This is a genomic window from Chryseobacterium sp. OSA05B, assembly GCF_019970065.1.
In the GTDB taxonomy this organism is placed as follows: domain Bacteria; phylum Bacteroidota; class Bacteroidia; order Flavobacteriales; family Weeksellaceae; genus Chryseobacterium.
Genome location: NZ_JAHXYH010000004.1, coordinates 1 through 461,373, shown reverse-complemented (window position 1 = coordinate 461,373; position 461,373 = coordinate 1). Strand labels below are relative to the sequence as shown.

Sequence of the window (461,373 nt, the reverse complement as noted above, 5' to 3'; positions counted from 1 at the left end):
ACCGTGCTGAAATTTTGCTGGAAGGTTTTGAAATATTCAGAGAGTATCTGGTTCTGGAAGAGAGAGAAGAGGGACTTCTTCAAATTAAGATCATCGACGAAAAAACTCAGGAATCTTACTATCTCCCTTTTTCTGATCCAACGTACACAACTTATATCGGAATCAATATGGAATTTGACACCGAAGTTCTCCGCTATGGGTATACATCGCTGACACAACCAAGCTCAACGTATGAATACAATATGAAGGAGAAAACGACTCAGCTTCTGAAACAACAGGAAGTACTGGGAGGAAAATTCCATCCGGAAAATTATGTATCGGAAAGAATCTGGGCAGAATCAAGAGATGGAGAAACAAGAATCCCGATCTCATTGGTGTATCACAAAGACACTCAAAAATCTGCAGACACCCCATTACTTTTATATGGTTATGGAAGCTACGGACATACGGTGGATGCCAGTTTCTCGAATGTAAGACTTTCTATCTTGGACAGAGGATTTATTTATGCTATCGCTCACATCCGTGGCGGAGAATACCTGGGAAGAGAATGGTATGAAGATGGAAAAATGCTATTTAAAAAAAATACTTTCTTCGATTTCATCGATGCAGGGAAACATTTAATTAAGGAAAACTACACATCATCAAACCACATGTATGCGATGGGCGGAAGCGCCGGTGGTCTTCTGGTAGGAGCTGTGGTTAATTATGAGCCTAAGCTTTTTAACGCAATTGTAGCACAGGTTCCTTTCGTAGATGTAGTGACGACCATGCTGGATGAAACGATCCCCTTGACAACCGGAGAATACGACGAATGGGGAAATCCGAATGACAAGGAGTACTATGGATACATGAAGGAATATTCACCTTACGACAACGTAGAAGCGAAAGATTATCCTCATATGCTGATTACAACGGGTCTCCACGACTCTCAGGTTCAGTACTGGGAACCGGCAAAATGGACGGCAAAATTAAGAGAATTGAAAACAGACGACAATCTTTTATTATTCAAAACAGATATGAGCTCAGGCCATGGCGGAGCCAGCGGAAGATTTGAATCATTGAAAGAAGACGCGTTGGAATATGCGTTTCTGTTGAAGATAGATGATAAGTTATAAATGATGAATGATGTGAATACGGACAATAATTATAATCAGGTGTTTTCACAAAGAACCAAATCTTTGACAATCGCTATTATTAATGAGTTGTCTGAAATTCCATATTCAGATAAGATATCGAATATCAGAAAACAAATTTTCAGATCAGCATCATCAACAGCCAGCAATTACAGAGCAATGTGCAGAGCCCGCTCTCTAAAAGAAAAATATTCCAAAATATGCATCGTCGTTGAAGAAGCTGACGAAACATTATTTTGGCTGGAACTGATTGATGAACTAAAGCTTCTTCAGACAGAAAAAACAAATGGTCTACTCAAGGAAGCTGATGAGATTGTAAAAGCAACATCAGCCTATAAAAAGAAACTGAGTGAAGAACTTAAAACGCATTAACAATCAATTATAAATCATCATTAATCAATCATATGAACGAAGGCGATTATTGGCAAAAAATAGAACAGTTCTTTGTAGATACTTTCGATACTGAAAAAAATCCTCCGATTGAAACGCTATTGTTTCTGATCGGGCTACAGGAACTTGGAAGCGGCCAACAAAAATATACAAAAGAAGACAAAGTAAATTTGATCCACATTGCAGTATGCAGATTACTCGAACCATTCGGGTACTACAAATTTACCCACTATGAAGACGGATGGCCACAATATGACAAACTGGAAGAACTTCCGGAATTAAGACCAAACGAACAGTCTCTTCTGATGAAAAAAGCAATTATACAGTATTTTCAAGAGGAAGAGCTAATTTGATGTGCTGATTTGAGAATACGATGATATGGCGATTAGAATGATGTACAAGGTTACAAATCTGAGGATTCTATGAACAATCACATTATTTCAAATCTCAAATGCATATGCATATATAAAATTCAATAGGGACGGGCTTTAGCCCGTCTTTTCTTTTACAAAAAAACCAAAGGCTTCAGCCAAAACGTAAAAAGACAACATCTCTGCATTTTTCCAATCATTCAAATCATCAAATCATCAAATCATCGTATCATCAAATCAACACTTCTCTCAGCTGTGTCAGCCCCGTTTTAAATCCTTCTTCAAAACCCATTTCCAGCAGCTGATTCATCGTTTCCTGAGATGGGAAATGAATATTAACGGTTACTTTCACTCCTTCTTCTATCCCCGTAAATCCAAACAGCCATTTCGATTGTCCGAAATTTTCATTGATGTTTCCTTTTTCATCACAGAAAGAATCCAGCCCATCAAAGCTTCGGTGTTCCATAATTTCGCCGTACTGAACTTGTGCATATGATTTCTCACCGTTCGGGCCTACCATTGCGTACTGCCAGATTCCGCCTTCTTTAAAATCCTGGTTTACGGTTTCACATTTCCAGGGTTTTGGGCCCCACCATTGATCAAGTAATCCAGCCTGCGTAAAATAATCCCATACTTTTGAGACATCCGCATCATAAACGGTCATGACATAAACACTGTTTGAGTCAAAATCTTTGTTAAAAACAATATTAGATTCCATAAGTAATTATTTTTACCAAAGCTAGTTAATTTCTAAGTTTGGAGGACTTTCCATAGGACAAGTAATTTAAAATTCATAAATAATTGTTAAAAAACTCCCTTTTAAGAGAAATTAAACAATTTTTTGGCTCGTTTTTTGTTTATCAAGTCTTAAAATAATTAATTTTAACATTCATTTTTCTCAATATATATACAATTAAATAATGAATAATAAATTCATCCCAATAATTTCGGTGTTTATGACAATCTCACTGATTGTTTTTGTTACGCTCCAATTTTATTGGCTGAAAGGTTATTACGGTGCTCTGGAACAGGAATTCTCGAATAAAGTGTACTCTGTTTTAGAAAATACTTCAAAAAATATTGAGGAAATTGAAGCTGATAAATACCTGAATCAAGGCTATAGTAATTTAAGAAACAATGTCATCGCCGGCAAAGACCAACCTTCTTTAACCACCATCCAGCAGGTACAAGATTCCGGTACACAACGCCAGATTATTTATTCCAAAAATATTATATCAAAGACACAGCTTCCGATCTCTCAAAAAGGGGATACTCTTAAGCTGACCACTTTATATACAGACAACGCCGCCTACAAGGTAAAAAAGGACACCACCAACCGGGAACTTCTTACCTCAGAACTTAATACCGATATTGAAAACGGAGATTATGCGGTAAAAGAATTCGTAAAAGTGGTAGGAACCAATCTTCCGATCGGTAAAAGAGTGGATCCGAAAATTCTTGATTCGGTCATCGCAAAAGAGCTGAAAATAAAAGGCATCACAGCCAAGTTCGGGTATGGAGTCATCGACCAGAACAACAAGCTCACCAGCGTTGCCAATAAAGCCTACAAAGAGAAAAAGGACAACAATACTTACACCTACCCTCTTTTTACAGACATAAAAAACCGGACTTTATACAGTCTGGCTTTGGTATTTCCTAAAAAAGAATACTCACTGGCTATGAACAACTGGCCGATGCTTCTCGGAACCTTCCTTTCCCTCCTGACAATTCTTGGAATTTATATTATTTCCATTAATTATATGATGAGACAAAAGAAACTGGCAGAAGTAAAAACAGATTTCATCAATAATATGTCTCACGAGTTTAAAACTCCGCTGGCAACGATTTCTGTAGCAACAGATTCTTTGGCCAATGACAAGATCGCGACCAATCCTGAGAAGGTTAAATACTACTCGGAACTGATCAAGCAGGAAAATTTAAGGATGAAAAAGCAGGTGGAAAATGTCCTGAATATGTCCAAACTTGAAAGAAATGAAGTAGAACTTTTCTTAAGGGAAACCAATGTACGCGAGCTGATCAAGAGAACAACAGAATCTTTCAATCTGATTGTAAAACAGAGAAACGGATCACTGACTCAGGAATTTAATGCTTCCAATTATACCTTTAAAATAGACGAATTCCATATCTCCAATATGCTGGTGAACCTGTTGGACAATGCCAATAAATATTCTCCTGAAGCTCCTGAAATTCATGTAAAAACAAGAAATGAAGGAAACTGGTACATCATAGAGATTTCAGATAAAGGAATGGGAATGGAAACGGAGAACAAAACCAAGATTTTTGAAAAGTTCTTCAGAGAAGAAACCGGAAATATCCACAATGTAAAAGGACAGGGACTGGGACTTTCTTATGTAAAGAAAATTGCAGAACTGCACAAAGGGCAAATCATCGTAGACTCCCATAAAGGTAAGGGAAGTACATTTACGATCAAACTGCCGATAACCTAAGTCATGAATGATGCGCGATGAATGGTGGATGATAAGACGGATCAATAATCATTCATCAATTATACAATATAGAACCAAATAACAAAATATAGAAGATAGAGTGAGAACGTTCATTCTTAATTTTTAATCATTAATTTTAATTATTAAAATCATGAGCAACAGAATATTATTAGTAGAAGACGATCAGAGTTTCGGGGCAGTGCTGAAGGATTATTTAACGATCAATAACTTTGAGGTTACCCTTGCTACAGATGGGGAACAGGGGTTGAAAGAATTTACAGAAAATGAATTTGACATCTGTATTTTTGATGTAATGATGCCAAAAAAAGACGGATTCTCATTAGCGGAAGACGTAAAAAAAATCGATAAAAATACGCCCATCATATTCCTTACGGCAAGAAATATGAGAGAAGATATCCTGAAAGGGTACCAACTGGGAGCGGACGACTATATTACAAAGCCGTTTGATACGGAACTTCTTTTATACAAGATCAAAGCAATCCTGCAGAGAAGCTCTACTTTAGAAAATGAAGAACAGGAGCAGTTCAAGATCAGCAATATTTTCTTCGACTCTATGCTGAGACAGCTGAAAGTAGGTGATAAAGAATACAAACTTTCTCCAAAAGAAAATGAGCTGTTGAAACTTCTTTGTATCCACAGAAATGATTTTATGCCCAGAGATCTGGCGTTGAGAAAGATCTGGAAAAAGGAAAATTACTTTACGGCAAGAAGTATGGACGTGTATATCGCAAAACTTCGTAAGTTATTAAAAGACGACGAAGGATTGGAAATTATCAACGTTCACGGAGAAGGATTCAGGCTTTTGGTTAAAAATTAGTTCTGAATTCAGATTATAAATATAAAATTAGCAAAACAATTGAAAATGTTTTGCTAATTTTGTTTCATACGATTGGATATGAAAAATACATTCTTAGGCGCTATCGCCATCTCTTTACTGGCCGTTTCATGTAATAAAGACGAAAAGGCTACTTATTTAAAAGAAGAAGCCGCTGTTCAACAGCCCAATGTAGCCGTTAACGCAGCGCCTAAAGCTTCCCTGCTGGATCAGGCAGGCGTACAGTCCAATCCAAATCCTGCTCCTATTGCAGCAGCGCCGGGAATCAAGAACCCTCCTCACGGGCAGCCAGGTCACAGATGTGATATCCCTGTCGGACAGCCGCTTAATGTAAGCCCTACAGCTATACAGACGGCTCCCGGCCAAAACCCAAATAACCCTATTAAAATAGATGCCAATTCTATGTCAGCAGGAAAAGCAGTGGTTGACAATAATGCAAAGCAGGTGAAAACTGCTCCAGGCATGAACCCTCCGCACGGACAGCCAGGTCACAGATGTGATATTCCGGTAGGTCAGCCCTTAAGCAGCAAACCAGCACCGGTACCAAACCCAACACCTGCACCACAACCTGTTCAAAGTGCACAAAACGTTCCCGGCCCGGTAACCGCACCAGCTCCAACAGGGCCAAAACCCAAACTGAACCCGGCACATGGAGAACCTTGGCACAACTGTGCATTAAAAGTTGGTGATCCTTTGTCATAATTTTTGTAGTTTTGCAGAGATGAAGCTGTTTCACATTCTTGCAGTTATTTTTTGTCTAGGAATTTTTTTAGTTCCTAAAGACAGCTTCTACTCTCAATCTATGCAGGACACCTGCTGTAAAGCCAAGCCCGAAAAGAGCGATTGCTGCAAAAATCACACTTCAAAAGATAGTAAAGACCGTGATACAAAGTCCTCATGCAATGATGACTGCTGTTCAACGTGCGTTGCATGCTATACGTATATAGAAACACCGTTTTCTAAAGGCTTACATTTCGAACTGTCTTATTACAAAGCCAATAAGAATCCTCAGTTCCAATATTCACCGCCTCATTTATCAGACCGTTTAAAAGAGATCTGGCAACCGCCCAAGATAGGTTAATTCCCAAACAGTGAGTCCGTTAAGTATTTTAATGGACCGTTTATAATTAATCAAAACTTTTAAACAAAATGAAATTATATATTTCCAAGTTTATTCTTGGTCTAATGATCCTGTCTGTACACTTTATATCAGCACAAAACCCACCAAAAAGCCACTTCAAAGTCAAAGGAAACTGCGAGATGTGCCAGACCAGAATAGAAACTGCTGCCAAAAAAGCAGGCGCCAAAACCGCTGTTTATTCAATAGATCTGCAAACTCTAACTCTAGAAACCGACGGTAAAGTTTCTGCAGATGAAATCCTAAAGAAAGTAGCCGATGCCGGTCACGACAATGAAAAATTCAAATCACCGGACAATGCTTATACAGGTCTTCCGGGATGTTGTCATTATGAAAGGGATCTGCAACCTTCTCCCACAGAAACTCATCATCAGCATGCTAAAAACGAAAATGAGTTTTATGTAAAAGGAAATTGTGCTTCCTGTAAAGCCAGAATCGAAAAAGCAGCCAAAACAGCCGGTGCAGATTCAGCAGAATGGAGCGCAGAAAAGCAGACGGTCACTCTACATTTTGACCCTTCAAAAACCTCATCAGATAAGGTTCTGAAAGCTATTGCCGATGCTGGTCATGACAATGAAAAATACAAAACAACGGATGCCGTTTACAAAAACCTTCCGGGATGTTGTCTGTATGACAGAGATATTCCTCTTGGAGAAGCAAACCCGAATGTTCATTTCGAAGAAGGAACAAAGCAGGACGATCACAAAGAACATCAGGCAGCTGCTCAGACCGAAGATCATCAACCGTCTGAAAAAAACATTGAGGGCGTTACCATTACCGGGTCAAAAGCAGCGACTGCATTAAGCAAAAAAGAAGCAGGTCTTGTCTTTAATATCGATAAGAAGGAATTACTAAAAGCAGCTTGCTGTAATCTGTCGGAAAGTTTTGAAACCAACGCCACAGTAGATGTTTCTTTCAGTAATGCCGTTACAGGAACCAAACAGCTGAAAATGCTGGGGCTGGATCAGAAATACACCAGTTTAACGAAGGAGCTTTTACCGGAGATTAGAGGTCTTGCTTCAGCCTATGGACTGAATTTCATTCCCGGAAGATGGATTGAAAGCATTCAGCTGACAAAAGGCGGAAGTACGGTAACAAACGGCTACGAAAGCATCACAGGGCAGATCAATACTGAACTTTTAAAAAATGCTAAAGAACCTGAAACTTCATTAAATATTTTCGCTGACTTCAACGGAAGAGCTGAAGCCAATATCACAAGCGTCTCTCCTATTAACGATAAATGGTCTCAGACCTTTTTACTGCACGGAAACGGAACTTTCGGAGATACGGATATGAATCACGATACTTTCCTGGACAGACCGAAAGGAACACAAATCAACGCAGCGTATCTCCTTAATTATAATGATCTTGAAAAATCAGGATTCGGATCTCATTTTGGAATTAATTTCATCAAGGATGAGAGAACAGCCGGACAGATCGGATTTGATAAAAAGCTTCCTCAGGACGAGCAGGGTGCCTATGGTGTCGGAATTGATATTTCCAGATTTCAGGTTTGGAATAAAACAGGATATGTATTTAAAGGAAAGCCTTACCAGAGTTTAGGCTGGATGAACCAGTATGTCTATCACCAGCAGGACAGCTTTTTCGGACTGAGAAATTATGCCGGGAAGCAACATACCTATTATTCAAATTTAATCTTTGAAAGCATCATCGGAAATACGAATCACAAGTATAAAGCCGGAGCCAGCTTTTTGTATGACGGCTACGAGGAAACGTATTTAAAGGATGACATGAAGAGAAATGAAATCGTTCCCGGAATTTTTGCAGAGTATACTTTAACAGGATTAAAATATACTTTAGTTGCTGGAGCCAGAGCAGATTTTCATAATCTTGCAGGTACTCAGTTTACACCAAGACTTAATTTCAAATATGATTTCACGCCTCAGACCATCTTAAGACTTTCTGCGGGAAGAGGATTCAGAACGGCTAATGTTTTTGCAGAAAACCAACAGTATTTTGCCTCGAACAGAAGTATTCAGATTCTTCAGAACGGTGGAAATATTTACGGATTAAGACCTGAAATTGCGTGGAACTATGGAGCCAGCTTACAGCAGGAATTCAAACTTTTCGGAAGAAAATCTTCTATTGTTGCAGACTTTTTCAGAACAGATTTCCAGGATCAGGTGCTTGTTGATCTTGATCGTTCTCCACAACAGCTGACTTTCTATAATCTGGAAGGGAAATCTTTTGCAAATTCTTTTCAGACGCAATGGGATTTTACGCCTTTAAAGAACTTTGATGTGAGATTGGCTTATAAATATTACGATGTTCAGGCAGATTATATCGATGGCAGAAGAGAAGTTCCTTTCATGGCCAAGCACAGAGGTTTTGTGAATCTTGCCTATGCAACGAATAAAAATAATAATGGAGGATTCTGGAGTTTTGATACGACCCTGAACTGGGTAGGAAAACAGAGACTTCCGGACACGTCAACCAATCCTGCTGAATTCCAGTTACCGGTATATTCTGATTCTTATGCCGTACTGAACGCACAGATTTCAAGGAACTTTAATAAAAAAATAAGAGCTTATTTGGGTGGCGAAAACCTTACGTCTTACTATCAGAAAAATGCCATTGTTGATTTCAGAAATCCTTTTGGAAATTATTTTGATGGCGGGATGGTGTATGCGCCTATTATGAAGGCTAATTTTTATGTGGGTCTTGATGTGACTTTCTAGTTATTCGTTTTTTTTAAACGCAAAGCTGATTTTTTGTAATGTAGATTTGAGTGTAGCAAAGGAGGAATCAACAAGTTGATTTGATGAAGGAGGCTACAAACTGATTACAAACAAACTAGCTAACAAACCTATAAAGTTTATATTCCCCCACAACATAAAACAAAACCCAGCATCGAATCGATGCTGGGTTTACTTTTTATATCATAGAAGATTATCTTCCGAAGTCGTCCTGTACTCTTACAATATCATCTTCATCCGACGGATTGGAAGCATCGGTATGCTGCCAGATTTCAGCGACTACACCCCAACCCTCAAGTCCTATCAGTCTGTGTCTTTCACCCTGCTGAAGCTTGATCTGATCTGTTGGATGGTATTCTTTCAAGTCGCCTTCTTCATCGGTTTTGCTGGTTTTAATTCCAACCGTACCTTCCACTACCTGCCAGATTTCAGCTCTGCGGTGATGGTACTGCCAGCTTAAACGGGCATTCGGGGCAACCACTAAGATTTTAGGACTCAGTTTTCCGCCTATTTTCAGACTTTCTACATCGATTCCGTCAAAATACTGATTGGCAAAATCCTGAGCCTGATTTTCATCGATCACAAAAAAGCCACCCCACGGTCTTGCATCATCTTTTGCCGCAATAGTAAAACCCTGGGTTTCCAGCATTTTTGCTACCTTATCGAATATTTCTGTTTTCTCTGCACTCATAATTTATTCGTGTTCTAAAATTATTTTCAAATATAAAGTTTGTTGATCATTATTCCTTCGACATGGAGTATGGAAAATCTCTTTCCTGTGAGCCTCTTTCTTTATTCGGCTTGCTATCCATCTGGAAGTCCAGTACGGCTCCGTTCATCAGTTCTTTGTGACTGAGCCAGTTTTTTGAATAAGACCGAAGATTTACGTTTAATGATTTAACGTATAGATTTTCAGCACTGTTGGCTGGTGCTTTTATTTCAATTTTCTTACCATTTTCCAGATGAATCACGGCTTCTTTGAAAAGCGGCGCTCCCAAAACATACTGATCTGTGGCCGGCGTTACCGGATAAAATCCTAAGGCTGAGAATACATACCATGCGGAAGTCTGTCCGTTATCTTCATCACCGCAATACCCGTCCGGTGTTGCATAATAAAGCTTATCCATCACCTGTCTTGTCCAGTACTGCGTTTTGTACGGCGCTCCGGCATAGTTGTACAGATAGATCATATGCTGAATCGGCTGGTTTCCGTGGGCATACTGTCCCATATTCATGATCTGCATTTCACGGATCTCGTGGATGACGCTTCCATAATAACTGTCGTCAAACACAGGCGGAAGGGAGAATACCTCATCAAGCTTGGCTTCGAATTTCTTTTTGCCACCCATTAATTTAGATAAACCGTCAATATCCTGGAAAACCGACCAGGTATAATGCCAGCTGTTTCCTTCTGTAAAGGCATCGCCCCATTTAAACGGATTGAATGGCGACTGGAATTTTCCGTCTTTGTTTTTACCACGCATCAAGCCCGTTTCCGGATCAAATACATTTTTATAATTATCTGCTCTTTTTTTATAAATATCAATTTCCGAAGCCGGTTTTCCTAATGCTTTTCCTAACTGATAAATGGCAAAATCGTCGTAAGCATATTCTAAAGTTCTGGCTGCATTTTCATTGATCTTGACATCGTAAGGAACGTAGCCTAAAGTATTATAATATTCTACTCCTCTTCGGCCGACAGCGTCAATCGGGCCCTCGTTATTGGCTCCATGTTTTACGGCCTGCCAAAGGGTTTCCACATCATATCCGCGAAGCCCTTTGATGTATGCATCTGCCACTACAGAAGCTGAATTGTTTCCGATCATAATGTCAGAATATCCCGGACTGCTCCACTCCGGAAGAAATCCTCCCTCCTTGAATGTATTGGCCAAACCTTCCTGCATTTCTACATTGATGCTTGGATAGACCAGATTAAGGAAAGGATACAAAGCTCTGAAAGTATCCCAGAAGCCTGTTCCTGCAAACATTTTCCCATCCAGGATTTTTCCGTTGTAAGGGCTCCAGTGTTTTACTTTGTTCTCAGCATCGATCTCGTAGAGTTTCTGAGGGAAGAACAATGTTCTGTACAGAGAGGAATAAAATGTTCTCATCTGCTGATCTGTTCCGCCTTTCACTTCTATTCTGCCTAAGGTTTTGTCCCAGATATTTTTAGCATCTGCTTTTACCTGTTCAAAATTTCTGCCTGCGATTTCTCTTTTCAGATTGAGCTCTGCCTGCTCGAAACTGATGAATGAAGAGGCCGTTCTTGCATAAACGCTTTCTTTATTTTTTAGTTTAAATCCAACGATTGCTCCTGCGTGATCGCTTGTAATTTCCAACTGATTTTTCACAAAAACGCTGTCTTTCCAGGTCGTCGTTAAATCAAAATCCTTGTCAAACTGGATCACAAAATAGTTTTTGAAATTACTGTATTTCCCTCTGGAATACTTTGTGGTGTACCCCAGGATTTTTCTTTCTTTTGGTAGGATTTTAATGTAGGATCCTTTGTTTAAAGCATCAATCACCACATATGCGCTGTCTGTTTTAGGGAAATCAAATTTGAAAAAAGCAGCTCTTTCTGTTGGAGTAAGCTCTGTCGTCACATTGATATCAGCCAGATAAACGCTGTAGCTGTAAGGTTTTGCATTCTCGGCTTTATGGCTGAACCAGCTTGCACGTTCTTCCTCCTTAAATTTTAGTTTACCCACTCCAGGCATGATGGCAAAAGCCCCGTAATCATTCATCCATGGAGATGGTTGGTGGGTCTGCTTAAAGCCTTTGATTTTATCCGCATCATAGGTATATGCCCATCCGTCACCCATTTTCCCTGTTTGTGGCGTCCAGAGGTTCATTCCCCACGGAAGTCCTATAGCAGGATAGGTATTCCCGTTGGACAGCGACGGCTTGGATTGGGTTCCCATTAAAGGATTGACATAATCCGCAGGCGATATTCCCTGCCCCAGCGCAAAGATATTGAGTACAATAAAAAAAGTTGAAAATAAAGACTTCATGATATCATTTTGTTAATTTATCTGTTGCTTTTCTTCAAAGCATACCCTGCAGCACCCAGAATGGCCGCATCTTCAAAAATAGCGGAAATTTTAATAGGAAGATTGATTTTTTGTGCTTCCAGATGTTGATTTAACCTCTTTTTAAAGTAAGGATAAACTTTTGCAATATTTCCGCCTATGACTAAAACTTCAGGATCATAGTTTCTGACATATTGTACAATAAATTCTGCGAAAGAATCTGCATACTCATCAAACATTTTCGTCTGTATGTCTTCTGGTTGATCCAGCAGGTCTTTCGTTCCTGATATTTCTCCGCCGGTTAGAGCTTTATAATGATTAACGAACCAACGTGTGGCGAGATAATCTTCACAGATAGAATCTTTGAAAGGTGAATCCCACAAATCTTCATCTGACGCTACTTTTCCATCATAAAAAGCCGTCCCCAAGCCTGTTCCCAGGGTAACTCCAAAAATTCTGCTATACTCCCGTACACAGCCACCAAAAACTTCTCCTTCGAGAAAAGCTCCGGCATCATTCACAAAATAAATCTGATCGGCTGAAATGGAAAGTCTTTCGATCAGTTCCTGTTTAATATTAACCTGATACATGTCGATAAATTTCCCCTGCTGCATCAGTGAGATCCCGTTTTCATAATTAAAAGGACCGGGCATGGCTATACCGATAAGAAGTTCACTTTTAACCAAATCATGGGTCACTTTTTCAATGGCAGAGATCCAGGCAGAAAAAATATTTTCCTTTGGCCCGAAAGAATCCACATGTTCTCTCACATATGTAGAACTGATGATTTCGCGCTTCTCTGGATCTACCTGCGCCATGGTAATATGCGAACCGCCAATGTCTATTCCTACTATATTTTGCATTATTCTATGATTTTTTTTCTTTAGTCAGACACTAGATGTCAGACATCAGATATCAGACGAGCATCATTCTAAGATATAAACTCTTTTTTTCTATTAAAACAGACAGACAAGAAAGCCGGTTGGCTCCCTGTCTGCCCATAATAAAATCCCCTAATTTATTTTTACTTTTTATTTGCCTAATGAGGATTACTTTTTTATTCTACAATCACTTTTCCGGAAGACTGTGTCTTGCTGTCTTTTGAATGTATGGTATAGATATAGGTTCCCGCAGATAAATTCTGGCTGCTGATCACCATATCATTTTTATCTATTTTTTTATTGATTATTAATTTTCCTGCCATATCATACAATGTGATTTCGCTGGCAGACTTGTCTTTGATGGTAAAATGGATATCATTTCCTTTTTTAACCGGATTTGGATACACATAACCTATCTGATTTTTTTCCGAAGAAATATCCTGTGTTGACAGAGCAGTACAGGCTACATCTGTTCTCCAGTTGGTATTGGACATCCCGATCAGCGTGGCAAAGTGCGTGTTTGCGGTAGCATCCAGAGCTCCGTTTCCGCTGCCCTCATTCATTCTCCAGTTCGCTTCAAGATTCGGCGAGTTGGCCGGAACGCTGCAGTTGTTGGCAAGAAGTTCTGTTGGAGTTAATGCTCTTTTCCACACTCTGAATTCGTCTAAGAATCCATTAAGGGTTCTGGCATTCTCATAATTTCTGGCCAGATAAAGAATGCCGTTTGCTGTGAAATTACCGGACGCGGAAACACTTGCATCCAAAACACCATTGACATAGATCTTCATTGCAGAGCCGTCATAAGTAGCCGCGATGTGATACCATGTATTGGTGCTGAATGTAGTCACAGAATTCAATTTTATCTGAGAAGATCCGAAGCTTAATATGAACTGCAGCTTATTATTGGCAAGCGTCGCATCTCCGAACCTAAGGATTGCAGAGTTACTGTCTCCCACTTCGATTCCCATTACCGATGAGATATAAGGAAATCCCGTTTTGAATGCATTTACTTTTACCCATCCTTCGAAAGTTAAGGCATTTCCGGTAAGGTTAAACTGTCCTGCATTCAGATAATGAGTACTTCCATTGAATGATAGTGATCTGGCACCAGGGCTCTGTACGGGTGCGAATCCACTGTTGAACGCTGATTCTCCCGAATATACGCTGTTATTTGTTCCACCGCACACAGCCTGTACTTTCCATACATAATTTGTGTTTTCCGTTAAAGCCGGTAGTGTATAAGAATTCGTTGCTATATTTGGAACATCTGTCCAGGTTGCTGCTGCGGATGTTTTATACTGTAAATTGTAAGAAGAAGCAGTGGCTACTGCATCCCATGATAATTTAGTCGTAGTTCCCAGATAGCTTTCTGACTTCATTCCTGATGGAGTTCCGCATGCACTCCCGGAATTAAAACGGGGCGCAAAAAGGTAAGTACTTTTTATGGTGGTAGAACAATTCGACTGTATTCTCCAGTCATATTCAGTATTCAGGGTAAGATTACTGATGATGGTATTATTTCCTGACAGATTGGTGGCTGCATTCACCCAAGTAGTTGAATTTGCTGGCTTGTAATCAATATTGTAGGTTTGGGAAGCATTCCCTGCCCAGTTTAATTTCGCTGAAGTTCCTGTGGTATTCGTCACTTCAAGGCCTAATGGCGGATTGCAGGTATCTCCCTGAGTCCAGGAATAAAGCTGGCCGCTAAGGACTGTATTTTCATTGTATAGAATATTGGATCCGGTACTCAGGTAGCTGGCGTTGTTAGCCGCATTAAGATCATACCACATAAACACTCCATAGTTATCATTCATTGTATTGGTGGCAAGCGTCGTAAGTGTAGCCGGAGAAGTTGACTGCGGATTACTGTTCTGTATCCAGGTCGCCGCCGCTGAAAGCTTGGTGTTATTAAGTGGCGGTACTGAAGGAGCACTATACGTTCCATAATACGGGTTCCAGGCATAATTGATATAATTTCCGGCTGCATCGCCATTGTAACTTTGTCTTGATATCGCCGGGCCAATGTAATAAAACGTGATCAGCTTATCCGGCATGGCTAATTTAAGTTCCTGCAAGAGCATAACAAAAGAACTGTTGTTCGGCTGTCCTGTCCCGTTATTTCCATAGCCTGCATATTCGTCATCTAAATCAACGCCATCAAGACCATAGGTGTAAACGGTATGGGCAATCTGCTGGGCAAAATCACGGGCCGCTTCACGATTCGGTAAATTAGAGATTCCCGCTCCCTGGTGGTTTCCTAAAATATCCAGCAAAACTTTAATCCCTTTTTGTTGCAAAGGTCGTACGTACGTATTGACGTCATTCAACACCTTGGTTACGTTGTTATTACTTGAAATGTAAGCTCTGCTTTTGGAAACATCGTAATTGATGTTCGCAGCAAAAATAATGGCGACGTCAAAAAGCTGTCTGTTCGTGTTCTGTAATGTATAAGATCCTGCATTCAGCATATTGCTGTTATTCACTTCCACATAGCATACGCCCAAAGGATTGAGCTGCTGTGCGTGAAGTCCGGATGCCGCTTGAATGACCAGTGCGATCAGGGCAGTAAGAATGGATTTTTTTCTCATAGTCTATTCATTTTAATGGTCGGTAAAATCATCGGGACGAAGCCCGATGACTGCTGTTTTTATTTTATAATTAGTTTTTCTGTCTGCTTCAAACCTCCGTCCGGAGATTCAAACTGAATGATATAATTACCCATCGAAAGTTTCGACAGATTGTACTGGTGATCTCCGGACTGTAACGCCTGGGTTTCTACAACACCTCCATTAAAATTATAAACCGATAATTTTCCTCTATTGTATTCTTCCGGAACAGAAACCGTAAGCGGTGCAGATGACCCCAAAGGATTCGGGTACAATCTGATCTGCTTTTTGGCGGCTATCTGCTCCAGATCTTTCTTTTTATTTTTTGCATTCGACGAGGCCTTTTGAATACCTGTCGAACATGGTAGATCTGTTCCCCAATTGGACGCATCCACCCCTGTCAGTGTTAATGTAATTCCGTTCCCTGAACCGTCCTGAACTGTTGAACCACTTCCTTCATTAAATTTCCAGTAGGCAGCAAGAGAAGTAGCCGGAAGCGTTACATTACACATTTTCTGGCTGATTTCTGTCTGGGTCAATGCTCTTTTCCAAACTCGGAACTCATCTATTTTACCCTGAAAATTACGTGAACTATCATATGCGTAGCCTACACTAAACGTTCCATTGGAAGTAATGCTTCCTGTTTGAGATCTGCTGGCATCAAGAACGCCGTTAATGTAAAGTTTCATCGCAGAACCGTCATACGTTGCAGCAACATGATACCATGTATTGGCATTTAATGCTATAGTACCTGCCAGTTTCTGTGATACATTGTTGATACTGATCACAAACTGAAGCTTGTTATTGGCAAGACTGGCATCACCTAAACGTAAAAGAGCAGAATTTCCTGTACTGACCTCTGTTCCCATAATTGACGAGATATAAGGAAAGCCTGATTTAAAAGATGAAGGTTTGATCCAGCCTTCGAAAGATAATGCTGACCCGCTTAAATTCATACTCCCAGCTGAGCCGGATTCGCTGGTCCCGTCTAATGAAAGCGATGTTGATCCGGATGGAACTGTTCCGCCCACACTTTTGAATCTCGGAGCGAAAATATAGGTGCTTTTAACGCTGCAATTCGTTCTGACCCTCCAGTCATACTCCGAATTAGCAGTCAATCCGGATATCGTAACGGATGTAGTCGCAGTAGCCGTTGCCGCATTAGTCCATGTGGTAGCTGATGCTAATTTATAATCTACATCATAGGTATTGGTTCCTACGGCAGACCAGTTTAGTTTTGCACTTGTTCCGGTAAGGTTACTGGTAAATAATCCTATGGGTGCATCACAATTGGCTCCCTGCGTCCATGATTGTAAAGGAGTACTTAAAACTGTCTGCTGTCCATATAACGTTTGAGTTCCGGCAGAAAGCTGCGCTGTTTCATTGGTTCCGTGAAGATCATACCAAAGGAACAGTCCGTATGCGCCGGTTTTAGTCTGATTGGCTAAACTTGTTGTTGTAGCATTAGAAGTATTTCCCATCCAGACTGCTGCAGGAGAGATCTGTGCTTTCGTAAGAGGAGGAACATTAGGGGCGGAAAAAGTTCCATATGTAGCGTTCCAGCTGTAGTTGATATGATCCCCTACTCTCAATCCGTTCCAGGAAAGTCTTGAAGCAGCGGGACCATAATAATAAAATGATATGATTTTATCCGGAAGCAATGCTCTTAATTCCTGAACAAGCATGACAAAAGAGCTGTCATTGGGCTGACCTGTTCCGTTTTGCCCGTAATCTGAGTATTCATCATCAAAATCAATTCCGTCCAGACCGTAAGTATTTACCGTATGGGCAAGCTGCTGTGCGAAATCGCGGGCTGCTTCACGGGTTGGAAAATTACAGAAACCTGCTCCCTGATGATTTCCAAGAATCGTTAAAACCACTTTCATCCCTTTATCCTGAAGCGGTTTTATATACGTGTTGGCATTGGTGAGTACCTTGGTCACGTTGTTATTACTGCTCAGATAAGCTCTTCCCCGGGCAGCATCGTAATTGATATTGGCAGCAAAAATATTCACGACATTAAACAGATAATTACCCGATGTCTGCAGCTTATAGGCCCCGGCATTCAGGATATTATTGTTGTTTACCTCCACATAGCATATTCCCGTAGGGTTAAGCTGCTGTGCATTCAATACAGGTATTGCATGAACGATCAGTAAGATCAATGTAGTAATGGCTTTTTTCATAATGTTTTTTTTAAGTTATTTTGATGTATTTATATCTATTCATTCTCTCTCAAAAAGAAGAAAATGATCAGCTACGGACTGAGAATTTCGTAAGGTTATCCCTCAATGAATTCTTTGTAAAACACTGCAACTAAAAAAACGGGAATAAAGGGCATTCTGCCACCTTCTGCAAAATATCGAGTCTAAGTCAGTAAATCTTGATTCTCGTTAAAGGTTTTCCATAACAGTTCTCCGAATAATGTATTGGCCCACGCAAACCATTCACGGGTAAACTTTTTATCATTGTCTTTATGGAAGGACTCATGCATAAAGCCTGTTCCTCCATGGGTTTTCTGTAAAGTGTCTATACACCATTTGATTTCCTTTCTGTCTTTTGTCGTAAGGGCTTTCATAATGATGCTCATGGGCCAGATCATATCAAGACCGATGTGCGGTCCGCCGATTCCTTCTGCCAGTTTTCCTTTGAAAAAGAACGGATTATCCTGTGACCAGACATAATTTCTGGTATTTACATAAACAGGATCGTCAGCTTTTACGGCACCCAGATAAGGAAGACCTAAAAGGCTTGGACAATTGGCATCATCCATTAAATTATAACTACCGAATCCATTGGTTTCGAAAGCATAAATCTTTCCATATTGAGGGTGATCATAGATTCCGTATTTCTTGATAGCGGCGTCTACCTCATCAGCCAGGCTATTTAACTGCTGGGCTAAAGCTTTTTCGTTTTTAATTTGTGAAACCATTTCTGCTGCCTGACGTAAACTCACGACCGCAAATAAATTGGAAGGAATAAGGAAAGCATAGATGGTAGCATCATCACTCGGACGGAACATAGAGTTGATCAATCCTACAGGTTTTGTCGGATAACCATAACCTCCCATCGGAATTCCGTCTGTAGCCCAAGCGGTTGTACGCTCAAATTGATATGGACCTAAACCTGTTTTTCTCTGCTGCTCTATGAAAGTCTGTAAAGTCAGTTTAATTCCCTTTAACCAATTGTTATCAAAAGGTTTTGTATCTCCGGTAGTTTTCCAGAAGTGGTAAGCCAAACGGATTGGGTAGCATAATGAATCGATCTCCCATTTTCTTTCGTGGGTGCCGGGTTTCATATCCGTATGATCGTATTCTTTCCACTTGCTTATTTTATTGTTATCATTATAAAAAGCATTGGCATAAGGATCTTTCAGGATGAATTCAGTCTGTTTGTGAATGACTCCGGAGATCAGCTTGTGAAGTTTTTCATCCTTCTTTGAGAACTGCAGGTATGGGAAAACCTGTGCAGAACTGTCGCGAAGCCACATGGCATCTATATCTCCTGTAATGACGTAAGTGTCCGGAGTTCCATTAATTTCTTTATAAAAAACGGTGGTATCTAAAGTATTGGGAAAGCAGTTTTCAAATAGCCACGACAGCTCTTTATTTTTCACTTTCTTTTTAAAAGCTTCAATCGCACTTTCTACCGCTTCACTCGTAAAATGTCTTTTATCTTTCGGAACGCGGACTACAGGAAAATTTTCTGTGCTCAACGTTTTTGCGAAAACATTTTGAGTAAACATCAGTCCTGCTCCTGCCAGTGCACTTGTCTTTATAAACTTTCTCCTTTCCATTATACTTTTATATTTCGTTATTGTTTGATCTATTTTACTGGCTTGCTTCCCATTACAAATTTCAGCTCGCCCCCATTCATAATATCACTGTGATTGATTTCCCAGCTCTTGAATTCTTTTCCGTTCAGGAACATTTTCTGAACGTAGATATTTTTATCCGAGATCTTATCTGCGGTTACCGTAAAGGTTTTTCCATTCTCCAGTTTTAAGGCTACTTTCGGAAACTGTGGTGCACCAATAGCGTATACTGGTTTCCCCGGAGTCACAGGATAGAATCCTAATGAAGAGAAAATATACCAGGCAGACATCTGACCGCAGTCTTCATTATTGACAATTCCGTCCGGTTTTGCCGCATACATATTATCCCTTATGAATTTGACCATTTTCTGGGTTTTGTAAGGAGCTCCTGCATAGTTGTACAGATAAGGAACATGATGTCCCGGCTCATCACCGAATCCCAGAGAACCGATGAATCCTGAAATATCCACGTGCTGCTCACCGAGCATTTTAAGTTCTTCGGTAAATGTTTTGTCCAGTTTTTCTTCAAATCCTTTTTTTCCTCCGTATAAATTCATCATTTCATCGATCTGATGAGGAACGAAGAAATCATACGCCCAGATATTTCCGGACACCCAGTGTGGCTGAAGTTTTTTCCAGTCGTTTAAAGTAAAATCCGGTAAAAATTCTCCGTTTTTCTGCTTTGGCCAGAAATGATTATTTTCTTTGTTGAAGGTGTTGAGGAAGCTCATAGAACGTTTTTTATACACTTCCGCCTCTTCTTTTTTACCTAATTTTTCAGCAAGCTGCTGAATGCACCAATCGTCATACGCATATTCCAGCGTTGCAGAAACTGAAGCTCCGTTTTCTGATGGTGTGTACCCTAATTTGATATAATCATTAAGACCGCCACCTCCATCGCTACTGCTCATTTTGTCCGTTAAGGAAGCATCTTTCATAGCGGCAAATGCTTTCTCCTGATCAATTCCCGGTACCCCTTTGGAAATAGCGTCCCAGATCACCGAAACACTGTGGTATCCGAGCATACAGAAGTTATCGTATCCACACAATTCCCAGATAGGCATGTGATCTTTACGGTCTGTGTATCTGCTGATCAGAGAGTTGGCAAATTCTTTTGTGTGTTTCTGATCCATAATGGTCAGCAAAGGGTGTGTTGCTCTGAAACCGTCCCAGTAGGAATACGTACTGTAGTTCGTAAACCATTTGGTATTCATATTTTCCTGAGCGGCTACATAATCTCCATTAGTATCCATATACAAATTAGGCGCAATGAATGTGTGATACACTCCGGTATAGAAAATTTTTCTCTGGTCATCCGTACCGCCGGTCACCTGAAATCTGTTGATAAGATCTCTCCACGTATTCTGAGCCGTTTCTTTAGCTTGTGCAAAATTCACGTTCTTAGCTTCGGCATCAAAGTTTTCCTGAGCACCTTCCGTACTTACGGGAGATAAGGAAACTTTTACTTCAATGCTTTCATTCTCCTCAGTTGAAAATCTCACAAAAGCTTTGGCATCTTTAGCAAGGGCAATTTTTTCGTTCTCTTTTAATTTTCCTTCAGAATAAGTTCCATAGGATTTAAACGGCTTTGAAAATTCCATCACGAAATAAGCAAAACGTTTTCCGCCCCAGCCATTGCTGTAGCAATATCCTTTGATTTTATTGTTTCCTTCTACACTTACAAGGGTATGGTAAATATTCCCGAAGATTTTATTAGTAGGATCAATGATGACATTGGATTCCTCACTCTTTGGGAAAGTATATTTATGGAAACCCACTCTCGGAGAAGCGGTCAGCTCGGCTTTAATTCCGTAGCTGTCCAACATCACGGAATAATATCCCGGTGAAGCGGTTTCTTTGTCGTGACTGAATGTAGAACGGTAACCACTTTCCGGTTTGTCTTCCGAACCCGGAAGCATCTTTATTTTCCCTACTGTGGGCATTACTAAAATATCTCCAAGATCTGCCCAGCCTGTTCCGCTGAGATGATTATGACTGAATCCCATGATGGTTTTACTGCTGTAATGATACCCAGAACACCAGTCCCAGTCGCCACTTTTGGTATTCTGATCCGGACTGAGCTGGATCATTCCAAAAGGGGTCGTCGCTCCGGGAAATGTATGGCCGTGCCCTCCCGTTCCGATGAAAGGATCTACCCATGAAAGGACATCATCCTTTCTTTGCTGGGCATTTCCCACATGAGAAAACAGGATCATTGATAAAAATATAAGCAGTTCTTTTTTCATAATCATAATAGGGAAATCTTAAAAATTTCTCAAGATAGGAGTTTATTTAACAATATAAAAACCGAAACAATGATTTCAACAAGCAGGAAAATAAAGTTGACCGGCATATTTTTTATATTTTGAATCAGCCTACAGCGAATTCTTTTTCATAAAGTCAATAATTTCAGAAATATATCCAAAAGCAATAGCCACAACGGTATCCGCTGCTCCATAATATACAGTTACCTTATCTCCTTCTGAAAGGGCAGCACACGGGAAAACTACATTAGGAATATCTCCCGTAAGTTCATACAGTTCTGCCGGAGCAAGTAGATAAGGTTTCGTTCTGTACAATACTTTTGACGGATCTTCAAGGTCCAGCAGCGATGCTCCCATAGAATAGCGGAACCCCCTGCAGGTATTGATGACTCCATGATAGAAAAGTAACCATCCTTCATCCGTTTTAATTGGAACAGGTCCAGCTCCTATCTTTGTGCACTGCCAAGCACTGTCTTCAAACGGCGCTACTTTCATTACGCAACGGTGCTCGCCCCAGTATTTCATATCCGGACTGTAGCTGATATAGATATCTCCGAAAGGAGTATGCCCGTTATCGCTAGGTCTGCTCAGCATGGCATATTTACCATCTATTTTCTCAGGGAAAAGAACTCCGTTTCTGTTGAAGGGAAGGAATGCATTTTCACACTGAAAGAATTCTTTAAAATCAAAAGTATAGGCTATTCCGATAGTCGGGCCATGATATCCGTTGCACCATGTGATCCAGTACCGGTCTTCTATAAAGGCAACACGGGGGTCGTATTTATAGTCAGATTCTATCATTTCAGTATTTCCGGCTTTCATATCAATAGGATCATGATTGATCTCCCAATTGATCCCATCCTTACTGAAACCTGCAAAAATATTCATCTGCACGGCTTTATTATCGCAACGGAAAACTCCCGCGAACCCATCTTCAAAAGGAACCACCGCACTGTTAAAAATGCTGTTGGACGTAGGTATTGCATATCTGTTGATGATCGGATTTGCAGAGTAACGCCACATGATATCCCGGCTGTCTCCCGGACGATCCTGCCAAGGGATCTTTGCTGGTTGAAATGTCATAAAGTATTTTTACTTTTATTTGTATGTTTAATGAATGATTTAGTGTTCTTTCGGCTGATCAGGATAAGAGAACGGAACAAGCAATGTCACTACAAAAGCCGGTATGGTAGCGATGAGTACCCAGATAAAGAACATTTTGTATCCTATCCAGTCGCTGATCATTCCGCTGAACATTCCGGGAATCATTACACCAAGGTTCATAATCCCGGTTGCAAAAGCATAGTGAGCGGTTTTATGTTCACCCGGTGCGATCTGCTGCATGATGTAGAGCATCAGTCCTACAAAACCGAATCCATAGCCAAAATATTCCACCACCACGGCAATTCCTACCGTAAGCAGTTCTGTTGGCTGGAAATAGGCCAGTAATGCATACACCACAAATGGAATATTAAAGGCTGAACACAGCCAGATCAGAGATCTTTTCAGTCCTCTGGCAGCAATGAAATAACCGGCCAGCACAGATCCTAAAATAAATGCAGCTGAACCGTAGGTTCCATAAATAAGTCCAATATCTGATGTAGACAATCCCAATCCGCCTGACGTCCTCGGAGCTTTGAAAAATAAAGGAGCAATTTTTATCGCAAATCCTTCCGCAAAACGGTACAGGATAATGAACAATACGGCCCACATGATGTTTTTCTTTTTAAAGAAAGAGATGATGACTTCCAACAGCTCTTTACGGACATTTCCTGCTTTTCTGATTTCTTTTTCCTGTCTATTTTCTTTCGGTAAAACAGCGTAATGGTAAATGGCTAACAAAAAAAACAGAAGGCCATAAATACCCATGATGATCATCCAGGCATTGACAACTCCTTTTGTTTTTTCTAAAACGCCTGCAAAATAAACCAGAACCCCACTGCTTATGATTTTGGCCAAATTATAGAAAGCTCCCTGCCAGCCAATGTATTTTGCCTGTTCTTTATTCGTTAAAAAATTGATGTAGGTCCCGTCCGCAGCAATGTCATGCGTAGCTCCACAAAATGCGACCACCGCAAAAAGGGCAATGCTGTATTTAAAAAAATCAGGCAGAGGAAGCGTTAAGGCAACCAAAGCAAACAGAATTCCTATAGCAAACTGAGTCGCAACAACAAAGAACTTTTTTGTCTTATAGATCTCCAGAAAAGGGCTCCAGAGAGGTTTTAAGGTCCAGGAAAACATAATAAGTGCTGTCCAGAATGTAATTTTGGAATCTGAAACCCCCATATCCTTGTACATAATTCCGGAAACCGCATTAATGGTCACAAAGGGTATTCCCATTGCAAAATATAATGTGGAGATCCAGAGGATCGGTTTTACTGAGCGAGTTTCAGACTTGTTGTTTCCCATATTCAAATTAAAATAGTAAAGCAAAGAGGGCCTCTCAAAAGGGTCATTCCGGATTGAAACGAAACTAAAATTGAAGAATTCTGAAACAAATGTTTTAAGAAATTTCTCCTTCCGGAATGAAAAAAAAACCAAATTAAATCTGACTTTTGAGTGGCCTCTATATCTTTATCTTTGATCTGCTTAAAATTATTACTTTTTATCCCACCAAAGCTTGGTTCCTCCGGTGTCTGTTCCTCCAATATATTGAAGGGCCTGAGCATAATTCAGCGTATTATTTCGGTATTTGGTTGGAATCGGGATTCTTCTGATCATAGCATCCGTGCTGATTGTCCCCTGGCTGTCATTCAATACATTTTTGAAAATGATCGGATAGCCGGTTCTTCTCTGTTCTGCCCATGCTTCAGATCCGTCCGGATAGATAGCGATCCATTTTTGAGTCATGATTCTTTCCAGTTTTCTTTCGAAAGAATCACCTTCGTTCCATTTAATGGTAATGGTACTCAGCATCGGATTTCCTGCCAAAATACTGTTTGAAGAATTTTTAGTATCAATATACGGGGCTTCTTTAGAAACTGCATCATCTACATAAGTAGCATAGGATCCGCTTTTTCCCCATTCTGCAAATGACATTTCAATTCCTTTGTTGTAATTAGTTCCGGCATCACCGGCTCCTGCATAACCTCTGATGGCTGCTTCAGCTTTTAGAAACCAACCTTCAGCTGCTGTGAACAATTTATTTCTTCCATTGCCTGCTGAAAAATAATCTCCTGTTGCAGCTGCTGCAATTGGCTGTGAGAAATCGCCATAGCGGTCTTTACTGCCGCCCATATCAACACCCTGTCTAACGCCGATATACTGCCCGGCTACAGTAGGGTCGGTGGCCGGCTTAGCATAAGCGGATCTTCTTGGATCATTGAATCCGTTCATAAATGCCATTAAAGGAGCTCCTATTTTACAATCTCCCCAAGAATAAATAATATCGTTAAGCGGAGATGCAGCCCCATAATTGACCAGAGCATTTTCCATATTGTCACTTATAATTCCAACAGACGATGATAAAGCCTGTTCTGCATACAATCTGGATTTTCCAGGATCGGCATAGCTGATACGCAAAGCATATCTCAGCTTTAGTGAATTGGCTAATTTTGCCCAATTTAAGGAGCTTCCCGCAAACAGCAGATCTGATTTTTTCAGTACCGCCTTATCTTCTGTTCCAATAGTCGTCTGAAGAGCAGAGATTGCTGCATCTAAATCGGTAACAAAATAATTATAGGCATCCTGCTGAGAATCAAAATCGGTGATTCCTGTTGTGGTGTTCGGGAATTCGAATTTACTGTAAATAACAGGTCCGTGAGCATCCGATACTTTTTGTGCTGCCACTATTCTTAAGATAGAAAGTATGGCTAAAGAATGTGAAAAATTCACCCCTGCATAATTTTTTGCCGCTATGGTTTTGAAGTTTTTATACTGTTGATTGACATCTTCCAACTGATTCATCATCACCCTTTCATTCCAGCCATCCATCATAAAATAGGTGGTATTATTTCTTCCGCCATTATAAGGTGTTGCCGTACTGAATAATCCACTGTACATATCTGCATTCAGGTTGGTTTGCAGTTGGTATATCCAGTTGGTAGGGCTTTGAATGTTTTTCTGCATTTGCTTCATTGGATTAGTAAGCAATAAGAAATCGGCATTCAATTGTTCCGTTCCCAAACCTTCAGAACTTTTGGAGTCTATGTCTGCAAAATCATCGGTGCAGCTTGCTACTGAAAGAAATAATGCAGATACTGTAATTAATATTTTAATATTCATTTTCTGAGTTTTTAAAAGTTAGCCTTTAATGAAAAACCAAGTGAACGTGTAATAGGCATACCAAACATATCAACCCCTACACCACCAGGATTTACACCTGATACCTGTTCCGGATCAAATGGTGCCTTTTTGTAAAAAAAGAAAAGGTTTGTCCCGATTACACTCAAAGTTATATCTTTAAAATATTTTGCATTCACATTTAAAGTATATGACGCAGATGCCTGTCTCAATCTGATAGTAGTGGCGTTATAGATATAGGCCTCGTTGATTCCATCACTTCCTCCTACTAAATTATAGTATGCATGTGCATCTGTACTCCCTGTATAAGGTGTTCCATTGGCATACACTGCATTAGGAATAACAACTCCTCCCGCATCTCTGGCATCAGCTGTAGCCTGACTTACTCCGAACTTGTCATTTAATGCCTGAGTCATTCCAAGTACCTTCCCGCCAAATTTACCGTCAATCAGGAAGTTTAAATTGAATTTTCCTACATTAAATGAGCTGCTGAAACCAAGCATAAATTTAGGATTGGGATTCCCCAGGTACTGTCTCTGATTGGGATCTTTTGAAGGCAATCCATTTTCGTCCACAATAATTCTTCCCTGATTATCTCTCAAGAATACGGTTCCATAAAGATCTCCAAAAGAACCTCCTTTTTTGATCACATTAAATCCGCCCCCGTTAAGAGTAAATAATTTTTCCGAATCAGGATAAAAACCGGAAGGAAATACTTCCTTGATTTTATTTTTATTGGCCGAAGCATTTACGGTAGCTGTCCATCCAAATTTCTCACCACTGAATACTTTATAGGATAAGCTGGATTCGAAACCTATGTTTTGAATTCTGCCCGCATTGATATCCCACTTTCCAATCGTAGTGGTATAATATCCTGTAGCGTCTACTCCCTTCAGATATTGATCTGTCGTCATGGAGTTATAATATGTGAAATCAAAACTTAGCTTATTGCCGAATAATTTGAATTCTGTTCCCGCCTCAAAACTTTTATTTTTTTCCGGTTTTGGAAAAAGAGAGGTAAGTTCAGGGTATAGGCGAATATCAACAGGTGATGATGTATAAGTTCCGGTAACCACGCCCGCATTAAAGATAGGTTGAGGCAAGGTAGAGTTAGGATCCAATGCATTTCCGACCGTCGCATATGAAGTTCTCAACTTCCAGAAATTGATAAAATCCGGGAGTTTAAAAATTTCATTCATGATTCCGTTCACCCCTACGGATTCGTAATCAAAAGATCTGTTCGGTGCTCCTGCTAATGTTGAAGACCAGTCATTTCTGAAAGTCAGGTCTAAATAAAGCATTTTTTTATACCCGAAATTGGCACTGGCAAAGAAGGACTGATCATTTCGGTTGTAATTCATAATGGTATAATTCAACCCGTTTCCAAAGGTTCCTTCTCCTGTGCTGTTCCCCCAATCCAGATTATTCAAAGCAAAAAGATTCGCGATAAATAGCTTGTTGTTTTCTATATTGGTTACCGTGGTTTTAGAATCTGAAACACTTCCACCGACTGTAAAGTCCATGCTGAGATTATCATTGATCTTAGGGTTACCCACCAATATAAAATCCCCGTAGGTTGACGTTCTTTCAATCGTATTTTTATAAATTTTACCGTTATTATTCCCACCCAGAACAATCGGTAAGGAGAAAACAGAAACATTACGCTGGCTGTCAGAGTTGAAGTAGTTATAATTACCTCTTGCCTTTGCTACAAGCCAATTGTTGATGGTATAGCTAAGCGCTGCAGACCCGTAAAAAGTTTTATTTTTTGTATTGACTGCATTTCTATTAAGAATCCAGTATGGATTCTGAGAATTTTCACCGTTAAAACCTCCGTCAGGCTTTATTGCCCACCAGTTTTGAGCCGGTAAGTAACGCGTTTGGTCAAAATAAGTATAATTATCACCACTGTAATTGTCAAAATTAATTCCCCTAGGCAACCAGTACAAGCTGTTAAGCGGTGAAAAATAAGTTCCTGGTGTAAGTCTGTTCTTCGAATCCTGCAAAGACGCCATTACATTGGCATCTAAAACCAGTTTGTCATCCAAAAACTTGCTTGTGTTTCTGAAATTCAGGTTATACTGATCAAACGTAGAAGTTGGTATCACCCCTTTATTCGTGGTATTTCCCAAAGAAAAGAAACTTGAAGACTTATCATTTCCTGCCTGGAAGGTTAATCCGTTCGTCCATGTTATCCCTGTATCAAAGAAATCCTTTACGTGATCTTTTGAACTTCCTTTAGCTCCCCAGCTGTCCTGTGATCCGGTAGTTCCGGTAGACGCGTCGTAAGGAGTTGTCTGCAGATAACTGTATTGTAATTTGGGCAAATTATACACTTTATCAAACGTAAGACTTGAGGTAAATGAAAGAAGTCCCTTTCCTTTCGCTCCTGTCTTTGTAACGATCAATACCGCTCCGTTTCCTCCGGCAGCACCATACAATGCAGCTGCAGAAGCTCCTTTTAAGAAATTGATACTTTCAATATCTTCAGGGTTTATTGTACTTAATACATCGCCGGTATCAGGCATTGACGCAAAATAATCAACGTTCGGACCTGTCGTACCCTGGGTTCCGGTATTATTAATGATAGGAATCCCGTCAATTACATACAGTGGCTGGCTGTTTCTCGTAGATTTATCTCCCCTCATGACCACTCTTACCGATCCTCCGGCGCCCCCATTGGTTTTGTTTATCTGTACGTTGGAAACCTTTCCATTGATGGAGTTTAAAAGATTGGGCGTTTTCACTTCCGTCAGTTCATCCCCACCTATCTGCTGGCTGGAGTACGTCAAAGAGCGGGCCTGCCTTTTTATCCCCAAAGAGGTCACAACCACCTCTTCGATGTTGGTTGTTTTAGCAGTATCTGCCTTTTTTGTCTCCTGTGCTTGGGCAGATAAAGAAATAGCTAATAAAACCGGTATAACAGTTTTTCTCATAAGGTTAGTTTTATTAAGATTTATTTGAGAATCAACCACATCCCTTTAAATGTTATTTACTGGATAAAACAATATTTATCTTATTCTTTTCGCAAGATTATGTTCTACCCACATCAAATAATTAAAGTTTTGTTAAGATTTAATTCATATTAGCAAATCTAAATTTTGTTGACAGCTGGATATAATGTTATTTTATCATAAAACGATATTATTTATTCAGGTCATTTTTCAAAGTTCCATTTACACCCTGATTTGCAGCATTGTAAAGTGATTTCACACTTCAGGTTTTTTCAGCAATAATTATAACATTTTTTTAACATTTCCCCATTAAAATCATCTTGATATGCAACAAAAAAATCCGGATAAAACTATCCGGATGGTGAAAATGTATCATGTATTTCTTTAATTCAAAATGGGTTACTCGATTTTCTTTACCCCTTTAAAAAGTTCTTTAAACTCTGTAGGCGTTGTTTTTTTAATGGATTTAAAAACTTTGTTGAAATTGGCAATATTATTAAAACCCGCCTCAAATGCGGTCTCAAAAACTGTCAGATTCTTCTCCATAAGCCATCGGGCGGCATAGCTTATCCGGATTTCATTCAGATAATTCACAAAAGTCTTACCTGTTCTTTTTTTGATGAACCTGTTAAATGTGACACTGCTCATATTGATCAGTGAAGCTGCGTCATGAAGTGTTATTTTACTCTCAAAATTCTTGTGTACAAAGTCGTGAACGATCTTCATTTTATCATTATCGGCGAAGGTTTCCAACTCAATGCTGTAGGAAGATAAAACTGTTTTGTCCTCGGCAATAGCCAGCTCATTAAGAATTTTCATGATCTCAATAAATGATTCAAAACTGTTCATTTTGGATAAATTGAAAAAGGAGTCTTTCAGCTTTTCTGCCGTTTCCTGAGAAAACAGAATACCCCGTATTGAGTCCTTCATAAGGTTGCTGATGGGTTTCAGAATATTTTTATCCATCATCGACTGATTAAAAAAATCCTGATTGAACTGCACGGTGATCTCATGTGTTTTCCGGTTTTTACACTTATGGTTGGCCCAGCAGTGTGGGAGATTAGGACCAACTAACACCAGTTCGATGTCACCGATTTCTCCTGTATGGTCGCCAATCATCCGGCGGTATCCCTTTCCCTTGCTGATAAAATTGATCTCGATCTCCGGATGATAATGATACGGAAAATCGAAAGATGCCTTTATACGGTCAAACACAAGAAAACTGTCCTCGGGAGATAATGGGGTTATTTCTCTCAAAATATTTTCTAGCTTACTCATCTAATCTTCGAAGAAATTAAAGTTATCATTCAATACACTACGTTTTTGCAAAATTGATAAAAAACCAATCAACTAATATATAATTTTTATTTTTTTTCTATTTTTAATTAAAAAGCAACACGAAAAAGAAAAATAAAATCCATAATAGATAATAAAAATCATATAAATTCTGGAAAATCGGATCATAATGAAAAGAGGTTTCTATTTATTAATACCGTGAAAACCTTCTTTTTTGTATCTTTAAGCTAAAGTAATTGTATGCAGCAGCAGCTTATTTTTGAAGATCACTACAAAAAACTCGGGCTCGAACTATTCTCTCAGGAAAATCTTGAGAAGATCAATGGAACTCAATTCAGATATGACATCAAAATCCTTTTCATTCCGGAGGGTTATGAGCTTACCGTAGATTTCAATCATTATCAAGTGTCAAAACCTACCCTGTTCTTTCTTACCAGCCAGCATCTTAAGATAGAAAAAGGACAAAAGGAATCTATGCTTCTGTACTATAACCGTGATTTTTACTGTATTCAGATTCATGATAAAGAAGTAGCCTGTGATGGTCTTCTTTTCCATAATGTATTTGAAATCCCTTTTGTAGAGCTTACCGATTCGGAAACTGCTGATATTAAAAATTTATTCCAGCATATAAAAGATGAGCTGCAATGGAAAGATTCTTCTGCCGAGGAAATGATTCGAACCTATGTAAAACAAATCATCATCCGTGCAACCAGGAACTGGAAAAAACAGCATCTTAATAATGACACGGTGAAAATTCCTGGATCTGAACTTGATGTCTTCAGAGATTTCAGCAGATATCTGGAAATTCATTTCAGGGAAAAACACAATGTTTCAGATTATGCGGAACTCCTTCATATCGCACCGAAAACATTAACCCATAAGTTTAAAAACCTAAATATTGAATCCCCCAACCAGTTCATCATCAACAGAATTTTACTGGAAGCAAAGAGGCTTCTTTTCTACACCGATAAACCTGTGAAAGAGATCGCCTATGATCTTGGTTATGAAGATCCGGCTTATTTCAACCGGCTTTTCACCCATAAAACAGGAAGCACACCCGCCAATTTCAAGAAAAATTACTCATCGGGAAAAAAGTACAATATTTAAGTCTTTTTATCTATTGAATCCAGCTTTTAAGCGATTTATCTTTGTATCATCAAAATCAATATATTAAAAACAACAAAAAGCAAACATTATGAGACGTAACGCAACAGCCGTTTGGAACGGTAACATCAAAGAAGGTAAAGGACATTTAACCACTCAAAGTACGACTTTAAACGAAACCCAGTATTCTTTCAACAGCCGTTTCGCAGACGGAGTGGGAACCAATCCTGAAGAACTTCTTGCTGCAGCACACGCAGGATGCTTCACGATGAAACTGAGTGCTGAACTTTCCCAGGCAGGTTTTACGCCTGAAGAATTAAAAACAACTTCTGTCATCACTCTTGATCCAAGCGTAGGAAAAATCACAAAATCTGAACTGACTTTAACCGCAAAAGTTCCGGGAATTTCAGAAGAAGAATTCCAGAAATTGGCTAAAATTGCAGAAGAAGGATGCCCGGTGAGCGCCGCTTTCAATTTTGAAATTACTTTGAATGCTACTTTAGCTTAATTATATTCAAATTTCTTTATGTAAACCATTAGGGTTTTCTTAATTAGTCTGATCTGATTAAAAAATCTTAATGGTTTATTTTTTTCCCGCAGCTCACTCAGATTATACAGACTTTATTAGAAATCCCATAGTTCAAGAAAACAAAAGGTTTTCAAAAAAACTTAAGTGGACTTCTTATGCATAATGTATTTAACTTAAAAATAACTTAAGTGTTCAAAAACTTTTGTGGTAAAAAAACAGTTACAAAATAAAATATACCAATCGGTATATTTTTGTATATTTGCATTGAAATTAAACACTTAAATGTCAAAAGCAGAAAAGACCAAACAGTTCATCATTGAGAAAACAGCGTCTTTGTTCAATACCAAAGGCTATACTTCTACGTCTTTATCTGACATTACGGAAGCTACAGGTTTGACCAAAGGAAGCATTTATGGAAACTTCGGCAATAAAGATGAAGTCGCGCTTGAGGTGTACAAATACAACTCCAGCCTTCTTGCTAAAAGTATGGCCAAATCTTTAGGAGATGAATTTCCAACCACGATTGACAAATTAAATGCTTTTGTCAATTTTTACCGTAAAAACTGGAAAGCTGTATTTGAAAACGGAGGCTGCCCTTTGATGAATGCCGCTACCGAGGCCGATGATACTTTTCCCAGTCTGAAAAAGCAGGTGACCCAATCTTTTGAAGGATGGATTAAAAAGATATCTTCCGTCATTAAAGATGGTAAGGACAACGGAGCGATACACCAAACTATAAATGCTGACGAATACGGATCATTATTCATCATGATGGTAGAAGGCGGAATCCTGCTTGCTAAAACAACAGAAGACGAAAAATATCTGCATCTGGCTTTAGACAGGATATTATTGATGATCGACAAAGAATTAAAAATACTTCCCTCATAAATTTTTCAATATGGAAACAAAAAAAGTGGCTATCGTAGGATACAGCAGAATTCCTTTCGCAAGAATCAATACAGCCTATGCAGATCTGGACAATCAGGAGCTTCTTGTAGCTTCCCTTAACGGACTGATCAACAAATACAACCTGCAGGGAAAACTTCTTGGTGAAGTAGCCGGTGGTGCAGTAATCAAACACATTTCCGAAAGCAACCTCATCAGAGAATCCGTGATGAATACGGCACTGGATCCCGCAACTCCCGCATGCGATCTTCAGCAAGCCTGTGATACGGGAATTGAAGCTGCTGTTTACATTGGAAATAAAATTGCCCTCGGACAGATAGAAAACGGTATTGCCTGTGGTGTTGAAGCCATGAGTAACATCCCGTTTGAATCTGCTCCAAGGTTAAGAAAAGCCCTGTTAAAAGCCAATAAAGAAAAATCAGTATTTGGAAAGCTAAAACAGCTGCTCACTCCAAAACTGAAAGACTGGATGCCAATTCCTTACAAAGGACAGGAGCCCAAAACAGGCCTGGTGATGGGCGGTCACACAGAAATCACAGCCAAATATTACAACATCTCCCGTGAGGAACAGGATGAACTGGCTTTAAAAAGTCATCAGAATATGGCTAAAGCCTACGATGAAGGATTTTTTGATGATATGATTATTCCTGCTTTCGGCCTGGAAAAAGACAATAATCTCCGCAGAGATACCAGCATTGAAAAACTTTCCCAGCTGAAACCGGCTTTTGATAAAGAGAATGGAACATTGACTGCCGGAAACTCCACCCCTTTTACAGATGGTGCTTCAGCCGTTTTAATGGGCAGCGAAGAATGGGCAAATGCCAATGGCTTTCCTATTTTAGCGTATGTGACTTTTTCAGAGGTGGCAGGCATTGAATATGTTGAAAATAAACAAAATCTGCTTCTGGCTCCGGTTTTCGCAGCAGACAGAATGCTTAAAAAGGCTGGAATGAGTCTCGAAGATTTTGATTATTATGAAATTCATGAAGCATTTGCTGCACAGGTTCTGGCCACCATCAAAATCTGGGAAAACGATGATCTGGCTAAAAAGTTCGGTCTAGAAAAAGCATTGGGAAAAATTGACAGGAATAAACTGAATGTAAAAGGCGGAAGTCTTGCCGTAGCACATCCTTTTGCAGCCACAGGCGGAAGAATTATCGGTACTCTGGCCAAACTGCTCCACGAAAAGGGAAGCGGAAAAGGCTTTATCTCTATCTGTGCGGCGCGAGGACAGGGGGTCACTATGATTTTAGAAAAATAAAACAAAAAATATGGACAGATTAGCACAACTGCAGCAATTCATCGGAAGGGAGTTTGATCAGTCACCGTCACCGTTTATGAAATGGCTCAATCCTATTGTACTTTCTGCAGAAGAAGGACATCTCGAGTTCCAATATACGGTACGACCGGAATGGCTGAACCCGATCGGAAATCTCCATGGCGGGGTAACCGCAGCTATCGTTGATGACATCATTGGAGCCACGATGTTCTCCCTGAACGAAAATTCTTTCATAACAACCATCAATAATGTGATCGATTATTTTTCAACTGCAAAAGAAAATGATAATATTGTAGCCGAAACGAAAATTATAAAAAGAGGCCGGCAGTTTGTCAATGCGCAATGCGAAATATGGAACGCAGACAAAACAAGACTGATTGCCAGAGGAACCTCTAATCTATTCAAAATTAATAACTAGATATGAAAAGAGTTGTCATTACAGGACTGGGCGCTGTGACGCCTTTGGGTAACAATGTCGAAGATTTTTGGCAAAACAGTATTAACGGGGTGAGCGGAGCAGGTTTGATTACCCATTTTGACTCAGAAAAATTTAAGGTACACTTCGCCTGTGAAGTGAAAAACTTTGATCCGAAAATTCATCTGACCCACAACGAAATAAAAAGAAGCGACCTGTTTTCACAATATGCCATGTATGCTTCCACAGAAGCTATCCAGGATTCCGGACTGGAGCTGGAAAAAATGGATCCGTTTGATACCGGAGTGATCTGGGGAACCGGCCAGGGCGGTATGCTCACCTTTGAAACCGAGGTCATGAATTTTGCAGAAGGCGACGGAACCCCAAGATTTAATCCTTTCTTTGTTCCTAAGTTCATCGCCAATATGGCTTCAGGAATGATTTCTATGAAGTTTGGTCTTCAGGGAATCAACTACACCACTATTTCAGCCTGTGCAACGGGAAATACAGCATTAATGGATGCTTTCAACTATATTCGTCTTGGAAAGGCCAAAGTAATCATCAGCGGAGGTTCTGAAGCGGCTGTCACACCGGCCTCTGTAGGCGGTTTCTCTATCATGAAGGCCATGTCTACCAGAAATGATGATTTTGCCACCGCAAGCCGTCCTTATGACACAGACAGAGACGGTTTTGTCATGGGTGAAGGTGCCGGAGCTCTGGTTCTTGAAGAATATGAGCACGCTAAAGCAAGAGGTGCTAAAATTTATGCTGAATTAGCCGGAGCTGCCATGACCGCAGATGCCTATCACATGACAGCACCTCATCCGGATGGAGTGAGCGCGATTAAAGCAATGCAGCTGGCTATGAAAGAAGCAGGTGCCAATTTAGAAGATCTTGATTATCTTAATCCTCACGCTACGTCTACTCCACTTGGAGACCTGGTAGAATTAAAAGCGATCAGCAAATTATTCGGAGGAAACAAAAATCTTGATATCAGTGCTACAAAATCCATGACCGGACACCTACTGGGTGCAGCGGGTGCAGCAGAAGCTATTCTTTCTATTAAAGCTGTAGAAAACGGAATTATCCCTCCCACAATTAATCTTCACAATATCGACGAAAGCATTCCTAAGGATGTGAATATCGTTTTTGGAGAGGCTAAAGAAAAGAATATCAATTTCGCGTTAAGCAATGCCTTTGGATTTGGAGGACATAATGCGACTTTGGTTTTCAAGAAATTCAACGGTTAATTGAATGAGCCTGAATTAATAGGTTTAATATAAATAATAAATTACCAATCTAAATAACAACAAAAAGCAGTCAAAATTGACTGCTTTTTGCCTTTCATTCTTCTTATTAAGAAATTTATTACTTTCTTAAATAACAGATCTTTTACTCAGAATCCTGTATAAAAAAATCATCCGCATTGTCTGCCATTGGAATATATAATCTTTCCCATTGTTCTCCTTCTTCTATTTCCCAGCTATGCCCCTCGCCTTCTACATCTTCTGCTAAAAGGATAATTCCCGGTTCGATATGGAATGTGGAACCATTACTTACCTTAAACCGGATCTTGCCTTTTAGGGTTACTACATATTGCTTTCGCGGGGCAGTGTGCACCTCTTTTTCCCACTCTTCAGTGGTCGTACTTATCCAAAAAGCGTTTGTGTTTATCTGCTTCAAAGTAGGAATTTTCCCCATTTCGAAATTACTGGTCCCATCGGGATTATTCACCAGCCTTACGGCAGGAACAGAATCACCTGTGCTTTTCAAATTATACTACTTTTTTTACAGTTATTATTCTGAATTAAGACCGCAGCCATTCCGAAGAAGAAAGGTATTTCTGATCGGGATAATAGATAAAAAGACAGTTTCGTCCTTTAATCGTATTAATGATAGGCTGTGTCAATGCTCTCGGCACTGCGGGACATCCCCAGCTTCTTCCGATTCTTTTGTGCTCTGATGCAAATTCATCGCTTACATAATCTGCTCCGTGCATCACGATAGCTCTTCTGTAGGCAGCATCATTAAATCCTTTATCCATTCCCAGCAGTTTCAGAGAATATCCATTGTCTCCCTGGTAAGTGGCATCCGTGATATAAAATCCCAAACTGCTCTGCAGCGAACTTTCCGTGTTAGAAAAATTCGCAGCAAATTCTTCGCCTGTATTTTTTCCGTGTGCTACCAGTGAATTAAACAGTACCTTCTTCTCGTTGGTATCAATCACCCAAAGTCTTTTTGTATTCGAAGACATAGAAAAATCGCAGATAGTCAATAAATGCGAGTCCTGATTCAGCAATCCTGCCTTTTTTAAATTTTCAAATCCTGTTAATGCTTTTGAGAATACCTCATAATTTAATTCATGCTCAGGATCAAATGGAATTGATTTGTACAATTCTTCTGATGAAGACGCTTTAGTGGCAGTCTTCTCAGATTTCGTGTCAGCTACTTTTTCAATTGTTGCTGTATTCACATTCTCGGTCTTTACTGCCTTTCCCGGCGAAAGATAGAATGAAGTCGTGACCATATAAACAAGGCCTAATACACTATAAATTCCTTTCATTCAATAATATTAAATTCCAAATTAGTGAGGCAAAATTATAAAAACATAATTACCAGCCTGTTATAAACTCGGAAAGTTTAACTGAATTTAAGAAACTTTAACTTCCTGATTTCGTGAATTAAAAGAGCTTATTTCTCTGAATCTCCAACAAATTCCAAACTCACAGAATTCATACAATACCGCAGCCCCGTAGGTTTCGGACCATCATCAAAAACGTGTCCAAGATGGGAATCACATCGTTTGCAGAGCACTTCTACCCTTTCCATTCCGTACGCTGTATCTCTTTTGTAATAAACGCCTTCTTTATCGGCCTCAAAAAAGCTCGGCCATCCGCAACTGCTGCTGAATTTTGACGTGGAGCGGAACAGATGGTTACCACAAACGGCACAATAGTAATCCCCAATCTCATCAAATTCATTATATTTTCCGGTAAAAGCTCTTTCTGTAGCGGCTTCCCTGGATATCGCATATAAGTCTGGAGCAAGGATCTTTTTCCATTCTTCGTTGGAAATATCAAGTTTTGCAGTATTGGTTCTGGAGTAATATGGATTGTTTTTTGCTTCTTTATTTTCCATAAGATTATTTAACTATTTTTTAGATTAAGCTTAAAAATTAAACCATAAGATACCCAAAAGCTCTTAACACCTTAGAATACGTTAGTTTTATAAAGCTTTTGTGACTTTTGTGATTAGATATTAGACTTCACAACCAAATTTAGTAAATTTGAGAATATGAATGATGAAGCCAAAAGAAAACAACTGAGAAAATATAAAGCATTTGCCACCGGATTATTTGTCCTGATGGCTGTTATTTTCATTGCCGCCACGCTCCTTCAAAAGTCGAATCCTTCCCATTGGCTGGGTTATGTAAGGGCTTTTTCCGAGGCTGCAATGGTGGGTGCTCTAGCAGACTGGTTCGCTGTAACCGCTTTATTCCGGCATCCGCTGGGTCTTCCGATTCCACATACGAATCTTATCGAAAACAGTAAACAGAGGCTGGGTGACAATCTCGGAAGCTTTGTGGTAAGCAATTTTCTTTCGCCACAGAATATCCGTCCTTATATCCAAAAGCTTAAAATTTCAAACTTTGTCGGCGAATGGCTCGCCAAGGAAAAAAGCCAGGATATCCTGATCAGGAATCTTTCAGACATCGTTCTTGATATTCTCAATAAGCTTGATGATACTTCGGTAAGCCAGTTTATCAGCAAAAAAGTTTCTGATATGACGGATGACATCAAGCTGAATAAAGTGGTTGGAAACGGGATCACTTATATTCTGGAGAAAAATGATCATCAGAGAATCATCACTAATCTTTCCAAGCAGATCAAAGAATATATTATCGAGAATGATGAAATGATCAAAGAGCGTGTTGAAAAAGGCAGCTATTCATTTATTCCGTCTTTTGTCGATAATAAAATTGCTGATAAAATTGCCAGCGGACTTTCTGATTTTTTCAAAGAAATTGAAGAAAATCCGGAACATGAAATCCGTAATCTGATTACTCAAAAAATTCACGAATTCTCTACCGATCTGAAGGAAGATCCGAAATGGGATGATGAATTTAAAACCATCAAAAACGGTCTTCTGAAAAGTGATAAACTGGACGAATATTCAAGTGACATCTGGATCTCCATCAAGAAAACATTAATGAAAGAGCTTCAGGACAACCAGTCTTCACTCAAAGGTTATCTCATTAAAAACCTGAATGAATTTTCCCAAAATTTAAAAACAGACGAAAATCTTCAGAACAAAATTGATCATTGGGTGAGAGTGACGGCTTACAAATACATCCTTAAAAACACCCATCAGTTTGGAAACCTCATCAGTTCTACCGTAGGAAACTGGCAGGGAAAAGAACTGAGCGAAAAGCTGGAACTGGAAGTAGGAAAAGACCTGCAGTTTATCCGGGTCAACGGAACACTCGTCGGCGGACTGGTAGGACTGATCATCTACACCATTGCCAACTTCTTCATTTAAAAAACTATTCACCACCAACCATGAAAAAACTCTTTATTACATTATTCCTCCCTCTCTTTGTACTCTGTTTCTGCCAGAAAGTTGAACTCAAGGCTGTAACCGATTCTTCACAAGTTTTCAAAGGCGAGATTGCAGGAGTTCCCGTGACCATGCAACTTCATTTCGCAGGGATTGCAGATTGCAGCCTGTATCAGTATTTTGTAGACGGATGGTATCATTACGATAAGTATCAGAAAAAGATCCCTCTGATCGGCATTTATGATTACGGAAAATTGTCCTTATATTATTTTGGAAACAAACAAAAGCAGAATTCCAAAATGTTGAAAGATCAGATCACTTCACCTCAGAAAGTGGAAAAAATTGCTGAGATTGCGGAAACCCTTAACCCTAAAGAGTCTATTACTTTTACAACAGATAATCCTAAAGAAAATTCTATTACGGGAAATTTTTATGCGGATAAAAAAACGCAACCGGCAAAGCTGTTTACCGGAAATGATATGATCTACCGCTTCAACAATTATCTGACTTTACCCAACAACAAAAAGATCAATACGTTTGATTTCATTAATAAACATGGAGGAAACCAGTTGATTTCTTACGCATCGGGAGACAATGGGAACCGTATTTTACTGTACTTTGAACATTCCTCCAATTTAAATGCGTGCGGAAGATGCGGAGCCAGCGAAGGGGAAAAGGGTTATAGAATCCTGTACTTTACCAAAGACTGGAATTATAAAAACTATGAAGAATTTCTTACTGAAAGCTGTCTGGAAAACATTTATGATACGATAGAAACAAAATCTCAGGACCGGAAAATTTTAAAGTATAAAATTAAAAAATCTTCATCTACAGCAGCGTACAGTCTTACCGTAGATATAAAAAATGCCTCTGTCGTAAAGGCAAAATAAAAAGAGAACCTTAAGCTCTCTTTTTTACTTTATCTTGGAAGCCTGCTAGCTCTCGTTAAAATTTCTTTATTGATCTCATTGATCAGTTCCGGGCCTTCATAGATAAATCCGGTGTAAAGCTGGACAAGACTTGCTCCTGCATCCAGTTTCTCGATCGCATCTTTAGCTGAGTGAATTCCTCCTACTCCAATGATCGGGAAAGCTCTGTTGCTTTTGTCGGAAAGGTATTTGATCATTTTTGTACTTCTTTCACGGATGGGCTTTCCGCTCAATCCACCATTTCCTATCTGTTCTAGAACTTCAGGAGAGGTTTTCAGACCTTCGCGGTTGACAGAGGTATTGGAAACAATCACACCGTCAATTTTTGTTTCTGCAATCAGCTCGACAATTTCATCTAACTGAGCGTTATTAAGATCCGGGGCAATTTTAAGTAATATGGGTTTCTGTACAGATTTTGACAGATTGATTTTCTGTACTTCCGTAATCAACTCGCGCAGATAGTCTACATCTTCAAGTTTAGCGTGGCTTCCCACATTCGGGCAGCTTACATTCAGTACAAAATAATCTACATGAGGATGAAGTCCTTCAAAACAATCCAGATAATCCTGGGTATAATTTTCCGGGGTTGTATCAGTGTTTTTTCCGATGTTTCCACCGATGATTATTTTTCCTTTGTTGGATTTCAGTTTTTCGATTGCTGCTTCAAGACCATCATTATTGAATCCCATTCTGTTGATAATCCCACCATCTTCAATGAGACGGAACAATCTTTTCTTCGGGTTTCCTGCCTGCGCTCTCGGTGTTACGGTTCCTATTTCTACGAATCCGAAACCAAGATCACCCAATTCGTTGAACAGGACGGCATTTTTATCAAAGCCGGCAGCCAGTCCTACAGGATTTTTAAATTTCAATCCGAAAACTTCTCTTTCCAGACGTTTGTCTTCAATAGGTTTTGGAAAAAATAGTTTGGTAAGAAATCCGAAATTTTTAAGCATTGAAAATGTAAAATGATGAACTTCTTCGGGATCGAATTTGAAGAGAATGGGTCTGATGATACTTTTGTACATTGAAAAAAAGTTTTACAAAAATACTTAATTTAAAATTAACCTTCGGCTACCCTATGATATTTTATCAAAAAATCTATTATAAATACCATCTATAAATGCAACTATCTGCGTGATATGTGAAATCAAACTGCTTTATCCTTGTTAAGATTTTGAACCCTAACAAAGATACTTCATTGAAATTTTGCACTTCAATTAAGAATACGAGCTCAAATCGAAATTCAAAATAGCTCCTACTCTTTTAAACTCATCATCTATAGTAGCATTTACCGTAATTCTTTCATTAGAAATTGGGTGACTAAAAACTAATTGATGGGCGTGAAGCGTCATTTTGTTGATACCAAAGGTTTGAAGCCACAATTTATTTTGTTTATTGCAACCGTGTTTACGGCAGCCTAAAATCGGATGCAGAATATGTTTAAAATGTTTTCTCAACTGATGAAACCTTCCCGTTTCAGGAATCGCTTCTACTAAACAATATCTTGAAGTCTGATGTTTTAAAAAAGGTAAATTGATTTCTGATTTTTGTAAAAGATGGTAATAAGTAACTGCATTTTGCCTGACTTCATTTTCATTGATTAAATCATAATCAATCGTTTCTTCTTCTTTTGTCCAACCCCGAAGAATTGCCAGGTATTTCTTCTCCACGTCGCGTGATGCAAACTGTTCGCTCATGATTCTAAGGGTATCTTTATCTAAAGTAAACAGCAGAACCCCCGAAGTTTTCCGGTCTAATCGATGTACAGGAAACACTTTTTGTCCTATTTGGTTTCTCAATTCCTGAATAGCATACGTATCGGCTTCTCCCGCATAAAAAGATTTATGAACCAGTAATCCGCTGGGTTTGTTGATGGCAATAATATGCTCGTCGCGATACAGAATTTCTAACATGGGACAAAAGTAGAAATTTTCGACTGATTTAGCCCTGATTGAGTGGCATGTTTGAGCTCATTTTTGGATAATTGTCGCGGCGGCTCCGCCGCCGCGACAATTATCCAAAAATAGCGAGTAGCGAAAGTAGGTTCCCGGCTCCTGAAAATAGTACAAAGTTTTGCCGTTATCAGTTTTATTTCTCTATTTTCGCGCAAAAATTACTTTATGAAATTATTATTTTCGGCTTTATTCATGGCCTTTTTCTTTATTTCGACCTCCGCACAGGTTTCAGATTCTCTTAAACTCGGGAAGAATAACCGTGAATTTTTTATCAAAGGTGATCAGAAATTCAAGTTCTCGGAATATAAAAAGGTATTTACCAATCCTGAAGCTTTAGGCTACATGAAAAAAGCGAATACCAACGGTACGATAGCACAGATCTTCGGAGCTATAGGCGGCGGTTTGGTAGGTTTCGGACTGGCAAAAGAAGTATTCCGGACGAAAACAACGTATCAAAATGGTGTTGCCTACAAGAAAAAAGATAAAGGCGGCTGGGGATTGGTAGGAATTGGTCTGGGAGCGATCGGAATCGGGATTCCTTTTGCCATAAGCTCGGGAAAGAACATGAAAAAGGCTATCAATACACAGAATCAGGCTGGAGGAACAGATGAAACGAAAACAACTTCGTACAAACTTGATCTTACAGGAAACAGCATTGGTCTTACTTATAGTTTCTAAAATCCGCATAATCTGTTCAATCTGCGAGAGTTTTTAATGCAACCTTTTATCATTTAAACTTAAATTTTAGGGTGATTAAAAGGAATCAAAAAGTTGAACTTTGAGTAATCTTCCTTGGATGAACACCTATTTTTTCTGTTAATACACTCTTTTTTTATTGAATTTCATGAATTTGGAATCCAAATTCATATTTTTGCACATCAGACGTAAAAAAATTATGGCAAAGCAAGAAGATGTTTTCAAGAAAGTGATTTCTCACGCTAAAGAATATGGTTTTATTTTCCCTTCCAGTGAGATCTATGACGGTTTATCCGCTGTTTATGATTATGGACAGAACGGTGCCGAATTAAAAAACAATATCAAACAGTATTGGTGGAAAGCTATGGTACAGCTTAACGAAAATATTGTGGGTATTGATTCCGCGATCCTTATGCACCCTACCACATGGAAGGCATCAGGCCACGTAGACGCTTTCAACGATCCATTGATTGACAATAAAGATTCTAAAAAACGTTTCAGAGCAGATGTCCTGGTAGAAGACTACTGTGCGAAAATTGAAGATAAAGAGAATAAAGAAATCGAAAAGGCAGCGAAAAGATTCGGTGACTCTTTTGATAAAGCTCAGTTTGTAGCGACGAATCCAAAAATTCTGGAATACCGTGCGAAAAGAGAAGCTATCCTTTCAAGGCTTGCCAAATCTCTGGAAAATGAAGATCTTGCTGATGTAAAAGCTTTAATTGAAGAGCTTGAAATTGCTGATCCTGATACGGGTTCTAAAAACTGGACAGAAGTAAGACAATTCAACCTGATGTTCGGAACGAAACTTGGAGCTTCTGCAGACAGCGCGATGGATCTTTACCTAAGACCGGAAACGGCTCAGGGTATTTTCGTTAATTTCCTGAATGTACAGAAAACTTCACGTCACAGACTTCCTTTCGGTATTGCACAAATCGGTAAAGCCTTCAGAAATGAAATTGTTGCAAGACAGTTTATCTTCAGAATGCGTGAATTTGAGCAAATGGAAATGCAGTTTTTTGTAGCGCCGGGAACTGAACTTGAATTTTACGAGCAGTGGAAAACAAAACGTCTGAACTGGCACCTTGCTTTAGGTTTAGGGGATGACAACTACAGATTCCACGATCACGAGAAATTGGCTCACTATGCGAATGCAGCGGCTGATATTGAATTTAACTTCCCATTCGGTTTCAAAGAACTGGAAGGAATTCACTCAAGAACAGATTTCGACTTAAAAGCGCATGAAGAATTCTCAGGAAGAAAACTTCAGTTCTTCGATCCGGAAAGAAACGAAAACTATGTACCATACGTAGTGGAAACTTCTGTAGGTCTGGACAGACTATTCCTTTCGATCTTCTCACACTGTCTTAAAGACGAAGTACTGGAAGACGGCTCAGAGAGAACAGTTTTATCTTTACCACCGGCATTAGCCCCAATCAAAGCAGCGATTCTTCCGTTAATGAAAAAAGACGGTCTTGCTGAATATGCTGAAAAGATCTTCAATGACCTGAAATATGATTTCAACTTATTTTACGAAGAAAAAGATGCCATCGGAAAACGTTACAGAAGACAGGATGCCATCGGTACACCTTACTGTATCACCATTGACCACGACTCTCTAACGGATCATACAGTGACGATAAGAGACAGAGATACGATGCAGCAGGAAAGAGTTCCTGTTTCTGAATTAAGAAGAATCATCGACGAGAAAACAAACTTCAGAAATTTACTTTCTAAACTATAGACTAAAGCCCCATTAATTGGGGCTTTTTTATTGTCTAAATGATAAAGTATAAAAAACCTGTGTCATCTGCGAAATCAGTGGGATATTTTTTAATTCGCGCTGATTTTGCTGATAATGCAGATTCTTTCTATTAATATTCATCATACAAACCTTATAGGTCTTTGAGACCTGTAAGGTTTTTCATTCTCAGAAAAACTCAATACAATAGATATTCTTCATCAGATAAAATTCGTCTGCTCCTCTGCTTTATTTAGAATATGAATAAAGAAAATGAAACTTCTCCGGCGTATTCGTTAATTTATTATTTTTGGTAAAATAATAACTATGAAAAAAATAAGTTTACTGGTATTCAGCCTTGTTCAGATGCTGGCCTATTCCCAGACTCAGGACCTTACTGCACTGGCTGCCGGTGATCATGTGGGAATGAATGCCCTCTTCGATGATAAAGACAATCTTTACGGTTATGTATCCCTTTATTCTTACGGAAAGACCGGCGACAGAACCAAAAAATTCGAATATGTAATTCTGGATAAAAACCTTAATCCTGTCGCCAATAAAGAATTTGAAGGCGATATTACAGCTGCTTCTTACCGCGGATATGTCGACTTTAAAGGACAGATCATCCTAAGACCTTCCATGATGGATTATTCTCTGGTAAAAACAAGAGAGATCTTCACGCCTGTTTCCATGGTTATCGATCCGAAAACCAATACCATCAAAAGAAAAGTATATTACGATTATCTTGAAGACGGAACCTTCAAAGAGATTAATGAACCCAAAAACTGGAAAGCACAGCGCAAGGAAAACCGGGAAGAGAAAAAAGAAAAGGGCTACAACTATGTTTCTGCGGTTGGAGAAGTAAAAGAAGGTGGATATTTCGCTGTAGAATACAAAGACTACGGAAAGTATGTGAACAACAACAGCATCATTAAATTTGATGACAATAAAAAAGAACTCTGGCGCTATAAATACAACACGGATGGTACAAAAAAAGTGTTTTCCACTTTATCCGTTCTGGACAGGGATGAGAAATACATGTACTGCATCATGAAAAAAGCGGACGATGATAAAAAGTCTTTCAGCATGGTCGTGATCGATATGAAAACCGGAAAAGAAGCTTCCAATAAGCCAATCACAGGACTTTCCGATACCACAATAGACCTCATCGACAGTTTTTCTCTGGGATATGACAGCAGCCTTGACAATGATAAGACTTTTGACGACAAGATTGTTCTCCTTGGTAGAAATTTTGCGAAGTATGATTATATTGGGTACGCCAGAATGATGATCAATAAATCAGATTTTACCGTAGATACGAAAGAGATCAATTTCAAGCCGGATTTCGCCCGCTATCTTCCGAAAATCAATGCCAATGGTATGGTAGAAAGCGGCTATATGCTTCAGACCAAGGATATGTACTTTATGAATGACGGAAGTGTAGGAATTCTTACGGAAAAATACAAACCGGCCGGACAGTACAACGCTCCTAAAACTACGGATCTCGTTTATGTTTATACAGATAAGGATTTCAAGATTAAAAATATCCAGGTTTTTGAGAAGGAAAAATCTAAATGGATAAACAGTGATTACCTTTTCTCCCAATACCTCAACGGTGGAAAAGATGTGGTATTCTTCTACCGTGACTATCAGAAGGATGAAGTAACCAAACAGAAAAAATGGAACCTTTTTATCAATACGGTGATCGATGGAAAATTCAAGCAGGAAATCATTCCTATTTCTGAAAAAGACAATTATGCCGTTACACCGTACGTTGGAAAAGAAGGCTATATTCTTCTCCGTGAATACAACGAAAAAGAAAAGTTCAATAAGCTTCGTTTAGAAAAACTGAACTATTAAAAACCAAGAATCCTGATGCATGATCAGGATTCTTTTATTGGGTAGCTGCTTTGGTAAAAGTCCGCTATATTTTTGATATCATCAAGGCTCAGATTCCACATAAAGTTCAGAAACTGCTGATAACTTTCACTTTGATTTTTAGGTTCTATCCTGTCCAGATAACGGTTCAGATTGTAATTTTTCCGGGCTTCATATATTTTATTGAAACATATACCCAGCCAGCCTTTGTAATACTTTTCCTCTTCTCCATCCTGCAGAAACTGCATCGAGGCATAAATTCCAAGTCCGTAATCTTCAGAGTGAAAATAATTGGGAAGAATCTCCATTCTGGCCATTTTTTTCATGTTTGTAAAAGTTTCAGAAGGTTTTTCTGACTCCACCGAAGGTTTAAGTTCTGGGAAGATTTTTTTCAGCTTTTCAATCCTTCTGGACATTTCGGGATGCGAGGCCAGGGAATCTTTGTCCAGTTTTTCTTTGTAAAAATTATAATTGTATAGCGAGAAATCTTCCTTCTTCATCCACTTATCATTGAAGGCCTGTTTCGGAAGGTCAAAAAGTTTTTTGTAAGTCTCTATCTTCAGTTCACGCGGGGAAATGGTGTCAAAATCCTGCAATCTCTGAAGCGCGTTTACATAGTCATTCTTTTTAAAATCACTGTTCTTAAAAATCGCGTAGCCTAATGAATCCGCCTGCATTTCCTGCTTTCTTCTTTCCACGCCTTTTTTATATGCGCGGTTTTTAAGGATGTCAAAAGCTTTTTTATTCTGGGTCTGGCTGCGGCTTACCGTCGTTTCTTTCAGATTCTGTACCGTTATTTTATCCAGCTGATCCTGCTCGATAATGCTTAAAAATGTTTTGAGCGAATGTTCATCAATTTTATGCCCCAATTCATGGGTAATCACGGCAGCGATCTGGTCTTCGCCATTCAGCCAGTTGTACAGTCCCATATTGATGACAAAAGTTCCGTCCGCAAGGCAATAGGCATTGGGTGTATTATCTCTTGCTACCAAAATTTTAAGATCCTGTGGAATTCTGGGATTATTTTTTCTCAGGCGCTGGATCAGGGTTTTTATTTCCGTTTCAAATTCAGATTTAAAAATAAAATCTTTGTTTTTCACCTGCTTTTCAAAATCGGTTCCAAATTCTTTATAGATTTTAGACAGTTCAGAACCTGTCTTCCCGGAATACTGCGATCTCAATTTTTTTATAAAAACTTCGTTATTTCCGGCAAAACTTTTTAAAAATTCTTTTCTCTGCAAATAGTCTGCGGTGTCTATCATTTTATAGGTCTGGGCGGCTCCCATCACTGAAAAAATGAAAAACACGAATACAATGAGTTTTCTGGTCATATTTTTCATCAATAATCGCAAAAATAGTTTATTTACCGTTCCTTTCTCCTTTTCTTATCAAAATTATTTTAAATTTGTTTGAGACTGATACTCATGATCATATGAAGGTATTAAAATATGTAATAGGCGGAGCAGCCGTAGGGGTAGCCGCAGTTTATCTTTTGGGATACGACTATTTATTCAGCGGAATTTCGAAAACGTATCTCAGAGGCAGATCCAGCGCTTACATCGATGATGGAAAACTTTTCCCGGGAAACCTCATCGCTACGGAGGAACCTGAACTCTGGACGGAAGATCCTGACTACAACAAGAAGGAACTGCCTGAAAATGTAATTGAAAATCTGAAACACTCCCAAACCGCAGCTTTTGTGGTCATAAAAAATGGAAAAATTCTTCATGAGCAGTATTGGGACGGCTACAACCAGCTTTCACAGACCAATTCTTTTTCAATGGCAAAAGCTGTTACGGTAATGCTTCTGGGAAAAGCACTGGAAGAAGGCATCATTAAAAATATAGATGACAGACTTTCTGATTTCTATCCTGAATTTAAGGAAAAGGAATTCGGAAGTGAGGTTACGCTTAAGAATTTAGCCCAGATGGAAGCCGGACTCGACTGGGATGAAGATTACAATAATCCTTTTCTGCCGAATGCCAAAGCTTATTACGGCAGAAACCTCATCAAAGCTGTTTTCTCAAGGAGATTTCAGGAACAACCCGGTATCCGTTTTCAATATCAGAGCGGAGCCACTCAACTTCTCGGATTTGCTTTAAAAAAGGCTTTGAATCAAACATTATCGAGCTATTTATCAGAAAAATTCTGGATTCCGCTGGGCATGGAACAGAATGCTTCATGGAGCACTGACAATCACGGGATGGAAAAAACATATTGCTGCATCCACTCGAATGCTAGAGATTATGCGAAACTAGGACAGCTGTTTTTAGATGATGGGAAAGTTGGGGAGGAACAAATCCTTAATCTGGATTTTATCGAGCAAATGAGAACGCCTACTGAAAAATCTCAGGAGATCTATGGAATGGGGCTTTGGATCAATCATGACAATCTCGTTAAACATTATTATTTCCTTGGATTACAGGGGCAGTACATCATTATGGTTCCGGAACACAATATGGTGATCGTGAGGACCGGAAGCTACAGCAATAACCCTAAAAATGACAGAGGAAGACCGGATCAGGTGAAATTCCTTGTCAATGAGTCCGTTCAATTATTTCAATAAACATTATGGAAAAATATAATATACAGGTGGATGAATATATTGAGAAATCTCCTGATTTTGCACAACCCATTTTAAATTATCTCCGGGACACCGTTCATGAATGCTGTCCTGAAGTAGAAGAAGCTATAAAGTGGAAATTTCCCACTTTCATGTACAAAGGAAAAATTCTCTGTTCAGTTACCTCTTTCAAGCAATATTGCAGTCTGGGATTCTGGCTACATGGGGAGATGAACACTTTAAAGGAAATGGAATCGACAGCCGAAAAAAGTTCAATGTTCAGTTTAGGAAAGCTTACTAAAATGGAGGATCTTCCCTCTAAAGTTCAGCTTAAAAAAATGATTAAAGAAGCTATGGAACTTACAGATATGGGCGTTACGATGAAAAAGGCGGCACCGTCCAAAGTGGAAACTAAGGTCCCTGATTATTTTCAGGCTGCTTTGAATGAGAATAAAAAAGCTTCAGAGGTTTTTGAAAAAGGATCTCCGTCTTTCAGAAAAGAATATATCAACTGGATCACCGAAGCCAAAACCGAAGCAACCAGAAACAAAAGAATGGAACAGGCTTTGGAATGGATAGGCGAAGGAAAAGCAAGGCACTGGAAGTATGAAAAGAAATAAAAACAGATGGAGAAAAAAAATTACATTCTTTCCCTTCCTTACATTTTCAAATTTCGCATTCTCTCAAAACTGCAATTTTGAAGGCCATTACAAATATGTCCGCTCACTATCTTCTAAAAACCAGAACAGTTCAGAGATTGTTCTGAACAGCATCATAGATTCTGCGCAAATAGAAAACATCAGCCGAATTATCCGCCGAAAGCTTATTACCTGAAATCATTCAATAGCGGATGCAAAATGACCGCTTGACTGGGCAGAACAGGCACTTAAAATTTCTACTGAATACAATTATGCATCGGGAAAAGCCCTTGCCTACAGAATGTTGGGAACAGAATATGTCAAACACAGGCTTTTAAAGAAATGCATAGATAATTTCAAATGAAGCACGTGCACAATATACCACAAACCAGAAACACCTCAATACGCTGAAAAACAAATAGTTAATATTTTTTAAAACATTTCAAAATTCGTAATTTTAATGAATTTTCGTAGCAAAACAGGAAAACCATGTATATTTTTTAGATTAAAAGATACACAATAGAAAATTTTTAATATTAATTGCTCCTTAATTTTGTACAAACAAAACCTTCTCACTATTATAGAAAATTATTAGGTCTATTGTGGTCGGATATCCATAATTATTTTTAATTTTGTATCAAACATTCCATAATTAAACAATGAGAGGCAGACCCACCGTACATCATGATGAAGATCTTATTTTAAAAGCTCAGGAAGTTTTTTGGAAAAAGGGCTATTCTGCAGCTTCTTTATCTGATTTACTTGAGGCTACAGGAACAGGAAGCGGAAGTTTTTACAATACCTTTAAGGGGGGAAAGAAAGAAATTTTCAAAAAATCGCTACAACAGCGGAAGGATTTCTTTATGGCTTTCAAAAATGAGCTTGATCAGGCTGAAGATCCTTTGAAAAAAATTAAAGATTTTTACCTCAGCATTGCAGATGAAGATAATGAATCTCATATGAAAGGCTGCATACTTGTCAATTCCGTACTGGAAATGACTTTTGTGGATGATGAACTAGAGCAACTCTCCGCTAACATCCTTCGGGAAGTTGAAGAAATGTACACTGATGTCATCAGGCAGTCACAGAAGAAGGGGCAGATCAAAAATCAAACTCCGGCAGATATTTTAGGTAAGTATTTAGTTACTTTCTGGTGTGGCCTTAACAGTCTGAGAAAAATATACCCGGAAAGAAACGTGCTGAAAAATCAGATTGAATTTCAATTGAAAATACTGGAATAAATTTTTTTTCTTATTTATGGAACGATCAATACAAAAATAAAATTATGAATTTACAATTAAAAGGTAAAAAAGCATTTATCAGCGGCTCCACTCAGGGAATTGGGCTTGCCATCGCAAAAAAATTACTGGATGAAGGCTGTGATATGGTCATCAATGGCAGGAATCCTGTTAGAATCGGGAAAGTTGTCCACACTCTTAAAGTTGATTACCCCAACTCAGATATCATCGGACTATCCGCAGATTTTTCACAGCCGGAACAGGTTGAAAATATGATTGCACAAATAGGTCCTATTGATATTTTAATTAATAATGTTGGAGTATTTGAACTGAAAAAATTTCATGACATTACAGATGCTGACTGGATGAATATTTTCAACATCAATGTGATGAGCAGTGTACGGCTTACCCAAAAATTACTTCCACATATGATGGAACAAAATTGGGGAAGAATTATTTTTATCAGCAGTGAATCCGGGGTTAATATCCCTTCAGATATGATCCATTACGGCATGTCAAAAGCAGCGATGAATGCAGTTGCCAACGGTGTTTCCAAGTTGACAAAAGGTAAAAACGTAACAGTGAATACACTGCTGGGTGGTCCTACTTACTCAGATGGTGTTGCGAAAACAATTGAACAAATGGCTGCCAATAACAACCTAAACGTCAGTGATATAAAATCTACCATCATACAGCAAACCAATCCGGACTCTCTCCTGCAACGTTTCATAGAACCGGATGAAATTGCTTCTATGGCAGCGTTTCTTTCAAGCCCTTTATCACAGGCTGTGAATGGTTCTTCCGTGCGTGTTGACGGAGGAACTTTAAAAGTAATATAAATCTGCAAAAAACAGGAATAAGATAAAGCCCGGAAGCATCATTGTGCTTATAACTTCTGGGCTTTTCTTTTTAAGAATTACTTAGTGCTTTATCAGGCTTAAATCATCTTCAACCGTTCTTCCTCCAGATCAATCTGGTATAAATGCTGACGGATCACTTCTTCATTTATGGTAACATCTTTATTGAGCTCTGAAAGATACTGTCGCTGGCTTTCCAGCATTTCCACAAAGATGATTTTATTTTTTTCGCTCATCCAGCCGTCATCGTTGGCTTTTGTTTTTTCTTCCCAATGTTTTAGCATCCTTTCGAATCCTGCATTTCCCTGAAGTTCGTTTTCATGTTTTGTCTTAAGGAATTGATAAACATGTTCCTTCAGTTCTCTTTTTATTTTCAGTCTTGTGAGTTCTTCTTGCTCTTCGTTCATAAAATCCTGAAATGCCCTTCCTCTTCTGATGATATATGGCAGTGTAAGTCCCTGCACCAATAATGTCAGCAAAATGACTACAAATGTGATAAACAATATTAAATTTCTGTTAGGAAAAGGTTCACCATTGCTAAGGGTAACAGGAATAGCTAATGCCGCCGCCAGCGAAACCACGCCTCTCATACCTGTCCAACCCAGAAAAAGGGGCATCAGCAGACTTCTCATTCTCGTAGATGCTCTTGGTGCCACGCTCGGCCTGAATATATAAGTAGCCACCATCGCAGCATATGCACTGATGATTCTTGCCAGAATAAGAACAACAGTTACCAGTATTCCATATTGAATGGCAATCCCTAAAGGAATGCCCTCAGAACGAAGCCCTCCTACAATTTCAGGAAGTTCGAGACCAATGAGTAAGAAAACAATACCGTTCAGGATAAATACAAAGCTTTCCCATACACTGTGCCCTTTTATTCTGCTTGCACTGTTCAAAAATATGAGGCGTCTTGCCGACATAAACAGACCTCCGCACACTACGGCAAGCACTCCGGAACTGTGAAACTGTTCAGCCACCCAGTACATAATGTAAGGCTCTATAAGGGTCATTGCAATATCAGAAGATGCATCTGTAGGCAGTCTTTTATGGGCCTGTACAAAGATCCAGCCCAATAATAACCCGATTCCGGCACCGCCAATGACCATCCATAAAAAACTCAGGGAGGCTTCCTGCCATACGAATTGCCCGGTTCCCACAGCTATGAGTGCAAAGCGGAAAATAATCAGGGAGGAGGCGTCATTTAATAAACTTTCTCCCTCCAGAACAGCGGAAGTAGTTTTCGGGATCTTTACAAATTTCATAATGGCGCCGGTACTTACAGCATCAGGCGGTGAAACAATCCCTCCAAGCAAAAAACCTAAAGCAATAGTAAATCCGGGAATAAAATAATTAGCAGTAACAGCCACTGACAGCGCCGTAAAGAATACCACGAGAAAAGCAAAACTTCCGATAATACGCCACCATCTTCTCATCTCCTTAAAGGAAATAGCCCAGGAAGCTTCAAAAAGTAAGGGAGGTAGAAATATAAAGAAAATAAGGTCCGGATCTACCTTGACTACGGGAAGTCCGGGCACAAAACTTACCAGCAGACCAAAGATCACCAACAGGATGGGATAAGCGATTTTCAACTTGGTGGCCCACATATTCAGCAATACAATAGCGGCTATCATGGCCAGGAAAAAAGGTAAAATAGTATGCATTAAAATAGTGTGTTTTTATCATTTGCTCATTTCATTTTTTACATCGTAATGAGCTGGTTTTTTACAAATATACAGTCAATTCTCTTTTCTTGTATTCATTTTTCTGATCCTATTTGAACTTAATTTGAAATAGTTATAAAATCCCTTTTAATCACCATTATAGATGTAATTTATTAACAAATAATACATTTTTTATTTAAAAATTTAATTAAACACGTCAAGTTTCGTCGCTACGGATTAATACTTTTGTACCATAACAATAAACATCATGGACAAAGTAACAACAGAGAGAATCAACAAGCTCCATCCTTCCGTAAGAGATGAAGTAAAACAAATCATCAGAGAATGCGATGAAGCTCTTACCGGAAGAGCAAAAGTCAGAATTACACAGGGTCTGAGATCTTTTGAGGAACAGGAAAAACTGTATGCTATAGGAAGAATCACAGCCGGAAAAAAAGTCACCAATGCCAAAGCCGGACAAAGCATCCATAACTATGGCCTTGCGGTGGATATCTGCCTGATGATCGACGGAAAAACAGCAAGCTGGGACACCGCCAAAGACTGGGATAATGATCAGGTAGCCGACTGGTACGAATGCGTCAAAATTTTCGCCAGACACGGCTGGGACTGGGGCGGAAACTGGAAGACTTTCAAAGACCTTCCCCACTTCGAAAAAAAGAGTATCCAAACTAAAAAAGGACTGGTGAAAACGAGCTGGCGAACGCTGTCAAAGATGCCTAGGGATAAGCAAAATTATATCCTATTTTAATTCTCTTTTATTTGAAAATAATTATAATACGACAAGTTCTGTCGCTTCCCCGGCCTACCTTTGTTTTATAAGAAAAATGTTAGTAAACTGAGATCTCAATACTAAAACCAGCATCTGTTTTCAAGGGCAGAACGTTGGTTTTAGTTGTCTCAGGACTCTAGCTTATCTTTTAAAAACCAACAAAACATCACATGAAAAAGACAACCATTCTTTCTTTGGACGGGGGCGGAATAAGGGGAATTATTACCTGCATTATTCTCCGCTACATAGAAGAACAGCTTCAGTATCATGATAATCCGGGAGCCAAACTCGGTGATTATTTTGATCTGGTAGCCGGAAGCAGTACAGGAGGACTGATTGCTTCTATTATTCTATGTCCCGATGAACACCGAAAAGCGAAATATTCTATCCAGAAAGGATTGGAATTATACGCTGAAAGGGGCGGCGACATCTTTCAGGTTTCTTTCTGGGAAAAGCTGGTCAATCCGTTTGGCCTGCTGAATGAAAAAATTTCCCAGGAATCACTTGAAAAAAACTTGAATGACTTTTTTGGACACTTAGAACTTAAAGAATTTATAAAACCATGTTTAATAACCAGTTATGACATAGAAAACAGAAGAGCCAAGCTTTTCAATTCCTGGGAGGCTAATCTGAGCACAGATAATTTTTATGTAAAAGATATCTGCAGAGCGACATCGGCGGCGCCTACGTATTTTAGTCCGGTACAGATCAAATCTATGTATGGACAGATCTTCAGCCTGATAGACGGCGGTATGTTTGCCAACAATCCTGCTCTTTGTGCTTATGCGGAAGCGAGAAAAATTCCATTTGCTGAAGTGTTGAAAAATCATCAGAAAGCTAATCATCCAGGTGTGAATGATATGATCATCGTTTCTATCGGAACGGGGATTGAAGCCAGACCTTATTCTTTTAAAAAGCTTCAGAAGTCAGGAAAGATCGGTTGGGTAAATCCGATCATCGATATTCTGATGTCTGCGAATGCTGAAACCGTAGATTATCAGCTGTGCCAGATGTTTCAGACTTTGGGTCAGCGGAATCAGAAAAATTATTATCGCCTGAACCCGTCTTTGAAAAATGCGTCTCCGGGCATGGATAATGTACGAAGATCCAATATTGAAAATCTGATCCAGGCGGGACTGAGTTATATTGATGATAACAGAGAAACACTGAACCAGATTGTACAGAAACTGATCAGAAATAAAATATAAGCTTTTTACCTTATAATGAATCAATATAAGCTTAAAAGATAATATTGAAAAAATATAAAAAGTTTTTAAAACACGTCAAGTTTTGTCGTCATCTCCCACTACTTTTGGAGTATCAATAAAGACACAAAAAAACAATCATTAAAATTTTAAAAAGCCTTTGAATTCACCATTTATCAATGCTGGACAGCCAGAAATATGTTTAAAACATAACCACAACTTTAAGACACCCAACATGGAAACACCAGATCACAATCCAGATATACTCTTCGATGAAGATCTCTATACTATTGAATGGAGCGACATTGAACATGCAGAGATGGACTATGAGAACTATCTCAACGACATTGAAAACTTTTTCAGGGAAGATTTCACAGATGGTATTCCTGAAGAAGATATTTACTAAATAACATGAGTTCGGGATAAGACATTTCAGTTTTATCATGATATAAGGAAGTCAGAAGCTCGAAGAGGGAAGTTATTGAAGGTCAAAGATAGAAATACAGGATATTTTATTCATCTTTTTAAAACGACTTCAATACATTTAAAAGGAATTGTTAAGTAGCTACTACCCAATAATAACTTCCATCCTCCAACTTTTTAATCTTAATTACTTATCGCAAACTCAGCCTAAATTTTATTTTAACACGACAAGTTCTGACGCTGTCCGGAATTATCTTTGAAACACCAAATCAAGACACCCGACATCACCCCATAATCATTCAAACACACCTTTGAATCCATCATTCACAAAATGCCGGACAGCCGGAACTATGTCAAAAACTAACCAAGAAACATAAAAAATGAATCACAACATGAAATGCACAGTGGGCATAAGTTCTACCACTTAAAAAACTAAACCTCATTAAGAGCTTCTGTAAAAAGACTCTTCAAATTATAACCTATTTATTAACCCAAAACAAAATCACAGTGTTTTTATTATGAAAACAAAACAAGAATTAAGGCTCAAATTCGAGAACGGAGACAAGCCTACACAAGACCATTTCTGGGAATGGCAAGACTCGTACTGGCATAAGGATGAGAAGATAGAAATGACCAAAATTGCAGGTCTGGAAAACGGATTTCCGCGTTTCAATGACTTTTATGCCGAGACAGATGAATCCGGAAATGCTTCATTGGCCCATTTGCAGGTGAGGAGAATCTTTATCAAACCAGGAACATTGCATATTCCCGATCTATTTGCCAATTCATTGGGGATATCTGAAGTAATCCTTACTGACAGCATACTTACCATCGGAGCTGATGCTTTTCGCGGCAACGCAGTCAAAACCTTAACCATTACAGGAAATGTATCCACTATTGGCGAGCGTGCTTTTGAAAACAATGAGCTGGTTTCAGTCGTAATCCCTGAAAGCGTCAAAGAAATTAAAGATTCTGCCTTTGCTTATAATAAGATTAAGTCATTGTACGTACCTCCAAGTGTTACCCTGATCAGGCCGAATGCCTTCAATTTTAACCCGGGCTTATCCTCTGTACTACTGGACAGAGCCACGCAATATTATCCTGATGCATTTGGAGCAAACACAAGGGTTAACGGCGGAACCTTAATCTTTGATATGTAAAAATCAAATAAAGCAACAATGAAAACAAAACAGGAAATAAAACAATATTTCGAAAACGGAGACATTCCCACTCAGGAGCAGTTCTGGGAATGGCAGGATGCTTACTGGCACAAAGAGGAAAACATTCCTCAGGATAACATCAGCGGACTGAAAGATGCTTTAAATGCTAAACTTAATAAACCACAGGCAGGAACCGGCTTTTATATTATTGCTCAAAACGGAGATATTCCCGGTTATTCAAAGCTCAATCTGCAGTCTTACAATATTCCTTACTGGAACGGATCCAGTCTTACAAGCAGCGGCATTTATCACAGTAATGATAAAACAGGGCTTGGGACACAGAACCCTTCGGAAATGCTGGAGGTAGCGGGAAATATTAAAACTTCGGGACTCATCGTTTCTAATCTTCCGGCAGCCAATATCAATTACACCAGGAATCTTGTGGCGAAAGATGACGGAACCATCGGATGGGAAGGAAAATCTACCTCTTCAGGAACCTACATTCCATTATCCGGAACACAAGCCGGCAAGCCAATTTCAGGGAACCTTGAACTGATGACAGAACAGCCTGAAGAAAACAATCTTATCTACAGAAATAACATAGATACAGGGGTAAAAAATGAAATCGGATTTTATCCTTCAGGAATGACGATCTCATCTGTGAACACTGCACAAAATGTGGTCATGTCCAAAATAGATCTTTCCAATGACGCACTGTATGTATCCGGTCCTTCTTCACAGCTGTCTATGGATCATGAAAGAACTACTATTGCCTACTACAATGGCCGGGACATGAAAGGAATTGTAATAGATTCCAATATTGACGAGCCTATTAGGATCATGCATATATCTCCTGCGGGAAAACCCAGAGGTCTTACAGGAGACGAATATTATGGAAAATATGCCGAATCCAATGATTATATCCAGAAGCAATATGTAGACAAAAAAATGTCCTACAGCCGTGAGGAAGTAAGAACGGAAGGAACCTGGATCAACGGTAAACCGGTTTACAGACAAACGCTGTTTTTCGATCAGATTCCAAGAACCGGAGAAATCGATCTCGAAAAGTATATTCCGGACATTGAAACCATCATTTCCAACGAAATGTTTACCGAATGGTGGGCTTTCGATATGGCATTCGCTGGCAACCAGTGGAGAACGCAGATTTTCATCACCGTAGAAACAAAGCTCATCAAAATTGAATTTGTGAAAGAGCCTGATTATGATTATTCCGCGATTAATTCCTTTACAATCACCCTGGAATACACCAAAAAAACTGATTAACAACAAACACAACAACACAATATTAAAATGGCAACAAACGACACAACCAACAACGCTTCACAGACTCTTTTCAGATTTGTAAGCCTTAGAAATCCACAATTAACAGAAACTAAAGCTAAAAACTTAGGTTTCATTCACAGACCTCAAACAGGTTTAACCAGCTTTTTCGACTCTTATGTCAATCCTGCTGATTCTGCACTGGCAAAATTCCAGGCTATGGAACGTGCTTCAAAATCTTTCAACTCTGCCGGTTATGAAACGGAGATTAAAGTAGAGGAAGGAAACTTCGCCGAGGCTTTGAAAATAGGAAGAAAAATCTCAAAACAGGAAGCTCTGACTCCGCTGGAAGAAAGTGTAGCAGTTAATGCTTATGAAATCACAACTAAAGAACAGCTGAGCGCTTTATGGGACAACCTGATGTATCAAACGGCCTCTCAGAATAATTTTTATGTAAAAGAAGCTGTAGCTCACATTTTAAAAGCCCTTCATTTCGGATATGTATGTACCCTTCAATCAACGGACGAACTGGTAAAAATCAACGGTTCTGATCTTAAAGCAAAAGCGCTTGAAGCAAGAATTGTTCTTCCAATGAAATTTTTTGGAGACGGCTACGAAGGCGAAGGTTCCGGAACAGGAAATCCTAGTTCCCGTAAGCCCTTCACCGTGGGGAAATCTGCTATTGGAGACGATCCAATTAACGAAACAAAAGCCGTTCTTTCTGTTCCCGCTAAAGAACAGCTAAAAGCCGAAGGGGAAAAAATTCTGGAACTTACGAACCTTAATTTAGAAAAAGACAGTTTAAATGTTCTAAAATCTGAGCTGGAAAAAGTACAGAAAATTTACCAGAAAGCGAGAAACAAAGCCTATGATGAGGCTTACAAAGAATATCTTGCCGCCAATCAGCCTGCCCTGGAAAGATACAGAGCTCAACTGAAAGAAATTCAGGACCAGATCACAAAGGAGATGACAGAGCAGGAAATCAATGCCTTGTATGCAAAGCTTGAAGAGCCTTCTATTCCTCCATTCGTTTTCACGTATAAGAATGAGATCAACTTCGGAGATTTCACAGAAATACTTTCATTGAATTCTCTAAAAATCTTCGTTGACAAGTTTACTGCATTAACCAGCGGACAAAAACCTGAAGACGGTTTTGATTTCACAAAAATAAGTGTGGTATCCGACAGAAAACTTCAGCTTGGAGCAGCAGTAGTTTCCATCACCGATGAGTTTGACACGTATCCTGAAGTCTTTGAAAAAATCGACGAGGAACATGCTGCAAAATCTCAGACCTTGTATAATAAAACACCGGCTCAGGAGCAGACATTTGCCAGCCTTGGAGGAATCCTAGTCCCTGTAGCTGACTCTTTTACACAATATGCAGCGAAAGTAACGCCAAGATCGTATTATCTCAAGGCAACACCTCAGGGAAGTATTTTTGCTGGCAGCCAGGCGTATCTTACGTTTTATTATCAGGCAGATAGTTCAGCCTGGGGAATAGCATCCGCCAAATTATCACTGATCTCCGACGTAGGTAATTTTGATGAAAGCTACAACAATATCGAAGTAGTGGATAATAAAGTGACTCTTGCTTCAATTATGGTTGGCAAGTTCAGCAAATACATCCGAAACATCAAAGTCAAAATTTACTTTAACAACGGTAAAGAGGCTTCACTGGATCTTTCAGGAATAGAACCTAACCAGGCCTATACTGACGTCTTATATGTTGAAGACATTAAAGATGAAACCGGAACTCCGGGCGGTGGTATTGAAAATCCTAAACCGGGAACTTTCATCCCTAAACATTTCGGTGTAAAGCGATTGGGAATTGCCGATTATCTTAAAGTGGAGCAAAGCGTTCATGCGTACGTTCCAGGAGAAGTTTCCAATATTGAGAATGTGATGGCCAGCGAACTGCGTCATAAGTCTTCTGTAGCCAGAGATTATTCTGAAATTACAGATACCACTTCTGAATCTATTGAAACGGAGAAGATTTCTGACACTACAAAAGCAGACAGAAATGAAATGCAGACTGAAATCGCTCAGGAGCTTAAAAAAGAGCAGGCAATTACTGCGAGCACCAAGTTTACGTATGACACAAAAGTAATGAAGTACGAGATAGGTGGAACCTATGCCAACAATACTTCACAGCAGGACAGTACCAAACAGGCTGTAAAAAAATCCCAGGAGATCACAGAACGCGCCATGGAACGTGTCCTTACGAAGATCAATAACGAGCGTGTGCAGAAAATCATTAAAGAATTTACTGAAACCAATGTACATGAATTTGATAACAGAGGCCAGGCAAGTCAGGAAAATCCTCAGCACATTACCGGAGTATACAGATGGGTAGATAAAAAAATGAAAAACCAGATCTACAACTACGGTAAACGTACTATGTTTGAATTCATGATTCCGGAACCGGCAAGACTTCATACTTTGGCTACAGCTGTATCGAAAGCAGACACACTTACGGCTCCGGCAGATCCGAGAAAAGCTGAAAAACCGTGGGGTATGGCAAGTGCTCAGGTGGCTACCAAAGATCAGATTGAATACTGGGCTAATATTTACAACGTAAAACTCACTGAACTTCCAAAGTCTCCGATCAATCTTATATTAGGAAAGCAATGGGAAAAGGTAAACGGAAACGAAGAATACAGACACAGAACGATCGACATTCCTGTGAACTACGAAGCAAGCAGTGTAAAAATGTTCTATGGTTTTGAAAGAAACAGAAAAGGAACGAGTACGCTTTATACCAGCAACTTTGCAGGAGGAATGGTTCCTTTCTCAAATGGAGGTACTTCTATTGACTCTACCGCGTATTTCACCCCTCAGAACGTCACCGGAGCTTATGATTTCGTGTACAAATGTAGCAACATTGATTCTGTCAATATTGCGTTTGAGATTACATGTAAACTTTCTCAGGCATTCATGAAATCATGGATTCAGGAAAACTTTACAGCTATTATCAAGGCGTATGACGAAGCGTATGCTATTTTCTTAGAAAAACAGAAGGAACTGCAGGATAAAGCAAAAGAAGAGGAAGCTGCCAACAAAGAAAAGCTTGGGAATTTCTACCGTGAAATGGAGTCTGTGATTCTGAAACACAACTGTATTGCTTATCTTCTTCAGGATTATCTGACTACTCTGGGACAGGCGTTCACTTCAGGAAGCCAGATGAGTGATTTCAAAGTAATTCTCAGCGAAAACCTTGAACAATATACCGCTTTAGCCAAGTTTATGGAACAGGCCTTTGAGTGGAGTATCATGGATTACACATTCTACCCGTATTACTGGGCAGACAGAAAGAGATGGCAGGAAATGTATCTTACGCAAAGTGTAGATCCATTGTTTAGAAACTTCCTTCAGGCAGGTATGGCAAGAGTAATTGTAACCGTAAAACCTGGTTTTGAAGACGCTGTACAGTTCTTCATGAGTACCGGAAAAATCTGGAGCGGAGGTGAAGTTCCTGTTATCGGAGATCCGTTGTACATGTCTATCGTAGACGAACTGAGAAAGCCAACCGGCGAAGCTCAGGGTAAATTCTGGATCACAAGAATTCCTACTACATTAACGATCCTTCAGGCTAAATCTGTAGGTCTGGAAGTAGAACAGGCTCTTCCGATCTTCCCTGAAGATGATCCGAAAAACTGCGATAATCCTAAGGAGCTGGAAACCAAAAGTCCTTTCAAGCTGCTGGATAAAGCTACGCTTGAGGCAGGAACACTCCCAACCACTTTACCAACCAATATTATCAATAAATAATTTTCATGAACGGCGGCGGAATTTTTTCTGCCGCTTTTTTACCCCAATCAAAAAAATTTTAAAATGAAAAATATAGATATAAGATATCCTGCCAATATTGGTACTGCTGATATTGATGTTTATAATGCTAAGGCAAATCAACTCTTCACTGATCAGGTAACTTTAGAATTTTTCAGATCAAAAACACATTCTGAAGGAGCAGTAGGATCTAAAGACACTGACTATCAAGGTACTTTTGGATTTGACGCCTATAATTCTAAGATAATGCCTCGGGGGGCTATCAGTAATTATCTGGATATTGAAGGTAAGGAAATACAAACCTCAGACAATCCAAAATATATTTCACCTTACCTAAGTATTTATCCTCCTGAATTTGGTGACAGCAAGAGTAAAATAACATTATATATAAAGGCTACCGATAAAAAGAAGGGAACAACAGGGGAAGTTGAATTTTCATGTGTAAGTTCCAAAGGCGACAACAAGAATACAAACATCAATATTGTAGGAAATAATAAAATATTGCTTGAAAGTGGTTCTGCCAAGCCTTTAACATTACAATGTATTAAACCCTTCAAAGATGACATATTTCTGGAAGCAAGATCCGGTACAAAAAAAATAGGCCAGATTGTTATTAAAGCCAATGCAAAAATTTATGAGACCACTATACAACCGGTAATGATTAACTGGGGAACAACAGCTTCAAAATCCGTGGAACTGGTTGATCATGAAAGTTTGGTAGAGAATATTGCAGCTTATTTTAATACAAATTCACTGAATCAAGCCTACATAAAAGGAAATCTTGCCAAGAAGACCCATTCAGTGACTTTTCTGAAAAGTGATTTCACAAAAGATTCAGTGTTAAAAGAAATTGCAGGTGAAGAAGACCCATGTGGAAATACCCATACAGGTGGGCTTTTTGTAAATTATGGCAATAAAGGAAGTTATGTTAATGCCAATTCATATAATGATCTTGTAGAAGAACGTTATGCCGCGCTGGGTTCTGGCAATAAAGAAAAACAGGACGCAAAAGAAAAAATCCAGCAGGCTATCGTAGATCTAATTACCGTATTTAAAAAAGACTTTAAGTATGATAAACAGAGTAATCTCGAGAAAGCAAAAAGTTTTCACAAAGATGCGAAAGTAACAAACATCTGGAAAAAACCAGAAGTGGTAAGTGCTTATAAAAAATATGAAGATCTCAGAAAAAGCTATAAGGGTAATGTAGAACTGGACAGAAAAAATACAATTTACATTTTTATCAATAAAAATATCGAAGGGGGAAGAGATCCTATAACGAAAGTACAAGCGTATTCTTTACAATCATCAGGCGTTGTACACATCTTCAATAGTGCCTATACCGATAAAGACGGCAGTGCACTTATTATTCACGAAGTGGGTCATTCGTTAAGCCTGAACCATACTTTCACAGATGAAAAACTCAATGCTTTAAATAAAAATACAGAAACGATAAACAAATTAAAGAAAGAAAAAGACGAGCTCGAAAACACTAAGAAAAATCTGGATTTAAAAAATTATTACGGGATTGATAAAAAATATCTTACAATCCAAAAGCTTATTACTTACAGTGAGGATAAAAGCAAACCGGAAGTTTATTATTTTGAAAGAGATTTCTTGTTCAACATTATAGGAAAAGCTGCTGTAAAAGATGAAAAACCTATTACTGGAGTGATTGATATAGAAAACCGTCCCAACCCTACCTCTGATATTTCTGTAGAAGATGAAATTGCCAAAAGAGATGCTGAAATTAAAAGGCTTACCGAAGAAAACAAAAAACTGAAGAACGAAACAGGTGTCATGCCACCAAGTAAAACATTGGAAAATATCATGGATTACAGACAGGGAACAGATTCAACCTGTGAGAAACCCTATAATGAAAATTTCCAGTATAAGGTTTTCTATGAGCGACAATGGAAAGCGATGGTAGATACAGGAATTGAAGAAGGATATATCAACGAAATAAAACAGAAAACACAAGCCGATTAGACAATACATGCTCTTCCAAAGACTAGATAACAACTGTCTTTCCAGCTAATGCTTTTTTATAAAAAATTAAAACACGACACGTTTTGTCGCATTAAGCCTATATATTTGTCTTATAAAATTTTACCATGAAACGCAGCCTGGCTGCAGCATAAATTATAGAAGAATGAAAAAAGATTTTTATCTGACAAGATATGCCTTAATTATCAAAAGATTAGAAAGTTCTCCGGCTACCTATTCCCAGCTGGAGGACTATCTTCTCAACTCTTTCGAATTTCAGGATGCTGGGATCAAGAGCTACTCGATCCGTACACTGCAAAGGGATATTCGTGAGATTTCCGATCTTTTTAATCTTTCCATTCACAACAAAAAGAAGGGTGATAACCGGTATTATATTGAAAGCCGTCCAATTATGGAAGTGGATGAATACAACCAGAAATTATTGGAATCTTTCCAGGTAAGCAATGCCCTGAATCTTCATCCGGACTTTTCAGATTTTATTTTTTTCGAAAGCAGAAAACCTACCGGCATCGAGCATTTCTATGATCTTTTCTTCGCTATCCGTAATAAAAGGGTCGTAAGTTTTGAACATTACAACTACAAAAATAAAATGATGACTTCCCGTAAGGTTCATCCCCTGGCTTTAAAGGAATCCAAGGACAGATGGTACCTGATCGCCATTGATACCAAAGACAAGGTTCTGAAATCATTTGGTCTGGATAGAGTCAATTATCTGGATGTGAGTGACAATAAATTCCGTGAAAAGTATAATTACAATTTCAGGGAGCATTTCAAAAATGCTTTCGGCGTGATGAATCTGGCAGAGCAGAATCCTGAGAAGATCGTCATGAAATGCAGCAGACATCAGGGAGAATACATCAGAAGTTTTCCGCTTCACCAGTCTCAGAAAGAAACTAAAGAAACACCGGAAGAAATCTATTTTGAGTTCTTTCTCCACCCTACCTATGATTTTATGCAGGAAATTCTTTCCTATGGAAAAGAAGTCACTGTTCTGGAACCTAAAGGTTTAGTTGATGATATCCGCACCCATCTTCAGGAGTCGCTGAACCGTTATTTTGAAAGCTGATAAACAACAACAAAAAGCTCATTTATTTTAATTATATTTACATAAATATACTCTTTTGAAAGCTTTATTTCTTTACCTGTTCTGCCTTATTTCTTCCTTTTGCTTTTCCCAGCAGAAAGAAGAATTCCGGAATGTAAAAAACTATTACAACCAACATCGGAGTATGCTGAATACAGAGTTTAAAAAGAAATTTGACCTGGAACCGGATACTTTCAGGAAAGCCAATATAAAACTTGATTTTGTTCTTTTCATGAAAAAGATGGACAGCATTGAAAATGTTGCAATGATTGGAGCTCTGCTAAAGGTGAGAAACCTTGAAGATCTGCAATCCTTGAAAAATCCAAAAGGCATATCAGAAAACAGCACCGAGAAACCAGCCATTTTTGAGAAACCTGCCGATTATCCGGGTGGGTTTAATACCCTGAGACAGGAAGTAGCCCATCTTTTTTATACACCAGCTGTTTACACCGAAGCCAAAACCGTAAAAACAGACGTGGCTTTTATTGTGGAAAAAGACGGAAGCATCAGCAATGTCCATGCAAAAGGGGATAATTTCACATTCAACCGACAGGCTGAGATTGCCCTGTATTCCATTTCGGAAAAATTCTCACCCGCTGTCATTAATGGAGATCCGGTAAGACACAGCCTGAGACTTCCTTTAACTTTAACGATTGAAGATTAAATGTTTACCGACGAATATTACATGAAGATGGCCCTGCAGGAAGCAGAAGCTGCATTAGAAAAAGATGAGGTTCCCATCGGATGTATCGTGGTTTCCAATAACCGCATCATTGCAAGAGCCCACAACCTTACCGAAACCCTGAACGACGTGACAGCCCACGCAGAAATGCAGGCGATCACCTCCGCGGCTAATTTTCTCGGAGGCAAATATCTCATCAATTGTACACTTTATGTGACACTGGAACCCTGCGTCATGTGTTCGGGAGCGCTTTCCTGGGCGCAGATCTCAAAAGTCGTGATTGGTGCCAGAGACGAACAAAGGGGATTTATCAACAAACATCTTTCTCTGCATCCAAAAACAGAAATCGTAACCGGCATTATGGAACATGAATGTTCTACCATCGTTAAGGAGTTTTTCAAAAGCAAAAGATAATTGAGGCTTAGTTATGGAATGCACTTTTGAGAGTGATGAGTTATGTAATGCGGGTATTGGAACGGGAAAACTTTCACCATTCACTTGCGTAGCAAAATTCACCATTGACGATCTTAAATCTGATGTCCGCCATCTGAAATCTATTCCATCTCTTCTATCGTCGCATGGAAAAGAGGTTTTACGGCATTCATTGTTCTCCAGTTCAATTCTTTGGTCTTTATCATATACTTTCCAAAATTGAGTGTGAGAAGACTGTCTTTTTTCTGATAGATATAATTAACCTTTGTCTTTTTGTTTGTATAATCTTCAAGGATAAGTTGATTTTTTGAGCCCTGCAGATAATGAAAATCCACCATCTTTTCATTCTTGTCCATCAGGATAAGGTAGCTGTTCCGGTGAAAGAAAATATACTGAATATCGGAGTTGACATCAATATTTTTAAAAGCTCCATGAAGCAATGGTCTCTCTGACGTATCATCATTAAAATTTCCTGAATTAATAAACGGAAAAAGTATCACAGCCAGTGAAAGTCCCACAAAAGCAGTCTTGAAAAAGATCCAAATAGCATGGAACTTTGGACTGATTTCTCTTTTCCCTTCCGGTTTGACTTCCTGTTTTAAAATCAAGAAACGGTACAAGGGAATCCAGTCATCTTTTAGTGCAAAAACAGCCATAGAAAGCAGGATCAGAGAAAAGAATTTAACCGAGATATCGAATCCGATATTGATGAGAAAAATATTGAGCAGGATGCCGATAGATACCAACAGTCCGAAGAGACGTGTTTTATGGAAAAGAATCAGGGTTGCGGCAAGAAGCTCCAGAGCTCCGGCCGATACAGAATACAACCGGGAAGTTCCCATTGTGCTCCAGAACAGAATATCTCTATCCAGATTTCCAAAACGGGAGTACAGAATATTAGGTTCGGGAAGATAGAACTGGACTTTAAAGATCTTATCAAAACCGTATTTCATCAGAACCACAGCCAGATATAAGACGATGATTTCTTTAGATAAATCAATGATTATCTGATGATATTTCTTTCTGACTAATACAACAACTAAAACCGAAACCGTTAAAAGAATCATGGCTAATGCTAACATGGAGCTGCTGTCCGAAGAAAAATCTATTCTTGATTGATTAATCGTAAAAATATTTTTCACAATCCAGCCTGCGAGATCTCCCCATAAAAACAGGGACCATTTTTGCTGAAAACCACCCAGAAAAGTTAATGGAAAGAAGAGCAGAAACAGCAGAAAAAAGATTCCTGTTCCCAAAAGAAATCTACTTCTCATTATTTTTCCTGTTCTTTTTCCAGCTGTAGAATCCTGAAGCTCCCGAAAACATCAGGATGCCCAAAAGAAGACCTCTTGGTATTTTTTCTGACTTTTCTTTTTTCGGTTTACCTTCCTTTACTGGTTTTACTTCTTTATAGGATTTATTGTGTTGGTCATATTCAACAAAGACAACGCTGTCCATATCATTAACAAAGTAATAGTCTTTTTTCAAAACATTTTTTACACTGTCAATATTCTTCTTTGAAAAAAGGGCATGATTCCGTACCACTTCCCTTCCCGGTTCCCATACTCTTTTCGTCCCTTCGGGAACTATTTTTCGTGCTGAGCTGGTCACCAAAATACTTTCTTCATCATTAAGAATGATCACAGAATCCAGTCTGGCATCTGTTACGTATCTTTTTGGAACAATACCAAGATTTGACGCATTGACATCGAAAAGATCTTCAGAAACGGCGGTATTGAAATGGTCGGAATGACCGCTATGGCTTTTGAAAGCAATAAGTTTGGTTTGAGAAAAAAGGAAAGTGCTGATGCTTACAGCAATGAGAATGTAGATTGTTTTCATGGAAGTATTTGCAGATTTGATAGCGTATTCCACGAAAGGTTAAATCATTATTTATTTTTAAAGACAGAATACATCATCACATCAAAGTATTCGCCGTCTTTTTTGAGATGCTGTTTCAGCAGTGCTTCTTCTTTCATTCCGGCTTTTTCCATGATTCTTCCGGAAGCGGGATTGTGAAGAAAATAGGTTGCATAGATTTTATTGACTTCCAATTCACGGAATCCAAAATCAATCAGCGCTATAGCAGCTTCTGTGACGTATCCTTTGTTCCAGAATGGTTTTCCTATCCAGTAACCGAGTTCAGCCTTATCATCATCTCTGTCGTGAAGACCGATAGCACCTATAATTTGTCCTTCTTTATTGCGGACTGCAAAAGTATATCCTGTATTGTTTGCAAAGGCTTCTCTGGAGATTTTCAACCAGAATTCAGCGTGTTCCAACATATACGGATAAGGAATATTGGACGTAAGGTCTGAGAAAATTTTATCCTGAAGATATAATTTCACGGCGGGAATATCCTTCTCATTCAATTGTGAAAGGATCAGCCTCTCTGTTTCTATGGTAGGAAACTCTTCTAATTTTCTCATAACACGTTTTTAATATCTTGAAATTTTAAGCCTCAGGTTTACGAAGGCTGTAAATCTTTTCCCAGGAAATAAAGTCCTTTCAGCGTATGCAGCCTGTCCATCACATGAATTTTTTCTGTCAACGGCTTATACACATGGGAAACCCCACCCGTAGCCACTACAAAACAGTCGTCATTCACCTCATCGTTGATACGGTCTATAAAACCTTCTACCATGCCCAGAAATCCGTAAACCATACCGCTCTGCATACAGGTTACCGTGTCTAATCCAAGGACTGTTTTAGGTTTCTTCAATTCGATATCAGGAAGCTGTGCAGTCTGGTTGATCAGTGAATTCAAAGAAGTCACAATACCCGGCGCAATGATGACACCCAATGTTTCTCCTGTTTCTGTAACACAGCTTGCGGTAAGAGCCGTTCCAAAATCAATAACGATCTTCTTACGGTTGGGATACAAATTGTGGGCAGCTACAAGATTGGCATAAATATCCGTACCCATCTGCTTGGATTTCGCCTGAACCCCGGAAGGTGTAGATCTGTCGACTATCACCGGTGAAATCTTATGGATCTTTTTGATGGCCGAACTGATCACTTTGGTAAGCTGAGGGACCACAGATCCTATAATGACTTTACTGATCTCTTCCGGTTCTATTTTATAGGTTTGGTACAGCATCAGCATCTGTACATACAATTCGTCTACCGTTCTGTACGGCTTGGTATTGATCACCCATGAAATATCACAGTTGTCTCCATTGAAAAGTCCGAATCTGATATTGCTGTTCCCTACGTTGATTACGATTGAATTCATTAGATTTTTTAAGCTAGTGTGGGTTAAAAAACAGGTGTAAAAATAAGGCTTTATCCTCAAAAATAAGCAATATCGATGTTATTTAACCTGAGTTCGGGTTAAGAAAATTAAGATTGAGGTCTCGAAAATTATGAGGTGCGGTTTTGAGCGGGTTATGAGTTTTAAATGATGAGTTATTAGTTTCAAGGGTAAAGAGGTACGGAATTTGGGATTTGAAAGCTTTTGGACGTAATAGGTAGCTCCAGGTTTGAACCATGAAACCAGCAGTCAGAAACTATTATGAGGTGCTATGATTTATACTTTAAACATCATGAAATCATTATAAAAGCAAATGTTTTAACCCAAATTCAGGTTATTTAGAGTAATTCATGAATCTATATTGATTACAGGCATCCATTATTGAATATTTTAATTTTGTTATATAAAATCTGAACCTGAGATTTAGAAAATTGGAAACAATTAATTACCTTTAAAACTCAAAATATTTTAAATCTCATCTTCCATGAAAAACCTGATCTTCCTATTTTTCTTTTGTATTGGTCTGAATACTTTTGCGCAGAGTGCGTCTCAGGTGAACAGCGTATTTCAGAAAATAAAAGAACAGGCAAAGATTGATAAAAACAACAGGGCTGTCTATGATCTTCTGGATGAATTTTATAACAAAAACCTTCAGGCAGAAAAAGATGAAATGACACCGGAAACCATTGAGAGAATTGAAAAACTCGCTTCAAATCCTGATACTAAAAACCTTCATATCCTCATGCTTTTCCTGATTTATCAGCAACACATCAGCCGAACAGCGGTGGTAGGAAAAACACCGGATACAGATTTCCAGATCGAAGCGATGACTTTGCTGGAGAAGGAGACCAAAGATATTTATGGAAAAGTCCCTGCGATCATCTACATCTATAAAGCAGAAGCACTGGATGGAAGCGGAAAGAAAAACGAAGCCAAAACAGCTGTTGACCAGGGATTAAAAGAATACCCGGATTCAGTTCCTTTAAAAGTATATAGCTATCTTAATACAAAAGATCCTGCTCTAAAAAATGACCTTATAAAAAATCATGCTAATCACTGGATGGTACAGCAGTTTGAGATAAAATAGGAGAATAGATTTCAGACTTTATTCAAGACAAAAAACAATCCCGCAGAAAAGTTCTGCGGGATTGTTTTTTTATTAGATCAAGGCTAAGTATAAGAAATGTCTATGGGCAATTTTTCTGCAAAATTCATAACTCATAATTTATAACTCATCACTTCCCATAGCTTCATTATTGTTTCACTTCAACAATATTATCCTCCATATTGACATCTGCCAATCTCTGGCTGAAATCTATTCCTAAAACGGCCAGCTGAGATTTTGTGTAAGGAATCGTCAGTGTATATTCTTTTTGTGTCCATGGCCAGTAAGGCATCGTCTTAAAATCACCATAGATATCTTTATCCTTCCATGTATGGGTCATATTCAAAGGAATCTGATACGTAACTACTTTTTTATCTGTAGTCAAAATGTTGAAATCTATAGGCATTGGAACTTGTCCGTTATTGATCAGGGTAATTGTCGTCGATTTTGCATCGTACTTCACATCTTTAATCCCGTAATCAATAGTTTTTGTTGTGTTGATCCAATAGTTATGGAACCATTTCAGATCCATCCCCGATACTTTCTGAGCAATATGAAGGAAATCTCTGTCAGAAGGGTGTTTCATGTGCCATTGGTCGTAATATTGCTTTAATGTTTCGGCAAGTTTCTGCTCTCCCATAATATAACCCAATTCCACAAGATACAGTTCCCCTTTCACATAAGATGCATAAGTGTAAGCCGTCCCATTATCGTGGTGATCACCCAACCATACGGCAGGTTCTTCAATTCCTTTTTTAATAAAATTCCTGTAAGCTTCCACGGTATGGGCAAAAGGATTCGGAAGTTCTTCCGGAAATAACTGATACATCACATACCCTTCTGCATAGCTTGTAAACCCTTCATCCATCCACGGACGTACGGATTCGTTGGTGGCCAGCATCTGCTGATACCATGAGTGCGCACCTTCGTGAGCCATTAAGCCCATCAGACCTTTCATATCTTTAGCTTCTCCAAGGATCATGGTACACATTCCGTATTCCATACCGCCGTCACCACCCTGAATAAAGGCGTAGGTCGGATATACATATTTCCCAAAGTGAGCGTTCATCAGCTGGAAATATTTGGTCACATAAGGCTGAGCTTCTTCCCAAACTTTAGTTTTGTCATTCTGCTGATACACAAGGAATACTTTCGGTCCCTCAGGAACATCAAAACTTTTAATGATATAATCTCTGTCTGCGCTCCATGCAAAGTCCAGAATATTATTGGCTTTCCATTTCCAGACTGCTTTTTTGCTTTTATCTGCTTTAATTTTTGCAGCGGCATCATATCCTTTTACGTCTGCCGGATTTTCAAGAATTCCTCCTGCTCCGATCACATAATCTTTGTTGATTTTAATGGTAACATCAAAATCCGAGAACGGTGCATGAAATTCTCTTCCGATATAATCAAAAGTTGCCCAACCGTCATAATCATATTCTGCAATTTTAGGATACCACTGAGTCATCGTCATATCCACTCCTTCCCTGTTGTTTCTTCCGCTTCTTCTGATCTGCTGAGGGATTACAGCATCCCAACCCATGGTAAAAGTCGTGGTAGAATTGGGCTGGATAGGCTCTGCCAGATACACCTTCATGATGGTTTCCTGGATCTCAAATTTCAGATCTTTTCCGTTTTGCTTGATCCAGTGAATATTTTGAGCTCCTTCCTGATCTTTCGGAATAGAAGCCAGTCTCGAAACACCCTCTTTCTGCAACCTGGAATCTCCGTTCTTTCCCTGACCGGTAATTCTCTGGTCCATCATTGAATTAGGCTTAAAAGCATTCCAGTACAGGTGAAAATACACCACATTCAACTCATCCGGTGAGTTATTGGTATATTCTAAGGTTTGATTTCCCTGGTAGGTAAATTTTTCAGCATTAACATCAATATCCATCTTATACTTCGCAGCCTGCTGATAATAAGCCCCCTGCTGAGCCTGAAATTGTGAAATGATAAACGCAAAAAGGATTGCAGCCGATTTTCTCATTTAAAATTTATTTTTTTTAAAGGTAGGTAATTTATGTAAAACCCTCAAATATGGAGGTATTTTAGGGCTTTTTGATCTGTTATGGATTTAGATGAGGTTTTATTCTGATGGTTAAGTGTGATTGTGCATATTTTGTTTTTTTAAACACAAATGGCACAAATTATTGCACAATTTTAAACACTAATGATTTGTGAAAATATTGTCCTAAAAGCCATGTCAAAGTTTAAAACCTTGACATGGCTCATCAGTGGCATTCGTGAAAAATATTCATGCCATTTGTGTTTCAAATTACTGATGAGCCAACATTTTCTTTATTAAAGTGATCTGTCCCAAATGATAGTAGCTGTGCTCAATCATTCCGTCTATATTTCTTCTGTAAGTTCCGTATTTTTCATCCACGAAAACCTCATCCATCTTATCATCAGGGATTTGCTCAACCAATAATCCAAACTTTTCTGAATCTGCCCAAAGTCTGTTTAACAAATCTTTCCACTGTTTTTCAGACTCAATAGGCGGAAGATCAAAACTGAACTGATCCTTTATTTCAAGATCACCTCCTTCCAATACATTCAGAACTCCGGCTATATAATAATGAATATGAAAGGTGAGCATGGCAATGGTATTTAAAGAATCTACCTTTGTGACGGCCTGCTCCCAGGTGACATCTGAAAGCTGATCTTTAAAATTCGTATTGGCGATCCACAAGCCGTCCAGCAAGACTTCTCTGAATCTTTTTGCTAATTGTGAAGCTGAGCTCATTTGTCTGACATTTTATGATTCTTAAAGATAATTATTTTTTTAAGCTTTCACGGACTGTACAGATGATCAGATTTTAACCACAAATGACGCTAATAAAACCACAATTTTAAACACTAATCAATTTGTGATATCCGTGAAAAACATTCATGTCATTCGTGTTTCAAAAAACAAAAAACCTCAAATGCAAAACATCTGAGGTTTCAATATGATTTAAAATCAAATTATTTTTTAGCCGGAATTTCTTTTTTTCCGCTTTGTAAGATCTTTTCAAGGATTCTTAAAGTGATCAGATAGGTAGGTTTTACTCCTGTAAGACCAAGACCTCCCGAAGAAAGTGTACTTCCCGTTTCCAAAGGATTATCCGAAGCATAATAAGCGTAACACACAAACAGATCCGGTGCAATATGATGTCTGATCTTGGAAGCCACCTGAATGGCTTTCTGATAATGCGCTCCTTCCATTTCAAGACCGATGGCTTTCCATGAAGTGTTCATAAAATAAGAAAGGATATCTCTGTTCTGAAGCGATGTTCCCAATACCGTGATCATTGGCCCTTCAAACGCTTTCAGCTCATCATCTTTGAAATCGTCCAGTTTTAAAGCATTTTCAAATGGATAGTTATCTGCTGTTCCTTCAAAAATATGAGAAGTTGGAATCATAATATCTCCTTTTCCTCCAGCCAGAATTCCGGCTTTACCCATAATGGAAACAGATTTTACTTTCATCATATACACCTCTCCTTTGTGTTCGAAAGGTCTCAGCAATTCATCCATTACTTCAAAAGCCTGCTCTCCGAAAGCATAGTCGAACACCATGATCACATCGTCTCCGACATATTTTATACCGCTGAATGGGGTGTTTTTAAGATCTGTTTTGCTTAAATCGATGATCTGAACGTCAATATTACTTCCGCTCTTATCATTAATATAGATCAAACCTTCTTCCAAAGCATATTTTGAAACTTTGTCTCGAAGTTCTTTTTTATCAGAAATATCTCCGTATAGCTTATAATCTACTTCTTTGTTGTCTTTTTTCTTTAAAGCATCATTTCCATACAGCATATTTTTCACGGAGTGCATGTTGGCTGAAATAATGTGCAACGGACGCATGTGAAGATCTTTTTCAAATAAAACTTCTTTCACTTTGTTGGCCCATTTCTCACCGAAATAGTGGTGTCCTACTCTTTCCTTTAATATCGCACTGAAATGAATTTCTCTTTCTCTGGTCTGTTTTGCATCTTCAAGGCTTACTTTTCCTAAGTTGTAGATGATTTTGAATAAACGGTCAGGATTTTCATCATCCCCGAATGAATTATAAGCATTCAATGTTTCTTCAAACGTTCTTCCTATTAAAGAAGACAAATGAATCAAAGCCACTTCTTTTTCTTTTCTGCTGAATTTCTTCTCCCCTTTAACTACTTCTTCGATGATTTTAAAAGCACGTGTTGGTTTCCAGTTTTCATCCTGAATGAAAGCCAGGTTTCTCACTTTGTCTGCTTCTATAAATAAGAAGGTAAGATGGGTAAGAATATCATAAATTTCCGAACGCCCCAAAAGAACTTCAATATTCATCTGGTGCTCGTCTATCCTGTAACAGTTTCTTCTTCTCTTTTTAGGTACAATAGGTTCGAAACTTCCTTTATCAAAACCCTCATCTGATGTAAGATGAATAAAAGCACATTCTTCAATTCCTTCAGGAAGTCTGTCTAAAACGTACATCAAACCATTTAATTCCAATTTATTAGGAATATTCATGGTACCATAAATCTCTGGATTGATAGTCTTTAACAAACTTCTGATACTTTCTCCAGAAACACCGGCAGGTTTAAAAAAACCTCTGTAAAAGAGGTGTCTCATAGAAATATACAATCTTTCAATTGCTTCCGTTGTTTCTCTAGCTCTAGAATTTGTCATAAAATAAATTTCACACAAATATACAAAATCTCGGCTCAACTTATTTTAAGTATCTTTTAACAAGCAGTTTAAATTTGTACCTTTATCATTCTAAAATATACTGCGCAAAATGCATTCTTGAAGCCATGGCAGGGCTAAATATTACCTTTCATAAGACAAACGCCCCCTTCAAAAAAGATTAAACCCGCGTTTGACTTTGAGTATTTTCACAACAACCCCTAAATTTTTAAGGGGTAAAATGTTTTTAATTCATTTTTTTTGTAAATTTGCCCCACAAAATACAACCTTAATATGTCAACTTTAAGATTCAAAGCGTTAGAAACTTTACCATTTAAGGACTTCAGAAGAGATAATTCTGTTGAGGTTCCCGGAAAACTGTCAGAATTATTCTGCCAGAATGTTTTCTCAGAAGAGACGATGAGAGAATACCTGACAAAGGAAGCATTCCAGTCTATCATGGATGCTATTAAAAAAGGAACAAAGATCCAGAGACACATTGCAGACCAGGTAGCCGTAGCTATGAAAGACTGGGCAATGAGCAAAGGAGCAACTCACTACACGCACTGGTTTCAGCCATTGACAGGAACTACTGCAGAAAAGCACGATTCTTTCTTTACACCTATTGAAGGAGGAAGAGCTATTGAGAGATTCAGCGGAAATCTACTGATCCAGCAGGAGCCTGACGCTTCTTCTTTCCCGAACGGAGGAATCAGAAACACTTTCGAAGCAAGAGGTTATACGGCATGGGATCCTACTTCCCCTGCATTCATCATGGGAACTACTTTATGTATTCCTTCTATCTTTATCTCTTACACAGGAGAAACTTTAGATTATAAAGCCCCTCTTTTAAGAGCGTTGAATGCTGTGGATGAAGCTGCAACTAACGTAATGCAGTATTTTGACAAAAACGTAACAAAAGTAACGCCTACCTTAGGTTGGGAGCAGGAATATTTCTTAGTTGACTCCGCATTATACCAATCGCGTCCGGATCTTGTTTTAACAGGTAAGACTTTATTAGGTCACTCTCCTGCTAAAGGACAGCAGCTGGATGACCATTATTTCGGTTCTATCCCGACAAGGGTAATGAACTTCATGAAAGAGTTGGAGATCGAATGTATGAAGCTGGGAATTCCTGTAACGACAAGACATAACGAGGTGGCGCCAAACCAATTTGAGCTGGCGCCAATGTTTGAAGAAGTAAACGTTGCCGTAGACCACAACTCTCTGTTGATGGACATCATGGCAAGAATTGCTCACAAGCACCATTTCCATATTTTATTCCATGAAAAACCATTTGCAGGAGTAAACGGAAGCGGGAAGCACAACAACTGGTCTTTAGCAACAGATACAGGTGAAAACCTTTTAAGCCCAGGAAAAAACCCTAAGAAAAACTTACAGTTCCTTACATTCTTCGTTAATACCATCAAAGCAGTTTATGAATACGCTGACCTTTTAAGAGCAAGTATCGCTTCTGCAAGTAACGACCACAGATTAGGCGCCAACGAAGCTCCGCCGGCAATTATTTCCGTATTCATCGGAAGCCAGCTGTTCAGAGTATTGGAAGAATTGGAAAAAGTAACAGAAGGAAAACTTTCTCCGGACGAAAAAACAGATCTTAAATTAAATGTAGTTGGAAAAATCCCTGAAATTCTTCTGGATAACACAGATAGAAACAGAACTTCTCCATTTGCATTTACAGGAAATAAATTCGAGATCAGAGCGGTAGGATCTTCTGCGAACTGTGCAGAATCTATGACGGTAATGAACACGATCGCTGCAAAACAGTTAATCGATTTCAAAAAAGAAGTTGATGCGCTTATTGAAACAGGTCTTAAGAAAGATGAAGCCATTTTCAACGTATTGAGAGAGTACATCAAGCAGTGCAAGAGCATTATGTTTGAAGGTGACGGATATTCTGATGACTGGGCGAAAGAAGCTAAAAAGAGAGGTTTGAATAACTTAAAAACTACTCCTGAAGCGCTTAAGCAGGAAATGGATAAAAAATTCGTTGCCCTTTACGAAGAAATCGGAGTATTTACTCACAGAGAAGTTGAGGCAAGAAACGAAATCAAATTAGAAAAATATTCTACTGTTATTGATATTGAAGCAAGAGTTTTAAGTGATATCGCAAGAAACCACATCATTCCTTCAGCTTTAAATTATCAGAACAGATTGATCGAGAACGTAAAAGGTCTTAAAGAAATATTCCCGGACAAAGAATTCAAAACATTGGCGAAAGAGCAAATGAGCTTAATCACCAATATCTCTGAAAACGTTTCCAAAATCAAATTGGGCGTTGAAGATCTTATTAAGGCAAGAGAAGCAGCAAAAGCTGTATCCAATAGTCAAAAGCAGGCAGAAACGTACTGCACCAAAGTAATTCCTTTATTTGATGTGATCAGAGAAGCTTCTGATGATCTTGAAATGATGGTGGATGACGAGCTTTGGCCAATGACTAAATATAGAGAAATGTTATTTACAAAATAACATCTGTAAAGTTCCATATTAGTTAAGCTCCCCGGTTTTTTCCGGGGAGTTTTTTTTTGTTTTATTAACATCGCTGAAAATTAGAGTTTTGAATCTTGAAATCCGATAAACAGAGGAAAGGTCATTTATTTTGTTAAAGAATCATAATAAAAAAAACCGCAGACTCGCCAAAAACGGGCGGTTGCGGTTTGTTTTTCTTTAACATACTTAAATAATATGTTAAAATGTGTTAAATAAAGAACCTGACAATAATCATATCGGGGGTCTTTTGCACGGAATCTCTACTTTTGTAATGCTTTGTGAAAATAAATATTCCTTTTAACACGGATAATCAAATATATATGAAGAAAAGAGTTTTGTTTTATTTAGTTGCTTTAGTGTCTACAGTATCAGTTCAGTCTTGCGCTACAAATTATGTAGTTTCACAGCCAGCAACTTACGCTAAAGAATACAAAACAGATGCCAAACTAGCTTCTATTGATAACAAGAAAATGGAGCAGGATAAGCAAAGACTTATCGATTCTTTTCTAGCCGAAAAGGCAGCATCTATCGCCAACGCGAAAAAAGCCATTAAGAATTCTGAGATTGCAAAAGCAGTCAAATACAATAAAACGATTGATAATATCCTAACAGAAGCTGAAACATACCTTGGAACTCCATACAGATACGGAGGAATGACAAGAAGAGGTATTGATTGTTCAGCTTTCGTTCTTTCTGTATTCGGAGCAGCAGCAGGGCTTAGCTTACCAAGAGTAGCAGCTTCTCAGGCTCAGGAAGGTGAAAGTATTGAAAAAGGAGACCTTCAGAAAGGAGACTTAATCTTCTTTTCACACGGAAGAAGAATCTCTCACGTAGGTATCGTAGAAAGTGTAACTGAAGAAGGTGAAATTAAATTCATCCACGCAGCCACTTCTAAAGGGGTAATGATCTCATCGCTGAATGATTCTTACTGGGGACCAAAATTCAGGTTTGCAAAAAGAGTAATCAACGAGAATGGGGAAGCTTATAATAACTTAGCCTCTTCTACTCAATCCACAGCGACAAGTTTTTAATTTTAAATAATTGATTTAAATAATGAAGCCATCAGATTTCTGATGGTTTTTTTATTTTTATGACTACCCCGTCTTTTTGCGTTGCAAAAATCCACCCCTTCAGGGAAGATTAATCATATGTAGGTAAAATGGTTTTAGCCATCGTAATAAAAAATGTAGTCATTAAGGTATGTTGATAGAAAGGAATAATAAGTTTTAGCTAAAGCATTATCTTGAATCTTAAAATACAAAGACGCCTCCATTGAATTTTTAATGATGTAACCGGAATAGATTTTCCGGCCTTTATTCTCTAACTTCTAATCTCTAGCTTCTAACTTCTAATTCCTATCGATTTCAATATCCAGTTTATAAAGTAGTCCGTGCACTTCAGAAAGTGAAAATCTAGCCTTTTTAAGCTTGTTTAAGGCTGGATCTATGGAATAGTTGAAGGAAGTTCTGAAAATCTGCCTTTTCAAGGTTTGTACGGTCGAAAATGGCGCCCGACAGGTCACAGTTTTTGAATACTGAATTAGAGAGGTCACATTCAGCAAAATCGGTTTCTATTAATTTTGAATTTCTGAATACGGTCTTTTTAACTGAGGTATTATAAAACACCGCATTGTTGAGAGCGCATCCATCAAAAGTAAATGAAAGTCCAAAGCCATTGCAGTCATTGAACTGAAGCCCGAACATTTTGCATTCTTTGAAAACAACGGTACGAAAAGCTGTTTTGAGCAGTTTAGCCATGCTCAGATTGCAACCGATGAACTCACAGTCTGTGAGACTGAAATCTGAGAGATCTGCATATTCAAAGCTGCAGTTTCTGAAGATACAGTTTTCATACTCGCCTGTTTGTAAGGGTTGATCGGAAAATATTACATTTTGGAAATCGTGATCGGAGGTATATCCGTTTTTCATAATAACGAGTCAAGCACTAAGAAAGCCAAACTTTTAATTTTGACTTTCTTAGATTTTTAAATTATATTTTAATGAATTGCTATTAAACTGGAGAACTGTTCTTTTAATTCTTAATTTTTAATGTGGAAACCTTACCATTATCAAGGGTAACATTCACGATAAAAACTCCATGAATTCCAATTTCAAAAGAATATTTCTGGGCATTGGCTTTCGCGTTTAGAATTTCTCTTCCTGAGGCGTCAAGAACTTCTATCTTCCTAATTTTTTCAGTTTTTGATACTACCGAAAAACCATTGTTATCTTTAAATATAGAAACACCAACATCTTTAACTGTCTCTTTCGTACTCAAAACTGTGGTTCCATATTTAGCCATATTAATGATTCCTGCAGCATTCTTATAAGGGAAATAAAGATCATTGCCATAGACTACAAATTTAGAATCCTGAACGCCCTGTCCATTATCCGGATTAGGAAATACTGTAATCGTGTTACCATCATATTTTGCAAGATAAGAAGGGGCAACATTCGGTGAAACAGCGGAAGTTTTATAGGTAAAATAAAGAGCACCGTTGAATTCTTTAAATTTTGCACCAATTCCTGTATCACCGGCAGAAAGATTAGAGATTATGGAAAGACTGGTATCTCCAGGTGTATATTTTCCTAAAAAATACTTATCTCCGGTGCCCTGATATTGAAAAAAGACATCATTACCAAATAGCACCGGGCTTCCCACAACTCCTTTATCACCAGATACGGGATTATTTATTTGAGACAGTATTGCCCCATCAAAAACTGAAAGCTTCTTATTTTCGGTAGATAGGTAAGCTTTTGAATTATGAATAAGTGGTTTATAGTTAACTGTAGAGAAGAGTGGTGGAGGTATCGAACCTGCCAATACAAAAGTATTGGATGCAGGAATATAATTTACAAGACCTTCATTTACTGAGCTCAATGACATTTTAAAATATAAATTATTAGCCAGATTGAAAATACCTCCATGATAAATAAAATTATCTTCTAATAGAGCTATATTTGTACCATCAAATTTTGCAATCCTACTTCCATAGGACCCCGTATAAGTATAAGCAAAATACAAATCATTATTATAAACTAAAGCCCAATTTCCTAAATGCGGTGTAAGAGTTGAATTAGTGAATGGATCATTAAAGTAGTATGGATTATTAATCCTAGTAAGTATTTGTCCATCAAATGACCATAAATGAAAATATGATGGTTGACTTGCAGGATAATTTGCATTTGTACTGTTTGATTTAAGTATTAATTTTCCATTATACTCAATAGGTTTATAATTACTTTCACCATCTTCTATAGTTATTCCACCTTCAGCATATACATAGTATGGGTTTAAGAACACATTATAGTTTGCTCCATCATAGGTGATAAGATAGTCTTTATTTAAATGGCTAAAAATAGGACTCTCAGGATTGTAATAATCATAGCTATAACAAAGTTTATTATTATAAACAATTATACTTCCTCTAAGTTGCCCAGCAATTGGTTGATTATTATAAGATGGCTCAGGCATACCGGTTACCGATACTCCATCAAATTTTACAAGTTTATAGTTTTTGGAAAAAAATAGAGAATTGTCATAAACAATCCCATTTTCACCATATTTTTCTGTATTGGGTATTACTACTACTGATTGTCCAAACAATCCTAGAGGTAACATTAAAGTAAGGAATAGTTGTTTCTTTTTCATAGTTAAATAATTTCACACAAATATACGTATTACAACCCTTTATGAATACTGAAGATCGATAATTTTATACTGATCGATAAGATTTTAAATTATTACATAAACAGGAAATTCAATCCATACTCATTGAACATGAAAAATTCTTTGTCTCAGACTATGATTGTACTTTGAAAAAAGAGAAAATTATTTTCTGCAGAGTAACAGGTCGGGTTCGTTTTAGTTTATGAGATCAAGATCGAATAATAATAAGCTTACACCAAGCTGTTCTTATCCGAATAATTAAGTTTAAAGAAAATAAAAGTCATCATAGAAAAGGCAAGCAGCGAGCTTCCTCCATAACTGAAATAAGGAAGCGGAATACCCACAGTCGGGAAAAGTCCCATAACCATCCCTAAATTGATTGTAAAGTGCATCATGAGGATAGAAGCAAAACAATATCCGAATACCCGGTTAAAGGTAGATTTCTGTTGTTCCGCGAGATAATAAATCCTGCCGATGTACACCATATAACATAAAACCAGCACCGCACTTCCTACAAAGCCCCATTCTTCGCCTACCGTACAGAAAATGTAATCCGTTTCCTGTTCCGGAACGAATTTCCCCTGCGTTACAGATCCTTCACGATAGCCTTTTCCTAAAAGCCCACCGGACCCGATGGCTGTTTTTGAATATAATAAGTTGTACCCGGAAGTATCTCTGAATGCTTTTTCTCCTTTATAGAGAACCTCGATTCTTTCTCTCTGGTGCTTTGGAAGCTTTTCTAAAATGTATGGCGAGCCGAAAGCCAGTCCACACAGTAATATAATTGATCCTGCAATTCCTGAAATAGAGATCACGTCCCAGGACATTCTATGATAATTCATAGCAATCAGAACTCCGGCAATGACCACAACTGTCAACGCTACATACACTGGTGGTATGGCAAGAGAGACTAAAAAGACTCCTGCAAATACAAATCCAACTCCAAACAAAAGACCGTTCAGTCCTTCTCTGTATAAAGCGATAAAGAATGCAATAAATACGAGCATGGAACCCACATCGGGAATCATCAGAACCACTGCTGCGGGAATTCCGATGATGGCTAAAACAGTCCAGAGTGATTTCTTGACTTTAAGATTAAAATCCGGTCCGGAAACATAATTGGCCAGCATAAGTGCGGTTCCTATTTTGGCAAATTCAACCGGCTGCATGGTAAAGCTTCCGAATTTATACCAGTTTTTCTGCCCGAGAATTTCCTTCCCAAAAGGGAAAAGTCCTATCAAAAGCAAAACCCCTCCGATATAGATAATACCGGACATATTCTCGAAGAACTTGCTTCTTCCTACGAATATAATTAACCCTACAAATAAAGAGATACAGAAGAATACCAACTGTTTCTCCCCTAATTTCTGGTCAACACTGTAGATATTTGCAATGGCAAAAATACAAAGCAGAAAATACAGCCCCAGACCTAGTTTATCTATTCCTTCTGCCCATTTCATTGCTTTACTTTTTTAGCGTTGTTCTTTGTTTCTTCGTCTATTTTTTTCTGCAGTTTTATTTTCTGCTCCTTGATAAAATTCAGGCTGTCCTGTTTTCTTTTCAGCTTAACAGAATCTTCTTTAGGATCTTTGTATAAGCCTTTCCGTTTCAGATCTGCCACCCACTGTCTTTTGTACTCAGGCATAAAGGTAGCGCCCGTCATCTTTTTGTACAGGTTTTCTCTTTTCAGATCTCCGGTAATATATTTTTCAGCGATCACTGTACAGGCTGGACCTGCCCATGTTGCACCGAATCCGGCATGTTCCATTACTGCTGCCACAACAATTCTAGGTTTGTCTGCAGGAGCAATTAAAACGAAGATCGAGTTATCTTTCCCCTGAGGCACCTGTGCTGTACCTGTTTTGGCCAGCTGGGTAAAGTCATTGGATTTTAAACTTCTTGCGGTACCTCTCAATACTACGGCCTCCATTCCTTTCAGTACGGGTTCGAAGTGTTTAGGGTCTACAAGTGTTTTGTGTTTTGTTTTAAATCTTTTATCCGGATTAGGTTTTCCATCGATAGATTTAACAATGTGAGGAGTATAGAACCATCCTTTATTAGCGATAGCGGCCACATAGTTGGCTAACTGCAAAGGCGTCACCAATACATCTCCCTGCCCCATTCCGTTGAAAATAGAACCATTCATGGTATAGTCACCCGTCCAGTCTTTTTTACCGCTTCTCTTTTCGTAGAACTTCCCGCTAGGAATTCTTCCCGGTGAACCTACAGCAATATCATTATTCAGATATTCTCCTACCCCAAAACTGCTCATGATCTTTTTCCATTCATCAACACCTCTGGAAGGATCTTTCGGATATTTATTCATGATGGCAATAAAGGCATGCGAGAAATAGCAGTTGCTGGAAACCTGGATGGACGGAATCAGAGGATCTGCTCCTCCATGTCCTTTAATTCTCAAACCTCTGTAAAAAAATCCGCCACCACAAGGGAAAATGGTATTTTCATCCATTACCCCCATCTGCATTCCCGCCAAAGCAGTTAGTAATTTGAAGGTAGATCCCGGAGGATAAGCCGCCTGAACTGATCGGTCAAACGTAGGTTGATTATCGTATAATGTGTCTTTGGATAATGCGTAAAGATTTTTTGATTTATATGGACCTGTAAATAAATTCGGGTCAATATCCGGACCGGTGGCCATGGTCAGAATCTCTCCGTTATTAGGATCAATGGCTACGATAGCTCCGTGTTTTCCCACCAGCATTTCTTCTGCCATTCTCTGAAGATCGTAATCAATGGTCAGCGTAATATCTTTTCCGGTAATAACGTCCTTGTCTAATGTTCCGTTTTTATAGGAACCGATATTTCGAAGTTTAATATCTTTCTGGATATATTTCATTCCTTTTACCCCGCGAAGTTCTTTTTCGTAAGATTTCTCAACTCCAGTTTTTCCGATGAAATCTCCCGGAAGATAGTAAGCCGAGTCTTTCTTGATTTCTCTTTCATTCACTTCACTGGTGTACCCCAAAAGGTTTCCGGAAGTTCCTACTTCATACTGTCGCTGAGGTCTGGATACAATACTGAATGCAGGATATTTGAAAATAATTTCCTGAACTCTGGCAATATCTTCTCTGCTGAGGTCCTTCAGGAAAGTCATCGGGGTCAGCTTTGAATAGTATTTTTCTTTCTTGATGATCTCAATTCTTTTGATAAAATCGGCTTTGCTGATCTGCATCAGATTGCAGAATCCCAACGTATCAAAATCGGGTTTCATAAGCGCCTGCGTAAAGGATATTTCGTAGGCAGGCTGGTTTCCCACAAGGATCTTTCCGTTTCTGTCGAAAACGACACCCCTTTGTGGAATGACGTATTCAATTTTAATAGAGGTATTAGCCGCATTTAAGGCATAACGGTCTGTAAACATCTGCAAATACGCAAGCCTCGCCACAAAAATAAGGGCGATTACGACTAAGGCAGAAAAGATTTTTAAATAACGTGTGTTCAAACTTTTTGTTTGATTTTAAATATTAATGCGTAAACAACGATAAATATAAAGGAAATTATACTTGTGATCACTACATTAAGTAATATTTCAAAAAAACGGCTAAATTTAAAAAATTCTATATACTGCACTAAAAGCTGATGCAGGAAGATACTTGAAAACAGGAACAGTAAAAACTGTGCCCACTGAAGGGACTGAAAAGAGAAAAAGTCTGTGGAAGTATCTGTGGAAGTTCTGAAGATCAACGTTCTAAAATACGCGATCAAAGTCGTTGCAAATGCATTGATTCCCCATGAATAGAGGAACGCATCTACTGAAAGTCCTATTAAAAAGCTTAAAGCTAAAAACTGATATTTATTTCTGAAGAAAGGATAAAACATGACGAAAACCGGATAAAGAACCGGCGTATACTTTCCGAAAAGAGTGATCCTGTTGAGTACAAAAATCTGTAATGCAACCAGGAAGATCATGATCAATATATCGGTAAATAAAGTCCTGCTAATCATTTTCTTTTTTTATTACGGTCTGCAATGTATCCTGAATTCTCTGTACTTCGGCTTTCTTAAGATTTTTCACAACGAATACTTTACTCAAAGCACCCATTTTTTCACTCAGCTCTACTGAAATATCCCAGAAACCGGTTTTATTATCTACAGAATATCCTGCGATGGTTCCTATCATGACACCTTTAGGAAAAATAGCAGATTTACCGTCTGTAACAACAGTGTCTCCTACTTTTAAAGCTACATATTTAGGAATATCTGCAAGGTGCATCACTCTGGAATTATCACCATTCCACGTTAAAGTTCCAAAATATCCGGAATTTTTCAACGATGCGTTGATCCTGATTTTATTGACACTAAGAACAGACTGAACCAAAGCATAGCTGTCTGTAGAATTGATAACAATTCCCGCGATTCCTTTAGGAGCCATCACGCCCATCTGAGGGAAAACACCGTCTCTGCGGCCACGGTTGATGGTAAAATAGTTATTTCTTCTGTTGATACTGTTAAACACGATTTCGCCGTCTACAAAAGTGTAGATCTGCCCACCCCCTAACGTATCATGTACTTTTTTGAATACAGGATTCTTGGCTCCCTCTTTTCCATAAAGCTGGAGCATCAGAGATTTATTCTGAGCCACAAGATCTTCATTGATCTGTTTCAGTTTCAGATATGAAACCCCTTCATCTATATACCCCGAAATCCATGAATTCAGCGCAGCCGACTGGCCAGCTACCCATGATTTCTGCATGGCGTTTTTAGAGAATATAAGAACCAGAGCAACAATCTGCAGGAATATAAAGAAGACAAAAAGAGCGTTCTTCGAAAATAGTCTCAGCAAAAATCCCATTCAGATGTATTGTCGTAAAAAGTTAAAATTATTTAATTAAGAAATTGAATTTATCCATATTCTTAAGGGCAATACCGGTTCCGCGAACAACAGCTCTCAACGGATCTTCTGCTACAAATACAGGAAGACCAGTCTTTTTGTGCAATCTGTCTGCAAGACCTCTCAATAAAGCACCTCCTCCAGCAAGATAGATACCTGTTTTATAAATATCAGCAGCCAGTTCCGGTGGCGTAAGAGAAAGCGTTTCCATTACCGCATCTTCAATTCTGATGATAGATTTGTCTAATGCACGTGCAATTTCTTTGTAGCCAACCATGATTTCTTTCGGCTTCCCTGTAATAAGGTCTCTACCCTGTACCGGGATATCTTCAATGTCTACATCAAGATCTTCCACTGCAGAACCTACTTCAATTTTGATTCTTTCAGCCGTTCTCTCTCCGATGTAAAGGTTATGGTGAGTTCTTAAGTAATAAGCGATATCGTTGGTAAATACGTCACCTGCAATTTTTACAGATTTATCACATACGATCCCTCCTAAAGCTACCACTGCAATTTCCGTAGTACCTCCACCTATGTCGATGATCATATTTCCTTCAGGTTTCTGTACATCAATTCCAACTCCTATTGCTGCAGCCATTGGTTCGTAAATCAGTCTTACTTCTTTCGCATTTACTTTCTGAGCAGAATCTCTTACCGCTCTTTTTTCAACTTCAGTAATACCAGAAGGGATACAGATCACGATTCTCAGTGCCGGCTGTATGAATCTACCTTTAATTCCAGGAATTTTTTTGATAAATTCTTTGATCATGTGTTCAGAAGCGTGGAAATCTGCAATTACCCCGTCTTTCAAAGGACGGATCGTCTTGATATCCTCGTGAGTTTTACCCTGCATATGCTTGGCCTGTTCGCCGACCGCAATGGGCCTACCCGTAGAACGTTCAATTGCAACAATTGACGGCTGATCTATAACAATTTTATTATTATGGATGATAAGGGTATTGGCAGTACCAAGGTCTATCGCAATTTCTTGCGTAAACATATCGAATAAACTCATATTTTTCTTCTGATTTTAAGTTTACAAAGATATAAATTTAACACTACTAAAGAAATTTAACCTGCATATAATTTGGTTAAAATTTTATTAAAATTTATAATCTTATATTAACTTTTGCTTTAATCATTTACGGAGTCTGATTTAAACTAAAATTAATGGCAATGGGGCCTGAACACGTAAGGTACGAATCTTTGAGTCAAATACAAAGAAATCTCTCTCTTAAAAAATTATAAAATGCTGATTATAAATTATTTTCCCATCGGCTGTACCATCATACATCTTCAAATTGCATTCTTTCAGCGTCTGTTTCACTCCTTCCCCACCATAGTTTTTCACGATAATTATCATATACATTATCAGAGGCTGATTAATTAAAAAAACCGTAAATTTGCCGTGCTTATGTTACAGTATTCCAACATCCATCAAACATCGAATTTTGCTGTACTTTCCATCAGCTACGAGAAGGCTGATGTAGAAACAAGAGGGAAATTTGCATTCTTTGATGACAACATCAAGAACTTTGTCACCCGGATCCATAATGTGGATTTAGGGGATGCATTTGTGGTTTCCACATGTAACAGAACCGAAATCTATACCACTTCACCGAATTATCTTCTGGTCGCAGAGGAATATTGCAAAACCATCGGGGTCCATCTTACGGATTTCCTTCAGTTTGCGAATATCCTGACCAAAGAAGAGGCACTGATCCACCTGTTCAGAGTAGCAGCAGGACTGGAAAGCCAGATTATCGGGGATTTTGAGATTATCGGACAGATCAAAAAAGCATACAGCCGCTTTAAAAAAGAAAGACAAAATTCAAATCCTTATCTGGAAAGAGCAATTAATGCAGCCATCCAGATTTCGAAAAGAATTAAAAACGAAACCGGAATTTCAAACGGGGCCGCTTCTGTGTCTTATGCTGCCGTACATTACATCTTAAACAGCCAGAAAAAAATAACGGAGAAAAACATTCTTCTTTTGGGTGTAGGTGAAATCGGGCAGAATACGGTTGAAAATCTGGTGAAGCACGTTTACCAGCCTAAAATAAAAATCGCGAACAGAACTCAGGAGAAAGCTGAAAAAATTTCCGAGAAGTACAATATTCCTCATGTTGATTATTCTGATTTTGACAAGGAAATAAAAAATACAGACATCCTGATTGTTGCTACCGGAGCAAAACATCCCATCATCAACAAGTCTCACTTTCCGAACGGAAAAGAAACGCTCGTGATTGACCTTTCCATTCCTCATAACGTTGAAAAGAACGTTACGGAAAATGAAAACGTAACGCTGATCGATGTGGATGAACTTTCAAAACAAATCCAGGAAACGATTCAGCAGCGGGAAAAAGAGATCCCGAAAGCTGAAAAAATCATCAAAGAACTGATGAAAGAGTTTCTGGAATGGGAAAAAAAGAGAAAGCTGGCTCCAAATATTCACCATTTTAAAGCAGTTCTGAAGAATATGGAACGCAATGAAATGCATAATTTTTACAGAAAAAATAAATACATAAACATCACGGACATGGAGCTTTCTGACAAAATGATCCAGAAAATCACCAACCGTTTTGCAAAATTTATCATCGACAATCCTTTAAAAGCCGAAGAAATTAGTAAATTAATGCACGAAATATTAGTTGAACAACCAAACAACGAATTCAATGAAAAGCATTAGAATCGGAACAAGAAATTCCGCACTTGCACTTTGGCAGGCAAGAGAGGTTGCGAGGCACCTTCAAAACCGTAATTATTTAACGGAAATCGTTCCTATCGTATCTTCGGGCGATAAGAACTTAAATCAACCGCTTTATTCTTTAGGAATCACCGGGGTTTTCACAAGAGACCTTGATGTGGCTTTACTGAATGACGAGATTGACATTGCCGTACATTCTTTAAAAGACGTCCCTACACAGCTTCCTCAAAATATTGAGATCATTGCTTATCTGGAAAGAGATTTCCCGCAGGACGTACTGATCAGAAAAGAATCTTCAAGAAATAAAGAATTCCACGAACTTAAACTGGCGACCAGCAGTCTGAGAAGAAGAGCATTCTGGCTAAAGAATTATCCCAACGCTGAATTTTCAGATATCCGTGGAAATATCCAGACCCGACTTCAGAAACTGGAGGATGGAGACTTTGATGCTACGATTTTATCTCTGGCAGGAATCAAGAGAATGAAAATGGACATCGATTATGAGATGCTTCCGTTAATGATCCCAGCCGCTTCTCAAGGCGTAATTGCCGTGGCCGGACATTCTGACAAACCAGAGATCAACGAAATCCTGAGCCAGATCAATCATAAGAAAACCCAGATCTGTGTAGAGATCGAAAGAAATTTCCTGAGCACACTGGAAGGCGGATGTACTGCCCCAATCGGTGCCTATGCGGAAATCATCGAAAACCAGGTCCGATTCAAAGCAGCTTTGTGTTCTCTGGATGGCAAAAACTGCATTGCTACCGATGAAAACTTCGAGTACAACGAAACTGAGAATTTTGGAGAGAAATTCGCAAAGATCGTTCTTGAAAACGGTGGAAAAGAATTGATGACTGAAATCAAGAATTCTTACTAAACGTTTTCAGACAGCTCCCTTTATCTTTACATTCCTGTTAAGCGCGGAACTATGAAAAAGTATCTGTTTTTATTAGCATTCACCTGTTATATGGGTATGGCAAGTGCACAGAATAAATTTGCACTTCAGCTATCCGATTCCGCTTTGGGATTGGTGGATAAAACGGTTACCTATGATCCCACTTACTTTGTCCTTAAATATCCCAACGGAGATGTCCCGGCAGATAAAGGCGTATGTACAGACGTCGTGATAAGAGCTTACAGAAAAATGGGGATCGATCTCCAAAAGGAAGTTCATGAGGATATGGCAAAAAATTTCACAAAATATCCGAAAATCTGGGGTTTGAAAAAGCCTGATACGAACATTGATCACCGCAGAGTCCCGAATCTTGCTGTGTTCTTTTCTAAATTCGGGAAAGCAAAATCTATTGAAAGCAATCCTGCATTGTATGTTCCGGGGGATATTGTTACCTGGCTTCTGCCTGGAAATTTAACCCATATCGGAATTGTTGTCAATAAAAAATCTGCCGACGGAAAGAGGTTTCTGATCGTACATAATATAGGAGGCGGACAGGTGGTGGAAGATGTCCTTTTTAAGTATACCATTACAGGACATTATCAATACCAGAAATAAATAACTTTTTATGAAAAACCTTATTTATGCTTTCTTTGTATTGATGGCATGCTATACGAAAGCTCAGACCGGCGAATTTAAAATCATTAATAAACCTATTGATTATTCTCCGGAAAGAGTTAAACTGAGCCTTGAGTATCTTAAAAGTCATTATAACATCACTCAGAATTCACCGGTCATTTCGCCTAAAATCATTGTTCTTCACTATACTGCAGGCGGAACTGTAGAAACGAATTACAAATATTTCAACAAGACCCATCTGGAGTCTGCCCGAAATGTTTTAAAGAAACAAAGCACACTGAATGTTTCCTCCCAGTTTATTGTAGACAGAGATGGTACCATTTATCAGCTTATGGAACCTAATATGTTTGCGAGACATACCATCGGACTTAATTACTGTGCCATCGGTATTGAAAACATTGGAAGCAAAAATCAGCCGCTTACAGAAAAGCAGGCATTGGCTAATGCACAATTAATTAAGTCCTTAACTAAAAAATACAATATAGAATATCTGATAGGTCATTCAGAATATGGTATCTTTAGAGGATCAAAACTCTGGAAGGAAACTGACCCGAATTATTTCACTGCAAAAGAAGATCCGGGGAAGGATTTTATGAAGAAAATACGATTGCTAGTAGATGATTTACATTTAAAAGACAAACCCTAATGAAAATTCTTTTCACCAAAACCATAGATGCCGCATTGCTGTCCAAAGAATTAGGATCGGATATTTCGGCTGAATGTATTGAGGTGATCAGAACGGAACCTATAAAAATCTCTCCATTTGATTTAAAAAATAGCTCATTGATCTTTACGAGTGTGAATGGAGTGCGATCTTTCTTTACAAATCAGTTTAAACCTAACGAAGATTTTACCGCAAAAAATTATAACAAAATATATTGTGTCGGTGAAAAAACGAAACGTGAACTCAGAAAATACGGTTTCGGGACTTTCAAGGTTCTGAAAAACGCAGAAACACTTTCAAGGTTTATTATCGGAAACTGCCAGCACGAGCAGTTCCTTCACTTTTGTGGCAATCTGGCCATCGATGTTCTGGATAAAGATCTTCCGCTGCAGAATATCCGCTACAAAAAGATTACGGTTTACAACACTGAAGAAATCAATCCTTTGGTACCTGAAAAATATCATGCTACAGTTTTTTTTAGTCCAAGCGGAGTTCGTAGTTTTGCAAAACTCAACTCTTTAGAAGGAATGAAGATTTTTTCAATCGGTGAAACGACCTCCAATGAACTGCGAAAGCACACCACAGCAGAGATCTTCACTTCAGAAGAAAACAATCTGGCTTCTATCTTTGAGCTGATAAAAAAAGAACTTTGAAGCAGCTGCAAGTTTGGCTGGTAAAAATAATAAGTGCCGGGAACGGCCATATTAGTTTAAATAAATTATGATTAAAAACGACTTATATTTAAAAGCACTCCGCGGAGAAACGGTAGAAAGACCGCCGGTATGGATGATGAGACAGGCCGGAAGATATCTGCCGGAATTCATTGCTCTTCGGGATAAATATGACTTCTTTACGAGATGCCAGACGCCTGAACTTGCTTCTGAAATCACTGTACAGCCTATCCGTAGGTTTCCTTTGGATGCAGCCATCCTGTTTTCTGACATTTTAGTGGTTCCTCAGGCAATGGGAATCGATTTTAAAATGAAAGAAAATGTAGGTCCGTGGCTGGACAATCCGATCAGAACAATGGAACAGGTTCAGAATGTGATCGTCCCTGATGTGGATGATACTTTAGGATACGTTTTTGATGCCATTGAGCTTACCTTAATTAAATTAGATAATGAAATTCCATTAATCGGTTTTGCAGGTTCTCCATGGACGATCCTATGTTACTGTATTGAAGGAAAAGGAAGTAAAGCTTTTGATATTGCAAAATCATTCTGTTTCCAGCAGCCTGAAGCGGCTCATTTACTGCTTCAGAAGATCACGGATACTACGATTGCCTATTTAAAAAGAAAAGTGGAAAAAGGAGTTTCTGCAGTACAGGTTTTTGATTCATGGGGTGGAATGCTTTCTCCTACGGATTACCAGGAATTCTCATGGCAGTACATCAACCAGATCGTTGAAGCCTTGAGTCCTCTTACCCATGTGGTGGTATTCGGGAAAGGATGCTGGTTTGCGCTGGAAGATATGACGATGTCTAAGGCATCTGCTTTGGGTGTGGACTGGACCATCACTCCTGAATTCGCAAGAACTTTAACCAATCATACGATGACGCTTCAGGGGAATTTTGACCCTGCAAGATTACATTCTACGCCGGAAACCATCAAGAAGATGGTGACTGAAATGATCAACCGTTTCGGGAAAGACAGATATATCGCGAATCTTGGACACGGAATCTTACCTAATATTCCTGTGGAAAATGCGGAGGCGTTTATCAGAGCGGTTGTGGAATGGAAACCGAACAACTAATAATTAAAAGAATTCAAACCTCATAGGTTTTTGAAACCTATAAGGTTTAGACAGAAATATGATTAAGTAATTAGTCAAAAAACAAAATCCCTTTCAAAACAACTGAAAGGGATTTTTTATAAGAAAAAATTGAGTAATTAATTCACTTCGGTAATAAAATCTTCTTTAGGTTTTCTCACTTTGGCAAGATTCACCAACCAGTCTGATTCAGAGTTTCTGTAACCGATAGGCAGAAGCAGAACACTCTTTAAGCCTTTTTCTTTTAAGTTTAAAACTTCATCCACCGCCTCAGGAGAAAAACCTTCCATTGGCGTGGAATCTACTTCTTCAAAAGCGGCTGCGATAATCGCTGCTCCGAATGAAATGTACGCCTGTTTTGCTGCGTGTGTAAAGTTTTCTTCTGCAGATCTCTGAGGATATGTTCCCAACAGCATCTGTCTGTAGTTTTCCCAGCCTTCATTTTCAAAACCTCTGATTTTGTTGGTCAGATCAAACATCGCATTGATTCTCTCTTCTGTGTAATTATCCCAGGCCGCAAACACCAAAAGATGGGAACAGTCCGTGATCTGCGGCTGATTCCATGCGTGAGGTTTGATCTGCTCCTTTACCTCCTGATTGGTGATCACAATGATCTCAAAAGGCTGAAGTCCGCTTGATGTAGGGGCAAGTCTTGCAGCCTCTAATATTTTATCCACTTTTTCTTGTGGTACTTTCTGACCGTTCATTGCTTTGGTCGCAAATCTCCAGTTCAATTTTTCTATTAATTCCATTACGTTAAATTTAGACCAGACAAAATTACTTCAAGAAGCAAGACGTACATACACAAAAATTGCTATTTCAAGGATTGGTAAAGTCTATTATCTATAATCAGTTTTAGATCAACCTTTAATTCAAGAAACAATAAATCCTCCAAAAAATTGAAGGATCTACAGATATTTTAATGGTTTTTAATTATCTTTATTGCTAGCACTAACCCATTAAATCATTGAATATGAAAAAATTAAGTAAAGAACAATTGAAAGAAATCATCGCAGGCGGTGAAATCTGTCTTGAATGCGCCATAGGATATATTCAGGTCATTGTTGAAGGAAGATGTTATTGTATTCCTCAGGATTAACTTCAGCAAAAAAGCAGCGGATCTGCTGCTTTTTACTTTTATCCCAACATTTTCTGAGCTTTCTTTACGCCTTCTACAAGCTTGTCAATTTCATCAAAAGTATTGTAAACAGCAAAACTTGCTCTTACGGTTCCGGCTATATTAAAGAAGTCCATGATCGGCTGTGTACAGTGGTGTCCGGTTCTTACGGCAATACCCATTTTGTCAAGGATCATCCCTACATCGGAAGAAATTCCCGTTCCTTCTAAATTAAAGGAAACAACACCTACTCTTTTGGCTTTTTCACCATAGATCTTTATGTTTTCCAGTTCTAAAAGTTGTCTCTGGGCATATTCAAGCAGTGCGTTTTCATGATTCTGAATATTTTGTCGCCCTATTTTTTCGATAAAATCAACGGCAGCGCCTAATGCAATATTTCCTCCTACATTCGGAGTTCCTGCTTCATATTTAAAAGGAAGCCCTGCGTAGGTAGTTCCGTCAAAAGAACAGGTTGCTATCATCTCTCCTCCTCCATGGAAAGGTGGAAGTTCCTCCAGGAGCTCTTGTTTTCCATAAAGGATACCAGTTCCCATTGGTGCATACATTTTATGACCTGAAAACACAAAGAAGTCACAGTCCATCTTCTGTACATCGATTTCGAAGTGAGGTGCAGACTGCGCTCCATCGATGACAATATAAGCACCTGAATTCTTCCTTGTTTTAGCAATAATCTCTTCAATAGGATTGACAATTCCTAATGCATTGGAAACCTGGTTTACAGCAACTACTTTGGTTTTTTCACTTAAAAATTCGTCCAGATAGTTCAGTTGAAGGATACCGTTTTCATCAATCGGGATCACTCTCAGTTTGGCTCCGGTTCTTTCACAAAGAAGCTGCCACGGAACAATGTTCGAGTGGTGTTCCAGATATGAAATGACAATCTCGTCGTCTTTTTTAAGCTTCTGTGTTAAAATATAGGCGATGAGGTTCAGACCTTCTGTAGTTCCTTTTGTAAAAATGACTTCAAAATCATGCTTAGCATTAATGAATGTCTGAATCTTTCTTCTTGAAAGCTCCATTTCTTCGGTAGCCAACTGACTTAATGTATGAATTCCTCGGTGAACATTGGCATTAAGCTGGGTATAATATTCATTCCAAATCTTCAAAACGGAATCCGGTTTCTGAGATGTGGCTGCATTATCTAAGTAAACCAATGGCTTACCATTCACTTCGCGGTTTAATATCGTAAACTGACTTCTTATTTCCTGAATGTCAAACATTTATTAAAATTTTAAATTAGATGGCTCTTATTTAGAACACTTCAAATTTACGGCTTTTTTTTCGAAAGGAGGTACCGTGCAAGCGGGTGATACTTGTCAGGTGATAGAAAGATTCGATAGATAAGATGGGAAAGAGGATTGACGAGGCCCATTTATTTTGTCCTGCATCCTCATAGATAAAAAAACCTGCCAATAACATTGACAGGTTTTATATGGTTTGTTGAATAAGCAAATATTATTCTGCTGTAGCTTCTTCTGCTGCTGGAGCTGCTCCTTCTTCAGTTGCAACTTCTTCATCTTCATCATCTTCTACTACTGCACCACCTTTCATTGCATTTCTAGACATCTTAACAGCTACTACAACTGCATTGTCAGGGTGTACGAAAGAATATCCTTCAGCTTTGATTCCTCCTACATAAAGCTTGTTACCAATTCTTAATGGAGTTACATCAACAACGATCTCGTCTGGTAAGTTAGCAGGAATAGCTTTCACTTTTAATTTTCTGAAAGACTGACGTAAAACACCACCAGCCACAACACCTTTAGAACGTCCGGTAATTCTTACAGGAACTTCCATAATTACTGGCTTATCGTCAGATAATTGGTAGAAGTCTGCGTGTAAAATTTTGTCCGTAATTGGGTGGAACTGAATATCCTGAAGAACTGCCGGAATTGTTTTTCCGTCTAGTTCAATAGATACCGTGTGTGCTTCAGGAGTGTATACTAAACCTTTGAATGCTCTCTCTTCTGCAGAGAAGTTCAATGGTGCTTCACCTCCATAAACAACACAAGGAACTAATTCAGCATCACGTAAAGCTTTTGTAGACTTTTTGCCCACGCTTTCTCTTTTTGTACCTTGAATTGTAATAGATTTCATTTATAAAAAATTTAAAAATTTGTTCAGTTTAATTTTGCAATCTGTTAAAAATCAATTAGATAATAAACTTACTACTGATTGATTGATGCTCATGAACCATCTTCATAACGTCTGCAAATAATGGGGCGCAAGATAGCACTTTTATTTTAGATGACAAATTATTTTTAACAGGAATTGAGTCAGTTACAATAACTTCCAGCAATTTAGAGTTCTCAATATTCTCGTACGCTTTTCCGGAAAGTACTCCGTGAGTTGCCATCGCTCTTACTGATTTTGCTCCTTTTTCCACTAGAATATCTGCAGCTTTACAAAGTGTACCCGCTGTGTCAATCATATCATCGATAAGGATTACATTCTTCCCTTCTACATCTCCGATAAGGAACATCTCTTCTACAACATTAGCTTTCTTTCTTTCTTTGTAAGCAATTACTACTTCAGCACCCAGGTGACCTGCATAGTTTTTTGCTCTTTTCGCACCTCCCATATCCGGAGAAGCTATCGTAAGATTATCCAGGTTCAATGCTCTGATATAGTCTACGAAAACACTTGAAGCATAAAGATGATCTACCGGAATTTCAAAGAATCCCTGAATCTGATCTGCATGAAGATCCATCGTCATGATTCTTGTTGCTCCTGCTGCTGTCAATAGATTAGCTACCAGTTTGGCACCTATCGGAGCTCTTGGCTTGTCCTTTCTGTCCTGTCTTGCAAGTCCGAAATAAGGGATTACAACAGTAATACTTTTAGCGGAAGCTCTTTTCGCTGCATCAATCATTAATAGAAGTTCTAAAAGATTGTCTGCTGGCGGGAAGGTAGATCCGATTAGGAAAACTCTTCCTCCTCTTACAGATTCATCCAGAACAGGCTCGAATTCCCCGTCGCTGAACTCCTGAAAGTTGATTTTTCCTAACTCTTTCCCATAATGCTGGGAAATTTTTTCTGCCAAGTCCCTGCTGGTTCTTGTACAAAATAGATAACTTAACTGATCGGCCATTTTTACTTTTTAAAGATTTTGCAAATTTAAAAAAAAACCACAAGAATTACTCTTGTGGTTTCTAACTTTTTATTTTCCTGTATTATTACGGGAATTTTACTCCTGAATATTTATTAGGATCTACCTGTGGCAAAGTAGATTTATACTTTGTGTTAATAGATTTGATAAATTCATTGGCAATAACCGCATACCCTCTTCCTGTAAGGTGAACCCCATCAAGAGAGAAAGCTCCTCCGGTCACAAATTTGGCCGTATATTTTACCCCATCGAAAGTAATACCGGACTTACCATTAAGCTCAGTCATTTTAGCATTACCATCTACAAAAGCCAATCCATAAGAATCAGCAAGTGATTTTATAGAAGTGTTGTAAGCATCTACCGCTGTTTTCACATAAGAAGCTTCTGTTTTTGTTAATACATGCTGATTTTGCAGTGGATAAGAAATTCCATACACATTTACTGGTGCCGGTGCTCCTGGCGCAGTAGTTCCGATTAGAGAACTTGTTGTAAGAAGGATATAATCTTCTGATGTAGCTTGTCTTGCCTGTCCAAAGATTTGTCCAAATGCAGTTGCTGTAGGCAATCCTAATGAAGGAGTCAAAGCAGCAGTAAGCTGTGCAGACAGATCTGTAAGTGCAACGTCTTTGATTAAAACCGGGTTGGAAGAAGTGGAAGAAAGTAAATTAATTCTGTCTCCAGCTCCAAAAGCAGTAAGCGCCTGCTTCAACGGACCATATAAACTTGTATTAAGTGTTGCTAAATTTGCTCCTAATGTTGTAGGTGTTAAAGGATTGTAAGGAACTGTCGTAAAGAAAGGAATAGAAGTAACATAAGGAATATTGGCAATAACTCCTTTTGTGGTTCCTACACTCTTAAGACCATCAAGGACCCCTTTAATAGATCCCGCTACAAGATTAGGATCAGAAATATCATTTGATTTATAAGTGAGTGGATTTACATTTCCAGTCTGAACTACCGCCGGAGTGTAAGTAGTAACTCCTCCTACCGTCTGAGAATTCGTTCCTCCGTTAGTAGCATAAGATAATACATCATTATTTCCAATCCAAAGAGAGAAGAATGTAGGTTTCTGAGCTTTTGCATCATCTAAAACAGAAACTGTGGCAGAAGTAGCAAATCTCACGAAGTATGGATTGGCAGCTCCTAAAGCAAGGTTAGCAGCACTTCCGTAACCTGGTGCCACCAAGTGGAAAGACTTTGCTCCCGGAACTCCCATATTCTGATAAGGTCCACCGGCAGTCACATTATCCAATGCCGCAGCAGGGCTGCTTGGAACCGGACTTAAACTTCCGCTGGCAGTCACTGTAAGATTCAGTTTACCCGGAAAACCAGGCAACCCTATAAATCCACCTACATCATTTGGCATCATAGGCTGCTTAAATGCACCGCCGCCTGCCAGTTTCATCTGCATCGCGATGATACTTGGATACGACTCGTTTTGTCCGCTGCTGTAAAGGGCTCCATCTCTATATCCTGAAGTTAAAGAGTTTCCTATAGAAACATAATTGGAAAAGTTGGCTTCTCCGCTTGTCACCTGAATATCTTTTACATCGGTATCAAAATCAGTCTCACAACTTGTTGTAAAAAGAAGTGCGGAAACGGCAAGTGTTGATATTATAATTTTTTTCATAGTCTTTCAATTAAAAAGGGTTGTACGATAAACCTAAACCAAAGTAGAATGCCTTAGCTTTAGCCTGTCCGTTAAAGCCTAGCGCTGCATTTCTTACATCTCTGGACTGAGGCATGGCATATCCACCTGCTAAATCCACTCCAAACTGCTTTAATTTAAAGCCAACACCACCTGTAATTACATAGGTATTGAATGAAGGAGTTTCCGGAATAAAGTTTTCATCCGTATATGGAGATTCATCATAATAAGCACCCAAACGTCCGAAGATCATATCTGTGAATGCATACTGAGTACCCAATCTGAATGTTTTGGAATTTCTGAAGTTTTTAGGAGCAACCAATACGGTAGGATCCGGCTGATTCCCCACAGGGGCATTCGCAAAATCCAAAGTCAGCTTGCTGTATCTTTCCCACCCGTGGTAGTTAAAGTCAGCAGAAACCAACCATTTTGGTGTTACTTTATACGTTAAACCAATGGTATATTCTTCCACCAAAGGAAGGGTTGCTGTAAATTTATCCTGTCCTGTACTTGGATCAAGACCTAACAGAGGATAAATAGCTGCTGAAGGGAACTGAAACGTAGCGGTTCCTTTTTTGGCCTTCATATCTATAGGGGAACGGTAAGCAATACTTACATCCAGTTTAGGGTCTGGTCTGAAATAGAACCCGAATCCATATCCGCTTCCGCTAGCTTTCTCGTCTTTAATATTTAGCTCACCACCAAACTGTGTTACAGCTTTATCCCAGTCTACTTTACCTTTAGCATAAATATAGCTCGCCCCAAAAGATACCCAAGGAGCCAGTTTTACAGATACCATCGGCTGGAAATAGAAACTTTTCAGCTCCAGTTTCTGCACCATTTCTCTTCCTTCCCAGTCACTTGGCCACTCGATCGTACTTCCGAAAGGTGTACTAAAGCTGAAACCAACAGAAAGGTTCTCTATCGGTCTATAAGCCACTGCAGCGTATAACGGAGTACCGATAGGGTTGTCTGTTGATGTACTCTGTAGTGTATTCAAGTTTTGAAAAGTAACTTTATTACTTGCACCAAACCCTCCTGCCACTATACTCAGCTTAGAAGGAATGAATGACATACCCGCTGGGTTAAAGAATGCCACACTTGCATCTTCGGCATGAGCACTAGTATGCGCCATTGCCAATTGTTTCACTCCCTGGAGAGATACCCTGAAACCTCCCGCGTAAGATAAAACACCCGCCAATAAAGCAGTTGATACTAATATTTTTTTCATAGACTGTTATTATATAACCCAAATATAAAATTATTTTGAATACGCCTGTTAATATTTCTTAATATTTTAAACAATATCCTAAAAGAAAATTATGTTTAAAATAGCACTTTAGAAATACATTCACTTAAACACATACTGTTTAGTAACTTATCCACTTTTTATGGATCGCATATTTTTTACGTTTAATGTTAAACAACAGCGATATTGAATATTTAAGTATTTTAGAATTGCATAAAGATAAATTTACATAAATTTGCAAGATTATAAAAAATAGTTATATGAGTTGTGGATGCAAAACATCCGGCGATTCTGCCCATTCTTGCGGACCCAAGAAAACCGCGAATGGTTGTGAAAGTGTAAATACCTGTGGTAATAGTTATAAATTAAGTGTTTTCGATTGGCTTTCTAACATCAACAACCCCGCATCGAACAGGTGCGACCTTGTGGAAGTTAGATTTAAAAATGATAGAAAATCGTTTTATAGAAATGTAAATAATATTCCTTTACATATAGGTAGCGTAGTAACAGTAGAATCGAGTCCCGGACACGATGTAGGCGTTGTAAGCCTCACCGGAGAATTAGTAAAGATTCAGATGAAAAAGAAAAAATTTCCTGAAGAATCTATACTCAAAATATACAGACAGGCTAACCAGAAGGACCTTGAGGTCTGGCAGGAAGCCAGAAAAAAAGAAGACGCCGTAAAGCTGGAAGCAAGAAAGATTGCCCATAGAATCGGTCTCGAAATGAAAGTCACTGATGTAGAATATCAGGGAGACTCTTCAAAGATCACTTTCTATTACACCGCTGATAACCGAGTGGATTTCAGGCAGTTGATCAAAGAATACGCAGGTGCTTTCAGAACGAAAATCGATATGAAACAGATCGGTTTCAGACAGGAAGCTGCAAAAGTTGGAGGTATCGGATCATGCGGAAGAGAACTTTGCTGTTCAACATGGTTGACCGATTTCAGATCTGTGAATACCAATGTAGCCAGATATCAGCAGCTGAGCATTAACCCGCAAAAGCTTGCAGGACAATGTGGTAAACTGAAATGCTGTCTTAACTATGAACTGGACAGCTACCTTGATGCATTAAGTCATTTCCCTTCTTCATCCACTACGTTGGACACGGAAAAAGGAAGAGCATTCTGTATCAAAATAGACGTTTTCAAAAAGAAAATGTGGTTTGCTTATGTAGACAGCTCAATGGCATGGTATGACTTTGATATTGATCTTGTTAAGAAACTAATCGCAAAAAATAAAAGAGGCGAAAGAACCCTTCCCCTGGAAGATCTGAAACAGCCTGACATTCCGGTTCCATCCATCGACCTGATCCAGGAAAACAATGTGGACAGATTCGAAAAGAAGAACAGAGGAAACAACAGGAACAGAAACCAAAATCAAAACAGACCGAACAACAACGGGCAAAACCAGGGAGGACAGCAGGGACAAGGCCAGGGACCAAAGAAAAACAGACCGGAAAGGCCTGAAAGATCCGAGAGACCTGACAGACCGGAAAGAACAGAAAACCCTAATGCTAATGCCAACTCCGGAAATCAGCAAAGGCCTCAACAGAAGCCACAGCCTAAGCCGCAACAGCCAAAAGCACAGGTAGAAAAAACTGACAATCCTTCTGATCCTGAGAAAAAACAACAGAATCCGAACAAGAAAAATTTTAAAAAGAAATATCCTCCAAAAAAAGATAAAAATGCGTAAAATTTTAGGATTATTATCTCTTATACTTTTCTTTAGCTGCCAATCTTCTTCGGAAGAAAACATCATCATGAATTCCGTTAATAACAAATGGAATAAGAAAAGTGAGCAAAAATTTAATCTTGAAGTTTCAGATCCGCAAAATCCTAAAAATATTATATTTGTCGTAAGAAATAACAATACTTATCCTTACAGCAATATAAGATTTATTGTAAACTTCACCAATCTTCAGAACAAAAAGAAGGAAACAGATACCCTGAATTACGTTCTGGCAAAACCAAACGGCGAATGGCTTGGTACAGGTTTTGGTGATACGAAGGAAGCATTATTTCAGTATAAATTGAACTATAAATTTCCGGGAAAGGGAAAGTATGAAATCAGCCTTACACAGGCGATGAGGAATGACAACCTTCCGGGGATTGAAGACGTTGGAGTAAAACTAGAAACGGCTAAACCGTAACCATCAATGGAAGACAACAGACAAAACGCAGGAAATAAGGGAAAAACCTTCCCTCTTCCTCCCAAAAAAAACAAAAATACCTCTTGGAAAAAATGGGTTAAATTTATTTGGATTGGACTCATTGCGGTCGTTTTAGGTATTTCAGGACTTTTCTTTGCCGTTTCCCAGGGCTTTCTTGGAGAAATGCCGGATGTAAAAGAATTGGAAAACCCTGATATCTATGTGGCTTCTGAAATCATTTCATCCGATGGAGTTACTTTAGGCAGGTTTGAAAAGGAAAAAACCCAGCCAATTGTTTATAAAGACCTTCCCCCTTATCTTATTTATGCCCTTCAGGCTAAAGAGGATGAGCGTTTTAAGGAACATTCGGGAATTGACCTTCAGTCTATTGCAAGGGCTGTCGTGTATGGAGGTGGCCGAGGTGGAGGTTCTACCATTACCCAACAGCTTGCCAAGCTTCTTTTTACAGGATCTGCTTCTCAGAATAAAATTGAAAGAGCTTTCCAGAAACTGAAGGAATGGGTTGTAGCCGTAAGTCTTGAAAAAAGATACACCAAAGAAGAGATCATTACTTTGTATTTCAATAAGTTTGACTTTCTTTTCAATGCAAACGGTGTAGAAATGGCTTCCAAGGTTTATTTTAACAAAAAAACTTCGCAGCTTACTCTTCCTGAGGCGGCAATGTTTGTAGCCATGCTGGAAAATCCAAGAAAAAACAATCCTTACAGATATCCGGACAGAGCAAAGGAAAGAAGAAATGTCGTACTGGATCAGATGCAGAAGACCGGTTATATTGATCAGGCTACTTATGAAAAAGCCATCAGTACACCGATCGCTGTAGACTTCCACCCTATTAAAAATATTACAGACGGATATTCTGCGTATTATAAATTTTATTTAAGAAAAGAAATAGACCGATATCTTGAAGGTTATGAAAAGGAAACAGGCAAGAAGCTTAACCTTTATAAAGACGGACTGAAGATCTACGTTACCTTAGATTCCAAAATGCAGAAGTACGCAGAAGAATCAATCAAAGAACACCTTACGGATGTTCAGAAAAGATTTGACGCAGAACAGAGAGGAAGAAAAAGCTGGCCATTCTATTATCTTACCGATAAGGAGATTAATAGTGTAATGATGCAGGCTGTAAGAAGAACCGGCCGTTATAAGCTTTTAAAGGCAGACGGTATGCCTGAAGACTCCATTATTATGGAGTTTAAAAAACCTACCAAAACTTCACGATTCACATGGAGTGGTGAAGAGGAAGTGGAAATGTCTCCATGGGATTCTATCAGATGGCACAAAAAAGTGGCACAGGCAGGTTTAATGTCTATGGTACCTGGAAGTGGAGAGATCAAAGCGTGGGTAGGTGGTATAGACTGGCAACATTTCCAGTATGACCACATTAAACAGGGTAAAAGACAGGTAGGATCTACCTTCAAGCCTTTCGTTTATGCTACAGCCATTATGAAACTGGGTATGACCCCGTGTTCAACGGTTTCTAACGGAACTTATGACCATAAGGGATGGCACGTTCCGGGAAGAGGTGGAATGCTGACGTTAAAAGACGGTCTTGCACACTCTCAAAACCCGATCGCCGCCCGACTTATTGAGATGACTGGTGTAGATGCCGTTATTCAGACCGCAAGAGACCTGGGAGTAACAGAAGATATTCCTAGAAACAATACCATTGCCTTAGGTTCATCAGATATTACCATCTATGAAATGCTAGGTGCCTACAGTACTTTCGCTAACTATGGAAACTACAACAAACCGGAAATGATCTGGAGAATTGAAGATGCCAACGGAAGGGTAATCAAGGAAGTCAATGTAGAGCCGAAAGAAGTTATGAACCCAATGTACGCCTACACCATGATCGAACTGATGAAAGGTGTTGCACAATACGGTACGGCTTCCGGAGAATTGGGAAGAAGAGGTATTTCAAAAGGTGTGGAAATTGCTGCTAAAACAGGTACTACACAGAACAATTCTGACGGTTGGTTTATGGGTATCACTCCAAAACTGGCAACAGGGGCCTGGGTAGGCTGGGAAGACAGAGCGACCCACTTCTTTGGAACCGGGGAAGGTCAGGGTGCGAAAATGGCATTACCAATCTGGGCGATCTTTATGAAGAAAGTCTGGGCAGACAAGTCACTGGGAATTACTCCTGATGATAAATTCACCAGACCATCAGACTGGAAAGACGGATGTTCAAACCTGAAAGGCCTTGGTGAAGGATATGGAGATGATGGAGGACTTCAGACGATTGATGAGATCAAAAATCCAAAAGCCCCAGATCCTACTCCTAAAAACAATACAGACAAGAAAGAAGAAAACATCAATGACAATCTTCACTCCACCGATGAGGTAGATTTCAATAAATAAATTCTCTTTTAGAAATACACAAGACCTTTCAATAATTTGGAAGGTCTTGTCTTTTATAATTAATACCTTTGATCTATGAATATTGAACAAATCAAACAGCCTTTTACCGATATATTTCCAGGTGATCTTTCTGACAACCCAATGCAGAGAAATACTCCAAAAGTTTTATTTGCCACCACAAAGCCTGCAGGCTTTGACGGACCCAAACTTATTGCTTTTAATCAAACCCTGTCGGAAGAAATAGGCCTTGGACAATATGAAGAAAAAGATCTGGGTTTTCTCGTGGGAAACAATCTTCCCGACAATGTAAAAACCTACGCTACGGCTTATGCAGGACATCAGTTCGGAAACTGGGCAGGGCAGCTTGGAGACGGAAGAGCAATACTTGCCGGAGAAATCATCAATAAAAATGGAAAAAAGACAGAAATCCAATGGAAAGGGGCTGGTGCCACTCCCTATTCGAGACATGCAGACGGAAGAGCTGTACTTAGATCTTCCGTGCGCGAATACCTGATGAGTGAGGCCATGTTTCACCTTGGAGTTCCTACAACCAGAGCGTTAAGCCTGGCCTTTACCGGGGAGGATGTGGTAAGAGATATGATGTATAACGGAAATCCACAGCTGGAAAAAGGCGCTGTAGTCGTAAGAACAGCCGAAAGTTTTCTGCGCTTCGGGCATTTTGAACTGATCTCTGCACAGAGAGAATATGATACACTCCAGGATCTGGTTGATTTTACTATCGACAATTATTATCCGGAAATTACAGCAGAGGGCGTTCAGAAATACAAAGAATTCTTTGAAAATATCTGCACAAGAACTGCCAATCTTATGACGGAATGGTTCCGCGTAGGATTTGTTCATGGTGTTATGAATACCGATAATATGTCTGTTTTAGGATTAACGATAGATTATGGTCCTTATTCAATGATGGACGAATATAACCTTAATTTCACTCCCAATACGACCGATCTGCCGGGAAGAAGATATGCTTTTGGAAAACAGGGCCAGATCTCACAGTGGAATCTCTGGCAGCTTGCCAACTCCCTTCACCCGATAATCAAAGATGAAAAATTTTTGGAAGATACTTTAAACCACTACGGAACCTATTTCTGGAAAGCTCACGACCAGATGCTTTGCGAAAAATTCGGCTTCGATGAACTCAGGGAGAGCGACGAAGAATTCTTCACCAACTGGCAGGGACTGATGCAGGAACTTCAGCTGGATTACACATTATTCTTTAATCAGCTGGAAAAACTAAGTCCTGCAAGTGACCTGAAAGCTCTTTTTGAAAACGTCTCCTATGTTGTTCTATCTGATGCGAGAGTTAAAAAACTGGAGGATTTTGCTAAAAAATATGAAGCAAGACTTTCATCAAATACCATTTCAAAGGAAGAATCTCAATCCATAATGAAACGTTCAAACCCAAAGTTTACTCTTAGAAATTATCTTCTTTATGAATGCATTGAAGAAATAAATAACGGAAATACGGAAATGCTTGAACAACTTACGCGAGCTTTGGAAAATCCTTATGAAGAATTATATCCCGAATATTCTGTAAAAAGGCCGGCCGCCTATGATGACACGACGGGATGCTCTACACTTTCCTGCAGTTCGTAATAGATAAAATACACTGGTTGTGCTTTTTAAATAAATTATATTTACCATAGTGATGTTTTTTTTGTTATTTTTATAAAAAAATCATTATGAAAAGAATTCTATTTTCCATTACGGCATTATTAATCAGCTCTGCCTCATTCGCTCAGTATTGGAGCACTCAAAACTCAGGATTTGCAGCTCCATCAAGAGGAATCAGCGGCATGGAAGTGTATGATGCTAATACGGTATGGGCTTTTGCCTATAATGGACTAAGTACAACAACCAACGTTCAGGAATTTACAAAAACATCCAATGGAGGTACTACCTGGACATCAGGAAATATCAATGTAGGCAATACGGCTTTAAGAATCACCAATATCTCAGGTGTAAGTGCTACAACAGCATGGGTAGGAGCTTTTGACAATACAGCCGGCTTGGGAGGTGTATGGAAAACTTCGGATGGTGGCGCAACCTGGACCAACCAGCATATGCTGACCACCGCCGGGCAATCATGGACCAATTACGTTCACTTTTTTGATGCCAATAACGGTATTGTCGGTGGCGATCCGGAGAATGGTGAGTTTGAAATTTACACCACATCCAATGGAGGCACAACATGGACAAGAGTTCCAGGCACCAGCATTCCCGACCCTCTGACAGATGAATATGGATATAATGGCGGATATTATTCTGTAGGTAATAATATATTCTTTTATACAGGAAAAGGAAGAATTTACAAATCAACAGATAAAGGTTTAACATGGACTGTACTGGCTACCAACTCCATTATCAGTGATTTTGGAGGTGCTACTGTAAGCGGAGATATGGCATGGAGTGATGCAAACACGGGAATAATCCTAAGAAAAACGTTCACAGGTCAAACCCCTACTGGGCTACAGCTCCACAGAACAACAGATGGAGGAGCCACGTGGTCACAAGTTACCTTCACTGGAATTACGGCTGCCAATAACATCAGCGATATCACTTATATACCCGGTACGACTATTTTGGTAGCAGCCAGCTCTTCCAACACAAGCGGAGGATCATGGAAAAGCAACAACGGAACCACATGGACTGCTATAGACGCGGTACAGCATTTAAGTGTAAAATGCTTCAACGCAAGCACTTGTTATTCGGGAGGATTCAACACATCTGCCACTATTGGAGGAATGTTTAAATCTACACAGGTACTTGCTACATCTGAAACTGTGAGCAAGGCAAAACAAACGTCAGTTTATCCTAATCCAACAAAAGGTGAAATCAATATTAAAACAGATCAAAAGATAAAAATGATTTCAGTCCTAGACATGTCCGGAAAAACAGTTATTGAAACAGATTCAGGAAAAACAGATTTATCTTCATTACCAAAAGGGACCTATATAATTAAAGCAGCGCTTACCAATGGTACATCAATCACTGAAAAAGTGATCAAACAATAATAACAATTTGTTAAACACTTATTTAAAACTCACCGTTTCCGGTGAGTTTTTTTCTTTATAGCAGCTCTATCATCATTCTAAAAAATATACTTTTCTACTAAAAGCTGCTATAGACTATTCTTCCTTTACCATGAATCAAAGACTTAAACACTATGAGCATAAAAATGCCCCCCCACAGACCAAGGAAACTTTTATCAAGATCGGCATCTCAAATATTATGTAAAGACACTGCCTTCGGATGAAAGAACAACTAAATAATTCTACATTTACACACAATTATTAACGGATAAATTACAACATTTGTCGAATTTTATTGAATTTTTTATACCTGATTATTATTTTTTCACTAATTTTAGAAAAAAATAATATTATGAAGAAAACTCTCTTTTCTCTATGTGTATTGCTTGGAATAACAGCAACAAACGCTCAGATTATACTCTCTGAGGATTTCGAAGGTGCTACATTTCCTTCCACAGGATGGACAAGAACTCAAACAGTAGCAGCCAGACCTTGGCAGCTGACAAGCGCATTTCCTACAAGTATATCCGGATTCCTTATTTCAGGTACTAAATCCGCTGGTGTAGATTATATCAACCAAAATAACAATGCTGCATTGATCAGTCCTGCATTTTCACTTACAGGTACAACAACACCCGTTTTAAAATTCAAGGTAAAGGTAGGCTGGAATTATATGATCGGCCAAAATCTTGGAAATCTTGTGGCTCAAATTTCAACAGATGGTGGTACAGCCTGGACTACTCTTTGGGATGAAGACACAGAAGCAGGATTTACTGATGACAACGACGGCAATCCAGCAACAGACCTTTACAACACAGTATCAGTACAAAAAGCTCTAACCGCTTATGCTGGACAAGCTAACGTTAAAATCAGATTTCAGTATATCGCTAATGATGCAGATGCTATTTCTATAGATGACATCCAGGTTCTAGGAAGTGCTACTTTAGGCACTCAGGAAACATCTTCTAAGTCTAAAGAGTCGGTAGCACTTTACCCTAACCCTACAAAAGGAGAAATCAATATCAAAACTGACCAAAAGATTAAATCTACTACCGTTTTTGATATGACAGGTAAATCTTTACTTCAAAACGATACTGAAAAAGCTGATATATCTTCACTTCCAAAAGGAACTTATTTAGTTAAAATTAGTTTTGCCGATGGAAGTACTTCCACAAGAAAAGTTATCAAGCAATAATCACATCATCATAAACTTTAAAACTCACCTCAAATGGTGAGTTTTTTTATTTTATTTTTGCAAAAAAACTGACACGTGTCTTTTATTAAAACAAAACTCATCTACCTATTAAAACAGGTCTTTCCCTCTTCTTACACGGAATTGGCAGTATTTATCTTCTTCCTCATCTGCTACGGAACGCTGGGTACTTATATCGCGCTTCATTATCGTATCATTTTTGACAGTAGAATTCCCTGGGATGCCTATTTCAGTTTTGACAATAAAGCCATTGTAATGACCGGTGGGAGTTTTGAAAGACATCCTCTGGCGTATTACTTTTTCAACTGGGTCAGAGAGTTCTCATTACTTATTTCGGGTGGCAAAATGGATGCGACCTTCAGACTTACCCTTGCCTGGCTAAGCAACACCGCCATAAGCCTTTGCATGGTGCAGGTTTTTAAATACCTTAAGAATATTATCCGACTTCCTCTAAGGATGAGCCTGCTCATCATTTTGTTCTTCGGTTTGTTTTCCACCAGTATCATCCTTTCTTTTACGCCTGAGAATTTCACTTATACCCTACTGTTGCTAAGTATTTATAATTATTATGCAGCGGTACAGCTCAGAAAAGATGAAAAAATACCCGGATCTGCACTTACGCTTGCCGGAATTACCATTGGTGGTCTTACCATTACTAATCTTTTCAAGGTTTTTATTCCTGTATTATTTGAGAAGGGGCTTTTCAGAAGCTGGAAAAAATTTGGAAATGCGGCATTCCGCGTAATTCTTACCACTTCCTGTTTTGTATTTCTTTATCTGCTGAGGATTGATTTTAAGTATGAAAACATCTTCTCAAAAACCAATCAGCAGTATGAAAAATTCTCCAATGTAGAATCCATTCCGGATTGGGACATGATGCTTTCTTACTTTTTTGGAGGCAGTATTCTGTTTCCAAGCTTCATGACAACGGACAAACATAATATGAAAGGTTTTGACTTTAAAGGTCTTTTAATGGAACCCTATTCATCTCCGGTTTGTTATGCTTTTATCACAGTTTTATTAGCATTGATTTTGTGGAGTTATATTAAAAATTCCAAAAACAAACTGGTGCAGATTGTGGCCATTTCATTCATCGTCGACATTGTCATTCACTGCATTATGCGATTTGGCCTTCATACGTCTTATATCTACGGAGGACACTTTGTTTTTGTCTACCCATTGCTTTTAGGATGGCTGTTTTATGCCTACAAAACACAACCCAAAACCTTCTCATTTTTGATGATAACCCTGGTTATCCTGTTTGTTTTTCTGCTGGCTAATAACCTGTACAGAATGTCAGACTTTTTCCAGTTTTTAGAAACCTACTACCAATAAAAAAGCCGGGAAAATTCCCGGCTTTGCTTTTTATATTTCCTGAAGGCTTATCTCGCTTCTGAACAGAAAATTCTGTATTGTACTGCGATCGCCGATTTAAAGTATTCTCTAATTTTAGACAGATCAGATGACGCACTTTGTTTTGTGAAATAACTTCCTGCTAAAATTTTATAGTTAGGTCTCAAAGAAGCATCCGTCTCCACTTTCAGGTTCGGGAATCTTTTTCTGAAATAAGATTTCACCTCGTTGGCCTCCTCATTACTTTTAACCGTAGTGATCTGAATTTTGAATCCTAAAATCCTAGGATTTTTTCTACAAATCTCAGCATTGCTCAATTCTCTGCTCGGAATATAGATTTTTGGCGGTTTTGTCGTGTTGACTATTCCATTATCTGTATTATTTTCTCTTACGGAAGAACCTGAAGGACCTCCTGTAGTTCTTGAACATTTATCTTCAATTCCTCCCAAAGCAGCACTTACTTTGGAATCCATAGTCATAATTAGCTCTGTCCCGGACAGCGTATCTTTTTGAACAACCTGTTGGGCTTCAAGACTATAAAACCCAAATAAAGATATTATTGAAAATATTTTGATTAAATTTCTCATTTAAACTTGTTTCTGCAAATCTATTAAAATTAAAAAATTATACCAAACAACACTATTTAGAATCAATACAAATTAAACGTAAATGATATTTTCCCTTTTCCATATACCGTTAAATTCCTGTTAAAAATATTATTTTTGCGGAATTGATTGGTTCAATATTTTACTAACATAAGATAATTTAAATGATTAGTTGGAGAAAGCATTATAAACAAACGTTGATCGCAATAGGCTTATTGCTATCGACAAGTGCTTCAATTTACGGGCAAGACGGCGATCCTAAAAACGGAGAGAAACTTTTCAAAGCAAATTGTACTGCATGTCACGCGCTGGACAAACAGGTAATAGGACCACCTCTTAAGGGTGTTGTAGAACGTGTAAAGACAGAGGGTGGTGTAGACAAAGATTGGCTTCACAAGTGGATCAAAGACAATAAAGCTCTGAGAGCTTCTGGGGATAAATACGCCAATGAGATTTTCGAAAAATTTAATAAGACTGAAATGTTGCAGTTTCCTAATCTTACGGATAAGGACATTGATGACATTTTAGCGTACACAACTAATCCGCCAGCTCCGGAAGAGAAGAAACCGGCAGCGGGAACAGCTACAGCAGACGGTGCGGCAGCAGCTCCGGCAAATAATACTACAACAAGCGTAGTTATTATTTCACTTCTGGCCATTGCAGCACTATTGGTTTGGATCTTAATTAAACTGAGACAATTGGTTAAATTGGGTCAATCCGAAGACTTAGCAGGACTTAACGAAACAAGAGTTAAATCTTTCAGCGAAATTTATGAGAAGTACCACTACGTAGGTAAAGCAGCATTGGGTATCCTTGCCCTTCTGGCCGCTTACGGAGTTTGGAACTGGATCATGTGGATCGGTGTTTACAAAGGGTATAAACCTGAACAGCCTATCTACTTCTCTCACAAAATTCACGCGGGAGAACAAAAAATCGACTGTCAGTTATGTCACTCAAGTGCCAAATACGGTAAAGTATCTGAGATTCCATCGATGAACGTTTGTATGAACTGTCACAGAACTATTTCTGAGTACAACGCAGACCATTACATGGAGCCAGGAAAAGATAAAGCATTCTACGACGGTGAAATCCAGAAGATCTATGCCGCTACAGGCTGGGATCCTGCCAAACAGCAGTACACTGGAAAAACACAGCCGGTTGAATGGACCAGAATCCACAACATGCCAGACTTCGTGTACTTCAACCACTCTCAGCACGTAGTAGCGGGTGAACAAGCGATCATTAATTCTTTCAACAAAAAGAATCCAAACAACAAAATTGATGTTGTATGTAAAGCTTGTCACGGAAAAATTGATACAATGAATGTTGTTCAAATGGCTAACGACTTCACCATGGGATGGTGTATCGAATGTCACAGAACTACTGAGGTTGATATGAACAACGGTTATAATAAAGAATACTTCAAGAATCTACATGACAAGTTGAAAAAACAATATCCTCAGGATGGCGGTAAGATCACTGTAGATGCAATTGGAGGTCTTGAGTGTGGTAAATGTCATTATTAATAACTAAAAAATTAGAAGTATAAATGGCTTCAAACAAAATACAATTTAGAAGTATTCATGAACTTAAAGACCCGGCTTTGAACAATAAGCTGGCTCAGAAAGAGTTTCAGGAAGAAATTCCGGTAGAAGATTTCCTTGGAGATGCTGAACAGAACGGATCCAGTACTTCAAGAAGAGATTTCTTAAAAATATTAGGATTCTCTACAGCAGCCGTAACATTGGCTGCCTGTGAAGCACCGGTAATCAAAACGATTCCTTATGTGGTAAAGCCACATGACATCATTCCAGGGGTTCCGAATTATTACGCTTCAACATATTTTGACGGATTCGACTTCGCCAGTGTTTTAGTAAAGACCCGTGAAGGAAGACCTATCAAAATAGATCCAAACCCGGCAGCAGGTGATTTAGGAACAACTAATGCAAGAGCTCAGGCAAGTGTACTTTCTCTTTATGATAACGATAAAGTAAAGCAACCTAAACTGGACGGTAAAGACGAAACTTTCGATAAAGTAGACAGTTTTATCCTTAAAGGTCTGGCAGATGCAAGTGCAGCAGGTAAAAAGATCGTGCTTTTGTCACACTCTTTCCCTTCTCCTACTTTCAAAAAGCTATTTGCTGAATTTAAAGCTAAATATCCAACTGCGGAACTGGTAACTTACGATGCGTATCCTCACTCTGCAGCTTTAGATGCAGCTCAGGAAGTATTCGGACAGAGAGCATTACCGGTATATGACCTTAAAGGTTCAGAATTGGTAGTTTCTTTCCAGGCTGATTTCTTAGGAGATTACAACGGAGCAAGTTTAGAAACATCTTTCGCAGCAGCAAGAAAGCCAGGTCCAAACATGTTGAGACACATTCAGGTGGAATCAAACATGTCATTGACCGGTGCTAACGCTGACTCAAGATACAGATTAAAGCCAAGTGCTGTAAACAAGACTTTAGTTGAAGTTTACAATGCAATCGTAGGGGGTGGTACTTCAGATAAGACCGCAACTGAAATTGCAACTGAACTTAAAGCGAAAGGCAGCAAGGCTGTTGTTTTAGCAGACGGTTCTAAGGGAGCACAGGTTTTAGCACACTTAATCAACCAAAAATTAGGTTCAGTAGCTTTCACAGGTAAAGCCAACTTCCTGAAAGAATTTGATAAAGCAAGATACCAGGAATTCTTAGGATGGGTAAATGCAGGTCAGGTTGGCGTATTGATCGCAAACAACGTAGACCCAATCTACTCTCACCCGAAAGGAGAAGATTTCAAAAAATCTTTAGCTAAAGTTGCTTGTGTAGTAGCCGTAGCAGATAAGAAAAATGAAATGTACAAAGCAGCGAAAGCTGTAATCCCGGTAGCTAACTGGCTGGAGTCTTGGGGTGATATCGAACCTCAGACCGGCGTATATTCATTAATGCAGCCTACGATCCAGAAGATCTACAAATCAAGACAGATTGAAGAATCTCTATTGGTTTGGAAAAACGGTAAAAACAGCGCAGCAAACAATTACTATGACTATCTGAAAGGAAGCGCAGCATCTATCTTAGGCGCTACTTCATTCAACAAAGCTTTATATAACGGTATCACTACTTCCAATAATGCAACGGCATTATCTTATTCAGGAGGAAATGCTGCTCAGGCTATTGCTGAATTAGGAAACTTCAAAGCTTCTGAATTAGAATTAGTATTATACACCAAACCTTCAATGGGTGACGGTACTCAGGCCAACAACCCTTGGCTTCAGGAACTACCGGATCCTATCACAAGAATGTCTTGGGATAATTATCTGACTATTTCTCCAAAAGACGCAGAAAAATTTGCAATTGACAACGATCTTAATGCAAGAATGCAGCTGGATGGTTCTATTGTAAACCTTACTGTAAACGGAGTAACAATAAAAGACGTTCCTGTATTTATTCAACCGGGACAGGCAGAAGGATCAGTAGGTCTTGCGCTTGGATACGGTAAAAAAGATTCCGGAACAACTGCAGATACCGGTGTGAACGCTTATCCATTATTTGACGGTACTAACCTGACTGTTTCAGGAGTTAAGATCGAAAAAACAGGGGAAGATCACCAATTCGCAGGTATCCAGCTTCAGAATACATTAATGGGACGTTATGAAATCGCTAAGGAAGTTCCTTTAGCTGAATTCATCAACGTAGCTTTCGATGACGAACATAAAGGATGGAATAAGCCTTTGGAATATCACACGATCAGTGGAGCCCTTCCGGCAAGAAAGATTGACCTTTGGGATGCTTTCGATGATACGGACGGACCTCACTTCAACTTATCAATCGACTTGAACTCTTGTACTGGTTGTGGAGCATGTATCATTGCTTGTCAGGCAGAAAACAACGTTCCTGTAGTAGGTAAAGAAGAGATCAGAATGTCAAGAGATATGTATTGGTTAAGAATTGACCGTTACTATTCTTCAAGACAGAAAGTAGAAGTATACGAAGGATTGAAAGAAGGAATGGCAGTACCTGAATTGTACGGTACCGCATTCGGAGACGGAGGGGCATTAAACCACCCTGCAGACAATCCTGATGTGATCTTCCAGCCGGTTATGTGTCAGCACTGTAACCACGCTCCTTGTGAAACTGTATGTCCGGTAGCGGCTACTTCACACGGTAAGCAAGGTCAGAACCATATGGCTTACAACAGATGTATCGGTACCAGATATTGTGCAAACAACTGTCCGTACAAAGTAAGACGTTTCAACTGGTTCACTTATAACCTAAACGACAAGTTCGATTTCAACATGAACAACGATCTTGGAAGAATGGTACTAAACCCTGACGTAGTAGTAAGAACCAGAGGGGTTATGGAGAAATGTTCAATGTGTATCCAGGAAACTCAGGCTACTATTTTAGCAGCTAAGAGAGACAACAGAAAAGTAACAGATACTGAATTCAAGAATTCTTGTGCATGTGCTGCTGCTTGTTCTACCGGAGCAATGACGTTCGGAGACATGAATGACAAAGAATCTGAAGTGAGAGAATTATATTCTAGCAACAGAAGATATTATTTACTTGAAGAGATTGGCACAAAACCAAACGTGTTCTATCACACTAAAGTAAGAAACAGAGTAGAAAAATAAAGTTTAAATAATAAATAGGTAAAAAATGTCAGGACATTACGAAGCTCCGATAAGGGAACCTCTAATTATTGGTCACAAAACTTATCACGATATTACGGAAGATATCGCACGACCTATCGAAGAAAGAGCAGGTAAATTATGGTGGATCTCACTATACGCAGCCTTAGTTCTATTTCTATACGGATTCGGCTGTATCGCCTACACTATCGGGACAGGTATTGGAGCATGGGGGCTTAACAGAACTATTAACTGGGGTTGGGATATTACCAACTTCGTATGGTGGGTAGGTATCGGTCACGCCGGAACACTTATCTCCGCAGTATTATTATTATTTAGACAGCGTTGGAGAATGTCTGTAAACAGATCTGCAGAGGCGATGACAATCTTTGCGGTTGTACAGGCAGCGATCTTCCCTGTAATCCACATGGGTAGAGTTTGGGTAGGATACTGGGTATTCCCATTACCGAACCAGTTCGGTTCTCTTTGGGGGAACTTTAACTCTCCTCTACTTTGGGACGTATTTGCAATCTCAACGTATTTCTCAGTATCAACTGTATTCTGGTTCATGGGACTAATCCCTGACTTTGCAATGATCAGAGATAGGGCTAAAACGCCTTGGACTAAGAAAATTTATACATTCCTAGCATTTGGATGGGGTGGTAAAGCAAAACACTGGCAGAGATTCGAAGAACTTTCTTTGGTTCTTGCAGGTTTAGCTACTCCACTTGTATTCTCGGTACACACTACGGTATCATTTGACTTCGCAACGTCGGTTATTAAAGGATGGCACTCTACAATCTACCCTCCTTACTTCGTAGCCGGTGCGATCTTCTCAGGATTCGCGATGGTACAGACGCTATTGTTGATTGCCAGAAAAGTATGTCACTTAGAAGAATACATCACAATGTATCATATTGAAATTATGAACATCGTAATCGTTCTTACCGGTGGTATGGTAACGGTGGCTTATGCTACTGAATATTTCATCGGATGGTATTCGGGTTCAAGATTTGAAGACTTTACATACCTTTCTCCGGGTGCTGCAGTAGGACCTTACTGGTGGGCATTCTGGGCGCTGATTACTTGTAACTTGATTGTTCCTGCATTATTCTGGTTCAAGAGAGTAAGAACAAACATTATCGCTACATTTATTATCGCGTTAATTATTAACATCGGTATGTGGTTTGAGCGTTTTGACATCATCGTTATCAACCTTTCGAGAGATTACTTACCAGGATCTTGGACTATGTTTAAGCCAACGATCATTGATGTGGGTGTATATTTAGGAACAATCGGATTCTTCTCTGTATTATTCTTACTATACGCAAGAACGTTCCCTGTAATTGCACAGGCTGAATTAAAATCGATTCTGAAAATTTCAGGTGAAACTTATAAAGCAAAAGAAGGAGATGAGCACCACTAAAATTGTATACGGACTTTATGCCGATGACGACGATTTAATGAACGGCGTTAAGGCATTCAACGATAAAGGAATTGCGATCAACGAAGTGTATACTCCGTTTCCGGTTCACGGACTTGACAAAGCTCTAGGTTTAAAGAAAACCAGAATTTCTGATGCTGCATTCTTCTATGCTCTTTATGGAGTGACCATCGGTGCTACGGTAACGTGGTATGTGATGAATCATGACTGGCCTCAAAATATTGGTGGTAAACCAGCTTTTGACTGGGCACACAACATGCCTGCATTCGTGGTACCTATGTTCGAATTAATGGTATTCTGTGCCGCTCACATGATGTCTCTAACTTTCCTGGCTAGAAACAAAATGTATCCGGGAGCTCCGGCTCAGAACCCAGATCCAAGAACTACTGATGATAAATTCCTTATGGAGTTTGTAACTGAAGACGTAGAGTCTGTAAAGCAGTTACTTATTGAAACTGGAGTTGAAGAAATAACTGTTAAAGACGCTTAAAATGAAAAAGAATGTATTAAAAATTACAGCTATTTTAGGTTTAGCAACGGTTTTACTTAATTCTTGCGGACCCAAAGAAAATACACCATTGGTATATTTCCCGGATATGTATTTTCCGGTAGCTTACGATCCATTGATGAAAGCTCAGGATGCTTATTCAGATCATGAAAATGAAATCCCTGCTTTCGTTAAAAATAGCTTTGCAACAGGTCTTGCTCCTGTAGAAGGTTCAGTTGCTCAGAATAAAGACGGCGTTTTCGAAGAAAGTCTTCTTCCTAAAAACGTAGACGAATATAACGCAGGTTACGATGCATCCAAAAAGATGACAGGATCTCCTCTTAATCCGGCTAATGCAGCTAAGGATATTGAAAGAGGAAAAATGCTGTTCGATCATACTTGTGCTGCATGTCACGGAACTGGTGGTGATGGACAAGGTCCAATTGTACAAAGCGGTGCTTTCTCTGGTGTACCAAACTATGCCGACAGAGAGCTTACTGTAGGATCTGTTCATTATGTATTAACTAACGGTAGAAATGCAATGGGATCTTATGCTGGTCAGCTTAATGCTGGAGACAGATGGAGAGTGGCCATGTATGTGATGAGCGCCTTCAAAAAAGGAGCGGCAGCACCCGCAGCAGCTACAACGGCTACAGCTACACCAGCTGCAGCTGCAACAGAGACTACTACCGAAACTAAAAAATAAGAAAAGAAATGTATAGTTTTTCACCAAAATTAAAATCAACTTCTCTAATACTTCTTGTTGTAGGTTTAGTTCTGTTTGGTATTGGTTATTTCATGAATCATGGAATCAGTACGGAGAGAATTAAAGAAATGATGGAGGCAGTTCACTCTGCAGGTCACACAGCACCTACTCACTCCAGTGAAATGGTAGGACCTCAGGATGAAGCTTCTCATTTAGAGCATGCGACAATGCAGATTCATAATTCGCCTTTAGCATCCATACATTTCGTAGCTGTATTTTTCTTCGGAGTAAGTTGTGCAGTATTATTTTTCTACTGTATTCAGCATGCAGCTCATGCAGGATGGCCAATCATTATTACAAGAGTAATGGAAGCTATTGCTTCTTATATCCCTTATGGAGGTGCTATTTTAGTAATATTAATGTTACTGAATATCTTCCACCAGGGTCATATTTTCCACTGGATGGATCCGGATTTGACAGATCCTAATTCTGCTCATTTCGACGTGATCCTATTCGAAAAGAAAAGATTCTTAAACATCCCTTTCTATGCGATCAGAACATTGATCTACGTAATCGGAGCATCATTCTTCGCATGGAAACTTAAAGCACAGTCTAAAAAAGTGGACGATACAAAATCTTTGGTTGAGTATCAGTTCCTTTACAGATGGGCAGTAGGATATATCGCATTCTTCGGATTTGCTTCTGCAGCTTGGGCTTGGGACTGGTTGATGTCTATTGACCCTCACTGGTATTCTACAATGTATATCTGGTATTCAATGGTAAGCTGTCTTTCAAGTGGAATCGCTGTGATAATCCTTCTAAGTGTTTATCTTAAGAAAAACGGATTCTTACCTCAGTTCAATGACAACCACTTACACGATTTAGGAGTATTCCTTTTCGCTACAAGTATGCTTTGGACTTATACATGGTTTGCTCAATTCATGCTTTACTGGTATGCGAACGTTCCGGAAGAGGTGAACTACTTCTTCGGAAGATTCCAGCACTACGGTATTACTTTCTTACCAATGTTGATCGTGAACTTCTTATTACCACTATTGGTATTAGTGAGCAGCAGCATCAAGAGAAATTACAAAGTAGTAACCGTTATGGCTGTTGTGGTTATTTTAGGACACATCTTAGACTACTTCAATATGGTAATGCCGGGAACAGTAGGTCCATACTGGAAAACTCCTGAAGTATTCATCTTAATATTAGGTGCACTCCTTTTTGTAGTTGGATTGTTCATGTTCACAGTATTGACAGCATTGTCTAAACTGAAACTGATCCCTACAGGTAACCCTTACCTTCACGAATCTGAAATTTATGAGTATCCTTTCTAAGGACTTGTAACAGAAATAAAATAAAAAAGACTGATTGTAATGATCAGTCTTTTTTTATGCAGACAGGTGAACCTTTTCAAACTGCTCAGGCAACCATTTTGAATTTTGTGTGTCTTTATAATGAGATTGGTCTATTAACCCAAACAAAATATCATTATGAAACGAAATTATCTGCTCTTCACACTGTTCGTTTTTCTGTTCAGTTGTATTCAGGCTCAAACTGTAACTTTTATTTCTGAACGAACCAACAAACCTCTTCCCAAAGTTTCCGTTTTCGGGAAAGACGGGAGCATTCTTGCCTTTTCTGATATTGACGGTAAAATAGATAAACAGGCCATCATCCCTTCTCAGGAAAAATTTCAATTGATTTACAATAACTTTTCTGTAGCCACACTCTCCTACTCCGATTTCAACCAGGACGTGATTAAAATAAATGATCAGGTAAAAGAAATTGAAACGGTAGTCATTAAAAATTCAAAGCCTGCGAAATATATTTTCATTAAAGGAAATTTCAATGCTTACGTAACCGTGAATAGTAAACTGAATAGTTATGCCGACGGAATCGTTACTTATATTTTCGATAATAAAACCAAAAAACTGAAAAGTACCAATGTTGAGCAATACAGGGTTTTCAGATTAACAGGTCCAAAAACCGAAAAAAAGGAAACATCATCCTGGGATTATGGCAACTCATTACAGCTTCCAAAGCTTAAAAATGTCGGGAATCCGGAAGAATACAAAACAAAAAGAAATACCATCAAAGAACTAAAAGGAGATCGTAAAGACCAGATCGAAGTGACCGGTGCGGCGCTCCAGGAAAAAGAGTTTTCGTTATTCGGATTCAGATTCTTTGATATCAGAACTATTCTGAATATGTCTTTCGAAAAAGGATCGGAAAAAACACTGAAGGATTTCCTGGAATACAATGAAGTAGCCTTTGTAAAACTGAAACACAAAAGCGAACCGGACTACAACCAGATCATCCTTTACAATAATTTTTATCCAACAGAATTCAATTTCAGCAATGACAACGATATTGAAAAGGTAAAATTTGATAAGGATAACAGCAGCTATACAGTAAAATATTGGCAGGAGTCTTCATTTCCCAATATGCAGACCATTTTCAGTTCATTTTTCAAAGATGACCTGAAGGAGCAGGAAAATAAAAAATAAAAACCGGCTATTATTAAAGGTTTTACTAAATTTGCAGTAAACAAAATAAAATGAAAAAGTTTTCTTTTCTACTTGTTCTCAGTCTGTTGCTTTTTACGGCATGCAGGAAGGATCATGTAGATGCTACGAATACTAAAACGCTGCAGTCCAGTATCAACGATATGACTTCCAGCCTTTCAACAATTAAACAGATTAAATTCAGTGAAGCTCTTTATATCCTGAAGACTTTCGGTGTGGAAGCAGAAGGTGATGTAGAAGAATTGAAAGCTCTTGGAAAACTTATCAACGGAAAAAAAGTTCCGGAGATTCTTACAATGGCTGACGAAGTGGCGCAGAAAAACGGAATCGAATGGGCCAGCACATCTCCTCCTTCTCTTGGAGAAATGAATATCTTCGGAGATGACAAAGCCAAGGAAACCGATAACAATGATGTAAAAGCAAATTCATTAAGCATTGTCACAAGACCTACTGGCGATGACGGAAACGGAGCTGCTACTGCTATTCAGATTGTTCCAAGACTTGTAGACGCTGCAGGAAATCCTGTTTCATTTACCGGTGCAGGTTTAGAAGCCACGTTGGAAGTTTTCAGCAACGGAGTAAAGCTTTCTACTGCAAAAAACCTGATGCAGGATAATAATTTCAAAGGATTTAATTTAAAATTCTCTTCCATTCCTGCAGCAAAAGTAGTTGACAACAAAATCGATATTACAGTTTCAGTAAAAACTACGGCAAAGACGTTTAAAATGTCTAAGATAGGACTTGATGTAAACCCATCGGCTCTTAAAGTTCCTGCTCCGCCAAAAACGGATTCAACGGCAGTAACACAGGATCCAAATGCTGTCATCGATCCAAACAATCCTACAGCAACGCCTACTACACCTACAGATCCAAACGCAACTACACCTACTCCAGCTGCACCTAAACAACCGACTTCAGATCCAAAAACTACAGTAAGTAAGTTTTTAAGCAGTGTGAGCTCTCAAAACCTTAAAGCAGCCTATGATAATTCAAACAACCCAAGCTGGGGAAGCTATGAATCATTCTCCAACCCTACTTCAGGTTTTGGCTCAGTGAAGAATGTAAGTGTAAAAAATATTACCACCAATGCGACCAACGCCAGCGGTGCCAGCGTAAATGCAACCTATGATGTAACGGATAAGAACGGAAAAACAACTTCTTTAAAGGTAACTTTCGGACTTAAAAATGTAAATGGAGACTGGAAAATATCCAGCTATAAAATAAACCCTTAATGGCTTCACAAGAACTGATCAAAAGACTCGAACAAACGATTGAAAATATTCCTGATTTTCCCATCCCGGGAATTCAGTTCAAGGATATTTCACCTATTTTTCTGGACCCGAAGCTTTATGAGGATGTCATCACAGAACTGGCCGCTTTCAGCAAAGGAAAAGTAGATGCTGTATGCGGAATAGAAAGCCGTGGTTATCTCTTCGGCATTGCCATAGCTGTTGCTTTGGAAGTTCCCTTCATTTTAATCAGGAAAGCAGGCAAACTTCCTCCACCGGTCATTTCAGAAAAATATGACCTAGAATACGGAAGCGCTATCATAGAAACCCGTGACGGACAGATCAAAAAAGGACAGAGAATACTCATCCATGATGATCTTCTCGCAACCGGAGGAACTACAGAGGCAGCCGCCAAATTGGTAGAAAAACAAGGCGCAACAGTTTCCCAGTTCAGTTTCCTTATCGGATTAAAAGATCTTAACGGAACGGAAAAACTTAGTAAATTCGGAGCTGACGTATACAGCATCCTGGAATATTAAGTTTTTCATATAAAACAAAAGTCTTGGTAGAAAAGATGTCACGCTGAGCGGAGTCGAAGCGTTTTTACCATTAACATCCGACAATTCACAACATTTTCACAATAATACTTCAAAGTATTTTGTAAATCATTCAGAAACAATTAAATTTGCAGTTCAATTTTTAAGAATTTATGGCAAAATTGGGAAACAATGCTCAAAACGAGCAAGAAGGTAAAGAAACGGTTGAGTTCTTTAAAGACCTTGACAGAGAGGCTTTAAACACTGAGAGATTCCTTGAGAAATATTCAAAACAATTGGGTATTGTATTCGGGGTATTGGTTTTGGGTGTTTTAGGATTCTTTGCTTACAAACAGTTTGTAGTGGCTCCTAAGAACGTGGAAGCTGTAAAAGGTTTCCTTGCTGCTCAGAAAAACCAAACATCTGGTAAAGATAAAGAAGCCTTAGGCGGAAATTCTGCAGCTAATCCGGGTTTTGTAGGAACATATAACGAATATTCAAGTACGAAAATTGGAGAGCTTGCTGCTTACAATGCAGGTTTACTGAAATTCAAAGCAGGAAAATTCCAGGAAGCTTACGATCTTTTAGACAAATTTTCATCTGACAACAAAACATTAATGGCATTGAAATTCGGTGCTATGGCAGATGCAAAATCAGGTCTTAACAAAAACGACGAAGCACTATCTTTATTAGACAAAGCGTCAACGGCTTCCAGCGATCCTTATACCACTTACTATTTCACAAGAAAAGCAGGTATTGTGGCATTAGGATTAAAGAAAAATGCAGAAGCTAAGAAATACTTCTCTGCAATTGACGAGAAATATCAGGACTACGATAACGGAATGTCTGATTCTTATATTGAAATGACTAAATATTTTTAAAAAATGGCCACAGTTAATCTATCCGATTACAAGCCACTTCATATAACAAATGCCGAAGATTTTTCTATCGGCATTGTTTTTTCTGAGTGGAATGATTTTGTAACTTACAATCTTCGTGATGCAGCCCTGGAAATTCTTGAAAAAGAAGGGGTAAAACCAGAAAACATCAGACTATTCCCGGTTCCGGGTGCATTTGAGCTAAACTACGCCAGTATGCAGCTTTGCAAAGAAAGAAAATATGACGCTGTCATTGCTATCGGATGTGTCATCCGTGGTGAAACTCCTCACTTTGACTTTGTATGCTCAGCAGTAGCCCAGGGAATCAAAGACTGTAATATCTTAACGGACACACCTACAATTTTCTGCGTTCTGACTGATGACACCAAGGAACAGTCTATTGCAAGAAGCGGCGGAGATTTAGGAAATAAAGGTGTAGAAGCAGCTGTAACTGCTTTGAGAATGATTGATTTTAAAAAGAATCTTTCAGACAAAAAAGGAAACATCGGTTTCGGACACTCTTAATTTTAATACATTTTAACAGTATATAGGACTATTTTTTAATAGTCCTTTTTTATTGGAACTCAGTTTACTGCCGTCATTTCCATATATCGATTTAGTTACTTAAAAAGTTAAATCCTCACGAATAACTCAAAAAAATGATAAGAAATATCATGTTTCTGTTTTTTTTTACTAAAAGTTATATACAAAAACTATCTTTGCGAAAATTAACTCATACTTAACGTACATGTTTCCAAGTAAAATAAAACCATTCCTGTATTTAGGGATTTTCTATCTTATCATCTCACTGATTATACGGATTGTATTCTTTTTTCATCCGATCACGACGGCCAGCTTTGGATTTTTTGAAGTAATCAAAGTCTTGTCTGTCGGTCTATTGAATGATATTTTTGCTTTTACATTAGCCAGTACCCTTTTGGCCGTTTACTTTTTATTTCTATCGAACTCTAAATACAAAAAGCCCTACGGATATATTATTTTTGGAGCGCTGATACTATTTTTCCTGTACATCCTGCTCGTTCCCAATAACATTTTCAATCAGTATGGAGGATCTATTTCTGAAGTGGCTCTTGCACTCGTTGGCATCAAGACGGTTTTCTTCGGATTAATGCTTTTCCTACCTTCAAAAAGGATCAAAATCAGAAATGTTCTGTATTTCATTACGTTATTATTATATGTCCTTCTGATCATCTTCAATGCAGTAAGTGAGTACTTCTTTTATAATGAATTTGGAGTACGGTACAACTTCATCGCTGTAGATTATCTGATCTATACCAATGAGGTCATCGGAAACATTATGGAAAGCTATCCAGTTATTCCCTTATTTTCAGTAATCCTTATTGTCACTTTAGCGGTGACATGGTTTATCTATAAAAAAACAAAAGACGAACTTTTAGAGCTTCCGAATTTCAAACAGAAAATGATACTTCTGGGATCTTTCGTGGTTCTTGCCGGCATCAGTCTTTTCGGGTTATCGTTATTAATGCAGCTCAGATCAGACAATGTTTTTGCAGATGAGATTGAAAACAACGGTCTTCCTAAATTCTACTGGGCGTTTACCCACAACGAACTGGATTATTTCCAGTTTTATCCACAGATTGGTCAACAGGAAGCTGAAAAGAACTTTTTAAGCCAGTACTCTGAACCTTCATTATCCAGAAATATTGTTTCAGAACAGCCTGAACTGAAGAAAAATGTAGTTCTGATCTCTATAGAAAGTTTATCCGCTGATTTCATGGCACATTACGGTGGCACTTTAAAGATTACTCCTTTCCTGGACAGTCTTGCCGAGCGCTCCATGATGTTCACGAATCTTTATGCAACCGGAAACAGAACTGTGAGAGGACTTGAAGCATTAACGCTTTGTATTCCCCCTACTGCCGGAGAAAGTATCATTAAAAGAGATGACAATAAAAATAAATTCACAACCGGAGGTGTATTCAAGTCAAAAGGATACGATGTAAAATTCCTGTACGGAGGGTACAGCTATTTCGATAATATGCAGGACTTTTTCGCTGGAAACGGTTACGGTATTGTCGACAGAAATAATTTCAAACCGGAAGAAATCACATTTGCCAATGTTTGGGGCGTTGCCGATGAAGATATGGCTAAAAAAGCAATTCAGACGATGAATGCTGAAGCGAAATCCGGGAAGCAGTTTTTCAACCACTGGATGACTGTTTCCAACCACAGACCTTTTACCTATCCTGATGGAAGAATTGATATCCCGGGAACTGCAAAATCCCGTGATGGCGGTGTAAAATACACAGATTATTCACTCAAGCTGTTCTTTGAGATGGCTAAAAAACAGGATTGGTACAAAAACACAGTCTTTGTCATCATTGCCGATCACTGTGCATCCAGCGCTGGGAAAACAGAACTTCCAATGGACAAATACAGAATTCCAGCGATGATCTTCTCGGAAGGATTTATTGAGCCTCAGAAATTTGACAAGCTGATGTCACAGATCGATGTGATGCCTACCCTGTTCGGGCTGTTGAATTTCAATTATCAATCTAAATTCCTTGGACAGGATGTCTTCAAAAAAGAATTTCAGCCAAAAGCTTATATCGCAACTTATCAGGACCTTGGTTTTGTAAAAGACGGGCATCTGACCATCATATCACCTGTAAAAAAGGTAAAACAGTATTCTCTACAGCTGGAATCCAGCAGTCTGGCTCCTGAATTCAAACTGTATTATGATGAAAAACTGATGAAGGATCCTGATCAGAAACTGGTCAATGATGCTGTTTCTGCCTATCAATCCACTTCATTCTGGTTAAAAGAAAAGAAACTTAACCGATAAGGTGAGGAACAAAACGGCTCTGGTTATTGGTGATCAGGTGAACACTTTCCCTGATCCCGATACCGGCAGGCTCCTGCCCAATGACCCAGCTGCCTATGACGGGATAATTGCCACTAAAGTTGGGAAGGTCAAATAACTGCTGATAAATAAAACCTTCTTTACCATACACACCATCGTTCTGCTCAACCGGAATATTGTTTTTGTGAAGGATCACATTCGCTCCCTCTCTCGAATAAATAGGTTTTTTGGCAAAATCTTTCAGATGTCTGGGTTCAAAATAAGATTCCAGCAGATAAGGATGATTCGGATACATCTCCCAAAGAATCGGAAGAAGCGCTTTGGATGAAAGTAAAATTTTCCAGGCAGGTTCTATCCATTGAGATCTGAAGCCGTTTTTTACAAGTTTTTCTCCGAAGCCGTCTGCAAGAATCCATTCATAAGGATAAAGCTTGAAAATATATTCCATCACCGAGCGGTCTCCGGCTACGAATTCTGAGATATCCTCCGCCCATCCGATGTCCTGAACAGGTATAAATTCCGTATCAAAACCCGCCTGTGAAGCACAGTCACGCATATATTCCACATTGGTTACATCTTCAATATTGGTAAGAGATGCAAAATAAATATGGTGCGGATTCATATAATTTTTCAGATGCTTCCAATATCCCACCAGCTTCTCATGAATCGAGTTAAACTGATCTTTATACGGGCACAATTCCTGAAGCCAATACCATTGAATGACCGAACCTTCGTACAGTGACGTGGGTGTATCAGCATTAAATTCCAGTAATTTCAGGTTTTTACCATCAAAACCGAAATCAAATCTCCCGTAAATAGAAGGATGATCTTCTTCCCAGCTCATAATGATATAATTCCGGAACCATTCAGGAATATTGAACTTGTCCCAAAGATTTTTTGCAATAATATAATCTACCGCTTCCAGACACATCTGCCAGAGTTCTGCCGTGGCTGTTTCTATGGTATTAATTTCTTCTGCGCTAAATTGATAATAATGACTTTCATCCCAATAAAGTCCATCCAGAGAATGATATCCGAAGCCTAGATTTTCAAGCTTATGCTGCCAGTTCTTCCTGAACTGTGATTGAATTCTTTCCATAGTTTATGATGATGCACTGAAACCGCTTCTTCCCAATTGGCCTCTTACCACATTTCCTTTGTAATTATTTCTTCCGACATTGGATTTGGTGCTTATCGCATCACTGTAATAGCCGGCTTTCTGATAAGATCCGTAGCTGTAAGCCCCGTATGGTCTGAAAGCATGATACAGGAGAATTCCCGTCATAAAACCATGGGATCTGGAATAAGAAGCCGTAGTATCGGATCTCATGTAGACTTTCTTTTCTGCTTTATCTTTAGGTTTTTCTTGAGAGCAGGCAGCCAATACACCTGTGACGAAAAGTAATTTGATAGAACTTGACTTTTTCATTATTGAACCGTTATAAAAAATTCATAGTCTTTTTTCGTTTTGGCAATATGGTCGTTGCCATCACTATCTTCTCCTCCTACAAGAGTATCTCCAAGACTTGGAATCGTGTCTTTTTTTACAATTTCTTTGAATAACTTTTTATCCTTCCAGATCTTGTGCTTGGTAATAAGAATATCAGCATTGTCGATATGTTCAACGGAGAGTTCTGTTTCAATAGAGCCAGTCTTGTCTACGCTGTTTACTTCGTCTTCTTTCTCTTTTTTACAGGCTGTAAATGCCATTATCCCAACTGATAACAGGCAAAGTTTAATTTTTTTCACGCGGGCAGTAATTTTTCACAAAAGTAGTAATTTAGTAATGATATTATTTTAAATTTACAAGGCAAAAATTTATATTATGAAATGGACAGACGATAGAGGCGGGAACGTAGATGACCGCCGTGGTTCTGGTGGCAGCGGAGGTATGGTTGTAGGTGGAGGACTCGGAACTTTGATTATAGCTGCGATTATTTTCTTTTTAGGAGGTGATCCTTCAGGTATTCTGAACTCCGGTAGTGTCCAGTCTTCCGGAAGCGGACAGAAGCGGGAACTCACTGCCCAGGAACAAAAAATTGGAGAAATGGTTGATATGATGGGTAAATGGAACATTGTTACCTGGGACCAGATCTTTAAAGAAAATGGGATGACCTATACTAAACCGGAGATTGTTCTTTTTGAAGATACCACTCAATCCGGATGCGGAACAGCTCAGTCAGCAATGGGACCATTCTATTGCCCTGCAGACCAGAAGGTCTACATGGATATGACCTTTTTTAATGAGCTTCAGCAGAGATTCGGAGCTCAAGTAACGGAATTTACTGTTGCTTATGTTCTCGCTCATGAAGTAGGCCATCATGTACAGACCCTTCTGGGAACGACACAGAAAGTAGACGCATTAAGAAGAAGCGGAAGATATTCCGAAGCAGATATGAACAGGGTTTCTGTAGCCACTGAACTTCAGGCAGATTTTTATGCCGGAGTGTGGGCAAAACGAACGAATGATACAAAAGGTATTCTGGAGCCAGGCGATATAGAATCAGCGATAGATGCGGCGCAAGCCGTAGGTGATGACAATATCCAGAAAAGATCTCAAGGATATGTTAATCAGGAAAGCTTTACTCATGGCTCTTCTGCCCAGCGTAAGGAATGGTTTCTGAAAGGCTATAATACAGGAGATATTAAGCAGGGAGATACGTTCAACCAACTTTTGAAATAAATGATCTAAACAAAAAATAAAAACCTTGAAGAGTTTCTTCAGGGTTTATTTTTTTATTGCAATTCGATCGGATTGCTGTTTCTCTTGGCTTCTTCTTTTGCTCTCTCCTCCATCCTCTTTCTCATGTCTGCCGGATTTTGATTTCCGCCTCCACCCGATGATCTTGGTGGACCAGGAAAACCGCCGCCACCGCCACTCTGCATAAATGACGCAGGGTCCTTTCTATATTTTTCCTGTTGTTTTACGTAGTCTGCTCTTTTTACTTTTACAGTATTTCCAAACTGATTTAAAGTAACGAGTTCGCCAATCTTATAATTCTTCATCAGATCAAAAGAATATTCTCCCTTATCATCTTCTACTTTAACGATCAGCCCTGGAAGGCCTCCAAATTTATACGGTCCGTCCTGATAAGGAAGATCTGTAGTAAACCAGGCTGTCCATTTTCTTCCTGCAAAATCCGTTGTCGCCTTTTGAACTTTGTACTCTCCAATCTTCGTCGTTTCAGAAGACATCTTCCAGTTCAGAGGACGATCTTCCTCATATACATAAATATCCCTTCCGATTCTGTCCTTAAATGTCATTTTCTGGCTGGATTTGTCTTTTTCAATCGAATAATTGATTTGGGTTCTGAACGCTTCCATTTGCTCTCTGTTAATGGAGCCTCTGCCTCCACCGCCCTGAAAGGCCTTCTGTAACGTGGAATCCCGTTTATATCTGTTTTCAGAATAAAAAAGCGACTTTTCGCCGGAAATATCTAAATATGCATTTTCAGTTTTAATATCGGTTTTATTTTCCGCATCAGGTTTCATCGTAACCTGATACACAAACCTGTTATTTTGTGCGGAAATATGCTGCATAAACAGCGCTAGAGCAAGAATGCCTATTTTTTTCATTGTAGAATAAATTTATAGTTTGGATTTCAAAAGGTTAACAAAGTTAAGTCATCAATAATAAAAATCGATAAAATAAAAATGCCGATTTTTATATCCTGATTTTTGTTCGTATTTTTGCATCATTAAATCATTCTAAATAAATACAATGATAAAAGTATCAGACCAAGCAAAGGCAAAAGCCATCCAACTTATGTCGGAAGATGGCTTCAACCCTGCTGAAGATTATATAAGAGTAGGGGTAAAAAGTGGAGGATGTTCTGGTTTAGAGTATGTTTTGGGATTTGACAATCAAAAAACAGACACAGATCAAGTTTTCGAAGACAATGATGTGAAAATTATTGTTGAGAAAAAATCTATCCTTTATTTAGCAGGAACAATCCTAGAATATTCAGGAGGATTAAACGGAAAGGGGTTTGTTTTCAACAATCCTAATGCATCCAGAACGTGTGGTTGTGGAGAGAGTTTTTCTTTATAGAAAAGACATTAGATAGTGGATGTCAGATCTGTTTCTGAGATCTGAAGTCTGATATCTGAAATCAAAAAAAACAATGAGTAAATATACTGAAGACGATTTAAGAGTCGATCTAGAAAATAAAAAATATGAATTCGGGTGGGAAACGAAACTGGATTATGAAGAGTTTCCAATCGGTTTAAATGAAGATATCGTTCGTGCGATCTCTGCTAAAAAAGAGGAGCCGGAATGGATGACAGAATGGCGTTTGGAATCTTTCAGGATCTGGCTGAAAATGACAGAACCTACGTGGGCCAACATTAAATATGAAAAGCCTGATTTTCAAGCAATCCGTTACTATGCTGCGCCAAAATCAAAACCGGAACTGGAAAGCCTTGATGAGGTAGACCCTGAATTATTAAAGACTTTCGCGAAACTTGGGATCAATATCGAAGAACAGAAAAGACTTTCAGGAGTCGCTGTAGACATCGTAATAGATTCAGTTTCTGTGAAAACAACTTTCCAGGATACCCTGATGGAGAAAGGAATTATTTTCTGTTCTATTTCGGAGGCTATTAAAAACCATCCTGATTTGGTAAGAAAATATCTTGGAAAAGTAGTTCCGAGAGGAGATAATTTTTATTCAGCATTAAATTCCGCGGTATTTTCTGACGGAAGTTTCTGCTATATTCCAAAAGGCGTACGATGCCCGATGGAACTTTCCACTTACTTCCGTATCAATCAGGCTGGAACAGGACAGTTTGAAAGAACACTTGTAATCGCAGATGAAGGAAGTTATGTTTCTTATCTTGAGGGATGTACAGCCCCTTCAAGAGATGAAAATCAGCTTCACGCAGCCGTAGTAGAACTGATTGCCATGGACAACGCTGAGATTAAATACTCAACCGTTCAGAACTGGTATCCGGGAAATGAAGAAGGAAAAGGAGGTGTTTTCAATTTTGTAACCAAAAGAGGATTATGTGAAAAGAAAGCAAAAATCTCATGGACACAGGTGGAAACAGGTTCTGCAGTAACATGGAAATACCCTTCTTGTATCTTGAAAGGTGACGGATCTATCGGAGAGTTCTACTCTATCGCAGTGACCAACAATCACCAGTATGCAGATACAGGGACAAAAATGATCCACATCGGAAAGAATACGAGATCAACGATCATTTCAAAAGGTATCTCTGCAGGGAAATCTCAGAATTCATACAGAGGTCAGGTGAAAGTAATGCCTTCTGCAAAAGGAGCAAGAAACTTTTCACAGTGTGACTCTCTGTTGATGGGTAATGACTGTGGTGCACATACCTTCCCATACATTGAAATCAAAGATCCTACTGCCCAGCTTGAGCATGAAGCTACGACTTCAAAAATCGGAGAAGACCAGATCTTCTACTGTAACCAGAGAGGGATCAATACGGAAAAAGCAATTGCTTTGATCGTAAACGGTTTCAGTAAAGAAGTATTGAATAAACTTCCAATGGAATTTGCCATTGAAGCACAAAAATTATTGGAGATCTCTCTTGAGGGTTCTGTAGGATAATTTAAAATTGTGGTAATTTGAAAACCTGAAAACGAAGAGTTGTGGAGAGCTCTTAATTCGAAGGTAAATTATCAGGAATATATTTAGGAAAAGGGGTTTGTTATTCAAACCAGCAAAAATAAATCATATAACATCGAAAAAGGCGGCAGTCAATAAATTGTAAAATTATCTGATGGCCAAATTATCATATTAAAACTATGTTAGAAATCAAAAACTTGCACGCCAAAATTGAAGACGGCGCAGAAATTTTAAAAGGTATTAATCTTGAAATAAAGCCGGGCGAAGTTCATGCTATCATGGGACCGAACGGAGCTGGAAAATCTACTCTTTCTTCTGTAATTGCAGGAAAAGAAGATTATGAAGTAACGGACGGAGAAATTCTATTCCAGGGAGAAAACATCAGTGAAGATGCTCCTGAAGAAAGAGCACACAAAGGAATCTTCCTTTCTTTCCAGTATCCGGTGGAAATTCCGGGAGTTTCTGTAACCAACTTTATTAAAGCTGCTTTAAACGAAACAAGAAAAGCAAACGGACTTGAGGAAATGCCGGCAAAAGAAATGCTTGCCCTTATCCGTGAAAAGTCTGAGCAATTAGGTATAAAAAAAGACTTCCTTTCAAGATCACTGAACGAAGGATTCTCTGGAGGTGAAAAGAAAAGAAACGAGATCTTCCAGATGATGATGCTTAATCCGAAACTGGCTATTCTTGATGAAACAGATTCAGGTCTTGATATCGATGCCTTAAGAATTGTTGCAGACGGTGTGAACCATTTTAAAAACGAAGGGAATGCAGTCCTTCTGATTACTCACTATCAGAGATTGCTTAACTATATCCAGCCTGACTTCGTTCACGTTCTTGCTAATGGAAAAATCATCAAAACAGGTGATAAATCTCTTGCTTTAGAACTGGAAGCAAAAGGGTACGACTGGCTTCTTAACTAAGAAGAAAACTCTTTTCAGCAGGGATTTTATCAATCCTTTCTGAAGATGCGGAAAACCCGCAGTAAATAATATTATTTTTAAATATATAAAATAAGGTGTGATGGCCGAAATATCAGTAATGGCTTTATACGATCAGATTATTGACAATCACGGTGAATTTTTGGAGAGCCTTCGTCACAGATTTCTGGATGAAGAAAGAAAAACTGCTCTTCAGAATTTCGAAAACTTAGGTTTTCCGACAAAAAAAGACGAAGAATATAAATATACCAGCATCAAAGAAATCACGGAGAAAAACTATAATTTTTTCCCGAAAGAAAGTCACAATATCACCAAAGAACAGCTGGATCAGCTGCATTTAGGTGAAGAAAATTTTGACTGGATCGTTTTTGTGAATGGTAAACTTCATAAAGAGCTTTCGAAAGTTTCTATTGAAAACGTAGAGTTTCTTTCATTCAACTATGCGTTGAATGATGAGAAACATAAAGAAGTATTTGATAAGTATTTTAATACCATTACTTCTAAAGATACTGCTTTCACAAACTTGAACCTTGCTTACTGCAAGTATGGTTTCTTTTTGAAAGTTCCTAAAAATGTAGTGATCGAAAAACCGATTCACGTTTTTTATATTTCTCAGAATCAGGAAGAAAACACATTCTACAATACAAGAAACTTACTGATTGTAGAAGAAGGCGCTAAAGTAGAGGTTATAGAAAGTCACCACAATTTCGACAGTACGTATGTGCTGACGAATTCTGTAACGGAGATCTTTACTTATCCGAATGCAAAAGCAGACTGGCATAAACTTCAGAACGACAACAATACGTCATATCTTATCGACAGTACTTTCGCAAGGCAGGAAAAAGACAGTTTAACAACTGTAAATACCTTCTCTTTCGGAGGAAAACTGATAAGAAACAACCTGGACTTCATTCATAACGGAAGCAATATCAATTCGTTTATGAATGGAATCACAATTATTGGGAAAGATCAGCTGGTAGATCACCACACGGCGGTTCACCACAATTTCCCGAACTGTGAAAGCTACCAGAACTACAAAGGTATTTTCGATGGGAATGCTCACGGTGTTTTCAACGGGAAGGTTTTCGTAGATAGAATTGCCCAGAAAACCAATGCTTACCAGCAGAACAATAATGTATTACTGAGCGAAGGGGCTTCCATTGATACCAAACCTCAGTTGGAGATCTTTGCTGATGATGTAAAATGTTCTCACGGATGTACTGTGGGGCAGCTGAATGAAGATGCGCTGTTTTATTTAAGAGCAAGAGGTATTTCTAAAAAAGAAGCGCAGGCTTTGCTTTTATATGCTTTTGCTAATGATGCGATGCAGAACATCGATATTGAACCGCTTAAAGAAAAAATTTCGAAACTTTTAGCTGAAAAGCTACAGGTGGATTTAGAATTTTAAGACTAATATAAATTGATACCCAAAAAAGCACTTCTCTTTGAAGTGCTTTTTTATTGGTAAGATGAAAGTTTGAAGCTTGAAAATGGAGGTTATTGAAGTCGAATCTAAGCTTTCTGTTCTTTTAAAGAGATAACTCCATTATAATAACTGTCGACCTAGTAGTAACTTCCAGCCCCCTCTTCTATCCTCCTGCCTTCTAATTATTTCAGCCAGGACTGATTCTCTTTCTTATCAGAACGTTTTTTACCGTTATCGATATTATAAGCGAATCCTACTCCCAGAGTCTGTTTAAGCTGTGTTTTCTGAATCTGGTTGTGGTCATACATCAGATCCAGTGTAATATTTGTTGAGATAAACTTATTGATCTTCATATTAAGAATTCCGCTGTATCCAAGCACCAGGTGGCCCGGCTTATCAAGGTAGTTTGAAAATACGGAAGCCGTATTCGTCAGGTTGATATTATCCATGATCTTGACTTTGTATATAGCCGTTCCAAGGAAACCGAACTGGAACAGAGAAGAATCACCATTGTTTTTAAGGCCGTAAGTTCCTGCTGTCTGAAGATCTTCATCCAATACAAAAGTCACTCTGGCATTGGCAGGGCGCAATGTCACTGTGAAATTTTCATTAGGACGGTAGGTAACACCCACACCTACATTCAGATATCCCGGAGCCATAAAATTGGAAATCTTTTTGGCATCAGGATTATTGCCATCCTCATAACCTCCCGCAAACTGTGTCTGAAGACCTATTCCTCCGGAAAGATACCAGTTCTTGGCAAATTCACGCCCGTAGTTGGTAGAAATGTTGATTACATCCTGTGTTTTTCTGGTTCCGATACCTTTTGTATTATTCTGTCCATAACCAAGAATAATTATGTTTTCCCAAAGGTCTTTCCCTTTTTCATAGGTAAGATTATAATTCACTCCGGCAAGCCATCCTACATTATTGGCTCCCCCACCGACCCAGTTCGAGAACGCAGCCTGATTGAGCATTAATGTATTCTGTCCCTGAATAGACCACGCTTTTACTGTATCTGTGGTGGCGGCATCAGTTTTGACCTCCTGAGCTATTGTGCTTATTCCCATAGAAATGGAAAGGGCTAATAAAAGTTTTTTCATAAGTAAGGATTTTTCGTTACAAAAATATACATATATTTTTTGGTAAAAAACTAATCACTCATTTATGAAATATGTTAATTATTATTTAATGCATTAAACAGTCACTTAATTCACTAAAACAAAAGAATAAAAACCGCAAAATAAGACCATGCTATTTAAAATATTTATTCAAACTACCTGAAATTAAAAATCACCTCGGGTTGAAGTGATTTTATATTGCTATTCAAATTGAGTCTTTATTTTTTAATCCACCACTGGCTGTCTTTACGGTCAGAGCGTTTCACTCCATTATTCAGCGTATAGGCAAATCCTATCCCAAGCGTCTGTTTCAGCTGTGTTTTCTGGATCTGGTTATGATCATACAAAAGATCCACCGTAATATTGGATGAAATAAATTTGTTTACTTTAAAGTTGATCAAAGCCCCATAAGCAAGAACTAATCTGTCAGGACGATCCAGATAATTTGAAAACACAGAAGCTGTATTCGTAATGTGGACATTCTCCATCAATTTCACTTTGTATTGCGCTGTTCCCAGAAAACCGAACTGTAATAATGAAGTATCACCATCATTTTTAAGACCGTAGCTTCCTGCAAACTGAAGATCCTTATCTAAGACAAAGGTCCATCTGCCGTTGGTAGGACGCAGTGTAACCGTCAGATTATCATTGGGCCTGTAGGTGATACCCATACCGAGGTTGAGGTACCCGGGAGCCATGAAATTAGAGATTTTTTTGGCCGCAGGATTATTTCCATCCTCATATCCGGCTGCAAACTGCGACTGTATACCTGCTCCTAATGAGAAATACCAGCTTTTGGAAAATTTACGCCCGTAATTGGTAGAAACATTAATAACATCCTGCGTCTTCCTTATACCAAGACCTTTGGTGTCGTTCTGCCCGTAATCCAGAACAATAATGTTTTCCCAGAGGTCATTGTCTTTTTCGTAAGTAAGATTGTAATTCACTCCGGCAAGCCATCCTACGTTGTTGGCTCCTCCACCTACCCAGTTTGAAAAGGCGGCCTGATTGATCATTAAAGTATGTTTTCCCAATACCGACCAGTATTTTACCGTATCTACGACTACTGAATCTCTTTTCAATTCTTCTTGTGCACTTGCATAAATCCCTATAGAAAAGGAAAGAATCAATAAAAACTTCTTCATTATTTTACATGATTTTCATTACAAAAATATTAATATATTTTTTTTTAAAGCAAATCCTGGCTCATAAAAAGCCCTGGAACAGACTAAAAGGTGTTCAAGCAACCAAAAACAGGCCAGTTTAATACATTCAATGTCAAAATATTAAGCTTCATATGTTAAAATTGAAACCTTTTGTCTTAAAATAATAAAGCCCCTGTACGATACATCGCCAAATTTTCCGAAATTTATCATTGGCTTTTGATTTGACGTACCCTCCACATGTTTAAAAATATAATTTCCAAAAGGGCTGTTATCACCCCATTGCTGATGCTTTCGGCTATGTGGTTCGGCTACTTTCTGCAGATGCAGGGCTTTTTCCAAAGCTGTTTTGGGGCCATCATACCTCTATTGCCGGAAGGCTTGCTGGGAATCATCACAGCTCCTCTTTTGCATGGAAATATTGATCATATTATGGGGAACTCTATTCCGGTAGCGATCCTCCTTTTTCTTTTGTACCAATTCTATCCCTTAGTCGCCAATAAAGTGTTTATCATCGGATGGCTCGCAACTGGTCTTCTGGTCTGGATGCTGCCACCCATAGATATTCTGACCGGAGATTATATGTACACATGTACGATTGGCGCAAGTGGCGTAGTCTATGTTCTGGCCTTCTTCTTATTTTTCAGCGGCGTTTTCAAATGGAATATGAAGCTGCTCACCATTTCGCTCCTTGTGGTTCTGTATTATGGCAGTTTGATCTGGGGAATGTTTCCGGAAGAACTTTTCTATAATCTTCAGGAACCGAGTAAAATCTCATGGCAGGCCCACCTTTCGGGAGCTGTGGTGGGAAGTATTATTGCTTTCGCCTTTAAAAATGTGGGCGAAAGAAAAAAAAAGTATATCTGGGAATTTCCAAATTACTACAGCGAAAAAGACGATAAACTGTGGCAGGAATACAAGGAAAATCATCCTGATGACTTCCTGGAACTCCCTTATAAAAAGAGAGATGACATCTGGGATCATCTGGAGGAGTTGAGAAGGAAATAAAATAGTTGGAAGCTGGAAGAGGGAGGCTGGAAGTTACTGCCAGCGTTAAAACAACTGATAGATCCCGGGATGCGCGTTTCGCGGTTAGAACCGGCAACCCAACTCTCAAACCCGTACTCCGTAACTCCAACTCAGGTTATTTTATTACATTTGGGGAAAAACACATAATGATCTCTGAAGAATACCTTTATGCAATCGCTCTGCGCGAATGCAGCCTGATTGGCGACATCAATTTCCATAAACTTGTACGAACCTTCGGCAGTGCTGAAGAGGTCTGGAAAAGAGCAAAAAAAGAGCACAGCAAAGCCGACGGCGTTGGAAGAAAAACCGTAGCCGACATTGGAAAGGAAGAGTATCTGAAATTTGCAGAAAAGGAAATAAAATTCTGTGAAAAGAACCAGATTACGATCAGATTGAGACACCTTAATGAACTTCCTTATTTGCTCAACGAATGTGATGATGCACCGGCAATTCTTTATCAGAAAGGAAGCTTTGAGGAGCTATTACAGAAAATAAGCATTGTCGGAACCCGGAATATGACTTCTTACGGTAAGCAGTTCATTAGCGACTTCTTCGAGGCAACAAAGGCCTACAAATACATATCTGTCAGCGGATTAGCACTTGGAGTTGATAAAGAAGTTCATGAACAGTCCATACAACATAAAGTTCCCACCATTGCTGTTCTTGCCCATGGATTTCACACCCTGTACCCTTCCAAAAATAAAAAACTGTCTGAAAAAATTTTAGAAGAAAACGGGGCATTAATCACCGAATTCAATTCTTCCAGAAAACCTGACCGTGAAAATTTTATTCAGAGAAACAGAATTATCGCCGGACTTTCTCCCTCAACCATCGTCGTGGAGACTGGATTTGGAGGAGGATCTGTAAGTACCGCATCATTTGCCAACGACTATAACCGGGAAGTTTTTGCCCTGCCGGGAAAGATCACAGACCCATACAGCCAAGGATGTAATCAGCTGATTTTCCAGAATAAAGCATCATCTATTTCAACGATAAAAGACCTCCTGAATTCACTGGGATTCAACCCTGCTAAAGAGAAAACAGCAGAACTGTTCCCGTATAGTGAATTAAATATACAACTTACTGAAAGTCAGGAAGCGGTTTATCAGTCGATCAAAGCCCGTCCGCAGGTATCTCTGGACGATCTGGCGCAGATACTTTCAATGGCGTCTTACAAAATTCTTCCTATAATTTTAGAATTGGAGCTTTTGGGGAAAGTAAAATCATTTTCCGGGAGGCAATTTACTGCAATTTGAGAATTAACGATTTCTTAATATTGCATTATTTGAGACGTAACTTTTAATTTTCAACAAAATTTGATCATTAATTATCAATTTAATAATATTTCGGAACATTATTATTTAATTTTTAACAATGTTGAAATAGAGTATTGTGAATCTTGAAAAAAAAATTAAATTTGTTGACAATAATATTCAACCCTAATATATGGAACAATATAATATTGACCAGAAAATCCAGGAGTTTATTGCCAAGATTGAAGCAAAAAATCCTAATGAACCAGAATTTTTACAAGCCGTAAAAGAAGTAGCTGTGACTGTAATTCCGTTTATTATGACCAAAAAGGAATACACAGGAATGAAGCTTCTAGAAAGAATGGCTGAACCTGAAAGAGTTATAATTTTCAGAGTTCCATGGGTTGATGATAAAGGAGAGATCCAGGTAAACAGAGGTTTCAGAATCCAAATGAACTCTGCGATCGGACCATACAAAGGAGGAATTCGTTTCCATCCTACTGTAAACCTTTCAGTTCTTAAATTCTTAGCTTTCGAGCAGGTATTTAAAAACTCATTGACTACTCTTCCTATGGGCGGAGGTAAAGGAGGTTCAGATTTCGATCCGCAAGGAAAATCTGACATGGAAGTAATGCGTTTCTGCCAGGCATTCATGACTGAATTATGCAAGCATATCGGTCCTGAAACAGACGTACCTGCAGGAGACATCGGTGTAGGAGCAAGAGAGATCGGATATCTTTTCGGACAATACAAAAAAGTAAGAAACGAATTTACCGGAGTACTTACAGGAAAAGGTCTTGCTTACGGAGGTTCACTGATCCGTCCTGAAGCTACAGGATACGGTGTAGTGTACTTCGCAGAGCAGATGCTTAAGACGATCAACGAAACATTCAAGGATAAAATTGTAAGTGTATCAGGTTTCGGAAACGTAGCCTGGGGAGTAATCAAGAAGGCAACTGAGCTTGGTGCTAAAGTAGTGACAATCTCAGGACCGGATGGTTATATCTACGATAAAGACGGTATCAGCGGAGATAAAATCGATTATTTATTAGAATTGAGATCTTCAGGAAACAACAGAGCTGAAGACTACGCTAAAAAATATCCTTCTGCTGAATTCCACGCCGGAAAACGTCCTTGGGAAGTGAAATGTGACGTAGCATTCCCATCTGCAACACAAAACGAACTGGATCTTGAAGATGCTAAAGTTTTGGTAGGAAACGGATGTCTTTGCGTGACTGAGGCGGCTAACATGCCTTCTACTTTAGATGCAATCAACTATTTCTTAGACAATAAAATCTTATTCTCACCTGGTAAAGCTTCCAATGCTGGAGGTGTTGCCACTTCAGGTCTTGAGATGACGCAGAACTCTATCCGTCTTAACTGGACTTCTGAGGAAGTTGACGCAAGATTGAAAGAGATCATGATCGGAATCCATAAGGCTTGCAGAGACTACGGAAAAGATGAAGATGGCTACGTAAACTACGTGAAAGGGGCAAACATTGCCGGCTTCGTGAAAGTAGCGGAAGCAATGCTGGCTCAGGGAGTGGTATAAAAATAAACAAAGGTTGGGTAGATTCCCAGCCTTTTTTGATACAGCCTGTTCCCGGGATAATGGGAAAAAAGTAAAAAGTGAAAGGAGAAAGCGCTGTACATGTTACAGCGCTTTTTTTATTGTATCAGATGTAAAAAAATTAACCGTTATCTTCAACTCAGTCTCAAAACTTGGGGAGCAAATAAGCTTTTTTTTAAAGCAAAGACATTGATTATCTTATTGATAAAGGGAAGCAAAGGCGAAATCAATTTCATTGATTCTATTAAGCAGATGTTTTATATTGATAGCTTCATCAGTGACGAAGTCACACTCTTTGTTCTCCTCAAAACTGAACATTAACAAGATAAAACTTTGCGTTAAATAAAATCAATTTTAAACAGACTATTATAAGTTAGTTTGATTGTATTTATTGTACTCCACAATTTTTGAGACTCATTCGTATCTTCACTTCAGGTATCCACCAATTTCTATGTTCCTGTTTTCATTATTGGCATTCTCAATGCTTTTCAAGATCATTTTAATTTGAGTTTTGCTTATGACATGATTGTTAAAAAACACATAATCAATAGTTTTTGTATTCCTAATATCTTCCAATGGATTTTTAGTAAGCAGCACCATATCTGAATAGTAGCCTGCTTTTATCTTCCCGGTCTTGCTTTTCATCCATTCACCGGGCTCCACCGTAGCAGAATAAATAGCCTGAGCATTGGTCATCCCGGATTGAGATAAAGATTCCAATTCATCATGAAGAGAAAATCCTGGAACAACCGTGGCAACATTAGCATCCGTTCCGGCCATAACAGGAACATGGTGATCTACCAATGCTTTGGTCATGATATGAATCGCTTCCACATAGGTCTTCCAGAATGTCAGTGACATTTTTTTTGCTTCAGGTGTATCTTTTCCATCATATTCATACCCGTTTTTACCGGGTAACCAGCCCATTTTGTACAATAGAGTGCCTTCAATGATTTTGGGATTGACATAGCTCAGCTCTATTTCTTTAAGTTTAGATTTTAAGTTAAATCGCTGGTTTAAAAAGCTTTCGCATAACCAAACGGTTGAAGTAACACTTACCTTATTTTTTTCTAGCTTTTTTGCGATCTGGTGCGACCGTACTTTTAGAAAACGTAGATATTCTTGGGGATTTTTAGAAATTGATTTTCCGAATTCATCAATTGTTTTAACGGTTATCTCTTCAATATGAGCGACTTCCTTCTGACCTGAGGGATAAAAGTTTTCTAAATCAACCAACGGAATGTGCCCTATAACCGGTATCTTATTTTCTTTAGCCATCTGTATTGTTGTCTTAAACATTTCCGGATTGACAAAACCGTACATTTTGATGGCATCATAGCCCTGCCCTTTTATTTTCTTTATGGCTTTGTCCGCATCTTTTTTATTGGAATAATTGATGGAATGCCTTGTCCAACTATAATAATAACCCGCCAGCCCGGTCTCACTAAATATGGGTGGCGAAGCAATAAACATTCTCGGCCCCAAACCGTTTTTCCGTATTGATCTCCGCCATTCTAAAGTCAACGGCTGTCCGGCCATTTCTCTAATGTAGGTAACCCCATTAGTCAGATATAAAAACAAATCATTTTTACTTTCTTTTACATGAACATGGCTGTCTACAAGACCCGGAATAAGATACTTTCCTGTACCGTCAATGATGGCAGCTCCCTTATTCACCGGTTGATTGACATCTAGCTGAAGAATGAGTCCATCTTTAATAAGGACATTCTGATTGGTAATAAAATGAGTGCAGTCTTCTGAAAGGACATTGACATTTCTTATCTGAACTATGGGTGATGGTTTAATTAATGAAGAAAAGTCAATAACCCGGGTAGATTTACCCAGGACTTTATTGAGTTCATGATCTGCCCACAAAAAACCACAGATAGCCATACACAACCCTATTACAAATGACCATAAAACTCTCCTGATCCAAAACTTTTTCATACAATATTTATTCTTATCTGAAAGGCAAAATAAAAACAAAAACACCGTTCAACAAGGTGACATGAGGGATTAGGGATGAAATACGCGGTTTTAGGTACGGAAATTATAAGGACAACAAATGTTCTCTGTAATTTTTAGAAACAGGAAGTTCAATTTGAGTAAGAGAAATGGTATCCGCATTTTTCCAGGCTTTAAAATGAGACGGATTGATAAGGTGTGAACGATGAATCTGAACCAAAAAATCAAAATCATTCTGAATCTTTTTAAGCGTGCTGCGAATGAGTTTTACCTTTACTTCATTTCCATCTACAAAGAAAATCTCAACATAATTCTGAGCATTGGAAACACAGATCAGCTCATCTTTTTTAATTTTTAAAATATCGAGTTTATTGTCTCCCCTGATAATGATGGTGTCATCCTCTGCAGGAATTAATGAAACAACAAAGATCCTTGCTAAAACTATGATGGGCGTTGAAATCAAAGCTGATTTAAGAATGATGGTCTCTAAAAACTTAACAAAACCATATCCTCCATTCAAAACAGGGCTTTTATAAAAACAATACGTGCCTATCCAAAAAAGAAATTGAAAAAAAACAATACTTATTAATTCAAATCCTATGTTCCATTTTGCCAGTTTTGTGTAAACCTTTTTCTGCAGCAAAGCAATAATCCCATAACACAGAAATGCAATGATGCTAAATCCAATACTGATGATGATCCATACCTTAAAGCTAATGGTTCCGTCGTCAAATGGTCTGATAAAAAAGGCAAAAATGAAAAGCCACATACTCAGGAAAACTCCTATCAGTACATGATGCTTAAGGGAAGGGTTTAATCTTTTCATTGAATAAATCAGCTTGGCCCGAATGATCCGGACCTATATTTACATCCGAAATATACGTAAATAATATCCTGATTGATGACTTGAATTAATAGATAACAAAAAAATCCTGAGACATGATGCCTCAGGATTTCCTTTCTACTTTGTTCAATATTTACTTAGATGACTTTGCTTTTTTCTTAGCTTTTTTTTCTGCTTTTGTTACCTCTGATGGTTTCGTAGCATCGGCGGTAGTCTCCGCATTTACGGTGGCCGTTGCATCAACTGTTGTGGCCGGAGTGGATGCTGCATCTACTGTAGCCGTTGATGTGGTAGTGGCCGGAGTATTTTGTTTCTGGGCATCTGTAGAACTGCCCGGCGTAGTCTGCTGTTTAGTAGTTTGAGTGGTCTGGTTATTAGGGGTCTCGGCTGGCTTCTGCTGTTGAGTCTGGGTCTGAGCCGATACTGCGATTACGCCGAGTAAAGTAAACGCTGCTGTTAAAACTAACTTTTTCATAATACAATATTTTAAATGGTTGTTTAAATTAAACGACTCATATTATATTAAATTATGCGTAAAAGTCTTATTTAACGTACTTTATTATTATTTAAGAGATTTTAGAAACTCTGGCTTATTTCGAAATATTCTTCATCATCTTTTCCACGAATTCAAATGCAGCGGGGCAGATAACGGTATTTTTCAGCATCAAATCATTGATCTGATAGATCTTTTTACGGTCTGTATGCGGGTATTCGCGGCAGGCTTTCGGCCTTACTTCATAAATAGAACAGGTATTGTCATTATTCAGGAAAAAGCACGGAAGATTTTGAAGGACCTTGTCGTTATCTTCGTCTACTCTTAAAAATTTGGCTTCAAAATCGGCCTGCTTCATGCGCAGATGTTTTGAAATACGCTCGATATCTTTTTCGGTGTACAAAGGTCCGGTCGTTTTGCAGCAGTTGGCGCACTGAAGGCAGTCTACTTCATCGAAAACTTCATCATGGGTTTCCTGAACGGTATAATCAAGGTTCTTGGGCGGTTTCTTTTTCAATCCGTCCAGAAACTTTTTGTGTTCCTTCTGCTTCTGTAAAGCCTGCTTTTTATAGAGGTCTAAATTCATTTATTCATTATTTCCAGCCGTGGCCGGAAGATCTGTTTTTTGATATTCATTAATTTTATCCAGATCCAGTATCGTGGTAAGATCATTCTGATCCGGATAGTACATCGGAGTAAATTTAGCTCCGTACACAATTTCTGCAGAGACATAGGAAGACCTTTGAACCACTGTATTGGAAAAGACTTCATCAAATGCACGCACCTGAACAATAATCTCAATATCCGTATTCTTAAAATCATCCTCAGAAAAGCCGTAAAACGGTGAATCTTCCTTGATTTCGTGAACAACCGTCCAGTTCAGCGCGAGCGTATTGATCTTGCTTAAATGGGTCTTTAAAGAGTAAAAATTACTTTTCGGGACTCCATTCTCGATCACTTCAATGGCTGTAGAAACAATCACATCCGCATCCGTTAAAGCATTGTTTTTAAAAGGAGCCAGCCTGAACATCAGTGCCCGTGAATGTTTAAACGGAGCAATTACAGCAATATCTGAGAATCTCAGATAAGCTCTCGGTCTTGAAAATCTTCCGTAAAAAAGTCCCGTTGCAATGGCAAAGGTAAGCAATCCCAGAAAAGCTTCAAACGTAGCCACAAGACTTGCCGTAAATCCTACAGGCGCAATTCTCCCGTAACCCACGGTAGTAAAGGTTTGGGAACTGAAGAAAAACACATCGATGAACTCGTTCAGCGGGTCACTTTTATCAATTCCGGTAAGATGCTCTACTCCGATTAGATAATAAATCATTGCGAATACGAGATTGATCAGAATATAGGCGACCACCAGATAGGTTAAGAACCGGAAAGTCGACAGGTTCAGCATGGTGTGATACCAGCTTAGCCTGTTGAATACATTCACCCCTCTCCGCTTTACATTCGGAAGTCCGTCCTTGTTGATGAATCTTCCTGATGCATTGCTTCCAAAACCACTGTTTTCGGTGTTTTTCTGACGGATCTTCTGTCCGAAGCCTCTTGCCATTTATATCATATTTATCTTTTAAAAGTAAGCGAATAAAATGATTTTTCAATCTCTTTTTTCACTATTCCCGCTGCAAAGATAAAATATTGTTTTCATGAAATTTATCAAGCTGTCAATTCAATTTTTAATTTGATTTTGCAGTACATTTGAACCATGAAAAAATTGGAATCCAGAGAAGACATTGAACATCTTGTGAATTTATTTTACGCAAAAGTCGTTAAAGATGAGACGATTGGGTTTTTCTTTACTGATGTAGCCAAAGTAGACTGGGACAAACACCTTCCTAAAATGTATTCATTCTGGGAATCTATTCTGTTTGGGCAGATGAGCTACAAAGGAAATCCTATGGGCGTTCATTTCCCGATCAATGAAATCCAGGCCATGGAGCAGAAACATTTTGACCGCTGGCTTGAACTCTGGCGAACTTCTATTGAAGAAAATTTCGTTGGAGAAAATGCCGACATGGCTATTTATAAGTCTGAAAATATCGCTAAACTGATGGCTTTTAAAATGGAGCTGGCGAGGAGGCTTTAAAATTTTGGATTTTGGATTAAAAAAAACGGAAACTGCGGGAAACCTGACTTTTCTAACTTCTACCCTCTAATTCCTAACCTCTAATTATGGAACGATGACCGTAAAGATGTAAGCGGCAAGATTCACTAATAAGACCGTTCCGTACAGGACATTCGTTTTTCCGCGGCTTAAAGAAAGCATCACAATAAATACGGATAGAGAAAGCAGGATAATATCTTTTTTATCCAGTCCCAATACCAAAGGAATATCATACATGATGCAAACGGTAGACACTGCAGGAATCGTCAGCCCAATACTCGCCAGTGCAGATCCCAACGCCAGATTTAAACTGGACTGTATCTGATTGCTTCTTGCCGCACGGATGGCTGCTACGCCTTCAGGAAGAAGTACTACGCCAGCAATAATAACCCCTACCAATGATTTTGGAGCGCCTATGCTCTGTACCATCCCTTCAATAGTTCCGGAAAGTCCTTTCGCCATCAATACAACAATGACAAGACATACCACCAGGAAACCAAAGCTGATCAACGTTTTGTTCAATGAAGGAATATAATGCTCTTCCGGATGTTCATCAGGAACGATAAAGTAGCTTCTGTGGCGCACCGTCTGTACCATCAGGAAAACTCCGTAGATCACGAGACAGGCAATGGAAATAAATATAAGTTGAGCTTCGTTATAGAAAGGTCCGTTGACACTTGAAGTAAAATTAGGAAGAACAAGGGTAAGTACGAGAATAGAAACAATACTTACCAGATAAGTGGTTGCGGAAGTTCTTGCAAAGAACTGTTCGTGGTATTTCACACCTCCTACGAGGATACAGATCCCCAGAATTCCGTTAAGAATAATCATGACGGCAGCAAAAACGGTATCTCTGGCCAGCGTGATTGCCTGATCTCCACCGGCCACCATGAGCGAGATGATAAGCGCGACTTCAATAATGGTGATACAAAGGGCAAGGATAATGGTTCCGAACGGCTCTCCTACTTTATGAGCCACTACTTCTGCGTGATGCACTGCAGATAAAACACTTCCGGTGAGCAGAAGTCCAGCAATAATGTCATTGATAACTCCACCGCCCATCAGGCCCGAAAAATAGTACCCCACCGCCAGAACAGGGAAAATATACGTATAATGTAAAAGTTCTTTTAATCTCATAAAGTGTCTACAAAATACAAAAAATCTATCAAATTTGAAATACCAAAAGAAAATATTAATGATATTTTAATGTCGCAAAGCAGGAACTCAGAAGCTTGAAGAGGGAAGTTATTGAAATTATCAACAACAAATACGAACTACTTTTATGCTTTTAAATTCTACTTTAAACTGTTCATATATTTTAACGCAATGCTCGCAAGCTCTATTGATCCTGTTATTTTTTCGGTCGCAAAGGCACTCCGTTAAGCAAAGGCTGATTGCTGTTTTTGCTGAGTAAAACGCCTTTGCGAACAATTTTTTCCAAGTTTAATTAAAAATACTTTGCGATCATAGCGTTTAAAGTTATTCAAAATCAAATTTTGTGAGAACCTTTAAAAATTAATTCCCAACAATAGCTCCCATCTTCCTTACTTCTAATGCATCCACAGGTTAAAATCCAGAAAATCCGTCAGCATATGAAACAGAAGACCAATAGCAATAATTCTGATATTTCCTTTGAAAAACAGCAGCAAAAAATACACCGCAATGGCATAATAGGAATGTAAAATATGAAAACCTATACTATTTCTTGACGGATCAAAAACAGGATTGGCAAAAAGATGGTCCAGATCCACCAGCATAGTAGCCAGCATAATGCAGTACGCCTTTTTCCAGTTTTTACGAAAAAAGACCAGCGCAATGAAAACCGGAAAAACCAGATGTAGAAAATAATGGGTAACCGTTTTCAGCAGTGCAATGTCAGATGGATTCATGAATACTTTTTATGTTTAAAACTGAAGAATTTCTACCATCTTAAAATTAAAGGCAGTTTTCCTTTCTTCGCTTTGATCTTCAGCCAATAGTTCTGTGCTTTATTTCCGTAGAATATATACTCAAAGTCAGAAAGCACTTCCTTTTCCTTAGGCGTTAAAGTACTCACTGAAGAGAGCAGCAACGGACTGTTTCTGATGAAGATATAGTTTTCTTTAAGTTTCGGGGATAATGTTATCGGTTTTCTGGTAGACTTTATAGTAAGCCCGCTATCATTTCTTCCGATATGATTGGGCTGAAATGGAATGGCTGTGAATTGGTCCTGAGCGTTAATCCATTTTTTATGCTGAAAATAGTTCCAGCTCTTTTCGGGAGCCGGACTTTGAAGATCCATCACATAATTGGGCTGAATAATTTTCTGAAAGGTCTTTTTCTCGACTTCATTAAAATTATCATCATATTCATAGCTGATGATGGTATCATTTACCTGTTCAATATCGGCAGTAGCTTTAAGATAATTGATTTGGGCAGAATCTGTGAGGTTTTTATCGAAAAATCGGGCGTAATTTTTCACATTTTGAGCATCCAGTTCAACATCTAAAAAGTAATTATTCTTCTGAATGCCTGCTACAAGAGATGTTAAAGTTCCTGTCTCTGATGTATTGAATATCTCAATTTCATCTGCCTTTAATTCAATAGAAAAATTCAGAATTTTTTGTCCTGAAATGAATGAAATACTTCCTACACCATGATCAATCAACTGATCTGCTGTCAGCGTATTTTTTTCTGAAGACTGAAAAAGCAGCTTATTAATATGTTCAAAAGCCTGTTCAGATGTTCCTATCAATGCGTTGTCACCTTGTATTTTAATGAAAACCTGATCCGTACGGAAGAGGTCTTTTCCTTTGCTGATAAACTGACGGCTCTTTAAAAAAGCTTTGAATTGTTGCGGGTCTTTGAGTTCAACCACGCTGTACCATTCTGAAAATTTGGTGTCTTTAAGGTGGAAAATCTGTAAAAAATCCGGAATCCTGATCCCTGAATCTTTCAAAGAAATCTCCTTTTTATCCTTTGTTTTGCTTCCCGACCATTTTGAAGGATGGACGATAAAGCTTGAAATATACTGTCCCGTTAATTTTTTCACATCAATTAAAACGACTGCATCTGCATTCTTAGGGACAAATTTTAATGTTTTGTCTTTATAAAAACACACAAAATAGAGCGCAATTGCGAGTACAAGAATTAACGGGACAATAAGTTTCTTTTTATTCATCTATAATATTTGAGGCTTTTTGTCTGCTTCTTTAATTTTATAAATCTCATCAAACAGATCAAAGAAATACATCAGGCTGTTTTCTGACGAATTTTTAATCTTATAATCCATTTCTGTTTCAATGCTTTCTCCTTTTACTTCAGTCTTAAAATACATTTCACCCACATTTTTTCTGAACAGATCCAACGTCTTTCTTTCGGAAGGGGTTTTAAATTCTTTCTCCAAACCGGTTACCAGTCTCTGAATATCCAGTCTTCCTGATAATGGATATTTAGAAGAATCTTTGGCCCACTGCTTAGAAATATCAGACTGACTTTGAGGATTGACATTCTCTGTAGCACTCGTCAGATAAACGATACCATCTTTTACCGTCATATACAGATGATCCATATATCCGTCTCCTTTTTCATCCTTGAAAGCGTAAAAGTTCCCAATTCTTGAGAATTTCTTAGACAAATGTTTATTGGTAGCCATTACATTGAAAACACGGTTCCAGTAGCCTTCATTCTCTGTGGCAAAAGCAAACGTAAAATTAGGAACAGCTACATCTTTGGTTTTCTTCACTTCCTTTTCATTGTAATCTTCATCATATTCGTAGTCTGTGTAGTCTACTTTTTTAGATTTCAATTCATTCAGAACAAAGATTCCGTTTCCTGGGGCTATTTTGGTGATGGCTTCTTCATCCAGAACAATTTTCATGGTTTCCATCATCAGCTCCATTTCCTTTTTGTATTCCCCGTCTCCGGTGTCCTGAAGCAGATCATACATCATATCAAAAGATTTTGCGCCATTCACATTCATCACGTAGTACCCGATGCTTTTGTCATTGATAAGTTCCACCAGTTTTTTATTTTTCTTACCCCTGTAAACAGACGAAATGGTTTTCTGGATCCCCGGATTTTTATGCTGATAGTTGTTCACCAGCTTCACTTTGTCTTTATCAAAATATAAGTTGTAGTACGAGTTGGAATCGTATGCATTTCTGAAAAACTGTCCGAATTCAAAACGCTTCATCATTTTCCCGTAGATTCCGTCATTCATCATTCTTCCGTAATCTGTGTAGACATACGCATCCGAGTTAGGGTCTCTGAAGCTCAGCATCGCCTTTGGAACTTCAAGTTCTAAATTGGAACTGAAATACAGGTCGAAACGGTCTTCTGCAATTTTCTTTACTATTTTGAAATTCTCAATATTCATGGAGTCCAGTTCTTTCTGGTACGCAGAATCTATTGCAGGCTCAGTATATTCCTCCTCTTTCGGATAAACATCCGGTTCACCTTCAGAATGCTGGGTATCTACGTTTTCCTTCGGATATTTATGATTCTTTTCCAGGTACTTGATGTCTTTCTGAATTCTGGTGATCTCTTTATTATTTTCTTTGATGTTATCTTTTAAATATTTGATCTCCTCTTTCAGATTGATGATTTCTTCCTTATAATCGAAAGGTTTTTCGGGTTCTCCTACATACACACTGTCCACAGCGACAGCAGCACTGTCTGCAACGGCTACAGCACTATCCACTTCAGCATCAGCCCAGATATTTTTATAAGGCTTGGTATAGTTCACCATACTCAAAACAGCACGGTCATTGCTCCAGGCCACAAAAATATTGTCATCTATGTCTACATAAGAATAATTCTTTTTCTTAGAAATTTCCAGTCCTTTTTTCTTGGTTGAATGGATGAATTCCTGAAACTTCTCTTTGTTGTCTACAATAAAATGAGTCGTGTAGGTTTGTATGGAGTCATTGAAACTGGCATAATGATACTGCGTGGCATCATATTTAATTCCCGTTTTGGAATAGTCATTCCACGAGGTCTTTTCTTTGTCCTTATCTTTCTTGCTCAGTTCATGCAATAGCGGATTAAGTTTCTGCCAATTGATTTTCTGATTAAGCTGCTTTCCGTTGATTTCCATATAAAATACGGCATCAATGGGAAGTTTCATGCTTTTCTGTGCGAAAACAAGCATAAAACCAAAAAGAGCGAAAGTAATTATTTGTGTTTTTTGTACTATAGATTTCATGGTTGAATGTTAGAATTTATTGAAATAATATCGTGTTTTGTAATTGTTTCTTTTGAAAAATAAGGTCTAAAATATCCGCTTCCAGCTTGACTGCTTTTTTGTTCGGAGCCAGTACGTAAGAAGAATTGGTTTGAGATTTCACCGTGTTTTCAAACTGCATGATAGACGTGTATTTGGCATCATTAAAGACTTCCCTGTCTGCCTTGCCCATCTTGTCGTAATCTGCTTTGAAGGTGTTCACCTTGTTTCTGGTCAATGATTTTTTCTCAAGGCTCTGGCTGTAAATCTGGGTAGGAATCATTTTACCGAGGATCTTTTTAGCTTTCAGCTGCTCCAGTCCGGCATTGATATTTTCAATTTTTTTGAAATTACAGCTTAATTTGATCACGTAATTATCGAAATCCATGGAGGTTTTCACATTGCTGATTCCCGGCGTTCCTTTAAAAATTTTAGCTGCTTCATTGATTTTATTCTCAATTTCAGACTTTTTTGGAACTTTTTTCCCGTTAATCGTTTCCATTTTAGAGATGGAAGCCAGCCTTGTTTTGCTTTTACTGGCATTCAGAATGATGGAATATTCCCCGGTTCCATCGGCTTTGACATTCACTTTATCTAAAATATCAAAACAGCTGCTCAGCAATAATAAAGGCAGAAGCAGCGCCAACAGCTTCAGAAAATTTTTCATAATTGAGTTTTAAAACACAAAACTACTTAATTCCGTTTGAAAATACTTTATAGACTCTGTTATTTCACTGAAAACAACCATTTTTTTAAATCCTTCCTTTCAAATAATCCTGTCTTACCTGTTCATCAAGTTTTTCAATGGCGTATCTCAGGCAGGTTCTGGGCATTTCCTGATAGTGTTTGTTTAAAAAAGCAATCAGCTCAGCTTCATTTTTCTCGCCCATTTCACGAAGCAGCCATCCGTTGGCTTTATGCATCAGATCATGCGGATGTTTCAGATTTTTGGTCACGAATTCTTTCGTCAGTTCAAAAGATCCTTTTTTCACGTAATGCATTGTGCCTACTACAGCGATTCTCTTATGCCACATTTCCTCAGAATCCGAAAGGTTTCTCAATAGTTCTTCCTTTCCATTTTCAAAGGCGTATCGTCCCAGGATTTTATAACAGCTTGAATCTACCAGATCCCAGTTATTAACATACGGAAGATGATCCAGATAAAACTGAATGATTTCTTCTTTTAGAGCTTTATCTTTTGCTTTTTCAAACTTGGAGATCAGCATAAAAAGCGCGGTGAGTCTGTGTTCGTGGTATTTTGAAGACAATATAACACTTAAGTCTTCTAAGTCTATTTTGGAATAATATGCTTTGGCTACAGATCTCTGATCCGGGACAGTTACGCCCAGAAACAGATCTCCCTCGCCATATTCTCCTTTTCCTGTTTTGAAAAACCTTGGAAAGAATTCAGCTTTTTCAGGAATGGAAAGGACGGCCAGAGCTTCCTGTATTTCTTTGATGATATTGCCCATACGATGCAACCTGGTGGGGTGGAATTAATTAAATTTTAAACAAATATAAATAATCTTCCATTACGCATGGTCATCCAAAGCAACGGTCTCCTGCGCTTCCTCTTCTTTTGCAATCGCTTTCGGATTGGCCACTTTAGCAATGGTAAGTCCCTGAACAATAATGGAGAACACCACAACACAGTACGTGATACTCAAGATAATTTCGCTGTATTCACTTTTTGGAATAGACATGGCCAAGGCAATTGAAACTCCACCGCGGATTCCTCCCCAAACCAGAACTTTAATGGTCTGCGGACTAAATCTCGTTCGTAAAGACATGAATCTTGTAGGTACCCAGATTGAAACCAAACGGGCTATCAGAACTACCGCAATGGCCAACAGACCCGGAACCATAAAGTGCTTTAAGTCTTTGATCATCAATAGTTCAAACCCAATGAACAGGAATAAAACGGCATTCAGAATTTCATCTATCAGTTCCCAGAATTTGATGAGATAATCCTGCGTGACAGACTTCATTTTAAATCTGACATTAAAATTACCCATAAATAAACCTGCGGCAACCATCGTCAACGGTCCGGAAATATGCATCTGTCTGGCGATAAGATAACCTCCCATCACCACAGAAAGCGTTACCAGAACGGAAATTATATAATCATCCACTTCACGCATCAGTCTGGAAGTAATCCAACCCAATACGACACCGAGAAGAATACCGCCACCGGCTTCTTTCATCAGGAGTAAACCTATGCTTTCAACCCCAAGATCCACTTCTTTTCCAATGGCCAGCTGCAACACTACAGTAAATACCACTACGGCCATACCATCGTTAAATAGAGATTCTCCAGCTACTTTCGTCTCCAGTGATTTGGATACATTGGCCTGTTTCAGAATACTTAAAACTGCAACCGGATCGGTAGGCGAAATAAGTGCTCCAAAGACCAGACAGTAAATAAATGGTAGCTGAATTCCTAAAAACGGCAGCAGATAAAACATCCCAAATCCTACCACAAATGTGGAAATAACCACTCCTGCTGTAGAAAATATAAGGACCGGCCGGAACTGCTCCTTAAGATCGTTGATATTGATATGGATTCCTCCTGCAAAGAGCAGGAAATTAAGCATAGCACCCATCAGAACTTCTGTGAAGTCAATACTATTCATTAAATTATTAAGATGCCCGAAAGTACGTGGAAGCACGGCTTCTCCAAACATCACCAGAAAAATGGAAACAACAATGGCAATCACCATAATCCCGATGGTACTGGGAAGTTTCAGAAATCTGTAATTGAGATAGGCAAAAATCGATGCTAATACTATTAAGGCTGAAAATGAATAATATAACTCCACTAAGTGTCTTTTTTAATTAATTTATAGGTCTAAATAAAGTATTTTAATAAATAACTGATGTCCGTCTTTTTCCCAGATATCAAACATCCCTTCCTTGGTTGGCTTTGATCCTCTCACATACTCTTTTCCAATATTCAGGATATTCAGGAGGATGTATTCGTCTCCTACGGAATTCACCAGATACGCGGTTTTTTCAGAAGTTCCGTCTCCCGAATTTTTTATGCTTTCCGTCAGTGAACGGAACTGGTTCAGGTGATGAATGAAATTGCTCCCGTCTTTCTTTGAATCATAAGCCCTGAGAAGGACAAGAAGGACATCCAGGTTCGTAGGATCTTTATCATAGAGGATTTTTCCCTGTTTGATGCATTCGTCAAAATTGCTTTCTTTAAAAGCATCTGCAAGGCTTTTGAACTGCTCATCAGATGTCGAAACTTTATCATCCCTGAAGTTTCTGCCGTAGTACAGGTACTGGGCTTCAATGCTGTCCAGGGATTTTGGGTATCCTTTGTATTTAAAAATCAGTTTCTCGTAATTGTAGGGAGAATCTTTCTTTTTAAGGCTTTTTTCAATGTCTTTCAAATCAACTTTTGATTTCTGGCTGAACCCAAAAACCGAAAATAAAACGAATAACAGGAAAAAGTGACATTTCATTAATCGTTGTTTTCTTCTACCTCGTCGTTGTCGAAATATTCGAAAAGAAAATCATTGTATGGGAATCTTGAGATATGAATCTTCATCACTTCATCGTAGATCATTTTCTTCATTTCCGGGAAATTCTCTTTCGTCAGAGCCGAGATGAAAACCGTAGGATATTTAGATTTACCCATCCATGTTTTGGTCCATTCCTCTAAAGAAATATTCTTTTTGGTGGACGGCGTAAGGTCATCCTCATCTTTTTTATCGTAGCTGAAATCATCGATTTTATTGAATACCATGATCATCGGTTTCTGATGAGCATTGATCTCCATTAAAATATTATTCACAGATTCTACCTGATCTTCAAAGCTTTCATGGGAAATATCCACCACGTGAATAAGCAGATCCGCCTCGCGAACCTCATCCAAAGTGGATTTGAAAGATTCTACAAGCTGAGTCGGAAGTTTTCTGATAAATCCTACCGTATCCGTAAGCAGGAACGGTAAATTTCCGATCACCACTTTTCTCACCGTAGTATCCAGCGTTGCAAATAATTTATTCTCTGCAAAAACATCGGACTTGGAAAGTGCATTCATCAAAGTAGATTTTCCTACGTTGGTATAGCCCACCAAAGCAGCACGCACCACTTTTCCGCGGTTGTTACGCTGAGTGGCCATCTGTCTGTCGATGGTTTTCAGTTTTTCCTTTAACAGGGAAATTCTGTCACGAATGATACGACGGTCAGTTTCAATCTCGGTTTCTCCCGGACCTCTCATCCCGATTCCCCCTTTCTGACGCTCCAAGTGAGTCCACATTCTGGTCAGACGTGGTAAAAGATATTGATATTGGGCCAGTTCTACCTGAGTTCTCGCATAGGAAGTCTGTGCTCTCTGTGCAAAAATATCGAGGATCAGATTGGTTCTGTCGAGAATTTTTACTTCTATTTCCCTTTCAAGGTTTTTCAGCTGGGAAGGAGATAATTCGTCATCAAAAATAACTGTTCCGATCTCGTTTTCCTTTACATACTCTTTTATTTCCTGTGCTTTTCCGCTTCCGATAAAGGTTTTGGAATCCGGCTGGGTTAATTTTTGTGTAAATCGTTTATGGACCGTTGCACCTGCTGTGAACGCCAAAAATTCCAATTCATCCATATATTCCGTAAGCTTGTCTTCATCCTGATTCTGGGTGACAACCCCTACCAAAATAGCCTTCTCGTAATTATGTTCTTTCTTATCTAGCATTAATTTCTGTCTATGTTTGTGATTTTCACAAGATACCAATTTTCAGGAAAAAAAACAAAATCAATTTTTAGTATTCCCCATATTTTAATGTTAATTTAAGTTTACAATAACTTTCTTTTGTAAAAAATTAATAACTTTATAAAGCTGATTTATAATTAATAAACATAAAAAATTATAAATCTTATAAAAACTAACACCCAAATCATGATTACGCGTATTAACTGTATGATCATTGATGATGATGAACTGGACAGACTGGTTCTTCAGCATCACATCAGACAATATGACAATATAGAAGTTATTGCGTCTTTTAATTCGGCGGAAAAGGCTGTTCCTTACCTGGAATTTCCTATAGATCTTCTGATCTGCGAAACCCGGCTCCCCGGCATGAGTGGTCTGGATTTCAGGAAACTGGCTTATAAAATCCCAGCCTGCATCTTTGTAAGTTCCCACGCAGAACTGGCCGCACAAGCTTTTGAAATTGATGTACTGGACTTCGTCACCAAACCTCTTAAACCGGAACGCTTCCACACCTCCATGCAGAAAGTCTTCAGTTTTTTTGAAATGAAGGAAAAATGTGACTGCTTCGATGCCCTTCTCGGTGAAAACTGTATTAAAATAAAAGAAGGCGGTCATGTTTCTCAGATCAAACTTACCGATATTCTTTACCTTGAAGCCCTAAAAGATTATACCCGCCTCGTCACTCACGATAAGAAACACTGCATCCTCGATTCTCTGGGAAATCTGCTCCATAAAAGCTTTTTCGACTCCTTTGTAAGGATACACCGCAGCTATGCCGTTCCCCGCCATTTCATCCGCGGAAAAAACAGCCATGAAATAGAACTGATCCATCAGATTAGGCTTCCTATAGGCAGAACCTACAAAGACAGCCTCTCTTTTCTCGATCCTTAATCCTTGAATACCAACATTTTTGCAACAAAGTGCCGTTGGTCGATTTTTTTTACCGTTAGTCTATTTTCCTCTTATCCGGTTGTGATATGTGGTAATTTAGTGTCTACAAATTTTCATTTGAAAACTTGGAAAACCAATTAATAACCACAAAACCATTTACATGAAAAGAACATCTATTCACTGCTTCTTTCTCATCCTGTTCTCCTTTGCCGTCAGTATATTACACGCTCAATCTGTGGTGCTGGCTACGGGAACAAATGCATCAGGAAGCAACGGCTCGGTTTCTTACAGTGTCGGCCAAACCACTTATCTGTACAAGGGAGTCAATTCCCAAATGACGGAAGGTGTACAACAGGCCTACGAAATCACTACACTCTCTGCCAGTGAAACCGTATCAAAGCAAGAAGGCATTTTACTCTATCCTAATCCTGTCAGAGATTATCTGTACATCGATTTTAATTCAGCTCCCTACAAAGGATCCGAATATCAATTGTTCGATGCTCAGGGCAAGCTGATCAAAAAGGTTATGATCTCACAGTCAAAATCCGAACTCGATTTTTCCTCTCTTCCTTCGGCAGTATACATTATCCGGATCAATCAGAGCGGGGAAAACCTAAAAACATTTAAAGTCATCAAAAAATAACGCCATGAAAAAAATATTACTCTCGCTGGGGATCATGCTGGGCCTCTTTATAGGACATGCCCAGGCTCCGGAAAAAATGAGCTACCAGGCTATCATGAGAAACGGATCCGGCCAGCTGCTGGTCAATCAAAATATCGCTGTTAAAGTAAGTGTGTTACAAGGCTCTCCAGCCGGAACACTGGTCTATTCGGAACGATTAACCGGACTTACCAATGCGAATGGACTTATCAGTATGGAAATAGGAACGGGAACTGTGCTTTCCGGAACATTTTCTACCATCAACTGGCCTTCAGGCAGCTATTATCTAAAAACTGAGACCGATCCGGCCGGTGGTACGAACTATACCATAGCAGGAACAAGCCAGCTATTAAGTGTACCTTATGCCATGTATGCCAAATCTGCAGGCGGAACCGGCGGAACCTTCGCCATACCTTACACCAATACCGTAAACAATGCTTCCACTCTATTCTCCCTCACCAATGACGGTGACGGAACTTCTGTGGAAGGGGTTAATAATACAACGACTTCCAGTATTGCCCCGGTACGCGGAATTGTAAACAGTACCGCACCGGGAGGATTCTCCAGTGCAGTAAGAGGGATCAATAACGGAACCGGAGGATTAGGAATAGGAATCTGGGGAAGCCAGGCAGGAAGCGGATGGGGCATCTATGGGGTCACTCCCACCGGCCTCGGAGTTTACGGGAATTCCTCGGGTGCAGGAACAGGAGTTTATGCGAATAGTAATACAGGAACAGGTCTTACTGCAACCAGTACCAATGGAATTGCAGCCAGTTTATCTATTTTCAACAATGCCAATAACAACAATGTCCTAAACGCGAATACCCTCGGAAACGGAACCGTCATCAACGTTTCCTCATCAGGAAGCGGTACAGGTGTTTTAAGTTCAACAGGAACCGGTTTCGCCGTACACGGAATTACCAGCGCACAGACTTCTGCAGGGATTATCGGAGATAATAACGGAGCCGGTGAAGCTGTCGTAGGCAGAACAACCAGTGATATTGCCGGAGCCGTAGTAGGAAGAAACGATGGTGGAGGTTACGGGGTAAGAGGTTTTATCTCTACAAATACTACCGGAACAGCTGTCGGGGTTTTAGGACAGGTAGGATTAAACAATAGTAAAGGACGTGCGGGACGTTTTGAAAACTTTAATGCGTCCAATGAACTCAATAATGTATTTGAGGTGGAAACGAACGGTAACGGAAATATTCCGGATAATACCCAGGGTAATGCTGCCTCTTTCCTGGTGGACAATACCAATAGCGTAGGCGCAGCGGTAAGAGGTGAAGTAAATACCATTTTCGGAAACTTCGGGGCCGCAGCTGTTTTTGGAGTTTCATCCGGAACAGGAGGGCGTGCAGGATTATTCTACGCCTCCAATCCTTCCGGAAACGGAGCCGCATTAATTTCTTTAACTGATGGTAACGGAAATGCCATCACCGCTAATGCCGGCAAAGACGGAAACGGTGTTGAAACCAATATCGACGGTGCAGGAAATGCCCTGTATGCATGGGTTCCTACTTTTGCAACAGGCCGGGCCGGAAAGTTCAATATATTTAATGATGCGAATACAAGCGATGTAATAACGGTGACCACTGTAGGTAACGGTACTGCCGGAAACTTTAAGGTTGACCGGGTAACAGGTACCTCTCCTGCTGTAAAAGGAGAAGTGAATTCACAGTTTGCCAACTTCGGTACTGCCGGGATCTACGGGATTTCTTCAGGAACCGGTGGTTTTGCCGGATTATTCCATGCCAGCAACCCGGCTGGAAACGGACCCGCATTAATAGCCATAGCAGAAGGTAACGGAAACGGAATCACAGCCAACGCCGCCAATACTGGTGATGGTGTAGAAGCTACGGTAGATGGAACAGGATCAGCAATTTATGGCTGGGTTCCTAATTTCGGGACTGGTAGAGCGGGACGTTTCACGAACTTCAATACGGCCAATACACAAACTGTTCTGGATGTTCGTAATGACGGAACGGGATCTGCTGCTGTAATAGATCACAGAGGAGCCTCCGGAAATATTCTAGTTATGAGGAATGTAGGGACTAATGTAGCCAGAATTAATAAATCAGGAATGGGATTCTTCAACGGAGGAACGCAAAACAGTGGAGCTGACGTTGCGGAAGCATTTGACGTGGAAGGTCTTACTTCAGACTATGAACCGGGAGATATTTTAATCATCTCAACGGATTCTGACCGTACCGTGGAGAAATCATCAAAACCCTATTCTACACTTGTTGCGGGAGTTTATGCAACCAAACCTGGCGTTCTTTTAACGGAAGAAAATATAGATTCTGAATTAATAGGAAAAGTTCCAATGGGAGTCATTGGGGTTATTCCTACGAAAGTATGTCTTGAAGGTGGAAAAATTAAGAGAGGAGATCTTTTGGTGACCTCTTCCCTGTCCGGAACCGCCATGAAAGCGAATCCTAAAAAGGTAAAAATAGGACAGGTAATCGGAAAAGCACTTCAGGATTATGACCAAAACTCGGTTGGTAAAATTAAAGTACTGGTAAACATTAAATAAACGATCATGAAATCACTATATATCATTGCATTTGCAGCATTAAGCATAGGTGTTTATGCTCAGGAAAATAAGAAAGCTGCCGAACCTGAAGATCAGGCCCAGGTTGTGAAACAGCTCAGAGAACGGGAAGCTCAATGGGCCAAAACGGCTCAGGAAAATGCTCCCAAAAAGCAGGCTGTAACGACTCTGGCTTCGGAACAGGGACTTGAAGTGAAGAAACAGGAGACAAAAGCTCAGACTTCTCCATCGAATAATTCAGGGAAATTACTTCCCAATACAGCAAGTCTCGCTGAAATTAAAGCTTCTATTCCCAACAGACAGGCATCTCATCCGATTTCTAACAACACAAATAAAAACGTGCAGGGCTTGCCTAATACGGCAACTCTGGAAGAAATAAAGAAAACAATCCCAAAAAACTGATAACCCAACCAGATTTCAAGCAGAAAGTCCGCACTATGCGGACTTTTATATTTTTATACTCGAGTGAATTAAGATACTGTTACTAATCCCAATCAGCTGCTACAAATTTCATAGTATTTCCGCTGTCATCCGATAAGGTCAGAAAATGTCCTTCTATGGAATAATGGGTCATTTTATCGAACTTTTGAATAAATACGTTTTCCAGATCCATATTCTGGCATGCTTTCATGGTACTTCCCACTCCTGAAATTTTCACGCTTCCTCCGCTTTTAAATTCAGAAGTAAAGAACATACCGTTGCATCCCATATGGGCACTGCCTTTTATTTTCCCTTTCTCCATGACACCTGTCAAATTGATTTCAGCCTTATTTTTAATCAGTTCTTCCTTAGAAAATTTATCGAAGGAAACGAGCATCCATTGCCTTTGAAGGCTATGATTCTTTTCAGGGACAGCAGAACAACCGGCAATGACTCCGAGAAGTAAAACGGCAAAAAAAGATAGGAGTATTTTTTTCATGCGCATTATCCTTCCATTTTCATACCATTCCGGGACAGAATATCGTAAAAATTAGTAAATTAGCGACACAAAAATTATTTTATAAAATGAAAAGACTATTTCTACTGTTCACTTTCTTATTGGGCTTTGCTCAGATGAGAGCGGATGAGGGGATGTGGCTGTTAATGCTCATCAAAAGACTTAACGGGGTCGATATGCAAAAAGAAGGACTGCATTTGACACCTGAAGAAATTTATTCGGTAAACAATTCAAGCTTAAAAGATGCTATCGTAAGCTTCGGAGGCTTCTGTACTGGGGAAATTGTTTCTGACAAAGGACTAATTTTCACCAATCACCACTGTGGTTACGGTGCTGTAGCTGCCGCTTCTACTCCTGAAAAAGATTATCTGAAAAACGGATTCTGGGCAATGAAGCAGAAGGATGAATTTAACGCAAAAGATCTTTATGTAAGATTTTTAGTTAGAATGGATGATGCTACGCAGAGAATCAATTCTAAGCTAAATAACAATATGACCGGAGCAGAGAGAAAAGCAGTTATTGATGCTGAAACTAAAGCCATCCAGACTGAAAACTCTGAAAACGGGAAATACACGGTAGTGGTAAGAGATTTCTTCAACGGAAATGAATTCTACTATTTCGTTTACCAGGATTACAAAGACATCAGACTGGTAGGTGCACCACCATCATCATTAGGAAAATTCGGAGGTGACACAGACAACTGGGAATGGCCAAGACATACAGCTGACTTCACCGTGTTCAGAGTATATGGAGATGCAGCAGGAAACCCTGCAGAATTTGCTCCAAGCAACGTTCCATTGAAGCCTAAGCACTTCCTTCCGGTTTCTCTTAAAGGAATCAAGCCTGGAGATTTCTCTATGATTCTTGGATACCCTGGAAGAACCAACCGTTACCTGACTTCTTACGGAATTCAGCAGATGGTAAACAAAGACTATCCGGCGTGGGTAGAAGCTTCCAAACTTGCTATGGACGTTATGAAAAAGTATATGGACAAAGATAAAGCGACTCAGCTTAACTATGCGTCTCAATATGCTTCTGTAGCCAACTACTGGAAAAACAGACAAGGAACTATCGATGCGGTAGATAAAAACGGAACGATCTCTGATAAACAAAAGATTGAGGATACGTACAGAAAATGGTCTGTAATGCCTGGAAATACTGCTTATGATGGTGTATTAGAAGATATCGAAGCTTATTACAAGCAGGTTTCTGAAAGAAATGTTGAAAGAAACTACGCTTCACAGTTCTCAAGAAATGCAAAATATATTACGCTTGCTTTGCAGGTAGGATCTGTCCTTAAAGCTTACGCAGCTCAGGACATGCAGGGAAGACTTGCGATGAAAGCTAAGACCGAAGCGGCACTTAAAGCAGCTTACGAAAACTTCAATCCATCTCTGGAGGGAGAAATGCTTGCTTCTATGGCCAATCTTTACCAAACCAGAGTAAAGAACAAGGAAGTGGCATCTGCTACTATTTTAGGATTAGATGCTAAAACGCTTTCTAACGTAGCTTATTCTTCAATCTTCGCAAATAAGACTTCTGCTACAAACTTTTTACTGAATCCTGATGCATTAAAATTAGATGCTGATCCACTTTGGAAAATCGCCAACGGAATCGTTGCTGACCAAAAAATGAGCACTGAGAAGTATGCTAAAGTGGATGATAACTTCAACAAAAACAACCGTCTTTTCTTAGCTGGATTAATGAAAGCGATGCCTGAAAAGAAATTCTACCCTGATGCTAACTCTACCATGAGATTAACATACGGAACGGTAGATAAACTTCCGATCAGAGAAGACAGAAACTACTTCGGTGTTACAGATAACTATTATACTGATATGACCGGTCTTGTAGGAAAATACAAAAAAGGTGACGAGGAATTCGATCTTCCACAAAGAGTGATCGATCTTTATAACCTTAAAGATTTCGGACAGTATGCTGATGCTGCAGGATATATGCCTGTGAACTTCCTTTCCAACAATGACATTACAGGGGGTAACTCTGGTTCTCCGGTAATTGACGGAGACGGAAACCTTATCGGTATTGCATTCGATGGAAACAGCGAAGCATTAAGCGGTGATATCGTATTTGAACAGGAGTGGCAGAAAACGATCAATGTAGATGTACGTTTCGTTCTTTGGACTATCGACAAATATGCAGGAGCAAGAAGATTGGTTGATGAATTAAAGCTTGTAAGAGGAGAAAACACCCCTCCTGATACAAAGACTAAAAATTCAGGAACTACTCAAATGCCTAAGAAAACAAAAAGCAAAAAATAATCTTTTTTGCTTTTAGATACAAAACCGTGAATGTATGTTCACGGTTTTTTTATTTTTGAACTATAAATCTTTCTCTATGAAACCTACAGAATTTAACGCAATCATACAACAGAACGGTGAAATGAACGCCGCTTTTGTGGAATTTCCGTTTTCTACAGAGGAACTGTTCAGCAAAAGGGGCAGGTGCGGATTAAAGCAACATTTGACCTTAAAGTAGACTACCGCGGAAGCCTTGTTAAAATGAAATCCGACTGTCATATTTTAGGACTTACACAAGAAGTACGAAAGCAACTTGGAAAAAGCTTCGGAGATGAAGTTTCTGTTTCCCTGATTGAAGATATGGAGGAAAGAAGAGTGGAAATCGCTGATGATATTGCTTCTGTTTTTAATGAAAATCCTGATGCAAAATCCCTGTTTGATAAGATGAGCTATACGCACCGGAAAGAATACATCCGCTGGATCGAAGAAGCTAAAAAGCCGGAAACAAGGGAGAAAAGAAAGATCAAGATGATAGAAATGATTCTGGAGGGGAAAAAGGGAATATAAAAAGAGCTCAGAAAATTCTGAACTCTTTGGGTTTATTTTGAATTAAATTATTTATTATGCAAATGGGGCTCTTAAACTATTAATAATATTAGGAGGTAATCCTGAAACACCAGCATATCTTACATTGTTAACCAATGATACGTCGTCAGCTGAAGGAAATACATAATCTCCGGTAAAAACACAGTTTTGGAACAAAGCATGGGTCAACCTGTCAATACTTCCGCCTTTCCATTCTACATTTTTAAACTGGATGTTGCAGTCAGCATATGATGCATAAGTATAATCAGTATTAAAACTATTAATATCTCCTCCATCCATAATAAGAGTTTCGAGATTCGCTCCACTAAACACCACTCTTCCATATCCAAAACAATCGGTTAAATATATATTAGCACGGCGGATATAATCAGTCTTATCCATAGAATATAAATATACAGCGGTAGTAGCAAGTGCATTTGTCTTAAGACTTCCGCTTATTTCTATATTCGTACTATATTCCTGTTGCTTAACACTATCTTTAATGATCTGTACTGCAGTATATTGAGTTGTAGGCTTTGCATTTACAATGGTATCCGTTATTTTCAGGTTTTTAATGTTAGTATACTTTCTATTCAAAACACCTAAAAAAAAGCCATATACTATATTTGCATCTGTATTAATAATTGGGTTGATTATATTAAGGCTCTCAGGAAGTTTTGGATCTACCGCGTACTTTTGTAGCATTGCATTCCCAACATTTCCGCCCGGGCTGGTATATGAGAACATATAAATATCTCTTGTGGCTGATTGATTACGAGAATCTTCAGTGTTAAAAATAGGATTATTTATATTTACAATTCCCCCTAAGCTGGGCGTATCCAACCTGATCCCAAAGAATATGCTGGCACTTCCATTGACTATTGGAGAGTTGAGAGTAATATCATTGCCTGCAAATTGAAATGCGGCCGCGCCTTTCCCTGTTTTTACAATGGTATTATTGGCTGTAAATCTATCTGTCCAGTGATCATCTATCCCGTCTTCCCAAACACCTCTGTTGATGGTGACATCTACACTGCTTCTGCCTGTATATCCATGTCTGCATTCTATTACATTTCCATCATTAATAATGACACCTATTGAGTAATAATTTGCAATACCATACCCAACACCAGCCTTTCTAAACCCTTTTATGAAAGGACTATTTATGATAACGTCAGCACACTCCTGTATTTCAAGAGCTACAGCTCCTACATTAACTACTCCCATATTATTTATTTTATTAATAATTTGCGGGTTGTTAAGGGTAACATTATCTCTATTAACAAATAAATATTTAGCCTCGTTTAGATTTCCATCCGTTTCAATACTAAGATTATCTATAGAAATAGGCTCTTCAAAGATGTATTTCTTAACCTTCAGTACCTGAAGGTTCTGAGGATCTTGTCTGTAAGAACAAACTAAAGGAGTAGTCAATTTACCGTCAACACTTCTAATAAACTCTATCTTTTTATAACTAGTTTCAGAAGGAGTATCATCACGGTCAATTAAAATCTCTTCAGAAACAAAATACAAATTCGCAACGCCTGTATTACTAAAACCGACATCCAAACTACCACGTTTCATTTTGACCGTATCCCATGTGCTTATATCTACTGCCTCACCATTAAATCTTCGGGCAATGGTTATATTTACCTCCCCATTCTCATTCCGAAGAATAAATTTTCCGTCACATCTTCCGCTCGCTTCAATCTCAAAAGGTTGTTTTACAACAACTTTAAATCCACCCGGAATAACCCAAAACAGATTATTGGCATTAACATAATTAAAATATGATAAAATAAACGGCGTATCATTGTATGTTCCTTTTCCTTTTACCCCAAAGTATCTGACATCCAGATCGTGGGTGAAATTATGTTCCAGTTTGATTCCTCCTGTTTCGATAATACTTCCTCCATCATCCGTGCCCAATGTAGCAGATAAATGATAAATAACAGGGCCTGGAGTATCTCTTGTTTCATAATATCCTAACAGACAAACTCCCTTATAAATGCCGTTTTGGAGATCTGCTATTTCTGCAGCCGACAGATTTCTCATCTCTGTCATCGTGTTTTTTACAATACATGGAAAACTCATAAAAATATTTTTTGTTGGTTAATTGTAAGACAGAGAGGTTATTCTCTTTCTATCTGAAGCAAATATCGTCACGCACAGCGACACAACTCGACGTGTTATATTTTTTGGAAACAAAATCGTACAAAATCCCAAAAACAATCATCCAATAAAAAAGAGCCCAGGATTTCCTGAACTCTTTGGTTTATTTTAAATGAATTGGTTTAGTAAGTATCAAAAGTACAGATTGGGAAAGTAATATCCGCATCGTTTGCTGTGACATGAGACGGAATATTAGCTGTTATCTTATTTCCTTCTTTTCCTGCAATTTTAAAACGAACAGTTCCTCCAGCTGTATTAATGTAGAATATTGTTCCAAGAGACAGTTTACTCATATCTCCTGTCTTTACGATAAATGTTCTTGATCCAACAACAGCATCTACCGTATATCCTGACAGTGTGCTTCCTACTCCAGATTCTTTAATAACTGTAGTTTTATGAGTATTAAAATTGTAGAATTTCTCACCGGTATTGAAGTTGAATCCAACCATATTTGAATCCGAAGGATCATTAACCGTTGAAAAAGTTTCTTCAGGAATCTGAAGGAATTTCACCTTCTCAATTTTCCCTCTGTCTGCTCTGTTGATCATCACCTTCAATCTTGCATTTTCAAAAGGACTCTGGATAATTCCTACATACTTTGCCTCCGGAATAAAATACATATTATTCACATAATCCCCTGCATCTTTGTCTCCTATCTTTATTATTCGCACCGCAGGATTCGGAGTAAAAATGTCAACCCCATAATCCTGAGGTCTAAAATCAAGTAAATTTATCTGAGCCTGCAATAAGGCAATATCCGTTATAATCTGTCTATTCTCATCAAAAAGAACAAATTGCGGATAACGGTGCCATTGTACCCATAAGTTGGTATTGTGATCATTGATTTTAAAAACCTGACAGAATTGATTATCATAATCAGCATTGGGGAATAAGCCTGTAAGTTCATTAAACGACTCCAGGTTCTTTACATAAAAATGACTATCTGAACCATTAGTTTTTAAGTCACCACTTAAGTCTTCGTCCAATAAAACAACAGGTTTTTCGCCCACATATTTAATGCCGTTCTGATCCGTAAAATAAGTAAGGTAATGAACTTGATTTGAATTAAAATTAAACTCAGAACCTCTGTGGAAAATGCCTATTCTTTCTCCGGTTTTAATTTCAATTCTTGGCTCTGAAATAGAAATTCCATAGCATGGAGCTGCTAAAAAATCAAAACAAAGGGTTTCCCAAGGATCTAAATCGTGCCCCCATTCGAATGACTGATTAAGGAAAAGCCAGGAATTACATCCTTCTGAAGCTGCATCTTTTTCAAATTTAACAAATGTTCTTCTACGCGTAACGGTACTAACATCAATAAATCCGGTAAAAGATCCAAATTCACCACCAATAACACGGTTCGCATTGGCCCAGCCATCATTACTATTTCTGATTACAAATGCATCAAGATTAGACTGCATTGATTTTAATTGAATCTCATTCCACGCAAAACCGGAAAATATGCCGGGTGAATTATTGGCATCACAAACAATTCCTTTGGTAAAGAAAGAAGCACCCAGATACATTTTAGAATGCTGTGAACCCTGAAGTAGAATCCCTACATAATTATCTGAAGAAACATTGGTTCCCGGCGTTCCTGAAATATTCGTGGTAATTGTATTTTTAAAACTATTCTGAAAGATCAGTACCGTTTTATCACTTGTTCCTCTATAAAAGATTTTATCTACCATAAAGTTGACAGGTTTTTTAAATAAAACTGTATCTGTGATTTTATATCCGATAGGGCTGTTTCCAACTAAAGTAACGGATTGCATTTCAAGAGAATAAATTTCGTCCGGATCAGTAGGATCCACAGAAACAAAATCATAAAGTCTGTTGACAAAATCTGCAGCTTTTAAAAATGCCTGGGTATCATCTGTTGTAGAATCTCCTTTTGCTCCGAAAAGTTCAATATTAATAGGTTTCCCCGCCAGAAAACTTGTCAGTGCATAGTATTCTCCATTTCTTTTTCTATAAATTATACCATCACATAAAGCATCTGTCATCGCTACAGGATGAGCTTCGTGATACCAGTGAGTCACTTTCTGATAGTTTACATTTTCTAAAGAATAACTGTCTACCAGCTGCACCAAATTATCTGCCGGGTCCGTAGAGGTAGGTGAAAAAAAATCGTTCGTAAATTTCATTTTGTTAATATTTTTTGATTAAAGTGAATGATAGATCAAAAATGATATGGCCATATTCTCTTTTTGTCTGATGCAAATATCGCCACGCGCAGCGACAGAACTCGACGTGTTATATTAAAAAAAAATAAATCAACTGATTACCAACGCATTAAAACAAATAAATAAAATCCCTGTCAGGATTTACCGACCTCCCCGACAGTATTTGTGTAACAAATAGTAATAACAAAAATTTTATTTATGAAAAAAAACCTATTCAAAACAGCGTCGTTAGCAGCGGGAATACTGACAACGTTTATTCTTACCTCTTGTGATGATAATGACAATATGATGATGGATAACAATGCTGTCAAGAGAACCATCACTTTTGAAAATGTGGTCACTCCAAAAGATTTTGTGGAAAGTGGAAGTTTTCAGGGAACAGGCAGTCCGGTGATTTTGCCAGGGCAATCAGTTTCTATTACATTCAGTGCGGGAAAAACACAAGCCCTGATGTTGGCAACAATGTATGGCGCCTCTAAAGATTGGTTTTTTGCATCAAAGCAGCCTGGGATCAAGCTTTTTGACGACAATGGAAATGCAGTCACGGGAGATGTTTCTTCACAGATTCTGTTGTGGGATAACGGAACAAAAAATGATAATTCCGGACAGATGGAAAGCAAACCTATTGCCCAGGTTCCAAATGTGAACGCTTCTCAACTGATGAAACTTAATCTTACGTACAACGACGTTTCTTCTGAATTCACCCTAACCATCAGCAACAATTCCGGAGGTACAGCCAACGAAACCCCATTTTCACCGGGCGTATGGGCGGTTTCAAATTACAACGGATCCCAGCTTCTCAACAGCGCTCCGTTTTTCACCGCAAATGCTTTATCAAATCCTGAAATTACAGATATAGCCCAGATGGGAAATATCAGTAAAATGATGATGAAACTAAATGCAAACACCGGCATTATGACAGGTCTTTCCCCAGCTTTGGTCGTTGTTTACACTGGTGATAAAAATCCTGTGTATGAATTGGGACAGACGGATGCAGGGAAAGGCTTAAAGGAAATTTCACAGTTTGGAAATGTTTCAAAACTTCAGAACAGCCTAAAAACTTTACCGAATGTTAAAGGAGTTTATGTAGCCGGAACCGCACCTGTCGCTCCCGGAAGTAAGGTGATGACTCAATTTGCAGCCACTCCCGGAGACAAAATTGCCTATGTTACTATGTTTGGTTTCTCCAATGATTGGTTTTATGCTAATGAACAAAGCATTGATGCCAATGCAAAAAGTGATCTTACTTCAAAAACTACCCTCTTTGATTCCGGAACTGGAGTGGATCAATATCCCGGCGCAGGAAACAGACAGTCCTTATTCGGGGGAACACCGCAAAGCGAAAGCAAACCTATTGCTAAAGTGGGAAGCATCTTCCCGGTTCCTGCAGTACAGAATGTGATTAAAGTAACCATCGATTAACCATCTCAAAGACTTTTAATTCAATTCATAAAAATACCAGACAGCAAGACTGTCTGGTATTTTACACTATAAATAAGATAACTATGAGATAGGAATTCCCAAATAGTTAAGGTAAGCATCAAGCATCTTCTTATCAAATGCAGGTTCCTCAATTCCGGAATTTTCCAAGAACTGTATCACATTTGAGCAATCCCAAACATATGTATTCTGATACAGCTCTACGGTAGAAAGCCCTTCATGCATATTATCCTTAAAAAGGCTGGTCAGAGGGTATAACCGGTTTTTACTGTCATCTTCCCACTGTTTTCTCCATTCTTTATAAGGAAGACCTTCAAGGATCAGCGGATAATATTTCTTCAACAGCGCAAAGAAACTTTCCAGAGTAAGATTGGTTTCCGGTCTGGCGATCAGATTAAATTTCTTCCCTACCGCTTCTTTATTTTTTGTGATGTGTGCCATGGCCTTGGTCATATAGTCTACTGTGATCAAGCCTTCTCTTAACTCTGTTAGCAATGGATAAGATTTAAATTCTACACAGTTTTTCACCAAACCGGACCACCACTGATAAGGCGCACTTGCACCTGTTTCGCTGTGACACATAGCATATCCCAAACGGTAAGTGATCAGCGGAAGACCTTGTTTAGCCGCCAGATCAGCGACTGCTTCCATCACCCATTTGCTTCTTACATAGCCAATGTCTTTGCTTACCGACATCAGATTCTGGGCAATGTCATCACTTTCCAGCATGACTGTTTTACCAGTGAACACGTGTCCCCAGCTGTAAACGGAAATAGTAGACAGCAGTGCAAGACATTTGGTCTTTTCGGCTCCGGCCAGTTTAATAATCTCTCTTAATCCTTCTACATTGGGCGCTTTCATATAGGAATAAGGTTCAATAAAATTCACAGAACTTCCTGAGTGATAAATGAGGTCAAGCATCCCTGCAAGATTTTTGAACACCTCATCAGAAAGGCCCAGTAACGGAAGAGAAAGATCACCAATGACTGGAATTATTCTCTGTTTCTGATTCTCTTTTCGTTCTATATGATACTGTTTAAAACATCGGTTTATTTTCTCCACGGCATGAAATTCATCCTGAGCTCTTACCAGACAGTAAATATTGGCATCCGTCGTATCTAAAAGTTCCTGCAAAAGATGAATTCCGACAAATCCGGTTACTCCAGTCAAAAATATCGTCTTTGGATGTTCCAGTTGTTTAGGATCAAAACCATCGGCAAAAACAGTTCCCGGAGCAAGGTAGACATCCTGTTGAAGAGCAACATACGGCTCAACATCTTCCACAGGAATAGCTTCACGGGCTTCTTTGGCTCTGGTGATCAGTTCATCTGCGAGCTGTTTCAATACCGGAAACTGGTAAATATCCCGCATATAGACTTTAGTATCAATTCTTGAATTCAACGCTGTAGCAACAATCGCAACAAGCAGAGAGTTTCCGCCTATATCAAAGAAATTATCTGTAACATTGATCACTGGACGTTCCAGTTCCTCGGCCCAGATATTGGCAATAATTTTCTCGGTCTCGTTGGTAGGTGGTTCTGTAGAAATAAGTTCTTTGGCCTCTTTATCTGCCAGTTCTTTCAGGAAATGAGTGTCGGTTTTTCCATTGACTGTGAGGGGTATTTTATCTACACTTACAATTTGCGCAGGGATCATGTAGCCAGGCAAGTCTTCTTTCAGTTGCTGTCTTATCCAGGCCGCATCTGCTTTTACATCAGATTTAAATACAATAAAAGCAACGATATATTTATTGCTACCCGCATGATCTTTGGTGATCACTGCAGCTTCCTGTATCCCTTCCAAACGGGCAAGAGTGCGCTCTATTTCTCCAAGTTCCACCCGGAATCCACGGATTTTCACCTGATTGTCTATTCTTCCTAAAAACTCAATATCCCCTTCAGGTTTCCAGCGGGCGAGATCTCCGGTCCGGTACAGTTTTTCGTTTTCCCTAAACGGGTTGGCAATGAATTTAGAAGCGGTAAGCTCTTCATTATTGAGATAACCTTTAGCAAGAATATTTCCTCCAATGTATAGTTCTCCGACTGCTCCAACAGGCAGAAGTTCATTATTTTCCCCTAAAATATACGCCTTTGCATTGGCAACCGGTTTCCCGATGGAAGAAACATAGGCTCCATTGATGTCTTTCACTTTTTTAAAGGTTGCATACACTGTACATTCCGTAGGGCCGTAATAATCGATCAGCTCATAACTCAATTCGCTTTTCAGAACAGGCTTTAATTTTTCGCCTCCTGTAAAAAGGTATTTAAGGTTCAGATCTGTATAATTTCTGGTTTCAGCGACGACAGAAGGAACAAGAACTGATGGTACAAATCCGTGGGTAATGCGGTTTTTACGGTAATAATTCACCAGTTCTGAAGCTTCTACTCTATCTTCATTATCTGCGATAAAAATCACAGCACCGGCCGTAAGTGCCGACCAGGTTTCCCATACCGAGATGTCAAATGCCAGTCCTGCGACAAGCGTAAGGTGTGAGGTATGATCCACATGAAAATAATGATTGTGCCATGTGACAAGATGCTGGATGCTGTGATGGGATATCATTACTCCTTTTGGATTTCCTGTAGAACCGGAGGTGTAGATCGTATAAGCCAATGCATCCTGGTGAAGCGAAATATCCGGTTGCTCCGAAGAAAAATCAGCAATATTTTCTATCTGATCCACGTAAAAAACTTCAGTCTTTATTCCGGCCAATAGCAGATTCCCCCGTAGCTGATCGGTAAGTATAATTTTTGCAGAGGTGTCTGTAAGAATATATTCTACCCGTTTTGCAGGATAAGCCGGATCTATGGGCACATAGGCAGCTCCGGTTTTAAGGACTCCAAGAATAGCGACCAGCCATTCTAATGAGCGATCCAGCCATACCGGAACATACATTCCCTCTTTTATTCCTTTTTCCAGAAGGGCGTTGGCAAGTTGATTACTTTTCTGATCCAGTTCCCTATACGAGATTTGTTCGTTCTTATAGACAGCAGCAGTATTTTCAGGATTAAGGGATACCTGCTTTCTGAAGAGGGAAACCAGTGTTTCTTCTTGAGGATAATCCCAGCTTGTGGCATTGAAATCATTGAGAAGTTTTTCACGGTCCTCTGAAGATAAAAGAACCGGCGCACCGGCGGATTGCCCAGATGGTGTTGATAATGTATTTGGCATATTAGTTTTTGGTTTTGGTTGATAATAAAAGGTCGGGATGATCTGCATAGCAGAACCGTAAACACGTTTAAAAACAGTCTATTACAATTCAACCGATAAAGAATATGATTAATTCTTCAGGAATATTATTTAACTACTATCTTATCAGATTTCGTTAATAGATTTTTCTTTCATAATGCAATATTTTTAAAAATTTGGTAATCAAATTTAACATAATATTTTACACAAAAGATTAAATAAGCGTAAACTTTCCCAAAACAGAGAATTAAATTAAAAACACTGATGTTCATCAGCTAATCGGCAGAATCAAGAAAATCACATAGTAGAAATTGAAGTACATCCAGATGAAATCCTTAAAAAACACCGAAGGTTATAAAGCCAATGAAATTATTGAAATTTAAGAATTATCATGAATTTCACAATTATATATTCCAAAATTCCCGGTCCAGGCTTCTGTATTGGATGGCTTCTGAAATATGATGGGAAAGTATGGGTTCAGATCCTTCAAGATCAGCGGCGGTTCTTGCTACTTTCAGGATCCTGTCATAAGCTCTGGCGGAAAGGTTCAGCTTCTCCATAGCCATTTTGATAAGGTGAAGTGAGGTGTCATCCAGGCTGCAGAATGCCTCAATTTCCTTTGGTCCTATTTGAGCATTATAGCTGATATTTAAATCTTTATAGCGCTCATTCTGAATACTGCGTGCTTTCAGAACGCGATCCCGGATATCTGAACTCTTCTCTCCTTTCCTTTTTTCGGCAAGCTGTTCAAACTCAACTTTCTGTACTTCAATATGGATATCGATCCTGTCTAATAAAGGTCCCGACAGTTTATTCATATACCGCTGCATTTCGTAAACGGACGAAGTATTCCCCGGATCATCGGGAAAAAAACCACTGGGACTGGGATTCATGGATGCTATGAGCATAAAACTGGCAGGATAGTTGACGGTAAATCTAGCTCTTGAAATGGTTACTTCACGATCTTCAAGCGGCTGTCTCATGACTTCTAAAACCGTTCTTTTAAATTCCGGCATTTCATCCAGAAACAAAACTCCGTTGTGTGCCAGTGAAATTTCTCCGGGCTGAGGATAACTTCCGCCGCCTACCAGCGCCACATCCGAAATCGTGTGATGAGGTGAGCGAAAAGGACGAACAGTCATGAGAGATGTTTCAGTTCCAATTTTACCGGCTACAGAATGTATTTTGGTTGTTTCTAAAGCTTCTTTAAGGGTTAAAGGCGGTAAAATTCCCGGAACTCTTTTGGCCAGCATGGTTTTTCCACTACCCGGCGGACCAATGAGGATGATATTGTGCCCTCCAGCCGCTGCCACTTCCATGGCTCTTTTTGCGGTTTCCTGTCCTTTAACTTCTGAAAAATCGAACGGGAAATCATTGATCTTTTCCTGAAATTCTTTTCTGGTGTCTAATACAATTCTTTTGATCGGTTTTCCTTCGTTAAAGAAATCAATTACTTCTTTGATATTTTCTGCACCATACACTTCAAGGCTGTCTACAATGGCGGCTTCCCGGGTATTCTGCATGGGAAGGATAATTCCTTTAAAACCCTCTTCTCTGGCCTGTATGGCAATAGGAAGCACTCCTTTGATTGGCTGCAGGCTTCCGTCTAATGACAACTCGCCCATGATGATGTAATCCTGAATATTTTCAGCCAGGATCTGGTCTGAAGCGGCCAGGATTCCAATGGCTATGCTGAGGTCATAGGCAGAACCCTCTTTCCTGAGGTCGGCGGGAGCCATATTGATGGTGATTTTCTTTCCGGGAATTTTGTGTCCTACATTTCTTAAGGCAGCGGAGATTCTGTAACTGCTTTCTTTAATGGCATTATCAGGAAGCCCGACCAGATGATAGCCTACGCCTCCAGTGTCTACATTCACTTCAATAGTAATGGTTTGTGCCGCCACTCCATGGATGGCACTTCCATAAATTTTTACCAGCATGATTGTGTTTTTGGTAAAAATAGAGAATATAATTTTTCAAAATTTATTCTTTAAAATTAACAGATTTAAGCTTCTGTATACATTTTATAAAAAATTTCAACAAAAAGACAAACCGGTACAGACTGCCTCTATACCGGCTCATCAGCGATTAACAAAAAACTAACTCATGATGTGCACTACTTTATGAACCAGCGCATTTATTGTTCACAGGGCATCAGCAGATCATTACTTATTTTACAGATCGTAAAGCTTGAAAAATAAAAGTCTTTTTCGGGTACATTGATCTCTAATAACCTATTGCCTTTCCTGTCTGATACCACCACCAAAATTTCACCATCCGGATTTTTTAAAAGCTGCCATTTTTGATACTTAATTTCATTCACCATGATGCAGTTATGAACCACAATATCCAAAAACCAATGGCAATCTTCCTGTTCTGCCACATATAGTATTCCTTCACTAACGTTGATGTTTTTAGCGTATTTAATGAATACTTCAGCTTTTGGGAATTCATTATATAGACTATTTGCACAGTTTTCTATTTTTTTATTTTTTTTCATCACGCTCTTATTTAGTTCGGAAGAAACTTTATTGGGTAAAAAGAGCCACTTCAAAAAGCAATGAAATGGCTCAAAAAAAAATAAATCCTTAAATACTTAACTTCATTTAATTACATATGGGTTTAATTAACTATATTTTTACGGCTCAGTGATGAGATCCGGGATTGGTACAATCAAAGGTCTGTCAGTTGATTTTTTACCATTCCTTTTGTTCATCATTAAATCGTTCTCAACAGGCTGTGTTTATTGAATGGAATATCGTACTCCAAATTCTAAGTTCAGATTCAGTGGTTTTTCCCTGTAGAGGGTCCTAATCTCACTTCCGTCCTTAAAGTTATACCTCAGGCTGGGTTCAAAATAGATCCCAAAATTTCTGAAAACCTTATATTGAACTCCACCACCGGCATTCAAAGAAATTTGTAATGAGTTTACGTTAAGTTTCTCTGAAAAACTCTCCACTACTTCATGATTGACTATATAATTTGTTTTCATTTTTCCCGAGATTGGTTTTTCCACCTGAACACCGGCACCGGCATACACAGATGTATTTCCTTTCTGCCATATTTTATAATGAATCTGAACAGGAACTCCTACATATTTAACGGTTTGCTCTCCTCTGATCATATTCGCTTCAGTCCCTGATAACAGATCTGAAGAAAGCCTGGCATACGTTATTCCTGTACTGACAGACCAATGATCATCCAGCTGATAAAAAACGGATAATCCAAGCTTTACAGGAAGCCGATGCCTGATGTCTGTTTTTACATTTTCGTACATATTTCCTGCAAAGATGGCCCCTAATGGCCCCTCTTCCGCTTCTTCTTCACTGCCAGCCGGAATCTCCAGCTGATTTCCGTTCATCATTACATAGCCTTCCAGCTGATGGGAAGAAGGGGAAGAACTGGATATAGGTGGCCCGGAAATAAAACCTAGAGACCACTTTCGATCGGCGTTCAATCTTTCCCTTTTCTTATAAATATCAATTTGAGCCAGGTTTTCTCCTGAATATGTTACTGTGGTTAGAGAATCAATGTTATTTTTATCGTTTTTTCCTAAAGCAGCAAGCACTCCGGTCTTTAAACTGTCGTCTTCACTATTTTGAAGATTATAGCGATTCGCAGATTCGATACTTTTACTTTGTATTTTTAAATAGTCATAAAGTTCATTGTGCAACACGTATGTTGTATTGGCTTTAATGATATGAAACAACTCATTTCCAAGAGCTATCTGACTCTTAAGGTTGAAATCCTTTTTATGAACTTCAAAATTCGAAACAACAGAGTCTTTATTAATGCTATCTGGTGAAGAAGATGACAGCAAATTCTCTTTAGTCATTTTCTGTTGTCTGCTTTCTGTAAGATTTTGAATAGCATCATTTTTCGTTTCGCGAAAAAATACCACAGAAACCAAAACTGCAATTCCAGCTGCGATACTTAATGTACCTATTATACGACGTAGCTTATTCTTATTATGCTTTTTATCATCTTGGTTTTCTGTAATGTCGTTAGCAGGCAGCAGCGGAAAAACATTGCTTTCTTCTTCCGAAAACAGTTCTTTTTCAATACTCATCCAAATGCCATCCGGTGGATCATCCTCATGACCTTCAAACTTATTTTTCAGGTCGGCTAACCATTTATCTTTCATAGGGCCTCCTTTTTAAATTGTTTGTATATATTAATTTCATGTATAAGTTTCCGTTTAGCTTTATGCAGTTGAGACGCTGAAGAACCTTCACTTATGGCAAGCAATTGCGAAATCTCTTTATGAGACTTATTTTCAAATACATAGAGATTAAAAACAATCCTGTATCCATCAGGAAGGAATTTTATCATGGTCATAAGTTCCTCCAGGGGAATATCTGACAGCTCCGGCTCTTCTTCATCTTCTTTATCTATTATTTCTTCTTCCATTGCGGAAAACTCCATCTTTGAAAAACGTCTTATATATTGCAGAACTTCATTAATCACAATACGCACAATCCATGCTTTTAAAGAGCCTTCTCCCATATAATTAAATGTGTCTATATGGTGAAACATTTTAATAAAGCTGTTTTGAAGGATATCATGAATGTCATCATTTCCTTTGAGGTATCTTCTGCATATGGACGTAAGCTCTCTTGAATAAGAATTATAGAATTCTTTCCAAGCCGATTGTTCCTTTTTAACCAAACGTGTCAACAGTTTTATCTCTGGATTATCTTTTTCAGGCATTTACCGCATCCCAAATTTAATATGAGTAAAAAGGTGTGCTATCTCAAGCACACCTGAACAATTCTTTGTTACGGCTATTTCTTCAGCATAGGAAAGTTGTATTTTATTTTTTCGAATGGATTTATTGCCGTCCCTTCAACTGTAATTTTTGTTGCTTCCAGCTCGAAGTTCAGATTTTGCGTCTTTCCTTTTGTAAACACTCCTTTCTTTGTTGGGACAAATGTTACTACTACTTTTTTACTGACCCCATCTACGGGAACCTGAATAGTCAATTCCTTTGGAGAAAAAGTAAGCTCAACTTCTTTTTTTTCTTTATTCAAAGCAGACGTATAATTCAGCTCATATTTAACCTTGCCAATAGCCGTTAATGCCTGATTTGCTTTCACAGGATCGGTGATCACAGTTGTAATGATTTCTTTTATCGGAAATTCCGTAAAGGATATGATATTTTTCTGGGCACTGAAAACCAGATTGGTTTCACCGGTAACAGTTCCTTTTGATATAACCACTTTACCCGAATAATCTCCATTTACGTCTTCAACCTTGAGGGTATCAGGATTTGGTTTTGGTTTTTTATCATCATCATCTCTACAGCTTGTTACACTAAAAGTAAAACTTAGCAAGATTAATAACATGGATAAAGCTTTGAAGTTTATGAACTTTTTCATTTTAAATTTGAATTAATTGTTGATTAAAAAATATTTACTTTGAGTACTCATTTATATAAATGCAACAAATTCAAATCCTTGCCTGAAAAACCCAACAAAACACATAAATTACTGATTATCAATATAATTATTTAACGAAAGAAAAATAAATGTGGATATCAAAGTAGAATTAATACATGTTTATCCCCATATCCTTTAAGTCTATTTTACACAATTTTGTAATCCATAAAAAGACAAACCGGTACAGACTGTCTCTATACCGGCTTATCAGCGATTAAAAAAAACTAACTCTCAGGATGTGTACTATTTACTTTTTTATGAATTTGTTCTTGTACGTGTTTCCTTCTGTGTCTTTAGAAAGAATAATATAATTTCCAGGAACCAAGCTACTTACGTCAATGGGTTCACTAAAACGATGGCTGTTTTTCTGCAGGGTCACTTTTCCGGACATATCAATAATGGTGATCTCCTTATACGTTTTGTCGGAATCTTTCCCGATATAAAGGAACTGTGCCGTAGGGTTCGGGTATATTTTCAGGCTGTTTTCTTTACGTTTTGTTTCGCCTGTTGCCAGCGTACAGAAATCAAAGTTTCCGAAATTCAGCTTTACAAAATTTCCTGTTCCCAAAAATTCACACTGATCCGGGCAATACTCGGTACAGGCATAGAATCCGAATGATCCGGAATCTACCGCTGTATAGGAATCTCCGGTTACTCCATTCACCACACAAGGATCTCCCGGTGAAGGCGGCGGGCTGCTGGGAATACATCTGTACCACACATGATTCCCGTAAAGATCAGGAAATACATCATCAAATCTTACGGATGCTCCGGCACAGACATTATATTCTCCTTCGCCCAGATCCTCGTAAGTTCCGGGGGTAAAAGTGCTGAGCATCGCGGGAAGAGCATAGGCAAATCCATCTGCCATCACTGCCGGGCTTTCTGCGGTACAGTCACCCTCAGTAACCTGTACTTTAAAATAATAGAGCTGATCATCGTTTCCATTGATTGTCAATGTTTGTGAAGTTGCTCCGGGAATTGCTGTCCATGGATTGTTGTTTGGGGTCTGCCATGTCCATTCCTGTTTGTACCATTGATAAACTCCGAATGTTTGGGTAGAAAGTGTCTCTGTTTCGGTATTGCAGAACACGATCTTATCCGGAAATTTTACGCCCAGTCTCGGGCTTGTAATGGTGGGATTACACTGTGCTTTTACATTCATTAGGGTCATGAATAGTAAAGCCAAAAAAATCAGTTTGGTTTTCATATTTAAATATTTAATGGTTGGATTTAGTTTTTTTATAGCGGTCAGTCCAGTAATAGCCTGATCCCGAACTTCATATTAAAGTTTAAAGGTTTTTCTTTGTAAATGGTATTCAGCTGGCTGTCGTTTTTGAAATGGTACCCTATTCCAGGCTCAGCATAGATTCCGATTTTATCAATAATTTTCACCTGAAGACCTATCGCAGAATTCACTGAAAATTGTATCGGCCTCACATCCAGGCGCTCGTCCTGAGTTTCTGTCACTTCATCATTGACTATATATTTTGTCCTAAGCTTTCCTGCTACTGCTTTTTCCGCAAGTACCCCGCCGGTTACATATCCTGTAAATCTTCCTTTCTGAATCACATTATAATTGACCTGAACAGGAATACCGATATAGTGGACGCTCTGTTCGCCTTTTATATAATTGGAATTGCTTCCGGAATGCAGCTCTGAGGTAAGTTTCGTATAATTGACCCCGGTTCCTATTCCCCATCTTTTCCCGATATTGTAATACATTGACAAGCCAAATGTCACAGGGATTTTATGTCTGATTCTTGCTTCAACTTCCTTACTCTGGTTGGCCAGCAGAACTTCAGTGAGCGGATCTGTTTCCGTTCCGGATATCCATATTTCACTAAAAGTCATCGGGCTGCCGCTGATGGAAGCGTATCCCGGAAACTTCTGTTCGGAGGAGTTTGAGGAAACGTTTCCTGTAAGCATACTCAGCATCCATTTTTTGGACTGACGCCCCGGAAGTTTAGGCTTTTCTGCAACAGCTATCTTTTCGTGAAGTTCATGCTCTGTATTAAAAATTTCCTCAACTTCTTTTTTGTCTTTTAATACGGGATTTTCATTGGCTAAAGGAGAGGTATTAGTGGGTTGGGTTTCCTTCGTTAAAAGTTCAGCTCCTTTTTCTTTTCCCTGGGATCCTAAGATCACTTTATCATGATCAATTCCCTGTCCTAATATATTTTTTAAAATTTGCTCAGTGCTTGTTTTACCGGTCAATATATTTTTAACATTACTGTATTTTTCAACCTTAGCAGCCTTTGTTTTATAATGGGTATCTGCTAATACAGGATCTGTGATTTTCCTTTTGGATTGGGAATTATCATCAGCATTTTCAGATTTTTTTGTAATCTGAGGATTGTTCTTCTCTGCATTCATATCCAGCAATAATTTTCCGGTAAAGAACAGCATAGCAATAGCGGCCGCAATTCCTCCTACACGATACCACAGGGATCTTCTACCTGGAGTAGAAGGATTTATATTTTCTTTTTCTTCATCATCTCCAAATATCATAGCTCCAGCTATTCCGTTTTCTTCTCCATCAGAAAAAAGCTCATCTTTTATATCTTCCCACAGCCCATCCGGAATATCCTCTTCGTGGTCTTCCATTTTCCTGTGAAGGTCATTTAGCCACTGATTATTCATATTGTGCTTTTTTTGACATTTTATATTCTTTAATTTTCTGGACAAGCAGTCCTTTCGCCCTGTGAAACTGGGAGGCGGACGAGTTTTCTGCTATGCCTAAAAGCTCTGCAATCTCCTTGTGGCTTTTCTTCTCAAATACAAACAGGTTGAAAACGGTTCTGTAGCCATCAGGGAGCAACCGGATCATTTTCATAATGACAGCCTGCGGAATTTCCTGCAGATCGGGTTCTTCCTCATTGGGGATATCCGGAAATTCAGCCAGATCCGTATCTGTTGTCATACCGGAATGCTGCTTGATATGTTTCAAAGCTTCATTGACGGTGATCCGGATCATCCATGCCTTTAATGAGCCGCTTCCTCTGTATTCAAATGTTTCAATGGACCGGAACATTTTGATAAAACTGTTCTGCAGAACATCATGAACATCATCCTTTCCCGGAATATAACGAGCGCAGACCCCGGCAAGGTTTCCGGAATAGCTTCCGAAAAGTTCTTTCCAGGCAGCTTCTTCCTTCGTGAGAAGGCGTCTTATCAAAATCTGCTCTTTGTTTTCTTCCATGTATGGGTCAGGTCCGGTTTAGCAGCCGGTTAAAATTTTAAGCAAAAATAGACTGCATCCGGCAAAACACAATCTATTGTTCATATAATCTATCTATTAATTAATCTTTATACAGTATGGAAAATTATAATAAATCGGTTCAAAAGGGGCCAGTTCTGTTCCGTTTACTGTGATTTTTTCTGCTGCAAGAACGAATCTCAGTGTATAATCCAATCCTATAAAATAACCTTTCTGCTTGGTCGCCAGGGTAACTACAGCCTTTTTATTGACACCGTCTACCGGGATCTGAAGCTCAAGCTCCTTAGGTGCGAAAGTAAGCTCTACCCAGTTTTTCTCAGCATTTAATACAGAGGTATAATTCAGCTTGTATTTCACTTTTCCCATAGCAGCCAATGCTGTTTCTGTTTTTATCGGATCTTTCACAACCGCTTTTACAATTTCTTTGATCGGAAATTCCGGAAATGTAAGGGTATCTTTCTTTATTTTAAAATCCACAACTCTTTCGCCTCTGATCTCTCCCTGAACCGTAATCAGCCTTCCTTTATAATCTCCGTTGACATGTTCCAGCTTTACCGGTGGTACTTCTATCCTGTCCTCATTCATGCATGAGAACAGGGAGAAGATGATGGATATAATCAAAACGGCGGTGATAACCTTAAGTACTATTAAATTCTTCATTTCATTATTTTTTTTAACATTAAACATTAATTGTATTGAGTACTCATCTATAAAATCCGTTTTTTGAGAAATCTTGCATGGGATTTTGAAAAAAGGATGAAATTTTATTGTAACACGTTGATTATATGATGGTAAAAATTTTATTTTATTTTGAAATGAATTACTTTTTCTATTTCATGTTTTTCATTCCCCATTTAATTTAACATTATGTTACAAAAGCTTCTAACATCAAAAAACACTCAACTCCTGAATATTTCCTATATTTATTCCATGTCAGTGCAAATACAATCCTATCCCGCATCCGTTTTTCCTTCAGACTTTAATACTGAGAATTATGGTGTAATTTTATTGAAAGGAACCGGTGTTTTTTCGGTGGATCAGATTAATTATTCTTATGAAGACTGCACTGTTCTTTTCCTTACACCTTATCAAAAATTAAAGCTGATTTCGGAAACGGATGATCCAATTTCTATTTTGTTCTTTCACGGCGATGACTACTGTATAGAATATCATAAGGAAGAAGTGGCCTGCAATGGACTTTTGTTCAATAATATTTATCTCAATCCCGGTATCAAGCTGACCTCAGATAGTTATCAATATATTCTAGGGATTTTTGATCATATCCGACATGAGCTTTCTGAAAACCATCTTTTCTCAGAATCCATCATTAAAACATACATACAGCTGATCCTGGCGATCTGCAGCAAACAGAAAAGCGGCAGCATGGAGGAACAACTATCCACTGAAAGGCTTCCCAATAAAAACGCCGCTGAATTTCAAAAACTGCTGGAACTTCATTTTAAGGACGAAAAAGAACTGTCGTTCTACAGTGGGAAGCTTAATATCACCAACAGTACCTTGAGCAAAGCCATTAAGAAAGAATTCGATAAAAGCCCCAGCCAGCTAATCAACGAACGAATAACCCTGGAAGCCAAAAGACTTCTTCATTTGACCTACCGTTCAGTAAAGGAGATCGCCTCAGATTTGGGATTTAGTGATGAATTTTATTTCAGCCGGTATTTTAAGAAATCAGTGGGTTGTTCTCCAAAAAAATACCGGGAGAAAGTAGGCATTTCCATCGTAGCCAAAATGTCCATGTAATGTCCTGATATCTCTATTTTTGTGCATTCTGCAGTGAAATACCTTTGTGGAAAAATAAATCAGATGCAAAACAATACACTCTACACCCATCTTCTCAGATTAGATTCTTATTTCCTTCATTTTTTAAGAATCTCCATATTCATCGTGATGGCCTGGATCGGAGGTCTTAAAGCTTATCGGTATGAAGCTGACGGAATTGTTCCTTTCGTGGCCAACAGCCCTTTTATGAGCTTCTTCTATAAAAATGCAGATCATAAGATACTTAACAAAGAACAAAAAACGGTTTCAGAATATACATTGTACAAAAATCCTGAAGGGAAAACGGTCAAGAAAAACATCGACTGGCACACCCAAAACGGAACTTATGCATTTTCTTACGGATTAGGAACAATGATTATTATGATCGCTATTTTGGTGCTGCTCGGTATATGGTATCCCAAGATTGGAGCTTTGGGTGGAGCTTTAACTTTCATCATGTCTTTCGTAACACTCTCTTTTCTTGTAACGACTCCGGAAGTATATGTTCCTGATCTGGGCGGAGATTTTTCCACACCACAATTCGGGTTTCCTTATCTATCAGGGGCCGGCCGATTGGTTTTAAAAGACATCATCATGATGGCTGCCGGGCTGGTAATATTTTCAGACAGTTTAAAGAAAGCATTAAGAAACTCAGGTACGACAACAGTCAACCAAAACTAAACACTTAGTTTTTAAATATTTAACCTCTAAAAAACAAAAAAGAAGCTACATTTTGCAGCTTCTTTCTGTATTTATTTAAAGATAAAATTAATGAGTTCCGCCTCCTAATGCTCTGTACAAATCAACTTCTGCGTTGAGTTTTTCCAGGGTGACATTCACGGCTTCCAGATCATTCTGAAGTTTATTATTCTGGGCTGTGATAACTTCCAGATAGGTCGCCATTCCGCTTTTATACAGTTTCAGCGCATCGTTGATTCCTTTATCTAAAATAGCCGTTCTCTGCTCCAGCAATTCCAACCTTTCAGAAGAACCTTTGGACTTAGCCATAGCATCAGAAACTTCACCTACAGCCGTCATAACGGATTGCTTAAAAGTGATTACAGCTTTTTCCTGTTCTATCACCGCCGTTTCGTAAGCCGTTTTCAGCTCTCTCTTTTGAAAAATAGGGGCTGTAAGGTTGGCTGCCAGTGTTTTAGTGATCGATCCCGGCAGGTCAAACCATGAATTAAATTTATTCGAATTCAGCCCGATTTGTGGCGAAAGGCTGATGCTTGGGTACATCGCTACTTTTGCCAGACCTGTTTTTGAATTCAGGCTGATTACATTGAGCTCTGCGGCTTTCAGATCCGGGCGACGGCTCAATAACTGGGCAGGAATGCTTTCTGACAACTTATTTTCAGGAATCATTTCTGACAGATAACCTTCTCTTTCAATACTTCCGGGATATTCTCCGCAAAGAATGCTCAAGGCATTTTCCTGAACAGAAATATTCTGTTTGGCCAGTGGAATCAACAGCTCTGCTGTTTTCTTCTGCGCTTCCGACTGCTGTACTGCCAATGAATTGATCTGTCCCGCCTTGAACTGGAGATTCATCATCTGAAGCGTATTATTGCTTAAGTCAATATTTCTCTCCGCTATTTTCAGCTGTTCATCCAGACTAATTAAATTGTAATAGGCTTGTGCCACCTGAACAATGATTCTGCTTTTTAAGGCATCCAGGTTTTCTTTCTGTGCAAAGTATCCCGCTGCAGCCGATTCTTTCTGCATTTTCGATTTCCCCCAGATATCCACTTCCCAGGAAAGCCTGAGGGTAGCACTGAAATCATCGATGTATTTATTCCCGGTGAACTGCTCATTAAGCGATCCGTTAAGGCTGTTTTTCGAGGCCCAGCTTCTGTTGGCTCCTGCACTGAAATCAAGCGTTGGCAGCAATGCATTTTTTGCCTGTTTATAGGCCTGATCCAGCTGTTCCATATTCTTAAGCGCTATGGAAACTTCATTGTTTTTAGCCAGTGCTTTTTCTATTAATCCCTGAAGTTTCTGATCTTTGAAGAACGTCTTCCAGGGGAGAACGATAGTATCTCCGGTTACTTTTACGGGATCTCTGTATGCTGCAGGGATGCTGACATCCGTTCCTGCATAAGGTTTTCTTACAGCGCAGGATGCCAATACAGAGACCATTGCGCCGTAAAAAAATATTTTATTGATGTTAAATAGTTTCATTTGATGATTGATTTTCCAGTTTCTCATTATATTTCTTTGATGAAAATTTCTCATCCAGATATTGAAAAAACATATACAATATTGGAATGACAAAAACGCCCAGTACCACACCGCTCAGCATTCCCATCGCGGCACTTGTACTGATGGACCTGTTTCCTGAAGCCATTCCTCCTGAAGAGATCATCAACGGAATCATTCCTGCAATAAATGCCAGGGAAGTCATGATGATGGGCCGAAGTCTTGCTTTTGCTCCTTCTAATGCAGATTCCAGAATAGACAGCCCCGATTTTCTTCGCTGTACTGCAAATTCTACGATAAGAATGGCATTTTTAGCCAGAAGCCCGATCAGCATGATCAATCCTACCTGTACGTAAATGTTATTATCCAGTCCGATGGCTTTTATTCCCAGAAATGCTCCTACCACTCCTGTGGGAATGGAAAGCATTACCGCCAGAGGAAGGATGTAGCTCTCATACTGTGCGGCAAGAAGCAGATACACAAACAGCAGACACAGTCCAAATATGGCAATGGTTTGATTTCCCGCTGACTTTTCTTCCAGACTTAATCCGGTCCATTCGTAGCTGTAATCGGAAGGAAGCTTATCCAGTGTTTTTTCCAGTTTCCCCATCAATTCTCCGTTACTTACACCCGGTTTTGGAGACACATTGATGTTCAGTGAATTATAAAGATTATATCGCTGAGTGGATTCCGGTCCGTAGACTTTGTTTAACGTAATCATGGTATTCGCCGGAACCATCTGACCCTGATTGTTTTTCACGAAAATATCGTTGAAAGCCTGTTCATCCATTCTGAACATACCATCTGCCTTGATATTGACTCTGTAAAATTTGCCAAATCTTGAAAAATTCTGAGACTGATCTCCTGAAAAATACGTTTGAACTGTTCCCAAGAGATTGGATATACTTACTCCCAATTGTTTGGCTTTATCTTCATCCACTTCAAGTTCCATTTGCGGATAATCTGCTCTGAACATGGTATACGCAAATCCTACTTCCGGCACTTTCATCAGTTGCCCGATGACCTCATCAGCTTTTGCTTTCAGTGCCTGAGGATCTCTTCCCATACGGTCCTGAAGCACAATCTCTGCATCATTTGTCATTCCGTAACCTTCTACTGGCGGCATTCTGAAAGTCATTACACTTCCTTCTTTAATGGAAGCCAGCTTTTCATTCACCCCATTTAAGATTTCATTAATATCCTGTACTTTTCCTCTTTCTTTTTTAGGTTTAAGTTTAACAAATCCCATCGCATAAGCAGGACCTGCACTGTTACTTAATAAATTGAATCCTGTGATGGATGTATTTTCATGAATTCCTTCTACATTTTTCAGGATAGCATTGATCTTAGCTGCTGTTTCAGTGGTTTTGGTCAGACCTGTTCCCGGCGGCATGCTTAAAGTGTACATAAAAAGTCCGTCATCTTCCATCGGAACGAAACTTTTGGGGGTACTGCTCATCAACCATGCGGCTACACCGATAATGCCCACTACCAAACCTCCTGCTATCCATTTGCGCCCGATCAGAAATCTCACACCGTTCACATAGCGGTTGGTCATATTATTGAACCCGGCATTGAATGCTACTGCGAATCTTTTCCCAAATCCTTTTGGCTGCTCTCCGGCTCCTGAATGGTTGTTTTTAAGGAATACGGCACATAAAGCAGGCGTTAAAGTCAGGGCATTAACCGCTGAAATAATGATGGCAATGGCCAATGTATAGGCAAACTGCTTATAAAACATCCCCGCTGATCCGGACATAAACCCGATCGGAATAAATACGGCAGACATCACCAGTGTAATGGAAATAACAGCTCCTGTAATTTCGCTCATGGCTTTGTGAGTCGCTTCTCTTCCGGAAAGATCTGTCCCTTCCATATTGGAGTGAACGGCCTCTACAACGACAATGGCGTCATCTACTACGATACCGATGGCCAGTACCAAAGCGAAAAGCGTCAGTACATTGATCGTAAATCCCAATACCAGAAGGAAAAAGAAGGTTCCTATAATGGCAACAGGAACTGCTATTGCCGGAATGATGGTAGATCTGAAGTCCTGCAAAAACAGAAATACAACAATAAACACGAGAATAAATGCTTCAATCAAAGTAGATTTTACCTGTCCGGTGGCTTCATCCAGTCTTTCTTTTGTACTCATCACCTTGGAATATTTTATTCCGGGAGGAAATGATTTTGACAGCTGTTTTATGGATTTATCAATGCCTACTTCAATGGCATTGGCATTTGAACCTGTGGTCTGCATAATCGCTACAGTTACCGCATTTTTCCCATTGGAAAGGTTGTCTCCACTGTAAGAAAGCGATCCGAATTCTACACGGGCTACATCTTTCAGGCGTATAACCTTGGTTCCATCGTTTTTAACGATAATATTTTCATACTGTTCCGGTTTGTTCTTTTTTCCTTTATAACGGATCACGTATTCCAGCGCTGCATCAGATTCCTCACCCAATTTTCCCGGGGCAGATTCTAAACTGTGATCTGCAATGGCATTGGAAACATCAGCAGGTTCGAGGCCGTATGAAGCCATTTTTTGTGGATTCAGCCAAATTCTCATGGAGTAATCTTTAATACCGAATACCTGTGCCTGTCCTACTCCTTTTACCCTTTTGACCTGAGGAATCAGGTTGATATTGGCATAATTCTGCAGGAATGTTTCGTCGTATTTACTGTTATCATCCGTATAAATATTGAAAAGCATTACCATGCTGTTCTGCTGTTTGGAAGTCGTCAGCCCCATTCTTACCACTTCCTGAGGAAGGATCGGAGTGGCCTGCTGAACTCTGTTCTGTACATTAACCGCGGCTTGATCTGCATTAACACCCTGTTTAAAAATGATAGAAATGGAAAAGGTTCCGTCATTACTGGCGGTAGATTTCATGTATTCCATATCTTCCACTCCGTTGATCTGCTCTTCCAGAGGTGTTACCACAGACCGTATTACGGTTTCACTGTTTCCGCCGGGATAAGACCCCATAACGGTAATGGTGGGTGGGGAAATGTCCGGGAATCTGGTCACCGCCAGTTGGTTCAGTCCTATAATCCCCAATATGACAATGATCAGAGATATTACCGTTGCCAGTACCGGACGGTCTATTATCTTTTTTAACATGTTAAATTTTCTAAGAATGAATGATTATCTATTATTTCACATCCGCTGATACCAGCGCTCCGTCTGTAAGCACGTCAATCCTGTTCACGGCGATCTTATCCCCGGCTTTGACTCCGTTTTTCACGAAATAATCCTGAGATGTGCTTCCTGAAATTTCAATCGGGGACATTTTTACCTTATCCTTACCTTCCAATTTATAAACGAAGAATTTATCCTGGATATCTTTGACAGCAGTTTTGGGAAGTTTTACAATTCCGTCCAGAGACTGATGCAATAAGACCCTCGCTGTTCCTCCCGCTCTCAATAATTTATCCGGATTCTGGAAAACGGCTTTCATCTGGATGCTTCCTGTATTTTTATCAAAATTCCCGCTGGCATTTTCCACTTTTCCTTTGTAGGAATATTTTGAACCATCAGCAAGAATCAGTTCTACATTTTCTGTCTGTTTTCCTGATGCTGTCTTTTTGCTGTATGCTATAAAATCAGCTTCATTCATTGAGAAGTAGACATTTACAGTATTGATATTCGAAAGTGATGTCAATGGAGCAGCATCTGAAGGACTGATGAGGTTTCCTACCCTGTTTGGAATCCTTCCGATATAACCGCTTACCGGTGCTTTGATGTAAGTGAAATTGGCATTGATTCGTGATGAGCCTAATGAAGATCTCGCCTGTGCTGCCTGTGCTGCTGCTGCATTATAATTGGCCTGAGCGGTTTTGAGCTGCATATCGGAAACTACTTTTCCTTCTACCAGAGGTTTTAGCTTTTCTACCTCCAGCCTTGCTGTTTCCTGAGCGGCTATGGCGGCTTTCAATGCGGCTTCATTATTATTCACCTGCTCATTATACACAGAAGGGTTGATTCTGAATAGGGTCTGACCTTTATTCACATACTGACCTTCCTTAACATAAACGGCTTCCAGATATCCTGTCACCTGAGCTTTAATATCTACATTGTCCTGGCCTTCAATACTTCCAGGATATCCCGCAGAAATGTCTGCATCCCCGGATCTCAACTGAATAAAATCTGTAGGCACTGCGGTCATCTGCTGAGCTGTTTCCTGACCGTTTCCGGAACCACAGGAGCTTAGCCCCACAACAACGGCTAATGACAGCACCCAATATCCTTTTTTATAATTCATAATTATATTTATTTTAAATTTTACACTTGCAAAATAAGTTCACAGAATAAGGATACGGATGAAGAAATCGGGTGAAACGTAATTAATCGCAGATGAAACGTAGACTAAGGAAAATGAAAAGTTTTGTGCTGTTTTTGAGGATAAAGGCTGTATATCCCTGAAAAAAATCCCTCACGAATACGGATCATGAGGGAGGTTTATTATTTACAGGATGTCAGATTTCAGAAACGAGACATCAGACATGAGACTTTATTAGGTTGAGGCTAAGAAGGGAATGGTTAATTTTGCTACATAAGTGAAATATAAAAGCCCTCCAACTTCAAGATCTGATTTACATGACTCATCATTTATAGCTCATAACTTTCCGAAACTCTCAAACCCGAATCCCGTACCTGGTTTTAATAATCCATCCAGGATTTGAAGACAGAGGCTTTTTCTCTGCTGACGATGACTTCCATGTCAGGCTGCTGTTTTCTGAGTTCCAGTTTTAGTTTTCCATTGAAGTGGTTCAAAACCTGTTTTACAGAGTCTATGTGGATAATGAACTGTCTGTTCGCCCGGAAAAAGAATTTCGGATCCAGCTGTCTTTCCAGTTCTTCGAGGGTTTGAGGAACGTTTTCGATGGCACCGGTATTCAGTACTGCTTTGCTGATTCCGAGTTCTGTGTAAAAATAGAGGATATCTTCGGCCAAAACGGTTTTATATCCGTCGCGGTGGGCAAGAAGGAAGCGTTTTCTGTAGTCTTTGGGCTGGATATAATTCAATAGCCCTTCAATGGCTGTTCCTACGAACGGAACGTTTTCTATAAAGGTTTCGTAGCGTCTCAATGCGGCTTCAAGCTCATCTTCGTCTATCGGTTTCAGAAGATAGTCTATGCTGTTGTATTTAAAAGCCTGAACCGCGTATTCGTCATACGCTGTTGTAAAAATCACCGGGCTGCGGATGTCAAATTTATTAAAGATTTCAAAGCTAAGACCGTCTGCCAGGCGTACATCCATCATAATCATATCGGGAGCCGGATGATGATTCAGCCAATCCACAGCTGAAGTAATGGATTCTTCTACCGACATAATCTCTACGTGAGGCCTCAGTTTTAAAAGAAGCCTTTTCAATCGGTCTGCATTCAATTTTTCATCTTCGATGATTAAAATCTTATTAATCTTCATATCAGGGGAAGTTTTACAATGAATTTGTTTTCTGTCTTTTCTATTTCCGGCTTTCCGTAGCCTAGAATCTCATATCTCGCTTTGATATTTCTCAACCCTACACCTGAAGAATCCGGTTTATTGATCAGCGGTAGAAATGTATTCGCAACGACCAGTTCTCCAGTTGGAAGCGTATAAACTTCTATTACCAGCGGATTAGTTTTTGAGGTTTGATTATGTTTAATGGCATTTTCAACCAGCAACTGAAGAGACAACGGAACGGTGTGCATTTTGCGGTGTTCTTCTTGGACATCAATCTTAAATATAACGCCGTTTCCGATTCTTTTTTCAATCAGAAAAATATAGGATTCCAGAAATTTCAATTCTTCTTCTACAGCAATGACATCTTTCCCGGAATTAACGAGAAGATAACGGTAGACTCTTGCAAATTTCTCGGAATACTCGTAACCCAGCTGCTGATCTTCCAGAATAAGTTCAGAAAGCACACTGAGATTATTAAAGATAAAATGGGGATCTATCTGTAGTTTAAGCGCCTGAAGTTCTGCAGCCATTGCGGCCTGCTTATGTTTTGAAGCCCTGAGTTTATGCTGGGCAGCCTCTTCTGCGGTTTTTTTCCAGTTTTCGAGCAAATAATCAACAGTATTAAAAGCACTGATAATAAGTGAAATAATGATATTCGTCGCGACCCATTGCCCTAAAAGTGTGAATTCCTTGCGGTAATCGAGTTTGGTCAGATTTTCTGTGGTGCTTTCTATGATAAAGTTGACGATGATGATGATCAGCACACTTCCTACAATCTGAAGACCGCACTGTATCAGAAGTCTTTTAACCGTTCTATTGCTCCAGGGAAGGAGCTTATTAAGGGTCCTGTCGATGAATATACTCACCTCCGACAGAAGGACAGAGAAAAGGAATACCCACAACAGATCTTCTACCATAAGTTGCCACGGCCCGTTGAGATAATCCATCCATGCAGGATCAAACGGGTCAATCAGATAGGAAAAAATATAAAAGGTAATGATAGCCACCAGCCAGATCACCAGTCTTCTTTTTGCGGTGGAAATAATTTTCCTGTTTCGGGTTATTTTTTTTCTGATCTTGGCAATCCTGTTCATATTCGGGACTTTGTAAGTGTAAATATAAAAATTGATTTGATAGGAAATCTTTCTATTTTGAACGAGCCTGCGAAAACAGCCGGTGAAACGTACAATACGCCATTTAAAATGTACCTCAACGTTTCATCATCAAAAAAACACATTTCATCACCTTATTCAGTCATATCACCCTATTTTTTATAAAGAATAATACGTTGTCATCCTAATTTTGCCGTATTGAAAATTTACCATTAGAAAATATCAAATAATAAATGCCTCATACTATCAATCCCCAGACATAGATTAAGTTCAATAGAAATCTGAAAATATTTGAATTATCCTTTTGCCTTAACGGGCTAAATTTTACACTTAATCTTGTTAGTAAGGCCCGGCAAATTGCCGGGCCTTTATGTATTAAACATCAAAATAATTCAGATTACGGGCAGCCGTATATCGTTTGCTTGAAACTTCCGTTTACTCCATCTGATGTTCCTACTTCATGCTGTACCGTAAGGAAAGACAACATAGCTTTTGCATAAGTATTGGTATTGTACATTCCCATGTGCTTTTCCATTCTTTTCTGGTTGGTATTTGATCTGCACTCATATTCAACAGGCAGATAAATGGGATCAGTACAAAAACTGGAATTGATTGGAGCTGAGAAATTTGCCTGATACAATTTCCCTTCTAAGAATTTCACGCAAAGTGTTGTTTTCTTATCTTTTCTTCTGTTCCAGTTTCCGTTGTTATCAATATGATGCAGCTCTGTCCACCCTGCCAGCGAAGATCTTGGGTTAATAAAAGGAAAAGCACTCCAATTATAATAGTCTACTTTACCCCGCAATACATTGGAAGAATTAATAACAAGGTCTTTTAGTGCTCCTCTTGCATCTGAAGAGCAGGACTGATCCATCGATCTCACATAGACATTATAGGTCTGAACCACATTCCATGCGCTTGCATTACTGTATGGACTGATTGACTTTACTTTAATCGTAGGATGGTAAGTGGTATTTGTAGCCGGATAAACATGCTCAATAGCCGGCAAAATGTACTGATTGGGAAGGAGCATAAATTCAGCAGCAGCATTGGTTCCGTCATTAAATTCAATTCTGTATCGGGCCTGCTGGGGAACGGACAGGCGGCTTAAGGTAAATCCTTCAAATTTTACTTTCCCGGGATTTCCGCAGATAAAGTTTTCATACACGGTACCGCTTAATCTGAAAATCTGCAGGGGAATGGGCGTCCCTCTGATTCCTTTGGCATCTGCAAAATCAACGGTTCCAAACTCTCTTTTTAATATTTTAGGAGAAGACACAGATATAATTTCTCTCACCGGATCGAGTTCTAATATCTGTTCCAGTGTGGGATGATCTCCAAGCGCTTCCACTTTTTTCATTACTTCAGGGTGGTCTGCCTTTACGGAAACTATAAATTCAGGATTGATATACTTCAATACATAATTCCCCACTTTTACTTCTCTGTTTACATTTAAAATAGAACGAAGGATATTGGAAGTGATCCAGTGTTCTTCAGGAATTTCCTGATAAGAAGTCCAGCCGATGGCATTTTTCTGCTCAAATTTTGCAAACGCATCTGCTCTTAGGGAATTCAGACCCAAAACCTGTTCTACTTCCAGTAAAAAGTCATTTTCACTCATGTCTTCATTGGGTGTGGAAGCTACATCCGTCAGGTAATCGTAGTAACAATAGAACTGTTTTTCATCGGTAAATTCCAACATTCCATTGGATAAGGACGGGGTGGAACAGGGTAATGTCACCTTTGACGAAGTTTTTTTTAATAATAACTCATTGTCTGTTTTTTTATTTTGCTGAAGCTCATCTTCACAACTCCAGAGAAAAAACAGCGAACACAGTACTATCATATACTGCTTTTTGAAAATTGGTTTCATATACATAATTCTTTGTCTGAAATTACTTCTTGCTATAAAATCCCACAATCAGGACTTATTAAGTGTACAATGATTTTGATTAAGTGTAGGAAAAACGGGATTACCTGTAGGATGAAGAATGCTTTTTTTAACCACAAAAAAACCGGAGTACTAAAAACTCCGGTTATCCTGTTCTTTAATCACAATCTATTCTAAAACAAATCCGAGATCTGCTTATCAATTCTGTATAATCTGAGGATTGTTATTAATCTCTTTATTAGGAATCTGAAATATAAATTTATCCGGGGAAAGGTTCAGCCTTCCGAATGTATGGTTGGTTCCCGGATATATTCTTTCCAACGGTGTTCCCAGTCTCTTCATATCAAACCAGGCGTAGCCTTCCCCCCAAAGTTCAATCCTTTTTTGAAGAATGATCTCATTGATGAGGTCGTTTCCTGTTTTAACGGATAAAGTGTAGGCACTGTTTCTTTTAGACGTGATTTCATATAAAACCTGTTTGGCTTCCGCTTCTTTTCCCTGTCTGGCCAATGCTTCCGCTTCTATATAATAAAGAGAGGACGCTCTGACGTAGATATAATCTCCCTCAAAAAGTGTAGGGTCTTTAAATTTCCAGTTTACATAAGCAGGATAGTTTTTCGTCTTGGCATTGAAGGTATACGCAGTGCTCTGACTTCCATTGAATACCTTTTTACGGTAATCGGTGTTTGGTATCGCATCATAAAGACGTTTATCGATCAGCTTGTAGATTTTTGCAGCACCGGCATAGCCTTCGTTGGTATTATCAAACATAGAGAAGAATGAAGCGTAGTAGTTTCCGATGCTCATGGTAGATACCGTGTTATGGAAGCCCCATAAAACCTCAGGATTATTGATGTTTGAGAAACCTGTTGTGGTATAATCATTTTCGGTCATCAATGCGATTCCCTGCTTGCTTTCATTGGCATATTTCGCGGCCCTAGTGTAATCTCCCGTTTCAAGATATATTTCAGAGGCAATGGCTTTTGCTGTTCTTTGGTCTATCTGAGCTTTGGACGGACGCGCATACGTATCCAAAAGGACAATGGATTCTTCAATATCTCTTTTAATCTGCTGATACACATCGTATACCGACGATCTTGCTAGACCCTGGCTTTGATTATTACTTGTCAGCACCAGTGGAAGTCCCGGAGCCGACTGATTGTCTTTGTAGCTTTTAGCATAGAAACGAACCAGATAAAAATAAGAATATGCTCTCAGGGCAAGCAACTGCCCTTTGATGGCTGCATTATTGTTTTTGGTATCGTTTTTTAAATCATCCAGAAGTTTATTGATCACAAATATCCTTGCGTAAAAAGTCGTCCACACAAATTCCGCTGCGGAGTTGCTGGCATTGGTCGCTTCATAGTTGTAAAACATTCCCAAATGCTGATTGGTAGCCTGTATTACATCATTCGACATCAGATCAGACCCTCCTTTGATGGCCATAATCCCGAAGTCAGAGTGTGCTGTAGAACCGCCAGCCCCGTTGCTGCGGAGATCCAGATAGATTCCTCCAAGTATTTTTTCGGGTTTCGACTGGTCATTACTCAATTGTTCACCGGAAATATCGCCTTCCGGAAGTGTATCTAAATCATTCGCGCAGCTATTGGTGATCATGCTGATGGATAAAGCTGCTATAAAATATTTTATTGTTTTCATCTTTTTTAAAAGTTTAGTTTAAATCCTAAAGAAACGCTTGACAGCAGTGAATATCTGTACGGATCTGATACTCCCGTTAATGAAGCTCTCGGATCATACCCTTTTCTTTTAGACCATAAGTAAAGATTGTTTCCTGTGACATACACTTTCAGACCTGATAAACCTGCCTGTTGTGCAAAATTCTCCGGCAACTGATAGGATAAAGTAACATCCTGAAGGCTGATGTAATCCGATTTGATCAGGTAAAGCGTTGAATTTCCGTTCTGATTGGTTGATGTCAGATCTACTCTTGGCAATTCTGCATTCGGGTTTTCCGGTGTCCATGTTTTGCTTAAATCTGTTGAATAATTGGAAGCATACGTATCGGAATGGAATAAAGATCTGTAGATATCGTCGTATCCATAGCCTCCAAACTGGTAGGCGAAATTAACCGCTAAACTGATCCCTTTATACGTGAAATCTGTCCCGAAACCACCATACACTTTAGGAATCGCTGATTTTCCGGTGTTATAGTCTGTTGCCTCTTTATAATTATTGGTAATCGTTCTTTCCTCTCTTTGTGTCGCTGGGTTAAATACTGTTTTATACCATTGCGCGTCACCGTTTTGAGGATTTACACCTGCAAATTCTTTCAGATAATAAGTATATCTGTCACCGCCTTCCGAAAGAATAAACAGACCGCTTACGAGACCTGTATTTCTTTGCTCCGCAGGCAGTTTAGTGATCTTATTTTTGTAATGGGTCGCATTTCCGTACACATTCCACTGGAACTGATCTGAACGGAGAATTTCCAGATTCAGACTGGCCTGTACTCCTTTGTTGATCATATCTCCGATGTTTCCGTATTTTATAAAGGAACCGGCGTTGGATGGAGGCAAAGGAAGTGCATAAATCATATCTGAGACTTTTCTTTCAAAATAATCGGCATTCAGATTGATCCGGTTTTTTAAAAGAGAAATTTCAAATCCGGCATTCAGATTTTTGGAAGTTTCCCATTTTAAATCTTTATTTCCCTGTTTTTTAAGGGACAGAACGGGTTTGTCATCTCCAAAATTATTGATTCCGTAGATATCCTGATAAGCATAATAATCCCTTGAAGAACCGTCCAGCAAGATATTATCATTTCCCTGCTGCCCGTAAGAGGCTTTTAGTCTTAATGAATTGATGACGGTATTATCTTTAATGAAGTCTTCTTTAGCCACATTCCATGCTACCCCTAAGCCGTAAAAATTACCCCATCTGCTCTCCGGAGAAAATACTGAAGAACCGTCTCTTCTGATATTGGCATTGAAGAAATATTTACTGTCATAATTATAAAGTAACCTTGTAAAATAGCCTTCCACAGCATATTCATAGCCGTTTCCGGATAAATCTGTTATTCTTACTGCGTTATCAAAAGACAGCGAATTGGGTAATAAGAGCTGCTGTTTGGTTCCTGAAAAGCCGTCACTTTTTATTTTGTTCAGCTCATGCCCTGCCAGAATATTAAAACTGTGTTTATCAAATTTTTTCTGATAGGTCAATAACTGTTGATGATTTAAGGTATATTTAAAGATAGACCCCATATTGATATTTCCTCCCACTGATGAAGACGTTCCTCCCAATGTGTTTCCAAACTGAAGGTTCTTTGTGTTTTCCAGATAAGCTCCGAAATTATAGGTGAAATCTAATCCTTTAATAATTTCATAATTCAGGCCCAGATTAGCATTCGTTATATTATTGGTTGTCTGCGATTTATCGTACTGAAGATTTCCGACAGGATTTTCAAAAACCGCATAAGATCTCGTGGCACCGTTGGGTCCCTGCCCGTCACCATAATCGTACAATACCTGTCCCGTGTTGTCATACAGAATATTATAATTGTCATCCCTCAGAAAAACAGGATAAAAAGGCGCTATATTTCTTGCAAACTGAAAAGGATTGGAAAATCCACCGGTCTCACCAAAATCCTGCTTACTGTAGGTATAGGAAAGGCTGCTGGTCAACTTTAATTTTGGGGTAATCGCATAATCCAGATTGGATCTTAACCCAAATCTTTCAAACCCGGATCCAATAAGATATCCTTTATCATCCAGATAATTTAATGAAGTATAGGATTTCACCTGATCCCCATTCGCCGTGATTCCTACGCTGGCTTCCCGTCGTAATCCCGATTTAAAAATCAGTTTTTTCCAGTTGTCCTGATATAATAATTTAGCATCAGGATTAAAAACGCCATCCTTTCCTATCAGCTGATTAAAAGGAACGCTGTAAGCATTATACCCCAACTTATTCAGGGCTGTAAGACCTACATCATGAGGGCTGGCTCCTGAAGGGACCGCTCCCGGCTGCGTTAATCTGGCCACTTCACCCACTCTTGCGCGGTTGTAATACGCCGTATAATAATCCTGTGGCGATGTATACACCGAATAATCTTCGATGGATCTGAAATTCACCCCTGTTTTTACATCTGCTTCGATGTGAAGACCTTTGGATTTACCTCTTTTCGTATTCACGATGATCACACCGTTTGCGCCTCTGGAGCCATACAGGGCGTTGGAAGAAGCATCTTCAAGAAAAGAAATGCTCTCTATATCTGATCCCGGAATGCTGTTCAGGTTTCCGTTGTAAGGAATTCCATCTAGGACAATTAACGGATCACTTGATGCATTAATGGAACCTATTCCCCTCATTCTTATGATAGGCTGCGATCCGGGCTGACCGGAAGATACCACCTGTACCCCAGCTACTTTCCCTCCGATCCCCTGAAGGATGTTTCCGTTTTGAAGATTGGCCAGATCCTTGGTTTTCAGAGACTGTACCGATCCTGTTATTTCTTCTTTTTTCTGCTTTCCGAAAGCGACAACTACCACCTCCTTGATAGCCTGTTCTTTCGAAATACTGTCTTTTTCCTGTGCAAAGGCTAATTCTGCCAATAGAATCATGGCCAATGCACCAATTTTACATGGTGTTCTCCTCATTATATGAATTTTAGATTTAAAGTTGAATGGATGCACTACTGTGTTTTCCTTCTGATCAGGGAACAAGAATCCCCTCCTCCCTTTTCGGGGAGATTGTCAGATAGAAGATGTTGAAACCGACAGGAGATTTACCTGTCTTAAAGAAATTTTGAAATTACTTCGCTTGAATTCCTACAGTAATGTATGAGTTTTGAAGCTTATGCCTGGGTCATCATCCCGCACATCATCCCATCAAAACACATCTCGTGAATGATAAATTGATGTTGTGAAAGGCATCCATTTCCACAACAATTCTGTTGAGTGGATGAAGCTTTATTGGTGCATACGTAAGGATTAAACGAATTTTTATTCATGAGAATAAATTTTAACTTTTTTTTAACTGTGTCAAAAGTATTTAATTATTCACGAACTCAATCAAGTGAGCGTATGAGATAAATCATATAAGCCTACTAAATTAGTAGACTATTAAAAATACTTAAGCGGTTTGTGAATTAATTGCTTGCTCTTTTAAGAAAAAACTCCTCAATAAATACTGCAAGATCAACCTACTGCTGTTCAGGTGTCAGATATTATCGTCTGAAAACCGCACTGGATAAGCATTGTTATTAAATGATTTATCTTACTGAAAGTCAAAACAAAATGTTGTAAATTTATTAAGCGTAAAAACAGTGTTTTCCCCCTTTTGCAGAGTTAAGCAGTTCCCTAATTTTGTTTTATAAAATTAAAAACCATAAAAAATGAAAACTCCTTTTCTATTCAAAAATCTAAGACCGCTTCTGGCAGTTCTTATTTTAAGTTTTTGCACGTTAAGCTGCACCCGCTGCTCCAACCCGCCTACAGAACCTGTAAGTGACAGCTATAAAAAGAAACTGATCAGCTACAAGGAAGGCCGAATACTTTATGATGAATATACCGTAACCAACAATGCCGTTCTCACCAAATACCGAAACGGAGAACCGGATTCACGCTGGTATTGGTTTTCTGTAGAAGATATGGAAGGCTACCTAAAATATGTAAAAGAAACCGCCAGAAAACAGCATCTGAAAAATCCAGGAATCAGAATTTATATGGGGAAATACCCACTAAATCATCCAAAAAGCAAAATGGCAAAACCGGAATATGCCGGCTATCAGACCATATTTCTGGTACCTACTGCTCAAAACCGGAAAAAAGACAACACAGCGGCCAGGTCAAGAACAGAGACATCATTGGATGAAAATACAAACGTAAAAGAAATGCAGGTCCTGAATATGACCAATCTCGCTCCGCCACCTAAAGTGTCCACCGCAGATATGCCGTAAAAAATAAAGTCATGAACTGGAATATCGAAATCGGAAAGCAAATATCTATGGTTTTATCCGTTGTCGTGATGGTGCTAATGATCGTCAAATACAGGAAAATCGGGAAAGAGAATTTATTTTTTATCGTAGGATACGTATTATTATCCCTTATCGATATTTTTTGCTACTTCTATTTTAGAGCTACGAACCGTTCTACTGAAATATTTTTTGTGATTGGCTTTTTAATGATCGTGTTTTTCCTGTATCTGCTGTATTATTATCAATTATTGTACTGGCCGCTCTTAAAAAAACTGCAGTTAATCCTTTTGATTCTTTTCGCGGTCAATATTGTAGTGATGTTGTATGTAGAGGATGATCTCCTGCATCATTTTTCATTTAATATGCTGTATACGGATATCCTTTTGCTCATGTTTTCCATTATTTTATTTTTATATCAGACCTTTAATTCCGATAAAATACTGGAACTCAATAATTATTTGCCCTTCTGGATTTCGGTCTCTTTACTGATCTTATTTATTGGAAGTATCCCGATTTTATATTTCAGAACCACCGTCTCCCAGCATATTTATTTCTTTATCTTATTTATGCTAAATCTGATCAGTAACGGAATACTTGTACTGGGATTAATTTGGAATAAACAGGAGAGGCGCGGATAAATATCTTTTGAAGTATGGAAGAAAATAATTTGGTTATCACCTTTACCATTACTTTACTGATCGTTGTCTTGACGATGATCTTCATCTATGTGGTCTTTATCAAAAAGAAAACGACCCTCCTGCTCGAGCAAAAAGAAAAAGACATGCGGTTTGAAAAAGAACTTGCGACTTCGCAGGTGGAAATAAAAGAACAAACCCTTAATTATATCGGGCAGGAACTCCATGACGACGTTGGACAAAAGCTTTCTGTAGTTCGTTTACGGCAAAATCAGCTGATCTCCAAACTGAAAAATGCAGAAAGAGAAGAGCTGAACGAGCTGAGTGAATTGTTGGGCGAATGCATTCAGGATATCAGAAATTTATCCAAAACACTGATCACCGAGCAGATTATTCATTTCGGACTGACGGAATCCATAGAAAGAGAGGTAAAAAGGATACAGAAATTAAAATTATTAAAAATAGAATTCGTTACCCAGAAACAGGATATTGATATTTCGCCCAAACACGGACTAATTCTATTCCGCATCATTCAGGAAAGCATTAATAATATTTTAAAACATTCCAGAGCTAAAAATGTATCCATACAACTGGAAGATGACCATAACACCCTACGAATCAATATTTCTGACAACGGAAAAGGGTTTAACACCACCAAAATACAGGACGGTTCGGGATTGAAAAACATGGAACTGAGAGCAAAACTTATCCACGCAGAATTTTCCATACAGTCGGAGCTTGATAAAGGAACACAAACCTCAATAACCTATTACAAACACATCATATGAAAACCATTCCCATAGCCATTGTAGATGATCATACTTTAATGTCCAAAGCACTGGAAAATATGATCATGGAAAATCCTCAGTACCGCGTGATCATGAATCATCCTAACGGAGAAGATTTTATTGCAGCCATAGAAAAAGCGTCGGAATTACCCGCCGTAGTCCTGATGGACATTAATATGCCTTACAAAAATGGCATAGAAACCACCGAATGGCTTACCGAGCACCATCCGAACATCAAAGTGATTGCCCTCACGATGGAAGATGACGAAAAAGTACTCATCAAAATGCTGAAAGCAGGGGCAAAAGGCTATCTGCTGAAAGACATGCAACCTTCCATTCTTTTTCAAGCGATTGATACGGTATTCGATAAAGGGAGTTTTTATACTGATTTTGTCGCTCAGAAACTATTGAAAGTAAGAACAGAAGATCTTAAAACCGCCTCTCTCCTGTCCGAATTAAAAGACCGTGAAAAGGAATTTATCAAATGGGCCTGCAGCGAGCTTACCTATAAAGAAATAGCTGACAAAATGTTCCTTAGTCCCAAAACTATCGATGGTTACAGAGATTCTGTTTTCACAAAACTGGAAATCAAAAACAGGGTTGGCCTGGTTCTTTTTGCTTTAAAACATGATTTATACTGATCTGATTTTTCCTTTTAAATCGAAATAGTCCAAAACCATTATAACTCAATTACTCATCCGGTAGATTTTTACAATGTACCGGTTTTTTTCGTTTTCCTTCAATCGTATCATCTATAAAATAGTTCAGTTTTAACAATTCAATTAAAAAAAACACGCCTGTTTTTCACGCAAAGTTCCATTTTAATGCCGTATAGCGTAAGTTGAGCAAAGAAGGAATCAATTTCATTGATTCGACTAAGCGGACGTTTTATCCACACGCTTCATCAGCGACGAAGTCGAACTCTTTGCCTTCCTCATCCTTTGCGTTAAACTGAATTTTTATTCTCCAAATACCAGAATCCTCAACGCAGTCATTTGTGTCAATCTGTGCAATCCGTGGTTAAAAAACCATTTCAGTACAACAAAAAAGGTGTTTTACCTACCACACAATCAGTTCTTTCCCTCTGTTTTCGCTCTGTTGAATTACGGAATTTTGTCCTGTAAAACTAATCCATGAAGGCCGAACCCGAAAAGCCGAAACAGAGTAGGGAAAATTTTAAAAACTAATCGAAATGAAAAAAGCACTCGTCGTAGGAATCAATGACTATGCACCTATAGGATCAGGAGGACCGGACTTAAACGGTTGTGTAAATGATGCCAGAGATATGGCTAACACTTTGGTAATTTGCGGATTTGCTCCGGCCAATATTAAAATTCTCACCAATCAAAATGCCAAAAGAGCCAATATACTAAACTACCTTAAAACATTGGTGAACAGCAGTGTAAAAGGAGATTCACTGGTCTTCTATTATTCCGGACACGGAACAAGAGTCGCCAATATCGGGGCAGATCTGGAAATAGACGGACTGGATGAAGCGATTTGTCCACACGATTATTCGACTGCCGGAGTCATCCGTGATGATGATTTTAAAGCGGTACTCAGTAAACTGAAAGCAGGGGTCAATCTGGAAGTTATTTTCGACTGCTGTCATTCAGGAACCGGAACCAGAAAAATGGATCTCGGACTGGATCTGGAACTCTCTTATGAAGCACCCCGTTTCATTCCGCCTATGCTGGAAGATGAATTTTATATGACCTACGCCAGCGAATTGCAATCCTCCAAAAGTTCAAAAAAAGCGACGACCATGACTAAAGCTCTGGTACCCGTTGCCGGTATGAATCATACGTTATGGGCTGCATCCAAAGACAATCAGGTCTCTATGGAAGGAAATATGAGTGGACAGATACGAGGCTATTTCACCTATCATTTCTGTAAGATTTTACGTGCCACCAACGGTAATATCGTCAGAAAAACACTTGACAAACAGATTGCGATGGCCTTAGCTGCTATGGGCGCCGCACAAATCAACCAAACAGAAAGCATCACTGCAGAATTTTCTCAAAAAATATTCTCATAAAAATCACCGGCGGAGTCCGAAAAGCCATCCAAAGAGTAGGAAAAATAAATTAAAAACCAAATCATCATGTCTAAAACTGAAAGTAATCAACCTATGACGGCGGAAGAAGTATCAAGACTTAAAACCGTTAAAGCAAAATCATCTGAAAAATTGGCCAATGCCGAAAAACAAGCCAGCCAAGGTCCCGAAATGGAAACCATTGACGGGAGATCTTATCCAAAGGGAATGAAAAGTATAGGAATGCCTGCCAATGAAAAAGCAGCAGAAGTAAAAGTCCAAGAAACCGATCACTTCTATCCTACCCATTCAGATTTTGAATACCAGCCCAAACTGGAAGCCAAAAAAGACCGTAAACCAAAATTCATAGAAAGAGAATCTTTCCTAACCACAGAAGGGGTAAAAACTATATTCGGTCCTGATCAGAGAAAAGTATATAATTCTACTGCTTATCCTTGGCGATGCGTAGGAAAAGTGGAAAGCGCATTAGGCTCAGGAAGCGGAGTGATGATCGGTCCGAGACATCTTCTTACCTGCGCTCATATCGTAGACTGGAAGCCTAATAACAGCACTGGCTGGTTAAAATTTACTCCAATGTATTATAACGGAAGTGCTCCATACGGAAGCGCATGGGGAACATTGACTTATTACAAATATAAAGTAGCCGGACCTACCATCGATTCTACAGAAATTCAATATGACTACGTAGTGATTGTTCTGGACCGACGTATTGGAGACAACATAGGCTGGATGGGCGCAAAATCCTACACTGACGCATGGGACGGGAAACCCTATTGGACTCATGCCGGTTATCCAGGAGATTTAACCGGAGGACAGCGACCTACTTATCAAACAGACATTGCTTTAGACGGTGATTTCTGGAGTGCTGATGACAATGAAAGTATGAGCCATAAAGCAGATATCTGGCCGGGACAAAGCGGAGGTCCTTTCTGGGGATACTGGGATGGTATTCCTTACGCTGTAGCTACCCAAAGTGCTCACAACCCAAGTGAAAACTTTGCAAGTGGCGGTTCAGATCTCGTGAATCTCGTGATCAAAGCCCGAAACGAACATCCTTAACCAATTTTTTTTTTAATACGAAGAGCCTGACTTTATGTTGGGCTCTTTTATTAAACGTTTTTAAAAACTTTTTTAGAGCTCAGAGAGTGATTATGAGATCCTATTTTCTTTAGCAATATTATTCATCTCTTCGAGTTCTGGATAATGGAGAGTTATTAGCGGGGACAGCTGTTCATAATTTTTGCTATCACCGGTATTTATTCCAGAAAGTTCTCCAGGCAATTTAAGATCTAACGTAAAAATTACATCTGTATATTCATAGATACTTAATCAGTAGCCTTAAATTTTAAATGATTAGTTATTTCAAATTCTACATACCTGTTTTGTGATATAGCAAAAATTAAAAGAGCTGCTATAATTAAAACTATACTTATTATAATCTTTGGTTGTAAACTCAGGTTTTTAATTTGTCTACTCATAACTCTAATTTTATTTAATTATACATTCGCTTCCCTAAATCTATATTTTACTTTTTTAGAAGATTACTTACAAAAATCTCAAATAGTCAATAAAAAAGTTGTGAATCATTGATTTAAGATACTTTTGCAAGGTTACAACATTAGCTCAAAAAGATCTGTTACACTAAAAAAGCTAGGTAAAAAAAAATAAATATTAAACATATTAAAATAAAAATATGGGATATTTTCAGATAGTCAAAGCATCCCTGTGGATAACTTTTTTATAAATATTTTGAGAATATTTTATGCATAATTTGTGCACAAAAACACCTGTCAATAAAGGATTTCCAGAAAATAGTGTTATAGTAAAGATTAAATTTAACTAAATTTTACAATAAAAAATTTGGAAACAGATGAGGAAACGTCAGATTTTTGAAATACATTTGTAGAAGATTTTGTTCTAACATATATAAAATATATAGTGGAACAAAATTAAAAAAACCTCCAAAAAGGAGGCTTTTAATTAGAACGTATTCTTATTTGCTTTTCTTAAAAAGCGTTGCAAGCGCTGAGTAAAAATTAATAAGAACCACTAGAAGTTCTACTAAAGATTTAAAAAAATCCATTTTGGAAAATTGTAAACTCGAGAGCTCAATCTCGAGTTTATTTGTTACAAAGGTCGAAAAAAAGAACTGATTTAGAAAGAGGTAAATACGAATTGATAGAATTTTACCCTTAAAAGTTTTCCACATTTACATGAAACTTGCTCTGTTAGTAGGTTAAACACGTTTATAAAGCCTAAATAAATGTAATTGTACACTTATAATTAAACAACTATAAAAAAAACAACGTAAACAAAAGATAAACTTATTAAACACTTATGTTTTATAATTAATTTTTCTTACACCAAAATAGACCTAAATACTTGATAAATAAAGGGATTTTAAATAAAAAAATCAATGTTAGTAATTTAGGATTCTTAATTAAAATAGGTGATAATTTATCGTCAAAAAGTTCTCTAACAAAAGGTGATATACTTATTAGATTCAGAATAAGAGCACATTAATTACTTAAAATTGTTCATTTTTGGGAAATAGGTAGACAATACGAAAAGAGAATTACAATCAACACTACAAAATTGATCGTTTTTAAAAACTTTTTAGAAATAGAAGAGAGATCAGTGTGACCAGCTGGGATAATTTTTGCGATCACTGGTATTTGTTCGAGAAAGACCTCCTAGGGAATTTAAGACTATCTTTTTTGAGACTATCTGCTTCTTTTGTAATTATAGATAGAATAAACCTATCTAAAATTCTATTTTTAAGAAAGTAGCACTTCAAATATTTTAATACATTTGTTTAAAACATATTCTGAATGAATTTCGAGCAGATCAATTTACATCTTGAGGCTTATAAAGAACACGACCAAATACTGGATGCGGCGAAATTTTTAATCCATTCTTTTGAACTGGAACATGAAAACTTTGCCGGCTTTGGTTTTAGAGAAGAACTTTCCCCAACTTCTATGCTTTTAACGGCTGAAGGAGAATTGGGAGGCCCTCAGAAAGTAATGATCCCTAGGAATTTATTTGATTTTGATCTGAACCTCGTATTGAATATGGTCGCCCACGAAATGCTTCATGTACGGCAGAAAGCCCCCGGACATGTCATTGAAGATAAAAATGAGCGGGAATTTCAGGCGTACTATGAAATGCTTTTCCATAAGGTTTTTCCACAGGTGCCGGAAGTCTCGGATTTTCACAAAAAATTCTTTGGAAACAAAGCGCTGGAATATTACAGAAGGATGGGCGAAGGATCAGAACTGCAACACAAATATGCAGAAGGAAAAACAGAAGTAGAACATTTAATCCATTCATTATCATGACGATAAAACCGGAAATATCCTGGACAGATTTTGAGAAAATAGATATAAGATGCGGAACAATTGTTTCCGCCAATGATTTTGAAAAAGCAAGAAACCCTTCTTATCAACTGGAAATCGATTTCGGAGATCTTGGCATTAAACAGTCTTCGGCTCAGATTACCTCCCTTTATCAGAAAGAAGAACTGATAGGAAAGCAGGTGATGGCTGTCGTGAATTTCCCCAGAAAACAGATCGCTAATTTCTTCAGTGAATGTCTGGTACTGGGCGTTTATGGAGAAGATAAGAAAGATGTTACCCTTTTAGCACCATCACTTCCGGTAAAAAACGGAATGCAGGTAGGATAAAAACACAAACACATATGATACAGCACATTCCATTAGAAAAAGTTTTATTCCTTGATATTGAGACCGTTCCGGGATCCGGTTCGTGGGAGGAACTTCCTGAAACCGAACAGAAACTTTGGGACAAGAAAACCAGATTTCAGAGAAAAGATGAGGTGACCGCTGCAGAATTTTATGACCGGGCAGGTATTATGGCCGAGTTCGGAAAGATCATCTGCATCACCATCGGAATGGTAGAAAAGAATGAGACTTTAAAAATTAAAAGCTTTTCGGGTCATGATGAGAAAAAAATGCTTCAGGAATTCGGAGAGCTCTTCAACAGTCCAAGACTGAACAATATCATTCTTTGTGCCCACAACGGAAAAGAATTTGATTTTCCATGGATCGCCAGACGTTTCCTAATCAATGGGATGCAGCCTCCGGTTCCGTTTCAGATGTTTGGGAAAAAGCCCTGGGAAATCCCGCATATCGATACCATGGAGCTCTGGAAATTTGGGGACTATAAAAGTTTTGTATCCCTGGAATTACTGGCTCATGTCTTCGGAATTCCCACCCCTAAAGATGATATAGACGGTTCAATGGTTTCATCAATCTACTACATAGAGAAAGACTTGCAGCGAATTGTTGACTATTGTGAAAAAGATGTCTTAACTTTGGCAAATGTTTTCCGGCGAATGCGCCAGGAAGATTTGTTGAAAAGGAATATCAATCTAGATTAAAAAATGAAATTTACAGACGATCAAATTGCTGACATTGGTGAGGAAATCATTAAGGTCTTAAAATCCGTATACGACCCAGAAATTCCGGTAGATATTTACGAATTAGGCCTCATATATGATGTACAGATCTCCGAAGATGGCGATGTAAAAATTATCATGACCCTTACTACCCCGAACTGTCCGGTTGCAGAATCCCTGCCACAGGAAGTAAAAGACAAGGTAGGAGAAGTGGAAGGCGTGAAAAGCGTAGATTTGGAGCTTACTTTTGAGCCTAGCTGGAACAAGGATATGATGAGTGAAGAAGCGAAGTTCGAATTAGGAATGCTTTAAAATGAAGGAAGGAACATGGAAGCGGGAGGTTGGAAGCTTTTAGAGCTCATAAAATCACTCTTTTGCTACATAAAACTTTTACATCAAATAATACAAAACCCGGAAAATTTCCGGGCTTTCTGTTTTTATATAAATATGTTTTTTTTGTAATGTTTTATATAGGGACGCAATTTCATTGATTCTGATGAAAGAAATGGCTACACATCACGTGTTTTAAAATTTCACTCAGATGAATCAAATGACGCAGATTTTTACTTCTTTAATCTGCTCAATCTGTATGATCTGTGAGAGCAAAAAAGTTATTCAATAAATGAGAAGCCTTTTAAAATCAAGCTGCCAGAAATAATAGGCCCGTCAGTAACTTCCAGCCTCCCGCTTCCTGTCTTTAAACTTCTCTTGCAATCTCCTTTCCTTCTCTCCTGCTCCATTCGCTCCACGAGCCTACATAAAGATCCGGGATAGGAAAACCTGCATAATTCAGGGCTAAAATAGTATGACACGCCGTCACACCGGATCCGCAATGGATGATAAGATGCTGAGGTTTATCTTTTAAAAGTTCTGTATATTTTTGTTTTAAAATTTCAGATTTCAGGAAGTTTCCGTTCTCATCCAGGTTTTCAGAAAAAGGAATATTAATGGCTCCAGGAATATGTCCGGCTACGAGATCAATCGGTTCAGATTCACCATTATAACGGTAAGCATCTCGTACATCCACCACCGTTGAAGAATGGCTTAAAAGTTCATTTTCAATAGTTTCCAAAGCTTTAACCGGAAGAAGCCAATCTTCTTTTTTAATAACCGAAGATTTCTCAAAGGTTTCCTCGCCTGACGAAAATTCTAGTCCGTTTTTCTCAGCAGCCTGGAATCCTCCATCCAGAACCTGAACATTTTGTAAACCGAAAGACTTCAGCATCCACCAGGCTCTTGCTGCTGCATTGGCTCCGTTTTTATCATCATATATCACGACATGAGCATCTTCCGAAACACCAAGATTTGAAAGCGTTTCAGCAAATTTTGTGATGTCCGGAAGCGGATGTCTCCCTCCAAAAGCCGCATCTTCCCCAATCTCAGCCAGATCTTTATCCAAGTCTATGAAACGGGCTCCTTTGATGTGTTTTTCCAGATAAGTTTGATGGACGTCTTTTCCTACTCTGGCATCAAGGAGGATGAGGTTTTCTGCTGAAAGGTTTCTTAATTCGGATGATGAGATGATGGGTGACATTGTTGGTGATTTTGGGGTTAAAATGATAGGTTTAGCTAAAGCCAAATGCGTTTTGATACAGGAAAGCGGGTTTTAACCCGCTCCTATTGATATTTTAAGTTATTTCTTTTTACCGTCCAGGATTTTTACAATCTGCTGTCTAAGTTCCTTAATGGTAAAGTTTCCATTTTTGAAACCAATAGGATAAGTTGTATGACCACCTTGGGATTCTTCACAAATTACAAATTCAGAATCTGTCTTTTCAATCTGAAGTGTTTTCTCTATATTAAACTTACGTTCTATTTTTTTTCCGGTTTTATCTATTAAATAAACTTTATAAAGACTGTCAAGCAATTCTTTGGGTTTATCAAAAGATTTGTGAATATTAATCCACTGCCCATTCCAGGAAAACTCATCCACAGGCACATTTTTAAATTTCATGTAGTCTTCTGAAAGAAGTTTTTTAGAGTACAGATCTTTCATTTGCTCGAAAATCCGATCTGCTTCGATAAATTTATCTTCTGCGTTCAAAGCCTTTATCCTCTTTTCATACAACTCATAATTTTGCGGAAATTTTAAAATACCATCAGCATAGATCTTTTCAGACTTTGAAAAATCTTTTGTCTGCGCATAATAAAAATTACCTGCATCCTTTATAAGCTGAAGGTACCAATTGTCATCTTGTTTTAGTGATTTCAAAAGTCCTTCGGCATATGTTTTTTCCTCATTTATGACATCGTTGGTTATACGGTAAACACGGGCTTTTTCAATATAAAATTCAGCCGTAGGATGTTTAGAAATTGCAATATTAAAATCAACAAGTGCATCATCATATTTCTCAAGAAACAGTTCAGACAATCCCTTCTGAAAAAAAATTACCGGATTGTCAAATCCTTTTTCCAATGCTTTATCGTAATACTCAACCGCTTTTATATCATTTTCCTGTCTAAAAAAAGCAAAGCCTAAATAATAAAGTTCGCGATTCGTAAAACTGTTACTTTCTTTTTCTAAAGCGGTTAATTCTGCATATTTTTCTTCATTAAAAAGCTTATCAACCTTTTGCGCAAAACAAATTGTTGAAATAAGAAACAGAGCTACAATATATATCCTTTCCATTATTTAAAAATGAAAAATATCCTTCGCTTTATTATATGAGCTTTCAAAATTCAGAAGATTCAGTTTGTGTTCTGCTTTTTCTACGCTCATAAAATTGATGACCTGTTCCGTAGGCATATTTCCTACCAGATCATCTTTGGCCATTGGACAGCCTCCGATTCCTTTGATGGCACTGTCGAATCTTCTGCAGCCTTTATCGTAAGCGGCTTTCAGTTTTGAGTAAGAATCTTCATAACGGTTATGGAAATGCCCTCCAAAATTGATTTCAGGGTATTTTGACGGAATTTTTTCGAATAAAAGCGCAATCGTTTCAGGAGTGGCAACCCCTGTCGTATCAGACAGAAGAACATCTTTGATTCCGATCTCTGAAAATCTTTTGGCCCAAAAATCTACATCTTCCCACTTCCACATTTCGCCATACGGATTTCCAAAAGCCATGGAGAAATAGATATTCAGCTGTTTTCCTTCACTTTTAACCAGTTCAAGCATTTTAATGATCTCATCAAAAGCCTCTTCCTGGTTTTTGTTGGTATTTCTGTGCTGGAATGTTTCCGAAATAGAGAACGGAAACCCTAAAATATCTACAGTCTGATGTTTTAATGCTTTTTCAGCACCGCGATAATTTCCGATGATTGCGGAAACCTTTGTATCAGACAGGGATTTATCAATATTTTTGGCCACCTCATCAGAATCAGCCATCTGCGGAATTGCTTTAGGGGAAACAAAACTCAGACAGTCCAATACATCAAAGCCAACCTCCATCAGAGAGTTGATGTAATCTATTTTTTTGCCGGTAGGGATAAATTCTCCCCAACCCTGCATGGCATCTCTAGGACATTCAGTAAGAAACATTTTAACTTTTTGATTTTCTCAAATATAATAAAACTAAACAAGTTTATATACGGCACATACAAATCTAACATTATTTTGATTTTCAAATATTTATATCCGATTTAAAATTTCGATAACTGATATGCGGCACCTGATAAGCTATGCAAGAGCCGGAATTTCAGATGCTAGATGTCAGACACAAGACATCAGGCTTTCGGTTAAGGTTGAGATTGAGGAATGTCAATGGTCAATTTTGCTATGCAAGTGAATGGTGAATTTTAGTAAAATGAGACATCAGACACCAGATTTCAGACAACCCGAAACCCACATCATAAAGTTCATCACTTTTCAAACCCTCAAACTCTCCATCTCTCAAACCTAGATCCGGAAGCTGGTTACATTAACGACCTTACAATCGTAATTAAGCTCATCACAATCACCACCACCCCTACGATGGCAAACATTTTTTTAGCAGGAAGCCGTGAAGTAAACATCGCTGAGAAAGGAGCCGTAAAAACCCCTCCAAGCAGAAGCCCCAGCACAATGTTCCAGTGATGGATTCCGATGGTGAAAATAAAGGTTAGAGCGCTTACAACAGTCAGTAAAAATTTAGCCAGGGTCGAGCTCCCCACTACATACCGCGGCGTTCTTCCCTCTTTGATCAAGGTTCCGGTAACCAGCGGTCCCCAGCCGCCTCCTGCAAAAGAATCAATAAATCCGCCAACCAATCCCAATACTCTGAGATTGGTTCTTTTTTTCCGTATGCTTTTTCCTGTTCTTCTATCCTTTCCCTTAAACGCATTTCTAAGAATATTGATCCCTAAATACAAGGTATAGCAGGCGATGACCGGCTTTACAATGTGAGCATACTTCTCTCCGAAATGAGAGAGTGCAAATGCCCCGATAAAAGCTCCCACAGCCGCCACAGGAAATAAGATCCAGACCATTTTTTTATTGACATTTCCCAATTTGTAATGGCTGATACTTCCGGCAGCCGATGTAAAAGATTCCGCAGAATGAATACTCGCACTCACTATCGGCGGCGGAATATTCAGAAGCAGGAGAATGGTGGTACAGATCACTCCGTATCCCATTCCCATGGATCCGGCAACGACTTCAGCCAGAAAACCGGCCAGCAGCATCCAGTAAAAAATATGCCCGTCCTGACTCAGGAAATTTTGAATATCTCCGGACAGATTGAACTGAAAAATGATCAGGGCCAATACCGCAATAAGTATGAAAACGCCTATAATTCCGAGATAGATATTCGCTCTCCTCTGTACTGTTTTGGTGATGTTGATCAGTTTTTCCATTTCCAGCTTTGTTTCTTCAGGCTGAATGGTTTTTTCACCTAAATAATCCGTGGTCAGCCGGTTCAGTTCTTTGACTTTGTAAGTGAAATCACCTTTTAACTGATTGCGGATGTTTTGCATATTGTCCAGCAAGCCTTCCATTTCTTCATCAGGAATGGTTTCTGTTAAAATCTCCCGTAACCGTTTGGCCACTGTCGGAGATTTTCCATTGGTTGAAACGGCAATTTTAAGATCTCCCTTTCTGACAATTGAACCCAGATAGAAATCACACAAACCTGGTTTATCAGCAATATTCACCAATGTATTATTCTGATGGGCCCTGCTGCGGATCTGCTCGGCCAGGATAATATCATTAACGGCTACAATAGCCAAATCTGCACTGTTAAAATCATTATCTGTATACGATCTTTCATGCAGGGTTAGATTGGGATAATTCTGCTTGAGTTCCTTTACCTGATCACTAATTTCTTTTGCGACCAGCTTAATCTGTGCCCCGGGAGAATTGGCCAAAACGGACTGCAGTTTTTCCAGAGCAATATTTCCACCACCAATGATGAGCAGTGATAATTCCTCGAGCTTTAAGAATATGGGATATAAAGAGTTACTCATCATATTTAAAGTTTTAGATCATAGGTGAATGCCAGATAATACAGCCCTCCGATTTCAGGTCCTGCGGCATATTGAAGATATCGTCGGTTAAGAAGATTGGTCGCTCCAATTTTAACACTCGCTTTTATTTCAGGAATTCTCCATGTCGCCTGAGCATCAATGGTATAATAGGACGGAATATTTCCGGACGCTAAAGGACTCTCCCATAAGAAACTGTCCTGCCATCTTGCAGCCACCGTAAATCCGATGTTTTTTATAATTTCTCTGTTTCCAACGCTTAGATTGACAGCCCATTTAGGGGTATTAAAAGCCGTAATAAAAAGATCTGAAGTATTGGTTGAAATAAGGTCGTTATAGGACACGTTTACATTGACATTATAATTTCTCACGAGGTTATAACGAATTCCCAATGACGTTCCAAAACTTTTGTATTTACTGGTACTGTTGGTATAAACCCTGTATCGGTCCTGCTTACTTCTGTCCAGCATCGCTAACACAGCATTATCGCTTCCGATATTTTCATTTTTGGGCACTGCCACTTCCACCTGTCCCAGAAAACCTTCATAGATATTGTAATAGAAATCCCAGTCGATGACAAGTCTGCTGTTGAATAAAGCAGATTTGTAGCCTACTTCAAAAGACGTCACCTTTTCCGGCTGTAATTTCGGCAGATTGGCGGCGGTCAGAATATTTCTGCTTTTCAATGCAGACTGATTCTGGTTTCCGCCTGCATCTACGTCTTTATTCACGGCGGAAATAAACTGATCTATAGAAGCCAGCGTGTAGGAATTTTCAAGATAACCGAGTCCATCGTTAGCCTTTGTGAGCCCGCCTACTCTTCTTACATTTCCGTTATTAACGAATGACAATGCTTCAAATAAAGAAGGAAAACGGTAACCGTTTTGGAAAGAGGCCCTGAAATTATGCTCATTAACCGGAGAATAAACCACGCTCAGTCTCGGATTTAATTTTGTGTCAAACTCTGGGTTTCTGTCTGCACGAAGGGCCAGATTCACTTTTAATTTGTCCTGGAAAAAAAGTTTGGTAAGCTGGACAAATGCACCGTATTTCTGATAAATAACATTGTTCCCGAATGTTCCGTCAGATAAAGGGATATTTCTTTCGCTGACCGGTCTTTCAAAATCAACAAAATTATTTCCGTCAGGCGTGATGCTGTAAAGACGGTAATCTGCTCCTGCGAGAAGACTGAAAACCTTTACAAATCGGGTAAAATCGTAAGTAATTTCGCCCTGATAAAAACGGGATTTCTGTTCAAGTTTTGCGCCTCCGGTGGCGGGTGCTCCTGCAATTCCGGAATTCGCTGAATCCCAGTTATTAATGCCGACAATGGTGTTTTTTAACTGCTCAAATGCTGCTGTTCCCGGAACTACACGGTTTTTATCTGCTTCCTGCCGCGCCAGAATAAAGGCATCATTCAGATTGATCCCCGAATTAAGTCTGTCCTGCAAAGCCGTCTGAAAGATATTCTTCCAGTTGGTATTGGAAAGATTCGTAAGATCCAGATTATCAGCCAACGGCTTCAGATTATAAGAATCTCCAGTATTCTCTATGGACATATAGGCTCTGAATGTCAATTCTTTACCTGTCAGCTCGACTTTATGGTTCTGAACCGTTGCATTCTGAAGTCGGATCTTGTTTCCCCGCTGAAAAGTGCCATCCAGCAATCCGTAACGGTAGACATATGACGTTCTCCACTGGTCTCCGAAGCGGTAGTATAATCCTGCATCAAACTTTATATTCTTCACTTCAGGACTTATCAGATCCTTTTCGTAATAGCCTGTTCTTGACACGTTGAAAGTGGTTGGCTTTCCATTATAATTCACTTTTACCGATGTTCTGTTGTTTCTTTCGTCACCGTATTTGTTCCAGAGATCTTCCGCCGGATTATTAGTGAGTGAAAAATTGGGATTGGCGGTAATGAATGAATTGGGATTTTGATCTGTTCGGTTATCCGAGATCCAATCTACACCGCTGAAATAGGAAGCATTGACCTTTACAGCAAAATTTTTATTGATGACTTTTGCAATTCTGACTGCACTTTCGCCTAGAGCAGCCGTTTTGTGATTCACGTTATCTACATGATTCACTCCGCCTCTGAAGTAAAGACTTACGCCTTCCGAAGTAAACGGATCTTTGGTCTGAAGACTCGCCAATCCGTTGACCGCATTCATTCCATACAGCGCAGAAGCAGCTCCGGGCGTAATCTCCATGGACTGGATATCCAGCTCTGTGGGACCTATGGCATTTCCCAGCGGAACACCGAGCGTGGCAGACTGTACATCTACTCCATCCACCAGCTGCATGAACCGGAAGTTATTCGGAGAATTGAATCCTCGGGAATTGGGAACTTTTAAAGTAAGACTTGAGGTTAAAAGCTGTAATCCCTTCACATTCTCTAAGGTTTCATAGAATGACGCTGCGGGACTTTCCCGGATGGTTTTAATATCAATTTTTTCAATCGCAATCGGTGATCTCAGAATTTTTTCCGGAACACGGGAAGCTGAGATAACCACTTCATTGATGATGGTGTTCTGCGGATTTAATTCGATGGCAATTTTACTGGACAATGAAAGTATTTCAGCAGTATGAGCTGCAAATCCTTCTTTAGTCACCACGATTCTGAAAGGGATTTTCACTCTTGTTCTCAGGTTAAAATTCCCTTCCTGATCGGTTACTGCCGTATCTTGGGTATGCTCTACCTGGATCTGGACTCCGGCAATCCCTTTATGGGTATCTGTGTGTTTAATGATTCCGCTTATTTCGATAAGCTGCTGTGCCTTTAAAACGGCAGTAAAAGAAAGGGTCAGGAATAAGATCAGGCTTATTCTCTGCTTAAGATATTGGTGGGATATAGATTTCACTTGTTTAAAATTTTAGGGTTAAAAATGATTTATGCGTCGTCAATTAATGAACAGCACATACACATTCGGATCCCTAAAAGATGATGGTAGTGTTTTCTGGCACTTTTCTGCCGGTAAAGAAGGTTGATCATATTTTTATTTTTGAGTTTGTAAATAGCGGTAAGAGAAGTCACCGAAGGTTTCCTCCGAATATCTTCCTTCCAAGTAGATTCCGAAAAGTTCATCCAGGGTTTGAAGGATTTCTTCTTCGCCGATGTTTTCTTTGAATTTTGTATTGAGGCGCATTCCAAGCCTGTCACCTCCGATGTGAAGATTGTATTTTCCGTAAGCCGTTCCTACAAATCCTATTTCGGCATTGGGTGATCTTCCGCAGCCGTTTGGACATCCCGTCATTCTGATGGTGATATCTTCGTTTTGAAGTCCGTATTTTTCAAGGATAGGTTCTATTTTCGTGACTAAAACAGGCAGGTAGCGCTGACCTTCCGCCAAAGCCAGTGAACAGGTGTTCAGTGCAACACAAGCCACAGAGTTTTTACGCAATGCGCTGGCTTCTTCCGTATAAACTGAAATCCAGTGTTCTTTAAGGAGATCTTCAATTTCTGCTTTATTCTCTTCACGGATATCCGAAAGAATCAGATTCTGATTACAGGTGAACCGGAAATTCACATTTCCTGTCTCTGCAATTTTCAACAACCCGGATTTTAAAGGATAGTCCTCTGTATCCAGAACTCTTCCGTGCTCTACAAATAAGGTGTAAAACCATTTCCCTTCATGATTTTGAGTCCAGCCGTAACGGTCTTTTCTCTGTTCAAACTTAAATTCCCGGGCAGGTTCTAAGGCAAAACCGCATCTTTTTTCGACCTCGTTTCTATAGCCTTCGATGCCCAGTTTATCGATTGTATATTTTAATCTTGATAATTTTCTGTCGCTTCTGTTCCCAAAATCACGCTGTACGGTGATAATTTCATAGACTGCCTTCAGAAGCTTTTCTTCTGAATCCACAAAACCTAAAAGAGAAGCCAGACGTGCATAAGTCGCATCGTTTCCATGAGTCGCACCAAGTCCTCCTCCTGCAGCAATATTGTAACCTACGATTCTATCTTCTTCAACGATGGCAATCACCGCAATATCATTTATGAAAACATCCACATCATTGTTGGGAGGAATCGCAATCCCGATTTTCAGTTTTCTAGGCAGGTATCTGTCCTGATACAAAGGATCTTCCTCTGTTTTTCTGTCGATTAACAATTCATCATCGATCCACAGATCATAATAGGATTTTGTTTTCGGAAGACACATCTCACTGATTTTCCCTGCCAGTTCATACACCACCTGATGTAATTGCGACTCGGAAGGATTTGAAGTACAGGTTACATTTCGGTTCACATCACCGCATGCCGCAATAGAATCGAGATGTTGTAAGTTGAAATTCTGAATCGTAGGTCTCACATGCGATTTTAAAATCCCATGCAACTGAATGGTCTGGCGGGTCGTAATTTTAATCACACCTGTGGAATGGTTTTCAGCAATTTCATGAAGTCCCGCCCATTGCTCAGAAGTTAAAAATCCTCCCGGAAGCCTTAGCCTGATCATATAGGAATACAGCCACTCCAGTTTCTTAGCGACTCTTTCTTCCCGTCTGTCCCGGTCATCCTGCTGGTACATTCCATGGAATTTGATGAGGGTCTGGTCATCTTCTCTGATGGCTCCGGTAAAATCGTCCAAAAGGCTTTCCTTTAAGGTTCCTCTGAGCCCATTGCTGCCGGTTTTTATCCTTTCTACCGGCGAAAGGTTATTCTTATCTGTCATATCGTATCCATTTATGATTTAATACACATCTTTAACATATCTCCCGTTGAGTTCCAGTTCTTCGAGATAATTCTGAGCCTCTTCCGGGCTGTGTTTTCCCTTATCCTGAATGATATTCAGAATGGTTTTTTCAACGTCTTTACTCATGGGTTCTCTGGCTCCGCAAACGTAAAGAGACGCTCCTGCCTCAAGCCAATGGAAGACTTCCTGTGCTTTTTGCTCCAGTTTGTGCTGAACATATACTTTTTCGGCGGTGTCTCTGGAAAAGGCAAGATCGAGATGGGTCAAAGTCCCTGTTTTTAGAAAATCCTGAAGTTCGGCCTGGTAAAGAAAGTCTGAAACGAAAGTCCGGTCTCCGAAAAAGAGCCAGTTTCTGCCCTCTCCTCCCAGAGCATCTCTTTCGTAGAGAAAAGACCTGAAAGGCGCAATACCCGTTCCCGGACCAATCATTATGATATCTTTTTCCGGCTTGGGAAGTCTGAAATGTTTGGCTTCCTGAATATAAAATTCGATATCTTCACCTTCTTTAAATTCTGCCAGAAAACCACTGCACAGTCCGTTCTGCTTTTTATCATTGATGAAAAATTCTGATTTAGCGACGGTGATATGAATTTCGCTGTCTCCATGGGCTTCCAGTGAGGAAGAAACAGAATACAAACGTGGTGACTGACCTGTTAGAGCAGGGATAAACTGTTCAAATTCATCTGCACTTTTTACAGGATAAATTCTCAGCAAATCGAGAAGACTTAATCGTACTTCGGGAATAGCGTGGCCTGTGATCTGCGCATATTGAGCGACTGTTGTTTTAAGCAGATAGCTGATATTAAGATATTTATAAAGCAGTTCTTCTGCTCCGGCCGTCAATTTCACTGTTTTAATCTGCTTTTCGGGATCAATTCCGGTTAAGCTAATAATTTCTTCTACTTCCTCTTTTTTATTAAAAGCTATCACTCCCAATGCATCACCGGGGCTATACACCAAAGGTTCTTCGGTTTCTATTTCTATATGGTAGGTTTCTTTGTCTGAATCTCTATCATTGAGATTGATGATGGTTGAAATTTTTCCCCGGTATTTTTTTCTTGCTGTTGATGTTTTTGTGGTAACCACGCTTTTCTGGCTGCCTTCTGCTGTTTTATTAACCGTATCAAGAATGTGTTCTGTCCAGCTATACGCATCCTGTTCATAATCGACATCACATTTTTTAAGAGGAATTATTCTCTGAGCTCCCAGTACTTCAAAACGGGAATCAATGTCCTCGCCTGTTTTGCAGAACAGGGGATAACTACTATCTCCCAAGGCAAGTATTCCAAATTTCAGATGACTGATATCCAAATCATTTTCGTGAAGATGATCATAAAATTTTCTGGCAAGAATCGGTGGATCCCCTTCTCCCTGAGTACTGATAATGATGAAGAACAAATCTTCTTTTGCAAGATCTTTCGGTTTGTACTGGGAAAGGTCAACCAGTTTTACCTGAACCCCTTTTTTCTTGATCACTCCAGCAAGTTCTACTGCGAGTTTCTTGCTGTTTCCAGTTTCAGTGCCATAGGCAAGGGTAATTTTCTTTGGAGAAACTAAATCGGTATTAATGTCCGACATAATCTGATGTTGTCCGGCAGCAGATATTCCGGCAATTCCTGCGAGAAAACCACTGGCCCAAACCGCTTCATCTCTTGAAAAATCACCTGATATTTCTTTAAGGGCTTTTAATTTAGTTTCAGACAGCATATTCCAGTATATTTTGATGGTTTGACACTAAGGTTCCGTTGGTTACAGATTTAAAGTAAATCCCTTCCTGTATAGAAGATTCCAGCCACGAAAATTCTTCATGCAGATTCACCACTTTTCCTATCACTACCAATGACGGAGATACAAAGTCTTTATTTCCAAAGTTTTGCTGAAAATCTTCCAGAGAAGAGGTGTAGACTTTCTGATAAGGCGTGGTCGCCTGTTCTATGATGGCAATTTTTTTATCTTCCGTTTTGCCTAAAGCCAGGAATTTCTCTACCAAGCTGTTCAGATTTCCTTTAGACATATAAAAGACAAGCGTGTCATCGGATGTTCCAAGCTCTTTCCAGTAGGTATCACTGAGAATTTCTTTTTTATAATAAGTCAGAAATCGGACGGATGTCGCATATCCTCTGGCTGTTAACGGTATTCCTGCGTAGGCCGCTGCTCCGGATGCGGCAGTGATTCCAGGGATGATTTCATAAGCTATATGATGTTCTTTCAACGCTTTTAATTCATCTAAAACATTGGAAAAAAAGGAGATGTCTCCTCCTTTGAGTCTTACTACAGTTTTCCCCTGTAAAGCATACTCTACAATCAGGGTATTGATATGGGTCTGAGGCGTAGAGGCATTTTTACTGCATTCTTTTCCGACGTAGATGATTTCGGTATTCTTATTCGCATAACGGTCTATTATTTCAGGACTTACGAGACGATCACACAAGATGATATCTGCTGAAGCAATGGCTTTTACGGCCTTTACAGTGATCAGATCAGGGTCGCCGGGTCCTGCACCCACAAGGTAAACCTTTGGTGTCGTATTCAGTTTTTTCATTTTAAATTTTCTTATGGATGTTATCTAGAAAAGTCCTTCGATGGACAGATATCTTTCGCCCGTGTCATAATTCACGGTGAGTACAGTGGATCCTATAGGGATCTGAGGAAGTTTTTTAGCCACTGCAGCCAAAGCCGCTCCTGTAGAAATCCCTACGAAAAGTCCTTCTTTTTTGGCGGCTTCTTTAGTGAATTCAAAAGCTTCGTCTTTATTGATCTGTACAATTTCATCCAGCAGTCCTGTATCCAGGATTGATGGAACAAATCCTGCTCCCAAGCCCTGAAGCGGATGCGGTGCCGGAGCTCCTCCACTAAGAACAGGAGATAATTCAGGTTCTACAGCAATCACTTTGATGTTGGGGAATTTCTGTTTTAATACCTGTGCAAGTCCCGTGATATGGCCGCCGGTTCCTACCCCTGTGATCAGGTAGTCCAGTCCTTCCGGAAAGTCTTTCAGAATTTCCTGAGCAGTAGTTTCAACATGAACTTTAACATTAGCAGGATTGTCAAACTGTCTTGGGATCCATGAATTGGGAGTTTCTTTTCCCAGTTCTTCTGCTTTTTCAATGGCTCCTTTCATTCCTTTTTCTCTTGGAGTCAGAACGAATTCCGCTCCGTAAGATTCCATAATTTTCCGGCGTTCCAAACTCATGCTTTCGGGCATCACCAGAATAAGCTTATAGTTTTTTACAGCAGCTACAAGGGCAAGTCCGATGCCTGTATTTCCACTTGTAGGTTCTATAATGACACTATTTTCGTTCAGCAATCCTTTAGCTTCAGCATCTTCTATCATGGATAAAGCAATTCTGTCTTTGATGCTTCCTCCGGGATTGGCTTTTTCCAGTTTGATCCAGACTTCATGTCCGGTATCGAAAAGCTTATTAATTTTTACGACCGGGGTATTTCCGATGGTTTCTAGTGTGTTTTGGAATTTCATACCGATTCAATTTTATATTGTTTTTTGTTGTTTTATATCACAAATGTTAAAGATTCGGGAAGGGTTCCGTTATCTTTTATTTTTATTTCACTTTTATGATAGACCAGAGAGCCGGAAGGAACGTTTTGTGTGATCCATACGTTTCCTCCGATGATGCTGTCTCTGCCTATGGTTGTGTTCCCGCCCAAAATCGTGGCTCCGGAATAAATAATGACATGGTCTTCGATATTGGGATGCCTTTTTTCATTGGCTTTGTCCTTTGAAACATTTAAGGCTCCGAGTGTTACTCCTTGATACAGTTTCACATGGTTTCCGATCTCTGTCGTTTCTCCGATCACGATTCCGGTTCCATGGTCGATAAAGAAATATTTTCCAATAACTGCACCCGGATGGATGTCTATTCCGGTTTTGCTGTGGGCATATTCTGAGATCACACGGGGCAGAATTTTCACCTTTTGAATCCATAGCTGGTGGGAGATCCTGTACACATATGTGGCAAAAAAGCCCGGATATGAAAGGAGTATTTCTTCCAGAGATTCTGTAGCGGGATCAAATTCTAAAATAGATTCGGCATCCAGAATCAGAGCGCTGTAGATATCAGGTAATGCAAGAAAAAAATCGTCCGTCTTTTTTTTAGCAAAAACCTCATCGTCCGAAGCATTTTTTATCAGATCCAAAAGAATTTTCTGCAAATCTTCAAACCTGTCATGAAGCTGACTTTCCGTATTGATTTCTCCAGGAAGAAAGAGCACATTGTACAGGTCTGTGACAAAATTTTCCATCTTAGTCTTATCAAAGAATCCATGTGAACCGCTCTGTTTTTTTTCAAGGATATTCCTAATAAAATGCTCTGAAACCTTCATATCTTACTGAATTATACATGCCGCAACGGTAGCATTGGAGGTTTCATCAACCAAAATAGCCGATCCCGTTTTTTTATTGCTTATAAAATCATCAAAAACCAAAGGCTGTGCGGTCTTTATGGTCACTTTCGCGATCTCGTTAAGCTTTATTTCTCCTTCTGAATCTTCCTGCTCCAATGTATTGACATTGATCTTGTAGTCTACCTGTTTTACCACTGCTTTCAACTGTCTGCTGTGATGCTGTATCAGGTATTTATTACCCGGTTGCAGACTTTTATGATCGAGCCAGCACAATAATACTTCCACTTCTTTTTCAACATGAGGCAGTTCTTCTGCAGATGTAAAGAAATCTCCACGGCTGACATCGATGTCTTCAGTAATCTGTATCACAGCCGGTTGCCCTTCAAAAGCTTCCTGAACCTCAGCTCCATTCACTTCTATGGTTGCTATTTCAGTAATAATTCCTACAGGAAGTATTGCTATTTTATCTCCTTTCTTAAAACTTCCGCTGATGATCTGTCCCGCATATCCACGGTAATCGTGAAGCTCTTCTGTCTGAGGGCGAATCACATACTGCACCTGGAAACGGCTGCCGCTGTTGTGTACTTCATCAAGCTGTACTTCTTCCAGATAATCGAGCAGTGAACTTCCCTGATACCAGTCTGTAATGGATGAAAGGGAAACAATATTATCTCCTTTCAGTGCGGAAATCGGGAAATAGGTCACATCGTTTAAGCCTAAGCCTTCTGCAATCTTTGAATAATCTGCTTTAATGGTTTCAAAAACTTCTTCCGAATAGTCCACCATATCCATTTTATTGATTGCAACAGCTACCTTTTTCAATTTAAGTAACGAAGCGATAATGGAATGTCTTCTGGTCTGTTCAATAACTCCCTTTCTGGCATCGATCAGAATCACCATCAAATCAGAGTTGGAAGCTCCTGTGATCATATTTCTGGTATACTGAACATGCCCCGGAGCATCCGCGATAATAAATTTTCTTTTTGACGTCGAGAAATATCGGTAAGCTACATCAATGGTGATTCCCTGTTCTCTTTCTGCACGAAGTCCATCCGTCAAAAGAGCCAGATCTACACCGTCTTCATTTTTGTTTTTAGAATGTTTTTCAAGTACTTCCAGCTGATCCTGTAAAATACTTTTGCTATCGTAAAGCAGTCTGCCGATGAGGGTGCTTTTCCCGTCATCTACGCTTCCTGCTGTTATAAATCTTAATATATCCACGAGCTTTTTGTTATAAATGATTAATGATGAGTAATAAGCAATGTATCCTTAGTACTATTTTCCACTCTTTATGATTGCTAATTACTTATTGCTCATTACCTATTAAAAGTATCCTCCTTTTTTCCGGTCTTCCATAGCTGCCTCCGTTACCCGGTCATCAATTCTCGTCTCTCCTCTTTCTGAGATTCTGGTGGCTACAATTTCTTCAATCACTGTGTCTATTGTAGCGGCCTCTGATTCTACTGCTGCGGTACAGGTCATATCTCCTACGGTACGGTAGCGTATTCTTTTGGTGGTAATGGTGTCACTTTCTTCCAGAACTGCAAACTCAGAATTCGCAATCCACTGTCCGTTGAGATCTACTACTTCTCTTTCATGCGAAAAGTAAATGGATGGCAGGTTTATATTTTCTCTCCGGATGTAGTTCCAGATATCAAGTTCTGTCCAGTTGCTGATGGGGAATACCCTTACATTTTCACCTTTCTGAATTTTTCCATTGAAAATATTCCACAGCTCCGGTCGCTGAAGTTTAGGATCCCATTGGCCAAACTCATCGCGGACAGAGAATATCCTTTCCTTGGCTCTGGCTTTTTCCTCATCTCTTCTTGCTCCACCGATGCATGCATCAAACTCGAATTCCTCAATCGTATCAAGAAGGGTGAAGGTCTGCAGCCAGTTTCTGCTGGGGAATTTCCCTTTGGGTTCCGTCAGTTTTCTTTTATGAATGGTGTCTTCCACTTTTCTTACCACCAGATCCACATTGATCTCTGTGGTCAGCTGATCTCTGAAATCTAACACTTCCTGAAAATTGTGTCCTGTATCCACATGAACAAAAGTGAAAGGTATTTTTCCGTGAGGAAATGCTTTGGCAGCTAAATGAGCCAACACAATGCTGTCTTTTCCGCCGCTGAACAGTAAAGCCGGACGCTCAAACTGTCCCGCCACTTCCCTTAAAATGTAGATGGACTCAGCTTCTAACTGATCTAAATAATTCAAATGATATAATGACATATTTTATTTTTTTATTGATGAACATGTAAGCCGCATTCTTTTTTATCAGCATCTTCCCACCACCATCGGCCGGCTCTGAAATCTTCCCCTTCTTTGATCGCTCTGGTGCAGGGTTCACATCCGATGCTTACAAATCCTTTTTTGTGAAGATGGTTATAAGGAAGGTGATGCTTTTTTACATAGTCTGTCACCTGTTCTGTGGTCCAGTGAAGGATGGGATGAAACTTGATAATTTGGTGATCCGGGTCCCATTCCAGCTGTGGCATTTCTTTTCTGCCTGCGGAATGTTCAGACCTTAAACCTGTGATCCAGACTTTATATCCCTGAAGTGCTTTTTTCAAAGGAATAACCTTTCGGATATTACAGCAGGCTTTCCTCTTTTCTACAGATTGATAAAAGGAATCCGGTCCGTTTTCTGAAACAAATTGCTGCAGTGATTCCGGATCCGGATAATAGGCTTTAATATTTTTTTTGAAGAACGCTCTGGATGAAGTCCACGTTTCATAAGTCTGCTCAAAAAGTCGTCCCGTATCCAGTGTGAAAATATCAATATTCAGGTTTTTTATCAGATGAGTCACTACCTGATCTTCATAGCTGAAGCTGGTAGAAAAAATGACTTCACTAGGAAACCTGTTGGCAAGAATTTCTAAAAAACCATCATTAAAAGCACCTGAAGAGGCCTTTTCCAGTAATTGATTGAATTCTATTTTCAGGGTATTTTCCATGTTGAATTGAAATTAACTCCTGCAAATATATATAAATCCTATTTATCCTACCAAATTAGTAGGATATAAAAATTAAAAAAAATTTCAACTGTTTTTTATAAAGGAAGTAAGAGTCGCCTCCATCATGCTTTTTCTTGTTTTTTCTCTTACGATCATCAGTTCATTTCTGAGATAACAGGTAGCCTCATCGACACAGTCGTCGCAAGGTTCGTAGAAATTCAATGAAATACAGGGTGTTAAAGCAATCGGGCCTTCGAAAATCCGGTAGATATCCGCCAATGAAACATCATCGGGAGACTTCAGTAAATAATATCCTCCGGCATTTCCCTGTTTGCTGTTGACCAATTTCGCTCTTTTCAGTTCGAGAAGAATCTGCTCTAAAAATTTTTTGGAAATATTTTCATCCTGTGCAATAACGGCTGTTGACAAAAATCCCTGGTTGTAGTTTCTTGCCAATCTAACCATCGCTTTCAAAGCATATTTGCAACGTTTGGACATCATAATTGATGCAAGTTATAACAATTTATTTGATTATCGAAATTGCGGATTGAGATTAAAAAAATCAATCTCGTTAACGTCCTGAAAATATCCCTCAAAGTTCAGTTTTGAAAAATTTACATTGTATATTTGTTGGAAATTTATGATCGATGAGTATAATAGAATTCAATCCATTGTGGAAAGAGAAATTACTGAACCGTTTTCTCGCCTATGTAAAAATATATTCAACCAGTGATGCGGAAAGCGAAGCAACCCCTTCTACCCCGCGACAGTGGGACATTGCAAAGTATATTGCAGAGGAACTGAAAACGATCGGCCTGGCAGATGTTTCCATTGATGACAACGGGTATATTATGGGATATGTTCCTTCTAACCTTGACAATGACAACACGCCTACCATAGGATTTATTTCACATTATGATACGTCTCCGGATTTCAGCGGGGAAAATGTAAAACCTCAGATTTGGGAAAACTATGACGGAGGTGATCTTCTTTTAAATGAAACTACAGGATTCACCCTGTCTTCTTCAAAATTCGAAAGCTTAAAAAAATATATCGGACAAACGCTTATTACTACAGACGGAAATACCCTTCTTGGAGCTGATGATAAAGCAGGTTGTGCAGAAATTGTAACAGCTGCTGAATACCTTATCGCTCACCCGGAAATCAAGCACGGAAGAATTGCCGTAGGATTTACGCCGGATGAAGAAATCGGAAGAGGCGCTCACAAATTCGACGTAGCTAAATTCGGTGCAGAATGGGCTTATACGATGGATGGAAGTGAAGTTGGAGAACTGGAATACGAAAACTTTAATGCAGCAGGAGCTGTAGTAAAAATCCACGGACTGAGTGTTCATCCTGGTTATGCTTATGGAAAAATGATCAATGCAGGGCTTTTGGCTGCTGAATTTATACAGTTGCTTCCTGCCAATGAAACTCCGGCTACCACTAAAGGTTTTGACGGTTTTTATCACTTAATGGATATCACTGCTGATATTTCTGAGGCTAAACTTCAATACATCATTCGTGATCATGATGAAGAAAAATATGAGGCCAGAAAGAAATTCATGGAAGAAAAAGTCGCTGAATTCAATCAAAAACATGGTGAAGGAACGGCTGAGGTAGAAATCAAAGAACAGTACCGTAACATGAAGCAGCAGTTTGAAGGGAAAATGCACATCATTGACCTTGCTGCCAAAGCGATGAAAGAAGCTGATATTGAGCCTAAGATCAAAGCTATCAGAGGAGGGACAGACGGAGCTCAGCTATCCTATATGGGACTGCCTTGTCCAAATATCTTTGCCGGAGGAATGAACTTCCACGGACCGTACGAATATGTGGCACTGGAAAGCATGGAAAAAGCTGTTGAGGTAATCATTAATATTGTAAAAGCTTAATACTGATGAAAAAACTTTCAGCATTAGCATTTATTCTGATCTTTGCTTTTAGCAGTGCACAGGTTTCCGAGTTTGAGAAAGCTGATTCTAAGTACGAAAGAAAAATAAAGTCTCTGTACAAGAAATATCCGAAGCCTAATGATGAAAGAACCAAGCAGGAGTGGCTCCTTACGGAAGCAAAAATATCAGCCTATCAAAATGCCTTAGAGAAGATTTCTGAGGAGGAAAAGAAAATGATAACGGATGTTCCGCCACCCATGGCGCCAAAAATTACCAAAGAAGCGGAATATGAAACCGGAAAGGCGGCTTTCCAAAAGCTTTTAAATGAAGCTGTAGATCTTACTTTCCTGAATTTTGCAGTCAATCCCTATAAAGTAACTCTAAAATTTACTTTAGATTCCAAGGGGAACGCCTACCATGTGAAAGTAAAAGGGAATAATGAAGATGTCAACGCTTTTATAGAAGCCGGTTTTTACCGTATCAGGGATAAGGGCAAATGGAAACCTGCAGAATCGAACGGACGGCCAGTCCTTTCTGTGGTGAACCTTCCTTTACAATTAAACTTCAGTAAATAATACAGATCAACCCATTGCAGATGCAGTGGGTTTTTCTTTTTCATTACGTTCAATTTTTACACCTTATTTCTCGCATTGATGAAAAGTATTTAGTTTTTTGATTATATTTACTTAAACATCAGACTATTAACTTTAAAAATCAATTTATTATGAGAAAAATGAAAAAACTATTAAGAAAGGACCTGTCAACGATCCTTGGTGCAGGTATCAATGGTTGTCATATGAACGGTGAATCTGCGTATTGCTGGACGGACTGTGACTGTTCTTTTGGAAGAGCCTGCGAAATGGATGATGATGGAAATCCTGGAAGATGTATCTCTGTAGGAAATCCTGGCGGCGGTGGTGGTGGCGGCGGATGTAATCCCCCATCTAATTGTGAAGAACAGCCTTTTTAACAAATACCATCGGAAGTACCCTCTTCCGATTTTTTTTTGTTTTTTCTCCTAAAAACAGATTCTTGTCAAAGCATCTCTGCCATTCATCAAATAAAGTTTTATCCCGCATTTCATAGCTGTTGCTTTGCATCAAATTATTAAAAGCAATTTATGAAACAGCAGTTTTTAGCACTAAGTACATTTTTATTATGCGTCATCGGTTTTACAGAGACCAAAGCACAGCAAACACCAGCCTTTCACATCGGGATCAAAGGCGGGGCAAATTTTACAAAAACCTCTTCGGAGTCCTCCACTTTGGAAGGGAAATACGGATTCGGTTATCAGGGAGGAATTATGACCAGAATGGATATCGGAAGTCTTTATGTACAAGGAGAAGCCTTATTCAACAAAAGAAAAACCTCTTTCGACGCTAATGATGGAACCTCAGCAAAACTAAGCTGGAATTCTGTCGATATTCCGGTAGTGGTCGGCTATAAAATCATCAATACAAAAGATTTTAATGTAAGAGCATTTGCGGGCGGGGTTTACAGCTATGCGTTCAAGAACAATCTGTCAACGTCCAAAGCACTGCAGGATGGTTTTAAAAGCTTTGATAAATCGAATATCGGAATCACGGGAGGTATTGGTGTGGATTATAAAAATTTCACAGCAGATCTGAGGTATGAAACCGGTCTTTCAAGCATCAGCAAAGAGTTTAAATCCAAACCCCACAGTTTTACGCTTGGAATAGGATATTTCCTGTTCTAAAAACTTAAATTATCTTTACGTATTAGAAACTGCCGGGTGCAGTTTCTAATTTTTTATCAATCTACTTGATCCTCTTCCATGACAAAACCTTTTATTTTACGAGAATATATTTTTGTTACGATGTTCTGGCTCGTTTTTGCAGCGGCTGTGTACATCAACTTTCAGGCGACCTCTGACAAACCTTCAGCTGTCTTCCAAACGATCGCTCTGGTCATTACCTCATTCTTTTTTACTCATTTTCTCACCACAAGACTTCTTCCCAATGCTTTGCGGGCGAAAAAGATGAAATTATTTCTGATTCAGGCGACCGCAGTTATTCTTTTTCTGAGTTTTATTTATTCTCTGATCTTCACCTATATTGAAGTCAACTCCAAGAACGAGCTTCCTCAAGATTTTGTTGATCATCTTCCCTTTTTATGGAAAGGGTTCTATCTTGCGTTGCCCGCTTCTTTTCTTATTAACGGTTCTGCCTGCGGAATTAAATTTTACCAAGAACACGGAAGGATAGAACGGGATCATATCCTGCTTCAACAGGCTCATCTGGAGAATCAACTGAAGTTATTACAGGATCAGATCAACCCTCATGTGGTCTTCAACATTCTTAATCACATTCATATTCTGATGAAAACCGATACGAAACTCGCCGATTATCTGTTGCTTAAGTTTTCCGATATTTTACGGTATCAGCTTTATCACTGCAGCCAGAATCTGGTTCCTTTGAGCCAGGATATTGAGCATCTTCAAAATCTGGTGGAAGTGGAAAAACTAAGATGGGGCAACGAGCTGGAGGTGAATGCAGACTGGCATATCAGACATAAGAAATCATTCATTGCTCCTCTCCTGCTGGTTCCATTCATCGAAAATGCATTTAAATATGTCTGCAGGCTGCCGGGGCACAAAGGTTATGTAAAGATTTCCTGCAGGGAGAAAGACGGTTTTCTTTTATTTTATGTTGAAAACTGCTATTCGGAGCTGGCAACCCACAAAAAGAAGGAAGGTTCGGGCGGAATCGGGCTTCAGAATGTACAAAAACGTTTAAAATTACAGTATCCGGAGGCTCACGAGCTTAGCATTGTGGCAGCTGATAATGTATACAAAGTAACTTTAACCCTACAATTATCCGACAACAATGAGCAATAGTATCCCTAAAATGAAATGCCTGATCATCGATGATGAGCCTTTGGCTAGATTTCACCTTAAAGAACTGGCAGACCAGATCGAATTTTTATCCGTGGAAGGCACCTGCGCTACGGCACTGGAAGCTGATGCCATTGTGAAGGAAAAGGAAATTGATCTTCTTTTTCTGGATATTAATATGCCTTATTTAACCGGTCTGGAGTTTCTGGAACAACTGGAAAATCCGCCATTAGCCATTCTCACAACTGCCTATTCCGAATATGCACTGGAAGGTTACCGTCTGCAGGTGGTAGATTATCTTCTGAAACCCATTGCATTCAACCTTTTTTATCAGGCAGTGAACAAAGCGCAGCAACAGTTTATCGTCTCTGAAAAGATGAAGAAAAATTCTCCTTTTGATGATCCTTTTCTCTATGTAAGACAATCAGACAGCTTTATCAAGGTTTCATGGGTGGATATTCTGTACATCGAAAGTATGCAGAATTATACCAAACTGCATTTTAAAGACAAATCCCTGGTGATCCATCAAACGATGAAGGCCATTGAAGAATCACTGCCATCAGAACATTTTTTCAGAATCCATAAATCTTTTCTGATCAACATCACCCATATCGATATGATTTCCGGTGGCCGTCTGTTTATCAATAAAACAGAACTTCCTATTTCCCGTACCCGAAAGGAGGAGCTGCTGAATCAGGTAGTGTATAAGAAGCTTATTAGTAAGTAGTTTAGAAGGGAAGATGGAGGATGGGAGCTGTTAATAACAACTTCATGCCTTCTTTATTTAAATCTATAAGGATATTTATAATCAATTGTCTACAAGCTAATAATTGTAAAATAGTAACTTCCTTCTCCCCGCTTCCATCTTCTAACCTACATCTTCCATTTCTGTCCTATGGCAGATTCCACCTCAGCGATACCGCTACATACAATGAGCTGGCAAACTTCGGGTCCATCATTTTTTTGTCTTTGAAAATATTTTTTATTTTTCTGTCGTTTTCACTGAAACTTCTCAGCAGAGCGGTTCCTCCGGTAAGCCGAAGACTAAGGTGGTCATTGAGCTTCAATTCCGGTCTGATTCCTGCTGTGATCTGCTGGTAACCAAGCAACATAGATTTCCCGTCTTTATTTCTTTCCACAGTCATTCCGCTGAGGTTAACAACAGCCTTCAAAGCAAATTTGTCTGAAAACAGGTACCCGGCTTCCATTCCCTCTGGGAAATTGATGTTGAATTTAATTTTACCGTTTGTTTTCCAGTCGAAATAGATCCACGGTAAGATCATCGGAACCCCGAAAGCTGTTGTCAGCACAGGCCCTGCTCCAAGCGCCAGATTAGGATTAAAATGCCTGATAAACAAAACTCCCCCCTGTCCGAGAATATCATCGGAACTTACCTGCTCAAGGTCTGTATAAACGCCTACTGCAGCCGTCATCATCATGCTCCATTTCTTTCCTAAAGGCCTCATGTGCTGGATTCCGACCTGTGCGTTCAGCATCTGATCAGGAAAGAGCTGCTTTTCGTAGTCTTTATGCTTCATTTTTGCATAAGATCCACTCAACAGAAGTGACCATGCTTTTACTCTTCCACTGCTGTCTTTTTTCATGGACAATGGAATGCTGAGGTTGAGGTCTGCTCTCTTAAAGTCACTCTTAGAATTCGTTTTTACACTGTCTTCAGGACGGATGTAATTGGAAAAAGGGATGTACTCTGTTTTAAGCTCTCCGGATATTCCGGACTGAGCGCTGGCCCAATACCCCAACAGGCAGCTGACTGCGGCCAAAAGATTTCTCTTCATAATTTAAATTTTATGCAAAGAGATACTTTTGGAAGTCGGCTACAAAAATTACTTGATTAAGTGTCCGAATGGTATGACCAAGCGGAAAAATGGCAGGATGATATAAAATAGGACTTCATCCTATTTTTTGGCTAAATCGCCCCTTTGGGGCTCTCCAATCCTATAGAAGCTTTCTTGCTCTTAAATGAGCGATACGCAAACCAAACTGCGACTAAAGCAATGCCCGCGCGCATGAAAACCATCGGCATAATGGAATCTGCTTCTAAAAATCCGGCTAATCCAGAAAGTAAAAAAGTAACCATCAGCTGCATAAATCCCATCACGGCAGCCGCTGTTCCGCGTCCTTCTTTAAAAGGTGATAAAGCATGGGCAGACGTAATAGGAAAAAGCACACCTATAGCCAGCAATGACAAGTACAGCATCATAATTTCCAGTGCTACTGAAAGGTTTCCCGCTGCAATAAGGATATGAAGACTGCATACAATCAGCAGTAAAAGGGTCGCTGCCAATAAAAGTTTTGTGTCCCTTATTCTTTTAATCAATTTAGGGGTAAGATACGCTGCTGTTATTAAGGCTAATGAATTAAACCCAAATATAAAGCTGAAAACACCACTGGAAAATCCGTGAAGCTCCATAAATAAAAACGGAGCATTGGAAATATAAATAATCAGAGAGGCAAAAGCAATGCTTCCGATCATTGTACTGCTGATAAATTCTTTGTTGGAAAGTATCGTTTTCAGGTGATCTTTTACTCCTTTTTCGTCTTCTGAATTTTCAGTAAGTGTCGGTTTCGAGTTGGTTTCCGGAACGTATTTGTATACCATGAACAGGGTTATCAAACCAAGGATTGTTAAAAACGCAAACGAGCTGTTCCATCCCCAGAATTTAAGAAATACACTTCCAAGCAATGGAGCAACAATCGGAGCAATTCCGCTTATCTGAGACTGTTGAGAAAAAATGGCTACCGATTTCTGTCTGTCATAAAGATCAATGACTATGGCGCGGCCAATGACAATTCCGGCACTTCCCCCGAAAGCCTGTAAGAAACGCATTGCCCACAATACATAAATATTTTCTGTAAAAAATATCGCAGTCGCTCCGATAATAAAGAGTAAAAGTCCGCAATACAGCATAGGTTTACGGCCTGTTTTATCGGATAAAGGCCCCCAAAGTAGCTGTCCGAAAGCAAATCCTGCAAAAAACACAGAGATAGAAATCTGAATATGCCCGATATCAGTCCGAAAAATCTGAGCCATACTCGGAAAAGCAGGCAGATAGAGGTCTATACTCAGTGATTCAAGGGTGTTGAGGAGTGCCAGAATAAACACTACGATACTTAAATTTCTCATAAAAGGGTCAGTCAATCATTAAAGGTTCCGCACAGGCAGTTTTTCTTCCTGCAAAATTCCCCTAAAAAACAATGCTTTTCAATACAGAAACTGAAGGAAGACCAGCACAAAGTGAGGATGCGGGAGACAAGTTTGAGAGTAAAAGGGATTTCGGGTTTGAGAATTTCGGAAAGTGATGAGTTATGAGTCATGTAACATGGGTTTTGGATTGTCTAGTGTCTGGTGTCTGATATCACCCCAAAAATTCACCATTCACTTGCGTAGCAAAATTGACCATTGACATTCCTCCAATCTTAGCCTAAACCTACAGATCTGATATCTGACTTCTTTTTTCCTGCCTTAAACCCATCCGGGTTCTGGCCTGTATGTTTTTTGAAAAAGCGGGAGAAGTAAGAGGCATCGCCAAAACCAAGCTTAAAAGCAATTTCCTTAACGGTTAAAGCCCCAAAACTAAGTTCTCTTTTGGCTTCGAGTACCAATCGCTGGGCGATCATCTTTTTAACCGTCGTTCCTCTCGAAAGGCGGACAATATCATTGAGATGATGGGCACTTACTTTGATCTGATCTGCATAGAAACGGGTATCTCTCTCAACGACATAATGCTCTTCGATCAGACTTATCAGCTTCTGAATACGTTGTCTGTCATTAATTGAAGTGTCCTGCCTGTTGATTTGTTCTGTGATGATGATACAGAATGCCCTCAGGTAGGTTTTTAATAAATCCATTCTGGATGCCCCGTTATATTCCTCTTCCATCAGCGAGATAATGGTGCTGCAGGTTTCTGCACTTTGAGGATCTAATGGAAAAGGGCATGTTCCACTTATGAGAATCGTTTCTACATCACAGGCTTCTTTAAATATTTCCCGACTTATCGCCAGCACATAGCCTTTTTCACCTCTCAGCTTCATATTGAAAACCTGTCCTGGTGCGATGATGGAGATCTGGTTATTTTTGAGGGAATGATATTCAAAATCCAATTCCAAGCAGCTGTTTTTCTTCACTTGTCTGAACCAGATGATTTCAAAGAAATTATGCCGGTGAACATCATTAAAGTTCTCCGGATGTCCGGTATCCAGAGTCATCAGCTGAAACTGCTCAGAGGTCAGGTGATGGACGGGGATATTTTTTTCTGATGAATTCATTTATTAGTGCTTATTAAATGTTGAATTTTCTTTAACAAAATTTACATCTGAAGGATTTGTAATTATGTAAACTTCCGTCTTATCTTCAGTCTTCTTCCCTTTGTAATAAATAATTTGTTTGTCAGAAACCAATTGTATATGATCTCCAATCTGTCTTTCAATATATATCGGAAGATAAATTTCAGCCTTTTTATCCCTGATTTGGTACGGATATATTCCCTGTTTCAATTTTTGAGAAAATTCTTCAACAGTAGAATGAAGCACATCGATGGTCAATATACCAAAACTATGATTGTCGGACCTTTTTATATCAGAGACCGTTCCTCCCAGAACCACTCCATTGCGTAAAACTTTATTTTCTTCCGTATATTCTTTTGCTCCCCTTTTCTTTATAAAAACGACAATTCAGATAAAAGCAAACAATAAAATGATAAATCTTACATATTTCATATCAATTTTAAATTAAAGTTTACAGCAATCGGTAAAACAAAAACCACAGCAAAAAAAGTGCTGCGGTTTTCTACAATATTCAAAATTAAATATAATTTTATCCATTCTGGTGGTTACCCAGAAAAGCATCCCAACCCTGCGCCGTAAGTGGAACAAGCTGATTGGAGCCTCTTGCAACCATATAATTTCCTTCTTCATTTTCAACAGCATGGCCAATGATTGTAAAATCAGGATGGTTTTTAATTTTATCAAAATCATTCGGAGAAATAGTGAACAGTAATTCATAATCTTCACCACCACTTAATGCAGTCATGACAGGATTAAGGTTCATTTCATCTGCTGTGGAGATCGTTAAGCTGTCCATTGGAATCTTCTCTTCGTACAGTCTGAATCCTGTTTTGGACTGATCAGAAAGATGAAGAATTTCAGAAGCCAGGCCGTCAGAAATATCAATCATTGAAGTCGGTTTGATATCCAGTTCTTCTAAGATTGTTTTCACATCTGTTCTTGCTTCAGGTTTAAGCTGTCTTTCCAGAATATAATCGTATCCTTCCATTTCAGGCTGCATATTTGGATTTGCAAGGAAAACGGCATGCTCTCTTTCCAGGATCTGAAGTCCCATATAGGCACCACCAAGATCACCGCTTACCACCAGAAGATCATTCGGTTTTGCACCGCTTCTTTTTACGATATTCTCATCATCCTCAATTCCTACAGCAGTAATACTCATCACCAACCCCGAATTGGAGCTTGTGGTATCTCCACCAATAAGGTCTACTTTATATCTTGCACATGCCGCCTGAATCCCGGAATAAATCTCTTCCAAAGCCTCCACCGGAAAACGGCTGGAAACAGCAAGAGAAACCAAAATTTGTGTAGGAACAGCATTCATGGCTGCAATATCACTGAGGTTCACAACAACCGCTTTGTATCCTAAATGCTTTAAAGGAACATAGCCCAGATTAAAGTGAACACCTTCTGCAAGGACATCTGTTGTCAAAACAACTTTTTTATTTCCAGGATTGATAACTGCCGCGTCATCTCCCACTCCAAGTTCCGAAGACTCGTTGGACAGTGGAAAATGTTGTGTCAAGTGCTTGATAAGCCCGAATTCTCCTAATTTGGAGATAGGGGTTAATTCCTCTGATTTATCTTCAAACATAATTTCTTTTGTATTAAGGTCCAGTGTAAAATGTATTTATGATTTAAAATCATATTTAAAAACATTAGACTTTGAGCTATTTTGTGAATTCTGCCGGATCCACATTATCCGGACGGAAAGGAAGTTTTTTGAAATCTTCTCTGGTCATCACAATGGTTTCAGGGCTTTTGTATTTGTTCATTGCTTCTATCACATCATCCGGTGGTGTTGTCATTTTTCTCAGCATCATATCGATCCACACTCCTGTAGCTTCTGCTGTAGCACAATGTACTCCATCCGGCGTATAGAATTTATGGACAAATCTGTAGATTGAAGAGTCTTCTGAACATCCATCGATTTCCAGGCTTACAATAACCGTTTGGTCTGCATAGATTTCTTTGAAGAAAGAATATCTTTCGTGCATGATCACCGGCCCTATTCCCCAACGGCTTAACTGGGTAACTCCCATTTTTTCTTTGGTCATAAAGGCCATTCTGGACTGCGCACAGTACTGTACATATGATGAATTGGCTAAGTGCTTGTTGGCATCAAGATCACTCCAGCGTACTTCGAATTTATGGTAAAAAATCATGTAAAAGTTGTTTTTAGTATGATTAAATTATATTCTTCAAAATTACTCAAATAAGATGGTTTATAAAAATTGTACTTTTGAAAAAATAATCTTCAGCATAAGATTACCCATACATGAAACAGATCATCATTATCGGAGGCGGTGCAGCAGGCTTTTTCTGTGCATCGAATCTTGACGAAAAAAAATACAGTATTACCATCCTGGAACAGAGCTCGGATGTACTTCAGAAGGTAAAAATATCAGGCGGCGGGCGTTGCAACGTCACCCATGCCTGTTTTGATCCACGGGAACTGGTTCAGTTTTATCCGCGCGGCAACAAAGAATTGTTAAGTGTTTTCACTAAATTTCAGCCGGGAGATACAATGGATTGGTTTGACCAGCGCAACGTTCCTTTGAAAATAGAAAATGACAACCGCGTATTTCCGGAAAGCAATTCTTCGCAGACCATTATCAATACGTTGCTGACTGAAATTAAGAATAAAAAGGTAGAGGTTAAAACAAAATGTTCCGTTAAAGAAATTGAAAAACAGGATGAAAAATATCTTGTCAAGACCAGTTTGGGAGATTTTCAGGCAGATTATGTCGTTTATACGACCGGAAGTTCTCCGAAATCACTGAAGATCATTGAAAATCTGGGTCATAAGATTGTGGATCTTGTTCCATCCCTTTTTACATTCAATATTAAAGATGAGCTTTTGCAGGATATTCCCGGAACCAGCTTTGAAAATGCGGAGATTTCAATTCCGGCTTTAAAAACAGAAGAAAGCGGACCTTTATTGATTACCCATTGGGGCCTTTCCGGACCGGCTGTTCTGAAAATTTCAGCGTGGGAAGCGATAAGTCTTGCGAAATCAAAGTATCATTTTGAAATTGAAGTGAATTTTATTTCAAAATCTATGGATGAAGCGGAAGAAAGCTTCCAGAATTTTAAGCAGTCTAATCCGAAAAAAACAATCGGGCAGGCAAAAATCTTTGAAGTCACCAACAGGTTCTGGCAAAAAGTTTTGGATGTCTCAAATGTTGATCTTAATAAACAGGTCTCCCATATTTCTGGAAAGGAAATGCAGAAGATCCTTGAAAATCTTTGCAGAAAAAAACTGAAGGTTTCAGGAAAATCTACGTTTAAAGACGAGTTCGTGACCGCCGGAGGTGTTGATTTAAAGGAAATTAACTTCAAAAACATGACTTCAAAACTTCTTCCGAATTTTCATATTGCCGGGGAAGTTCTGAACATTGATGCGGTGACGGGAGGTTTTAATTTTCAGGCTTGCTGGAGTGAGGCGTGGCTGATTTCACAACATTTAAATAACTTAAAGATATGAAAAAAATCTTATTATTCGGCTTGCTTTTAGGATTTCAATTTGCTTTTTCGCAAACATCAAAAGAAGATTCAAAAGATCAGAAAGTACCTGCTACAGATATCCATACATTTATCGAAACAGACATTGCAGCTTCTTTTCCCGGTGGAATGGAAGCGCTCAGAAGACATATCAGCTCTGAATTTGATACATCAAAAATTAATGACTCAGGAGTTTTTAAATCTGTCACCAAGTTTTTGATTCATGCTGACGGTAGTACGGAATCTATTTCGACTACTGGAAATAACGCTGCGATGAATAAAGAAATGACGCGTGTAATTAAAGCAATTAAAACTAAATGGAAACCGGCTACACGCGATGGCCAACCTGTTGAAACCTGGTATACAATTCCCATGACTATAAATATTTAAAAAAATCAATCCGTTTGACTTAATAAAATGCTTGCGGCCAGAAAATATATCCCTTCTATCTTAAAAACCCTTTTGATTGTAGGGTTTGGATATTTCTTTTGGCTGATGCTTAAAATTACGCTGGAATACATTCCCTTCAATCCGAATGTAAGCTTTCTGATGATCAAACAAACGGAAGTTCAGAACAGACAGGAATATCTTTCTTTTTTCTACACCCATGTGTACACCAGTATTTTTGTGCTGTTTTCCGGATTTCTGGCTATTCTCAGAAAGGATTTCGGGATCAAAAACTTTCACAGGAATATTGGAAAAGTCTATATTTTTTTAATTCTGATTCTGGCTTCACCCTCCGGGATCTACATGGGATTTTTTGCCAACGGAGGCTACCTTTCCAAAATATCGTTCGTTATTTTAGGTACTCTCTGGTGGTTTTCTACGTATAAAGCCTATCAATCTGCAAGGAAACAAAGATTTAAAGAACACAAGCAGTGGATGTGGCGAAGTTTTGCGCTCAGTTTATCTGCACTCACCTTACGGATCTGGAAAGTAATTATTGTATATTTATTCCACCCAAATCCCATGGATGTCTACCAGATTATCGCATGGCTGGGATGGATTCCCAATATCCTTTTAATTGAATACCTAATAACAAAAAAACATATATGAAAATTTTAAATTACACCCTGGCTTCTTTACTGGCAGTTTCTCTGCTAAACTGTAAGAAAGATGGCAAAATAGCCGAAACCGGAAAAGATTCGGTGATTGCTAAAAAGGATTCCGTTGTGGTTCCTGAAATCTATAAAGAATATTACGGAATTTATACCGGAGATTTTGCCGGAAAAGAAATGATCACTTCGGAAGATGGCGAACAATATGAAGATTTCGTGAATAAGAAAATTTCTCTGAAGATCAACAGGATTACCAAGGACAGTGTGTACGGACAAAGTATTGTCAATGGAAACCAGCGTCCTTTCAGAGGTGTTTTTAATGAAAGCATGAAATCTTTTGTGCTGGATGAGCCCGGCAATGATAAAACCGACGGCAGATTTGAAATAAAATTAAGTGGTGACAGCATTACCGGAAAATGGAATGCTTTCAATAAAACGGCTGTAAAATCGCCTTTAAAAACCATTAAAATTTCCAAAAAAGAATTTGTCTACAATCCGAACTTTATGCTGGATCAGGATTCTGATCTGGTAGACTGGTCCAATCCGAAGGATTTTGTCGAAAAATATACCGATGAAGAAACCGGAAAGACAGAAAGCTATACGACATCCAAAAACAGAGTGGCTTCTGAGGCCATATTTAAATTGAATGCTTCCAAACAGAAACTGACAGAGAAGGAACTTAAAAACTTAAGAAAACTCGATCTTGAAATCATTAAAAATTCTGTTTTTGCCAGACACGGCTATTCTTTCAAAAAGGAGACGTACAGGCATTTCTTTGAGCAAACAGATTGGTACATTCCTGTTTCCAATAATGTAGATAAAGAACTTTCCCCAATGGAAAAGGACAATGTAGCTTTGCTGAACCGTTTTATCAAGTACGCGGAAGATAAATATGACAGTTTCGGAAGATAGAAAACGTGAATGGTGAATTTTGCTTCGCAAGTGAATGGTGAGTTTTTTGGGGAGATATCAGATTTCTGACAACCCAATAGCTTCCAACGAACATGAATTGATAAGAAATGAGTTTAATAAGCGCTTAAGATGGTGAAAAATGAATCCCTGCTGAAGAAAACGTCACAAAAGTAAGGGACAGAATGTGACAGTCTTTTAATTTTCACTCTCGAATAGCGGGAAAAAACATTGTTTACAGGCTCAGTTCTTCTTCTTTTTTTGGATTTAATTTTACAAAAACATACAGTAAAAGACATCCGGCAGCATAGCACATAATATCTACCCACGAAAAAGAATTCCCAATGACAATATACATCAGGCTTCCAGGACGGAAGCCTAGTTTTTCTGCCACCGTAAAATATTGGGCAAACTCCACCAGGCATGAAAAAACAAAAATTCCCAAAATAAGTTTCTCATTATTTATCCTGACGAAACTCTTCACGAAGGTGTAGAGAAGCATTACAACGATAACATCTCCAAGATATGCTCTTACAAAGAAGATATCTGCCAGCTTTGTGGCGATAAGGACTTCTACCAGGAAAATGAAGATGGTGAGAAGAAGATATTTCAGACTGAATTTAAATTCCATGCTTTATTTTAATTTTTGGCTAAAGCCTGTATGTGATTAATTTTTGTTGAGTTAAAGCCCGCTCCTATTGAATTGAACAGCAAATTACGTTTTTAAGCCATAAAAAATCGGTATTCCAAGAACACCGACCGTATATTAACTACTAAAGCAAATATATTATTTCTTTACTTTGATTGTACATCCAATGGCAACTGTTTTATCCATTTTCACAGGTTCCCCCTTGATCAGAGCGTTTACAGCATCCTGAACATAATATTCCGATACGTCATTCGGGTTTTCGTAGTTGTTGTCGATGGCACCGATATATTTTACGATATTTTTTCCATCCTCTTTCTTCAGAACGAAAACATGGGGTGTTTTTGTGGCTCCATAAAGCGGATATACCTTCTGCCCTTCATCCACTAAATAAGGAAATGTAAAGCCTTTCTCTTTGGCTCTGTCGATCATCTGTTTGTAGCCGTCTTCAGGCTGTACATTGGGATCATTAGGATTCACGGCAATAACCGGATACCCCTGATTTTTGAATTTCTTATCCAGCTCTACTATTCTGTCCTCATATTTTTTGGCATACGGACAGTGATTACAGGTGAAAACGACTATAAATCCTTTTGCGCTTTTAAAATCGCTTAAAGAAACCATTTTCCCGTCGATGTTTTTGAGCTTAAAATCTGCGGCTGCATCCCCTACTTCATAGCCTTTTGAAGAGGGATTTGTATTGACTTTCTGAGCATTGTGCTTCTCATGATCTGCAGCTGTAAAGCTTAACAATCCCAGCCCGGCAATGAATGCCGCCATTAAAATTTTCAGGTTCTTCATATTGTTTTATTGTAAGTTATCATTAATTGTTTTTTCGAGATCTTCTTTGCTCATTTCCCCATCGTTGAAATGTACTTTTTGACCGTTTTTATAAAAAATGGTTACGGGAATATTTCCGTCCCAGTTCTTTTCAAATCTTGGAATCCAGGTATTCATCCTTTTGATGTCGTCCAGCAGGATCACTTCAGCGGTAAGATTTTTATTTTTAATAAACTTAATGACTCTTTCCTTGTCCACCAGCCTGTCCAGCGAAACGAGGATCATTTTAAATTTCGGGTTATCCTTCAGCTTATTATTAATCTCCATAAAATCAGGCAGTTCTTTCACACAGGGTGCGCAGGTCGTAGCCCAGAAATTGACAACCAGTAACTTATCATTCTCCTTCTGAATTCGTTTTTCAAGATCTTCATATTTCATTGACGGAACTTCCTTCTGTTGGGCAGTAAAGGCCGTAAAACACAGAAATACAGTCAGTAGCGTTAATAAATTCTTCATATTCAAAAATAGTCATTAATTATTATATAAATCCGAGATGCTCTTTATCTGCTCTGTGGTTGGATCAAAAACGGGAGGAATAGTTAAATGTTTTTTTGTGTATTTTCTCTATTGGGAAAAGATTATAAGCAGACCTGAAAATACATTAGCCAACAGATATTTGCTTTTCATTGATAATTTTAACATTCTTTTTTTAATCACAATCTGTTGAATTAAAAAAAATTAAATGTAAATTAGCGTACAATCAAAACCAAAATATTATGAAAAAATCAAATTTTCAGCTTAAAAAGCTGACAAAAAAAGAGCTTAAGAAAATTAGTGGTGGACTAAGACCTATTTGTCCATTGGTGGTAAGCTGCTTTGACCCGGCAACCGGGGAAGAGTTGTATGGCGTATATGGGATCCAGAATGGACCGTGCTGCTAAATAGTGATCACCATTAATCCAAAATGTATGAAAAATTCAAACATTCAAAGCAGAAAGCTCACGAAAAAAGAGCTAAAGGAAATCAACGGAGGCGCTTTATGTGCTGAAGGCCTGTGTAAGCTAAGAGGGGTACCCAGCCATTTTATGATTATAGGACCAAGAGGTAAAGATGGATACTGCTGTTAATCACTTATTAAAATAATCTAATTAAATTATGAAAATTTCAAATCTTCAAAAAAGAAAACTTACGAAAAACGAATTAAAAGAAATAAATGGCGGTAACGGACCCGTTTGTATTACCACTTGTTTCTGTAGTATTGACGGAGAAGTATCCATAAGACCTTGCAGTGCGAAAGGAGTTTGCTGTTAATAATTAAAAAAAATGATTGGACTAACCTCCAATCATTTTTTTTATCGAATTCAGCTTCATTAAAGCTTCAATAGGTGTCAAGGTATTGATATCTATTTTCGTTAATTCTTCACGGATATTTTCCAGAACCGGATCATCCAGCTGGAAAAATGAGAGCTGCATGTTTTCTTCTGTGACTCTTTTAATGCTTTCAGAAGTACTGGTTGTTTGTGTACGGCTTGCTTCAAGGGTTTTCAGGATCTCATTGGCTCTGTTGACCACTTTTGCAGGCATTCCCGCCAGTTTAGCCACATGGATACCGAAACTATGCTCGCTGCCTCCCGGAACCAGTTTTCTTAAGAAGATGATATTTCCTTTGTTTTCCTGAATGGAAACATGGAAGTTTTTCACTCTTTCAAAATTCACCGTCATTTCATTAAGCTCATGATAATGCGTTGCAAACAGTGTTTTAGCCTGTGTAGGATGCTGATGAAGGTATTCTGCAATAGCCCATGCAATGGAAACCCCGTCATAAGTAGAGGTTCCACGTCCGATCTCATCTAAAAGGATCAGGCTGCGTTCTGAGATGTTATTCAGAATATTCGCCGCTTCGTTCATTTCTACCATGAATGTAGATTCACCGGCTGAAATATTGTCGGTAGCCCCTACTCTTGTGAAGATTTTATCTAAAACACCAATTTCAGCATGTTTTGCAGGTACAAAACTTCCAATTTGTGCCAAAAGACATACAATGGCGGTCTGGCGCAGAATCGCGGATTTACCAGCCATGTTCGGACCTGTAACCATAATGATCTGCTGGGAATCTTTATCTAAAAAGATGTCATTCGGAATATATTTTTCTCCTAACGGAAGCGCATTTTCTATAATCGGGTGCCTTGCTTCTTTTAAATCTATAGCATAGCCCTGATTAAGAACCGGTTTTGTATAGCTTTCAGAAACAGCTAGTTCCGATAATCCCGCCGCTACATCAAGCTGGGCAATAATATTGGAATTACCCTGAATCTGATCCATATAGACCATGGTTTCAGCGCATACATTTCTGTACAGTTCATTTTCCAGAACGCCTATTTTTTCTTCGGCTCCAAGGATCTGGCTTTCATATTCTTTCAGTTCTTCGGTGATATAACGCTCGGCGTTGACAAGCGTCTGCTTTCTCAGCCAATCTCCCGGAACTTTATCTTTATGGGCATTCCTTACTTCTATATAATACCCGAAAACATTATTAAAATCAATTTTAAGGCTTGAGATTCCTGTTCTTTCAATTTCTCTCTGGCACATTTCATCCAGAAAACCTCTGCCTTTGCTCTGGAGATTTCTCAGTCTGTCAAGTTCTTCTGATATGCTGGCTTTGATGATATTTCCCTTTGAAATATTCACCGGAAGTTCTTCATTCAGGTGATTCTGTAAAAATTTGATCAGCTCTTCCATATCAAACAGCGGTTCCAGCCAGGCCAGAACATCTGCATGCGGGTGAAGCAAAGCTTTTATCTGATGAATGTTGATCAAACTCTGACGCAGATAGCCCAGTTCTTTCGGGGATATCTTTTCTGCAGCCAGTTTCCCCATCAGTCGGTCAAGATCCGAAATGGATTTCAAGAGCTGACATGTCTCGTATTTCAGATGATCATTTTCATTCAGGAAATCAATCAGAGAAAGCCTTCTCATAATTTCATCCACGGATTTTAAAGGAAGAATAATCCTTCTTCTCAGTAATCTTCCTCCCATGGGAGTAGATGTTTTATCAATAATATCCAGCAGTGATTTTCCCTGTGGGTTGCTTGGATATACTATTTCAAGGTTTCTTAACGTAAAATTGTCCATCATCAGATAATCGTCCTGCGGAATGATCTGAAGTTTCGTGATATGGGCAAGCAAATTGTGGTGGGTATCTTCCACCAGGTAGGCAAAAATAGCTCCTGCTGCTGTAATGGCGAGCGGAAGATTTTCAATACCGAAACCTTTTAAAGACTTCGTTTTAAAGTGGGAAGTCAATTTTTCGTAGGCAAAATTATATTGGAAAGCCCAGTCTTCGAGTTTAAAGGCACTTTTATTTTTAAGCTGTTCCGGTAACTGAACACTTCTCTGATAAACAATCTCGCTCGGATCAAAAGTATTGACGATATGAAGGATCTTTTCTAAATTTCCTTCACTCACCAAAAACTCCCCGGTGGAAACGTCTACCATGGCAATTCCGTACTTTTCTTTTTCTTTATGCAGGGAAAGCAGGAAGTTGTTCTTTTTTGAATTTAATACCTGATCATTGAACGTCACTCCGGGTGTTACAAGCTCGGTAACGCCTCTTTTTACAATTCCTTTGACCATTTTCGGATCTTCCAGCTGATCGCAGATCGCGACTCTCATTCCGGCTCTTACCAATTTCGGTAAATAAGAATCTACAGAATGATGCGGAAATCCGGCAAGCTCTATATGGCCGTCTCCATTCGCTCTTTTGGTAAGCACAATTCCAAGGATCTGAGAGGTTCTCACGGCATCCTGCCCGAACGTTTCATAAAAGTCTCCTACTCTGAACAGCAGCAGTGCATCAGGGTATTTTGCCTTAATGGTATTGTACTGCGTCATGAGCGGAGTTTCCTTCTTCGTTTTTGCCATAATAAAAAATGAGCCCCAAATTTAATTAAAATAAATTCAGGGTTGGAAATTGTGATGAAATTAATCTCGCCATGGGGATCAAAATAGTACTTATCCATTTCAGAATAAAATATTTGTCGTATTTTTCAAATAAAATAAGTGATATGATCTATCCGGTTTTAGAAACTGAAAGACTCCTTTTAAGGCAGCTGGCTCCCCATGATGCAGAAGATCTCTTCGAATATTTTTCCCAGGATGAAGTGATGGAATATTATGATCTCGAAACCTTCAAAACATTGGAAGACGCACAAAATATCATCACTCATTTTAACAATGAATTCGAGAAAGGCAAAGGTTTCCGATGGGCTCTGGAACTGAAATCTGAAAAGAAAGTTATTGGAACATGTGGCTATCACAACTGGTATCCTGAGCATTTCCGGGCTGAGATAGGCTATGAACTGAATCCTAAATTCTGGAGAAATTCCTATATGAAAGAAGCCATTCTTCCTATCCTTATCTATGGATTCGAAAGTATGAGACTTCACCGCATAGACGCGTTCACAGACCCTGCCAATATTGCTTCCGAAAAGCTTTTACATTCTTTAAATTTTAAGGATGAGGGAATTCTGCGTGATTACTTTTTTGAAAAAGGAAAATTTGTGAATGCCAAGATTTTCGGACTTATTAATGAGTAAGATGGGAGATGAGAGATGGATGCCGGAAGATAATAGTTTGGTACTGAAAACGTAAACTTTTAAGATTCAATCGAAACATCCTTATCAAGGTTTAAAACTTTGACAAGGATCCCAACAGTACCTTCTGCCTTCCAGACTATTTCCTTTTCTTTTCAAAAGCTTCCGTCCCTTTCTCATACGCCCACTTCTGCTTATAATTCACCCACTTAGCCTTAAATAACTTACGCAAGAGTTTGTCTGTATACCTCATGATAAAAACATGGTACATCATATTGGCGAAAACACCAGGTTTATTGGGAAGCGCTCTGAGCGACATCGAAAATCCCGGTTCCAGGTATCTGTTGAAATGCCAGAATGCCCCCGGAATAAAGAGTGCATCCCCGTGCTCCATGAAAATCTCGTATCCTTTTGCATATTGTAAAGCCGGAAATTTTTCATAATCAGGGTTCTCATAATCTATATCATACACGGTATGAACGGATAGCGGGACTTTATATAAGAAGGCAGATTGTTTCTGATCAAATAACAGTATCCTTTTTTTTCCTTCGAAATGAATATGAAGAAAGTCTCCGAGATCCACGTCATAATGCATCAAAACATGCGCTTCACTTCCACCGAAGAAAAGTGTGGGTAATCGCTTAAAAAATTTGATTCCAAGGTCAGGATAGGTGAAGTTTTTCAGCAGTTCCGGGAGTCTGTCTGTGATGATATAGAAAAATATCCGCAGATCTGATGGCCCGCTTTTGATCTTGTCGATATAATCTTTCATCTTCATATTCGTTACCGGTGCATCTGAGCTTTTGGAAGCATCAGCCGGTTTATTATCATACAGAGGAACGTCCTGGTCACCAGCCTTTTCACGAATATAGGCAAGATTCCATTGGTCGAAGGCATCCCATCTGGCCGCAAAATTTTTGATCAAAAGCGGCTTATGTTTTTTGAAATAATTCTTCTGAAAATCTTCTTTACTGATATCGTTGACTACATCTACGTTTTCGAGGATCATCTTATTTTGTTATTTAATGCGAAATAAAAATAGTGTTTTTTTGAAATCTGTGAAAATTAAAAAATGGTAACGGGCACTTTGGAAGCCTGATTTAAACCACAAAGTGAAAATGCTTTGAAACATTAATCCGGATAACATTAAAAATATACGGTATGATCTGTGAAATCAGTGGTTAAGAAAAATTATTAACCACAAAAGTGACAAAAGGTTTTAAACACTTTGGTTATTTTTAAGTTTAAAATATTGAGTATAAGAAGTACACATAAGATTAAAAAATCGATGATTTTTAAGAAACTTGATGGTTTAGTCCCTTTCATCTTGCATAAGCCAATTCACCCTTTGCCTTTTTAAACTTATTTTAAGGTTTCCGATAAAGCAGAGCTGAAATGAAAAAATTATATTTGCAAGACTTAGCGAATTTATGAGAGCCTACAATACCAAGCATTTCCTGAAAATCCTTTTCAGCATGCATAAAAGTGATACCATGAAGATCCTTTTTCCAACAATGATCCTTGTGGGACTGTATTCATGGGGCATTCAGTATCTGGAGGTGGAATATCTTCATCTTACGACAAAATCTGGTGTAAGCAATGTAGGAATGATTCATTCTTTATTGGGCTTTGTACTCTCGTTGCTTCTGGTTTTCAGAACAAATACGGCCTACGACCGATGGTGGGAAGGCAGAAAATTTTGGGGTAAACTGGTGAATGACACCAGAAACTTCGCGGTAAAGATCAATACAATTTTAGGGGAAGACCGTCAGAACGCAGAACAAATCTCTAGATATTTAAAGTATTTTCCGCATTTCCTGGCCAAACATTTATCTAAGGAGTCTACAAGACTGGCATTGGATGAAGATTATTCCGAAATTGAAAATGCGCTGAAACATCACGGTCCCAGTGAAATTATTATTCTTTTAACACACAAACTGAACCAGTTGAAAAAAGAAGGCAAGATCTCGGATATTGAAATGCTGTATCTTGACACTCAGCTTTCCGGGTTTCTGGATGTATGTGGTGGCTGTGAACGAATCAAGAATACACCTATTCCCTACTCTTATTCATCGTTTGTCAAGAAATTTATCATCTTATATGTACTGGCACTTCCGGTTGCCTACGTCATTACGATCGGGCTTCTAATGATTCCGCTTACCGTTTTTGTCTATTATGTACTGATGAGCCTGGAGCTTATTGCAGAGGAAATTGAGGATCCCTTTAATAATGATGAAAACGATATTCCGATGGAAGCATTGGCACAAAGTATAGAAAAAAGTGTTCATCAGATCATGGGATTGAAAAAATAATTACACTCAACTGATTATCAGTAAATAAATACCTAAAATATTTCGTATGCTAAAATTCATCATTCGGTGAATTATTTTACGGAATTCTTGTTTTATAATTTTTTATTATCTATTTTTACTAGAAATCAAACCGTTTTGTTTCATTAGAGTCTAAATCCCTACTTAGACTTTAAAAACTAAAGTAGTATTAAAACTAATACCATATAATATTAACTTAAATTTTAAAAACTATGCCAGAAACAAGACACGGTTATGCGCTTAATACACGCGGCACTTATTCCTACGGACAAGGATGGTTAGGAGAATGGAATATTCTTCAATTTGAAGGAGGAAAATTTTTTCCTACCAAGGAAATCTCAGGATTAGACAAATACCCTGAAGACACTCAGGATGGTGATCCTTTCAGACCCATCCCTCCTGATCATTTTATTTGCAGTGGAGGCTGGACCAATGAACATGGTTCCGACTGGGACATTGTCAACTCTACGGATGCAGAACTTCAGGCTAAAAAAGGAAAAACATGGCCCAGAATAAAAGTGAGCTCAGGTGAAAACTTTAAGATGAAGTGGGAATACAGCGCGCCCCATTCCACAAGAGGCTTTAATTATTGGATTACAAAGGATGGATGGAGTCCCGCAGAAAGAATTAGCATTGCTCAGCTTGAGCCAGCCCCATTTCATAAACATCATTACCCTACTCCTTTACCTTATGGGACGGTTCCCACAGAGACCAACGTATCATTACCTCAAAAAACAGGACATCACGTAATGATCGTCGCATGGATCGTATCTGATACCGGTCATGCCTTTTATCAAACATTCGATCTTGATTTTGACGGTGCTACTGAACCTGGTCCTGATATAAGCATAAATCCTTCCAGCAACGAAGTGGAAAAGGGTGAAAATGCTTCTTTTGATAGTTCGGTTAGTGGTGATGCTCCATTCACTTACTTATGGAATTTACCGTCAGGATTGCGCTCAGAGGATAATCGCCTGGATAAAGACCACATCACTTATTTAACAAATGATGCAATAGGCAACAGAACTTTTGAGATAACCTGTATGGTAACCGATAAAAATGGCAAAACATCTGAAGCACAGGCAATTTTATCAGTAAAAGACAGCTCTGCTCCATCCAACCCTACCCTGGAAATTATGCCCAATCCACAAAATGTAAAATCCGGAACAGATGCCAAATTCAATGCAATGGTAAAGGGAGGAGAAGGTCCTTTTACCTACTCATGGAATCTTCCCAATCCTTTAACCTCGCCGGATATCGGTCATAATATGTCTCACATCACCTATGTTACAAAAGATGTGAAGACCAGTACAAGTTTCGACATTTCGTGTGTAGTAAGAGACAGCATCGGGGAAACAGCCAATGCCATTGCTAAATTATTAGTAGAAGCGGATGCAAACCCGGAACCCGGCGACTGCACGGATCCATCTGCCGGAGATTATCCTGCGTGGAGCTCAGGCACGGCTTATCCCGGGGAAAAAACGCATAAAGTAAGTTATAAAGGATTAATCTGGGAAAATAAAAACTACATCAACCCTGGAGAACCTGCACCGGACATCAATGATGCCTGGAAATTAATAAGCCATATAGCAACGGCCTGGAACAACATAAAAAGCTATGAGTCCGGAAGTTATGTTAATTATAATAAATCTCAATGGAAAGCAGATTATTATGCCAATTCGGGAGATCAACCCGGAGAAGCTCCCATGTGGAAAAACAATGGCCCGGAAGCCTGTGAACCGAGGTAGTAATATGCTTTAATACATTAATTTTAAAAACAAAACCGCTTCTACTGAAGCGGTTTTTAAATTTATTTAAATTCAATTTTAATCAAAAAACAGCCTTTTAAAGTTTGATTTCTTTTATTTCTCCGTCCTCTTTAATTTCTACAAATTTGCTTTCTCTGTTTGCAGCAGAATAGCCATAGAAAAACGTTTGGTAGATCGGCGAAGAATACAGATATCCTCCGTATGCGTTATAAGAATCCGTTCTACCGGTCTGTTCCTGATAACTGCCAGTCGCCGTAAAGTTTACGATGGTCTCCAGATAGTATTTTCCGGGTTTTAATTTTTCAAACTTAAATCTTCCGTAATCATCCGTTAGCGCTTCCAGTTTATACTTAAAGGCATCTTCGGACATATATACGGTCGTCTTCTTGTTTTCATATTTTCTCCTCATGCTGTAAAACTCATCAAAATAAGGCGTTACAGGAAAAAGCATCACTACGGTTCCTTTAGGTGCATAATGTTTTGCTCCTAGCAGAGGTTTGATCCCCCAGTTATTTTTCTGTTTTGTGGAAGCCACTCCTTCAATGGTTGAATTTCCGAAACTAAGCATCTCACGAGCCATCTTTTTATCAAAAAAAGCCTGTGGATAATAGGTGTTCTGCGCTTCTGCCCATATAAAAGAGAATACCAACAGTAGTAAAGCGGATATTTTTTTCATACTATATTTTTATTTCAAATATAAGTATTTTGCTATTTTTGAAATAAAAAAATCTATGAAATACTTTTTTCTGCTAATAATGACCGCATCATCGTGGGCAATAGCACAAAAACCATGTGGATTTAAAGACGGACTTCAGGAAGGATCCTGCAAAGATTTCTTTGAAAACGGACAGGTAAAACAGATTCTTGAATGGAAAAAAGGCAAAGTGGAAGGTGACGCCATTTACTACCACGACAACGGAAAGGTTCAGGCTAAAGGGGAATACAAGAAAGATTATAAGGTGAAAGAATGGTCTTATTTCGACAAGAATGGCGTTCTGACTTCGAAGGAAGTTTTCAGAAATGGCGACAAAAATGTTTATGATAACAGCTTTACAGCTACTTTTTATACGCCCGGAGGTGTAATTGCTGAAATTTCTAATTATAAATTCGCTAAATTACATGGTGAAAGTAAAGTCTTTTATGAAAACGGAAAGTCTGTAAAGCAAATCGGGCAATATGAAAACGGAATCGCTACCGGAAAATGGAAGTCGCTTTATCCGTCAGGAAAACTGCAGCGTGAAACAGAATTTGCCAACGATAAATGGAACGGAACCCGTGTTCATTACCGTGAAGACGGAAGCGTTGAAAAGACGGAGGTCTACAGAGACGGAAAATTAATCTCAACAAAATAAAACAATTGGTACAGAAATTAAAACTGGAAGAACTTAACAGAATCGATGTAGAAACATTTAAGAAGGTTGAGAAAATTCCATTGGTCATTATTTTAGACAATCTCAGAAGCATGCACAATGTGGGTGCCTCTTTCAGAACGGCAGATGCTTTTCTGATCGAAAAAATTATTCTTTGTGGTATTACACCGCAGCCCCCTCACCGTGAAATCCATAAGGCAGCACTGGGCGCTACGGAAAGTGTAGATTGGGGTCATGAAAACGACATCAATACGGCTATCAGCGATTATAAAAGCCGGGGATATGAAATCATCGGAATTGAGCAGACCACAGACAGTGTTATGATTACAGATTTCAGCATTGACAAATCAAAAAAATATGCACTGATCTTGGGAAATGAAGTAGAAGGAATAAGTGATGAAGCGCTGCCCAATATTGATACATTTCTGGAAATTCCCCAGCTGGGAACCAAGCATTCTTTAAATGTGAGTGTATGTGGTGGAATTGTGATGTGGGAGTTTGCAAAAGCCCTAAAATAAAAAAACTGCATATGTCCTTAAAAGACAGTGCAGTTTGAAATAAATCTAATAAAAAGTAAAAATGAAAGGCGACAAAGATACCTTTTTTTTCTTTACAAACAAATTTTGATGTCACTTTTTTCATTTTTCCTGAAAAAAAGTAATGTTTTCAGAAATAGTTTCATTTAATTTTTTATAAATTAGCACAATGTTTATCAAGGATTATATCTCAAAAGACTTTCCGTGTTTTAGCCTGACTGACTCAATAGAATCAGCAAGGAACACATTAGACGATTTCGGATATTCTCATATTTTCATCAAAAAATCTCACCACTTCTACGGCGCTATCGCAGAAGACTTTCTTTATGAAGGTGATGGAACTTTGAAAGATCTTGAACATCAGATTGAACGTTTTGCGATTCTGGAAGACAATAATATCATGGACAGCATCCGCCTGTTCTACACTTTCAGCGCTAATGTGATACCGGTAATCAATAAGAATGAAAAGTACCTCGGGTACATCACCTGTGAAGATATTTTTCAGAACCTTTCCCGCTATCCCCTGTTTTCCGAGACCGGAGCTATCCTTACGATAGAAACACCAGCCAGAAAATATTCGATGACGGAGATCGCTAATATTGTGGAAAGCAATAACTCGAAGTTTTATGGTGGATTTATCTCTTTTATGTCCGATGAAGTGATTCACGTGACCATAAAGATCAGCAATGAAAATCTCTCCTCGATAGACGCTACTTTTGACAGGTACGATTACAGGATTGTTGAAAAATACTATTCTGACGAGAAATCAGATCTGTTTAAAGACCGGTTCGGATTTTTCCAAAAATTCATAGAAATATAACATGAAGGCAGCCATATATTCTCAGAAAAAAGACCTCGATACTTTTTTATATTTAAGCAAGTTTATCTCAGAGCTTGAAACTAGAGGCGTAAAATCTGTTCTGTACGATGAAATGGCTGAAGCACTTCAGTTCTCAAAGATATTTGAAACATTCAACAACAAACAGGACCTTCTGGATAAGGAGGTAGACCTTTTCTTTACTTTCGGAGGTGACGGAACCATCGTGAATTCCCTTACTTTCATTGAAGATCTGGAGATTCCGATCGTGGGTGTCAATACCGGAAGATTAGGTTTTCTGGCGAGTTTTACCAAAGAAGAAGCATTCAAAGAACTTGATGCCATCCTGAAAGGTGATGTGAAAACCAGCCGCCGTGCGGTGATTGAAGTAGTTTCTCCAAGATCTGACGATTTTTTTCCCTATGCACTGAATGACGTTACCGTTTCGAGAAAGGAAACCACCTCTATGATTACGGTAGATTCTTATATCAACGATGAATTTTTAAATGTTTTCTGGGGTGACGGGGTTATTGTTTCCACTCCTACAGGATCTACGGCTTATTCGTTAAGCTGTGGCGGACCTATCATCTCTCCGAACAACGAAAATTTTGTCATTACGCCCATCGCTCCCCATAATCTGAATGTAAGACCTTTGGTGGTGAATGACAGGGTGGAAATCAAGTTTAGAGTGGAAAGCAGAGTGCCACAGTATTCACTTTCTCTGGACTCGAGACTGGTTCATATAGAAACCGACAAAGAAATTATCATCAAAAAGGCAGATTTTCAGATCCTTCTGGTACAGCCCAACCATTTAAGTTTCTACGAAACAATCCGTCAGAAGCTGCTTTGGGGGAGGGACAAAAGAAATTAGTAATTCCTCAAAAATGATTACCTTTACAGGAATTTTAAAAAAGCCTAATAATTTAAAATAAAAAGTAAAACATGAGCAGAATTTTTCCGGCAGGAGTTGCCACAGGTCAATTAGTTACTGATATTTTTCAGTACGCTAAAGAAAACAAATTTGCACTGCCTGCAGTAAATGTAATTGGTTCAAGCAATGTAAACGCTGTTATGGAAACCGCAGCAAAACTAAACTCTCCTGTAATTATCCAGTTTTCAAACGGAGGAGCAGCTTTTAATGCAGGAAAAGGACTAAACAACGACGGTCAGAAAGCAGCTATTTTAGGATCTATCGCCGGAGCAAAACATATTCATACTCTTGCAGAAGCTTACGGAGCAACTGTGATTTTACATACAGACCACTGTGCTAAGAAATTATTGCCTTGGATCGACGGATTATTAGACGCAAGTGAAGAGTATTACAAGCAGACAGGAAAATCTCTTTATTCTTCTCACATGCTGGATCTTTCTGAAGAATCTCTGGAAGAAAATCTTGAAATTTCAGCTCAATATTTCGAAAGAATGGCTAAAATGCAGATGACTTTAGAAGTTGAGATCGGTGTTACAGGTGGAGAAGAAGACGGTGTAGACAATTCTGATGTAGACAACTCTAAATTATATACTCAACCGGAAGATATCGCTTATACTTACGAAAAATTGAAAGCGATTTCTGACAACTTTACTATTGCGGCTGCTTTTGGTAACGTACACGGAGTTTACAAGCCAGGAAATGTGGTTCTTACTCCAAAAATCCTTGACAACTCTCAGAAATATGTTCAGGAGAAATTCGGAACAGCTGATAAGCCGATTAACTTTGTATTCCACGGAGGTTCAGGATCTACTTTAGAAGAGATCAGAGAAGCTATCGACTATGGAGTAATCAAAATGAATATTGACACTGACCTTCAGTTCGCTTACACGGAAGGGGTTAGAGATTATATGGTGAACAATATCGATTATTTAAGAGCTCAGATCGGAAACCCGGAAGGAGAAGAAAAACCTAACAAGAAATTCTACGACCCAAGAGTTTGGGTAAGAAAAGGTGAGGAAACTTTCTCTACAAGACTGGTTCAGGCGTTTGAAGACTTAAATAACGTAAATACTTTAAAATAAGAACTGTACATTTGTATTAATGTAAAAAGTATTCCTGATGGATGCAATTTACATTAATACATTTTACATTTATACCCTAATACAATCAAAATGGCATTCGACTGGTTTAAAAGAAAAGCAAAAAACATTACCACCTCTACTGATGAAAAAAAGGATGTTCCCAAAGGCCTTTGGCATCAGACTCCATCAGGAAAAATAGTGGAGCATGATGAATTGAGAAGAAACAGCTACGTTTCTCCTGAAGACGGATTTCACGTAAGAATAGGAAGTGCAGAATTTTTTGAAATCCTTTTTGACGAAGGTAAGTTCACAGAACTGGATGCCAATGTGGAAAGTATTGATATCTTAAACTTCAAGGACACCAAACCTTATAAAGACCGTCTGAAAGAAGTAAGAGCAAAGACAAAACTTACAGACTCCATCAGAAATGCAGTAGGAACCGTAAAAGGAACTGAAATGGTGGTTTCATGTATGGATTTCGCCTTTATCGGTGGATCTTTAGGTTCTGTAATGGGTGAAAAAATCAGAAGAGCGGTAGATTACTGTATCGCCAACAAGCTTCCGTACATGATCATCTGTCAGTCCGGAGGAGCGAGAATGCAGGAAGCCACTTACTCTCTGATGCAGCTTGCTAAAGTACAGGCTAAGCTTGCTCAGCTTTCTGAAGCAGGACTTTTATACATCGCTTACCTTTGTGACCCTACTTTTGGAGGAATCACCGCTTCTTTCGCTATGACAGCAGATATTATCATGGCTGAGCCGGGAGCACTGATTGGGTTTGCAGGTCCGAGAGTAATCCGTGAGACGATCGGAAGAGATCTTCCGGAAGGTTTCCAGACCTCTGAATTCCTACAGGAAAAAGGATTCGTAGATTTCATCATAAAAAGAACTGAAATTAAAGATACGGTAGCTAAAACAGTTAATTTATTAGCTGCAAAAGCATAAGATCTGTAACAAACACTATACAGTCTCTCTCTAATTAGGGAGAGATTTTTATTTATGAGGACTTTTAAGATATTTTTTAATACCATCCGAAGCATGAGCCTGAAAAAGATCATGCGTCTTTTATCGCTTCTTCTCCCCCATCCTCTTTTTGCATTATTAAGCTTTCATGCAACGGTACAGGCTTTTGCCATTGCCCAGAAAAAGTTTCCTAAAACGGCATCAAATAACGGCATCGGAAATGCTTTCAGACATGCACTTTGGTGCTGTTTCATCATGATGTACTGCTGCAAGGTTTCTTCACCGGAAAAAGCATTGGATTTCTGCAAAAGAATAACCGATATGCATGAAGAACTGTTTCCCAATCAGCCTTTGGAAACCAAAATGGATCTTCACAACAACAAAATTGGCATGGATTATTTCATGGAACTGCTTCCGGGAATTCACCGTCAGTTTTTTGAAAAGAATTTTTTCATCGACAGTCTTGCCAGGAAAATGGATGATGCAAAGGTTTTGAAAAGCCTGGACGATGACTTTGAGGGATATCTGGTTTATCTTGATGAAAAATAATAAATAATCTTTTCACCGTTTACTAAAGAGAATTTCTGCCTTTATGATGTTTATATTGAAAAAACATTTACATTTAGCACTAATTCACAACTCCATGAAAAACGCTCTGCTATTACTAATTATATTTTGTGTTTCATTTTGTAAATCTCAAAATTTAAAACATGACAAAGAAGTAAATGTTCTTTTTATTGGAAATAGTTTAACCTATTTTCATGATATGCCGAAAATGCTTCAAGCCATGTTGAACGAAACCGATCAAAATTTTAAAATCTATCAAAGTACTTTTCCTGGTATGTCATTGTCTGATCATCTTGATAATATTATTGTCGCTCGGACTGAAAACATGATAAATACACGAAAAAAGACCGGCTCTGAAATTACGGAGACAGAGAAAATGATTGCCGAAAGAAATTGGGATGTCATTATTATGCAGACCGGACAATTAAGTATTTTAATTCCTGAAGATCGAGATCTGGATATTGACTATTCCATAAAGGCAATAAAGAAACTGGTTTCTAATCCGGACTGTAAATTCATATTATTCACAACATGGGCCGGAAAGGAGAATTATCCACAAAAATACTGCTATCCATCTAAGATAATACTTGCCCCGGCATCCTGCTCGCCACTGATTAAAGATTTTGTGCACCATCAAAAATTACTTTCAGAGGGGCACAGTTTACTGGCTTCCAAAAATGATTTAATTCAATCTAAAAACGGTGAAAAGTTTTATGAAGTCATAACAAAATATCCAGATATTGAACTGTTAGAAGATGAAATTCATCCAAATAAAACGGGTTCATTTTTCAATGCATGCATTTTCTATAGTCTACTTACAAATAAAGATGCATCACAGCTAAAATATTTGGGGGAAATTAAACCGGAAACAGCTAGTAGATTAAAGGAAATGGCAAAGTAAAATGTATAGCTATAGAATAGCAAAATTGGTGAGGAAATCTTAACTAAAAATCTTGCCTTTTCGGCAATACTGCTTTTTCAATTTCTCTTTTTAGTAATTTTCACTACATTTAAAATCCAAAATAAAATTAAATGGTCCTAAGCAGAATTTGGTCGGCTTTCATTATCATTGCCATTGGCATTGCCAGTATTAAATACATTTCGTCTGGCCACTACAAAACCATCTTCAATGATATGGTGGTAGGAAAAGGCGGTGATACGGTTCAGATCGCTTCACAGCCTATAAATACGCTTACCCCGGTTGTCAGAGACAGCCTGATGAAAAAGAATGATTTTGCGGACAGCAGGATCCATTATAAAACAGATTCTCTTAAACAGAATGTAAAAGTCTACAGGGTTCAGGAAGCAGATGGTGTGATTGGGACTTCAGAAACAGCAGTTAAGATCTGTATCGGTCTGATCGGGATCATGACCCTGTTCATGGGATTCATGAGTATTGCTGAAAAAGCAGGAGGAATTAATCTGTTGAGCCGATTAATTCAACCTTTTTTCTCAAAATTATTTCCCGACATTCCTAAAAACCATCCTGCCTTCGGACATATGCTGATGAATTTCAGCGCGAATCTTCTGGGACTGGACAATGCCGCTACTCCATTCGGTTTAAAAGCCATGGAAAGCCTGCAGACGTTAAATCCGAATAAAGACACTGCCAGCAATTCACAGATCATGTTTCTGTGTCTTCATGCCGGAGGGATGACTTTAATTCCGGTTTCTATTATTGCCATCCGGGCTTCGATGGGTTCAAAAACACCGACTGATATTTTTCTTCCCTGTATGATCGCAACATTTGCAGCCACCTTAGCCGCTATGATTGTGGTTTCATTGTACCAAAAAATAAATTTACTGAAACCTATTGTTTTGGCTTATGTAGGAGGAATTTCAGCCCTTATTGCGTTATTGGTTTTATATCTGGTTCAGCTGAGCAAAGACGAACTGGATGATTTCAGTAAAGTTTTAAGTAACGGATTGATTCTTTTTATCTTTTTAGCCATTGTTCTGGGTGCGGTATATAAGAAAATTAATGTCTTTGATGCTTTTATTGAAGGTGCAAAAGAAGGTTTTACAACCTGTGTGAAAATTATTCCGTATTTAGTAGGAATGTTGATTGCTATTTCTCTGCTAAGAACTTCCGGCGTTTTTGATGTGATTATTGACGGAATGAAATGGGTTGCGTATAACGCCAATCTGGATGCAAGATTTGTAGACGGACTTCCGACCGCTTTAATCAAGCCATTATCAGGTTCAGGAGCCCGTGGAATGATGGTGGATACGATGGCTACGTTTGGGGCAGACAGTTTTCAGGGGAAATTAGCCGCGGTTCTTCAGGGAAGCTCAGATACGACGTTTTACGTGATTGCGGTTTACTTTGGGGCCGTAGCTGTAAAGAACACAAGATACACGGTAATTGCTATGCTTCTCGCGGATTTAGTGGGCGTTATTACTTCGATTGTGTTGGCGTATTTGTTTTTTGCTTAATTTGTTGTCAGTTGCTGGTTGCTAGTTTTCTGGTTTCCACCCGATTGTATCATTTATTCACAGGCAAGTTGTGACGAAACAGTAAGCCATTTATTCAAAATAATAAGACTTTATCCAGACCTAATCCCAGATTTAAAGAATAAAACAGAACAATATCAACTCTTAGGAGGAAAAATAAATAATTTTATAAAATACGTCCAGTTAAGCTGGCGAACATAAACTACAAAACCGACAACTAGCAACTAAATAAACTCAATTATGATCACAGATAAAGAATTTACATTAAGATTAATACGTCAGTTAACTCAAGCGCTGGAAAAACTGATTTTAGACAAGCCTGAAGAAAGTTTAATGCAGAAAGAATTAGATTTTGATTCTTTGATGAGAGATATTTTCAAATTTGATTTTACTACCCTTTCCTCAAAAACAAAAGAAGACATTATAGAAATCGTCAACGAAAGGCAGGAAAGAGATCACAAAGACTATTACGAGATGTTGGGAAATCTGTTCTACTTTAAGGGCAGAGGAGAAAAAAATAATGAATTTTTAGACAAAGCAAAAACGTTCTACGAATTGTATCTCCAGACCAGTGGTATTTTCGCACTACCGGTTATCAACAGAATTAATGAAATAAAAAAAGCACTTGAATAAAGTGCTTTTGTATTTTTAGAATGTAATTTTATAAGATCCGGTAGAAGATGTACTTGCCTTTTCTGCTTTTACATATTTCTTAACCCAGGACACTCCTGTAGAAGATATGCAGGGATCTGATGCTCCTCCTGATCTTCTTGCAGAAACTACATTTCCTGCTTTATCTACCGTATAAGCAATGGTGATGGTTCCGCTTGCAGTACAGCTGTTGCTGGGCTGTGCACCGCCTCTTCCCATCGTTCCGGGAATATAGCCTATCAGTTTTCGGTCGATTCCTACTTTACTGTCACCGTTTCCGTCACCTCCTAAAGGATCTCCTGCATTTCCAATACCTTCACCTGTTCCCTGGCTTCCCGCTTTTGTCCCTCTTCCTCTGATCAGATTTCCGATGGCTGCCGTTCCTTTTCCATCTCCGTTTCCGGTTTTGGAATTAGCCGTTGTGGCTCCGGATTTCTTTGTATTTTTTGAAGCACTTGCACTGGTGGCCGTCTTCTTATCTGCTTTTTTGGATTCTTCTTTCTTAGGAACGCTTACCTTCGAATTATTTCCCGTAATCACCTTTTCCTTCACTTCCGTTTTTTTGGGTTCCGGTGCAGGCTCAGGTTTGATGACCGTTTTCGTTTCGGGCACAGCTGTTTCAACGGGTTCAGGAGTTACTTCTTCGGTGGCTGCGGCAAGACTTCCCGGCTGATCTGCCGGCTCTTCAATACCTTTTCCGTTTCTGTTATCACCAAAATTAACGAGCATCGTTGTAACCACTTCATCCGGCTGCTTATCCAGTTCCGGCTTCAGTTTATAAAGAAAAACAAAAAGCAGGATCCCGGACCAGATCAGGATAGAAAGTACTGCACTTTTTATCCGGTCTCTATTTTGCTCGTTTTTGTTTACTGTGTAACTTTTCATTTTAAATGATTCTTTCCGAATGCTTCGGAGTCATTATTTATCTTTAACGGTTGCAATCGCAATATTAAATTTATTCTTTTCGGCGATTTCCATGACGAAGACTACATCTTTGTGCATCGTATTTTCATCCGCACGAATGGTAAAAGATCTATTCGTTTGACCTGTTAATTTACTGACAATGACAGCTTCCAGCTGATCTCTTGTCACAGGATTATCATCTACAAAATACGTTCCGTCCGGTTTAATACTTACCGTCAAAGGATTAGGAATATTATCTTCAACTGCTCCCGCTTTTGGCAACTTTACATCAATCGCGCTTTGATTGGCGGCTGACGAAGTGATCATAAAGAATATCAGCATCAGCAAGATAACATCGGTCATCGCTGCCAAACTGAATTCGGGATTCGCTTTATTTCTTCTCTGAATTTTCATCTGTTTATTTTTACTTTTTTAATGGTCAGATGGAATCGCTATTGTTTGAAAACATTCTGGCCAGCGATTTCATAAGAAAGATTTATAAAGGTTTGTTGATAAGGTCTAAAAATTCTCCGGACATATTCTGAGCTTTCAATACAAATCTGTCAATTCTCGTTAAAAGAATATTGTAAAAAAAGTTAGCAGGAATAGCTACAGCCAAACCTACCGCCGTCTGTCCCAATGCCGTATAAATACCTTCAGACAATGTTTTTGGAGAGAAAGATCCCGTTGCATGAGAAAGGTTGAAGAACGCGATGATCATCCCGATAACTGTACCTAAAAGCCCCAGCATCGGTGCGATACTTGGTACTACAGCCAAAAGGTTAAGGTTCTTTTCCATATTCGCTACCTCTACCTGAGCCTGGGATTCCATAGCACTTACAATGTCGGAAACAGGACGTCCCAGTCTTGAAATTCCTTTTTCCAGGATTCTTCCTTCAGGAGAGTTTTGTCTTTTACAGTAATCTGCAGCAGATTCTATCTTTCCTTCTTTGATAAAATCTTCAATATTCTCCATGAAATTGGCATCTGTTTTTGAAGTCAGCCTTTTAATAAAGAAGAAACGTTCAAAAAACAGGTATAGCGAAAACACACCTAAAGCCAGAACGACAAACATCACTATTTTAGCGAAAGCCCCTCCGTGGAACATGATCTTCCAAAATGAAAATTCTAAATCGTCTGTTGCAACTGCAGGAGCAGTAATCTGTGCAAATAAAATCTGAGTAAGTTCCGTTAACAGCATTAATGTGAATTTTTATAAAATTTTAACGACAAATGTAGTGGAATATTATGAATTGCTCTCTTAAAAATTGCTTAAAAACAACTTAAAATTTGTTATAATTCAGATGCAGCAAATTTCTTTCCAAAAGAAATTTTGAAAAGAAATTTGATATAAAAAGGACGAAAAAGAGGCTATTCCTCGCCTACATCAATGTCATCCTGCGTAAATTCGCATTTTAAACGGAATGGGATCGGCGCATCAGATCCCGTATAGAAATCGTCGATAGTACCCTTCCATATGACCTGAAGCTCGCCTTCTTCATTTTTCTCAAACTGGAGCTCATTATCATAGATAAAGGCGTCTTCGTCATCGAATAAATCAACTTCCGTGTAGGTTTCTTCTTCAGAATCATTAATCCTGATCACTTTTCCTTCAATTTCCTTCGATTCGATAGGAAAATCGAAAATTTCAAGTGAAAGCTGCGGAAAGTTGTACTGTAATGAATCATCATCTACATGATCCAAACTGTCATCCGTTAAAATTTCAACCTCTAATAAATGTTGTTGGTTGCTGTAGACCGCCTTACAATAAGTGTTTCTAATATTGTATTTTAGGGTCTCCTCCGGATGGTAAATTTTTAAAATCCCTTTCATTATTTCTTAAAAAAGAGCTGTAATAATATGATTGTTAAACGTTTTAGACAAAGATAAAAAATTGATTCAAAGTTGAAAATATTTTGAAAATTATTTTTTTAAATCATTATGATTGATTATTCCGTATATGCCAATAATACTTACTTTTGCTGCATAAAGATTCTGAAAATGAAAAACATTTTATCAAAAGGTATTTTAGGGCTTGGACTGGTGATCAGCCTTGCATCCTGCAAAAAATCCGATTCTCCCCTGACAAAGGTGACGCCTACAAATATGGATTCCATTGCATCCAGGTATTATGAGCAGTATCTGAAACTATACCCTTTAGAAGCTACTTCTCAGGGAGATACGAGATACAACGACCAGCTTCCGATCAATATAGACAAGGACTTTATTTCCGGCGAGGTTGCCTTTTACAATTCTGTCCAGAAACAGCTGGAAAGTGTTGACTATAAAGGCCTTTCAGATGAAGAAAAGGTAGTTTACGATGTTCTGGATTATACTTTAAAAGATAAAATCGAAGCCTACGCCTATCACCCGGAATATATTCCTTTTACCCAGTTCGGAGGACTTCCCCTGAACTTTCCGCTGTATGGAAGCGGAGAAGGAAGCCAGCCTTTTAAAACAGAAAAAGACTACAGCGACTGGTTGAAAAGAATGGAAAAGTTCCCGGAATGGATGAATGCAGCAGCCGACAATTTCCGTGAAGGAATCACCAATAAAGTGGTTCTTCCAAAAAAACTGGTCGTTAAAATGATTCCTCAGATGAGAGCAGAAGAGATCACAACGGCTGAAATGGATAAAAATATTTTCTACGGACCGGTAAAAAATTTCCCGAAAAGCTTCACCAAAGCTCAGAAAGATAAATATTCGGCTCTGTATGCAGAAGCAATCACCAAAAAGATCATTCCGGCTTATACGAAAATGGGCACATTCCTGGAGAAGGAATATCTGCCGAAAGCCAGAGATACGGATGGTTATAACAGCCTTCCGAACGGAAATGAGATCTACAGATATTACGCTAAAAGCTGGACAACGACGAAGAAATCACCTGAGGAAATCAATAAAATCGGAGTTCAACAGGTCGCTATGCTTCGTGCTGAAATGGAAAAAGTAAAACAGCAGGTTGGTTTTTCAGGAACACTGGAAGAGTTTATCAATTTTGTAAAAACAGATCCTAAAGCTATGCCCTACAAGACTTCTAAAGAGGTTTTAAATGGATTTAACGGTATTCTAGCGAAGATCACTCCTAAACTAAAAACCATGTTCAGCGTCACGCCGAAAACGAAGTTTGAGATCAGACAAACGGAAAAATTCAGGGAAGCAAGTGCCAGCGCAGAGTATATCCAGGGAACTCCGGATGGAAAAAGACCGGGAATATTTTATATGCCGATTCCTGATCCTACCCAATTCAATGTGACTTCAGGAATGGAATCTCTTTTCCTTCACGAAGCAATACCGGGACATCACTATCAGGTTTCTCTTCAGCAGGAAAATACGAAGCTTCCCAAATTCATGAGATTCGGATGGTTTGGGGCTTATGGAGAAGGCTGGGCGCATTATTGTGAGACTCTTGGACCTGAGTTTGGCCTTTATACAGATCCTTACCAGAAAATGGGTTATCTGAGTGATCAGATGCTGAGAGCGGTAAGATTGGTCGTAGATACCGGAATTCATACGGGAACCATGAGCAGAGAAGAAGCTATCAAATATTTCCTGAGTAATATCTCTTATGATGAAGCCAGTGCTACTGCAGAAGTGGAAAGATATATGGCGATGCCGGGTCAGGCTTTAGGCTACAAAATTGGATCGTTGAGAATCCGTGAGCTTAGAGAACAGTATCAGAAACAGCTTGGTAAGAAGTTTAATTTAGCCAACTTCCATGATGAGATTTTAAGTCAGGGATGTCTTCCGCTTGATGTTCTGAACAGAAAGATGGAGCTATGGGCTAAGAAGCAGCAATAGAATTATTAAAAAAAGTAAAAATAATAGAGATGGGATGATTAATTTTAATGTCCCATCTTTTTTTGTTTAATTTAACCCGATTACAATGATCATAGAAAGCCTGAAATCTCTTTACAACAGAGATTTGAATAAACTAAAAACTGAAATAGAATCTTACCGGAATGAATCTTCGATCTGGAAAACTGATCAAAATATAGCTAATTCAGCGGGAAATCTATGTCTGCATCTGGTTGGAAATCTCAATACTTATTTGGGTGCAGAGCTTGGCAAAACAGGCTATATCAGAAACCGGGAGCTTGAATTTTCATTAAAAGATATTCCAAGAACAGAACTTATTGAAAAAGTAGCAGCAACCACGGCTATGGTAGATGATGTCCTGAGCCAATTAAACGCAGAAGTTCTTGAAAAAGAATATCCCCTTGTTGTTTTTGAAGATAAGATGACTACAGGATATTTTCTGATCCACCTGATTACCCATCTGGATTATCATTTGGGTCAGATCAATTATCACAGAAGGCTCCTAGATATTTAAACTTTTTTATTTAATTTCAGTAATCCATCCTATCCATATGGTTCATAAGCTTTCATTTATGCTGTCTTTTCTATCTCTGGTCAGTTTATACTCCCAAGGCTTAAAAAGGACAAATTCAATCGATTCTCTGCAAACTGCAGAGGACGTTCAGCAATTCATCGGCAGAAAAGAAATTACTCAGTATGTTTCTGTCACCGATAAGATTAAGTATGACTCCAATTGCATTGCTTTCGCCGACAGTCTTAAGATACAACCCTGGATAAAAGGTGATTTTGATGGGAACGGACTTACGGACATTCTCATTACCGGAAAAAAAAGAGACGGACCTGCAACCATCTGTATTCTTGACAAAGGAAGTGGCTTTGAAACCAAACAGATAAGCAACGGTCAGCTTCACGAAATATGCTCATTTACTCAGGTAAAGGATAATCAACTAGAGTATTTGAGTATTAAAAATGAATATCTCAGTGCATATAAGCTGAAAAAAGATCTTCTAGTTTATAAATTTGGAGATTTCATTGAAGAAAATAATGCGCCCAAAAACCACCGCATTTCAGCCATTGAATTCCGCGCATCCGGTTGTTATGGAATCTGCCCTGATTTTACCTTAAAGATTTCCGGACTTGATATAGAATGGACCGCTGGCAGATATAATACAGTTAATTTCCAGGAATATTCAGGAGTTTATCACTCAAAATTATCTGAAGAGCGGCTCAAAAATATTCTGGAACTGCTGAACTATATGGATTTTGAAAATCTGGATGAAAATTACAAAGTAGGTTATTCAGACCAGCCAACAGCTTATTTAACGATAGATTATGATGATCTGAAATCAAAAAACATCAGAGACTATGGCATGATGGGAACCAGAGGACTTAGAAAGCTGTACGAAGTTCTGTTCGATCTGAGAGGAGAGCTTCATTGGAAGAAACTTAGTAAAATTGACAATAGATAAAAAAAACAGCAACTTATTTCAAGCTTGCATACTCAGAAACCCTCAAACTCTCCTACTCTCAAACCCGAACCCCTCATCCCGAAACTCATAACTCACAATTTATAACTCCCCTCAAATTCACCCCTATTTCTCAAACATCATTTTCGTTAGAAAATCCTTCTCCCCTTTTCCTCTGGCCGGTGAGTACTCTCTTCCGTAGAAAATAATCTGCAGGTGAAGCTTATTCCACGTTTCTTCCGGAAATATAGCCTTGGCGTCTTTCTCCGTTTCTACGACGTTTTTTCCCGAAGTAAGCTTCCATTGCGTCATCAGCCTGTGAATGTGTGTATCCACCGGAAAAGCAGGAAATCCGAAGGCCTGGCTCATGACCACAGAAGCGGTTTTATGTCCAACTCCGGGAAGCGCTTCCAGTTCTTCATAGGTCTGGGGAACAATACCATCATGTCTTTCCAGTAAAAGCTCAGCCATTCTTTTCAGGTTTTTTGCTTTTGTATTGGACAGTCCTATTTCTTTGATCAGTTCTTTAATTTCAAATTCTTCCAGTTTGGCCATCCTTTGCGGAGTTCCGGCCACTTCAAAAAGATGGGGAGTCACCTGATTCACTTTTTTGTCAGTCGTCTGTGCAGAAAGTGCTACAGCAACCATTAAGGTGTAAGGATCGGTATGATCTAAAGGAACAGGTGTGGTAGGGTATAATTTCTCCAGTTCGTTCTGAACGATTTCAGCTCTTTGCTTTTTTGTCATTTAACCATTAAATTTGAACAAAATTAATTCATTATGCTGAAAGTTGGAGATAAATTACCTGAATTTGAAGGAACAAATCAGGATGGTGAAACCATAACCTCATCAAAACTGATCGGAAAGAAATTAGTCGTTTTCTTTTATCCTCAGGCCAGCACGCCGACGTGTACGGTAGAAGCCTGCAATCTGAGTGACAATTACTCAAAGCTTAAAAAAGCAGGATTTCAACTGCTGGGTATCAGCGGAGACAGTGTAAAGAAGCAGAAAAACTTCCACAGTAAGTTTGCTTTTCCATATGATCTTCTTGCTGATGAGAATCACGATGCCATCGAAAAATTCGGGGTTTGGCAGGAGAAGAAAACATTCGGAAAGACCTATATGGGGATCGTAAGAACCACTTTTATTTTTGATGAAAACGGAATCTGTACAAGAGTGATAGAGAAAGTAACCTCTAAAACGGCGGCTGACCAGATTCTGGAAGGATAGAAATTACAGGGTTGGAAGCTGGAAGTGGGATGATGGAAGTACTATTGGGCATTATTTTAACAGTCATCGTAAAATTTGATGACATCGTTTAAAAAAATAATAAAGTTTGTGATGCGGTTATGCTTCAGATTTCAACAACTTCCCTCTTCCTGCTTGACTTCCTGAAATTAGAATTTATTTTGTTTCGAAGTACATTAATTCTTCATCGTCATTGGGAAGCGTCACATAATTTTTGAATTCCAGTCCCAGCTTTTTAATGAGGCTTTGTGATGAAAAATTATCTTTTGAGGTGATGGCAGAGAGTTTTGTCAGGCCAAAGATATCCATCCCGATCGATTTTACCTTTTGAGCCGCTTCATAGGCATATCCTTTGCCTTCAAATTCTTCCAGCAGGGAAAAACCTATATCCACAACATCGAGGCCTTCTCTTTCAAAGATGCCTACCGCGCCTATTTTTTCGCCTTTATCTTTCGTTACGGCCACATAGTTTCCGAAACCGGATTTTTCAAACTGGGGAAGAAACCTGTTCATAATATAGTTTTCAGCATCAGCAATGCTGTTTACTCCTCGATTTCCGATGTATTGAATAAACTTCGGTCTGTTGTAAAGTTCAAAAATAAATTCTCTGTCATCCACCGATACAGGCTGGATGATCAGTCTTTCTGTTTCGTAAACGTTATTTTCGTTTGGTAGATTTCTTTGGGTCATCTTTGGTTCTTCTTTTTTCTGGATTTTTAAAAGCCTTGGATTATTGGCGCATTTTTTATTGTAAAGTTCAATGTAGGTTCCGTTGTCTTTCACATTGGAAACAGTTCCTGAAGACTTACTGACAGTCAGTGTATAATGCGTTTTCTGGTAAGGACATTCCTTTGAGGTAAGTTTTCCCAGGTCCAGATAATAATTGGCTGCATCTTCATAATAGTTACCGGCAACATCTTTAAACTCCTCGTCTACCATATATCCTTCGGCCGTTAAAACGATAGCCGCTTCTTCCGCATTGTCAATTTTTCCAACGAATTTCCTCAAACCTTCAAGATCTGTAATGTAATTCATCTTTCCGCTTGCAGCATAAGCGATATAGTAAAAGCTGTCTTCTGTAGGGAATAAATTAAAGCCGGAAAATTGTGGGGTATAGTCTTTCTTCCCGCCTGAAGTCCTGATTTCCTGATTTTTACCATAGCTGTTGTACACCAGCACCCAGGAATCGATCCTGTCATTGGGAATGATCTGCTGTAAAATATTCGGGATACTGGAAAAATTTTTCTTGTTCTGAGAAAATCCCAGAAATCCAAAAAGCAGAAACAAAAAAATGGTTGATCGTGTTGCGGTTTTTATCATAATTCAAAAATCAGCAGAAAGTTAGCCATTATTTTTACATGAACTTATCTCCTTTCTTGAAACTTTTCAGGTCAAGAACATAGTCTTTAATCAATTGATCATTGTCTCTCGGGCAGATCAGCAATGCTTTATCTGTATCTACGACAATAAAATCCTCAAGGCCGTCGATGATGACAGCTTTGTTATTGTTCTTCAGTCTGATGATATTCCCTTTGGAATTATAATTGAGGAAATGCTTCAGCTTTACAGCGTTTCCGTCTTTATCTTTTTCAGTGTTTTCGTATACGGAAGTCCAGGTTCCAAGGTCACTCCAACCCAGATCCGATGGAATTACATATACATTTTTCGCCTTTTCCAGGATTCCGTTATCGATTGATATTTTCTGTACTTTCGGGTAAATGGTTTCAATACAGCTGTTTTCCTTTTCAGAATTATATTCGCAGGCCATAAAATGCTGCATCATTTCTGGAAGGTAAAGTTCAAATGCGTGATGAATGCTTTTCACATTCCAGATAAAAATCCCCGCATTCCACAGAAAGTCCCCGCTTTCAAGGAAGCTTTGAGCAATCTCAAGAATAGGTTTTTCCGTAAACGTTTTTACTTTGAAATAATCTGAACTTTTCTTTTCTACAAACTGAATATATCCGTATCCGGTATCCGGTCTGGTAGGCGTAATACCCAAAGTGACCAGATAGTCATGCTTGGCAGCAAGATCAAAAGCAAGTTCTACTTTTTCCAGGAATACTTCTTCTTTTAAGATCAAATGATCTGCCGGAAGTACGATCATCGTCGCATCCGGATTAATTTCAGCAATCTTGTTCGCCATGTACAGATTACATGCCGCTGTATTTTTCATCAGAGGTTCGCCCACAATATTTTCTTCAGGAATTTCCGGAAGTTGTTGGTGAGAAAGCGCTACGTATTCTTTATTCGTGATCACGAATATCTGTTCCTTAGGAATGATCCGGCTGATTCTGTCATACGTCTGCTGAATCATAGTACGCCCGATTCCTAAAATATCCTGAAACTGTTTTGGAAATTTCTGTGTACTCATAGGCCAGAACCGGCTGCCGATTCCTCCCGCCATGATGACACAGTATCTATCTGATTTTAACATTCTTGCCTACATTTTTCAACCCTTGCCAGAGGCTTGAAAGAATACTTCCTTCCCGTAGCCAGGTTCTTACAAAGATAGTTTTTTTTAATCAGACCTTCTAATAAATACTTTTCGTTCCGATAGATAAAATATTCTCCTTTTTGAAGTTCTTCTATAAAGTGTAGCCTATCATCTTGTTTTTCAGTATGAAAATATCTTACAAGATCCGGGCTGGCCATAAAATTGGCTTTTGGAGATTTTGAAAATCTGACGATAATGGGCTTCAGATCTTCATCATACACATCAAGGCTTTCGAGAAGCATATTTCTGAATGTTTCTTTCCATTCAGTGCCGTGCGGCGATATTCTGCGGCCATATTTCTCAAACGCGATAAGATGGGCCAGTTCATGGGTAAGCACAAAGAAAAAAAGCGGTGGAGTCAATGTTGAATTCACCGTTATTTCATGGGAGTTATCAGGAAGTTTTCTGTAATCTCCCAGTTTGGAGTTCCGGCTGCGTGTAACTTTAATGTGAATAAAGTAATCTGCAAACCAAACCCTTAAGTATTTTAGTGTATTTTGAGGTAAATATTTTTCTAATGACTGGATAGACATTTTACAAAGTTAATGGAATTCCTGCATAGAAATTCAGCAATTTAAGACTGAAAAGATAATTGTACTTCGCCTGCGCCACGGAGCCCTGTGCGTTTGCATAGTTATTTCTGGCCACATTTACATCGTAAATAGTCGTTCTTCCTGCCGTATAGCTTTTATCAGCAAATTCTAATGCTAATTTTGTGCTCTTCTCTGTTTCTACAGCCGAAAGGAAGGTCTCATAGTTGGCATCTACATCAAACTGTGCCTTCTGTACATTTTGCCTTACCGTCTGCTTTTGCTGCTCAAGAGTAATCTTAGCAACGCTTTCGTTTATTTTAGACTGCTCTACCTGCAGTTTGGTGATTCCTTTATTGAAAATAGGAACATTCAGTGAAACACTGGCATTCTGTCCGAAATTATCTTTATACTGCGGGAAAAATTTTTTCTCTTTGACATAAAGAAATTCACTTCCAATATTATCCGTAGTTAAAAGATTATTGTAAAAACTTCCTATTCCCACACTTCCTGTAAGCGTCGGCCAGAAAGCCGTTTTACTTACTTCTGTTTGTGCTAAGGCAGAATTGATCCTGCTTTGTGCGGCTTTAACCTGAGGTTGATTTTCAAAAGCCGTGGTAAGAACTTCATCCACTGATTTTAATGGTTGTTCCAGTTGATCAGGAACCTCCACATATTCAATATCAAAATCTTTGTAATCGGGAAGCTGTAAGAGCTGTGCCATGGCAAAAAGACTTCTGCCAACGTTAATTTCAGCGGTCTTACGGTTTTGCTTCTCCCTCGCCAATGCCGCTTCTGCTTCTGCAAGAATGGTCTGAGCTGTAGTTCCAACCTGAGTTGTAATTTTTGCTCTGTCGTACTGCTTTTGGGCATTTTCAACAGCGCTCTCCGAGATCTTTACGATTTCTCTATTCAGGAGGGTTGTGAGATATTGTTGTGCAATCTGAAGGGAAATATCATTTTTGATCGTTTCCACATCATATTGGCTGGCTTCTACATCAAACTGAGTTTTTCTGACGGTTTTCTCCAATCTTCCATTATTGAACAGTAAAATATCTGCTCCCAGATTAGCACTGTTACTGAACCTGTCATTCCTCAAACTTCCTGTTCCAAATGAAGTCTGCCCGAAACTCACATTATTAGACATACTTGCGGATACTGAGGGCAGATACTGATTTTTGGCCATTTTAAGGTTTGAATCCTGGATCTGTTTAGAATATTGATTTTGGATAACCTGAAGATTATGCTCTACGGCATAGTCTACACATTCTCTTAAGGACCATTTCTTCTGAGCACTCAGGCCCAGACAGGTTAATCCAAAAACGATAATCCAAACTTTTTTCATATTAATAATTTTCAATATTAGACGAGCCAAATATAAAAAAGTTACAGTTTTAATAATTAATATTTTATTTTAAAAAAACTTTTATGAATTTTGTATCATGACAAACGGACAATATCAGGAAGCTGTAGACTGGCTTTTCGTACAGGCTCCCAACTATCAGATCGACGGGCTGAAGGCCTATAAACCTGGGTTAGACAATATTACAAAGTTGTGTGATTTTTTTGACAATCCTCAGGAAAAGATAAAATGCATCCATATCGGAGGAACCAATGGAAAAGGATCTTCGAGTAATATGCTGGCTTCTGTTTTACAGGATGCCGGCTATAAAGTAGGTTTATACAACTCCCCACACCTTATCGACTTCACAGAACGCATCAAGGTCAACGGAAAAAACTGTGATAAGGAATTTGTCTTCGGATTTATTCAAAAACTGAAAACCCTGCCCGAGGATATTCTTCCCTCTTTTTTTGAGTTTACCACAATCATGGCTTTTGAATATTTTTACCAGCAAGGGGTAGATTTTGCCATTATTGAAGTCGGCCTTGGCGGAAGACTGGATTCCACGAATATCATTCAGCCTTTGGTAGCTGCCATTACCAATGTACAATTGGATCATCAGAATATTTTAGGAGACACTATTGAGGAGATCGCAGCAGAAAAAGCGGGGATTATCAAACCTCATATCCCTATCATTTCAGGAGACGAAACGAGTACGGTTAAAAATATCATCAAACAGAAGGCTGAACTTGAAAATGCACCGTTTATTGACGCAACAACCCTACAAGCGGATCTTATCTCTGATCTTAAAGGAAATTATCAGAAGAAAAATATCCGCGTTGTACTTGCATTAGTTGAAGAATTAAAAAAGCTGAATATCAGTATTTCTGATCAAAATATAGAGAACGGGCTGCTTCATGTGCATCAAAATACAGGTTTTATCGGTCGTTGGTTTGAGTTTTCTCAGGACCCGCTTACCATCTGTGATACGGGCCACAATCAGGCCGGACTTGAGTATGTATTTTCCCAGCTGAATTCTATAGACCGGCACAAGCACGTCATTTTGGGGTTTGTTAATGACAAAAAGATAGATGAAGTCATGGCCCTTCTTCCTGAAAATTCTGAGTTTTATTTTGCAAAACCATCCATCAACAGAGGAAGACATCCCGAAGACTATGAAAATCTACTGCAGGAGGCCAAAATTTTTTATAAAATTTTCGATTCTGTGCAAGAAGCGTATCTTTCTGCAAAAGAGCAATGTACAAAAGGAGAAATGATTTTTATCGGCGGAAGTAACTTTGTAGTCGGAGAATTTTTAGAAAAAAATTTGGAGATTTCCGAATAAGTCGTATATTTGCACCACTCTAAACGAGGAAACAAGTATAGGGGCTCTTAGCTCAGTTGGTTCAGAGCATCTGGTTTACACCCAGAGGGTCGGGGGTTCGAATCCCTCAGGGCCCACACAAAGGTAACTGAAGCCTTTCAAAAAAAGTTCAGGGCTCTTAGCTCAGTTGGTTCAGAGCATCTGGTTTACACCCAGAGGGTCGGGGGTTCGAATCCCTCAGGGCCCACAAAATCTCTCAGGAAACTGGGAGATTTTTTTTGTTTATATTCACTCAAAAACTAATATTACATGAAAAATATATTTCTACTCTCTTTATTCATAACTTCATTTATAAAAAGTCAGTCTCCAGGCACTCAGGACATGTCTTTCGGAAACAACGGAACCACAGAGTTCACCGTCAGTTCAAGTCCTTTCAAAGGCTTCCATGGAAAGAGCATGATTCTTCTTCCCAATAATGATTTTCTTGTTGGGGGAGTTTCCAACTGGGGATGCAGTGCAACAAGTTATTATACGGGAATTATTTCAAAGTTCAATCAGAACGGGATTCTTGATACTACCTATAATCAAAATGGTATTCTTGATAACTCCGGTGTTGTAGATGCTATGAAACCATCAAATGATGGAAATTATTTTATCATTGACCAATATTCACGTCTTGTAAAAATGAATGCCGCGGGCTCCCATATAAGCTCATGGGGTATAAATGGCTATGTAAGTATGCCGACAGATTATTTCATCCGGGACTGGGTGGAAACCAGCAGCAACGAAATCATTATCACCGCTGTTAAAAAAAATTTCGACAACAAATACTACTCTGCCATGTTTAAGTACAATCAGAACGGAGCTTTGGTAACTACTTTCGGAACCAACGGAATAATAGATTTTGCAACCAGCCCGAACTGGCTTTTCACCAATGTGAATATTGATAATGATGGTAATCTTTTATTTACAGGAAAGAAAAGAACTAGTCCCGTATACGACGATGCGAATATTGTTGTTTTTAAAACGGATATTAACGGAACGCCGATCGCCAATTTTGGCACCAATGGTATATTTACAGTAACCAGTTATAATTCCTACTACAATAACAATACTTTTACTTTTATCACTCCTGATAACGGACTGGTAGTAAGCACAGGCGGTTCAAGCCGTTATTTAATCGTAAAAATCCTTCCCGGATCAGCCCTTGATACCACTTTCAGTAATGGCTATAAATTCGGATCTAATGTAGTCAACCCGATCAATACTTTTTTCATTGATAATAGCTTCTATGTTTTTGGAGAATTCAACGCAAATAATTTTATTGTGGGGAAGCTTAACAGCAACGGAAATGCCGACACCACATACAACACCAACGGCTATGTAACAGTCAGCAGACTTCCGGGCTTACACAATGCCACTAAAGTTATGCGACAGGGAAACAAGTTGATTATTGCAGAAACGATGGACAATTTCTATTGTGCACAGTCTAACTGGAAACTTGTTATGAGAAGATTCGATTTTAAAACGCCAAGTTCACTTTCTACCCATGAAAGCAATACTATAAAAGATTTCAACATATATCCGAGCCCTGCAGACTATGAAGTTTTCCTGGAAGGTCTGGATAAAAACATCGAGTTGATCACAATAGACGGCAAAAAAATGGAAGCAAAAGTAAAAAGAAAAGATGAAAAATTAATTGTTGACATAAGCCATCTTCCAAAAGGAACTTACATTATAAAAGGAAAAAATAATGATGGAAAAATAGTGACTGAAAAATTCATCAAAAAATAAATGCGAGAAAAAGGATAACATCCTTAATGAACACTCCCAATAAAATCTCTCAGGAAACTGGGAGATTTTTTTTATGCCTTATCTTAAGATCTAGAGATATTATTTCATGTTCTTCATGAGAAGTCCCAATTTGTACAGATCAAGATACCGCAGATTAACAGCTCCTTTTAAAAGCTTTTTCTTTACTCCCAGCAGCATTGTATCACTTAAAAAGAATCTCATAACCGATTTTAAGGGCAGCTGATTGTACAATCTGACTAATTTCACTTCAGCCAATTTTGCTTTAAGGCTTTCATCTTTGAGCATTTTAGCGAGACTTTCCACAGATTCCGCCACTTTTTCAAGATAGACCGCATTGCTTTCCAGATCATTATTAAGGATCGTATTGTCAATATGGTCAATCTTTACATTTTCAGATTTCAAATCCATTGCAAAAAGAAGATCTTCATAGCCATATTTTTGAAAATCAGGATTGAAACACACCTTTTCAAACGTATCTTTTTTGATGATAAAATTATTGGTCTGAAAACTTAAATAGGGTTTATCCAAACGAAGGCCTACAGGCAGGTTTTCTCTTTCAACGGCAAATTTCCACCTTAAATAATTTTCATGATCCGGAACAGCCCCTAAAACGCTTCTTCCTCCGTAAATAACCTTGGCCTCCGGGTTCTTTTGGATAAAATCAGTATATTTTTTTATGAAATTTTCCGCTGTTATTTTTCCATCACAATCCAGAAAGAGCAGATACTCCCCTGCCGCATATTTTTGGAAGAGGTTCCTTATTCTGGACCGTCCTATATTTTTTTCAAGGAAAATAAATTGATTGCCTTCGTTTTGAAGTAGATGATTCGTTTTTTTATAGCTCGCATCTGATGCATCGTCGATCAGGATAATTTCTGCGCTGATTTCATCGGCTTCGATCTGTTTTTTTAAATCTGACACCAAACTGCGGACATCAAAATTAAATACAGGAATACAGACCGACAGCACCATTATAACTGAATTTTTTCAACAATCTTCTGAACATTGAGTTCTTCAAGACATGCCCAGTCGCCACGGTAGCATTCTTTATCCCCAAAAACGGAACAAGGCCTGCAGGTAAGATCTTTTACCTGAACCACATCATTTTCACTCTGTCCAAAGCCTAAAAACCCCGCATAAGGATGCGTTGAACCCCAGATCGAAACACATCTGGTCCCCATAAGACTCGCCAGGTGCATATTGGCAGAATCCATGGAGATCATCAGTTCAAGTTCTGAGATCTTGTGAAGCTCTTCCGAAAGGTTTAATTTTCCTGAAAGGCTTTTTGTATTCGGGATTTCTCTTTCCCACTTTTCCAGCGTTTCGGTTTCTTTTTTCCCGCCACCGAAGAAATAGATCTTATATTTTTGCGCCAGAATCCTGGCCAGTTCGTATGATTTTTCTAAAGGAAGCATCTTTCCTTTATGTTGCGCGAAAGGAGCTAAACCAATTCCTGATTTTTCTCCCGGTGCCGGCCTGAGTTTATTGGATAATTCCACTTTAAAACCCATGGCGCGAAACACATCTGCATAACGTTCCACCGTTTTTTTTAACTGCACTTTGTTCAGATTCCACACATCGGTGAGTGCTTCTTTTTCTTCTTTTCCTTTATTGATTTTAAAGACTTTAAGTCCTTTTCTTCTGTAGATTTTATCAAGAATTTTGGTTCGGATCACATCATGAAGATTGGCGATAAAATCAGGATTAAATTCCTCGATCAGTTCATTGGCGAGTCTTCTCAATCCAAAAAAACCTTTGTATTCATCAAGATTAATCCCTTTAAATGTAACGTTCGGAATATCAGAAAACAAACTTTCGAAATTTTTTCTGGAAACCATGATAATTTCCACGTCAGGATTCTGCTCCAGAAACTCCCTGAAGACAGGTGCTGTCATCGCAACATCACCGAAAGCGGAAAAACGATATGCTAGAATTCTGGTCAAAGGCTAAGATTTTAGCTGGTAGGCAACTGCGTAAAATTTAATCTGTTTGGTCATCGCCATTAATCCGTTTGCTCTGGATGGCGAAAGAAATTCCTGAAGTCCGATTTCTGCAATAAATTCAAAATCAGAATCTAAAATTTCCTGTGTAGAATGACCGCTGTAAATACTTACCAAAAGAGAAACAATCCCCTTTGGAAGAATCCCGTCTGAATCAGCATCGAAAAAAAGCTTACCTCCCTTAAATTCAGCATCGATCCACACCTTGCTCTGACAGCCTTTGATCAGATTATCATCTGTCTTTCTGTCTTCGGGCAGACCTTTTAGCTCTTTTCCAAGATCAATAATATACTCGTATTTCTGTTCCCAGTCATCAAGAAACGCAAATTCGTCAATTATTTCCTGCTGTTTTTCTTTAATGGTCATGTTTTAACAATTATCTTTTGCAAAGATAGCCAATTTTATAAAGATAATTTGTGAGATGCTTTTTCGAAAAGCTGTAAAATTTTCATTTCTTCATTTTCCCAGCAAAATACATCTGCCGCTTTATCAAGTTCGTTACCGTAATCCTTTCTCCCTCTTTTAAGCACTCTGTTAATGGCTTTTTCAATCGTGTCCGGCTGATGATCGGTAACCATTTCTCCTATATCAAACTGGCTTTTAATACGCTGCATTTCAGGAAAATTAATCATCACAAGCGGTACCCTGGACTGAATATAATCACATACTTTGTTGGGAAGAGAATAGAAATAACTTACTCCATTATTTTCTTCAAGACTGAACCCTATATCTGCCGTTTTGGTTACTTCTCTAAGATTTTCCGGCTTCAGTTTACCCAGAAAAAAAACTTTATCCTGTAGTTTTTCCTGAACAACAAGATCTTCGTATGTCTTTTTTAAAGGGCCGTCTCCTGCAATTTTTAAAACGGCATCCTGAATGGAATGCATCGCAAGAATCACTCTATCGATTCCTCTGGATTGGTTTACGGCTCCCTGATACAGTATTATTTTAGGATGATTGTCAGGAATTGCAGGTGCAGAAAGGATTTTTCTGGGAATATTTCTTACGACAACGGCATCTACCCTATACTTTTCATTAAACCACTCGGCGTAGCTCTGACTTTCCGTCATCATGAATTCTATTTTGGGAAGGATATTTCTTTCCAGCACTCTCCATAATTTCTGTGAAAATCTGTTTTGTATTGCTGGCATTTCCGTGAAAATCTCATGGCTGTCAAATACCAAAGGAATATTCAGTTTTTTTGCAATCAGGTAATTGGGAAGAAGTGCATCGATATCATTGGCGTGAAGAATGGTATTTTGATCGGCTTTTTTCTTTAATTGCTTATATAGTTTCCAGTTGAACTCAAAATAGGCCGTTTTTAAACTTGTCGATTTTAATTTTATTCTCGAAAAAGGATAAGGTCGTTCCATTTTTTCGCTGCCGCCCCAGTCGTTTCCGATGACTTCTACAGGATAACCATTGTCGTAAAGGGTCTTGCAAACCTTCTCAATTCTTTGGTCCGTGTATAGATTACTGAAAGCAGAGGTCAATATTTTCTTCTTCATTATTTTTTCCCGCCAAATATTAAATAATAGATCTGAATAAAGCAAATCAGACCGTTTGGAATGATAACCGGCCAAAGCAAACCATTAAAAACACCATAAATGACAAAACAGATACAGCCTATCATATTGACTATTCTAATTTTTCTTACATCTTTCAGTATGAAACTCAATACTATAAAAACTGATGCAGAATATCCGATATAAGTAGTAATTTCGGGATTCATGGGGAAATTTTAAAGGATAACAAACTTAATCATTTTCAATAAGATAATAAAATTTTTTCTGCCATAAAGTCATTAATTGATTTTTGGTAAAATATTTGTAATTTAGATAATGAATAATTGGCACTGTTGCTATTATTCTAATGAGATATATTATGGATTATAAGTTTTCACAAGGTTTGAGCCAAGTGTTCAAACAAAGCAAAAGCGAAGCTAAACGGCTGAAAAGTGAATTTCTTAATACAGAACATCTACTTTTAGGTATTATAAAAACGGAAAACTCTGCAAAAGAAATCCTTCAAAACCTTAATGCGGATTTAACACAAATCAGAAGAAAAATTGAAACTTTAAATACAGCAAGTCTTAATCCTATTTCTGAGGAGGTTACTAATATTTCTTTCACCAAGATGGCAGACCATGCGATCAAACGTGCAGAGTTAGAATGCAGACAGTATAAAAGCAATGAAATTAATACCGTTCATCTGCTTTTAGGCATTCTTTACAAATATGAGGACCCTACTTCAAACATTTTAGGAGCTTATGACATCGACTATGAAGGAGTTTCAAAGGAATACCAGACGATGCTTAAAAATTCCGGACAGGCACCACAGATGAGTGCTTATGACGATGATGATGACCGCGAGGAATTTGAGCAGATGAGGAAGCCTTCAGGAAATTTAGGCTCTGCAAAAAGTAAAACCCCTACATTGGATAACTTTGGTAGAGACTTAACTTCTTTGGCAAGAGACGGAAAACTGGATCCTGTAATTGGTCGTGAAAAAGAAATTGAGCGTGTTTCTCAGATCTTATCGAGAAGAAAGAAGAACAACCCTCTTCTTATTGGTGAACCGGGAGTTGGTAAATCTGCCATTGCAGAAGGACTGGCTTTAAGAATTCAGCAGAAGAAAGTGTCGAGAGTTCTTTACGGAAAACGCGTTATTACTTTGGATCTGGCGAGTTTAGTTGCCGGAACCAAATACCGTGGTCAGTTCGAAGAAAGAATGAAAGCGATCATGACTGAGCTGGAAAAGAACAGAGACGTCATCTTATTTATCGATGAGCTTCACACCATTGTAGGTGCAGGAAGTTCTACGGGAAGTCTGGATGCATCCAATATGTTCAAGCCAGCTTTGGCAAGAGGCGAAATTCAATGCATCGGAGCCACTACGCTGGACGAGTACCGTCAGTATATTGAGAAAGATGGTGCTTTGGAAAGAAGATTCCAGAAAGTGATGGTGGAACCTACCAACATTGAGGAAACCATTCAGATTCTGAATCAGATTAAAGATAAGTACGAAGAACATCATAATGTAGTGTATACTCCGGAAGCGATTCTGGCGTGTGTCAATTTGACAGCAAGATATATTACAGACCGTTTCTTACCGGATAAAGCTATTGATGCATTGGATGAAGCTGGTTCACGTGTTTATATTAAAAACATGAAAGTTCCGACTGAAATCATTGATTTTGAAAAGAAAATCGAGGATATCAAAGAAATGAAACAGAAAGCTGTAAAAGCTCAGGATTATCTTGAAGCAAGAAAGCTTAAGGATGAGGAGGAACGTCTTCAGATGGAATTGAATGCCGCCCAGGATAAGTGGGACAAAGATGTAAAAGAGAAAAAAGAAACCGTAACAGAAGAAAATGTAGCGGAGGTGGTTTCTATGATGAGTGGAGTTCCGGTAACGAAAGTTGGCAAGAATGAGCTTGATAAATTAGCTCAGATGGATGACAAGCTGAACGGAAAAGTGATCGGCCAGGAGGATGCTGTGAAAAAAGTTGTTAAGGCAATTCAGAGAAACAGAGCCGGTCTTAAAGATCCGAACCGACCTATTGGTACGTTTATCTTCCTTGGAACAACAGGTGTTGGTAAAACTGAGCTTGCTAAAGTAATGGCAAGAGAACTGTTCGAATCTGATGAATCTCTGATCCGTATTGATATGAGTGAATACATGGAAAAATTTGCGGTTTCAAGATTGGTTGGAGCTCCTCCGGGATATGTTGGATATGAAGAAGGTGGACAATTGACTGAAGCTGTAAGAAGAAAACCTTATGCTGTGATTCTTCTGGATGAGATTGAAAAAGCTCACCCTGATGTATTCAACATTCTATTACAGATTCTGGACGAAGGTCATGTTACGGATAGTTTAGGAAGAAAAATTGATTTTAGAAATACAATCATCATCCTTACTTCAAACATCGGAACAAGAGATCTTAAAGATTTCGGAGACGGTGTAGGATTCGGAACTTCTGCTAAGAAAACAGGTTCAGACACAAGAGCGAGAAGTACGATTGAAAATGCCCTTAAAAAAGCATTTGCCCCTGAATTCCTGAATAGAATTGATGATATTGTGATCTTCAACTCTCTGGTACAGGATGATATCAAGAAAATTATCGATATCGAACTGAACAAACTGTATGGCAGACTTGAAAAATTAGGCTATAAAGTAGAGTTAACCGAAGATGCGAAAAACTTTATTTCTGAAAAAGGATGGGATAAAGATTTCGGCGCAAGACCATTGAAACGTGCGATCCAAAAATATATTGAAGACTTATTGGCAGAAATGCTGGTAAACAAACAATTAAATGAGGGAGAAACCGTAGTTCTTGACGTGAATGAAGCTAAAGACGGCCTGACCGGAAAAACTTCAAAACCGAAAAAGACGACTGAAAAGTCTTCTCAACCGTAAACAAATAATATCATTATAATGAAAAGCACCGGAATGTTCCGGTGCTTTTTTGTTTTTAAATATGTCTTTTTAAATTTTCTCCCGCGGATCTCACAGATTTGTACGGATGTTTATGCTTCAATTTTCGTCAAAAAGAAAAAATATTGCGAAATTATCTGTATAAATCCATGAGATCCGTGGAAAATAAAAAATTAAAGTCCTACCACAAAACCTATATTCGGGACAAGGCCACTTGAGAATATACTTGAATTTTCTTTCCAAAGTACATTGTACATCACCCCAAGCTGCATGAAGGAGCTCCCTCCTATCCTCTGCATATAGCCGCCTCCGAGATATAGAGCAGTTTCCTGTTCATTGGTTTTATAATCATACAATTTGTCTTTATAATTGATAAAATACTGCTGAAGATTCGCCCCTACATAAAAGGATCTTGCAAAATAGTAATTAGCAAAAGGTCCAACGCCAAACATTGTGGATTTATAATAATTGGAGGTCTGCCAGGAAACACTTCCTACAACACCCGCCTCAAGATCGTCGGTCAGCCTATATCCCACTCTTGGTGAAGCCTGCAGGTAAAAAGCACTGTTGCTTCCGAATCCTAAACCTATTCCCCCTCCGAAGGTCCATTTATTATTGTCCTGGGAATCAGTGCCTACCGAAACCTGGGAAAACATTGATCCTGAAATTATTATAAATAAAGGAATAATAAACTTTTTCATATTAATATTGTTTTTATCGATGTTTAAAATTATGGTTTTTTTGCGAATTTTTTTAATTGTATTTTTGCTGGGTCAAACTAAGAACTCCCGTTAAGAGTTTCGTAAAATTGAAATACAATGAAAGTAGTAGTAGGATTATCTGGAGGTGTAGATTCCAGTGTAACAGCGTATTTGCTGCAACAGCAAGGCCATGAAGTGGTGGCTTTGTTTATGAGAAACTGGAATGATGCTTCAGTAACGCTGGAGGATGAATGTCCATGGATTGAAGACAGTAATGATGCCCTGATGGTGGCTCAGAAATTAGGAATCCCTTTTCAGGTGATCGATATGAGCGAGCTTTATAAAGAACGTATCGTAGATTATATGTTCGATGAATACCAGAAAGGAAGAACTCCGAATCCGGATGTTTTGTGCAACAGAGAAGTAAAATTTGATGTTTTCATGAAAACCGCGATGTCTTTAGGCGCTGATAAAGTGGCAACAGGACATTATGCGCAGGTGAATTCTACTTTTGACGAAAACGGAAAGGAAATATTCCATCTTTTAGCCGGAAAGGATAACAATAAAGATCAGTCTTATTTTCTGTGTCAGCTGAGTCAGGATCAGCTGTCAAAAGCATTATTTCCAATCGGAGAGCTTACAAAACCGGAAGTAAGAGAAATTGCTAAAGAAATCGGGCTTGTGACTGCTGATAAAAAAGATTCTCAGGGATTATGTTTTATCGGAAAAGTAAGTCTTCCTCAGTTTTTACAGCAGCAGCTGGTTCCTAAAGAAGGAGAAATTGTAGAGATCTTCAAAGATTCACCATTATTCTCGGTAGAAAAACCTGAATTTTCTTCAAAAGAAGAAGAACTGGAATTTTTAGCCCAGAAAATCAATTATAAAAAAGCTGACGGTAAAGTGATCGGAAAGCATCAGGGCGCTCAGTTTTTCACGATCGGACAAAGTAAAGGACTTGGCATCGGCGGCCATAAAGAAAGCTGTTTTATCATCTCCAGAGACATGGAAAACAATATTATTTTTGTGGGCGAAGGTCACAGTTCTCCGGGACTGCACAAAAAAGCATTGAAAATCGACAATTCGGAGGTACATTGGGTTCGTGAGGATATGAAGTTGGAAAATGGGGAATCTATGGAAGTCATGGCGAGATTCAGATACAGACAGGCATTGCAGAAAGCGGTACTTTATCAGTTTGAGAATGCATTGTATGTTGAATTTGAAGAGCCACAGTCCGCGATTGCGGAAGGTCAGTTTGCAGCATGGTATATTGATGAAGAGCTAATTGGAAGCGGTGTTATTGCCTAAAGAAAAAAAATTTTGAAAATTTTCTGTAACGAATTTTAAGTTGTTAGACTTACTCAGTAAATAACAATAAAAAATATCACTATGAAAACGACTTCAAAAAACCAGTATGCTTTTGTCAACCTGCTATTAATCCCTGTTGTAAGTGCCGTTTTTGGGTATAATCTTTATCAGATGATTGTACATACGGAAGCTTCAAATATTGCTGCCACCCTTATCCTAGCTGTGATCACTTCAGCAATGGTACGCAAATACGGTTACAAACCAAATCAGGAAAAACAAGACAATTAAATCATCTTAATTGATATCTATAAAACCCCGAAGCACTTTGTTTTGGGGTTGTTTTTTTATTTTTCCGGGCCTGATCAGCCAAATACAGTTCTATCTAAAGCAAATAATCTTCAACAAAATAGTAGGTTATTTTACTTTCCACATCGCTCATTGTAAAATTGATTTCTTTTTCAATAGCATCTCCGTAGAAATTGATAAAAAGTGGTTCTTTTGTTTTTAAGCTGGAGATTACCTTATATTTTGTTTTGAAAAAAACATCATAAGAATAGATCAGCTGGCTGGAATCCAGTTTCATACCGGTGGAAAAATCATTTAATCTTAGATGTACCATTCCTGAAAAAGGTTTCGTTTCAAGAATATGCAGAATCTTCATAAACGGAATACGAATGCTTTTAGAATTTTTAACGCTGTATTTTTCAATTGCTGTGAGAAAATTATCTTTTAAAGAGGATTCTACGGCTATTTTCAGACCGATTTTTATTTCTGTTTTTCCTTCTCTGCTATTGAAAATCCGGATGATAAAATCTTCGGATCCATTCCCCTGAATAATCTCAATGTCTGCCACATCAAATGACTTTTCTACTGCGTATTTTCCATACTTTGGATACAAAATCATATTTTTCACGAGCATAAATAAAACGGCAACGCTTACGAAAGATCCTGCACCGATAGGGATAAACGCCGTCATAAAATAGAGAAAAGAGCCCAAAGTCTCTTTTTCATCATCAAAAAATGGATTATAATCAAATAAAATTATTTTGATTCCCAATACAAAAAGGATTAGGGTCAGAACAATAAACAAAACCGGTTCCCACCCTATGGCATGGCCCTGCTTTTGCAAAGGAATATTCTTGTATAGAATATTTTTCTCAACTTCCGTGAATTTCCTGGTCATGATATTGGTTTTAAATAGGCTTATGTTTTGTATTGGACTTTACACCTGGCTGACACAGAATGATCACCCCTTCGGCAATAAGTATCACAACAAGATATCCGACTGGTTTTCCTATGATTAAACCTTTAATTACTTTTACAATGCCCAGTAAAAGAATTAAAATCATAAAGTAAAACATTGTTTTTGAGCTGTTTCCCTTAAAAGATTTCAAAACCATCACTAAAGCATAAAAACCAAGCACAAGAATCAAATAAAATTTCAGAAATTCAGGGCCTTTTATTGAGATCGGGTTACAGGTCTGCTGTGTAAGAATAAGCCAGATCATGCTTATCAGTACCGGGACTGAGTAGAACAGTATTTTTTTCATAGCTCTTATTTTTTAACCGCCGCATCCGCCACAACCTCCTCCGCATCCACCGCCACAGCTGCCTCCGCCTCCACAACTGGAGCCGCTGTTGCAGCTTGAACCTCCATCGGAATTGCTGCTGACATTTTTATCCTGTTCTCTGTTGATATTTCCTTCGAAAATCCATGAAATAAACCCCATGAAGATAAAGAAGCCCATGATGCATGAAATTGTGATGATCACTCCTCCCAAAATACCTCCGGAGCAGGAACACATCAGAAATAAGAGGCTGCCCAGCGAAAGGAATTTAAGTCCATTTTTCCAGAAAGTCTGCTGATCTTTTTTCTTTATCTGATCTGTCCAGATATCTTCCGGTGCTTCCTGCTGAAAGATTTCCTTATAATGATGTAAAGTGTCATGATGCCAGTCCTGATGTTTCTTTTTCTCAGAAACGCCTCCTTTTGAAGGATGGTGATGGAGCTTTCTTTTTAAGATATTCGGGCAGAATTCCTCCCAGTAGTTCTGTGTGTAGATCAGGTGCATATGCCATACTTTGTCTACCGTTTCACTTGGAGAAGCTCCATTGGGTAGGATACAGCAGAGATAAACAAATTTTTTATACTCCTGAATGGCTTTTTGAGCAAACTCTAACGTCCAGCGCTCTTCCTTTGCCAGTTTTTTCGAAAAAGGAAAAACAGCATCTGAAGCATCCAGTGAAAAGTTCTGTATCCTTTTCCAAAGGGTTTCGTCCTTTAATAAGATTGTTGTTTCCATTGTGTTATCATTTATTTTTCTACTCAAATATCAATGGATTAAACAATATAAAAGTCTTTCATAAATCTTATTTAGATGTATAAAAATCTTATATTAGTCTTACATAACACAAGCAAACTATTACAATGAAAAAGGAGGATATTCAACATCTTGAGAAATTAATGAATTTCCTGAGTCAGCATTTTCTGAAAAAAAATCAATGGGAAGATGTCACCAAAACAGAATGGACCTACATCAGCGCGGAACTGAACGAGCTGATTACGAATGATCATTCAGAAAAAGGAATAAAGAAAGAACCCGATCTCCTGGGTACGAATTATCTTTATGAGCATCTTGTAATCAACAAATTAAAGAAGTATCAACACAATAATAATGCGGTTTTAAGCAGGCCGAATCTCGCCAAATTAAGCCAGATTGTGAAAGTATTGGGGTATTCAAATTATATAGATTTCGTAAATTCGAACACAGAAGCATTCAATTTCAATGATCTCAGGATCGATATGAATAATGTGAATCAGAATACAGCCCTTTTAGACCGTTTAGTAGGCTGCTGGTATTCGTATAACAGAAATCTGCCGGAGAATCCTTTACAGGCAAGAGACGAGCGCATATGGCGTTCTGCCATGGAGATCTACAAATCCGAAACCACCGGTGAATATTTCATCGAGCGAAGCGGCGGCGACCATCATAAATATTTCGGAAAAGTGACGGCCTACTCCGATTACGTATTCATCATCATGAACAGCAATACGTTTATCCGCCAGCGGCATTTTATCTCAAGGATAAAAGATATCAAGGAAAAGCTTAAAAATCCAGAATACAAGCTCCATGAGGTTCATTTTATAAGTACATGTATCAGTTTTAATCAGGAGCCGATAGCCCTGTTCGAAATATTCCAGAAAGCAGACCGAAAATCTTTTATTTCAGACTCTATCAGCTTCCCGATTGACAGTGATGAAATCCCAAAATCTATTATAAAACAACTTGAAGATACAGAGTCTAACAGGATAGATTATCGGTAATTAATAAAATAATTTATTTAAAGAATTCTTGTACTTTGTCCAAAGAATATGCATATCCAATTCCAACATTGGAAGACCTTTCGATCTCTCTAGCTGTACGTTTCATCTGTTCTTGGTTTATTATCAATATTTCTTTAGGATTAAAATCACCAATAATCATAGTTGCTGGAGATTTTTGAAGGTATTCAATGTTTTGGTCATAACTCTTCATCAATTCACCAAAAGCATCACTTAAGCCCGTTCCCTTTCTTGTAACTATTCCTATTACTTTTTTATTAGAAAGATTTATCAAAGGCCCTCCAGAATTTCCTTTATTAACAGATGAATCTATTTGTATCTTATTTACTCCTGCCTCTTTCAAAAGTGAAGAAATGATGCCCCTTTTAATTGATAGATTAGGTTGTAAAAATTGATATCCTAGTATAGCTGTCGATTCACCTATCTGAATCTGATCATTTGAAAATTCAAGTGAGGGTATTCCTTCAAAATCTTTCTCTGGTAGTTTTAAAATTGCAAAATCCCATGAACTTTCAGGCAGCGAATCCCTTAACATATTTAAAAAATCAGTCTTATGATACCTTTTAAGTGCACTAACCGTATTTCCGTCTTCTTTCACAAAGCTGATTTCAATATATTCTGCGGCTAAATACCCCATAAATACATGATGATTTGTGATTATAAAATTTTCAACTTTAAACCCTGTTCCTGAGCCTAAATAATTATGTGTATAATCCAAAAATTTTATTGCGCAAATCGAGGCAAAGCATTCTTTCCAAACTTCTTTATACATAAACAACAAATTTAGTTTACCAGCCATTCTTTAAAATCCTTCACCCGGTCACGGCTTACCGTGATTTCTTCCTGTGGCTGAAACTCCATATCCACTTTGTAGTATGGAGATGTATGGATGTTTTTTATATACTCCGAATTGATGATAAACTGTCTGTTGACCCGGAAAAATTTCTTTTCCTCCAGAATATCTTCCAGTTCATCGAGGGTAAAATCCGACGGGTAAACTCGCTCTTCCGTCTGAAGATAGACAATCTTATTTTCACTGAAAAAGCAGCTAATTTCCTGGGTCTGAACAATTTTCAGATTATATCCGATCTTCACCAAAACTCTGGACAGTGTAGATTTTTCCTTTCGGATCAGCTGTTTGATATCTTCAGAACCGCTCGTATTATTGGCCGGAATGAATGATTTAAACTTCTCCACCGCTCCGGAAAGATCTTCTTCCAGAATAGGTTTTAAAAGATAATCGATGCTGTTCAGTTTAAATGCTTTCAACGTATACTGATCAAAAGCTGTCGTATAAATGATAAACCCTTTGGTAGGCACTTTTTCAAAAATATCAAAAGACAGTCCGTCCCCAAGAACGATGTCCGAAAAGATCAGCTGCGGATGCTCGTTTTCAGAAAACCACGCCACTCCTTCTTCTACTGATTCTATTTTGCCAACCACCTCTATTTCAGGAAAATTACTCAGCATTCTTTCCAATTTCCTTGAAGCAGGTTTTTCGTCTTCGATAATGACAGTCTTGATCATTGAGTTTCAGTTTTTAGTTTAAATCGGGATAAAATTAGATAAAAAATAAACAGCTTAAAAATCTATATTCTTTTTGCTTTTCTTCATCTCTTTTTCTATAATACCCCTTTCCCATTCTCCGTCTAAAAGGAATAATTTTACCGCTTTTACCGTTAAGAAAATCCCCCAGATCACCAGAATAACAGATCCGTCGAATAAAGAAAAATCGAATGTCCCTTTTTCAAAAATATCATCAAAAAAGATAATTCCGGCAACTATTCCAAACCAAAGAAGGCTTTTGTAAAATTTTCTCAGTTGAGTCACTCTCTCGTATGCGCTATCGTAATCCATGGTCGTTAAAGTTTTTATGGTTAATTATAATGTTTTAATGTTTCTTGTATCCTGATCCATCAGTTCCTTGATCTTTTTTTCTTCCCATTCTTTTCCTATGCCATAAACATTGACAGCATGCGCAACAATTCCGATTCCCCATCCAAGCATTGGCCAATAGAACCATAAATGACCGGGAGATGTAAGCAGATTTAATGCTAACAAGAAAGGAATAACAAGACAGTATGAGGTCAGGTTTCCGTAGAATCCTTTCAGTTCTTTTACTCTTTTTGCTGCTTTTTTGTAAGCATGGGTTTCTTTTGTGTATCCTAATGTTTCCATAATTTTTATTGTTAAAAGGTGAGTTTATTTTTTTGTTGAATCAAAGGTAGGTCAGAAATGGGGCTTCGATCAACTTTATATGACTGAGTGGTAGATTATGCTTTCTGAATCGTAAAAAGATGGATTGGCTAGTTGTTTTTGGGGTTGGATAAACTCAAAGTCGCAAGATTTTTCCTGAATTGAGTAAGGCACTAGAAAATAAAAGATTTCCAGCAAATTATCAGATAAATATAAATCGAGTTTTGTGTTTCTAAAGCTCATTGATCTCTCGCTGATCTTACAATTGAGCAGATCCCTATTTCGAGCAAATATCAATAAATAAAGGGAATGAGTTTTTTTGTCTTTTTTCTGTACTCTACATATTCTTCCCCGAATTGTTCTACCAGAGCCTGTTCTTCAATTTTGATCCGGTAAGTGAAAGCGATAAATGGTGGAAGAAAGGCCAGAATGAGCGAAAACCAATTATTGAGATACAAGCCTAATCCAAAGGAAGTTAATAGGGAAAATGCATACGAAGGATGTCTCAGGTATTTATAGAATCCTTCTTTTTTGATCTGATGATCTTGTTTTATCGTTACATCTACCGTAAAGTATTTTCCTAAGGATCTGATGATGATAAACCTGAATATAATTCCGGTCAGGATGCAAGCTTCACCCACATACAGAATCCAGACTCCTTCAGAGATTGGGAATCTTGTCATATACGAAGCTGCTACTGAAGTTGCTATGGAAAAAGGAATGGCCATCCACAGGATGTTCAGAGTAGATTTATCTTTGTCTTTCTTATCCTCTTTGCCGGATTTCAGCATATTTTTGTAGAGGAACTCCGTGATGAACCAGGCTACCATTGAAATGGAAAATAAGACTTGTAGAAGATGCATATCTGTATTATTAGGTTAAAAAGTCAGTCTAATTTTAAACGTCATCATTCCGTAATGATTTACTTTTTCTTTTTTTTCATCAGTTTCCTGATCTGCTTTTCCTCCCAGTCTCTTATAAAGCCAATATTAGGCAGATAAACCGCTATCGCATGAGCTACCAAGCCTATTCCCCAGAAGGTCGCTGTAAAGAAGTTTTTGAACTGAAAATAGCTCTCTCCAGGCTCTAAATGCCTAATGTTATATACCACAATCATGGCATTCACTGCGATATAGGCGAATAAGTGCCCGTAAAATCCTCTTAACCGCTCCACCTGCCTTCTGGCCTGCTCGTAGCGGATGTTGTCTTCGTCATAAGTTTCCATTATTTCTATTTTTTTGTTTATTCATGATTTCCCGAATCTTCTTTTCTTTCCAGGATTCTCCTACCCCAAAAACCTGAAATGCGTGAGAAACGACCCCAACTCCCCACCCTAACATGGGAAAGTAGAACCAAAGGTTTTTAGGAGAAACAATCAGGTTGATAATAATCAGAAAAGGGATGATGGTACAGTAGGAAATCAAATTGCCGTAAAAACCTTTTAATTCCTTTACCCTCTTCTTGGCCTTTTCGTAAGAGCCGTTTTCATCTTCGTTTTTTACACTGACTGTGTTGGGCTTACTGGAAAGTATCGGAACTTTTACTTTAAAATAATCCCCGGATTTTTCTATGAAAACATTCTTCTTCGTAAGCAGCGCATAACGCTGAACAATATTGGCCAATCCTATTCCGGCGCTTTCCTTCATCTGTTCTCTTGCCTGCAGATTGTTTTCAATACAGAGCGTATCATTTTCAGAGAATATTTTAATGACCAGAGGTTTCGAAGAGGTCGCAAAATTATGTTTGATACAGTTTTCCAGCAAAAGTTGAAGGGAAAGTGGCACTACATATCTTCTGTATTCTTCTTTTTTTACATCGAAAACAAAATCTACACTATCCTCAAATCTTGTTTTTAAAAGCTCACAATAGGTTTTTGCGAATTCAATCTCGTCTTCCACCGTCACGAGTTCTTTATCTTTCTGTTCAAGTACATACCGGTAAATCTTTGACATTGAAGCCGTAAACTTCTGCGCCTGATTGGGATTCTCATCGATCAGGGAGCTTAATACATTTAAAGAATTAAAGAGAAAATGCGGATCCAGCTGGTTTTTCAGACTTTCAAACTGTGCGTTCGCAGACTTGGCAATCAGCTTCTGTTCCACCACTTCTTTTCTGGAGGTCTTCTTCATTTCTTCCATGAAACTTTTGGCATGGAGAAACGCTGAGATCAGAAGCGCGATATTGATCATGAACCAGTTGGTCGTTGCATATTCTTTAGAGAAAAAAACTTCTGTGGTGGCTACTTTCTGGATCTGTACATAGTTGATATAATTACAGAAATAGACCAGAATAAAATTCCCTATGATGATGGAGACCACACTTAATGCGGTTCTTATCCCGGTGGTTTCAGACCACGGAAATCTCTTATTGAGAAAATCATTGATAAAAGCATTTCCAAATCCAAGAATAAAGGAATACATGGTAGAAATCAACAGGGTAATAAAAAAATTGTGAAGACTTTTCTCTTTGGTAAAAAACAAGAAGAAAAATAATGCTGTTCCCAGCGATACCCAAAATAATATGATAAATCCTTTACGTTTCATGAGCGGTTTTCCTGGTTCAAAATTAGTCTTTAATAAAGGTATCAAAAATTATTATTTACCGAAGGGCAGATTTTCCCTTCCGAATGGAATTAAAAAAGCCTTCCGTGTCAAGAAGGCTTAGGTTTCATTGTTATTTTGCCGGCATACTCAGAAAATATTCCGCTTCTGTTTTGCCCCAATTCGGGTCTAAGCTTGTTTTTGGCTTATAGGCATTAAATTTCGTCAGTGCTTCTTTGAACATTTCCAGACCTTTGGTTTTGCTTCCCCCATATTGTTCAGGGGTAAAATACACATCTTCTGCTTTGATAAGCGCTACTCTCGGGTTTGAAGGATCTAGCTTCTCAGCAATTCCCATCTCTTCAGTGGCTTTCGCTCCGTCTGTCATGTAACGCTGCGCGGGATTAACCATCATTCTTAAAGATGCGGCCATTTTTCTCAGCAAATGAATCTCTGCATTATCTGCTCCTGCAAGGTTTTGAGCGCTTGCCAGATATTTGTCTGCTTCTGCAGCTGTTTCATCCAGACCCTGCATATTTCCGTTTCTCATCATCAACCTTCCCTTCTGAATCTGGGAAAATGCTGCGTAGTAAGGAGGAAGCCACTTTGAACTTTCCTTGCTTCCGATTCTCTGGAAATCATTGGCCAATGTCTGAAACTCTTCCGGCGTTTTACAGGTCTCTGTTTTCGCGATCTTTTCAGTCATTATTTTTTCGTAATCTGCCTGTGCAAAAGCTGTTGAACTCATAAAAGCTAAAGCAAAACTTAATAGGTATTTTTTCATTATATCAATTTTTTAAGTGAATTAATTGTCTTTTCGAAGTTATGTATTTTGCAACGATTGTGATATCTGTCGCAGTTATTTTTATAAATTATTATTGATGGCATCCTGCGTTCTGTCTACTCCAAAACTGATGAAAGCTCCTATAAATACAAAGGTATTGACCGGTGGAACTACCGATGAGCTTCTGGATCCGTCAAGGGAGAAATTATAACCATAGACATTTTTAGATCCTAACACATTGGAAACGCTCAATACCAATACCGTAAATGCTTTGGCATCTTTCTTCCCCAAATTCGGAAGATAATTGAAGCTGATATTCAAAGCATTGTAATCTTTCAGTTTCCCTTCATTTCTGATGTAATTGATCACATTACTGTTCTCGGTTTTCGTTGCAATATCATAATAAGGGCGACCTTTAGCATAAGTATAAGATAAGTTCACACCCAGTTTCCACTCCGGGATAAATCTTTTGGCCACAGCAGAAAGTGTGTGTGCGGAAGCGAAATTCGGCTTTAAACTCATCGGATAATTGATGAAATCTCTTTGAGAATCAAGGAAAGAGTAGCTCAGCCAGTAATCAATGTTCTTGAAAGTCTTTTTATCTCTCCAGAAAAGCTCCAGTCCCTTAGCGTATCCATCTCCATTATTGTTCAAAGCGGTCTGTACCTGTTGATTCTGTTCGCTGCCCGGTGTTATATTAAATGTTTTGATCAATTGATCATACTTCTTATAAAAAGCTTCAAAACGCAGGCTTCTTCCCTCTGACGCTCTCTGAACCTGGAAAATATAATGTTGTGATTTCTGAAAATCCAGATCTGCCGGTCCATTGATGTATTTGCTTTCAGGATTCTGATAAAACAATCCATAAGCAAAAGAAGTCGTCCAGTCTTGTGCCAGACGGTAAGCCAGTGCAAAACGGGGGGCAAAATTGGTTTTTCCTAAGAAAGAAGAATTTTCAGCCCTTACTCCTATTTTGGCGGATAATGCATTACTGAACCCAAGATCCGTTTCCGCGAAAACGGCAGAGATCAGATCGGTATAATGTTTCTGTACTTCCCCAAAATTGAGTTTTTCATCTGTATTATTTAATTCAAAACCGGCTCTTACGGCACTGATTTTATTTATTTTTCTTTCGACAACCGCTTTAAAATTGATGTAATTTCCATTCGTTAAAAGCTTTGATGGATCTGATTCCAAATTATTGGTTTCCGTAGAAAAATTAAGATCAGATCTGTTGTAGGAATATGAAGTGGCAGCATTCAGAAGATATTTTCCGAATTTTTGCTTAAAAGAAAGATTGTGATAAGTATTATTTCCCTTCAATCGTACGAGGGCAAAATCATATCCCGGTTCTAAACTCTCTGTTTTCACTCCCATTTTATTAGAGTCATACATTCCGTAATACTTCAGAAAGCCACCTGATTTTGTTTTGATTCTGAAATTAAAATCACCGTTTAACCCCTGCGGAGCATCAATAAAATCGGTATTAAAATTAAAAACGTTCTGCATAAGACTCAGGAGTGAGTAGCCTAAAGTAGCTCCAAAAGAATGGGTTTTACCTTCTCCCAGCTTCTGAAATCCTGCACTCAAAAATATAGGTGAAATTCCAAAATCATAAGAGCTCTGGTCCGGAAGATCCACACTTTCCAGCATCAGCGCACCGGAAAGAGCCTGTCCGTATAATGCAGAATAACCACCGCTTGAAAAGATATTTCCTTTAAACAGAGACGTATTGAAGCGGTCTCTTCCTGCAATCCCCGGAACTGAGTTTGAGAAATAATTGTTGATCAAACTTCCATCCATAAAGATCTTGGATTCTGTTCCCGTACCTCCTCTTATGAAAAGGCCTTCTGATTCACCCACTTTCTGAACACCTGGAAGGTAATTTAAAGCCGAAGAAATCTGTCCGTCTGCACCAGCTGTGGTGTAAATGTCAATAGGTGTCAAAAGTGCTGTTGCTCTCTTTTTATCACTGGCTTCAATGGAACCGGCAGAAACTACTACGGCATCGATCTCGCTGATCTCTTCCTTAAGCTCAGCATTGACAGAAATATCCTGATTATCAATAACAATTGCTTTTTCTATATTCTGATACTTCGGATGGGTAAAGGTCAGGGTCTGATTTCCTTTTTCTGATGTTTCAAAAGAGAAATTCCCCTGAGCATCAGTAGTTGCACCATCATAGGTGTCTTTTAAAGTGACATTGATTTCATTGACTCCTTTATTTTTAAAAGTGACTTTTCCTGAGATCCTGATCTGTGCATATCCTGCGATAAAGGACAGAAAAGCGATCAGCAGTAAAAGTTTTTTTCCTTGTGTTTTCATGGTTTTCATTTTCGAATCAAAAATAGTACGGAATATGCCTTTCTATAAAATAAATTTTACTGAAAGGCATACTTTAGCTGCTGAATGGGAAATTAATGAATCGGGATACAGAAATCCACAATCATTTTACCCTCAGGATGTTCTTTAAAATTCGAATGATAGATCTCAAAAGGGAACGCTTTTCTCATGGCATAATGATGCTCATTCATCCATAAAAACAGGGATACCCAGCACTTTTCAAAATCGTCAAGCGTAAATTCGCCGCTTCCTAAAATAAATTTGCCAGCCTCAATGGTTTCTGAAAAAACCACTCCGCTCTGTTCCTCCAGCTTTTCATCAAGAAGCATACATGCATGGATTCTGACCTTATCCAATGGAGTCACTTTACAACTGTCATTATAAATGGAGATCATCTTGACATTGTCACGGGGGAACAAATGCTTCTTTTTTGCCCATTCTATGAGAATATTAAAAGAAGGTTCCACATTAGCAATTCCTAAGCTCATTACTGAAGCCACATTCATTTCGGGCAACTCTTTTACTTCAATTTTTAAATTCATTTTTGTCCAGTTTAACAGGTTTTCTACATGGCAAATGTATTGGCTGAAAACCGTATCTACTTGTCCGTTCTTGCTCTCTATTTGTAAAATCCTGTGAAAGGTTTCCGGAGCAGAATTTCTGAAAACTGATGGCGATATCCCGTAATGCTTTTTAAAAGTCTTACTGAAAACGGAGTGATTGGAAAATCCAAGATCAAGAAAGATCTCTTTCATTTCCAAATTTTTCTTTGCAGCCAGGTAAAAGGCGCTTTTTTCTATTTTCTTTCTGGTAATATAGTTCTGGAGGGTTTCGTGTGTAATAAGCTTAAATATCCTGTGAAAATGAAAGGAAGAGTACATGGCTACGTCTGCAATTTTTTCCAGAGAAAGATCAGCATCGAGGTGGTTATCAATGTATCTGATGGCTTTTATGATTCTTTTTTTATGTTCTTCCATGGTTAATAAATGTGGATCGGTAAAGGTATCAAGATACGCTGTATTTCACTTGTCAGATATTGCTGTTTTCGAAAAAAGGATTGAAATCATAAAGTCTTTCGGAAAATGTTTTATAAATTTAACGGTATAATCACTTTAAATCATTTAAAAATGAAAGTACAAACAATAGCATTACTTGCGGGGTGTGCATTTTTAGCGGCTTCATGCTGTACGACAAAAACGTACGCAGTTAACGCTAAGAGCGGAACAGAGACTGGCGGAACGGCAAAATTCACCCAGAAAGGAGACGAGGTTGTTATGAAGCTTGAAGTAACGAATCTTACTCCTGGTATCCATGCAGTACATATCCACGAAAAAGGCGACTGTTCTGCAGCCGATGGAACTTCTACAGGCGGACACTGGAATCCGGCTAAAGATGATCACGGAAAATGGGGTGCCGAACATTTCCACATGGGAGATATCGGAAACTTAACGGCTGACCAAACCGGGAAAGCCGTCCTTACTTTCAAGACAAGTAAATGGTGTCTGGGATGTACAGATGAAACTAAAAACATCATCGGGAAAGGGCTTATCGTACATGCTGCAGCCGATGATTTTCATACTCAACCTACAGGAAATGCAGGCGGAAGAGTGGGATGTGTAGAAATTAAGTAATTCTCTATCGCATAAAAATGGCGCTGATCTTCGATCAGCGCCATTTTTATTTATGATTTAGTTCCCATATCGGAAACGATATTCATTGCTTCCTGCAGATATGGATCTTTCTTAAGATTTTTGATCCACATTTCAGATTTCTTCTTGAAAGCTTCGTCTTTTTTCTCTCTTTCAATTTCGTTTGGATACATCATGAACTTAAGACCGTTCTCAAACTTGCTTAAAGCTTTGAATTTCTCAATCTGAGCTTTTCTCTGCTTCATCAGTTCATTGAACTTATTGATGTTAAGCGTGATGTTTTCTTCTTTATCCAGTTTTTCTCTCCACTGAGCAGATTCCAACAATAGCTGATAGTTGTTGTTTTTAGCCATTCTGTCTGCACTTGCTTTTTCAAGAGCCTGAATATTAAAATAATTCAGCTTCTGGAATTTTGTCCCAGGAATCTTGTCCCAGGCTAAAGCATAATCATCATAACGCTCTCCTACTTCTGCATAGGTAAAGAAGTCCTTCATCTGAATATCAGAAACGATTCCTTTTCTCTGCGTAGATTCTCCTGTAATTCTGTAGAACTTCTGGATCGTTAGTTTTAAAGATCCGAAATCATCTTCCGTATTTAGGAATCTGTTCAGGTCTACAAAAGTCTGTACGGTTCCTTTTCCGAAAGACTGCGGAGATCCGATGATCATCGCTCTTCCGTAATCCTGCATTACACCGGCAAGGATCTCTGAAGCTGAAGCTGAAAGCTCATTCTGCATGATCACTAGTGGTCCGGTCCATATCGGAGTTTCATTTTTATTTTTTAAGGTCTGGATTTTTCCGTTTCCGTCTTTCACCTGAACGTAAGGGCCTGCTTCCATGAAAAGTCCCATGATATCCCCTACTTCAGTTAATGATCCACCCCCATTATTTCTAAGGTCAAGAACAATTCCTTCAATGTTCTGTTCTTTAAGTTTAATGATCTCATTTTTGATGTCATCAGAAGCATTTCTACCTTTAGAATCCTCAAAATCTGCATTAAAACTTGGAAGATTGATAAATCCGTATTTCTTTCCGTTTGGAGAATTCACTACGATACTTCTTGCAAAAGTGTCTTCAATAGCTACTTCCTCACGGATCATCGTTACATCTTTAATCGTTCCGTCTTTTTTCTGAACCGTCAGTGTTACCGGTGTTCCTTTTTCCCCTCTGATCAGTCTTACGGCTTCATCAGAAAGCATTCCTACCACATTTACGGCATCTTCTTTCGGTTTGGATTTTACTTTTAAGATCTTATCCCCTTCTGAAAGCTGTTTAGACTTCCATGCCGGTGCACCGATCGTTAAAGCACCCAAGAACAGATTTCCTTTTTTCTCCTGAATAAGCGCTCCGATACCAATCACTTTTCCGGTGAACTGTGTATCAAAATCTTCCTTGTCTTTTGGAGAATAGTAGTTGGTATGCGGATCGAATACTTCAGTATATGCGTTCATATACACCGTAAACCAATCCATTTTCTTTCTCTTTTTGAATCTTGTAAACGTATCTTTTACAAGGTCTTTCACTTCGTCCGTTGCTTTTTTGATCTTCTGATCCTGATTTAACGGCTGATATTTGATTGTATCTTTTAACTTATACTTCTGAACAGAATCTTTCTTCTCCTTCTGAGCTTCTTCTTTGCTATTCATAGACTCAATTTCCTGAAGGATATTGTATTTGATATACTTTCTCCACTCGTTATACTGTTCCTGCTTGTTAGCCGGTACCTTTTTAAGCTTTGGCTCAAGAGTCAATGATTCATCTTCCTGAAGATTGATCGGCTTGCTGAAAATATCCTGAGTAATCTTATCGATCTCATCTACTCTCTGATACAATCTGTCGATGGTCAGTTTGTAGAATATCAGATCACCCTGGCTGATATAGTCATCAAGCTTTGTTTCATGCTTGTTGAATTCATCCATATCAGACTGCAGGAAATATCTTTTTGCAGGATCTACCAGTTCGAAATAATGTTTATAAACGTCCTTGGAATAGGCATCATTGATGGGTTTCGGGCTGTAATGTAAATAAGAAAGTGTATTCTTTACGCTCACCATGATCGTCTGCATCTTTTCGTCGTCGTTCTTTGGCGAGTTGAAACAAAACATTAGACTTGTCAATGGAATTAGGAGTAAAAATTTATTCAGTTTGAAATTTTTCCACATAAACTGTCTTTATTTATTGATTTTTTTAAAAATATATACTACAATTAGTAGCAGCAATTAATTCGCTGTTACAAACTATCAAATTTAATACCTTATTTACAATTATCGGATAGTTTTAAATGTTTTTTACTAAAAGCATTATAGCATATTATTTACTTAGGATTCCATAATAAATTAAACCATTAATAATCAGAATATTAAAATGAATTTTTCAAGATATTTATTCTGTGTTGATAAAACGTTTTTATCTGACATTTTTCCACCACTGTTTAAAGACCTGTTTGTTGTCGTTCAGGTCTACCAATTCACCAATCATTGGCGTCGCCAGTCTGTAATTCTTATTCTGAGAATATTTTGTGATCTCTTTCAACGGCTCATTCCAGGGATGTTTTGCCAGTGTGAATTTCGAATGATGCACCGGAATCATGTTCTTTGCATTCAGCTCTGAAGTTGCCTGTGCTACTTCCTGCGGCAGCTCATGAACTGACTGCCAGGCTTTGTTATACTGACCACATTCCATAACGGCCCAATCAATTTGAGGATGTTTTTTAGCAATATCTTTAAAACGACTGCTGTACCCGCCATCACCACTGTAATAAATATTCATAGCAGGTGACTCTATAAAAAACGAAAGCCACAAAGCTTGTGAGCTCTTAAACCCTCTTCCTCCATCGTGATGGGTATTTTCAGTAAAAATAGAAAACGCGGGCTTCACATCCACACGATCACCCCAATCTTTCTCTACAATCTGTTGTGCCGTATAGCCCCATCTTTCATAATGTGCCCCAGCTCCTAAACCACAAATCACATGCTTTACTTTTGGCTGCAATGCTTTAGCTGTTTCATAGTCCAGATGGTCATAATGGTCATGAGAAAGAAGCATATAATCGATCTTTGGCATATCATTCACGGAATAAATATCGCTTCCTTTATAGGCATCTGGCTTTCCGGGAAGTGGTGTCATTTTTCCACTGAAGACAGGATCCACCAGAATTTTAACGCCATCTACCTGCAGAAAGAAAGATGAATGTCCAAACCAAATGATGACATTGCGGTCTGCGGGAATTGTTTTAAGATTTGTTTTTACAGAAGGTAATACGTCGATGGGTTCAGTATGCGGATACTTTTTAGTGAGTGCTTTCCAGATTTCTCCGGTAAAGTTATATCCTTCCGACAGGGTAGGTTTTTCTATCAGATTTCTGAACTTTCCCTCTCTATAATGAGGAGATTTCTTCATAAGTTCCAGCCTTTTTCCTTCCGGCAGAGCTCCGAATTGTGGCTGTTTCATATAAAAATAGGTTGCAATGCCCAATACAACAATCACGCACAAAAGAAAAATCAGTGTCCGCCTAAGTATTCTTAAAAATCTCTTCATTGGGTTAAAGTTTCACTGTTTTTATGTCTAATATTTTTATGTTCTAAAATTTGATCAAGCAAATTTCGATAATGTAATATAATCATACTTTGCTGAAAAGTTCAATTTTGTTTGCTGAAAGGCTCAATATTGAGAATAATTGTAGTCAATTTTCAAGATCCAGCCCCGAAAAAACTTTGATATTATATCAAATACTGTAGTTCTGGATACTGTACAATCATCCGAATCATAGCGTTTTAATAGTTTAATTTTGTCTCCTGAGCCTAAACTTATATTTCCTGAATTGCATTCATCTTCAAAAGTTTTTAGCTAAATTTGAAGTGTGAGAACTTTTTTCCTGATGTCTAAAATGACAAAAAAACTGTTTTTCAATAGGCAATTGATGCCTTATACCTTCTTAAATTAAACTTATTTTATGGAAAGACCGCTTATTCTGGTTACTAATGATGATGGAATCACCGCACCTGGTATCAGAAACCTTATACAATTTATGAACGAAATCGGAGACGTTATTGTGGTAGCACCTAACTCTCCCCAAAGTGGAAAAGGCCACGCTATTACCATCAATTCTACCTTAAGCTACGAAGAAGTAACGCTTGATGGCCCGCAGACTGATTTTTCATGCAGCGGAACACCTGTAGACTGTGTAAAAATGGCTCTTGACAAAATTCTGACCAGAAGACCGGACATTGTAGTTTCAGGAATCAATCATGGAGCTAATTCTTCGATCAATGTAATCTATTCCGGAACGATGTCTGCAGCTGTAGAAGCAGGTGTGGAAGGAATTCCTGCCATCGGATTTTCACTGATGGATTTCAGCTGGGAGGCCGATTTTACACAAGCCAAAGAATATATCCAGAATATCGTAAAAAGAACACTGGAAAACCCAATGCCTAAAGGAATTGTTCTGAACGTGAACATCCCGAAACTGACTGCCGGAGAAATCAAAGGCGTAAAGGTTTGCAAGCAGGCCAATGCTAAATGGGAAGAAAGTTTTGACGAAAGGGTAAATCCTCATGGAAAGAAATACTACTGGCTAACCGGATATTTTAATAATATGGATGAGTCTGAAGATGCTGATGAAACGGCATTGGCCAACGGATATATTTCAATCGTTCCTGTCAAGTTCGATCTTACAGCTTATGAATACATGAAGACGCTCGAGGAAGTAATGAATTTTGACTGATGTACGGAAAGCTAGACAATCCTGTTTACCATTCACTTAATGAATACCATGAAAAGTTCTGCTTTAATTTTGGGGAAACTAAGTTTTATAACCCTGAAGTAGCCTCTTTTGGCGGTGCAGTAGAGCGGTCTAGAGAAAAAGACATCACAGACTATGCAAGGATCTGTGATGATTTTCTGATTTTCGGTGCGAAACCTGACTTAGGAAATTTAAAGACTGAATTGTCACGTCTTGTATGTGATCAGTATGTTTTGGAAAACCCTATTCAGATTGATCTGACTGAGGAAATTACTGAACTGAAAGAAGAAAACCATGAAGAACTTCTGACATTTGTGATGAAGTTCTATCCTTATTATTTTAAAGCAAGGACGCCTGAATTGGGGCGTTACTTTGGTATTTTTAAGGATGATAAACTTGTAGCGGTTACCGGTGAAAGAATGCAGATGAATGATATGACTGAGGTAAGCGCTGTGATCACAGATACGGATTATCTGGGAAAAGGTTTGGCTAAACAATTGGTGACTTTTGTTTCCGGAAAAATATTTGAAGACGGGAAAACACCTTTCCTGCATGTCGCAGAAAGCAATACCGGCGCAAAAAAGCTATATGAAAAGCTTGGCTTTATGCATCGGGGAACTATCAACTTATGGGGCGTGAAAAGATGATTTTCCGCCCTTTTTTATTTTGTTTTTTTAAACCACGGATTGTAGGGATTTTCACATATGATTGCGTTGATAATTTTAATTTATTTTCACGCAAAGTTCTATGAAAAATGCTTTTGAGTTGGAGAAGGCAAAGAGTTCGACTTCTTCGCTGATGAAGCTACCGGATATAGCGTCTTCTTAATCGAATCAATTTCATTTATTCCTTCTTAGTTTCCTTTTACTGGATCACATTAATATCAAACCTTTGCGTAAAAAAAAGAAGCATGACCCTTTTGACAGGTAGACCATAACGCTCAAACCCAAAAACTCTCTCACTCTTAAACTCGTTTCACAGGTTAAAAAATCTATAAAACATTCTCTTTTCAATTTTCCCTTAAAAGTTTTCGCTACATTTATTCTTATTAATTTTTTCCAGATTATGAGAATAGAATATGATATAAAGCTTGGATTCAAGGATGTAATGTTCCGTCCCAAACGTTCTACATTAAAATCCCGTTCAGAAGTGGATCTCGAAAGAGAGTTCACATTCAAGCATACTAAAAAGAAATGGAGAGGCGTTCCCCTTATTGCTGCCAATATGGATACGGTAGGAACTTTTGAAATGGCGGTAGAACTAGCCAAAGACAAGATCATTACGGCCGTTCATAAGCACTATACTCCGGAAGAATGGAGTCAGTTTCTGGACAGCCAACCTGAAAGCATTCATCAATATATTGCTTTAAGTACCGGAACCGGAAAAGCGGATGAGGAGAAACTCAGAGTGATCCTCGAAAAGCACCCAAAAATCGAGTTTCTGTGCATCGATGTAGCCAATGGTTATTCTGAGCATTTCGTGGGATTTGTGAAGAAGGCAAGGGGTAATTTTCCTGATAAAATCATCATGGCAGGCAATGTAGTGACCGGAGAAATGGTGGAAGAGCTTCTTCTTGTAGGAGCAGATATCATCAAAGTAGGTATAGGGCCAGGTTCGGTATGTACAACGAGAGTAAAGACCGGTGTTGGCTATCCTCAGCTTTCTGCCATTATTGAGTGTTCTGACGCGGCTCATGGTCTGGGAGGGCATATCATTGCCGACGGAGGCTGTAAGGTTCCTGGAGATGTGGCCAAAGCTTTTGGCGGAGGTGCAGATTTCGTGATGCTGGGTGGCATGTTTGCCGGTCATGATGAAAGCGGCGGTGAAATCATTGAAGAGAACGGAAAAAAATACCGTCTGTTTTATGGAATGAGCTCCAAAACCGCCATGGATAAGCATTCCGGAGGCGTAGCAGAATACCGCGCTTCAGAAGGAAAAACAGTGAAAGCGGTTTATAAAGGACCTGTTTCGGAGACTGTAAAAGATATTTTAGGTGGCGTGCGTTCTACCTGTACCTATGTTGGAGCTTCCAAACTCAAAGAACTGTCCAAGAGAACTACATTTATAAGGGTTCAGGAGCAGGAAAACCAGGTTTTTAAGGATTAACAAAGATCTTACGCATTTTACAGATTCGGCGTATTTTTAATCTATTTACATAATAAAACCGGCTGTACAATTGATGTACAGCCGGTTATTTTTTATAATTAAGTCAGCATTCCGCCGTCTACGTTCAAGGTTTGTCCTGTGATATAAGAAGACATTTCGCTTCCTAAGAAGATACATGCGTTGGCAACATCTTTTGTCTGCCCTGCTCTCTTCATTGGAATTCTGTCTCTCCATGCCTGAAGTGTTTTCTCATCCAGATCTGCTGTCATTTCAGTTTCAGTGAATCCAGGAGCCACTGCGTTACATCTGATACTTCTTGATCCTAATTCCAGTGCAATAGATTTAGTAAATCCTATTACTCCGGCTTTTGAAGCTGCATAGTTGGACTGTCCCGGATTTCCGCTGATCCCAACCACAGAAGTCATATTGATAATAGATCCTGATTTAGCCTTCATCATCGGCTTGATTACCGCTTTCGTAAGGTTAAATACTGAATCCAAATTGATTCTCATTACCTGATCCCAGTCATCTTTAGACATTCTCAACAGCAGGTTATCTCTTGTGATTCCAGCATTGTTGATCAGAATATCTATTTTTCCGAACTCTTCCATTACATCATCGATTAACTTTTGAGCCGCATCATAATCCGATGCGTCAGACTGATATCCTTTGATCTTGGTTACAGAACTTAAAGCTGCCTCTAATGCTTGAGCTTTATCTACAGAGCCGGCATAGGTAAATGCTACCTGTGCGCCCTGTTCAGCATACATTTCAGCAATTTTCTTTCCGATTCCTCTTGTAGCTCCGGTGATTAGCGCTACTTTTCCTTCTAATAGTTTCATCATATCTCTTGATAATTATATTCTTAGTAAATACTTCCGTCTTTAAAAAAACGGCAATTTAGCATATTTAATTTTATACGAATTAAACAGTCCGCAAAGATATTATAAATTGTTATTCAATGCATTCCAAATCATCAAATTACTGAAAATTTTTGTCTGTTTTTTATCATATTTTAAAGACGGCTGCCACTGTTTTTGAACCTTGTAAAATAAAGAATATCAGTTTTCTTATCTTTATCCAGCTTCAAAACTTCCTTCTGCCAATAGTATTTATCATAAATAATATCTTTCAGAGGTTCGTTTTGAAAATTCACAACCCCGTATTTATCCTGTTTCTTCACGACAATTTCATTCTCAGAATTCTCAAACGCAATAATATCATCGTAGATAAAAGGAACGATCTCCTTCCCTTTTTCATCAATTATTCCATATAAATTACTGGCATTTTTGCAAACTACAGGTTTTGAATACAGGTTAAAAATATTGAAAAAATCCGGATCCTGTTCTTTGATCGCAACAATGTCTTTCAGTACAGAAGCAGATTTGCTGAGAACGGAAAATTGATAGTAACTGTCTTCTTTTTTAATGATCAGCTGATCAGGATAGAAAGCAATGACCTGGGTATTTTCATCCAGAATATTTTTCACATCCTTATTCAGAAACTGTTCCCGCTGTCCTTTTTTAAGGTAAATAAAATCTTTCCCGGAAATGCTGAAGTTCTGTATAAAATCATATTCCTGAGGAACAACGATATCTCCACTAAGGTTCACCACTCCGGTTTTCTTTGATTTATCACTGTAAACACTGAACAGATCATTAAATAATGGCGTTAAATATTTGAAATTGTTGGGATAAAGTTTTTTATCTTTTTTATTGAAAACGGTTGCCTTTCCTTTTTTTCTGAGATAAACATATTCTTTCGCTCCGAAATATTCCGGTGACGCATCATCATAGATTTCTTCAGCGAGGATGTTCTCTTGGGTATCCACCAAACCATACTTCCCAGTTGTTCTGTTCTTTGTGATCAGATACGGATAAGAACCAAGACTGTAGATCTGTGTTGAGAACTTATGCAGAGTCTGTCCGTTTTTCCCGATGATTTCGCTTTGATGATCTTCATTAATGATCAGTGCTTTGCCATTTTCAAAGTGATAATCTTCTTTAAATTCACGGGAACTGATCTGTTTTCCTTCCAGATCATATAAAAACCATACTTTATCTTTTTTCACGAAAAACCGGTCTTCTGCCACAAACCGTACCCCATCTGAATAAGGAATGATTTCTTTTCCCTGATAGTCATAAACCGCTTCTTTTCTTTCTTTTGAAGAGATGATACGCTTTTTACTCAGCCAGGGTGTGTTGAAACTCTGATCGTCTAAAGGAAGCAATTCGTTTCCTTTTTCATCAATGATGGCAGATTTGGTTCTGTAACCGGACTCTTTTGAAGTAAGGATAAACCGGTTTTTAAATATATGTGAAATGCTGTGAGGCGATTCAAACGTAATATTTCCCAATGAATCTACAATGCTCTCTTTCTTATTTTTTGAATCGTAAACCGTTCCGTAGCCTTCTGAATAGGAATGAACTTCCAGCCCTATTTTCTTTGACAAAAGGATCTTGGTATACTGATTGGTCTGGGCCATACACACTGACGAACACAGTGCGAAAACTAAGTTTTTCAATGATTTTAAATAGAATTATTGACAATAAGAACGATCTCTCCTTTTAAAGTTTTGCTTTTGGAAAATTCAATTAATTCACTGATTGTTCCTCGTTTGGTTTCTTCAAATTTCTTGGAAATTTCCCTGCTCAGGCTGGCTTTTGTTTCTTCACCGAAAAATTCTTTGATCTGCTCCAGAGTAGTATTGATCTTGTGTGGACTTTCGTATAAAACAATGGTTTTTTTCTCTTCTGCCAGCTGCTTCAGCTTCGTCTGTCTTCCTTTTTTCTGCGGTAGAAATCCTGCAAACAGAAATTCATTATTCGGAAGTCCTGATACTACAAGTGCCGGAATTAAGGCTGTTGCTCCCGGAAGACAAATCATTTCAATATTATTGTCTGATCCTGCTTTTGCCAATAAATAGCCCGGATCTGATATTCCGGGTGTTCCGGCATCAGTTATAATAGCGATATCCTGACCGCTTTTAAGATCGGCAATCACTTTTTCAGTGGCCTGATGCTCGTTGTGAAGGTGATAAGATTTTAAAGGTTTGGAGATCTCGTAATGCTTTAAAAGTATTCCTGATGTCCTTGTGTCTTCACATAAAATATAGTCAACTTCCTTGAGGACTTTTACAGCCCTGAAGGTCATATCTTCAAGGTTCCCAACGGGTGTGGGAACAAAATATAAGATTCCGCTCAAAATTATAAGAATTTATTTTCTACCAATATCCAGAGTCTCTGGGCATATTCATCTACTTTACTCCACTTTCTTTCGTAATAAAGATCGCTGAGATATTCTTTTGCTTCTTCCAGATTTTTGAATCCGTTCAACCGGGCTACCGTTTCGTTCAGATCCGTCTGGCTTCCGTCAAACAGCATTTTTGAAAAGGCAATTCTGTCATTCAGATCCAGTCTGAATTCGGGTTTTACCTTATCCGCCTCCATAAATTGGGTAGGAATGTTGGTTTTAAGAATGCTTCCCACTTCTTCTTTTACTTCGGGTGCCGGCTTTTCGTGTGGCATTTCCCTTTCCAGAGGATCGTCGTCAAATAAGCTCTGCACAGCTTTCAGTCCTTTAATATTGGCCAGTTTTATTTTTTTCTCCTGCTGATAGACATCGAGATCTTCGAAGCTCTCATCAGAGGCTAGTTTTTGGTTTTCTGTTTCCGGAAACGGCTTATCTATATCGACAATCTTTCTTCTGTCATAGACTTCCGCAAGGATGGTTTCTTCCCTTTCTTCCAAAGGAAAATCGTTTTTTATTTCGCTTAGGATGCCTTCCACATTAGAAGTGTCCGTAAGCATTTCCCCTTGTTCAATGGTAACATTTGATGCAATGAACTGCTCTTCATTTTCCTCGATCAGAATTTCGTCTTCCAGCATTTCAGTATCGAAAATACTTGGAATTCTTTCGGTCTGTTCTTTGTTTTTTTCAGACGTATGATGCTCCGGTTGTTCAGTTTCAAGGTCTTTTGAAGCATTTGTTTCATGTGAAACGTTGTCTTCATCTTCGTCTATTTCATTCAGCTGATTATTGAAAATCGCCTCCTCTTCTGTGGTTTCAGTGATGAATAAATCTTCATTGAGATCTTCATCATTATCCGGTTTCGCATCGGCAAGGATTCTTTCTTCATCCACAAAGCTTAAAACTTTTTCAGTGGAATTAAAAGATTCATTTTCATCAATTTCGTTCAACTGATTATTGAAAACGGCTTCCTCTTCTGTAAGATCATGGTGAGAAACTTTTTCCTGGGCACCGTCGGATAACATCTCTGCGTTATTTTCTTCCGCAAAGCTGACGATATTCTCATGGAATTCATTTTCTACGATTTCATCCAGTTGGTGATTAAATATTTCCTCATCATCAATTGATGTAGCTGAATAATTTTCACCTTCGTTTTCATCGATTTCATTAAACTCATTATTGAAGATCGCCTCCTCTTCCGTCACTTCATGATTGGATTCATGGGCATCATCTGATTGGGATGAAATGTACTGGCTCTCTGCATTCTGCTGAGAATGATCGGTAATAAAGTACTCGATATTTTTTTCCAGCAACCTTAAAAAAGAAATCCTGTTCGCAAGCTCATCTACAAGATCCTGCTTGGAAAGTAATTCGTCTACGTTGTTTATTTTCTCCAAAATATCGATGATATTCTTGGATTCAAAAAAAATTTTTTCCTTTAAATCTTGGATGTTCTGCATAATAAGAATCTTATTAAAATTGCTTACTTTTGATCTTAAAAATATACGGCTAATTTAACAAATGTTTTTAGAAAATACAATTAATCATTCCAAACAAAGTGGTTGGATGGAAGTTATTTGTGGCTCTATGTTTTCGGGAAAAACCGAAGAGCTGATCCGAAGATTGCGAAGAGCAGAAATGGCGGGTCAGAACGTGGAAATTTTTAAACCGAGACTAGATACACGATATTCTGAAGAGGACGTTGTTTCTCACAATCAGAATAAAATCCGCAGTACAGCAGTAGATAATCCCAATGAAATTCTTCTGCTGGCTTCTAACTGTGATGTGGTGGGAATAGATGAAGCACAGTTTTTTGATGAAAGCATTGTAGATATTGCCAATCAGCTTGCCAACAGCGGCGTAAGAGTGGTTGTGGCAGGACTTGATATGGATTTCCTGGGACGTCCATTCGGACCGATGCCTAATTTGATGGCTACCGCAGAATACGTCACAAAAGTGCATGCTATTTGCAAGAGAACAGGGAATCTGGCCAACTACTCTATGAGAATTTCCCAGGGAAATGATCTTGTGGAACTTGGCGAAACGGAAAGCTATGAAGCAGTAAGCCGACGCGTTTTTATTGACGAAATGCTTTTAAGAAAGAAAAAATAATACCGCACAGCGGATGGAGGATCTCGAAGGCGCAAAGTTATTTCTGCATGTACAAAAGTATCTGTATTAATTATTTTGCGCCTTTGCAATGATCCAGAAAAAATAAATTAACTTGTAAAGGTAAAAGGGGGCAAAACTTTAGAAGAGAATATATTCAAAAACGAAATATTTACCTTTCCCTAAAATTTACCATCAATGAGCTCAAAATAAAGCAGAACGGGTACCAATGAACTATACAGTAAAACAAATTGCAGACATCACCAATGCACAGATCATTGGAAATCAAGATTTAGTGATCAGAAATATAGCGTTTGACAGCAGAATTATTTATTCAACGAAAAATACGGCATTCGTAGCGATCAATACGCACAAGAATTCCGGAGAAAAATTCATTGAATCTGCCATAGATCGCGGTATTGATGTGATTATCTCTGAGCATCAATATCCGCAGTTTGAAAATATTACGTGGATTATTGTTGAAAATTCAGTGGATTTTCTTCAGAAACTGGCGAAATACCATTTTGAAAATTCGCACCTTAAATCCATTGGAATTACAGGAAGTAACGGGAAAACTATTTTAAAGGAATGGCTTTACCAGTGTCTTTGGAATGAATTTCCAACCGTAAAAAGCCCGAAAAGTTTTAATTCTCAGATCGGTCTTCCGCTTTCCTTACTCCCAATCAACAGCTCGTATGAACTGGGAATTTTTGAAGTAGGAATTTCAAAGCCCCATGAGATGGAAAAGCTGGAGCATATATTCCATCCGCAGATCGGACTGCTTACTCATATCGGAACTGCACACGCAGCCAATTTCCAATCTGAAGAAGAACTGATCGATGAAAAGATCATGCTTTTTAAAGGTTCTGAAGTCATTATTTACAATGGCGATAATGCATTGGTTGACCAAAAAATAAAGGATTTATATTCAGGTAAAAAATTAATTTCTTACGGATTTAAAAAGAACAACCAGGTTTTCATCAAAGAAGGTATTTCTAAAGATGAAAAAATTACGGTGGCTTATTTTGACGAAGAAATATCCTTCCCTGTTCATCAGAGAGACGAAGCTACGTTAACGAATGCTCTGGCTTTGATCACCGTTTTAAAAGAACTAAATATCGATAATCAAAAGATCATCGAAAAGATCAATTCTTTAAAAGCCGTGGAAATGCGGCTGGAAGCTATTGAAGGCATTAAAAATAATATCATCGTCAACGATTCTTTTAATCTTGATCTGGATTCTCTCAAGACAGCACTTCAGTTTCTGAATGAATATAATAAATCTAAAAAATCTCTGGTTTTAACGGATATTGTGGGGGTTAATTCTAATTCACAGAAACTCTATGAAGAAGTTTCCGAACTGGTGAATGATCAGAACTTCGATTCTGTTTTTTTAATCGGAAGTGAAATTTCAAAATTCAGTGAATTATTTAAATCTAAAACGTCTACTTTCATCAGTACTCAGGAATTAATTGATAGTAAACATCTTACAGAAATTGAAAATCAGATCATCCTGCTAAAAGGAGCAAGAAAATTTGAAATCGAGAAGCTTAAAGATATTCTTGAACTCAGAAAGCATGATACGGTTCTGGAGATCAATCTGAATGCAATTCTTCATAATATCAACTATCACAAATCCCTATTGAAACCGGGAACAAAAATGATGGCGATGGTAAAGGCAAATGCTTACGGATTGGGAAGCTATGAAATTTCTGAATTCCTGCAACACCATCATATTGATTATCTGGGTGTTGCTTATGCGGACGAAGGTATAGAATTGCGTAAAAAAGGAATTACCACTCCTATCATCGTGATGAATCCTGAACAGCACAGCTATGAAGCGATTATTGAATATAATTTAGAACCTGAAATTTACAGTTTCAGAGTTTTGGAATTGTTCTATGAAGCGGTTCAAAAATCCGGGTATGACAAAAAATATCCTATTCATATCAAACTTGAGACGGGAATGCACCGTCTTGGTTTTAAAGATTTTGAATTGGATGAGCTCAGTGAAACTTTAAGCCATAAAAATGTAAAGGTCCAGAGTATGTTCAGCCACCTGTCTTCATCAGACATGCCTGAAGAGAAGGAATTTACATTCAGCCAGTTTGAAGTTTTTGAAAAGAACTCCAGCTATCTGATTCAAAAGTTGGGATACACCCCTCTCCGACATATTCTGAATTCTTCCGGAATTACAAGTTATACAGAACATCAGTATGACATGGTAAGAATCGGGATAGGAATGATTGGAGAATCACCATGTAGTGAAATACAGAAACAGCTTCAGTCTGTGGTAAGCTTTAAAACCGTAATTTCGCAGATATCAACGGTAGACACCGGAGAATCTGTAGGGTACAGCAGAAAATACATAACTGATCATGCCGCAAAGATCGCTACCATTCCTGTAGGATATGCAGACGGAATTCCGCGACTGATCGGAAATCAGGTAGGTAATGTAGGTGTGAATAAAATTCTGGCTCCTATCGTAGGAAATCTCTGTATGGATATGATGATGATCAACGTAGATCAAATTCCAAATGTAAAGGAAGGTGATACAGTCACCATCTTTAATGCAAAACCAAGTTTAAAAGAATTCGCAGGCTACTGCAAAACAATAACCTATGAAGTGTTAACATCCATTTCGCCACGGGTGAAACGGATATATATAAAAGACTAATTATGAGAAAACTCCTGATCCTTCTCTTCGTATTCCAACTCCTGATGATCCATTCTCAAGTGAAAAAGGATCTCGTCATTCCCAAAAATCCCAGAATAGGACTTTCCCTTGCCGGTGGCGGCGCCAAAGGTTTTTCACATGTCGGAGTACTGAAAGTATTAGATTCATTGGGAGTAAAAGTAGATTATATTTCCGGAACCAGTATGGGCGCCATTGTAGGTGGTCTGTATGCTTCGGGATATTCCGGAAAAGAAATAGAGAAGATCGTGATGGATACGGATTTCTATTCTCTGATCATGGATCCTAAATCGAGACAGGAAACTTCTTTCTTTAACAAAGCTGTTGATAAATATCTTTTATCCATTCCTTTAAAAAACGGAAAAATATCCCTTCCCTCTTCCATAAGCTCGGGGCAGAGAAATGTATATCTCCTCAAGGAACTTTTTAAAAATGTTTCCAATATTGATGATTTCTCTAAATTGCCCATCCCTTTTATGTGTGTAGCCACCAATCTTGAAAGCGGAAATATGCAGATCTTTGAGAAAGGAGACCTGGTACAGTCGATTATGGCCAGCTCAGCCTTCCCTTCTCTTATGGATCCGGTAAAAATCGGCGACAGTATTTACATTGATGGTGCAATGACAGTCAATTATCCTTCAAAGCCGTTAAAGGACAAAGGAATCGATATCGTGATCGGTGTGGACCTAAACCAGGATTTATCGACAAGAGATGATTTAAACAACATTATATCCATTCTAAATCAGGTTATTGATTTCGGAATTAAAAGAGATACCAGAAAACAGTACAAATACACCGATATTAATATCAAGCCGAATCTTAAAGGGATGACGGCCACCAGCTACGACGATAAAAAGAAAATTCTGGATAGTGGATATACAGAAGGCATGAAGTATACCGCGGTATTGGATCAGCTTCCAAAACGTTCATTTGACCGCCTTAGGGAGCGCGTAAACCCAATATATTCCAATGTATACAAGATAGACAGCATTTCACTAGATGGAGGCCGTATTTACGGTAAAAACTACGTTCTGGGGAAAATGGGGCTCCGTCTCCCTTCTATGCAGACTTATGGAAGTATTAATAAGAAAATTGATAAACTTGTTGCCACCAACAATTACCGTTTTATCAATTATGATATCATCCCGGAAAATGATGCTAATTATCTGAAACTCTACGTTACCGAAGATGAAGCCCGTCACTTTTTGAAAGTCGGACTGCATTACGATGAAGTTTTCAAAACAGGACTTCTTCTGAATTACTCCGGAAAACGTCTTCTGTTTAAAAACTCAAATCTTTCATTAGATGTAGTGGTAGGTGACAAACCGAGGTATTATCTGAATTATTTTATTGATAACGGATATATCCCCGGCTTCGGGATCTACTCTTCCGGAATGAGCTTTGACCTGAAAAATATAGATAACAATATTGTAGATAAATGGGAATGGTTCAGAAACGAGGCTTATATACAGTCCGTTTGGAAGGATAAATTTGCAATTGGCGGTGGAATAAGCCATGACTATTTTGGTGCGGAAATAAACGGCGTACACGAAAGATACATGCGTTTTTTAAACCCATATGTATTCCTGAAAAGTGACACCCAGAACGATAAAGACTTCCCTTCCCGAGGGATTTACATCAATGCTGAAGGTAAGGTCATTGACCTTTTAAAATCGGAAGTTGAAAAAAGAATCATTCAGGTTAAAGCAGATATCCGACTTAATATTCCGCTCTCAAAACAATTCTCATACCGTCTGAATCTTTATGGTGGAATTACGATCGGGGACAATCTTCCGGAATTTTACCAATACAGACTGGGGGGAATCTTTGAACAGAATCTCATCAACTTTAAGAACTTTGGAGGCTTTTATTTTGCTCAGCTCAATGCAAATAATGTGATTCTCGTTTCAAACGATGTTCAGTTTAAATTCAATAAAAACTATTTTATCAGCGGGAATTTCAGCTTTGCGAATCTTTCAGATGATATTAAATTTGAAGATGCTGTTAAAGTAAATTATAGTTCACTAGGACTTACGGCTGGATACAAATCTCCTTTCGGGCAGATTAAAGTTAATTTCAGCCATTCACTTAAAAACAATCAAAAAGGCATATTCAGTGTTATTTTAGGACACTGGTTTTAATACAATGATACAATTTTTTTACGAAAACTTACAGGAATCTGTCAGTACAGATTATCAAAAATGGCTGGAAGATATCATTCTTTCAGAAGGAAAAAAAACAGGTGAAATCAATTATATTTTCTGTGATGACGAGTATCTGCTTAAGATCAATCAGGATTATCTGCAGCATGATTATTATACCGATATCATCACTTTCGATTATGTAAAAGGCAAAACAATAAGCGGAGAGATTTTCGTATCTTTGCAGCGAATTTCAGACAACGCTTCTACTCTATCCAGAGATTATGAAGAAGAATTAAAAAGGGTCCTGGCCCATGGCATTCTTCACCTCGCAGGTTACAAGGATAAGACAGAAGAAGAGGAGAAAGAGATGCGCAGAAGGGAAGATCTTTACCTGGCTAAATTCAGAGATCTAAATCCTGAATAAATTGAAGAATCACTTAAGAAGCAATTCATAAAGTGCTTAAAGCTAGATAGAATTACAAGTCACCTGGAGTGCATTCTCTAAAAATGTTTCACGTGAAACATTCATGGAAAATATTAAAATTAAAGGCTTTAAATAAGCAATATAAAAATGATTTCAGATACATATGACGTAATCGTAGTAGGTGCCGGACATGCAGGTTGTGAAGCTGCTGCAGCTGCCGCGAACCTGGGTTCAAAGACCCTACTTGTTACCATGAATATGCAGACCATCGGACAGATGAGCTGCAACCCGGCAATGGGAGGAATCGCAAAAGGACAGATCGTAAGAGAGATTGATGCTATGGGAGGATACTCCGGAATTATAGCAGATAAATCCGCAATCCAGTTCAAAATGCTGAACCTTTCCAAAGGCCCCGCAATGTGGTCACCAAGAACTCAAAATGACAGAATGCTTTTTGCAGAAGAATGGAGACTCGCTTTAGAAAACACACCTAATCTTGATTTTTTTCAGGACATGGTGAAACAGCTTATTGTAGAAAATAATAAGGTAACCGGAGTGATTACTTCTTTAGGAATTGAGATAAAAAGTAAATCAGTTGTTCTTACCAACGGAACATTTCTAAACGGATTGATTCACGTTGGAGATAAACAGTTAGGCGGAGGAAGAATGGGCGAACCAAGAGCATTCGGAATTACCGAACAATTGGTAAGTTTAGGTTTCCAAGCCGGAAGAATGAAAACAGGAACTCCTCCCCGAGTAGACGGAAGAAGTCTTGATTATTCTAAAATGGAAGAACAGAAAGGAGATGAAAAACCTCAAAAGTTCAGCTATACCGATACTCCAAAACTAACAAAACAACTAAGCTGTCATATCGTTTATACGAATGAAACCGTCCATGATATTTTACGCGAAGGTTTCGACAGAAGCCCAATGTTTAATGGTACGATCCAGAGTTTAGGACCTAGATACTGCCCAAGTATTGAAGATAAGATTAACCGTTTTGCAGAAAGAACAAGACACCAGCTTTTCGTAGAACCGGAAGGATGGAGAACTGTTGAGATCTATGTAAACGGATTCAGTTCTTCTCTTCCTGAAGATGTACAGATCAAAGCTATGAAGCATATTCCAGGTTTTGAAAATGTAAAAGTTTTCCGTCCGGGATATGCTATTGAGTATGACTACTTCCCTCCTACCCAGCTAAAACATACTTTAGAAACAAAACTGATCGACAATTTATATTTTGCCGGCCAGATTAACGGAACTACAGGATATGAAGAAGCTGCAGGCCAGGGATTAATTGCAGGCATCAATGCACACAATAAAGTACACGATAAAGAAGATTTCATCTTAAACAGAGACGAAGCTTATATCGGAGTACTGATCGATGATCTGATTACAAAGGGAACTGAAGAACCTTACAGAATGTTCACTTCCCGTGCTGAATACAGACTTCTGCTAAGACAGGACAACGCAGACATCAGATTAACTGAAAAAGCGTATCATTTAGGTCTTGCCAAAGAAGACAGATTAAGAAAAGTCGAAACCAAAGTAACTAAGAGTCAGGAACTTGAGACATTTTTAAGAGAAACTTCTTTAAAACCGGATGTTATCAATCCTATTCTGGAAACCATCGACAGTAACCCTGTAGATCAGGCTTACAGAGCAGCACAATTCCTTACAAGACCTAATATTACCTTGGATAAGCTTGATGCCATAGATACTATTAAGGAGTTTTCTTCTCAGTACGACGATGAAATCAGAGAGCAGGCAGAGATTAATATCAAATACAAAGGATATATTGAAAAAGAAAAAGAGAATGTAGCTAAGCTTAACCGTCTGGAAAATATAAAAATTCCTGAAGATTTTGATTATAAAAGCCTTTCAAGCCTTTCTTCAGAAGCAAAACAGAAAATGTCTAATGTAAGACCTAAAACTATAGCGCAGGCAGGAAGAATCAGCGGTGTTTCTCCGGCCGATATAAACGTTTTACTGGTCTATTTAGGACGTTAAATAAAAAATGTTTCACGTGAAACATTTGCAAATTAAAAGCAAAAATTAAGGTATTCACATGCGTTCAATAGAATTATTAAATACCTTAATTTTAAAATATCAAGATATCAATTCAATGAGAATAAAGGATCATTTTCTTTCACAGGAAGTATTTGAAATTAAAGAAACAGAAATAAAAGGAGTTTTCAAAACCACTCCTATTCCATCCAATATTTCCAAATATTATGAAAGCGAAGATTATATTTCCCACCATCAGGATTCAGGAAGCTTTAAAGAAAAGTTGTACAAATTTCTCCAGTCTTTTAATCTTCAGTATAAGAAGAATATTCTTGCAGACAGAATAAAAAAGGGAGCTAAAGTTTTAGATTATGGCTGTGGAGCCGGAGAATTTGTCAAATATATAGAAGAAGATTTTGAAACTTTTGGTTTCGAACCTGATGCCGATGCAAGAAAAGCTGCTCTCAGTAAAATAGCTAAAGCAAAAGTCATTGATAATATTCAAACCATTCCTGATCAAAGCTTAGAAGCTATCACATTATGGCATGTTTTTGAACATGTAGAGAACCAGGATGAAATGCTTAAAATATTTCACGGGAAATTAAAAGACAAAGGACTTTTAATAATTGCTGTTCCCAACCCCACTTCTTATGATGCAAAACATTACAAAGAATATTGGGCAGCGTATGATGTACCGCGACATATTTATCATTTCTCCAAAAATGGTATGGAAAATTTAATTTCGAAGAAACCGGATTGGAAAATGAGAAAAATCAAACCTTTGGTGTTGGATTCCTTCTACATCTCTATGTTGAGCGAAAAATACAAGAAATCCCCTCTTTTTTGGCTAAAAGCAGTCATCTACGGAACGATTTCCAACGTAAAGGCACTTTTTTCGAACGAATTTTCAAGTTTGATATACATTATCGAAAAAAGATAGAAAATCGATTTTTAAGCCACTTCTGAAGGCCAATTTTCACCTATTTTGACATAAAAAACAAAAACCCGGAGATTTTTCCGGGTTTTATTTTTGTCATTTAAGCTTTGATTAAATAATTGAGGCAAGAAAAAATAAAAAATCCCCTACTCCATTTTCTATAAAATTATAAAACTAAAAATGAGACTTCTCTAATTTATAAACTTTTAAATATTTTCAGAGAGTTTCATTTTTAAAATAAATCGGAAAAAATGTTAATTCACAAAAATTATAGAAATTTACAAACGTCGGGCTATTCACCTTACTTTTTTAAAATTAAGGATATATTCAAAAAAAACTGTCACGTGGAAAAATGGAGAGACAAAAAAAAATTAAGATTTTCTTTTTTGAACAGATTTTAAAGATTTACAAAAAATAACCGATATCCACATCTTCCTAACAAATTTTAAAATTAGATAGTGATTTTCCGAAATCCATTACTTTGATCATAAAATTAAAAATTCTCAGAAGAAAATCAATTAAAAAAAATTTTAACACATAAAATAAAAAGACCGTCATTTCTGGCGGTCTCATATATAATAAAAATTAAAATCTATTTGTTGATGGCAGCAACTCCGGGAAGTTCCAAACCTTCCAGACTTTCCAACATCGCTCCTCCTCCAGTAGAAACATAACTCACTTTTTCTCCATAACCGAACTGCTTCACAAAAGCAACACTGTCACCACCTCCCACTAGAGAGAACGCACCCAATTTTGTAGCCTCAGTAATACTGTCTCCAAGAGCAATAGTTCCTCCTGCAAAGTTCGACATTTCAAAAACTCCAATCGGTCCGTTCCAAAGAATGGTTCTGGAATTAAGAAGAACATCGTTGAACTGATCTCTTGATTTATGACCAGCATCTAGTCCCATCCATCCTTCAGGAATTGCATAGATATCTGCTTCTTTTCTATCCGCATCATTATTGAAACCTTCAGCAATGATAGCATCCGAAGGAAGATATACTTTCACCTGGTGTTCTTTAGCTTTTCCCAAGATCTCAAGAGCCAAAGGAAGTTTATCCTCTTCCACCAATGAGTTTCCAATTTTTCCGCCCAAAGCTTTAATAAAAGTAAACGCCATACCTCCTCCAATGATCAGATTATCTATTGCAGGAAGGATATTTTCTATAATGGTAATTTTAGTTGAAACCTTAGAGCCACCTAATATGGCAGTTACAGGTCTTTCTCCTTTTTTCAAAACTTTATCAATCGCCTCAAGCTCTTTAGCTATCAATAAACCGAAAAATTTAGTTGATTCAAAATATTGTGCAATGACAGCTGTGGAGGCATGTGCTCTGTGCGCAGTTCCGAATGCATCGTTTACAAAAGCATCACCCAACTTAGAAAGCTTTTCAGCAAATCCTTCATCACCTTTCTCCTCTTCACTGTGAAAACGAAGGTTCTCCAGCAACAGGATTTCTCCCGGCTGAAGCTCAGAAGCAGCCTTTTCAGCCTTTTCTCCGATACATTCATCCACAAACTTCACTTCCTTTCCAAGAACGCTGGAAACTTCATCTACGATATGCTTAAGAGAAAACTCGTCCTTCACTTCCCCTTTTGGTCTTCCAAGGTGGGTCATCAGGATCACAGAACCTCCATCATTAAGAATTTTTTCAACCGTCGGTTTTACAGCCGTGATTCTTGTATTATCGGTCACTTTCAGCTGATCATCCTGCGGAACATTAAAGTCCACTCTTACCAGAGCCTTCTTGTCTTTAAAATTGAAATCATTGATTGTTTTCATAAGTATCGTTGAATTTTCGTTTCACAAATGTAAGCTTTTAAACTTTTTCAACAGATCATCAAAAACAAAACTTTTGGAAAACTTTCCCCCAACCCAATCACCCACTAATCAACAATTTTTTTCTCTTTAAAGAAAAGAATAATGTAGTTGTTGTTGAGTATTGTTAGTTTCGGGGATAAGTTTTATCAAAATAATTGGTAACAAATAATTTTTATTCAATTCATATTTAATTCACATTGTAATATCTTGTAAATCTGCTTTTTCACACACTTATTAACAGATGTGAATAACTTTCTCACAAATCCATTATTAGTTATTTAATTATGGAAAAAGTCGGGAGTAACTGAAGAAAAGAATTTGAAAGTTGTGGTTAAAATTTTCAAATAGATTTCCCATTACGAAATAAATTCATCTTTAAAAATAGAAAGTTGGAAAAAGTTTTCCACAGTTATTCACAGACCTTTTCACAATTTACTCCCGATTAACTAACAGACTTTGTTATTATTCTTACCTTTGTCTTGAAATAAAATCTAAAAAGACTTAATACAGGTATTATGAAAAGAAAAATAGCTATTGCTGCAGACCATGCGGGCTATGAATACAAGGAGATTGTTAAGAACTTTCTTTCTGAACGATTTGAAGTACAGGATTTTGGAACGTTCTCCACAGACAGTGTGGATTATCCGGACTTTGTACACCCTGCTGCAACCTCTGTGGAAAACGGAGAGAATGAACTGGGAATTTTGATCTGCGGAAGCGGAAACGGAGTACAGATCACAGCTAACAAACATCAGAAAATAAGATGTGCGCTTTGCTGGATGCCGGAGATCGCCGTGCTTGCCAGACAGCATAATGATGCTAATATGATCTCTATGCCTGCGAGATTTATCTCTAAGGAAGTGGCGATAGAAATTGCAGAGAAGTTTCTTTCCACAGATTTTGAAGGTGGAAGGCACCAAAACAGAGTTGACAAAATTGCTGTTTGCTAAAAATATAAAGGCCTGTAAATCAAATTGCAGGCCTTATTTATTTTTTAATTTGTACATTTGCAGCAGCTGATAGAAATTACCCGTCTATTATTTCCATACCGAACCTTAAGTATTTAAAAGATATTAATCAAAGGTTTTTCTCCCCTCTTCTCCATATTTGTAGTAATTTTATACAAACTAAAGTTTCCATTGTAAAAAATTTGGAAGGAAAATTGATGCTGTTGGCATATATAGAGAAAATTTAAAACTGAATGAAAATCAAAGTATCTGCTGTACTATTTTTTATTATAAGTTGTTTCCATGCCAAGGAAATAGCAGCTAAAGATAGTTTAAGGAAATGCAGAAAGGAATTCAATAAAAAAATCTGTCTCTCTGATGATGATCGTGATGGAATTCCATTGTATCTGGATAAATGTCCGAAAGATGCGGGTGTTCAAGAGAACTTTGGTTGTCCCTGGCCAGACACAGATAAAGATGGGTTGATTGATAAAGATGATGCGTGTCCTATGGTAGAAGGACCGATAGAGAATAAAGGTTGCCCGTGGCCGGATACTGATGGGGATGGAGTTTTAGATAAAGATGATCCATGTCCTACGGGAAATACAAATGGCTGTTATGATAGTAATTGTTCGGAAGCTGATAAAAAAGAAGAGAAGAGACTTGAGCGTTTTAAAAATGAATCTAAGGATGTCAATTTTGAAAAGCTAAGCCACAAAATTATCTCGGGAATTGATAAAAACTTCTACCCGGATAAAGATCTTATTGTTCTTACCAGTCATATTCTCGCAGTTGAAGCAAGAGCTGGAGACTGCAGAAGTGAAAACCCGGCACCGGTTTATCACGGTAAAAACTTTTGGACAATGGGTTCGATTAACCAAATTTCAAATCTCTTAAAAAAGAACATCTCATTGGGTTCAGCTTACCAGAGTTTTTCTTCACCGGATATAGATATTGAATATAATGCTGAGTTCGGTTTAAAAAATATCTCAAAATTTGCTTACAAAAAGAAGATGAAGCATCTTGAGACTTTAAAGAAAGGAAGCCCTACTGAGAGTTTTACAGATCATTATGGAATGTTGATGATAACATTTACCAATGAATTGGGGAATATTGTAAAAGTTCACTATACTTATACCCTTATAAATAAAGCCAAACCGTTCCGTAGAAAAGAAGTTTATACCACCTATCAGTATGTTGGTAACGACTGGAAGGTGATGGAAACAAAAGAAGAAGAACAAAAAATAAAAATATATGAAGATTAAGGCATTCGGATTATTAGAGAGTTTTCCCCTTACTCACAAAATAAATGAATAAAGATGCCTTTAACAAATGATGAATAAAACAGATAATCCAGACCGTAGATCTTAAAAGTATCACTTCTGGATTATTATAATTAACAACAATTAAATAACATTAAAAATGCCAAGAAAAGGTAAATATATAAGCCATAAAAACGAACAGAAACTCATAGAGATCGGAAGACTGATCCTACGTTTCATGAATACCAATTCCACGAAGATCTATAATTATAAGCAGATCGCAGAAGGAATTGATTATAAAAATCCACGTCAGAGAGAGTTGGTAATCCAGGCTCTTCACAAGCTTCAGGGTTCTGAGAAGGTGAAAGAAGTGGAAAAAGGAAAGTACATCGTTAATCTGAAGATTGCAGGCACTTTAAGTGGAACGATTGATTTCAACCAGTCCGGAAATGCCTATGTAAGCGTAGAAGGGATGGAAGATGACGTCTTTATCCATTCTAAAAACGTAAAAGATGCATTGCAGGGTGATAAAGTTCTGATTGTTACATACCATTTTAAAGGTAAAAAGCTGGAAGGCTCCGTACTGGAAGTTCTGGAAAGAACAAGAACTGAGTTTGTAGGAACATTCCAGGTGGTTGCTCACAAAGATTTTGGTTTTGTAGTGTGTGATAAAAAAACGATCAATACCGATATTTTTATTCCAAGAGCAAAATTCGGAGGCGCGGAAAACGGTGATAAAGTAGTTGTAAAAATGACAGAATGGAGACCTGGTGACAAAAATCCTCAGGGAGAAATCACTCAGGTATTGGGTGCTCCGGGTGAGCATGAAACAGAGATCCACTCTATCCTTGCAGAATACGGTCTTCCGTATGAATTCCCACAGGAAGTTGAGCTGGATGCTGATAAAATCGACAGAAGAATCACCGATGAAGAAGCTGCGAAGCGTTGGGATATGCGTGATATCTGTACCTTCACCATTGACCCTAAGGATGCAAAAGATTTTGATGATGCCCTTTCCATAAGAAAATTAGAAAACGGAAACTGGGAGATCGGTGTGCATATTGCAGACGTTTCTCATTATGTAGTTCCGGGAACCATGCTGGATGATGAAGCTTACAAAAGAGCGACTTCGGTATACCTTGTAGACCGTGTGGTTCCGATGCTTCCGGAAGTTTTGAGTAACGATGTGTGCTCACTTCGTCCGAATGAAGATAAATATACATTCTCAGCAGTTTTCCAACTGAACGATAAAGCAGAAATCCAGAAACAGTGGTTCGGAAGAACGGTAATTCATTCAGACAGAAGATTTACCTATGAAGAAGCTCAGGAACGTATAGAAACGGGCCAGGGAGATCTTGCAGAAGAAATCAATACACTGGACAGACTTGCGAAAATCATGCGTGATGAACGTGTCAGAAACGGAGCGATTACATTTGACAGAAGTGAAGTAAGATTCAATCTGGATGAAAATAACTCGCCGATCGGAGTATACTTTAAAATCAGCAAGGATTCCAATCACCTGATCGAAGAATTCATGCTTTTAGCCAATAAAAAAGTGTCCGAATTTGTATCACTGAACACGAAAGGAGGTGTAACCAATAATACCTTTATCTACAGAGTCCATGATGATCCGAATCCGGCAAAACTGGAAGCACTGAGAGATTTTGTCTCTACCTTCGGATATAAAATGAACCTTGACAATACCAAAAAGGTAGCAGAATCACTAAATAAACTTCTTTTCGATGTGAAAGGAAAAGGAGAAGAAAATATGATTGAAACGCTGGCCATGAGAAGTATGAGCAAAGCGGTCTATTCTACAGAACCTATCGGACACTACGGTCTGGGTTTTGAGTATTACAGCCATTTCACCTCTCCTATCCGTCGTTATCCTGACCTTTTGGCTCACCGTCTTTTACAGCATTATCTTGACGGAGGTAAATCGCCAAGCAAGCAGGAGCTGGAAGACAAAGCCAAACACTGTAGTTCTATGGAAAGACTGGCTGCCGATGCAGAAAGAGATTCTATCAAGTTCATGCAGGTGAAGTTTATGGAGAAACACCTTGGAGAAACATTTACTGGCGTTATTTCAGGTGTTGCGGAATTCGGTTTCTGGGTGGAAATCCCCGAAAACGGTGCTGAAGGGTTGATCAAATTGAGAGATCTTGTAGATGATTCCTATTCTTACGATGCGAAAACCCATGCTGTTTATGGTAACAGAACCGGTAAAAAGCATCAGTTGGGAGACCAGGTTCAGATCAAAGTAGTGAAAGCAAACCTTATTCAAAAGCAGTTAGACTTTAAGATTGTTGATTAATGACTAAAATTGATAAAGCGATCGTGTTCAGTCTTCTGAATGCGGTTTTGCTTGTGACAGTTATTTTTAAAACTGTTCTCAATTTTTATGTATTTGTAGTGGTTATACTTCTTCTTATTGTATTGTGTCATGTTTTAATCAACAAAAACAGGATTAATATTGGAAAGGAGGGTAAAAAATATTTTTTTTTGATTAAATTTCCGCTTGTAATTAATTTGTTTTTTCTGATCAATTATATTACAGGAATGAATCCCACAAAAGAAACCTATTGTTATAAGGCACAAACATCTTATGTTGGAAGCGTTCGTAGTCATCAGGTAGGAAAGACTACCTATATATACTTAAGTGGAAATGCCTATGAATATGAGTATATGATAAGGAGTTTTTTCATCGATTACAAAAGGATGATGTTTAAAAACCAGATTACTTATACATTTGAAAGAGGTATCTTTGGGTTAAGAATCAGGAAAGATTTCCAGTTTTTTTATAATGAAAATTGTTTAGAATAGAATGTTTGAACTTGTACTTTCTGCCGTTGTCTTAGGATTTATGCTGAGCTTGGTTTTTATAGGACCTATTTTTTTCCTTTTAATTGAAACCAGCTTCACACGAGGACCGAGACACGCTCTGGCACTCGATCTCGGAGTTATTACGGCAGATATATTATGCATCGTTGCTGCTTATTATGCAAGTGCAGATATCGTCACTTTAATAGATAAACATCCCGGTTTTTACAGGATTACTTCTATACTTATTTTTGTATACGGCATCGTGATGATGGTCACCAAGACCAAAATGCACATGCCCGGTGAAGAAAAAATCATTGGACAAAACTATTTTAAAACGTTTTTCAATGGTTTTTTCTTTAATCTTTTAAATGTAGGAGTGATTCTCTTCTGGCTGGTGACGGTCATTTCAGTAAGAAATCAGTACCCTGACACCAGCAGTTTTATTCTCTACGTTGGTATCGTCATTGCCACTTATCTGTGCATTGATCTGGCCAAAATATTCTTAGCAAAACAATTTCACGATAAACTTACCCAGAAACTCGCCAACCAGATCAGAAGGATCGTGGGCGGGATTCTTATTGTGTTCAGTTTCTTTATCTTTCTGCAGAGCTTTAAGAAATTTAACCAGTTCGACAGACGTTTAGAAGAAGCGGAGAAAAAAGAAATCAAATACCAAAAAACAGGACAAAAAAAAGAATGAAAAAAATAATCTTTCCAAAAGCCCTTAAAAAAGACAATAAAATAGCTGTAATCTCCCCTGCCGGAGCTGTAGATGTTTCCCAACTTGAAAAGGGATTAGAGATGATTAAAAGCAGAGGTTTTGAACCTGTATTGGGTGAACATCTCTACACTAAATTTGCAAACGGATACAATTACGCAGGAACAGAAAAGGAAAGGTTAAAAGATATCAACTGGGCTTTAAATGATAAAGAAATTTCAGCAGTCTGGGCTTCAAGAGGCGGTTATGGATGCCATCATCTGGTTCAAAATTTAAAGCTTAAAAACTTCACGGAAAATCCCAAATGGTATATCGGTTACTCTGATAATACCGTTATTCAAAGCTATCTATTAAAGAAAGGTTTTGCTTCTATCCATGGACAGACCATCAAAACATCCAGTTTTGGAGTGACGGATGAAGGCTATGATCTGCTCTTTGATATTTTAAAAGGGAAAAGTCCTAAATATGCTTTAAAATCTCATCAATTTAATAAACCGGGGAATATTGAAGGTGAATTGATTGGAGGTAATTTAGCCCTGATTTACGCCCTTCTGGGAACCCCATATTCCTTTGATTTCAAAGATAAAATTCTATTCATTGAAGATATCGGAGAAAATTTTTATGCTCTTGACCGCATGATCATGAGCCTTGAATTAGCCGGTGTTTTCAAAAAAATAAAAGGACTGATTATTGGAGGAATGACCAATATGGGTGATGAAAAAGAGAATAAAAGCTATGAAGAAAGCTTCGATGAATTTGCCTATCAGCTGATTTCAGACAGAATTTCAAAGTATAAATTCCCTGCTGTTTTCGGATTCCCGAATGGACATATTAAGGACAACCGACCTTTGATTATTGGCGGAAAAGTTACGATGAAGATTGGAGATAAGGTTAGGATTGAGTTTTAATAGGATGATTTCAAATGAAGCTTATTGAGAATTTTGAGCCAATAAAAATCACTCCGAATCTTGTAAAAAGTTCGCTTTATATTATATTTTTAATTACAGTATTATCGTATTTTATTTTCTTTGACAAGAATTTAAAGATTGAATATAAGGAAACCTGTCCATGTAATGCTGAATACAGTCTTTCTCAATATGATGAAAGAGAAAAGATTTGGGAAAAAAGAAAATATGCTACTGACCCAGACCTTAAAACATTTAAACTCAAGAATAAGATGGGTTTTACGATCGATAGGCTTGAAAATATTGATTTTTATAAATTGAATGATACCCTTTTCAGACCTTCAGAAAAAAGTGCGTTTGACTTTTTCTCAAAACGCTTTTACTGGGACTGTGAAAACAAAGAAGTTTGGATATCAAGACACTATAAATTATCTTTTAAATAATGGCCACTCATAATGATTTTGGTAAAATAGCAGAAGATCTTGCAGCTGAATATCTGCAGAAGAAGGGCTATAAAGTTCTTACAAGGAATTTCAGGTTTCAGAAAGCTGAGATCGATATCATAGCTGAAAAAGAGGATCTAATTATTATCATAGAAGTAAAAGCACGTTCTACAGATGCTTTTATGCTCCCTCAGGAAGCAGTTACCAAAACAAAGATCAAATCAATTGTCACGGCGGCTAATCATTATCTTGAAGAATTTAACAGAAACAATGAAGTGAGGTTTGATATCATTTCTGTCCTTCCGGACGAACAAAAGAAACTAACGATCGAACATATAACCGATGCTTTTGAAGCATTTGATGCCAACTGATTATAATAATTAATCTAACAATCTAACAATGTACCAGTGTAAAAATATTGAAATCCACAATCTGTCATTGTTACATTGATAAAATGATACATTGCTACATTAATAAAGAAATTATGAAAACAATACTCATCACCGGAGCGACTTCCGGAATAGGAAAATCTACTGCAGAGGTTCTTGCCAGACAAGGAAACAGAATCATTATCTGTGGAAGGAGAAAAGAGGTCTTAGAAGCTTTAAATGCTGAACTTTCTCAATATACCGAAATGTTTAGTTTAATATTTGATGTTAGAAATCTGGAAGAAGTGGAAAGGGCAATAAGTTCTCTCCCTGACGAATGGAAGAATATCGATGTATTGATCAATAATGCAGGGAATGCGCATGGTTTGGATCCTCTTTCTGCCGGAAAGACAGATGATTGGGATTCTATGATCGATGGGAATGTAAAAGGACTTTTATACGTTTCCAAAACCATCATCCCTTCTATGAAAGACCGTAATTCAGGGCATATTGTAAACATTAGTTCAGTGGCCGCAAGACAAACTTATGCCAATGGAACGGTATACTGTGCAACTAAAAAAGCAGTTGACGTGATTTCTGAAGGAATGCGTCTGGAACTGACTGAATTTGGAATCAAGGTGACGAATATTCAGCCGGGTGCTGTGGAAACTGATTTCTCTCTGATAAGATTCAAAGGAGACCGTGAAAAAGCCGCTACGGTATACGCCGGTTATGAAGCTTTGAAAGCCGAAGATATTGCTGACGCAATTGGTTATTGTGTCAATGCTCCAAAACATGTGATGGTTTCTGATATGACCATCTATCCGAGTGCACAGAGTGAGCCGAGAACGATTTACAGAAAATAAGGTGAAAAGACTATCACTTTTTATCCTGCTTTTTTCATTTGCTTTTTGGAATGGGCAACATGTAAACACTTTTCAGAAAGATGAAAATCTCTTTGAAAATGTGAAACTGCTGGATACTTATTTGCAGAATAATGATGAGAAGATCATTGATATTTTGTGTCCGGATGTGTCTTTTGGTCATTCCAACGGCTGGATACAGAGCTTTGAAGATTTCAAAAAAGATTTTTCATCAAAAAAAGTGACATACAAAAATATTCTGCAGACTGAACTTTCCGAGGTCAAGAAATATAAAAATACGGCAAGCATCAGAAGAACAGTACAAGTTTCAGGAACTTATAAAAGCCAGGATTTTGAAATGAAACTGGCTTTGCTGGAGATCTGGATAAAAAAGAATGCTGTTTGGAAACTCTGGAGCCGGCAGAGTGTCGAAATAAAGCCATAAATTTGCAGGAATTTGAAGCAATTTTGCTTTTGCAATTTTGCCACCTAGCTTAAAATTAAAGAGATGAAAATTCTATATCTGGAAACCTCTTCCAAAAACTGCTCTGTAGCTATTTCAGATGATGAAAAGCTTTTATGCCTGTGCGAAGAAATTTCTGACAACTATAAACAATCTGAAAGCCTTCACACCTATGTAGAGTGGGCACTGGAAGGCGCAGGCCTCACTATGAAGGATATTGAGGCGGTATCATTGGGTAAAGGACCGGGTTCATATACCGGATTAAGGATCGGTGCGGCATCGGCAAAAGGCTTCTGTTATGGACTGAAAATTCCGCTTATTGCAGTGAATTCTCTGGAAAGCATGATACAGCCGTTTTTAGAAACAAACTACGATTATATACTGCCATTGATCGATGCGAGGAGAATGGAGGTTTATACGGCCGTTTATGACGGTAAAACAGGAAAAGAACTATCTCCTACCGAGGCGAAAATTTTAGACGAAACTTCTTTTCAGGAATTTAAAGATAAAAAAGTCATTTTTGTAGGGGATGGCGCAAAGAAAGCCAAAGACATTTTAAATCTTCCCGATGCGGAATTCAGAGATGACATCTACCCTTCTGCACAATACCTGATTAAAAGGACCCAGGAGAAAATAGAGCGTAAGGAATTTGAAGATATTGCCTATTTTGAACCGTTCTATCTCAAAGATTTCCACGGTGTAAAGAAAAAGAAAAGCGAAGATTAATTCTTCGCTTTTTTATGTGTTTGCAGTACTATTTTTTTAGATATCAGATTTCAGACATGAGATTCAGATCTTTAGGTTGAGGCTAAGGCTAAGATTGAGAATTGTCAATGGTCAATTTTGCTTTGCAAGTCAATGGTTAAAAGCTTCCAAATCTAAGACCCACGTTATATAACTCATCACACCCCAAAACTCTCTGGCCCCTTCATACTTTCCACCTTATTTAGGCATATCAGGAATGTCACTCGGGCTGTCTTTCTTCTCTTTTTTCTCCTTTTGTTCTTTCTGTTCCGGTTTCTTCGGTTTCTTTTTGTTGTTGGATTTCTCAGATTCAGGACCCTGTACAGATGGCTGCATCATTAAGGTGTTATCAGGATTCTGAGGAATATTTTGATTCTGAACAGGCTGCGCAGATGTACCCGGCTGCTGAGGAAGTGCATTTCCTTTGTTATCAGTCGCCTGGAAGGAAAGTTCACTTTTCAGATAGTTCAGCATTTCCTTGGCTTTTATACCTTCCGGTGTTTTGGCATAATTGAGCGCAATCTGTTCCAATTGAAGGATCATGACTTCCTTTCCACTGGTTTTCCCAGTATTGAACGCATTCAGAAGATGAAATTTAGGAATAAGGGCATCTTTTGGAAATTTCTGGATCGTCTGGTCTATAACTTCCTTACTTTCTCCGAATTTCTCTGATTCATACAGAGCATATGCTTTTTTATATTCATTTTCAACCTCTTCCGATGATTTTACGAATGAAATATTCTTAGGATTTCTTGCAAATTCTGCATAAGAAGTATAAGGATAATCGGTCAGTAGGATCTGTTTGGCTCTCTCTGAAGCCTGAGGATTCTTCAGGTAATTCATGGCAAAAATCTCGTAAAGAGCCTGTAGCATTACTTTTTCTTCAGGTTTTACGTCTACAAGGTCATAGAGTGTTTTGGTGGCTAGAGGCGTGTTGGTAAAATAATTCTGATACATCACACCCAGGCCTAAAGAAGCAGTATCTCTGTCTTTCTTTAATTGACCCAATTTCTCCTGATCTGTAGGGATCTGTTCAATATAGTAGGTTGTTTCAAAACGTCTCGGATTCGGTGCTGAAGTTACCCCGAGCGCATCGTTCTTCATATCTTCAATAGATGCCATCTTTTTAGAATAACGCCAGTTATCAGATAATGCTCTTTCACCCCAGACCTGCTTAAAGGATGATGTTCCTTTGCTTACAGTCCCCATATTACTGAAATAAAAACCTTTGGTCGTTACTCCGAAATCCTCAAAAGAATTGGAATTTTTAGCAAATATAGAGTTGGCACTGTAGTCTCCTCCATCAAAACCTTTGCTCCTTTCCGCACGTATTCTTTCCTGTTCTTCTTTTTCCTCTTTAGCCTTAAGTTTAGCGATATACTTGGTGAAAAAATCAGATTTTTGGGCATCACTCATCTTGGCTAAGGAAAGAATACTATCATTCTTCTTGATCAGATAATAGTTTTTGGAGATCTTCTTGATATATTCAGATTGGTCCTTTAAAAGAATTCTGGAAGGCTCGTATGTCATCACCGTAAGGGCTGAATCATAGTATGTTCCGGCGCCGATATAGTCATTCTTTTCAAGATAGCTCTTCCCTATTTCATAGTACGTAAGGCCTCTTACTTGTGGATCGGAAACCTTCTCAAATAAAGATTTTTTGAAGAACTGCTGTGCTTCATCTTTTTTCCCTGCCTTGTTGGCCATTAAACCTAAAGCATAGTAGAATTCGTTCTTTCTGGAACCGTACGTCCCTTTTTTACTGATTCCTTCCAGATAGTTTTTCGCACCGTTATAATCCCCTTTTCCATTGAAAGTCTTGGCAATAGCAATTTGGGACTTCACTTCAAATTCAAAGTCATTGGCGTATTTATAAGCCTGGGTAAAACTTTCGCGTGCCTTGTCATTCTGCCCAAGATTTTCAGCCACCTGTCCTCTCAGATAGGCTATTCTGCTTTTTAATTTTCTGCTTGAGTTCAGTTCAAAAGCTCTGTCTAATTCAACAGCGGCTTCCTCTGTCTTTCCTGCATCCAGAAGCGCTTCAGAATAATAGATACTCATCAGTTTTGAATAGCTTTTATTGATGTCCTCTCCTTTCAGCTTAGCAAAAGTTTCATGCGCTCTGTGATAATCTTTGATCTTTGCATAGGCTACACCCTGGTAAATTCTTGCCAGAGGAAGTCTTTTATCATCCTTCATGTGCGTAAAGACATAGTTGAGGGCATCTAGGGCCTGTACAGCCTTATTCTGGTAGATTCTTGACTGTACAAGAATCATATAAGCATCAAAAATCTTCTTGTTTTTTTCTTCTCCGTTTCTGATCACGGAGTATTTGGTGATGGCTTTCTGAGCCTTTGCTTCAGCAATTTCTAAAGTTGTTGCTCCCTTATTTTGCAGTTCATCAGGTTTACCGGGTGTTGTTCCCTGTGCGCCCGGCATTCCCGGAGGCATCCCCGGAGCTCCTCTTTCAGAAGGTCTGTTCACTTCTGCCATTTTCATAGAGTTTTCAGCGAATGCAGCAGACTGCCCGAGATCACTTCCAAGTGGTTGGTCTTCAAAAGTAAGAATAGGAATATAAGGCGCATAGAAATTGTCCTTATGCCCTTTGTCCCTGCTCGTAAATTCGCTGTTCAATGCGTCTTTAGCATTAAAAAGGGTATTGTAATATGTGTTAAATCCTTTCATGAATTTTGAACGCTGCTCCGGCTTTTTGGACTTGGTAGCACAGGAGGCAACGATACACATGATCAAAAGGAATAAAATATTCTTTTTCATTATTCAATATAACTCTCTTATCTGCTTTTTATTATAAGCAGCTGGTGATTTTGTAAAAATAATAAAATTTTATAATGAATAATATTTATATTTCATTCAAAATTTTGTAAACCAAATGGGTAGGAAGTCCCATAATGGTATAAAAACTTCCGTTCAGCCTGGTGATTTTTGCCATTCCCAGCCATTCCTGGATGCCATAGCTGCCTGCTTTATCAAAAGGTTTATAATTCTGAATGTAATAATTTATTTCATCATCTGTCATTTCATCAAGCTCTACATCGGCCACATCGGTTTCTGTAAATGTTTTATCTGCAGACTTTATGGTAATTCCCGTGTAAACCTGGTGTGTTTTTCCGGAAAGCAAGCGGAGCATCTGCCTCGCGTCATCTTCATCTTTCGGTTTTCCCAGAATCTGCCCTTCTGCTGCAACCACGGTGTCAGCGGTCAATAAGACTTCATCACCGGTTAAATTCCTGAATGCTTTTGCTTTTAATTCAGACAGATAGGCCGCTGCCTCTCTTATTTCAATACCGTCAGGAAGAATTTCTTCACAGTCTATCTTCACCACTTCGAAATCAAATCCAAGGCTTGAAAGCAGTTCTTTTCTTCTTGGTGACTGGGATGCTAAAAGTAATTTCATAGAGCTATTTTAAACAGATTGGGTATTATCATCATGCCAGTTCCCCTGAACCTTCATTACCTGCTCGATCACATCGCGTACGGCACCGCTTCCCCCCTTTTTCGTGGAAATATAATCAGATATACCTTTGACTTCAGGTACTGCATTTTCGGGGCATGCAGCAATCGCAGAACTTTCCATGATGTGGATATCCGGAAGGTCATCTCCCATCGTCAGAATCTCTTCGTTTTTAAGATTGTATTTCTTTTTAAAATCTTCAAAATCAACCATTTTATTGTGCGATTTTGGATAATAGTCGTCTATTCCGAGATAATTGATTCTATGTTTGACCATGTCATCATTTCCGCCGGTAATTACACCTATTAAATAATTGTTTTTTAATGCTTTAACGACTGCGTATCCGTCCAGAACATTCATTACTCTGCACATATTTCCACCTGGCATCAGATAGACGCTTCCATCCGTAAAAACTCCGTCTACATCAAATACAAATGCTCTAATATCTTTTAGTTTCTCTTTATAACTCATACATTTTCTGAATAGAATGATTCATTGTCTTATAAATTTCAAGACTTTCGCCTTTTAATAACTGCTCATGTAATTCTAATACCCTTACATCATTTCGTACTGCGGGTCCGGTCTGAGCGGCTTTAGGCTCAATTTCATGGATCTTCTTCACCGTCTCGTCAATAAGCGGAAGAAAATAATCAAACGGAATATCCTGGGAATCTGAAACCTCTTTTGCTCTTGCGAAAAGATGATTCACAAAATTACAGGCTAAAACAGCAGTAAGATGGATATATTTCCTCTTTTCATGGCTGCTTTCCATCACATTTTCTGAAATCTGAGAAGCAAGGTTAAAAAGAATCTGCTTATCCTTTTCATTTTCGGTTTCAATGAAAAACGGGATCTTTTCATACTCCAGTTCTTTTGATTTTGAAAAAGTCTGCAATGGATAAAAGCTTGATTTTCTGTACTCCCCTGCAAGAATTTCTTTGGGAAGAGATCCTGACGTATGGGCCACCAAAGCGTCCTTTTTAGTGATAATTTTCGAGACATTTTCCACGGAATTGTCACTCACACAGATGATGTACAGATCTGCATCCTCCAGATATTCCGTAGAATATGGGACATCCAGTTCTTCAGAGATTTTCTTCAGTTCTTCCTCGTTTCTTCCAAAAATCTGCAGTAATGGAATTTTTTTCAGACTGAAAGCTTTTACCATGTGGTAGGCCACATTTCCGGAACCTATGATTACAATTTGCATCTAACAAAGATAAGATTTTAAAGGAAGATGAATGCAGACCGCTGTAAGTTTATCATGAATTTCCGTATTGCCTGTTGCCTAAAGCTCAGAGCATAACGTTCTCATATTATTTTAAATATTTGGACTGAAAATTGAATAAGTAATTTAACTTTCGGCTATTTTTGTAATCCAAAACAGTGAAAGCATCTTATGAAGATTAAGGACGCGGAAATTATTTCGTTGATGCAGAATCCACGGACCCAGGAAAAAGGTGTCCGGGCCTTGATGGATGCTTATCAAAGCAGATTGTACTGGCACATCAGAAGAATTATTGTGGATGGTGACCTGGCTCAGGATACGCTGCAGGAGACTTTTATTAAAGCCTATCAGAATTTTCACCAGTTCAAAAATGACAGCCAGCTGTATACCTGGTTGTACAGGATTGCCACCAACGAGGCACTACAGCAGGTCAATAAGATGAAGAAAATGCAGAAGACGGATGAAGATCCTGAATATTATATGCAGAATCTGGTAGCCGACAATACGGAAGGAGATGCTGAGGAAATACAGCTGCTGCTCCAGAACGCCATACAAAGCCTGCCCGAAAAGCAGAAACTGGTATTTATGATGCGGTATTATGATGATTTGCCCTATGAAGAGATATCCAAAATTGTAGATATGTCTGTAGGGACTTTAAAAACGAATTATCATTATGCCAAACAGAAAATAGAAGAATTTATTAAAGAAAATTACGAGAGATAATTTTTTGACCCAACAAAGATGAAAGAGTTCGACATAGAAAAACTAGAACGCAAGAATATTTACAAAGTTCCGGATGATTTGTTTCAAAATATCCAGAACAATGTAATGAACGAAGTGAAAGCGAATAAGAAAGCACCGGTTTTTAAACTGAACTGGATGTATGCCGCTGCGGCATCACTGGCTTTGATATTCGGGGCAACGTATGTTTTTAATTCTGACAACGATCCGGCAAAAGATGTGTTGAATTCACAGGCATATGCGAACAACAAACAGAAGCCGAAAACAGAAAGCGAACGTGCCTATGAAACGCTGGAAGCTGATTTAACTTCCGTGGAAAATAATAATCCAACTGGTAGTAATCAGGTAAATAAAACGGTTTCATATACTCCAAAAAGCGGAACGGATAATGCAACGACCACGCAGCCTGTCAAAGCTGCCACTAAAAAAGAAGAAACTAAAATGAATGAATACCTGGATTCGTTTTCCAATTCCGAAATCTCTGAACTGGCAAGCAATTCTACTCAGGACGTTTATTTAGATCTATATAATTAAGAAAGATGAAAAAGATATTATTTACACTTTTTATTATGTATGGTTTTGGTCTGAATGCACAAAATGCGCAGACTACAGATTATGACTGGAAAAAGATGGATCCTAAACAAAGAAAGGAGGTAATAAACAATCTTTCTCCGGAAGAAAGAAAAGAACTGCTCAAGAAGTTCCGAAATAATATGGTACTGGAAAATCTGGAGATTGATGCCAGCGATAAAACAGAATTTACTCAGCTGTATAATGAGTATCTTGAAAATCAGAAACAGATCAAAGGTCAGTTTAATCCTAATTTTAACCCTGAAACTTTATCTGATGATGAAGCCAAAGCAAAACTTCAGCAGAGTTTTGAAGTGGGGCAGAAGTTACTGGATAACAGAAAGAAATATGCTGATAAAATGCAGCAGGTGATTCCTTGTCAGAAAGTATTGAAACTATTCCAGTCTGAGGGTATGATGAGAGATAAAATGAATGAAAGAAAACCTCACAGCGGGCATGATAATACGGCAAGGCCCAAACAGAACCCATAATAGTTTATTTTTTTAATGTTGGACGGCTCTTACAAAATTTTTTTGTGAGAGCCGTTTAGTGTTTACGAATTGCTATTTTTGCGCAAAAAATATATCTAATGAGAAAACTGATGCAGCTGGCATTTATTTTTGTGGCTATTGTAGCTTTTGCACAAACAAAAGAAGTCATAAAATTCAAAGGTAACATTCTGAATTACAGTGAAAATCCTTATGCTTTTTTCAAAGTAATCGATCAGAGAGAGGATAAGCAGATCGGAACACTGCCTTTCGGAGAAAAGAAGGAAATGAAGGAAGTTGTTTTTCCCTCAACGCCGGATGCTGATTTTAGTGCCTGGTATTTAAAAAGTAATCAACCCGGTAAATTAACTGATTTTGTTTTGGTTTTAAAAAAACTGAAACTTTCAACAGGAGAATCTGACGGTAAGAAGACAGAAGGGAAAATGGATTTTTCTGCCCAGACTTTTGCTAAAACCGGCGATAAGTACCAATTCCTGTATAAGAAAGATACCGTATTTACTTTTTATGATCAGGAGGTTTCCGAACTGATGGTGAAAAATATTCCGGCGGTTTTCTCTGCTTTCATCAAAAAAGCATATTCATTAAACCCTGCCGGAAATAAAGTGCCGTTAAGCGATCTTGCTGATTACAGCACCCTTGTAAAAACCAATTATGTCGCTTTAAAAGGAGAGCCATTAAAAGACGGAATTTATCTGGATTATATTTCTTTTTTTAATCAAACTCCGGAACCGGGAAATTATGTTTTGGAGAGCAACAATAAAGGAGACATCACAAAAGCAGTAAAGGAGGAAAATGGAAAAAAGACTAAGATTTCTGCTTACAAGATGTTTGCATACGTGGAGAAAGGGAAGGCCCGTAAAAGCACCTTCTCAGGATTTATGGATCTTGATCAGGACGAAAACGGATTTTATGTTTTAGGTAACCGTGGCCATCTTTTTCCGGTACAATCCAACAGTGCTTATGGCATGTTTGGCCTCATTGGAGGAGTGGCCGGTGCTATTGAGCAGGGAGCAAGACAGAAGAAAATGAAGAGCGGCGATGTGCAGAAAATTTACATTGATCCATTGACCGGAGAATACGACTTTTCTGAAGAATAAAAAAAAAATTTAATGTTATTATGATATAAAGAGAGGTAGAATGTCTCTCTTTTTTATCTTTACAACATACAAAAACCTAAATGAAAAAAATATTATTCTTCCTTTTGTTTGCAGGGGCTTTGTCTGCTCAAAAAACTGAACTCATTGAGCTTAATCAAAATATCAGAGATAAAAAAGGATTGACCAGATCATTAACCCTGATAGATAACAGAACCGATAAAACCATCGGGACTATTACTGGTAAAAAAGGCACATCAGAGATAAAGTTTGCTGCTGAAGATTTAAAAAATAAGATTGAAAACTGGTTCTCAGAAGACAATACGGTAAAAGGGAATAATGATATTACTTTAATTCTGGAAGACCTCAAAGCTTATAACGATCAGGATCCGGGGCAAAAAGAGGCCTTTGGAAAAGTCAGGATTAAAATCTCAAGCTTTCTGAAAAGAAATGATAAATATTACTTTATTACCCGCTTTGAAAATGTGATCGTTTCAGATCCGAAAAAGACAGGAGACATGCCAAAGTTTTTGGCTCAGCAGATCTCCGAAGTGTTCTCCGAATTCATTAAAGGCTCTTATTCCGGGACTGTTTTGGGGGTAATGATCCCAGAAAATGAGGTAATCAATTACAGTGTTCATCTCAATAAAAATTATAAAGCTTTTAATGAGCCTCAATTGGTAGATGGTGTTTATAAAAATTTTAAAAGCTTTTATGATCAAAAGCCGGAACCCGGTTATTCTATTGTAAAAAATAAAAAAGGAAAACTGGTGAGCGTGAAGGACAAAGATTTTTCAGTGCCGCTCAGTGAGGTTTTCTGTTATGTAGATTCCGGAAAAGCATACCGAGGGATACCTTCAGGATTTGTAGAAATGGTAAAAGGAAATAAAGGCTTTTATATCATTTCGTCAAGGGCGCAGCTTTCCGTTCAAAAAATGACAGGAGGAATGATGGTCGGAGCACTTGCCGGAGGAGTCGTGGGAGCGATTGTGGGAGGGGTTCTTGATCCGGGAACATCTCATACAGCTGCAATCACCGGGGCAAAGACAAGGACATCTTCAAAGGTTTATATAGATTCTTTAACAGGTGCTTACGTATTTGAAAAATAAATTGTACCCTGAAAAGTAAAGAGAGGAATTGTCTCGCTTTTTTTTACTTTGCAAATTACAAGGTTGTTAAAAATGATTTAATTTCAATAAATACTGGTTTTTTTGTGAAGTAATTAAATTCAAAGTTTCTGTTTAACGCAGATCTCAGTTTTGTAAAATTATAAGTATGAAAAAAATATTTTTCTTTTTATTACTTTCCGGCTTATTTTTCGCCCAGAAGACGGAAGTAATTGACCTGTCAAAGTCTATAAAGGACAGCAAAAACATGTACAACAGCTTCAGAGTAATTGATCAGCGGGCCAATAAAGAAATTGGAAGCATATTATTTCATAAAAATCAAGTGAATATTGTTTTTGAAAATGACCCGAGTAAAGACATTTCAGATTGGTTTTATAAATACAATAAGGTTAAAGGAAATGATGAATTGGTACTTTTGCTTGAAAAAATAATTATCTCTGAAGATATAAGAGAAAAATATTCTATCGGAAAGCTTGAGTTGCGGGCGAGTACTTTTAAAAAGAAAAATGACGGTTATCACTTTGTTAACAGAATAGATACCATTGCAACTATTTCATCACGGAATACACCTTATTTAGCACAAAGTTTAGCAAAGAAAATTACACTGTCTTTAGCAGATTTTCTGAAAGATTCTTACAGTAAAACTACTTGGGAATTTGGTATTTCAGAAAATGATCTTGCCAGTTATAATTCTATTTTGATGGATAAGCTTGATATTTTAAAGTCGGATACATTAAAAGAGGGGGTTTATAAAGATTCTTACAGTTTCTTTACCCACAATCCGGAACCGGGTTATACGATTGAAACCAACAGCAAGGGTGTTGTGACAAAAGCAGTGAAGAGCGATGATAAAAAGCCAATCAGAAATTTTTATGCATTTGTTCATAATGGAGTTCCATTTAAAGTAATTCCGGTGGGTTATGTTGAAATTTTCAGAGATGAAATGGGGCTTTTCATTGAAGTTAAAAAAGAAGAGCTTTTTCCTGAACCTAATAATTCTTCGATGGTAATGTTAGGCGGCGGTATAGGAGGGTTGATAGGAAGTATAGTAGCCAATGTAGCCATTGTAGCGATTGATGGCAGTGCAGCGAAAAAAAGAAATGCAATGGCGGGAACAGAAGTTTCACTTGATCCTTTAACCGGATATTATATATTGCCAGAAAATTTTGGGAAATCTAAGTAATACATAGAGAGAATATTGCTTCTTTTTTTTATTGAAATCAGAATTAAAAGAAAGCATTTGTGATTAAAAATTAAAAATGAATTTCTCCTGCATTTTTTTATCTTTGCAAATTACAACGTTCTTAAATGAAAAACATACGAAATTTTTGCATAATCGCTCATATTGACCACGGTAAAAGTACTTTGGCAGACCGTCTTTTGGAGTATACCAATACAGTTACTCAAAGAGAACTGCAGTCTCAGACCCTGGATGATATGGATTTGGAGAAAGAACGTGGGATCACCATCAAGTCTCACGCGATCCAGATGGATTATGAGTATAAAGGAGAAAAATATATCTTAAACCTTATTGATACGCCGGGACACGTAGACTTTTCTTACGAGGTTTCCCGTTCTATCGCTGCCTGTGAAGGTGCACTTCTTATTGTAGATGCAGCACAGAGTATCCAGGCGCAGACCATCAGTAATCTTTATCTGGCATTAGAAAACGATTTGGAAATTATTCCGATTCTGAATAAAATAGATCTTCCGTCTGCAAACCCTGAAGAAGTTACCGACGAAATTATGGGACTTTTAGGGTGCAAATATGAAGATGTTCTTAGAGTATCAGGAAAAACAGGTGAGGGAGTTCATGATTTGCTTGAGCAGATTGTAAACAGAATTCCTGCGCCGGTTGGAGATCCGAATGCTCCGTTACAGGCATTGATTTTTGACTCTGTTTACAACCAGTTCAGAGGAATTGAGGCTTATTTCAAAGTCGTAAACGGAAGCATTTCTAAAAACGAGAAAATTAAATTTTTCGCTACAGGAAAAGAATATGGTGCTGATGAAGTAGGAACTTTGAAACTGAAGCAGGTTCCGAAAAAGACTATTGAATGTGGTGATGTAGGCTATATTATTTCAGGGATTAAAGACGCAAGAGAAGTAAAAGTAGGAGATACCATTACCTCTTTTGTAAATCCTGCAGCTGCTGCGATTGACGGTTTCGAAGAAGTAAAACCAATGGTTTTTGCCGGAATTTATCCTATTGAATCGGAAGATTTTGAAGAACTGAGATTCTCATTGGAAAAATTAAGACTGAATGATGCTTCTCTGGTTTTTGAACCGGAAAGTTCTGCAGCACTTGGTTTTGGTTTCCGTTGCGGATTCTTAGGAATGCTTCACATGGAAATCGTACAGGAACGTCTTGAGAGAGAATTTGATATGAACGTAATTACTACGGTTCCCAACGTTTCATACCATGGATATTCTAAAAAAGAACCTGAAGTTGCAATTTTGATCAACAACCCATCGGAAATGATTGATCCCAATCTTCTCGATAGAGTTGAAGAACCTTATATTAAAGCGTCCATCATTACTAAATCCGACTTTGTGGGTGCTGTAATGACACTTTGTATTGAAAAAAGAGGAGAGATTGTCAACCAGAGTTATTTAACGGCAGACAGGGTAGAATTAACATTCAATATGCCTTTGGCAGAAGTTGTTTTCGACTTTTACGACCGTCTGAAATCTATTTCTAAAGGGTATGCATCATTCGATTATTCACCAATCGGAATGCGTTCTTCCAAATTGGTTAAAATGGATATCCTGATCAATGGAGATATGGTAGATGCACTTTCTTCACTGATTCACGACAGTAATGCCTATTATATCGGTAAAAAGATGTGTGAAAAACTTCGTGAACTGATCCCGAGACAGCAGTTTGATATTGCCGTTCAGGCAGCATTGGGAGCGAAAGTGATCGCCAGAGAAACCATTAAAGCATTAAGAAAAGACGTTACCGCAAAATGTTACGGAGGAGATATCTCCAGAAAACGTAAACTTCTTGAAAAGCAGAAAGAAGGTAAAAAGAAAATGAAGCAGATTGGTAGAGTAGAAGTACCGCAATCAGCGTTCATGGCTGTATTAAAACTAAACGATTAATATAAAAAAGACCGGTAATTTTTTACCGGTCTTTTATTTTTAGAAAGTTCGCTGTTTCTCTGTAAGATTGGCTTGTATCACCAAAGCTCCAAGTCCCAGAATCACTTCGGCAATGCCTAATGTTCTGATAAGATTGATCCCGCATACGAGACATTCAGGTTCCGGGAAAGGCTTTTTCCCTACAACGATGATCAAAACTCCTCCTATGATGATGATGACCACGATAAAGGCTCTTAATAATGTTTTCATGATGGTAAATTTTTATTTTCTATACCAAAGTTGAGCATATCTGCCTTGAAATCTATAAGGAAAATCACCGTTTCATAGAAGAGGTTTCTCCCTTTTTTATTTCTTTCTGGTGAATTTTATTTCCATGCTTTTGTGTTCTTTCCCTGTTTTAGAGTCAGGGCCGTACATTTCCATGGTGTGGTTATTGTCATCTGTAAATAGGTAAACTTCTCTGAAATCGCATTCTTTTCCGGGTCTGGCAGGATCGGCCATTTTTCCTTTGAATTCGAGAGATTTTTTAGCGGCATCCCAATCGCCCTCTGCATGCATAATTCCCGTTCCCATATTATCTACCCAGGTGCTTACAAACTTTTCCTTTGCTTTGTCATAGCCCATCAGGCTCATCCCTTCGAACGGCATTCCCATAAAGCTTCCTTTGTAATTGCTCTGCTGGTATCTTCCACCGAAAATCATTTTATTGGTACATTCAGCCTGGCTGGTAATGGGTTTTCCACCGGTTTCCATCCACATGGTTGATACTCCTGTCCAGTTTCCGTCATATTTGGCCAGCATTTTATGAAGGTCTCCGGGTGTAGCGTAGTCCATCCAGGCTTTCATGGCAGCAGCAGAATCTACAGGTTTCCATTCTGCAGAATCCGTTTTGGAGGAATTTTTTTCTGTCACGGGTTTTCCTTTCTCACAGGCAGTAAGAAGAAAAACAACTGAAAATAATAACAATAGATTTTTCATAATGAGTTAATTTTAAGTGGGTTAATGTAAAATAAAGTTAGTTAATTTTATTATGCGATCAATTGTTTTTTTGATGTCATTTATAAATTGTACCTTTGTGTATTCATAACGCAAATCAATTATGCAGGCAATAAAAGTTGCGGTAGACGCCGTCATTTTCGGGTACTTTGATAAGCAGGATCTTCAGCTCCTATTAATCAAAAGAAACATCGAACCCTTCAAAGGTGGCTGGGCGCTTCCCGGAGGCCTCGTTCTGGATGATGAGAACCTGGATGATGCGGTCAAAAGAGAACTGCACGAAGAAGCCGGCATAAAGCCCGATTTTCTGGAGCAACTCTATACTTTTGGGAACGTAGGCCGCGATCCAAGGAATAGGGTAGTTTCTGTGGCTTATTTAGGGCTTGTGAACCCTTCCTATCATGAACTCTTTGCCGATTCTGATGCCGAAGATGCACAGTGGTTCAGTGTAAATAAACTTCCCAAACTGGCTTTTGATCATCAAAGTATTATTGACATTGCGTTAAAAAGACTTCGTACCAAAATACAATATCAGCCGATCGGCTTTAATCTTCTCAATGAGGAATTTCCTTTTTCAGATCTTGAAAATTTGTACAGAACCATAGTCGGACGTGAAATAGACCGAAGAAATTTCCGTAAAAAAATCATGAGCTATGGACTGCTTAATGAAACCAACAACGTTAAAAAAGAAGGTAGCGGCAGACCAGGAAAATTGTTCACTTTTAATCAGGAGAAATATGAAGAACTTGAAAAAGAAGGCTTCTATTTCGAAATCAAATAATCTTTATCCCAGGCTAATCATGTTTAAATTTACGTTAAAATCTCTTTCTTTTTATCATTCAAAACAGATAAACTAAAATTTTAGTTTAATGTGTGTTTGTGCTATTTGTGAAAACATTTGTGTTTTTTGTATTTAAAATAAATTTCACAAAATTTAAATTTTAATATTGATAATCAGTGCTTTAAATATTTAGTGTTAAAATAACGCAAATATATTTTGGCTGTAATATGATATTGTTTTACATTTGCGTAAGAATAACACAATCATGGAATGCACCTTACAACATATTATTGATAAATTTCAGAGAAAAGAGAAACTTGAATTTCTATTCTTCTGGGGACATACGGTAAAAGAGGAGATTAGCAAATCATGCTTCAGCCAATGGTTTCCCATTCAGTTTGAAGAAAACGGAATTGTTTATAAAACTGCTGAACATTATATGATGGGCGGAAAAGCAAGACTGTTTAATGATCAGGAAATCTTGAAGGAGGTTTTAAAATCCGAAACACCCAATCAGGCTAAAAGTCTGGGAAGAAAAGTGAAGAATTTTGATCCAAAACTTTGGGACGAACATAAATATGAAATCGTAAAGAAAGCCAATCTTTTGAAATTCTCCCAAAATCCAAAGTTTCAGAATTTTCTGTTGTCAACTGATGAAAAGGTTTTAGTGGAAGCCAGTCCTTATGACAAAATATGGGGAATCGGAATGCTGGAAACAGATGCCAGAGCTCTTGATCCAAAACTTTGGAATGGTGAGAACCTGCTGGGATTTGCTTTGATGGAAGTACGAGACGAAATGAGAAGGTAAAAACACAGTCAATAAACACAAAATACTACTATGGAAAAGATAGAACTTAACCCACAGATCTTTCTCATCGAAGATTTCCTGACTTCCGCTGCCTGTAATGAATATATCGCAATGGCTCAGGAAAAGGTATTTGAAGAAGCGAAGATCAATATGAATGGTCAGCAGATGATGAGCAAAGGCATCCGAAACAATGATCGGCTGATGGTTTTTGATAACGATTTAGCAGAAGGTCTTTTCAGAAAAGCAGCAGAGTTTCTTCCTCAGGAACATAAGAACTATAAGCTTCAGAATTTTAATGAAATGTTCAGAGTGTATAAATATTCTCCTGGACAAAGGTTCAAAATGCACAGGGACGGAAGCTATATCCGGAATGAACATGAAAAAAGTTTCTATACGTTCATGATCTATCTGAATGACGATTTTGAAGGCGGAGAAACTGAATTTGAAAACCTATTCACCGTGGCTCCGAAAAAAGGGTCTGCATTGGTTTTCTATCACCCGGTAAGACATGAAGGGAAAACCCTGATCAGCGGAAATAAATACGTTTTGAGAACGGATGTGATGTATTCCAATAAGTGTAATGATCCGTAAAAAGAATAAGGATTACTATGCCCTTTTTGATTAGCGTAAAAACAATACGAAATAATAAAAGATGGAAGACGAACTAAAACCGAGATTCATCGAGTCATTGCAGAGAAACAATGACCAGATCAGAGAAGACCGTGCACGCACCATCGGAGCAGATTCCGAATTGATCTACAGGCGCAGGGTTGAAGACATTGAACTGAAAATAAAGCGGCTGGAGCGCGAGCAGGAAGGGCTCATAGATATCAGCCCTTTAGACAGGAACAGCTTGACATTTGCAGATTTTCAGCCGGAAGCATTTGTTCAGAAAGATTTAGAATATTCATTAACAATCAGAAATTTAAATATTCAGCTGGAAGTCGCCGTAAAGAGATTTGAATATTTATTCGGTAAAACATTTTAGTTATGGGAAGTACAAGATACGATATAGATGCTCGTTTTGACAGAGCAAGAAAAGCAGGTTACGGATCTAAATCCGCAGGTGAAATTTTCACTCAGAATGCAGAGAGAAGAGCTCATGAATCTATGAACCCTAAAGGAATTTCTTTCAGAGAATCGAGGGATTCTTCCGTACACCCGAACTCTGTTCCTATCATTTTAGGATTGGATGTGACGGGAAGTATGGGACATATTCCGCACGAATTGATTAAGGAAGGGCTTCCAAAATTAATGGGAGGAATTATCCAGGGAGGCGTTCCCGATCCGGCCCTTTTATTTTTGGGAATCGGGGATCATGAATGTGACGCTTTTCCTTTACAGGTAGGACAGTTTGAATCAGGAGATGAAGAGCTGGATATGTGGCTGACGCGTACTTATATTGAATCCGGAGGTGGCGGAAATGCAGGAGAAAGCTATTTGTTAGCGTGGTACTTTGCCGCTTTCCATACCAGAACTGATGCGTTTGAAAAGAGAAACCAGAAAGGGATTTTGTTTACGGTAGGTGATGAGCCTTGCTTAAAAACACTTCCGGCATCGGCGATCAGGGAAATTATGGGAGCGGGACAGTATACTTATACACATTTTGAGTTACTGGAAGAAGCGAAAAAGCGATACGAGGTGTATCACATCAATGTTCTTCATTCTGACCAAGCAATGAGAGCAGATAGCGGCTGGAAAGAATTATTAGGACAAAATTGTTTATCAATAGCTGATCACAGAGACATTCCAAATGTTATAAAAGGAGTGATTTGCGACCGATTTAAAAATGAAACGTTCAGACCAACAGAAGGCGGATTGGATCATATTCAAATGTTTTAAGTCATGAAAAAAGCACAAATAGTAATAGGCTTGGGTTTTGGTGATGAAGGAAAGGGAATCACTACAGACTTTCTGGCGGAGCAAAACCCGGAGTCTGTTGTCATAAGGTTTTCCGGAGGTCAGCAGGCCGCGCATACGGTCATGATTAATGGTAAAAAGCATATTCATTCCAGTTTTGCGAGTGGAGCACTGCGTGGGTTGCCGTCTTATTTTACGGAACACTGCACCATTCATCCTGTATTTTTATTCAATGAAAGAAAGGAATTAATGGAGAAAAACGGAAATACAGAACTTCATATTCATCCGCTGGCGAAAGTCACCACTCCGTTTGATGTCTGGCAAAACAGGACCAATGCGAAAAATCTGGAGCACGGAACCTGTGGAAAAGGAATCGGAGCCACGATGAAACGACACGAAAGCCCATACAAACTATTTGCAGCCGATTTAATAGCTCCAAGATCAATGTTGATCGAAAAGTTAAAAGGAATAGCCTATTACTACGGCTTTATGGATGGAGATGAATTGGAAGAAGGCATGCATGATTTTTTAAATGCGGTAGACCAGATCGATTGGAAAATAGATGATTATACCTATCTGAATTCATTTGAAAACCTCATATTTGAAGGCAGCCAGGGAATTCTTCTGGACATGGATCACGGCGTATTTCCGAATGTAACTTACGCGAATACCACGTCAAAAAATGCTTTTGAGATCTGCAGACTTTTGAAAATAGAGGATATTGAGATGTATTATGTGACCAGAAATTACTCAACCCGTCACGGAAGTGGATGGATGAGCAATGAAAAGGAATTACTGCTGAAAAACAATGAAGAAGAAACCTGTGTCTTTAATGATTATCAGAAAGAACTCCGTTTTGGAGAACTGGATTATGATCTGCTGAATTATGCCCTTATTTTGGATGGCGCTTATGTTTCAGCAACTCAAAAGAATCTGGTTGTTACGTGCCTTGATCAGACCGATGAGCAATTTAAAATAGAAAATTTAAAAATAAAATTTGATACAGTCTACGGATCCTATTCTCCATTTTCAAAAGACTTTAAAGAAATTTTTTAAACCAAATAATGGTTTTATATTTAATGTCAGAACGGGCCGAATACCAGTAGAACGATGAAAGAATTTGAAATAAGAGCAGATTACAGCAGAGATACGATCGTGATTTACCAGTCATACAATGAGCAGATTGCGAAATCTGCCGTGATGAATCAGAAGTTTTCTGCTCCATTTTCATTCAACAGGATGACGTGGATCAAGCCTTCTTTTCTCTGGATGATGGAAAGGAGTAATTACGGACAAAAATCCGGACAGGAATGTACGCTGGCGATCCATATCAAAAGAGAAGCATGGGAAAAAGCTTTAAGCAAAGCTATTTTAACTTCTCCCGAAAAAAGAGTGTATCCCAATCCGGGAACCTGGGAAAAAGACTTTGAAAACGCTGAGGTGTATGTACAGTGGGATCCGGAAAGGAATATTAAAGGGAATAAACTGGAGTGCCGTTCCATTCAGGTAGGCATTAGCCGGTATCTGATTGAAGAATTTAATAATGAATGGATCGTTAAAATTGAAGATTACACGCCTTTGGTTAAAAAGATATTAAATTTAACCAAGTCCGGAGCATATGATAAAGCAAAAAAACTGTTACCCATTGAAAAATCATATCCACTGCCGGCTGAACTGGCTCACAAAATAGGAGCGGTTATTTAAAAACAAAAACTATGACAACAATACCTCTTTACAGACCGGTTGGAGAACAAGAAATGATTCTGATCTTAGAGAGTGGCTGTAAAAAATTTCCACCAAGATTAGAGTGGCAGCCTATTTTCTATCCGGTATTGAATGAAAGTTATGCCTCAGAAATTGCTGAAAAATGGAATACCAGGGATGAAGCCGGGAATTATCTCGGATTTGTTACCAAATTTGAGGTGCCGGAAGAAATTATGAATCAATATACAACGCAGAATGTGGGTGCGAGAAACCATAATGAGTTGTGGGTGCCGGCGGAAGAGGTGGAGAATTTTAATGATGAGATTGTTGGGGATATTGAGGTGATCAGAGTTTTTGTTGGAAATGAATTCAAAGAATCTGTCAATACTGAAATTAATAATCTTATTTCAAAGCTACAGAACTAATGAAAGAAATACAATATTTAAAAGGAGACGCGACAAATCCTAAGTCGGAAGGAAATAAGATTATCATTCATATCTGTAATGATATTGGAGGTTGGGGAAAAGGTTTTGTAATGGCGATTTCTAAAAGGTGGAAACAGCCAGAAAAAGAGTATCGGGAATGGTTTAAAAACGGAGACAGGTTTATTCTTGGAGAAATCCAGATGGTACAGGTTGAAAAAAATATTTGGGTTTGCAATATGATTGGTCAGCATAAAATTATGACCAATTCCAACGGAATTCCACCGATAAGATATGAAGCTGTCGAAAAATGTTTAGAAAAAGTAGCTCTTGAAGCTTTAAAACTTAATGCAGAAGTACATATGCCGAGAATTGGCTGTGGCTTAGCAGGAGGAAAATGGGACGAGATAGATCCTATTATTGAAAAAACATTAGTCAGAAATAATATCCCGGTATATGTTTATGACTTTGAATAATGTAAAATAAATTTAAAAGAGTGGTTTTTGCAGTCTTGACTAAAAATGAAGAGATGCTGAAGCTGTTCGAAGAAATTAAATAAAAACAGATTGCAACAAATTATGAAAGTATATAAGTATAGGTCTATTGAAAAGGATATTTTTGAAAGAGATTTTAAGACTATTGAAGATAATTCTTTCTATTCATCCAATTATAGTATGTTGAATGATCCATTTGATATTTATTTTAATGAAGAGATAACCCAATTAATTAAGATTTTAAGGGTGTCATTCCCCATAAAAGAATTGGATAATTTTGAAACTCAGTTTAAAGAAACCTTAAATTTCAAGGAAGAAATTGGAGTTTATTGCTTAAGCACTGATTTTTTGAATGAGCAATTATGGGCTTATTATGCAGGTTCTTATTCAGGATATTGTATAGAGTATAATTTAGATAAATTAATTGATAAGGGGCAAAATTTTGATTTTCAATATAAATTTGAAATTGATTATAAAGATAACATTCCAACTTTAGGGATTGATGATCTTACAAACTTACAAGATGGGTATATTAAAAAGATGTTTGCCACTAAAAAATCAACTTGGAAGCATGAAGAAGAAATAAGACTGATTTTTGATAAGTATGGAATGAAAAAATTTCATCCATCTGCAATTACTGGGATTTATTTTGGAATTAAAACTCCAGAAACAATTAAAGAATCTTTTTATGGACTCTTCAAAGATATGGACGTAAAATTTTATGAAGTATTTCCATCAAATTTTAAATTGGATTTCAAACTCATTAATGAAACGAAAAGAAAATTAAATTATGATTTAACTAAGTTTGATTTTGAAATACTTAGATACCGAGAAAACAGATTTGAAGAGATTTTTGACGTTTATTTAAAAATGGAAAGTCAAGAAAATGATAAGCTTTCCGAATTTATTCAAGCATTCAGAGAAAAATATTCTATTAAAGAAAACACTCTATACATTTATAATAATAAAGAGATTAAAGATCTGTTAGATGTTTATCCAAAAAATGATGAACAACATATTAAACTTGCTGATTCTTTAATTACATATTTAAGTAATAATGAACTAGAAATTATTTATTATCCTTACAAGGATTCTAAATATCAGGAAATATTAGAAAACAAATGAAAAAACTAACCATATTAAGCGGTGCAGGAATCAGCGCCGAAAGTGGAATAAAGACATTCAGAGACGGAGATGGTCTTTGGGAAAATCATAATATCACAGACGTAGCCAGTCCGGAAGGATGGAGAAAAGACCGGGAGCTGGTACTGGAATTTTACAACCAGAGAAGAAGACAGCTTCATGAAGTTGAACCTAATGAAGCTCATCGATTGGTCGCAGAACTGGAAAAACATTTTGATGTTCAGATCATTACCCAAAATATAGATGACCTGCACGAAAGAGCCGGGTCTACTAATATCCTTCATATTCACGGAGAATTGTTCAAGTCCTGCTCATGCAATAATAAAAACCTGATTTATGAGGAAAAAGGTGACATTAAGATAGGCGACAAAGCGGAAGATGGCGCTCAGTTAAGACCATTTATCGTGTGGTTTGGAGAAGATGTTCCATTGTACAAAACGGCACAGGAAAAGGTAAAAGAGGCGGATATTCTTGTGGTGATCGGAACTTCTCTGCAGGTATATCCTGCGGCAGGACTGATCCATGAGATCAAAGACGACTGCCTGCTGATCGTAATTAATCCCAACGAAACCGGATTCGGGTACGGACAAAGAGCCGTAGTCATGAAAGAATCTGCAACCAAAGGAATGAAATTGCTGTTTGATAAACTTGTCAATTTAGCATAATGGAAAACGCAGTCAAAGCCGGAATTTTTGGGGTGTGCATTGGTGATGCGCTCGGGGTTCCTGTAGAATTTAAGAAAAGAGAAGATTTAAAGAGATTTCCCGTTATCGGTTATCTGGAATATATGTCCTGGAACCAGCCAAAAGGGACTTGGAGTGATGATAGTTCATTAACGCTTTGTATTGCTGATGTACTCACAAAAGGCTATGATCTGGAGAAAATAGGTCAGAGTTTTGTAAAATGGAATAAATATGGACACTGGACGGCTCACGGACGGCTTTTTGACATCGGAGGAATAACAAGACATTCCATTGCTCGTTTAATCAAAGGAGAAAGCGCAAGGTTTTCAGGAAATATTTTTGAAGAAGATAATGGAAATGGCTCTCTGATGAGAACTCTTCCCTTAGCTTTTTATCTTAAAGATGAAGAGGATATTGAGAAACTGTATCAAACGGTTAAAGGAGTTTCTGCCATTACCCACGGACATTTCCGTTCTGTTTTTGCATGCTTCATGTATGTGGTTTTCGCCATAGAGCTTATTAAAGGGAAAAGTAAAAAAGAAGCTTATGAGCATATGCAGAAACTGGCTTTAGAATATTCGGTAATTCAGGAGTTTAACCCTAAAGAGATTGAACTTTTTCATCGCGTTTTAAAGAGTGATATTTCGACCTATCCGGAAGAAGAGATCAAAAGTGGCGGCTATGTCCTCCACAGCTTAGAAGCTTCTCTTTGGTGTTTTCTCAATTCAGAAACCTATGCCGAAGCCGTATTGAAAGCCGTGAATTTAGGAGAAGATACAGATACCACCGGAGCCATCACCGGAGGACTTGCAGGTATTTACTACGGATTTGAAAATATTCCGGAAGAATGGGTTTCCGAACTTGTAAGAAATGAAGATATTGAAGTTTTGTGTGAAAAGCTTCAGAAAAAATTAATGAATTAAAGACAAAAACCATGAACGAAATACAAAACAAACGAATAAGCAAATTTCTAAGCCTTATTCTGAGACATCAACCGGAGACCATTCAGCTCACACTGGATGAAAACGGATGGGCAGAAGTGAATGAACTCATTACAAAATCTGCAAAAGGTCGAATGCATTTCAGCTTTGAAGAGCTGGAAGAAGTAGTGGAAACCAATAATAAAAAACGCTTTGCTTTTAATGAAGACAAAACCAGGATCAGAGCCAGTCAGGGACATTCCATTAATGTAGATCTGGCTTTGAAGGCTGCACAGCCACCTGATTTCCTGTATCACGGAACCGCAGAATCGAATATTTCTTCTATTCTGGACAACGGAATTGAAAAAAGAGCAAGACAGCATGTTCACCTAAGCGCAGATAAAGAAACAGCAACAAAAGTAGGAATGCGCCATGGAAAACCGTTTATTCTGACCATTAGAACCAAAGAAATGCATGAAGACGGAATTCTTTTCTATCTTTCGGCAAACAAAGTCTGGCTGACAGATTTTGTGGATGCAAAATACATTTCAAAGTAAAGATGGGAAGAACATTAGTAATCGGTGATATTCACGGAGGTTTTAAGGCCTTACAGCAGGTTTTTGAACGGGCAGAAATTACAGCAGAAGATCAGTTTATTTTTCTCGGGGATTATGTAGACGGCTGGAGCGAATCTTCAGAAGTCGTAAAGTTCTTGATAGAGCTTTCCAAAAAGCATGAATGCATCTTCATCAAGGGAAACCATGATACCTGGTGTGAAGACTGGTTGACACTTGGAGACAGTCCTGATGTATGGCTTTTCAATGGCGGAAAAAGCACAGTTGATAGTTATAATGACTATTCACTGGAAGATCTGGAACTCCATCTTGAATTTTTCCAGAGGATGAAAAGCTATCACGTAGATGATGAAAACCGTCTGTTTATCCATGCCGGATATTCGTCTATGCATGGCCCTGAAAAAGAAGTCTATTCCAGCAATTACCGTTGGGACAGAACCCTTTGGGAAACCGCAGTCGCTATGGATACAAAATTGGAAAGAAACTCTGAATTCTATCCGAAAAGGCTGCTTTTATACAATGAGATATTTATAGGACACACACCAACAACAGACATAGGAATTAAACATCCAGCCCATAAAGCCAACATCTGGAATATGGATACCGGAGCAGCTTTTACAGGTGCTTTGTCAATGATGGATATCGACACCAAGGAGTTCTGGCAGAGCGATCCTCTTCCGTCTTTATACCCTGATGAAAAGGGCAGGAATAATGATATTGCAGGAAATAAACCCCTATGAAAATAGATCAGAAATCTCTAACACACTCCAACCTTATAGGTTTCCAAAATCTATAAGGTTTTTATCGATAAAAAACTCAATATAAATAGCTGTTTCCCAAAGATTAAGCACATTCCCAGACAGCATATTATCCAATGGATATCTTCGATTTTCTTGCGCCTTAAAACATAATTAAGATCAAAAACCTTAACGCCCTTCCGACATTCAACCCTAAGAAATAGAACCCAATAAATCCACAATTTCCCTTTCCCACCCAAATCATATTAAGTAATTTTGGAGTTCAAAAACTGCTTCAATGAAACTGAAATACCTCTTAATTTTCCTAAGCACATCCTTATTTTTAGCGCAAAAATCATTTCAGACTCCTTTTGAAAAAGGAAACGGAAACCAAACGGTGACCTACGATGAAATGAATGCCTATTATCAGGATCTGGCTCAGCATTTCAATACCATTCAATACCTTAAAAAAGGAGAAGATGACAATGGAAAACCCATTTATGTCGTTATGTACAATCCTTTCCCTGAAAAAGATCTCGATAAACTGAGAAAAGATAAAGCCGTTTTATTCGTGAACAACGGAATTCACCCAGGTGAGCCGGACGGAATAGATGCCACGATGATGCTCATGAGAGATCTTGCTACGGGAAAAATAAAAACACCACAAAACTTTATTGTGGCAGCCATTTCTGCCTATAACGTCAACGGAATGCTGAACAGAGGTTCTTTCTCAAGAGCCAATCAAAACGGTCCGGAACAATATGGTTTCAGGGGGAATGCCAGAAACTATGACCTGAACAGGGATTTCATTAAAGCAGATTCAAAGAATGCCAGAAGTTTTCAGAGTATTTATCAATGGTTACAGCCGGATGTTTTTATAGACAATCATGTGAGTAACGGAGCTGATTATCAATATACTTTTACCTACATTTCCACCTTTAAAGAACGTCTTGGAAATACATTGGGAGCTTACTTTTACAATGATTATCAGACCAAAAATCTTGAAGCGATGAAGAAACTTGGCTACGAAAGTACACCTTATGTAAATATCCACGGCGATATTCCGGATGAAGGATTTGCCGCTTTTGAAGATTCACCGAGATATTCCACAGGATATACCTCTCTGTTTAATTCTCTGGGAACGGTTCCTGAGACCCATATGCTGAAGCCTTATGACAAAAGAGTGGATGCTACCTACAAATATATGCTGGTCAATCTTCAGAATTTAGACAAAGATTACAGAAAAGTAAAACAGCTGCGTCTTGATAATCTGAAGCAGTACAAAGCCGGAATGCAGTACGGAATCCGTTGGAAAATAGATTCTACAAAGTTTTCTACCATGGATTTCAAAGGGTATGAAGGAAGTTATAAACCAAGTGATATTTCCGGAAAGCCCAGGCTGTATTACGACAGAAATAAACCTTTTACCAAGAAGATCAAACTCTTCATGACGGCGGTTCCTACAGGATACATCACGATTCCTAAATACTACGTGGTTCCACAGTCTCAGTACCGGGTGATTGAAGAGCTGAAAAGAAATAAAATCCTGATGACTGCTCTAAAAAAAGACAGTACGGCAGCGGTTGAGTCTTATAAGATCAAAGATTTTAAAACCGTTAAAAACCCTTACGAAGGACATTATCTTCATTATGATACAAGCGTGGAAACGGCCAAAAAGAGCCAGGTTTTCCTAGCCGGGGACTATGTAATTCCAACCGATCAGCCTGGTGTAAAATATCTTGTTGAAACACTTGAACCTGAGGCTTTAGACTCTTTTTTTAACTGGAATTTCTTTGATGGAATCTTAGCTCAGAAAGAATATTATTCAGCCTATATTTTTGAAGACACTGCTTCGGAATTATTGAAGACTGATAAAAAGTTAAAAGAATCTTTTGAGGCGAAAAAAGCATCAGATAAAAAATTTGCAGACGACGGAACAGCCCAACTGGACTGGATCTATAGAAATTCTCCCTATTTCGAAGAAAAAACATTCAGACAGTATCCGGTTTACAGAATATTATAAATTTTAAAATTAAGGTTAGTTGACTGATAATCAAATTATAATTATCAGGTTTTTCACGCGTGCATAAAGGGTGTTTTTCCTCATAAACTTAGCACATACTCTGCCGAAATTTGCTTTATAAAACCAATAAAAACTATAGTTATGGCTACTAAAAAGCATTTTTTCGTTTCACTGGAAGGGGTAGACCTTACCGATGAGCAGTTGAAAAACATCGACAGAGGGATTCAAAGCGTTGTCCTTTCCGAACTTTCAAAGATTGACAATACCCAGGCTTTCGGAGCTCACAGAGACTTCAAAGGATTGGTGAGACCCTTGAAAATTAAAGACTGGTTTCCGTGGGGAATCATTATTTTTAAACCGGGAATTGATATTCAGAGCCAGTTGAAAGACATCCAGGGTCAAATAAAAAGCTATGGAGGCTAATTCCAATACTTCAAAAAAGATGTGTCCCAGTTATGTAGGAAAAGTTGGGGCACAGCTTTTCGGAGTGGTCAGCAAAGACGGAAAGGTACAGTTCATAACACCTCTCAACGTCACAGAAGATTTTCTGGATCAGAATCAGGATAAAAACAGTCTTGAACAGAGATTCCGGTTTACAGGAAAATGCGTTGAAAAGGGCTGCGCGCAATGGAACGCTGAAGAATCGAAATGTTCTTTATCTCAGAAAGTTCAGAATCTGGACACCCATAAAGAAAAAGAGTTGTTCTTCTGCCCGATCCGATCTCAGTGCAGATGGTTTTCCCAGGATGGAAAAGAAGCCTGCTTTTCATGCAACGAGGTCACGAGAAATATGGAGGAACTTCTTCTTAATATTCAACAATAAAAAAAGACGCTTCAATTTGAAACGTCTTTTTGTTTTATTTGGGTAAGCCTCTTTTCAGGGCCAATTCTGCGGTTTTAACGGCTGCTTTTTCTTTCCAGTCCATATAAGTGGTTTTGAAATTGGACTTCATAATATCATCAAACTTACGCTGTACAGTAAGATTCCATATGGAGTGGGCTTTCACGGCCCAGGATTTGTCCCATGCCCTTAAAGAAATAGAGAAACTTCCGTCCAGATACTTCATCCAGTGCCACCATCCCGTAGGCATGAAAAGGGTATCACCGTGTTCCAGGAAGCATTCAATTCCTTCCACGCCATTTAAGGCAGGATATTTCTCAAAATCAGGATTGTCGATATCATAATCTTCCAGTGCATAAGTAGCGTAGGGAAGTCTGTAAAGTCTTTCTTTCCATTTATATTCAAATAATTTCACATGCTTCCTTCCGTTGAAGTGCGTGTGAAATATATGGGCCATATCAATGTCAAAATGAAGGAATGTTACGGAGCTTTTCCCTCCAAAAAACATGGATGGATATTTATCCAGGAAACCTCCCATAAGCTCTTTAGGGGCAATAAAATCATCCATCAATTTATTGGCGTGTTTTATCGGGTCAAAAAAGAAAATTCTAAGATCGGTAGGCTCTCTCTGGATAAGATCTATATAATCTCCGAACTTCATTTTTGTAGTGGGCGTATTAATGGGAGCAGCAGGATCGGCTTTTTTAGAATCGTAAAGAGGAACTTCCACATCACCTACCACTTCTTTTACATAATCCATGGTCCACTTCTGATAAGCAGGCCATTTTCTTGCCATGTTTTTAATGACAACGGGCCTTCTGGGCTTTAGATATTTTTCCATAAACTCTTCCTGAGTAATGTCATCTACAACATCTATAGGCTTTAAAATAATTCCCATTCTATAAATTTTATGTTACAAAATTATTAAATAAATATATATGAATCAGTGTTTAAGTTTTTTTTAATCTATGATTCAAATCACTTTTAACTATTTAGACTAAATAAGAATATAAAAAATTATCCTTTCATAAGAACTCTTTGCTTTTTCCCTACTATAAGACAATATTTTCTTCTAAAATGTTACACCGGAATAAAAAGAAATGAATTGATTCGATATAAATTTAGCGATAAGATTTTAAAGAATTGTCATACCAAACGAATTTTAGGAAGAAAATTGACAGACTGTTATTTAAAATAAAATAATCCTGGTTTTTAAGCCGATAACCCTCTGTAATCGTACTATTTTTTAAAATTTTACATCAAATTATTGACTATATGAAAAATATAACTATTTTTGTAGTGATAAGTCATTTAACCTTTATCCATAAAATACATCTTTATAAAAAGTGTAACAAAAAACACAAGCTACGAACTAATTAGGCAAATAATAAATTATGAAAGGAAAGATATCTTTATTTCTGATGCTTTTTTTTACGGTGCTCACTTTTGCACAGAAAACGGTTTCAGGAAAAATTACCGATGAAGACGGATCTCCGGTCCCAAGCGCCAGCGTTACCATAGAAGAACCGGGTAAAGATGCTATCTTAGCGTACGGGATCACTAATTCCAAAGGTGAATATAAAGTCACATTTACTTCCTCAGAATCTAACGTAGATCTGAAAGTAAAGGCTTTCAACCAAAAACCCCTTACCAAACAGATCAGCAACAGCGATCAGACCCTAACTTTCAAAATGCAGTCTGAAGCCACAGAGATAAAAGAAGTGCAGCTGAAAACCAAAATGATCACTGCGAGAGGGGATACCATTGCCTATGACCTGAAAGCCTTTGACAGCAAAAGTGACAGAACACTTGCCGATGTAATGCGAAAAATTCCGGGTATCGAAGTCAATAAAGACGGAACCATTCTTTATCAGGGAAATGCTATCAACAAATTCTATGTGAATGGGAAAGATCTTATGGAAGGAGGTTACGGAACAATTAATAACTCGCTTCCAAAAGATGCCGTACAGAAAGTGGAGGTTCTTGAAAACCACCAGCCGGTAAAAATTTTGCAGGATAAAGTACCTTCTGACCAGGCAGCCATCAATATCAAACTTAAAAATTCCGTTACCATGACCGGAAGAGGAGAAGTGGGAACCGGTTTTGGAGATCCATGGCTTTGGAATGTTAAACTGACACCAATGTTTTTCGGACAGAAAAGCCAGTGGGTAGTAAATTACAAAACCAACAATATGGGTGAGCAGGTGGAAAATGAAGGAAATATTCTTGCTTTTGGAAACCGGTTTGAAGGACGAAGAATCAACGCGTCTCAAAATGACTGGCTGAATGTAGAAAATGCAAGCACGCCCAACCTTCCGGTAAAAAGATATTTAATGAACAATGTGCATTACCTGTCTGCAAACTACCTAACCAATATCGACAAAAAGAAAGAGTGGGAACTTAAGGCTAATGCAAACTACACGAATAATGCGGTAGAAAGAGAGTCTTACAGCCAGACAGATTATTTCGGAGGAAGCTCTAACTACACCAATATTCTTAATAATTTTTACACAGATAAAGCAAAAGGAGAATTGATATTTACAAAGAATGCCAAGAAAGGATTCTTTAAAAATACAACGAGCTTCTCTCAATACTGGAATGCAGACCGGGGGATTGTGGACAGAACAGATGCGAAAGACGGCTCATTAAGGCATGCAGACGAAGCGGTAGAATCTCCCACCACTTCATTTCAAAACTCATTGAGTACGATCATTCCATGGAAAGAAAAGATGGTAAATGTACTATCTTTTGTGAGTTATCAGACAGACAAGCAAAATCTGGAAGTTTCTCCATCATCTTATTTGGGGATACCAGGATTTACACCATCAGCAGGCAGTAATTTTGTTCGTCAGAACTTAAGACTTAAAACTTTAGAAGCCAACCATTCTGCCAATATTAGTTTTTCTGCGAAAGGATGGACATTTACTCCGGAGGTTGGATTTAATTTTAAAACAACAGATCTGGTTTCAGACCTTACCAATATTACAACAACAGGAGTGCTTCCATCACAATACAGTAATGATCTGAAATATACCACGGCAACACCTTACGGAAGTTTAGGGGTGAACTATAAAAATGAATCTTGGATGTTGTATGCCAATGTTCCTGTAAATTCCAATAACATTAAAGCAGAAGATCCGTTAAGAAATGTTTCAAAAACAGTAAATAAAGTTACTTTTGAGCCTAATATCTTTGCACAGTACTCTTTTGCTTCTTTCTGGAAAGCCTCAGTAAGTGCTAATATCAATAACAATTTTGGAGAAATAAATACGGCTTACTCAGGATTCCTGATGACTTCACCAAGCGGAATTAATGCAATGGACATCAATAATCCAATTCCTCAGAATAACAATAAATCTGCAGGAACAAGAATAGAGTACAGAAACCCATTGAATAATTTATTCTTTAATGTAAGTTATAGATTTTCTGATGCCAAAAGAAACCTGATCTCCAACCCTACGATCAACGGCCCGGGATACAGCATCATGAAATACATTGAGCAGGATAACCATATTTTAAATAATGGATACACTGCAGAAATAGGAAAATATTTCCCGAAATTTAAGACCAATGCTTCTCTTAGCTACAGTAACAATACAACGAAGTCTGATGCATTTTTAAATAATGATGCTTATACGAATAACAACAATGGACAGTCTTATGGCGTGAAATTCAACAACACCTATTTCAGCTGGATGAGTGTGGATTATAACGCAAGTATTTCCAGAACCAAACAGACCAGTACAGGAAAGATCAACTCAAGTGCCATCAGAACAGGATTTACACACAATCTTGGACTGTTTTTCTACCCTGTTGAAAATCATACGATCGGATTCAATTGGGATCAGGTCAATACCAATGCTGCCGATCAGAAATACCGCAACGGATTCTATGATGTTTCCTATCAGTTTACCTGGTCGAAAAAGAAAATTGATTTCGAGCTTAAATGGATGAATATTGCTAACAAAAAAGTATTCGAAACTTATGATATCAATACCACAAATATTACGTTTACAAGATATCAGCTACGCCCAAGCCAAGTGATGTTTACAGTAAAATTCAACTTTAAGTAATAACTAAAAAGCATAAAATAAAAAAACCAATCTCGGAAAGAGATTGGTTTTTTGTTTGAGATATATTCTGTTTTTCTAAAAGCTTTGCTGATCAGCTGTAGGGCCATAACTTCCAGGAAGAGCGATATCATTCAGTCGGTAATAAACCCCTAGCTGTGCCCTGTGATGCGTGATCTGGTTCAGAGAGTGGCGAATGGAACCGTACTTCGTCCATTTAGCGACTTCGTGTCCGTTATTTTTTAAAGCCCAGTATTCATTAAGGTCTTCCTCTTTAGCGTTACCAAGAGATTCCTGTGCAGATTTAAAGTTCTCATCAAGGGTCTGCAAAAGATCTTCTTTGGTAGAAAGATTTTTAGGCTGAAAATCTCCATTGGCAAAATCAACCTCCGAAGTTTTCAGTATGGTATCCGGCCATCCGAAAATCTCAGAAATGTGGGTGGCCAGAGGCATCAGTTTCATGCTTTTCTCATGAGGAGCATAGTCGTTTTTTCCTTCAGGATATGCTTCTAAGAACTTCCTAGTCGTCTGATACTCGGTTTCAAACTCATCTTTAAATTGTGATAAAGTGTCCATACTATTTTGTTTTTTAAGTACTTAAAGATAAGTCTTTTGGAGCGTAACATGTTTTAACGAAATCATAATTTTATTCTGAAGGGATCTCTTGAATGAAAATAATTCAGAGAATACTAAAAAAGAAACAAAATAAATTAAAGACTAATAGCGTCCTGCAGTTCAGTTATTTACAACAGTCTGAATTATTTTTTGAAAAAAAACTGTAACATATTTCATCAATTGATAACTAATTAGTAAACATTATCACAATGAAAAATCTATTTTCTGTATTCTTTATTGCTCTTTTTGCCCTGGCATCGGCGCAGGATTCAAAAGAATCAAAAGAAACAGCAAACCGTTTCTTTTATGAGCTTACTTTTAAGCCGAAGAAAGACTCCGCAAAGATGGACAATGTAGTCATGGCTCTTGATATTGTTAAGGGTAGATCTATTTACAGAGACTTTACAGCGGTTGGACAAGATTCAATTCTAAAAGTTCAAATTGAAGCAATGCAGAAGGCAGGAGTCTACAAAGACATGTCGAAATCTTTCAAGATGCCGAAGTTTTCAGAAAAAATTGTGAAGACTTATCCAAATATGGAAATTCAGTATATTGAAAGAATTGCAAGCGGATTTTCTCCAATGAGTATTGGATATAATGAAACTGCAAAATTCGATTGGAAAATTTCTGATGAAAAAACAAAAATCGGAACTTACAACGCCCAAAAAGCAACAACAGAATTTGGTGGAAAAAAGTGGACTGCTTGGTTCAGTTCTGAACTTCCTTTTCAGGATGGACCCTATAAATTTTCAGGACTTCCAGGCTTGATCGTAAAGATTGAAGATGAGGGCAAAAACTACTCTTGGGTTCTTAAAGGAAACAAAAAAGTTCCAAATTGGGAAGAAGTAACTTATATGGAAAAAATTTCAAATGTTGGTTTAAAAGTAACAGAAATGCCAAGAGATAAGTTTGAGAAAACATTTAATGATTTTAAGAAAGATCCTTTTGCAACCGTAAGACCAATGATGACGCAGGAAATGATGTCCAAATCAATTCCAGGAATGGACGGAACCATCGGAGACATGATGAAAAAACAGGAAAAAGGCTATAAAGACTTTTTCAGCGCTAACGATAACCCAATAGAAAATTCATCACAAACTCCAGAGAAAAAGAAAAAATAGAACATTCATATCAACTAAATTATATTTTTGAATCAACCCAGATACAGTCATGTATTTGGGTTGATTTCTTTCATACCTGTCGTTATTTAGATTAAATTTAAATAACGTATATTTGCCCTTACAAAAAAGCAGGTTTTGAAAGAGAAGGACTTACATAAATTAAGCACATTCCCTAAAAACAAAATGGGGAAGATTTTGGGCTATGATAATGATCACCTGAAAATGCCTAACAAGATTATAGAAATGGGGCTTCTGCCGGAAACAATTTTCAGAATATTGTACCAGGCGCCGTTCAAAGGTCCTATGTATGTAGAATTTGGAGAGGAAAAAAGCCGAATCGCTCTACGTGAAGAAGAGGGAAATTATATCATTGTTGAAGAATTGAATTAATGCAGGAAAATAAGAAAAAACAGGTCCTTTTAGTCGGGAATCCCAATGTAGGAAAGTCTACGGTTTTCAATGCACTGTGCAACAAAAAGCAGAAAACCGGAAATTACGCAGGAGTTACCGTAGCGAGCCATTCAGGAAATTACACCTATAAAAACGAGGAAGTTGAGGTGATCGACCTGCCGGGTTCATACAGTGTCTATCCAAGCTCGGAAGATGAAGCTATTTTTTCCAAATTTCTTATTGACGAACAAAAAAATTACGCTGGTGTCATCTATATTCTTGAAGCATTAAGCCTCAAAAGAGGTCTGCTTCTGTTTCAGCAGATACAGGATCTGGGTGTTCCCATGATTCTGGTAGTGAATCAGATCGACCAGGCGGAAAGAAGAGGAATCAGCATTGATATTCAGAAATTTTCAGATGCTTTGGGTATTAAGATCATCCAGACCAATGCCAAAGAACAATTGGGAATAGATGAGATCAGAGAAGCCGTCCTGAATAACGGTTTTGTAAAAGCAGAAAAAAACTCTTTCGAAACCCCGAACGAACATAAAGATTTTATTCAAAAATTAGCTGCCCATAAAGGCATCGATAACGAATATAAAGCATGGATGAGTCTTTCCTTAGGCACTGACCTGGGAAGAATTGGATCCATCAAAGACCAGATGAATGAGCCTGATTCTAAAAGTCTGGTTCCTAAAAGACTTCAGGTACAGGAAACCGTAAGAAGATATCAGAATGTTGACAAAATTTTGTCAGATGTTATCTCTAAGAAAGCTCAGTTCAAAGAACTTCTGACAGAAAAGCTTGATAAAGTACTGGTCCACAAATTCTGGGGGTATGTCGTGTTCCTGATGATCCTGTTAATTATTTTCCAAAGTGTTTTCTTCCTGGCCGAATATCCAATGAACTGGATCGAAAGTTTCTTCTCATGGCTGGCCGCCTTTACAGGAGAACATTTGCCGGAAGGACCAATTAATTCATTGATTTCAAACGGAATAGTTCCCGGAATCGGAGGCATTGTAGTCTTTGCCCCTCAGATCGGAATTTTATTATACTTCCTTTATTTACTAGAAGACTCAGGGTATATGGCGAGAGTGGTATTTCTGATGGACAGGCTTTTACGTCCGTTCGGATTGAATGGGAAAAGTATTGTTCCGTTGGTATCAGGAACTGCCTGTGCTATTCCTGCCGTGATCTCCACAAGAAATATTGAGAATGTAAGAGAAAGACTGTTGACCATATTGGTTACCCCTTTCATGACCTGTTCCGCGAGACTTCCGGTGTACAGTATCATTATCGGGCTGATTATTTCAGAAGGATCTTTCCTTGGAATCAAATATAAAGCCCTGGTATTGATGGGCATGTACCTTTTAGGTTTCGTTGTGGCTTTGCTTTCAGCGGCTATTCTTAAAGGATTTATCAAGAATGAAGGAAAAACCTATCTTGTCATGGATCTTCCAACCTATAAAAAACCACTTTTCGGATACGATTTTAAAATGGTTTTGGGAAAAGTCTGGGAATTTATTACAGGAGCGGGAAAAATCATATTTATTGTAAGTATCATCATCTGGTTTCTGAGCTATTTCGGACCCAAACAGAAACCTGAACAGTTTGTAGCGACAAACGTTGAGCTGGATCATTCTTATCTGGCTAAAATGGGGAAAGGAATTGAACCTCTTATTGAACCCCTTGGCTACGACTGGAAAATGGGGGTGGGAATTCTGACAAGTTTTGTAGCAAGAGAAGTTTTCGTGGGAACCATGTCAACGCTGTACAGCCTTGAAGATGATGCTCCCGAAGTAAAGGTGATTGATAAAATGAGGAGAGATGTAAAACCAGATGGCTCAAAAGTCTTCAGTTTTGCAACCGGAATTTCCGTACTTTTATTCTACGCATTTGCAATGCAGTGTGTTTCTACACTGGCAGTAGTCTACAGAGAAACCAAAAGCTGGAAATGGACCGGCTTTCAGGTAGCGATGATGACAGGTTTGGCCTATTTTGTGTCGTTGATAGCATATCAGATTTTAAAATAATGGATACTTCATTACTATTTCAGTACGTGATTATCGTATTGATCGTTGCATTTGCCTGCTACTCTTTATTTAAAGTGCTCAGAAAGAATTTTGCACCTAAAAAATTCAGTTCCAAAAGAACCGGCTGCGATAAAGACTGCGGATGTTCATAATCCTGCATTAAGCTCATAATTGGAAAAATTGTAGTAATTTCATTTTCTGAAACTAAAACCATTTCGATTTGAGCCCGAAATCAGCAGCAGTCCTTTTATTCTCACTTGTCACCGTTCTGGCAAAATCCCAGACCGATACGGCCAAAATCAAGTCTTACGCAGATCAGGTTATGGTCCGGGTCAACCTTGATACCAATATTGAAAAATATGTTTTTACGGAAGGTCCCGAGGATAAGGCTTTAGAAACTATTCTGACGATTAATAACAAAACAAGAGCGTCTTTTTCCATTGATTACAGGATTATAAGTGCCACCGTCTCATTTACACCCAATTTTCTTCCGGGCAACAATGATAATGAGCTTAAAGGCAGCAGTTCCTATGCGGATTTCAGATTCCGGTTTTTCCCGAAAAAATTGATCCAGACCCTTTACTATAAAAATGTGAAAGGTTTTTATTTGGAGAATATGCAGGACTTTTATCCAGAATGGAAAGAAGGAAAAGATTCATATCTCCAGTTTCCGGATCTGAGAGTCCAAAGCTTTGGAGGATCTACGGCCTACGTGATGAAGAATGATTTCTCTCTGAAAAGCATTTATACACAGGGCGAATGGCAAAAGGAGAGCCGTGGAAGCTGGGTTCCTTTTGTAGATTATGATCTTTCCGTGTTCAGAGATATTTTAAACGGACAGAAAAGTAAGGAAACTCAGTATAGTTTCGGAGCCAATATGGGCTATTTTTACAACTGGGTACTTGGCGCTAAAAAAAGAGTCAATATCGCACCCAATGTCTCACTGGGACTCGGCGGAATGTTTTCCAGCAGCTGGGATATCCGTGGTGACGGGACCAAATTCAATAAAGAAAATACACAATATTTAACCCTCAGATTTGCTACGGGGCTTCATATAGGATACAATACAGACCGAATCCTGTTTGGAGGAAAGTTCAATGTCAATGCTTCTGCCTATAATGAAAAAGGTGACCAGAACGTGCAGAACAATAATCTGTATGGACTGCTTTATATAGGGTACCGCTTCCCGCCTCCGAAAGTGGTGGAAAGAAATTATGACAAGATCCAGAAAAAGATTCCTGTTTTATAACTTAAAGGTCTTTTAAGTATCTTTGTCCGGAATAAAAAACAACTAAAAAAAATAAAAACAGAATGTCGTTAATAAAATCTATTTCAGGGATCCGAGGAACAATCGGTGGAAAAGTAAATGATAACCTGACTCCTCTGGACGTGGTGAAATTTGCTTCTGCATTCGGGACCTGGCTTCAGAATACACAGAATAAAAAGAATTTAACCCTTGTCATAGGAAGAGACGCCAGAATTTCCGGAGAAATGGTTTCTTCACTGGTAACAGCTACTCTTCAGGGATTGGGCATCAATGTCGTAGATTTAGGGCTTTCCACAACGCCAACGGTGGAAATTATGGTCCCTGAGCTGAATGCAGACGGTGGAATCATCCTTACCGCTTCCCATAATCCAAAACAATGGAATGCTCTTAAGCTATTGAATGGCAAAGGAGAATTCATCAGCGGAGAGGATGGTGCAAAAGTACTTGCACTGGCTGAAAGTGAAGATTTCAACTACGCTGAAGTAGATGATCTTGGAAAATATGAAACAAGAAATGATGCCTTTGATATTCATATTCAGCAGATTTTAGATCTTCCGATGGTAGATGTTGAAGCGATTAAAGCGAAGAAATTCAAAATCGTTCTTGATGCGGTAAACTCTACAGGAGGAATCGCCATTCCGATGTTGTTGGATAAATTAGGCTGTGAGACGATAAAACTATACTGCGAACCGAACGGGCAGTTTCCACACAACCCTGAGCCTTTAAAAGAACATTTGGGAGATATCTGTGAGCTGGTAAAAAAGGAAAAGGCAGACCTTGGAATCGTTGTGGATCCGGACGTAGACCGATTGGCATTAATTGATGAAAATGGGGAAATGTTCGGGGAAGAATATACCCTGGTTGCCGTAGCAGATTACTTATTGAAACATAAAAAAGGGGCTGCTATTTCAAACCTTTCTTCAAGCCGTGCTTTGAGAGATGTTGCCAGAAGCCACGATTCAGAATATTTTGCCAGTGCGGTAGGAGAGGTGAACGTTGTGAACTTAATGAAAGAGAAAAATGCCGTGATCGGAGGAGAAGGAAACGGAGGAATTATCTATCCTGATCTTCATTACGGAAGAGACTCTTTAGTAGGAGCCGCATTATTTTTGACTCATCTGGCCAAAGAAGGGAAAACAGTTTCAGAATTAAGAGCAGGCTACCCAAGCTACTTTATGGGGAAAAAGAAAATAGAACTGACTCCGGAGATCAACGTAGATGATATTTTAGCCAAAATGGAAAAAGAATATCAGAATGAAGAAGTTTCTACCGTAGACGGTGTTAAAATCGACTTTGAAAACAATTGGGTTCACCTTAGAAAGTCCAATACAGAACCGATTATCAGAATCTATACTGAAGCTTACACTCAGGAAGAAGCCGATAAGCTTGGAGATGATATCATCGCTAAAATTAAAAGTTTAATCTAAAATAAATCAGGAACGGAACAGAAATGCTCCGTTCTTTTTTCTTATCGAAATGTTTGAGCATATCCAGAACAGGTTTCTCTTCCCGAAAGAAAAATGGCGGAAATTTCTAAGCTGCTTTGAGCGGATGGAAGTTCCTGCTAAGACTTTGCTTTTAAAGGAAAATGAAGTTTCAGACTGTGCCTATTATATTGAAAAAGGGGTCGTAAGAGCATGGTACAACAATGACGGGAAAGACGTGACTTTCCAGTTCTTTATGGAAAATACGATGTTTTCTTCCCTCGAAAGCTTCAGGAAAGGCCTGCCCAGTATGGTATCCTTCGAAACTATAGAATCCTGTATTTTATGGAAGATTCATAAAACCGATGCAGATGCTGTCTTAGCTGAGGTATACGAAGATCCCGAACTGAGGACCCAATTCATGGATTCTCTTTTTGAAAGAATCTTTGACTATATGAAACACTTTTTCTCATTTATAAAAGATACCCCGAAACAACGTTATCTCAGCCTTGCCAAAGAACGCCCTGAAATCATCAGGAGAATCCCACAGCATTATATTGCTTCCTATCTGGGAATTACTACAGTACATCTTAGCCGGATCAAAAGCGCGATTTTAAAAGAGAATGCTTTGAAGAAATAATCAGCAGGATAACTGATAACAAATGTTATTGCTTTGCAGACCGCTCTCATTCTAATTTTGCATAAAAATTTAATAGAATGAAAGCAGCAGTCGTATTTGAAAAAGGAAGCATTCCTCAATATACAGATTTTCAGGATCCGGAAATTCCTCAGGAAAATGAAGTGCAGATAACGGTAAAAGCCGTATCCATCAAAAACCTGGACAGAGCCATAGCGGGAGGAAGTCATTATTCCGTAAGCAGTGAAGCGCATCAGCCAAGAATTATAGGGACAGATGGTGCCGGATATCTTGAAAATGGTCAAAAAGTATATTTTTTCAGTAAAAAAGGAACCACAGCGGAAAAAGTAAATGCTGAAAAAGGATTTGTTATTCTCGTACCGGAAGAACTGGACTTCGCTATCGCTGCCGCATTGCCCAACGCCGTTATGGGATCTGCGATGGGATTGAAATTCAAGGCAGGGATGAAACCCGGCGATACCGTTCTGATCAATGGAGCAACCGGAGTGACGGGAAAAATTGCAGTTCAGGTGGCCAGATTATACGGAGCCAAAAAAATCATTGCTACAGGCAGAAATGAAGCATCTTTACAGTCACTTCTTGCGTTGGGCGCAGATGAAGTGGTTTCTTTAAAACAGCCGGACGAAGATTTTAAAACAAAAATTAAAGAAATTCACAGCGAAACACCCATTGATATTATCTTAGATTATCTCTGGGGCCATTCTATAGAGATGTTGCTGTATGCTCTTAAAGGAAACGGAACATTTTCTCACAAGACCAGACTGGTTTCTGTAGGCGGAATGAGTGGTGATACCATTCAGTTATCTTCGCAGATTCTGAGAGGAACAGATATTCAGATCTCCGGATCCGGATTGGGAAGCTGGACAAAAGAAGAGACCCGGCTGCTGTTTACGGAAATTATTCCCGAAATGTTCCGGGCGGCAGTAGAAGATAAAATTAAAATAGATATGGAAACGGCAGAAATAAAGGATATAGAATCAGTCTGGAATACCGAAATTCCAACCGGAAAAAGACTTGTTCTGACTATTTAACCACAATTTCCTTTTTTTATCCACAATCCTTTTATCTGTTTTCTTTTTTTACTATCTTTAAAATAGAAATTTATGAAAAATTAATTCAAAAAAAAGTTGCAACTTTGCATAAACATTTGAATTTCAGTTTCAGAAGTTATTATTAATTAATAAAGTTTGCCGAGGTTTGTAAGCATATTCAGACATCGGACTGACAAAGACGACACTATTGGAAGAGTATTTTGGAAATGAACTTGTGAAAAAGTTCGAGGAAATGATGGAAAATAATGATGAATTCTACTTCGATACCGAAGAGTTGGAAGATATCATTGTTTATTATTTGGAGCTGGGAGATTTTAACTACGCAGACAATGCTGTTAATTATGGCCTTAAGCTTCACCCGAATTCATTAGATATCAAGATCAAAAGACTTGAAATTCTCTTGGAATGGGAAGATTATAATACCGCAAAAGAGCTCATCGACGAACTGAAAGGGGCATCGATGGAAAACACAGACTTTATGGTCTGCTATGCGAAGTATTATTCGAACCTGGGAAACCCCAGAAAAGCCATTGACATCTGCAAAAAAGCCTTAGAACTGCAGGAAGAAGAGAACTTCCTTCACAACTTTATTGCGGACGAATATGTAAATTTGGGAGATCCCTTTAACGCTCTTAAACACTACAGAAAAGCTCTGAAAGAAGATCCTACGGACGAGTATTCGCTTGAAAACTGTATGATCTGCTTCAGCGACCTGAATAAGAGCGAGGAGGCTATTGCCTTTCTTAATGAATACTTAGATGAATTTGCCTATTCCGAAACCGCATGGTTTGAATACGGACAGTTTTACTTCAACAGAAAGAATTTTGAAGAAGCCATTAAAGGGTATGACTACCTGCTGGCGATCAATTCAAGTTCTGTGGGAGTATATGCCAACAAAGCAGCCTGCTATGAAGCGTTGGGACAATATCAGAAAGCAGTGGAAGTATATGAGGAAATGCTTGAGCTTGAATATACCAAAGCATTTACTTTTTATAAGATAGGATTATGCTACAAAGCGCAGAAACAGTCGATAATGGCTCTTAATGCGTTCCAGAAATCACTGAGAGAAGACCCACAGTTTTATCTTGCGATGATGGAGCAATCTTATTTGTACGAAGAAATGGGAGGGATGAAAGAAGCGTTGCATTTTGCTCAGGAAGCCACCCACCTGAATGATACCAATCTTGACTATCAGAAAAGACTGGCATTCCTGTTCATAGATTCTGGAAAATTTGAAGAAAGCCTTACCTGCCTGAAAAAGCTGGTAGACGCTGAGCCTTCAAGGTTTTATAACTGGTATGCCTATTCAGAGGTTTTGATGCTTCTTGGAGAATATGAAGAAGCGGTTACTATCCTTGAAAGAGCCATTAAGGTACATGACAGAGCAGAGCTCTATTATCAGCTAAGCAACTGTTATTTCAACCTGAAAAGGCCGGAAGTCGGAACAGAATCGCTTCAGAAGGCATTAAGCAAAGATTCATCACTGGCTACGGATATGCAGAAAAAATATCCTTTCATTAAAGATGAGGTGAAGAAGGTCAAAGCAAAAGTAAAAAAGAAGAATTAACTTTAAATAAAAAGAAAATCCTGCATAAAATGCAGGATTTTTATTTTTTACTGATTATACTCGTAAGTATAAATTTCAGGTTGAGAAGAAGTAGGGTTTCCATTTAAATCTGTCGGCTGTCTGCTTTCATAAAGAGGATAGCCGCTTGAACTAAAAGTTGTTGTAAACTTATAAGCTGTGTAGCTGCTACCTGTGCTTCCGGGAGAAGTATAGGACACGGTTTCTTTGTAAGAACTTATATTATTCTTTAAATTAGAAAACATGTATGATACTCCATCACTCATGTCACCATTATATATAATTTTATCGAAACCTTTTACATTTTTGAAGGGATAGCTTTTATCAGTATAAGTATAAGAAGCTACTTGGTTATAGTTGGTCGTAACACCGTTGCTTGTTCCTGATCCGCTTCCCGGAGCATTTACCAAATTCCCGCCACTGTAGTTGTATACACTATTGATGACATAATTGGTTGTTGGCCCGTGAAGAACCTGTCTCTTTGCATTGATCTGGTTAGCGCTAACGTGGGTATACGTATGAATTACAGTGTATTCTGCTGCTCCTGAATTGGAGTATTCCGTATTAGTAGCTGAAGCCATAAGGTTATTGGCATACGTATAAGAAGTAGCAGATTGAAGTATGTTGTCCTCGTAAAACTTGATGTTGGTAACGAAATCACCGGAATAAGTAAAAATAATCTTATCACCTGAATTAGTGGGATTTGTGATGTTTAAGATCTTAGTACCATCATAGTTGATTTTCATGCTTTCGCCATCGGTACTGATTTTTACAGGAAGAATGACACTTTGTAAAGAAGGATTGGTGTTGTCTAAAACAGTGTTGTCGTCATCATCGGGACCACAAGATAAAGTAAGTAGGGACATTGAGCCCAACAAAATAATTTTTTTCATGATTATTAATTAAATAAGTGCCCAAAGATATATTATTTTTCAATATCTCAGGATTTATTTTTTTGCTTTAGCCCTTAAAAAGATCAGTCCACCAATAATGACTCCTGCTCCCACAAATTGTAAAAAACTCAGTTTTTCGCCATCCAGAAAGCCCCAGATAATAGCAACGATCGGCATCAGCAGCGTTACTGTTGACGCAAAAAGGGGAGTGGAGACTTTCAGTAACCGGTAATTCAAGGTCATAGCCAGTCCTGTTCCGAAGATCGATAACAGACCTACAAACATAAGTCCCAGCATATTATCTTCGTTAAAACTGAATGTCGAAAAGAATCCGGTGAATGTCAAAGCAATAAGCGATGGGAAAAATAAAACGAAGGAAAAAACAAATGCGGATAGAATCGTAGAAGAAACATCCATAAGCTTAGATTTTACCGTTGTTGTGCTTAAAGCGTAACATAAAGTGGCCAGCAATAACAGCAAAATCGGGATCAGTTTAAACTTTCCGCCTTCACCGTCTCCGCCAAACGCCAGTAAACAAACCCCTGCGAAACTGATCATTGTTCCTACGATCTGTCTTTTGGTGGTCTCAAATTTCCACACCAGCGCTCCTACAATGATCACAAAAATGGGCATCATAGAATTGATGATTCCTGCAATACTGCTGCTCACTTCTGTTTCTGCAATCGGAAAAAGGAACATAGGGATGAAATTTCCCGTAAATGCTGCCAGAATAAGCCATTTTAAATGCTTTTTCGGAAACAGTTTATACTTGGAAATGGCAACCGGCATCAGAACAATTCCTGCGATCAGTACCCTTAAGGCACCCACCTGATAGGGGCTGAAATGTTCAAGCGATTTTTTGATCAAAATAAATGAGGATCCCCAGATAACAGTTAATACAATCAGAAGGATCCATTTTTCTTTATCTGCGTTCATTGTTTTTGTGTAAGGTTTTTAAAAATTCTTTTTTCGGAATCATTTTTGCGCCTAAGCTTTCCAGGTGATCAGTATGAGATTGACAGTCAATGAGATCAAGGTCCTTTTTATGGCTTTCTACAAAGTGGATAAAACCTGCTTTAGATGCATTGCTCACTTTTGCAAACATACTTTCGCCACAGAAAACACTCCCAATCTGAAGACCGTAAAATCCGCCGACTAACTCTTCCCCCTGCCATACTTCAATACTTTTGGCAAGACCATAGTCGTGAAGCTTGATAAAAGACTCCATCAGTTCGTCGGATAGCCATGTTCCCGTTTGTTCCTTTCTGCTGGTTTGCTGGCAGTTTCGGATGACTTCCCTGAAATTTTTATTCTCTGAAAATGTAAAAACCTCCCTGTTCAGTATCTTTCGCATCGATTTGGAGACTTTCAGTTCTTCAGGATACAGGACAAACCTTGGGTCCGGGCTCCACCATAATATTTCCTCCCCGGGATTGTACCACGGAAAAATTCCCAACTGGTAAGCGAACCAGATACGCTCTATGGACAGGTCGCCACCAAAAGCAATCAAGCCTTCGTGACCGTCATAAAGTTCAGGATCGGGGAATGAAATCTCGTTTTCGTCTAGTCGGACCATTATTTTGGAAAAAAAATCCCACTTGAGCAAGCAGGATTTATATTTGATCTTTTTCTTTTAATTAAAAAGGTAAATCATCGTCATCGTCACCAGCGAAAGGGTTTTCGTTGGAAACCGGGGATGCAGATTGAGATGGCGAAGCCTGAGTAGGCTCAGATCCGTTGTCCATCACTTTTTCAATTTTCCATCCGGTGATAGAATTGAAATATTTAGTTTCACCCTGAGGAGAAACCCATTCTCTTCCTCTGATGTTGATTCCCACTTTCACATTTTCACCTTCTTTAAGGTTATCTAATAAACTGATCTTATCAGACAAAAATTCTATGTTTATCGGCTGTGGATACTGTTCTTGGGTTAAAATAACCATTTCTCTCTTTTGAAAACCACTTGCAAATGTCTGAGCATCAAAAAGTTTCTTTACCGTTCCTTGTAATTCCATATTGTAATTATTAACGTTGTAAAAGTAAGAAAATGAAATGTAATAATAGGCGGAGCAGAAAAAAAATGTGAGAATTTTAATTTTTTTTTCTGAAAAGTTTGGAGGTAAAGGAAAATGTCCTATATTTGCACTCACAAAAACGAAGCAAGCTCTTTAAAATAAACAAACCAGCGGATGTGGTGTAATTGGTAGCCACGCCAGACTTAGGATCTGGTGCCGTGAGGCGTGGGGGTTCGAGTCCCTTCATCCGCACTATGCGAAAATAGCTCAGCTGGTAGAGCACAACCTTGCCAAGGTTGGGGTCGCGGGTTCGAATCCCGTTTTTCGCTCCACACCTGCCCTGGTGGTGGAACTGGTAGACACGCAGGACTTAAAATCCTGTGTTCGTAAGAACGTGCGGGTTCAAGTCCCGCCCGGGGTACTAAAACCCTCTGTAACTTCAGTTAACAGAGGGTTTTTTGTTTTCAGGGTGGTTTGATGTCAAAATTTTAAGACCAAGATATGGATGAGGTCGTTATCAGATCTACCTTATTTAATACTATTTAAAAACAGAGTCAGATCCGTTTCTTTATCAAGCTTCATTTTCGATTTTATATTGGCTTTGTACACTCTTGCCGTTACATCCTTAATATTTTCAAGCAATGATATTTCTTTAGAGGAAAGATCCAGCTTAAAATAAATACATAACTGCAGCTCCTGATCCGTTAAAACCGGAAACCTTTCAGAGAGCTTTTCCATAAACATTTTGTTTTCTGTATAGCTCTCGTTGATAATATCATTGTTTTTTCGGTCAATTTCAAGCAGATTATTAATTTTAAAAATCAGGTTTTTAACCACTTCTTCAGCATTAAGATTTTTTGTCTTTTTTATTTGCTTGAGATTTTCCAGGAATGCTTTTTCCATTTCTATCTTCAGGTTGAGACTGAGCTGAAGGTTCTTTATTCTGTTTTTTTGAGATTGAATATCCTGGTTTAGAGTTAATTCCTGTTTTTCTGCAAACTCTTTATTTTTTTTATTTTTCTTATGCACATTAATGAAAGACCCAGCAAGAACGGTAATAATCAATAGTGCTGAAACTAACACAAGCCAGTTATTCTTTTTCTGAATGTTAACGTTATAGTCATATTTCTGATTGATACTCTTTATAAAATAATCGTTCAGCAAATCCGAAACCTGAGCCAGTTCTTTCTGATTCTTCTCATTGTACAAAGTGATAAGGTGTAATATTTTCTTAGAAGAAGCCTTTTGTTTTTCACGATCATTGATCTCCAGATAATAATTTTGCAATATTTCGTAGAGTGTAATTTTATCCGGCAGATATTGTATTTTGGGTTCAATTTCTGTTAATAAACGGGCAAGACTGTCTTTTTTATCATTTTGTCCGACTCTTTCATACATATCAAAAAGCTTCTGGGAGACGAACATAAAATCCGAATTATACTGTTCTATTTTTTGATAAAACTCAAATCCCTCATTCCAAAAAATATAGGAATTTTTGTAATCATTCTGCTTAAGATAATATTTGCCCAGATTGACTTTCATAGCAGTTATAAAAAGTAAGTCCTCCTTGTTGAGTTTTTTTTTCCCTTCCAGAATTTTAATTCCCTCCAGAGTCTGCTGTATTGCCTTATCCGTTTTGTTCAGTTGATTAAAGCACATCCCAAAATTATTATGCATAGAAGCGATGAATATTTTGTCATCTTTTCTTTTTATATATGTTTTTAAGGCTTTATTAAAGTATAACATAGCCGCAGAATAATTTTTTTCATTATAATAAAGCCTTCCTTTTGCATGATAGAGATGAGGGAGAATGTATTTTTTTCCAATTTTCTCATCGGTTTTAATAGCCTCATCCAGGAAATACATTGCAAATTTTGGAGAATTGTGCTCAAAATGTAAGGCCAGCATAAAGTTACAGGATATAGAAATATATTCGTATTGATCATTATTAAGCTTCAGCAATTCATACAAAAGAGGGATTTGCTTTAAGGCATACTGGCTATCTGTGTTGTAATAAAGAAAAAGCTCAACATATTTACTGCTCAAAAGATATTTCTTATCTCCAGTCTTTTTATATTTTGCCAGTTCTTTATCATACTGAGCGCGGATATTGGTCAAATTATAATTGCTGTACTCTGCAGAAACGTAATCATTAAGGTTATAAAAATACTCATTGTCATCCTCTGAACGACAAGAATTAATTAACAGCAAGGAGAAGAATGAAATAAAAATAAAGACGACTATTTTCATACTCTTGAAGCGGGCATTTTAGATGGGTGAAATTAGAATTAATTTTATAAAAAATATTTTTTAAGGGATTTTTTTATTTACAGACATAATTTAACTATTAATTTCATGTATTAAATGAAAAAAATAGTTAAAAAAATAATTAACGGTAAATAAAATTTAATTAATTGATATTGAGTAGATTAATTGATAGGTAATTAATGTTTTTTTAGCATGTTTTGCTTTTCAATTAATGATTACTAATGTTTAAAAAAATACAAGTACCACAAATCGATTCTAGATTTGCAAAAGATTTTCAGAATAACTCCAATTGTATTGTACTCTGAAAATTCTATCACATTAACACACACTAAGAATGGAAAAATTACAACAAATAGACTTTTATTTTTTTAAAGTCTTAAAAATTCTGTATCACGAATTTGAATCTCAAAACGATTATTCTTTAGCTTTTAAGTCTAAAAGTTATACATCACTCAGGGTTCAATTTTAAACATACAGAAGAAATATGGAAGCCTCTACAACAGGTAGTCATGTACTAATTTCTAAAACACAAAAATCCTTAAAACTAAAAAATTATTTTATGAGAAATCACCATCTTACAGCAATAATGCTGTTAATCTCAGGCATTGTATTTTCCCAAGTGGGAATTGGGACCACAACACCGGCCGCAACAATGGATATAACTGCTAAAAACGCGACAGGAGCAACGACGAACGTAGACGGACTCTTAGTGCCCAGGGTTGACAGACAAAGGGCGCAAAATATGACGGCTGTGCCTGTTTCTACAATGATCTACGTAAACGGTGTTTCCACCGGAGCCCAAACAGGGACTTCGATCAACATCGATCAGGAAGGGTACTATTATTTCGATGGCGCGGTATGGATAAAATTAAATTCCGGCGGTTCTTCACCCAGTGTTAATCTTTACAATACAGACGGAACCCTCACAGGAAACAGGGTGGTAACACAAGGAGCTAATACTTTAGCATTTAACGGGACGGCAACTAATGCATTTTCTGTAGAAGGCTCTACACTTTCTGTAGATGCGGCCAATAATAATGTCGGGATCGGGACAACTGCTCCAAACACAGCATCATCATTAGAGCTTAGCGCTACTGATAAAGGATTACTTTTAACACGTATCAGCCTTGCAAGCACGGGTACATGGGGGCTTACCGGGACTTCCGTTGCCGGGATGACGGTATACAATACCAACGCAGCCATTACTTCATCAAGTTCCACCAATGCACTCTCTGCCGGGAGCTATCCAACTAGTGTTAATGGTATAGGACTTTATACATGGGATGGATTTGGATGGGTACCACAAAATTCTGCTGCAGAAGTGATGAAGATTCCTTTCCCAACTTATCCTGTGGGAGCTTCAAGCAATGGTGCAGGAGGATCTACAGCAACCGGGGTGACCGCATTACCACTTAATAATCCATCATTCAATACAATATCCGGAGCAACAGTCACACCCGCCAGTGGTGCAGTGTTTCTTCCTAAAGGAACCTATAGGATAGGGACAAGTATTTCAATCGCGATAAGTGGTGCAAGTACTAATAACAAATATTTACAACTCATTGTTTCTACGTCCCCTACGGGAACGGGAGATGTACACGGTCTCTACACACAACCTTCAACAATGGCCGGCCTTCCGGGTTATATCAATGGTAACAGCATCATTAGAATAACGAATGCTGCAGGGGCTAATGTATATTTTACAGTATTTGTCAATGGTCTTAACAGTGGAGATACCTGGGTGGCATCAACTGCTTCCCCACAAAGCTATGCTACTATTGAAAGATTACATTAATATCTTTACATCTACCGGCAGCTTCTGTATTTATATTTCCTCAGTTTAATATGTACCGATTAATATTCATAAGGTTCAGTATGGAAATAATACGGGAGGTAAGCTTGGGACAAATAAAAATTATAAAACACAAACTCACTATAGTACAAACATAATAGAATCATCATCAAAAGTCATTTGATTCTGCTTAATCGTGTGATGAGGATATTTTCTTGAAATTTCATTTTTTTATTAATGATGGTTTTATCTCCTGCTAAGCATTTTTACTTTATGTTTTATTCTTCGGCTTAGCGGGAGATTTTTATCAACAAAACGAAATATGAAAAGAATATTGAAAATCTATGCTGAATAATAATTTTAAAAAAATCCACGTCGGAAAACTAATCAAGAAAAGAACTTCAGAATTAGAAATAAATTTATCCAGAATATGTAATTTTTTGGAAACTGATGAAACAGAAATTGAGAAAATGTATCTGGCAGAAAATATTGATACCGGAACTCTTCTCAGATGGAGTAAATTATTGGAATATGATTTTTTCAGACTCTATTCCCAGCATTTGATTTTGTACGCCCCTCCATCAGCCCATGATCAGGCAAATACTAAAGAGAAAAAAGGGTCAAGCCTTCCTCAATTCAGGAAAAGTATTTACACCGTTGAGGTTATTGATTTTATTCTGGAACTTATAGAAACCGGGAGAAAGACCAAACAAGAGATAATGAAAGAATACAGGATCCCCAAGACAACACTCTATAAATGGATCAGTAAATACAAAGACAGCTTGGGAGAGCGTGATTAAAAAATAAGCTCAATATGAAAAATCAGTATAAGTCTCTTATAGGGATCACTAAGAAAGATTTGATAGAAAAGCTAGGTGATGGGTTCAATTTTTATCCGGATACAATATGGACTTATCTTCTGCACAAAAATTTCTTTGGAAGAAAAACGTTCCTGGTGATAACATTTAAAGATGAAATGGTTATTGATGTGAATATTATAAAAAAATATGGAGACTACAAGGCCAAATTATAGGAAGATTTACGAAGATATTTTGAGATTCAAATATCCTGAAAAAATAGAAGACTGTCAATCGATACTATCTAAACCCAGAATTACAGCAAAGGATATTATAACGATAAATAATATTATTTTTCCCGAGAGTGATAGAAAAACAGTTTCTTTAAATCATAAGCACCGCTCTTATACCACGTCAGATATTTTAGAAATATTGAATTTTCAAAAAAAGAATAAGCTCAGTAATACACAGGTTGCAAATCATTTCAGACTCAGCCGCAACAGCATAGCGAAATGGAAAAAATTATTTTTGTAATTGTATAAGTAAATTAAAAAAGCGTCAATAGACCGGATGGGTATTTAACAGATTAAATAATAAAATATCTGAAATCACAATTTGTATGAAAGAAACAGGATTCTCCGAGATAAATATATCCTTACTGTATGGTATTGTACCAACCTGAGAGAGTGTTGTAATTATTGAAAATTTTCATTGATTTGCAAGTGGCTGATTGTTAAGAGTCTCAAAGAATGCGGTTTTTTATTTGGGTTGTTTATGAGTATTTATACTTTTTTAGTTCTTATTTTAAGACAAAATGTTTTATATTTGTAGTCTCATTAAGAGAAACAAGTTCTTTTAAACAAAGACAAAATCAGCGGATGTGGTGTAATTGGTAGCCACGCCAGACTTAGGATCTGGTGCTGTGAGGCGTGGGGGTTCGAGTCCCTTCATCCGCACCACACAAAAAACTCTCTGTATTATTTACAGAGAGTTTTTGTTTTTATATGTACAATTGAATATTCTTTACATCCATTCAACTGTAAATCGTTAATATGGTTTAAACCTGTGGGTTTTGTTGTCTAAGATTTTTTAATAGAAAAACAGACAGGAATAGATTTCATCCTTTAAGAAAACTAGAATCATGAAAAAAAAATACTACGTTACGAAATCTTCCTGCCTGCCTGAGAAATAATAAACTGATAAGGACTGTGAATTGAAATATTTATGCTGTTCTGCTCTTCAGGAAATGTTTTTTCCATTTGGCCACCGTATTTCTGCTAAGGCTAAAGTGGGCTGCCAGTTGAGTGTTGTTTAATTTGTTCTTTCGCTGATAATCGAGTATTTCCATCACCGCAAATTTGTCATAGGATCGGTGTTTCTGATTTTCCGAATGTCCATGAGCATCTTTACTTTGTGGGAAAATAATATCATTGATCTTAATGACGTCTTTTACAGAAAAGAAATCTTTTGATAGAATAGAAACACAAAGCGGTCTTTTTTCAGGATACTTATACGTGATAATATCTTCGTAGATCCTTTTATAGTCTGGATTTGTCTTTTTCATCGTTTATAATATTTGTTTAAAGTAATTCCGGCCGTATCAGGGTGAGGAATTAAAGTCTTCATATAAGGTTCTTTCTCCTGTGCTGATAGTCTGAATATTTTCTTTGATTCTTTGTTTAAGCACAGTTCTTAACTTCAATACCTGTTCTTTATGAAATATTTTATTGAGTACGATTCGTATTGGTATTGGTTTCAAATTCATTACGAAATACTACTTTCTTCTTTTTTCATCGATATAAAACAACTGAATATCCACAAAAATTACAGGAGAGTACCCGAGTTTATAAATTCGTTCGGAATATATTTCCGTATGCCTTTCTGGCTTCTACATTTTTAACAATTTCTCCCTCAAAACTAATGATGAGGTAAGTTTTTCTTCCGAAAAAATTTTTATTCAGAAAATAAATCCAAACGGAGTCGGGATAAAAATTAAATTCATCTCCCATCTTTTCGATCAGATCTTTCTTGGTAAGACCAATAAGATCGGTATAGGGCCTTTTCATATTATTTTCATCTTTAATATGTGGGTAATCAATTAAAATGTGTTTTTAATAAGGCTTTTATCTGCCACATCTGAGGGAAGATGTGACAGATTTAAAACCTGGGGATTCATCATTTGTGTGTTTAGAATCGTACCTTTTCACTATTCTTCAATCAATAAGTCAGCATTTTTGAAGAATATTTGTCTTTTAAAACCTTTAACTAAGCAGACGAGAAAAATAATAAACAAGGGAAATGTCACTTAGTTAAAGGCATTTGGGAATATTTAAATTCTGGATGAGTTGAGCCAGAATATTTCCGTTTTAGAATCTAAATTGTATTTTTAGATTTATTTTAATTGCCTAAAGAAATTATGGCAAATGTAGCTCCAGCTCTAATATCGTGTTGCTCGGCACCCTGTTCATATCCTATGGCGATCACAGATCCCGCATTAGCATAAGTTGTCATGGCACCTCCTCTGGCGGTATAGCTCGGACCACTCGCACCTGCTTCTTGTTCTATAGGGAATCTTGCTCCATCTATAGTAAAAAGCCATCTATAATTATATGCAGCGGTAGTTGATTTGATAGCTGCAAATAAAGAGACCTGATAATAGCCGGATGTAGGAACTGTATAGGTGTAATTTGTTGAGCTCCAGGCTCCATCCGGATTGGTGATGGATCCAAATTGTATTTTTTTAAATCCTGCCCCTGTTGTAGATTGAACCGCAGACGTTCTGCCTGCCGCTACTACCTTGGGGATAAATCCTCCCGCATCCAAACTTTTCCATGCAGGGGCTGTATTTGCACCGTTTGAAGTAAGAACCTGCCCTGAATTTCCTGCACTTCCTGCTGTATTGGCATTTCCTCCTACATTCAGCTCATTGGTTATTTGTGCTGCTCCGTTGATATGGAATGTTTTCTGTGGCGTTGAAGTTCCTATTCCCACATTCCCGTTTCCTTTTATACGCATAAGTTCAACAGAATTATTGGCACCAGTACCTGCAAAAAAACCATGATCGCTGCTCGTTTCACCTACCTGATAACGAAGTAAAGACCCATTTATTCCAAATCCATGAAACTGGTTATCATTATCACCATTTTCATACATTATTATTTTACGGTTTGTTATAGAATTGCCAAGATGTATTTGGGAATGAGGAGCTGTTGTACCAATTCCCACTCTGTTATTGGCGGCATCTACTGACAATGTAGCACCGTCTACAGAGAAGGCATTCACTGAAGTTCCTGTAAAAGCTAATGTCTTATCAGCCTGAGTAACGGTTCTGTTGGCAGCAAGGGTTCCGTCAGTACTGTAAATGTTATTACTAGTAACGCTTGCCCATGCAGGGGCTGTATTTGGACCGCTTGAAGTAAGAACCTGCCCTGAAGTTCCTGCGCTTCCTGGTGTAGTTGCTGTTCCTCCAACATTTAGTTCGTTGGTAATCTGTGCTGTACCGTTCACGTGAAATGTTTTCTGAGGAGTAGAAGTTCCTATTCCAACATTTCCATCCCCTTTAATACGCATCAGTTCTTTAGAGGTGTTGGCATCAGTACCGGAGAAAAATCCATGATCAGAGGTTGGTTCATCTGTCTGATAACGTAATAAACGGTTATTTATCCCAAAACCATAATATTGATGGTCGTTATTACCCGTTTCGTACAGGACTATTTTGCGGTTGGCCCCTGAATTTCCAAACTGCAGCTGGCCGTTAGGAGCAGTAGTACCAATTCCAACTCTGTTATTGGCGGCATCTACTGACAATGTAGCACCGTCTACAGAGAAGGCATTCACTGCAGATCCTGTAAAAGCTAATGTCTTATCAGCCTGAGTAACGGTTCTATTGGCAGCAAGGGTTCCATCTGTACTGTAAATATTATTGCTGCTTCCGGAAGCGGAATTAAGTTTGACCCATGCCGTTCCGTTATAATAGTAATACCCAATAGTATCCACATTGATGGCTGTCCCAGTTTGTGTCCCGGTAGTTACGCTGTTGATGTAAACTAAAGTGGAAGTGGGTACGGTGGTCATGCTCTGTGCCCTTTGCCTGTCAACCCTTGGAATTAAAAGTCCGTCAACGGATGTTGTGGTTCCCGTAGGATTTTTAGCGACAAGATCTAGTGTCGATGTTGGCGAAGGTGTATTAATCCCAACCTGCGAATAAGCTAATGTTGAGAAAACAGAAGCTGCTACGAATAAAATTTTTCCTTTCATAATGCATTTTTTTTCTTTCCTTAGTGTTGTAAAACGAGTTTGTGTTTTTGCTTGAAAGCTGATGCAAATGTATTCGCATAAAAAGGATAAATTTTAATTTTCCTGTTAACAAATTGTTAGCCAAAGCAAATTTTTGAAACTTATTTTGTTAATAATTTTATGTTTAACTAATTGATTTTAAGTGTTTTGTTTTTTAATTTTTGTTAACTTTAAATAACTTGTTTTTTTGCTCTGAAATTTTGATTTTCATCGGGTTTCTCTAAAAAAAATACATCAAAATATTAGAGTTATTTTATTTTAAATAGGAAAAAGCTAGTACAATGTTCTATCATATTCTGAAATCATGGAAATAAATAGAAGAAATAGGGTAAGATTATTTAATTAACAGAATTTTTAGTTAATTCTTTTTTTGATAATCTTCTGAAAGACTTTGACTTAAATTAACCAGTGTTTTGGATTAAATACTTCCGCTTTTGGGAGATCAGAAAGGGTGAAGCCTTAAAGGCGGAAATTATTGAACCCTGAACATATAGACTTGCTCAGTTTTATTAATGTTGTAAGGTGACATCATCTACTGAAAATCAAGCTGTCGTAATAATTACCTGCCAGTGATTGTCCTTTTCCAGTCTGTACCCAATATAATAGTAGATTCTGTGTCTGTATCCAAGCTTAAATACTGCCTAATTTTGTCGAAGTAAATCAGAACACTATGGAAACCTTACCACAATCCCGCGATCAGCTTGTTTATGCTGAAGTCTATATTTCAGATATGCCGGCCCTGAAAAATATGTTTCTACAAACCCAGACGCTCAAAAGACTGAATCAGAATTTCGGTGTTCCTTTCCTTTTGATTAAAAAGAAAGGTGAAGTGGCTGCGTTTGCCAGTCTGGTGATCAATGAAAAAGGAGAAATTGCTTTTAAAGTGTATGAAGATCGTCTTTCCGATGCTGAGAGAAGAAATTTTACCCTGTGTGCAGAAAGCTATTTCAGAAAAAATAATACCGCCAATTTCCGTAATCCTGAGCAGCTGAAAAGCAGTATCAGCAGAATGGTAGGTTGGCTGAACATTGGCTAAAACTAGAGGAAATTTGTACATTTACTATAAAACCCAGATCACATGTCCAAAGACGTTCTCTACCTTAAAATAGCAAAATCTGTCACTGAACAGATCAAAAGTGATACCCTGCAGTTCGGAGACAGGCTGCCATCGCTCAGAAGTGCACAGAAGCTTTATAATGTCAGTCTGAATACAGTAAAGCAGGCTTATATGGAGTTGGAAAGCCGTTCGCTGGTAGAATCACGCCCGAAATACGGTTATTTTGTGAGCCAGAGTTCTCAAAGAAAGCTGGCGCTGCCCTCTGTGGCACCTATGAAAGTAGCGGAGAGAGAAAATACAGCTGAGGTCCTTATCGATAAAGTATTCGGAACCATTGATGGATCCGATGATGTTACACAGTTTGCTTTAGGGATTCCCGGGAAAAGCTTCCTTCCTTTAGCCAAGCTGAAGAAGTCGATGATCAATGTGATTAACAGAAAGACTGACAGCGGAACAGATTATGAGCCGGTACAGGGGAATGAACATTTGCGTCGCGAATCTGCTAAATGGGCCTTGGTGCTGGAAGGGAAGATCACGGAAGACGACCTGGTCATCACTTCAGGAGCAATGAATGCCGTCTATACCTGCCTGATGGCGGTAACGAAACCCGGAGACTCTGTTGCGGTGGAAAGTCCGGTTTATTTCGGTGTTCTTCAGGCCATCAAGCAATTGGGGCTGAAAGTGGTGGAAATTCCTACCCACCCTATTTACGGAGTTGATCTGGATGCTTTGAAAAAAGTGATTCCTACGCTTTCAGCTTGTTGTTTTGTGACGAATTTCAATAATCCGTTAGGCTTTCAGATGCCTGATGAAAATAAAAAAGAGCTCGTAAAGCTGATCACTCACTATAATGTTCCCCTGATTGAGGACGATATTTACGGAAACCTGTATTTTGGAGCAGAAAGACCAAAACCATGTAAATTTTATGATGAGGCAGGACTTGTGATGTGGATTGGATCGGTTTCCAAGACCCTTGCTCCAGGGTATCGCGTGGGATGGGTGGCACCTGGGAAATTTAAAGAACAGGTGATCCGCCAGAAACTGGTGCAGACGGTATGCAGCCCGTCTATCTATCCGGATGTAATTGCAGATTTCCTGGAACACGGACGGTACGACCATCATTTAAGAACATTCCGAAAAAAATTATACGCAAATTATCTCCAGATTCAGAAATCTGTGACGGAGTATTTTCCCGATAACACTAAAATTTCAGAGCCGAAAGGTGGCTTTATGCTGTGGCTGGAACTTGATAAAAAGATATGCACTGAAGATTTGTTTGATGAAGCCATGAGTCAGAAAATCAATTTTGCTCCGGGAAGAATGTTTTCGCAGTACAATCAGTACCAGAACTGTATGCGTCTGAATTATGCCCTGGAATGGACAGACAGGGTAGAAAGCGATCTGGAGAAATTAGCAAAAATGGTAAAAAAAAGAATCTAATTTTCATTAACTGGATTATAATAACCACAAAAGTCACAAAAGTGTTTAAAAAATCAGAATTTTTAACGAGGTTATGATTTCTGAAACATTTCGAAAATATAAATAATACGATCAATTAAACCCTATAGCGATGAATGAAATGAATAATGAAGTAACCATTATCAACTACGAACCTCAATACAAAGAAGCTTTTAAAGCATTAAATGAAGAATGGATCAAAACGTTCTTTACCATGGAGGCTGGCGATTATAAACTTCTTGACAATCCGGAAGAAGAGATTATAGAAAAAGGAGGGCACATTGTTTTTGCGCTTCTGGATAATGAAGCAGTAGGAACCTGCGCATTGGTTAGAATTTCCGATGAGCCGCTTAGGTTTGAACTGTCAAAGATGGCGGTAAGCCCTAAAGCACAGGGAAAGAAAATAGGCTATCTGGTAGGACAGGCATTAGTAGATAAAGCAAGAGAACTGAAAGCAGAAAGTATTTTTCTGGAAACGAATTCTGTGCTGGTTCCTGCGATCAAACTGTATGAAAAGTTGGGCTTCAAACATATGCCGGTCTCGGGTTCAGCCTACGACCGCTGTGACACTCAAATGCTACTGATTTTCAACGACTAAGCAAAAAAAGATATTAGAACTCGGATAGGAATACCCTTGTTCTAATATCAAAAAATTAAATCTAATGCGTCGGTAGAGTTAGGAAGCTGGAAGAGGGAGGATGGAAGTTTCTGTTAGGCATTCATCTCAACAGTTTCCATAAAAAGTGATTAAAACCCACTGCAATTTCGGCTTTAGGCTAAGATAACTTCCATCTTCGAGCTTCAAGCTTCCAATCTTCACCTATTTCTTAATGAAAGTCTTCGTCAGCGACTTTGTGCTCCCGGTTATCTTTATGAAATATACTCCTGCCGTAAGGTGTTGAATATTTAATGTTTCGTTAAACAAACCGTTAGAAGGCTTTAATTTTTTTGTTGAAATCACGGATCCTTTGGCGTCAATGATTTCTGATTTAATCTCCTTATCATCAGACTGATACTGGATGCTAATGCTTTCTGAAGCAGGGTTTGGATAAAGTCTGAAATCATCCGTTTTTGTTTTAGTATCCTTCACTGCCAAAGCACCGTTAGAGCATACCGGAATACGGTTCACTCCATCAATTCCCCAAGACGGCTGTATCGGAATACACATCCAGTTCAGAACGGTAGGAAAATGATCAGTCTCTCTCGTGGTTGAGGTATAATCATAAATTTTAAATGTATTGGTAGTACCGGTAGCGTAGGCCGGAGAACCTGTTACCACAAGATTGTTAGCATTAGGGCTTGAATCGGTGAGCGTGTTTCCTGAAGTTCCGCTGCATTTCCAGTCTGCCAGTAATTGAGCATAATAAGGATGCGAAGGGGTAATATCCTGATTCGCCCAGTTAACGATCACATCGTTCGGAAGAGCAGATTTCCAGACTCTTATATCTTTATAGGAGGCGGCAAGATTCTCACTGTATACATTGGTTCCGTCCTGATTGATGGTAAATGGCAGACCGGAATCTATATTTCCAATCGTATTCATTTTAGCAAAAGTTACCGGAACGCCGTCTTCATACATCGTTGCAAGCCCGTCTCTGTCGAAACTTACGGCAATATGTTTCCATCTTCCTGTCTCTACTTTTCCTCCGGTCATGTCAATTCTGTTGGTTCCGTCGCCGATATTCATTTTGAAATTCTGCCCCGAACTTCCGGAGATGACAAAACCTTTATTTTTTCCGTTCGCCCAGTTTTTATTACTGATCATCACCGGATCACTTGAATAGGCTGCATTCGGTTTTACCCAGAATTCAATCGTGAAATCCTGATTGGCCCCGAAATTAAACGGAGTCTGATTAGCCGGTTTTGCATATGTACCAGCCGGAAAGCTAAGCTGATTAAACGTTTTATTGGATTCCAGAATGGTTTTACTGATCTGCTGAGGTGTAAATCCAGGATTGGAATAGATATTAAAGATATTTCGCTCCGAAAGGTTACCGCCACCGTGAGAGCTTTGAATAGCCCCATGATCTGTTGTTAAGACCACCAGCCAGTCTTCATTGCTGTATGTTGGCCTGTTTTTCATAGCATTTACAATCTCTCCGATATAAGTATCCGTAGTCTGAATCGAGGCAACATACTGAGGAACCGTGCCGGCAAATCCGTAAGAATGTCCTGCGTGGTCCACATCGTCAAAATCCACAAAAAGAATATCGGGATTATCATTCTGCATGGCATTAACAGCTGCGTTTTTTACGGCCAGGTCTGATCCAAGATTGCTTTTTACATCAGCGGTCTTTACAATCTTGTCATTAAGCGGAGCCCAATTAGCGAGGGACATCGTTCTTAAGTTGGGATTATAAGTTTCAGCTCTTGTTAAGAAGTCAGGATAGTTCACATAGTTTGGGCTGGTGAAATTGTTGTCCTGAACATTGTGTTTCGTGTGCCAGACACCGGTAAGCATGGTGCTCCAGCCATTTCCGCTCCATGTAGTGGCGGCGCAGAGACCGTCAAGGGAGTAAATGGATTGATTGACAAGGTTTTGGATGTTCGGGATGTTGCTGGACATCATCACGTCTGCACGGCAGCCGTCAATACCGATAAATAGAACTTTCTTGGTCTGAGCTTCAAAGAAACAGCTCATAAGAACGGCCATTGAGAATAGTTTTGTTTTCATGGGGATAAAGGGTTTTGAAAAAGAAATGTTTACAAATAGTAATTATATTTTTAATTATTGTAAAATTAATTTACTATTTGTAAACAAGTGTAAACTTAAAGTTAATAAATTGATAACTAAATGATTAAATTTTTAAACACAAATGACACTAATTTTTTTCACGAATGAAACGATAAATTATTGGTGAACATTTGTGAATCTATTAGTGCCATTAGTGTTTAAGTCTAAAAAATTGAGGCTGAAAAAAGTAAGTATGATTTGAAAGAAGAGTTTAAAGTATATCTTCAGCCTCAGAAATCGTATTAAAAATATAATCAGGATGTGCCTTTTCCAGCTCTGTTCTGCTCTGTGCTCCGGAAAGAACAGCGACGGTCAGTCCGCAGCCTGCATTTTTTCCTTCTTCAATATCAATCACAGAATCACCTGCTTTTAATACCTTTTCCGGCTCAGTGATATTGAATTTTTTCATCGCAAGGTTGATCATATCAGGGCTCGGACGGCTTTCTGAAACATCATCAGCAGTGATCAGCGCATCAAAATGAACATTTTCTTTCCATTGTAATTTATCCAAAAGCTGATGGGCAATCTCGGAACTGTAACCGGTATTGAGTACCACTTTCTTATGCTGAGCTTTCATTTTTAAAAGAAAGTTTTCCGTACCATTGATAGGCTTCACTTCCAGTTTCTGGTAAGCTTCCTTTAACTGTTCTGAAAAGTTTTGGAAAATAACGGGAGCATCTTCTACATTGCCTTTGATTTCCTTCAATAAGCTCGAAATGGCTTCCAGCTTTTCCATTCCTGCGCAGCTTGAAAGCACCTTTTCTAAAGTCACATGATAGCCATGATTGTTCACAGCCTGCGTTAAAGTTTTGTACACTACATTGTCTTCGTTAATTGTTGTTCCGGCCATATCCAGAACCAGTAATTCTATATTTTTCATTGAAATTTATGCGTAAATTTTATCTATATTAAATTTTGAAAAGCCACCGCTTCCCGTCATTCCTTTTCCTCCGATTCCTGTTATGATGTAGATATTCGGGGAAGGATTGTGTTCAAAAATATCTTTTGTCTTGCACTGGGAATAGATCCCGAACCATCTCCTCTGAATTTCATAGGTAGGAAGGTCTATAATTTTTTTGGCTTCGTGAATCATGAATTCATCGATTTCCATATTCAGATCATATCCAAGATCATCGGCATTTTTAGCATCTGCATATTCATGGGAGTCACCCAGAATAATAGATCCGTCAAGCGTCTGTTTGAATAAAATATGAACCCCGTACTTCTTTTCAAAAGATTTCGGATCTTCTGATGCTTTGATTTTCTCAAAAGAAGCACATTCACTGAACGATTCATATCTTCTGATCGAAAGCCCCGTCAGAATATTTCCCGGAAGCGAATAAATGCCCTGTGGTTTTGTCTGCAGCATCTGCAGCTTGCTCACCTCCAAATCGCTATCATCGAATACTTTAGGATATAAGGTCTTGAATTCATGACCGCCGCAGATAATGATCTTCGAAGCAGTGAATTCTGCTCCGTCTGCACTTATGGCGGAACAGTTCTGTCCGTTTTCACCCGTTTCAATAATCGTGGTATTGGAAAAGATCTGAAGTCCCAGTTTTTCCTGCAACAGTTTGTGGAGCTTGACAATCATATCGGCAGAATCTACCGAAAGTTCCTGGGGGAAAAAAAGTCCTCCTTTGCAGTAATCCGAACGCAGACCATCGAATTTCTTGATGCAGTCGTTTTTAGATAACAGAACGGATTCGTAATCATTATTCCTGTTGATTTCATACAGTTCTTCAATCAGCTGAATTTCCTCATCATTTGAAGCGATATATACGGAACCGTTTTTTCTTATGGTAAGATCTGCCTGGGCATGAAGTTCGTTATAGATGGCCAGACTTTCTCTTCCGTAATTCTGCCATGTAAGATCCATTCCGGAGGGCACTACCTGGCCGAAATTTCTCACCGTTGCGCCCTGAGGAACAGAATTCCTTTCCAGTAAAGCGACCTTAAGACCTCTTTTTAGAGCATGATAAGCGTGGAATGTTCCCAGAATACCCCCTCCCACAACGATTAAATCAAATTTTGCTGTCATTGTTATTTTAATTTATAAAACTTCGACGGATCGAAATTGATGAATTGATTAGAGTTTGAATTCGGTTTTGCCTTTTTTTTGAAAGCTAAAAAAGCAGTGACCGAAAGAATAAGAACGGCGGCTGTAATGATATAATTCAAATGAATATAAAAATTAAGCCACGAAGTCTGCGCAGAACCGAAGTTCTTATACAGCAGGATCAGTACACTTCCAAGATATCCGAAAGAGTCTACCGTGTAGATCAGGAATCCTACATTTCCTTTGATATCAAAAGCGGCAATCATCCTGTCAAAATAAATTCCGTTGAAAGGAATATAGCAGATGTACATGCCAAAACCTGAAATCACCATCCACAGAAAAGGGGATAATAAACCACTCTGAAATAAATAGGTTGATAATCCTACCGTCAGAATCCCTCCAAAAAGGATGTAATGGTAATAGGCAAACGCTTTTTTATTGTTTTTCACTTTCACCATAAAGCTTAAGATAACAAGCACCATGATGGCAATCGGAATTTCCGTGAGGGTAAAAATAGAACTGTCAAAACTAAAATGCAGACCATCCCAGATCTCTCGGTTGAAATTATCCCTGAAATCCCTTAAAACCGTTAAACAGACATACAGGAAAATGACACACACAATCGGAATAAAAAACCTGCGGATCAGCTCCTTTCTTTCTACACGGACCAAAGGCTGTCTTTTGTTTTTAAGAAGAATATCCTCTTCCGTGGGTTTTGGAATTCTCTCCAAAAGAAGAGCGAAAATAATCAAGGGAATAACGAAAGCCAATCCGGTGCAGAACGGCATCCAGAATTCTGAAACAGGGAAAGTATCCATGATAGACTTCCCGACCGATTTTGTAAATCCTGAAGAAACTACAAAGCTTGTACACAGGAAAAGTCCGATGATTTCAGTGGTTTTCCGGCCTTCAATATAAGAAAACACGATTCCCCAGATCATTCCCAACGGAATCCCATTGATAAACATGAAGACGATATTGTAAGGAGCGGGAACGGCTGCAAATCCCAGTAAGGCAAGCTCAGCCATTCCAATGAATGCCAGTAAATAGACGATCCTTTTTTCAGGTTTCAGCTCTGAAATAAATTTGATCCCGATGAATTTCGAAATGAAATACCCCACCGCCTGAGCAATGATGATCAGGATTTTATAATCAACCCCGAAATAGGCGAGTCCTTCAAATGAAGCTACTGTAAAAGGTTTTCTGAAGCCGTACATGCAGAAGTAAACACCGAAAGCAGCCAGGGCGGCCTTCAGTGTTACTAATGTTTTTTTATGGATACTTTGTGCCATTGATGATGGTTTAGAAGTTCAGTTTTATTCCAAGGTTACATCGTACTCCGTAATATTCTACCTGTTCTGGACGGTCTTCATTTTTTCCGAAATGATAGATCAACGGCTTATTCAGGATGTTGTTCACATCTGCATAGAGCATCAGGTGTTTTGTGAACTGGTATGATCCTCCGAAATCTAAGCTGCTGTATTTCCCATAATAGGAATCATTGATATCGTCTTCCGCATATTCCACGGCGTATTTTCCTTTGTAATTATAAGCCAGTCTTGCATTGAATCCCTTTTTCTCAAAGAATACCTGAACGTTATACAATTGCTTGGCCTGATAAGGAAGGGCTACCTTTCTTCCGCTTGGTTTTTCCATTTCCGAAGTCATGAACGTTGCATTCAGCTGGGTTCCGAAATACTGAAGAAATCCCGGTAAAAAGTCGAATCTTCTGTTGATTCCAAGTTCAAGACCTCCAAGCCATGCTGCGTTTCCGTTATTGGGTGCGGTAAACTGTACGCCTGTCATTCCATTGTAGTTTCCGATGAAAGAATCCTGGAAAATAGGGTCTGTGATGGATTTATAGAAAACACCTCCGCTTACGATCCCGACATTGGAGAAATAATATTCTCCCATCAGGTCGAAATTCAGTGAATACGTTGGGTTAAGGTTCGGATTTCCGCCTTTGAACTCATTGTCTGCTTCGCTGTATGTTCCGCCCGGTGTGATATCCCCGAAGTTCGGTCTTGAAAAAGTTCTCGTTGCTGCAAAGCGAAGATTGGTTTTATCGTTCAAAGCATATTTAACGTGAAGCATCGGAAGAACTGCCAGATATTTTTTGGTGTGCTCAACGGGTGTCAGAACATCTTCAACCATATTGTATCCTTTTACTCTTGTATTGGTATTGGATAATCTGATTCCTCCTAAAATCGTTATCTTGTCACTTAGTTTATACGTTCCCATTCCGTAAGCATCAGCATGCTTTTCAAAAACATCAAAGTTTCTTCCTAAGGCTTTATTGTATTCCAACGCTTCAGAATCGGTAGGATTGATTTTCAGATTTCCCTGGTTCTGAATCCAGAATTGATCCATACCTGTGGTAGAAAGGACCGGTCCGAAAGTGTTCCCGAAATGGGCATTCATTTCACTTAAATATTTAGGTCCGTTCGGCTGTGTGGTGATATAGGGAGCATAATCAGAGAGAAGAGGAGCTGTTCCGCCGTTCCAGTTATAGAAAATATCGGAGAATCTGGCATTTCTTTCTTTGTCTCTGTATTTGAATCCGTATTTTAAAGTCAGCTTATCCGATGCATTGATCTCATGATTGAATGCAGCAACGATTTTATCTTTTTCCTCAACAAAAACTTTGTAGAATTCAAGGTCTGTAAATCTCATCTGCGAAGCATCCATTTTAAAGCCCGGATCACTGTAAAAACCAAATAAAGCATCAGGATTTTTATAGTCTAACTTTCCTCCATCTGCTTTCCAGTAAGCTCTCGGCCCGCTTCCGTGGTTGGAAATATAATCAGGGTTAATGCCTACTCCGGACTGCGTATATTTAATGACATAATAGGAATTGTTCTGCTTGTCAGGAATGTTTCCGTACTTAAAACGGTTGTCATAATAAGATAGATCCCAATCGATTTTTCCTTTATTTAAAGTATGAATTCCACCTAAGGATACAGAAGTAAGCTCCGTGATCAGTAAGTTGTGGATATTCTGAAGTTCCACTCTTGCGGTATTATTCGCAGAGCTGAATTTATCAAATCTGATTCTGTGCTTGTAATGCGTTTCATCATCGGAAAGTGTTCCGTACATTCCTTTTACATAGAATGTGTTTTTTGGAGAAAGGACGTATTCAAAGGCTGCATTCACACCCGTTGTTTTTCTTACTCCGTTGTAATCGCGGAGCTCCATTCGGAAAACACCTTCGTCACCACTTCTTCTCGCTTCAAAATTATCGGTAGACCAGTTTCTGATAAAGTGCGCTATATTGAAAAGGTATCCGAATTTTTTATCTTTTGTTCGGCCTCCGTAAAGAAGTCCAAGATTGTAAACACCTTTGTCAGCTTTCGCATTGTAGCCGCTTCCCAGCGTAGCTTTGAACTCCGTTTTCATTGGAGGAGTCTTTGTAATAAAGTTGACACCACCTCCGATTCCGTCTGCCTCCATATCTGGGGTAAACGACTTATTCACATGGACATAGGAGATCAGTTCGGTAGGGAAAAAGTCAAATGCTGTTGCTCTGGAAGTGGTTTCTTCCTCTGCAGTAGGCAACCTGTTACCGTTGATGGTGGTTGATGCCCAAAACGGCGGAAGCCCTCTTAGGGAAACAAATCTTCCTTCACCCTGATCTCTCTCGATGGAAACGCCCTGAACCCTCTGAACGGTTTCTGCCGCATTTCTGTCCGGAAGTTTTCCGATTCCGTCTGAAGCGATAACGTTGGTAATATTCACCGCGTTTTTCTGAAGGTTTAGAGCTCTGGCTTCTGTATTTTTCAGAGTTCCGGTCACCACAACTTCGTCGATGTTTTTTCTCTGTTGGGATAATTTTATAGAACCTAAGTCTACAGTTTCTCCGGGTTTCACATCTACATTGATGTCTGCTGTCTCGTAACCGATATAGCTTATCTGTAAATTATACTGACCTTCTTTGATATCATTCACCGTGAATTTTCCATCAATATCTGTAGCGGTATTTTTTGATAAACCTTTTATTTTGACCGACGCGCCGGGAAGGGGTTGGCTGTCATCAAAAACAGTTCCTATAATTAACTGCTTCTGCGCTGACACAAAAAAGATCAAACAGACAAAAGCAAGGGTAAGTAATTTCTCTAATTGGGTCCTCATTTTTACATATATTAAATTTTCAATGCAAATCAAGCTAATAATTTTAATATATATAAATATTTTGTATTAAGTATTATTTAACAAATCAGGGCAATTTGTTACTTGTATTTTACTTTATTCCGCTTTGGGAAAATCAAAAATAAAATAATAAATAGTGCTTAAACCCCTTTATTATAGAGCGTTTTGTTTTAATTAGCGGAGCATTTCTTAAATGAGGGTTTTGGACAGAGAACGTTCTTGCAGTTAACATAACGTTAATTTTAGGGGTAAACAAAAAACTGGAAAGTTTACAAATAGTAAACTTTTTGCTTCAATACATAAGAAAAAGAAAAATTATTTAACCATGTCAAGGTTCAAAACATTGACATGGTTAACAGGACCGCAAGAACCTTAGAAGGTCCAGTTTCCCTGACCGTTATTGTTGAAAATAAGGCGTCCTTAAATGTAAAACTTTGCGTTTTAAAATATTCAGTACTATGCTGTATAAAAGTAAAGAACAAGCATAATACAGCTTTCATTGCTGATGCTTACTGGAACGTGTGGAAATTTTCCGTTAAAATAAAGAGAGTCGCCTTCTTTTAAGATGATTTCTTCATTATCGATGATATATTTTACTTCGCCTTTCAGGATATATTTAAATTCCCAGGCATCGGTGATCACCTTTTCCCTTTTGGAATTCGGCTCAATGGTCAGTAATACCGCTTCAAAACCTAAAGAGTGCAGGCTTTTGCTGAAGATGTGCATATATTTGAATCCTTCAGCTTCCACTTCTTTTTCGATAACCTGTTGGCTGTCTTTGGGAAGATAAATGAATTTAGCGCTGGATTTTTTTTCTACGCCTTCAAAGAAATAACTGGCATCGATCTCCAGAGACTGTATCATATCCAATAGGACAGGAAGTGAGGGAATGGTTCTTCCGTTCTCGATTCTGGACACAAGGCCGTTGCTTACATTGGCTTTGGAAGCCAATTCATTGATGGTTAAATTATTCTTTTTTCTGATATCCTTCAATCTTTTACCGATACCTATTAAAAAATCATTCATAGTGTTTGCAATTTAACCTAAATTAAGTTCCTTCATTGGGGAGACGAAAAGCAAAGTTAATATTATTCTATATAGCTTTGGCCAACTCCCGGATCAATTCACTGAAAATTGTTATTGAAATTTTTCCCTATTTTTGTGAAATTCCTTATTTGAATGAAAAAGATTATCCTCATTGAAGACGAAACCAGCGTTGTCTCTTTTATAAAGAAAGGACTTCAGGAAAGCGGGTACGAAGTTTCCGTAGCCTTTGATGGCCGTACCGGTGTACAGCTGGTGCAAGCCAATGATTTCGATCTGGTGGTTCTGGATATTATGCTGCCGGAAATGAATGGTCTGGATGTCTGCAAAGAGATCAGGAAAACCAATCAGCATGTTCCGATTTTGTTTTTGACCGCACTGGGAACTTCTGAAAATATTGTTCTTGGCCTGGAAAGCGGAGGGGATGATTATCTGGTAAAACCTTTTAAATTCATTGAACTCGTGGCGAGGGTAAAATCTCTATTGAGAAGAAGTAATGGGGTAAGTCCTCAGGAAATTGCCGAGCCAGAACCGGACAATGAACATGTGTTTCAGTTTTCAGACCTGATGGTGAATGATTATACGAAAAAAGTGACGCGCGCCGGAGATGAAATCTCACTGACTTCCACTGAATATAAACTCTTACTGTATTTCCTGAATAATCCTGAAAAAGTAATTTCCAGAGCTGAAATCCTGGATGCGGTTTGGGGCGTGAACTATGAGCTGGGAACCAATGTAGTAGATGTTTACGTAAATTATTTAAGAAAAAAACTGGACAGTCACGATGATAATAAATTGATTCACACAGTGATAGGAATGGGTTATGTAATGAAAAAATCTTAATGGATGTTTAATAAAGTTGTCACAAATCAGACCAAAACAATGGTGCTTTTAATGCTGGTATTTACTGCCATCATTCTGCTTTTCAGTGGGTTGGTTTATTTTTCGATTGTCAACTTTTCACATCAGAGGTTTTATGAGCTGCTTAAGATCCGTACAACGACGATTGTTCAGATTGAAAAAAGCAAAGACCATCTGGATCTTCCCGAAAACTATATCCTCAATAGCCTGAACGATGAGGAGCTTCCGATGGAAAGGGATTATGTTTTTGCGGTTCCTGCAGATTCCAATTTCAAAAAGATCTCACAGGAAGTCCATATTCCGGATTATTTTTTCAAAAGTATTGTCAGAAAAGGGGAGTCCAATTATAATGATAAAGAATTTTATTATATCGGGCAGACCTTTAAATATGATGATAAAGAATATATAGCGATCGCTTCTGCTAAGAATCATTATGTGATCTATTATCTGGGGTTTTTAAAAAGAACATTGATAACCTGTATTGTACTTTCCCTGTTCTTCAGCATGATCTTTTCTTTTTATCTGTCTAAAACTCTATTCAGACCGATATTAAAGATTACCGGAAAAGTGAAAGAGATCAGCTCCGAGAATCTTCACCTGAGACTGGAGGCGCAGCCTGACAATAAAGAACTGAATGAGCTGGTAGATACCTTCAACGGAATGCTGAACCGTATCGAAACTTCATTTGAAACCCAGAATCACCTGATCGGAAATGTATCTCATGAACTGAGAACGCCCCTGACCTCAATTATGGGCGAAGCGGATGTGGCTCTTTCGATCAACAGAACGGCAGATGAATATAAAGATACCTTAGAAATTATTCTTGACGAAGCTGAAAAGCTGGATAAAAAGATCAAAGCCTTACTGATGATCGCTCAAACCGGTTTCGACGGGAAGATCCAGAAAATGGACAAAGTAAGGATCGATCAGCTGCTTTGGGACGTGATCGAAACACTCAGAAAGATTGATTCAAGAAATAATATCTACCTGGATATCAGTATGCTTCCTGACAATCCTAAAAAATTAAAAGTTCAGGGTAACGAGCAGCTGCTGCATCTTGCCGTAGCCAATATCATTAACAACGGTTGCAAATATTCTAATTTTCAGCAGGTAAAAGTTTCACTGGGCGCCACAGATACCGATGTCTACATCATTGTAAAGGATTTCGGGATCGGAATTCCTGAGGTGGAGATGAACAAAATTTACGATCCATTCTTCAGAGCTTCCAATACCAAAAACTACGAAGGCTACGGAATCGGACTTCCACTGGCAAGAAACATTGTACGGATGCACCACGGCGAACTGATCGTTAGTTCTCACGAAAACCAGGGAACCACTGTACAGATGCGTTTTCCTAATTTCTACAGTACGAGGCCCGAGAGTTAAGGCTGAGACTTAGGTTCAGATATGGGTTTCGGGTCAGAGGGTTTGAGAGTAGTGCTGGTTGCTAGTTACCGGTTGCTGGTTATTGAGTTCATATTTAATATCTGAAGTCTTATATCTTGATTCTTGGCTCTTGTTTCTTATAACTTTTTACATTCTTAATCTCCTCCTTATCCTTAAAGTCTCATGTCTGAAATCTGACATCTGAGGTCTTCACTTATTTCCCTTTATGTTAACAGCCATTAACAATATTCTAATCTCATTTTAATCTCTTTAATCACATTTTAATTCCATTCCAAAGGGCTTCTAATCTTGCCGCTTTAGTTTTGTATCATCAAAATATGACAACAAACCTAAATCTAAAAGATATGACCAAAACAATTTTAATCGCCACGGATTTCTCTCTTGAATCACTGAACATATTAAAAAAAGTACTGAAAGAGAAAGAAGCATCGGAAGATCAGAATCAATATAATGTTCTTTTGGTTTCAGGATATGAAGCCGGAGATTCTATCAGAGATCTTCTTTTCAATACCAAAAGCACCATTTTTAATAAGATCAGACCACAGGAGTTTTGTGATGCTTACGGAATCATCAGAAACAAATATCCTCACCTGGTCAATAAGATCATCTGCGATATTTTCACGGGAAGCTTTCAGAGAACCTTCAATAATTACGTGAAAGTAGAAAATATAGAGGAAGCTTACTATTCTCCGTCTATTAAAAGTAAGGGCAAAGGAAAATTTGACATAGCTCCTTATATCAAAAAATGCAAAGATCTGCAGGTTCAGGAAATCAAAGTGGAAATGCCTGAGAGACTTCCGGAAAGAGGAAGACTGGCGGAGATCTTTGTAGAGGTCTAAAAAATTCATCAACACCATAAAAAAGAATAAAAATGTTAAGAAATTATAGTAACAGCCGAACATTGGGAGACAATATCAGATTGGGGACGCTGACTGCATTTACTGCAGGTACTATAAATATTGCGTCTCTGTTAATTTTTCTCTCTTTTACCTCCAACGTAACAGGACACTACGCCATATTGGCGGCGGAAATAAGTAAAGGAAACTGGTCGCAGGTGGCTGTGGTAGGAGCATGGATCTTCCTGTTCTTCTTCGGAAGCTTTGTGTCTAACTTCATCGTCATCAACTTCAATAAAAAGAGTAAATATTTTGCACACTCTATGCCGATTGTACTGGAGATCATATGCTTATTATTTGTAGGAATATACGGACAGTTTTATTACCAGAAAACACTCGAAGAAACGGAATATCTGGTAGCGCTGATGCTTTTTGCAACCGGGCTTCAGAACGGGCTTACCGCGAGTATCTCTAACTTCTCAGTGAAAACAACTCACCTGACGGGTACCACCACTGACCTTGGAATCCTGCTTTCCATGTTTACAAAAAAGAAATATAGAAAGAGCGGAGAACTGATTGCAAGAGCAAAACTGCTGACGAGTATTATGGCAGCCTATGTTTTAGGAGCAGTGTTCTCAGGATTGACGTACTATTATCTTGAATTCAGGGTATTTTATGTGATCAGTCTGTGTCTTTTGATTGTCATCGGGTATGATGCCTACAAAATTCATATCAGACACTTTAATACCAGATACCGCTACAGCAGGATTTATAAGAAACCGAATATATTAGCTTCCCTGTACGATAAAGTACACGGAATCCCAAAAAGAAAAGAAAAAAGAACGCTTGTTTTTGATGAATAAGCCGTAAAGAAATAAAGTAAATATCAGTATTATTTTTGTGTAAACTAGCTGTGAAACACCCCTTTTCGATGGTAGAGAAGGGGTGTTCTTCTTCAGTTGAAAGAACGTTATTTTCTTGTTGAACGCAAAGGTTGATATTAAAGCGTTTTATTTCTAAGTCTTCAAAAGATGAATCAATCAAAAATTGATTCGATGAAGCGTACATATAAAACTGTCGCTTAGTCAGTGGCGAAGCCACATCTCTTTGTTCAACTTAAAATTAGAGCAATTCATCATTAAACTTTGCGTTAAAAAAAGGACATCCTCCTTTCAATGTTTTTTTCCTCCATCAGGGATAAAAACAGAACCGGATGGCAAATTGTGATTAAAATGTTGATAATTAAATTTTAATTCACGGTTTTATTGTTTTAATTCCCGTTTCCATTGACTATTTTTGTAAGTTGATTAAACGTTTTATGTCAGATATTATTCAGCTTTTACCGGATCATGTAGCTAACCAAATTGCGGCAGGAGAAGTGGTGCAGAGACCTGCATCCATTGTGAAAGAACTTTTGGAAAATGCTATTGATGCGGAAGCGTCCAAGATAGAATTGATTATCAGGGATGCCGGAAAAAACCTGATCCAGGTGGTGGACGACGGTAAAGGAATGTCTGAGACTGATGCCAGGATGGCGTTTGAAAGACATGCTACGTCAAAAATCAAAGGAACGGAAGATATCTTTAAGATCTCTACCAAAGGATTTAGAGGTGAGGCACTGGCTTCTATCGCTGCGGTTTCCCAGGTTGAACTGAGAACGAAGCAGAATGATGCGAAGATTGGAACCAATATCTACATTGAAGGAGGGGTATTTCAGTTTCAGGACCCGATACAGACGGCAGACGGATCTAATTTTCTGGTGAAAAACCTGTTTTATAACGTTCCCGCCAGAAGAAAATTCCTTAAAAATAATAATGTTGAATTCAGACATGTCATCGATGAATTCCAGCGTGTTGCTCTGGCTCATGAAAATCTGGAGTTTTCCCTTTTTCACGACGATGAAGCGGTTTTCAGACTGCGGAAAGGAAGTCAGATGCAGCGTATTGTAGATGTTTTCGGACGTAAATTGCAACCACAGCTGATTCCTATCAAAGAAGATATTATCTGGTGTAAACTTCATGGATTTGTTGCCAAACCTGAAGGCGCTAAAAAATCGAGAGGGGAGCAGTTCCTTTTCGTGAACGGAAGATATTTCAGAAGCCCATATTTCAATAAGGCGGTTCAGGAAGCTTTTGAAGGATTGCTGCTACCGGGATATGTTCCTACATTTTTCCTGTATCTGGAAATGGATCCGGAAAAGATCGATGTGAATATCCATCCTCAGAAAACAGAGGTGAAATTTGAAGACGAGCACCTTATTTTTGCCCTGCTTCGTTCTACCATCAAAAGATCTCTGGGAATTTATAACGTTTCTCCAAGCCTGGATTTTGATAAAGATCCGGAAATGGATGCAATGATGAATAAGCCTTTTCCAAGCAAAGGAAACAGCGGTGGGGGTATGATCAAGATGCCGGAAATTATCGTAGACAAAGACTATAATCCGTTTATTGAAGAGAGAAATGTACGTCCGGAAGAGATCCAGAACCTTACGGAAATGTACCATCAGAATATGACGGCAGAACCTTCGAAGATCAATTTATTTGAAGACGAAGATTTCGATGAAGACCTGATGAGGTTGCCGAACGGCTACTGGTTGTTCAACAAAGGAGATGTCACCCTGATGCTGGATCTTGGAAGAATGCACAGACTGGTCGTTTCCGAAAACAATAAAACATCAAGGAAAAACAATATCAATGTGAACCCTAACAGCCATGCTTTGCTGTTTTCTCTGGAGTACCATATGAACGAAATTGAGAAGAGTAAATACAATTCTTTCAAGAAATTTCTTCCGGAACTCGGGTTTGACATGAAAATTGCACATGAAAGCGTGCTGAGAATAGATGCACTTCCCGAAGGGCTGAAAGAAACCCAGGCGATGAAGTTCCTGGAGAATCTTTTTGAGATCCTGGAATATAAGACTGAAGAGGAATTTATGCAGTTTTATCTCAACCAGTGGAATAAAATGCATTCGAAGTCAAGGTTCGATTTTATTTATAAGAAAGATGCGGAACAGGTCATCAAAGACTTTACAGCTTTAGGCTTTCCGGAATTTTTACCGGATGGCAAAAGATGTTTTTATGAAGTTCCGTTTAATGATTTTAAAAACAAATTTTAAAAAATGTTTAACAATATACCGCCCATCACAAGGAATATAATCATTATCAATGTGATCGTATTTGTTGGTACGTATTTTCTCGGAAATCAGGTCATCGGTTATCTTGCCGGGTTTTATCCTTTTTCTCCGTTTTTCCATTCATGGCAGATTATTACGCATATGTTTATGCATGGAAGTATTATGCATATTTTGTTTAATATGCTGACACTATACAGTTTCGGGCCTATTCTGGAGCAGACGCTGGGAGAAAAAAAATATTTGATCCTCTATTTTTTAAGTGGACTTGGAGCTTTTTTCCTTTTTAACCTATGGAATTTTGTTGAAGCTCAGCAGCTAACAAGTGAATTGCAGCAGCTTGGATTCAACGTAAATGCTTATTTATCCGGAGCAAGTGTAGGATTTAGTGGAGATGCAGCATCGGTTCTTAAGCAGAAAGAACTGGTGGAAAGCTTTAAAGCGATTGTGGCCACACCCATGGTAGGTGCTTCCGGAGCTATTTTTGGAGTGGTAGCTGCCTTCGCAACTCTTTATCCCGACTCAAAAATCATGATGATGTTTATCCCGATTCCGATCAAAGTTAAATATCTGATGCCTCTTGTTATCGTAGTTTCTATATACCTTGGTGTTTCCGGAAACGGGGGAGGTATCGCACACTTGGCACACGTTGGAGGCGCCCTGGTTGGTTGGATTCTTGCAAGGATATGGAAAAAACACCTGTATAGGTTTAATTAGAAAAATTCTGTGAAAGTTTTCCGTCTTATAATATTAATCCTGCACGTGGGCGTATTATTCCTGCTGTTGGGTACTTTGTTGAATGCATATGTTCCGCCTAAAATATTTCCGTGGTTCAATCTGCTTTCTTTAGGGTTTCCTGTGCTGATTATGATATACGCAGTATTCACTGTTTTCTGGCTTTTCTGCTGGAAAAAAAGAACCTTTGCATTTATGCTGGCTGGACTTCTCTTTATGGTTCCTGTACAGAGATGGATTAATTTCACCTCAGATAAAAAAGAAACGGCAGACCTGAAAGTAATTTCTTTTAATGTGAAAGCCGGTTTGCTGGGTAAAGATGCAGTTAATGAATACCTGAACAGTGCTGGTGCCGATGTGGTTATGCTGCAGGAATCGGGAAGTAAAATTTCGGTCAGAGGAATGGAGGGTAGTGGTGAGAATGGAGTACTGAAAGTCTTTTCAAAATATAAAATTATAGACTCTAAGGAACTGATCAAAAGTGATTTTGAAAGCAATAATGCTTATGCTTCCCAAACGGATATTGAAATTAAAGGAAAAATATACCGGTTTATCAATATCTACCTTGAACCTTTTAAATTTGAAAAAGGGATGATCAAAATGGATGGTCTCAAAGAAGAGGATGAAAGGAAGATGAAAAATATCGTTAAAAGACTGATTCCAGTTTTTAAAAAACATCAGGATCAGGTTGATATTATTCAGGAAAGTATTGAAACATCACCTTACCCCGTTATTCTTGCCGGCGACTTTAATTCTGTTCCGAATTCCTACGAATATTATCACTTGTCCGATGGTCTTGAAGACGCCTTTGTAAAAGCAGGAAAAGGGAGCGCAACCAGCTTCCATGACTACAAATTTCCGATCAGGATTGATTACATTTTCAGCTCAAGAACCATACGTCCGGTGACTTATAAAGTAGACCGAACTGTAAAGCTTTCAGATCATTATCCGGTGATCGGAACATTTTCACTAAAACATTAATAATCATAAAATTAGTTAAAGCTTTAGTGCTTGGTAGGATTTTTGATGAAGAGAAGCGTACCCTAGTCCGTTTATTTCATGAAGCCGAGCCAGTTATTACTATTTATTCATATTGTTGTTGCCGTGTTGCTCTTATGCACGTTGGGCAACGCATGGATTCCCCCTAATTTTTTAGGCTCTTTAAACCTACTTTCCCTTGGTTTCCCCTATCTGATTATCGTATATGTCCTTCTTACACTGGTTTGGATTGTTAAACGCAAGAAAATATCCATTGCCTTTTTATTGGGAACATTTCTATTTTACAATCCGGTAAGACGATGGGTCAATTTTTCGCCAAAAACAGAAAGTTTTAAATCCATCAGAGATATCAAAGTGATTACGTTCAATGTAAAATATGGTGATTTCGGCTGGGATAAAGTAAAAAAATACATCACAGATCAGGATGCAGATATTATTCTGGTTCAGGAAAAAGATACCAACAGGGCTATCAGAAAGGATATGGTAAAATACCCTTCCGTGATTCTGAAGACCAAGCATAAAATTGTAAGACAGGAAAAGCTGATTGAAGAAAGCGCAAGAGGAAACTCATTCTATGCCGACGTAGATATCAACGGGCAGATCATAAGAGTGGTTAATGTATATCTGGAGCCTTTCAGACTTCATAAATCAATGCTTAAATTTGAAGGTTTTGCAAAACAGGGAGGCAAAATTGCGAACCTTATTTCCCATATGACACCTACTTTTAAAGCCCATGAAGACCAGATCAGAAAGATCCGTAAAGTAATTGATTTTTCACCTTATCCGGTGATTCTGGCGGGGGACTTTAACTCGGTGCCCAATTCTTATGAATATTATAATCTGGGGAAAGACCTTCAGGATGCCTTCCTTACGGTAGGAAACGGAGCGTCAACCAGTTTTCATGATTATAAGGTACCTCTTAGAATCGACTATATCTTTACTTCAAAGTCTATCGTTCCTTTAAGCTATAAAGTAGACCACTCTGTAAAATTATCGGACCACTATCCTGTAATTGCAGAATTTCTGCTAAATTAGTTCCATGAAAAATTTACTCTCTGCGGTTTTTGTAATACTGCTTTTGCTGTCTGCCTGTTCAAAGAAGGAAACACCAGGTTTTGCGGCAGATGAGCAGGTAAAAATCCATTATGATACCGCTGCTGTGGATTCATTTTCAGCAGGTGCTACATCGGTAGATATCGTCCGACAGATCAGAATGTCATCACAGAAATATCAGGATTCTATAAAGCAGGCTGAAAAACTTCAGAAGGAAGAGCAAAAGCTGAAAGAAGAGCTTGAAAAAGAGAACAAAAAGAAGCTGGAAGAAGAAAAGAAGAAGACGGAAGCAGAGAAGAAACAAAAAACATCAGAAACTCCACCCACCAATGGAGTAAAGACAGAATAAAATTCACACCAGATTAAAAACCTTTTAAAAAAATATAAAATATGAAAAAACAAACCTTAGCAGCAGCTGCCATCGCAGTATTTGCTGTATCATGCACTAAATCTACAACTAAAACAGAACAGGTTGAAGGAGCTGACGGATCTGTAACCACGACTACAACTACCGTTTCTGAAACATCTCCTCACGTGGATACCGCTAAAATAGATAAGGCGAAGGAAGATGTAAAAGCTAAAGTAGATGCAGCAGGAAACAAAATAGACGAAGCCACCCAGAAAACGAAGGAAGACCTTAATAAGGCAGGAAAAGACATCAAAGCAGGAGCGAAAGAAGTTGGACAGGATGTAAAAGACGCCGCTGCAAAGGGAGCTGCCAAAGTAGAGGAGGGTGCGAAAAAATTGAAGGAAGACTTAAAGAAATAGTAAACTACTAAAATACAGAAAACGCAGTCAATTTTTGGCTGCGTTTTTTTATGTGGTGTTTTTTAGGGATTAGGGATTAGGGATTAGGAGGAATTTGTCTTTCATTTTAAGTAAGTATCCCAATATTGGTTTTTGGATCTCTACAACTTCCTTCTTCCATCATCAAGCTTCCTTTCTACTCACACTACTTGTTAAGTTCCAGTAGAGGATCTATATATTCCCGGTCGTTGCTCAGTCTCGGGACTTTATTCTGGCCGCCGAGCTTTCCTTTGGATTCCAGCCATTGGTAGAAAAGATCGGGTTTTGCGATGTGAACAATCGGTCTTTTCAGGGTCAGATTGTTATATCTTTTGGCTTCATAATCCGAATTGATCGTTTTTAAATGATGATCGAATGCATCGGTAAAACGTTCCAGATCATCCGGATGGTGACTGAATTCGAAGATCCATTCATGGGCACCGCCTTCATTCTCTTTCATGAAAACAGGAGCACCGGTGAAGTCTGTAATGCTTGCTCCGGTCACTTCGCAAGCCTTTGAAAGGGCAGATTCTACATTGGTAATCATAAGCTCTTCCCCGAAGGCATTGATATAATGCTTGGTTCTTCCCGTTATTTTTATTCTGAAAGGATTGGTAGACGTGAATACTACGGTATCACCAATCAGATATCTCCACAGTCCACCGTTGGTGGTGATCACCATCGCATAGTTTTTTCCGACTTCAACATCTTCCAGACTGACTACTTTCGGATTGGAAAAATGAAACTGGTCCATCGGAATGAATTCGTAAAAAATACCATAATCCAGCATCAGCAGCATTTCGTCGCTGTCCGATCTGTCCTGGATTCCAAAGAAGCCTTCAGAAGCATTGTAAATTTCGTAGTAGTTGATCTTTTTCCCGATGATTTGCCTGTATTGGTCCTTGTAGGGTTTGAAGCTGATACCACCGTGAAAAAACACCTCTAAATTAGGCCACAGCTCAGAAATACTTCCGCTGTCTGTTTCTTTTAAGACCCTCTGAAGAAGAACCATCATCCAGCTGGGTACACCAAGAATACTTCCCACGTCTTCATTCTTTACTTCTGAAGTGATGGCTTTAAGCTTGCTTTCCCACTCAGACATAAGGGAAACCTTTTTGCTTGGTGTTGTGGTGATTTCTACCCAAAAAGGGAGGTTGTCAATTAATATAGCGGAAAGATCCCCGAATTTGGTATTGAAATCTGCATGGAGCTCGGAGCTGCCTCCCAAACGGAGATTCTTATTGGTAAAAAGTTGATTTTCAGGGTGGTTGTTGGCGTAGATAGATACCATGTCTTTTCCTGCTTTCATATGGCAGTATTCCAGACTTTCGGTGGAAATGGGGATAAACTTGCTTTTTGCATTGGTTGTTCCTGAGGACTTTGCAAAATGCTTGATGTATCCGGGCCAGCTCACATCCTTGTGTCCTTGTCTTGCTCTTTCGATAAAAGGCTCAAAATCTTCATAAGTAACGATCGGTACCTTATTTTTAAAGTCCTGGTAGCTTGAAATTGAATTGAAGCCATATGCTTTGCCGTATTCAGTATCTTCAGCATGAAACAGCTGGGAAAAGAGTATACCTTTCTGAGTTTCAATGGGATGGTCCATGAAATTCTGAATCTGATCTATTCTCTGACGGATAAACCAGTTGACTACAGTATTGAAAAGTGCCTTTGTTGCCATTCCAACAAATATAATAATATTTGGATTTTTAGAGAATTTTTATCACGTTAAATAAAATAACCCTGAAAATTAACAAAGGTCCTGACTGATCTTAGTCATGTTTACAGGGAAGATTCACCTGCTTTTAGTGTTTTTTGGGAGATCTATTTCAAGAGTATTAAAAGAATATTTTTCAGTTTTTAAACAATTTTCTGAAAAATTTATTTAGAAAAATAAATACTTGTTGATGAATAGGATGTTTTTGTATTATAATGATTGTCAGTTATTTATTTTTAAATTTTAACCGTCACAACTCCGTTTATATTGCAGAAATTGAGTGGAAAAAAATGATGATTTTACATTTTTTATTTTTTTTCACGTTTGTGTGATATTTTTGTTTAATATTGCTGCAGTCAAAATTTTTAAAATTTCTTCAGGGGAATATTTAATTTATTATTTACAAATTATAGAAAAATTTTCGAGGAATATTAGAGGTCTCTCAAAATATTAAAAAACTAATACAATGGCAACCAACCAGAATGGAAATTCGTCTTTAATAACTGCTTTAGCTTCTATACTGGGCTGGGGTATGGTAGGCGTTTTTATAAGACTTTCATCCCTGAAGTCTCCATTGCTTATTATTTCTTTGAGATTCATTATAACTTGTTTTGCTTTGTTTCTTGTCTTATTCCTTCAAAGAAAAACCAAACAGGTTTTCAAAGATTTATTTTCGAATAAAATAATTGTTATTCTAAGTTTAGTTTTATTTCTGACTTATTTTTTTGGAACGATGGCTTTTATGCTTGCTCCTATTGGAGAAGTAACGTTGTTAATAAGTCTCTCTCCTTTTTTTGTCATTTTATTTAGAATATTTAAGGGCAATGCCATTTCAAAAAATGAGTATATAGGAACTGTAGTTGCTGTTTTGGGAGTGGCTATCATCATGTATCCGCATCTGAGTGCACCGTTAAATATTTCTTCGTCTTCCGTATTGGGACATATATTCGCAATAACAGGGGCATTATTATTTGCTGTTTTTGTGATGATCTCGAATAGGCAAAATCTTTTAAACAAACAGATAAATACTTTAAGTGTAACCCTAGGAACCTGTTTTTTTGGAGGTTTGGTATTTCTTTATATTCTATTATTTGATAAGGTAGGGATTGAATTAGAGAGTTTGAGTGCTTCTAATATGGTAAGCATCATTGCTTTGGGGATATTCTCGACAGCGATTCCTACTTTTGGATTTGCTTATGCCTCTAAAAAATTACCTCCTTTATTATTATCAAACCTTCTGCTACTGGAGCCGGTTTTTGCGATTGTTTTTGCATATTTATTCCTGGCTGAGGCACCCAGTATGTATATATATCCAGGTATTCTATTAATTTTTATAGGACTTTCAAAAGTATCAAAAAAGTGATATGCTTAGAAATTAAGAAGTTATGAAAACAGATTTTTCAATTTTAGATGTTTCTGGTGAAACATGTCCAATTCCGGTATTAAGATTAAAAAAGATCTTAAAAACAACGTCAGCAGGTGATAAGGTTAAGCTTATAGCCACTGATCCTAATACGAAGACGGATGTTCAGAGGTTTTGTCAAAATGGTAAAAGCACTCTGCTGGAATACTCTGAACTTGCAGGCGTTTACTCGTTTTTAATTTTAAAGGTATAATATATTGTTGCTATGAACTCAACCAAAAGTGCTTTTAGCGTTATTGAAAAGGAATTAAGAGAGATTAAAGGGAAAAATCAATCAATTATTGCAGGACATTACTGTATTGCAGATGGATTGGAAGAACTTTCTCATGAAGGAGAGTCCGAGATACATTCTTTCGAACTGGGTCTTGAATCTTTTAAGTATTTAAAAAATAAAGGAAATAAAGTTTCATTTAACTTATGGATTAACGATATCGGTGTGGATATTTCGTTTAGAAAAGAGTTTAAGGAAGTTTATAAAATTCCGGAAAACTATTTGAAGATTCTGGATCAATATGATGTAAAAAGTTCAGAGATAGAGATTTACTTTGAAAGCTCGGTAAGAAATAGAGCGATGCTGGAATTTCGGAAGAGATATAAGGTATCGCCCGAGAAATATACCCTGTTTAATAGCAATGAGCAATCACTTGTAAGATGTATTAATAATGACCAGTGCGAAATAAGTGAGTCTAAAACAGCATATACTATTTCGGGCCCGGATGGAAGTCCGATCGTCATGAGGGAGGGAGCCAGTGTGAAGTGTAATTTGATTTTAGCCACGCTGTTGCATTTGGTTTATAATAAGCATCAGTCAGAAGATATTATTCATATCTCAAATGATATTTATGTTGATCGTGTCAGATTGGGAGAATATGTAGCAACAGAAGTCTATAACCTGAAAAGCTATTGTCATAGTTTTTTTTGTGATGAAGAAGATGCATACAAGAAAGATTGGTCATAAACCTGTAAAAGAAGTAGGATAATAAAAATATCCACCCTCAAATATTTACATCTAAAAACGTCATTAATTTTTTTACAAAACTTCTTTTATGAATTATAAAAAGCTATTTATAGGAACAGATCTGTACATTAAAACATCGGATCAGGAAAAAACGGAACGCATCTATTTAGATTCGGCCGCAAGTAATCTGGCTTTAAGGTTGTCTCAGGAAATCTCTCAGGAATATTTAAACTATTATGCTAATGCACACACCAAAGTACATGCAGCTGCTAAATTTACTACTGAGCTTATTGTGTGGGCAGAAAATACAATCAAGGATTTCTTAGGAGCGGATGATACTTATGGTGTTGTATTCCTCGGAAATGGGGTTACCTTTCCATTAAATAGACTCGCGCTGGGATTAAGTAAACTGAGACCTGAGAAAGATACCGTTATGATCTCTTCTATGGAGCACCATTCTAATGATCTTCCCCATCGTGTGAACCATGAAAAAGTAATGTATATTTCAGGGTTTGATGAAAAAGGAGACTATATAGGCTTTGATTTAGCTCAAATAGAAGAGCAGCTCGCAAGCTCTAACAGAAAAGTAAACTACGTGGCCATTACCGGCGCAAGTAATGTTTCCGGTGAGATTTCTCCTTACCATGAAATTGCCAAACTGGCGCATCAGTATGATGCTTATATTATCGTTGATGGAGCACAGCTGGTAGCGCATGCACCGGTTTCATTAGTAAATAATGAAGACCCTTTATCTTCTGTCGATTTCTTTGTTTTTTCGGGACACAAAATATACACTCCGGGTTCTCCAGGGGTATTAATCGGAAAGAAACAAATTCTGGCTCAGATGGAGCCGATATTTTATGGTGGCGGAATGGTAAGCTCAGTTACATTAAATGATTTTACAGTAGCCGAACATCTATCGGATAAAGAACATGCAGGAACATTAAATATTCCGGGAATCATATCTCTAGGCTGCACGATCAATTTTATGCAACACTTAGACATGGAGAAAGTTTATGCTAAAGAACAGCATCTGATCAATTATTTATATGCTGAGCTAAGTCAGATTCCGGAAGTAATCCTTTATCCCAATGGAAATATTATAAACAAAGTTGGTGTCATCTGTCTGAACTTACAGAACATCCCTCACGAATTGACTTCCTTGATTTTAAACGATTATTTCGGAATTGCTGTGAGGAATGAATGTTTTTGTTCCCATCCATTTGTAAAAGATTGTTTAGTAGAGGAATTATGGGATATAGAAGATGAATCAGCTGTTAATCTGTATAGAGGAATGGTTAGAGTGAGTTTAGGTCTTTACACAACGGAAAAAGATTTGGAATTCTTTGTACAGTCCATAAAGAAGATTATCGGAAATATTGATTTTTACCGTATGCAGTATGAGCTGATTGATAAAACTAACTATAAGCACAGAGATTTTGATAATGATCTCAAAGATTACTTTGATATAGAGAAAAAAATAAAAAACTACTATGAAAAATCATATTCTTCATAAATAGATCTTTCAAAGAGAGATGGCTGAGTGGCTTAAGGCGTATTGTCTTCGTGACAGTATATGCGTTCTTCGCATCAAAGGTTCGAATCCTTTTCTCTCTTCATTGATTGGATGTTTGCAGTTATATTTACGGCAAAAATTCTGATAACTTATTTTATACAAAGAGAGGTGGCTGAGTGGCTTAAGGCGTATTGTCTTCGTGACAGTATATGCGTTCTTCGCATCAAAGGTTCGAATCCTTTTCTCTCTTCATTGATTGGATATTTGCGGTTGTATTTTCTGCAAAAGATCTGATAACTTATTTTTATACAAAGAGAGATGGCTGAGTGGCTTAAGGCGTATTGTCTTCGTGACAGTATATGCGTTCTTCGCATCAAAGGTTCGAATCCTTTTCTCTCTTCATTGATTGGATGTTTGAGGTTGTATTTTCTGCAAAAGATCTGATAACTTATTTTTCATACAAAGAGAGGTGGCTGAGTGGCTTAAGGCGTATTGTTTTCGTGACAGTATATGCGTTCTTCGCATCAAAGGTTCGAATCCTTTTCTCTCTTCACTGATTAGATGTTTGCGGTTGTATTTGCCGCAAAAGATGTGATCATTTATTTTATACAAAGAGAGATGGCTGAGTGGCTTAAGGCGTATTGTTTTCGTGACAGTATATGCGTTGTTCGCATCAAAGGTTCGAATCCTTTTCTCTCTTCACTGATTGGGTGTTTACGGTGGCATTTACTGCTTAAGCTAAGCTCTAATCTGCATTATCAATGAAAATGAAGCATCTTTGTTTTTTTTATTGGCCCAATTTCAGCATAAAAAACCCGCTACATCATCTGTAGCGGGTTCGTATTTTGCTTGATTGTTTCTTAGCAGTACTCGTCAAAAGCAGCCTGAAGATTGGCCGCAATAGCACCTGCAGGGTTTCCTTCGATGTGGTGTCTTTCCAGCATGTGAACCAATTCACCATCTTTGAAAAGCGCTACACATGGAGAGCTTGGAGGGAATGGAGCAAGGTGTTTTCTTGCTTCCGCTACAGCTTCCGTATCAAATCCTGCAAACACAGTTGTTAAATGATCAGGTTTTTTATCACCAGTCAAAGAATATACAACTCCCGGTCTTGCCGCACCTGCTGCACATCCACAAACTGAATTGATGACCAATAGAGTAGTTCCTGACTGCTTTAAAGCCTCTTCTACCTGTGCAGGAGATGTTAAATCCTGGAAACCTTTATCTGTAAGTTCTGCCTTCATAGGCATTACTAAATCTGTTGGATACATATATTTTGTTTTTTATCGGTACAAAGTTAATGATTTCTTAGCTTTTCTTCAATATATAAAAACTATCAATGGTTTAGTCAGATAAAATTAATATAATGTTAATACATCAATAATATTCAAAAAAATGTGAAATAAAATTATGAATAATGAGAAATATTTACTAAATTTGAAATGATTCTGAAAAACAAACGACCATGAAAAAAACATTTACTGCTTTCCCTCGAGCATTCAAATTATTCAATACGGCATGAGAACAGTCGTAAGTAACACCTATTCAGTTTTTATACATGATCAGCTGAATTAATAATTATGAATATCCAAAAAATGAATCCCGGAACGCTAGCGTCCCGGGATTCTTTAATCAAATCGATATGCAAAGGTTGGATATCCTGTTTTTGGGGTTCATGTTGGTGTTCCGGTTAGATCCCGGATCTCACACCACGTATCCCGGTTTTATGAAAGCAGTTTCTTCGCCATTTCGGAAATACTTTTTCCGTCTGACTTCCCTGCCAACGCTTTTGAAGCAGCTCCCATTACCTTTCCTAAGTCTTTTGCAGACTCAGCTCCGGTTTCTGAGATAATTTTCTTGATCTCAGCTTCCAGTTCTTCCGGACTCAGCTGTTTAGGCAGAAACTGCTCAATCACTTTCATCTGAGCCTCTTCCACTTCAGCAAGGTCATTTCTTCCCTGTGCAGAAAACTGTTCGAAAGAATCTTTACGCTGCTTGATCATTCTCTGAAGGATAGCAATTTCCTGCTCCGGAGAAACTTCAACTCCTCTCGCTTCAGTGTGTAGATTTAAAATTTGAGCTTTTACAGCTCTCAGAGAGTCCAAAGCGACTCTGTCTTTCGCTCTCATGGCTGTTTTAATAGCTTCGCTTATGATATTTTCTAAACTCATGGTATTGGTAATTTGATGATATGCTGATGGGCTGATGTGATGATTAATTATCGCATCATCAAATCAACTCATCATCGCATTATTTAGTCAACGTCTTTATTTAAAAATCTGTTCTCTCTCACCTGCATAGATCCATTGTTGTCAGACAGATACGTATTGATATTCTGATCTGAGGCATTGGTTCCGTCTATGGCGATATTCTTTCTTTTGAAAGCCGGTACAGATTCGAATTCGCTTGTGCTGTCAAAGCTTTGATAGCGTGAATTGAATTCTTTTAATTTATTTCTTCTCTCCACAATTCTGTCCTGGTCAACCGCTTTATTCACGAATGTGAATTCTGATTCTGCAGGTTTTGGAGTTTCAATTTCTATTTTTTCTTCAAAGGCCGGTTTTGTTTCAGCTTTCGGCTCTTCATATCTTGTCTGGAAGATAGCTTCAACTGCCTGAACCGGAATTTCAGTTACTGCACTTGCTGGTGCTGTAAACTCTGCTTTTGGCTGACCATAGTCAGTTTTAGGCTCATTAGATGAAGGCTGATTGTTCACAAAGAAGCTGAACTCAACAGGTTTCTCATCTGAAAAAGCACTGGTAGCTGGCGTAGACGGCGTTTCGTCTTTTCTGGAATCAAAGTCAAATTTAAAAGACTCGATTTCCAGATCATTCGGATCTTCTCCTTCTTCATCATAAGAGAATAAGCTGTAAGACTCTTCTTCTGATTCTTCTTCATTTCTCCAGTCACGGGAAGCACTGTTCTGCGTATCTCCCTCTTTATCAAAGAATTTTATTTCTGTTTTGATTTCTTCTTCCTCAATAATCATTTTTTTTTCAGAAGAGGTCATACCGAACTGTGGAGCATCATTGTCCTCATCATCCAGTCTGAAAGTATGTTTTCCGCCGAAATCACGTGTTGTTTCAGAAGGTGTTTCTCTTTCTTCCCTTGTTTTAAAAGGAGAGGCTTTTGGCGTCTCAAGACTGTCGTTAAGACTGATTCTGATCTTTTCTGTAGGACCCGCGAATCTTTTGCTGTCATTTGAAAAACCTGTAGCGATGACAAGAACGCTTACAGAATCTCCCAGTTCTTCATCAGCACCCACCCCGAAAATAATATCAGCGGTATTTCCAGCTTCTTTCTGGATGTGGTCCATAATAACCCCGATCTCATCCATGGTCACTTCTTCGGCACCACTTCTGATCAATAGAAGGACGTTTTTAGCACCGGTGATCTTGTTGTCGTTCAACAACGGAGAGTCTAGCGCTTTTTTAACCGCTTCTTCCGCTTTGTTTTCTCCTGAAGCAATTCCGGTAGACATCAAAGCTGTACCAGAGTTCTGAAGTACGGATTTAGCATCTCTAAAGTCAATGTTTACATCAAAATAACCGGTAATAACTTCTGCCATTCCTTTCGCGGCATTGGTTAAAACTTCATCGGCTTTTGAGAATCCCTGCTTGAATCCAAGGTTTCCGAACTGCTGTCTTAATTTATCATTATTGATAACAATAAGTGAATCAACATTATTTCTTAGCTTTTCAAGACCGATTTCGGCCTGTTCAAGTCTTCTTTTACCTTCAAAGCTGAAAGGAACGGTAACAATACCTACGGTAAGAATTCCCATATCTTTGGCTACCTTAGCGATCACAGGAGCAGCTCCGGTACCTGTACCACCGCCCATTCCGGCAGTAATGAATACCATTTTGGTATTCTGGCCCATCGATGCTTTGATCTCTTCGATGCTTTCAATAGCAGATTTTTCCCCCACTTCAGGATCAGCACCGGCACCAAGACCTTCTGTGATGGTGGTACCAAGCTGTACTTTGTTGGCAACGGGGTTATTATCTAGCGTTTGGGCATCCGTATTGCAGACTACGAAGTCTACTCCGTAAATCCCTTTCTCGTACATGTGTTTAAGCGCGTTGTTTCCACCGCCTCCTACACCGATTACTTTTATGATGGATGAATTTCCTTTTGGCAAATCAAATGAAAATCCTTGTGTACCTATATTTTCCATAACTATGCTTTTTATAATTGATGAGTGATGAATGATAACTGATGAGTGATAAATGGCGTTGGGCAAAAAGCTTTTTATTTATCAATTATCAATGATCTTCTATCATTTATATTACTCTACTTCTTCAAAGAATTTTTTTACTTTTTCCATAAGCGACTGCCCGAAGGTCAATTTCGCTCTTCTGTTTTCCTGCTGCTCATTCACAACGGGTTGTTCCTGAACGATCGCTGTAGGCTGAACTGCCTGAACTGTTTCTGTCTGTGCCACAGCAGTTTCTGCGTTGGCCATTTCCTCTTCCACGAGTTCTTCTGTTTCAGCGCCCTGCTTTTTGTCCCGAATCTTCAAACTCTCCATCAGCAAGCCGATTGAAGTAGCAAATTCCGGGCCTTTCAGGTACTGATTCTTGTCGTTTGCGATATATTCATTAGCAAATCCTATTCTGCTGTCAAAACCTGTTGTATAATTGGCAAGCTGGCGAAGGTGCTTTAAGTTGGATCCACCTCCCGTAAGGACAATCCCTGCGATCAGTTTTTTCTTTTGCTCGAATGCTCCGTAAGCTTTTAATTCTGTATTCACCATTTCAAGGATTTCTTCCACTCTCGCGTTGATAATCTGCGCCAGCGTTTTAAGGGAAATCTCTTTATCCGGTCTTCCGTGAAGTCCGGGAATGGTTACAAATGTGCTGTCCTTTTCCAACTCGGGAACTGCAGAACCGAATTTTACTTTCAGCTGTTCTGCGTGTTTCTCGATGATGGAGCAGCCTTCTTTGATATCTTCCGTAATGATACCGCCTCCGTAAGGAATCACGCAGGTATGACGGATGATATTATCTTTGAAGATCGCAATATCTGTAGTACCGCCGCCTATATCTACAATAGCAACGCCGGCTTCTTTTTCTTCTTTCGTTAATACGGCTTCTGAAGACGCCAGAGGTTCCAGGGTAAGGGCTTCCATTTCAAGGCCTGCCTCTCTTACACATCTTGCGATGTTTCTGATGCTGCCCATCTGTCCTACTACTACGTGGAAGTTAGCTTCTAAACGCTTTCCATGCATTCCTACAGGCTCCTGAATTTCACCTTCGGAATCTACTTTATATTCCTGGGGAAGAACATGGATGATTTCTTCTCCGGGAAGCATAACCAGTTTTTTCACCTGATCTTTCAGGGCTTCGATGTCGTCGTCTGTAATAAATTTGTCCGGATGCTCACGCATGATATAGTCGGAATGCTGAAGAGAACGGATATGTTTTCCTGCAATACCTACTGTGACCTTACGGATAGGAACTCCTGCGCTGGATTGTGCTTCAGAAACGGCCGCCTTGATTGAATTAATGGTTTGTGAGATATTATTCACAATACCTTTATGAACTCCAAGACTTTTGGCCTTCCCAACGCCGAGAACTTCTATCTTCCCGTGTGCATTCCTCCTTCCGACAATCGCGACAATCTTCGTTGTCCCGATGTCCAGACCTACTGAATACTCTTGATTTTCCATTTTATGTCGATTTGATTTTTTTTCTACTTTTTCACGTCTGGGACGGTGTCCCGTTTTTTTAATCCAAGTGGATTTTATCCAATTCTATGTTAAATCGTCCCTTTGGGACTCTATGTTATTCTATTTTTACTTTTGCCTTGGGCTTTGCAGCTGTTGGCTTTTTCTCTGTTTTTTTAGTTTCCTTTGGTTTGACAGTAGTTTTTGGCTTTGCTTTTTCCTTCGGTTTAGCTGAAGGTGTTTTTGTTTTCTTAGTTTCCGCCTTTTTAGGCATTACATCAGGTTTCTTTGCTGCAGCCAGTGCCGGGGCTTTGGCAAGTTCCAGATTTCCTGCTTTCAGAATACTGTCGTTTTCTTTAAAATAAGGGTTTAAAGTGGTTACAATCTGGTTTTGGTATTTCACAGAAACCATGCTGTATTTTTGGGGATCCTGGAATACAAGGTATTTTTCCACGAAAGTTTTTAACCCCTTTACTTTAAATTCAATATTATCAAGATCTCCTATTTCTACTTTATAATTTCCGTCACTGGTGAGAAGATTATAATCGCCTTTGCTTTTTGAAATTCCGATAAAGAATTTTTTACTGAAATCATCTTTATCAATTTTTCCCACCAGTTCTGCCAGTTTCTCGTATTCATCGGGACTTACATTTCCTGTGACCAACATGCATGGATGCGAGTAGGTTTTGGAAATGGGGAACTCAGTTCCTTTTTCATCTACATAGAAGTCTCTTCCGTCTTTATTCAGTCTGAATACTGGAACTCTCTGCTTAATATCCAGATAAAGCTTCCCGTTTAAGTTCAAATAGACATTGGCACTGTCTACGGCCGGAAGTGAATTGATCTTCTTTTCCAATACCGGAATATTTAGGTCTCCCACCTTTCCGGAAGGGTTTTCTTTTTTTACAATTTCCCGGATATCTTTTTCATCAATGAAGTATACCGGAGTTTTTTCATTCATTTTTACAGAAATCTTATTGTCCGTGATCTTCTGGCCGCTGAATCTCTTCAATGAGAAACTCAGCAGTAATCCAAGGATGATCACTGTGACAGCAATTTTTAATATTCTGTATTTATTTTTCATAATTCTAAGACGTCAGATTTCAGATGTCATACATCAGAACTGATTCATTTTTCATTATTAATTTTTCCACTATTATTTTTGTGCAATCCATTCCGTAATAGGATCATACAGGGTGTCAATGTTTCCTGCGCCTACGGTGAGAAGGATGTCAAAATCTTTTTCTTTTATTTTGTCAAAAGCACTGGAGAGATCCGATCTTTCTTTTTTATCTAAATTCACTTTTTCCAATAACCAGCCGGATGTTATTCCTTCGAAATTTTCCTGAAGTTCTCTCGCCGGATAAATATCAAGAAGGATCAGTTCATCCGCTTTACCTAAACTTTCTGCAAACCCGTCTGCAAAATCTCTTGTTCTGCTGAAAAGATGCGGCTGGAAAACCACCAACAGTTTTTTCTCAGGATAAAACGTTCTGATTGAGCTCACTACCGCATTGATCTCTGTCGGATGGTGGGCGTAATCATCGATGTAAATTTTACCGTTTGGATAAATATGCTTTGTGTATCTTCTTTTAATTCCTTTAAAATTGGCAATGGCCTTTTTCAGCGTTTCAAAATCCACTCCTAAATTGTGAAGGATAGCCAATGCTGCTGTAGCATTTTCCACATTATGGATGCCCGGGATTTCCCAAACAAAGTCTTTTACTGTTTCAGACGGAGTATGGAAATCAAAATAGATCTTATCATGATCCATACGCAGGTTGTCTGAATAGTAATCTGCTTCTTCATTGACAGCGTAAGTTTTATGGTCTCTGCCAATATCCAGTCCTTTTCTTACAAATAACTGTCTGTCGTTCGGAACAAGTGCTGCAAACTGCTTGAAGCCTTCTTCAATATGACTTTTATCACCGTAAATATCTAGGTGATCAGCATCGGTAGACGTTACCACGGCCCAGTCCGGAGAAAGAGCCAGGAAGCTTCTATCGTATTCATCTGCTTCTACTACAGAATATTGTGTACCGTTGTACAAAAAGTTTGATCTGAAGTTTTCAGAAATGCCACCTAGAAAGCATGAAAACGGAAGGTCAGCCTCTTTACACAGGTGAGAAACCAATGTGGAAGTTGTTGTTTTTCCGTGAGTTCCGGCTATAGCGATACAGTCTGTATTTTCTGTGATCAGGCCTAAAACTTTGGCACGTTTTAAAACTTCAAACTGATTCTGATTGAAATAATCTAGAATTCCCAACGATTTGATGGCGGGAGTATAGATGACCAGTGTGTTTTCTTTTTGAAGGTCGGTTATTTTTCCATCAATATGATCTTCGAAAACAATATCAATTCCTTCTTTCATCAGTTGGGTCGTAAGTTTGGTATTGGTCTTGTCATAGCCCAGCACGTTTTTGCCCGAAGCATTGAAATAACGTGCCAAAGCACTCATTCCGATACCTCCGATCCCTACGAAGTAATAATTTTGATATGTTTCTAGAATTTTCATTATTTATTAAAAAATTTAAAGATTAAATGATTAAAGAATTAAGCCCTTTATCAATTATCTTACTAACATGCTAAATATCTCATCTACAATCTCTTTTGCTGCATTGGGCTTGGCAAAATATTCCATATTCTGAGACATTTCATTTCTTATACTTGTACTGTTGCAGATTTCTTCCAGAGTATTCCAGAATTTTTCCTGCATTTCAGAGTCTTTTACCATTCTGGCTGCATTTTTTTCAACCAGATTCATGGCATTTTTGGTCTGATGATCTTCCGCCGCAAACGGGAAAGGTACCAGAAGAACCGGCTTTTTAGCAACCGCCAACTCTGAAATGGCAATAGCTCCGGCTCTTGAAACAATGATATCTGCTGCAGAGTAGGCCAGTTCCATGTCCTTGATGAATTCCAGGATCTGAATGTTTCTGCTGTCGGAATCTTTTGTTTCTTCTAAAATATCTTTATAATCAAGCTTTCCTGTTTGCCAGATGAGCTGATAGTCTTTATCGACAAGCTCGTTTAAATGAGATCTCCAGGCATTATTTAAAGTTCTGGAGCCCAAAGAGCCACCTACTGAAAGAATGGTAAGCTTATCTTTACTCAGCCCCATTTTTTCTTTTGCAAGGTCTGTTTCCGTCATTCCTGTGATGATATTCTCACGAATAGGATTTCCCAGGAATTTTATCTTTTCAGCAGGAAAACCTTCCACTTTAGGATAAGCCGTGAAAACAGCTCTGGCTTTCTTACTTAAGATTTTATTCGTTACCCCTGCATGGGCATTCTGCTCCTGAATAAAGATGGGAATTCCCAGTTTATTGGCTTCATACAAAGCCGGACCGCTTGCAAAACCTCCGGTTCCAACTGCAAAATCGGGAGCGAAACTTTTAATGATCTTCTTCGATCTGGATAAGCTTTTCAAAATTTTGAAAGGCAGCCCTAAATTCGATAACATATTTCCTCTGTCGATTCCGGCAATATCAATTCCTTCAATTTTATAACCAGCCTGCGGAACTTTTTCCATTTCCATTTTTCCGTTGGCTCCAATGAACAAAAATTCTGTATCAGGAAATCTTTTTCTGATTTCGTCTGCAATAGCGATAGCCGGGAAGATGTGTCCTCCTGTTCCGCCGCCTGATAGTAATACTTTTAGTTTTTTGTTCATTTTCTTTTTATGTTGATGGACTGCTTATTAATAGGACTGCGTCCTATCTTTTGTTAAATCGTCCCGTTGGGACTTTTTATCATTTTTTTTGATTCCGATAAGTCGTCCTGTTGGGACTCTTTATGCGATGTCATTAATTTCGGCTACGCTTTGTTTTTTGCCCATTCCTTCTTCATCGTATATCTGGATCCTTGAGCTTATATTTAAAATAATTCCAAGCTGGAGGTAAGTGACCAGCATGGAGGTTCCTCCGTAACTTATCAGCGGTAATGGCTGTCCTGTTACCGGGATCAGATTGACTGCTACAGCAATATTCACTGCAAGCTGAATGAAGATCATCACCCCGAGACTGAGCACGAGCAGGGACCCAAAAAAGGCGGGCATTTTGCTGGCAATCATTACAATTCTGATCATCATAATGAGATACAGACATATCAGGAAGGCGGCACCAATCAGTCCGTATTCTTCTACGATCACGGCAAAAATAAAGTCGGAGGCAGACTGTGGAAGCATTTGTTTCAATGCACTTTTTCCAGGTCCCATTCCGGTAATTCCACCATGCACGATGGCGGCTTTGGCCTGCATCACCTGATAGTTTTTAGCTTTTACGCTTTCATCATCTACATCAGCGGTTTTTGCTTTGCTGGAGGTAAATGTTTCAATACGGCTCATCCATGTATGCACACGGTTTCCACCGATAAGATTGGTGTTTAATGCTATAATCAGGAAGAGGACAATGGCTATAAATGAGGAAGAGATGAATCCTGCAATGTATTTCCAGTGAAGCTGTCCTATAATCAGAACAATCACGGAAACCATCAAGATCATCAATGCCGTAGAACCGTTGTCTTTTGCTACCAGTACAAATACCAACAGGATAGGCCCGAAGATGTACATAATGTTCTCTATCGGAAGTCTTTCCCGGGTTATTTTCTTGGTCAGATATCTGCAGAGATAAATGATCAGCATTAAAAACGCAAATGACGAGGGCTGGAATGAAATAGGGGTTCCGGGGATTTTCAGCCATCTTGAAGCACTGGCTCCATCAATGGTCTGACCCGTAAACATGGTGACAACGAGGAGAACGATCATTAAACCGAGCAGAATGCTGCTGAGCTTTCCGATGTACTCGTATTTCACCATTCCTACCACTCTCATGATCACAAGACCTAAGACCACAAAGAACATATGCTTGATAACGTGACCGGTTGTGGTCCCGTTATTCACGATATATTCCAGATTTGAACTTGCAGAGTATACGGGGAAAATAGAGAAAATGGAGATCACAAGGATGACCATCCAAAGTACTTTATCGCCCTTTAGAAATTCAATTCTGCTTTCTGTGTTCTGTTCGTCCATATTTTTGTATTCATGTATGATGTAGAAACTAAAATGTACCTTTTACACCCGACATTTTACTTTTTACTTACTTTAATACCTGCTCTTTAAACTGTTTTCCTCTGTCTTCATAGCTTTTAAACAGGTCAAAACTTGCGCAGCATGGGGAAAGTAAAACGGTATCTCCGCTTTTGGCCAGTGATTTTGATATTTTCACAGCTTCTTCCATGCTTGATGTATCATAGATGAATTCTTTTTTGTCTTTAAAGAAGTCTATGATTTTTGTATTGTCTATTCCAAGACATACAATGGCTTTTACTTTTCTTTTAACAAGCTCCTCAATTTCTGAGTAGTCGTTTCCTTTATCTAATCCTCCTACGATCCAAACCGTTGGAGTTTTCATGCTTTCTAAAGCGTAGTAGGTTGCATTGACATTCGTTGCCTTGCTGTCATTGATGTATTTTACGCCATTGCTTTCAGTTACGAATTCAAGTCTGTGCTCTACCGCCTGGAAAGTCATTAGTGAGTTTCTGATGCTTTCATTATTGATTTCCAATATCTTACCGGCTATTGAAGCGGCTAAGCTATTGGCAACATTATGATTTCCAAGAAGAGACAGTTTATCCATCTTCATAGAAAACTCATCCTTCATTTTTACTACGATCTGATCGCCATCAATGAAACCACCTTCAGACAGTTTTTCTTTTGTAGAGAAGGGAATCATTTTCGCTTTTATTTCCAGCTTCTCAAGAATGGTTTTACTCATTTCGTCATCTTTATTGTAGATGAAGAAATTGTCGTTTTCCTGATTTTCAGCAATTCTGAATTTAGCTAAAGCATATTCTTCATAATTGTAGTTGTACTGATCCAGGTGATCCTGAGACAGGTTCAATAGCAGTGAAATGTAAGGTCTGAAGTTCTGAATATCATCCAATTGGAACGAACTCACCTCCAGTACATAATATTCATGGTTCTCATCTGCCACCTGCTTGGCAAAGCTGTATCCTATATTTCCTCCCAATCCTACATTTAGTCCTTCATTTTTCAGGATGTAGTAGATCAGGGAAGTTGTCGTTGTTTTTCCGTTGCTTCCTGTAATCGCGATGATTTTGGCATCCGTAAATTCTGAAGCGAACTCAATTTCAGAGGAAAGTCTGATTCCTTTCTCATGAATTTTGTGAACGATCTCCGCTTTTTTGGGAATTCCCGGGCTTTTTACGATCCAGTCTGCATTTAAAATTCTTTCTTCGTTGTGGTTTCCTTCTTCAAATTCAATTTCATTTTCGGCTAAAAATTGCTTGTAGTTATCCTTAATAGCTCCTTTGTCTGAAAGAAAAACCTCCAGACCCTGTTTTTTCGCTAAATAAGCAGCTCCACATCCGCTCTCTCCACCTCCTAAAACAACTATTTTCATATCTATTTTGATTTAATGATTGAAAGATTTAAATGATTCAAAATTTTTAAATACTTAAATTTTCAATATTTTAAATGATTGGTTATCTCATTTTTAATGTGATCAGGCATACAATGGCCAGCATTACTCCGATGATGATCATTCTGTTCACGATCTTGCTCTCATGGAAACCACCTTTCTGATAGTGATGGTGTAATGGCGACATTCTAAAAAATCTGTTATTCTGAGCGTAATCCAGCCCATATTTTCTTTTTCTGTATTTGAAAACAACGACCTGCAGCATGACAGAAACGTTTTCAATCAGGAAGATTCCGCATAATACCGGAATCAGAAGTTCTTTTCTCAGGATGATCGCTAAAACGGCAATCACTCCTCCCAGCATCAGACTTCCTGTATCGCCCATAAAAACCTGGGCAGGATAGGTATTGTACCAGAAGAAACCGATTACGGCACCTACCATGGCTACCGCAAAAATGGTGGTTTCACCCATATTCGGGAGGAACATAATATTGAGATAATCTGCAAAAATAATGTTCCCGGAAAGGTAGGCGAACAGGGCGAGGGTGAGCAGTATAATGGCACTGGTTCCTGCCGCGAGCCCGTCAATTCCATCCGTAATATTGGCTCCGTTTGAAACGGCAGTTACGATGAAAATAACGATCGGGATAAAGACAATCCATGCCCACTCATGGGCATCTTTATCATTCATCCAAAACAGAATTCCACTGTAATCAAACTCGTTGTTCTTGGCAAAAGGAACGGTAGAAACGGTGATCTTTTCTGTTGGCATAAAGTTCTGCTCTACATTGTTTCGGTTCACCACTTTTGCATCCGCATACTTTCTTTTAACCGTGATGTCCGGGTGGAAATACATTGTAACTCCGACAATTAGTCCTAAGCCAACCTGTCCTACAATTTTGAATTTCCCACTCAGTCCGTCTTTATTTTTCTTTACTTTCTTTAAATAATCATCCACGAAACCAATAGCACCCATCCACAACATGGAAACCAGTAGCAGAACAATATACACATTGGTGATTCTCGTAAAGAGCAGCACCGGAATAATGGTTGCAATAATAATGATAAGTCCTCCCATGGTAGGAGTTCCTTCTTTTTGCTTTTGTCCGTCTAGCCCAAGATCACGTACCAATTCGCCCATCTGTTTTGCTCTCAGATAATTGATGATCCTTTTTCCGTAGACCAAGGCAATGACCAGAGAAAACAACACAGCTATTCCGGCACGGAAAGAAATGTATTTCAGCATTCCCAATCCCGGTATGTGGATTCCCTGACTGGTTAGGTATTCGTATAGATAGTATAACATAGTTTCAATTATTAATAAATGATAAGTGATTATTGATGAATGATAAATTAGGCGCTCAATAATCGATTATAAATTTATTTACTCATTAACTTCCAAAGCTCGTTGATCGTTTCTTTGTCGTCAAAATGATGTTTAACACCATTAATGTCCTGATAGGTTTCGTGGCCTTTTCCGGCTACTAAAACAATATCTTTAGGCTCTGCAAACTTAATCGCCATTTTAATGGCTTCTTTTCTGTCCGGAATTGAAGTGTATTTGCTGAAGTTTTGAGATTCAACGCCCGCTTCAATTTCTTTGATGATCTGTGCAGGATCTTCTGTTCTCGGATTGTCTGAAGTGATGATTGCCAGTGTGGATTTTCTGGTGGCAATATTTCCCATTTCAGGTCTTTTGGAGTGATCTCTGTCGCCTCCGCATCCGAAAACTGTGATCAGTCTTTCGTTTTTGGTTCTGATGTCATTAATGCTGTCCAGAATGTTTTCCAAAGCATCAGGCGTATGAGCATAATCCACAATGAAGAAAATTCCACCATCTGATTTGAAGGTTTCAAATCTCCCCGAAACTCTTTTCAGTTTACTGATCGCCTGCAAAGTTTCATCCTGCTCAAAACCGAGTTCTGTTGCGATTCCGAAAACCAGCAATAAGTTGTACACATTGAATCTTCCAGTCAATGTCGTCCAGAATTCTTTTCCATTGAAGTTCAGCAGCATTCCGTTGAAATCAATTTCTAAAGATTTCCCGTGGTAATCTGCCATGGTCTTCAGGGCGTAAGATTTTTTCTTAGCCTTTGTATTCTGAAGCATCACCATTCCGTTTTTGTCATCTACATTGGTGATCGCTATGGCAGTATCTTCAAGTCCGTCGAAAAATCTCTTCTTGGTTTTAAGATATTCATCAAATGTTTTATGATAATCCAGATGATCGTGGGTAAGGTTGGTGAATCCTGCAATTTTAAAATGGAGACCTTCAATTCTGTTTTGTGCAATTCCATGAGAGCTAACTTCCATGAAAGCGAATTCACAGCCTTTTTCAACCGCCTCGGCTAATATTTTATTGATGGTAATCACATCCGGAGTTGTATGAGTGGCAGGAATGATCTCATCCGCAATTCTGATCTCCACCGTGGAAAGCAGAGCAGAATCATATCCCAGATTTTTGAATACATCAAAAAGAAGGGTAGACACCGATGTTTTTCCGTTAGTTCCGGTAACTCCGATTAATTTAAGTTTCTGAGATGGATTTCCGTAAAAGTTGGATGCCAGATGTCCCAAAGTCTGAGATGAATCTTTCACCTTAATGTAGGTTACATCTTCATTCAATGTTTCAGGGAATTCCTCGCAAACGACTGCTTTTGCACCTTTTTCAACAGATGATGCAATGTATGAATGTCCGTCTGCAACGGTTCCTCTCACTGCTACGTAGAGTGAGTTTTCCGTAATCTTTCTGCTGTCGAAAACCAATTCTGAGATGTCACGGGTGTCATCGCCATGAATCTCTAAAACCGGGATTCTTTTTAATAATTCTGTTATTATCATTTTATATCAATAGGATTCCATCCTATTCTTTGTTAAATCGTCCCTTCGGGACTGGGTTTTCTATTTTAATTCTGCAGAGACAAATAAATTCTCTGGTTCTTGCTGATTACTGTTCCTTCCAGCGGAAACTGCTCTTTGATCCTTCCTACGCCTTTATAATCAATGCGGTAACCTAAGTTTTCCAATTGAGGAATTACATTTTTACCGATGAGTCCTACTACATTTGGCATCTGTTTATTGTTGACCGCTATTTTGACATTAGGCTCTACCAGTTTGCTTAGATTCACCTTTCTGTCTACGAGCATTTCTTTTTCTATATTCTGAGGTGTTTTCAGGAATGTTTTTCCTGCAATTTCCTTAAATACGGGAGCTGAGACAGGACCTCCGTAAAAACCGATGGCCGTATTGGGCTCACTGATCATCACATAACAGGTGTATTTGGGATGATCTGCCGGATAGAAGCCTGCGAATGATGCGCGGTATTTCATAGGACCCGGAAGCCAATATTCAAATCTTGCGGTTCCTGTTTTTCCTGCCATTTTAAGGTTGGGCGTGAAGATGCTTCGTCCCGTTCCTTTTTCTACGGCTTTCGTCAGTGCGCTGGTCATCATTTTGATGGCTTTTTCTGAGGCCATTTTATTCACCATGACTTCCGGTTTTGCGCTGTACATTACTTTACCGTCTTTCATGATCTTGTCGATGAACAGAGGTTTAAGCATTTTACCGCCGTTAGCAACCCCGTTATAGAAGGTTGTTAACTGTAACAGGTTGATGTTTGAGGAATATCCGTAAGAAATAGAAGCCAGTGTTGCGGCGTTCCATCTCTTGTGTTGTGGAGTTAGAATCTTCGGTTTTGTAATTCCCGGAAGCTCTATATCCATTTTATCGAATAATTTCCATCTTTTCAGGTGGTCAAGGAAGATCTGTGGCTTTTCTGCGTAATACTTTGTGATAAGCTTCGCAGTTCCTACGTTACTTGATTTCGCTAAAACGTCACTGATATCATATGTTCCTCCACCATGGCCGTCGGATATTCTCTGTTTTGCATAGGTCCAGACGCCTCCTCCTACGTCTACGGTTGTATTCTCATCGATAAATCCGTCATCCATTGCCGCCAAAAGGGAAATAGTTTTAAATGTAGAACCAGGTTCGATATTATCTTTTAAGGCATAGTTGTAAGAATCTTCGTATTCTCCGGACTCTGTTCTTCTCAGGTTAACCAAAGCACGTACTTTTCCGGTTTCTGTTTCCATGACGATTACGGTTCCGTGTTTGGCTTCATAGGTGATCAGCTGCTTCTCTAATGCTGAGTGTGCAATGTCCTGAATTCTAAGATCTAAAGTTGTATAAACGTCTTCACCATCTACCGGTTCTTTTACTTTCCAGTAATCGATCGGTTTCCATTGTGATGAATTGATTCTTTGTTCCAGTCTTTTTCCGTCTGTTCCGGTAAGATATTTTGAGAATGCACCTTCCAGACCGGCTTTTACTTCACCGTTATCGATACCGATGGTTCCGGCTCCAATTTCTGAAGTAGCGAGTTCTCTTTTATAGTTTCGGTCTACGATGAAACCTCCTTTATTTTTTCCTTTTTTGAAGATCGGAAAGTTTCTGATTCTGTCATATTGGTCAAAATCAAGACCTTTCACCAAAGTATAGTACTGGTTTTTCTTTTTTTTCTGCTCGTCGAATTTCTGTCTGAATTCTCCTCTGGATTTTCCGAACATTTTGCTCAAAGAATCTGTAAGCGCTCCGATATTGTTGCTGTAGATCGTATCTTTCATCGTTTTAAAATCAAGATAGATGTCATAGCGCATGACGGTAGTGGCGAGAATAGATCCGTCGGAAGCAAAGAGGTTTCCGCGGGCAGCTTTTAAAGTGGCTTCGCGATAGTTTTTATTAATGTAATCGTCTTTAATTTCCTGAACGTTAGTATTTTGCAGGATTACAATTCTCGCAAGAAACATCACAAATACGCACAGAGCTCCCACTGCGAACAGGTAGCCCCATCTTAACGTCTTTTTACGTTTGTTGTCGTATTCATTTTGTTTTTGCATCTGTACTGTCTAGTTTTATTAGCAGTTTATGAGGATGGTTTTCCAAAGTCATCAGTGAGTCCTTTGCTACTTCCTTCCCCAGTTGCGATTCCATTTTTACTTTGATCAGCTTACTCTGGGCGTAAGCGTTTCTCGATTTGTATTCTTCAGTTTCTTCTTTTAAAGCATTGACAATTTTGATCTTTTTGTTGACAAGGTGATTGCTGTAAATCATGGCCATCATCAGAATGAACAACAGTAAAAAATACTTGTAATGAGTTTTGATCTCATCGCGGTTCAGAAAGTTTCCTTTTATAATGTCTATAAAAGTGAGTCTTTTCTGAGGGCGGTTTGTTGTTCGTTTTGCCAAAGTTTTTTTATGTCAATTTGTTTACAGTGAATTCGCTTTGCGTGTCAATGGTCAATTTCTTATGAATCTTTATTCACTTTTCACAATTGACAATTCACCATTCACTTTTACACTTTAATTCCAGTTCTCATTTTTGCACTTCTTGCTCGTGAGTTTTCCTCGATTTCCTTATCATCCGGGATGATCGCTTTACTCTTAAGCAATTCAAAGACCTTTTTATAATTTCCGTAGATATCTCTTTGCTGCTCTCCTTCAAACATTCCGTTTTTCAGGAATCTTTTTACCAGACGGTCTTCCAGTGAATGGTAAGAGATGACAACCAGTCTTCCTTCCGGTCTTAAGACATTCAGTGCCTGAACCAGCATTTCTTTCAGCGCTTCCAGTTCCTGGTTGACTTCTATCCTGATGGCCTGGAAAAGCTGAGCATAGAATTTATTCACCTTATGAGGCGGAAGGTAGCTGAAAAGCTTTTTCAGATCCTCGGTGGTATTTATGGTCTTTGTTTTTCTGTGATGAACGATATCTCTTGCCAGTTTTCGGGCTTCTCTCAATTCGCCGTAGTAATAAAATATATCGGCAAGCTCAGTTTCTTCATACTCATTGATCACCCTCTTGGCATCAAGACCCTGCATAACGTTCATTCTCATATCCAGAGGAGCATTGTTTCTTGTAGAGAAACCTCTTTCTGCCTCATCAAACTGATGGGATGAAACCCCAAGATCGGCCAATATGCCGTCTACCTGAGAAATACCATACATCACCATGGAATTTTCCAGAAACCTGAAATTCTGATTCACCAGCGTAAATCTGGGATCATCAATGGTGTTTTTAAGGGCATCCAGATCCTGGTCAAAACTGAAAAGTTTTCCCTTCTCTGATAGTCTGCTCAGAATTTCTCTTGAGTGGCCTCCTCCTCCAAAAGTGCAGTCCACGTATATTCCGTCAGGATTCGTCACCAAATCATCAACGCTCTGCTTCAATAAAACGGGGTTGTGGTACATACTTAATTGTGTTTTTTACCTTGCCTTTTACAGCAAGCGCGGTTTATTCTTCATCGAAAGCGCCCATCACATCTTCGGCCAGGCTAGCAAAATCAGCTTCGTTGGTAGAGATCACCCTTTCATAGGCTTCTTTATCCCAAATTTCAAAAAGCTCTCCTGCGCTGATAATTACCGTATCTTTCTGAAGGTTGGCGAAATTCACCAGATCTTTTGAAATCTGAAGTCTTCCTGCATTGTCCAGCTCTACTGTTTTTACCCCTGCCGTAAACATTCGAATGAAATCAGCATTCTTTTTAATGAATCTGTTTAGCTTGTTAATTTTGCCCATCAGTTTGTCCCATGCATTCATGGGATAGACTTCGAGGCAAGGTTGGAACACAGATCTCTTGACTACAAATGCCTTATCGTCGAAGTTTTCCATCTGTTTGATCAGGGAGGAGGGAACTTTTAACCGGCCTTTGTCGTCAATTTTACACTCATATGTTCCAATGAAACTTTTCATTTGGGACAAATTTATATAATAATTTCCAAAATTTCCCACTTTTTCCCACTTTTTGACTTAATGTTAATAAGTTTTATTAAAGATTCAATTTCATAGGGATAAGTGATTGATATTTTGTATGTTGTAAAAACTATTATTCAGGCCATAATAAAGGGGTTTTGAAAAAAGTCAATAAAAAGGGGGTTATTATATTATTTTTACTTTAAATTAGGGTAATCAAAATTTTTTTGAGGTTTAATTTGTATTTTTGCAGAGCTTTATTAAGGCATTTTATGATATTTAGTACAAAAAAAGAAAAGAAATATACTTTTATAGAGGCGGGAGAAGGACATCCATTGGTGCTATTGCACGGTTTAATGGGTGGTTTGAGTAATTTCGATAAGATGGTAGATTTTTTTTCGGAAAGGGGGTTCAAGGTATATGTTCCTCAGTTGCCTATCTACGATCTGCCGGTACTCAATACGAATCTTACCACCCTTGCAAAATATATTATCAAGTTTATAGAGAGTCATATCTCCGCACCTGTCACCATTGTAGGAAACTCTATGGGTGGTCATGTGGGACTTATCATGACTTTGGCAAGACCGGACCTGGTAAAGAATCTTGTTTTAACAGGAAGCTCGGGACTGTATGAAAGAACTTTCGGGGATAGTTTCCCGAGAAAAAACGACCGTTCCTATATAAGGAAGAAAACCGAAGAGGTTTTTTATGACCCTGCTATCGCTACAGAAGATCTTGTAGAGGAGGTTTTCTCTGTGGTGAACGACAGAATGAAAGGAATAAAGACGGTAATGCTGGCCAGAAGTGCCATCAAACACAATATGCTGAATGACCTTCCGAAGATTTTGACACCCACATGTCTGATCTGGGGAAGACAGGATAACGTAACACCTCCTGAAGTAGCTGAAGATATGCATAAGTTTATCCCGAATTCAGATCTCTTCTGGATCGAGAAATGCGGACATGCTGCGATGATGGAAAAACCGGACGAGTTCAATGAAATTCTCTACAACTGGTTAAAAGATAAAGTTTAAAACAAATAATAATAAACCATTAAGAGCTTTTCTTAATGGTTTGTTTTTCTAAAAAATATTCAAAAATGGTTATAAAAACGGCAGAATTTGTAAAAAGTAGCGGGAAATGGCAGGAATGTCCTGAACCTACGATGCCTGAGTACGCTTTTATCGGAAGGTCAAATGTTGGTAAATCTTCATTGATCAATGCAATGATGAATCATAAGGACCTGGCAAAAACTTCCGGAACTCCGGGGAAAACTCAGCTGATCAATCATTTTTTAGTGAATGGAGACTGGTATCTGACAGATTTACCGGGTTATGGATATGCAAAGGTTTCAAAATCAATCAGAAAGGATTTTGAAAAACTGATCACCAATTACATCCTGAACAGAAGAAATCTGGTGAATCTTTTTGTTTTGGTAGATTCCAGACATACGCCACAAAAGATCGATCTTGAATTTATCCAGTGGTGCGGAGAAAGTGGAATTCCTTTTTCTATTGTTTTCACGAAAGCAGATAAACTGAAGCCGAATGTTACCATTCAAAATGTAGAAAATTATAAAAATGAGCTTCATAAAACATGGGATGATCTTCCTGAATTGTATGTGACTTCTGCGGAAAAGAAAACCGGTGGCGATGAGATCCTGAACTTCATTCAGACCACAAATGAATTCCTGAAAAATAATAGTGTAAATTTTGAGGATGAGTAATATAATCTGGAAAATTAAAACCTTCGATGAGTTTACGGTTCCTGAACTGTATGCCATCCTGAAAGCGCGTATCGATGTTTTTGTGATCGAGCAGAACTGCCCATATCCAGATTTGGATAATAATGACCAAAAGGGAATTCACATCTGGGCTGAAGAAGATGGACAGATTCTGGCGTATTGCCGCGTTTTTGATAAGGGAATCAAATATGATGAGACTTCTTTCGGAAGAGTTCTGACAACAGAGCAGGCGAGAGGTAAAAACCTGGGAAGGCAGCTGATCAGGTATGCTGTAGAAACCATAGAAAACCGCTTCCATACTTCTGAAATTAAGATTTCAGCACAGGATTATTTATTAAGATTTTATTCTGAATTCGGATTTGTAGATACCGGGAAGAAATATCTGGAAGACGATATTCCTCATACGGAAATGATAAGAAAATAAAAAAGCGAAGAGAGATCTTCGCTTTTTTGATATATAGTGAGTGTGTTTTTTTATTATTTGCCTGTAATGGCTTTTAGAATAATGGGTTCTAAATTGGTGGGCAAATCCGCCGATTTTATCTGATACTTTTTAATTTTCATTTCTTTAAACCATTTTTCCCAGTATTCTTTGATAACGGCTTCTTCAAATGGATTTCCTTTTTCCGGATTAATTCCGAGTACGATAATTTCCAGATTGCTTAAGTCATCATTGGCTTTCACAAAACCAAAATTATTTTTCTCAAGGGTTGCTTTGAAATCAGATGTGGTTAAGTGATTTGATTTAATAAGCTTCGAGGTTAAGTAAGAGGTCTTTGTCTTTTCTGAAAACTTGGAATTTTCGTGATACATATACCCGTCTGTCAAAATAAACAGGATATTCCTGCGATCTTCTTTTACACAATAATCATTGACTTTATTTTTAAAAAATTCCCAGATATCGGAACCTACAAACTTTCCGTCTTTGATAGCAGATTGATAGATGTTAGGAGGCAGTTCAGCATATTTTTTTTCAACGGAATTGAAATAGACTTTGTTCGTGTTTTTGTCAAAAGAAACTTTAAGCTCTTTTGTAAAGTCATTTATTTTAGGATCAGAAGGTTCCGGATTGAAGAAAACCTGCATCTGATCATTGTACGTAATGATTTTCTTTGTTTTGATGTGATTCAGAAATCCCTTTTCGATCGCTTTGATGTATTCTGTATCTCTCTGGAAATATTCCATTGTAGAATTGGGATTTGTTTTGGGATCAATCCTGTCGGATAGATCGATCAGAATACTTACGTTAATGTTATTGGAGTCGACCTTAGACTCAACTTCACCATCCGGAACTTTTTGTTCGGCTTCTTTTTTACAACAGGAAATTAAAGATATAATGAGTATTAGGAACAATATTTTTTTCATAACAAGTAATTTATAATGCGGATAAATAAACTAAATTTTGATTGTCAGAGTTAGCCCCTACGTCTTCCAGATTCGTGCTGTAAGTGTCAATACAACTGTCGATCATGGTTTGTTTTTCTGTTTTTGAAACGGCTATTTTCTCACCAATATAAGTGACCCAGCCCTGAACATATTCTGACGCATAGAGTTTATAATCTTTGGTCGGAATGATCACTCCGTCAATAATATTTTGAAGTTCTTCAATTCTTCCGCGTGTTTTTATGACAAGCTCTTTGGTACTTCCGATATTGCTGAGAATGTCTTCAATCTCTTTTTTAAGAACATTAATTTTTTCCGAGAGGAAAAGCACATTTTTCTGCCTGATTTCCTGTTCATTTTTAATTTTATCTTTTTCCCGGTGTTCCTTCATGACAAAGTCGAAAACCAATCCCCAGATAATGTACACGATGAATCCCGCGAAAATAATTCCCCAAAACTGGTTTTTGGTAAAAGCTATTTTAAGATCGAATGGGGGAGAGTCGAAGGTTTTGTTAAGTTCGTATAATTTAGACTCGATTTCGTAAGCTAAAATGGCATCGAAGATGAAAGTGACGATGAATAAAAGCCCCAGTTTAATATAGTTGAGTCTGGTTTTGTTTTCACTAAACATATGAATCAGAAACCCCAGTCCTAAGAATACAAAAGGAATCAAGGTGACGAAAGCTCCTTCTATGAAGCCTTCATTCCAGGCTTTACTCAGTGCCTGTGCATCTAAAACACTTTGAATAACTGTACTTCTTGCATCAAAACTTTTAAAAAATGCCGAATAGGAAGTCGAGATATAAAATGTAAGCAGATATAAACTGATGGGAATAAGTAGAATAGCTCCAATCCAGAATTTTGTGGAAGCGCCTCTTGTTGCCTTTACATTGTATTTTTCCGGATTTCTTGGTAAATCATTGATCTCCGCTTTTAAGGTTTCAATTTTATCTTGATGATCTTCAATTTCCGTATTTTTATTTTTTAGCTGTTCTTCTTTGGTTTCCAGAGAGACCGTTAATGCTTTGATCTCTGTCTCTCTGTTTTTTTGTTCATTGACGTACGCTTCTTTAAGCTTTTGCTGCTTTTCCACCATTTCTTTTTCCTCATTCTGGAACTTGGAGTATACGGCATCGAGGCAAATGAAAAGCGTGGTGTGATTTCCGTTATTTCTGGCGCTGTCTCTGTATCCGGATTCGTGATACGTTCGTTTTCTGCTTTCCTCCGGGGATTCAGCATTGGGATCAATTTCCGGTTTGGCAGATTCTTCTTCAGGAGCTTCAATCGGAATTGATTTTAATTTAAATAAATTTTTAATATTGGTCGTCATGATCAGTTAGTTTTTTAATTCATATAAAATATCTGTTTTACTTTTCCCGGTTTTTACAGAGGTTATCAAATAATCGACAATCGCTTTTACGTTTTCTTCCAGAAATCCAAACATCAGAACATATTTTTCCATCGCAGAATATTCGTTTGGAGAGACCATTCCGTCTGCCCAGATCATTACCGTAAGGTCATACAGATAATCTACTTTTTCCTCAATGGTTTTGGGAACAAGTGATTTGAAATTAATGGGATTTAAAAGGATCTCGTCCAGGTTTTTAGGGGAGATGCCTCGTTCTTCCGCACATTTATAAAGCATTTTCAGTCCCAGGGCACTGAAATCATCGTCGCAGATAGCCATCTGATATAATCTTAAAAAGTGAGCTTTAAGATTTTCGGTAATTTGAATATGTTCCATGAAGGATTAATTTTCTTTTGGTTTTTTAGGATTAATAATTATATCCCGGGAGTGGAATCTCGGTTGGATAGGTTGCGCCGCCGTTTCTTCTGTATTTTCTATAACATCATCCTTTTTTTTCTCAGATTTTTCAACAAATGCAATCAGCAGAAATAGAATTCCGGTGATGATATCAAGTGGAATCCAGAAACTTTTTCTATAGAGATAAATAGTGAAAACAGGGTTGAAAAGAATAAGAATAAAAAAGAATATTAAACTGAACAAATATTGTTTAAAACGTAGCGCATTATATAAAACGAGCAGAGCTCCGATGGAGATGAGAATTCTCAAAATAGTATAATATTCTATAGGAAGCCTGAAAACAGCGATGAAACAGCAGATCGCACATAGGGTGAGAAAAGGTTTCATTCTAACCTTTCTTTAGCTTTCACCTGTTCTTCATACCAAAACTTTTGAGTGCTGAAATCTAGCGGCCAGTCTTTCTCTGCTTGCCTTTTGATAGAATTATTTTCAACTGTTTTCATATATTCATAAGATTCTATCTGCTCATTTATCCAGAATTCCTGGGTTGTATAATCATTTGGCCAGTCTCTTCGGGCTTTTTCTTTCAGTTTTTCCATGATCGCTTCTTTTTCAGGATCTGATCTTACTTCTACTTCTTGGGGATGAACTTCAGATATATTCACTGTCTGTGTTTTTTTTGATAAACGGGAACTTTTTTGATCATCTACACTGCCGAAGGCTATGAAGATAAAGAATGCGAAAAATCCGGCTGAAATGTAATGGTTAAATTTTTTCATGGTTTTTAGGATTAAAGATTAATACATTAGATTTATAAAGAGGAAGTATAATTCCGAGACTGTAAAAGATGAGATCTATGAAATCAAATGTTCCCGGTATTATTTTGAAAAGCTGTAAAAATTCTGAAGAAAGGGCAATAAATGGGAGGCTAAAAACCCAAAATAAACTCTGTTCATTTATTCTATATCTCCATATTTCAAGCATTAAAGAGGTATAGGAATATAGCCATAAACCATCTGGAAGACTGTATTTAAACCAATGGAAGACATGGATCGTATTTCCATAATTGTTTAATGTACGTACCCCATCTATAGTAGCCAACCAGTTAAACAGAAGGAGTTGATCAGAGCGAAATACAATGTATATAATTCCTCCTAAAATGACAGGAACTAAAAGAATCAGTATTTTCCTTTTTTGATACATTATTTTATGTCCTTATAATACACATACCCTACATTTTTGCTTTTTATCACCTGTACTTTATACCAGGAATCTTTTTTGGATAGTTGTTTTAATTCTGTGTTCTTTGGGACCTTCTCTATCACTCTAGACTTTAGAAAAGGCTTTTCATAGATATGGGTAACTGCGACTCCTGCAAAATACCGGTTGTTGGTATTGATATTAATTTCATCAATCCGAATTTTTGGGGAACCATACGATTTGCTTTTTTTAGTGTAATAGGAATCCGAAGATGCTTTAGATTTCTTTTTCTTTGAGGAGGCTTTCTTTCCATAAGAACCTCCGCTGCATACGCCGCAGCTTCCGCCGGAAGAGCAATGGGCACATCCCGAGCAATTCGAACAAGCGCTACAGGAGGAAGAACCTGTACATCTCCCGTCATGATGCGAGTTTCCGGATTCGAAGAAGTTGAATGAATCGGCAGTAAATGTACCGATACATAGGATGAGTATGGAGATGAAAGTTTTCATGGGTATTAGCTTTTGTTAATTATAGTTTTCTAAGGTTTTATGAAGCTCTTCTTTGAAATTGTATATTTCATCCAGATTATTCAGGAGTACTTTTTCTCCGGCTTCTTTACCGTTGTGGAATGTTTCCAAATATTTGTTGTTCGTATTAAAATGAAAACGGCAGAGAGGTTTTCTGTTGTTGTCATCCAATAAAACTCCGAAATAGGATAAAGTATCCCTGTGGGCAATTCTTTGGGAAGGAACTTTCTCTCTCAAAATTGCTTTTACAATCTGGAAAGCTTCCAGCTCTTCTTCGGTAGTTACAATCTTTGAATCATTATTTTCATCGACAGGCTGTGTTTTTACAGCTTCCTCCTGTTTTTCTATTTGCTCATTGATGCTTAAGGCAGATTTCAGTCTGAAACTGATGGATTCGTTGATGGAAGTCGTCAAAGCTTTTTTGGTATACTCCTTAAAAGAGATCATTCTGCTGGCGGTCATTGGCTTTTCAAAGAATCTGCCGACCAATAATTTGACGAGTTCATCGGATGGGGTTTCAATTTCTTTTTCAAATTCTTTCCTTATCGCTTTGATGTACTTTAAAGCCTCGGCCGAGTCTAAAATACTTTCAAGATTGTAATCCTTTTTGGTAAAACTTTCAAGGATCTTGATCGAACTATCCTTTAGATCTTCAATATTGATCGTGAAAAAAGGCTTTTCATCCATAATATTGGGCTTTTCCAGATCGGTATAAAAATTATAAACAATACCGTTGGTAAGCACTCCAAATCGAGTTTTCGAAACATGATAATACCGGTGAAGCTGAGAATTGTGTGCGTCAGCATTTTCTTTCCAGTGCTTGCATTCTATAATGAAAATAGGCTCGTCATTGTGTTTGATTACATAATCTACTTTCTCTCCCTTTTTTGTTCCGATGTCGCAAATATGTTCCGGAATAACTTCTGTCGGGTTAAAGATATCGTACCCTAAAATCTGTATAAAAGGCATTACAAAGGCATTTTTTGTAGCTTCCTCTGTACTGATCTGGTCTTTTAGACCGACTACTTTCTGGTGTAACTGTTCAAGTTTAATTTTGAGATCCATAGTATTGTTTTAAAGAGTTTCGTCAATGATTTCTGCAGTTGGTGCATTTTTTTTCACAGAAGAGATCCCGGTTTCCATTGCAGATTTGGAACTGTAATATTGACTTTTACCAATGATTTCCCCGTTTCTTGCTTTTAGTACAAAGTAATCTTTCTCATTCTTAGCAACTCTTCGGTCGTATCTTGATTCTTCCTGAGAATTGATCTTTACAGATTCAATACCTTTTAAACAAGATGCTTTCTGAACATAGCCTTCGCTGGTTAAAATTATTTCACCATTTCCGGCTTTTAGATTAAACTGATACTCGCTGTTGACTCTTTTTGTGATGGCAAATTTTTCCATAATTATTACTTAACTAGTGTGACATTCGTTTGAACATGTTTTGCACCCATTTGACTGAGCGTATGTTTTCTTGGATTCTTTTACAGCATCTTTACAAGAAGAATATTCTCCCAGATATTTTCTGTTGGCGGGATGCGGCAGATATCTGCAATCTTCATGATGAACTTCATGATCTCCGTTGCTTTGCGCTCTTGTGTTTACGTAATACTTTTTCATATTATTTATTTTAAATGTTTTAACACTCCAAAAGTAGAACGATTAAAAAATCAATCCTTACGGGAATCCGTAAAAAGAAAAAACCTTCCAACAATTTGAAAGGCTTTAAAAATATATATAGAAACAAGATTAAATAATTCCAAGGTCTTTGCAGAACGCTACCAGATGTTCATTGCTGGAAACCTCAAGATCTTCTTTCAGGCTGTTCAGTTTTTTTTCTACGCTGCTTAAGCTGTAGGGTTTAATGTCTTTCTCCTGAAGATGCAAAGGAATGTTTTTCTGTAAAATTCCTTTTGAAAGAAGAGAAACCAGGGCGATGTCATAAGCCGAGAATTCATAACTGTTCAGCTTTTTGACTTCCTGTTTCAAATCAAAGGATAAATAATTTTCATTAATGAAAACGGAGGCAATAGATTTTTTCAACTCTTTGGAGTCGTTTCTTGCCTTACGGACATAGCCGTTGATTTTAAACTTATTAAACAGAGAATCAATAATTCCTGATTTATGTTCTGCAGAAAATACAATCACTTTTAAAGAAGGCTGCAATTCCTTTACTTTCTGTATTAAATCTCTTCCGTCTTTGAGTTTCTGGTCCCGGTGATCCTCTTCGTAATAAAGATCTGTGATCAGCAGGTCATAAGGCGCTTCCTCGCGGAGGGCTTTTTGAACTTTAGCTAATGCATCATCGCAATAATACACATAATCTACATTCGGAATGTTGAGCTCTTCCAATGTTTTTTGGATAGAAATACTGATACTTTCGTGGTCTTCGGCTATTAAAATTTTTTTGAACATTCGTTTAGGTCTTTTTTTAAGAAGCAGGAAATGAGATCGTAATCTTAAGCCCCTGTTCAGATTTATTGTCAAAAATAATAGCTCCATCGATAGCGGCAATACGGGTTCCCGTATTTGTAAGACCATTTTTATAGGTCATCTCTCCCGGAACTCCAATTCCGTTGTCTGTATATTGGATTTTGACTGAATTCTCAATTCTTTCAAATTTAAAGATAACGCGCGAAGCCTGGCTGTGTTTTTTCATATTTACCAGCAGCTCCCGTACGACTTGGTAGACTTCATCAAAAGAAGATTGGGAAATACCAGCCCAGATTTCAGCATCATTTCCTACGGTATAGGTTTCTGTATTTTCGTTCTTAAAAGAAGCAATGAGGTTTGAGAGTTTCTCTTTGAAATCTTTTTTATCATTTTCATGATCCGGTTTTTCGTAGGAAATATCCCTTGATTTCTCATAAACAAATTCAAGCTCGTCAAGTGCATGTTCCTTATCAAAATCCTCCTGGTTTTCTATTTTGGTCATCACTTGATAGATGCCGTTGGCTACTACATCGTGGACTTTTTTGGAGATTCTTAGCTGGTCGTTTTTCAATTTTAGTTCATTCTCTTGTTTAAGCCTGGCTTGTCTTCTGCGATATAAAATAATGATAATAATGATCATTATAACTAGACCTCCAACGACAACATTTTTTATTAGTAATTGATTTCGACCTTCTGCAATGTCAGTTTTCATTTTTTCAACATCAAATCTTATAAAAGCAAATTGATTTTTTGCTTTACTCCTTGCCGTTTGGATGCTATCATTAACAAGATTAAATTTTTGAAAGTTCTTTAAGTAATTGTTAGGATCTAAATAAATTATTCTCAATAAAGCTTCTTTTTTATCATCCGAACTCTTATTATTTGTAGCTGCTTGTAACATTCTTTCAGCATAAAAAAGAGCTTTTAATTCATCTTTTTCTTTAAAATAATCAGATAATGTGGCGTAACTTGAGTTTTGTCCCCAATTATCTTGTTGATTTTCTCGAATCTTCAAAGCTTTATATAGCTCAGGCAAAGGATTGTAATTGTTATCATCGAGATATTTTGCTTTGGCGAAATTATTTAAAGCTCTAGAATAGTTAATACTATCTTTTGATAGTATTGCCTTTTGAAGATATTTTTTTGCCAATTTTATTTTTTTCTGACTTATCAATACATCAGAAATATTGTTATAACAAAGGTACTGGCCTTCGTTGTCGCCAACATACTTTAGTGCTGTTTTAAAAAGTTTAAAAGCATTTTCATACTCTTTGAGAAAATTAGAGGCCATAGCCATATTATTATAATTAATAGCTAAGGTACTTCTTGTAGTACTGTCTTTTTCATTTCTAAGAAAGCTATTTGCCTCTAGCGAAGACTCAATACTTCCGTAAAAATCTCCAGAAGTAGTTTGTAGCATTGCCATATTTACTAATGATTTAGCAACACCTAATGAATCATTAGTAGTGATGTAGTCACTTTTTGCCAAATTATAGTAATAAAATGCTGAATCAGATTTATTATTATCACGGAAATTTTTTGCTTTCTGATAATAAAAATTATGATGACTATTTTCTATACTTTTTTCTCTTCTACAGGAAAATAAAGCTATTAATAAGAATAGGAACAAGAATATTTTCATGAATAGTTTTTCCTGCAAAATAAGAAAAAGAGCAGATTTATGCAATCCGCTCTTTTACTGAATATTATGGGTTATTTGAAGGAGGAGGAGGTAATTGTCCTGTATTCCCTCCGATTGGTCCTCCGCCTCCCGGGTTTAAGCCTTCTCCGTCTCCGTCCGAACTCGTCTGCATAGTCACCGGAATAGGGTGGTCGTTATTATTGGTTGCTGTATTAGCGTTATTATTTGAAAATGCTAAACCTAATAGCATTAATATAAACTGGATCATTTCCTTAAAATTTTGAAGTTTTTAGACTGTTTTTCTTCCTCTCGTAGTTTTTGACCACGAGCAGTACACGTTTAAAATTTCGAAGCGCTTCTAATTTTTTTTTGGGAAGTGAACCTTCAAAAACGGAGGAGAAACATCTGCTTCCCAACCCGGAGTTTTCCTCCGTTTTATCTGGTGAGTTTTGAAATCAGTTTCGTACTTTTGTTTTTGTAATGTTTTGTTTGTCACTGATTTCTGAAGCAAAGATGCGGCAAATGATGACGCAGATGTTAGACACGTTTTGGACATCTGTGGACACATTCTGGACAACGGAGGACTTATGGGAATCCGTAATGTGGTATGATAGATAATCACCTATTTTGTAAGACAGAAAAAACTATATATGTCCAAGAAAAAACTACTAATTCATGAGGTATTTGAGAAGGCAAGAAAGGATTTCCCTGCTGAAAGCACTAAGAATGGTTGGTGTGAAGAACTTGTTGACCATTTTGAGAAAAAGCTAAAGTTTATAATTAACGAAAAGACCTTCGTTAGGTACTATGATGCTTGTTTAAGGGATAATAAAGAACCCAATATAAAAGACATAAAGATTCTGAATAAGCTTAGTGAATACTTAGGTTATAAAGACTTCGCTGATTTTTCCAGAACTTTTGTGAAAAATGATGAAAATGCTAATAAAACCACAGTTAAAATAAGTGTAGATGAAGACGAAGAAACACTGACGGATAAGTTGGCTAATATCATCATCAATATTACCAATGAACAGCATTTCAAAATGCCTGAGTTTATGAAGCAGAATGGGCTGGGTATTATGGAGATGGCATTGCTTTTATGTCTCGTCACAGGAAATGTAGTTTTCTCTAGTAATAAGAAGATATCTAATGGTTCTTCGTTTCCATTAAGCCTTATATCGGGTTTACAAGTGGCTACAGATAAAAAATATATGTATTGGGGTGGGGAAAGATATATTGCTACGGATAGTAGCTTTATAAGACCTGGACTGGAAGTAAAGGCCATGAATGAGCATGTATTTCTGCATTTTAGAAAGATCAAAAGAAAAGACACCCTGACTGAGGCTAATGCTCTTGGAAAAACTTGGTATTCAAAGTTTTATGGGAATGTTGAATTTTTTACAGATGATGGGGTAGATCCGGAAAATGGGAGGGAATTGAGAAAATCAACCTCTACAATTATTTATAAATATGCAGGAAAGCCGAAAGATTCGATAGAGATTGAAGAATAATTTTTTGCCCAAAAAAAGCGAACATCCACTAGATATTCGCTTTTATATTTTTAAGCCTCATTCAACATTCCCAGCTCTCCAAAATGTTTTTTAAACTTCTGAATTTTCGGACCCACTACGGCACTACAATATGGTTGGTTTGGGTTTACATTATAATATCCCTGATGATACTGTTCTGCCGGCCAGAACTTCTCAAATTGGGTAACTTCCGTTACATAGGTTCCAGGCCATTTTCCTGATGCTTCAGATTTTTTCAAAGCTTCTTCAGCTTTAGCCTTTTCTGCCTCGTCTTTATAATAGATCACCGAACGGTATTGCGTTCCGATGTCATTGCCCTGTCTGTTCAGCTGCGTAGGATCATGAAGGAAAAAGAATACATCCATAAGCTGTGCGTAAGAAATGATACTGGGATCAAACGTGATCTGTACCACTTCCGCATGTCCGGTTTCTCCCGTACATACTTCTTCATAAGTAGGATTATCTTTGTGCCCTCCCGAATATCCTGAGATGGCAGAATGAACGCCTTTAAGCATATTGAAACAGCTTTCCACACACCAGAAGCATCCGCCTCCGAAAGTGATCTGTTCTAAATTATTGTTATCCATTGTCTGTTTATTATTTTATTTGCGGTTTTTCCTGTTCAGCGATGGCACAAAATCAGTAAAAAACCAATCAAAAGTATGAAAAAGTTTTTCATTTTGGGTGAGAAATGCGATGATTTAAAACAGAATTGATAGGCTGTTTTTTAGTTATTGGGGAATATAGAGTTTTATAAGTTGGATAAACGCAATGGCGCGAGGCTGTACGTTAAAGAGCGTTTTTAAGTCGCAAGAAAATCAAAGATTTTCAGCAAGGTGATGGAGATGATGAGATTGCTTTGTCGCTGTGCTCCTCGCAATGACAGCGGTATACAATTTTATCAGGGATAAAATCCTTGCGCCTTAAAGCATTCGAATAGGGAAAAAGATTTGCGCCATTGCAAGCACCAACAAAAACCCACGGATTAGGTAATTTTTTAGACAACCTGCTCCAAACAAAAAAAGCACCCTCAAAAGGATGCTTTCATTATTATTTTAATGTCGTTTTTCAGTTATTTTTCCCAAACCAAAGCACTTGCTCCAAGAATGGCAGCATCGGCTTCGTCCAGTTCGCTGAAAACCAATTTTACTTTATTTCTAAAGATCGGAAGAAGGTTTCTCTCCATATGAAGTTTGGCAGGCTTTAGAATAAAATCACCGGCCTTGATGACACCTCCAAATAGAAGGATAGCCTCAGGGGAAGAAAACATCACAAAATTTGCTAATGCCTCACCCAGCTTCTGTCCTGTATATCTGAATACCTCGATAGCGATAAGGTCGCCTTTCAACGCACATTCGTGAACTGTTTTTGAGTTGATCGTCTCTTCAGGATACTGGTTCAGCATAGATTCAGGAAATTCTGCTCTCATCTTTTTAGCCGTGATCGCAATTCCTGTTGCAGATGCATACGCTTCCAGACTCCCTTCAGATCCAGTGCTCCAGTGCTTTCTTCCGCCTGGTTTTACAATGGTGTGACCTAGTTCTCCTGCAAACCCGTCATGTCCGTAAATCAGGCTTCCGTTGGAAATAATTCCGCTGCCTACACCGGTTCCCAAAGTGATCATAATGAAATCTTTCATTCCGCGTGCCGCTCCGAAAAGCATTTCTCCAAGGGCTGCCGCATTGGCATCATTGGTGATGGTGCATGGAAGATCGAATTTGGCTTTCATCAAGTCACTGAAAGGAACGAGTCCCTTCCACGGTAAATTGGGTGCCTGTTCTATAGTTCCTTTATAATAGTTGGCATTAGGAGCACCTACTCCTATACCGTCAAAGTTTTTTTCTGTACCGTATTTATCGATCAGGGGTTTTACCTGTTCGTATAAAGCATCGATAAAGTCTTCTACCTGCTCGTATTCATCAGTTCTCAGATTTCCTTTTTCCAGAACTTCACCGCGGTGGTTCACCACTCCGAATTTTGTATTGGTTCCGCCGATATCAATTCCGAGAGCAACCTGTTTTGATAAATCTATTAATGACATTTCTATTTATAAATTCTAAAGGGTTAAAATTATAAAAAAGATTGTATTAATGGATTATTAACAAAACTTTTATTTAAAAAACTTTTACGCTGTTTTTACCGGTTTCTTTTTTCTTCTTCCCCACCAAATCATGAATCCTGTCACAGGCAGTGATGCACAGATCAGACTGACAACAAATGCGATGATCTTTGTAGGAAGTCCTAAAATGGCTCCAACGTGGATGTCGTAGTTGGCATTGACGGCTTTCTCCCCAAAGTTTTTGTCCTTTGGATCATGGGTATGAAGAAGCGCTCCTGAGTTTTCATCAAAGATCAGGCTGCTGCTTTTGTGGTAAGAATAAGAAAGGTGTTTTACATACACTTCAAAGTTCGGGTGCTCATGGTCATCCATATGCTCATGGCCAAGATCAATGGCAAAACCAAATGCATCCGGGTATTTCAGAATAACAGTATTGATGACTTTATCTAATGTTCCTTCTGTTCTTAATTCTATCGGAGCCTTGGTTTTAATATGGGAAAAATCCGGATATTTCGTTTCTCCGCCTGAGAAGATCACGTAGATCATCGCCTGTACCACGAAATAGGCATAAAACAGTCCTGTGATGGTAAAGATTAAAGCAAAGATGGATGAATAGAATCCTAAAATGTTGTGAAGGTCATAATTCTTTCGTTTCCAGCTTTTGATATTTTTCCATTTGAATGAGAAACGCTGTTTTCTTGCTGCCTTGTTTTTAGGCCACCAAAGCACAATTCCGGTGATCAGCATGATCAGGAAAATGATGACCGGGATTCCCACTACATAAGGTCCCCAGTCCTGCTTCAACAGGAAACTCCAGTGGATCATTTTTACGATATTGAAAAAACCGTTCTTTTCATCATAGACTCTTAGAACTTTTCCGTTATAAGGATTTACATAAGCTGCTTTATAGACCGGAAGTTCTTCAAAATAATTCCAGGCCTTCGTATTGTGCTCATACCAGTAAAATACATAGGATCTCTTTTTGTCAATAGGAACGTTAACCCAGTGTACCGGGTATTTTTCTTTTACCTGCTCCACCACGGTCTTTTCCATCAGTCGGATAGGAAGAACCTTTTTCTGATCTATATTCTGTTCATTGTGAAAGATCACATCCTTTCTGGTCAGGTTTTCTATTTCGTCTTTAAAAACATAGAGTGCTCCTGTAATGGAAATGATAAAGATCAGAAAACCAATCCCCAGACCAAACCACAAATGCAGTTTGGCAGACCATTTTTTAAAGAAACCCGGCTTATTTTTATGATGATGTTTTTTCTTCATATCTCAATTCAAAGTAGCACAAAGATAAGTTTTACTTTTTATTTAGTTTAATTAAAATTTGTACTCAATCATTGCAGTACCTCTCGCTCCCAATGAATTCACGAATTCGCTGTCACGTGCAGACCACCATGCAATAGCCGGCTGATACATTTTGTTGAACACGTTTTCTACCCCTAAAGAAACCTTCCAGTTTCTATTGACTTCATAACTTGCTTTAAAGTTAAAAATAGTATAATCAGGAACATAACCTTCTCCGTACAAGTACAATCCTGTTTTTGCATTAGGCTGGAATCTGTCCTGTTCAAAGGCATGCAGCATATCAAGACCAACGGATAATGCAGGGATAGGTCTGAACTGAACGTATGCAAGAACTTTAGGTGCAGAAATTCTGCTGTTGTTGATTTTTGCTGAGTAATCTCCGTCATCTTTTACGGAAGTGATTCCTTCCATCCAGCTGTAGCTTCCTCCGAAATTAACCCATCTGGTCGGCGTGAAATGAAGGAATCCTTCAACCCCGTACACAATTTCCGGTGATCTCTGAATGGTTAATGCCCTGTCTGCACTCTGTACAAATGAAGCACCCAGCTTTGAAGTACTTACATAAGAAGTGATCTCATAGTTGACCCACTTTGAGATTTGTCCTGTAGCACCAAATTCATAGTTGTTGACGATGATCGGTTTGGTCTCAAGACTCTGAATGGTTCCCTGAGTAGATGTTCTCAGAATTCTTCCCAGCTCGTTGATTGAGTAGGATTGTGAAAAGCTTCCGAACAGGTTTAAGAAAGGTTCAACGTTGTAACGTATCCCTAAATTGGCTACCAATGCATTATATTTGAGCTTTCCTCCGGTCACGAAAATACTTGTGGTAAAGGTTCCGTCACTTTTAACGGAAGAAAGGGTATTGAAATCTCCTACGTTGACACTCATGTTTTCGTAGCGAAGACCTCCTTTGATGGTCAGTTTCTTTAATAAATCAACTTTAACCAACAGGAAAGGGGCCAGGTTGGTCATATTCATGTCCGGTGTCCAGTAGCGGCCGTCTTCCAGTTTCTGTACTGTCTGGTCATTAAGGATATCCATTCCGTACATGATTTCAGCCTGTGAATTCTGAGCGTTCCAAAGTTTGGTGTCAAAGTTAATTCTGGCTCCGTATTTTTTAGAGATTACATTGGACTGTCCTCCTCCGAAGAATGTGTCACTGTATCCATACACTGTCTTGAAATCCTGCATATAGGCATTAAAATTCAGTGAAGTGGTTCCCCAGAATAGATTTTGATTATCGTAATTGATCCTGAAATTATGGTTTTTAGGAGTTCCCTGAGGAGTTGTTTCAAGGTTTTTTCCTACACCTTCTCCAATCGTCGGTTTAATGCCATATTTTCCGGTTACCAATCCTAAGCTGAGGTCAGATCTGGAGGAATATCCGATGTAAGAAGCTTCAATCCTTTGATCTTTGTTGATATCATATCCTATTTTAAGCATTCCGTTATAGTTGTCCATCTTTGCGGTGCTGTAGGTTGGAGAAAGGCTTACTCCGTCTGCATCTTTCATGTATCCTGTTCTTTCATAGGCAAGAGAGAAAACATAATCGAATTTATTCACCTTTCCGGATAAAAGCTGGCTGGCTCTTACTCCTAAAGTTCCGCCATAAGACTGGCCAGTGAAACCTACCTGAGTCAATCCTGAAATAGTTTTATCGGATTTGCTTCTTCTCGTGATATAGTTGATGATTCCACCATCTGCACCGTTTCCGTAGATAGACGATGCTCCTTTGATGACCTCAATTCTTTCAATTACTGAAGGATCGATAGACCTGATGTCTCTTGCTCCGTTTCTGAGTGGAGTAGACTGGGGAATTCCATCAATAAGGACAAGAACCTGACGTCCTCTTAAAGTCTGTCCGGTGTTGGAAGTCTGCCCGGAGTTGGTTCCTAAACTGGGAACCGTATACTGAAGAATACTGGTGATATCGGAATTAACGGTCAACTGAGACTGGATCTGCTTTTCGGCAACGATCGTGACTGAGCTAGGTATTTCTTTGATACTTTCTTTTTTTCTTGAAGCAGTCATCACGACTTCGTCCACATTGTTGGTCTGTACGCTGTCTTTAACCTGAGCAAAAACAGTTGCTGAGCCTAAGCATGCGGCTGATAAAAGCGCTTTTTTCATTATATTTTCTTTCCTTGTTTTTTTTGTTTCCCCCACCATACAAGAAATCCTGTGACAGGAAGTGAAGTACAGATGAGTCCGGTAATGAACCATAAAATTTTTCCAAACAATCCAAAGTAGGAGCCTGTATGGATGTCGTAATTGGCATTGGCGTATTTTTCCGCGTTGTTCAGTTTCTGATGAGGTTTTTCAGCCAGCAGTTTTCCTGAATAATTGTCAAAGACCAATGAACTTCTTTCGCTGAAGCGTCCCTCCTCTCCGTATATGGTCACGGGGATATTCTTTAATTCTTTTCCTTTTTTATTTTTTCCGTTCAGTGGAATTCTGAAACTGGAAGAGTGAGCATAAAGTTTTCTCGTTTCCTGAGCTGTAAGATCATATACTGAAGGGTTTTTAGCCATCAGAGAGTCCGGAGATTTGATTTCTTTTTCTTTCGGCTGTTCCAAAGATCCTGACAAAGCAAGATTGAACGTGTTTTTTACATACGGATAAGCAAAATAGATCCCTGTAATGCTGATCAGTAAGGCGAAAAATGAAGCGTAGAAACCTAATACATTATGAAGGTCATAGTTTTTACGTTTCCATGTTTTTACATTTTCCCAGCTGAACCAGAAGCGGCCTTTTCTTGCTTTTTTGTTTTTTGGCCACCACAATACAATTCCGGTAATGAGCATGAAAATAAACAGGACGGTAGGAATTCCTACGACGTATTTTCCCCATTCGGAATTCAGAAGAAGGCTCCAGTGGATGTATTTCAGGATGTTGAAAAAATTGTATTTTTCGTTATAAACAGCCAGAATTTTTCCGGTGTACTGATCTACATAGACGAGCTTATTGATTTTAACTTCTTCAAAATAATTCCAGCCTTTTTTATTTTTTTCGTAGTAAGAAAAACGGTAAGATCTATTTTTATCCAAAGAAATTTCCACGGCATTCAACGGAAACTTTTCATTGAGCTCCAGACTAACCTTTTCCTTCAGGATGGCTATAGAAAGGGGAGAGGCGGTGATTTCCTTCACATACATAGCTTCTTTTCGGAGACTGTTCTGTATTTCGTCTTTAAAAACATACAGCGTTCCGGTAAGCGAAACGATAAAGACAATGATACCAACGGATAAACCAAACCACAAATGCAGTTTGGCAGACCATTTTTTTGTAAAAGAAACTTTCTTTTTATGGGGGTGCTTTTTCTTCATAGCAAAAAGTTAACCTCCGAAGAGGCTAACTTTTGATTATTTAAAATTTATATCCTATTGATAGTCTCCAGTTACGCGGAGCATTGTAGATCCATGCGTACGAACCGTCATCTGATCTGTAACCGCTGTAAAGCTTTCTGTTCAGAACATTGTTCAGCAATAGATTAACATCGAATTTTTTAGCTACATAAGAGATCCCGAAGTTGGTGTCAAAGTAGTCTTCCAGACTCTGGTCATATTTTGCGGTTGTCCCGAACCAGGACTGTCTTCCTCCCTGATACTGATATCCTGCAGAAATACCGAATCCTTTCAGATTACCATGTTCAAATCTGTAGCTTAACCAGGTGTTTTGTACGTTTTTAGCATTTCCGGGAGATTGTACTCCTATTCTGCTTGCATCGGAATCTTTGATTGTTTTGGCATCTGTATATGCATAGTTTACCACAATGTTCAATCCTTTTACAATTTCTCCTTTAATATCGGCTTCAAAACCACGTGATCTTTGTTCTCCGGTTGGAATCATAAAAGCATTTCCGTTGTTGTCATTTGAATTTCCGGCAACCAAAATGTTTTTTCTTCGGATTTCATATACTGCAACGGTAGAGTTCCATTTTCCTCCCATCCAGTCTTTTTTTAGTCCAAACTCAATATTCTGTCCTTTTAAAGGATCCGTAATTGAAGATCCGTTAATCCCCGTTGCAGACTGAGGCGCAAACGTTTTATCAAAAACTCCATAGACTGAAAAATCATCTTTAATAGAGTAGCTGGCACCCACTCTTGGAGTGAATTCTCCGGCTTGATCAGCTTTTATTGGATCTAAATTAGGATATCCTGAGAATGTAGTTCCGTTTGTATATCTTCCTGCCAGTGTAATACGTAACTTATTATTAAGCATTCCTATTTGATCCTGAGCATAATAAGAAGTATATTTCACTCCCTGATCATTATAATAAGTAGCATTTCTGTTTAGATAGTAAGCACTTTCGGGAGGCAGTGTATTTGGGTTTACACCGTAAGCAATATTATAAATATCAATTGATCCTCCATCTCCTAAATAAGAGAAGTCAGCCTGGTATTTTCTATTCCCGTAATCGAATCCGGCAATGATTTTATGCGTAATATTTCCTGTTTCTAAACTTCCTCTCACATAGGTCTGGAATATATTGTTTTTTCCGAGAGCCTGCCAGTTGCTTAAAGATCTACTGAGAATATTTGGGTTTGAGCCATAAAATCCTCCCCACCATGAACCACCGTCATAGTTCATATCCATGTAGGCATACTGTGTACTCCAAACCCAGTCTTTGAATAATTTCTGATCCAGGGTTAAGAATAAGCTCTGATCCTTCACTTCTGTTTTTTTGAAGTTTGGGTCGTTAAAGTTAGTATGAACATTTAATGAAGCATAACCGTCATTAGACATTAAATACGCTCCCGGCTGGTTGAATTTTAAAAACTGATAGTTATACTGTGCTGTGAATGTTGTTGTTTTTGTAGGTCTGAAAGTAATAGACGGAGCGATGATAATTTTGCTGGTCTTATCATTTTCTGACCATGATTTGTTGGAACTACCCATTAGGTTTAAACGATAATCCAAAACACCATCTTTCACGATAACGCCGTCAAGATCTGCTTCTCCTCTGAAAAGATTGTAGCTTCCAGTTGTGAACCTTACACTGTTGGCAAATTTTCCTGTTGGTTTTTTTGTTACTACATTGTAAAATCCTGCAGGATCACCCATAGATCCCATGAATCCTGCCGGTCCTTTTACAAACTCTATCCTGTCAATAATAGACGCGTCAGGATTGATAGGTCCCCACGTAGAAGAGACATTCATTCCGTTCATATAGGTGGCGATACTTGCTCCTCTCATGAAAACGTTAGAATAAACATTATCCCAGTGTTCTACTTTTCTGGCTCCACTTACGTTACGGACAATTCCTTCAGACATATTTAAAGTGATCTGGTCATTCAAAACCTGGCCACTGATGGATTGTACGTTTTGTGGAAGTTCAATAATCGGGGTTTGTAATCTTAATGATCCCGACACCTCGTTAAGTTTATATTTCTGATAGTATCTTCCGTTGACAACAACTTCTTCGATGTCATTAGATTTAATAGTGTCTTTTTCCTGAGCTAAAGCTAATATGGATGTTAGTAATGCTGCTCCTATCGTTATTCTTTTCATTGTTTAAGTAGTGTTTGAATTAGAATTTATAAGTGAAACTTCCAACTACATTAGCCAGAGGCTGTGCATTTGCAGTCGTAAAACCATTCCAGTAATGTTCACTGGTGAAATTGTCTACTTTTACCCCGATTCTGAATTTTTTGGTATCATAGAAGGCATTCGCATTCAAGACCAGATATTTTGGAAGGATGAAAGTTCCCATCGTCGTAGAGTTGACAATTTTGTTGTCACTCGCGTAGTTTCCTCCAACTCCGAATCCTAAGCCTTTTAAGTTTCCGTCCAGAAACTGGTAGCTGGCGTTAAAGTTCACTAACCACGGAGATGAAGCTGTTGCAGGTCTTCTTCCTACTACAGTAGCATCAGCTTCCGTGTATTTCATATCATTATAGCTCACCCCTGCAATTACAGAGAACCCTTTTACCAGATATGCATTGGCTTCTAATTCTACTCCCTGGCTTCTTAATAAACCAGCCTGATTTTGGATTGCTTTTCCTGTAGACTGAACAAATTCACCGGTATTGAGAAGGGTATTTTTTACTTTGATATTATAGTAACTTAATGTTGTGGTAATTCTTCCTTTCAAAAGATTGGTTTTAATACCTCCTTCAAACTGATTGGCTCTTTCAGGATCTGATAGCTTAAGGTTTGAAGCCGCGTCTGAAATATAATAACCGTTGCTTGTAAAGCTGTTCTGGTAATTTCCAAAAACGGATACCTGTTCAGGAACGATCTGATAGACGATTCCGAATTTTGGAGACCATGCGGCTTGGGTATATGCATCTGCTATATTCTGTCCTATTTGCCCTCCTTTAAAATTAGAGCTTTCATATCGTAATGATGTCAAAATATTAAGCCCTTGTACTGGAGTAATTACGTTGGAAATATAACCACTGTAAGTATCTTTCTTTCCTGTACTGATATAGGTGTTGTTTTTTGCAAAATCAGGCTGATTTTGAAGATTGCTGTACATGGCAGACAATGTCTGTCCGTTCATATTGGAATAATCAGGAGCATTAAATGAAACCCAGTCAAAATTGGTAAACATAAAATACTGATTGTCATTCATTCTCATATAATCGAATCCTGCAACCGTTCTGTTTCTTACACTTCCGATATTAAAATCAAAATTGAAATTCTGCTGAAGCTGTAAGTAGGTCCTTTTACTGTCTCTGGTAGACTGGTCTGCTCGAACTACACCCAATTCTGTATCATTTGGGTTTAGAGTGACCGCTCCTTTCGGTGCAAAATAGAAGTAAGGGTTGAAGCCATCTGAATTGGAATAAGAAGTACTTACATTAGTAGATGATTTGATATGCTCATTAATTTTATAGTTAACCTGTCCGAAAAAGTTTCTGGCTTTTCCAGTGGTTTTCAGCCCGTCACCTACATATGTCTGTTTATAATTATAACCTAATTTTTCAAGTTTGTCCATGTTGTCTGCTCCCAGCTGTGCACTTGGCACATAAAAGAAAAAGGCGGTCTCAGGATAGGAATTGGTCTCAAACATTTCCAATTCTGCATTAATCTCTAAATTGTCTGTTGGACGATAGGTAATGGAAGGAGTGAATGCATAAAACTCATTCTTAGCATTTGTTTTCTGGAAAGTCCCCTGATTGGTATACGCAGTATTTAATCTGAATAATAATTTTTTATCTTTGGTTATTGGAGTATTTACGTCAGCCTGAACTCTATAATAATTATAGCTTCCTCCCGCTAATGAAACCGCTCCTGCAAGCGTTTCGAATGGCTTTTTAGTTACTCTGTTCACTACCCCTCCATACGAAGTTACATTACTTCCAAATAGAGTAGCAGAAGGCCCCTTCAATACTTCTATTCTTTCTACGTTAATCGCATCCATAGAAGTAGTTATTGGTGCGACCATACCATTTCTGATAGAATTTCCGGCCACAAAACCTCTTAAGTTCAGATAGATTCCACCGTCCCCGGCTCTGTTGGTAGCACTCCACATTTTCTGTGCTCCGGCAACATTTCTGAAAGCATCATCTACAGTAAACAATAATTGGTTCTCTAAAATACTCTTATCAATTGAAGAATATACCTGTGGATCTTCTATCGCTTTTAAAGGCATTTTGTTAGAATATTCACTGTCTTTTTTGACATAGGTTTTGATGATCACTTCATCAATGCTTTTTAAGGCTGTTGAATCCTTTTCTTGGGCAAAGACCAGTAGAGAACCCAGCAATGAGGCACAGATCAGTACATGTTTCATGAAAGTCAAATTTTTTGCAAATATATTGTTTTTAATTGTTCTAAATAAATAACAGAATTGATATTTATCATGAATTCATTAAGCACTGAATAACAAAACCCCGCTTCAGTCGGTGCTGAAGCGGGGTTTTTATGAGATTTTATTATTAATTCCTTAAGCGGGGATTTCTCCTTTGTATAGGAAAGAAATAATTTCTTTGTTCATTTTGTCTACCATTTCACTGAATAAGTGGAATGATTCCTGTTTGTAAATTACCAACGGATCTTTCTGTTCGTATACTGCACCTTGAGAAGATCTTCTCAGGTCATCCATTTCACGAAGGTGAAGCTTCCAGTTTTCATCGATGATGGATAAAGTGATGTTCTTTTCAAAATCATTGATTAAACTTTCACACTGAGTGTCGTAAGCTTCTTTCAGATCAGCCACAATAGTCATTGTTTTGTGTCCGTCTGAGAAAGGAACCTGGATCATTTTAAACATTGAACCCTGATTCTGATATACATTCTCAATGATAGGGAATGATTTCTCTTTCAGTAGGTTCAGTTTCATTTTGTAATCTTCCTGAGCCGCTTTGAAAACAAGATCAGTCAATTCAGGAATCTGCTTGCTCTTGAAGTCACTTTCTGAAACCGGAGATTCCATCGTGAAGAACTTAATGATATCGAATTCGAAATCTTTATAGTTTCCTGTCGATTTTCCTTTGGTAACAATTGAATTCGAAACATCGAAGATCATGTTCGTAATGTCATACTTAAGGTGATCCCCAAACAGAGCATTCTTTCTTCTCTTATAGATTACGTCACGCTGTTTGTTCATGACGTCATCATATTCAAGAAGTCTCTTTCTGATCCCGAAGTTATTTTCTTCTACTTTCTTCTGCGCTCTTTCGATAGACTTGCTTATCATAGAATGCTGAATCACTTCACCTTCTTTATGACCCATTCTGTCCATCATTTTCGCGATTCTCTCAGAACCGAAAAGACGCATCAGGTTATCTTCAAGAGATACATAAAACTGAGAACTTCCAGGGTCTCCCTGACGTCCCGCTCTACCTCTAAGCTGTCTGTCTACACGTCTTGAATCGTGTCTTTCTGTACCGATAATCGCTAAACCTCCAGCTTCTTTTACTTCTTTAGAAAGCTTGATATCCGTACCACGACCTGCCATGTTCGTTGCAATCGTTACAACGCCTGGCTGTCCTGCTCCGGCAACGATCTCCGCTTCTTTCTTGTGAAGCTTCGCATTCAATACCTGGTGTGGAATTTTTCTTAGTTGAAGGGCCTTAGAAAGTAATTGAGAGATTTCAACAGAAGTCGTACCTACCAATACAGGTCTTTTCGCTGCTGTTAATTTTTCAATTTCTTCAATAACGGCGTTATATTTTTCACGGTTAGTTTTGAAAACTAAATCCTGTCTGTCATGTCTTAAAATAGGACGGTTGGTAGGAATCACCACAACATCTAATTTGTAGATCTCCCAAAGCTCTCCAGCTTCTGTTTCTGCAGTACCCGTCATACCCGCAAGCTTGTTGTACATACGGAAATAGTTCTGAAGCGTTACCGTTGCAAAAGTCTGCGTAGCGGCTTCAATTTTCACATTTTCCTTAGCTTCGATCGCCTGGTGAAGACCGTCTGAATAACGTCTTCCCTCCATGATACGGCCTGTCTGCTCGTCAACGATTTTTACTTCACCGTCAATCACTACATACTCATCATCCTTCTCGAATAATGTGTATGCTTTTAACAGCTGGCTCATCGTGTGTACACGCTCAGATTTTTCAGCGAAGTCAGAGAAAAGTTTTTCTTTAGCTTCGAATTCTTCTTCTTTAGTAAGATTTCTTGCTTCAACTTCTGCGATTTCTGTTCCGATATCCGGAAGAACAAAGAAGTTGTTGTCAGAATTTCCCTGAGACATATATTCTACTCCTTTATCGGTAAGATCAACCTGATTGTTTTTCTCTTCGATAACGAAATAAAGATCTTTATCTACAATCGGCATGTCACGGTTGTTGTCCTGCATGTATTGTGCTTCAACTTTCTGAAGCAATGCTCTGTTTCCGCTTTCCGATAAGAATTTGATTAATTGTCTGTTTTTAGGAAGACCTCTGTAAGCCTGAAGCAATTTGAATCCTCCTTCTTTTGTGTTTCCTGCAGCAATTAATTTTTTTGCTTCATTAAAGAGCGCAGAAACCGTTTTTTTCTGAACTTCAACGATTCTGTCGATAGAAGGTTTAAGAACATCAAATTCCTGTCTGTCTCCCTGAGGAACCGGACCTGAAATAATCAACGGTGTTCTGGCATCATCTACCAATACAGAGTCTACTTCATCCACAATGGCAAAGTTTAGTTCTCTCTGCACCAGTTCTGAAGGTGAAGTCACCATGTTGTCTCTCAGATAATCGAAACCGAATTCGTTATTCGTTCCGTACGTAATATCTGAGTTGTATGCTTTTCTTCTTCCGTCTGAGTTCGGCTGGTGGTTATCGATACAGTCGATAGACATTCCATGGAACTGATAAAGAGGGCCCATCCAGGCCGAGTCTCTTTTAGCAAGATAATCATTCACCGTTACTACGTGAACACCTCTTTCAGAAAGTGCATTTAAGTAAATAGGTAATGTTCCTACCAAAGTTTTACCTTCACCGGTTGCCATTTCGGTAATTTTACCGCTGTGAAGAATAACCCCTCCGATAAACTGAACATCATAATGGACCATATCCCAAACTACAGGAGTTCCGGCAGCGTCCCAAGAGTTTTTCCAGATAGCAGTATCTCCCTGAATCTCTACGAAATCTTTACCTGCTCCGGCCAATTGTCTGTCCCAGTCTGTTGCCTTCGTGCGGATTTCTCCGTTCTGAGCCCATCTTCTTGCTGTTTCTTTTACCAGTGCAAAAGCTTCAGGAAGGATCTGACCAAGAACTTTTTCTTCGATGTCGTATGATTCTTTTTTAAGAGCCTCAATTTTTGTGAAAAGAGCTTCCTTTTCATCTACGTTAGGTGAATTTTTTACCTGCTCCTTTATCTGTTCTATCTGCGCTGTAATTTTGCTGGTTGCAGATTTAATATTTTCTTTAAATTCAGCAGTTTTTTCTCTCAGTCCATCATCAGTCAACTGTTGAATGGCTGGTTCTACAGCTTTGATTTTTGTTACAACTTTTTTTACTTCTTTTAGGTCCTGCGCTTTTTTGTCTCCCAAAAACCCTTTAAGAACTTTGTTTAAAAAACTCATAAATTTTTTGCTTTATGCTTAAAGCAATATGCTTTAAGCGTTTTACTGACACGCTTATCGTGTGAATTTTATATATAAAAAGGGCAAAAAAGCTCTAAGCACATTGCTTAAAGCTTATTGCTTTAATTAATATTCGTCTTCGTTCCAAAGGAAATCCTCATCGGTAGGATAATCACTCCATACCTCTTCGATAGATTCGTAGATCTCTCCTTCGTCTTCGATAGCCTGAAGGTTTTCTACAACTTCCATGGGTGCACCAGTTCTGATTGCATAGTCAATAAGTTCTGCCTTTGTCATTGGCCAAGGTGCGTCACTTAAGTAGGAGGCTAGTTCTAATGTCCAGTACATAATTTTCTAATTTTTTTGCAAAAGTATAAAATTAGCTTATATTATACGCTTTTTTATACTTGATTTTCAATTCTTTTTGATTAATTTTTGTTCATTGTCCGTCATAGACCGCATTACAGCTGTGCCAACAACTTACATGATGTCATTTTCTCAAAAACCATTCCACAAATTTTTTTATGCCATTTTGGAAGTCCGTGTCTGGTTTGTAGTGTATTAATGTCTTAGCTTTTGTGATATCTGCATTGGTTTTCAGGACATCTCCCGGCTGCATTGGCAGAATTTTCCGTGTGGCAGAAATTCCAAGGGCCTTTTCTATGGCAGCCAGCATTTCAGATAAAGTGACCACCTCGTTTTCCCCAAGATTAATAATTTCATAAACACCGGAATGATTTTCCAGATAAACGATAGATTTCATGATTCCATCGATGATATCATCAATATAAGTATAGTCTCTGGCTGTATTTCCATCGCCGTAAAACGGGATTTCCTGGCCGTCTGAGATCAGTTTTGTAAATTTATGGATGGCCAGATCCGGTCTTTGTCTCGGGCCGTATACGGTGAAAAAACGAAGTTGTATCATGTCGATCTGATACAGATTGTGGTAAACATGTCCTAAAATTTCACTGCTTTTTTTAGTGGCGGCATACGGTGAGATCGGATGGTCTACATTGTCTGTCTCTGCAAAAGGAGTTTTTTCATTGTTGCCATAAACGCTTGATGAAGACGCACATACGAATTTGCTCACATTGAATTCTTTACAAAGCTCCCAGAGATTCATCGTGCCCCGAACATTTACTTCTTCATATTCAAGAGGTCTTTCAATGGAAGTACGTACGCCCGCCAGTGCTGCCAGATGGATAATAAGGTCTATTTTGTGATGTTTGAAAATCGTTTCAAGCCCGTTTTTATCCCGAATGTCCTGATAATAGAGTTGGTAGCGATCGGATTGGGAACTCGTCATTAAATGTCTGATGTCTGTCTCTTTGTCCGAAAAATCAAAATCCGAATTTTTACCGATAGATGCTAAAGTATTTTTAATTTTTATCTGATAATTATAGAAATCATCAAAATTGTCAACGTTTATGACAGAATGTCCATTTCGTAATAATTTTTCTATTAAATGGGAACCTATAAACCCGCTTCCTCCTGTTACAAGATAAGTCATTTGTGATTTTTTAATGTCGCAAAAATATAAATTTACTTTTTGAAAATATAATCATTAAATTTACTTAAAAAAGTAATATAAACAGTATGCAGTTTCAAGGGCAAATTTTAAAAATGACGAGTTTCGACGCACAGCCGATCCAATATTATCTAAATCTTTCTGGAGATCTTATCCATATGAATGAGCTTTTCGGAAAGGAATTGCGTATAAAACATACCGGATTTCAGTGTGTCAACTGTGGAGAAAATAAGCCTATTTACAGAATGGGGTTCTGCAAAAACTGTTTCTTTGAAAGCCCTTACGCCAGTGATACCATCATTCGTCCTGAGCTTTCTACAGCCCATTTAGGCGTTGCTGAACGTGATCTGGAAGTGGAAAAACAAATCCAGCTGCAGCCTCACACCGTCTATCTTGCCTACACAGGGGATGTAAAAGTAGGAGTAACGAGAAATACCCAGATTCCAACAAGATGGATCGATCAGGGGGCCACTTTTGCACTGCCGATTGCCAGAACAGAAAACCGTTACGAAGCCGGAATGATAGAAGTTGCATTAAAAGAACACCTTCCTGATAAAACCAACTGGAGAAAAATGCTTCAGGATGATTTTGAAGGAGAAATTGATCTGGCTGACTTCCAGCAAAAGATCAGACAGTATTTCCCTGATGACTTCCAAAAATTCTACAGTGAGGGAGAAGACTTATGGAGATTTGATTATCCTTTTGAAAAACCTGAAAAAATAAATTCTTTCACATTAGACAAGAAACCGGAATTTACAGGAGTGCTTGTAGGGATTAAAGGACAGTATTTAAGTTTCGAAGGCGGAAACTTTATGAATGTGAGAGGGCATGAAGGGTATGTAATTGAGCTGAATATTTCTTGAATATGAAGAGTATTATTCTCTTTTTTTTTGCAATCTTTATTTCCTGTCATTCAAAATCTCAGGATAAATTAGATTTTTCAAAAAAAAACATTAGCTATACAGAGAGAGATCATGAAACAGACTGGATAAGAACAAGGCTGAAAAACCCTGATAAATGGGGATATATTGACAAAGATAGCTTAGTTATGATTCCTTTTGAATATGATTTTCTTAATCCTTTTAAAGATGGTGTAGCTTATGCGAAGAATAACAATAAAGAATTTTTTATAACAAAAAAAAATGTAAGACTAAAGGGTGATTTTGAAGCAGTAGGTATTTTTTCTGAAGGACTTGCACCTGTTAAAAAAAATGGAGAGTGGGGGTTTATAGATAATCAGGCGAATGTAGTCATACCGATACAATATGATAAAGTTGATTGTTTTAGATCCAGTGGACTGTGTGCTGTAACAAAGAATGGGAAATCTGGGTTCATCAATAAAGTCGGGAGGGAAATCATTCCAGTCATTTATGATGAGGCAAGTCAGGAAATGAAAGATCAGAATGTAATTGTTAAAAAGAATAATAAATGGGCGGTTTTTGACAATTCAGGAAAACAACTCTCAGATTTTATATACGATAGTTTTAAAAGAGCCTATATTTCAGATTTTTCTAAGGATGTTTTTACGAGAGACGAATCTACATTTTTCGAAAATGGAGCTGCTTTAGTAGAAATTGGCGGGAAATATAAATTTATAAATGCGAAAGCTCAGGCAGCTTTTCCAAATAATACATTTGATTCTGCAAGTGTTTTTGATACTTTTAAAAATGCAATAGTAAAGAAAAAAGGCAAATTCGGGATGATAAAAACTGATGGAACTTTTAAAGTGCCTTTAGAGTATGATTTTATTAATTATTTTGAATCTAACCATGCTTTTTCAGAATATTATAATGCCAGAAAAGGAAAAATATATTCTTTTTTTAATAAAGATTTGAAAAAAATAGGTGAATCTTATGAAGCAGTATATAATGATTTTTCAAATTCAGATCCAACACTTATTTACAAAAACTTAAAGAGAAAATATGGTATTGTTGATTGGCAAGGAAATGTCATTGTTCCTTTTGAATATGATGAGTTAAGACAAATTGAAAATACCACTTTTCTATGGGTTAAAAAGGGTAATTTTTATGGAGTTATTTCTGAGAAGGGACAAATTAAAATACCGATAAAGTATAAAGAAATAACTTCTGTTTATGATAAATTTGATAATAATGAAGATGTGAGTAAATTTTTATTTATTACAAATGGAATGGTGATTGATATAAATAATAATATAGTTATTAAAGGATATAATTCATTAAGTCCGCTTTTTTACAATCATAATAAACTTATTGCCTCTAAAAACAAAAAGTTTGGAATTATTGATATCAGTAAAAAAGTTCTTTTGCCGTTAGAATATGATGAAATATCAAATTGGGTAGAGTATGGTCCTGAAAAAAGACAATTTATCGAAAAAAATGGCAAGCATGGCTTAATAGAATTTGAGACTTTTAAAATAATTATTCCACCGATTTATGATCAATTTATTTCAAGAGAAAATTTGATTTTTGCTTCTAAAAATGGAAAGGCCGGAATTCTTGATATAAATAATAAAGAACTATGTCCATTCATTTTTGATCAGATAAGGCCCCATAAATATTTTGGTTATGATGGTGGACAACATACAATGTTTTATTCTAAAAACGGGAATGTGCATTTTCAAATTAATTTAGAAGGTAAAATTCTGAAAGAAATTTCAGAAAAAGAATATAAAAACTATACTGAACATCAAAATAAATAAAATGCGAAAATGGGTTAAAAAGTTATTAATAAGCCTGGGAATTCTGCTGCTAATCCTTCTAGCCGCGAATTTCGGACTGAATATATGGCTTAAAACCCAGCTTCCGGATTATATAAAGAAGAATACAGATTATAAGGTGTCCTACAAAACACTGGATGTAGATCTGGGTTCAGGAAATATTTTCGCTGCCGGAATTACGGTAAACAGCAAAGATCCTCAGAATACAAACGTTATTGGTCTTCAGGGAACGATTGATACATTAAAAATCAGCCGTTTCGGTATCTATGATGCCATTTTTAATAAAAGAATCAGTTCATCTGATCTTCTGCTGGCCAGACCTAATTTAAATATCAGTCTTGCAAAGTCTGTTGACCGTAAAACCGGAAAGAAAAGAAATCCAGTTTTGTTTGAAAATATCAGGATTAATAGGGGAACGATCAATATTTTCAAGCATACAAAACAGAAATTTTTATCTGTTCAGCAACTGGACTTGTTTATAGAGAATCTGCAGATGACAGAAGAATCGGTGGAGGATAAACTTCCGGTGGTTTTTGACCGTTATACTATTAAAGGAAAGGATTTTTTCTTCCGTCCTGATAATGTATACGCAATTACAATAAGCAATATCACAACTTCGGATGGGCAAATGTCAGTCGGGAATTTTAGGCTGATTCCATTGTTGTCTTTTAATCAGTTTAAAAGATTTTATCCCCAAAAACCGAAACTTTTTGAATTTTCCATTCCCAAAATGAACTTCAAAGATGTGGTTTTGGCTAAAAACAAAATTTCATTGGCCAATGCAGATTTCCAAAATCCAGTCCTTACTGTTTACAACACTGGAGTAAAACCTAAAAAGGCTGATAAAAAACTCAATTTTGAAGTTAATTTAGAAGATATAAAACTCAATAACGCTGCCGTACTTATCAATAAACCTGATGGTAGCAGATTACTTTCTGCAAAAACACTGAATGTAAAAGTCAATCAGTTGAAATTTGACAAGATCACTGCAGAACAGGTGATTCCTGTCGGATACAAAGATTTTCATTTTTCAGGAAGAGATATCCAGTATTCAAATTACCAGAATTTCACAGTCGAAAGCATGGCATTAAATCCCAAAAGCGGTGAAATCAGAAATCTGATATTGTATCCCGGAATTCCGGAGGCAGGAAAAGGGTCATTGGATCTGAAAACCGGACACATTGCCTTTAATATTAATAAGCTTGAGTTTATCGAAAAAAAATTGAATCTTGATCTTAAAGATATTCTGGTTGAAAATGTTAGTGGAACAGTTATAGCAGGCGTGAACAAGCCAAAGAAAAATCCGGGACCGGGAATCATTAATTCGGTCATTGTCCGCAAAATGTCCCTCAAAAATTCTGATATCGTTTATGATAAAGGAATGCAGCCACTTGCTTTTCACGATCTGAACGCTACGGTCAATACAATTGAAATAGCGCCTAAACCAAATAATCAGGGACTTTCCTTTAAAGTGAAAGACTATTTCCTGACCACAAGGAATTTTGCCTACAGAACAAAGTTTTACAATCTAAGCGCCGGGCTTTTAAAATTAAATAAAAATAAGATTCAGGTTAATAATTTTATCATGAAACCGCTCGTTTCGAGAGCACAGTTTATCAAAATGATCCCCGTAGAAAGAGATCTCTATGACATTAAAGTTTCTCAGATTGCAGCAGACGGACATTGGGATTTATTTTCAGATAATAAATCAATCAACGCTTCCAATGTAACGGTTCTTGGTGCAGATGCCAATATTTTCAGAAGTAAGATCCCCAATGATGATCCGAAAGTGAAGCCTTTGTATTCCAAACTGCTCCGTTCGATAAAAATTCCGATGACAGTCAATAATCTTGATCTGAAGAATTCCGTTTTGGTTTACGAAGAAGATACACCGGAAAGTGCAGGTCCGGGAAAACTGACCTTTGCTAATTTTAATATGAACGTTAAAAACCTGAATTCTGCCAAAACAAAAGGTAAGCCTACGAAAGTGGACATCAGGATCAACTGTTCCTTTATGAATCTTGCGCCTCTTTCTGTGAACTGGGGTTTTGATGTTGCAGATCATAATGATGGTTTTGCCATTTCAGGAAAGACGTCCAATCTTCCGGCAAGCGGGATCAACCCGTTTATCAGGCCTTATCTTCATGTAACAGCTACCGCCGGAACGATTCAGGAAATGCTTTTCAATTTTAAAGGAAACCCGGCTGGGCTGCACGGAACATTCAATCTCAAACATAAGGATCTTAAAATTGCAGTCTTAAATAAAAATAATCAGGAGAAAAAAGGAGTGCTGACAGCTGTTGCGAATCTTTTTATCAGATCCGATTCTGGGAAGTATCCTGATGCTGTGGCCGTGGAAAATGTTGAACGGGATCCTACAAAATCATTTTTCAATTTTTTCTGGAAGGGAATTGAACAGGGATTAAAGAAAACACTGATCGGAAAGAATGTCGAGAAAACAGAGAAAACGGTAAAAAGTGCTGTTTCTTCTGTAAAGGAAGTGAAGCAAACGGTAAAAGAACTGAAACAGGAGATTAAGGCCAAAAAAGAAGAACCTAAACCCAAGGAAGAGAAAAAAGAAAAGAAAGGATTTCTAAAGAATGTTTTCAAGAAAAAAGAAACCCCGGTAACTGAATAGCTCCGGGGATATGTATAAATATTCGGTTGAAGGAAGTATTAGAAATTAAATTCTTCACTTTCCTGAACCGGGATATCTCTCAAAAATTCATCAAACTTTTCACCAGGATAATTGCTGTCGGCTCCGTAAGAATCTATAATCATACCACGGTTTCCGGCGTTATCTTTCAGTACATATAAAACCGCATTGTCATCGGGGTTGCTGTCACCTTCAAAACGATAGGTCTTTAAAATGATAAGTTCAGAAGGTTGATATATTTTATCTGAATTTTCAAATTTCATTTCACAGTTCTCATTCATTCTGAATTCACGGTGTATTCCTCTTTCTGAAAGGGTCTTCATAACCTGGCTTAGGGTGGTCATTCTATCGTTATATTCTGAATTATCCATAATATATTTTTTTTAGGTTAGTACAATAATTAAACCATTGATTGGCTAAATTTAATAAAAAAGGGAATTACATTTTTCGGTGAAATAAAGTTTAATGTTAACAAAATTTATAATTTGAAACAGAAAAATAGGTACGCTTTTTGCAGCAGCTATTATATTAAATCGGACGAGATATGAAAAAAGAAGTTGGCGTTTTACTGGCAGGAGGTGTTGGTCTTTTGGCAGTATTAGGTTTTATTGGATTAAAAAAGATATTGACTAAAAAAGATAAAAAATATAGTGATACCTATTCTGATTATCACAGACATTTTGATGACAAAAACCACGAAGATGAATATCACGGAGTGGAATTTTATGCGCTGAAGTAGTAAAAGAATATATTTAATTATGTGAAATCCGGCTCCTTTTTAAGGGTCGGATTTTTCTGTGGATAACTTTAATGTTAAAACTCATTATTTAATAAGAAATCCATTCTAATTTTACATCATAATGCAAAACGAAAATTTCAAAAAAGGGCAGGGCGCGCAGTCGAACGTTATCAATCGTTTCGACCAGTATACCTATGAGCCTGAAGAAGAAGATTTCGAAGCGGTAAAAACCTCTTTTACAGAAGTTTTTCCGAAAAGCATTGTGAACCAGGTAAAAAGTGAAGATCTCCCGATGGAATATTCAATGAATCCTTATCAGGGTTGCGAACACGGCTGCTCCTACTGTTTTGCGAGGCCTACCCATGAGTATTGGGGCTACAGCGCCGGAGTTGATTTTGAAAGAAAAATCATGGTAAAGAAAAATGCTCCTGAGCTTTTGGAGAAATTTTTTCAGAAAAAAGGGTACAAACCCGCGCCAATTTTGCTCTCCGGAAACACCGATTGTTATCAGCCGGCAGAAAGGCAGTTTGAGATTACCCGGAAACTGCTTCAGGTTTGTTTGGATTACAGACATCCTGTCAATGTTCTGACAAAAAATACACTTGTGCTGAGGGATTTGGATATTTTAAAACCTATGGCAGAACAGAATTTGGTTTCAGTCTCCCTAAGTATTCCTACTATTAATGAAGAGCTGAGACGGAAAATGGAGCCACGTACCAGTTCGGCACCGAATAAATTAAAGGCTATAGAAGTTCTTACAGAGAATAAAATTCCTGTTCATGTTATGGTGGCACCTATTATCCCAGGCCTGAACAGCGATGAGCCGTTGAATATTTTGAAATCGATTTCAGAGGCAGGAGCCATTAGTTTTGGATATACACTTGTTAGGCTAAATGATACCGTGGAACCTGTTTTTGTCAATTGGATTGAGTCACACTTTCCGGACAGAGCACAAAAGGTTTTAAATCTTATCCGTTCTATGCGCGGTGGAAAGCTGGGCGACAAAAGATATTTTGAAAGACATAGAGGAGAGGGGAATATTGCAGACATGATTCATACTACATTTAAGATCGGGCGAAAGAAGTTCTTCGACGGTAAAGAATTTCCAAAACTCTCCACTGCGAATTTTACCGGAGCAAAAGATCAGCAGCTAAGACTGTTTGATTGATAAATCTTATTTCTTATACCTTATATATAATATGATAGTAGATGTGCGATAACAAGTATATAATATATATAGTATCAGATTCAATATAAGTAGGCCTTAGCCCGCTTGCAATATATGTTTCAGTCGAAAAGGCTTTAGCTAAAGCTTACATATAGATGGAAATATGTGCTTCTAGACATTTCAGTACAATAAAATCCGATACATCAGGAAGCGGCGGTTTAAATCTAAAATCCGGTGATATCATAGGTCTGGAAAAGTCTTATGCCGAGTTTTTGAGCATTATCTATCAACATATTAAAAGGTAGAATCACTACCACAGAAAAGGAAAGCGAAAAAATTAAACATTAGTTTAAAATTTTTCACTCTGCATACCAGTCGTTTATGATTAAATCTGGGTTCTTCATGAATTTTATGTTAAATAAATTTGTTTTGCGTTTGAATAAGTTGTTATCTTTGCCCCACTGAAAAACGAGAGAGTTTCGGTAGCACAGAAGAGCTTTTAGATAAGCATAATGATTTAAATGAGCTTTAGGATGGAGACGAAAAGCTTCTTAAAATTTTTAGAAATAAAAGTTGTGAGAGTTAAAAAAGTTTGTATCTTTG

The 461,373-nt window shown here is 38.3% G+C and carries 412 protein-coding genes, 11 tRNA genes and 2 pseudogenes (1 of these 425 only partly in view); 220 read left to right on the top strand and 205 right to left on the bottom strand.

The genetic code is table 11. The features are described from left to right. The 3 genes in view from LC419_RS17790 to LC419_RS17780 are tightly spaced (at most 32 nt apart) and all read left to right on the top strand, a layout consistent with a single transcriptional unit that may run on beyond the window. On the top strand, window positions 1-1,115 hold the 3' portion of the coding sequence (locus LC419_RS17790; RefSeq protein WP_223608622.1) for a S9 family peptidase. The gene continues 931 nt to the left of window position 1, outside the view; 1,115 of the gene's 2,046 nt are visible here — the last part of the coding sequence; the start codon falls outside the window, past its left edge; it ends in the stop codon at window positions 1,113-1,115. Next, complete coding sequence (locus LC419_RS17785) at window positions 1,116-1,505, top strand: four helix bundle protein (RefSeq protein ID WP_223608621.1); 390 nt, start codon at window positions 1,116-1,118, stop codon at window positions 1,503-1,505. A 32-nt stretch (window positions 1,506-1,537) separates the two neighbouring features. Further along, window positions 1,538-1,876: a hypothetical protein gene (locus tag LC419_RS17780; RefSeq protein WP_223608620.1), complete on the top strand. Its 339-nt coding sequence runs from the start codon at window positions 1,538-1,540 to the stop codon at window positions 1,874-1,876. Window positions 1,877-2,126: 250 nt separating this feature from the next. Here LC419_RS17780 and LC419_RS17775 read toward each other — a convergent pair whose 3' ends face one another. Continuing rightward, window positions 2,127-2,612 (bottom strand): SRPBCC domain-containing protein, encoded by a 486-nt coding sequence (locus LC419_RS17775; protein WP_223608619.1) that lies wholly within the window; start codon window positions 2,610-2,612, stop codon window positions 2,127-2,129. 202 nt (window positions 2,613-2,814) lie between these two features. Here LC419_RS17775 and LC419_RS17770 point away from each other — a divergent pair, with 202 nt between their 5' ends. The 4 genes from LC419_RS17770 to LC419_RS17755 all read left to right on the top strand — a co-directional run bounded on the left by LC419_RS17770 (window position 2,815) and on the right by LC419_RS17755 (window position 9,055). Then, complete coding sequence (locus LC419_RS17770) at window positions 2,815-4,362, top strand: sensor histidine kinase KdpD (RefSeq protein WP_223608618.1); 1,548 nt, start codon at window positions 2,815-2,817, stop codon at window positions 4,360-4,362. 151 nt (window positions 4,363-4,513) lie between these two features. Further along, a complete protein-coding gene (locus LC419_RS17765) occupies window positions 4,514-5,200 on the top strand; it encodes a response regulator transcription factor (RefSeq protein WP_002982671.1) in 687 nt (228 codons plus the stop codon). A 78-nt stretch (window positions 5,201-5,278) separates the two neighbouring features. Further along, window positions 5,279-5,920, top strand: coding sequence for a hypothetical protein (locus LC419_RS17760; RefSeq protein WP_223608617.1), 642 nt, complete (start codon window positions 5,279-5,281; stop codon window positions 5,918-5,920). Between the two features lie 447 nt (window positions 5,921-6,367). Then, window positions 6,368-9,055 carry a TonB-dependent receptor gene (locus LC419_RS17755; RefSeq protein WP_223608616.1) on the top strand — a complete coding sequence of 896 codons (2,688 nt, stop codon included), beginning with the start codon at window positions 6,368-6,370 and terminating at the stop codon, window positions 9,053-9,055. A 211-nt stretch (window positions 9,056-9,266) separates the two neighbouring features. On the opposite strand, the gene LC419_RS17750 is transcribed toward LC419_RS17755, so the two are convergent. The 12 genes from LC419_RS17750 to LC419_RS17695 form a co-directional block, all read right to left on the bottom strand. After that, window positions 9,267-9,764, bottom strand: coding sequence for a phosphoheptose isomerase (locus LC419_RS17750; RefSeq protein WP_223608615.1), 498 nt, complete (start codon window positions 9,762-9,764; stop codon window positions 9,267-9,269). Between the two features lie 49 nt (window positions 9,765-9,813). Beyond that, entirely contained in the window at window positions 9,814-12,084 is a 2,271-nt protein-coding gene (locus LC419_RS17745) for a GH92 family glycosyl hydrolase (RefSeq protein WP_223608614.1), read from the bottom strand. A 17-nt stretch (window positions 12,085-12,101) separates the two neighbouring features. After that, window positions 12,102-12,965, bottom strand: coding sequence for an ROK family protein (locus LC419_RS17740; protein ID WP_223608613.1), 864 nt, complete (start codon window positions 12,963-12,965; stop codon window positions 12,102-12,104). A gap of 194 nt (window positions 12,966-13,159) precedes the next feature. Further along, window positions 13,160-15,571 carry an endo-beta-N-acetylglucosaminidase H gene (locus LC419_RS17735; protein WP_223608612.1) on the bottom strand — a complete coding sequence of 804 codons (2,412 nt, stop codon included), beginning with the start codon at window positions 15,569-15,571 and terminating at the stop codon, window positions 13,160-13,162. Window positions 15,572-15,630: 59 nt separating this feature from the next. Next, window positions 15,631-17,775: an endo-beta-N-acetylglucosaminidase H gene (locus tag LC419_RS17730; RefSeq protein ID WP_223608611.1), complete on the bottom strand. Its 2,145-nt coding sequence runs from the start codon at window positions 17,773-17,775 to the stop codon at window positions 15,631-15,633. A 182-nt stretch (window positions 17,776-17,957) separates the two neighbouring features. Continuing rightward, a complete protein-coding gene (locus LC419_RS17725; protein ID WP_223608610.1) occupies window positions 17,958-19,385 on the bottom strand; it encodes a glycoside hydrolase family 125 protein in 1,428 nt (475 codons plus the stop codon). Window positions 19,386-19,414: 29 nt separating this feature from the next. Next, window positions 19,415-21,649 (bottom strand): GH92 family glycosyl hydrolase, encoded by a 2,235-nt coding sequence (locus LC419_RS17720; RefSeq protein WP_223608609.1) that lies wholly within the window; start codon window positions 21,647-21,649, stop codon window positions 19,415-19,417. A gap of 129 nt (window positions 21,650-21,778) precedes the next feature. Further along, complete coding sequence (locus tag LC419_RS17715) at window positions 21,779-22,750, bottom strand: glycoside hydrolase family 130 protein (RefSeq protein WP_223608608.1); 972 nt, start codon at window positions 22,748-22,750, stop codon at window positions 21,779-21,781. A gap of 39 nt (window positions 22,751-22,789) precedes the next feature. Then, window positions 22,790-24,076, bottom strand: a complete 1,287-nt coding sequence (locus tag LC419_RS17710) for an MFS transporter (RefSeq protein WP_223608607.1) — start codon at window positions 24,074-24,076, stop codon at window positions 22,790-22,792. Between the two features lie 189 nt (window positions 24,077-24,265). Next, window positions 24,266-25,891, bottom strand: coding sequence for a SusD/RagB family nutrient-binding outer membrane lipoprotein (locus tag LC419_RS17705; RefSeq protein ID WP_223608606.1), 1,626 nt, complete (start codon window positions 25,889-25,891; stop codon window positions 24,266-24,268). A gap of 11 nt (window positions 25,892-25,902) precedes the next feature. Beyond that, window positions 25,903-28,845 carry a SusC/RagA family TonB-linked outer membrane protein gene (locus tag LC419_RS17700; protein WP_223608605.1) on the bottom strand — a complete coding sequence of 981 codons (2,943 nt, stop codon included), beginning with the start codon at window positions 28,843-28,845 and terminating at the stop codon, window positions 25,903-25,905. A 417-nt stretch (window positions 28,846-29,262) separates the two neighbouring features. Beyond that, on the bottom strand, window positions 29,263-30,141 hold the full coding sequence (locus LC419_RS17695; protein WP_223608604.1) for an AraC family transcriptional regulator: 879 nt from the start codon (window positions 30,139-30,141) through the stop codon (window positions 29,263-29,265). Between the two features lie 258 nt (window positions 30,142-30,399). Between LC419_RS17695 and LC419_RS17690 the strand changes: the two genes are divergently transcribed. The 6 genes from LC419_RS17690 to fabF all read left to right on the top strand — a co-directional run bounded on the left by LC419_RS17690 (window position 30,400) and on the right by fabF (window position 35,642). After that, window positions 30,400-31,266, top strand: a complete 867-nt coding sequence (locus tag LC419_RS17690) for an AraC family transcriptional regulator (RefSeq protein ID WP_223608603.1) — start codon at window positions 30,400-30,402, stop codon at window positions 31,264-31,266. 88 nt (window positions 31,267-31,354) lie between these two features. Beyond that, on the top strand, window positions 31,355-31,771 hold the full coding sequence (locus tag LC419_RS17685) for an OsmC family protein (protein ID WP_223608602.1): 417 nt from the start codon (window positions 31,355-31,357) through the stop codon (window positions 31,769-31,771). 303 nt (window positions 31,772-32,074) lie between these two features. After that, the gene (locus tag LC419_RS17680) at window positions 32,075-32,680 is read left to right on the top strand and encodes a TetR/AcrR family transcriptional regulator (RefSeq protein WP_223608601.1); all 606 of its coding nucleotides are present in this window, start codon (window positions 32,075-32,077) and stop codon (window positions 32,678-32,680) included. Window positions 32,681-32,690: 10 nt separating this feature from the next. Then, entirely contained in the window at window positions 32,691-33,959 is a 1,269-nt protein-coding gene (locus LC419_RS17675) for an acetyl-CoA C-acetyltransferase (RefSeq protein ID WP_223608600.1), read from the top strand. Between the two features lie 10 nt (window positions 33,960-33,969). Beyond that, entirely contained in the window at window positions 33,970-34,395 is a 426-nt protein-coding gene (locus LC419_RS17670) for a PaaI family thioesterase (protein WP_223608599.1), read from the top strand. 2 nt (window positions 34,396-34,397) lie between these two features. Continuing rightward, window positions 34,398-35,642 carry a beta-ketoacyl-ACP synthase II gene (gene fabF / locus LC419_RS17665; protein ID WP_223608598.1) on the top strand — a complete coding sequence of 415 codons (1,245 nt, stop codon included), beginning with the start codon at window positions 34,398-34,400 and terminating at the stop codon, window positions 35,640-35,642. Between the two features lie 142 nt (window positions 35,643-35,784). Here fabF and LC419_RS17660 read toward each other — a convergent pair whose 3' ends face one another. The 3 genes from LC419_RS17660 to msrB all read right to left on the bottom strand — a co-directional run bounded on the left by LC419_RS17660 (window position 35,785) and on the right by msrB (window position 37,530). Beyond that, complete coding sequence (locus LC419_RS17660; protein WP_223608597.1) at window positions 35,785-36,165, bottom strand: hypothetical protein; 381 nt, start codon at window positions 36,163-36,165, stop codon at window positions 35,785-35,787. 34 nt (window positions 36,166-36,199) lie between these two features. After that, window positions 36,200-36,955, bottom strand: coding sequence for a murein L,D-transpeptidase catalytic domain family protein (locus tag LC419_RS17655; RefSeq protein ID WP_223608596.1), 756 nt, complete (start codon window positions 36,953-36,955; stop codon window positions 36,200-36,202). 128 nt (window positions 36,956-37,083) lie between these two features. Next, window positions 37,084-37,530, bottom strand: coding sequence for a peptide-methionine (R)-S-oxide reductase MsrB (gene msrB, locus LC419_RS17650; RefSeq protein WP_223608595.1), 447 nt, complete (start codon window positions 37,528-37,530; stop codon window positions 37,084-37,086). Between the two features lie 156 nt (window positions 37,531-37,686). Between msrB and LC419_RS17645 the strand changes: the two genes are divergently transcribed. Both LC419_RS17645 and LC419_RS17640 read left to right on the top strand, forming a co-directional pair. After that, window positions 37,687-38,931 carry a DUF445 domain-containing protein gene (locus LC419_RS17645; RefSeq protein ID WP_223608594.1) on the top strand — a complete coding sequence of 415 codons (1,245 nt, stop codon included), beginning with the start codon at window positions 37,687-37,689 and terminating at the stop codon, window positions 38,929-38,931. 20 nt (window positions 38,932-38,951) lie between these two features. Next, entirely contained in the window at window positions 38,952-39,839 is an 888-nt protein-coding gene (locus tag LC419_RS17640; RefSeq protein ID WP_223608593.1) for a hypothetical protein, read from the top strand. A gap of 29 nt (window positions 39,840-39,868) precedes the next feature. Here LC419_RS17640 and LC419_RS17635 read toward each other — a convergent pair whose 3' ends face one another. Further along, window positions 39,869-40,906, bottom strand: coding sequence for a quinone-dependent dihydroorotate dehydrogenase (locus tag LC419_RS17635; RefSeq protein WP_223608592.1), 1,038 nt, complete (start codon window positions 40,904-40,906; stop codon window positions 39,869-39,871). A 192-nt stretch (window positions 40,907-41,098) separates the two neighbouring features. Next, on the bottom strand, window positions 41,099-41,794 hold the full coding sequence (locus LC419_RS17630) for a pseudouridine synthase (RefSeq protein ID WP_223608591.1): 696 nt from the start codon (window positions 41,792-41,794) through the stop codon (window positions 41,099-41,101). Window positions 41,795-42,001: 207 nt separating this feature from the next. Here LC419_RS17630 and LC419_RS17625 point away from each other — a divergent pair, with 207 nt between their 5' ends. The 3 genes from LC419_RS17625 to LC419_RS17615 all read left to right on the top strand — a co-directional run bounded on the left by LC419_RS17625 (window position 42,002) and on the right by LC419_RS17615 (window position 46,130). Next, entirely contained in the window at window positions 42,002-42,514 is a 513-nt protein-coding gene (locus tag LC419_RS17625; protein ID WP_223608590.1) for a hypothetical protein, read from the top strand. Between the two features lie 217 nt (window positions 42,515-42,731). Further along, window positions 42,732-44,273: a glycine--tRNA ligase gene (locus tag LC419_RS17620; RefSeq protein WP_034724100.1), complete on the top strand. Its 1,542-nt coding sequence runs from the start codon at window positions 42,732-42,734 to the stop codon at window positions 44,271-44,273. Between the two features lie 324 nt (window positions 44,274-44,597). Beyond that, window positions 44,598-46,130 carry a hypothetical protein gene (locus LC419_RS17615; protein ID WP_223608589.1) on the top strand — a complete coding sequence of 511 codons (1,533 nt, stop codon included), beginning with the start codon at window positions 44,598-44,600 and terminating at the stop codon, window positions 46,128-46,130. Between the two features lie 23 nt (window positions 46,131-46,153). Here the strand turns inward: LC419_RS17615 and LC419_RS17610 are convergent, their stop codons facing one another. Next, a complete protein-coding gene (locus LC419_RS17610; RefSeq protein ID WP_223608588.1) occupies window positions 46,154-47,479 on the bottom strand; it encodes a M48 family metalloprotease in 1,326 nt (441 codons plus the stop codon). Between the two features lie 101 nt (window positions 47,480-47,580). Here LC419_RS17610 and LC419_RS17605 point away from each other — a divergent pair, with 101 nt between their 5' ends. The 4 genes from LC419_RS17605 to LC419_RS17590 all read left to right on the top strand — a co-directional run bounded on the left by LC419_RS17605 (window position 47,581) and on the right by LC419_RS17590 (window position 51,426). Then, entirely contained in the window at window positions 47,581-48,714 is a 1,134-nt protein-coding gene (locus LC419_RS17605) for a serine hydrolase (protein ID WP_223608587.1), read from the top strand. Window positions 48,715-48,719: 5 nt separating this feature from the next. After that, window positions 48,720-49,331, top strand: a complete 612-nt coding sequence (locus tag LC419_RS17600) for a YdeI family protein (RefSeq protein ID WP_223608586.1) — start codon at window positions 48,720-48,722, stop codon at window positions 49,329-49,331. Between the two features lie 677 nt (window positions 49,332-50,008). Further along, a complete protein-coding gene (locus LC419_RS17595; protein WP_223608585.1) occupies window positions 50,009-50,590 on the top strand; it encodes a TetR/AcrR family transcriptional regulator in 582 nt (193 codons plus the stop codon). A 44-nt stretch (window positions 50,591-50,634) separates the two neighbouring features. Further along, entirely contained in the window at window positions 50,635-51,426 is a 792-nt protein-coding gene (locus tag LC419_RS17590; protein WP_223608584.1) for an SDR family NAD(P)-dependent oxidoreductase, read from the top strand. Between the two features lie 98 nt (window positions 51,427-51,524). On the opposite strand, the gene LC419_RS17585 is transcribed toward LC419_RS17590, so the two are convergent. Then, a complete protein-coding gene (locus LC419_RS17585; protein WP_223608583.1) occupies window positions 51,525-53,108 on the bottom strand; it encodes a Na+/H+ antiporter in 1,584 nt (527 codons plus the stop codon). Between the two features lie 268 nt (window positions 53,109-53,376). Between LC419_RS17585 and LC419_RS17580 the strand changes: the two genes are divergently transcribed. The 10 genes from LC419_RS17580 (at window position 53,377) to LC419_RS17535 (ending at window position 65,937) form a co-directional block, all read left to right on the top strand. Further along, on the top strand, window positions 53,377-53,877 hold the full coding sequence (locus tag LC419_RS17580; RefSeq protein ID WP_223608582.1) for a M15 family metallopeptidase: 501 nt from the start codon (window positions 53,377-53,379) through the stop codon (window positions 53,875-53,877). Between the two features lie 191 nt (window positions 53,878-54,068). Then, the gene (locus LC419_RS17575; RefSeq protein ID WP_090025951.1) at window positions 54,069-55,106 is read left to right on the top strand and encodes a patatin-like phospholipase family protein; all 1,038 of its coding nucleotides are present in this window, start codon (window positions 54,069-54,071) and stop codon (window positions 55,104-55,106) included. A gap of 232 nt (window positions 55,107-55,338) precedes the next feature. Next, a complete protein-coding gene (locus tag LC419_RS17570; protein WP_156122717.1) occupies window positions 55,339-55,509 on the top strand; it encodes a hypothetical protein in 171 nt (56 codons plus the stop codon). 535 nt (window positions 55,510-56,044) lie between these two features. Continuing rightward, window positions 56,045-56,686 (top strand): leucine-rich repeat domain-containing protein, encoded by a 642-nt coding sequence (locus tag LC419_RS17565; protein WP_223608581.1) that lies wholly within the window; start codon window positions 56,045-56,047, stop codon window positions 56,684-56,686. Between the two features lie 18 nt (window positions 56,687-56,704). Next, the gene (locus tag LC419_RS17560) at window positions 56,705-57,970 is read left to right on the top strand and encodes a hypothetical protein (protein WP_223608580.1); all 1,266 of its coding nucleotides are present in this window, start codon (window positions 56,705-56,707) and stop codon (window positions 57,968-57,970) included. Between the two features lie 27 nt (window positions 57,971-57,997). Next, window positions 57,998-61,735, top strand: coding sequence for a hypothetical protein (locus LC419_RS17555; RefSeq protein ID WP_223608579.1), 3,738 nt, complete (start codon window positions 57,998-58,000; stop codon window positions 61,733-61,735). Between the two features lie 63 nt (window positions 61,736-61,798). Continuing rightward, window positions 61,799-63,739: a hypothetical protein gene (locus LC419_RS17550; protein WP_223608578.1), complete on the top strand. Its 1,941-nt coding sequence runs from the start codon at window positions 61,799-61,801 to the stop codon at window positions 63,737-63,739. A gap of 163 nt (window positions 63,740-63,902) precedes the next feature. Continuing rightward, complete coding sequence (locus LC419_RS17545; RefSeq protein WP_223608577.1) at window positions 63,903-64,823, top strand: YafY family protein; 921 nt, start codon at window positions 63,903-63,905, stop codon at window positions 64,821-64,823. A gap of 55 nt (window positions 64,824-64,878) precedes the next feature. After that, complete coding sequence (locus LC419_RS17540; RefSeq protein ID WP_223608576.1) at window positions 64,879-65,505, top strand: energy transducer TonB; 627 nt, start codon at window positions 64,879-64,881, stop codon at window positions 65,503-65,505. Next, a complete protein-coding gene (locus tag LC419_RS17535; RefSeq protein ID WP_223608575.1) occupies window positions 65,506-65,937 on the top strand; it encodes a nucleoside deaminase in 432 nt (143 codons plus the stop codon). It abuts the gene before it with no gap. Window positions 65,938-66,077: 140 nt separating this feature from the next. Here the strand turns inward: LC419_RS17535 and LC419_RS17530 are convergent, their stop codons facing one another. The 4 genes from LC419_RS17530 to LC419_RS17515 are packed head-to-tail and all read right to left on the bottom strand — an operon-like array spanning window position 66,078 to window position 69,190. Further along, on the bottom strand, window positions 66,078-67,229 hold the full coding sequence (locus tag LC419_RS17530) for a hypothetical protein (RefSeq protein WP_223608574.1): 1,152 nt from the start codon (window positions 67,227-67,229) through the stop codon (window positions 66,078-66,080). Beyond that, window positions 67,219-67,797 carry a hypothetical protein gene (locus tag LC419_RS17525; protein ID WP_223608573.1) on the bottom strand — a complete coding sequence of 193 codons (579 nt, stop codon included), beginning with the start codon at window positions 67,795-67,797 and terminating at the stop codon, window positions 67,219-67,221. The genes LC419_RS17530 and LC419_RS17525 overlap by 11 nt, the downstream gene beginning before the upstream one ends. Before the next feature lie 47 nt (window positions 67,798-67,844). Further along, window positions 67,845-68,384: a GNAT family N-acetyltransferase gene (locus LC419_RS17520; protein WP_223608572.1), complete on the bottom strand. Its 540-nt coding sequence runs from the start codon at window positions 68,382-68,384 to the stop codon at window positions 67,845-67,847. Between the two features lie 38 nt (window positions 68,385-68,422). After that, window positions 68,423-69,190 carry a type III pantothenate kinase gene (locus LC419_RS17515; RefSeq protein ID WP_223608571.1) on the bottom strand — a complete coding sequence of 256 codons (768 nt, stop codon included), beginning with the start codon at window positions 69,188-69,190 and terminating at the stop codon, window positions 68,423-68,425. 502 nt (window positions 69,191-69,692) lie between these two features. On the opposite strand from LC419_RS17515, the gene LC419_RS17510 reads away from it, so the two are divergent. Continuing rightward, the gene (locus tag LC419_RS17510) at window positions 69,693-70,295 is read left to right on the top strand and encodes a hypothetical protein (RefSeq protein WP_223608570.1); all 603 of its coding nucleotides are present in this window, start codon (window positions 69,693-69,695) and stop codon (window positions 70,293-70,295) included. 166 nt (window positions 70,296-70,461) lie between these two features. Here the strand turns inward: LC419_RS17510 and LC419_RS17505 are convergent, their stop codons facing one another. The 3 genes from LC419_RS17505 to LC419_RS17495 form a co-directional block, all read right to left on the bottom strand. Beyond that, window positions 70,462-72,303 (bottom strand): M1 family metallopeptidase, encoded by a 1,842-nt coding sequence (locus tag LC419_RS17505; RefSeq protein ID WP_223608569.1) that lies wholly within the window; start codon window positions 72,301-72,303, stop codon window positions 70,462-70,464. A 288-nt stretch (window positions 72,304-72,591) separates the two neighbouring features. Continuing rightward, window positions 72,592-73,062: a DUF1572 domain-containing protein gene (locus LC419_RS17500; protein WP_223608568.1), complete on the bottom strand. Its 471-nt coding sequence runs from the start codon at window positions 73,060-73,062 to the stop codon at window positions 72,592-72,594. Between the two features lie 221 nt (window positions 73,063-73,283). Continuing rightward, window positions 73,284-74,975 (bottom strand): hypothetical protein, encoded by a 1,692-nt coding sequence (locus tag LC419_RS17495; RefSeq protein WP_223608567.1) that lies wholly within the window; start codon window positions 74,973-74,975, stop codon window positions 73,284-73,286. A gap of 291 nt (window positions 74,976-75,266) precedes the next feature. On the opposite strand from LC419_RS17495, the gene LC419_RS17490 reads away from it, so the two are divergent. Beyond that, window positions 75,267-77,462 (top strand): glutamine synthetase III, encoded by a 2,196-nt coding sequence (locus LC419_RS17490; RefSeq protein ID WP_034724140.1) that lies wholly within the window; start codon window positions 75,267-75,269, stop codon window positions 77,460-77,462. Between the two features lie 341 nt (window positions 77,463-77,803). Beyond that, the gene (locus LC419_RS17485; protein WP_223608566.1) at window positions 77,804-78,514 is read left to right on the top strand and encodes a C40 family peptidase; all 711 of its coding nucleotides are present in this window, start codon (window positions 77,804-77,806) and stop codon (window positions 78,512-78,514) included. A 390-nt stretch (window positions 78,515-78,904) separates the two neighbouring features. Here the strand turns inward: LC419_RS17485 and LC419_RS17480 are convergent, their stop codons facing one another. From LC419_RS17480 to LC419_RS17450, 7 genes are all read right to left on the bottom strand, one after another. Further along, the gene (locus LC419_RS17480) at window positions 78,905-79,411 is read right to left on the bottom strand and encodes a pentapeptide repeat-containing protein (RefSeq protein ID WP_223608565.1); all 507 of its coding nucleotides are present in this window, start codon (window positions 79,409-79,411) and stop codon (window positions 78,905-78,907) included. A 103-nt stretch (window positions 79,412-79,514) separates the two neighbouring features. Next, on the bottom strand, window positions 79,515-81,134 hold the full coding sequence (locus LC419_RS17475) for a hypothetical protein (RefSeq protein ID WP_223608564.1): 1,620 nt from the start codon (window positions 81,132-81,134) through the stop codon (window positions 79,515-79,517). Between the two features lie 248 nt (window positions 81,135-81,382). After that, window positions 81,383-82,612 carry a rod shape-determining protein RodA gene (gene rodA / locus LC419_RS17470; protein ID WP_223608563.1) on the bottom strand — a complete coding sequence of 410 codons (1,230 nt, stop codon included), beginning with the start codon at window positions 82,610-82,612 and terminating at the stop codon, window positions 81,383-81,385. Further along, complete coding sequence (locus LC419_RS17465) at window positions 82,609-84,615, bottom strand: penicillin-binding transpeptidase domain-containing protein (RefSeq protein WP_223608562.1); 2,007 nt, start codon at window positions 84,613-84,615, stop codon at window positions 82,609-82,611. The genes rodA and LC419_RS17465 overlap by 4 nt, the downstream gene beginning before the upstream one ends. Further along, complete coding sequence (gene mreD, locus LC419_RS17460; RefSeq protein WP_090025996.1) at window positions 84,612-85,118, bottom strand: rod shape-determining protein MreD; 507 nt, start codon at window positions 85,116-85,118, stop codon at window positions 84,612-84,614. The genes LC419_RS17465 and mreD overlap by 4 nt, the downstream gene beginning before the upstream one ends. Beyond that, window positions 85,111-85,965, bottom strand: a complete 855-nt coding sequence (gene mreC, locus LC419_RS17455; RefSeq protein WP_034724154.1) for a rod shape-determining protein MreC — start codon at window positions 85,963-85,965, stop codon at window positions 85,111-85,113. The genes mreD and mreC overlap by 8 nt, the downstream gene beginning before the upstream one ends. Before the next feature lie 28 nt (window positions 85,966-85,993). Then, window positions 85,994-87,019 (bottom strand): rod shape-determining protein, encoded by a 1,026-nt coding sequence (locus LC419_RS17450; RefSeq protein WP_034700899.1) that lies wholly within the window; start codon window positions 87,017-87,019, stop codon window positions 85,994-85,996. A gap of 399 nt (window positions 87,020-87,418) precedes the next feature. Between LC419_RS17450 and hemA the strand changes: the two genes are divergently transcribed. From hemA to hemE, 6 genes are all read left to right on the top strand, one after another. After that, a complete protein-coding gene (gene hemA / locus LC419_RS17445) occupies window positions 87,419-88,693 on the top strand; it encodes a glutamyl-tRNA reductase (protein WP_047450950.1) in 1,275 nt (424 codons plus the stop codon). Next, the gene (hemC, locus tag LC419_RS17440) at window positions 88,680-89,588 is read left to right on the top strand and encodes a hydroxymethylbilane synthase (RefSeq protein ID WP_223608561.1); all 909 of its coding nucleotides are present in this window, start codon (window positions 88,680-88,682) and stop codon (window positions 89,586-89,588) included. The genes hemA and hemC overlap by 14 nt, the downstream gene beginning before the upstream one ends. 51 nt (window positions 89,589-89,639) lie before the next feature. Further along, entirely contained in the window at window positions 89,640-90,221 is a 582-nt protein-coding gene (locus tag LC419_RS17435; RefSeq protein WP_223608560.1) for a DUF1287 domain-containing protein, read from the top strand. Window positions 90,222-90,231: 10 nt separating this feature from the next. After that, complete coding sequence (locus LC419_RS17430) at window positions 90,232-90,888, top strand: peptidoglycan recognition family protein (RefSeq protein WP_223608559.1); 657 nt, start codon at window positions 90,232-90,234, stop codon at window positions 90,886-90,888. Then, complete coding sequence (locus tag LC419_RS17425) at window positions 90,888-91,559, top strand: uroporphyrinogen-III synthase (protein WP_223608558.1); 672 nt, start codon at window positions 90,888-90,890, stop codon at window positions 91,557-91,559. Before LC419_RS17430 ends, LC419_RS17425 begins: the two co-directional genes overlap by 1 nt. A 67-nt stretch (window positions 91,560-91,626) precedes the next feature. Further along, a complete protein-coding gene (hemE, locus tag LC419_RS17420) occupies window positions 91,627-92,658 on the top strand; it encodes a uroporphyrinogen decarboxylase (protein ID WP_223608557.1) in 1,032 nt (343 codons plus the stop codon). Window positions 92,659-92,795: 137 nt separating this feature from the next. Here the strand turns inward: hemE and LC419_RS17415 are convergent, their stop codons facing one another. Next, the gene (locus LC419_RS17415) at window positions 92,796-93,428 is read right to left on the bottom strand and encodes an NAD(P)H-dependent oxidoreductase (protein WP_223608556.1); all 633 of its coding nucleotides are present in this window, start codon (window positions 93,426-93,428) and stop codon (window positions 92,796-92,798) included. A 221-nt stretch (window positions 93,429-93,649) separates the two neighbouring features. On the opposite strand from LC419_RS17415, the gene LC419_RS17410 reads away from it, so the two are divergent. After that, window positions 93,650-93,775, top strand: coding sequence for a GNAT family acetyltransferase (locus tag LC419_RS17410; protein ID WP_223608555.1), 126 nt, complete (start codon window positions 93,650-93,652; stop codon window positions 93,773-93,775). Window positions 93,776-93,813: 38 nt separating this feature from the next. On the opposite strand, the gene LC419_RS17405 is transcribed toward LC419_RS17410, so the two are convergent. The 5 genes from LC419_RS17405 to LC419_RS17385 form a co-directional block, all read right to left on the bottom strand. Next, on the bottom strand, window positions 93,814-95,034 hold the full coding sequence (locus LC419_RS17405) for a cysteine desulfurase (RefSeq protein ID WP_223608554.1): 1,221 nt from the start codon (window positions 95,032-95,034) through the stop codon (window positions 93,814-93,816). 235 nt (window positions 95,035-95,269) lie between these two features. After that, complete coding sequence (locus LC419_RS17400; protein ID WP_223608553.1) at window positions 95,270-95,911, bottom strand: 50S ribosomal protein L25/general stress protein Ctc; 642 nt, start codon at window positions 95,909-95,911, stop codon at window positions 95,270-95,272. A 55-nt stretch (window positions 95,912-95,966) separates the two neighbouring features. Continuing rightward, complete coding sequence (locus LC419_RS17395) at window positions 95,967-96,905, bottom strand: ribose-phosphate pyrophosphokinase (RefSeq protein WP_090026015.1); 939 nt, start codon at window positions 96,903-96,905, stop codon at window positions 95,967-95,969. Window positions 96,906-96,990: 85 nt separating this feature from the next. Then, the gene (locus LC419_RS17390; protein ID WP_223608552.1) at window positions 96,991-98,553 is read right to left on the bottom strand and encodes a G-D-S-L family lipolytic protein; all 1,563 of its coding nucleotides are present in this window, start codon (window positions 98,551-98,553) and stop codon (window positions 96,991-96,993) included. 10 nt (window positions 98,554-98,563) lie between these two features. Next, window positions 98,564-99,802, bottom strand: a complete 1,239-nt coding sequence (locus LC419_RS17385) for an OmpP1/FadL family transporter (protein WP_223608551.1) — start codon at window positions 99,800-99,802, stop codon at window positions 98,564-98,566. A 278-nt stretch (window positions 99,803-100,080) separates the two neighbouring features. Between LC419_RS17385 and LC419_RS17380 the strand changes: the two genes are divergently transcribed. The 7 genes from LC419_RS17380 to LC419_RS17350 all read left to right on the top strand — a co-directional run bounded on the left by LC419_RS17380 (window position 100,081) and on the right by LC419_RS17350 (window position 109,960). Continuing rightward, a complete protein-coding gene (locus tag LC419_RS17380; RefSeq protein WP_223608550.1) occupies window positions 100,081-101,517 on the top strand; it encodes a regulatory iron-sulfur-containing complex subunit RicT in 1,437 nt (478 codons plus the stop codon). After that, entirely contained in the window at window positions 101,510-101,974 is a 465-nt protein-coding gene (locus LC419_RS17375) for a gliding motility lipoprotein GldH (RefSeq protein WP_223608549.1), read from the top strand. The genes LC419_RS17380 and LC419_RS17375 overlap by 8 nt, the downstream gene beginning before the upstream one ends. Window positions 101,975-101,980: 6 nt before the next feature. Continuing rightward, on the top strand, window positions 101,981-104,359 hold the full coding sequence (locus LC419_RS17370; protein ID WP_223608548.1) for a transglycosylase domain-containing protein: 2,379 nt from the start codon (window positions 101,981-101,983) through the stop codon (window positions 104,357-104,359). Window positions 104,360-104,434: 75 nt separating this feature from the next. Then, window positions 104,435-105,976 (top strand): YdiU family protein, encoded by a 1,542-nt coding sequence (locus tag LC419_RS17365; protein ID WP_223608547.1) that lies wholly within the window; start codon window positions 104,435-104,437, stop codon window positions 105,974-105,976. An 86-nt stretch (window positions 105,977-106,062) separates the two neighbouring features. After that, on the top strand, window positions 106,063-107,394 hold the full coding sequence (locus LC419_RS17360) for a T9SS type A sorting domain-containing protein (RefSeq protein ID WP_223608546.1): 1,332 nt from the start codon (window positions 106,063-106,065) through the stop codon (window positions 107,392-107,394). A gap of 370 nt (window positions 107,395-107,764) precedes the next feature. Next, on the top strand, window positions 107,765-108,607 hold the full coding sequence (locus LC419_RS17355) for a T9SS type A sorting domain-containing protein (RefSeq protein ID WP_223608545.1): 843 nt from the start codon (window positions 107,765-107,767) through the stop codon (window positions 108,605-108,607). 75 nt (window positions 108,608-108,682) lie between these two features. After that, window positions 108,683-109,960, top strand: a complete 1,278-nt coding sequence (locus LC419_RS17350) for a DUF6080 domain-containing protein (protein WP_223608544.1) — start codon at window positions 108,683-108,685, stop codon at window positions 109,958-109,960. 47 nt (window positions 109,961-110,007) lie between these two features. Here the strand turns inward: LC419_RS17350 and LC419_RS17345 are convergent, their stop codons facing one another. Continuing rightward, window positions 110,008-110,565, bottom strand: coding sequence for an SPOR domain-containing protein (locus tag LC419_RS17345; protein WP_223608543.1), 558 nt, complete (start codon window positions 110,563-110,565; stop codon window positions 110,008-110,010). A gap of 182 nt (window positions 110,566-110,747) precedes the next feature. On the opposite strand from LC419_RS17345, the gene LC419_RS17340 reads away from it, so the two are divergent. From LC419_RS17340 to LC419_RS17285, 12 genes are all read left to right on the top strand, one after another. Beyond that, on the top strand, window positions 110,748-112,109 hold the full coding sequence (locus tag LC419_RS17340) for a c-type cytochrome (protein ID WP_223608542.1): 1,362 nt from the start codon (window positions 110,748-110,750) through the stop codon (window positions 112,107-112,109). Window positions 112,110-112,132: 23 nt separating this feature from the next. Then, window positions 112,133-115,198 carry a TAT-variant-translocated molybdopterin oxidoreductase gene (locus tag LC419_RS17335; protein ID WP_223608541.1) on the top strand — a complete coding sequence of 1,022 codons (3,066 nt, stop codon included), beginning with the start codon at window positions 112,133-112,135 and terminating at the stop codon, window positions 115,196-115,198. A 25-nt stretch (window positions 115,199-115,223) separates the two neighbouring features. Beyond that, window positions 115,224-116,621 carry an NrfD/PsrC family molybdoenzyme membrane anchor subunit gene (gene nrfD, locus LC419_RS17330; RefSeq protein ID WP_034724187.1) on the top strand — a complete coding sequence of 466 codons (1,398 nt, stop codon included), beginning with the start codon at window positions 115,224-115,226 and terminating at the stop codon, window positions 116,619-116,621. Then, window positions 116,608-117,129, top strand: coding sequence for a DUF3341 domain-containing protein (locus LC419_RS17325; RefSeq protein WP_223608540.1), 522 nt, complete (start codon window positions 116,608-116,610; stop codon window positions 117,127-117,129). The genes nrfD and LC419_RS17325 overlap by 14 nt, the downstream gene beginning before the upstream one ends. Window position 117,130: 1 nt before the next feature. Then, window positions 117,131-117,832, top strand: a complete 702-nt coding sequence (locus tag LC419_RS17320) for a cytochrome c (RefSeq protein ID WP_223608539.1) — start codon at window positions 117,131-117,133, stop codon at window positions 117,830-117,832. 8 nt (window positions 117,833-117,840) lie between these two features. Next, window positions 117,841-119,172: a hypothetical protein gene (locus LC419_RS17315; RefSeq protein ID WP_034724192.1), complete on the top strand. Its 1,332-nt coding sequence runs from the start codon at window positions 117,841-117,843 to the stop codon at window positions 119,170-119,172. 156 nt (window positions 119,173-119,328) lie between these two features. Then, window positions 119,329-120,345 carry a hypothetical protein gene (locus LC419_RS17310; RefSeq protein WP_223608538.1) on the top strand — a complete coding sequence of 339 codons (1,017 nt, stop codon included), beginning with the start codon at window positions 119,329-119,331 and terminating at the stop codon, window positions 120,343-120,345. Between the two features lie 50 nt (window positions 120,346-120,395). Next, window positions 120,396-121,595 carry a hypothetical protein gene (locus LC419_RS17305; protein ID WP_223608537.1) on the top strand — a complete coding sequence of 400 codons (1,200 nt, stop codon included), beginning with the start codon at window positions 120,396-120,398 and terminating at the stop codon, window positions 121,593-121,595. Beyond that, a complete protein-coding gene (locus tag LC419_RS17300) occupies window positions 121,595-122,131 on the top strand; it encodes an adenine phosphoribosyltransferase (RefSeq protein WP_223608536.1) in 537 nt (178 codons plus the stop codon). Before LC419_RS17305 ends, LC419_RS17300 begins: the two co-directional genes overlap by 1 nt. Before the next feature lie 170 nt (window positions 122,132-122,301). Further along, window positions 122,302-123,009 carry a tetratricopeptide repeat protein gene (locus LC419_RS17295; RefSeq protein WP_223608535.1) on the top strand — a complete coding sequence of 236 codons (708 nt, stop codon included), beginning with the start codon at window positions 122,302-122,304 and terminating at the stop codon, window positions 123,007-123,009. Between the two features lie 3 nt (window positions 123,010-123,012). Next, window positions 123,013-123,531 (top strand): 6,7-dimethyl-8-ribityllumazine synthase, encoded by a 519-nt coding sequence (gene ribH / locus LC419_RS17290; RefSeq protein WP_223608534.1) that lies wholly within the window; start codon window positions 123,013-123,015, stop codon window positions 123,529-123,531. A 223-nt stretch (window positions 123,532-123,754) separates the two neighbouring features. After that, window positions 123,755-125,833: an LTA synthase family protein gene (locus LC419_RS17285; protein ID WP_223608533.1), complete on the top strand. Its 2,079-nt coding sequence runs from the start codon at window positions 123,755-123,757 to the stop codon at window positions 125,831-125,833. Here the strand turns inward: LC419_RS17285 and LC419_RS17280 are convergent. The 3 genes from LC419_RS17280 to LC419_RS17270 are packed head-to-tail and all read right to left on the bottom strand — an operon-like array spanning window position 125,823 to window position 127,561. Further along, window positions 125,823-126,950 (bottom strand): glutathionylspermidine synthase family protein, encoded by a 1,128-nt coding sequence (locus LC419_RS17280; protein ID WP_223608532.1) that lies wholly within the window; start codon window positions 126,948-126,950, stop codon window positions 125,823-125,825. The two genes, LC419_RS17285 and LC419_RS17280, sit on opposite strands and share 11 nt — an antisense overlap. 3 nt (window positions 126,951-126,953) lie before the next feature. Beyond that, on the bottom strand, window positions 126,954-127,280 hold the full coding sequence (locus tag LC419_RS17275) for a hypothetical protein (protein ID WP_223608531.1): 327 nt from the start codon (window positions 127,278-127,280) through the stop codon (window positions 126,954-126,956). After that, window positions 127,280-127,561 carry a hypothetical protein gene (locus LC419_RS17270; protein WP_223608530.1) on the bottom strand — a complete coding sequence of 94 codons (282 nt, stop codon included), beginning with the start codon at window positions 127,559-127,561 and terminating at the stop codon, window positions 127,280-127,282. The genes LC419_RS17275 and LC419_RS17270 overlap by 1 nt, the downstream gene beginning before the upstream one ends. Window positions 127,562-127,676: 115 nt before the next feature. Between LC419_RS17270 and LC419_RS17265 the strand changes: the two genes are divergently transcribed. Further along, the gene (locus LC419_RS17265; RefSeq protein WP_223608529.1) at window positions 127,677-128,534 is read left to right on the top strand and encodes a neutral zinc metallopeptidase; all 858 of its coding nucleotides are present in this window, start codon (window positions 127,677-127,679) and stop codon (window positions 128,532-128,534) included. 53 nt (window positions 128,535-128,587) lie between these two features. Here the strand turns inward: LC419_RS17265 and LC419_RS17260 are convergent, their stop codons facing one another. After that, on the bottom strand, window positions 128,588-129,427 hold the full coding sequence (locus LC419_RS17260; protein WP_223608528.1) for a GLPGLI family protein: 840 nt from the start codon (window positions 129,425-129,427) through the stop codon (window positions 128,588-128,590). 145 nt (window positions 129,428-129,572) lie between these two features. Between LC419_RS17260 and LC419_RS17255 the strand changes: the two genes are divergently transcribed. The 4 genes from LC419_RS17255 (at window position 129,573) to sufD (ending at window position 133,791) form a co-directional block, all read left to right on the top strand. Next, a complete protein-coding gene (locus LC419_RS17255; RefSeq protein ID WP_034739378.1) occupies window positions 129,573-129,902 on the top strand; it encodes an iron-sulfur cluster assembly accessory protein in 330 nt (109 codons plus the stop codon). A 73-nt stretch (window positions 129,903-129,975) separates the two neighbouring features. Continuing rightward, on the top strand, window positions 129,976-131,424 hold the full coding sequence (gene sufB, locus LC419_RS17250) for a Fe-S cluster assembly protein SufB (RefSeq protein WP_223608527.1): 1,449 nt from the start codon (window positions 129,976-129,978) through the stop codon (window positions 131,422-131,424). A gap of 197 nt (window positions 131,425-131,621) precedes the next feature. Further along, a complete protein-coding gene (sufC, locus tag LC419_RS17245) occupies window positions 131,622-132,365 on the top strand; it encodes a Fe-S cluster assembly ATPase SufC (RefSeq protein WP_090026065.1) in 744 nt (247 codons plus the stop codon). A 118-nt stretch (window positions 132,366-132,483) separates the two neighbouring features. Further along, entirely contained in the window at window positions 132,484-133,791 is a 1,308-nt protein-coding gene (sufD, locus tag LC419_RS17240; RefSeq protein WP_223608680.1) for a Fe-S cluster assembly protein SufD, read from the top strand. 200 nt (window positions 133,792-133,991) lie between these two features. Here sufD and LC419_RS17235 read toward each other — a convergent pair whose 3' ends face one another. Continuing rightward, window positions 133,992-134,912 (bottom strand): DUF3078 domain-containing protein, encoded by a 921-nt coding sequence (locus LC419_RS17235; RefSeq protein WP_223608526.1) that lies wholly within the window; start codon window positions 134,910-134,912, stop codon window positions 133,992-133,994. Window positions 134,913-135,148: 236 nt separating this feature from the next. Further along, on the bottom strand, window positions 135,149-136,075 hold the full coding sequence (locus LC419_RS17230) for a DUF3078 domain-containing protein (RefSeq protein ID WP_223608525.1): 927 nt from the start codon (window positions 136,073-136,075) through the stop codon (window positions 135,149-135,151). Between the two features lie 258 nt (window positions 136,076-136,333). Between LC419_RS17230 and LC419_RS17225 the strand changes: the two genes are divergently transcribed. The 3 genes from LC419_RS17225 to gdhA all read left to right on the top strand — a co-directional run bounded on the left by LC419_RS17225 (window position 136,334) and on the right by gdhA (window position 139,927). Continuing rightward, a complete protein-coding gene (locus LC419_RS17225) occupies window positions 136,334-137,101 on the top strand; it encodes a rhomboid family intramembrane serine protease (protein ID WP_034724213.1) in 768 nt (255 codons plus the stop codon). 167 nt (window positions 137,102-137,268) lie between these two features. Next, the gene (dprA, locus tag LC419_RS17220) at window positions 137,269-138,378 is read left to right on the top strand and encodes a DNA-processing protein DprA (protein ID WP_223608524.1); all 1,110 of its coding nucleotides are present in this window, start codon (window positions 137,269-137,271) and stop codon (window positions 138,376-138,378) included. 190 nt (window positions 138,379-138,568) lie between these two features. Next, entirely contained in the window at window positions 138,569-139,927 is a 1,359-nt protein-coding gene (gene gdhA, locus LC419_RS17215; RefSeq protein WP_034724216.1) for an NADP-specific glutamate dehydrogenase, read from the top strand. A gap of 444 nt (window positions 139,928-140,371) precedes the next feature. Here the strand turns inward: gdhA and LC419_RS17210 are convergent, their stop codons facing one another. The 5 genes from LC419_RS17210 to LC419_RS17190 all read right to left on the bottom strand — a co-directional run bounded on the left by LC419_RS17210 (window position 140,372) and on the right by LC419_RS17190 (window position 144,805). Next, window positions 140,372-141,892, bottom strand: coding sequence for an amidohydrolase family protein (locus LC419_RS17210; RefSeq protein ID WP_223608523.1), 1,521 nt, complete (start codon window positions 141,890-141,892; stop codon window positions 140,372-140,374). 103 nt (window positions 141,893-141,995) lie between these two features. Beyond that, window positions 141,996-142,736 carry a LytTR family DNA-binding domain-containing protein gene (locus tag LC419_RS17205; protein ID WP_223608522.1) on the bottom strand — a complete coding sequence of 247 codons (741 nt, stop codon included), beginning with the start codon at window positions 142,734-142,736 and terminating at the stop codon, window positions 141,996-141,998. A gap of 151 nt (window positions 142,737-142,887) precedes the next feature. Then, entirely contained in the window at window positions 142,888-143,229 is a 342-nt protein-coding gene (locus LC419_RS17200) for a hypothetical protein (protein ID WP_223608521.1), read from the bottom strand. 115 nt (window positions 143,230-143,344) lie between these two features. Then, window positions 143,345-143,833 (bottom strand): YkgJ family cysteine cluster protein, encoded by a 489-nt coding sequence (locus tag LC419_RS17195; protein ID WP_223608520.1) that lies wholly within the window; start codon window positions 143,831-143,833, stop codon window positions 143,345-143,347. Then, on the bottom strand, window positions 143,834-144,805 hold the full coding sequence (locus tag LC419_RS17190; protein WP_223608519.1) for an ion channel: 972 nt from the start codon (window positions 144,803-144,805) through the stop codon (window positions 143,834-143,836). Window positions 144,806-144,958: 153 nt separating this feature from the next. On the opposite strand from LC419_RS17190, the gene LC419_RS17185 reads away from it, so the two are divergent. Further along, complete coding sequence (locus LC419_RS17185; RefSeq protein WP_223608518.1) at window positions 144,959-145,339, top strand: group III truncated hemoglobin; 381 nt, start codon at window positions 144,959-144,961, stop codon at window positions 145,337-145,339. An 84-nt stretch (window positions 145,340-145,423) separates the two neighbouring features. Here LC419_RS17185 and LC419_RS17180 read toward each other — a convergent pair whose 3' ends face one another. The 9 genes from LC419_RS17180 to hflX all read right to left on the bottom strand — a co-directional run bounded on the left by LC419_RS17180 (window position 145,424) and on the right by hflX (window position 155,256). Next, the gene (locus LC419_RS17180; protein ID WP_223608517.1) at window positions 145,424-146,494 is read right to left on the bottom strand and encodes a calcium:proton antiporter; all 1,071 of its coding nucleotides are present in this window, start codon (window positions 146,492-146,494) and stop codon (window positions 145,424-145,426) included. 413 nt (window positions 146,495-146,907) lie between these two features. After that, the gene (locus tag LC419_RS17175; protein WP_223608516.1) at window positions 146,908-147,246 is read right to left on the bottom strand and encodes a DUF6122 family protein; all 339 of its coding nucleotides are present in this window, start codon (window positions 147,244-147,246) and stop codon (window positions 146,908-146,910) included. A 32-nt stretch (window positions 147,247-147,278) separates the two neighbouring features. After that, window positions 147,279-148,517: a hypothetical protein gene (locus tag LC419_RS17170; protein WP_223608515.1), complete on the bottom strand. Its 1,239-nt coding sequence runs from the start codon at window positions 148,515-148,517 to the stop codon at window positions 147,279-147,281. Further along, on the bottom strand, window positions 148,518-150,542 hold the full coding sequence (locus tag LC419_RS17165) for a hypothetical protein (protein ID WP_223608514.1): 2,025 nt from the start codon (window positions 150,540-150,542) through the stop codon (window positions 148,518-148,520). It lies immediately after the preceding gene. Between the two features lie 16 nt (window positions 150,543-150,558). Next, a complete protein-coding gene (locus LC419_RS17160; protein ID WP_223608513.1) occupies window positions 150,559-151,227 on the bottom strand; it encodes a hypothetical protein in 669 nt (222 codons plus the stop codon). A gap of 85 nt (window positions 151,228-151,312) precedes the next feature. Then, a complete protein-coding gene (locus tag LC419_RS17155) occupies window positions 151,313-152,032 on the bottom strand; it encodes a DNA alkylation repair protein (RefSeq protein ID WP_223608512.1) in 720 nt (239 codons plus the stop codon). A 60-nt stretch (window positions 152,033-152,092) separates the two neighbouring features. Next, entirely contained in the window at window positions 152,093-153,379 is a 1,287-nt protein-coding gene (locus LC419_RS17150; RefSeq protein ID WP_223608511.1) for a sodium:proton antiporter, read from the bottom strand. 21 nt (window positions 153,380-153,400) lie between these two features. Next, the gene (locus LC419_RS17145) at window positions 153,401-154,030 is read right to left on the bottom strand and encodes a DUF4919 domain-containing protein (RefSeq protein ID WP_223608510.1); all 630 of its coding nucleotides are present in this window, start codon (window positions 154,028-154,030) and stop codon (window positions 153,401-153,403) included. After that, window positions 154,030-155,256: a GTPase HflX gene (gene hflX, locus LC419_RS17140; protein ID WP_223608509.1), complete on the bottom strand. Its 1,227-nt coding sequence runs from the start codon at window positions 155,254-155,256 to the stop codon at window positions 154,030-154,032. Before hflX ends, LC419_RS17145 begins: the two co-directional genes overlap by 1 nt. Before the next feature lie 204 nt (window positions 155,257-155,460). Between hflX and LC419_RS17135 the strand changes: the two genes are divergently transcribed. From LC419_RS17135 to LC419_RS17120, 4 genes are all read left to right on the top strand, one after another. After that, window positions 155,461-156,168: a LytTR family DNA-binding domain-containing protein gene (locus LC419_RS17135; RefSeq protein ID WP_223608508.1), complete on the top strand. Its 708-nt coding sequence runs from the start codon at window positions 155,461-155,463 to the stop codon at window positions 156,166-156,168. Window positions 156,169-156,328: 160 nt separating this feature from the next. After that, complete coding sequence (locus LC419_RS17130; RefSeq protein WP_223608507.1) at window positions 156,329-156,811, top strand: T9SS type A sorting domain-containing protein; 483 nt, start codon at window positions 156,329-156,331, stop codon at window positions 156,809-156,811. 4 nt (window positions 156,812-156,815) lie between these two features. Then, window positions 156,816-159,365, top strand: a complete 2,550-nt coding sequence (locus tag LC419_RS17125) for a collagen-like protein (protein WP_223608506.1) — start codon at window positions 156,816-156,818, stop codon at window positions 159,363-159,365. Between the two features lie 6 nt (window positions 159,366-159,371). Next, window positions 159,372-159,785, top strand: coding sequence for a hypothetical protein (locus LC419_RS17120; protein WP_223608505.1), 414 nt, complete (start codon window positions 159,372-159,374; stop codon window positions 159,783-159,785). Between the two features lie 82 nt (window positions 159,786-159,867). Here the strand turns inward: LC419_RS17120 and LC419_RS17115 are convergent, their stop codons facing one another. Continuing rightward, complete coding sequence (locus LC419_RS17115; RefSeq protein WP_223608504.1) at window positions 159,868-160,302, bottom strand: META domain-containing protein; 435 nt, start codon at window positions 160,300-160,302, stop codon at window positions 159,868-159,870. Window positions 160,303-160,388: 86 nt separating this feature from the next. Between LC419_RS17115 and LC419_RS17110 the strand changes: the two genes are divergently transcribed. Together LC419_RS17110 and LC419_RS24240 are read left to right on the top strand one after the other, a co-directional pair. Then, entirely contained in the window at window positions 160,389-162,599 is a 2,211-nt protein-coding gene (locus tag LC419_RS17110) for a S46 family peptidase (protein ID WP_223608503.1), read from the top strand. Between the two features lie 183 nt (window positions 162,600-162,782). After that, window positions 162,783-163,145, top strand: a complete 363-nt coding sequence (locus LC419_RS24240) for a YdeI/OmpD-associated family protein (RefSeq protein WP_223608502.1) — start codon at window positions 162,783-162,785, stop codon at window positions 163,143-163,145. Between the two features lie 54 nt (window positions 163,146-163,199). Here LC419_RS24240 and LC419_RS17100 read toward each other — a convergent pair whose 3' ends face one another. Both LC419_RS17100 and LC419_RS17095 read right to left on the bottom strand, forming a co-directional pair. Beyond that, complete coding sequence (locus LC419_RS17100) at window positions 163,200-165,218, bottom strand: hypothetical protein (RefSeq protein WP_223608501.1); 2,019 nt, start codon at window positions 165,216-165,218, stop codon at window positions 163,200-163,202. A 239-nt stretch (window positions 165,219-165,457) separates the two neighbouring features. Beyond that, window positions 165,458-167,482 (bottom strand): hypothetical protein, encoded by a 2,025-nt coding sequence (locus tag LC419_RS17095; protein ID WP_223608500.1) that lies wholly within the window; start codon window positions 167,480-167,482, stop codon window positions 165,458-165,460. A 237-nt stretch (window positions 167,483-167,719) separates the two neighbouring features. Here LC419_RS17095 and LC419_RS17090 point away from each other — a divergent pair, with 237 nt between their 5' ends. After that, window positions 167,720-168,943 (top strand): spondin domain-containing protein, encoded by a 1,224-nt coding sequence (locus LC419_RS17090; RefSeq protein ID WP_223608499.1) that lies wholly within the window; start codon window positions 167,720-167,722, stop codon window positions 168,941-168,943. A gap of 81 nt (window positions 168,944-169,024) precedes the next feature. On the opposite strand, the gene LC419_RS17085 is transcribed toward LC419_RS17090, so the two are convergent. The 10 genes from LC419_RS17085 to LC419_RS17040 form a co-directional block, all read right to left on the bottom strand. Beyond that, on the bottom strand, window positions 169,025-172,132 hold the full coding sequence (locus LC419_RS17085; protein ID WP_223608498.1) for an amino acid adenylation domain-containing protein: 3,108 nt from the start codon (window positions 172,130-172,132) through the stop codon (window positions 169,025-169,027). 422 nt (window positions 172,133-172,554) lie between these two features. Next, the gene (locus LC419_RS17080; RefSeq protein WP_223608497.1) at window positions 172,555-174,090 is read right to left on the bottom strand and encodes a YifB family Mg chelatase-like AAA ATPase; all 1,536 of its coding nucleotides are present in this window, start codon (window positions 174,088-174,090) and stop codon (window positions 172,555-172,557) included. A gap of 197 nt (window positions 174,091-174,287) precedes the next feature. Beyond that, window positions 174,288-174,650: a DUF6876 family protein gene (locus LC419_RS17075; RefSeq protein WP_223608496.1), complete on the bottom strand. Its 363-nt coding sequence runs from the start codon at window positions 174,648-174,650 to the stop codon at window positions 174,288-174,290. A 243-nt stretch (window positions 174,651-174,893) separates the two neighbouring features. Then, window positions 174,894-176,294, bottom strand: a complete 1,401-nt coding sequence (locus LC419_RS17070; RefSeq protein WP_223608495.1) for an outer membrane beta-barrel protein — start codon at window positions 176,292-176,294, stop codon at window positions 174,894-174,896. Then, window positions 176,291-176,860, bottom strand: coding sequence for an RNA polymerase sigma factor (locus tag LC419_RS17065; protein ID WP_223608494.1), 570 nt, complete (start codon window positions 176,858-176,860; stop codon window positions 176,291-176,293). Before LC419_RS17065 ends, LC419_RS17070 begins: the two co-directional genes overlap by 4 nt. 74 nt (window positions 176,861-176,934) lie before the next feature. Then, a complete protein-coding gene (locus LC419_RS17060; RefSeq protein ID WP_223608493.1) occupies window positions 176,935-177,528 on the bottom strand; it encodes a DUF4840 domain-containing protein in 594 nt (197 codons plus the stop codon). A gap of 307 nt (window positions 177,529-177,835) precedes the next feature. After that, window positions 177,836-178,798: a T9SS type A sorting domain-containing protein gene (locus LC419_RS17055; protein ID WP_223608492.1), complete on the bottom strand. Its 963-nt coding sequence runs from the start codon at window positions 178,796-178,798 to the stop codon at window positions 177,836-177,838. Between the two features lie 41 nt (window positions 178,799-178,839). Next, window positions 178,840-180,231 (bottom strand): porin family protein, encoded by a 1,392-nt coding sequence (locus LC419_RS17050; protein ID WP_223608491.1) that lies wholly within the window; start codon window positions 180,229-180,231, stop codon window positions 178,840-178,842. After that, complete coding sequence (locus tag LC419_RS17045) at window positions 180,224-180,790, bottom strand: RNA polymerase sigma factor (protein WP_223608490.1); 567 nt, start codon at window positions 180,788-180,790, stop codon at window positions 180,224-180,226. The genes LC419_RS17050 and LC419_RS17045 overlap by 8 nt, the downstream gene beginning before the upstream one ends. 96 nt (window positions 180,791-180,886) lie before the next feature. Then, window positions 180,887-181,468, bottom strand: coding sequence for a DUF4840 domain-containing protein (locus tag LC419_RS17040; protein WP_223608489.1), 582 nt, complete (start codon window positions 181,466-181,468; stop codon window positions 180,887-180,889). Window positions 181,469-181,738: 270 nt separating this feature from the next. On the opposite strand from LC419_RS17040, the gene LC419_RS17035 reads away from it, so the two are divergent. Together LC419_RS17035 and LC419_RS17030 are read left to right on the top strand one after the other, a co-directional pair. After that, window positions 181,739-182,569 carry an AraC family transcriptional regulator gene (locus tag LC419_RS17035; RefSeq protein WP_223608488.1) on the top strand — a complete coding sequence of 277 codons (831 nt, stop codon included), beginning with the start codon at window positions 181,739-181,741 and terminating at the stop codon, window positions 182,567-182,569. Between the two features lie 63 nt (window positions 182,570-182,632). Beyond that, on the top strand, window positions 182,633-183,268 hold the full coding sequence (locus LC419_RS17030) for a DUF417 family protein (protein ID WP_223608487.1): 636 nt from the start codon (window positions 182,633-182,635) through the stop codon (window positions 183,266-183,268). 87 nt (window positions 183,269-183,355) lie between these two features. On the opposite strand, the gene LC419_RS17025 is transcribed toward LC419_RS17030, so the two are convergent. From LC419_RS17025 to LC419_RS16985, 9 genes are all read right to left on the bottom strand, one after another. Further along, the gene (locus LC419_RS17025; RefSeq protein WP_223608486.1) at window positions 183,356-184,771 is read right to left on the bottom strand and encodes a TolC family protein; all 1,416 of its coding nucleotides are present in this window, start codon (window positions 184,769-184,771) and stop codon (window positions 183,356-183,358) included. Further along, the gene (locus tag LC419_RS17020) at window positions 184,758-187,916 is read right to left on the bottom strand and encodes an efflux RND transporter permease subunit (protein WP_223608485.1); all 3,159 of its coding nucleotides are present in this window, start codon (window positions 187,914-187,916) and stop codon (window positions 184,758-184,760) included. The genes LC419_RS17025 and LC419_RS17020 overlap by 14 nt, the downstream gene beginning before the upstream one ends. A gap of 31 nt (window positions 187,917-187,947) precedes the next feature. Further along, the gene (locus LC419_RS17015; protein ID WP_223608484.1) at window positions 187,948-189,057 is read right to left on the bottom strand and encodes an efflux RND transporter periplasmic adaptor subunit; all 1,110 of its coding nucleotides are present in this window, start codon (window positions 189,055-189,057) and stop codon (window positions 187,948-187,950) included. Between the two features lie 398 nt (window positions 189,058-189,455). Continuing rightward, window positions 189,456-190,223, bottom strand: coding sequence for a LytTR family DNA-binding domain-containing protein (locus LC419_RS17010; protein ID WP_223608483.1), 768 nt, complete (start codon window positions 190,221-190,223; stop codon window positions 189,456-189,458). Further along, complete coding sequence (locus LC419_RS17005) at window positions 190,220-191,338, bottom strand: sensor histidine kinase (protein WP_223608482.1); 1,119 nt, start codon at window positions 191,336-191,338, stop codon at window positions 190,220-190,222. Before LC419_RS17005 ends, LC419_RS17010 begins: the two co-directional genes overlap by 4 nt. A gap of 415 nt (window positions 191,339-191,753) precedes the next feature. Next, entirely contained in the window at window positions 191,754-193,202 is a 1,449-nt protein-coding gene (locus LC419_RS17000) for a hypothetical protein (RefSeq protein WP_223608481.1), read from the bottom strand. A gap of 243 nt (window positions 193,203-193,445) precedes the next feature. After that, window positions 193,446-194,906 carry a RagB/SusD family nutrient uptake outer membrane protein gene (locus LC419_RS16995; RefSeq protein WP_223608480.1) on the bottom strand — a complete coding sequence of 487 codons (1,461 nt, stop codon included), beginning with the start codon at window positions 194,904-194,906 and terminating at the stop codon, window positions 193,446-193,448. A 5-nt stretch (window positions 194,907-194,911) separates the two neighbouring features. Beyond that, window positions 194,912-197,866, bottom strand: coding sequence for a SusC/RagA family TonB-linked outer membrane protein (locus LC419_RS16990; RefSeq protein WP_223608479.1), 2,955 nt, complete (start codon window positions 197,864-197,866; stop codon window positions 194,912-194,914). A gap of 197 nt (window positions 197,867-198,063) precedes the next feature. Continuing rightward, on the bottom strand, window positions 198,064-198,219 hold the full coding sequence (locus tag LC419_RS16985) for a hypothetical protein (protein ID WP_223608478.1): 156 nt from the start codon (window positions 198,217-198,219) through the stop codon (window positions 198,064-198,066). A gap of 384 nt (window positions 198,220-198,603) precedes the next feature. Here LC419_RS16985 and LC419_RS16980 point away from each other — a divergent pair, with 384 nt between their 5' ends. From LC419_RS16980 to LC419_RS16935, 10 genes are all read left to right on the top strand, one after another. After that, a complete protein-coding gene (locus LC419_RS16980; protein WP_223608477.1) occupies window positions 198,604-199,167 on the top strand; it encodes a hypothetical protein in 564 nt (187 codons plus the stop codon). An 11-nt stretch (window positions 199,168-199,178) separates the two neighbouring features. Beyond that, entirely contained in the window at window positions 199,179-199,823 is a 645-nt protein-coding gene (locus tag LC419_RS16975; RefSeq protein ID WP_223608476.1) for a hypothetical protein, read from the top strand. Window positions 199,824-199,837: 14 nt separating this feature from the next. Then, window positions 199,838-200,608: a sensor histidine kinase gene (locus LC419_RS16970; protein ID WP_223608475.1), complete on the top strand. Its 771-nt coding sequence runs from the start codon at window positions 199,838-199,840 to the stop codon at window positions 200,606-200,608. Next, window positions 200,605-201,249: a response regulator transcription factor gene (locus tag LC419_RS16965; protein ID WP_223608474.1), complete on the top strand. Its 645-nt coding sequence runs from the start codon at window positions 200,605-200,607 to the stop codon at window positions 201,247-201,249. The genes LC419_RS16970 and LC419_RS16965 overlap by 4 nt, the downstream gene beginning before the upstream one ends. A gap of 551 nt (window positions 201,250-201,800) precedes the next feature. Beyond that, window positions 201,801-202,646: a caspase family protein gene (locus tag LC419_RS16960; RefSeq protein ID WP_223608473.1), complete on the top strand. Its 846-nt coding sequence runs from the start codon at window positions 201,801-201,803 to the stop codon at window positions 202,644-202,646. Between the two features lie 66 nt (window positions 202,647-202,712). Then, window positions 202,713-203,723 (top strand): serine protease, encoded by a 1,011-nt coding sequence (locus LC419_RS16955; RefSeq protein WP_223608472.1) that lies wholly within the window; start codon window positions 202,713-202,715, stop codon window positions 203,721-203,723. Between the two features lie 1,772 nt (window positions 203,724-205,495). Then, window positions 205,496-206,005 carry a hypothetical protein gene (locus tag LC419_RS16950; protein ID WP_223608471.1) on the top strand — a complete coding sequence of 170 codons (510 nt, stop codon included), beginning with the start codon at window positions 205,496-205,498 and terminating at the stop codon, window positions 206,003-206,005. Continuing rightward, window positions 206,002-206,349 (top strand): tRNA-binding protein, encoded by a 348-nt coding sequence (locus LC419_RS16945; RefSeq protein WP_223608470.1) that lies wholly within the window; start codon window positions 206,002-206,004, stop codon window positions 206,347-206,349. Before LC419_RS16950 ends, LC419_RS16945 begins: the two co-directional genes overlap by 4 nt. 14 nt (window positions 206,350-206,363) lie before the next feature. Beyond that, window positions 206,364-207,065, top strand: a complete 702-nt coding sequence (locus LC419_RS16940) for a 3'-5' exonuclease (protein ID WP_223608469.1) — start codon at window positions 206,364-206,366, stop codon at window positions 207,063-207,065. A 3-nt stretch (window positions 207,066-207,068) separates the two neighbouring features. Next, a complete protein-coding gene (locus LC419_RS16935) occupies window positions 207,069-207,395 on the top strand; it encodes an SUF system Fe-S cluster assembly protein (protein ID WP_034701028.1) in 327 nt (108 codons plus the stop codon). Between the two features lie 385 nt (window positions 207,396-207,780). On the opposite strand, the gene LC419_RS16930 is transcribed toward LC419_RS16935, so the two are convergent. From LC419_RS16930 to LC419_RS16865, 14 genes are all read right to left on the bottom strand, one after another. After that, window positions 207,781-208,617 carry a sulfurtransferase gene (locus tag LC419_RS16930; RefSeq protein ID WP_223608468.1) on the bottom strand — a complete coding sequence of 279 codons (837 nt, stop codon included), beginning with the start codon at window positions 208,615-208,617 and terminating at the stop codon, window positions 207,781-207,783. Window positions 208,618-208,716: 99 nt separating this feature from the next. Further along, window positions 208,717-209,712, bottom strand: coding sequence for a tetratricopeptide repeat protein (locus tag LC419_RS16925; protein ID WP_223608467.1), 996 nt, complete (start codon window positions 209,710-209,712; stop codon window positions 208,717-208,719). 3 nt (window positions 209,713-209,715) lie between these two features. Then, a complete protein-coding gene (locus LC419_RS16920) occupies window positions 209,716-210,564 on the bottom strand; it encodes a hydroxymethylglutaryl-CoA lyase (protein ID WP_223608466.1) in 849 nt (282 codons plus the stop codon). A gap of 374 nt (window positions 210,565-210,938) precedes the next feature. Continuing rightward, window positions 210,939-212,468, bottom strand: coding sequence for a TSUP family transporter (locus LC419_RS16915; protein ID WP_223608465.1), 1,530 nt, complete (start codon window positions 212,466-212,468; stop codon window positions 210,939-210,941). 2 nt (window positions 212,469-212,470) lie between these two features. Then, on the bottom strand, window positions 212,471-215,347 hold the full coding sequence (locus tag LC419_RS16910; protein WP_223608464.1) for a TonB-dependent receptor: 2,877 nt from the start codon (window positions 215,345-215,347) through the stop codon (window positions 212,471-212,473). 135 nt (window positions 215,348-215,482) lie between these two features. Then, window positions 215,483-217,156 (bottom strand): NADPH-dependent assimilatory sulfite reductase hemoprotein subunit, encoded by a 1,674-nt coding sequence (locus tag LC419_RS16905; protein WP_223608463.1) that lies wholly within the window; start codon window positions 217,154-217,156, stop codon window positions 215,483-215,485. An 18-nt stretch (window positions 217,157-217,174) separates the two neighbouring features. Beyond that, window positions 217,175-218,884, bottom strand: a complete 1,710-nt coding sequence (locus tag LC419_RS16900; protein ID WP_223608462.1) for a sulfite reductase flavoprotein subunit alpha — start codon at window positions 218,882-218,884, stop codon at window positions 217,175-217,177. Further along, window positions 218,874-219,719: a uroporphyrinogen-III C-methyltransferase gene (gene cobA / locus LC419_RS16895; protein WP_223608461.1), complete on the bottom strand. Its 846-nt coding sequence runs from the start codon at window positions 219,717-219,719 to the stop codon at window positions 218,874-218,876. The genes LC419_RS16900 and cobA overlap by 11 nt, the downstream gene beginning before the upstream one ends. A 24-nt stretch (window positions 219,720-219,743) precedes the next feature. Further along, window positions 219,744-220,655, bottom strand: a complete 912-nt coding sequence (gene cysK / locus LC419_RS16890; RefSeq protein WP_223608460.1) for a cysteine synthase A — start codon at window positions 220,653-220,655, stop codon at window positions 219,744-219,746. A 32-nt stretch (window positions 220,656-220,687) separates the two neighbouring features. After that, complete coding sequence (gene epsC, locus LC419_RS16885) at window positions 220,688-221,518, bottom strand: serine O-acetyltransferase EpsC (protein ID WP_223608459.1); 831 nt, start codon at window positions 221,516-221,518, stop codon at window positions 220,688-220,690. A 3-nt stretch (window positions 221,519-221,521) separates the two neighbouring features. Further along, entirely contained in the window at window positions 221,522-222,760 is a 1,239-nt protein-coding gene (locus tag LC419_RS16880) for a GTP-binding protein (protein WP_223608458.1), read from the bottom strand. A gap of 102 nt (window positions 222,761-222,862) precedes the next feature. Next, window positions 222,863-223,771, bottom strand: coding sequence for a sulfate adenylyltransferase subunit CysD (gene cysD, locus LC419_RS16875; protein WP_223608457.1), 909 nt, complete (start codon window positions 223,769-223,771; stop codon window positions 222,863-222,865). An 11-nt stretch (window positions 223,772-223,782) separates the two neighbouring features. Further along, on the bottom strand, window positions 223,783-224,496 hold the full coding sequence (locus tag LC419_RS16870; RefSeq protein ID WP_223608456.1) for a phosphoadenylyl-sulfate reductase: 714 nt from the start codon (window positions 224,494-224,496) through the stop codon (window positions 223,783-223,785). An 84-nt stretch (window positions 224,497-224,580) separates the two neighbouring features. Further along, window positions 224,581-224,997, bottom strand: a complete 417-nt coding sequence (locus LC419_RS16865) for an Rrf2 family transcriptional regulator (RefSeq protein WP_090026215.1) — start codon at window positions 224,995-224,997, stop codon at window positions 224,581-224,583. A 146-nt stretch (window positions 224,998-225,143) separates the two neighbouring features. On the opposite strand from LC419_RS16865, the gene pepT reads away from it, so the two are divergent. The 6 genes from pepT (at window position 225,144) to LC419_RS16835 (ending at window position 229,972) form a co-directional block, all read left to right on the top strand. Continuing rightward, complete coding sequence (pepT, locus tag LC419_RS16860) at window positions 225,144-226,391, top strand: peptidase T (RefSeq protein WP_223608455.1); 1,248 nt, start codon at window positions 225,144-225,146, stop codon at window positions 226,389-226,391. 5 nt (window positions 226,392-226,396) lie between these two features. Further along, window positions 226,397-226,966: an energy transducer TonB gene (locus tag LC419_RS16855; protein ID WP_223608454.1), complete on the top strand. Its 570-nt coding sequence runs from the start codon at window positions 226,397-226,399 to the stop codon at window positions 226,964-226,966. Between the two features lie 158 nt (window positions 226,967-227,124). Next, window positions 227,125-227,361 (top strand): hypothetical protein, encoded by a 237-nt coding sequence (locus tag LC419_RS16850; protein WP_223608453.1) that lies wholly within the window; start codon window positions 227,125-227,127, stop codon window positions 227,359-227,361. A gap of 150 nt (window positions 227,362-227,511) precedes the next feature. Continuing rightward, window positions 227,512-228,108, top strand: coding sequence for a porin family protein (locus tag LC419_RS16845; protein WP_223608452.1), 597 nt, complete (start codon window positions 227,512-227,514; stop codon window positions 228,106-228,108). A gap of 78 nt (window positions 228,109-228,186) precedes the next feature. Beyond that, window positions 228,187-229,248 carry a sensor histidine kinase gene (locus LC419_RS16840; RefSeq protein ID WP_223608451.1) on the top strand — a complete coding sequence of 354 codons (1,062 nt, stop codon included), beginning with the start codon at window positions 228,187-228,189 and terminating at the stop codon, window positions 229,246-229,248. After that, window positions 229,238-229,972: a LytTR family DNA-binding domain-containing protein gene (locus LC419_RS16835; RefSeq protein WP_223608450.1), complete on the top strand. Its 735-nt coding sequence runs from the start codon at window positions 229,238-229,240 to the stop codon at window positions 229,970-229,972. Before LC419_RS16840 ends, LC419_RS16835 begins: the two co-directional genes overlap by 11 nt. Window positions 229,973-230,138: 166 nt before the next feature. Here LC419_RS16835 and LC419_RS16830 read toward each other — a convergent pair whose 3' ends face one another. The 6 genes from LC419_RS16830 to LC419_RS16805 form a co-directional block, all read right to left on the bottom strand. Next, on the bottom strand, window positions 230,139-231,041 hold the full coding sequence (locus LC419_RS16830) for a DUF6268 family outer membrane beta-barrel protein (RefSeq protein ID WP_223608449.1): 903 nt from the start codon (window positions 231,039-231,041) through the stop codon (window positions 230,139-230,141). Window positions 231,042-231,172: 131 nt separating this feature from the next. Further along, window positions 231,173-232,390 carry a multidrug effflux MFS transporter gene (locus LC419_RS16825; RefSeq protein WP_223608448.1) on the bottom strand — a complete coding sequence of 406 codons (1,218 nt, stop codon included), beginning with the start codon at window positions 232,388-232,390 and terminating at the stop codon, window positions 231,173-231,175. A gap of 293 nt (window positions 232,391-232,683) precedes the next feature. Continuing rightward, entirely contained in the window at window positions 232,684-233,532 is an 849-nt protein-coding gene (locus LC419_RS16820; RefSeq protein ID WP_223608447.1) for a helix-turn-helix domain-containing protein, read from the bottom strand. Window positions 233,533-233,535: 3 nt separating this feature from the next. Next, complete coding sequence (locus LC419_RS16815; protein WP_223608446.1) at window positions 233,536-233,760, bottom strand: hypothetical protein; 225 nt, start codon at window positions 233,758-233,760, stop codon at window positions 233,536-233,538. Between the two features lie 319 nt (window positions 233,761-234,079). Beyond that, a complete protein-coding gene (gene thiL, locus LC419_RS16810; protein WP_223608445.1) occupies window positions 234,080-235,144 on the bottom strand; it encodes a thiamine-phosphate kinase in 1,065 nt (354 codons plus the stop codon). Between the two features lie 76 nt (window positions 235,145-235,220). Then, window positions 235,221-235,715, bottom strand: a complete 495-nt coding sequence (locus LC419_RS16805; RefSeq protein WP_048505151.1) for a thioesterase family protein — start codon at window positions 235,713-235,715, stop codon at window positions 235,221-235,223. A 113-nt stretch (window positions 235,716-235,828) separates the two neighbouring features. On the opposite strand from LC419_RS16805, the gene LC419_RS16800 reads away from it, so the two are divergent. The 4 genes from LC419_RS16800 to LC419_RS16785 are packed head-to-tail and all read left to right on the top strand — an operon-like array spanning window position 235,829 to window position 239,024. Next, window positions 235,829-237,037 carry an NAD(P)/FAD-dependent oxidoreductase gene (locus LC419_RS16800; RefSeq protein WP_223608444.1) on the top strand — a complete coding sequence of 403 codons (1,209 nt, stop codon included), beginning with the start codon at window positions 235,829-235,831 and terminating at the stop codon, window positions 237,035-237,037. Then, the gene (locus LC419_RS16795) at window positions 237,034-237,444 is read left to right on the top strand and encodes an energy transducer TonB (RefSeq protein WP_223608443.1); all 411 of its coding nucleotides are present in this window, start codon (window positions 237,034-237,036) and stop codon (window positions 237,442-237,444) included. Before LC419_RS16800 ends, LC419_RS16795 begins: the two co-directional genes overlap by 4 nt. A gap of 27 nt (window positions 237,445-237,471) precedes the next feature. Beyond that, entirely contained in the window at window positions 237,472-238,110 is a 639-nt protein-coding gene (locus tag LC419_RS16790; RefSeq protein ID WP_223608442.1) for a DUF2306 domain-containing protein, read from the top strand. After that, window positions 238,107-239,024: a YARHG domain-containing protein gene (locus LC419_RS16785; protein WP_223608441.1), complete on the top strand. Its 918-nt coding sequence runs from the start codon at window positions 238,107-238,109 to the stop codon at window positions 239,022-239,024. The genes LC419_RS16790 and LC419_RS16785 overlap by 4 nt, the downstream gene beginning before the upstream one ends. 232 nt (window positions 239,025-239,256) lie before the next feature. Here the strand turns inward: LC419_RS16785 and LC419_RS16780 are convergent, their stop codons facing one another. From LC419_RS16780 to LC419_RS16770, 3 genes are all read right to left on the bottom strand, one after another. Next, window positions 239,257-239,652, bottom strand: a complete 396-nt coding sequence (locus tag LC419_RS16780) for a DUF2809 domain-containing protein (RefSeq protein ID WP_223608440.1) — start codon at window positions 239,650-239,652, stop codon at window positions 239,257-239,259. A gap of 156 nt (window positions 239,653-239,808) precedes the next feature. Next, window positions 239,809-240,468, bottom strand: a complete 660-nt coding sequence (locus LC419_RS16775) for a thioredoxin family protein (protein WP_223608439.1) — start codon at window positions 240,466-240,468, stop codon at window positions 239,809-239,811. Window positions 240,469-240,474: 6 nt separating this feature from the next. Next, entirely contained in the window at window positions 240,475-240,963 is a 489-nt protein-coding gene (locus LC419_RS16770; RefSeq protein ID WP_223608438.1) for a TlpA disulfide reductase family protein, read from the bottom strand. Between the two features lie 260 nt (window positions 240,964-241,223). Between LC419_RS16770 and LC419_RS16765 the strand changes: the two genes are divergently transcribed. Both LC419_RS16765 and LC419_RS16760 read left to right on the top strand, forming a co-directional pair. Beyond that, window positions 241,224-241,388 carry a bacteriocin gene (locus tag LC419_RS16765; protein ID WP_223608437.1) on the top strand — a complete coding sequence of 55 codons (165 nt, stop codon included), beginning with the start codon at window positions 241,224-241,226 and terminating at the stop codon, window positions 241,386-241,388. 27 nt (window positions 241,389-241,415) lie between these two features. After that, window positions 241,416-241,574, top strand: coding sequence for a bacteriocin (locus tag LC419_RS16760; protein ID WP_223608436.1), 159 nt, complete (start codon window positions 241,416-241,418; stop codon window positions 241,572-241,574). Window positions 241,575-241,779: 205 nt separating this feature from the next. Here LC419_RS16760 and mutS read toward each other — a convergent pair whose 3' ends face one another. Then, window positions 241,780-244,368, bottom strand: coding sequence for a DNA mismatch repair protein MutS (gene mutS / locus LC419_RS16755; RefSeq protein WP_223608435.1), 2,589 nt, complete (start codon window positions 244,366-244,368; stop codon window positions 241,780-241,782). A 143-nt stretch (window positions 244,369-244,511) separates the two neighbouring features. On the opposite strand from mutS, the gene LC419_RS16750 reads away from it, so the two are divergent. Beyond that, on the top strand, window positions 244,512-245,042 hold the full coding sequence (locus tag LC419_RS16750) for a GNAT family N-acetyltransferase (protein WP_223608434.1): 531 nt from the start codon (window positions 244,512-244,514) through the stop codon (window positions 245,040-245,042). Between the two features lie 136 nt (window positions 245,043-245,178). On the opposite strand, the gene LC419_RS16745 is transcribed toward LC419_RS16750, so the two are convergent. Further along, on the bottom strand, window positions 245,179-246,048 hold the full coding sequence (locus LC419_RS16745) for a cupin-like domain-containing protein (RefSeq protein WP_223608433.1): 870 nt from the start codon (window positions 246,046-246,048) through the stop codon (window positions 245,179-245,181). A 421-nt stretch (window positions 246,049-246,469) separates the two neighbouring features. Between LC419_RS16745 and LC419_RS16740 the strand changes: the two genes are divergently transcribed. Both LC419_RS16740 and LC419_RS16735 read left to right on the top strand, forming a co-directional pair. After that, on the top strand, window positions 246,470-247,351 hold the full coding sequence (locus tag LC419_RS16740) for a bestrophin family protein (RefSeq protein ID WP_223608432.1): 882 nt from the start codon (window positions 246,470-246,472) through the stop codon (window positions 247,349-247,351). 230 nt (window positions 247,352-247,581) lie between these two features. Then, a complete protein-coding gene (locus tag LC419_RS16735; RefSeq protein WP_223608431.1) occupies window positions 247,582-249,117 on the top strand; it encodes a lytic polysaccharide monooxygenase auxiliary activity family 9 protein in 1,536 nt (511 codons plus the stop codon). 97 nt (window positions 249,118-249,214) lie between these two features. Here the strand turns inward: LC419_RS16735 and LC419_RS16730 are convergent, their stop codons facing one another. Then, window positions 249,215-249,814, bottom strand: coding sequence for a hypothetical protein (locus LC419_RS16730; RefSeq protein ID WP_223608430.1), 600 nt, complete (start codon window positions 249,812-249,814; stop codon window positions 249,215-249,217). Between the two features lie 55 nt (window positions 249,815-249,869). Here LC419_RS16730 and LC419_RS16725 point away from each other — a divergent pair, with 55 nt between their 5' ends. From LC419_RS16725 to LC419_RS16680, 10 genes are all read left to right on the top strand, one after another. Continuing rightward, on the top strand, window positions 249,870-250,490 hold the full coding sequence (locus LC419_RS16725; RefSeq protein WP_223608429.1) for a toxin-antitoxin system YwqK family antitoxin: 621 nt from the start codon (window positions 249,870-249,872) through the stop codon (window positions 250,488-250,490). 5 nt (window positions 250,491-250,495) lie between these two features. Then, the gene (locus LC419_RS16720; protein WP_223608428.1) at window positions 250,496-251,026 is read left to right on the top strand and encodes an RNA methyltransferase; all 531 of its coding nucleotides are present in this window, start codon (window positions 250,496-250,498) and stop codon (window positions 251,024-251,026) included. A 187-nt stretch (window positions 251,027-251,213) separates the two neighbouring features. Then, window positions 251,214-251,864 carry a CBS domain-containing protein gene (locus tag LC419_RS16715; protein ID WP_223608427.1) on the top strand — a complete coding sequence of 217 codons (651 nt, stop codon included), beginning with the start codon at window positions 251,214-251,216 and terminating at the stop codon, window positions 251,862-251,864. A gap of 1 nt (window position 251,865) precedes the next feature. Continuing rightward, window positions 251,866-252,732, top strand: a complete 867-nt coding sequence (locus tag LC419_RS16710; RefSeq protein WP_072924403.1) for an NAD kinase — start codon at window positions 251,866-251,868, stop codon at window positions 252,730-252,732. 71 nt (window positions 252,733-252,803) lie between these two features. Continuing rightward, window positions 252,804-253,874: a class II fructose-bisphosphate aldolase gene (gene fbaA, locus LC419_RS16705; protein ID WP_047451199.1), complete on the top strand. Its 1,071-nt coding sequence runs from the start codon at window positions 252,804-252,806 to the stop codon at window positions 253,872-253,874. Between the two features lie 90 nt (window positions 253,875-253,964). Then, on the top strand, window positions 253,965-254,819 hold the full coding sequence (accD, locus tag LC419_RS16700; protein WP_223608426.1) for an acetyl-CoA carboxylase, carboxyltransferase subunit beta: 855 nt from the start codon (window positions 253,965-253,967) through the stop codon (window positions 254,817-254,819). 54 nt (window positions 254,820-254,873) lie between these two features. Next, window positions 254,874-255,386 (top strand): hypothetical protein, encoded by a 513-nt coding sequence (locus tag LC419_RS16695; RefSeq protein ID WP_223608425.1) that lies wholly within the window; start codon window positions 254,874-254,876, stop codon window positions 255,384-255,386. Window positions 255,387-255,480: 94 nt separating this feature from the next. After that, on the top strand, window positions 255,481-256,305 hold the full coding sequence (locus tag LC419_RS16690) for a DUF4886 domain-containing protein (protein WP_223608424.1): 825 nt from the start codon (window positions 255,481-255,483) through the stop codon (window positions 256,303-256,305). Window positions 256,306-256,436: 131 nt separating this feature from the next. Then, entirely contained in the window at window positions 256,437-257,840 is a 1,404-nt protein-coding gene (locus LC419_RS16685) for a nucleoside recognition domain-containing protein (protein WP_223608423.1), read from the top strand. A 258-nt stretch (window positions 257,841-258,098) separates the two neighbouring features. After that, window positions 258,099-258,491 (top strand): hypothetical protein, encoded by a 393-nt coding sequence (locus LC419_RS16680; protein ID WP_223608422.1) that lies wholly within the window; start codon window positions 258,099-258,101, stop codon window positions 258,489-258,491. Between the two features lie 15 nt (window positions 258,492-258,506). Here LC419_RS16680 and LC419_RS16675 read toward each other — a convergent pair whose 3' ends face one another. From LC419_RS16675 to LC419_RS16660, 4 genes are all read right to left on the bottom strand, one after another. Continuing rightward, on the bottom strand, window positions 258,507-259,394 hold the full coding sequence (locus LC419_RS16675; RefSeq protein ID WP_223608421.1) for a ferric siderophore ABC transporter substrate-binding protein: 888 nt from the start codon (window positions 259,392-259,394) through the stop codon (window positions 258,507-258,509). 33 nt (window positions 259,395-259,427) lie between these two features. Then, window positions 259,428-259,826 (bottom strand): biopolymer transporter ExbD, encoded by a 399-nt coding sequence (locus LC419_RS16670; RefSeq protein WP_223608420.1) that lies wholly within the window; start codon window positions 259,824-259,826, stop codon window positions 259,428-259,430. 82 nt (window positions 259,827-259,908) lie between these two features. Beyond that, window positions 259,909-260,613: a MotA/TolQ/ExbB proton channel family protein gene (locus tag LC419_RS16665; RefSeq protein WP_090026274.1), complete on the bottom strand. Its 705-nt coding sequence runs from the start codon at window positions 260,611-260,613 to the stop codon at window positions 259,909-259,911. 170 nt (window positions 260,614-260,783) lie between these two features. Continuing rightward, window positions 260,784-261,245, bottom strand: a complete 462-nt coding sequence (locus LC419_RS16660) for a hypothetical protein (RefSeq protein WP_223608419.1) — start codon at window positions 261,243-261,245, stop codon at window positions 260,784-260,786. Between the two features lie 168 nt (window positions 261,246-261,413). Here LC419_RS16660 and LC419_RS16655 point away from each other — a divergent pair, with 168 nt between their 5' ends. The 3 genes from LC419_RS16655 to LC419_RS16645 all read left to right on the top strand — a co-directional run bounded on the left by LC419_RS16655 (window position 261,414) and on the right by LC419_RS16645 (window position 264,697). Beyond that, window positions 261,414-263,210 (top strand): DUF885 family protein, encoded by a 1,797-nt coding sequence (locus LC419_RS16655; protein ID WP_223608418.1) that lies wholly within the window; start codon window positions 261,414-261,416, stop codon window positions 263,208-263,210. A gap of 85 nt (window positions 263,211-263,295) precedes the next feature. After that, complete coding sequence (locus LC419_RS16650; RefSeq protein WP_223608417.1) at window positions 263,296-263,742, top strand: DinB family protein; 447 nt, start codon at window positions 263,296-263,298, stop codon at window positions 263,740-263,742. A 58-nt stretch (window positions 263,743-263,800) separates the two neighbouring features. After that, on the top strand, window positions 263,801-264,697 hold the full coding sequence (locus LC419_RS16645; RefSeq protein WP_223608416.1) for a DUF6438 domain-containing protein: 897 nt from the start codon (window positions 263,801-263,803) through the stop codon (window positions 264,695-264,697). Between the two features lie 123 nt (window positions 264,698-264,820). Here the strand turns inward: LC419_RS16645 and nth are convergent, their stop codons facing one another. Further along, complete coding sequence (gene nth / locus LC419_RS16640; protein WP_223608415.1) at window positions 264,821-265,441, bottom strand: endonuclease III; 621 nt, start codon at window positions 265,439-265,441, stop codon at window positions 264,821-264,823. Between the two features lie 33 nt (window positions 265,442-265,474). On the opposite strand from nth, the gene bcp reads away from it, so the two are divergent. Continuing rightward, complete coding sequence (gene bcp / locus LC419_RS16635) at window positions 265,475-265,924, top strand: thioredoxin-dependent thiol peroxidase (protein ID WP_072924390.1); 450 nt, start codon at window positions 265,475-265,477, stop codon at window positions 265,922-265,924. Between the two features lie 174 nt (window positions 265,925-266,098). On the opposite strand, the gene LC419_RS16630 is transcribed toward bcp, so the two are convergent. The 4 genes from LC419_RS16630 to LC419_RS16615 are packed head-to-tail and all read right to left on the bottom strand — an operon-like array spanning window position 266,099 to window position 270,314. Continuing rightward, window positions 266,099-267,262 carry a GNAT family N-acetyltransferase gene (locus tag LC419_RS16630; RefSeq protein ID WP_223608414.1) on the bottom strand — a complete coding sequence of 388 codons (1,164 nt, stop codon included), beginning with the start codon at window positions 267,260-267,262 and terminating at the stop codon, window positions 266,099-266,101. A gap of 34 nt (window positions 267,263-267,296) precedes the next feature. Next, a complete protein-coding gene (locus tag LC419_RS16625; RefSeq protein WP_223608413.1) occupies window positions 267,297-268,379 on the bottom strand; it encodes a mannose-1-phosphate guanylyltransferase in 1,083 nt (360 codons plus the stop codon). Beyond that, entirely contained in the window at window positions 268,373-268,972 is a 600-nt protein-coding gene (locus LC419_RS16620; RefSeq protein WP_223608412.1) for a SprT-like domain-containing protein, read from the bottom strand. Before LC419_RS16620 ends, LC419_RS16625 begins: the two co-directional genes overlap by 7 nt. A 1-nt stretch (window position 268,973) precedes the next feature. Beyond that, window positions 268,974-270,314: a TolC family protein gene (locus LC419_RS16615; RefSeq protein ID WP_223608411.1), complete on the bottom strand. Its 1,341-nt coding sequence runs from the start codon at window positions 270,312-270,314 to the stop codon at window positions 268,974-268,976. 97 nt (window positions 270,315-270,411) lie between these two features. On the opposite strand from LC419_RS16615, the gene LC419_RS16610 reads away from it, so the two are divergent. The 4 genes from LC419_RS16610 to LC419_RS16595 all read left to right on the top strand — a co-directional run bounded on the left by LC419_RS16610 (window position 270,412) and on the right by LC419_RS16595 (window position 273,429). Then, window positions 270,412-271,656, top strand: a complete 1,245-nt coding sequence (locus tag LC419_RS16610; protein ID WP_223608410.1) for a folylpolyglutamate synthase/dihydrofolate synthase family protein — start codon at window positions 270,412-270,414, stop codon at window positions 271,654-271,656. Between the two features lie 41 nt (window positions 271,657-271,697). Further along, window positions 271,698-271,772: transfer RNA gene (locus tag LC419_RS16605), tRNA-Val, on the top strand. A 35-nt stretch (window positions 271,773-271,807) separates the two neighbouring features. Next, window positions 271,808-271,882: transfer RNA gene (locus LC419_RS16600), tRNA-Val, on the top strand. Between the two features lie 62 nt (window positions 271,883-271,944). Then, window positions 271,945-273,429, top strand: a complete 1,485-nt coding sequence (locus LC419_RS16595; RefSeq protein WP_223608409.1) for a T9SS type A sorting domain-containing protein — start codon at window positions 271,945-271,947, stop codon at window positions 273,427-273,429. A gap of 99 nt (window positions 273,430-273,528) precedes the next feature. Here LC419_RS16595 and LC419_RS16590 read toward each other — a convergent pair whose 3' ends face one another. From LC419_RS16590 to LC419_RS16570, 5 genes are read right to left on the bottom strand one after another with little or no spacing between them, the layout of a single operon-like run. Continuing rightward, a complete protein-coding gene (locus LC419_RS16590) occupies window positions 273,529-274,422 on the bottom strand; it encodes a glycosyltransferase family A protein (RefSeq protein ID WP_223608408.1) in 894 nt (297 codons plus the stop codon). Beyond that, window positions 274,422-275,393, bottom strand: a complete 972-nt coding sequence (locus LC419_RS16585) for a glycosyltransferase family 9 protein (RefSeq protein WP_223608407.1) — start codon at window positions 275,391-275,393, stop codon at window positions 274,422-274,424. The genes LC419_RS16590 and LC419_RS16585 overlap by 1 nt, the downstream gene beginning before the upstream one ends. Before the next feature lie 3 nt (window positions 275,394-275,396). Further along, window positions 275,397-275,816, bottom strand: coding sequence for a SufE family protein (locus tag LC419_RS16580; protein ID WP_223608406.1), 420 nt, complete (start codon window positions 275,814-275,816; stop codon window positions 275,397-275,399). Window positions 275,817-275,851: 35 nt separating this feature from the next. Then, window positions 275,852-276,958, bottom strand: coding sequence for a glycosyltransferase (locus tag LC419_RS16575; RefSeq protein WP_223608405.1), 1,107 nt, complete (start codon window positions 276,956-276,958; stop codon window positions 275,852-275,854). After that, on the bottom strand, window positions 276,958-277,182 hold the full coding sequence (locus LC419_RS16570; RefSeq protein WP_223608404.1) for a uroporphyrinogen decarboxylase: 225 nt from the start codon (window positions 277,180-277,182) through the stop codon (window positions 276,958-276,960). Before LC419_RS16570 ends, LC419_RS16575 begins: the two co-directional genes overlap by 1 nt. 152 nt (window positions 277,183-277,334) lie before the next feature. On the opposite strand from LC419_RS16570, the gene LC419_RS16565 reads away from it, so the two are divergent. After that, complete coding sequence (locus LC419_RS16565; protein ID WP_223608403.1) at window positions 277,335-279,869, top strand: ATP-dependent Clp protease ATP-binding subunit; 2,535 nt, start codon at window positions 277,335-277,337, stop codon at window positions 279,867-279,869. Window positions 279,870-280,060: 191 nt separating this feature from the next. Here LC419_RS16565 and LC419_RS16560 read toward each other — a convergent pair whose 3' ends face one another. Beyond that, a complete protein-coding gene (locus LC419_RS16560; RefSeq protein ID WP_223608402.1) occupies window positions 280,061-280,588 on the bottom strand; it encodes a hypothetical protein in 528 nt (175 codons plus the stop codon). Window positions 280,589-280,705: 117 nt separating this feature from the next. Here LC419_RS16560 and mnmA point away from each other — a divergent pair, with 117 nt between their 5' ends. Both mnmA and LC419_RS16550 read left to right on the top strand, forming a co-directional pair. Beyond that, window positions 280,706-281,893, top strand: coding sequence for a tRNA 2-thiouridine(34) synthase MnmA (mnmA, locus tag LC419_RS16555; RefSeq protein ID WP_223608401.1), 1,188 nt, complete (start codon window positions 280,706-280,708; stop codon window positions 281,891-281,893). Window positions 281,894-281,974: 81 nt separating this feature from the next. Then, window positions 281,975-282,181, top strand: a complete 207-nt coding sequence (locus tag LC419_RS16550; protein WP_223608400.1) for a hypothetical protein — start codon at window positions 281,975-281,977, stop codon at window positions 282,179-282,181. A gap of 94 nt (window positions 282,182-282,275) precedes the next feature. Here the strand turns inward: LC419_RS16550 and LC419_RS16545 are convergent, their stop codons facing one another. From LC419_RS16545 to LC419_RS16535, 3 genes are read right to left on the bottom strand one after another with little or no spacing between them, the layout of a single operon-like run. Beyond that, window positions 282,276-283,076, bottom strand: coding sequence for a hypothetical protein (locus tag LC419_RS16545; RefSeq protein WP_223608399.1), 801 nt, complete (start codon window positions 283,074-283,076; stop codon window positions 282,276-282,278). Between the two features lie 10 nt (window positions 283,077-283,086). Next, on the bottom strand, window positions 283,087-283,443 hold the full coding sequence (locus LC419_RS16540) for a hypothetical protein (protein ID WP_223608398.1): 357 nt from the start codon (window positions 283,441-283,443) through the stop codon (window positions 283,087-283,089). Between the two features lie 12 nt (window positions 283,444-283,455). Further along, window positions 283,456-284,196, bottom strand: a complete 741-nt coding sequence (locus LC419_RS16535) for a hypothetical protein (protein WP_223608397.1) — start codon at window positions 284,194-284,196, stop codon at window positions 283,456-283,458. Between the two features lie 125 nt (window positions 284,197-284,321). On the opposite strand from LC419_RS16535, the gene LC419_RS16530 reads away from it, so the two are divergent. After that, window positions 284,322-285,218 carry a hypothetical protein gene (locus tag LC419_RS16530; protein WP_223608396.1) on the top strand — a complete coding sequence of 299 codons (897 nt, stop codon included), beginning with the start codon at window positions 284,322-284,324 and terminating at the stop codon, window positions 285,216-285,218. 13 nt (window positions 285,219-285,231) lie between these two features. Here LC419_RS16530 and LC419_RS16525 read toward each other — a convergent pair whose 3' ends face one another. From LC419_RS16525 to LC419_RS16480, 10 genes are all read right to left on the bottom strand, one after another. Further along, entirely contained in the window at window positions 285,232-286,008 is a 777-nt protein-coding gene (locus tag LC419_RS16525) for a serine protease (RefSeq protein ID WP_223608395.1), read from the bottom strand. Window positions 286,009-286,019: 11 nt separating this feature from the next. Further along, on the bottom strand, window positions 286,020-286,763 hold the full coding sequence (locus tag LC419_RS16520; RefSeq protein ID WP_223608394.1) for a LytTR family DNA-binding domain-containing protein: 744 nt from the start codon (window positions 286,761-286,763) through the stop codon (window positions 286,020-286,022). Window positions 286,764-286,817: 54 nt separating this feature from the next. Further along, a complete protein-coding gene (locus LC419_RS16515) occupies window positions 286,818-287,093 on the bottom strand; it encodes a 2TM domain-containing protein (protein ID WP_223608393.1) in 276 nt (91 codons plus the stop codon). A 24-nt stretch (window positions 287,094-287,117) separates the two neighbouring features. Beyond that, a complete protein-coding gene (locus LC419_RS16510; protein WP_223608392.1) occupies window positions 287,118-287,414 on the bottom strand; it encodes a 2TM domain-containing protein in 297 nt (98 codons plus the stop codon). A 311-nt stretch (window positions 287,415-287,725) separates the two neighbouring features. Further along, window positions 287,726-288,295, bottom strand: a complete 570-nt coding sequence (locus LC419_RS16505; protein ID WP_223608391.1) for an isoprenylcysteine carboxylmethyltransferase family protein — start codon at window positions 288,293-288,295, stop codon at window positions 287,726-287,728. A gap of 59 nt (window positions 288,296-288,354) precedes the next feature. Continuing rightward, window positions 288,355-288,657, bottom strand: coding sequence for a 2TM domain-containing protein (locus LC419_RS16500; RefSeq protein ID WP_223608390.1), 303 nt, complete (start codon window positions 288,655-288,657; stop codon window positions 288,355-288,357). Next, complete coding sequence (locus LC419_RS16495; RefSeq protein ID WP_223608389.1) at window positions 288,644-289,975, bottom strand: 2TM domain-containing protein; 1,332 nt, start codon at window positions 289,973-289,975, stop codon at window positions 288,644-288,646. Before LC419_RS16495 ends, LC419_RS16500 begins: the two co-directional genes overlap by 14 nt. A gap of 130 nt (window positions 289,976-290,105) precedes the next feature. Beyond that, the gene (locus LC419_RS16490) at window positions 290,106-290,756 is read right to left on the bottom strand and encodes a hypothetical protein (RefSeq protein ID WP_223608388.1); all 651 of its coding nucleotides are present in this window, start codon (window positions 290,754-290,756) and stop codon (window positions 290,106-290,108) included. Between the two features lie 81 nt (window positions 290,757-290,837). After that, entirely contained in the window at window positions 290,838-293,081 is a 2,244-nt protein-coding gene (locus tag LC419_RS16485; RefSeq protein WP_223608387.1) for a TonB-dependent receptor, read from the bottom strand. A gap of 92 nt (window positions 293,082-293,173) precedes the next feature. Beyond that, the gene (locus LC419_RS16480) at window positions 293,174-294,076 is read right to left on the bottom strand and encodes a GyrI-like domain-containing protein (protein WP_223608386.1); all 903 of its coding nucleotides are present in this window, start codon (window positions 294,074-294,076) and stop codon (window positions 293,174-293,176) included. A 150-nt stretch (window positions 294,077-294,226) separates the two neighbouring features. Between LC419_RS16480 and LC419_RS16475 the strand changes: the two genes are divergently transcribed. Next, a complete protein-coding gene (locus LC419_RS16475) occupies window positions 294,227-294,730 on the top strand; it encodes a superoxide dismutase family protein (RefSeq protein WP_223608385.1) in 504 nt (167 codons plus the stop codon). Window positions 294,731-294,780: 50 nt separating this feature from the next. Here the strand turns inward: LC419_RS16475 and LC419_RS16470 are convergent, their stop codons facing one another. Next, the gene (locus tag LC419_RS16470; RefSeq protein WP_223608384.1) at window positions 294,781-296,910 is read right to left on the bottom strand and encodes a carboxy terminal-processing peptidase; all 2,130 of its coding nucleotides are present in this window, start codon (window positions 296,908-296,910) and stop codon (window positions 294,781-294,783) included. A 244-nt stretch (window positions 296,911-297,154) separates the two neighbouring features. Beyond that, window positions 297,155-298,198 (bottom strand): MBL fold metallo-hydrolase, encoded by a 1,044-nt coding sequence (locus LC419_RS16465; protein WP_223608383.1) that lies wholly within the window; start codon window positions 298,196-298,198, stop codon window positions 297,155-297,157. 502 nt (window positions 298,199-298,700) lie between these two features. Between LC419_RS16465 and surE the strand changes: the two genes are divergently transcribed. The 3 genes from surE to LC419_RS16450 all read left to right on the top strand — a co-directional run bounded on the left by surE (window position 298,701) and on the right by LC419_RS16450 (window position 301,595). Next, the gene (surE, locus tag LC419_RS16460) at window positions 298,701-299,471 is read left to right on the top strand and encodes a 5'/3'-nucleotidase SurE (RefSeq protein WP_223608382.1); all 771 of its coding nucleotides are present in this window, start codon (window positions 298,701-298,703) and stop codon (window positions 299,469-299,471) included. Beyond that, window positions 299,471-300,136 carry a GNAT family N-acetyltransferase gene (locus LC419_RS16455; protein WP_223608381.1) on the top strand — a complete coding sequence of 222 codons (666 nt, stop codon included), beginning with the start codon at window positions 299,471-299,473 and terminating at the stop codon, window positions 300,134-300,136. Before surE ends, LC419_RS16455 begins: the two co-directional genes overlap by 1 nt. Window positions 300,137-300,554: 418 nt before the next feature. Then, on the top strand, window positions 300,555-301,595 hold the full coding sequence (locus tag LC419_RS16450) for a GMP reductase (RefSeq protein WP_223608380.1): 1,041 nt from the start codon (window positions 300,555-300,557) through the stop codon (window positions 301,593-301,595). A 98-nt stretch (window positions 301,596-301,693) separates the two neighbouring features. Here the strand turns inward: LC419_RS16450 and fabG are convergent, their stop codons facing one another. The 4 genes from fabG to LC419_RS16430 form a co-directional block, all read right to left on the bottom strand. Then, the gene (fabG, locus tag LC419_RS16445; protein ID WP_034724743.1) at window positions 301,694-302,437 is read right to left on the bottom strand and encodes a 3-oxoacyl-[acyl-carrier-protein] reductase; all 744 of its coding nucleotides are present in this window, start codon (window positions 302,435-302,437) and stop codon (window positions 301,694-301,696) included. Window positions 302,438-302,610: 173 nt separating this feature from the next. Beyond that, window positions 302,611-304,119, bottom strand: coding sequence for a WG repeat-containing protein (locus LC419_RS16440; protein ID WP_223608379.1), 1,509 nt, complete (start codon window positions 304,117-304,119; stop codon window positions 302,611-302,613). Between the two features lie 5 nt (window positions 304,120-304,124). Continuing rightward, window positions 304,125-304,799: a 16S rRNA (cytidine(1402)-2'-O)-methyltransferase gene (gene rsmI, locus LC419_RS16435; RefSeq protein WP_223608378.1), complete on the bottom strand. Its 675-nt coding sequence runs from the start codon at window positions 304,797-304,799 to the stop codon at window positions 304,125-304,127. 2 nt (window positions 304,800-304,801) lie between these two features. Beyond that, window positions 304,802-306,304: a hypothetical protein gene (locus tag LC419_RS16430; protein ID WP_223608377.1), complete on the bottom strand. Its 1,503-nt coding sequence runs from the start codon at window positions 306,302-306,304 to the stop codon at window positions 304,802-304,804. A 61-nt stretch (window positions 306,305-306,365) separates the two neighbouring features. Here LC419_RS16430 and LC419_RS16425 point away from each other — a divergent pair, with 61 nt between their 5' ends. The 6 genes from LC419_RS16425 to LC419_RS16400 all read left to right on the top strand — a co-directional run bounded on the left by LC419_RS16425 (window position 306,366) and on the right by LC419_RS16400 (window position 315,163). Further along, a complete protein-coding gene (locus LC419_RS16425; RefSeq protein ID WP_090027383.1) occupies window positions 306,366-306,956 on the top strand; it encodes a thymidine kinase in 591 nt (196 codons plus the stop codon). A 226-nt stretch (window positions 306,957-307,182) separates the two neighbouring features. Then, entirely contained in the window at window positions 307,183-309,630 is a 2,448-nt protein-coding gene (locus tag LC419_RS16420; RefSeq protein WP_223608376.1) for a bifunctional UDP-N-acetylmuramoyl-tripeptide:D-alanyl-D-alanine ligase/alanine racemase, read from the top strand. Between the two features lie 2 nt (window positions 309,631-309,632). Next, window positions 309,633-311,789, top strand: coding sequence for a patatin-like phospholipase family protein (locus LC419_RS16415; RefSeq protein ID WP_223608375.1), 2,157 nt, complete (start codon window positions 309,633-309,635; stop codon window positions 311,787-311,789). Window positions 311,790-311,793: 4 nt separating this feature from the next. Continuing rightward, window positions 311,794-312,216: an rRNA maturation RNase YbeY gene (gene ybeY, locus LC419_RS16410; RefSeq protein ID WP_223608374.1), complete on the top strand. Its 423-nt coding sequence runs from the start codon at window positions 311,794-311,796 to the stop codon at window positions 312,214-312,216. Between the two features lie 147 nt (window positions 312,217-312,363). Beyond that, window positions 312,364-314,226 carry a tRNA uridine-5-carboxymethylaminomethyl(34) synthesis enzyme MnmG gene (gene mnmG / locus LC419_RS16405; RefSeq protein WP_223608373.1) on the top strand — a complete coding sequence of 621 codons (1,863 nt, stop codon included), beginning with the start codon at window positions 312,364-312,366 and terminating at the stop codon, window positions 314,224-314,226. Window positions 314,227-314,341: 115 nt separating this feature from the next. Next, entirely contained in the window at window positions 314,342-315,163 is an 822-nt protein-coding gene (locus LC419_RS16400) for a class I SAM-dependent methyltransferase (RefSeq protein WP_223608372.1), read from the top strand. 589 nt (window positions 315,164-315,752) lie between these two features. On the opposite strand, the gene pgk is transcribed toward LC419_RS16400, so the two are convergent. Then, window positions 315,753-316,943, bottom strand: a complete 1,191-nt coding sequence (gene pgk, locus LC419_RS16395) for a phosphoglycerate kinase (protein ID WP_223608371.1) — start codon at window positions 316,941-316,943, stop codon at window positions 315,753-315,755. Window positions 316,944-317,497: 554 nt separating this feature from the next. Here pgk and rpiB point away from each other — a divergent pair. From rpiB to tsaB, 11 genes and pseudogenes are all read left to right on the top strand, one after another. Continuing rightward, entirely contained in the window at window positions 317,498-317,932 is a 435-nt protein-coding gene (gene rpiB / locus LC419_RS16390; RefSeq protein WP_034724458.1) for a ribose 5-phosphate isomerase B, read from the top strand. A 374-nt stretch (window positions 317,933-318,306) separates the two neighbouring features. Beyond that, window positions 318,307-318,525: pseudogene (locus LC419_RS16385) on the top strand (thrombospondin type 3 repeat-containing protein); the annotation flags it as partial. Between the two features lie 826 nt (window positions 318,526-319,351). Next, window positions 319,352-321,505 (top strand): ribonuclease R, encoded by a 2,154-nt coding sequence (gene rnr / locus LC419_RS16380; RefSeq protein WP_223608370.1) that lies wholly within the window; start codon window positions 319,352-319,354, stop codon window positions 321,503-321,505. Next, entirely contained in the window at window positions 321,505-322,014 is a 510-nt protein-coding gene (locus LC419_RS16375; RefSeq protein WP_223608369.1) for a hypothetical protein, read from the top strand. The genes rnr and LC419_RS16375 overlap by 1 nt, the downstream gene beginning before the upstream one ends. A gap of 1 nt (window position 322,015) precedes the next feature. Beyond that, complete coding sequence (locus LC419_RS16370; RefSeq protein WP_223608368.1) at window positions 322,016-322,714, top strand: LysE family translocator; 699 nt, start codon at window positions 322,016-322,018, stop codon at window positions 322,712-322,714. Then, the gene (locus tag LC419_RS16365; RefSeq protein WP_223608367.1) at window positions 322,711-323,640 is read left to right on the top strand and encodes an LD-carboxypeptidase; all 930 of its coding nucleotides are present in this window, start codon (window positions 322,711-322,713) and stop codon (window positions 323,638-323,640) included. Before LC419_RS16370 ends, LC419_RS16365 begins: the two co-directional genes overlap by 4 nt. A gap of 14 nt (window positions 323,641-323,654) precedes the next feature. Then, window positions 323,655-324,080: a hypothetical protein gene (locus LC419_RS16360; RefSeq protein WP_223608366.1), complete on the top strand. Its 426-nt coding sequence runs from the start codon at window positions 323,655-323,657 to the stop codon at window positions 324,078-324,080. Then, entirely contained in the window at window positions 324,080-324,451 is a 372-nt protein-coding gene (locus tag LC419_RS16355; RefSeq protein WP_223608365.1) for a YraN family protein, read from the top strand. The genes LC419_RS16360 and LC419_RS16355 overlap by 1 nt, the downstream gene beginning before the upstream one ends. A 113-nt stretch (window positions 324,452-324,564) precedes the next feature. Continuing rightward, window positions 324,565-325,314 (top strand): SDR family NAD(P)-dependent oxidoreductase, encoded by a 750-nt coding sequence (locus tag LC419_RS16350; protein ID WP_223608364.1) that lies wholly within the window; start codon window positions 324,565-324,567, stop codon window positions 325,312-325,314. A gap of 1 nt (window position 325,315) precedes the next feature. Beyond that, entirely contained in the window at window positions 325,316-325,756 is a 441-nt protein-coding gene (locus LC419_RS16345) for a nuclear transport factor 2 family protein (RefSeq protein ID WP_223608363.1), read from the top strand. 63 nt (window positions 325,757-325,819) lie between these two features. Next, window positions 325,820-326,500, top strand: a complete 681-nt coding sequence (tsaB, locus tag LC419_RS16340) for a tRNA (adenosine(37)-N6)-threonylcarbamoyltransferase complex dimerization subunit type 1 TsaB (protein ID WP_223608362.1) — start codon at window positions 325,820-325,822, stop codon at window positions 326,498-326,500. Between the two features lie 216 nt (window positions 326,501-326,716). Here the strand turns inward: tsaB and LC419_RS16335 are convergent, their stop codons facing one another. The 4 genes from LC419_RS16335 to LC419_RS16320 form a co-directional block, all read right to left on the bottom strand. Further along, window positions 326,717-329,293, bottom strand: coding sequence for a lipopolysaccharide assembly protein LapB (locus LC419_RS16335; protein ID WP_223608361.1), 2,577 nt, complete (start codon window positions 329,291-329,293; stop codon window positions 326,717-326,719). Window positions 329,294-329,378: 85 nt separating this feature from the next. Next, complete coding sequence (locus LC419_RS16330) at window positions 329,379-329,933, bottom strand: nucleoside triphosphate pyrophosphatase (RefSeq protein WP_223608360.1); 555 nt, start codon at window positions 329,931-329,933, stop codon at window positions 329,379-329,381. Window positions 329,934-329,942: 9 nt separating this feature from the next. Continuing rightward, window positions 329,943-330,461 (bottom strand): HAD family hydrolase, encoded by a 519-nt coding sequence (locus tag LC419_RS16325; protein ID WP_223608359.1) that lies wholly within the window; start codon window positions 330,459-330,461, stop codon window positions 329,943-329,945. Beyond that, window positions 330,451-331,200: a Rossmann-like and DUF2520 domain-containing protein gene (locus LC419_RS16320; RefSeq protein WP_223608358.1), complete on the bottom strand. Its 750-nt coding sequence runs from the start codon at window positions 331,198-331,200 to the stop codon at window positions 330,451-330,453. The genes LC419_RS16325 and LC419_RS16320 overlap by 11 nt, the downstream gene beginning before the upstream one ends. A 189-nt stretch (window positions 331,201-331,389) precedes the next feature. Between LC419_RS16320 and LC419_RS16315 the strand changes: the two genes are divergently transcribed. The 7 genes from LC419_RS16315 to lepA all read left to right on the top strand — a co-directional run bounded on the left by LC419_RS16315 (window position 331,390) and on the right by lepA (window position 338,364). After that, a complete protein-coding gene (locus tag LC419_RS16315) occupies window positions 331,390-331,941 on the top strand; it encodes an RNA polymerase sigma factor (protein WP_034724476.1) in 552 nt (183 codons plus the stop codon). Window positions 331,942-331,959: 18 nt separating this feature from the next. Next, on the top strand, window positions 331,960-332,493 hold the full coding sequence (locus LC419_RS16310; RefSeq protein WP_223608357.1) for a hypothetical protein: 534 nt from the start codon (window positions 331,960-331,962) through the stop codon (window positions 332,491-332,493). Between the two features lie 5 nt (window positions 332,494-332,498). Further along, window positions 332,499-333,020: a hypothetical protein gene (locus LC419_RS16305; RefSeq protein WP_223608356.1), complete on the top strand. Its 522-nt coding sequence runs from the start codon at window positions 332,499-332,501 to the stop codon at window positions 333,018-333,020. A gap of 98 nt (window positions 333,021-333,118) precedes the next feature. Then, the gene (locus tag LC419_RS16300; protein ID WP_223608355.1) at window positions 333,119-334,135 is read left to right on the top strand and encodes a hypothetical protein; all 1,017 of its coding nucleotides are present in this window, start codon (window positions 333,119-333,121) and stop codon (window positions 334,133-334,135) included. 80 nt (window positions 334,136-334,215) lie between these two features. Further along, window positions 334,216-335,241, top strand: coding sequence for a YajG family lipoprotein (locus LC419_RS16295; protein WP_223608354.1), 1,026 nt, complete (start codon window positions 334,216-334,218; stop codon window positions 335,239-335,241). A 166-nt stretch (window positions 335,242-335,407) separates the two neighbouring features. Further along, window positions 335,408-336,442, top strand: coding sequence for a hypothetical protein (locus LC419_RS16290; protein ID WP_223608353.1), 1,035 nt, complete (start codon window positions 335,408-335,410; stop codon window positions 336,440-336,442). A gap of 125 nt (window positions 336,443-336,567) precedes the next feature. Next, on the top strand, window positions 336,568-338,364 hold the full coding sequence (gene lepA, locus LC419_RS16285; RefSeq protein WP_223608352.1) for a translation elongation factor 4: 1,797 nt from the start codon (window positions 336,568-336,570) through the stop codon (window positions 338,362-338,364). 39 nt (window positions 338,365-338,403) lie between these two features. Here lepA and LC419_RS16280 read toward each other — a convergent pair whose 3' ends face one another. Further along, window positions 338,404-338,613, bottom strand: coding sequence for a hypothetical protein (locus tag LC419_RS16280; RefSeq protein WP_034724485.1), 210 nt, complete (start codon window positions 338,611-338,613; stop codon window positions 338,404-338,406). 96 nt (window positions 338,614-338,709) lie between these two features. After that, window positions 338,710-339,342: a DUF1579 domain-containing protein gene (locus LC419_RS16275; protein ID WP_223608351.1), complete on the bottom strand. Its 633-nt coding sequence runs from the start codon at window positions 339,340-339,342 to the stop codon at window positions 338,710-338,712. Between the two features lie 121 nt (window positions 339,343-339,463). Here LC419_RS16275 and LC419_RS16270 point away from each other — a divergent pair, with 121 nt between their 5' ends. From LC419_RS16270 to LC419_RS16190, 17 genes are all read left to right on the top strand, one after another. After that, window positions 339,464-340,141, top strand: a complete 678-nt coding sequence (locus tag LC419_RS16270) for an NUDIX domain-containing protein (RefSeq protein ID WP_223608350.1) — start codon at window positions 339,464-339,466, stop codon at window positions 340,139-340,141. A 265-nt stretch (window positions 340,142-340,406) separates the two neighbouring features. After that, window positions 340,407-340,949, top strand: coding sequence for an NADAR family protein (locus LC419_RS16265; protein ID WP_223608349.1), 543 nt, complete (start codon window positions 340,407-340,409; stop codon window positions 340,947-340,949). A gap of 30 nt (window positions 340,950-340,979) precedes the next feature. Beyond that, window positions 340,980-341,540, top strand: a complete 561-nt coding sequence (locus LC419_RS16260) for a 2OG-Fe(II) oxygenase (RefSeq protein WP_223608348.1) — start codon at window positions 340,980-340,982, stop codon at window positions 341,538-341,540. A gap of 61 nt (window positions 341,541-341,601) precedes the next feature. After that, the gene (locus LC419_RS16255; protein WP_072925029.1) at window positions 341,602-341,937 is read left to right on the top strand and encodes a hypothetical protein; all 336 of its coding nucleotides are present in this window, start codon (window positions 341,602-341,604) and stop codon (window positions 341,935-341,937) included. A gap of 2 nt (window positions 341,938-341,939) precedes the next feature. Further along, entirely contained in the window at window positions 341,940-342,791 is an 852-nt protein-coding gene (locus tag LC419_RS16250; protein ID WP_223608347.1) for a hypothetical protein, read from the top strand. A gap of 3 nt (window positions 342,792-342,794) precedes the next feature. Continuing rightward, entirely contained in the window at window positions 342,795-343,865 is a 1,071-nt protein-coding gene (locus LC419_RS16245) for an adenylosuccinate synthetase (RefSeq protein ID WP_223608346.1), read from the top strand. Window positions 343,866-343,919: 54 nt separating this feature from the next. Then, window positions 343,920-344,513, top strand: coding sequence for a DUF4291 domain-containing protein (locus LC419_RS16240; protein ID WP_223608345.1), 594 nt, complete (start codon window positions 343,920-343,922; stop codon window positions 344,511-344,513). Between the two features lie 11 nt (window positions 344,514-344,524). Next, complete coding sequence (locus LC419_RS16235) at window positions 344,525-344,938, top strand: ADP-ribosylation/crystallin J1 (RefSeq protein ID WP_223608344.1); 414 nt, start codon at window positions 344,525-344,527, stop codon at window positions 344,936-344,938. Continuing rightward, window positions 344,938-345,411 carry a macro domain-containing protein gene (locus tag LC419_RS16230; RefSeq protein ID WP_223608343.1) on the top strand — a complete coding sequence of 158 codons (474 nt, stop codon included), beginning with the start codon at window positions 344,938-344,940 and terminating at the stop codon, window positions 345,409-345,411. Before LC419_RS16235 ends, LC419_RS16230 begins: the two co-directional genes overlap by 1 nt. A gap of 102 nt (window positions 345,412-345,513) precedes the next feature. Then, complete coding sequence (locus LC419_RS16225; protein WP_223608342.1) at window positions 345,514-346,554, top strand: DUF2971 domain-containing protein; 1,041 nt, start codon at window positions 345,514-345,516, stop codon at window positions 346,552-346,554. Next, entirely contained in the window at window positions 346,551-347,237 is a 687-nt protein-coding gene (locus LC419_RS16220; protein ID WP_223608341.1) for an NAD-dependent deacylase, read from the top strand. Before LC419_RS16225 ends, LC419_RS16220 begins: the two co-directional genes overlap by 4 nt. Further along, window positions 347,237-348,178, top strand: coding sequence for an ADP-ribosylglycohydrolase family protein (locus LC419_RS16215; RefSeq protein ID WP_223608340.1), 942 nt, complete (start codon window positions 347,237-347,239; stop codon window positions 348,176-348,178). The genes LC419_RS16220 and LC419_RS16215 overlap by 1 nt, the downstream gene beginning before the upstream one ends. Before the next feature lie 11 nt (window positions 348,179-348,189). Beyond that, a complete protein-coding gene (locus tag LC419_RS16210) occupies window positions 348,190-348,732 on the top strand; it encodes an RNA 2'-phosphotransferase (RefSeq protein WP_223608339.1) in 543 nt (180 codons plus the stop codon). A gap of 2 nt (window positions 348,733-348,734) precedes the next feature. Beyond that, on the top strand, window positions 348,735-349,490 hold the full coding sequence (locus LC419_RS16205) for a metallophosphoesterase family protein (protein ID WP_223608338.1): 756 nt from the start codon (window positions 348,735-348,737) through the stop codon (window positions 349,488-349,490). Between the two features lie 295 nt (window positions 349,491-349,785). Beyond that, a complete protein-coding gene (locus LC419_RS16200; RefSeq protein WP_223608337.1) occupies window positions 349,786-351,510 on the top strand; it encodes a hypothetical protein in 1,725 nt (574 codons plus the stop codon). Window positions 351,511-351,651: 141 nt separating this feature from the next. Beyond that, window positions 351,652-351,933, top strand: coding sequence for a hypothetical protein (locus LC419_RS16195; RefSeq protein ID WP_223608336.1), 282 nt, complete (start codon window positions 351,652-351,654; stop codon window positions 351,931-351,933). Beyond that, window positions 351,923-352,333 (top strand): hypothetical protein, encoded by a 411-nt coding sequence (locus LC419_RS16190; RefSeq protein WP_223608335.1) that lies wholly within the window; start codon window positions 351,923-351,925, stop codon window positions 352,331-352,333. Before LC419_RS16195 ends, LC419_RS16190 begins: the two co-directional genes overlap by 11 nt. 34 nt (window positions 352,334-352,367) lie before the next feature. Here LC419_RS16190 and LC419_RS16185 read toward each other — a convergent pair whose 3' ends face one another. Next, a complete protein-coding gene (locus tag LC419_RS16185) occupies window positions 352,368-353,249 on the bottom strand; it encodes a cupin-like domain-containing protein (RefSeq protein WP_223608334.1) in 882 nt (293 codons plus the stop codon). Window positions 353,250-353,745: 496 nt separating this feature from the next. Here LC419_RS16185 and LC419_RS16180 point away from each other — a divergent pair, with 496 nt between their 5' ends. Next, on the top strand, window positions 353,746-356,424 hold the full coding sequence (locus tag LC419_RS16180; RefSeq protein ID WP_223608333.1) for a carboxypeptidase-like regulatory domain-containing protein: 2,679 nt from the start codon (window positions 353,746-353,748) through the stop codon (window positions 356,422-356,424). 75 nt (window positions 356,425-356,499) lie between these two features. Here LC419_RS16180 and LC419_RS16175 read toward each other — a convergent pair whose 3' ends face one another. Next, window positions 356,500-356,997, bottom strand: a complete 498-nt coding sequence (locus tag LC419_RS16175; protein WP_223608332.1) for a DinB family protein — start codon at window positions 356,995-356,997, stop codon at window positions 356,500-356,502. Between the two features lie 248 nt (window positions 356,998-357,245). Between LC419_RS16175 and LC419_RS16170 the strand changes: the two genes are divergently transcribed. The 9 genes from LC419_RS16170 to LC419_RS16130 all read left to right on the top strand — a co-directional run bounded on the left by LC419_RS16170 (window position 357,246) and on the right by LC419_RS16130 (window position 366,548). After that, window positions 357,246-358,157, top strand: a complete 912-nt coding sequence (locus tag LC419_RS16170) for a GLPGLI family protein (RefSeq protein WP_223608331.1) — start codon at window positions 357,246-357,248, stop codon at window positions 358,155-358,157. Between the two features lie 135 nt (window positions 358,158-358,292). Next, window positions 358,293-358,547 (top strand): FeoA family protein, encoded by a 255-nt coding sequence (locus tag LC419_RS16165; protein WP_223608330.1) that lies wholly within the window; start codon window positions 358,293-358,295, stop codon window positions 358,545-358,547. Beyond that, window positions 358,547-360,580, top strand: coding sequence for a ferrous iron transport protein B (feoB, locus tag LC419_RS16160; protein WP_223608329.1), 2,034 nt, complete (start codon window positions 358,547-358,549; stop codon window positions 360,578-360,580). The genes LC419_RS16165 and feoB overlap by 1 nt, the downstream gene beginning before the upstream one ends. After that, complete coding sequence (locus LC419_RS16155) at window positions 360,580-360,732, top strand: hypothetical protein (RefSeq protein WP_223608328.1); 153 nt, start codon at window positions 360,580-360,582, stop codon at window positions 360,730-360,732. Before feoB ends, LC419_RS16155 begins: the two co-directional genes overlap by 1 nt. 68 nt (window positions 360,733-360,800) lie before the next feature. Then, window positions 360,801-361,829 (top strand): DUF4421 family protein, encoded by a 1,029-nt coding sequence (locus LC419_RS16150; protein ID WP_223608327.1) that lies wholly within the window; start codon window positions 360,801-360,803, stop codon window positions 361,827-361,829. A 62-nt stretch (window positions 361,830-361,891) separates the two neighbouring features. Continuing rightward, window positions 361,892-363,274, top strand: a complete 1,383-nt coding sequence (gene glmM, locus LC419_RS16145) for a phosphoglucosamine mutase (protein WP_223608326.1) — start codon at window positions 361,892-361,894, stop codon at window positions 363,272-363,274. A gap of 49 nt (window positions 363,275-363,323) precedes the next feature. Then, on the top strand, window positions 363,324-363,911 hold the full coding sequence (locus tag LC419_RS16140; protein WP_223608325.1) for a Crp/Fnr family transcriptional regulator: 588 nt from the start codon (window positions 363,324-363,326) through the stop codon (window positions 363,909-363,911). A gap of 77 nt (window positions 363,912-363,988) precedes the next feature. Continuing rightward, the gene (locus LC419_RS16135; RefSeq protein ID WP_223608324.1) at window positions 363,989-364,960 is read left to right on the top strand and encodes a zinc-binding alcohol dehydrogenase family protein; all 972 of its coding nucleotides are present in this window, start codon (window positions 363,989-363,991) and stop codon (window positions 364,958-364,960) included. Window positions 364,961-365,168: 208 nt separating this feature from the next. Next, the gene (locus LC419_RS16130) at window positions 365,169-366,548 is read left to right on the top strand and encodes a lipopolysaccharide assembly protein LapB (protein WP_223608323.1); all 1,380 of its coding nucleotides are present in this window, start codon (window positions 365,169-365,171) and stop codon (window positions 366,546-366,548) included. Between the two features lie 47 nt (window positions 366,549-366,595). Here LC419_RS16130 and LC419_RS16125 read toward each other — a convergent pair whose 3' ends face one another. From LC419_RS16125 to LC419_RS16110, 4 genes are all read right to left on the bottom strand, one after another. After that, window positions 366,596-367,459 (bottom strand): hypothetical protein, encoded by an 864-nt coding sequence (locus LC419_RS16125; RefSeq protein ID WP_223608322.1) that lies wholly within the window; start codon window positions 367,457-367,459, stop codon window positions 366,596-366,598. 54 nt (window positions 367,460-367,513) lie between these two features. Then, complete coding sequence (locus LC419_RS16120; protein ID WP_223608321.1) at window positions 367,514-368,395, bottom strand: DMT family transporter; 882 nt, start codon at window positions 368,393-368,395, stop codon at window positions 367,514-367,516. After that, complete coding sequence (gene aat, locus LC419_RS16115; RefSeq protein ID WP_223608320.1) at window positions 368,382-369,035, bottom strand: leucyl/phenylalanyl-tRNA--protein transferase; 654 nt, start codon at window positions 369,033-369,035, stop codon at window positions 368,382-368,384. Before aat ends, LC419_RS16120 begins: the two co-directional genes overlap by 14 nt. Window positions 369,036-369,096: 61 nt before the next feature. Further along, window positions 369,097-369,474, bottom strand: coding sequence for a DUF3127 domain-containing protein (locus LC419_RS16110; protein WP_034739828.1), 378 nt, complete (start codon window positions 369,472-369,474; stop codon window positions 369,097-369,099). A gap of 170 nt (window positions 369,475-369,644) precedes the next feature. Between LC419_RS16110 and LC419_RS16105 the strand changes: the two genes are divergently transcribed. The 3 genes from LC419_RS16105 (at window position 369,645) to LC419_RS16095 (ending at window position 369,895) form a co-directional block, all read left to right on the top strand. Continuing rightward, window positions 369,645-369,726: transfer RNA gene (locus LC419_RS16105), tRNA-Leu, on the top strand. Window positions 369,727-369,730: 4 nt separating this feature from the next. Next, window positions 369,731-369,806: transfer RNA gene (locus LC419_RS16100), tRNA-Gly, on the top strand. 5 nt (window positions 369,807-369,811) lie between these two features. Continuing rightward, window positions 369,812-369,895, top strand: a tRNA-Leu gene (locus tag LC419_RS16095). A gap of 107 nt (window positions 369,896-370,002) precedes the next feature. Here LC419_RS16095 and LC419_RS16090 read toward each other — a convergent pair. Then, complete coding sequence (locus LC419_RS16090; protein ID WP_223608319.1) at window positions 370,003-371,724, bottom strand: LuxR family transcriptional regulator; 1,722 nt, start codon at window positions 371,722-371,724, stop codon at window positions 370,003-370,005. A gap of 577 nt (window positions 371,725-372,301) precedes the next feature. Between LC419_RS16090 and LC419_RS16085 the strand changes: the two genes are divergently transcribed. The 5 genes from LC419_RS16085 (at window position 372,302) to LC419_RS16065 (ending at window position 375,290) form a co-directional block, all read left to right on the top strand. Next, window positions 372,302-373,537, top strand: a complete 1,236-nt coding sequence (locus LC419_RS16085) for a hypothetical protein (protein WP_223608318.1) — start codon at window positions 372,302-372,304, stop codon at window positions 373,535-373,537. 437 nt (window positions 373,538-373,974) lie between these two features. After that, window positions 373,975-374,334 (top strand): transposase, encoded by a 360-nt coding sequence (locus tag LC419_RS16080; protein WP_306666583.1) that lies wholly within the window; start codon window positions 373,975-373,977, stop codon window positions 374,332-374,334. A gap of 14 nt (window positions 374,335-374,348) precedes the next feature. Beyond that, window positions 374,349-374,567 carry a hypothetical protein gene (locus LC419_RS16075; RefSeq protein WP_223608316.1) on the top strand — a complete coding sequence of 73 codons (219 nt, stop codon included), beginning with the start codon at window positions 374,349-374,351 and terminating at the stop codon, window positions 374,565-374,567. Beyond that, the gene (locus LC419_RS16070) at window positions 374,542-374,865 is read left to right on the top strand and encodes a helix-turn-helix domain-containing protein (RefSeq protein ID WP_223608315.1); all 324 of its coding nucleotides are present in this window, start codon (window positions 374,542-374,544) and stop codon (window positions 374,863-374,865) included. The genes LC419_RS16075 and LC419_RS16070 overlap by 26 nt, the downstream gene beginning before the upstream one ends. Window positions 374,866-375,205: 340 nt before the next feature. After that, window positions 375,206-375,290, top strand: a tRNA-Leu gene (locus tag LC419_RS16065). 263 nt (window positions 375,291-375,553) lie between these two features. On the opposite strand, the gene LC419_RS16060 is transcribed toward LC419_RS16065, so the two are convergent. The 3 genes from LC419_RS16060 to LC419_RS16050 all read right to left on the bottom strand — a co-directional run bounded on the left by LC419_RS16060 (window position 375,554) and on the right by LC419_RS16050 (window position 378,588). Next, window positions 375,554-375,895, bottom strand: coding sequence for a helix-turn-helix domain-containing protein (locus tag LC419_RS16060; RefSeq protein WP_223608314.1), 342 nt, complete (start codon window positions 375,893-375,895; stop codon window positions 375,554-375,556). A gap of 280 nt (window positions 375,896-376,175) precedes the next feature. Then, a complete protein-coding gene (locus LC419_RS16055) occupies window positions 376,176-376,397 on the bottom strand; it encodes a hypothetical protein (RefSeq protein ID WP_223608313.1) in 222 nt (73 codons plus the stop codon). Between the two features lie 331 nt (window positions 376,398-376,728). Next, window positions 376,729-378,588, bottom strand: a complete 1,860-nt coding sequence (locus LC419_RS16050) for a hypothetical protein (RefSeq protein ID WP_223608312.1) — start codon at window positions 378,586-378,588, stop codon at window positions 376,729-376,731. A 709-nt stretch (window positions 378,589-379,297) separates the two neighbouring features. Between LC419_RS16050 and LC419_RS16045 the strand changes: the two genes are divergently transcribed. The 3 genes from LC419_RS16045 to LC419_RS16035 all read left to right on the top strand — a co-directional run bounded on the left by LC419_RS16045 (window position 379,298) and on the right by LC419_RS16035 (window position 381,740). After that, window positions 379,298-379,663 (top strand): hypothetical protein, encoded by a 366-nt coding sequence (locus tag LC419_RS16045; protein ID WP_223608311.1) that lies wholly within the window; start codon window positions 379,298-379,300, stop codon window positions 379,661-379,663. Window positions 379,664-379,705: 42 nt separating this feature from the next. Further along, on the top strand, window positions 379,706-381,124 hold the full coding sequence (locus LC419_RS16040) for a PLP-dependent aminotransferase family protein (RefSeq protein ID WP_223608310.1): 1,419 nt from the start codon (window positions 379,706-379,708) through the stop codon (window positions 381,122-381,124). A 130-nt stretch (window positions 381,125-381,254) separates the two neighbouring features. Then, the gene (locus LC419_RS16035; protein WP_223608309.1) at window positions 381,255-381,740 is read left to right on the top strand and encodes a GNAT family N-acetyltransferase; all 486 of its coding nucleotides are present in this window, start codon (window positions 381,255-381,257) and stop codon (window positions 381,738-381,740) included. Window positions 381,741-381,962: 222 nt separating this feature from the next. Here LC419_RS16035 and LC419_RS16030 read toward each other — a convergent pair whose 3' ends face one another. From LC419_RS16030 to LC419_RS16005, 6 genes are all read right to left on the bottom strand, one after another. Further along, a complete protein-coding gene (locus tag LC419_RS16030; RefSeq protein WP_223608308.1) occupies window positions 381,963-383,816 on the bottom strand; it encodes an alkaline phosphatase family protein in 1,854 nt (617 codons plus the stop codon). A 271-nt stretch (window positions 383,817-384,087) separates the two neighbouring features. Further along, window positions 384,088-384,756 (bottom strand): HAD-IA family hydrolase, encoded by a 669-nt coding sequence (locus LC419_RS16025; RefSeq protein ID WP_223608307.1) that lies wholly within the window; start codon window positions 384,754-384,756, stop codon window positions 384,088-384,090. Window positions 384,757-384,762: 6 nt separating this feature from the next. Further along, window positions 384,763-385,917 (bottom strand): TIGR03364 family FAD-dependent oxidoreductase, encoded by a 1,155-nt coding sequence (locus LC419_RS16020; RefSeq protein ID WP_223608306.1) that lies wholly within the window; start codon window positions 385,915-385,917, stop codon window positions 384,763-384,765. A 2-nt stretch (window positions 385,918-385,919) separates the two neighbouring features. Beyond that, on the bottom strand, window positions 385,920-387,227 hold the full coding sequence (locus tag LC419_RS16015; RefSeq protein ID WP_223608305.1) for a DUF5690 family protein: 1,308 nt from the start codon (window positions 387,225-387,227) through the stop codon (window positions 385,920-385,922). Between the two features lie 10 nt (window positions 387,228-387,237). Next, a complete protein-coding gene (locus tag LC419_RS16010; RefSeq protein WP_223608304.1) occupies window positions 387,238-390,063 on the bottom strand; it encodes a TonB-dependent receptor in 2,826 nt (941 codons plus the stop codon). A 474-nt stretch (window positions 390,064-390,537) separates the two neighbouring features. Continuing rightward, a complete protein-coding gene (locus LC419_RS16005; RefSeq protein WP_223608303.1) occupies window positions 390,538-391,107 on the bottom strand; it encodes a helix-turn-helix domain-containing protein in 570 nt (189 codons plus the stop codon). A gap of 153 nt (window positions 391,108-391,260) precedes the next feature. On the opposite strand from LC419_RS16005, the gene LC419_RS16000 reads away from it, so the two are divergent. The 10 genes from LC419_RS16000 to LC419_RS15955 all read left to right on the top strand — a co-directional run bounded on the left by LC419_RS16000 (window position 391,261) and on the right by LC419_RS15955 (window position 400,914). Then, on the top strand, window positions 391,261-391,968 hold the full coding sequence (locus tag LC419_RS16000; protein WP_223608302.1) for a response regulator transcription factor: 708 nt from the start codon (window positions 391,261-391,263) through the stop codon (window positions 391,966-391,968). Between the two features lie 3 nt (window positions 391,969-391,971). Further along, window positions 391,972-393,372 (top strand): HAMP domain-containing sensor histidine kinase, encoded by a 1,401-nt coding sequence (locus LC419_RS15995; RefSeq protein ID WP_223608301.1) that lies wholly within the window; start codon window positions 391,972-391,974, stop codon window positions 393,370-393,372. 338 nt (window positions 393,373-393,710) lie between these two features. Continuing rightward, window positions 393,711-394,232: a hypothetical protein gene (locus LC419_RS15990; RefSeq protein ID WP_223608300.1), complete on the top strand. Its 522-nt coding sequence runs from the start codon at window positions 393,711-393,713 to the stop codon at window positions 394,230-394,232. A 32-nt stretch (window positions 394,233-394,264) separates the two neighbouring features. Continuing rightward, on the top strand, window positions 394,265-395,092 hold the full coding sequence (locus tag LC419_RS15985) for a YoaK family protein (protein ID WP_223608299.1): 828 nt from the start codon (window positions 394,265-394,267) through the stop codon (window positions 395,090-395,092). 455 nt (window positions 395,093-395,547) lie between these two features. Further along, window positions 395,548-397,344 (top strand): DNA mismatch repair endonuclease MutL, encoded by a 1,797-nt coding sequence (gene mutL / locus LC419_RS15980; protein ID WP_223608298.1) that lies wholly within the window; start codon window positions 395,548-395,550, stop codon window positions 397,342-397,344. A gap of 3 nt (window positions 397,345-397,347) precedes the next feature. Continuing rightward, window positions 397,348-398,076 (top strand): rhomboid family intramembrane serine protease, encoded by a 729-nt coding sequence (locus tag LC419_RS15975; protein WP_223608297.1) that lies wholly within the window; start codon window positions 397,348-397,350, stop codon window positions 398,074-398,076. Window positions 398,077-398,121: 45 nt separating this feature from the next. Next, entirely contained in the window at window positions 398,122-399,075 is a 954-nt protein-coding gene (locus LC419_RS15970; protein WP_223608296.1) for an endonuclease/exonuclease/phosphatase family protein, read from the top strand. A gap of 78 nt (window positions 399,076-399,153) precedes the next feature. Next, window positions 399,154-400,128 carry an endonuclease/exonuclease/phosphatase family protein gene (locus tag LC419_RS15965; protein WP_223608295.1) on the top strand — a complete coding sequence of 325 codons (975 nt, stop codon included), beginning with the start codon at window positions 399,154-399,156 and terminating at the stop codon, window positions 400,126-400,128. Window positions 400,129-400,132: 4 nt separating this feature from the next. Continuing rightward, window positions 400,133-400,495, top strand: a complete 363-nt coding sequence (locus LC419_RS15960) for a hypothetical protein (RefSeq protein WP_223608294.1) — start codon at window positions 400,133-400,135, stop codon at window positions 400,493-400,495. Between the two features lie 41 nt (window positions 400,496-400,536). Then, window positions 400,537-400,914: a hypothetical protein gene (locus tag LC419_RS15955; RefSeq protein WP_223608293.1), complete on the top strand. Its 378-nt coding sequence runs from the start codon at window positions 400,537-400,539 to the stop codon at window positions 400,912-400,914. A 184-nt stretch (window positions 400,915-401,098) separates the two neighbouring features. On the opposite strand, the gene LC419_RS15950 is transcribed toward LC419_RS15955, so the two are convergent. Further along, window positions 401,099-402,613: a GH3 auxin-responsive promoter family protein gene (locus LC419_RS15950; protein ID WP_223608292.1), complete on the bottom strand. Its 1,515-nt coding sequence runs from the start codon at window positions 402,611-402,613 to the stop codon at window positions 401,099-401,101. A gap of 502 nt (window positions 402,614-403,115) precedes the next feature. Here LC419_RS15950 and LC419_RS15945 point away from each other — a divergent pair. The 9 genes from LC419_RS15945 (at window position 403,116) to LC419_RS15905 (ending at window position 407,246) form a co-directional block, all read left to right on the top strand. After that, window positions 403,116-404,012 (top strand): DMT family transporter, encoded by an 897-nt coding sequence (locus LC419_RS15945; RefSeq protein ID WP_223608291.1) that lies wholly within the window; start codon window positions 403,116-403,118, stop codon window positions 404,010-404,012. Between the two features lie 22 nt (window positions 404,013-404,034). Then, window positions 404,035-404,265 (top strand): sulfurtransferase TusA family protein, encoded by a 231-nt coding sequence (locus tag LC419_RS15940; protein ID WP_223608290.1) that lies wholly within the window; start codon window positions 404,035-404,037, stop codon window positions 404,263-404,265. Window positions 404,266-404,277: 12 nt separating this feature from the next. Next, the gene (locus tag LC419_RS15935) at window positions 404,278-405,030 is read left to right on the top strand and encodes a hypothetical protein (protein WP_223608289.1); all 753 of its coding nucleotides are present in this window, start codon (window positions 404,278-404,280) and stop codon (window positions 405,028-405,030) included. A gap of 88 nt (window positions 405,031-405,118) precedes the next feature. After that, the gene (locus tag LC419_RS15930; RefSeq protein WP_223608288.1) at window positions 405,119-406,546 is read left to right on the top strand and encodes an aminotransferase class V-fold PLP-dependent enzyme; all 1,428 of its coding nucleotides are present in this window, start codon (window positions 405,119-405,121) and stop codon (window positions 406,544-406,546) included. Window positions 406,547-406,559: 13 nt separating this feature from the next. Beyond that, window positions 406,560-406,647: transfer RNA gene (locus LC419_RS15925), tRNA-Arg, on the top strand. A 61-nt stretch (window positions 406,648-406,708) separates the two neighbouring features. Continuing rightward, window positions 406,709-406,796: transfer RNA gene (locus LC419_RS15920), tRNA-Arg, on the top strand. 62 nt (window positions 406,797-406,858) lie between these two features. Then, window positions 406,859-406,946: transfer RNA gene (locus tag LC419_RS15915), tRNA-Arg, on the top strand. Window positions 406,947-407,009: 63 nt separating this feature from the next. Beyond that, a tRNA-Arg gene (locus tag LC419_RS15910) sits at window positions 407,010-407,097 on the top strand. A 61-nt stretch (window positions 407,098-407,158) separates the two neighbouring features. Further along, window positions 407,159-407,246 (top strand) — tRNA-Arg (locus LC419_RS15905). A gap of 160 nt (window positions 407,247-407,406) precedes the next feature. Here the strand turns inward: LC419_RS15905 and LC419_RS15900 are convergent. From LC419_RS15900 to mraZ, 15 genes are all read right to left on the bottom strand, one after another. Continuing rightward, complete coding sequence (locus tag LC419_RS15900) at window positions 407,407-407,817, bottom strand: BrxA/BrxB family bacilliredoxin (protein WP_034724594.1); 411 nt, start codon at window positions 407,815-407,817, stop codon at window positions 407,407-407,409. Between the two features lie 453 nt (window positions 407,818-408,270). Next, window positions 408,271-408,717, bottom strand: a complete 447-nt coding sequence (locus LC419_RS15895) for a GatB/YqeY domain-containing protein (RefSeq protein WP_047456528.1) — start codon at window positions 408,715-408,717, stop codon at window positions 408,271-408,273. A gap of 83 nt (window positions 408,718-408,800) precedes the next feature. Then, complete coding sequence (gene ftsZ, locus LC419_RS15890; protein WP_223608287.1) at window positions 408,801-410,723, bottom strand: cell division protein FtsZ; 1,923 nt, start codon at window positions 410,721-410,723, stop codon at window positions 408,801-408,803. Window positions 410,724-410,834: 111 nt separating this feature from the next. Then, a complete protein-coding gene (gene ftsA / locus LC419_RS15885; protein ID WP_223608286.1) occupies window positions 410,835-412,217 on the bottom strand; it encodes a cell division protein FtsA in 1,383 nt (460 codons plus the stop codon). A gap of 115 nt (window positions 412,218-412,332) precedes the next feature. After that, on the bottom strand, window positions 412,333-413,298 hold the full coding sequence (locus LC419_RS15880; RefSeq protein WP_223608285.1) for a cell division protein FtsQ/DivIB: 966 nt from the start codon (window positions 413,296-413,298) through the stop codon (window positions 412,333-412,335). A 72-nt stretch (window positions 413,299-413,370) separates the two neighbouring features. Continuing rightward, a complete protein-coding gene (murC, locus tag LC419_RS15875; RefSeq protein ID WP_223608284.1) occupies window positions 413,371-414,729 on the bottom strand; it encodes a UDP-N-acetylmuramate--L-alanine ligase in 1,359 nt (452 codons plus the stop codon). 54 nt (window positions 414,730-414,783) lie between these two features. Then, window positions 414,784-415,887 (bottom strand): undecaprenyldiphospho-muramoylpentapeptide beta-N-acetylglucosaminyltransferase, encoded by a 1,104-nt coding sequence (gene murG, locus LC419_RS15870; protein ID WP_223608283.1) that lies wholly within the window; start codon window positions 415,885-415,887, stop codon window positions 414,784-414,786. A 120-nt stretch (window positions 415,888-416,007) separates the two neighbouring features. After that, on the bottom strand, window positions 416,008-417,246 hold the full coding sequence (locus tag LC419_RS15865) for an FtsW/RodA/SpoVE family cell cycle protein (RefSeq protein WP_223608282.1): 1,239 nt from the start codon (window positions 417,244-417,246) through the stop codon (window positions 416,008-416,010). A 67-nt stretch (window positions 417,247-417,313) separates the two neighbouring features. Further along, on the bottom strand, window positions 417,314-418,639 hold the full coding sequence (murD, locus tag LC419_RS15860) for a UDP-N-acetylmuramoyl-L-alanine--D-glutamate ligase (RefSeq protein ID WP_223608281.1): 1,326 nt from the start codon (window positions 418,637-418,639) through the stop codon (window positions 417,314-417,316). Window positions 418,640-418,721: 82 nt separating this feature from the next. Then, complete coding sequence (gene mraY, locus LC419_RS15855; RefSeq protein ID WP_034724610.1) at window positions 418,722-419,963, bottom strand: phospho-N-acetylmuramoyl-pentapeptide-transferase; 1,242 nt, start codon at window positions 419,961-419,963, stop codon at window positions 418,722-418,724. A gap of 74 nt (window positions 419,964-420,037) precedes the next feature. Next, the gene (locus LC419_RS15850) at window positions 420,038-421,498 is read right to left on the bottom strand and encodes a UDP-N-acetylmuramoyl-L-alanyl-D-glutamate--2,6-diaminopimelate ligase (protein ID WP_223608280.1); all 1,461 of its coding nucleotides are present in this window, start codon (window positions 421,496-421,498) and stop codon (window positions 420,038-420,040) included. A 65-nt stretch (window positions 421,499-421,563) separates the two neighbouring features. Then, window positions 421,564-423,555 carry a penicillin-binding transpeptidase domain-containing protein gene (locus LC419_RS15845; protein WP_223608279.1) on the bottom strand — a complete coding sequence of 664 codons (1,992 nt, stop codon included), beginning with the start codon at window positions 423,553-423,555 and terminating at the stop codon, window positions 421,564-421,566. Continuing rightward, on the bottom strand, window positions 423,539-423,904 hold the full coding sequence (locus tag LC419_RS15840) for an FtsL-like putative cell division protein (RefSeq protein WP_047456505.1): 366 nt from the start codon (window positions 423,902-423,904) through the stop codon (window positions 423,539-423,541). Before LC419_RS15840 ends, LC419_RS15845 begins: the two co-directional genes overlap by 17 nt. A 107-nt stretch (window positions 423,905-424,011) precedes the next feature. Further along, window positions 424,012-424,905, bottom strand: a complete 894-nt coding sequence (rsmH, locus tag LC419_RS15835; protein WP_223608278.1) for a 16S rRNA (cytosine(1402)-N(4))-methyltransferase RsmH — start codon at window positions 424,903-424,905, stop codon at window positions 424,012-424,014. A 43-nt stretch (window positions 424,906-424,948) separates the two neighbouring features. Then, a complete protein-coding gene (mraZ, locus tag LC419_RS15830) occupies window positions 424,949-425,407 on the bottom strand; it encodes a division/cell wall cluster transcriptional repressor MraZ (protein WP_223608277.1) in 459 nt (152 codons plus the stop codon). Window positions 425,408-425,679: 272 nt separating this feature from the next. On the opposite strand from mraZ, the gene LC419_RS15825 reads away from it, so the two are divergent. From LC419_RS15825 to LC419_RS15815, 3 genes are all read left to right on the top strand, one after another. Then, on the top strand, window positions 425,680-426,441 hold the full coding sequence (locus LC419_RS15825; protein ID WP_223608276.1) for an alpha/beta fold hydrolase: 762 nt from the start codon (window positions 425,680-425,682) through the stop codon (window positions 426,439-426,441). 65 nt (window positions 426,442-426,506) lie between these two features. Continuing rightward, window positions 426,507-427,133 carry a ribosome biogenesis GTP-binding protein YihA/YsxC gene (gene yihA, locus LC419_RS15820; RefSeq protein ID WP_047456535.1) on the top strand — a complete coding sequence of 209 codons (627 nt, stop codon included), beginning with the start codon at window positions 426,507-426,509 and terminating at the stop codon, window positions 427,131-427,133. After that, the gene (locus LC419_RS15815; protein WP_223608275.1) at window positions 427,126-427,575 is read left to right on the top strand and encodes a GNAT family N-acetyltransferase; all 450 of its coding nucleotides are present in this window, start codon (window positions 427,126-427,128) and stop codon (window positions 427,573-427,575) included. Before yihA ends, LC419_RS15815 begins: the two co-directional genes overlap by 8 nt. 53 nt (window positions 427,576-427,628) lie before the next feature. On the opposite strand, the gene LC419_RS15810 is transcribed toward LC419_RS15815, so the two are convergent. From LC419_RS15810 to LC419_RS15755, 12 genes are all read right to left on the bottom strand, one after another. Further along, a complete protein-coding gene (locus LC419_RS15810) occupies window positions 427,629-428,516 on the bottom strand; it encodes a hypothetical protein (RefSeq protein WP_223608274.1) in 888 nt (295 codons plus the stop codon). A 10-nt stretch (window positions 428,517-428,526) separates the two neighbouring features. Then, a complete protein-coding gene (locus LC419_RS15805; protein WP_223608273.1) occupies window positions 428,527-429,864 on the bottom strand; it encodes a beta-carotene 15,15'-monooxygenase in 1,338 nt (445 codons plus the stop codon). Window positions 429,865-429,870: 6 nt separating this feature from the next. Further along, window positions 429,871-430,278, bottom strand: coding sequence for a hypothetical protein (locus tag LC419_RS15800; protein WP_223608272.1), 408 nt, complete (start codon window positions 430,276-430,278; stop codon window positions 429,871-429,873). 6 nt (window positions 430,279-430,284) lie between these two features. Continuing rightward, a complete protein-coding gene (locus LC419_RS15795) occupies window positions 430,285-430,686 on the bottom strand; it encodes a DUF6804 family protein (protein ID WP_223608271.1) in 402 nt (133 codons plus the stop codon). After that, a complete protein-coding gene (locus LC419_RS15790; protein WP_223608270.1) occupies window positions 430,683-431,078 on the bottom strand; it encodes a hypothetical protein in 396 nt (131 codons plus the stop codon). The genes LC419_RS15795 and LC419_RS15790 overlap by 4 nt, the downstream gene beginning before the upstream one ends. 423 nt (window positions 431,079-431,501) lie before the next feature. Beyond that, complete coding sequence (locus LC419_RS15785) at window positions 431,502-432,008, bottom strand: SH3 domain-containing protein (protein ID WP_223608269.1); 507 nt, start codon at window positions 432,006-432,008, stop codon at window positions 431,502-431,504. 15 nt (window positions 432,009-432,023) lie between these two features. After that, complete coding sequence (locus LC419_RS15780; RefSeq protein WP_223608268.1) at window positions 432,024-433,091, bottom strand: type I restriction endonuclease; 1,068 nt, start codon at window positions 433,089-433,091, stop codon at window positions 432,024-432,026. A gap of 9 nt (window positions 433,092-433,100) precedes the next feature. Beyond that, window positions 433,101-433,433, bottom strand: a complete 333-nt coding sequence (locus tag LC419_RS15775) for a YegP family protein (protein WP_223608267.1) — start codon at window positions 433,431-433,433, stop codon at window positions 433,101-433,103. Window positions 433,434-433,442: 9 nt separating this feature from the next. Beyond that, the gene (locus LC419_RS15770) at window positions 433,443-433,649 is read right to left on the bottom strand and encodes a hypothetical protein (RefSeq protein WP_223608266.1); all 207 of its coding nucleotides are present in this window, start codon (window positions 433,647-433,649) and stop codon (window positions 433,443-433,445) included. A gap of 129 nt (window positions 433,650-433,778) precedes the next feature. Further along, window positions 433,779-434,444: a response regulator gene (locus LC419_RS15765; RefSeq protein ID WP_223608265.1), complete on the bottom strand. Its 666-nt coding sequence runs from the start codon at window positions 434,442-434,444 to the stop codon at window positions 433,779-433,781. A gap of 16 nt (window positions 434,445-434,460) precedes the next feature. Then, the gene (locus LC419_RS15760) at window positions 434,461-436,104 is read right to left on the bottom strand and encodes a tetratricopeptide repeat-containing sensor histidine kinase (RefSeq protein ID WP_223608264.1); all 1,644 of its coding nucleotides are present in this window, start codon (window positions 436,102-436,104) and stop codon (window positions 434,461-434,463) included. A gap of 64 nt (window positions 436,105-436,168) precedes the next feature. Next, on the bottom strand, window positions 436,169-436,372 hold the full coding sequence (locus LC419_RS15755; RefSeq protein ID WP_223608263.1) for a hypothetical protein: 204 nt from the start codon (window positions 436,370-436,372) through the stop codon (window positions 436,169-436,171). Window positions 436,373-436,754: 382 nt separating this feature from the next. Here LC419_RS15755 and LC419_RS15750 point away from each other — a divergent pair, with 382 nt between their 5' ends. Then, the gene (locus LC419_RS15750) at window positions 436,755-437,615 is read left to right on the top strand and encodes a hypothetical protein (RefSeq protein ID WP_223608262.1); all 861 of its coding nucleotides are present in this window, start codon (window positions 436,755-436,757) and stop codon (window positions 437,613-437,615) included. A 50-nt stretch (window positions 437,616-437,665) separates the two neighbouring features. Here the strand turns inward: LC419_RS15750 and msrA are convergent. From msrA to LC419_RS15700, 10 genes and pseudogenes are all read right to left on the bottom strand, one after another. Further along, window positions 437,666-438,312: pseudogene (gene msrA / locus LC419_RS15745) on the bottom strand (peptide-methionine (S)-S-oxide reductase MsrA). 393 nt (window positions 438,313-438,705) lie between these two features. Beyond that, window positions 438,706-439,674 carry an ROK family protein gene (locus LC419_RS15740; RefSeq protein ID WP_034724626.1) on the bottom strand — a complete coding sequence of 323 codons (969 nt, stop codon included), beginning with the start codon at window positions 439,672-439,674 and terminating at the stop codon, window positions 438,706-438,708. A gap of 84 nt (window positions 439,675-439,758) precedes the next feature. Then, window positions 439,759-440,970 (bottom strand): PepSY domain-containing protein, encoded by a 1,212-nt coding sequence (locus tag LC419_RS15735; protein WP_223608260.1) that lies wholly within the window; start codon window positions 440,968-440,970, stop codon window positions 439,759-439,761. 51 nt (window positions 440,971-441,021) lie between these two features. After that, entirely contained in the window at window positions 441,022-443,139 is a 2,118-nt protein-coding gene (locus LC419_RS15730; RefSeq protein WP_223608259.1) for a TonB-dependent receptor, read from the bottom strand. After that, a complete protein-coding gene (locus LC419_RS15725; protein ID WP_223608258.1) occupies window positions 443,139-444,335 on the bottom strand; it encodes a PepSY domain-containing protein in 1,197 nt (398 codons plus the stop codon). Before LC419_RS15725 ends, LC419_RS15730 begins: the two co-directional genes overlap by 1 nt. Before the next feature lie 40 nt (window positions 444,336-444,375). After that, window positions 444,376-446,520, bottom strand: coding sequence for a TonB-dependent siderophore receptor (locus LC419_RS15720; RefSeq protein WP_223608257.1), 2,145 nt, complete (start codon window positions 446,518-446,520; stop codon window positions 444,376-444,378). Window positions 446,521-446,539: 19 nt separating this feature from the next. After that, window positions 446,540-448,750, bottom strand: a complete 2,211-nt coding sequence (locus LC419_RS15715; protein WP_223608256.1) for a TonB-dependent siderophore receptor — start codon at window positions 448,748-448,750, stop codon at window positions 446,540-446,542. A gap of 153 nt (window positions 448,751-448,903) precedes the next feature. Further along, entirely contained in the window at window positions 448,904-451,978 is a 3,075-nt protein-coding gene (secA, locus tag LC419_RS15710; RefSeq protein WP_223608255.1) for a preprotein translocase subunit SecA, read from the bottom strand. A gap of 126 nt (window positions 451,979-452,104) precedes the next feature. After that, a complete protein-coding gene (locus LC419_RS15705; RefSeq protein ID WP_002662059.1) occupies window positions 452,105-452,326 on the bottom strand; it encodes a DUF2795 domain-containing protein in 222 nt (73 codons plus the stop codon). Window positions 452,327-452,468: 142 nt separating this feature from the next. After that, a complete protein-coding gene (locus LC419_RS15700; RefSeq protein WP_223608254.1) occupies window positions 452,469-453,491 on the bottom strand; it encodes a GDP-mannose 4,6-dehydratase in 1,023 nt (340 codons plus the stop codon). An 86-nt stretch (window positions 453,492-453,577) separates the two neighbouring features. On the opposite strand from LC419_RS15700, the gene LC419_RS15695 reads away from it, so the two are divergent. The 3 genes from LC419_RS15695 to LC419_RS15685 are packed head-to-tail and all read left to right on the top strand — an operon-like array spanning window position 453,578 to window position 458,845. Further along, window positions 453,578-454,372: a DUF2797 domain-containing protein gene (locus LC419_RS15695; RefSeq protein ID WP_223608253.1), complete on the top strand. Its 795-nt coding sequence runs from the start codon at window positions 453,578-453,580 to the stop codon at window positions 454,370-454,372. Between the two features lie 2 nt (window positions 454,373-454,374). Beyond that, window positions 454,375-456,189, top strand: coding sequence for a WG repeat-containing protein (locus tag LC419_RS15690; RefSeq protein ID WP_223608252.1), 1,815 nt, complete (start codon window positions 454,375-454,377; stop codon window positions 456,187-456,189). 1 nt (window position 456,190) lies between these two features. After that, window positions 456,191-458,845: a hypothetical protein gene (locus tag LC419_RS15685; protein ID WP_223608251.1), complete on the top strand. Its 2,655-nt coding sequence runs from the start codon at window positions 456,191-456,193 to the stop codon at window positions 458,843-458,845. Between the two features lie 38 nt (window positions 458,846-458,883). Here the strand turns inward: LC419_RS15685 and LC419_RS15680 are convergent, their stop codons facing one another. After that, the gene (locus LC419_RS15680; protein WP_223608250.1) at window positions 458,884-459,234 is read right to left on the bottom strand and encodes a hypothetical protein; all 351 of its coding nucleotides are present in this window, start codon (window positions 459,232-459,234) and stop codon (window positions 458,884-458,886) included. A 173-nt stretch (window positions 459,235-459,407) separates the two neighbouring features. Between LC419_RS15680 and LC419_RS15675 the strand changes: the two genes are divergently transcribed. Then, window positions 459,408-459,602, top strand: coding sequence for a hypothetical protein (locus LC419_RS15675; protein WP_034724644.1), 195 nt, complete (start codon window positions 459,408-459,410; stop codon window positions 459,600-459,602). Window positions 459,603-459,723: 121 nt separating this feature from the next. Beyond that, a complete protein-coding gene (locus LC419_RS15670; protein ID WP_223608249.1) occupies window positions 459,724-460,770 on the top strand; it encodes a PA0069 family radical SAM protein in 1,047 nt (348 codons plus the stop codon). Window positions 460,771-461,373: the final 603 nt, after the last annotated feature.

Excerpts from the sequence above, each read along its gene's own strand:
- LC419_RS17785 (WP_223608621.1), top strand. The coding sequence starts at position 1,116 with ATGATGAATGATGTGAATACGGACAATAATTATAATCAGGTGTTTTCA.
- LC419_RS17780 (WP_223608620.1), top strand. The coding sequence starts at position 1,538 with ATGAACGAAGGCGATTATTGGCAAAAAATAGAACAGTTCTTTGTAGAT.
- LC419_RS17775 (WP_223608619.1), bottom strand. The coding sequence starts at position 2,612 with ATGGAATCTAATATTGTTTTTAACAAAGATTTTGACTCAAACAGTGTT.
- LC419_RS17770 (WP_223608618.1), top strand. The coding sequence starts at position 2,815 with ATGAATAATAAATTCATCCCAATAATTTCGGTGTTTATGACAATCTCA.
- LC419_RS17765 (WP_002982671.1), top strand. The coding sequence starts at position 4,514 with ATGAGCAACAGAATATTATTAGTAGAAGACGATCAGAGTTTCGGGGCA.
- LC419_RS17760 (WP_223608617.1), top strand. The coding sequence starts at position 5,279 with ATGAAAAATACATTCTTAGGCGCTATCGCCATCTCTTTACTGGCCGTT.
- LC419_RS17755 (WP_223608616.1), top strand. The coding sequence starts at position 6,368 with ATGAAATTATATATTTCCAAGTTTATTCTTGGTCTAATGATCCTGTCT.
- LC419_RS17750 (WP_223608615.1), bottom strand. The coding sequence starts at position 9,764 with ATGAGTGCAGAGAAAACAGAAATATTCGATAAGGTAGCAAAAATGCTG.
- LC419_RS17745 (WP_223608614.1), bottom strand. The coding sequence starts at position 12,084 with ATGAAGTCTTTATTTTCAACTTTTTTTATTGTACTCAATATCTTTGCG.
- LC419_RS17740 (WP_223608613.1), bottom strand. The coding sequence starts at position 12,965 with ATGCAAAATATAGTAGGAATAGACATTGGCGGTTCGCATATTACCATG.
- LC419_RS17735 (WP_223608612.1), bottom strand. The coding sequence starts at position 15,571 with ATGAGAAAAAAATCCATTCTTACTGCCCTGATCGCACTGGTCATTCAA.
- LC419_RS17730 (WP_223608611.1), bottom strand. The coding sequence starts at position 17,775 with ATGAAAAAAGCCATTACTACATTGATCTTACTGATCGTTCATGCAATA.
- LC419_RS17725 (WP_223608610.1), bottom strand. The coding sequence starts at position 19,385 with ATGGAAAGGAGAAAGTTTATAAAGACAAGTGCACTGGCAGGAGCAGGA.
- LC419_RS17720 (WP_223608609.1), bottom strand. The coding sequence starts at position 21,649 with ATGAAAAAAGAACTGCTTATATTTTTATCAATGATCCTGTTTTCTCAT.
- LC419_RS17715 (WP_223608608.1), bottom strand. The coding sequence starts at position 22,750 with ATGACATTTCAACCAGCAAAGATCCCTTGGCAGGATCGTCCGGGAGAC.
- LC419_RS17710 (WP_223608607.1), bottom strand. The coding sequence starts at position 24,076 with ATGGGAAACAACAAGTCTGAAACTCGCTCAGTAAAACCGATCCTCTGG.
- LC419_RS17705 (WP_223608606.1), bottom strand. The coding sequence starts at position 25,891 with ATGAATATTAAAATATTAATTACAGTATCTGCATTATTTCTTTCAGTA.
- LC419_RS17700 (WP_223608605.1), bottom strand. The coding sequence starts at position 28,845 with ATGAGAAAAACTGTTATACCGGTTTTATTAGCTATTTCTTTATCTGCC.
- LC419_RS17695 (WP_223608604.1), bottom strand. The coding sequence starts at position 30,141 with ATGAGTAAGCTAGAAAATATTTTGAGAGAAATAACCCCATTATCTCCC.
- LC419_RS17690 (WP_223608603.1), top strand. The coding sequence starts at position 30,400 with ATGCAGCAGCAGCTTATTTTTGAAGATCACTACAAAAAACTCGGGCTC.
- LC419_RS17685 (WP_223608602.1), top strand. The coding sequence starts at position 31,355 with ATGAGACGTAACGCAACAGCCGTTTGGAACGGTAACATCAAAGAAGGT.
- LC419_RS17680 (WP_223608601.1), top strand. The coding sequence starts at position 32,075 with ATGTCAAAAGCAGAAAAGACCAAACAGTTCATCATTGAGAAAACAGCG.
- LC419_RS17675 (WP_223608600.1), top strand. The coding sequence starts at position 32,691 with ATGGAAACAAAAAAAGTGGCTATCGTAGGATACAGCAGAATTCCTTTC.
- LC419_RS17670 (WP_223608599.1), top strand. The coding sequence starts at position 33,970 with ATGGACAGATTAGCACAACTGCAGCAATTCATCGGAAGGGAGTTTGAT.
- fabF (WP_223608598.1), top strand. The coding sequence starts at position 34,398 with ATGAAAAGAGTTGTCATTACAGGACTGGGCGCTGTGACGCCTTTGGGT.
- LC419_RS17655 (WP_223608596.1), bottom strand. The coding sequence starts at position 36,955 with ATGAAAGGAATTTATAGTGTATTAGGCCTTGTTTATATGGTCACGACT.
- msrB (WP_223608595.1), bottom strand. The coding sequence starts at position 37,530 with ATGGAAAATAAAGAAGCAAAAAACAATCCATATTACTCCAGAACCAAT.
- LC419_RS17645 (WP_223608594.1), top strand. The coding sequence starts at position 37,687 with ATGAATGATGAAGCCAAAAGAAAACAACTGAGAAAATATAAAGCATTT.
- LC419_RS17640 (WP_223608593.1), top strand. The coding sequence starts at position 38,952 with ATGAAAAAACTCTTTATTACATTATTCCTCCCTCTCTTTGTACTCTGT.
- LC419_RS17635 (WP_223608592.1), bottom strand. The coding sequence starts at position 40,906 with ATGTACAAAAGTATCATCAGACCCATTCTCTTCAAATTCGATCCCGAA.
- LC419_RS17630 (WP_223608591.1), bottom strand. The coding sequence starts at position 41,794 with ATGTTAGAAATTCTGTATCGCGACGAGCATATTATTGCCATCAACAAA.
- LC419_RS17625 (WP_223608590.1), top strand. The coding sequence starts at position 42,002 with ATGAAATTATTATTTTCGGCTTTATTCATGGCCTTTTTCTTTATTTCG.
- LC419_RS17620 (WP_034724100.1), top strand. The coding sequence starts at position 42,732 with ATGGCAAAGCAAGAAGATGTTTTCAAGAAAGTGATTTCTCACGCTAAA.
- LC419_RS17615 (WP_223608589.1), top strand. The coding sequence starts at position 44,598 with ATGAAAAAAATAAGTTTACTGGTATTCAGCCTTGTTCAGATGCTGGCC.
- LC419_RS17610 (WP_223608588.1), bottom strand. The coding sequence starts at position 47,479 with ATGACCAGAAAACTCATTGTATTCGTGTTTTTCATTTTTTCAGTGATG.
- LC419_RS17605 (WP_223608587.1), top strand. The coding sequence starts at position 47,581 with ATGAAGGTATTAAAATATGTAATAGGCGGAGCAGCCGTAGGGGTAGCC.
- LC419_RS17600 (WP_223608586.1), top strand. The coding sequence starts at position 48,720 with ATGGAAAAATATAATATACAGGTGGATGAATATATTGAGAAATCTCCT.
- LC419_RS17595 (WP_223608585.1), top strand. The coding sequence starts at position 50,009 with ATGAGAGGCAGACCCACCGTACATCATGATGAAGATCTTATTTTAAAA.
- LC419_RS17590 (WP_223608584.1), top strand. The coding sequence starts at position 50,635 with ATGAATTTACAATTAAAAGGTAAAAAAGCATTTATCAGCGGCTCCACT.
- LC419_RS17585 (WP_223608583.1), bottom strand. The coding sequence starts at position 53,108 with ATGCATACTATTTTACCTTTTTTCCTGGCCATGATAGCCGCTATTGTA.
- LC419_RS17580 (WP_223608582.1), top strand. The coding sequence starts at position 53,377 with ATGGACAAAGTAACAACAGAGAGAATCAACAAGCTCCATCCTTCCGTA.
- LC419_RS17575 (WP_090025951.1), top strand. The coding sequence starts at position 54,069 with ATGAAAAAGACAACCATTCTTTCTTTGGACGGGGGCGGAATAAGGGGA.
- LC419_RS17570 (WP_156122717.1), top strand. The coding sequence starts at position 55,339 with ATGGAAACACCAGATCACAATCCAGATATACTCTTCGATGAAGATCTC.
- LC419_RS17565 (WP_223608581.1), top strand. The coding sequence starts at position 56,045 with ATGAAAACAAAACAAGAATTAAGGCTCAAATTCGAGAACGGAGACAAG.
- LC419_RS17560 (WP_223608580.1), top strand. The coding sequence starts at position 56,705 with ATGAAAACAAAACAGGAAATAAAACAATATTTCGAAAACGGAGACATT.
- LC419_RS17555 (WP_223608579.1), top strand. The coding sequence starts at position 57,998 with ATGGCAACAAACGACACAACCAACAACGCTTCACAGACTCTTTTCAGA.
- LC419_RS17550 (WP_223608578.1), top strand. The coding sequence starts at position 61,799 with ATGAAAAATATAGATATAAGATATCCTGCCAATATTGGTACTGCTGAT.
- LC419_RS17545 (WP_223608577.1), top strand. The coding sequence starts at position 63,903 with ATGAAAAAAGATTTTTATCTGACAAGATATGCCTTAATTATCAAAAGA.
- LC419_RS17535 (WP_223608575.1), top strand. The coding sequence starts at position 65,506 with ATGTTTACCGACGAATATTACATGAAGATGGCCCTGCAGGAAGCAGAA.
- LC419_RS17530 (WP_223608574.1), bottom strand. The coding sequence starts at position 67,229 with ATGAGAAGTAGATTTCTTTTGGGAACAGGAATCTTTTTTCTGCTGTTT.
- LC419_RS17525 (WP_223608573.1), bottom strand. The coding sequence starts at position 67,797 with ATGAAAACAATCTACATTCTCATTGCTGTAAGCATCAGCACTTTCCTT.
- LC419_RS17520 (WP_223608572.1), bottom strand. The coding sequence starts at position 68,384 with ATGAGAAAATTAGAAGAGTTTCCTACCATAGAAACAGAGAGGCTGATC.
- LC419_RS17515 (WP_223608571.1), bottom strand. The coding sequence starts at position 69,190 with ATGAATTCAATCGTAATCAACGTAGGGAACAGCAATATCAGATTCGGA.
- LC419_RS17510 (WP_223608570.1), top strand. The coding sequence starts at position 69,693 with ATGAAAAACCTGATCTTCCTATTTTTCTTTTGTATTGGTCTGAATACT.
- LC419_RS17505 (WP_223608569.1), bottom strand. The coding sequence starts at position 72,303 with ATGAGAAAATCGGCTGCAATCCTTTTTGCGTTTATCATTTCACAATTT.
- LC419_RS17500 (WP_223608568.1), bottom strand. The coding sequence starts at position 73,062 with ATGAGCTCAGCTTCACAATTAGCAAAAAGATTCAGAGAAGTCTTGCTG.
- LC419_RS17495 (WP_223608567.1), bottom strand. The coding sequence starts at position 74,975 with ATGACAAATTCTAGAGCTAGAGAAACAACGGAAGCAATTGAAAGATTG.
- LC419_RS17490 (WP_034724140.1), top strand. The coding sequence starts at position 75,267 with ATGTCAACTTTAAGATTCAAAGCGTTAGAAACTTTACCATTTAAGGAC.
- LC419_RS17485 (WP_223608566.1), top strand. The coding sequence starts at position 77,804 with ATGAAGAAAAGAGTTTTGTTTTATTTAGTTGCTTTAGTGTCTACAGTA.
- LC419_RS17480 (WP_223608565.1), bottom strand. The coding sequence starts at position 79,411 with ATGAAAAACGGATATACCTCCGATCACGATTTCCAAAATGTAATATTT.
- LC419_RS17475 (WP_223608564.1), bottom strand. The coding sequence starts at position 81,134 with ATGAAAAAGAAACAACTATTCCTTACTTTAATGTTACCTCTAGGATTG.
- rodA (WP_223608563.1), bottom strand. The coding sequence starts at position 82,612 with ATGAAATGGGCAGAAGGAATAGATAAACTAGGTCTGGGGCTGTATTTT.
- mreD (WP_090025996.1), bottom strand. The coding sequence starts at position 85,118 with ATGATTAGCAGGACTTTATTTACCGATATATTGATCATGATCTTCCTG.
- mreC (WP_034724154.1), bottom strand. The coding sequence starts at position 85,965 with ATGGGATTTTTGCTGAGACTATTTTCGAAGAACGCTCTTTTTGTCTTC.
- LC419_RS17450 (WP_034700899.1), bottom strand. The coding sequence starts at position 87,019 with ATGAGTTTATTCGATATGTTTACGCAAGAAATTGCGATAGACCTTGGT.
- hemA (WP_047450950.1), top strand. The coding sequence starts at position 87,419 with ATGTTACAGTATTCCAACATCCATCAAACATCGAATTTTGCTGTACTT.
- hemC (WP_223608561.1), top strand. The coding sequence starts at position 88,680 with ATGAAAAGCATTAGAATCGGAACAAGAAATTCCGCACTTGCACTTTGG.
- LC419_RS17435 (WP_223608560.1), top strand. The coding sequence starts at position 89,640 with ATGAAAAAGTATCTGTTTTTATTAGCATTCACCTGTTATATGGGTATG.
- LC419_RS17430 (WP_223608559.1), top strand. The coding sequence starts at position 90,232 with ATGAAAAACCTTATTTATGCTTTCTTTGTATTGATGGCATGCTATACG.
- LC419_RS17425 (WP_223608558.1), top strand. The coding sequence starts at position 90,888 with ATGAAAATTCTTTTCACCAAAACCATAGATGCCGCATTGCTGTCCAAA.
- hemE (WP_223608557.1), top strand. The coding sequence starts at position 91,627 with ATGATTAAAAACGACTTATATTTAAAAGCACTCCGCGGAGAAACGGTA.
- LC419_RS17415 (WP_223608556.1), bottom strand. The coding sequence starts at position 93,428 with ATGGAATTAATAGAAAAATTGAACTGGAGATTTGCGACCAAAGCAATG.
- LC419_RS17410 (WP_223608555.1), top strand. The coding sequence starts at position 93,650 with ATGAAAAAATTAAGTAAAGAACAATTGAAAGAAATCATCGCAGGCGGT.
- LC419_RS17405 (WP_223608554.1), bottom strand. The coding sequence starts at position 95,034 with ATGTTTGACATTCAGGAAATAAGAAGTCAGTTTACGATATTAAACCGC.
- LC419_RS17400 (WP_223608553.1), bottom strand. The coding sequence starts at position 95,911 with ATGAAATCTATTACAATTCAAGGTACAAAAAGAGAAAGCGTGGGCAAA.
- LC419_RS17395 (WP_090026015.1), bottom strand. The coding sequence starts at position 96,905 with ATGGCCGATCAGTTAAGTTATCTATTTTGTACAAGAACCAGCAGGGAC.
- LC419_RS17390 (WP_223608552.1), bottom strand. The coding sequence starts at position 98,553 with ATGAAAAAAATTATAATATCAACACTTGCCGTTTCCGCACTTCTTTTT.
- LC419_RS17385 (WP_223608551.1), bottom strand. The coding sequence starts at position 99,802 with ATGAAAAAAATATTAGTATCAACTGCTTTATTGGCGGGTGTTTTATCT.
- LC419_RS17380 (WP_223608550.1), top strand. The coding sequence starts at position 100,081 with ATGAGTTGTGGATGCAAAACATCCGGCGATTCTGCCCATTCTTGCGGA.
- LC419_RS17375 (WP_223608549.1), top strand. The coding sequence starts at position 101,510 with ATGCGTAAAATTTTAGGATTATTATCTCTTATACTTTTCTTTAGCTGC.
- LC419_RS17370 (WP_223608548.1), top strand. The coding sequence starts at position 101,981 with ATGGAAGACAACAGACAAAACGCAGGAAATAAGGGAAAAACCTTCCCT.
- LC419_RS17365 (WP_223608547.1), top strand. The coding sequence starts at position 104,435 with ATGAATATTGAACAAATCAAACAGCCTTTTACCGATATATTTCCAGGT.
- LC419_RS17360 (WP_223608546.1), top strand. The coding sequence starts at position 106,063 with ATGAAAAGAATTCTATTTTCCATTACGGCATTATTAATCAGCTCTGCC.
- LC419_RS17355 (WP_223608545.1), top strand. The coding sequence starts at position 107,765 with ATGAAGAAAACTCTCTTTTCTCTATGTGTATTGCTTGGAATAACAGCA.
- LC419_RS17345 (WP_223608543.1), bottom strand. The coding sequence starts at position 110,565 with ATGAGAAATTTAATCAAAATATTTTCAATAATATCTTTATTTGGGTTT.
- LC419_RS17340 (WP_223608542.1), top strand. The coding sequence starts at position 110,748 with ATGATTAGTTGGAGAAAGCATTATAAACAAACGTTGATCGCAATAGGC.
- LC419_RS17335 (WP_223608541.1), top strand. The coding sequence starts at position 112,133 with ATGGCTTCAAACAAAATACAATTTAGAAGTATTCATGAACTTAAAGAC.
- nrfD (WP_034724187.1), top strand. The coding sequence starts at position 115,224 with ATGTCAGGACATTACGAAGCTCCGATAAGGGAACCTCTAATTATTGGT.
- LC419_RS17325 (WP_223608540.1), top strand. The coding sequence starts at position 116,608 with ATGAGCACCACTAAAATTGTATACGGACTTTATGCCGATGACGACGAT.
- LC419_RS17320 (WP_223608539.1), top strand. The coding sequence starts at position 117,131 with ATGAAAAAGAATGTATTAAAAATTACAGCTATTTTAGGTTTAGCAACG.
- LC419_RS17315 (WP_034724192.1), top strand. The coding sequence starts at position 117,841 with ATGTATAGTTTTTCACCAAAATTAAAATCAACTTCTCTAATACTTCTT.
- LC419_RS17310 (WP_223608538.1), top strand. The coding sequence starts at position 119,329 with ATGAAACGAAATTATCTGCTCTTCACACTGTTCGTTTTTCTGTTCAGT.
- LC419_RS17305 (WP_223608537.1), top strand. The coding sequence starts at position 120,396 with ATGAAAAAGTTTTCTTTTCTACTTGTTCTCAGTCTGTTGCTTTTTACG.
- LC419_RS17300 (WP_223608536.1), top strand. The coding sequence starts at position 121,595 with ATGGCTTCACAAGAACTGATCAAAAGACTCGAACAAACGATTGAAAAT.
- LC419_RS17295 (WP_223608535.1), top strand. The coding sequence starts at position 122,302 with ATGGCAAAATTGGGAAACAATGCTCAAAACGAGCAAGAAGGTAAAGAA.
- ribH (WP_223608534.1), top strand. The coding sequence starts at position 123,013 with ATGGCCACAGTTAATCTATCCGATTACAAGCCACTTCATATAACAAAT.
- LC419_RS17285 (WP_223608533.1), top strand. The coding sequence starts at position 123,755 with ATGTTTCCAAGTAAAATAAAACCATTCCTGTATTTAGGGATTTTCTAT.
- LC419_RS17280 (WP_223608532.1), bottom strand. The coding sequence starts at position 126,950 with ATGGAAAGAATTCAATCACAGTTCAGGAAGAACTGGCAGCATAAGCTT.
- LC419_RS17275 (WP_223608531.1), bottom strand. The coding sequence starts at position 127,280 with ATGAAAAAGTCAAGTTCTATCAAATTACTTTTCGTCACAGGTGTATTG.
- LC419_RS17270 (WP_223608530.1), bottom strand. The coding sequence starts at position 127,561 with ATGGCATTTACAGCCTGTAAAAAAGAGAAAGAAGACGAAGTAAACAGC.
- LC419_RS17265 (WP_223608529.1), top strand. The coding sequence starts at position 127,677 with ATGAAATGGACAGACGATAGAGGCGGGAACGTAGATGACCGCCGTGGT.
- LC419_RS17260 (WP_223608528.1), bottom strand. The coding sequence starts at position 129,427 with ATGAAAAAAATAGGCATTCTTGCTCTAGCGCTGTTTATGCAGCATATT.
- LC419_RS17255 (WP_034739378.1), top strand. The coding sequence starts at position 129,573 with ATGATAAAAGTATCAGACCAAGCAAAGGCAAAAGCCATCCAACTTATG.
- sufB (WP_223608527.1), top strand. The coding sequence starts at position 129,976 with ATGAGTAAATATACTGAAGACGATTTAAGAGTCGATCTAGAAAATAAA.
- sufC (WP_090026065.1), top strand. The coding sequence starts at position 131,622 with ATGTTAGAAATCAAAAACTTGCACGCCAAAATTGAAGACGGCGCAGAA.
- sufD (WP_223608680.1), top strand. The coding sequence starts at position 132,484 with ATGGCTTTATACGATCAGATTATTGACAATCACGGTGAATTTTTGGAG.
- LC419_RS17235 (WP_223608526.1), bottom strand. The coding sequence starts at position 134,912 with ATGAAAAAACTTTTATTAGCCCTTTCCATTTCTATGGGAATAAGCACA.
- LC419_RS17230 (WP_223608525.1), bottom strand. The coding sequence starts at position 136,075 with ATGAAGAAGTTTTTATTGATTCTTTCCTTTTCTATAGGGATTTATGCA.
- LC419_RS17225 (WP_034724213.1), top strand. The coding sequence starts at position 136,334 with ATGTTTAAAAATATAATTTCCAAAAGGGCTGTTATCACCCCATTGCTG.
- dprA (WP_223608524.1), top strand. The coding sequence starts at position 137,269 with ATGATCTCTGAAGAATACCTTTATGCAATCGCTCTGCGCGAATGCAGC.
- gdhA (WP_034724216.1), top strand. The coding sequence starts at position 138,569 with ATGGAACAATATAATATTGACCAGAAAATCCAGGAGTTTATTGCCAAG.
- LC419_RS17210 (WP_223608523.1), bottom strand. The coding sequence starts at position 141,892 with ATGAAAAAGTTTTGGATCAGGAGAGTTTTATGGTCATTTGTAATAGGG.
- LC419_RS17205 (WP_223608522.1), bottom strand. The coding sequence starts at position 142,736 with ATGAAAAGATTAAACCCTTCCCTTAAGCATCATGTACTGATAGGAGTT.
- LC419_RS17200 (WP_223608521.1), bottom strand. The coding sequence starts at position 143,229 with ATGAAAAAGTTAGTTTTAACAGCAGCGTTTACTTTACTCGGCGTAATC.
- LC419_RS17195 (WP_223608520.1), bottom strand. The coding sequence starts at position 143,833 with ATGAATTTAGACCTCTATAAAAAGCAGGCTTTACAGAAGCAGAAGGAA.
- LC419_RS17190 (WP_223608519.1), bottom strand. The coding sequence starts at position 144,805 with ATGGCAAGAGGCTTCGGACAGAAGATCCGTCAGAAAAACACCGAAAAC.
- LC419_RS17185 (WP_223608518.1), top strand. The coding sequence starts at position 144,959 with ATGAAAAAATTGGAATCCAGAGAAGACATTGAACATCTTGTGAATTTA.
- LC419_RS17180 (WP_223608517.1), bottom strand. The coding sequence starts at position 146,494 with ATGAGATTAAAAGAACTTTTACATTATACGTATATTTTCCCTGTTCTG.
- LC419_RS17175 (WP_223608516.1), bottom strand. The coding sequence starts at position 147,246 with ATGAATCCATCTGACATTGCACTGCTGAAAACGGTTACCCATTATTTT.
- LC419_RS17170 (WP_223608515.1), bottom strand. The coding sequence starts at position 148,517 with ATGAATAAAAAGAAACTTATTGTCCCGTTAATTCTTGTACTCGCAATT.
- LC419_RS17165 (WP_223608514.1), bottom strand. The coding sequence starts at position 150,542 with ATGAAATCTATAGTACAAAAAACACAAATAATTACTTTCGCTCTTTTT.
- LC419_RS17160 (WP_223608513.1), bottom strand. The coding sequence starts at position 151,227 with ATGAAAAATTTTCTGAAGCTGTTGGCGCTGCTTCTGCCTTTATTATTG.
- LC419_RS17155 (WP_223608512.1), bottom strand. The coding sequence starts at position 152,032 with ATGGGCAATATCATCAAAGAAATACAGGAAGCTCTGGCCGTCCTTTCC.
- LC419_RS17145 (WP_223608510.1), bottom strand. The coding sequence starts at position 154,030 with ATGAAATGTCACTTTTTCCTGTTATTCGTTTTATTTTCGGTTTTTGGG.
- hflX (WP_223608509.1), bottom strand. The coding sequence starts at position 155,256 with ATGCTAGATAAGAAAGAACATAATTACGAGAAGGCTATTTTGGTAGGG.
- LC419_RS17135 (WP_223608508.1), top strand. The coding sequence starts at position 155,461 with ATGATTACGCGTATTAACTGTATGATCATTGATGATGATGAACTGGAC.
- LC419_RS17130 (WP_223608507.1), top strand. The coding sequence starts at position 156,329 with ATGAAAAGAACATCTATTCACTGCTTCTTTCTCATCCTGTTCTCCTTT.
- LC419_RS17125 (WP_223608506.1), top strand. The coding sequence starts at position 156,816 with ATGAAAAAAATATTACTCTCGCTGGGGATCATGCTGGGCCTCTTTATA.
- LC419_RS17120 (WP_223608505.1), top strand. The coding sequence starts at position 159,372 with ATGAAATCACTATATATCATTGCATTTGCAGCATTAAGCATAGGTGTT.
- LC419_RS17115 (WP_223608504.1), bottom strand. The coding sequence starts at position 160,302 with ATGAAAAAAATACTCCTATCTTTTTTTGCCGTTTTACTTCTCGGAGTC.
- LC419_RS17110 (WP_223608503.1), top strand. The coding sequence starts at position 160,389 with ATGAAAAGACTATTTCTACTGTTCACTTTCTTATTGGGCTTTGCTCAG.
- LC419_RS17100 (WP_223608501.1), bottom strand. The coding sequence starts at position 165,218 with ATGAGAAATCTGTCGGCTGCAGAAATAGCAGATCTCCAAAACGGCATT.
- LC419_RS17095 (WP_223608500.1), bottom strand. The coding sequence starts at position 167,482 with ATGAAATTTACGAACGATTTTTTTTCACCTACCTCTACGGACCCGGCA.
- LC419_RS17090 (WP_223608499.1), top strand. The coding sequence starts at position 167,720 with ATGAAAAAAAACCTATTCAAAACAGCGTCGTTAGCAGCGGGAATACTG.
- LC419_RS17085 (WP_223608498.1), bottom strand. The coding sequence starts at position 172,132 with ATGCCAAATACATTATCAACACCATCTGGGCAATCCGCCGGTGCGCCG.
- LC419_RS17080 (WP_223608497.1), bottom strand. The coding sequence starts at position 174,090 with ATGCTGGTAAAAATTTATGGAAGTGCCATCCATGGAGTGGCGGCACAA.
- LC419_RS17075 (WP_223608496.1), bottom strand. The coding sequence starts at position 174,650 with ATGAAAAAAAATAAAAAAATAGAAAACTGTGCAAATAGTCTATATAAT.
- LC419_RS17070 (WP_223608495.1), bottom strand. The coding sequence starts at position 176,294 with ATGAAAGATAAATGGTTAGCCGACCTGAAAAATAAGTTTGAAGGTCAT.
- LC419_RS17065 (WP_223608494.1), bottom strand. The coding sequence starts at position 176,860 with ATGCCTGAAAAAGATAATCCAGAGATAAAACTGTTGACACGTTTGGTT.
- LC419_RS17060 (WP_223608493.1), bottom strand. The coding sequence starts at position 177,528 with ATGAAAAAGTTCATAAACTTCAAAGCTTTATCCATGTTATTAATCTTG.
- LC419_RS17055 (WP_223608492.1), bottom strand. The coding sequence starts at position 178,798 with ATGAAAACCAAACTGATTTTTTTGGCTTTACTATTCATGACCCTAATG.
- LC419_RS17050 (WP_223608491.1), bottom strand. The coding sequence starts at position 180,231 with ATGAATAATCAGTGGCTAAATGACCTTCACAGGAAAATGGAAGACCAC.
- LC419_RS17045 (WP_223608490.1), bottom strand. The coding sequence starts at position 180,790 with ATGGAAGAAAACAAAGAGCAGATTTTGATAAGACGCCTTCTCACGAAG.
- LC419_RS17040 (WP_223608489.1), bottom strand. The coding sequence starts at position 181,468 with ATGAAGAATTTAATAGTACTTAAGGTTATCACCGCCGTTTTGATTATA.
- LC419_RS17035 (WP_223608488.1), top strand. The coding sequence starts at position 181,739 with ATGTCAGTGCAAATACAATCCTATCCCGCATCCGTTTTTCCTTCAGAC.
- LC419_RS17030 (WP_223608487.1), top strand. The coding sequence starts at position 182,633 with ATGCAAAACAATACACTCTACACCCATCTTCTCAGATTAGATTCTTAT.
- LC419_RS17025 (WP_223608486.1), bottom strand. The coding sequence starts at position 184,771 with ATGAAACTATTTAACATCAATAAAATATTTTTTTACGGCGCAATGGTC.
- LC419_RS17020 (WP_223608485.1), bottom strand. The coding sequence starts at position 187,916 with ATGTTAAAAAAGATAATAGACCGTCCGGTACTGGCAACGGTAATATCT.
- LC419_RS17015 (WP_223608484.1), bottom strand. The coding sequence starts at position 189,057 with ATGAATTATAAAAAAGGATATTGGGTGCTGTCATTAGCCGTTGTTGTG.
- LC419_RS17010 (WP_223608483.1), bottom strand. The coding sequence starts at position 190,223 with ATGAAGATTAATAAGATTTTAATCATCGAAGATGAAAAATTGAATGCA.
- LC419_RS17005 (WP_223608482.1), bottom strand. The coding sequence starts at position 191,338 with ATGAACAGGATTGCCAAGATCAGAAAAAAAATAACCCGAAACAGGAAA.
- LC419_RS17000 (WP_223608481.1), bottom strand. The coding sequence starts at position 193,202 with ATGATAGTACTGTGTTCGCTGTTTTTTCTCTGGAGTTGTGAAGATGAG.
- LC419_RS16995 (WP_223608480.1), bottom strand. The coding sequence starts at position 194,906 with ATGAAAACAATAAAATATTTTATAGCAGCTTTATCCATCAGCATGATC.
- LC419_RS16990 (WP_223608479.1), bottom strand. The coding sequence starts at position 197,866 with ATGAGGAGAACACCATGTAAAATTGGTGCATTGGCCATGATTCTATTG.
- LC419_RS16985 (WP_223608478.1), bottom strand. The coding sequence starts at position 198,219 with ATGAATAAAAATTCGTTTAATCCTTACGTATGCACCAATAAAGCTTCA.
- LC419_RS16980 (WP_223608477.1), top strand. The coding sequence starts at position 198,604 with ATGAAAACTCCTTTTCTATTCAAAAATCTAAGACCGCTTCTGGCAGTT.
- LC419_RS16975 (WP_223608476.1), top strand. The coding sequence starts at position 199,179 with ATGAACTGGAATATCGAAATCGGAAAGCAAATATCTATGGTTTTATCC.
- LC419_RS16970 (WP_223608475.1), top strand. The coding sequence starts at position 199,838 with ATGGAAGAAAATAATTTGGTTATCACCTTTACCATTACTTTACTGATC.
- LC419_RS16965 (WP_223608474.1), top strand. The coding sequence starts at position 200,605 with ATGAAAACCATTCCCATAGCCATTGTAGATGATCATACTTTAATGTCC.
- LC419_RS16960 (WP_223608473.1), top strand. The coding sequence starts at position 201,801 with ATGAAAAAAGCACTCGTCGTAGGAATCAATGACTATGCACCTATAGGA.
- LC419_RS16955 (WP_223608472.1), top strand. The coding sequence starts at position 202,713 with ATGTCTAAAACTGAAAGTAATCAACCTATGACGGCGGAAGAAGTATCA.
- LC419_RS16950 (WP_223608471.1), top strand. The coding sequence starts at position 205,496 with ATGAATTTCGAGCAGATCAATTTACATCTTGAGGCTTATAAAGAACAC.
- LC419_RS16945 (WP_223608470.1), top strand. The coding sequence starts at position 206,002 with ATGACGATAAAACCGGAAATATCCTGGACAGATTTTGAGAAAATAGAT.
- LC419_RS16940 (WP_223608469.1), top strand. The coding sequence starts at position 206,364 with ATGATACAGCACATTCCATTAGAAAAAGTTTTATTCCTTGATATTGAG.
- LC419_RS16935 (WP_034701028.1), top strand. The coding sequence starts at position 207,069 with ATGAAATTTACAGACGATCAAATTGCTGACATTGGTGAGGAAATCATT.
- LC419_RS16930 (WP_223608468.1), bottom strand. The coding sequence starts at position 208,617 with ATGTCACCCATCATCTCATCATCCGAATTAAGAAACCTTTCAGCAGAA.
- LC419_RS16925 (WP_223608467.1), bottom strand. The coding sequence starts at position 209,712 with ATGGAAAGGATATATATTGTAGCTCTGTTTCTTATTTCAACAATTTGT.
- LC419_RS16920 (WP_223608466.1), bottom strand. The coding sequence starts at position 210,564 with ATGTTTCTTACTGAATGTCCTAGAGATGCCATGCAGGGTTGGGGAGAA.
- LC419_RS16915 (WP_223608465.1), bottom strand. The coding sequence starts at position 212,468 with ATGATGAGTAACTCTTTATATCCCATATTCTTAAAGCTCGAGGAATTA.
- LC419_RS16905 (WP_223608463.1), bottom strand. The coding sequence starts at position 217,156 with ATGACAGATAAGAATAACCTTTCGCCGGTAGAAAGGATAAAAACCGGC.
- LC419_RS16900 (WP_223608462.1), bottom strand. The coding sequence starts at position 218,884 with ATGCTGTCTGAAACTAAATTAAAAGCCCTTAAAGAAATATCAGGTGAT.
- cobA (WP_223608461.1), bottom strand. The coding sequence starts at position 219,719 with ATGAAAAAACTGAATACGACACCAAAGGTTTACCTTGTGGGTGCAGGA.
- cysK (WP_223608460.1), bottom strand. The coding sequence starts at position 220,655 with ATGAAATTCCAAAACACACTAGAAACCATCGGAAATACCCCGGTCGTA.
- epsC (WP_223608459.1), bottom strand. The coding sequence starts at position 221,518 with ATGAAGGTTTCAGAGCATTTTATTAGGAATATCCTTGAAAAAAAACAG.
- cysD (WP_223608457.1), bottom strand. The coding sequence starts at position 223,771 with ATGTCATTATATCATTTGAATTATTTAGATCAGTTAGAAGCTGAGTCC.
- LC419_RS16870 (WP_223608456.1), bottom strand. The coding sequence starts at position 224,496 with ATGGAAAATACCCTGAAAATAGAATTCAATCAATTACTGGAAAAGGCC.
- LC419_RS16865 (WP_090026215.1), bottom strand. The coding sequence starts at position 224,997 with ATGATGTCCAAACGTTGCAAATATGCTTTGAAAGCGATGGTTAGATTG.
- pepT (WP_223608455.1), top strand. The coding sequence starts at position 225,144 with ATGAGTATAATAGAATTCAATCCATTGTGGAAAGAGAAATTACTGAAC.
- LC419_RS16855 (WP_223608454.1), top strand. The coding sequence starts at position 226,397 with ATGAAAAAACTTTCAGCATTAGCATTTATTCTGATCTTTGCTTTTAGC.
- LC419_RS16850 (WP_223608453.1), top strand. The coding sequence starts at position 227,125 with ATGAAAAAACTATTAAGAAAGGACCTGTCAACGATCCTTGGTGCAGGT.
- LC419_RS16845 (WP_223608452.1), top strand. The coding sequence starts at position 227,512 with ATGAAACAGCAGTTTTTAGCACTAAGTACATTTTTATTATGCGTCATC.
- LC419_RS16840 (WP_223608451.1), top strand. The coding sequence starts at position 228,187 with ATGACAAAACCTTTTATTTTACGAGAATATATTTTTGTTACGATGTTC.
- LC419_RS16835 (WP_223608450.1), top strand. The coding sequence starts at position 229,238 with ATGAGCAATAGTATCCCTAAAATGAAATGCCTGATCATCGATGATGAG.
- LC419_RS16830 (WP_223608449.1), bottom strand. The coding sequence starts at position 231,041 with ATGAAGAGAAATCTTTTGGCCGCAGTCAGCTGCCTGTTGGGGTATTGG.
- LC419_RS16825 (WP_223608448.1), bottom strand. The coding sequence starts at position 232,390 with ATGAGAAATTTAAGTATCGTAGTGTTTATTCTGGCACTCCTCAACACC.
- LC419_RS16820 (WP_223608447.1), bottom strand. The coding sequence starts at position 233,532 with ATGAATTCATCAGAAAAAAATATCCCCGTCCATCACCTGACCTCTGAG.
- thiL (WP_223608445.1), bottom strand. The coding sequence starts at position 235,144 with ATGTTTGAAGATAAATCAGAGGAATTAACCCCTATCTCCAAATTAGGA.
- LC419_RS16805 (WP_048505151.1), bottom strand. The coding sequence starts at position 235,715 with ATGATTTTTTACCATAAATTCGAAGTACGCTGGAGTGATCTTGATGCC.
- LC419_RS16800 (WP_223608444.1), top strand. The coding sequence starts at position 235,829 with ATGAAACAGATCATCATTATCGGAGGCGGTGCAGCAGGCTTTTTCTGT.
- LC419_RS16795 (WP_223608443.1), top strand. The coding sequence starts at position 237,034 with ATGAAAAAAATCTTATTATTCGGCTTGCTTTTAGGATTTCAATTTGCT.
- LC419_RS16790 (WP_223608442.1), top strand. The coding sequence starts at position 237,472 with ATGCTTGCGGCCAGAAAATATATCCCTTCTATCTTAAAAACCCTTTTG.
- LC419_RS16785 (WP_223608441.1), top strand. The coding sequence starts at position 238,107 with ATGAAAATTTTAAATTACACCCTGGCTTCTTTACTGGCAGTTTCTCTG.
- LC419_RS16780 (WP_223608440.1), bottom strand. The coding sequence starts at position 239,652 with ATGGAATTTAAATTCAGTCTGAAATATCTTCTTCTCACCATCTTCATT.
- LC419_RS16775 (WP_223608439.1), bottom strand. The coding sequence starts at position 240,468 with ATGAAGAACCTGAAAATTTTAATGGCGGCATTCATTGCCGGGCTGGGA.
- LC419_RS16770 (WP_223608438.1), bottom strand. The coding sequence starts at position 240,963 with ATGAAGAATTTATTAACGCTACTGACTGTATTTCTGTGTTTTACGGCC.
- LC419_RS16765 (WP_223608437.1), top strand. The coding sequence starts at position 241,224 with ATGAAAAAATCAAATTTTCAGCTTAAAAAGCTGACAAAAAAAGAGCTT.
- LC419_RS16760 (WP_223608436.1), top strand. The coding sequence starts at position 241,416 with ATGAAAAATTCAAACATTCAAAGCAGAAAGCTCACGAAAAAAGAGCTA.
- mutS (WP_223608435.1), bottom strand. The coding sequence starts at position 244,368 with ATGGCAAAAACGAAGAAGGAAACTCCGCTCATGACGCAGTACAATACC.
- LC419_RS16750 (WP_223608434.1), top strand. The coding sequence starts at position 244,512 with ATGATCTATCCGGTTTTAGAAACTGAAAGACTCCTTTTAAGGCAGCTG.
- LC419_RS16745 (WP_223608433.1), bottom strand. The coding sequence starts at position 246,048 with ATGATCCTCGAAAACGTAGATGTAGTCAACGATATCAGTAAAGAAGAT.
- LC419_RS16740 (WP_223608432.1), top strand. The coding sequence starts at position 246,470 with ATGAGAGCCTACAATACCAAGCATTTCCTGAAAATCCTTTTCAGCATG.
- LC419_RS16735 (WP_223608431.1), top strand. The coding sequence starts at position 247,582 with ATGCCAGAAACAAGACACGGTTATGCGCTTAATACACGCGGCACTTAT.
- LC419_RS16730 (WP_223608430.1), bottom strand. The coding sequence starts at position 249,814 with ATGAAAAAAATATCCGCTTTACTACTGTTGGTATTCTCTTTTATATGG.
- LC419_RS16725 (WP_223608429.1), top strand. The coding sequence starts at position 249,870 with ATGAAATACTTTTTTCTGCTAATAATGACCGCATCATCGTGGGCAATA.
- LC419_RS16715 (WP_223608427.1), top strand. The coding sequence starts at position 251,214 with ATGTTTATCAAGGATTATATCTCAAAAGACTTTCCGTGTTTTAGCCTG.
- LC419_RS16710 (WP_072924403.1), top strand. The coding sequence starts at position 251,866 with ATGAAGGCAGCCATATATTCTCAGAAAAAAGACCTCGATACTTTTTTA.
- fbaA (WP_047451199.1), top strand. The coding sequence starts at position 252,804 with ATGAGCAGAATTTTTCCGGCAGGAGTTGCCACAGGTCAATTAGTTACT.
- accD (WP_223608426.1), top strand. The coding sequence starts at position 253,965 with ATGGCATTCGACTGGTTTAAAAGAAAAGCAAAAAACATTACCACCTCT.
- LC419_RS16695 (WP_223608425.1), top strand. The coding sequence starts at position 254,874 with ATGAGGACTTTTAAGATATTTTTTAATACCATCCGAAGCATGAGCCTG.
- LC419_RS16690 (WP_223608424.1), top strand. The coding sequence starts at position 255,481 with ATGAAAAACGCTCTGCTATTACTAATTATATTTTGTGTTTCATTTTGT.
- LC419_RS16685 (WP_223608423.1), top strand. The coding sequence starts at position 256,437 with ATGGTCCTAAGCAGAATTTGGTCGGCTTTCATTATCATTGCCATTGGC.
- LC419_RS16680 (WP_223608422.1), top strand. The coding sequence starts at position 258,099 with ATGATCACAGATAAAGAATTTACATTAAGATTAATACGTCAGTTAACT.
- LC419_RS16675 (WP_223608421.1), bottom strand. The coding sequence starts at position 259,394 with ATGAAAAGTTACACAGTAAACAAAAACGAGCAAAATAGAGACCGGATA.
- LC419_RS16670 (WP_223608420.1), bottom strand. The coding sequence starts at position 259,826 with ATGAAAATTCAGAGAAGAAATAAAGCGAATCCCGAATTCAGTTTGGCA.
- LC419_RS16665 (WP_090026274.1), bottom strand. The coding sequence starts at position 260,613 with ATGCTGTTAACGGAACTTACTCAGATTTTATTTGCACAGATTACTGCT.
- LC419_RS16660 (WP_223608419.1), bottom strand. The coding sequence starts at position 261,245 with ATGAAAGGGATTTTAAAAATTTACCATCCGGAGGAGACCCTAAAATAC.
- LC419_RS16655 (WP_223608418.1), top strand. The coding sequence starts at position 261,414 with ATGAAAAACATTTTATCAAAAGGTATTTTAGGGCTTGGACTGGTGATC.
- LC419_RS16650 (WP_223608417.1), top strand. The coding sequence starts at position 263,296 with ATGATCATAGAAAGCCTGAAATCTCTTTACAACAGAGATTTGAATAAA.
- LC419_RS16645 (WP_223608416.1), top strand. The coding sequence starts at position 263,801 with ATGCTGTCTTTTCTATCTCTGGTCAGTTTATACTCCCAAGGCTTAAAA.
- nth (WP_223608415.1), bottom strand. The coding sequence starts at position 265,441 with ATGACAAAAAAGCAAAGAGCTGAAATCGTTCAGAACGAACTGGAGAAA.
- bcp (WP_072924390.1), top strand. The coding sequence starts at position 265,475 with ATGCTGAAAGTTGGAGATAAATTACCTGAATTTGAAGGAACAAATCAG.
- LC419_RS16630 (WP_223608414.1), bottom strand. The coding sequence starts at position 267,262 with ATGATAAAAACCGCAACACGATCAACCATTTTTTTGTTTCTGCTTTTT.
- LC419_RS16625 (WP_223608413.1), bottom strand. The coding sequence starts at position 268,379 with ATGTTAAAATCAGATAGATACTGTGTCATCATGGCGGGAGGAATCGGC.
- LC419_RS16620 (WP_223608412.1), bottom strand. The coding sequence starts at position 268,972 with ATGTCTATCCAGTCATTAGAAAAATATTTACCTCAAAATACACTAAAA.
- LC419_RS16615 (WP_223608411.1), bottom strand. The coding sequence starts at position 270,314 with ATGAAAAAAGTTTGGATTATCGTTTTTGGATTAACCTGTCTGGGCCTG.
- LC419_RS16610 (WP_223608410.1), top strand. The coding sequence starts at position 270,412 with ATGACAAACGGACAATATCAGGAAGCTGTAGACTGGCTTTTCGTACAG.
- LC419_RS16595 (WP_223608409.1), top strand. The coding sequence starts at position 271,945 with ATGAAAAATATATTTCTACTCTCTTTATTCATAACTTCATTTATAAAA.
- LC419_RS16590 (WP_223608408.1), bottom strand. The coding sequence starts at position 274,422 with ATGGTGCTGTCGGTCTGTATTCCTGTATTTAATTTTGATGTCCGCAGT.
- LC419_RS16580 (WP_223608406.1), bottom strand. The coding sequence starts at position 275,816 with ATGACCATTAAAGAAAAACAGCAGGAAATAATTGACGAATTTGCGTTT.
- LC419_RS16575 (WP_223608405.1), bottom strand. The coding sequence starts at position 276,958 with ATGAAGAAGAAAATATTGACCTCTGCTTTCAGTAATCTATACACGGAC.
- LC419_RS16570 (WP_223608404.1), bottom strand. The coding sequence starts at position 277,182 with ATGAATCCCGAAATTACTACTTATATCGGATATTCTGCATCAGTTTTT.
- LC419_RS16565 (WP_223608403.1), top strand. The coding sequence starts at position 277,335 with ATGGATTATAAGTTTTCACAAGGTTTGAGCCAAGTGTTCAAACAAAGC.
- LC419_RS16560 (WP_223608402.1), bottom strand. The coding sequence starts at position 280,588 with ATGAAAAAGTTTATTATTCCTTTATTTATAATAATTTCAGGATCAATG.
- mnmA (WP_223608401.1), top strand. The coding sequence starts at position 280,706 with ATGAAAGTAGTAGTAGGATTATCTGGAGGTGTAGATTCCAGTGTAACA.
- LC419_RS16550 (WP_223608400.1), top strand. The coding sequence starts at position 281,975 with ATGAAAACGACTTCAAAAAACCAGTATGCTTTTGTCAACCTGCTATTA.
- LC419_RS16545 (WP_223608399.1), bottom strand. The coding sequence starts at position 283,076 with ATGACCAGGAAATTCACGGAAGTTGAGAAAAATATTCTATACAAGAAT.
- LC419_RS16540 (WP_223608398.1), bottom strand. The coding sequence starts at position 283,443 with ATGAAAAAAATACTGTTCTACTCAGTCCCGGTACTGATAAGCATGATC.
- LC419_RS16535 (WP_223608397.1), bottom strand. The coding sequence starts at position 284,196 with ATGGAAACAACAATCTTATTAAAGGACGAAACCCTTTGGAAAAGGATA.
- LC419_RS16530 (WP_223608396.1), top strand. The coding sequence starts at position 284,322 with ATGAAAAAGGAGGATATTCAACATCTTGAGAAATTAATGAATTTCCTG.
- LC419_RS16525 (WP_223608395.1), bottom strand. The coding sequence starts at position 286,008 with ATGTATAAAGAAGTTTGGAAAGAATGCTTTGCCTCGATTTGCGCAATA.
- LC419_RS16520 (WP_223608394.1), bottom strand. The coding sequence starts at position 286,763 with ATGATCAAGACTGTCATTATCGAAGACGAAAAACCTGCTTCAAGGAAA.
- LC419_RS16515 (WP_223608393.1), bottom strand. The coding sequence starts at position 287,093 with ATGGATTACGATAGCGCATACGAGAGAGTGACTCAACTGAGAAAATTT.
- LC419_RS16510 (WP_223608392.1), bottom strand. The coding sequence starts at position 287,414 with ATGGAAACATTAGGATACACAAAAGAAACCCATGCTTACAAAAAAGCA.
- LC419_RS16505 (WP_223608391.1), bottom strand. The coding sequence starts at position 288,295 with ATGCATCTTCTACAAGTCTTATTTTCCATTTCAATGGTAGCCTGGTTC.
- LC419_RS16500 (WP_223608390.1), bottom strand. The coding sequence starts at position 288,657 with ATGGAAACTTATGACGAAGACAACATCCGCTACGAGCAGGCCAGAAGG.
- LC419_RS16495 (WP_223608389.1), bottom strand. The coding sequence starts at position 289,975 with ATGAAACGTAAAGGATTTATCATATTATTTTGGGTATCGCTGGGAACA.
- LC419_RS16490 (WP_223608388.1), bottom strand. The coding sequence starts at position 290,756 with ATGAAAAAATACCTATTAAGTTTTGCTTTAGCTTTTATGAGTTCAACA.
- LC419_RS16485 (WP_223608387.1), bottom strand. The coding sequence starts at position 293,081 with ATGAAAACACAAGGAAAAAAACTTTTACTGCTGATCGCTTTTCTGTCC.
- LC419_RS16480 (WP_223608386.1), bottom strand. The coding sequence starts at position 294,076 with ATGGAAGAACATAAAAAAAGAATCATAAAAGCCATCAGATACATTGAT.
- LC419_RS16475 (WP_223608385.1), top strand. The coding sequence starts at position 294,227 with ATGAAAGTACAAACAATAGCATTACTTGCGGGGTGTGCATTTTTAGCG.
- LC419_RS16470 (WP_223608384.1), bottom strand. The coding sequence starts at position 296,910 with ATGTGGAAAAATTTCAAACTGAATAAATTTTTACTCCTAATTCCATTG.
- LC419_RS16465 (WP_223608383.1), bottom strand. The coding sequence starts at position 298,198 with ATGAAACAGCCACAATTCGGAGCTCTGCCGGAAGGAAAAAGGCTGGAA.
- surE (WP_223608382.1), top strand. The coding sequence starts at position 298,701 with ATGGAAAGACCGCTTATTCTGGTTACTAATGATGATGGAATCACCGCA.
- LC419_RS16455 (WP_223608381.1), top strand. The coding sequence starts at position 299,471 with ATGTACGGAAAGCTAGACAATCCTGTTTACCATTCACTTAATGAATAC.
- LC419_RS16450 (WP_223608380.1), top strand. The coding sequence starts at position 300,555 with ATGAGAATAGAATATGATATAAAGCTTGGATTCAAGGATGTAATGTTC.
- fabG (WP_034724743.1), bottom strand. The coding sequence starts at position 302,437 with ATGAAACTATTAGAAGGAAAAGTAGCGCTAATCACCGGAGCTACAAGA.
- LC419_RS16430 (WP_223608377.1), bottom strand. The coding sequence starts at position 306,304 with ATGCAGAACATCCAAGATTTAAAGGAAAAAATTTTTTTTGAATCCAAG.
- LC419_RS16425 (WP_090027383.1), top strand. The coding sequence starts at position 306,366 with ATGTTTTTAGAAAATACAATTAATCATTCCAAACAAAGTGGTTGGATG.
- LC419_RS16420 (WP_223608376.1), top strand. The coding sequence starts at position 307,183 with ATGAACTATACAGTAAAACAAATTGCAGACATCACCAATGCACAGATC.
- LC419_RS16415 (WP_223608375.1), top strand. The coding sequence starts at position 309,633 with ATGAGAAAACTCCTGATCCTTCTCTTCGTATTCCAACTCCTGATGATC.
- ybeY (WP_223608374.1), top strand. The coding sequence starts at position 311,794 with ATGATACAATTTTTTTACGAAAACTTACAGGAATCTGTCAGTACAGAT.
- mnmG (WP_223608373.1), top strand. The coding sequence starts at position 312,364 with ATGATTTCAGATACATATGACGTAATCGTAGTAGGTGCCGGACATGCA.
- LC419_RS16400 (WP_223608372.1), top strand. The coding sequence starts at position 314,342 with ATGAGAATAAAGGATCATTTTCTTTCACAGGAAGTATTTGAAATTAAA.
- pgk (WP_223608371.1), bottom strand. The coding sequence starts at position 316,943 with ATGAAAACAATCAATGATTTCAATTTTAAAGACAAGAAGGCTCTGGTA.
- rpiB (WP_034724458.1), top strand. The coding sequence starts at position 317,498 with ATGAAAAGAAAAATAGCTATTGCTGCAGACCATGCGGGCTATGAATAC.
- rnr (WP_223608370.1), top strand. The coding sequence starts at position 319,352 with ATGCCAAGAAAAGGTAAATATATAAGCCATAAAAACGAACAGAAACTC.
- LC419_RS16375 (WP_223608369.1), top strand. The coding sequence starts at position 321,505 with ATGACTAAAATTGATAAAGCGATCGTGTTCAGTCTTCTGAATGCGGTT.
- LC419_RS16370 (WP_223608368.1), top strand. The coding sequence starts at position 322,016 with ATGTTTGAACTTGTACTTTCTGCCGTTGTCTTAGGATTTATGCTGAGC.
- LC419_RS16365 (WP_223608367.1), top strand. The coding sequence starts at position 322,711 with ATGAAAAAAATAATCTTTCCAAAAGCCCTTAAAAAAGACAATAAAATA.
- LC419_RS16360 (WP_223608366.1), top strand. The coding sequence starts at position 323,655 with ATGAAGCTTATTGAGAATTTTGAGCCAATAAAAATCACTCCGAATCTT.
- LC419_RS16355 (WP_223608365.1), top strand. The coding sequence starts at position 324,080 with ATGGCCACTCATAATGATTTTGGTAAAATAGCAGAAGATCTTGCAGCT.
- LC419_RS16350 (WP_223608364.1), top strand. The coding sequence starts at position 324,565 with ATGAAAACAATACTCATCACCGGAGCGACTTCCGGAATAGGAAAATCT.
- tsaB (WP_223608362.1), top strand. The coding sequence starts at position 325,820 with ATGAAAATTCTATATCTGGAAACCTCTTCCAAAAACTGCTCTGTAGCT.
- LC419_RS16335 (WP_223608361.1), bottom strand. The coding sequence starts at position 329,293 with ATGAAAAAGAATATTTTATTCCTTTTGATCATGTGTATCGTTGCCTCC.
- LC419_RS16330 (WP_223608360.1), bottom strand. The coding sequence starts at position 329,933 with ATGAAATTACTTTTAGCATCCCAGTCACCAAGAAGAAAAGAACTGCTT.
- LC419_RS16325 (WP_223608359.1), bottom strand. The coding sequence starts at position 330,461 with ATGAGTTATAAAGAGAAACTAAAAGATATTAGAGCATTTGTATTTGAT.
- LC419_RS16320 (WP_223608358.1), bottom strand. The coding sequence starts at position 331,200 with ATGCAAATTGTAATCATAGGTTCCGGAAATGTGGCCTACCACATGGTA.
- LC419_RS16315 (WP_034724476.1), top strand. The coding sequence starts at position 331,390 with ATGAAGATTAAGGACGCGGAAATTATTTCGTTGATGCAGAATCCACGG.
- LC419_RS16310 (WP_223608357.1), top strand. The coding sequence starts at position 331,960 with ATGAAAGAGTTCGACATAGAAAAACTAGAACGCAAGAATATTTACAAA.
- LC419_RS16305 (WP_223608356.1), top strand. The coding sequence starts at position 332,499 with ATGAAAAAGATATTATTTACACTTTTTATTATGTATGGTTTTGGTCTG.
- LC419_RS16300 (WP_223608355.1), top strand. The coding sequence starts at position 333,119 with ATGAGAAAACTGATGCAGCTGGCATTTATTTTTGTGGCTATTGTAGCT.
- LC419_RS16295 (WP_223608354.1), top strand. The coding sequence starts at position 334,216 with ATGAAAAAAATATTATTCTTCCTTTTGTTTGCAGGGGCTTTGTCTGCT.
- LC419_RS16290 (WP_223608353.1), top strand. The coding sequence starts at position 335,408 with ATGAAAAAAATATTTTTCTTTTTATTACTTTCCGGCTTATTTTTCGCC.
- lepA (WP_223608352.1), top strand. The coding sequence starts at position 336,568 with ATGAAAAACATACGAAATTTTTGCATAATCGCTCATATTGACCACGGT.
- LC419_RS16280 (WP_034724485.1), bottom strand. The coding sequence starts at position 338,613 with ATGAAAACATTATTAAGAGCCTTTATCGTGGTCATCATCATCATAGGA.
- LC419_RS16275 (WP_223608351.1), bottom strand. The coding sequence starts at position 339,342 with ATGAAAAATCTATTGTTATTATTTTCAGTTGTTTTTCTTCTTACTGCC.
- LC419_RS16270 (WP_223608350.1), top strand. The coding sequence starts at position 339,464 with ATGCAGGCAATAAAAGTTGCGGTAGACGCCGTCATTTTCGGGTACTTT.
- LC419_RS16265 (WP_223608349.1), top strand. The coding sequence starts at position 340,407 with ATGGAATGCACCTTACAACATATTATTGATAAATTTCAGAGAAAAGAG.
- LC419_RS16260 (WP_223608348.1), top strand. The coding sequence starts at position 340,980 with ATGGAAAAGATAGAACTTAACCCACAGATCTTTCTCATCGAAGATTTC.
- LC419_RS16255 (WP_072925029.1), top strand. The coding sequence starts at position 341,602 with ATGGAAGACGAACTAAAACCGAGATTCATCGAGTCATTGCAGAGAAAC.
- LC419_RS16250 (WP_223608347.1), top strand. The coding sequence starts at position 341,940 with ATGGGAAGTACAAGATACGATATAGATGCTCGTTTTGACAGAGCAAGA.
- LC419_RS16245 (WP_223608346.1), top strand. The coding sequence starts at position 342,795 with ATGAAAAAAGCACAAATAGTAATAGGCTTGGGTTTTGGTGATGAAGGA.
- LC419_RS16240 (WP_223608345.1), top strand. The coding sequence starts at position 343,920 with ATGAAAGAATTTGAAATAAGAGCAGATTACAGCAGAGATACGATCGTG.
- LC419_RS16235 (WP_223608344.1), top strand. The coding sequence starts at position 344,525 with ATGACAACAATACCTCTTTACAGACCGGTTGGAGAACAAGAAATGATT.
- LC419_RS16230 (WP_223608343.1), top strand. The coding sequence starts at position 344,938 with ATGAAAGAAATACAATATTTAAAAGGAGACGCGACAAATCCTAAGTCG.
- LC419_RS16225 (WP_223608342.1), top strand. The coding sequence starts at position 345,514 with ATGAAAGTATATAAGTATAGGTCTATTGAAAAGGATATTTTTGAAAGA.
- LC419_RS16220 (WP_223608341.1), top strand. The coding sequence starts at position 346,551 with ATGAAAAAACTAACCATATTAAGCGGTGCAGGAATCAGCGCCGAAAGT.
- LC419_RS16215 (WP_223608340.1), top strand. The coding sequence starts at position 347,237 with ATGGAAAACGCAGTCAAAGCCGGAATTTTTGGGGTGTGCATTGGTGAT.
- LC419_RS16210 (WP_223608339.1), top strand. The coding sequence starts at position 348,190 with ATGAACGAAATACAAAACAAACGAATAAGCAAATTTCTAAGCCTTATT.
- LC419_RS16205 (WP_223608338.1), top strand. The coding sequence starts at position 348,735 with ATGGGAAGAACATTAGTAATCGGTGATATTCACGGAGGTTTTAAGGCC.
- LC419_RS16200 (WP_223608337.1), top strand. The coding sequence starts at position 349,786 with ATGAAACTGAAATACCTCTTAATTTTCCTAAGCACATCCTTATTTTTA.
- LC419_RS16195 (WP_223608336.1), top strand. The coding sequence starts at position 351,652 with ATGGCTACTAAAAAGCATTTTTTCGTTTCACTGGAAGGGGTAGACCTT.
- LC419_RS16190 (WP_223608335.1), top strand. The coding sequence starts at position 351,923 with ATGGAGGCTAATTCCAATACTTCAAAAAAGATGTGTCCCAGTTATGTA.
- LC419_RS16185 (WP_223608334.1), bottom strand. The coding sequence starts at position 353,249 with ATGGGAATTATTTTAAAGCCTATAGATGTTGTAGATGACATTACTCAG.
- LC419_RS16180 (WP_223608333.1), top strand. The coding sequence starts at position 353,746 with ATGAAAGGAAAGATATCTTTATTTCTGATGCTTTTTTTTACGGTGCTC.
- LC419_RS16175 (WP_223608332.1), bottom strand. The coding sequence starts at position 356,997 with ATGGACACTTTATCACAATTTAAAGATGAGTTTGAAACCGAGTATCAG.
- LC419_RS16170 (WP_223608331.1), top strand. The coding sequence starts at position 357,246 with ATGAAAAATCTATTTTCTGTATTCTTTATTGCTCTTTTTGCCCTGGCA.
- feoB (WP_223608329.1), top strand. The coding sequence starts at position 358,547 with ATGCAGGAAAATAAGAAAAAACAGGTCCTTTTAGTCGGGAATCCCAAT.
- LC419_RS16155 (WP_223608328.1), top strand. The coding sequence starts at position 360,580 with ATGGATACTTCATTACTATTTCAGTACGTGATTATCGTATTGATCGTT.
- glmM (WP_223608326.1), top strand. The coding sequence starts at position 361,892 with ATGTCGTTAATAAAATCTATTTCAGGGATCCGAGGAACAATCGGTGGA.
- LC419_RS16140 (WP_223608325.1), top strand. The coding sequence starts at position 363,324 with ATGTTTGAGCATATCCAGAACAGGTTTCTCTTCCCGAAAGAAAAATGG.
- LC419_RS16135 (WP_223608324.1), top strand. The coding sequence starts at position 363,989 with ATGAAAGCAGCAGTCGTATTTGAAAAAGGAAGCATTCCTCAATATACA.
- LC419_RS16125 (WP_223608322.1), bottom strand. The coding sequence starts at position 367,459 with ATGAAAAAAATTATTTTGTTGGGCTCAATGTCCCTACTTACTTTATCT.
- LC419_RS16120 (WP_223608321.1), bottom strand. The coding sequence starts at position 368,395 with ATGAACGCAGATAAAGAAAAATGGATCCTTCTGATTGTATTAACTGTT.
- aat (WP_223608320.1), bottom strand. The coding sequence starts at position 369,035 with ATGGTCCGACTAGACGAAAACGAGATTTCATTCCCCGATCCTGAACTT.
- LC419_RS16110 (WP_034739828.1), bottom strand. The coding sequence starts at position 369,474 with ATGGAATTACAAGGAACGGTAAAGAAACTTTTTGATGCTCAGACATTT.
- LC419_RS16090 (WP_223608319.1), bottom strand. The coding sequence starts at position 371,724 with ATGAAAATAGTCGTCTTTATTTTTATTTCATTCTTCTCCTTGCTGTTA.
- LC419_RS16085 (WP_223608318.1), top strand. The coding sequence starts at position 372,302 with ATGAGAAATCACCATCTTACAGCAATAATGCTGTTAATCTCAGGCATT.
- LC419_RS16075 (WP_223608316.1), top strand. The coding sequence starts at position 374,349 with ATGAAAAATCAGTATAAGTCTCTTATAGGGATCACTAAGAAAGATTTG.
- LC419_RS16070 (WP_223608315.1), top strand. The coding sequence starts at position 374,542 with ATGGAGACTACAAGGCCAAATTATAGGAAGATTTACGAAGATATTTTG.
- LC419_RS16060 (WP_223608314.1), bottom strand. The coding sequence starts at position 375,895 with ATGAAAAAGACAAATCCAGACTATAAAAGGATCTACGAAGATATTATC.
- LC419_RS16055 (WP_223608313.1), bottom strand. The coding sequence starts at position 376,397 with ATGAAAAGGCCCTATACCGATCTTATTGGTCTTACCAAGAAAGATCTG.
- LC419_RS16050 (WP_223608312.1), bottom strand. The coding sequence starts at position 378,588 with ATGAAAGGAAAAATTTTATTCGTAGCAGCTTCTGTTTTCTCAACATTA.
- LC419_RS16045 (WP_223608311.1), top strand. The coding sequence starts at position 379,298 with ATGGAAACCTTACCACAATCCCGCGATCAGCTTGTTTATGCTGAAGTC.
- LC419_RS16040 (WP_223608310.1), top strand. The coding sequence starts at position 379,706 with ATGTCCAAAGACGTTCTCTACCTTAAAATAGCAAAATCTGTCACTGAA.
- LC419_RS16035 (WP_223608309.1), top strand. The coding sequence starts at position 381,255 with ATGAATGAAATGAATAATGAAGTAACCATTATCAACTACGAACCTCAA.
- LC419_RS16030 (WP_223608308.1), bottom strand. The coding sequence starts at position 383,816 with ATGAAAACAAAACTATTCTCAATGGCCGTTCTTATGAGCTGTTTCTTT.
- LC419_RS16025 (WP_223608307.1), bottom strand. The coding sequence starts at position 384,756 with ATGAAAAATATAGAATTACTGGTTCTGGATATGGCCGGAACAACAATT.
- LC419_RS16020 (WP_223608306.1), bottom strand. The coding sequence starts at position 385,917 with ATGACAGCAAAATTTGATTTAATCGTTGTGGGAGGGGGTATTCTGGGA.
- LC419_RS16015 (WP_223608305.1), bottom strand. The coding sequence starts at position 387,227 with ATGGCACAAAGTATCCATAAAAAAACATTAGTAACACTGAAGGCCGCC.
- LC419_RS16010 (WP_223608304.1), bottom strand. The coding sequence starts at position 390,063 with ATGAGGACCCAATTAGAGAAATTACTTACCCTTGCTTTTGTCTGTTTG.
- LC419_RS16005 (WP_223608303.1), bottom strand. The coding sequence starts at position 391,107 with ATGAATGATTTTTTAATAGGTATCGGTAAAAGATTGAAGGATATCAGA.
- LC419_RS16000 (WP_223608302.1), top strand. The coding sequence starts at position 391,261 with ATGAAAAAGATTATCCTCATTGAAGACGAAACCAGCGTTGTCTCTTTT.
- LC419_RS15995 (WP_223608301.1), top strand. The coding sequence starts at position 391,972 with ATGTTTAATAAAGTTGTCACAAATCAGACCAAAACAATGGTGCTTTTA.
- LC419_RS15990 (WP_223608300.1), top strand. The coding sequence starts at position 393,711 with ATGACAACAAACCTAAATCTAAAAGATATGACCAAAACAATTTTAATC.
- LC419_RS15985 (WP_223608299.1), top strand. The coding sequence starts at position 394,265 with ATGTTAAGAAATTATAGTAACAGCCGAACATTGGGAGACAATATCAGA.
- mutL (WP_223608298.1), top strand. The coding sequence starts at position 395,548 with ATGTCAGATATTATTCAGCTTTTACCGGATCATGTAGCTAACCAAATT.
- LC419_RS15975 (WP_223608297.1), top strand. The coding sequence starts at position 397,348 with ATGTTTAACAATATACCGCCCATCACAAGGAATATAATCATTATCAAT.
- LC419_RS15965 (WP_223608295.1), top strand. The coding sequence starts at position 399,154 with ATGAAGCCGAGCCAGTTATTACTATTTATTCATATTGTTGTTGCCGTG.
- LC419_RS15960 (WP_223608294.1), top strand. The coding sequence starts at position 400,133 with ATGAAAAATTTACTCTCTGCGGTTTTTGTAATACTGCTTTTGCTGTCT.
- LC419_RS15955 (WP_223608293.1), top strand. The coding sequence starts at position 400,537 with ATGAAAAAACAAACCTTAGCAGCAGCTGCCATCGCAGTATTTGCTGTA.
- LC419_RS15950 (WP_223608292.1), bottom strand. The coding sequence starts at position 402,613 with ATGGCAACAAAGGCACTTTTCAATACTGTAGTCAACTGGTTTATCCGT.
- LC419_RS15945 (WP_223608291.1), top strand. The coding sequence starts at position 403,116 with ATGGCAACCAACCAGAATGGAAATTCGTCTTTAATAACTGCTTTAGCT.
- LC419_RS15940 (WP_223608290.1), top strand. The coding sequence starts at position 404,035 with ATGAAAACAGATTTTTCAATTTTAGATGTTTCTGGTGAAACATGTCCA.
- LC419_RS15935 (WP_223608289.1), top strand. The coding sequence starts at position 404,278 with ATGAACTCAACCAAAAGTGCTTTTAGCGTTATTGAAAAGGAATTAAGA.
- LC419_RS15930 (WP_223608288.1), top strand. The coding sequence starts at position 405,119 with ATGAATTATAAAAAGCTATTTATAGGAACAGATCTGTACATTAAAACA.
- LC419_RS15900 (WP_034724594.1), bottom strand. The coding sequence starts at position 407,817 with ATGTATCCAACAGATTTAGTAATGCCTATGAAGGCAGAACTTACAGAT.
- LC419_RS15895 (WP_047456528.1), bottom strand. The coding sequence starts at position 408,717 with ATGAGTTTAGAAAATATCATAAGCGAAGCTATTAAAACAGCCATGAGA.
- ftsZ (WP_223608287.1), bottom strand. The coding sequence starts at position 410,723 with ATGGAAAATATAGGTACACAAGGATTTTCATTTGATTTGCCAAAAGGA.
- ftsA (WP_223608286.1), bottom strand. The coding sequence starts at position 412,217 with ATGGAAAATCAAGAGTATTCAGTAGGTCTGGACATCGGGACAACGAAG.
- LC419_RS15880 (WP_223608285.1), bottom strand. The coding sequence starts at position 413,298 with ATGAAAAATAAATACAGAATATTAAAAATTGCTGTCACAGTGATCATC.
- murC (WP_223608284.1), bottom strand. The coding sequence starts at position 414,729 with ATGAAAATTCTAGAAACATATCAAAATTATTACTTCGTAGGGATCGGA.
- murG (WP_223608283.1), bottom strand. The coding sequence starts at position 415,887 with ATGAACAAAAAACTAAAAGTATTACTATCAGGCGGCGGAACAGGAGGA.
- LC419_RS15865 (WP_223608282.1), bottom strand. The coding sequence starts at position 417,246 with ATGGACGAACAGAACACAGAAAGCAGAATTGAATTTCTAAAGGGCGAT.
- murD (WP_223608281.1), bottom strand. The coding sequence starts at position 418,639 with ATGAAAATAGTTGTTTTAGGAGGTGGAGAGAGCGGATGTGGAGCTGCT.
- mraY (WP_034724610.1), bottom strand. The coding sequence starts at position 419,963 with ATGTTATACTATCTATACGAATACCTAACCAGTCAGGGAATCCACATA.
- LC419_RS15850 (WP_223608280.1), bottom strand. The coding sequence starts at position 421,498 with ATGATAATAACAGAATTATTAAAAAGAATCCCGGTTTTAGAGATTCAT.
- LC419_RS15845 (WP_223608279.1), bottom strand. The coding sequence starts at position 423,555 with ATGCAAAAACAAAATGAATACGACAACAAACGTAAAAAGACGTTAAGA.
- rsmH (WP_223608278.1), bottom strand. The coding sequence starts at position 424,905 with ATGTACCACAACCCCGTTTTATTGAAGCAGAGCGTTGATGATTTGGTG.
- mraZ (WP_223608277.1), bottom strand. The coding sequence starts at position 425,407 with ATGAAAAGTTTCATTGGAACATATGAGTGTAAAATTGACGACAAAGGC.
- LC419_RS15825 (WP_223608276.1), top strand. The coding sequence starts at position 425,680 with ATGATATTTAGTACAAAAAAAGAAAAGAAATATACTTTTATAGAGGCG.
- yihA (WP_047456535.1), top strand. The coding sequence starts at position 426,507 with ATGGTTATAAAAACGGCAGAATTTGTAAAAAGTAGCGGGAAATGGCAG.
- LC419_RS15815 (WP_223608275.1), top strand. The coding sequence starts at position 427,126 with ATGAGTAATATAATCTGGAAAATTAAAACCTTCGATGAGTTTACGGTT.
- LC419_RS15810 (WP_223608274.1), bottom strand. The coding sequence starts at position 428,516 with ATGAAAAAAATATTGTTCCTAATACTCATTATATCTTTAATTTCCTGT.
- LC419_RS15805 (WP_223608273.1), bottom strand. The coding sequence starts at position 429,864 with ATGACGACCAATATTAAAAATTTATTTAAATTAAAATCAATTCCGATT.
- LC419_RS15800 (WP_223608272.1), bottom strand. The coding sequence starts at position 430,278 with ATGGAACATATTCAAATTACCGAAAATCTTAAAGCTCACTTTTTAAGA.
- LC419_RS15795 (WP_223608271.1), bottom strand. The coding sequence starts at position 430,686 with ATGAAACCTTTTCTCACCCTATGTGCGATCTGCTGTTTCATCGCTGTT.
- LC419_RS15790 (WP_223608270.1), bottom strand. The coding sequence starts at position 431,078 with ATGAAAAAATTTAACCATTACATTTCAGCCGGATTTTTCGCATTCTTT.
- LC419_RS15785 (WP_223608269.1), bottom strand. The coding sequence starts at position 432,008 with ATGAAAACTTTCATCTCCATACTCATCCTATGTATCGGTACATTTACT.
- LC419_RS15780 (WP_223608268.1), bottom strand. The coding sequence starts at position 433,091 with ATGGATCTCAAAATTAAACTTGAACAGTTACACCAGAAAGTAGTCGGT.
- LC419_RS15775 (WP_223608267.1), bottom strand. The coding sequence starts at position 433,433 with ATGGAAAAATTTGCCATCACAAAAAGAGTCAACAGCGAGTATCAGTTT.
- LC419_RS15770 (WP_223608266.1), bottom strand. The coding sequence starts at position 433,649 with ATGAAAAAGTATTACGTAAACACAAGAGCGCAAAGCAACGGAGATCAT.
- LC419_RS15765 (WP_223608265.1), bottom strand. The coding sequence starts at position 434,444 with ATGTTCAAAAAAATTTTAATAGCCGAAGACCACGAAAGTATCAGTATT.
- LC419_RS15760 (WP_223608264.1), bottom strand. The coding sequence starts at position 436,104 with ATGAAAATATTCTTGTTCCTATTCTTATTAATAGCTTTATTTTCCTGT.
- LC419_RS15755 (WP_223608263.1), bottom strand. The coding sequence starts at position 436,372 with ATGATCCAGTTTATATTAATGCTATTAGGTTTAGCATTTTCAAATAAT.
- LC419_RS15750 (WP_223608262.1), top strand. The coding sequence starts at position 436,755 with ATGTCCAAGAAAAAACTACTAATTCATGAGGTATTTGAGAAGGCAAGA.
- LC419_RS15740 (WP_034724626.1), bottom strand. The coding sequence starts at position 439,674 with ATGTCATTAATAGATTTATCAAAACAGGTTGCTCTCGGAATTGATATC.
- LC419_RS15735 (WP_223608260.1), bottom strand. The coding sequence starts at position 440,970 with ATGAAGAAAAAACATCATCATAAAAATAAGCCGGGTTTCTTTAAAAAA.
- LC419_RS15730 (WP_223608259.1), bottom strand. The coding sequence starts at position 443,139 with ATGAAAAAAGCGCTTTTATCAGCCGCATGCTTAGGCTCAGCAACTGTT.
- LC419_RS15725 (WP_223608258.1), bottom strand. The coding sequence starts at position 444,335 with ATGAAGAAAAAGCACCCCCATAAAAAGAAAGTTTCTTTTACAAAAAAA.
- LC419_RS15720 (WP_223608257.1), bottom strand. The coding sequence starts at position 446,520 with ATGAAAAGAATAACGATAGGAGCAGCATTACTAACATCCATATTAGCT.
- LC419_RS15715 (WP_223608256.1), bottom strand. The coding sequence starts at position 448,750 with ATGAAACATGTACTGATCTGTGCCTCATTGCTGGGTTCTCTACTGGTC.
- secA (WP_223608255.1), bottom strand. The coding sequence starts at position 451,978 with ATGAGTTTTTTAAACAAAGTTCTTAAAGGGTTTTTGGGAGACAAAAAA.
- LC419_RS15705 (WP_002662059.1), bottom strand. The coding sequence starts at position 452,326 with ATGTACTGGACATTAGAACTAGCCTCCTACTTAAGTGACGCACCTTGG.
- LC419_RS15700 (WP_223608254.1), bottom strand. The coding sequence starts at position 453,491 with ATGACTTATCTTGTAACAGGAGGAAGCGGGTTTATAGGTTCCCATTTA.
- LC419_RS15695 (WP_223608253.1), top strand. The coding sequence starts at position 453,578 with ATGCAGTTTCAAGGGCAAATTTTAAAAATGACGAGTTTCGACGCACAG.
- LC419_RS15690 (WP_223608252.1), top strand. The coding sequence starts at position 454,375 with ATGAAGAGTATTATTCTCTTTTTTTTTGCAATCTTTATTTCCTGTCAT.
- LC419_RS15685 (WP_223608251.1), top strand. The coding sequence starts at position 456,191 with ATGCGAAAATGGGTTAAAAAGTTATTAATAAGCCTGGGAATTCTGCTG.
- LC419_RS15680 (WP_223608250.1), bottom strand. The coding sequence starts at position 459,234 with ATGGATAATTCAGAATATAACGATAGAATGACCACCCTAAGCCAGGTT.
- LC419_RS15675 (WP_034724644.1), top strand. The coding sequence starts at position 459,408 with ATGAAAAAAGAAGTTGGCGTTTTACTGGCAGGAGGTGTTGGTCTTTTG.
- LC419_RS15670 (WP_223608249.1), top strand. The coding sequence starts at position 459,724 with ATGCAAAACGAAAATTTCAAAAAAGGGCAGGGCGCGCAGTCGAACGTT.